Raw genomic sequence first — 461,373 nt, forward strand, 5'->3', positions numbered from 1 at the left:
CACAGCAGCCTTTGCACGGGCGCCGATGTCTTTCATCAACGCGGTAATATCGGTGGTCTCGGTCATATCGCTGTCCTCTAAAGGGCCATATCATCGCGGTGGATCAGGGCAGCACGGCCTGGATACCCCAGCAATGCTTCGATCTGGGCGCTCTGATGGCCTTTGATCAACGCGGTCTCGCTGGCGGAGTAGCGCGCCAGCCCTGCGCCAATGCCCGCACCGTCAGGGCCAATCATGCTCACTGCGTCACCGCGTTCAAAATTTCCCGATACGGCGGTTACCCCTGCGGGCAGCAGGCTTTTTCCCCGATTCAGTGCAGCCACAGCACCAGCATCAAGCGATAGCGTGCCGAGCGGCTTCATCGCTGTGATCCAGCCCTTTCGCGCGGCCTGCGGATCGGTTTGGGCGGTAAACCATGTGGCGTTCGCCCCATTCTCCAGCGCCAGCAAAGGCCGCATCACAAAGCCTTCGGTGATGGCCATGGCACAGCCTGCCGAGACGGCAGTTTTTGCGGCCATCAGTTTGGTCTTCATCCCGCCTTTGCTGAGCCCGGAACCTGCATCCCCTGCCATCGCTTCGATCTGCGGTGTGATGACGTCGATTACCTCAAAGCGGGTTGCATCAGGATCAACGGATGGGTTGGCATTATAGAATCCATCGACGTCCGACAGCAGGATCAGCTGATCTGCGCCCACCGTAACTGCAATCTGTGCGGCAAGGCGGTCGTTGTCGCCAAACCGGATTTCGTCAGTAGCAACGGTGTCGTTCTCGTTGACGATCGGTACCGCACCGAGGCTAAGCAGCGTCTCAAGCGTGGCGCGGCTGTTTAGATAGCGGCGGCGATTGGCGCTGTCCTCCAGCGTGACCAGCACTTGGGCTGTGGTAATTCCATGCGGTTGCAGCACTTCTTCGTACGCGCGCGCGAGGCGGATCTGGCCGACAGCGGCGGCGGCTTGTGATTGCTCCAGCGCAAGCGTTCCAAGACCCAAGCCAAGCACCCCCCGCCCCAAGGCGATCGACCCCGAAGAGACAAGCACCACATCAGTGCCCTGCCCCTTGAGCCAGACAACATCCTGCGCCAAAGATGCCAACCAGTCGGCGCGCAAACTTCCCGTTGCACGGTCTACCAGCAGCGCGGAGCCAATCTTGATGACGATCCGCTTGGCAGTGGTCAAGGTTGCCAAGGTGCTTCCTCCTCAGAGGTCGATTGGCGGATGCGGTCCGCGTCGATCTGGCTGCGCAAGGCGCGCAAGACCTCGACTGTGTTGGTTTTAGCAACTGCAGACATTTGCATCACCGGCCCACCGCTGGCTTTCTTCAAATTCTCACAGGCACTTGCCAGCTCTTCCTCATCCAAAGCATCAATTTTATTGAGCACCGTAATGCGAGGTCGGTCCGCCAACTCACCGCCATAGGCTTCAAGTTCGTTGATAATGGTATGATAATCTTCCACAATCGTTTCAGATGTTCCGTCCACCAAATGCATGAGAACAGAACACCGCTCGACGTGTCCAAGAAACCGGTGCCCGAGCCCGCGGCCCTCATGGGCGCCTTCAATCAGTCCCGGAATGTCAGCAATAACAAATTCAGCGTTATCAACACCTACCACGCCGAGGTTCGGGTGAAGCGTGGTGAACGGGTAATCCGCAATCTTGGGCCGTGCATTGGATGTGGCGGCAAGGAATGTGGATTTGCCCGCATTCGGCAGCCCCAGTAGGCCCACATCTGCAATCAGCTTGAGCCGAAGCCACAATTCGCGCTCTACCCCGTCCTGACCCGGATTGGAGCGGCGCGGCGCCTGATTAGTTGCAGACTTGAAATGCAGGTTACCCCAGCCGCCGTTGCCTCCACCAGCAAGGCGCACGCGCTGGCCCAGTTCCGTCATATCGAAGATTACTGTTTCCTGATCTTCGTCAAGAATCTCGGTACCTACAGGCACGCGCAGGACGATATCATCACCGTCTTTTCCGGTACGCTGCTTTCCCATTCCCGGCTGGCCGTTTTTGGCGAAAAAATGCTGTTGATAGCGGAAATCAATGAGCGTGTTCAATCCGTCCACTGCCTCTGCCCACACAGAGCCGCCATTGCCGCCATCACCGCCATCGGGGCCGCCGTACTCGATGTATTTCTCGCGGCGGAACGACACACAGCCGCCGCCACCGGCACCGGAGCGAATATAGACTTTGGTAAGGTCGAGGAACTTCATATTTTATCCTAAGGGGTTACCGCAGTTTGAGGCTGTAGGTCCAGGTCGGTACGGTGGCGTTGCGCGCAAGGCAGAATATCTCGGCATCACCCAGATAGGCGAAACCGGCGTTTGTGAGTACTTTGGCAGAAGCGGGATTATCATGGAAGACGCTTGCGAACATGGCATCATTGTCCAGCGGATTACCCGCAACCAATGCCTGTACCGCATCCGATGCCACATGAGTATTCCAGAACGGTGGAGCGACCCAATAGCCGACCTCGCTTTGATTTCGGTCAAGGCGCATGAGGCTGATCACGCCCATTACTTCACCGCTGTTGTGTCCCGACCCGTCCATGACCCACACATCCTCTTCGCGCTCATGCGCCATGGCACGCTCGATGAAGCCCGCGATCACGCCGGGTGGCAGCGGATGCGGCAGGCGCGGGGTGTGCATGGCCAGACGACTGTCGGCGGCATAATGCTCGATCAAGATCAGGTCGGACAGACGGACAGGCCGCAAATCGAACCGCTCTGTCGATAATGTGGGTTGGTGCGACACAAGATTAGTCATCACAAACTTCCGTCAAAGAGTACAAAAAGAACAGAGGCCACCGTGAGGCCCGCCAATGTCCACATCAGATAAGGCTCTGCGCGGGTACCTGCAACCGTCTGTGCGATTGCACTGCCGCCGAGTGTCCACAATGGGTGCATGACGAGCTGGCAGGCTAGCAAAATAGCGGCGACCGTTGCCGTAGCAGTCAGGGTCGGAATGTCAGGCCCGACAAACGCTGTAAAACTGCCCACGATCATCGCCCATGCCTTGGGATTGAGTGGATGTACGATAAGACCTGCGCCAAATCCCGGCACATTCGCAGCAGGGTCACCATGCCCCAGCCGCAAATTCGCAACTTTCCAGGCCAGCCAGATAATATAAGCCGCCGAAATATACTTTAGGAGGGTGAACAGTGCGGGCGCTGATGCTGCCAGCCCCATCAGGCCGAAACCGATTGGCCAGATGATTAGTTGCTTGCCTAACGCCACGCCTGCCACAAAAGGCAATGCGGCGCGAAAGCCGAACCGCGCGCCTGTAGCAAGCAAGGCCATATTGGCAGGCCCAGGTGTGCCTATCTGAGAAGCCGCGAAGATGGCGAGAGGAAGAAGGGCGATGCTCACAAGCATGCCTCAATAATGCTCGCATGATTGCCGGTCATGGCGGCATCCGTCAAAGTATCGTCAAGGGGCTGTGAATGCTGCCTGCGGTCCGCGATTAAATAACTGTACTCGGAATAGGTCGCGACTGCTGGCGTGCTCTTGACGCGCGCCGGGCACTTCCGCCCTTGCTGTGTGCCAGCTGCAATAAGATCGTACCTGACGGTGCCTGCTTTGGCATCATACAGAGGGAATTCGCCCTCTTTCAGGAGAGGCAGATTGCTTGTCATCATCACACCACGCCTTTCATGATTGAAGTACGCTAAAACAGAAAAAGGACCGGCGTTTCCGCCGATCCCTGATAGTCAAATCATTAACGGATACGGCTTATTCAGCAGCTTCCGCTACCGGTACGATCGAAATGAACGTGCGGTTTTTCAGACCCTTGTGGAACTGAACATTGCCTTCAACTGTGGCGAACAGGGTGTGATCCTTGCCCATGCCAACATTTTCACCAGGCCAGAACTTCGTGCCGCGCTGACGCACCACGATATTTCCTGGAATGACAAGCTCGCCGCCATATTTTTTTACGCCAAGACGACGACCAGCTGAGTCGCGACCGTTGCGGGACGAGCCGCCTGCTTTTTTATGTGCCATTTGGTCTCTCCTTAACCTTTTGTCAGATCTTTGGCCTGTGCGATCCAGTCTTCACGACCCACACGACCTTTGAACGACAGTTTCTCTTCAATCGCTTCGACGTCCGCATCAGTCCATGCAGCAATCTGCGCAAAGGTTGTGATACCCTCTGCGTGCAGCTTGCCCACAATAACCGGACCTACGCCAGAGATCTGGGACAGATCATCGCCGTCGGCCTTTGCGGCTTTCTTCGCTGCCGGCTTTTTTGCCTTTGGCGCTTCTTCAGTCGCGGCAGGTTTCTCTGCCTTGGCCTTTTTTGCTTTTTTCACAGGAGCATCAACGGCCTTGCCTGTGATCGCGGCAACGGCAGCGGCGGAAACGGAGCCTGTGCCGATTGCTGCGGCCACACCGGACTTGCCGGCACCGGATGCGAGGATCTCTGTGATCTTCACCAGTGTCAATTTCTGACGGTGGCCCTTGGTGCGCTTGGAAGAGTGCTTCCGGCGACGCTTTACAAAGTGAATGACTTTTTCGCCTTTGATCTGGTCAACGACTTCGGCTTGTACGCCAGCATCTTCGATCATTGGCGCGCCGATTGTGGGGGTATCACCACCCAGCATCAGCACTTCGTTGAATTGAACGGTGTCACCGGCAGATGCCGCAATACGTTCCACGCGCAGCATATCGCCCGCCTGTACTTTATATTGCTTACCGCCTGTTTTCAGGACCGCAAACATAGGTCTTCCTTCATGTTTTCCGCGTTCTATGGTCCCCGGTTAAGGGCGTTTTGGACCAGACCGTGCCTGCATCCACCTCGAACAGCGCGCCCTTGGGGCGTCATTAAAAATAGCCCCGAACAAACGAATGCCCGTTCGGGATGGCGGCTTATCGGGCGGTTGGTGCCCCGAGTCAAGGCGCAAAGCCTGCGCATGGGCGTGTTTTCACCCAAAACAGCTCTTCCCTAGGACAGTGGCTAAAGCTCTTCGGCAGCCATGTTGAACGCCATGGCACGTCCCAATGCATAGGAGATATCCTCATAAAGCGGATCAAATCCGGCAAAGAACCCTGAATTCAGCGCTTTTCCTGCAGGAGAGGATGCAAAATCGGCATAAGTTGTCAGCTCGTCTACACTTAAAGGGCTATAAGCAAGTGTCATAAACCCACCTAACCAGTTGAGCGTGTCTGCGGTAATGGCCTCGCGCTCGGCCTGCACGTCGCTGAGGATCTCCTCATCGCTCATCACATAAACATCGCCGTCGACCAAAGCGCGCAAAAACTGGTAGTTGGCATTGAGCGTTGAAGTCACATTGCGGTTAAGCAAATCGCCCGCCTCGATCATCCGCTCAATCTGGGCCAGCTTGGGATCATCCCCCTCCTGCACCTGCGCAAACCGCGCGCGGGCTTCTTCTTCGATAAGTGGATCGCCCATGGCAGCGCGTGCAGAATTCTCCAGCGAAACAATCTTCGAGCCCAGATCAGATGCAAAAAAGCTGATCGCCTGCTCTAGTTCATCGCCCTCGAAGGCCGGTTCCAGCCCTGCCCGAATTCCTTCGGAAATACGCAGCGTATCGTAAATGCGGACCACTTGCCCCGACCATGCCGGACCGCCCTTCTCTTCTAGCCATTCGCGGTTGAGCGTGGCCCCGAATTCAAGTCCCTCTTCATGCAGAATGGCGCTCAGCTCATTGATCTTAAGCACGTCCATCAGAACGGTGTGCCGCGCATCGGCCCATGCGGGCAGCGCGGTCAGCACTATCATCAGCGCCGCAATAATGCGGGGTACAAACAGGCGCTTCATTTACAAATCCTGACTTGGTTGCATGAGGCGCAGGCGGGCGGCTACGGCTTCAAACCGGTCGGCCATAATTTCATATTGCACGGCATTCATCAGGTCATACACCTGCTTCATCTCTGGCTTCTCCAGCGCTTCGGCATATGTGACCATCTCCTCGTCCGAGAAGGCCTGATAGGTATAGGCCGAACCTTCAAGGGCACTCACCCGTAGACTTGCCCGCAGTTCTTCTTCCTGCGCGGCCATAGCTTCGCGCAAATCGGGTTCATCCATCTGCAATTCGATCACCCCTGCCCCGGCGGCTGCCATCAAGAACCTGATCTGCACTTCCTGAATAGACCGGACAGAGCTGTCCTCGCTGCCGCTGGCTCGGTTAAGCCGCTCGAGGATCGCCACACGGGGCGAACCGATACCGTTCAGCCCTTCGATAATCTGTGCGCCGCTTTCGGATTTAAGGCCGTCTTGCTCGATCATATGCGAGCTGTTTTCGGCAACTACCAGTCGCTGACCCAGATCCGTGGCGTAGAAATCCGCCGCGTGGACGAGCAAAGGCTCTGTCAGGGTTTTAGCAAGGATATCAACAGCCATATCATGCATAAGCGAGGTCTCGAACACCTCCCCTACAAGGCGCTGCCACTCGGAGCCAAAGTCGTCAGCCTGTAGTCCCAGCATCTCGGGTGCAGCGTCTGCTGACAATGCAATGCTTTCGAGTGCGACATCAAATCCCGTCACTTCGAGGAAAGCCTCAAGGCTCTCACGGGGCGCGGTCTGGGCGGAGACACCCAACGCGCCCACCCCAAGCATCATTGTGACAATTGGGATCATTACGGCATGGCGGATCAACTGCATTGTATTTCCTTTGAACGGTTCGGCCCACAAAATATAGGTTATGCCAGCCGCCGCAATGAAAATTCCCGAGAGTGGCAAAGAAGCGCAGACACCCCCTTGCCCGCATCCCCAAACCCGACTAGAGCAACCCCCAACGATCCCCGCGGAGATGTGCCGGAGTGGTCGAACGGGACGGTTTCGAAAACCGTTGAGCCTCTAAAGGGTTCCCAGGGTTCGAATCCCTGCATCTCCGCCATTCATGCAGGCATGGTAATGATCGTTTGGTTATCATAAACTTGATATACAGACCCGGTTTGTAGCCTTGTTATCCAAATCGCATGCTCGCCGGTTATTCCTACAATTCCCCCAGATGTGCTAAACTTTGCCGGCTTTATTATACTTAGGGGGTCAAACGCTTCAAACTTGGCCATCAACGTCTTTTTCCGGCGCTCCCTTGAACCCCAGCGCGACGACAAACTTCTCAGAGCTATCCTGACGGCTTGACGGTGGTTTAAAGTTCGCCACTTTGGTAAAGCGTTGCTTGAGCAGTTTCTGCAAATCGCCCTCAGCACCGCCTGCGAGGGTTTTGGCGATAAAAGTACCGCCTTCCTCGAGCACGTCGAACGCGAAATAGGCCGCAGCTTCGCACAGGGCGATGATGCGGTTATGGTCCGTCTGCTTATGCCCAGAAGAGGCCGCAGCCATGTCTGACATCACTACATCGGCACGCCCGCCAAGCCAGTCCTTCACCTTTATGTCCGCGTCATCTTCCATAAAGTCGAGCTGGTAGATTTCGCAGCCTGCGATCGGCTCCATCTCCTGCAGGTCAATCGCCAGAATAGTGCCTTTTGCCTTGCCGCTTTTTTCGCCTAGGATGTTCGAGCGTTTGACCGCCACCTGACACCAGCCACCGGGGGCTGCACCCAGATCGACGATACGCGCACCGGGCACCAGAAAGCGGTATTTGTCGTCAAGTTCCATAATTTTGAAGGCTGCGCGCCCGCGATAGCCTTCGGCCTTCGCGCGCTTTACGTAAGGGTCGTTCAATTGCCGTTGCAACCAGCGCGTCGAGCTAAGCTTGCGACCGCGGGCGGATTTAACTTTGACCTTCAGGTCGCGCTGTCCGCGACCTGATGTATTTTTACCTGTTGGCGTCTTGCCCATCAGAATGTTCCCTCTTCGAGCACGCCGTCCGCGCTCATTTGTGCGTATAACAGACCTTCGCGCAGACCGCGATCCGCCACGCTAAGACGGTCCGTTGGCCAGCAGCGCATCAGCGCCTGTAAAATCGCCGCGCCAGACATAATCAGCGCGGAGCGGTCGTTGCCTATGCAGGGGTCAACCCGCCTGCCCTCCGGCCCCATCGCGAGATATTGGTGAATAACCTTGTCAATTTCGCGGCTTGTCATGCTCATCCCGTCGACCTTGGTGCGGTCATAGCGGCGCAGACCCAAATGGCTGGCAGCCACAGTTGTTACTGTACCCGAAGTCCCCACAATCTGAAAGCGCTCTTGGGGTTGCGCGGACTGATAGGGCGTAAAATCCGCCAGATTTTCCTCGAAAAACCAGCTCATGAGGGCAAACCGCGCAGCGTCGTCCTCTACATCGGAGAATTGATCGCGCAGAGTTGCTACCCCCAATGGCACTGATATCCAGTCAACCACACGGGCTGCGGGAATATCGGTTGGTGCCTGAATAAACCCGTTGTGTAGCCGCATGATAGATTGGGCACGGTCTGCTTTCGGGACGCCCGATATGTCAATCCAGACCAGTTCGGTCGAGCCGCCTCCGATGTCTACCACAAGCAGATTTTCCGTCTTGTCGTTCACCAGCGGCGCACAGGAAATCACAGCAAGTTGCGCCTCTTGTTCGGGGGCAATTATCTCGAGACGCAAACCGGTCTCGCGGGTTATGCGGCGCATGAACTCGTCACCGTTTACCGCACGGCGGCAGGCCTCTGTTGCGACAAGGCGCATTTTGCCGACTTTGTTGCGGCGGAGTTTCTGCTGGCAGATGCGCAATGCCTGTATGGTGCGCGCCATCGATCCGCGCGATAAACGCCCGGTTTTCTCGAGGCCTGCGCCCAACTGGACCGACTTCGAGAAACTGTCCACCACATGAAAACCGCCGCCCTTTGGCTGGGCGATCAACATGCGACAGCTATTTGTGCCCAGATCAAGGGCCGCATAGAGGTCGTTCGATCTGGACGAAACTGGCGCGGGGCTCAGAGCCGTCTGCGATTTACGTTCGAGCGCACCCGCACCTTTGGAGCGCTTTGGCGCCATGGTATGCGCCTTTCATTACGAGTTGCCCCCTTGTTACGTGCTGGGGCGCAATGGCGCAAGCGCAGACGGCGCCCGCAACCTGCTCTTTTTGCGGGCGCACATTAATCAAGCTCAGGATGTAGATGCAAATTTTGGGCATTGGCCGCCCTCGCCCCTGTCTGCGTCATCGTTTATGGATAGGTCGCGGATGATGCCGTTATTGTCGAAAACGACAGCCGTGCAGCGCGGTGCATCCGCTAGAGAAGTCGAAACGCAATGGTCCGGGGAGGAATCGCACGTGGCACAAGTGGTTATTGTCTATTGGCGGGATATTCCTGCGCAGGTGATCGTTGGCAAAGGCCGCCGCGGCGAAAAGCGGATATTGCCAGAGCGCTTCGAGCAAGCGATTGACCGTGCCGCGATGAAAGTCGGCGCCGAGGGAGATGATGCCTACCTTGCGGAGTGGCGCAAGGCTGAGCCAGTTGAAGTCGATGGCGATGATGCCGCAGTCGCCGATGCCGAGGCGGCCCGTCTGGACGCAGAATATGACCGAGAGCGTATCAAAGCGCTGATTGCAAACGACGGCTGGGCCTGAGCCCGCTAATCTCACCCTTGATAGGAGCCTGCACATGGCACTGTTGAATTTTCGCAAAAAAGTCGAAACCCCTGCCGAAGTTATACCCGCCGTCGAGGCGTTCTTGCAGGACTTCTCGATCGAGGTGATGCCGCGTACAGCAGAAAAGGTCGAAGACTTCCCAGATCTCCTCCCCAAGGGGACCCGCGTCTATATCGCCCACATCGAGGGAACTCCGATAGAAGAAATGGTCGCGACAGCGGCTCGGTTGAATGCGGATGGCTATAAGGTCATGCCCCACTTCCCTGCGCGCATCATCAAGGACCGCGCCACGCTGGCCGACTGGATCGCCCGCTATCAGGGTCAGGCGGATGTGAAACAGGCGCTGTTGCTGGCGGGCGGTGTCGCCGCCCCCTACGGCGAATTCAGCGACAGCATGCAATTAATGGAGACCGGCCTTTTTGATGCTGCCGGTTTCGAGCGTTTGCATGTGGCAGGTCATCCCGAAGGTAACCGCGATATCGATGTCAAAGGCACCGCCAATGTCGATGCCGCCCTGCGCTGGAAAAATGACTTCCAAACCCGCACGGATGCAAAGATGGCCATCGCGACCCAGTTCGCGTTCGAGGCGAAACCGATCATTGCCTGGGCTGACAGCCTGCGCGATGCAGGTATCACAATCCCGGTGCATATCGGCATCGCGGGGCCGGCAAAACTCCAGACCTTGATCAAATTCGCAATCGCTTGCGGTGTGGGCCCCTCACTCAAGGTCCTGCAAAAGCGCGCGATGGATGTCACCAAATTGCTACTCCCCTACGAGCCGAACGAGATCATCGAGCAGCTCGCGGCACACAAGGCTGAAAACCCTGACTTCAACATCAGCCACGTTCATTTCTTCCCGCTGGGCGGAATCAAAACCAACGCCACATGGACGCATGCACATGGCGGCGCTTCTGCTGTCCCTGCATCTGCCACCTGAAGGACCCAATCATGACCAGAACAATCGTCGAATCCAAAACAAAAACGGCAATCATCGGCTTTGACCAGCCTTTCTGCGTCATCGGAGAACGGATTAACCCCACAGGCCGCAAAATCCTCGCCGAGGAGCTGGAGCGCGGCGATTACTCCCGGGTGGAGGCAGATGCCATCGCACAGGCCGCTGCGGGCGCGAACATCCTCGATGTGAATTCGGGCGCTGTGTTCTCGAACAAGATGGCCGAAGATCCACGTTATGCCGACAACAACTTTGTCGAGCCGATGCTGATGCCCGAAATGATCAAACGCGTTCAGGCCGTCACCGACTGCCCTATTTGTATCGACAGTTCAGTGCCTGGCGCTCTGGAAAAAGGGCTGGAAGCCTGCGAGGGGCGCCCCTTGCTGAACTCTGTCACCGGCGAGGAAGAGCGGCTCGAATTGGTCCTGCCGTTGGTGAAAAAATACAACGTGCCGGTAGTGGCGATCTCGAACGACGATACCGGCATCTCCGAGGATCCGGATGTACGTTTTGCTGTTGCTAAAAAGATCGTCGAGCGGGCAGCAGATTTCGGCATTCCGGCCTATGATATCGTCGTTGATCCGCTGGTGATGCCGATTGGTGCGATGGCAACAGCCGGTCATCAGGTTTTTACATTGGTGCGCCGTCTGCGCGAGGAATTGGGTGTGAACACGACATGCGGTGCGTCCAACATCAGCTTTGGTCTACCCAACCGTCACGGGATCAACAACGCATTCCTGCCGATGGCCATGGGCGCAGGCATGACTTCCGCGATTATGAACCCCATCGCCCTGCCCGTAAGTGCCGCCAAAGTAGCAGAGAAGCGCGCCGAACTTGCCGCGCTCGGACTGGTCCTGCCCGAAGATATGGACGATGAGGCGCTGGTGCAGCTTTTTGGTATGGGCTCAACACTGCCACGTCCAGGCAAGGAAATGGAAGCCATCCGTGCTGCCAACTTCCTGTTTGACCGTGATCCGCACGGCGGCGACTGGATCAGGTTCAACAAGGTAGCGCCCAAAGCAGGTCAGGAAGGCCGTGGGCGCGCAGGCCGTGTCGGTGGTCGGCGCCGCGGATGAACTCATCGCTTTAAGTTATTGAAAGGGCAGCCTGATCCGCTGCCCTTTTTTTGTGTTATAGCAGATTTTTTGCCATCATCATATGTACACCCTTCTCGCGGTTAACCGTCTGGGTAATCCGCAGATCACCGGCCAGTGAACATAGCATATAAGCCTCAGCGCGGCTGATCTTGACGCGGTCTGCCACCACCTCGATCATCCGCCGCAACGCAATCTCTACGCATTGGTCCAGATCCGCATGCATCCCCATCGTGATAATATGCGTAGGCGTTTCTGCCTGCGGGTAGGTGATGTCGAGATCGCGGCGCACAGTCAGACGAAACCGCCCCTTTAGCGCTGTTTCAATGGCGGTCACACACACCTCGCCATCGCCCTGCGCACCGTGACCATCGCCGCAGGAAAACAGCGCCCCCTCGGCATGCACAGGCAGATACAGCGTGGTCCCTGCCACCAATTCTTTATTGTCCAGATTGCCACCATGGGCGCGCGGTTCGATTGTAGATATCCGCCCCCAGCCCTGCGGTGGTGCAACAGCCATCACCCCGAAAAACGGGGCCAATGGCAATTTCAGCCCCCAAGGCATCGTGGCCTCGCCACGTGACCCGTCCAGCGGAATGATCGTCAGGTTCTGCTCGGGAAAATCCAGCGGCAGCGTTCCGACCAACGGGCGGATCATGTTATAGCCCCAGTCCTGTGCCAGCGTCACATCGAGAATGTCGACCTGCAAAACATCTCCCGCTTGCGCGCCCTCCACAGCCACGGGACCGGTCAAGATATGGCCCGGCATCGCAGGAGGGCCCATTGCATGTAGTGCAAGCAACTCGGGTGGGATATAAAAACCGTCTCCCGCGTCCGGCAAAACGGCAGGCGCACCCGATACAGTGTTGATCACAACCTCTTCGCCACTTTTTATGGTCAGGACGGGCGGCAGTGTGGCGTCGAAAAATCCCCAATGACAGGTTTCGGGTCCGGCTTTTAGCTCATTCATCTAGCGTCCAATCGCATATGCTTGCATCAATCGTGGTGTAGCGGCGGCGCGTAACATCCCGTCAGGCTCACGCAGTGCCGCCGTCAGTCGTCCAACGGTCCATGGCTCTGCGACAGTAACGATATGGCCGCGCGCCCGCAGATCAGCGATCACATCCTCACCTACATTTGGTTCAATCATCATATGCCCCGTTTGCACTTCACGCGGAAAAAACGAGCCCTGAAAATGCATCGAATGGAACAGTGGCGCATCGATCCCCTCCTGCAAGTCCATGCCATGATGCACAAATCTTAAAAACCAGATCAACTGCCACTGGTCCTGCTGGTCGCCACCGGGCGTGCCGAAAACCAATTTGGCGCCGTCTTTTTCTGCCAAACTGGGTGTGAGCGTGGTCCGCGGACGGCGCCCGGGCGCCAGTGATGTTGGCAGGCCCTCTTCAAGCCAAAACATCTGCGCACGTGAATTGAGCGGGAACCCGAGTGTGGGAATGACCGGATTACTCTGCAACCAGCCACCCGAGGGTGTCGCACTGACCATATTGCCCCAACGGTCGATCACATCGAGATGAACGGTATCACCACGCTTCTCCGTTAGATGGGACATGGTCGGCTCTTGCGCCGCGACATCGCCGACGTCAAAATCGGTTGCTGCGCGGGTGATATAGCGCTCGGCCAAATGCTCAAATCCGGCAATCCTTCCGGGTCGCTGTTCAAGCGAAGCATGATCGCTGATCAGTTTGGCGCGCCCAGCGTTGTAGCCATCGCTCAACAATTGCGACATCGGAATTTCGCTGTGGTCTGGATCCCCGTAAAAGGCCTCGCGGTCCGCATAGGCAAGCTTCATTGCTTCAATCACTGTATGCGTAAAATCGGCCCCCAGCGGATCCATTGAAGCAAGGTCAAAGTTCTTCAGGATCGCTAAAGTTTGTAAAAATACAGGGCCTTGGCCCCATGCCTGGGTCTTGTGAACTACCCAGCCGTGGTACGAGTATGTCAATGTATCCTCTACCGTGGCCGACCAGCCTTCTAGGTCGGCAGGGGCAAGGACCGCACTGTGTGCAGTACCACTGACATCCATCACACAGGCATCCGCAAGATAATCGAATATTGCATCGGCTACGAAACCGCTCCGCCACGTCGCACGTGCCGTTTCAATCTGCGCCTCGCGGGTATCGCCGGCGCTGTCCGCCAGACGGTCATAAGTTGCAGCAAGATCGGGGTTTTTGAAAAGCGCATGAGGCTCCGGCGGTTGCCCATCGGGCGTCCAGACTTCCGCAGAGCTGGGCCAATGTTCGGCGAAGTAGGGTGCAAGGCCGGCAATTGTATGGGCCACACGAGGCAGGACGGGATGGCCGTCGCGGGCATAGTCAATGGCCGGTTGCATAACCTCGCGCAGCGACATCGTCCCATGATCACGTAGCATGAGCATCCAGCCATCAAACGCCCCCGGCACAACAGTTGAGAGGAGCCCGGAGCCCGGTACCAGCGTGAGACCAAGCGATTTGAAGTGCGCGATTGTGGCGGCTGCGGGCGCTACCCCTTGGGCACATATGGTCCGCGTCTCGCCTGTCTCGGCACAATGATAAATCGCAGGCATATCTCCTGCGGGACCATTCAAGTGTGGCTCCACCACCTGCAGAACCAATCCCGCTGCCACAGCTGCATCAAATGCATTTCCGCCCTTCTCCAGCACCCCCATGCCAACGGCAGAAGCGATCCAGTGGGTCGTCGTCACAACACCAAACGTACCTTTGATTTCGGGTCTTGTGGTGAAATCGGACATACTCACTCCTGTTTCGGCAAAAATTTTCCGCAGTTTCGCAGGAATTGCAGCGAAGGCAATTCATCTATTCGCGCCGCAACACAGATTTCCACATCACAGCCGACCTGGCCATGCTTAATCGGCGCAGGTTTGCTGGGCCTCCGTGAACGCCGAACCAAACATCTGATATTTAAGTGATATATGGTGAACCCAGCTGGATTCGAACCAGCGACCTCTGCCTTCGGAGGGCAGCGCTCTATCCAGCTGAGCTATGGGTCCGACAAGGGCGGTATAGTCCGTGGATACCGCACCTGCAATTCAAAAATCGGTAAAGATCAGGCGAAAAGATCATGCGCCAGTTCCAGCGCGTCGATCAACGTGTCGATTTCGCCGGTGGTGTTATACATGCCAAACGAAGCACGGCAGGTTGCGGTCAGTTCAAGATGGTTCATCAGAGGACCGCAGCAATGCTGCCCCGCCCGCACCGCGACCCCCTTTTTATCAAGAATGGTCGATATATCATGGGCATGAGCGGCACCGTCCATTGTAAAGCTGAAGATCGCACCCTTGTCGGGCGTGGTGCCTTGTACCTGAATCCAGTTAAGGCCAGCCAGCTTTTCAATAGCATAGTCGCGAAGTGCAGTCTCATGTGCGGAGATATTTTGCAGGCCCACACCAGTCATGTAATCCAGCGCGACACCCAAACCGATTGTTTGCACGATGCCGGGTGTTCCCGCTTCGAATTTCATCGGCGCATCGTTATAGATTACAGCGTCTTTACTGACCTCGCGGATCATATCGCCGCCGCCGATGAACGGGCGCATCTCTTTCATGCGATCCGATTTGACGTAAATCGCCCCGGAGCCGGACGGACCATAAAGCTTGTGACCCGTCAGACAATAAAAGTCACAACCGATATCCTGAACATCAACAGGCATATGCACAGCCGCTTGCGAGCCATCCACCAGCACTGCAACCCCCTTGGCATGTGCTGCTGCAGTAATTGATTTTACATCAACAACAGTCCCTAAGACATTGGACATGTGGGTAATTGCAATCAATTTGGTGCGGGGTGTGATCGCGTCGATCACTGCCTGCGGATCAAGTGCACCGGTTGCATCCACATCAACCCACTTGATGACTACGCCCTGCCGCTCACGCAGAAAATGCCAAGGTACGATGTTGGCATGATGCTCCATCACACTCAAAATGATCTCGTCGCCAGCCTCCATGCGTGGCATTGCCCAGCTATAGGCGACCATATTGATCGCTTCGGTGGTACCAGAGTTAAACACGATCTCGTCCTCGGAAGCGGCATTGATAAACGCTGCAACCTTGCCGCGCACCGCCTCGTATTTGTCTGTTGCGAGGTTCGAGAGGTAATGCAGACCGCGGTGCACATTCGCGTATTCATGGGAATAAGCGGTCGAGATGGCATCTATAACAACCTGCGGCTTCTGCGCCGATGCACCGTTATCAAGATAAACCAGCGGTTTGCCGTTCACTTCACGGCTCAGGATCGGAAAATCGCGGCGAATTGCGTCTATGTCATACATTTGCAGTCACTCCCATGGCGCCAACTCCGATAAGTCCCGCCAAAATCATTAATCCAAATACGATACCCACAGCAGCCAGCACAATCACGCCGACCCCGTGCATCAATCCGGGCAATCGCAGCGCTTCGGTAATGAAGTTTACGGTAATCCACAGGCCAGCAATTCCGACAACAAGAGAGAATACCTGCGCAAGCGGCGGAGACAGTATCATCAGCAAGAACATCACCGCCTGTGCAAGCACACGAAGCGCCTGTAGCCAAACCATCAGGATCAAAAGATCGCCCAGATCACCCTTCCCTCCAAGCGCCCGACCGGTCCAGAAAAACGCATGAACGGTGAGAACCAGAACACCCGTCACCAGCGCGAAAAACATCACCGGATTGCGGAACAACGGCGGCAAGGCGGACGTATCGACCGCCAGCAACGAGAAGCTGTAAATAATGCTGTTAAGGCAGGCGACCAAAACAAGTGCGGACCACAAAACATCACGGCTCAGCGACACGGACATTATCTTTTGGGCGGCGGTGCGCGGGCTCTGGAGAGTTTCCAGCGCCAGCGCTTTGACTGTGTCAAAGGTCATCATCAGCTTGCTCCGTCCGCGCGCATCAATCCTGCAATCCAGAACCAGCCAAAAACAGCGAACCATAACAGGCCCACCAATTGAAGCTGTATGCCTGTACCGATAAATCCCGCCACCAGCCCCACAAGTAACATCACCGGGGTCGATGCCAGCAAAGCCCAGATGAGCGTAAAGCGGATCTCGTATCCGCTGATCTGACGCCGCGCTATGCGTGCCAGCCCGGTGATGATCAGTGCGAACACATAAATCAGGATTGGCAACATCAGTATATAGAACAGGGCACTCCAATAAAGCCGCGCCTCCAGCGGAATATCGGGGTCCAGCTGCGCCTCGCGCGCCTGAAACGGCGTCGAGGCGATAAACATCAGGATCCCCGCAATCAGCACAAACAAAAGCGCACGCACCTCGTTACGGCCTTGTGACAAGAATTGTGCAACCACGCGCCCCGGCCCCCGATAGGTCGCCAGAATATCCTGAGTGAGCGCCATATCAGCCCCTGTGCCGTGTGAGCCATGCGCCCATATGTGCCGTCATGTCTTCGCGAAGACCTTCATGCGCGATCTCTTCAACGGCTTCGGCCAGAAACGCCAGCGTCAGCAGGTTTGTCGCCTCATCAGCAGGCACACCGCGCGAGCGCAGATAGAAAAGCGCATCCTCGTCGATGGCACCAGATGTGGAGCCATGGCTGCACGCAACATCATCGGCGTAAATCTCGAGCTCGGGCTTGGCGAGGAACTGGCTGTCCCCATCAAGCAGCAAGGATTGACTGATCTGATAGCCGTCGGTTTTCTGCGCACCGGCTTTAACAAGGATCTTGCCTTGAAAAACGCCCGTAGCGCCGTTGCGCAACACCTTTTTGAACACCTGACGGCTTTTGCAATTCACAGCGTCATGCGTGATGAAAACCGTATCATCATGCAAGAAATCACCATCACCCACACAGGCACCCGCAACGTTTGCGATGGCGTCATCACCGGTTAATTCGATCACGCATTCATTGCGCGTCAGAACGCCATTGACTGTCATGGTGAAAGACCTGAATTCGGACTCGGTACCCAAACGTGTAAAAATGTGTGTAGCAGCGCGCCGCTCGTGATCACGGCCCTGCGCGCGCACATGATGGAACGATGCACCATCGCCGATCTCGACTTCCAACACTTTGTTGAATCGAGCAGCCGCAGCACCATTTTCCAACATGGTAAATTCCGCACCTGCATCAAGCTTGATGCAGTGGTGCAGGATCGCATCGGAAGTGTCTGAACTATGGGTATAAACCAGATTTACAGGCTTGCTCGGTTTGCCGGTTACATGGATCAGGATGCCATCGGTTGCATAGGCCGTGTTCAGCGCGGCAAGCGGACGCGCAACGGGCGTCTGCCCGCGGGCTTCCAAAACACCATACAGATTTTTGGCCCAGTGCAGATCACTGTCCGCCGCAGCCAGACGCTCGATTGTGATGCCCTCAAGGCTCAGATCATCAGATGCTTCCGCGTCAAAGACTCCATCCACAAAGGTGATGCGCAGACGGTCAACGCCAGCATACATAGCTACTTCGTCGGCTTCCAGAACACTCGCTTTTGGCGCTTCTACCTGCGTAAGTGTGTCGGGGCGGGTGTATTTCCAATACTCGTCACGCCGCTGGGGCAAGCCCATGGCACGCAGACGGGCAAGTGCTTCTTCACGCGCCGGTTTCGCCCATGTTGCGTCAGGCATTGCCAGCGCTGCAATCCGCGCTTCCGTCGTGTCTGTTTTTACTGCCGCATCAGCCATTACACCACCTCGGCGAGGATATCTGCATAACCGTTGTTCTCAACTTCGAGCGCAAGTTCAGGTCCGCCGGATTTAATGATCCGGCCATTTGCCATGATGTGCACTACATCCGGTTTGATATGATCCAGAAGGCGCTGGTAATGCGTAATCACCAAAAATCCGCGCCCCTCGCTGCGCAGGGCATTTACGCCATCCGCCACCAGTTTCATCGCATCAACGTCCAGACCGGAGTCTGTCTCGTCGAGGATGCACATTTTTGGCTCGAGCATGGCCATTTGCAGGATTTCGTTGCGCTTTTTCTCGCCACCGGAAAAGCCGACGTTGACCGGACGCTTGAGCATTTCTGCGTCTATTTTCAGATCTTTGGCTTTTTCCCGCACCACCTTGAGGAACTCGGCGGCCGACATCTCATCTTCGCCGCGTGCCTTGCGCTGTGCATTAACTGCCGTGCGCAGGAAGGTCATGTTGCCTACGCCGGGGATTTCGACAGGGTACTGGAACGCCAAAAACAGACCAGAGGCCGCGCGCTCTTCTGGCTCCATATCCAGCAGGTCAACACCTTCCAGCATGGCAGAACCGCCCGTAACCTCATAACCGTCCTTGCCAGACAGCACATATGACAGCGTTGATTTACCGGAGCCGTTTGGCCCCATGATCGCATGCACTGTGCCCGCTTCCACTTCGAGGTCTACGCCTTTGAGGATTTGCTTGTCTTCATCTTCCAGTTTGACCTGTAGGTTTTTGATGCTCAGCATTTGGATGCTCCTTATATATTCTGTGTTGCGCACAAAGCGCGTTATTTTGTCTGCCCCTCAGGCCGCTACCGTGAGGTGCGTCGAAAGGCTCTTGATGTTGGCATCACCGAAATGCCGCTCCGCCGTTCACTAATTCAACCTGAAGCGAGTGATATAGGCCGCACTGCTCATCCCAATGACACCGCCGTGCCTGACACGGAAACCATCATCATGCTCTCCCCGATAATTTCATAGTCGATGTCGACACCTACTACCGCATCTGCCCCCTTGGCGCGCGCTGCTTGTTCAATCTCCGCCATCGCAGCCTCGCGCGCATCGCGCAGTTTGTTTTCGTACTGGCCCGACCGGCCACCGACTATATCGGTCACCCGCGCAAACATGTCGCGTACGATATTGGCCCCCATGATCGCCTCACCCACCACGATGCCGTGATATTTGGTGACGGGACGCCCCTCGACCGTGTTTGTGGTGGTGATGATCATGAATTGCGTCCCTTGAACCAGCGGATCACAAGCCCGACGACAAAGTAGAAGCCAGCAAAGATGAGTGCCGATAACACAGCCTCTGGCCAGCCGTCGTCCGCTTCCAACCCGAAACCAAAACCGAGCGCGGCGATAAGATAGATTACCGCCGCAACGCCGGTTTCCTTAAACAGTTTGGGCATCAGCCAACAGAGCCTTCCAGCGAGATTGCCACAAGAGCTTGGGCTTCCATGGCAAATTCCATCGGCAGCGCCTGAAGCACGTCCTTGCAAAAGCCGTTGACGACCAGCGCAACCGCCTCTTCCTCGTCCATACCGCGGCTGCGGCAATAAAAGAGCTGCTCGTCGTCTACCTTGGATGTGGTGGCCTCGTGCTCCACGCGGCTCGAGTTATTTTTGACCTCGATATAAGGCACCGTATGCGCACCGCACTGGTCGCCGATCAGCAGACTGTCACACTGCGTGTAGTTCCGGCTTTCCTTGGCTTTCGGGTGCATTGACACCAGGCCGCGATAGGTATTTTGCGCCTTGCCCGCTGAAATCCCCTTGGACACGATCCGCGATTTTGTGCGTTTGCCCAAATGGATCATCTTGGTGCCGGTATCGGCCTGCTGCATGTTGTTGGCGATGGCGATTGAATAGAACTCGCCCTGACTATCGTCGCCGCGCAGAATGCACGAAGGATATTTCCACGTCACAGCGGAGCCGGTTTCAACCTGTGTCCACATCACCTTGGCACGGTCGCCACGACAATCGGCACGTTTGGTCACAAAGTTGTAAATACCCCCCTTGCCGTTTTCGTCACCGGGATACCAGTTCTGAACGGTGGAGTATTTGACCTCTGCATCTTCCTCGATAATGATCTCGACCACTGCCGCGTGCAGCTGGCTCTCATCGCGCTGCGGCGCTGTGCAACCCTCAAGGTAGCTCACATACGAGCCTTTATCAGCAATGATCAGCGTCCGCTCGAACTGACCTGTATTCTCAGCGTTGATGCGGAAATATGTGGACAGCTCCATCGGGCACCGCACACCCGGCGGCACGTAAACAAATGATCCATCGGAGAACACGGCGGAATTGAGCGTGGCATAAAAGTTGTCCTGAACCGGCACAACCGAGCCCAGATACTTCTTGACCAACTCGGGATGGTTCTTGATCGCTTCCGAAATCGAGCAGAAGATAACGCCGGCTTTCAGCAGCTCGTCCTGAAACGTCGTTCCGACCGAAACAGAGTCAAAGACGGCATCCACAGCTACCTTACGCGGCGCATCCGACATCTCTTCTGCGCCCTCGACACCCGCCAGAATTGCCTGTTCCTTGAGCGGAATGCCTAACTTTTTATAAGTCTCCAGAAGTTTGGGATCGACGTCATCAAGCGACTTGGGCTTGACCGCCATTGATGTGGGGCGCGCATAATAATACTGATTCTGGAAATCGATCGTCGGATAATCTACCATCGCCCAGTCAGGCTCGCGCATTTTCTGCCAGCGGGCATAAGCACCCAGACGCCATTCGGTCATCCACTCCGGCTCTTCGTTCTTGGAGGAGATCAGCTTGACGATATCCTCGTTCAATCCAAGCGGGGCATAATCCATTTCGATATCGGTAGACCAGCCATGTTTGTAGGCACCGCCAACTTCGCGCACCGCGTCAACTGTATCCTGATCCACACCGTCTTTTACGCCGCTGTCCATGATCGTATCCATGCTCGTCTTCCTCATCCTCGGGGCTTACGCCGCCCGCATCTGGTGTTTCTCGAATCTTGCGGCCCATGCATCTGCAAAGCGCAAAACATCGTCTTCTGTTGTCTCAAGGCCCAGTGATACGCGCACAGCGCTCGCGGCCTCAATTTCATCATATCCCATCGCCAACAAGACCTTGCTCGCCTTTACCTTGCCGCTTGAACATGCCGATCCTGCCGAAATCGCAAACCCAGCAAGGTCCATCTGCATTACTTGCGTCTCGCCCTTCCAACCGGGCGTTAAGATGCAAGATGTGTTCGGCAACCGGTTCACTTCATTCCCGACAAAAATAGTCTGATCCGAGACGGACGCAATAGCCTTTTCTAGAATACTTCTAAGTTGCGCCACTTCGTCCCACTTACCCGCAGCCACATCGCGCAAGGCTGCCTGCGCTGCTGCACCAAATCCTGCCATCCCGACAATGTTCTCGGTGCCCGAGCGGCGGTTCATCTCTTGACCGCCACCGCGCAGGATCGGGTCGGGATCTTGCGCAGTAAAATTGATCAGTGCGCCAATGCCTTTGGGGCCGCCGATCTTATGCGCTGAGAGGATGGCGTAGGACGGCGTGAACGCTTCGTAGGCCACAGGTACTTTTCCCGCCATTTGCGTGATGTCACAAATCACCGAAAACGTCTTACCGTTTGGCGTTGCACCACTGCCCACAACAGAACTGGTTCGGGCCATGATACCAGTCTCGCTATTGGCGGCAGACCAAGCAATCAGTGGAGGTGCGTCACATGCATCAACCCATTCAAACAATGAGGAAACAGCATCAGGAAAAAGCGTTCCATCAGCGCGGTGTAGCGCAGCGGCTTCATGTTCGCTCCAAACGCTCAGGCAATCGTGCTCCGTAGGGAGGGACGCATAAACGCCTCCATGCCGCGCTTTTTGCGCAACGGCCAATGCGGCGGCCTCGGTCGCACTGGAGGTGAATATCACCTGTTGCGGCCTACACCCTACCAGTTCAGCCACCTGCCCGCGGGCGCGTTCCACCAGCATCTTCGCTGCGCGCCCTTCTGCATGCACCGATGACGGATTTCCGACCAGATCCATTGCCGACACCATTGCAGCACGGGCCTCGGCCCTTAGCGGCGTTGTGGCGTTATGGTCGAGGTAGACGCGGGCCATAGCTATTCATCCACCACGGCAAATAGGTTCGGGACAGCTGGACAGGGCACCATCTGGTTGTTGACCACATCCGACAGGCGCGTCTGGTGCAAGAATACGTAAACGTGGGCCGACAGCCCCTGCCATAGACGGTTTGTCATGGATTGTGCACGACTGCCCGAAGTGCCGCCTGAAACACCAGCGCCCTTGTGCATGGCGTCTACCGTCTCGTCCACCGCACTCAGAATATCGACCACTCTTATGTCCGAGGCAGGCCGCGCAAGCCGGTATCCGCCGCCCGGACCGCGCACAGACGTAACAAGCTCGGCGCGGCGCAACTTAACGAACAACTGCTCTAGATAGGGCAGCGAAACGCTTTGGCGCTCGGCGATATCGCCCAGCGATACAAGCTTATTTTCTGGCTGCATCGCAATGTCGGTCAGAGCGACCATAGCGTAGCGCCCCTTGGTGGACAGTTTCATCGTTTCTCTCCTGACCCGTTTTGGGCCTTGTGTCTCGCCCTATCGCAGTCCGGATCAGGCTTTTGTTTGACGAAGGCGACCTAAATGCCTACATCGCTCAAGTGCGATCCGCTTTAAGTGGATTCCTATATTAGAATTGTTCTAAGGTACCCGACTGAATTCGTCAAGAATATCATCCGCCCCTTGGACCCTGCAAGAGAGTACACCCATGCCCGAGGTAATTTTTCCTGGACCCGAAGGTCGCCTTGAGGGCCGCTATCACCCCCAAAAAGAGCGTGACGCGCCGATTGCGATCATCCTGCACCCGCATCCGCAGTTTGGCGGCACGATGAATCACAAGGTTGTGTATAATATGCACTACGCCTTTTACAGCATGGGTTTCACCGTGCTGCGGTTCAACTTCCGCGGTGTGGGCCGTTCACAGGGAGAGTATGATCAGGGCATCGGCGAGCTATCCGACGCGGCCTCCGCTCTTGATTACCTCCAGTCGATGAACAACAACTCCAAGCATTGCTGGGTTGCCGGTTTCTCGTTCGGCGCATGGATCGGTATGCAGTTGCTGATGCGCCGTCCCGAAATCACGGGCTTTATCTCGGTAGCACCTCCTGCCAACATGTATGACTTCAGCTTCCTTGCGCCCTGCCCCGCATCCGGCCTGGTTATCAACGGAACAGCCGATCGCGTGGCGCCGCCTGCCGACACCGTAAATCTGGTAAACAAGCTGCACGAGCAAAAAGGCATCACTGTTACCCATCAGGAAGTCGAGGGTGCGGGCCACTTCTTTGAAGAGCCGCACATGGATACGCTTATCACTTCGACCACCGAATATGTCCGCCGCCGTCTGACAGAAAATACACGCTAATGGCCGATGATGCCGTCATTCGCATGGCGAACCAGCTGGCCGAAGAATGCCTCGCCGTTCAAAAAGAGACCGGCGAAGACCGTTTGTTTATGGAAGTCGGCGATGTGCTTGGCGCCTCCTCCCAGACCCTCGAAGAGGCGTTTCTAACGGCGATCCGCACGCGCATGGCCGAGCAAAAAGGCCGTGCGTTTCTTGCCAATAAGCTCAAAAAGCACCGCGCAGCCGCTGCCCAACCGGAATGACTGAACGACTTGAGCAACAAATTGCCTTTCTAAATGAGGCAGATAAGCTCAAGTCGGTCAGCCGCGCGACACGACTGTGTGACGGTTCACGATTCGAGAATACCGCCGAGCACAGCTGGCACCTTACGTTATATGCGCTGGTGCTGTCCGATCAGGCGGGGCCGGACGTAGATATCGGCCATGTGATTAAGATGTTGATCCTGCATGATCTGGTAGAAATCGATGCAGGTGATAACCCGATTTTCGGGACGTTTGACGGCACGGAAGTCGAGGCGCAGGAAAAAGTCGCAGCAGACCGTATATTCGGACTTCTTCCCCGAGACATAGCGGAACGTCTTCGTCCCGTCTGGGAGGAGTTTGAGGCGGCGCAGACACCGTCGGCCCGCTTCGCCAAATCCCTCGACCGGTTTCAGCCACCGATGCAGAACCTTGCCTCAGGCGGCGGCAGCTGGACAGACTACAACGTGACAGAGCAGATGATCGACGAACGGGTTGGCCGCAAGATCAACATCGGGGCACCGGCACTTTGGACTTTTGCCCGCGCTAAAATCAGAGCCTTCTTCGCGGCACGTCGCAACACATAAAGAGATACGGTATACCAATGTATACCGTCTTCCCTTGTGGCGAGAAATACACTAAAGCTTAGGGAAAGATAGTGTAGAGTGGCCTGTAGCCAAAGGACCCCCCATGACCAAGATCAAAGTAGAAAACCCTGTTGTCGAGCTTGATGGGGACGAGATGACCCGCATCATGTGGGATTTCATCAAGAAAAAGCTGATCCTTCCTTACCTTGATATTGATTTGAAATATTACGATCTGGGTATTCAGGCGCGCGATGACACCGACGACCAGATTACAATTGATTCCGCCGAAGCAATCAAAAAATACGGCGTTGGCATCAAATGCGCGACCATCACGCCCGATGAGGCCCGCGTCGAAGAATTCGGGCTCAAGAAAATGTGGCGCTCACCCAATGGCACCATCCGCAATATTCTGGGCGGCGTCATTTTTCGTGAGCCCATCATTTGCAAAAACGTACCGCGCCTTGTTCCGGGCTGGACCAAACCGATCGTTGTGGGGCGTCATGCCTTTGGCGACCAGTACCGCGCTACAGATTTCAAATTTCCCGGTGCAGGTAAGCTCACGATTAAATTCGTCGGCGAAGACGGTACCGAGATCGAGCATGAGGTGTTTGACGCCCCTGATTCCGGTGTGGTCATGGCGATGTATAACCTCGACAAATCCATTATCGATTTCGCCCGCGCATCTCTGAACTATGGCCTCACCAAAGGCTGGCCTGTCTATCTGAGTACTAAGAACACAATTCTCAAGCAATATGACGGCCGCTTTCTCGAGCTGTTCCAGCAAATATTCGACGCCGAATTCAAAGACAAATTCGAGGCGGCAGGCATCACTTACCAGCATCGACTGATCGATGACATGGTTGCTTGCGCCATGAAGTGGAACGGTGGTTACGTCTGGGCCTGCAAGAACTATGACGGCGATGTACAGTCCGACACTGTTGCGCAGGGCTTTGGATCGCTTGGGCTGATGACATCAATCCTGATGACGCCCGATGGCAAGACCGTCGAGGCGGAGGCGGCCCATGGCACCGTGACCCGCCACTACCGCCAGCATCAAGCGGGCGAAGAGACGTCGACGAACTCTATCGCATCGATCTACGCATGGACAGGCGGGCTGAAGCACCGCGGTAAGCTGGATGGTAATACAGCGCTCATCGACTTTGCCGAAACGCTGGAGAAGGTTGTGGTGGGAACTGTCGAAGCTGGCCATATGACAAAGGATCTCGCACTTTTGGTCGGACCGGACCAAGGCTGGCTTACCACGATGGGTTTTCTGGAAAAAGTCGATGAAAACCTTAACAAAGCGCTTAAAGGCTAAAAGAACTACGCACAAAGGGCCGCATGAGAGCGGCCCTTTTTTATGCGCTTTTGCGTAATTCTGCAGCGTTGGACAGCGCTGGCACAAAGGGCGTGATGGTACATTCGCGCCCTTCAAACCGGCAAAAGCTGCCCTTTGGTACTTCATTCCATGCGCCCGAAACTGTCTCGAAAGGCTCAGATACCACAGACCAGCCCTGCCATGCCTCGGACCATTGATAAAACAGCGAGGGCGCCAGAGCGTCAGAGGCGTAGCGCACCGCATAAAGCACTTCACCGTCAGAGAAAGCCGCCGTACACCGCATCTGGACCTCTGCACCATAAGCGCGCGACATCTGTTCTAGTAGAGATACCGCCTGCCCCATCGCCGCCTTGGGGTTATGATCAAGACCCAGACCGCAAGCCAGTAAGAACAACACCTCGCTGTCCGTGGCACCGTACCGGAACTGGTACATATCGTCAGAAATTAACTGTTCCGCATGGCGGCGGAACGCTTCGAAACCGCCCACCTGACCGTTGTGCATAAACGACCAGCGTCCCTGCACAAAAGGATGGCAATTGTTACGGCTGGTGGCCGTGCCGGTGGAGGCGCGCACATGCGCCAAAAACAGTTTCGAGCGGACCTGCCGTGCGATGCTGCGCAAATTCTGGTCTGACCATGCCGGGTACACATCGCGGTATAGGCCCGGCTCTGCGCAATGATCGTACCATGCCACACCAAAGCCGTCGGCGTTGATAGATGTCTTACACTTTGACGCTTCGCGAGACTGATGGATTAGTGAGTGCGCAGGCGCGCTGAGGATTTCTGAAATAAAGAGCGGCTTACCCAGCCACGCAGCCCAACGGCACATTCACGCACCACGATTGTGGGTTTTGGCATACAGCTCTGCGATAATCTTGCTCGCGGTTTTCTCGAAAAGACACGGAACAAACGCATGAACCAGCGCGGCACCACCGGCCAGAAACAATTTCCCCGAAAATTTTCCGGCAAAGGCCATATGCTCGAAAAATGTCTCGTCTACTTTTGCGGGATGGTCGAGGAAGATGCGATTGATCATGTCTGTTCCTTTTTGCTCTATTCCAGCAAACTACCCAAAGCACGGTGAAAATCCCTCACAAAGATTGGCGCATTCGGCTTGCTTATGGGATATTCTCCCGTAATAATGAAGATATGGGAGATATTGATACAATAGACCGCAAAATACTGAACGCATTGCAGCGCGATGCAGCGCAGTCGCTTGATGCGCTGGGTGAACAGGTTGGCTTGTCGCGCAACGCTTGCTGGCGCCGGATCCGTGCATTGGAGCAGGCAGGCATTATCACCGGACGCATCGCTACAGTGAACGCGGCCAAACTGGGTCTTGGGCTCACGGTTTTTATGCAGATCCGTACCAATGCGCATGCCCCCGACTGGATGCACAAATTTTCCGCCGCCACACGGGCCATGCCTGAAATACAGGGTGTCTACCGCATGAGCGGGGATCTGGATTACTTGATCCGCGCCCGAGTCGCGGATATGGCGGGCTATGACCAGCTTTACCAGCGTCTCATTGCGCGGGTGCCGCTCTCGGACGTTTCTGCAAGTTTTGTGATGGAAGAAATCAAGGAAACATCCGAGCTAAACCTGTGAAAGGCCGTCCCCATGCCCGTCTACTTTATCCTCGCCCTCGCCGTAGTGTTTGAAACCATCGGTACGACTGCGCTCAAAGCCAGCGAGCAATTCAGCCGCTTGGGGCCTTCGGTTATCGTCGTTTTGGCATACGGCGTATCGTTTTACCTGCTCTCGATTACACTCAAAACCATTCCCGTGGGTGTGGTGTATGCCCTGTGGAGCGGTCTCGGTATTATTTCGATCGCGACCATCGGTTGGCTCGTGTTCGGTCAAACGCTGGATCTGGCGGCAATTGTAGGGATGGCAATGATTATCGGAGGTATTGCGGTGATCCACCTATTTTCGACGACATCCCCCCACTAAGCGGGCAAAAATCCCCCATAAGATGCTGTCCGCACCTCCTGCGGGGTTTTTCACTGGCCTTTGCTGCGGATGCACGGTAGAGGCCGCTCAACTCCCTGAGATAAGGCATTCGACATGGATCTGCGGAACATCGCAATTATTGCACACGTTGACCACGGCAAGACGACGCTGGTGGACGAACTTCTAAAACAAGCGGGAACATACCGCGAAAACCAGGCGACGACCGAGCGCGCCATGGACAGCAACGATCTAGAACGCGAACGCGGCATCACGATCTTTGCGAAACCAACTTCCGTTGTGTGGAACAACACACGCATCAACATCGTGGACACACCCGGCCACGCTGATTTCGGCGGCGAAGTCGAGCGTATCCTGTCGATGGTGGACGGTGTTGTGCTGCTGGTGGATGCGGCCGAAGGCCCGATGCCACAAACCAAATTCGTAACGTCGAAAGCGTTGAAACTGGGCCTGCGACCGATTGTTGTGATCAACAAAGTCGACAAATCCGACGGTGAGCCTGATCGCGCGCTGGACGAGTGTTTCGATCTGTTTGCAAACCTTGACGCCACCGATGACCAGCTTGATTTCCCAACCATGTACGCCTCTGGCCGTGCTGGCTGGGCAGACATGGAGCTTGACGGTCCACGCAAAGACCTCAGCGCGCTGTTCGAACTGATCCTTTCCCACGTCCCTGCGCCCGCGCAGATTGCCGACCGTGAAAAGCCATTCACAATGCTGGCGACGACATTGGGCGGTGATCCGTTCCTGGGTCGCTTGCTGACAGGCCGTGTTGAATCCGGCACGCTCAAGGCAGGTCAAACGATCAAATCCATGTCGCGTGACGGCAAGCTGATTGAAAACTTCCGCTGCACCAAAATCCTCGCTTTCCGCGGGTTGGAGCAGACAGCAATCGAAACAGCAGAAGCCGGCGATATCGTTTCCATCGCTGGCATGACCAAAGCGACTGTGGCAGATACCTTGGCTGATCCATCAGTAAGCGAGGCCATCCCAGCACAGCCGATCGATCCGCCAACGATCACTGTGACTTTCGGCATCAACGACAGCCCGCTCGCAGGCCGTGATGGCAAAAAAGTACAGTCCCGCGTCATCCGTGACCGCCTGCATAAAGAAGCCGAATCCAACGTTGCAATCAAAATCTCCGACACACCTGGTGGCGAAGCGTTTGAAGTTGCAGGTCGGGGTGAATTGCAAATGGGGGTTCTGATCGAGAACATGCGCCGCGAGGGTTTTGAGCTTTCAATCTCCCGCCCACAGGTTCTGTTTCAGGAAATCGATGGCGTGCGCCATGAGCCAATCGAAGAAGCCACAATCGATGTGGATGACGAGTATTCCGGCGCCGTAATCGAAAAGCTGACCGGCGTTCGCAAGGGTGAGCTGGTCGAGATGCGCCCTGCCGGTGCCGGTAAAACCCGCATCATCGCGCATGTCCCATCGCGTGGCCTGATTGGCTACCATGGTGAATTCCTGACAGATACACGCGGCACAGGTGTTCTAAACCGTGTGTTCCACTCTTGGGCGCCGCATAAAGGGCCAATTCCAGGTCGTCGCGCAGGTGTGCTGATCTCGATGGAGAACGGTACAGCAGTATCCTACGCTCTGTGGAAACTCGAAGACCGTGGCCGCTTCTTTATCGGGGCGCAAACGGACGTGTATACAGGTATGGTCATCGGCGAGCACAGCCGTGAAAACGATCTGGAAGTTAATCCGCTTAAGGGTAAACAACTTACCAACGTTCGGGCCTCCGGTACGGATGAAGCGGTGCGTCTGACCACACCGATCACCATGAGCCTTGAAGAAGCGATTGCCTATATTGATGACGATGAGCTGGTGGAAGTCACACCGAACGCGATCCGACTGCGCAAACGCCATCTTGACCCACATGAACGCAAGCGGATGTCAAAATCCAAGTAATTTAAAAAAGGGCGCTCCTGATTGGAGCGCCCTCTTTGTATCTTCAGTCAGGTGCGGCGCTGCCGCATGATGTCATTGGAACGAAACGCTTACGAAGCGTTTATTCGGTTGTCTCGATGATCATTAATTCCCGCTCGGATGCGCCTTTTGCGAATTCGAGTGCGGCTTGATATGCGGGAGAATGATAGCAACGCTCTGCCGTTTCGACATCTGCAAAGCGCGCAACAACATTGCGCGGACGCTCCTTGCCTTCAAGCTGAACAAACCGGCCACCGCGGGCAATGAATGTCCCACCGTGATCTGCAATGGCAACCGTCGCGCCTGCTGCGTATTTTTTATAGGCTTCTTCGTCGGTTACTGTGACATGAGCGATCCAAAGTGCTGGCATTCCATTTATCCTTTCAAGATATTTTCAGCGGCCGCAATCGCCGCCTCAGCGTTCTGGGCCGACGCACCGCCACCCTGAGCCATATCAGGACGACCGCCACCGCCTTTGCCACCAAGCTCCGAGACCGCCGCCCGCAAAATATCGACAGCAGAAATCCTGTCCGTCAAATCTTTTGTAACACCTGCCGCAACCGCAGCTTTGTCGCCGGTATCCGCAATAAGCAAGACCACACCCGATCCTAGACGCGCCTTATGCTCGTCCATCAACGCAGGAAGGTCCTTGCCCGTTACCCCGCTTAAGGTCTGTGCATGGAAGCTTATGCCATTCACCTCGCGCGCAACCGGAGCACTTGTGCCACCTGACATCGCAAGTTCGCGGCGAAGCTGGGCAACCTCGTTTGCTAATGCGCGGCGTTCGTCCATCAGTGCACGGACGCGGGCCGGGACCGCAGATGCCGGACTTTTGAGCTCCAGCGCTGCCTGCGCTAGCAGACTGTCCTGCGCGCGAAGATGCGCAATCGCTGCCTCGCCGGTCAAGGCCTCGATCCGCCGTACACCTGCACTGCTGGCGCTGTCACCAAGCAATACAAAGGCTCCGATATCGCCCGTGCGCGCTACGTGCGTGCCTCCGCATAGTTCAAGAGAGTATGTATTGCGATCAGCACCCTTACCGGAGGCGTCCTGACGCCCCATTGACACAACGCGTACTTCGTCACCGTATTTTTCGCCAAAGAGCGCCTGAGCGCCCAAGGCCCGTGCATCATCGGGTGTCATGATCCGTGTTTCGACAGCAGTATTCTGGCGTATATATGTATTCACCTCTGCCTCAATAGTCAGAATATCCTCTGCACTGATCGTTTCACTATGGCTGAAATCAAAGCGCAGACGGTCGTCCGCGTTCAAAGACCCGCGTTGCGCTACATGATCACCCAACGCGTGGCGCAAGGCTTCGTGGAGCAAATGCGTGGCAGAATGATTGGCGCGGATAGCGGTACGGCGGCCGTGATCCACCTCAAGAACAGCAGACTGTCCGTTTGAAATGCTTCCTTTTTCGACCTTTGCGAAATGGATGAAAACACCAGCGGCCTTACGCGTGTCAGTGATGCGTGCGGTGCCGGTATCTGTACGGATAATTCCGGTATCACCCAACTGCCCACCGCTTTCAGCATAGAATGGCGTCTGGTTCAGGGCGATTTGTACCTCGCCGCCTTCGCTCACGTTAACTACGCCGCTACCGTCCTGGACCAGAGCGGCAATTTTGCCCTCTGCCGTCTCGGTATCGTAGCCGAGAAATTCTGTCACGCCGGCCTTATCTGCTACATCGAACCAGATAGTTGCGTCCGCGGCTTCGCCGGAGCCCGACCATGCCGCACGCGCTTTGGCTTTTTGCTCCGCCATGGCAGAGGTAAATCCGTCGGTGTCGACAGTGCGGCCCTTTTCACGCAGAGCATCCTGCGTCAAATCAAGGGGAAATCCAAATGTATCATAGAGTTTGAATGCCGTAGCACCTGCCAACTCGCCGCCCTCGGGCAACATGACCAACTCTTCATCAAGCAGCTTTAGACCGCGGTCGAGGGTCTGCCGAAAGCGTGTCTCCTCCTGCAGCAATGTCTGCTGGATCATGCTCTGCGCCTGCCCCAGTTCAGGGTAGGCTTGTCCCATCTGCGCCACCAATGCGGGCACCAGCCGGTGCATCAATGGATCCTTCGCGCCCAGCAAATGGGCATGGCGCATAGCGCGGCGCATGATCCGGCGAAGCACATAGCCACGCCCGTCATTACTTGGCATGACGCCATCGGCCATCAAAAACGATGTAGAGCGAAGATGATCGGCAATCACGCGGTGATGGGTCTTGCCCGGCCCGTCCGGGTCGCTGCTTGTTGCGTTTGCAGAAGCCTCGATCAGGCTACGCATCAGATCAGTCGAGTAGTTGTCATTCGTTCCCTGCAAAAGGGCTGCAACACGCTCGATCCCCATACCGGTGTCGATAGACTTATTCGGTAGGTCGCGGCGGGTGCCATCCTCGAACTGCTCGTATTGCATGAATACGAGGTTCCAGATCTCTACAAAGCGGTCGCCATCCTCTTCAGGTGAACCTGGAGGTCCACCCCAGATGTGATCGCCGTGGTCATAGAAGATTTCGGTACAAGGCCCGCATGGACCCGTCGGACCAGCGGACCAGAAGTTGTCATCTGTCGCAATGCGGATGATCCGGTCATCGCTGAGGCCTGCGTGCTTTTTCCAGATCGCCACCGCTTCGTCATCCGTATGATAGACAGTTACGATGAGGCGCGAGGCATCGATACCGAATACTTTTGTCAGCAGGTCCCACGCCATCGGAATTGCATCTTCTTTGAAATAATCACCGAAACTGAAATTGCCCAGCATTTCGAAGAAAGTGTGGTGACGTGCAGTATAGCCCACATTGTCCAGATCGTTATGCTTGCCCCCCGCCCGCACACATTTTTGCGCAGTCGTTGCGCGTGTGTAATCGCGCGTCTCGACGCCGGTGAAAAGGTTTTTGAACTGCACCATGCCCGCAGCAGTGAACATCAGCGTTGGGTCATTGCGCGGCACCAGCGGGCTGGACGGAACAACCGTGTGACCCTTATCGCCGAAATAGGTCAGAAAATTTGAGCGAATTTCGTTAAGCGTTTGCATGATGTCCGTCCTTTGGGCACGCGGAATTATCCCTGTGAGATAGCGGGGGCATCGTGGGCTGTCCACAGGCAGGGAATGAAAAAAAGGGAGCACGCCCTGTGGTGTGCACCCTTTTCCCGATAGATCTTGCCAAGAATACCTAGATGACTTGCTTAGTCATCTAGAATGTTGGGCTCATCGTCACTATCTGAGCCGTTGAAATCCAGACCATGGGAGGCGCGGATTTTATCTTCGATGTCGTTCGCCATTGCAGGATTTTCACGCAGATAGGTCTTTGCGTTAATCCGGCCCTGACCGATCCGCTCATCCCCGTAGGAGTACCAGCTGCCAGATTTATCGACGATCCCAGCCTGCACCCCCATATCAAGAAGCTCACCCATTTTCGAGATACCTTCGCCGTACATGATCTCGAATTCGACCTGCTTGAATGGAGGAGCCACCTTGTTTTTGACGACCTTGACCTTCGTCTGGTTGCCGACCACTTCGTCACGATCCTTGATTGAACCGATGCGGCGGATATCGAGGCGCACAGAGGAATAAAACTTTAGCGCATTCCCGCCTGTCGTCGTCTCGGGCGAGCCAAACATAACGCCGATCTTCATACGGATCTGGTTGATGAAAATCACCATGCAGTTCGATTTCGAGATCGAGCTGGTGAGCTTGCGCATTGCCTTGCTCATCAGGCGCGCCTGAACACCAACCGAGCTGTCGCCCATCTCGCCCTCGAGTTCGGATTTGGGCGTTAATGCCGCGACCGAATCCACGATGACCATGTTCACAGCGCCGGAACGCACCAGTGTATCAACAATCTCGAGTGCCTGTTCGCCGGTATCGGGCTGGGAAATCAGCAGCTCATCGATATCAACGCCCAGCTTTTTGGCATATTGTGGATCAAGCGCATGCTCGGCATCGACAAAGGCACAAACACCGCCTGCCTTCTGCTGTTCGGCCACACAATGCAGCGTAAGTGTGGTTTTACCCGATGATTCCGGGCCGTAGATCTCGATGATCCGTCCCATGGGCAATCCGCCAATGCCCAAAGCAATATCAAGTCCGAGCGAGCCGGTCGACGAGGCGGTAATATCCTGAACCGCACCCTCCGCGCCCAGCTTCATAATCGAGCCTTTGCCGAACTGCCGTTCGATCTGCGCCAGCGCGCTGTCGAGCGCCTTTTGCTTGTCTGCCGTTTTCTTGTCCATGTTCAAAAGATCTGCCGTTGCCATTTGGGTTCGTCCCTTACTGTCACAGGGTGAAGGTGACGGCAATCGCCACCGGCACCGGAGTTTTATGTTCCTCTAATGTTCTTATGGGTACAAAGAAAGAACATTTCAATTAAATTATTTCTTCTCCAATCATGGGGCCGTACTGGTTAAAAAGTTGTTTATGAGCAAAGCTACAGTTATGTTATCGGCATCTGGAGGGTCTATATGCTTGTTTTCTTTAAGGAACGCCTTGCGTTTCTGTCCATGCCAAAGACGGGATCAACTGCCTATCAAAGCGCACTGGCATCTCGGGCGGATATAGTAATAAACGAGCCGCCCCTTCTCAAACATGCACCGGTCTACCGCTATAACCGATTCATCCGCCCGATGTTTTTGAATGTGTGTGATGCAGAGATGGAGTTAATGGCCGTTATGCGCGAGCCAATCAGTTGGCTTAGCAGCTGGTACCGCTACCGGCAGCGACCTTTCATGAAGGACAAGCCGAATAACACCCATGAAATCACCTTCGACGACTTTATTCTCGCCTACATGAGGGGGCAGCGGCCCGGTTTTGCCGAAGTCGGCAATCAGCTCAAGTTTCTGGAGCGTCAGCCGAACGGTACAGGCATTACCCATCTGTTTGCTTACGAGGACCAGCCCCGCCTTCAATCTTTCCTTGAAGAGCGGTTAGAGGTGAAATTGAGTATCAAGCGTGAAAATGTCTCTCCCGCCTTCGAGGTGGCCTTGTCACCGGACATCGAGGAGCGCTTTCGCCGCAAATTTGCTGATGATTTCACATTGTATGAAAGCATTTCAAAGAACTAGTGAAGCTGATTGTTTACGGTTTCGGTGAGATCACTCAGCGAGAAGGGTTTGGGCAAGAAAACTGAATTCGGTATCTTCTTTTGGGCCTCCCCCAAGCTGTCTTCAGCATAGCCAGACACAAAAACCACACGCACATCGGGGCGCGCGATCAATGCCTGACGGACCCAACTGGGCCCATCCATGCCAGGCATTACGACATCGGTCACGAAGACATCGATTTTAAGATCTACATCCTCAAGTGTTGCGAGAGCTGCCTCGGCATTTTCTGCCTCAAGCACCGTATATCCGCGCAGTCGTAGCGCACGGCTCGCAAACGCTCGTACCGGCGCCTCATCCTCAACCAACAAAATAACGCCGCCCTTTGGCGCATTACCGACAGCGGCGGGCTTTTCGACTGCTTTTGTCACAGATACATGTGCGTTTTGGGCCAAAACAGGGAAATATAATGTGAAACAAGTACCAACCCCCTCTGTGCTGTCTACGAAAATATAACCGCCCGATTGCTTGATAATTCCGTAAGCAGTTGAAAGTCCGAGGCCTGTCCCCTCGCCCGTGCGTTTGGTTGTGAAGAATGGCTCGAAGACTTTTTGGAGTTTATCCTGTGCTATACCTGAGCCATCATCACTGACTTTTATCGTCACATATTGACCCACCGGAACAGTGACCTGATCACGTTGTAAAGGTGTCTCAAGTTTACTACATTCCGTGATAATTCGGATTTCTCCGCCAGACGGCATTGCGTCGCGGGCATTCACGACAAGGTTCATTAAAACCTGCTCAAGCTGGCGTTTGTCTGCGCGAATGGGATGAAGAACCGGATCATGGCTGAGCGTAAGAGTGATTTTCTCGCCCACGAGCCGGTTTAGCAAATGGGTCAGATCAGCAAGCGTATCACGCATATCAAGTGTCTCTGGGCGCAATGTCTGCTTTCGCGAGAAAGCAAGCAACTGCCCGACCAAAGCCGCCGCACGATTGGCGTTTTGGTTGATTTGTATCAGATCGCTATAATCTCTGTCCCCTTGGTCATGCCGTAAAAGCAGCAGGTCGCAATGGCCGGAAATCGCAGTTAGAAGATTATTAAAATCATGCGCGACCCCGCCCGCCAGTTGGCCGATCGCCTGCATCTTCTGACTTTGTACAAACTGCGCCTCAAGTGATTTGAGTTCTGTTGCGTCATGCAAAACTGCAATCAACGCCGGCGTCCCGTCTTCTTCGATCCGGTTGAGCGTCACTTGGACAAATGCCTCGCAGTCACCACGCGTCAGCCGCAAGAATTCCGACTTTTGAACCAGTCGCCCTGCAAGGGTATCGTCAAGCCAGTCGTTTATCGAACGTCCCAACCCTTCCATCAACGCCGAAAGGTGTGCGCCCTCATCCAGCATCACACCGATCAGTTTCGATGCACGTTTGTTATAGGATTGTACGGTACCATCAGGTGCGATTTTGATCATCGGGATCGGCATATCCTGAAAAACCTGCCAATCGTGATTTTGCACCTGCTCACCGACAACAGGTGGTGGCAAGAGATACAAGGCACGGCGCCCTGCCCCTGCATCCGTTTGTGCCACCAGTGCCGGCTGATTGCCCGAGGTTGTAGAAATCTGCATCACAGTGCCCGGAGTAACAACTTGGGCTGAAAAAACCGCGTCGAGCGATTTGACCCGCGAGCCGATAAACTGGCGGGCAGCATGATTCATCGATAAAATCGCGCCACTCCGGCCTACCATCAACATTGGTAAAATCCGGCTATCGCTGGGTAAACTGCCCGCCGCCTGAACATTCTGCGGCTCCACCCGCCATGCAAATCCGTCCGGTCCGATCGCATGGACCGAAAGCAGGATCTGCCCACTGTTGGTTATAATCTCCTCGCGCGCCGCGCCGCCTGATGCTGCACGTGACTGCAAGCGAAACAGAACGGGACCGGGATTACTTATCCGCTCCGCCAGAACCGATGCTAGCGTGGCGTCTTTTCTTTCGCCAAAGGTTCGTGTGGCGGCAGCATTTGATGACGCAATCTGACCATCTGCACCTGTGATAAAGCTGGGCGCGCTGTCATTTGTAATAAAAAGCGACAGCGATTTGCGGCTTTGTCCCCGCGCGATCCTGTGCCCTATCCGCAACACGATAAGCACCGCAGCAATGCATCCCAAGCTCATGCCAGCAGCCGTTGCCGCGCGGCGGGGCGATCCGTCGAGCACGATCAAAGCAGCGAGACACAATATAATTGACAACCCCAGCAGCACGATCAGGCGCTGAGGCGCAATCATAACCACCCGATCCGCGAATGTCATCCGAGTGCTCGACTGCATATCTTCCCTTCCAGGCATCACTGAATTCGGAAACCGAATCCCTGCTGTACTGTTGGTCCGAAGGGTTAATTGCCGATTAACGCATTAGGAAAACCGATCGCACACCCGGTCCGGTTGAAGTGTTGCGATTATTTTAACAACGTCAAGTCTGTTTGAGATGTGCCGTGTAAAAGCCGTCTCCAAGTGCGCTCACGGCAAATGTTTGATCGTACACACATTGCCAGCCCGGAGTACGCGCAATGAAGGCATCGACCCGCGCGCGGTTCTCCTCAGGCAAAATTGAGCACGTCGCATAAGCGAGTGTGCCGCCCTGCTCCACCAGCTTTGCCGCATCATCAAGAATGCTGTCCTGAACTGCCATGGTGTTTTCCAGCTGCGCGGGGGTAAGGCGCCATTTCGCCTCTGGTGCACGACGCCATGATCCGCTGCCGGAGCATGGTGCATCGACCAGAACCAGATCGTATGGCCCGAATGTTGGCAAATCACTACCTTCCAGTTGGGTGATCTCCGCCTCTGCACGGGCGGCACGCAAGGGCAGATCGCGCATGCGCGAAGGGTCTATATCATGGGCAAACACCGCCTGCGCGCCGCGTGCGACCACCGCCAGCGCCTTGCCTCCGCCGCCCGCGCAATAATCCAGCACACGCGCCGCAGGTGGCAGCGCGTCAACCACCGCTTGGCTGCTGGCGTCTTGTAACTCGACAAAACCGTCAAGGTATGCGGCCGAATTTCGGATACGCCTGCTGCCCGACACAACAGTAAGTGCAGTCGGGCTGAGCGGGTTGCCCACCACTTCGACCTCGGCTTCGCTCAACATGCGTATAGCGCCAGAAGTGTCTGATTTTGATGTATTAACACGCAATGTCACAGGCGCACGCCCCTGGAGCGCCAGTGCCGTTTCCGCCGCTTGCGCGCCAAGCCCTGCCTCAAACCGCTCCACCAGCCAGTCGGGCAGGTTCCATGCATCTTCATGCGGCATCTCCCCCTCGGGAAGCGCCTCTTCATAATCCATCAAAGGCGCGGGTCCGTGCCCTTCTCCAGTAAAAAGCGTCGCAGGATCGACCCCGTTACGGCGCAACAAACCGATCATCAGGCCACGACCGGTGGCTGCCCGGCCCAGCCATGCGGCAGAGCGCCGGATGCGCTGCACATCAAACACATAGTCGCGAATGGCTGCGCGGTCTTTGGACCCTGCGAAACGGTTCCCCCTTCCCCAGCGCGTGAGAACTTGCTCGGCTGGTGTGCCGTCACCGATCATGTCTAGGATCTCGATGGCGGCAGCCACCCGTGCAGCGGGGGTCACTTAAGGAACTCTGTCATGGGGCAGCCATTTCTATCGTTAGGGGATTCGCGCGTAAAATGGATGTCTACCACCTGTGTCACACTTGATTGTAGCCTCAATATTTTCATAGTCATATCTCACTGCGCACCAGTTAAACCACGTCTAACCCAAGTTTTACACATGTAAGCGCCTGATTAGAAGGCCACCATTAGCGCTCCAAAACATCTGTTTCTTCGGGGGTCGGACCCAATTTCGTGTACTTATATAGATTGGTTGTAGGACGCTCAGCGTCGAATAGCTTGCGCCGGATAACGGCGCAGATCGTACCGGTCACCTATCGGTCAAAGCAGACTGTGTGAGAGTACGGTCGCTTACGTCTTTTCTTACCATCGGAACCGCTAATCGGCAGGGTTATGCACTGCATGATGCCGAGAGGTGGATACTTGGGCCTTGAGCCAGCATGGCAATGCAAAGTTAGCAAAATACAAATGAAAGATATTTGTGCTGACATGCCCAAGCTTGGCGATCTGATCAGAAAACATGAAGCGAAGCTGGCGGGTCTTTGGCCTATATTGAGGCAAACGGAAAAGTGGCAAGGCAAAGATCGCATTCAGACGGGTCGCGCCAGCATCAGGCGTGCGGTTTATTTGCCAGCTCTTGTTGCAACCCCCATCGCTCAGAGAATGAGGGCAAAAGCCCAGCGGTAATCATACGACATCTGATAGTCCGAGCCACCGCATTACTTCGGGATAGGGGACAATCGAACCCAAACCCAGCTTGACCAATACGGAGACCAACACCTGCATGCATGTGCTGCTGTGCAATGGAACATGCAGATCCTTGACCTGCTTGTCATCCACATCTGGTTCCTTCCCGCCCGCCACGCTCGGATACCACGGACGCCCGTTCAAACAGGGTCCGCTGGCATTGACAGATCATCGTCAGATGCCGTCCGGACCGATCTGCCAACTCGCGGACCGCACGATTGCACATTATGCCTCGTTCACTGCTGCCGGTACCGCGGACTGTAACTGAACTTTCATCACTCTGTGTTCAAACTGCATCGGACCTTGATATTCCATGGTCGAGTCACGACCGCTCGGATGGTAGCAACGCTCAATGTAGGCGAAGCAACAGCAGGGGCTTGATCAAGCGCCCGGTAGACTTTGCACTTTAACCGCATGATTTTGAGCTTTTATAGGAGGCTTGCTGCCGTAGCGCTGTCTCAGACATTGCACGACGGGATCACCCACTGGCCGCCAGATCGCGATGATATGTGTATCCTTCACAATTTGGCTTGCCACTGCACCCTTCATGACCTGCTGACGATGCGCCTTGTGAATAATCCGATGACGACCGTGACACATAGCCAACATTCGGCTGTCCTGATGCAGGCGAACTGGGAGACTTCTTTCTAGTTGGGGCCAAGCAATGCGCCGCAGTGCATGTTTCATGCAGGATAGAGAGAGCTTCGAACTCTCGGTCAAGCCTATCAGCTGCGATGACAGAGCGTTTCCCCCCATCCTGTGGAACTCGCCGCCATCTCGGCTGCGCTATTCGCTGTAGGCCAATGGATGTGAGCTGTGCAAAAAGGTCCAATCAGATCAAACCCAGCTTGAACGAAACACTGCCCCCGGACTTCCCCTCTTTACGAACCCGCACACTCTGTGGACGCATCAGCCTTACACTGTACCCGCCCCATGGCACACCGTGTCAGTCACACATCCTGCTAACGATTGCCCAGCTGGCGATTTGGCAAAGCCATGTCTGAACAACAGGTGGCCAACCCTCTCGGTGCTTCGCCACAATCCCGAACATCACAGTTGGTCGCTGGCGATGCCCCCTCTCAGACATGCAAGCATGTGCTGCCAGTAGTTCGCCGCGACCTTCTGCAAGATACCGCGCCCGGCTCTTAATTTCGTTACTTTACGTCTCAGGCTTCGCAGATCTTCATCGCCATGCTTATTTATCTTTGCTGGGAAACGCACCTATACCACTTGATCCAAACTCCCGGCCCCTTCAGCGGCGCAAATTCGCATGCACATTCAAATCCCTAAATACCTGTGTTCGCTCTCGTCGCGCACCACAACAACCTGCGCAGCCTCACGCTTAAAGTCCGGGATGAATACTGTTTTTATGGTCGCTCGTGTCCTATTTAAGAAATATGCCGTACCGGCGTCCACCAAATCGAAAAAATCTCAACTGGTCTAAAGCCGACTTTGGGCTCTTATGGCCAGCCTGCGGTTCGGCTGTACCGATGCGACCACTCTTTAATGCTCGTAATATTTGTTGGCGAGGCGTCAGTCAGTCACCAAACTATTCATTCGCTGCTCGTGCATCGATGTTAGCTTTTAGCTATCCGGCTCTGGAGGACAACGCGCGGTCGGACCGGTGGCATTACATCACGTAAGCGCACCGCATTGTATTCTTCTGCGGCGAGATAGCGGTCCCATTTGCGGCTTGCCTTTCCATTGTCGTGCCTCCTACCCTTTGCTCACTCTGTGGGAAGTCGGAGGACCTCCCCGACCTTGAGCCGCACGCGGGCCGTTCAGGGCCATTTGGGGGACGAAGCAGGCCCGAAGATGTTTATGAGGGCCCGGTGTTCCTTTGCGATCAACGCACTCAATACCATCGGACCAAGAAAGAGCGGTTCTGAGAGGCAAGCATTGGCTTTGACCAGCTCATGACGGTCACATACGAAGTGTACCCATGTAATTTTGGCGAACCTTTCATATGGCGGATGCCGTGCAGCGATGTCAGGGTTTTCGCTGTGACAAAGGCCCCGGTCTTGAGATGGCCCAGCAACTGCCCACCGCCGCCCACAAATATGCGGTGTTGGGGCGATACGATCAGATCTTGCGCTGGATGACCGTGGCCAAGCGCACCAACGCTGATGAGCACAGGTTTGTCCTCAGCTTCGAACCCTTCCAGCGGATGGTCGCTGCTGCGCAGCCAGCGGATCGGCTGGGACCGTGATCCAGTGTGTTGACCAGATCGTCGAGATGCAGCGTCTCTACCTTCCGAGGTCGGTCTGGAGAGGATATCCATGTCATACGGTCGTAAGTATTGTGTGCGCTTTCCCCGGTAAAGTTGATACCCCCGCCGCCAAAACTGTCGTTATCCGAATAGTCGGCCCCGTCCAGGCCTGCGTTGGACGGGTTGAGGATCCCGTCGTCCGCCTGGTCGGCGTGCAGTTCCCAGATATCGTCGTAAAAGGCTGAAAGGTCGATGAAGTCTTTATCCGTGCTGTCACCGTCATTCAGAGTGCCGCTGTAGCCGGTGTTGAAGTCGGTGATTGTATCAGCGCCGTCGTGGAAGAGATAGCCACCGCCCTATTTATGCCATCGCTGACCGTTTCAGGTTCGCTGCTGGTATAGGCTCCCTTGATTAGGACGGTCAGCGCGGTCAGATCAATTGTATCAGAATCTTCACCACCCTCGCCGCCGATGATCGTATTACTGCCAATAGCCATCGCGTGGGCCGAATATGACCTGATCATCACCACCATCCATGTAGTCATCGCACGACCCGCCCTCGAGAACATCAGCGCCCGCGCCGCCGGCAAGGCTGTCGTTATCCGCACCGCCGCGCAGCGTGTAATTTCCACGTTCATTAGCAATCGTGTCGTTACCGCCGCCTTCCTCAAAGCTGTCTTGCCTTTTGGTCCCACTCACCGGATTGTCGGGCGTCTGCTCGCAGGTCTGCGGATCGAAGCTGCTGTAGGACGGAGCAAGCGCACCTGTGGGATTATAGGAGTCAACGACGAGGTGTTTTGCGCCGGGCTGAATCGGGCCGCCAGCAGCAGATCCTATCAAGGCAATGCCGATATACAGTGAATAGAAAGACAGGGGCACCGCAGCTGGCCCCTCAATAACGAACGCACAAGCCGCATGGATGGATCCACTAGGAATTGTAGCGCCGCCTAGATCCGCTACGTCCGTAGCGCAGCACCGATCATCCATCCCAGACTGGTTAGAATCGCAGCTTTGGTCCTTGCACACGTCCGCTTCTGTCCCACAGCGAAACTACGTATTTTGTTGTGAGTGAAGTACACGGGCATTTTACCCCTAGTCGGACGAGCAGGTAATTACATCCCGATGAAACCTTGATAGGGTGAGAGTAATTAGGAGTATAATAATGTTAACCAAACGCCATTTTATTATTTCGACTGCGGCATTGTTTTCGGCACCGCTTTCCGTTTCATCTGCCGCTGCCGCGACAACGGATCGGTCAAAGTGGGATGCTTGGGACGCGCAAGTCACGCCTGCAGGTTACGAACCAAGTACAACCAATCCATGGGGTGTCGCATCGCGGTTCCTACCTCGTTTGGTTGAAGCAAACGCGAACCTGACAGCGGGTGATATTCATGTCGATGCTGTTGCACGCTACCTGTATCACATCCGCGATAACGGTACCGCAATGAGATATGGCGTGGCCATCGCGCGGGGCGACCTTTATGAGCCGGGAACCTACTCAATCAGGCGCAAAGCCAAGTGGCCAACCTGGACGCCAACTCCAGCGATGATCAAGCGCGATCCGGCTTTGTATGAGCAACATGCTGATGGCATGGATGCGGGGCCGTCAAACCCGCTTGGATCGCGGGCTTTGTATCTCTTTGTTGGAAACCGGGATACCTATCTGCGCATTCACGGATCACCCAGCCCACGTTCGATTGGTGGCAGAGCCAGCTCCGGCTGTGTGCGGATGATTATGCCTCATATAAATGATCTCTATGAGCAGGTTAATACCGGCTCTAAAGCGATCCTTTATGCGCCAGAAGAGCTGGCTACTGCGAACAGCTAACTCTCTGAAATTGATAAAAAGGTAAAGCATTGATCGCTTTACCTTTTTATTATGTAACGGCGGGGCGGCTACAGATAGGCCGTCCGTTGTCCGCACGTAGCGGAAGAAAAGTTGTCTCGACGGGACCTACGTAGCGATAGACATAGCAGCCGTCAGCAGGGTCTATCCGAACGCTGGTCAGATCTTGGTTCTTTGCGGCGATAGCTAGAACGCCTTCAGGCAACTCTGTAAAGAAATCATCTGACGGACTTTGGCTTATACTTTGCATATCTCCGCAAGCTGAAACCAGCAACGCTGCACATCCTACAAGCCATACACGAGTGTTCATCTGTAAATATCCCAAAAGTTTCTACGACCCGATTAAGGTGTTTCTGTACCAAAGTAAAATCGACTGATATGTCCCTTACATATGAATTTGAAAATTTCAGCGTTCAGAGATTTTTTCAATCATCATTTGGGTTTCAGACAGCATGCGGCACACCGTGTAAGCATAGCAAATAAGCAACCCAGCGCTCGCGCTTAAAGAACATTAATGTCTCGCACTGCTCGCTCTGTTGAGGAAACTCGGCCAATATGATTGGGCCGAATATGTTTCATGCGCTAAGCGGGCCGATGCATTACTTGCGGCGAAGGATATTTTGAGCCCAAAATTTTCAACTTCGGACTACTTCGATAACCGGACTGAGGTAAACTTCTGGATTGGGCGCTTTTGCGCTTTTCCGGTACATTTATAATCGTGAATTTTAAGGGCTATCTTCCTGATAGGCGCTGGAGGGGATCACATTAAAGGTAATTAGTGTGCATCTAAGCTTTAATTGTTAAGATATGCCAATGAATGCTTCTTCCGCACACACTCAGCTAAAAGCACAACAGCAGTGCCACATCCCAACGTCATACGTTGTCCTGGGCTAGGCTATATTCCAACGGTCCTCAGCCTTGCTTAAACAATTTTTTTATCGAAATACTTGCCGTCATTCGTGGTGCAGAATCTTTTCAACCGCGGTGAACAACCCTTTGCCATCCCCCTGAATTAAGCGTTCTCTGACGCGAGAAAGGTGGAGCTTTAACGGAAATCGTCAGATTTGCTGTGTTTGTCGTCATATTCACGACGTGCCTCTTCGACCGCATTCATATTGTCATTCGCCCAAAGATAAATCGCCTGAAACGGTGGCAACAAAGTCAGGCCCAAAGGCGTCATCTCGTAAAGCACACCGGGCGGCGTGGTCGCGACGACCGTGCGGGCAATAATCCCGTTCCGCTCTAACCGCTTGAGGGTCATCGACAGCGACTTTTGCGATACCCCTTCCAACCGCCGTTTCAAATCGTTGAAACGGGTCCCGCCGCCATTCAGGACCGTCATGATCATCATCGACCACTTGTCAGCGACCTGATCAAACAACAGGCGCGACGGGCAATCGACCGAAAAACGCGATCCATCGCAGGGGGTATCATACGGCATGGTTTCCTCCGGGTTACTTAGTGCATTTCAAGTGCGTTCTGGACACTTGGTTTCAGAAGTATACTTAAGCCTTCGTCACGAAAAAAGCGAATTAGGATACAATATGAATACCGACACACTCTTCCGCCCTTTCTCCTTTAAGGGGATGGAACTGCGCAACCGCATCGTCATGGCCCCTATGACCCGCAGCATGGCCCCCGAGGGTATCCCCGGACAGCCGCAGGTAGAGTATTATAAGCGCCGTGCGGCTGGCGAAGTAGGCCTGATCCTGACCGAAGGCACCGTGATCGACCGTCCAGCGTCGCGCAACACGCCAGGTATTCCGTTTTTTCACGGCGAAAAGGCGATGGCCGGCTGGACCGATGTCGCCGCTGCCGTGCATGCCGCAGACGGCAAGATTGCGCCGCAAATCTGGCACACCGGATCTACCCGCGGCGGCAAGTGGGAACCTGAGGCCGAAGTTGAAAGCCCGTCCGGCCTTGTAGGGCCGGACAGTCCCCGTGGCCGTGCAATGTCCGAGGCAGACATTGAAGACACAATTGCGGCCTTCGCATCCTCGGCAAAGCTGGCCCGCGACGCTGGGTTTGACGCGGTCGAAGTACACGGCGCACATGGCTACCTAATCGACCAGTTTTTCTGGTCCGGCACAAACCTTCGTGACGATAACTGGAACGGCCCCACGATCAAGGATCGCTCACGCTTTGCCGCAGAAATTATCAAGGCTATCCGCAGCGCCGTTGGTCCGGATTTTCCGCTGATCCTGCGCGTAAGCCAATGGAAGCAACAGGACTATACCGCGCGGCTGGCTATGAACCCAGACGAGATGACAGACTGGCTTTTGCCGCTGGTAGAGGCTGGAGTTGATATGCTGCACTGCTCTCAGCGGCGGTTTTGGGAGCCTGAGTTCCCCGAACTCGATGGCGTGGATGGTTTGAACTTTGCGGGCTGGGCGAAAAAGCTGACCGGTGCTGCGACGATCAGCGTAGGATCGGTGGGTCTCAACTCGGACTTTGGCGGTGCCTTCGCAGGCGAAGGATCGCAGACCACACCCCTTGACCAGCTCGTCACCAGAATGGAGCGTGATGAGTTCGACCTGATCGCCGTCGGTCGCGCCCTTCTTTCAGATGCGCAGTGGGTGCAGAAAGTTCGTAGCGGTCACATGGACGAACTACAGGGCTTTAAAGCTGAAGATCTGCAGACGCTCGCATAACCGCTCCGACGTGACAGCACGGTTGTCACGTCGTTTTAATTTGAACATGGAATGCTGCGCACTGTGCTCGGCATTCCATATAAGCTTGAGCTGCTGGCCGCCTACCCCGCTTCTAAATACGCAAAAATAAAAGCTGCCGGCGCATCCACACAAATGTCCGGCTTCAACCGAGAACCTTTTTGAACAAGCATTGTCGCATTTCCAGATAATGCAGGCCGGGCTGTTAATAGCTGCGCTATTTACGGTTCCATTCACGGTCGCCATGAGCGTCTTTTACCCGCGTCGGCAGGCCAATCGTGTCGAGAAGTGTAAACAGTGGTTTGGGATCTAACTCCTCCACATTCAACATGACGCCCTTGTCATACGTGCCATCCGCGATCAGCATCGCCATGGCCACTGGTGGTACACCCGCAGTATATGAAATACCTTGGCTGCCAACCTCGTTATAGGCGTCCTTGTGGTCGGCCACGTTATATACAAATACCTCGACCTCTTCGCCGTTCTTGATGCCTTTCACCAGATCGCCAATGCAGGTCTTTCCTGTGTAATTGGGCGCGAGGCTGGAAGGATCAGGCAAAACCGCCTTTACAAGCTTAAGTGGGACAACTTCCAGGCCCTCAGCGGTTGTCACTGGCTGTTCTGATAATAACCCAAGGTTTTGCAGCACAGTAAAGACATTGATGTAATGATCGCCAAAGCCCATCCAGAACCGGATATCTGCTTGCGGATAATTCGCCGCGAGTGAGTGAACCTCGTCATGACCCGACATATAGGCTTTTTGCTTGCCGACGACCGGCAAATCCCATTCGCGGCCCACCTCGAACATCTTATTTTCCTGCCAAGCGCCCTGCTGCCAGCTGTAGACAGTGCCGGTGAATTCGCGAAAATTGATTTCGGGGTCGAAATTGGTCGAAAAATATTTGCCGTGGCTACCCGCGTTGATGTCAACGATATCAATCGAGATGACCTCGTCCATAAACTCGTCCACCGCGAAGCGCGCGAACGCGTTTACCATGCCGGGATCAAACCCAGCGCCCAAAATTGCTGTCACACCCGCGGCTGCGCAATCGTTACGGCGTTTCCATTCGTAATTACCGTACCAAGGTGGTGTTTCACAAATTTTGGTCGGGTCTTCATGGATCGCAGTATCGATATAGGCGGCGCCGGTTTGGATGCAGGCCTCGAGCACCGTCATGTTCACGAAAGGCGAGCCCACATTAATCACGATCTGCGCTCCAGTCGTGGTAATCAAATCCGCTACTGCGTCACTGTCCATCCCGTCAACCGCATGGGCCTTGAATAAACCGTCCTGTTTCATCGCATTCTTGGCGTGCACGCTTTCAATGATCGCCTCGCACTTGGCGACCGTTCGGCTCGCGATGTGCAGATCGCCCAAAACGTCGTTATTTTGCGCGCACTTATGCGCAACAACTTGTGCGACGCCACCGGCACCAATGATCAGGACATTACGTTTCATGTATCCAAGAGACCTCTTATTCTTGTGGGTTATGACAGTGCCGCAGCAAAGTCGTCATAGTTGAAATCACGCACCATACGTATGCTGCCATCGAGTTCGCGGATCGCGATGCTTGGCATTTTGACCCCATTGAACCAGTTTTTCTTGACCATTGTGTAGCCTGCGGCATCCTGAAACGAAAGTCGGTCACCCGCCTTCAGGGCTGCGTCAAAGCGGAATTCGCCGAAGATATCACCAGCAAGGCAGGATTTGCCGCAGATCATCCATTCCTCGCTACCGGTATTCGGGGAGATCTTTGCAGGCTCGCGATAGATCAGCAAATCCAGCATATGTGCCTCAATCGAACTGTCGACGATCGCAAGGTTTTTGCCATTATGCATCGTATCCAGCACCGTAACTTCCAGCGTGGCAGCCCCCGTGATCGCCGCCTCGCCGGGTTCAAGGTAGACTTGGACGCTGAAGCGCTTCGCGAAAACCTTGAGCCGCGCGGCCAGACGTTCCAACGGATAGTCTTTGCCTGTGAAGTGAATGCCACCGCCCAAACTGATCCAGTCCATTTTATGGATAACCGCGCCAAAACGGTCTTCGATCAAGGTCAGCATCTCGTCGAAGCGTTCAAAACTGTCATTCTCGCAGTTGTTGTGGAACATCAAGCCACTGATCTGATCCGCAACCGCATCAATGGCCGCAGGGTCGTGTTCGCCCAATCGGCTGAACGCGCGGGCCGGATCGGCAAGGTCAAACTCCGACGTGGAAACGCCCGGATTGACCCGAAGTCCTCGGATATGGTCGTGGGATACACTCGCAAACTTGGTCAACTGCCCGATCGAGTTGAAGATAATCTTATCCGAGCACTCCAGAACCTGATCAATTTCATGATCCGCATAGGCCACCGAGTAAGCATGAGTTTCGCCGGCAAATTTCTCATGCCCCAAGCGGACCTCGAACAACGATGACGAGGTGGAGCCGTCCATGAATTCGGCCATAAAGTCAAAAACCGACCAAGTAGCAAAGCACTTGAGGGCCAGCAGACATTTAACGCCCGACGCCTCACGTAGCCATGCGATCTTTTCGAGATTGGGAAGCAGATGTGATTTGTCGATGAGATAGTAAGGTGTTTGCACGGCAATAACTTTCTGCGAGAGCACACCAGTTGCTGGTGCCAAGGACGGTGAGAGATATCGCGATTGCACTCAGCTATGCTTATACTGCGGATATCGGGCTCAAAAGTATTCGATTGGGCCTTTCGCACATTTCACTCAATCGGCGCAATGGTTTATGCGAAAAGCATCACAAACTGACCTTCGTCGTAAGAACCAGATCTGATGCTCGGGATTCATTACCGTTTTTTTTGAGTGAAAAACGGTCCGCTAATGGCCCGAGGTGGCCAGCTTACTTTGATATGCGCGACGTAGATCGGATGCATTGACCGGAATAAATAACTGCGCATATTCAAGATCTAGAAAAACGATTGTTCGAGAAATTTCAGGTCTCGCAATGGAGCATTCGGCTTTTATCGGCAAGGTGGCGGTGGGGACTTTGCGGTAGTCGACGAGGGGCTGTCATGAGACAGCGACCCTCTTTCTCAGTAGGTCAAAGTTTCATCCCGCCTAACTCGGCTACGCCAACAAAGCTCCGGTTCCAGGTTGGGCTAATTAATACCTCGTTGATGCATACATGCGGCGGGGCCTCGGCAATGTAGCGCACCATTGCTCCCAAATCTTCAGCTTGCAGCATCTTTGCAAGGTCTTCCGGCGAAGGCGGCTTTGGGCGCGATTGCATTATTGGTGTGGCAACTTCTCCTGGCATCAAAGCTGTGCATCGGATGCCGTTCACGCCCTCATCTTGATTGATCGAATGGCTAAGCGCCACAACCGCATGTTTTGAGGCGCTATATGCCGGACCGGTCAGGCGCGAGGGATGGCGCCCTGCCCACGACGAAGTCAAAATCAGCGTACCCTCACCCTTTGCACGCATCTGCGGCAGGACGGCCAGAATACCGTTCATGACGCCATTCAGGTTGATATTTACGACCTTGGCAAAGTCCACAGGTGTAATTTGTGCCACAGAACGATTTGGAACGTTGATCCCCGCATTCGCGAAGAATACATCGATGCCGCCAAGGCGCGCAATGAGGTCGTCGGCAACCGCCTGCGTGGCCGTTGAATCGACCACATCGAGCTGTGCAGCTTCGGCATTGCCGCCGGCAGCCACAACTTCGGCTACGACACGCTCCAACTCTTCCAGTCGACGACCCGAGAGTACAACATGCGCTCCGCCCGCCGCGAGGGCTTTGGCTGAGGCTTCCCCGATGCCACCACCAGCGCCGGTAACCCAAGCAATTTTTCCGCTCAACGATCCCATGTCATCCTCCCAAGATGCCTATTACACTGAAGGCAGTAAGCTCATAGAACTTTGATATTGTCCATCAAAGCGCTCCCGCTCACGCATGCGGTGATTGCGGCTGTGCCATGCTCGAAAAGTCGCTGAACGGTACACAAGTTTTGCGATTTAATAAAAGGGGTACATCGTGCCTGCCAGCGACCTAGCTGAAAATCTTTCACATGGCGAAAGTCCATGCCTTTGCACTTAAGTTTCAGGTTCGACCGGAGTCGCTAACCTGAACTGGCCCTGCTTTTGAGGGTAGGTTTGCTGCTGGCTTTATATGCATCTGGTGCATGTTCATGCCGCTTTTCGTGTCTCCGCGTCTTCAAACTATGCGATGTCTGGCGTACGCTTATCGAGAGCGGTTCGAGCTCTGGGAAAAAGAAGGCGCATTGTGCAATGCCTTCGGAACGCATGAAAAATAACGGAAAATTGCAACCCGCGCAGATAAAATACAGCATTGCACAGCCTAACTGTGGTAAAATCCTTACAGGGAAAGACAAGCAAGAAGACGGCGGCGTAACGCCAACGATTTAACACCAAACACCGCGAACAGAGCTGGAGGACAGCTTTGATTCAGGTCAAAAGCGGCCCTTCGCCGACGCGCTCGCCTCTGGTACCATACTGGCTTGGATGACCACGCAGCTGGGCACACTGCCGGAGCAGATCGTATCACGCTTCTTGTAAGACGCCGGCTTTAACAATTCATGATGTTCGAATCTGCCCCGTTCCAAAAACTAGTTCGCACTGTCGGGCGTTCTCCTCCGAGTGCTCAATGGTTTACGATAAGTGCGGGAGCGCGATCACGACGGGTGCGATTTGCATTGTGTCGCCGGAGACCTGTGGCTTGTGCTCATAGGTTTAGCACGTGGCGTATCGCTCTAGATGTTCTTGCGGGCAGTTCGCCTTACTTTTTACACCAACGGCAGTTGTAAAACTGCCGTTGGACTTGGAAAAAGCAGGTGATGCTTTTTACCTGAGCGGGCTCAACATGCCTTATTTCCAAGGCGTGACGAGATATTTCTCACCAGTCTTCATCGTGCGGTAATCAGTGACCGCTTCCTTGGTAAGCATTTCCTCAAGAGTGACCCGTTTCTTATAGTGACTTGCAAAGGTCGTCGTCAGGTTTTCGAGCACACGCTTGCGCATTTTCCCCACGGTTTCCGCACCGACCGATTGAAGAAACGGAAACAGGAGCCAGCCTGACAGGGTCCAGCCAAAGCCGTAGCTCGGCGACAGGAGCGTCTGGCCGACGTCTAGGCGGCCATAAATGAACATTCGCTTTTGCTGGTTGGAGCCATAGCGTGAATACTCGGTCATCTTGGTGACCGCGACCTGCTCCATCGCCTTGAAAACATTGTCGACCGATTTTCCTCCGCCGATCGGATCAAATCCATAGAAGGCATCGGTGTCGTCGATTGCAGTCCGGAGCTGGTGCATGAAATCATCAGCTGACGAGTTCACGACATGGCTGGAACCAAGCTTTTGCAACAATTCGACCTGATCTTCTTTGCGCACGATATTGACCAGACCGAGGCCGTCTTCTTGGCAGATACGGGTCAGCATCTGGCCCAGATTGGACGCCCCGACCGTGTGCAGGATCGAATTTTGCCCGTCCATTTTCGCATTTTCCGCGAACCCCAGCGCTGTCATCGGGTTGACGAAACCGCTCGCGCCGTCCTCTGCCGAATAATCACCTAGCGGCAGGCACATGCCAGCGTCGGCAATACAATACTGGCTGTAGGCATTGCCCGGCACACAAGCGACGCGCTGTCCCATCAGCGCTTTGGCCTTGTCGCCCTCACCCACTGCGACGACAGTTCCCGCGCCTTCATTCCCGGCAGGAAGTTTCAATCCGTGGCGCGCTTTTGATCCCGCATTAAATGGTTCGGGCATGGTGGCCACGAATTTTCCAGCCGAATATTCGGCGTTTTCGAGATCGGCAGCACCAGTAAGAATGGCAAGGTCTGACGGGTTTATCGGCGCCGCCTCCATTTTCACAAGCACTTGATTGCCTGTAGGTTCGGGAAAGGTCACGTCTTCGATTGCGACCGTGAGTGTCCCGTTGCTTTCTAAAGTCGTGAACAATTGCTTGCCGGTGGTGCTCATGTCGATATCTCCTAATTTTATGTTCGGTATTGAATGTAAGGTCAGGTCAGGGACCCGGGCTTACTGATTAAAAGGGCCTTAAAAATCGTGGCTCAGTGTCGTTTGCGAAATGCCTCGAAGCGACTATTGGCCACACTGAACACACCTCTTAACGCCGGTGCAACCACTAAGATGCGGTATCGGGCGGTGGTTTCACTACCTGATGTTTCGGGCGCTAAAATGAATAAGCTCCCCCTCTTCCTCCTGATTTTCTATCTTCCGCAAGCGCGGCTGAACCATTCCGCGCAGATTTTCTTTCATCTTGAAATCCGTTACTTTCCCCTATTGCGGGGCAGTCGCGAAAGCGCCAATGCCAATGTCGAATAGACGACCACCAGCACCATCTGCGTTTGTATCGCTCCAGCCACATCCCGCGCAGAGGCACCCATCTGATCTACCGCGACAAAAGCGGAAATGGCCGTCGATGATGGAACCAGCAACGATAGCATGCGCAGTTGGTCCGGTATCATCTCGACTGGCCAAGAGATGCCCGAAAGAAAAAACAGGGGCATCCCGATCACCACGAGTAAAAACACCACCCCTTCGCGCCAAGGAATGGCCATCGCAATGGCAAAGCCCATTGCAATACAAGCACAGATGAATGGCACGGAGATCAACATCAGCGTCACAAAATCACCAGTGCGCGGGATACTGTAGAGATACGGAATCAACATCTGCGTGAATGCAACCCAAACCATATACAGGGCGAAGTAGGCAGTGATCGTGGCCCATAAACGCACGCCCGTTGGTGCCCTGCGCCCTGCATGCAGCAGGCCAATCCCCATCAATAATGTCTGCTGCAAGATCAGGACAAAAGCCGCCGGAATCACATAGCTGGCATAGCCGCCCTGTGGATTGAAAACGGCCACGTTGGCTATAGCGACAGGCGAGAGCATCGTGCGGGCCACGCCATCATCGACGCCCAAAGCGGTGAGACGCGCGTAATTGACCTGCGCGCCCATTGTAGCTGCAACCGTGGCAATGGCCCTCATTACGTTTGAATAGATCAACAGATAGCTACCGTCACTATACGCGGCCACTGGTGCAGGACGGCCGGCAAGAATGTTTGCCTCGAAGCCCGCCGGAATAATGAGAATCCCGTAAACTTCGCGCCGGAAAAAGGCATCCCGCGCGGTTTCCATATCCGGCGCGGACATGGTCACATCGACCAAATCTGTTACGTTAATTTCACGTACAACAGTGCGGCTGGCGGTCGAGTTATCCTGATCAATGACGACCACGGGAACATCGCGCAAAACTTCACCCACATAGGGCTGCGGATAAAGAACGCTGTAAATCAGAATGCCAACAATCATCGTAGACTTGGCACTGCTGTCAGCCAGCAGCGTTCCTATGACCCCGAAAACCTCGGCAAGGAAATGGCGCAGCTTTCTCATGACTTATTCACCTGTTTTGTGACAGGGCCGATTTGAGAAGCCGGTATCTGAGTCATTGTCTTGCGCGTCATGACCCATAACAGGCTCGAGAAAACCAGAAGTTGGGCGAAAAGCCACGCCATAGTAGGTAAAGAATACTCTAGTGGCGCGCCCCGCAGGGTCTGGTCTGTCCGCAGTTGCAGGTACGGGGTCAGTGGTATGACCGCACCCCAGATCTGTGAAAAGAGCGTCATCCCAAAGCGGGGAAAGCTGACACCGGCAAATCCGAAAGATGGCGCCACGATCAATCCCATCATCCCAAGGGCACCCGTCGTGTCTTTAGCAATCAGCGCGATCAGCGCGCCCATGGCCTGACACGTCAAGATGAACATGAAACCATTAAGAAAAAATACAAAAACATTGCCACGAAAGCTGGCATCAAAAACGTTGAACAATATTACATCCCCAAGCAGCAGGATGAAGGTGCCGACAAGAGTATAGGGCAGCAGTTTTCCCAATATTGCGCGGATTGGCGTTAGCGCAATCCGCTGAAGGCGTGGCATCCCGTTCGGGGAGTGGTGTTCACGTGAAAACGACAGAACCGCAGCGGCACAGATGAAAATCTGTAAGACAGTTGGCATAATCGCTGAAAGCAGAAACTGGATGTAATCGAGGGAGGGATTGAACAACGGGCTTTGCTGTACGGGAATTGGCGTGATCAAATCCAGTGCGCGATCGGAACCCACCCCCTTAGCCTCAAGTAGACGCAACGACACTCCCGCGGAGAAAGTCGAAACAGACGTATTCAGGCTGCGCCCGACAATGCCACCCGCCGTCAAGAACTGACTGTTGGAAAACACTACAACTTCGGGCCTTTGCCCCAGTAGAATATCATGTTCCAGCCCCGCAGGGATCATCAGGATCGCATAGGCACGTTGTGCCACCAGCGCCTGCCGCGCCTCGCTCAGCGATGAAAGTTGCTCGACGATTTCGACATCAGCCGATGCGTCGGCCATCCGCACGATCTGGCGGGACATCGTCGACGCATCAAGATCAACAACAGCTACGGGAAGATTGCGCGGCAAACCCGGCGCAAAAATCACTGCCAGCACAAGAAACAGGATTAGGGGCAGCGGCACCAACATAAACGCAAGCGCAGGCCGCCCCGCAATCTGGCGCAGCTCACGGCGCCAGATCCGTCTAAAACCGGGAGGAAGATGCGATGGGGTCACGGGATCATTGACCGCTGCGCACTGTCGCGGGCCAATCCACCAAAACGCTCATTCCGGGACGCAATCCCGCGACTGCTGCAACAGGGTCGGCTCGCACAGAAAACGTTCGCAGATCAAAGTCCCCCGTCGCTTTGGTCGCGCGCCAGTTGGCATAACTGCCTTGGACATTGATTGATGTAATCACCGCGTCAATCTGCCCTGAACCATCGCCTAAAGCAGGAATACGCGCTTTTAGGGGCTGACCAACCTTCAGCCCCTCCAATAGATCTTCGCGCAGGTTAAACGTGAACCAAGCGTGGTCCACATCCACAACGGAAATTAATGGCGCACCTGCACTGAACAATTTGCCCAATTCTGCTGTACGTGTCGTAACCTCACCGTCGATGGGAGACACTACGATCATTTCATCTACGCTGGCTTTCGTCTGTGAAACAGATGCTTCGGCTTGCTTTACCTGGGCATCAGACACGGCCTTTTGCTCAGGGCTTGCGCCGTTGCGCGACTGATCAAGGCTGGCCTGCGCTGCTGCTTGGGATTGAATGGCAGCAGTCAGGTTGTTGGCCGCCTGATCCAGCGATGCCTGCGATACAACAGCATCGCCTTGCAACTGGCTAACCCGGTCGAAGTTGCTTTGGGCCAGCGTCACACCTGAACGCGCCGATTCTAACTGGGCCTCAGCGGCGGCGATCGTTTCAGGACGGGTGGAGTAAGTAAGGTCGCGGTTGGCCCGGGCAACATCCAACGCTGCGCGTGCAGCGGCAAGTTGTGCATCCAGTGTCGCGCTTTGCATCCGTACAACAACATCTTTGGCTGCGACACGGTCCCCGACGCTGACGGGCGTTTCAGAAACGCGCGCCGAGATCATCGCTGACAAATCGATGCGCGTCGCTTCTACTTCGCCTTGCACAAGGTATGTCGCGGGTTGGCTCAGTGTCCAAACCAGATAACCTGCCACCGCAGCAACGGCGACCACTGAGACAACCGCGGATTTATTCAGTTTCATTGGATATCCTTGACGTCGGTGATATTGGGAAAATACAGGTTTTTTTAAATCAATAGCATCTTCCTGTCAATATTGAAAACCATCAGTCATGACGACGTGATCCACATGGGAAAAGGCCTTGCGCTTAGCTCTTGATTTGTGAAAATTTCAGTTTTTATAAAGTGAGAGAGGAGCGCCAATGACAGAACAGAAAATGACCAAAGAAAAGCGGTCTCGTGGCCGTCCCACTGTGCGCACGGAGCAAGAAACGCGTGCGCTATTGCTCACGGCAGCGGCCGACGTGTTCCTTAGCGAAGGGTACGCCGGAACAAGTATCGAAGCGGTTGCCCGTAGGGCGGGCATGTCGACCAGAACGATCTACAAAACAGTTTCAAACAAGGCGAGCTTGTTCCGACTGGTCGCTGATAATGCTCTAGAGACAGGTATTGCACATCTCGATACGTCTTCAGATGCTACCAGCGTTGAAGGCGCTCTCTTCGCCCTGTCTCGTGCCTACGCCGATCTGGTTCTCAGTAACGCGGGCGTTTTGAATGCCCGAGCGGTATTCGCAGAGCAATCACAATTTCCGGAGTTCCGCGAAAACTACCTGTCGTCCATAAAGACTGTCGCCGATGCATTTGATCGCCGCTTCGTCGTGATTTTCTCTGACTGCACAACGCTTCAGGAAAGAGACCTTTATGAAGCGGCTTCGCTGCTGCGCAGCATGATAAACGGCGCACAAAGGGAAGCCGTTCTTGACCCCGCTTATGACGGCACGGCCGCTGCGATTTCAGCTTGGTCCGATACATGTACGAACTTTGCGCTGAGGGCGATGCGGAATACACAAGCGGCGAATGGTTAGGTTGCCAACCGGCCTTGGTGCAGCAATCGGGTTGAGCATGAGTTCCCCCTACCCCCAGCGGATTTACCCTGCAGGCATGATCCGGGGTTTGCACGGTGAAGTGAGACTCTGCAGGATGTGCGCACGGTCTTTGCCCACCGTAAAATGACAGACAATTTTTAAAATGACAGACAATTTTTCGCGCCAGAAGGCGCTAACCGCGCAATTTCCCTAAAACTCTTGTTTAGATGCGGCGTTTTGCACCCCTTCCCCTTCACCTTTGGCTTCGATGATTTAGGGTTTAGAAGCTTCCTCCGTTCTCCCGAGTGGGCCTGAAACGGCATCCCCGCTTTTTCCTAGACACGTTATATTCTGCTCTTGTGTCTGATCTTTGGCTTAGGTGTTTTTAGTAGTCAGGTTCTATTCGGCTTCAGCCACAAGATGCCCCTCTCCCAGAGACTTATAGCTGACTACAGCCGGAGACTGACCGATTGGCAAAATTGGGCTTTTGAGTTCGGCTGTGGAAATGTCGCGCGGGGGGATGGGCCGGTCCGGGTCAGGGAACGGTGCGGCTGTGATAAGTTTTCGGGTGTAGGAGTGCTGCGGATTGCCAAAAACCTGGGCACTTGATCCGATTTCGACGATCTGTCCAAGATACATGACTGCGACGCGGTCTGCGAAATTTTCGACCACAGCCATATCATGCGAAATAAACAGATAGGACATGCCGAACTCTGCCTTCAACTCTTGTAGAAGGTCCAGAACGGTCGCCTGCACCGACACGTCGAGCGCCGAGACGCTCTCGTCCGCGATGATCAGTTTGGGATTGAGCGCGAGGGCGCGGGCAATACAGATACGCTGGCGTTGGCCGCCTGAAAACTCATGCGGGTAGCGGTCAAGTGCGTCTGCCCCTAGCCCGACCCGCTCGAATAATTCCGCCGCGCGGGCGGTGCGGCTTTTGGCGGTGCCGACACCGTGGATAACTAAGGGCTCGCGCACCAGATCCCCGACAGTCATACGGCCATTGAGGGCTGCCATCGGATCCTGAAAGACCATTTGCATCACGCGAGTATTGGCAAGCTGGGCGCTGCGGTCCCGCATTACCGGCCTGCCTTCGAACGTGATGACACCCTGATGCGGAACAAGCCCCGTCAACGCACGTGCTACTGTAGATTTTCCGCAGCCACTTTCGCCTACCACGGCAAATGTCTCGCCGTGGAAGATGTCGAAGTTTATTTTCTCTACCGCGTATACACGGGCTTGGACACGGTCAAAGATTCCGCCGCGCAAATCGTAAGTAACGCGCAAGTCCCTCACCGAAACCAGCGGGCGGCTGGCGGTGTCGACCGTACTTGGGCGTCCCTGCCCCATACGCGGCACACTGGACAAAAGCTGTTGCGTGTAGGGCTGCTGTGGTGCGTTGAACAAACTGCGCACCGGTGCCTCCTCGACGCAGCGGCCTTTCTGCATCACCAGTACGCGGTCAGCCATCTGCGCGACTACGCCCATGTCATGGGTGATCAGGATCAGCGCCATCCCCAAGTCTGTCGCCAGATCACGCAGCAGGTCGAGCACCTCGCGCTGCACAGTCACATCCAGCGCTGTTGTTGGCTCGTCTGCGATCATCACATCAGGACGCAGGGCAATAGCAATTGCGATCACCACACGCTGGCGCATACCGCCCGATAATTCATGGGGGTATTGTTTCAACCTGCGTTCAGGCTCGGTTAGGCGAACGGCTTTTAGAGCCTCAAGAGCGCGGGTGCGTGCTGCGCGGGCCGGCATCGGCTCATGGGCGCGTATCGCCTCGGTCAGCTGATCACCGATCCGCATGACCGGATTCAGCGCCGTCATCGGTTCCTGAAATATCATTGCGATCCGGTCACCGCGCAGGCGCTGCAGGCGGGTCTCAGAGATCTTTGTCAGATCGTGCCCGCCGAACAGAATTTCGCCACCAGCAACATGCACGGCAGGCGGCGGCAACAATCCCATAATCGCAAGCGAAGTTAACGATTTTCCAGATCCGCTTTCGCCCGCAATCGCCAATGTCTCGCCACGTTTCAAATCAAAGCTGAGATTCTGAACCAGCGGCACGATACCGGTCTGTGTCCGCACCGAAATATCTAGGTTACGCACGGATAGGACTAGGGGCTGGTCATCGGTGGCCACAGGGGCCACCGATGTTGTCTGGTGCTGCATGCTCATTCGAACACGCACCGCGGGAAGTAGAACGATACAACCCAGTTGGGCATATCCACGATCTCGGAGATGCGCAGATCTCCACAGGTCGAGACCAGCATATAAGCCTCTTCCGCCGCCAACCCTTGGGTTTTGCACAGCAGATCAACCATCTGGCTCACGGCCTCGCGGGCGCCACTCATCAGGTCGGGACCAATACCGGTTGTGACCTCATAACCCTTGGCATCCAAATGGTTGGTCACCGGACCCGGTGTCGTGAAGCGCGGCATTTTCAGCTGCGCATCCTTAACAAGATCAAGCGTCACCGTGGCGTCCATCGGGCTTTCGATGGCTGTACCGCAGACTTCGCCGTCACCTTGGGCAGCATGGGTATCTCCGATGGAAAACAGCGCGCCTGTTACTTCAACTGGCAGGTACAGCGTTGTGCCTGCCGCCAGATCGCGGATGTCGAGGTTCCCGCCCACACGGCGCGGCGGCACGATTGAATGCAGCCCCGGCTCGGCTAACGCGCAGCCAATGGTACCTGCAAACGGCTTGAGAGGGACGCGCCCGTTCTTGCCGAACAAGGCAGGTGCCAGTGTATCAGGATCGTATTTCCAGATGGTGAGGGCGGGATCCGTGAATTGATCCGACAACAACCCGAAACCGGGGATATTCGCAGTCCAGCCAAAGCCGGAAGGCGCAAACCCTTCGATCGTAATCTTTAGCGCATCGCCGGGCTCTGCCCCTTCGACATAGACGGGCCCGGACACCGGATTGATCTTACCGAAATCGAGTGTCGCCACATCTGCCACGGTACTGTCAGGGGTCAGCTGACCCGCTGAGCTGTCATGGCATTTGAACTCTATGGTTTCGCCCGGTGCTACCGTGATGGCCGGGACAAACGAGTTGTCCCAGCCAAAATGGTGGCTTGCGCCGTGGATCGTGTAGTTAGGGCATTTATTGCACATCGTTAACCCAGACATAGTCATAGTTCACAGGGATCGAGACCGGATCGACATAGAGCTTGTCGTCGCCCCCCATACGCTCTGACTTCATGGTGTAGCGCTGCTCGTTGAACACAGGCACCCATGGCGCGTCTTCCATGACTTTCATGTAAACGTCCGACCACATCTGCAAACGCTCTTCCACCTTCGCAGGGTCTGTCATGCTGTCTGCCTCAACGGCCATCGCATCAGCCTCTGAGTTACAGTACCACGACCAGTTCCAACCGCCCTGAACCGCACCGTCACACCCTAGAATCGGGCCATAAAAGTTTGACGCATCAGGAAAATCAGCAATCCATGCCATGCCGCCGGACCAGATCATCGGCGCTTGATCTTCTTCACCACCTGCGGCGATGACACTGGCCTGAGCAAGCGACTGGATCGACGCCTTGATGCCGATCTTGGCCAGATCCTGTTGGATTGCCTGTGCAATGCGCGGGTTAGGGTCAGTGTTCATCACGAAAAGCTCTGTCTCGAAACCGTCCGCGAAACCGGCGTTTGCCAGCAACTCCATAGCAGCATCAGGGTCGTAGGCGTATCCTTCATAGCCTTCGGTGTAGCCCGGCATCGACGGCGGCAGCGGCTGGTTGGCGGGGACAGCACGGCCATTGATTACTTGGGTGATACGCTCTTTGTTGATGGCCATGTTGACCGCCTTGCGCACATCGACGTTGTCGAAGGGCGGCATTTTGACGTTCAGGGTGATATAGCCGGTATGCAGCTGACCGCCTTCGATCACGCGCGCAGCCTGCGCCGGGTCGCTCATGACTTCCTGAAACTTGGCTGGTGGAATACCGTCACCCGGCACATCGACCTCGCCATTTTGTAGACGCAGCAAGGCAACAATCGGCTCCTGCCCAACTTCGAAAGTTACACTGTCCAGATAGGGCAGACCTGCGCGCCAGTAGTCGGCGTTCTTCTCGAAAACCAGCTTTTGACCAATGGTCCAATCCGCAAGTTTGAACGCGCCGGTGCCCATCGCCGTCTTGCCAAAGTCTGCCCCGGCTTCCTCAACTGCTTCTTTCGCGACCACTGAAGCAAAGTTCAAACCCATGACGTGGAGGAATGTCGCATCGGGGCGCGACAGGGTAATCTCGACCGTAAGATCGTCGATGACCTTCACGCCCGACAGCGTCTCGCTTTCGCCAGCGGAGATGGCATCATATCCCGCGATCGAGCCAAAGAAACCTGCACCCGGGCTTTGGGTTGTCGGGTTTGTCACACGGTCGAGCGAATATTTCACATCATCCGCTGTCATCACGCGGCCATTGTGGAATTTGACGCCTTCGCGAAGCTTGAACGTGAAAACCATCCCGTCATCCGAGATTTCATAGCTTTCGGCCAGACCGGCGCGCAGCTCGGTTGTTCCGGGCTCGTAGTCCATCAAGCCGTCGTACAGCGATTTGATCATCGACCAGTTCTGCCAGTCATAGCCAATCGCAGGATCGAGGGTGGCCACATCATCTTTGTAGGTAATGGTGATGTTGCCGCCAGATTTGGCGTTGGGATCAAGGCCGGAATGGCCATCGGCAGTCGCAAATTGGGGCAGCCCGAGGGCCGCAACGAGGGCCGAAGTTGTAAGCAGTTTCTTCATTCTGGTTTACTCCTGTTGGGTTGGTAGTTTAGCGGACCTTGATCCGCGGGTCGGCAAAAAGGGACGCGATATCCGCGACCAAATTGCCAATGACGATGGCGCATGCTGAGACCAGCGTGACGCCCATAATGATCGGAATATCGACGCGCTGGATCGCTTGCCACGCGAGCTGCCCGATGCCGGGCCAGCCGAAGACAGACTCAACGACAACGATGCCACTCATGAAGATCCCTACATCAATACCGATCATTGCGATGATCGGCAGGATTGCATTGGGCAGTGCGTGGCGCAGCAACACGCGCATCCGGCCCAGCCCCTTTGCGCGTGCCGTGCGAATGAAATCCTGACGCAGCACATCAATCATCGAGGACCGCATCATCCGGCTGTACCAACCCGCCCCGAGTATCCCCAGAGTGACTGACGGCAGCACCATATGCGAGATTGTGCCGTAACCGCCAATCGGGAACCACTGGAGTTGAACCGCAAAGACGTAGAGCATCAGCAGACCAACCACGAATTGGGGCGCCGACACACCGACAAAGCTGACCATCATCAGTGCATTGTCTGTCGAGGTTCCGCGCCGCAGCGCCGCAATCACGCCCATGGTGATCCCCAGTACAAGCTCGCACACGATTGCGCCCAGCATCAGCAACAAGGAGGCCGGCAACCGCGATGCAATCAGCGCGCTCACTTCTGTCTTTTGCAAGTAAGAACGGCCAAGGTCGCCCTGAACAAGATTTCCAAGGTACCGCAAGTATTGGACTACAAATGGTTGATCGAGGCCAAGCTGTGCGCGAATATTGGCAACAGTCTCGGGTGTGGCAGAACGGCCCGCAATCTGGCGCACGGGATCGGCGGGCAGCAGATAGAGTAGCGCAAATGTGATAAACGTTACCCCTAGCAGGATCAGCATTGACTGGATCAGGCGTTTGACGATGAAAGCAAGCATCAGGCGCGTCCCCTCTGGGTCGGATCGAGCACATCGCGTAATGCATCCCCCACAAGATTAAAGGCCAATGCGAGGGTGACAATTGCCAGACCGGGAAAGAACACGAGCCAGGGCGCTGCCTGAAAATAGGTCTGGTTCTCGAAAATGATGTTGCCCCAGCTCGGTGTTGGTGGCTGCACGCCCACCCCCAGAAAACTGAGCGTGGCCTCCAGCAGAACAGTGGTCGAAATCCCCAGCGTGCCCCATACGATGATCGTTGGGGTCAGATGCGGGAGGATATGGCGAAACAGAATGCGCAAATGCCCTGCCCCCAATGTACGTTCTGCGGCAATGAATTCGCGCTGCGACAGGCTGGCGGTTTCGGCATAAAGCACCCGCGCCGTCTGCACCCAGTTCACGGTTGCGATGACCATGGCCACTATCCACAGGGACGGCTGGAAAATCGCAGCCAGACAAATCGCCAAAAGCAGTGCCGGAAAGGCCATCATCAGATCGGTAAACCGCATCAGAACACTGCCCAGAATACCGCCGAAATAGCCGGCAGTGACCCCCACAAACGTCCCGATAATGAGGGCCACACCATTGGCCACCAGACCGATGATCAGCGATGTGCGCGCACCATAGAGAATGCGCGTAAGCAGATCACGCCCCAGCAGATCGGTACCAAGCGCGAACTGCGCACCCGGTGCCATAGGCGCCCCCTGCAACGACAAACCGTCAAACATCTGGTTGTTAGGCTCGTAGGGGGTCAGATAAGGCGCGAAAATTGCGCCGAACAGCGTCAGAAAAATGAGCGCCATGCCAAACAAGGCAAGTTTGCGCGTCTTGAGCCGCTGCCAAACAGTTTGTGGCGCAGGGCGCGTATTTGTTTCAGCTACAGTCACGATACCGCCCCGCTTCTTTTTTGTGTTTTACGATCTGGACGGCAGCGTCCTCCATGGTCATCTGCCAAGCCATGGCAAGCTTGCGCAGATCGTCATATGCCGTCTCCTCCGAGCCGGTTTTCTTGGCCAGAAGAGAGACGGCCTGCACGATGGTCTGGCGCGCTGAAAGGCGTCCGTGCAGCGCATCGATTTCCGCCAATAGGGCCTTGCGTCGCTCGAAAGACTGGCGCGCCATTAACAGCGCTGCAAACACACCGCTTGCGGCCAGGGGTTTGACCAACAGCGCATCCGCGCCGATCCTCGAGGCCCATTCGATCCGCCCCGGTGCTTCGGATCCCACAAGAGCGATCATAGGCATCGGCGCATTTCCTGCCTGCCAGGGAAATTGCGCATCATGGCCCGCGTCCGTATCATAAAGGGTGAAATCAGCCGTTATCGCAGAAGCGGGCAAGGTGGGCCAAGCAACCTCCACTTCCAGACCAATGGCACGTAACTGGCGCAACATAACGTTCAGGCGGTCGTGCTCGGGGTGCATGACAACAGCCCGCGCGCCCTCAAGTCCGGCAATGTCGATTTGGGTTCTCATGCGCGCACCACAGTCAGTATCGGCTGGTCGAACTGGGGGTGGCGCAGGGGGCGTGTGAGATAGGGGTCGGGTGCGATGTCTGACCAGCTGTGCAAAATTTGAAATGCCCCGCCGCGCACCTGAGCGATATGGACATCCAGCGTTGTATGCTGCGTCGCGGGGTCGATGCCGTAGCGCGCCCCGTTTTCGGCCAGATAGCTATCGAACGGGCCTTCGACCCCTCGGGCCAGTACCGCCGCCAATGTCAGAACCGATTGATACGCCGTCTTCTCAAGTGATGATCCGCGGCCATCCTGCGCGGACGTTGTGCAAAAGGACGGCCCCACAGAAATAAGACCTTCCGCCGCATCTCCGAGCGCCGGAAGTTCCGCTTCGGTTAGGTTACACGACAAAATTGGACAGTTTGCAGCAGTAAACCGCGGGTTGCGGCGGCCCAACTCTGCATAGGCTTTTATGAAGGCGTAAGAAGACGCGCCGACCAACGAGTTCACGATAAACTTTGGCTCACTACGCTCGATTTCACGGATCAAACCTTCGACCCAGACATCCCCCAACGGTAGATATCGCTCCCCCAGAACCGCGCCACCCGATGCTTCCAGCCGCATCCGTGCGACCCTGCAAGTCTCCCAACCCCAGATGTAATTCGAGCCGACAAGATATGCTGACATCCCGAAATGCCGCTTGGCCCAGCCCAGTATCGGCAGGATGTTCTGATTTGTCGCCGCATGGGAATATACAACGCGGGCGGATGTCTCGAAGCCTTCATAGGGTACATTATACCAAAGCGTCGCACCCGCGCGGTCGAGTTCGGGGATGACCTCCTTGCGGCTCGAGGACGTCACGCATCCGACGATGTGTCTGGCACTGGATGTGCCAAGGATCTCGGCACACAGGGGCGCGTATTTCGTCAAATCACCTTCGGGGTCACGGATAACAGGCGTAAATGTCACGGGTATAGTGCTGTCGGTATTGACAGCCTCGACGGCAGCCATAGCTCCCCGAAACAGCGCCTCTGACAAAAGCTGATAGGTCCCAGACCGGGAGTATAAAATGCCAATGTCAAAGTTCTCGGTCATGGTTTCCCCATAAAAAAAAGCCCCGACGCAGCAACGTGATGTTGCTCCAGTCGAGGCCCGAATGCCTGCTTGGCTATTGCCAAAAACGACCTGATTTAAGGCCATGTAAAAGATTTGTGTCAAAACGGATAATTACGCAAATCATAATCGCAGGTTTAGCGGAAAAAATACCACCTGCCCGCATGAGTGATTATTCTGTGTGCGTTTTCGCTGACCGCCTGACCCGCCCTTCAAACCTTTAGCTCCGATAATATGGCAGATACAGCACCACAAGGCGTTGTTCGGTAAGGGTAATCTGGTCTTGGACGACCGTTTCCCTGAATAGATTTATTATCCGACGAAAATAGTCGGATTGGCTAATCCGACTGAATCACTCAGGTACAGGCCAAGCCTTACTCTTGGACTAGCCCTGCTTTGCGAAAAGGAAAATACCGTGAAACGCACCATTCTTCTGGCGACTGTCGCCGCTTCATCTTTTGCGCTGCCAGCGTTGGCCGCAGATAAAACCGATGTTCTGGCGACCTATGCCGATATTGCGGCCGCAGCTTATGGTGACAGCCTGATAACGGCACAACGCTTGCAGACAGCAGTAAATGCGCTGGTCGCTACGCCTTCGCCCGATAGCCTGAATAAAGCTCGTGCTGCATGGCTGGCCGCTCGCGTCCCTTACCAGCAAACGGAAGTGTTTCGTTTTGGCAATCCGGTCGTAGATGACTGGGAAGGCAAGGTGAATGCATGGCCTTTGGACGAGGGTCTGATTGATTATGTCGATCAGGCCTATGGCGGTGCGTCGGATGAAAACGAACTGGCCGCTCTGAATGTCGTGGCAAATCCCGTATTCACGCTCTCGGGCAAGGACATTGACGCAACTGTAATCACACCTCAGTTTCTATCGGATACCCTGCACGAAGCGGACGGCGTGGAGGCGAATGTTGCAACAGGATACCACGCGATCGAGTTTCTCCTTTGGGGGCAGGATCTGAACGGTCATGGTGTGGGTGCAGGTAATCGCGCATGGACGGATTACGCGACGGCAGATGCATGTACGAATGATAATTGCGACCGGCGCGGACAATATCTTGTTGCTGTGACGGATCTGCTGGTTGCGGATCTGGACTGGATGGTGGCGCAGTGGGCGCAGGACGGCGCTGCGCGCAATGATCTGACAGCAGACAGTGATGCCGGTCTGGTTGCGATTCTCACAGGCATGGGATCGTTGTCGTACGGCGAACAGGCGTGTGACCGGATGCGCCTTGGTCTGATGCTCAACGACCCAGAGGAAGAGCACGACTGTTTCTCCGACAACACCCACAACAGCCACTTTTATGACGGGCTCGGGGTCCAGAATATCTATCTGGGGGAATATACGCGCATCGACGGGTCCCGTGTGTTGGGGGCCTCGCTGTCGGATATGGTGAGCAGCGCGGATGCTGCACTGGATGCTGAAATGCAAGAAAAGCTCGGCACGACAATGCGGGCGCTGGCGCAGATCAAGACCGCCGCCGAATCAGGCTTTGCCTACGACCAGATGCTCGAGCGGGGCAACGAAGGCGGCGAGGCGTTGATAATGAGCGGAATAAACGGGCTAATCGACCAAACGCGGTCGATTGAACGTGTGGTAAGCATCTTGGGCCTCGACGGTATCGCGTTTCAGGGCTCGGAGAGCCTTGACGATCCAAACGCCATTTTCAAATAAATCGATCTGCCGACAAGAACGTATCGATCGGTGTAATCCACTAAATTCAGGACAAAAAAATGCAAAAATCGTTTCTCACAGCTGGGCTTTATGGCCTCGTGCTTGCTGGCGGGTCGTCAGTGATGGCCCAAGACGCCGGTTTTATCTGGGGCGGTAGCGTCGAGGTTGGAATCGACAGCACGGTGAAGGCAGATGACCCAACTGCCGAAGTGACCGACACTTACATCTCCGCAGATGTAGCATTTGAGGCGGCAATTACGGACCGTATCACGGCCTTCGGTGGGCTAAGCCTTGAATCCGTTACCGACGCAGTAGACAACCGCGCCTTCGAGGATATGGGTCTCTACGTGAGTGAGCTCGGTTTGCGCTTTGGCTTTGGCGAGACACTTGTCTCGGTGGGTAAGATTAGCCCCGTTTTCGGCAAAGCGTGGGACGAAGCGCCCGGATTCTATGGCACCTCGCTTGCCGAAGATTACGAGCTTAGCGAGATGATCGGTGTAACAGTTAATACACCGCTGAGCAGTGGTGTGCTGTCATTTGCGGCCTTCTATGTAGACGATACTGCGCTAAGCAATAGCGTCGGAAACAAGCGTGGGCGGAATTCTGTCGCAAATGGTGGTTTGGCCAATACTGGCAAGTTCGATAATGTGTCGCTCCAGTTTGCGCAGGAATTCGGCGCTACAAGCGCGTGGGTCGGCTTGCGCCATCTGACGGCAGGTGTCGGCAACTCGGAAGATGAAACTGCTGTTGCTGTGGGCGCTTCTCATGATTTTGGCACAGGTCTGAGCATGATCGGGGAAGTGGTCCGCTTTGACAACGCGGGCGGCGAGCAGGGTTATGCCACCTATACAACCCTTGGCGGCGCCTATGCGCTTGATGCGTGGACATTCTCGGCCACGGCAACACTTGTTAATGCCGCAGACAGCACTGACAGAATGTATGCTGTTGGTGTTGACCGCTCCCTTACGGATGCGATTGACGTAAACTTTGGTTTGGCACGGTTTGATGTGGGCGGTGCCAAATCAACTGCCGTCGGCCTTGCGGCGGTTGTTTCTTTCTAGGACTTGGAGATGATTGCCTGGGAACTCCGCGTTGTATTGTGCCCTTCAAATGCGCAGATACACTCGGTGCCGGTGGCAAGTGCACAGGCAATCATCGCAACCAAAGCTGAGCTTCATAAGAAGCGGCCGCGGCCTGACAGGCTTCGCGCTGACGTAAGGCAAAGACGCCCCTTCCTTTCCGCACGATATCTCCAACGCCAGGTTACCCCTCATGAACAAGATTTTCACACAATCAAAGCCCGTCAATTGGTCGGGGTGCGTTGGCGGCTTTGCTGTCGCAGTGCTTCTTGGAACGCCAATCAGCGCTCAAAACTCGATCCCTGTCTTCGATGACCCGCATCTGAACACAATACCGCGTACAGCCGCGGAGGCCGCACGCATTTCTGCAGTTACGGCCCTTGCTACTGATTTTAGTGCCCCGCAAAAGTTCGAGGAAAAATCAGCGGGTGCTGCCACGGTTCGGGCACGGACCGATGCGGATGCCTTTTCCCAGCCGTCCGGCAATATCAGCTTCGAGGACGAGTTGGACTTCAAAGTTGGCAACGGACTGTTCCGCAAACTGTGGGTTTCCTCGCCCTCTTCCACTTTGGCGTCTGACGGGCTCGGGCCGATCTATAATGCACGCTCGTGCCAGCGATGCCACATCAAGGACGGGCGCGGCCATCCCCCAGAAAATGCGCAGGATAACGCGATTTCGATGTTCTTGAGGGTCTCTATTCCTGACCTTGATGGCGGATCCGACGCGGATGCAATGGAGCGGATTGAGGGATATATCGCCACGCGCCCCGATCCGGTCTATGGCTCACAGCTTCAGGATTTTGCGGTTCAGGGACATCCTGCGGAATACCGTCTTGATATTTCCTATACCGAAGAAGTTGTCACACTCGCGGATGGCGAAAAAGTATCTCTTAGGCATCCAACATATATTGCTGCGGATCTTGGGTACGGCCCGCTGCACACAGATGCCATGCTCAGCCCGCGTGTCGCGCCCCAAATGATCGGCCTCGGTCTTCTTGAGGCGATCGCAAGTGATGACATCCTCGTTCGAACCGATCCTGACGATCTGGACGGTGACGGGATTTCAGGGCGCGCAAATGTCGTCTGGTCGCAAATCCATAATCAACCGATGCTTGGGCGCTTTGGCCTCAAGGCGGGCAGCCCGACGATCCTTGAACAGTCAGCCGCCGCCTTTGCTGGTGACATCGGTATTTCCACGCCGGTTTTTCAGGCGGGCTTTGGTGATTGCAGCATTTTGCAGGCTGATTGCCGCGACGCCCCCCAAGGCGACGGCGATGACCGTGTCTTTGAGATCGACCAGACCGGCCTTGATCTCGTGACATTCTACAGTCGCAATCTGGGGGTGCCTGCGCGGCGCAATGTGGAGGATCCCCAGGTGTTGCAGGGCAAGCAGGTATTCTATGAAACCGGATGCACCGCATGCCATACGCCTTCGTATGTAACCCAGCGCCTCGAGGACCGTCCCGAGCAAAGTTTTCAGTTGATCTGGCCCTACACCGACATGCTTTTGCATGACATGGGTCCTGCGCTGGCCGATAACCGCCCCGAAGGTCGTGCCACCGGAACTGAATGGCGTACCCCTCCGCTTTGGGGCATTGGCCTCACTGCCCAAGTGAGTGATCACAGTTATTTTTTACATGACGGGCGGGCGCGCTCGCTGCTCGAGGCTGTGATATGGCACGATGGCGAAGCGGCAGGACAGCGTGATAAGGTTATCGCGCTGCCCACCAAAGAGCGCGACGCTTTGATCGCCTATCTGGAGAGTTTATGAAACATCTTTTGCTCATTACGGCCTTTGCTTTTACCCCTGTGATGTCGCAAGCTCAAACATCCGGTGAAGTTATCGAGGGGATCGTGAGAGATCACATTTTGTCAGGCTTCGTCCAGCTGGAACAGAAAACTGCGGCTTTTTCGCAAACAGCCAGCTCTGATTGCACGCCCACATCGGCTGCCTTGCGGGACGGTTACGCAGACGCTTTTGATGCATGGGTACTCGTGAGCCATTTGCGCTTTGGCCCCACGGAAGTCGGCGATCGCGGCTTTGCGCTGGCGTTCTGGCCCGACAGTCGCGGGACCACGCCGCGCAGCCTTGGGGCGCTGATCACAGATCAGGACGCTGTCGTGGACAGCTCAGACAGCTATGGGCATGTATCAATCGCTGCACGCGGGTTTTACGCGATGGAACTGCTCCTTTATGATGCGGCGCTGAGTGATGGCGCGAACCCGCAATACCTTTGCAGCCTCATTCAGGCGGTCGCTGGGGACATGGCCACAACCACAGCAGCAATCGCGCACGACTGGCGCGAGGATTATGCGGCTCGCCTCATTGCTCCGTCCAGCGGCGGCACCTACCGCGGGGAGGAAGAAGTGCTTCAGGAGCTGTTCAAAGCCTTGGGAACCGGCTTGCAATTTACATCCGAGGTGCGTCTGGGCCGTCCTTTGGGCACATTTGACCGCCCCCGACCCAACCGCGCCGAGGTCTGGCGCGCAGGCCGTTCGGCGCGCCATGTTGTACTAAGCCTGACCGCGCTGCGAGATCTGTCGTTGCGTCTGTCCGCCGCTGATCCGGCAATCGCGGCCCACCTTGCGGAGGGATTTGATCTGGCGTTGGCGCGCATGGAAAGCCTTGATGATCCGATCTTTGCAGGTGTCGAGCAACCGCAAGGCCGCTTGCGGCTTGAGGTGGTGCAGCAAGCGGTTAACGGTGTCCGCGCCGAGGTGCGCGATGCTTTGGGCCCGCATCTGGGCGTGGCGGCGGGGTTCAACGCCTTGGACGGGGATTAATCCTCAATGATCGGCAAGAATAGAGCTTTGAAAGACGCGGCTGGCCCAAACTCACGCCGTCGCCAGTTTATCGCAGGGTTGTTGGCAGTCGGAGTGGTTCCTGCGCCCACTTGGGCCGATGCGGGCAAACCTGCCTACCTCGCTGCTGCTGCAAGATCTGATGGTACATATGCGCTGTGCGGGTTGAACGCGTCCCTCGAGACGGTGTTCCGCATTCCATTGCCCGCCCGTGGCCATGCTGCAGCAGCCCATCCCCTGCGCCCCGAAGCAGTAGCGTTTGCGCGCAGACCTGGCACTTTTGCGGTGGTTATAGATTGTCTCTCAGGCACGGCCAAGGCGCGGCTCAAGGCGCCCGAAGGTTTGCATTTCTACGGGCACGGCGCATTCTCTGCCAGCGGGGATTGGTTGTTCACAACCGAAAACGATTACGCATCCGGCCGAGGAAATATCGGCGTCTGGGACGTAGCCGCAGGGTACCGCCGCATCGACGGATTTAGCAGTGGCGGCATCGGACCGCATGATATCAAGCGCCTTCCGAACTCTGACGTGCTGGTCGTTGCGAATGGCGGGATCGACACCCATCCCGATACCGGCCGTGCCAAGCTCAACATCGCGACGATGCAATCCAACCTGTCCTATCTCCTTGATGGCGCGGTAATGGAACAAGCAATCCTGCCGCCCCATCACCAGAAAAATTCGATCCGGCATCTTGCGCTCAGCGCAAAGGGCGATGTCGCGATGGGGATGCAATGGGAGGGTGACGGCACCTCCCCCGCACTTGTAGCGCGGCACAGTCGCGGCAGTGATATTGCAGTCGCCACCCTCCCCGATGACCTCCTGCGCGCCCTTGACGGCTATATCGGCAGTATCGCATTTTCGCAGAACGGCAAAACAATCGCGGTCACATCCCCACGTGGCAGCATCCTCGATATCTACGATGCAGATCGTATGGCACTTGCCTCGCGCACTGCAATCAACGATGTCTGTGGCATCGCGCCGTGCTTAGAAGGATTTGCGCTGACCACAGGCACCGGTGCCTTGGGGGTTCTGGATACGACCGAGCCGCGCTTCATGCCTGCAGCGGCGCATAGTTGGGACAATCATCTGGTCATGATCTAGCGGGTAACAACGCCACCCTAAAGGTCGATTTCTATCACACCGCCTGCCAATGCAGCACGCGATCTGCACAGGATAATTGCTTCTGCGCGCTGGCTTTTGGACAGGACGAAATCGCGATGCTCGACCTCGCCCGAGACTAGCTTGCATTTACACACACCGCAGATGCCATCGCTGCATTTTACATCAATCACGACCCCGTTTGCCTGTAGCACTTCTGTAGCTGTCTGACCTGCAGGCACGACGAACTCCTTTCCGGATTTGGCCAACCGCAGCGTAAAATCATGGTCGACATAGTCCGGCTGCTCAGGCGTCGAGAAATATTCCAGATGGCGCGCGTCCTCGGGGTAACCAGCGTTCTGCGCGGCGTGCATCACGGCATCCATATATTGTGCGGCTCCACAGGTGTAAACGTGCCAGCCCTGCCGGTATCCTTCAAGAAGCTTTCCCAATTCGGCACGCCCCCCCTCGTCGGTGATGTGCAGACGAACCTTATCCATCCAATCAAAGGATGCAATATCACTCAGCAGACCCATGGTGGTACGGCTGCGTCCAGAATAATGCATCACAAAATCGCGTCCTTGCCCGTGCAGTTCATGCGCCATCGCAATCAGGGGCGTGATCCCGATGCCGCCGCCCATCAGGATGGTTCTGGTCGCGTCGGGCGACAGTCCAAAATGGTTGATCGGTTTGGAGATGAATACCCGCCGCCCAACCTCGAAAATACGCTGCATCAGGACCGAACCGCCGCGCCCCTCCGCCTCACGCAGGACAGTGATCTGGTATTTGCTGCGATCGGCAGGATTGCCCGACATCGAGTATTGGCGCAAAAACTCCGGTGCTATGACGATATCCAGATGCGCACCTGCCTGCCATGCCGGCAAATCGCCACCATCGAGGGCAGCAAACTCATATTTCATAATGCCGTCTGCTGCCTGCTCCGCTTTGGTCACAACCACTTGCAACACAGGGCTTTCGGTCAGATCGGCGCGCTTGTGCACCGCCGAAGTGTCACCGCGCGACAGCCGCGCGCGGTACTCTTCCGCCGTAATCATCGCCTGATAAGCTTCGATGCCCGCTTCGCGGTCCATCGGAAACGGATAGGGATAGGGCGGAGGTGCCAATGGCGCGGGATAGACCGCAAGCGTCTGGTCCGCATATTCGAGCTTTAACTCCTTTTGCAGCCCGCGCTGGTTAGTGGGATGCTGCACAGGGCGGTAGCCGCCATCCTCCGCAATTTCCAGATCCCACCACCACTTTTTAACAGGATTAAGTCCGCCGTTTTCAACAGCATCGTCAAGCTTTGCAAGGACAGGAGCCAATTTTGGCACATTCATCGCCGCCCATCGAAATGGCGCCTCTTTGAAGATCCCCTCAAGGTTCCAAGGACAGGTCTTCATACAGCGCCCGCACATCGCGCCGCCCGGTGTGGTGATCCTGTAGGTCGCGCATTTCTGGCTGTCGGACTTCCAGATCTCGTAGCCATTGAACATCAGCTTCGGCCCCAGCGTGATCGCCCCCGACGGACATTCACGCGCACATTTGTTGCAGCTCTCGCAAAATGTTTGCAGGCCGAAATCAATCGGCTTGTCATGGGTCATCGGCAGATCGGTCGTTACAGTGCCTGATTTGAGCCGCGGCCCCAGAAACGGGTTCAGGATTACCTCGCCAATCCGGCTAACCTCGCCCAGCCCCGACAGCAGCAAAAGCGGGGGTTGGAGCACTTCGCCATCCATAACGGTGTGGGCCTTTGCCGAATATCCCAGATTGCGTATTTGGCGCGCGATCACCCCCCCAAGCAAGGAAAACCGCAGATAAGCGCGCATGGATTGCGCCACCGCGATCCAGTCATCCCCCGATGAGCCGTCCATTGTCTCATAGCCTTGATCGATGATCATATTGATGGCTTGGTCATGTGGCGGGATGATTTCGTCGCCGCGGGCATCATGGCTGTACCACGCCCAATCGGGGCAGCGTGAAATCCCGACCGCATCCGCCCCGAGATAGTAACAGGTCGCTTTGACCAGTGCCGCTGCGCGCGCGGGATCAAGCGGCACTTTCGCGGCCGCCTTTGCGCCATCCTGTAACAAAACGAACGCACCCAAGGCTCGGCGCTGTGCCATTGATGGGGCAGCTTTGCGGATATATTTTCCGCCCGTGGCTCCATCCTGCATCTTTTTTCCCATGTCGCCAAACTGCGCGCGTGCGAACATATCCGTCCGCTTCGGGACGCGGACTACCCGCGGCTCGTCGATATAGGTGGTGGGGGTCTCAACCCGGCGCAAATTCTCGAAGGGGTGTGCCCCGTCGACAAACCGGCGCTTGGCATAGGGCACCGCATTCAGTGCGTTCTTGCGCGAGGACGTCCCTAACTTCCATCCGATACCAAAGGCAGATCTAGGTTGCTGGGCCATCGGGGCCAGCGGCATATCTGGCGCCAACTCAAATGTGGTGGTCACCACGCCCAGTCCGAAACGCGTGCCAATATACGGATGCGACAACACGCCGTTCTCGACTGTGGCAATGCCCGCCGCGACTGCCATCTTGTTGAGATCAACATCGGTGCTGGAAACCGTGTGCCCGCGTGCATCATAGCCCAGCAGCCTCAGGTAATTGGCGATCACCACCGCAGTCTCGGCCGCAAGAAGGCCTGCTCGGTGCGCCTGTGCCTGCGTGATCCAGTCTGTTCCGACCTCGTCGGGCTGTGGATCACGGGGATTTTCATACAAAAAGACCAGCGCATGGGTATGGGCCTCGATCCCGCTCAGCGGCGCTGCGATTGAATCGCGCAAATCCGCCATGATCGTATCAATGCCTGAGGCAAGGGTTTTGGTCTGGCGCGATTTTAAGTCCTGCGCGAGCCGCCCCACATCAGGGTTCACATACGGGTCGTCCAGCAGCGCCTCACGGGGCAGTTCGCAGCAGCCAACCACTGCGGCATCTGCAAAATATCCAAACGCTTTTAGATGATTTGTCCGCTCTTGCAGGTCAGTGGGCGCGTCCGCGATTGCCCCGTTGACCAGCCCGCTTCGTATTGCATCCAGCATTGCCTGATGCTCACGCATGGCATTCACAATCGAAGCGGGGTCTTGAGACCGGTCAAATTTCAGATGCTGCGCTTTTGGCACAGATTTTAGATCAGGAAAATGGTTTGATCGGGCAAGCTTTTCTGATGGATAGGGGCCCATATGTACAGGGCGCTTTGCATCCGAGAAGAATCTCATTGTCATTGGTGTCGCACCTGTTTTCGGGTTGCATAGGCTGGTTCGGTCCTGCCGCGGCTGGCCTGCCATCCGATATTTTCATACTGTATAGGTAGAGCTGATCACACTAGCAACATGCGGCGCGAAACATGCAATCTCGCTCTTTTATATGATGACGTTTTGTATCTGTTTGTTGCGCGTGAACGGGTTTTAAACTCTCTGCAGGCAAGTTCGGGGCATATCCACAAATCCTGGAGCTTTAATGCCATTCTTTTTGTTGCTTGTTTTAATAGTCCAGATTGCTCTGTTCGCCTTTTCGGTTCCAACCGCCCATGCCGAGGCAGTACGAGGCAGTCTGTTTGTTCTGTCCAAGACCAGCGATGTCGTTTCAGCCTCTGCCGCGTTCAAAGGCAGGGCCGCCGGCAGCATGTTTGAAAAGCGCCCTGCCCATGTGCCTGCCCTCGCTACCCGCGTACCCGGCCACATTCAGGGCCGCGGGATCGAGTTGATCCGCGCCCTTATACAAGAGGCGGAGTCGCGGCGCGACGGTTATGATGCGGTACAACACGGCGCAAGGATCAAGCCACGCAAGCGGCCTACCCAGATGACCCTTGCAGAGATATTCCAGTGGATCGAAGCAACCCCGAACCAGCCTCACGCGATCGGTCGCTACCAGTTTATTCCCAGCACATTGCGGCGGGTGGTGACTGAGGTTGGGGCAAAACCGTCACAGCGCTTTACCGCTGCTCTGCAGGATAGGCTAGCCGATGTCCTGTTGATGGAAGCCGGCTTGAACCGGTTTCAGGCAGGTGCCCTTGATCGCAAGGGATTTATGAATAATCTCGCCAAAATCTGGGCCGGTTTGCCAAATTCCACGGGAAAGTCGCATTATGACGGTTATGCGGGAAACAAGGCGTCGGTAAGTTGGGCGCGGTTTGATGCTGTGATGACACGTGTTGCTCCAGAGCTTTGATTGATCTGCCGCTCGCAGATTCAGCTATTGGCAATCAGGTGGTCTCCTAAGGGTATTCCCCGGGTAAAGCGTGCCAACTTTCTTAGTATACATCCCTTTCGCGGATCATTGCGACCGCCGTGAATGCTCCTTTTCGTCTGACTTTTGTCTGTCTGCCTTAGGAACATGCATTTGGCGCTATCGGGCTGCAAGTATTGCTTAAAGCCGTCCGCCATGCGACCACCGTCGCTGCACATGGGAACCGGAACATGACATTTTTACAAATCACCTCCCTGCTTATCGTTCTTGCGGGAGGTTTCGGTGCGATCAACCATCTGTTTCTCAAGCTCCCATCGGCAATCGGAATTTTGGTGGTGTCGCTGCTGGCTTCTTTTGTTCTGCTGGGCATTGATCTTCTGTTTCCGGAACTGGGCATTGCCGACACTGTGCGCGGTATTGTTACCGGAATTGATTTCTCAGAAGCGCTTTTGGAAGGAATGCTCGGCCTGTTGCTTTTCGCGGGTGCATTGCACGTCAAGATCAGGGATTTACGGGCACAATGGCGCGTGGTGTTTCTGATGGCAACGCTAGGCATCGCCTTGTCTACTGTGATTGTCGGAGCGGGTTTTTCATGGCTCACCGGTATGCCGTTATTGGTGGGGCTGGTGTTCGGGGCCTTGATATCGCCGACAGATCCTGTTGCCGTGATGGGGGTGCTGCGCCAAGCGGACCTGCCCAAAGCCCTCGAGACCAAGATTGCGGGCGAAAGCTTGTTTAACGATGGTGTGGGATATGTTGTTTTTCTGGTACTTGTCGGTCTCGCCTTTCCGGATCTGGACAGCCACGGCCCTGCGGGCAACGCGTTCACCGCTGCAGTGATTCTGTTTTTTCAGGAGGCGGTTGGCGGTGCCGTGCTGGGTCTTGTCCTTGGCTGGCTCACGTTTCGGGTGATGCGGCGGATCGACGATTACCCGCTTGAGGTGTTGCTGACGCTTGGCCTTGCCTTCGGAGGATATGAGTTAGCGGTCTGGTTGCATGTGTCTGCCCCCATTATGGCGGTTTGCGCAGGTCTGCTGATCGGTGATGTCGGCAAATCCAAGGGCATGTCCGCGCAAACGCAAACCTATGTTGCAGGGTTTTGGGAGCTGATCGACGAGATCCTGAATGCCGTCTTGTTCCTGCTCATCGGTTTCGAGGTGTTCGCCATCGCATTCGACGGTGACGTTCTCCTGACAGCTGTCGCAGCGATTGCGCTGGCATTGTTCGCACGCTTCGTGGCCGTGGCGGTGCCAATTTCTGTTCTACGGCCTTTCCGAAACTTTAATGCAGGCGTTGTCCCGATCATGACATGGGGCGGCCTGAAGGGCGGCATATCGGTGGCACTTGCGCTCTCCCTGCCCGAGGGCGAGTGGAAGCCATTAATCCTGACCTGCACCTATGTAATTGTCATCTTTTCGATCATCGTCCAAGGATTAACCGTGGCGCGTTTGGCCAAACGCGTGCGGCGCACCCCCGACGCGCATTAAACAGCGGTAGCCTCATTCAGACCTGAGAATGATGTGGTTAGTCGCGGTGGCGGTGGATGAAATCAATCAAGGCGGCGGTGGACGGATCCTCGTTTGCGCAGCTTTGGGACCCGTCAACGACCGGTTGCAGCGTACTTGCCAGCTCTTTGCCCAGTTCGACACCCCATTGATCGAACGAGATTATATCGAGAATAATACCCTCTACAAAAACGCGATGCTCGTAGAGCGCGATAATCTGGCCCAGCGTGAACGGGTCAAGCAACGGGTAAAGCAACGTTGTCGAGGGGCGGTTTCCGGGGAAGACGCGGTGTCGGGCCTGACGTTCGAGGTCGTCTCCCTCGAACCCTTTGGCCGCAGCGATTATACGTGCCTGCTCCACTGATCTGCCCAACATCAGTGCTTTTGACTGGGCAAGGCAATTGGCGATCAACAGCTGGTGATGGTGGACAAGTTCCGCCTCGTGTCCATTGGCCGCCAGAAGGAATTCGCAAGGCACGACCCGTGTGCCTTGATGGATCAACTGGTAGAATGCGTGCTGTCCGTTGGTGCCTGCTGCCCCCCAGACAACGGGGCCGGTGTTGCGCGGACTGTCCGCGCCGCTGCGCAGCACACCCTTTCCATTCGATTCCATTTCGAGCTGTTGGAGATAGTTCGGCAGCAGTGCCAACCGCTCGTCATAGGGGAGAACGGCACGGGTCGTGTACCCGCAAATCTGGTTATGCCAGATGCCGACCAACGCCAGCAACACCGGCAGATTTTCCTCGAGCGAGGCCGCGCGAAAATGCAAATCCATTGCAGCGGCCCCGCGCAGGAAAGCATCAAATGCCTTGGGGCCAATGGCAATCATCAAAGACAGGCCTATCGGCCCCCAGACGGAATAGCGCCCGCCGACCCAGTCCTCAAAGCCGAACACTTGTGCCGGATCAATGCCAAACCCTGCGGTTTTCTCAGGACTGGTGCTAAGCGCTACGAACTGCACCCTCGGATCACCGCCATGGTCGGTCATCCATGCCTTTGCCGTTCGGGCATTTGTCATCGTCTCGATTGTGGTAAATGTTTTGGAGGCGACAATTACCAGTGTGGTTTTGGCATCCAGTCCGCGCAACTTATCCGCAATGTCGGCACCGTCGATATTGGAAACGAAATGACAGCGCGGCCCGTCATGATAGGGCGCGAGCGCACAGACCGTCATCGCGGGCCCCAGATCGGAACCGCCGATGCCGATATTTACAACATCTGTATAGGCCCCTTCGCGCACGCGGGTAGCAAAGCGGCGCATAGCGGCCAGTGTGTTATGCACGGCCGGCATAACATCCACGCCGTCCACCATGACAGGCCCACCGTCGAGATTGCGCAATGCGGTGTGCAGTACCGCGCGGTCTTCGGTCTCGTTTATGCGCGCTCCTTCGAACATTGCCTCGCGTTTCGCTTGCACACCGCTGTCGCGGGCAAGCGCCAGAAGGGTCTGAAGCGTTTCGGCATCAATATTGGTCTTCGAGAAGTCGAAATACATGTCACCCACCCGAGCGCTAAACTGCTCTGCCCGCGCGGAATTCTCAAAAAGTTTCGGTATGGAACGGTTTTTTACCCGGCTGTATTGCTCGTGCAGGGCGGTCCAATGGGTCATTGCGCACTCCAATGCAGGGTCGCGGTATCCAGAACGGTTCGGATAGGCGCCTGCGCTTCGGGCAATGTTGCGGCGCGGGCGACAGCGGCGCGCTTTTCGGCGCCGGTGATCAGCACATGGGTACTCCCTGCGTTGCGCAAAACGGGCGCGGTAAGGGTAAGCCGCCGTATTTGCTGCCCCTCTACAGAGACGGCAAGCAGCATAGGCGCATCCGTTGCCAGCGCGGCATCGAGCCCCTGTGCCCCCGGAAACAGCGATGCCGTATGCATATCCGCCCCCATGCCCAACAACAAAACATCGACCGGCAAAAGCTGCGACAGCTGCGCAGAACGCAATGCGGCAGCTGTCGCAATTTCTGTGTCTTCGATAAAAAAGGGGGCAAACGATGCCGCTGCTGCATTGTTTACCAACAGGCGCTTGCGGATCAGGGCCGCGTTTGATTGTGCATCGCTCTCCGGCACCCACCGTTCGTCCGTGAGAATGATATTGACGCGCGCCCAGTCAATCTCCGCTGTGCTGAGCGTGTCAAACACTGGGCCGGGGGTAGAGCCACCGGGCACGGCAAAGCATATTTTCTCACGAACTTTGAGTGCTTGCTCAAGCTCGGTGGCAAGAGCTTTGGCAACCTGTGGCATCATTTCGGATGACGTAGTATATTCTACCAGTTTCATTGGGTCACCTGCCGCCACTCCCGTCCCTCGCGACGCAAAAGCTCGGTTGAATCGGTGGGGCCGGTGCTGCCGTGATCATAGGGCTTTGGTACATCATTTCGTGCCTCCCAGCCCTTGATGATCGGATCGGTCCATGCCCATGCGGCCTCCACTTCGTCGCCGCGCATGAATAGGGTCTGGTTGCCACGTATCACATCCATAATCAGCCGCTCGTAGGCGTCTACATGCTCGACATCGTCGGGGTTAATTGCCTCCGCATAAGACATATCCAGCGGCACATCAATCAGGCGCATCCCGCCCGGTCCCGGCTCCTTGATTGTCACGCCCAAAGTGATGCCCTCGTTGGGCTGTAGGCGGATCGACAGAACATTGCGGTGTCGTCCGGCATCTTCGGCGAAGATGCTGTGCGGAGTGTCCTTGAACACTACCGTGATTTCCGAGGAACGTGCCTGCATGCGCTTGCCTGTGCGCAAGTAGAACGGCGTGCCGGCCCAACGCCAATTGCTGATCTCGGTGCGCAAGGCGATGAAACTTTCAGTGCGGGAGCGCGGATTTCCCACAGCTGTTCGAAAACCGGGGTTTTTCGCCTCGTTGCAGGGTTCGGCCTGATACTGACCGCGAACAACGTGATAAGGCAGCACCGGTTCGAGCGCTCGAATGACCTTAAGTTTTTCGTCACGGACCGCATCGGGGGAAAACCGTGCAGGGGGCTCCATCGCGATGAGGCACAACAGTTGCATAAGGTGGTTTTGCACCATATCGCGCATCGCCCCTGACTTATCGTAGTACTCGCCGCGGCCACCCACGCCCACTGTTTCGGCGACAGTGATCTGGATGTGATCGACATACTGACTGTTCCACAGCGGCTCGAACAGCATATTGCCGAATCTCACCGCCATGAGGTTTTGCACGGTCTCTTTGCCTAGATAGTGATCAATCCGGTAAATCTGGTCTTCATTGAAATACGTCGCCAGCGTTTTGTTAAGCGCTCGCGCCGTTTCAAGGTCGCGGCCAAAAGGCTTTTCGACGACGATCCGCGCCTGATCATCGGCCATGCCCCATTTTTGCAGCCGCTCCGCAATCTCGCCAAAGAGCGAGGGTGCGACCGAAAAATAGTAGGCCTCGACCCGTTCGGTGCCCGCCATCAAGGCTTGTAACTCCTTCCAGCCCTGCTCGCCTAGGGCATCGATCGCTACGTATTCAAGCTGGCCAAGAAAGGCTTCGAGCTGGGCAGGCTCAAATGTGTGGCCGCCCCCGAATTCACCAATCGCTTCGCGCACCATTTCGCGGTAACCGTCACTGTCCATCTCGCTGCGTGCGGCACCGATCACGCGCGCTTGGTCTGGCATCTGGCCCGCGCAGAACCGGCGAAACAGACCCGGCAAAATTTTGCGCCGCGCCAGATCGCCTGTGCCGCCGAAAATCACCAGATCAAATAAATCTACCGGAATGACGCGTGATACCATGGTCTTTGCCTTTATGGAGTGACGGGCATTCTGCCGCACTATTCGAAATTTATCGCGCCTGTCCTCATGATTGCATCGGTAAACGATAATTTTCGACGGGGAAGAGGCGAATTAAGTCATGTTAGCGCAAACATACGTAAATGTCCGATGTTCACAAGAGCGTGCGTGCAAAAAACAGGGCCTTTTCTTGATCAAAGCAATGCCCTACCCCGTTCTGGACGTAAAGAGTGTGGACGAAAGGTGACCCGATGAAAGATATTCCTCTGGCCAATCACGGGAAATTTCAAGATCCTGTTTTGACTGCATCCGGCGATCAGCGCGCTACCGTGGCCCTGAGCGATCCACAAACGCTGTGGTTCAACACTGGCACCCTTTGCAATATCGAATGTGCAAATTGCTATATCATGTCGAGCCCGACAAACGATGCGCTGGTCTATATTACAACCGACGAAGTGCGCGAATACCTCGACCAGCTCGAGGCCCGTAAATGGAACGTGCGCGAGATTGCGTTTACCGGCGGCGAGCCGTTCATGAACCCTCAGATGATCGGGATAACCGAGGCCGCCCTCGAGCGGGGCTACGAGGTTCTGATCCTGACCAATGCTATGCTGCCGATGATGCGTAAAAAGATGCGCGAAGGGCTGTTGCACCTTCATGCGGCTTATCCGGACAAGCTTACTTTGCGGATATCCGTCGATCACTACCGCCGCGATCTGCACGATGCGGAGCGTGGAAAAGGTGCGTTCGACAAAACGGTGACCGGCATGCAATGGCTACGCGACAACGGCTTTACCATGGCGGTCGCAGGGCGGTCGGTGTTTGAGCACACAGATGCTGACAGCCGCGCAGGATATGCGGCCTTTTACGCCGAGCACAACTTTAACATTGATGCGTATAACCCAGGAATGACTGTTCTTTTCCCAGAAATGGACGAGGCGGTCGAGGTGCCGGAAATCACCACTGCCTGCTGGGGTATTCTCGACAAGTCGCCCGATGCAGTGATGTGTGCGTCGTCGCGGATGGTGGTCAAGCGGCGCGGCGCGGAAAAGCCGACCGTGCTCGCCTGTACGTTGCTTCCCTACGCGCCGGAGTTCGAACTGGGCGAAACACTGGCAGAGGCCGAGCGCGATGTTGCCCTCAACCACCCTCATTGCGCCAAGTTTTGCGTCTTGGGCGGCGCGAGTTGTTCTGCCTAAAGGCTGATAATGTGGCCATGGCGCGGGTTTGCGCTGCCGTCGGCTAGTGTGCCATATATCGATGCCGCCTGCCCTAACCCGTCGTGTACCTTCACATCGAGCCATGTACCTGCATCGTCAGCCAGACGCTTCCATGCTTGGGTGATCTGCTTTTCAATTACGCCAGGACCCCACTCATCGCGCCGTTTGGCGATCTGGGCGGGCGCAAAGAAAAACTGTGGCTTGACGCCTTCAACCACGGTTTGTGGTGCGAACTGGTCCCAATGACTGATGCCGACAGCGGCGGAGTGTTTTAGGTGCGCACCCAAAGTGCTGTGCACCTGCGCTTTGACCCCTGCATTGCCTGACATATCCACATACACCGACGCGGCCAGTGGCAGCTGTCCGATCTCGTCATACGTCAAGACGAGATCACACGCTCCGAGGTCCTCGACAAAGCTGCGGTTTTTATCTGACGTGAGGCCGATGATCTTATAATCCCGGTCCTTAGGTTCGGCCAGATATTTGCACAACCCGAGGCCGGTTTTTGAAGAGGCACTACCGATAATGATCTGCTCCGCACCAAAGCGGTCATTGTCCGTCAGCCAGTCAAACAACAGATAGGAGGTCGCCAGAAGCGGCTGCAGTAGTGCGCGCATGTGGTCTTGCGATGGCCCGCTCTGCCGGACCGGCGTATAACGGTTATAGACGGCGGGCAGCTTTGCGCGGTGGGCACTTGCGTCGACAAAACCGCCGTAACCGTCCGCCTGCACCTCGATTACCAGCTCCTCCGCCAGCGGATAAAAGCCGTAGAGGCGTGTGCCTACGGCAATATCCGGGCTATTGCTTTCGCTCACAACCGCGGTACCCCAAACCGGCACCAGACCGTAACCCTCTATCCCTGTTGGAAAAAAGTTCCAGTAGCCAATGGCGAAACCGGATGCGGCATAGGTCACGTTATTGGCGGTCAGCGCAAAACTCTCGAGCTTGAGGCGGGCTTGTCCGACGCTGCAATCGGCTGCGGCCACGTCCTCTATGCGGGTTTCGGTAATAGTTTTATGGTTCGTCAAAAGGCGTTGCATTTACTGTCCTCCCCGGAGCATTGGCTCACCTTAGAGGGCGATTGCATGGACAAAACTATAACGTGACGTCAGAGACCTTTGCAGGCATACTGAAATCTACGATGACCGAGTAAAATAATTTCACGCAATTTAAACTTATTTGTAAATTAAAACAGTAAGTTAGCTGTAACTACTTTTGTGATCCGCCCCGGCGTTTGTCCGTGGGATTGCACCTCATCTGGGCTTCGCGCTATAGTGCAACGCAAGATATAGAATACATCAGCAAAGCTGGGACACAGATTGACCGATACGCCGGAAACGCCTGAAAACGAAGACGAAAACCTGCCTCAGCGGGCCGTTTATGACGGACCAACGGTGACGATCGAGCACGAGATGCGCACAAGCTATCTCGACTATGCGATGAGCGTGATCGTAAGCCGTGCAATTCCTGATCTGCGTGACGGCCTCAAGCCGGTGCACCGCCGGATCCTTTATGCGATGTATGAAGCTGGCAACACCCACGACAAAGCCTACCGTAAATCGGCGCGTGCTGTGGGCGATGTGATGGGTAAATACCATCCCCACGGCGATAGTGCGATTTACGATGCACTGGTCAGGATGGCGCAGGATTTCTCGATGTCGCTCCCTCTTCTGGACGGTCAGGGGAATTTTGGCTCCATGGATGGCGATAACGCCGCTGCGATGCGCTACACGGAAGTGCGCATGGATAAGCCTGCTGCGTATCTTCTCGCTGATATCGACAAGGAAACAGTCAATTTTCAAGACAACTATGACGGCAAAGACCGTGAACCCACGGTCCTGCCAGCCCGCTTCCCCAACATGCTGGTTAACGGTGCGGGTGGTATTGCGGTTGGTATGGCCACAAACATCCCGCCACACAACCTTGGCGAAGTTATCGATGCATGCCTTGCATTGATCGAGAACCCCGACCTGACGTCGGAGGAACTGATCGAATACGTTCCCGGCCCCGATTTCCCCACCGGTGGCATTATGCTGGGCCGCTCGGGTGCGCGCAAAGCGTATCTTGAAGGGCGCGGATCGGTTATCGTACGGTCCAAAACCCGCATAGAGGAAATCCGCAAGGACCGCTGGGCCATCGTTATCGACGAGATTCCCTATCAGGTGAACAAGGCTACTATGATCGAACGGATCGCAGAGGCCGCGCGCGACAAGAAAATTGAAGGTATTGCGCATGTTCAGGACGAGAGTGACCGTAATGGTGTTCGCGTCGTCATCGAGCTCAAGCGGGATGCGACAGCCGAAGTTGTAATGAACCAGTTGTTCCGCTTTACCCCGATGCAAACATATTTCGGGTGTAATATGCTCGCGCTCAATGGTGGCCGGCCGGAAACCTTGACCCTGCGCCGCTTCCTGACCTGCTTCATTGATTTCCGTGAGGAAGTTGTTGCACGGCGCACAGCACATCTGCTGCGCAAGGCCCGCGAGCGTAGCCACATCCTGTGCGGTCTGGCCGTTGCGGTTACTAACATCGACGAGATCGTAGCCACCATTCGCTCCTCCGCCGACGCCTCCGAGGCGCGAGAGAAGTTGATGACACGCCGCTGGCCTGCGGAAAGCATCCTGCCCTACATCAAGCTGATCGATGATCCCACACATACGGCCAACGCCGATGGGACATACAATCTGTCGGAAATTCAGGCCCGTGCGATTCTTGAGCTGCGGCTACAACGCTTGACACAGCTTGGCGTTAACGAAGTCACCACCGAGCTTGAAGAACTGGCCGCGAAGATCAAGGAGTACCTTGAAATCCTAGGCTCCCGCGACCGTATCATGAGCATCATCCGCGACGAGCTGGCCGAGACGCGCGACCTGTTCGCCGTGCCACGGCGCACACAGATCGTCGACTGGTCCGGAGATATGGAAGACGAGGATCTGATCGAACGCGAGGATATGGTCGTGACCGTCACCTCCGGCGGTTATATCAAACGCACGCCTTTGGCCGATTTCCGCAGCCAACGCCGCGGCGGCAAGGGTGTGTCTGGTATGGCCACCAAGGAAGAAGATGTAGTCACCACCCTCTTTGTGGCCAACACCCATACGCAGCTGTTGTTCTTTACCACCGACGGCATGGTCTACAAACTCAAGACATGGCGCCTGCCCCAAGGTAGCCGTACCTCCAAGGGCAAGGCGATTGTGAACATCCTGCCAATCCCCGTTGGCGTCTCGATTGCGGCGATCATGCCCGTAGACCGTGACGAAAAGGAATGGGATGATTTGCAGGTTGTGTTCGCCACTTCCGCCGGAACCGTGCGTCGCAACAAACTCAGTGATTTCACCAATGTGATGCGCAACGGCAAGATCGCGATGAAGTTCGAGGACGAGCATCAAGGCACGACTTTGATCAATGCCCGTATTGCAAGCCACGATGACGACGTGATGCTGGTCACAAATTCGGGCCGCGCCATCCGCTTCCGGGCTACTGACGTTCGTGTGTTCAACTCGCGCGCTTCGGTCGGGGTGCGCGGCATCAAGCTGCTGGGCGAAGATCGCGTTGTTTCCATGTCGATCATTCGTCACTTCGATGCCGCTTCCGAAGAGCGGACGGCCTACCTCAAGATGCGCCGCGCTATGGCGGGTCTTGCGGATGATGTGTCCGAGGATGACGAGGAAGCGGCACCCGCCGATCCGAACTTCTCCAATGAGCGCTATATCGAGATGTCAGCCGCGGAAAATCTGATCCTGACCATCACTTCAGCTGGTGCAGGTAAGCTAAGTTCGAGCCATGATTACCCGCTGCGGGGTCGTGGCGGTATGGGGGTCACTGCGATGGACAAAGCCATGCGTGGCGGCGAAATCGTAGCAAGCTTCCCGGTCGAGATGGATGACCAGATCATGCTTGCGACCTCCAAGGGTCAATCGATCCGCGTGCCAGTTGAGGGTATCTCTTTCCGCTCACGCAGTGCGGGTGGCGTCAAGGTTTTCAACACCGGCAAGAACGAGGTTGTGGTATCAGTCGCGTGGATCGCGGATCAGGGTGACGAAGCAGTAGAAGACGCAACAGAAGCGAGCGGCGAGGCTGAATAAGCCCCGCCCTTCTCGTGTTTGGGCAGTCTTCGTCTCTGGGACATGAAAAAGCAAAATAAAGCTCGATTTCGCGAGTTTCCTTAGTTTTCAGATTACAAAAAAGAGCCGCTTCACAATGAAGCGGCTCTTTTGCTAAGCAGAAAGTTGCTTTGAAGCAAAACTTGTGGGTTAGCCGTGGATACTGTTGCGAAACCGGGCGTGGAAGCAATTACGAGGATTGAAAAGATCCCTGCGCCGAGAGCGGCTGCACCTTCAATGCCTGCGCCTGACGAAAGAGACCCTATGCGGACGCCGAGTTTGCGCAAAAGGGTGTCATCGCGATAACACCAAGAAGTGCGAATGATTTCTTCGGGTATTTCTGTCGTACAAAAATTGATGCAGCAGCGACTCAGCTGACGTAGTGGGTATTGATTAACCCCTGCACCACGGGACAAAAAGCGCAGAGAGCAGACCGATAAAGCCGCACTATAATACATATATTAGGACGCTGAGGAAAAATGGATTAACCAGAATAAGTTGTGGAATCCTCTGCCCGAAAGCAGAGGTTTCTACCCTGAAGTTTGCTTAAATATTGTAAATTCCGCTGAATTTTTCTTTCAGATACGCTAAAAGAGGGGCCTCATCGGGCGCTTTTCCGGATGCACGCTCGATGACGTCACGCGGCTCGTACAGACCGCCGTGTGTCTGAACGTTCTCACGTAACCATGTCGTTGCTGCCGAAGTATCGCCAGCCGCAAGGTCCGCATCCAGACCGGGAAGTGCCTGTCGCATCGCCTCATTCAGGCATCCGGCATAGACGTTTCCAAGGCTGTAGGTCGGAAAATACCCGAACAAGCCGACGGGCCAATGCACATCCTGCAAAACCCCGTTTGAGGGCTTGTCGACAGCGAACCCGAAATCGGCCTCGAACCGGTCGTTCCACGCCGCCTCAAGCTCGCTCACCTGCAAATCGCCAGACATCAACGCGCGCTCGAGGTCGAACCGCAGCAGAACATGCAGGTTATATTGCAACTCGTCCGCCTCGGTCCGGATAAATCCATCGCCCACGCGGTTTACAGTGGCATAGAAAGCATCTTCGTCTTTTACGCCAAATTCACCAAACGCATCTTTCATCTGGCCAAACAACCAGCCGGTAAATGCGCGGCTGCGGCCAATCTGGTTTTCGTAAATCCGGCTCTGGCTTTCGTGGACACCCATACTCACGCCACTGCCAAGTGGGGTCAGTAGGTGATCCGCGTGGATGTTCTGCTCATAGGCGGCATGGCCTACCTCGTGAATTGTGGAGTAAAAGCAATTGAACGGGTCAATAGGATTTGTCCGTGTGGTAATACGAACATCCAGGCCCGAACCGCTCGAAAACGGATGCACTGCTTTGTCCACCCGCCCGCGTGTCATGTCATAGCCAAAGGTTTTCGCCAGTTGGCGCGTCAGTTTCATCTGCGCACCTTCGTCGTATTCACCGCTCAGTGGCGCCACAGGTTTTGCCTCACGAATGGCTGCGCGCAGTTCAGACAGAACAGGCCGCATGGAGCCGAACATCGCCTCCAGATCGGCCCCTGTCGTACCGGGCTCATAATCTGCCAACATAGCATCATAGACATCACCACCAGCCGCCAGTGCCTGCCCCTCTTCGCGCTTGAGCATGATCACTTCGGCCAGTGTTGGCGCAAAAGCCTTGAAATCATTATCGGCGCGTGCTTCGGCCCAGATGCCTTGGGAGGCCGACGTGAGCTTTGCAATGCGGGTCGCCAAAGCTGCGGGCACTTTGCTGGTGCGCTCGAAACTGCGGCGAATGTGGCGCATGTTGGCTCTGCCCACTTCGTCCAGCGTCTTGTCGTCAATCGCGGAAAGCCAGTCACCGACCCGTGGATCAATCCGGCGCGCATGAAGGATACTCTCCATAGCGGCCATTTCCTCGGCCCGTTGCGGGGCGGCGCCGCGCGGCATCATTGTCTCCTGATCCCACCCAAGGCGCCCGGCTACTTGCCCCAATGCTTGTGTATCGCGGTTGAATTCCATCAAATCATCGTAGGCGGTCATGTAGTAGCTCCTCTGAGCGATGTCGCGATTGGGTACAGGGACAAATGGCGGGCCCGCAAGATCAGCACAAAGCAGACCACTGCAAGACCTTGATGTGCAAGCGCTACGGGCATGATGGCGGCAACCATCACAGTTGTAATACCAAGGACCACCTGTGCAGTGATCGCAACAAACGCCAGATTAAACGCGCGGCGGGTTCTGGAATGGCTTGATTTGCGCCCGCGCAGCCAGACGATGATTGCAAAAGCAAACAGAAGATAACCCGTCATGCGGTGGATAAACTGCACCAGACCGGGGTTCTCGATAAAGTTGATCATGAACGGCTCAAGGACAAAGGCCTGTGGCGGGAAAAACTGGCCAGCCATGAGCGGCCAATCAGTATAGGTGCGGCCCGCATCAATGCCCGCCACCAGCGCACCGATGATGATTTGCAAAAATGTTAAGTGCAGCAAACCTGTGCTCAGGCCATAAAGCTTACCTTCCTTGGCGCGGCGAGCCTGCATCAAATCACGTTCGGTGCGGCCAAGACTGAGAGCGAACCACGTAATCAATCCCATGATGATAAATGCAAGTCCCAAATGCGTGGCAAGGCGCACGGAATGTACGTCGGTTGTTGCTTCGCCGGTGGTTACCCCCGACGAGACCATCCACCATCCGATCGCACCCTGCATGCCACCCAAACCGCCCAGTAAAAGCAGGCGTGGCGTCCAGCCTGTCGGAATCTGACGGCGTAAAAGGAACCAGAAGAACCCGACAGCCCAAACAAGGCCAATTACGCGGCCAAGTTGACGGTGGCCCCATTCCCACCAGTAAATCACTTTGAAGTCGGCCAGTGTCATCCAGCTGTTTTGCAACAGGAATTCATCAATCTGCTGATATTTTGCAAATTCCGAGGCCCAGTCGGCGGCATTCAGCGGCGGAATCGATCCGGTCAACGGGCGCCATTCGGTGATGCTTAGGCCGCTGTCGGTCAGGCGCGTGGCACCGCCCACGAGGATCATCAGAAAAACCAGAGCAAATAGCGAGATTAGCCAGTTGCGGATGGAAATACGCGCACCGGTGCGGCCCTTGTCGATGACGCCCATTTGCGCTACCGGCTTTGCCGTGTCTGCACCCACTTCTTCGAACAGTTTGCGTTTGGTTGCCATGCTTTCGCGCTCCTTCTTCGTTCTCGCTCCGTGAAGTAGCCCCTCGCGCCCACAGCGTCTAGCTGCGTTCCTTCCAGCGGACCATCTGCCGCAAGGTGCCGTGTAAAATCTGCACGTCCGCCCGCGTCAGCGGCAGGCGGCTCCACAGATTGCGCAGATTAAGCTTCATCGAGGCCGCTTTATGCTCCGGATAGAAAAAGCCCGCCTCTTCAAGCCGCTCCTCATAATGCTTTGCAAGGTGCTCGATCTCTGAATTGTGCGCCCATTCGCCCCCCGCCAGCTCCTCGACTATCGCTGGTTGTGTGGCGTGCAGCCGCATCCATTCATATCCCATCAACAGCACGCATTGTGCCAGATTGAGCGAGGCAAATTCGGGGTTCACAGGCACCGAGATGATCGCATTGGAGCGGGCAATATCGTCATTTTCCAGCCCTGCCCGTTCAGGTCCGAAAAGCACTGCAACCCTTTGACCGTTTGCGATTTTCTGTGCGGCCAACTGCATTGCGGCCTCGGGGGTATAGACGGGTTTTGTCAGATCACGGTCCCGCGCCGTTGTTGCAAAGACAAAGCTGCAATCGGCCAGCGCATGGGGCAGATCCGGCGAGAGCAGCGCGTGATCCAACACCCGACCTGCCCCCGATGCCATTGCTACCGCCGCCGGATTTGGCCAGCCGTCCCGCGGCGCCACAACGCGCATGTGATCCAGCCCGAAGTTGAGCATGGCCCGCGCTGCAGCGCCGATATTCTCGCCCATTTGCGGGCGGACAAGGACGAAGGACGGTGCGGAGGGGTGTTCAATTGTCATGGCGCCCTGTTACCCCGTCCCAGCGCCCTTGCCAATAACATCTGCGCAGGTGTGCGGCAGGTGTGGAATAGAGTTTCCATCCCGCCGATGATTACGCTATTGCCACAGCCACGCCACGCAAGGACAGCAGCCCATGACAAACGCCCCAGAACAGCCACAGCTTTATCTCATCACCCCGCCGCAGCTGGATCTAACCAGTTATGCCGATACGCTTGCGCGGGTTCTTGATGCCCATCCGGCGGCCTGTGTGCGCCTTGCCCTCGCCACCAAGGACGAGGATGTGCTGTCACGCGCTGCCGATACACTTCGGGCAGTCACGGATGCACGCGAAGTGGCGCTGGTAATTGCGGATCATACACTGCTGGCCGAACGGTTGGGCCTTGACGGTGTGCACCTTTCTGATGCTGCCCGTTCGGTCCGGCATGCCCGTAAAGTGCTGGGGCCTGATGCCATCGTCGGTAGCTTTTGCGCAGGCTCGCGCCATGACGGGATGAGTGCAGGCGAAGCGGGAGCAGATTACGTAGCTTTTGGTCCGGTTCGCAATACTGCTCTTGATGACGGGGAGATTGCCGAGGCCGATATGTTCCAGTGGTGGTCCGAAGTGATCGAGGTGCCTTGCGTTGCCGAAGGTCAACTTGATGCCGCTATGATCGCACAGCTCGCCCCCATGACCGATTTTTTCGGCATCGGGGACGAGATTTGGGGTCAGGACGATCCGGTTGCCGCCCTGACGGCTCTTTGGTCTGCTGTAGGGTAATCCCCTACAGCGCTGCCATTACAGCAAGGTCCGCTCGATCACCCAGTAAATGCCGATCAAAGCGATCAGCAAAGAACCTGTGACCGACAGCGCGCGGAACATCACTGGGTACTCCGTTACCATCTCCTCGGCGCCGGAAAGCTTCGCTCGGCGTGCGGCCAGCACACCGAGCCAGATAAGTGCAAAGGCCAGCGCAATAACGGCAAGCTGTCCCAGCTCTACCCCCACGTTAAATCCGATGAGCGCCGGCACGAACTGGTCGTCGGGCAATCCAAAATCCCCCAGCACAGAGGCAAAGCCCAACCCGTGCAGCAGGCCAAAGCCGAAAATCACCGCAGGGCGCCATTTTGTCAGGCCGCGGGCAAAGATGTTCTCGACAGCGACATAGACGATAGAGGCCGCAATCAGCGGCTCGACGATGCTGCCCGGTACGTTGACCAGACCCATAGCCCCCAACGCCAGCGTGACGGTATGGGCCAGCGTGAAGGCCGAGACCTGCCAGATCAGCGGACGCAGATGGATCGACAGAAAAAAGAGCCCCAAAACAAACAGAATATGATCAAGCCCTTTTGGCAAAATGTGGTCGAAACCTACGGGAATATATCCCGCGAATGTTTGCCAGCCACCTGCCTGATCTCCTCCGTCGAGCGCGATTGCAGGGCTGCTTTCGCCGCCAGCAATCAAACCGGTAAAGGGTGCCTCAACGCCCTGTTGGCGCAGCACCAGATCGCCGCCGCCATCGGGCCATGACACCGTAATAGTGGATCCTTCGGGCATGTCAGCTGCCAGATCCCATTCCGCGATGCGCGGCAATTCGGGATCAACGCCCGCTGGCACCATGATCCCCATGCTTTCGAGGATAAGTGGTCTGCCATCCACGCTGATCACCGGCAGGGCATTCCATCCGTCCAGCAGTTCAGGCGCGCGCGCGGCCAGTGCATCTTTTGATAAAGCGCGCAACGCGTCGTAATCCTCGGCCTCTGGCGCATTATTGGTGTCGTCAATGACGTCAAGATCGACGCCTGCGATAAACGCTTCAAGGTTAATCCGCAGGCTCAGCTCCGCGCGGCCTTCGACGACAGTGAGATCGGCAATTGTAGGCACAACTTCGTGCGCCAGTGCGGGACTGCTTGACAACGCAAGCACGAATGCCAGCTTAGTTAACAGTAAAAGGGAAAACCGTTTCATGAAACTCACCTATATTGCGTCGATCTCGACAATCTTGTTAGCCGCTCCCGTGGCCAATGCCCATGAATTCTGGATTGATCCACCGGAATTTCAAGTGGAAAGTAGCGCAGCCTTCACTGCTGACTTGCGCAACGGGCAGTTATTCGAGGGGACGGTGCAGTCTTATTTTGCTGACCGCAATACGCGTTTCGATGTCACAATCGGTGATACTACTGTGCCTGTTACGGGCAGGATGGGGGATCGCCCCGCGCTCCAGATTGATGCGCCTGGGCAAGACGGGTTAATGATAATCGCCCATGAGGCCGCACCTTCCAGCCTGACCTATGCTGAATGGCCTAAGTTCCTCGCATTTGTCGAGCATAAGGATTTCAAGGAGGCTGAAGCTGTTCATACTGCGCAGGGCTGGGCCAAGGAAGGCTTTAAAGAGATCTATACCCGCCATTCCAAATCTCTTGTTGCGGTGGGTAGCGGTGAAGGGTCCGACCGCGAATTGGGACTCACGACTGAATTTGTCGCCCTCGAGAATCCCTACGCTGCAGATTTTGATGGCACACTTGATGTGGCACTACTCTACAATGGTGCACCGCGCGCAGATGCGCAGATAGAGGTTTACGAACGCGATCCCGAAGATGCCGTGACGGTGAGTATCCTGCGCACCGATGCCATGGGAAACGCGTCGGTTCCGCTCGTGGAAGGCATGGAATACCTGCTTGATGCGGTGGTCTTGCGCCCCGTAGAGGGCGCCACGACCGTCGAGGCGGGCCCGGTTTGGGAGACCCTCTGGGCCTCCATGACATTCGCGATGCCGGCACGCTAAACTCTTAACCCCTTGCACGTGGCGGGATCGCGGGCCAAAACCCCCGATATGAAAGATACGCCTGAAATCCTGTGCATCGGCTCCGTCCTGTGGGACGTGATCGGCCGGTGCGATAATCCAATGCGCCAGGGGTCCGACATGCCGGGCCGCATTTCCCGCCTGCCCGGCGGTGTTGCGATGAATATTGCTATGGCATTGCGGCGCTTCGGCCTCACGCCTGCCCTGCTCAGCGCCGTAGGCCGTGATGTCGAGGGCGATGCATTGATCTCGGCCTGTCATGCGCGGGGCCTTCGCACGGACCTGATCTACCGTTCCGATGACTTACCGACGGATCAATACATGGCGATCGAGGCCACCAACGGCCTAATTGCCGCCATAGCTGATGCGCATTCACTGGAAGCTGCGGGTGCAAAAATTTTGCGTCCGCTCGAAAACCTCATGATACCTTTTACCGGTGCGGTGGCCCTCGACGGTAATCTCACGCTTGAATTGCTATCGCAAATGGCACGCAGTCCTTTGCTGGCACAGGCCGATCTGCGGGTTGCGCCAGCATCTCCCGGTAAGGCATTGCGATTGATGCCTTTTGTCCAGTCAGGGCGCGGCACCCTTTATGTGAACCTCGAAGAGGCAGGTCTTTTGTGCCAAATGCAGTTCGACAGCTCTGAAATTGCAGCCAGTACCTTGCTGGAGCGGGGTGCCGCGCGTGCTGTTGTGACGGATGGCGGAAACCCCGCCACTGTCGCGGCGCCCGACGGTACGGTGACACAGACGCCGCCGCCAGTTTCCGTCACGCGGGTCACCGGTGCTGGCGATACGTTTATGGCGGCGCATATCGCGGCCGAATTGCGCGGCCTTGCCCCAGATGCCGCATTGTACGAAGCCCTGAACGCAGCTGCGCTTTATGTTGCCGGAGAAACTAAAATATGATCCCCATCGCCTATTCTGCCGAAGTCGCTGCCGCCCGCAAATCCGGCGCAGCAGTTGTTGCCCTCGAAAGTACGATTATTACTCATGGCATGCCCTACCCCCAAAACATCGAGGTGGCGCGTCAGGTCGAGGATGACATTCGCGCAAACGGTGCTGTGCCTGCCACGATCGCGGTAATTGACGGCACGCTGCACATCGGGTTGGAGGATGCGCAACTGGGCCAGTTGGCCCAGGCCAAGGGCGTTGCAAAGCTGAGCCGTGCGGATATGGCAGCTTGTATTGCAACCGGCGGCACCGGTGCCACCACGGTCGCAGCCACCATGATCGCGGCACGTCTGGCAGGGATTGCTGTCTTTGCAACAGGCGGTATCGGCGGCGTTCACAAAGGTGCCGAGAATAGTTTTGATATTTCCGCCGATTTGATGGAGCTGGCGCAAACACCTGTGACTGTCGTCGCCGCCGGCGCCAAAGCGATCCTTGATGTCGAAAAGACGCTCGAAGTGCTCGAAACCCAAGGGGTGCCGGTGATTGCCTACCAGCAGGATGCCTTTCCCGCCTTTTGGTCACGCGGTTCCAAGCTCAAGGCACCTTTGCGCATGGATGATCCTGCCCAGATCGCTACCGCCCATCTGATGCGCGCGCAGCTAGGTCTGCCCGGGGGACAACTTGTCGCCAATCCGATCCCGCAGGAATCCGAAATCCCCAGCGCCGAGTTGGCCCCGATCATTGCCACCGCTCAGGCGGACGCGAACCGCGCAGGGATCACCGGCAAAGGTGTCACGCCCTATCTGTTGCAGCGGATTTTCGAACTGACCGAAGGTCGCTCCCTGACGGCGAATATTGCACTTGTGCGCAACAATGCACGTCTCGCGTCGCTGATCGCCATTGAATTAAGCAAAAAGGCGTAAGGAACAGGGCGCTACCTCATTGTGACTGTCGTAATCAACACTTAGCTATACTATAATTATTGCGCAGAGCACGGATATTGAACAGCAGATGAACACCCCCTTTGATCCCGATCCGGTCCATCCACCAAAGCGCGGGGTTCTGGGCCGCCTGCGCGGCAATTTCCTGACCGGCCTGGTTGTGATTGCGCCTGTTGGTCTGACCATCTGGCTCATCTGGAGCGTTGTTGGTTGGATTGACGGTTTCGTACTGCCGCTCGTGCCGATCAGATATCATCCCGACCGCCTGATACAGGATTTGCTTGGGCTTGATCCGCTGGTCCAGATCAACGTGCGCGGCATTGGCGTTGTTATCTTCTTGTTTTTCACGGTCTTCGTGGGGTTTATGGCGAAAGGCATCATTGGCCGGTCATTCATCCGCTTTGCAGAAAGTCTGGTCGAGCGCACGCCGGTTGTCCGCTCGATTTATTCAGGTATCAAGCAAATCTCGGAAACTATTTTTGCCCAGAACGAGAGCAGCTTCGAGACGGCCTGCCTGATCGAGTATCCGCGCAAAGGCATTTGGGCCATCGGTTTTATCTCGACCGAAGCCAAAGGAGAGATCGCTGCAAAAACGGATGGCGCGGGCGACATGATGTCTGTATTTCTGCCAACAACACCTAACCCGACATCAGGTTTCTTGCTGTTTGTGCCCAAACGGGACGTGATCGAGCTGAATATGACTGTAGAGGATTCAGCAAAGCTGGTGATCTCGGCGGGCCTTGTCTATCCCAACTCTAAGGCGCTGGAGAATGGTGCCGTTCCGATCGCCGATCTCAACAACCGCACTTAGTCGAACATTGCACGTAGATCTACACTGCTGCGCCGGCCTACGTTGTCTACATCGGTCCGCAAGAACGTCTCGGCGGCTGTGCGTCCTGCCGCTTTGAGTTGACCAATCACATTTGGATGCGCCACCATCTTGGTCGCCGCTGAAAGCTTAGCCATAAGCGTATCATCAGCAATCATGTGAATATACACGCGGTGCATCTTGTCTGCCGACATTGTCCCTTCTTCGATGAGACGCTGGACAAAATCGACGGCACGCAATTCGCGCAGCAGGCTCGAATTAAAGCTGATTTCGTTGATGCGGTTCTGGATATCGGCGGGGGTGGTCGGAATATCGTCTCGTTCCAGCGGGTTGATATTGATGATCACAATATCAGGGGGTAAATTTTTGCTAAACAGAGGGAAAAGTGCCGGATTTCCGCTATAGCCACCGTCCCAAAATGCCTCCTCTCGGCCGGTCGTTTTATCGAACATTTTGATCGCCTGAAACACCGTCGGCAGACAGGCCGAAGCCATAAGTGCATCTGGGCCGATCTCATCGCCTTCAAAAACGCGGATCTTACCATTGCGCAGGCGCGTAGCCCCCACAAAAAACAGCGGGGCGTGGTTGTCACATACCCTGTCATAATCAAATTTCTCGACAATTTCCCGCAGAGGGTTTTTGTAGAGCAGGCCGTAATCATAGGGTGAAACCATGCGACTGATCGTATTGCTCATCATCACCGGCCAACTGAACTGAAGCTGTTTGCTCAGTACACCAAGGCCAAAGGGCGCCATCCAGTCACCTATCGCCAGATCGGAGACACCTGCGACCTGCATCCAGAGCCATTCCAGATTGTCGCGCGCGCCCTGACGGCCACCGGTTATCATGCCGGATTTCAGGGCCGCTCCATTGAGTGCGCCTGCTGAGGTGCCCGAGATGCCAGAAATCTCGAGATCCTCTTCCTCCAGAAGGCGGTCAAGCACACCCCAGGTAAAGGCACCATGTGCCCCGCCACCCTGAAGCGCGAGGTTGATTTTCTTGGTCTTTGCCATGGTGATGTGCCCTTCGGGGTCCAGTCGGATTAAAGTGCGGTCCAGCCGCCATCGACGCTGATGGTCGTGCCCGTAATCTGGTCGCCCGCAGCCGAACATAAGAACGCAGCTGTGCCGCCCAACTGCTCGACGGTAGCGAACTCTTTGCTGGGCTGGCGTTTAAGCATGACGTTCTCGATCACCTCTTCGCGCGACATGTTGTATTCCTTCATCGTGTCGGGGATCTGCTTTTCCACAATCGGGGTCAGGACATAACCGGGGCAAATCGCATTTGCGGTGATAGGCTCCTGCGCAGTCTCCAAAGCTGTGGTTTTTGTCAGACCGATGATTCCGTGTTTGGCAGCGATATATGCCGATTTATAAGGGGACGCCGTGAGACCGTGTGCGGACGAAATATTGATAATCCGTCCCCAGCCCGCTTTGCGCATCATTGGCAAGGCGACTGCAGTGGTATGAAACGCGGAGCTGAGATTGATAGCGATGATCGCATCCCATTTCTCTGTCGGAAAATCGGGGATCGGTGCGACATGCTGGATGCCTGCATTGTTGATCAGGATGTCGCACACGCCGGCCTCTTCAATGAGATCGCGGCATTCATTTCCTTTGGACATGTCGGCCTTTATGTATCTCGCGGTTACACCTGTCGATTTTGCAATCTCTGCGGCCAATGCGTTATCTTCCTCATTGTCGGTGAAGGAATTGAGGACGATGTTTGCCCCCGCCTGCGCCAGCTGCCGCGCGATCCCAAGGCCGATGCCCGAATTGGAACCGGTAATAACGGCAGTCTTGCCGGACAGATCATATGTAAGGGCCATTGGGAGTTCTCCTGAAGATGGGATATCGCTCCGCTTATGGCGCGGTGCGACTGCAATGGAAACGGAGAATTCGGTGATCAGGTTCCCGTAAAGTAGACAATCCACCCTTCTGCCCAAAAAAAACGCCCGCACAAGGCGGGCGTCAAGTTATTGAGGCAGGTTTCATACAGGCAAGAAACCTATCGAGCAGTGAGTTACTTATAGTGAATTAACCGCCAAACGCCAAGCATTAAGTTTGCGCCTGCCTTTAGACCCAGTTAGAGGTTTACCTAATAAAAAAAGGGCAGCGCGGGATTGTTTCAAAAATGGCTTTAGATAATTTCTTAAGGGTACAGGGCTTTGTGGCCGTATCTTCACTGATTCTCTGGGGATTCGCGGCACAAAGCGAACCCACCCATGCCATCGCAATGTACGGCGCACCAGCCCTCCCAGAAGGGTACGCCAATTTACCCTATGTCAACGCCGATGCGCCCAAGGGCGGCGATATCGTGCTGGGCAATACAGGCGGTTTTGACACCCTCAATCCTTTTGTCCTCAAAGGGACTTCGCCGTGGCAATTGCCGTTTTTCACTCACGAGACCTTGATGGGACGGTCGTGGGACGAGCCGTTTACCCTTTACGGTCTGCTGGCTGAAACAGTCGAGACAGACGAGGCCCGTACTTGGGTCGAATTCACACTGCGTGAAGGCACGACCTTTTCGGACGGTAGCCCGCTCACAATTGAGGATGTTCTCTTCAGTTTCGAATTACTGGGCACACAAGGTCATCCGCGGTATCTAAGCCTTTATTCCCAAGTCGAGAGTATCACGCAGACCGGTGAACGCTCGGTGCGCATCACCTTCAATTCCGACAACCGCGAGTTGGCTTTGCTGGTCGGTTTGCGCCCCATCCTCTCCAAGGCACAATGGGAGGGGCGCGATTTCGCCAATGCTTCGGTGCAGGATATTCCGCTTGGCTCCGGTCCCTATACCGTGAGCGATTACGAGACAGGCCGTTATGTCACCCTAACCCGCAATCCCGACTATTGGGGCGCTGATCTGGCATTTCGCAGGGGTACCTCAAATTTTGATTCCATAAAACTCGATTTTTATGGCGATTCAAAAGTGTTGTTCGAGGGTTTTAAGGCTGGTGAAATATCCGCCGTGCGTGAATTCAACGCCGAGACATGGAACAGCCAGTATGATTTCCCTGCCATCACACGCGGCGACATCATCAAATCAGTGATTCCCCATCAAAAGCCTTCGGGCATGACAGGGTTTGTGATGAATACCCGCCGCGCGCCCTTTGACGACTGGCGCATTCGGGACGCCCTGATCAAGGCGTTCAATTTCGAATATATCAACGATACGCTGACCGGAAACTCACAGCCACGGATCACATCGTATTTTTCCAATTCCATCCTGGGCAAAGAGGATGGTCCTGCTAAGGGCCGCGTTGCCGAGTTACTGCTTCCCTATCAGGACACCCTTCCCGCAGGCACAATCGAAGGGTACGATCTGCCAGTCGCTGACGGTTCTGCACGCAACCGCAAAGGTATTCGCGCTGCAATGCTACAGTTTGAGGCCGCAGGCTATATGGTGACAGACGGTAAGATGAAGCGTGGCGATGGCACGCCTGTAAGCTTCTCCATCCTGATCCAGAAAGGCAGCACCGAAGATATCGCCATTGCAGAGCTTTATCTGCGCGCATTGGAGCGGCTGGGCATTGCAGCGACGATCGAGACGGTTGATGACGCGCAGTATTTCGCGCGCACCGGCGAATTCGATTTCGACATCACGGTGTTTCGCCGTGCCATGTCGCTGAGCCCGGGTAACGAGCAAAAGCTTTATTGGGGATCGGAAGCCGCCGACCAGCCCGGATCGCGTAATCTGATGGGTGCGCGCAGTCCGGCGATTGATGCAATGATCGGCGCCATGCTGACCGCCCGCGACAGTACCGATTTTATTGCCGCAACACGTGCGCTGGACCGTATCCTCACCGCAGAGCGGTTTGTGATCCCTTTTTGGTCCTACACAGAGGGGCGGATCGCCCATGTGCGCCAGATGAAGTATCCGGCCACTTTGCCGATTTACGGTGATGGCGCGGAGTGGATGCCGGAGGTGTGGTGGTGGGCCGATGAAAGCTGAGGCTGTCGACTGAACGGAAATCTTTCATAATATTATGATCTCTACAGGCTAGTCCCCCTGCATTTACATGCGTGTCCAATGAACCGGAGATCTGGCCGCCCGATTTTGATCGAACCTCTCTTTGGGCCGTCGGGCCACGGTCAGATTAACGCGTGTTCAGCGGCCATTCTTCCGGCAAAGTTTATCCAAAATTATTGGGCCCGCTGTAAGCAAGCGGACCTTTTTTTGTGGTGAGTTGTCGCGTTGGCAAAGGCGATCGCTAAAGGAAGTGTGCAATATGTATCATCGCAGTGCTCGGGTCTATTCAAAGGGCACATTTCAACTGCGCTGTGAGCATCGCGTTTTTAACGCGGAGATTTAATTGAAATACATTATTCCGGCTATAATCTCAAAAATTTTGGTTCATTTTCTGGAGTTTGGGCGGCCCGCCTAATGTTCGACATGCCAGCAATCCAAGTCAGGCAGAACCTGCGCAATTTCGGCGCTGCGCAGTAGTTTCAGAACCATTGGCGACGATAAGTCTTTGTTTTTGGTTTTTGGCGGTTTGCGCGCATTTACCCTGACCTTATGGCGATGTTTGTTCTGGTCCAGATCGCCGCGATCCTTACCGGCCATATCACGCTAGTGCCCCTGTTAGACGAGTGATGTGACCCAGAGGATCATTGCGTCATCGTCGCTTACAGATATTACGTTGTGACCCATGGTGGCATCATAATAGGCGCTGTCGCCGCGACGCATCTCGATCGGCTCATAGAATTCGGTAAACAACTTGATCACCCCTGTCAGGACATAGAGGAACTCTTCACCGTCATGGCGCACCCAACCGTCGAATTCCTCCATCTGGCGCGCACGGATGCGCGCACGATAGGGTAGCATATTCTTTTTGCGCAAGGCATCCGCAAGCAGTTCATGCTCGTAGGTGGCGGTCGCCTGTCCTGCGCCCTCACCTGATTTGGTAACAGCCATACGGCCATTAATCTGACCGGCAGCAGGCGGTGTAAAAAGCTGCGGCACCGAAATTTCCAGACCTACAGCCAGTTTTTTGAGGGCATCATAGGTCGGCGACATCTGGGCATTCTCGATCTTGGACAAGGTCGAACGGGCAAGCCCTGCCTGCGTCGCCGCCTGCTCAAGGGTCCAGCCGCGTGCCTTGCGCAATTCGCGAACCCGCGCGCCCAGATCGACAGGCGGCACCGTGTGCGCGGCACCGTCCTCGCGGGCGATCTGAATCATTGATTTGGCGGCATCTGCTGTCATGTATATGTGTATAGGGGGCGCGCGGACGCCTTGCAACGGATGCCGCTGCGCGGTAGCGAATGAACATGCTGTCTGTATTTGATAATGGCGCGCCGCCGCTTTGCCCTTCGCCTTTCAATATGGCGTCCTATGTACTGGCCTGCGGCGATTCGACGCCGGATAAAATTGCCCTTTCGGTGCTGGGCAGCGAAGATTGGACCTTTGCATCCCTCAAATCGGCGGTTCTTGGCACTGCAACGGGCCTGTTGGCGGCTGGGGCCGTACCCGGCGACCGTGTTTTGATGCGCCTTGGCAATACAGTTGACTTTCCGCTGGCTTATCTGGGTGCGCTGGCCGCTGGTTTGATCCCTTGCCCCACAGCCTCAGCGCTAACAGCGCATGAGGTGGCCCCGATGATCGCAACGCTCGATCCTGCTCTTATCTTGCTTGATCCCGATGTGGCGTGCCCGCCCCATGGGCGTGTCGTACAGCTGCACACCCTGCGGGCCATGCGGGATCTGCCACCCGCCAAATTTCATATGGGTGATCCCGAACGGGCAGGATATATCATATATACCTCCGGCACGTCTGGCTCCCCCCGTGCGGTTGTGCATGCCCACCGTGCAATCTGGGCGCGGCAGATGATGTTCGACGGTTGGTACGGACTTGGCGCAGAAGACCGTGTGCTGCATGCGGGTGCGTTCAACTGGACATACACACTTGGCACCGGATTGATGGATCCCTGGACCGTTGGCGCCACTGCGCTTATTCCTGCGGCAGGCACGAAAGCTACCGATTTACCGGCGCTGGTCGCTGCGCATAAAGCGACTATTTTCGCAGCAGCACCGGGGGTTTACCGCCAGCTTCTTAACCAACCCCAAATACCCGCCATGCCGGACCTGCGTCATGGGCTGAGCGCGGGTGAAAAGATTGCTCCCGCCGTTTGTGCCCGCTGGGAGGCGGCCACAGGCACCCGTATTTACGAGGCATATGGCATGTCCGAATGCTCGACATTCATTTCGGCCAGCCCCGCTTATCCCGCCGATACATCCGTGTTGGGCCGCCCGCAACACGGCCGACGAATCGCACTGCTGGGGCCCGAGGGGCCTGTGCCTTTGGGCATGGAGGGGACGATCGCCGTTCACCGCGACGATCCGGGCCTGATGCTGGGCTATCTTGATGCCCCCGACGAAACGGCGGCAAAGATGCAGGGCGCATATTTTCTGACCGGCGATCAGGGCAGCATGGATGAAAACTGTCAGATTACCTATCTGGGTCGCAACGACGACATGATGAATGCGGGAGGCTTTCATGTCTCTCCCGTAGAGGTCGAGGCGAGCCTTGCCCGCTTTGACGGTATTACGGCTGTAGGTGCCGCAGAGGTTGCCGTGAAGGAGAACGTAACCGTTATCGCCGCCTTCTACACGGCACCCGCCCCTCTGGACGAAGCGGCGTTGCGCAGTTATGCCGAGGCAAATCTGGCGCGCTACAAGCAGCCGCGCCTCTATATCCACATGCAGGCACTGCCGATGGGTGCCAATGGCAAGCTTCTGCGCCGTGCCCTGCGCCAACATTTTGAGGCCACCCGATGAGCGAACCAGTCAAACTCGACATTATGTCCGATCCTATTTGTCCGTGGTGCTATATCGGCAAGGCACATCTGGACCGCGCCTTGGCTGCCGCACCCGATCACCCATTTTTGATCGAATGGCACCCCTTCCAGCTCAATCCTGATATGCCCGCGACCGGCATGGATCGCCGCGCCTATCTCGAGGGCAAATTCGGCGGCAAGGAGGCGGCAGTAAAGGCCTATGCGCCCGTGGTCGAGCATGCGGAGAAGGCGGGCCTCAAGATCAACTTCGAGGGTATGAAGCGCACTCCCAATACCCTCAACGCACACCGCTTGATCCATTGGGCAGGCATTGAGGGCCGCCAGACTGCCGCCGTATCGGCCCTGTTTAAGGCCTATTTCGTCGAGACACGCGACATCGGCGATGTAGAAGTTCTCGCAGATATTGCGGACGCGATTGAAATGGATGCATCCGTGGTGACGCGCCTGTTTGCCACAGACGAAGATATGCAGGACATCCGCGACCGCGACTCTCACAGCCGCTCGATGGGGATCAATTCCGTGCCTACGTTTATTGTGGGTGGTAAGCATGCTGTACCCGGTGCACAGCCCCCAGAGTTATGGGCAAAAGTCATTGCCGAAGTGACCGCAGCAAAGAGTTAATGTTGCAAATGCGCCGCGTACTGGGCGTCTGGGTAAAAATACCACTAGGCGGCGCGCATTGCGTAGCCTAGAATCACGACCAAGGGGCAAAAAGCCTCATTTAATAAAATTACCTTTGAGCAGGTAGGCAGGCAGTGAACAGGCAATCGCCCCCTCCGGGCGTTCCCCTCTCTGACGAAGATGCGATATTTCTATCGCCTTTCCGCTCATGTTGCGCGCTTGCGCAGGGTTTGGTGTATTGAGAAGGGCTATTTCTATGCTGTCTGCAATGTCTTCACGCGTTGTCATGACCTATGGGTCATTCGATCTCTTCCATCAAGGGCATGCACGATTGCTACAACGGCTGTCTATGCTGGGCAGCGAGTTGATCGTGGGGTGCTCGACGGATGCGTATAACGCCAAAATGGGCGTACCTGCGATCACCCCCTATGCGCAGCGCCGCCTGATGTTGGAAAGTTGCCGTTTTGTGAGCCGCGTTATTGCAGAACAAGAATGGGACCAGAAGTACGCGGACATCATCAATTATAATGTGTCCGTCTTTGCGATGGGTGAAGAATGGACGGGCCAGTTTGACGCATTCGAGGATATTACCAACGTAGTTTACATCCCCCGTGCCGACATTATTGGAGAGCGTCGCCCCTTCAATGCTGTTCCACAACAAGCGCTTAGAGTTGCGTCCGCCTGATAATTGAGCGCCGCCTGACCTCTTTTTGTTTGCTACCATAGCGCGCATAGCCTAACAGATACAGCGTACCTCAAGCAGGTATCCCTTCCTGTATCGGAGCGCCTTTTGACAACCTCCCCCGACAGCTTCCGGATGGGGCGCACCGAGTTTGTTGCCCTTCTCGCGATGATGCTGGCCTCGGTCGCCTTTTCTATTGATGCGATGCTCCCCGCGCTCCCAGAGATTGGTGCCGAACTGTCACCTGATCGTCCCGAAAACGCGCCGCTGATCCTCAGTATGTTCCTGCTTGGCATGGGGGTCGGTACATTCTTCATGGGTCCGCTGTCGGATGCCTATGGGCGCAAACGTGTTGTCCTCGTGTCGAGTGGTCTTTTCATGATTGGCGCTGCCTTGGCCTGGGTCAGCCAGTCGCTCGAAATGGTTCTTGTCGGGCGGGTGTTGCAGGGCCTTGGCGCTGCGGGTCCGCGTGTGGTGTCGACCGCGATCGTACGCGACAGGTTCGCAGGCCGGCAGATGGCCCAGATCCTCTCGATCGTGATGATGATATTTGTACTGGTGCCTGCGGTCGCCCCTTTGCTGGGCTCGTTGATCATCGCATGGACCGGCTGGCGCGGTATCTTTGCTGCCTTTATAGTGTTTGCGCTGGTGTTCACCGTTTGGATGATGGTGCGCCTTCCCGAAACCCATCCACCCGAAAATCGTCGTCCTGTCCGCTTCCCGTTGCTGGTCAGCGCCGTCAAAGAGGTCGTGGCACACCCCGTTGTGCGCCTCTCGATTTTTGTGCAGATGCTCATTTCGGGCATGATATTTCTGACGCTGATGTTGGTGCAGCCGATCTATGATATCGTTTATGGGCGCGCTGACGAGTTCCCCTACTGGTTCTTTGTTGTCGCGATTGTTGCCGGTAGTGCCAGCTTGCTCAACGCTCTGCTCGTTGTGCGCTTCGGGATGTGGAAGCTGATCACCTGCGCCTTGGGCGGGCAAATTGTACTGTCGAGTGCATTCTACGCCTTTGATCTGGGGGCTGGCCCTTACGGATTTTACTTTTTTCTGCTGTGGCAGACCTGCATTTTCTTTCAGGCAGGCCTGAGCTTCGGCAATCTCAATGCCCTCGCGATGGAGCCTATGGGTCATATCGCCGGCATTGCGGCATCTGTAATAAGCGCAATTGCAACTGTCGGCGCTGTCGCTATCTCCGGCCCGATCGGAACCCAGTTCAATGGCGCCGAACGGATGCTTGTGCTTTCTGTACTGGTTCTCGCGATCCTCAGCATCGCCGCGATGTTCTTTATGGCCCGCCATATGCGCAAGATGGCGACACAGTCCTAAACAGTTCCAACGATTGGTATAGGCTGCTCTAACACCGCCTATGCCTTTGCTTGCTTCGCAGCTTTCTCTTTGGCGACAACATGCTCGGCCAGATCTTTTGCAATCGCAAAAGCTCCCTTGATCTTGTCGGTATCGGTGGCCCAGTCGCGGCGCACGACGATCTTGTTGTCTTTGACCTTTGCCAATCCGCGCTGGTCATTGATAAATTGAACCAGCCCCTCTGGTGAGGCGAACTTGTCGTTGTGAAACTGGATCGTCGCGCCCTTTGGCCCTCCATCAAGTTTGGCAATGCCTGCGCGTTTGCACATCGCTTTGATCCGCACCACCAGCAAGAGGGTGTTCACCTCTTTCGGCAGCGTTCCAAACCGGTCGATCAATTCGGCGGCGAAACCCTCAAGCTCGACCTTTTTGGTCAACTCCGACAAACGGCGGTAAAGCCCAAGGCGCACATCGAGGTCAGGCACAAAGGCTTCTGGGATGAGAACCGGCACGCCAAGATTGATCTGCGGCGCCCACTGCCCGTCATTGTCAACAACCCCTTCGAGCTGGCCCGACCGTATCTTTGCAATCGCATCCTCAAGCATAGATTGATAAAGCTCGAAGCCCACGTCCCGCATTTGTCCCGACTGCTCTTCGCCCAGCAAATTGCCCGCGCCCCGAATATCGAGATCTTGGGAGGCAAGGGTGAACCCTGCCCCCAGCGTGTCGAGGCTGCCGATAACCCGCAGCCGTTTCTCGGCCAGTGTCGTCAGCTTGGCCCGTGGTTTGGTGGTCAAATAAGCATAGGCGCGGGTTTTGGAACGGCCCACGCGGCCCCTTATCTGATAGAGTTGTGCGAGGCCAAACATATCGGCGCGGTGCACGATCATCGTGTTGGCCGTGGGAATATCGAGGCCGGATTCAACAATAGTGGTGGCCAGAAGGATGTCATAGCTGCCGTCATAAAATGCATTCATCCGGTCATCCAGCTCACCCGCCGCCATCTGGCCATGGGCTACGACATAGGTTAGCTCGGGCAGTTGGTCTTTGAGAAACGCCTCAATCTCGGCCAGATCACTGATCCGCGGCACCACATAAAATGATTGCCCGCCACGGTAATGCTCGCGCAGCAGCGCCTCGCGCAGGGTCACTGTATCGAACTCGGATACATAGGTGCGGATCGCCAGCCGGTCCACGGGCGGCGTGCCGATGATGCTCAGATCGCGCACGCCCGTCAGGCTCAGCTGCAAGGTACGCGGGATCGGTGTCGCGGTCAGGGTCAGCACGTGCACATCCGTGCGCATGGATTTCAACCGCTCCTTGTGGCTCACACCGAAATGCTGCTCTTCGTCAATAACCAGCAGGCCCAGATCCTTGAACCGGATCGTCTTGGCCAGCAATGCATGGGTGCCGATAACAATGTCGACAGTCCCTTTGGTAATGCCGTCACGCGTGGCAGTGGCGTCCTTGGCCGTGACGAACCGGCTTAACTGACGCACCTCGATGGGAAACCCGCGGAACCGCTCGGCGAAGCTTTTGTAATGCTGGCGCGCCAACAGCGTTGTAGGTGCAATCACCGCAACCTGAACACCCGACATTGCGGCCACAAAAGCAGCGCGCATCGCAACTTCGGTTTTACCAAAGCCTACATCACCGCAAATCAACCGGTCCATCGGATTGCCGCTGGTTAGATCGTCGATCACGTCACCAATCGCGGAAAGCTGATCGTCGGTTTCCTGATATGGGAACCGAGCGCTGAACGCGTCCCACATGCCGGGCGGTGGTTCCAAAACCGGCGCACGGCGCAATGCACGCTCCGCCGCGATGCGGATAAGTTTATCCGCCATCTCGCGGATGCGCTCCTTAAGACGTGCCTTTTTAGACTGCCATGCCCCGCCGCCCAGCTTGTCTAGCAGGCCTTCCTCGTGGCCATAGCGGCTCAGTAATTCGATATTTTCGACCGGCAAGTAGAGCTTCGACTGCTCGGCGTATTCCAGCACAAGACATTCATGTGCAGCACCGATTGCGGTTATGACCTCCATCCCCAGATAGCGACCCACACCGTGATCTACATGCACAACCAGATCGTTCGGCGTGAGGCTCTGGACTTCGCTGAGGAAGTTCTCGGCGCGCCGCTTGCGCTTGGGGCGGCGGATCAGGCGGTCGCCCAACACATCCTGCTCTGAAATCACCGTCAGATGGCGGTCCTTGTCAGTGGGCAGTGGCCCCTCGAACCCGTGTTCAAGTGCCCAGACCGCCAGATGCAGACCGCGTTTCCCGATCCGAGTGGCATCGCGCACATGGATTGCTTCGGACAGGCCTTCCTCCTCGATCAAGCCGGTGAGACGCTCGCGCGCGCCCTCCGAATAGCTGGCGATGAGGACCGGCCCTTTCTCAAGCTTCACTTTAACATGTGCCGCTAATGATCCGAAAAGGCTGATAGATTCCTGTTGTCGCTCCGGCGCAAAATTACGGCCGATGCGGCCGCTTGCGTCAATCACACCCATACCTGTGGGCTGAGGCAGCGGGGCAAGTTGCAGCACGCGGCGCGTGGCAACCGCTGCCTCCCAAGCAGCATCATCGAGATAGAGACCGCTTGCAGGTGCTGGCTTGTAAACGCTGTCCATTTTGGAGCGGTTGGCCATCGCGATCTTGCGGGTTTCATATTGGTCGGCAACACTGTCCCACCGCGACAGGCGCGCCGCAGTTATCTGATCATCGAGGCTGATGGTAGCATCCGGAAGGTAATCGAACAGCGTTTCAAGATGCTCATAATAGAATGCCAACCAGTGCTCGGCACCCTGATGCTTGCGTCCCGCGCTGATCGCCTCGTAGAGCGGATCATCGGTGCCTGCTGCACCGAATTCGATGCGGTAATTCTGCCGGAACCGCGTGATCGCCGCCTCGTCGAGAATAACCTCCGAAACGGGAGCAAGCTCCACCAGATCAAGCTTTTCGGTGGTCCGCTGGGTGGCGGGATCGAAACGGCGCGCACCGTCTAGGACGTCACCAAACAGATCAAGGCGGACAGGCCCCATATCACCGGGAGGATAGATGTCGATGATGCCGCCACGCACCGCGTAATCGCCCGCTTCCATCACCGTGGGGCTTTGGACAAACCCCATGCGCACCAGAAACTCGCGTAAGGCTTTCTCATCGACGCGCGTGCCGACCTGCGCGCTCCATGCAGCTGTTTTGAGTATGTCTCGAGGCGGAATACGCTGGGTCGCGGCGCCTAGCGTTGTCAGCAGGATGAACTGCGATGGCATCCCATGGACCAGACCCGCCAGCGTAGCCATCCGCGTGGCGGAGATGTCGGCATTCGGCGATACCCGGTCGTAAGGCAGACAATCCCAGCCCGGAAAAACAATTACCGGCATGTCGGGTGCGAAAAACCGCAAGGCCTCCTGCATTGCGGCCATGCGTTTGTCATCGCGGGCAATGTGCAAAAGCGGCGCGCCGGATTTACCCAGTTCCGCCAACAATAGCGCTGCGTCAAACCCTTCGGGTGCGCCCGAAAGCGTGATATGTGAGGCTGATTTCATATTTCAGGTGATGTGGCCCGCTGGCCCCTGCTGTCAACCGCCAAAAGGGCCAACATTGAGGTTCTGATACATACCCCAAAGGGCTGTCACAAAAATGGACACCATTCCGATAATCTGGGTATAGAGCCTGTGGCGCATCAGCCGCTTGCGCAAATGCTCGCCACGGGCATCTTCCTGCTGGATCAAACGCGCGGTCGAAATGCTCAGCAGTCCGACAATGGATAGCGGGAACCCCAGCAAGATTAGCGATTGCGCGAACTCATTGCCATAGACGAATCCGAGCAACCCAAGAATAGTCAGAAAGAAACACGCAAAGCCTGCGATCCACAGGCCTGACATGTTTGCGATAAACATGATCCGGTTGGTGTTTATACGGACCAGATCCTCAAGGTCCGTCTCGGTTTGGCCGCCATGGCGCTTTGCGCGCAGGACCATATCAAACGGTACACCAATGCCGTAATGGCTGGTCGTTGACCATACAACCGCCAGCACGATCCAGAACCACAGGTTCGAGAAGGATCGCATATCAATGAGCTCAAAAAGGGTTTGGTACCAATCCACAGGAAGTTCCGTTCATTTGCTTACTCTCCTTAGCGCCGGGTTCGGGTAATTCCTACCCCCAAGAGGCACTTGAGCATGGCAAAAACATGTGTCAACTTTGCATGACACGTATTCAAGGACGATGACAATGCAACCGATCCAAGCGCCTTTCCCCGCAACCCGCCTCCGCCGTGTGCGCCAAAATGAGGGTATTCGCGGACTGGTCCGTGAAAACTACCTCGCTCCGGCTGATTTCATATGGCCTGTTTTCGTGCGCGGCGGTGAGGGGATTATCGAGGGAATCCCCTCGATGCCCGGTGTTATGCGCCGCTCGGTCGATAAAATTGTCGAAGCTGCACAAGAGGCTTGGGATTTAGGGATCGGCGCGCTGTGCCTTTTTCCCTATACCGGCCTTGAGGAGCGGACGGAGGATTGTGCCGGCGCGTGGGACCCCGACAATCACGTGAACCGCGCCATTCGCGCAATCAAATCCGCCCTCCCCGATCTGGTGGTGATGACGGACGTGGCGCTTGATACCTATAACATCAACGGGCATGACGGCTTCGTAGTGGATGGCCAAATCATCAATGATGAAACTGTAGAAGCGCTAGTGCGGATGGCCGTCGAGCAAGCGCGGGCAGGCGCTGACATCATTGGACCCTCTGATATGATGGACGGACGCATTGCGGCAATCCGCGCAGGGCTTGAGGCGGACGGCCACCGTAACGTAATGATCCTGAGCTATGCGGCCAAATACGCCTCTGCTTTTTACGGACCCTTCCGCGATGCGGTTGGGGCGTCGGGTGCGCTGACCGGTGACAAGAAAACGTATCAGATGGATCCCGCAAACAGCGACGAGGCATTGCGCCTTGTCGCCCGTGATCTGGCCGAGGGTGCGGATATGGTTATGGTCAAACCCGGCCTTCCCTATCTCGACATCTGTCGCCGCGTGAAGGACGCATTTGGCGCGCCGACCTTTGCCTATCAGGTTTCAGGCGAATACAGCATGATCAAGGCGGCATCAGAGGCGGGCATGATCGATGAAGAGCGCGTAATGATGGAAAGCCTGATGGCATTCAAACGTGCAGGATGTGACGGAATTCTCACGTATTTTGCCCCCGCCGCTGCACGCTTGCTCAACCACAGATAATTTTCCCTGTCTGCGCCTTCACAATATTGCACCCTGTCACAACTCTGCGACTGCCCTTGTCGATCTGCACGTGATGACCATTTTCAGGTCACAACGTAACAGTATGGGATAAGGTTAATCTTATGAAAAAGTTGATATTAAGCAGTGCGGCAGCAATCGCACTTGGGTCAGGTGCATTGTTTGCACAAACCGCCGAACAGGGTGTGCGGGTAGCGCCTGGCCATTTCTGCGCGGATAATAAGTGTATGCGTTTTTCTGATGATCTCCGCTCTGTCTCTATTCAGGCGCGGGTTCCGGTATCCGTGACGCAATACGAGCTTTCGGCGAACCCCGTCATAACCCGCGAGATATATCGCGAAATTTTCATGCTCGCGCTTCGCCAGGACGGCGTCGGCGTAGACCGGTGAAACAACCCTGCGCGACCCTGTCATTCCAAGGAACGGCGGGGCCGCGCAATACCGCGTCGCGCCACGGCAGCGCAGCGACAAGCCGTTCGGAACCGAGCAAGGCACAGCATTTTTTCGCCCATACCAGCAAAGCTCATGACAAACTGCGAAACACCGCCTATAGTGGTCACTAAGCTGGACAATACCGGCGCTAGAGCAGTGTAACGAAACAGGCAGATAATATGACCCATTCAATTCTTACGCGCCGCGCATTTGCGTTCGGCGCTGTCGCCGGTACCGGCACTCTGGCCGCCTGCGGCAACGGCATCGGATCGTCGGGGTCTGGCACCATCGACGCGCGGGTGAATGCCACCCTGGACCAGATGTTCCGCGAGTATCCCAATACCCGCACTCTGGCCGATAAGGCGAACGGTATGTTGGTAATGCCACTGGTGACCGAAGCGGGCCTTGGCTTTGGCGGTGCTTATGGGCGCGGCGCGCTGCGGGTAAACAACTCGTCTGTGGACTATTATTCGGTGACCAAGGCCACGGGCGGATTACAGATCGGTGCTCAACAATATGCCCATGTTCTGTTTTTTATGACAAACGATGCGCTCAGCGATTTCCGCCGCTCACCCGGTTGGGCCGCAGGTGGCAATATCGAATATGTTATCTCGGACAAAGGCGATAGCCTGAGCGCGGATACGACAACAGTGTTGTCGCCCGTGCTTGCGGTGGTGTTCGCCCGGGCTGGTCTGCGCCTTGGCGCGACGCTGGATGGCACAAAATACACCCGCATCATTCCCTGAGCGAAAATCGGCGCCACATCTCTGTGGCGCCGCAATCTGATTACATAGCGGGGCGGATCAGCCCATTTTTCGCAGACGCTGTATCAGGCTTGATGTATCCCAGCGGCCACCGCCAAGCTTTTGCACATCCTTGTAGAACTGATCGACCAGCGCGGTGAGCGGCAGGCTCGCTCCTGTTTCGTCTGCGGTGCCCAGACAGATGCCCAGATCCTTGCGCATCCAGTCAACGGCAAACCCGTGCTCGAACTTGTCGTCGAGCATCGTCTCGTAGCGATTGGCCATTTGCCAGCTTCCAGCGGCACCTTGTGAGATTACTTCAACCACAGCGCGGCCATCAAGACCGGCTTTTTCGGCAAAATGCAGCGCTTCGGAGAGGCCCTGTACCACACCGGCGATGGCAATCTGGTTACACATCTTGGTCATCTGACCCGCGCCGCTATCGCCGATCCGGCGGCAGATTTTGGAATAGACCTCCATCACAGGCAAAGCCACAGCAAATGACGCTTCGTCGCCGCCACACATGATCGAGAGTTGAGCGTTCTCCGCACCTGCCTGCCCGCCAGATATCGGTGCATCGATAAAGTTGATGCCGAGGTCCGCTGCGGCAGAGTGCAACTCCCGCGTGACTGCCGCGGACACGGTTGTGTGATCGACAAACACTGCACCGGATGAAAGGCCTGCGAACGCACCATCCTCCCCCAAGCAGACAGACCGCAGATCATCGTCGTTGCCCACGCAGGACATGACGAATTCAGCGCCCTCAACTGCTGCGCGCGGAGTCGCGGCATATCCACCGCCATAGGTTTCTGCCCATGCTTCTGCTTTGGCCTCTGTGCGGTTATACACTGTGACGTCATGACCTGCATTTTGCAGGTGACCCGCCATCGGCGCCCCCATGACGCCCAGACCCAAAAATGCCAGCTTTGCCATTTGCTTTTCCTTGCTTTGATGTTGCGCTATTGCTGCGATTGTATCTATCACCGCAAACCTTAGGGTCAAACGCGGTGCGAACGCAAAAGGATATAAGATGGCTTTGGTTTTCCGCTGGCTGATACGGATCGCAGCGACCCTACTTGTTGTGGGCGTGGTGATCATCGCTATGGTATACTGGCTCGCCTCGCGGTCACTGCCCGATTACAATGCGCAGGTCGAGGTGCCAAACCTCGAGAACCCCGTTGAGATCGTGCGTGATAACGCCAATGTCCCTCACATTTTCGGCGAAAACGACGAGGATGTATTTTTTGGCCTCGGGTTTGCCCATGCGCAGGACCGGCTGTGGCAGATGACCACCATGCGGCGCACCGCGCAGGGCCGACTGTCAGAGGTGTTCGGTGCATCGACACTCGATGTGGACAAGCTGCTGCGCCGTTTTGATATCTACGCCCTCTCGGTTGCCTCCTTCGAGGCGCTGGATACGCCCACCCGAAATGCATTACGGGCCTATGCCGCCGGTGTGAATGCGCGTCTGGACCAGATCAATAGCGATGCTCTGGGGCGTGGTGCGCCGGAGATGTTTTTGTTCAACGCACCTATGGCCCCGTGGCGGCCCGCCGACAGTATTGCCATTGTCAAGCTGATGGGTCTTCAGTTGTCGGGCCATCTGGACGCAGAAGTAATCCGCGCGCGGACATCGCTTGCCCTGCCCGATCAGGACCGGTTGCGTGATATTTTGCCCGATGCACCGGGTGCCGGTGTTGCCGCCCTACCAGAATACGCAAGCCTGTTCCCCGAGATGCCTTTGTTTGCCGAAAACATTCCCTTTGCGCCACACCCGCTGTCGCCGTTTAAACGCACCGCTCTTGCGGGCGCATCAAATGCTTGGGCAGCCACGCCCGCGCGCTCTGCTTCGGGTGGGACCCTGCTGGCGAACGACCCGCATCTGGGGTTCACAGCGCCCTCGGTCTGGTATCTTGCGCGACTTGAGTTGCAAACAGGGGGCGTTATCGGTGCCACAATTCCCGGCATTCCTGTGATCCTCGCAGGGCGGTCCGCCGATCTGGGCTGGGGCCTTACTTCTTCGTATCTGGATGATCAGGACGTTTATGTTGAAGAGATAAACCCCGCCAACCGAGAGGAATATCGCACACCCGATGGTTTCAAACGCTTTCGCACCCGCGCCTCGATCATCAATGTGAAAGATCTTGATCCGGTCACACTCACCCTACGCTGGACAGATAATGGCCCCGTGCTGCCGGGAAGCCATTATAACCTCGCTGCCATCACACCTCCCGGTCACGTGGCGTCGGTCGCGTGGACTGTGCTGAGCCAGCGCGATACCACAATGCAGGCCGCAATGGAGCTGATGAGGGCCAAAACAGTTGCTGACGGGATTGGTGCGGCCGAAAAGTTTATTGCACCCTCGCAGAACCTCATTCTTGTAGACCGCGAGACCATCGCGATGAAAACCATTGGCGCCGCACCAAAACGCGACCCCGCACATCAAAGTCAGGGCCGTATGCCAAGCCCCGGCTGGATCGCCACCAACAGGTGGCAGGGAATGCTGCCCTACACATCCAACCCCGGATTTGTAGCGCCCGAAGGTGGCATTCTGGGCAATACAAACAACAAGATGATTTCACGAGCCTTTCCAAATCATATCTCATTTTTATGGGGTGATACCCAGCGCGTTCAACGCTGGCAGCGCCTGATGCAAAGCCGTCAGGTCCATACCCGCGACAGCTTTATTGAAGGACAGCTCGATACTGTGAGTTTTACCGCGCGCTCGCTTTTGCCGCTCATCGGGGCGGAGCTATGGTTCACCGGAGAGGCGGCACCTGCGGGTACACCCGAGGCTTTGCGCCAACGCGCCCTTGCCCTGCTCGCAGGCTGGTCTGGTGAAATGAATGAACACCTGCCGGAGCCGTTGATTTACGCAACATGGCTGCGCGCCTTGCAAGAGCGTCTCATTCAAGACGAGCTTGGCCCGCTGGCAGGTGAATTTGATCACGTCGAACCGTTGTTCATCGAGAGGGTATTCCGCGATATACAGGGGGCATCCGCGTGGTGTGACGTATTTCAGTCAGCACCAATCGAAACCTGCGCAGATATGGCTCGCCTTGCACTTGACGATGCACTTCTAACAATTTCAAATACTTACGGGACCTCGCTCGAGTCTCTACGCTGGGGCGATGTGCATCAGGCAACCCACGATCATCCTGTTTTGGGTAGTGTTCCTGTGCTGCGCTATTTCGTGAACATCCGTCAAAGCACTTCTGGCGGTGACAATACGCTGATGCGCGGTCGTACAAAAGGGACTGATCCAGACCCATTCCATAATGTCCACGGTGCAGGCTACCGTGGTGTGTATGATTTCGCCGATCCTGACAGCTCGGTCTTTGTTTCCTCCACAGGGCAATCAGGGCACTTCCTGTCACGTCACTATGACGATCTGGCACAGTTGTGGCGGCGCGGTGAATATATTCCCATGTCCCTCGATCAGGAACTCGCAAGGGCTGCCGCCGTTGGCGTTACGCGGCTGGTTCCAACTGCGCCATGAGCATCCCTCGCGTCATCATATTCAATAAGCCCTTCGGCGTCCTGTCACAGTTTACCGACAAGGGAAGCGAGGGGTCAGCACGTCCAACGCTCTCCAGGTTTATCGACGAAAAGGGTTTTTATCCCGCAGGCCGCCTTGACCGTGACAGCGAGGGGTTGATGGTGCTGACGGACCATGGTCCGCTTCAGGCGCGGATCTCTAACCCGAAATACAAGCTGGAAAAAACCTACCTAGTGATGGTCGAGGGTACACCGAACGAACAAGCGCTCGAAGCACTAAGACGCGGTGTGACCCTCAAGGACGGTATCACCCGCCCAGCCCGCGTCGAAATCAGCGCGCCTCCAGAAGACCTTTGGGAGCGCGATCCGCCTGTCCGGTTCCGTAAATCCGTGCCTGACGCCTGGCTGTCAGTGACAATATCCGAAGGTCGTAACCGGCAGGTACGCCGCATGACAGCCCATGTCGGACTGCCCACGCTGCGTCTCATCCGTCTCCAGGTCGGGAACTGGAACCTCAACCAGCTGCGTCCCGGCGCATGGCGATTTGCCTCCGCCGAAGGCGCATAATCCAAAGCTGGGTGTCAAACACCAATAGCCCGTGTCGCGGCTACGCCGATCGCAGCCGTAGCGCCAGTCACGAGCGTACCCCAAGTCAGATCCACCATCACAAGGGTCGGCGTCCAGTCCCGTAATATCGCGTAGTTGGTAAATTCGAATGTCCCATAGGACGCAGCGCCGATTAAAGCAGCAGATCCGAACACCCATAGCAGGGACTTATCTCCCTCAAGTGCCGGCCAGCCGACAAACCACATCACCACAAATATCAGGAAAGCATAGAACAGGAATGCCGGTACGACACGAAAATCCTCGATCATTAAATGACCGATATCACGGGAAAAGATTGGCTTGATCAAATAGCTCAACCCGACAAAGTCAATGATCAGAAAGGCAACGAACGAAATAAGGTATACTATAGCGTAAGACATAGAAGGGCTCCGGAAAATGGCTTCCCGTTTCTATATGGCGCAGTCGGACGCGAAATCTAGAGGCGCTGGTACGCGGCTTCCACTTCAGCAGACCAACGGACCACAACATCAAAGCCGTCGTCGGTCTGCGTCTCGCTTACCACAACATCCTGCGAAAAAAGCCAAGCGCGCTTGCGTCCTTCAGAAAATGCAAGGGAGAGCTCTGCCGTGCGCATAGCACCCTGAAGCGCATCCGCCACGGTCGTTTGCAGCAGGTCAAGCCCCTCACCGGTGATTGAGGAAATCGCCAGAACATTCTCGTCGCGCAGCGCACGCTCACGCACCGCATCAGCGGCGGCTTCGGGCAGCAGGTCAAGCTTGTTCCAGACCTCGAACATCCGCGTTTCGGATGGCACGCCAAGCGATGCAAGGATTTCACGCACATTGCGCGCCTGCTCGAAGGTTTCGGCATGGCTGATATCACGCACATGCAGGATGATATCTGCGGCCAGCACTTCCTCCAGCGTAGCGCGAAAAGCCGCGACCAGCTCGGTGGGCAGTGCCGAGATGAAGCCAACAGTATCGCTCAGGATGATTTCCGGACCATCGAGCAATTCAAGACTGCGCATGGTGGGATCAAGAGTGGCAAAAAGCATGTCCTTGACTAGAACATCGGCACCGGTCAGCCGGTTGAACAACGTGGATTTACCTGCGTTCGTATAGCCGACAAGCGCCACAATCGGGTACGGAATCTTAGCCCGTGCTGCACGGTGTAACGCACGGGTCTTGACCACTTTTTCCAACTGCCGCTTGAGGCGCACCAACTGGTCGTCAATGGCACGGCGGTCGGATTCTATCTGCGTCTCGCCGGGACCGCCAACAAAGCCAAGTCCACCGCGCTGCCGCTCAAGGTGGGTCCATGCCCGCACAAGGCGCGTGCGCTGGTAGTTGAGCGCCGCCATCTCGACCTGAAGGACCCCTTCACGGGTCGCAGCACGGTCGCTGAAAATTTCAAGAATTAAGCCTGTGCGATCAAGAAGTTTTACATCCCACGCTTTTTCGAGGTTACGCTGCTGCACCGGCGTGACGTGGCCATCAACCAATACCAGCTCTACCTCCTCGTCGTGGAGAATTTGTTTTAGTTCGGCAATCTTGCCTTTTCCGAACAGGTGACCGGCATTGAGGGTACGCAGCGGCACGATATTGGCACCAATGACCTCAATGTTCGGCAATGCTTCGGCCAAGGCGACAGCCTCGGCCAAGGCAGGAACGGCCTCACGGCGGTCATTATCGTTTTTGATGTCAGGATGCAGGACCCATGCACGCGTTTGCGCGGGGCCGTCCGTCTCGTCGATCTGGAACTCTGGCTTGCTCAAGAAGCGTCTTCGCCTTCATAAAGGCTGATGGGCTGGCTTGGCATAATCGTCGAAATCGCATGCTTGTACACAAGCTGGGACTGACCATCGCGGCGCAGCAAAACACAGAAATTATCAAACCAGGTGATTACACCCTGAAGCTTGACCCCGTTAATCAGGAAAATCGTAACCGGTACTTTTGTCTTGCGTACATGGTTCAGGAACGCATCCTGGAGGTTCTGTCTGTCAGACGCCATAGTTTGATCTTTCATTTTTTTCTTATCATTAGCCGCGAACGGCTCGCTACGGCATGACTATGGAGGGGACGCCCAAAAGTTTCCACCCCCAAAATCAAGCAATTGCACAGGGCCGTTACGGGCCGTGTCAGCCACGCCACAGGTCGGGCGTCAACAACGCGATGATCGCCAGCATTTCAAGGCGTCCCAGAACCATCGCACCGGCAAGAATCGCCTTGGCTGGATCACTGAGCGCCATAAGTGTTATGGGCGATTGCCCACCGACTTCAGTGAGGGGCCCTGTTGTGGACAACATCGCGATCGACAGAACAAGCGCCTCGTCAAAAGTAACGCCCACCAAGGTCAGCGCCAGCGTGACAGCAGCAAATGAAAGGGCGAAAAGCATGAAGAAAATCCACGCGATAAAAGCACCACCGGATTGCAGCCGCCGCCCCGCGACACCTGCCCCCGACACCGAATTGGGGTGCACGAGTTGCTCCATCTCGCGCATGGCATTTCGGTAGAGCGCAAACACGCGCAACAGCTTTACCCCGCCAGCGGTTGTTGCAACACCGCCCCCCACAAGCGCCAGCCCCATCAGGATAAGGCCGGGTGTGCGCAATCCAGACCAGTTCTGGGTCTCGGCCCAGTATTCTGAAACAAATCCGGTGGTCGACAGAAACGATAGTACCGTAAACAGCGACCCCCAAAGCGCCACGATTCCGCCCAGAAACGTGTCATTCCCCCCCAGCTCGAATGCCCCCAAAAAGTGACGGGCAAACAGAACGAACGGAACTAAGGCGATAATCATAAGCCCGATACGGAATTCCGGATCCGTTCGCAGCCCCCCTTGCGAGGCCGTCATTGTGTCTGAGGAGAACGTTAGCCGTGACAGCGCAAAGAGCATGAAAAGAGCGAGTATCATTTCGCCGACAACGCCGACAGGTGCCCCGTCAATGGCCGGGCCCGCAGAAATACCCGAGGTGGCCATGACCGACATCGCACGGCACAGCGCTCCCAGCGCGCTTTGCCCTGAAAAGATCAGTAAAACCCAAAGCATGAGTGTCAGACCGGCATAAAGCGGGGTCAGAGTTTGGACTGCACGCCAGATGCGCCGGTTTGGGTTAATGGGCGCATCATTATACAGGCCTGTCTCACGCCGGCCCGGTTCTGCCTGTGCTGTGACCTCGAAACCGCCAAGGTTGAGCGGTGCCAGAATGGCCACAGCTGCAACCCACATCAGCAGACCACCCATCCAGCCTACCTGCGCGCGCCAGAGATGAAGGGCAGGCCCAAGGCGTGCAGGGTCATCAAAAAGGGTAGCACCCGTCGTGGTAAGCGCGCTCAACATCTCGAAATAAGCGTTGTAGAACCGCGTCGTCGGCAAGGCTTCGACAAAGGGCACAGCGAAAAATACCGGCAAAAAAGCAAACGCACAAAACAGCGACATGAGTGGCCCCAGCGCTCCGTGTCGCGGCGCGCGGCCTGCATGTGCAATCGCGATGAGCATAAAGACTACGCACCCGAGGAGGGCTGCATAGAAAAACGCCTGACTTGTGGCGTGCCGGTCGGCAACGGCGGCATAACCTGCGGGAACGAACATCGATACGGATGCCGTGCCAAACATCAACAAAAACAGTGGTAGCTGTAAAAGTCTGTCTAAAAGGGAGGGCTTGCGCAGCACAAAAACCCCTTTTCTAGAAGAAATCGATCGAGACCTGCATCAGCTGCTCGAGCTGTGCGACGTCTTTGGTAAGAACAAACACTGCGATCACGTCCCCCTCCTCAATGCGGGTGTCGCCCATCGGGCGTATGATCTTGTTGCCCTTGCGTACAGCCCCCACAAGCGCGCCTTCGGGAAAGTCGATCTCGTGGATGCGCTTGCCAGTCATCGGCGAGGTAGACATAACCTCGGCCTCGATCACTTCGGCCTCGGCGTCCCCGATTGAATAGACCGAGCGCACCCGCCCATGGCGGATATGGCGCAAAATCGAGCTGACAGTGGTCGAACGCGGATTGATATAAGCGTCGATGCCCAAGGGCTGCATCAACGGTACGAGCGTCGGGTCATTGATCAGCGCGATCACATAAGGACAGCCTTCGGCCTTGGCTCGCACGCAGGCCAGCATGTTGGTTTTGTCGTCGTCAGTCACCGCAAGCATCGCATCGGCGCGGTCAATACCCGCCTCTGCCAGCAGGGCGGCGTCAAGGCCGTCACCGTTGAGGACGATCGTACGCTCAAGCGCCTCGGCGGCACGCTCAGCATTCTGGCGGTTTTTCTCGATCACCTTTGTACGCACGCGCTTTGTGCGCCGCTCCAGCGTGAGAGCAACCGACAGCCCTACATTGCCGCCGCCGACCAGCACAATACGGTCCTGCGTGCTTGTGGTCTTGCCGAAAATCTCCATAGAGCGTGAGATGTCGTCGCGGTGTACGAAGATATAGGCATCGTCGCCTGCAAAAAGCTGGTCTTTGGGCTGCGGCGCAAAAAGGGTGCCGTCACGGCGGATTCCCACCACCACAGCGCGCAGCGTCGAGAACAAGTCGCTAAGCTGCCGCAGTGGAGTCTTGAGCACCGGACAATCCTCATCGAGGTTTATGCCTAACAGCTGCGCGTGGCCGTCCATAAACTGCTCTGTGTCAAAGGCGGCAGGTGCAGCAAGGCGTTGCAGCGCGGCTGCGGCCACCTCCCGCTCGGGGCTGATGACAACATCGATGGGCAGATGGTCACGGCGGTAGAGATCGGAGTAAATTGCATCAAGGTAGGACTGCGAGCGCAGGCGGGCAATTTTACGCTGGATGCCGAAAACCGAATGGGCCACCTGACAGGTCACCATGTTGACCTCGTCCGAATGGGTTGCGGCAATGATCATATCGGCATCGCGTGCACCGGCGCGGTCAAGGACGTCGGGATAACTCGCAAAGCCTGCAACACCCTGCACATCAAGCGTGTCGGTGGCACGGCGAATGAGGTCGGCGTTGCTGTCTACGACTGTGACATCGTTGCGCTCTCCAGACAAATGGCGGGCAATTTGCCAACCGACCTGCCCTGCACCGCAAATAATGACTTTCATCTAGAGAGGTTCTCCTGCTGCACCGGCAGTAAAAAGCGGATGCGGCGACGATGCCATGCCGCCCCGGCCACGAACCAAGGGATGTCAGAACCGACCTGCGGGGTCAATTCAATTGTCTTTTTCAGCAGGCAGGCACCGATGCAGATAAGTTTCGGCCACGACAGCACCGTGCGCAATTTTCGGGGTCAAGAGGCATTGCACCCTATTGGCCACTGCGCACGCCTCTCAATCGTCGTCGCCCTGCGCAATACGGGTGCCGGACTTTGCGGATGTGACTACGCCGAGGCTTTTGAGTTTGCGGTGTAGCGCAGACCGTTCCATGCCGACGAAATTGGCCGTGCGGCTGATATTGCCGCCAAAGCGGTTGATCTGGGTCAATAAATATTCCCGCTCGAATGCCTCGCGGGCCTCGCGCAACGGCAGGCTGGCCATGGCACCCGACAAAACAACGCGCCCCTCTTCTTCGCTGTGGTCCTCTTCACCGGGCAATTCGCGTGCCTCGATGGGCGCGGAACCCTCTCCGAGGATCAGCACACGTTCGACCAGATTTTTGAGCTGGCGAACATTGCCCGGCCAGACCATTGTTTGCATCAAGGCCTGCGCATCATCGCTGATCTCGCGCAGCGGCAGGCCTTGGCTGCTGTTGAACTCAAAGATGAAATGCGCCGCCAGAAGAGGGATATCCTCGCGCCGCTCCGCCAATGACGGCACCGCGATCGGTACGACATTAAGGCGGTGATATAGCTCTTCGCGGAATGTTTCGGCCGCGATTTCGGCCGCGAGATCCTTGTTCGTGCTTGAAATTACGCGCAAATCCACTCGTACTTTGTCATTTCCGCCGACACGGGTGAATTGCTGATCGACAAGCACGCGCAGTATTTTCGACTGCGTGCCCATGGGCATATCAGCAACTTCGTCGAAATATACAACACCGCCATGCGCTTGCTCGAGCAGGCCCGGCTCGACACCGCGTTCGGTGCTTTCACGGCCAAACAGCACTTCTTCCATACGATCCGGCGCGACACCGGCGCAATTGACAGTAACGAAGGGGGCAGACGCGCGGTTCGAATGGGTATGGATATAACGCGCCGCGACTTCCTTACCTGCACCGGCTGGACCGGTCAGCATCACCCGCCCATTGGATTTCGTCACCTTGTCCAGTTGGCCCACCATTGTGCGGAAGGCGCCGGAATTACCGATCATTTCAGCTGTGGTCGTATCGCGGCGTTTTAGTGTGAGGTTCTCGCGGCGCAGGCGGGAAGTCTCCATCGCACGGCGGATAACCACCATTAACTGGTCGATATTGAACGGCTTTTCGATGAAATCATACGCGCCCTGCTTGATCGCGGCGACCGCGATTTCCACGTTGCCGTGACCCGAGATGATCACCACCGGCACATCAGGGTTATCACGCTTGACGGTCTTGAGAATGTCGATTCCGTCCATTTTGCTGTCTTTTAGCCAAATATCGAGGATCATAAGTGCAGGCGGCTCGGCGTTTACCGCAGCCATTGCATCATCCGAATTGCCGGCCAGCCGTGTGGAAAAGCCCTCGTCCTTCAGAATGTCCGAGATCAGTTCGCGGATATCACGCTCGTCGTCCACAATCAGAATGTCACTCATGATTTTTCTCCTCATTGCCCGTAATGTTGTCGATGCCCAGTGGCAGTGTAATCACCGCCATCGCACCAAAATGGTTCTGCCCCTCGAAAACAGGTGCATCCATGAGGGTCAGGCTGCCGCCATGCTCCTCAATAATTTTCTTCACGATCGGCAGGCCAAGGCCGGTGCCCTCACTGCGGGTGGTCACGTAAGGCTCGAACAAGCGTGCGCGGTCTTCCGGCAAGCCGATTCCATTGTCCGCAATCGTGATATGCGCCAAGACGCCATCGCTGTGCAAATGGACATGGACCTGTGGCTCCAACCCGTCGGGCGCGCCGTCTGTTTTAAGGGTGTCTATGGCTTCGCCTGCGTTCTTGATGAGATTTGTCAAAGCCTGTGTAATCATTGTTCCGTCGATCAGCGCGGGGAGTTCTGCGTCCGGAACGTCAGATATGAGTTTGATGTCCGGTCTGCCGGTTTTTTGCAGCAACACAGCATCGCGCACCAGCTGTTTGAGGTCTTGCGCACGGCGCTCGGGCTCGGGCATGCGGGCGAATTTCGAAAATTCGTCAACGATCCGGCGCAAATCACCCGTCTGGCGAATGATAACCCCGGTCAACTGCTCGAGACTGTCGCTGTCTGCACCAAGTTTGGGGCCGAATTTACGTTTGATCCGCTCCGCCGAAAGTTGAATTGGGGTCAGTGGGTTTTTGATTTCATGGGCGATACGGCGCGCCACATCCCCCCACGCCGCCATCCGCTGCGCGCTGACCAGATCGGTCACATCGTCAAAGGCGACAACATATCCCTCAAGCCGTCCGTCATCGGTACGCCGCGTGGCCATCCGCACCAGCAAATTCTCCATGCTGCCCTGCCGCGAGACTTTGATCTCCTGTTGGGTGGCCTCGGTCGCGGTGGTGGTCAGCGTCTCGTAGAGGGGTCCAAATTCGGGCACCGCTACGGTCAGGGCCAGCGATTGCTGGTCTTCCTCCCAATCGAGCAGGCGCATGGCAGAGCGGTTGACGAAAGTCACGCGCCCTTCGGGGTCAAGTCCCACAACGCCGGACGTGACCGAGCTTAGCACAGAATCAAACAGACGGCGGCGCCGCTCAATCTGGCGGGTATTGTCGAGCAATGTGTTGCGTTGTCCTTTGAGTTGTCGGGTCATCTGGTTAAAGTATTTGCCCAGCTCCGCAATCTCGTCGTCACCGTCATCCTCGCGCACATGCACATCCAGATCACCGCCGCCGACCTGCTGCGCCGCGCCCGTGAGGCGTCCGATCGGACCTGACAGTCGCTCCGCAAACCATAGACCGAGCCAGACAGCCGCAAGAATGATAATCACTGCAAAAGCCAGATAAAGCAGGCCGAAATCGAAGAGGATCTTGCCGCGCTCGCTCTCGAGTTGCTGGTAGAGGCGGATGGTCTCTTGCGTGTCCTCCAGCAGGCTGAGGATTTCGCCGTCTACCTCGCGGCTGATATACAAAAACCTGTCGACAAAGGACGTGAGCCGGATAATTGCCCGAAACTCGTTGTTGGCCCAATCCTCGATAATCCGGACCTGCGTATCGCTGGCGCTCGCGATCTGGGCGGGCGTGGGCGCATCATAATCGAACAGATATGAGCGATCACCGCGGGCGCGAATCTCAGCGGTGGCATCGATCATATAAGCCTCGCGCAGGCCGCGCTGGATCTGGCGCTGCCCCTCGCCCAACAGTTCGCTGTCGCTCAGCTCGATCCCGCCGCGCCGCGCACGATCAATGCTGCGCGCAAGGCTCAGCGCATCCTCACGCAGGCCCGCACGCTCTTCCTCGGCGTAGGCTTCAGCGGCTAAAAGCGAATTGCCGACCACCTCGCGCACCCGCTCCGAAAACCACCCCTCAATGCCGACGTTAATTGTCAACACAGCAAAGACGGCAACGGAAACCGTAGGAATCAGCGCCATTAGCGCAAACACGCCAGTCAGCCGCAAATGCAGCCGAGATCCGGCAGATTTGGCCCGCCGCGCCAGCACCAAACGCGCCACCTGTGACAACACAAGCGCAGCAACGAACAAAATATAGATCAGATCGAGTAGCAGAATAAGCCGAAGGGTATCCGTGCTGCCCTGATCCAGAGGACCAAGCGCCAGATAGGTTGCCAGCGCCAGCAAGGGACCGAGCACCACCAGACCAAAGGTCATCAACGTCCTGACGCGCCTGAGCCGTCGCAACCGCGACAACCGGACAAGCCAAGTGTTGCGTGAGAGAGCTGCCACGCCGCGTCCTTACCTGATGTGGTGCAAACGCACCGAACCGCCAATTTATATGGTCCTGATCAAGGTTGTTCCTTGATGGCCACGTTTATGTGACAGTTTTACATCATTTTTCGACCGCGTGTAACCTCTATTTCAAGCTCGGTTATCTTCTTTCGCAAAGTGTTCCGGTTAATGCCCAGCAGTTCGGCGCATTTGGCCTGATTTCCCGAAGTAGCAGCAAGAGCAACCTCGATCAGGGGGCCTTCAACCTCGCGCAGGATACGCTGGTAAATACCCGGAGGGGGCAACATGCTTCCATGCAGCTCGAAATATCGTCTGATATGGCGCTCCACGCTTGCCCCCAGTTTCTCGCCGCTGGGGATGGCGCGCGTTGGCTCCGGCCCCGGTTGGCCCCCGACGATCTGCTCGGCTTCGGCTTGTGTGATTTCGACTGCGCGACTGGTCAGAGCAAGCTGTCGCATCGCATGCTCCAGCTGGCGCACATTACCGGGCCACGGGTAGTTTGTGAAAATTTTGGCAGCCCCGTCCGACAGGGCGTGCGGTGCACCAACAGCCGCATCCGCTTTTTCCAGAAAATGCGCAGCCAGTAGCGGAATATCCTCAACCCTGTCACGCAGCGCCGGCACATGCAGCGTGGCGCCCGACAGTCGGTAATACAGATCACGGCGCAGCGCGCTTTGTGCGTCGTCCTGTCCCAGATCGCGCTGGGAGGTTGCCATAAACCGTGGCGCATTATCCGAGGTAGCATCCATCATCCGCGCGATCCGCGCCTGAACCTCGCCTGATATATCACTGATTTCATCAATCAAAAGTGTGCCGCCCCGCACGCGTGCAAGGACACGGGCCGGGCCCTCGATGTCGCGTAGCTCCGCCTCGGTTACCGTCACAAACGGCAATGACCGGCGGTCCGACAGGTCATGGATGGCGCGCGCGATCAGCGATTTTCCCGTGCCACTTTCACCCCAAATCAGGACTGGCAGATCGGTGTTCATCACCCGCGCAATCACACGGTAGAGCGATTGCATTACGGCCGTCTTACCCACCATCGGCAGATCATCTTCGTCTTTCTCGGTGTGGGCGGGCTGCACACGCCGCGGCGCACCCCCCCGCTCCAACGCGCGCGCGGTCCGCTTCATCAGATCCGGCAGGTCGAACGGTTTGGGCAAATAATCATAGGCATGCGCCTCGGCCGCCTTGATCGCAGTCATAATAGTGTTCTGTGCAGAAATAATGATCACCGGTAGATCGGGCCGGTCCTGCGCAATCTTAGGCAGCATCTCCAGGCCGTTGCCATCAGGCATCGCCACATCCGAGATCACCACGTCACCCTTGCCCTCTGCCACCCAGCGCATCAGGGTTGTGAGGCTGGAAGTGGCATGAACCTTACACCCTGCACGTGTCAGCGCTTGGGTCAGTACGGTGCGTATGGTGCGGTCGTCATCTGCAACCAGAACAGTGCCATCCATAACTTAACTCTCCTTTTGGGGCGGATTGCCCGCCTCGATCTTCTTGGGATCTTGGTTTTTGATGTCGCGGGACGCATCCGCACGCGGCAACGAAATGCGGAACACGGTCTGCCCCGGTACGGAGGACACCGAAATCCAACCGTCATGTTCGGATACAATTTTGTTCACCAGCGCGAGGCCGAGGCCAGTACCGTTCTCGCGGCCAGAGACAAAAGGCTCGAACACGTCTGCTGCAATATGTTCGGGCAGGCCCGGCCCATCATCAATAACCTCGATCTGGAGCGGCAGGGCAATCCCCTGCCCGTCAGCGCGGCGCAGCCGGAACGAGTGCTCGTAATAGCTGTGGAGGCGGATCGTGCCGCCAGCGTCGCCAGCAGCCTCCGAGGCGTTTTTGATCAGGTTGAGGACTACCTGCAAAAGCTGGTCCTTGTCCCCCCATGCAAGCGGCAACGAGGGGTCGTAATCCTCGACGATCTTCATCTGGGCGCCGAACCCCAAAAGCGCTGAACGGCGCGCACGGTCGAGAACATCGTGCAGGTTAACCTCGCCGCGCTCAGGCAGTGTCAGGTTGCCGAACTGCTCAACCTGCTCAAGCAGCTTCACGATCCGGCGGCTTTCGGCAACAATAAGATCCGTCAGTTCCAGATCTTCGGGCGGCAGGTTCATCCCCAAAAGCTGGGCCGCACCCGTGATACCGGCAAGCGGGTTCTTGATCTCGTGGGCCAGCATCTCAGCCATCCCGATGGCGGATTTAGCTGCCGATTTGACCGACTGGTTCTGCGTCATCCGCCCCGCAAGCTCACGCGGTGAAATCATCAGGATCATTACACCGTCATGCCCTGACAGGGGCGCAATCTGAAGTTGCGATTGCAAGGGCGCGCGCTGCCCGCTTCCCACATCCACATCGTTCACAAACAGCGTGCTTTGCGTGCTTCGGGCGCGGGCAAATGCCTCCTCAAGCGGTGCGTCAACGGCGATCATGTCCCAGACAGGTGTGCCTGCAACCCCCTTGATCGAGGCGTTGAGGAAGCCTTCGGCAGCAGCATTTATATCAATGATACGGTCATCGGGCCCCACCAGAATTGATGGAACCGGCAAAGATGCCCAAAGGCCACGCTCCTCGCGGGTGGCAAGCGGACTTGAGCCGTAGCCCTCACCCATCATGCTGCTACGTCCCATGCGGAAGGGTCCAATGCCGCAGGCAGCGCGATAAGTGTCTCTTCCACGCTTTGGGCCGTCAGCACAGCGCGGCGTGCATTGTCGGGCGTTCCTGCGTGATCCATATACCAGCCCAGATGTTTACGCGCCACGCGCAAGCCCAGTTTCGTGCCATAGAACCCCAGCAGTGCATCGTAATGTCCAAGCACCATATCGGTAAATTCCGCACCTTGCGGAATGCGCGGCGCAGGTGTGCCGTAGATTTCATGGGCAATCTGGGCAAGCAGCCATGGACGCCCCTGAATGCCACGCCCGATCATCACACCCTGTGCGCCTGATTGCGCCAGTGCCTTTCGAGCGGTCGCGGCATCGACAATATCGCCATTCGCCACCACCGGGATATCCACTGCATCCACAACATTGCGGATCGCGGCCCAGTCTGCGCTGCCCTTGTAGAATTGGCACCGCGTGCGCCCGTGGATGGTGATCATCTGGATCCCTGCTGCTTCGGCCCGCGTGGCGATAGGCGCCGCATTGAGCATATCGTCATCCCAACCAAGCCGCGTTTTGAGGGTGACCGGAATATCAACCGCGCCGACAACAGCCTCAATCAAGCGCAGCGCATGGTCGGGTGTTTTCATAAGTGCAGAGCCGGAGGCCCCTTGCGTGACCTTCTTGGCGGGACAGCCCATATTTATGTCTATGATCCGCGCGCCCTGCCCTGCAATCATGCGTGCGGCTTCTGCCATCGGCCCTGCCTCGCGTCCCGCAATCTGTACCGAGGTGCCCTCGACGCCCAGACCCAGCTCTGCCTTCTCGCGGGTGCCGGGGCGCTGCGTGAGCCACTCGCCCGAAGCTATCATCTCGGACACTACCAGCCCCGCACCGAAACGCGCCACGAGGCTGCGGGTGGGCAGATCGGTGATGCCGGCCATCGGGGCCAGAAAAACAGGAGGTGAAAGGTTTAGCGGGAAGGTCATGTATTTGTGCTTAAATGATCATCAACATCAGGAATATAATATCAAACCAAGCGAATATACAATGAATGGCGTATCCATTTACCCGCCAGACACTGCACATCTGCCTAAAATTTAGGCGCACGGCCAGCGGCGCCGCTCCGCGCCTGATTGCACCCCCTGTCACGATTTCGTAAAACGACATCAATAAGAAAGGTTGATCCATGCAGGTATGCGTTCTGATTGTTGCTGCCGGACGGGGCGTGCGGGCGGGCGGTCCACGCCCGAAGCAATGGCAGATGTTGGGACAGGCCCGTGTGATCGACCATACCGTTGCCGCCTTCCGTGCGCACAGTGAGGTGGATCACATCACCCTTGTTCTCCATGCAGACGATATAAATGAAGCAGGTGTTTTCGAGGCGCAAGGCATCACCGTGACCAAGGGCGGCGCAGAACGAAGCGATTCTGTCCGCGCGGGTCTGCTCGCGATGCCGCCCTGTGATTACGTCCTGATCCATGATGCTGCGCGGCCCTGCGTTGCAAAAGGTGTGATCAGCGATGTGATTTCAGCCCTCCAAAGCCACGAAGCCGCAGCCCCCGGTTTGCCGGTTACAGACGCGCTTTGGACTGGGGATGACGGGGTAGTGACCGGAAACCGCGATCGCACCGGCCTTTTTGCGGCACAGACACCGCAAGGGTTTCACCGTGCTGCCCTGCTAAATGCCTACGCCACCTACTCAGGCATCGCGGCCGACGATGTTGAGGTTGCGCGCAGCGCCGGTCTGACGGTTGCCATCACCGCCGGCGACCCAGATAATATCAAGATAACGACCAGCGGCGATTTCGCCCGCGCAACAGCAATACTGGAGAGAGATATGGACATCCGAACCGGCAACGGGTTTGACGTGCACGCCTTTGGTGCAGGCGACCACGTTATGCTGTGCGGCGTAAAAATTCCGCACGGCCAAGGTCTTGTGGGGCATTCCGACGCTGATGTGGGACTGCATACCGTCACCGATGCAATTTATGGCGCGCTGGCAGCTGGCGATATCGGCACGCATTTCCCGCCCTCCGATCCACAGTGGAAAGGGGCGCAAAGCCATATCTTCTTGCGCCACGCCGCCCAAATGGCCCGTGATCAGGGGTTCACACTTACCCATGTCGACTGCACGCTGATATGTGAGTTTCCAAAAGTCGGACCGCACGCTGCCGCCATGCGTGCAGCTGTGGCAGAAATGTTGGGAATCGAGGTTGCCCGCGTGTCGGTCAAGGCCACCACATCGGAGCGTTTGGGTTTTACCGGACGTGGTGAGGGAATTGCCTGCATCGCCACCGCAACGCTGGTGAAATCATGAAGCTGGCGCGGATGATCGGTACAGTTTTGGGCGTCGGATATTTGCGCCCCGCGCCTGGAACGTGGGGATCACTGGTGGCGCTACCTTGGGGGTGGCTTATTCATGTGATTGGCGGACTTCCATTGTTGGTACTGGCGATCGTGGCCGCATTCCTAAAAGGGTGGTGGGCCACATCGAAGATGACCGCCGGTAGCGATGATCACGATCCATCGGAAATCGTCATCGACGAGGTTGTGGGCCAGTGGATTGCACTGCTTCCGCTGTCAATTGCCAGCTGGCGCATGGGCATCGACATTACCGTGATGTGGCCCGGCTGGATCGCCGCATTCGTTCTGTTTCGATTGTTTGACATCTGGAAGCCGTGGATTGTCGGCTGGGCGGACCGGCGCGGCGACCCGCTGGGTGTGATGCTGGATGATGTGTTTGCAGGCATCTTTTCAGCAATCGGTGTGGTGGTACTTGCAGGGGTCGCCCATGCGCTCTGAGATCCTTGCTTTGGGCAAATCATGCGGCGTGATGATAGCCACCGCAGAGAGTTGCACCGCAGGTCTGGTCGCCGCCGCCCTTACCGATCTGGCCGGATCGTCCGCCGTGTTCGACCGCGGCTTTGTCACCTACACCAATGCTGCGAAAATCCAGATGCTCGGGGTCTACCCCTTAACGCTGGAAGCGCATGGCGCTGTCTCCGAAGAAGTTGCACGCGAAATGGCGCTGGGCGCGCTTGCGCACAGTGATGCTGGACTGGCCGTCTCCATCACGGGGATCGCGGGTCCAGGCGGTTCAGAATTCAAGCCGGAGGGGCGCGTCTGCTTCGCAATCGCAGGACCACGATTCTGTATCGCCTCTACGGTCGAATTCGGTCAGTTGGGGCGTGAGCATGTCCGCGCAGCAGCACGTGATCATGCACTGCTGCTGTTGCGCGACGCCCTGCGCGCCCTTCCCGCAGCTTAGTCTGCGGGCGCCGTTCCCGCAAAGCAGGCTGTCACTGCGTCAAGCTCTGTCCCTGTTGCCGCATCCCAAAGTGCCTGTTCGCGTTGTGCGTCCAGCAGCGCCTTGACCTTGCGCCGCAACTTTGCGCTGCGGGCCTCCAATGTCATCGGAGCCATCAGATCATGACGCAAGCGCCGCACCTCGCCCGTGATCAGCGTCAGGGTTACCTGCGACTGTGTCTCGGTCAGCGTGTCGTCTTCGATCACCTCGATCTTGTTCCGTAGGGCACAGATTTCCTTATCTCGGGCGATCTCGTCGCTGAAGTTGGCGATGGCACCTGTGCCATGGCCTAACAGTGTCATCGCGGCGGTATGCGTATAACTGAATTTGACTTCCAAACCCGTCTTGGGCTCTGAAATGTTGCACACGCTCATCCAGCGCGGATGTGTACGGATTTTCAGCCCCTCAATGCGGTCCGGCGCGACACCTGCCCCGCCAAGCGCCTCCAGCATGGCGTGCAGCCCGTGGCAACAGGCGTGGAATTTATGGCTAATCGTGCTGATCTGCCAGTCTTTTCGCGGCAGCTTGATCTCTGTTCCTTGCCCATGGTGGGTCGGCCCGAAGCCGAGCGGCCCTTCAAGCCCGTCCTCGGCCGCCGTCATACCGGCCTGCGCCCAAAGGCTTGCCTCAATCCCTGTGCGGGCGGCCAGTCCTGCGTTGAGCGGTTTGGCCATGGTGCCAAACTGCGCCTTGATCCCCGACGCCATTGAAGCGCAAAGACCCAAAGCATTTCGCGTCCCAACCTTGTCCAGTCCCAACAAGCGCGCTGTGGCCAAAGTAGCACCAAAAGCGCCTGCGGTTGCAGTCTGGTGAAAACCTACCTGATAGTGCGCGCGACCCAGCCAGATGCCGACCAATACGGATGCCTCCACCCCGATGGTCGCGGCATCAATGGCCTCTGTCAGGGGAATGTCCAGCGTTTCGGCCAATGCCATAACAGCGGGCAAAACAGCGACCGAGGGGTGCCCGATATGGGCAAAATGCGTATCGTCGTAATCAAGTGCATGGCTAAGCGTGCCGTTGAGCAGTGCCGCAGCAGCAGCCCCTAATGCCTCGCCACCGAACACCTGCGCCGGGCCGTCCTCGATCATCTGCGCCCGACGAAATGCGGCGAATTCAGGCTCGGCTGCGCCTGCAATGCCGCAAGCGGCCCAGTCAAACAATGACAGGCGCATCATCGCAGCGGCCTCTTCGGGCACCTCTGCAGTGCTAAATTTCACCAGCTGGTCTGTGATCCCCATGGTGCTCTCCTCCCCCGATGTTTTCCCGATCCGGCCTAGCCGTACAGCGTGTTCGCCCGCTTCTCAAACGCTTTGACGACCCGCTGCATTGCCTCATTGAAAACAACACCGATGATCTTTTGCAAAATCCGGTTGCGGAATTCGAAATCGACAAAGAAATCAACTTCGCAACCGCCATCGACATCTCTGAACGCCCAATTTGATTTCATATATTTGAACGGTCCGTCGAGGTATTCGGTGTCGATCTTGCGGGTTTGCGGCCAAAGCACAACGCGTGACGTAAACCGCTCGCGAAAGACCTTGAACGAAATCACCAGATCGGCATCCATCACACTGTGATCACCCTTGTCGTCCAATGATTTTATACGCGCGGCAGCTGTCCACGGCAGAAACTTAGGATAGCTGGCGACATCAGCAACAAGATCATACATCTGTTGCGCGCTATAGGGCATTGTGCGGGTCTCGGCGTGTGTGGGCATTGATTTCCTGAACATGTTTGCGTAGCGCTGTATCAAAGCGCAGGCGGGCGCACAATCAAGAGGTGGCCATGAACACGCGTCCTTATGTCATAGACCAGATGATCTCGGCAAAATCCATTGCCGCCCGTATCGAAGAGCTGTGTGTCGAGATTCAGGATGAGTTCGCCGACACCAACAAGCTGATCGTTGTCGGCTTGCTGCGCGGCAGTTTCGTTTTTATCGCCGATCTGGTGCGTGAGCTGGACCTGCCGATCGAGGTCGATTTTCTGGAGGCGTCGAGTTATGGCAATGGCATGGAGAGTACACGTGAAGTGCGTATTCTCAAGGACTTGCGCAGTGGCATTGAAGGGCGTGATGTGCTGTTGGTGGAGGATATCGTAGACACCGGATATACGTTGTTCCATGTCACTGCGATGCTGCGCGCGCGCAAGCCTGCGCGCCTTAAAACCGTGGCCTTGCTGGATAAACCGTCGCGCCGAGAAGTCGATCTGCGGGCCGACCACACCGGCTTCGAGATACCGGACGAGTTTGTTGTTGGCTATGGCATTGATTTTGCGCAACGTAACCGTAATCTGCCCTACATCGGCAAGGTACGGTTTACCGATGGTGCCTGAATAGCGGAGGTAACGAGAATTGCTTGATCCGAGGCATCTCATGCGCGCCAAACGCTGGGTTCAAAATCCTCCCTCGCCTGCGCGGGTCAAACTGGTGTTCGCGGTGGCCCTTGTTGCAGCTGTAATTTTCGGTCTGGAGTATTTTGGCTTCTGGCCCGCATGGGCAACCGCCGACCGCATATCGCGGCGCCTGTTCTGAGAAATTTATCACGCGTATGTGGACACAATCCATCAGGTACAAAAGGCTGTGCAGGGTTAGCGTTATCGCAAACACAGGAAGTTTTCATATTTTTTTGAAAAATCGCTTCTTACTCTCGCAAGCGATTCCGGCATCCTCGCGCTGTTGCCCGAGGATGACCGCATGGCTATTGTCGGCTACTTAAAAGCGCTGCCATCTCCCTGAACGCTACTGGCTCAGGCAATGCCCAACTTTTTATTTCGCGCAGCACGCAGTTGGGCAAAATCATCGCCCGCATGATAGCTTGATCGGGTAAGCGGCGTGGCCGAAACCATAAGGAAGCCCTTGCCATAAGCCGCCTTTTGATAGGTCGCGAATTCGTCGGGGTGAACAAAACGGTCAACACGGTGATGTTTCGGAGTTGGCTGCAAATACTGACCGACAGTCAGGAAATCGATATCGGCAGCGCGCATATCGTCCATAACCTGCATCACCGACTGGCGGTCCTCGCCCAGCCCCACCATGATCCCTGATTTGGTAAACATTGAGGGATCAAGCTCCTTTACCCGCTGCAACAGCCGCAAGCTGTGGAAGTAGCGCGCACCTGGTCGCACTTCGGGATAGAGGCCCGGCACAGTCTCAAGGTTGTGGTTGAACACGTCAGGGCGCGCCTCAACTACCTTTTCAAGCGCCTCGGGGCCGCATTTGATAAAGTCAGGCGTCAAAATCTCGATCGTCGTGGCAGGGGCACGGTGGCGTATGGCGCGGATGGTCTGGGCAAAGTGCTCTGCCCCGCCGTCCTCAACATCATCGCGGTCTACAGAGGTGATGACAACATGATTAAGCCCAAGCTTGGACACGGCATCGGCCACGCGACCCGGCTCAAAAGCATCAAGCGCTTCCGGCGGTTTTCCGGTAGCGATGTTGCAAAAGGTGCAGGCGCGGGTACAGACCTCTCCCATAATCATCATGGTGGCGTGGCCCTGTGACCAGCATTCGCCCACATTTGGGCATCCTGCCTCCTCACATACCGTTACCAGCTTATTGTCACGCATGATCCGCGCCGTATCCTCATACCCTTTGCCGCCCGGTGCCCGAACACGGATCCAGTCGGGCTTTTTCGGTTGGGCATTATCGGGGCGGCGCGCCTTTTCGGGGTGGCGCTGCTCGGGGATTTTAAGATCGCGCATTGGAACCTCGTTTGATGTTTTTTCCTATCTATCACATCGCGGATCAAACAAAACCCTGTCGCGTCGCATTGCCGCTATTCGCTGCGCAATTGAATGGCCGATCATCAACCAATCATTGCACCGCTTTGATCCGGATTTTGGGCATAATGGCGCTTTAACCCCATTAAAGCGATCCGTAGCACAATCTTGCCCGAACGGGCAGACCAGCCCAGAGTCTTTTCTGCTGTCTCCAGACCCTCCAGAAAACAACAACAGCGCAGGGTCACATCAGACAATCCTGGCCCGAGATCCTGAAGCGCTGCAATCACCCGGACATGTGCACGCCGCGCAGCAGGAGAGCCTCCGGTCTGAACCGGTGCGCATTCACTCCGCAGCGTTCTCAGGAACGTGCTCCAATCGCGGGCCACTTCGGCCTCCATTTGCGCCAGTTCGAAATCTTCGCGCAAGCGTTCCCCGGCGTGCACTAAATCATCCTCCAAGAACTTCTCGCCTTCGCGCCCTCGCCGCCTTGCAAGCGCCACCAGAGGGCTCTCGGCAATCCCGTAGCGGATGCGGCGCGGGGCCTCTGAAGGCTCGCTTAAGCGTGCAGCGTCGTCGCTGCCCGCGCGGGCATTCTCCGCACGGGCCATCATATCCGCCAACGCAGCGCGGCCTGCCGTTGTAATACGGTAGCGGGTGATGCGTCCAACGACAGGGGCCAGTATCCAGCCTTTGAGCGCCATTGCTTCGGCAATAGCGCGGTCCACGACACCTGTGCGCGTGCTCTGTCCTCCTGGGCCGTCTCTTACAATTACAGCCTTTTCCAGATCCGCCGCCACAGCCAGCATTGCGCCCGTTTCGGCAAGACGGCGCAACACACGCAACCCATGTTCGGACAGTTGGGCTGTATCTGGCAAAGCGGCTGGTGGTGCTGTGGATGGGACCGGCAGGCAGGTCGCGCCGCCTTGAGGTTGACCCGCAACGCCGTTGCCGTCAGCGCCACCGCCAAGTGTCTTTAACACGCCGTCGACCAGCGGATCATCGCGCAGGGTCTCAACACGCCGGATCTGGCGCAGAATTGTCGAGGCGTGGCAGCCCTGCTTGCGCGCCAGTGCGCGGATAGGAATGCCCATCTCCGTATGGTCGATATAGTTCTGCACGGAACGCGGAACCCAGCCAGGGACAGCGCTGCCCATCCCGACTGCGCGATGTCGGGTTTGTCCAATTTCAAGAATAGTCGATCCCATGTCTGAGTGTCCCTCCTCAGCTTTGTTAACAATAGGTAAATTCAACCTAGGGAGGAATTGGTTACCTATTCGTTAAAATTACAGTTCCAGTCCATGATTGTTCAAAAAAGAGAAACAATCCTAAAGGCGCCGCACGGTGATCGGGTGCTCTGCGCAACAACGCAAAAACTGGGGGAATATGGGATCATCAAAGCAGGCAACCGCCGTGCTGCACCCCAAACGGAGCCAAAATTATGAAAGATATCCACAGCCTGCTGGCCGCGCTACACCGTCCTCGCCTTCTAATGCGGGCGGCGCGGATAGGTGCCCAAGACTACCGCCGCGCAACCACACTACCTCGCCTGTTAGGGTACGGCCTTTTGCCGCGGCATGCTGACGCACTTGTGCGTTTGGTGGATATGGAACGGGAAATGGAACAGCAGCGGACGGATTCTGACCCCTGCTATAGCGTGATCGCCCATGTCGATGTACTGATCGCTATTGTCGCAGAGGCGCGGGAACTGCGGGCCACAACATCGGGCCCGCAGCCGATTTAATTATTACATAAAGCTGTCTGGCTCTGCCGCTTTACGCGTTGCGACAAAAGCGTCCAGGGCCTCGGTAATGGCGGGATCCATTGCTGGTTGCTGGTAGTCGTTCAGCATTTTTTCCACACGAAGCGAAGCGAGGGTTTGCGTGTCGCGCGCGCCTTCGTCTTCCCATGTCTCGAAGGGTTTGTAGTCCAGTAGATCAGACTTCCAAAACGCCTTTTTGAAGTTTGACTGTGTATGCTCGCACCCGAGGTAGTGCCCACCCGGACCAACTTCGCGGATCGCATCCATCGCCTGTGCGTTCTCGTCAATCTCGATGCCTCTTGCCAGATGATGCAGCGTGCCCAGTTGGTCGGCGTCCATTACAAACTTCTCAAAAGACGACACCAACCCGCCTTCCAACCAACCACAGGCATGCAGCATAAAGTTAACCCCCGACAGCAACCCCATGTTCAGGCTGTTCGCCGTCTCGTAAGCCGCCTGCGCATCGGGCAGCTTGGAGCCACAAAAAGAACCCGCAGAGCGGTAAGGCAGGTTCAGCCGCCGCGCCAACTGACCGGCGCCATAGGTGATATGCGCAGCTTCCGGCGTACCGAATGTAGGCGCACCAGAATTCATATCGATCGAGGTAACAAAGGCCCCCATAATCACCGGCGCGCCCGGTTTGATCAGTTGACTATATGCGATACCCGCCAGCGTTTCGGCCAGCACCTGCGTCAACGTCCCCGCGACGGATACGGGTGCCATCGCACCGCCCACAATAAATGGCGAGATGATACAGGCCTGATTGTTGAGGGCGTAAACCTCCAACGCGCCCATCATCACGTCATCGAATGTCATGGGCGAGTTAATGTTGATCAGCGAGGTCATGACAGTGTTTTCCTGCACGAACTTTTCACCGAACAAAACACCGCACATGTCCACCGAATCTTGCGCGCGGCTCGGCTCGGTTACCGATCCCATGAACGGCTTGTCGCTTAGCGTCATATGGGCGTGCAACATATCCAGATGGCGCTTGTTCACGGCTACATCTGTTGGCTCGCACACAGTTCCGCCGGAGTGGTGCAACCACTTGGACATATACCCCAGCTTAACGAATTTGCGGAAATCTTCCATCGTGGCATAGCGGCGGCCACCGGCCATATCGCGCACAAAGGGTGGGCCATAGACGGGCGCGAGCACCAAGCTTTTGCCGCCCACAACAACATTGCGATCAGGGTTGCGCGCGTGCTGCACATAAGAGGACGGTGCCGTTTTGCAAAGTTCGCGCGCCAGACCGCGTGGAATGCGCACCCGCTCACCCTGAACATCCGCACCTGCCTCGCGCCAGCGCGCCAGTGCCCGCGGATTATCGGGAAAGTTAACGCCGATTTCTTCGAGGATTATTTCGGCATTGTTCTCGATAATCTCCAGTGCTTCTTCGGTCAAAATCTCGAAGTTGGGGATATTGCGCTCGATGTATTTGGCAGTTTCGAATGAAACTGCCGTGCGCTCGGCACGCCGTGCGGCCCCACCACCACCGCGCGTGCGTCTTGCTGCTTCTGCCATGTCCTGTCCCCTCATGAATAAACTTGAACTTCCACTACCCCACTCCGACCACGCCGCTCGCACGGATAACGGCCATGCAGGTAGAAAAGCGACATAATCACACCCCGCGCTGCCTATTTCTATTCGCCGCAAATATCCGCGCTCAGGTCTTCAGCGTACAAAGCAAGCGCTGTGTGCGCCAAATCCGCCTTGCCACGCAGGCGCGCCGCGCATAATCAGTGACCATGACACAACATACCCATGACCGCCTCCTCATCATCGACTTCGGCAGCCAAGTTACCCAACTGATTGCCCGCCGCCTGCGCGAGTTGAATGTCTATTGCGAAATCCATCCGTTCAATCTGGTGGATGACGCGTTCCTTGCCGCTTTCGCGCCAAAGGCAGTGATCCTATCGGGTGGGCCCGCCTCGGTGATTGATGTGGATTCGCCGCGCCCGCCCCAAAAGGTATTTGCGCTGGACGTGCCTGTTCTGGGCATCTGCTATGGACAGCAGGTGATGATGGAAATGCTTGGCGGCAAAGTAGAAAGCGGCCACGGCACCAAAGAATTCGGTCGTGCCTATGTTGCACCGACAACGGCCCAGACAAAGTTGCTCGAGGGTTGGTTCCTAACCGAGCGAGAGCAGGTCTGGATGAGCCACGGTGACCACGTCAGCGCCATCGCACCGGGATTCGAGGTTTTCGGCACCTCTCCCAATGCGCCGTTTGCAATTACCGCTGACGAGACCCGCAAATTTTACGCCGTCCAGTTCCATCCAGAGGTACACCACACGCCCAACGGCCTTAAGTTCTACGAAAACTTCGTCCGTATGGCAGGGTTTACGGGTGACTGGACAATGAATGCCTACCGTGAGGAAGCGATCGAAAAAATCCGCGCCACCGTAGGGGACAGCCATGTGATTTGCGGACTGTCGGGCGGTGTCGATTCCTCTGTTGCTGCTGCCCTCATCCATGAGGCTGTCGGCGACCAGCTCACGTGCGTTTTTGTGGACCATGGCCTGCTGCGCAAAAACGAGGCCGAAGAAGTCGTTACCATGTTCCGCGACAACATGAACTTGAAAGTTATTTACGCCGACGAGCGCGAGCTGTTTTTGGGAGAACTGGAAGGCCAGTCAGACCCAGAGACAAAGCGCAAGATCATCGGGCGGCTGTTTATTGACGTTTTCCAGAAATATGCAAACCAGATCGAGGGCGCAAAGTTCCTCGCCCAAGGCACGCTTTACCCTGATGTGATCGAATCGGTTTCATTTTCCGGCGGCCCCTCTGTGACCATCAAAAGCCATCACAACGTCGGCGGCTTGCCTGAAAAGATGGGTCTCAAGCTGGTTGAGCCGCTGCGTGAATTGTTCAAGGACGAGGTGCGCGTTTTGGGCCGTGAATTAGGCCTGCCACCGTCTTTCATTGGCCGCCACCCCTTCCCCGGTCCGGGTCTTGCGATCCGCTGCCCCGGGGAGATTACCCGCGCCAAGCTCGACATCCTGCGCGAGGCGGATGCCGTGTATATTGATCAAATCCGCAAGCATGGTCTTTATGACGAAATCTGGCAGGCATTTGTGGCCATCCTGCCCGTTCGAACCGTCGGCGTGATGGGAGACGGGCGCACCTATGATTTTGCCTGCGCTCTGCGCGCTGTCACCTCCGTGGACGGCATGACAGCTGATTACTATCCCTTCAGCCACGATTTCCTGGGCGAGACGGCAACCCGTATCATCAACGAAGTACCGGGGATCAATCGTGTCACCTACGACATCACATCGAAACCTCCCGGCACCATTGAATGGGAATAACATCGCAGATCACGCTACACGGTACACTCACCTGCACGTCACAAGAACAGATTGACCGTGTATGCGCCTGCATCCAAACGCATATTGATCTGACCCGCGCCGAGTCAGGATGCCTGTCTTTCGAAGTCTCCCAATCTGGCGATCCGATGGTCTGGACCGTGGCAGAATGCTTTGTAGACCAAGCTGCATTCGAGGCACACCAGACCCGCACCGCAGCATCCGATTGGGCAGCGCAGACAGCAGGTATCGAACGCGATTATACGGTGACGGGACTTAAATGAATGTAATTTTCAAAGCAGCGCTTTGGATGACAGGTGCGATAGTCTCATTTTCGTTCATGGCTGTTGCGGGGCGCGAATTGGCGGCCGACTATGACACATTCGAGATCATGCTTTATCGCAGTCTCGTAGGTCTGATTATTGTTGTAAGCGTCACGACCCTAAACAAGCGCTGGCACGAGGTTCAGGTCCGCAGTATCCGCCAACACTTCCTGCGCAATATCTTTCACTTTACGGGCCAGAATCTGTGGTTCTATGCAGTGGCGGTAGTGCCGCTGGCACAGGTTTTCGCCCTCGAATTCACCTCGCCGCTCTGGGTTGTGATCCTTGCGCCGCTGCTTTTGGGGGAGCGGATGTCCAGTATCCGCGCACTGTCGGTTTTCCTCGGTTTTGTCGGCATCCTTATCGTAACCCGACCCAATCCCCATACATTTCATATCGGCCTTGTCGCGGCAGCAACGGCTGCGGTCTTTTTCGCCCTTACGATACTGCTGACAAAGCGGCTCACCCGAAACAATTCGATCACCTGCATCCTGTTCTACCTGACCAGTATCCAGCTTGTGTTCGGACTGGTGATGGCGGGCTATGACGGCCATATCGCTCTTCCCAGCGCTACCAGTTTTCCATTTCTGTTTCTTGTGGGTTGTGCGGGTTTGCTTGCGCATTTCTGCTTGACCAATGCCTTGTCGATCGCACCGGCGAGTATTGTTGTGCCGATCGACTTTGCCCGTCTGCCGGTAATCGCAATTGTTGCAATGTTTCTCTATGACGAACCCTTGGAAATCTGGGTCTTTGTGGGCGCGTTGCTGATTTTCGCAGCAAATTATCTCAACATATGGAATGAGACACGCACACAACGCTTGTAAAATTTGTGCAACCTCTCCCAGCGTCAATATTGACCCATCGGCTAAAACTTGCTGATGATTTGACCAGCGCTCGTTCAGGGTAATCCGGAACACTTATAAAAATTTCAAACGGCGCCGCTCTGGGAGGAGAAACATATGAAAACCCGTTTTTTGACGGTTGCAGCATTGCTTGCATCCACTGTTTCAGCACAGGCCGTAGGGCTTGACCGCGCTGGTCAACGCGTCGGCATATTGTTCGAGACAGGCAATCATGCCGAATTGACGTTCAGCTATACCGATCCGAGCATCAGTGGAAATGCCTATCCAGCCTTCGGCGGTGGTGCGACCGGCAACGTGGGACAGGCATTCCGCGGACTGTCGGGCGGCATTAAATATGATCTCAATGACCAGCTCTCATTGGCTTTCATTGCCGACGAGCCATATGGCGCTGATACGCTTTATCCCGGTTCTTCCACTACCACCATTTTGGGCACAACTGGCGCTACTGTGGACAGTTACGCGCTCACGGCTTTGGCAAATTACAGGCTCGACTCGAACTGGTCCGTACACGGCGGCCTGCGTTATCAGGAGATCTCTGCGGGCGTGACCCTAGGTGGTTTGGCGTTCAACGCCCCCGGAACAGCTCCCGGCACAGCGAACGGCGTCAACGGATACTCGGGCACGTTTGGCTCGGATGGTGCCGTAGGTTATGTGATCGGCGGTGCCTACGAGATCCCAGACATCGCGCTACGGGTGGCTGTCACCTACAACTCCAGCACCTCACATGATCTGGCCACGAGAGAGACCATTCGTGGCGCGCAAATTTCAGCACCGGGTGCGATCACCGAAGTAGACACCCCCGAAAGCCTTAACATCGCCTTCCAGACCGGCGTCGCGAAGGACACACTCGTTTTCGGCTCGCTGCGGTATGCACGTTATAGCGACACAGTCGTTTCTCCCGCGGGCTTCAGCGGCGCTACGGGCAATGCGTTGACTGACCTCGAAGACGGTTTTGACTTCGACATCGGTGTAGGCCGCCGCTTTTCGGAGCAATGGTCAGGCTCGGTCTCGGTTGGCTTCTCTACAAAGGGTGATGATGACTTTGTATCCCCTCTTGCCCCCACAAACGGATCGAAGTTTATCGCCGTCGGCGCCAAATATGACGTGAATGACAGCTTCGCAATTTCCGGCGGTGTACGCTACACCAGCCTTGGCGATGCCGTAGCCTCGCCCGGTGGCAGAGGTGTCGCCCCGTTCGAGGGGAATGACGCGGTTTCTGTAGGTCTCAAACTGGCCTACAAGTTCTAAAAGCTCCAACACCAATTGCTCCGCCCCCGATCAATCCGGTGGGCGGGGTATTTTTTTGCGCATGAACCGGAGTGGCTGATAACCTTTGCGCGTGCTAGGGACGCAGCATGACAGGTCGCACCATTTCAACCACAGCATGGCTTTTGATGCTCGCTCTTGCGGGGTTGTGGGGGGCTTCGTTTTTATCTATCCGCATAGCGCTGGACGAGGTTCCGCCGCTGACAGCAGTCGCGCACCGCGTTTTCTGGGCCACACTTCTGCTTTGGGTTTATGTCATTGTCCGCGGCCATGCTGTGCCACGCGGACGCCGAATCTGGGTCGGGTTTGCAGGTATGGGCCTTCTGAACAACGTGGTCCCTTTCTTTCTTATGGCATGGGGCCAGTTGCACATCCCCACAGGACTTACCTCGATATTCAACGCCTCCACTGCAATTTTCGGTGTGCTTGTAGCAGCCTTCCTGCTCGCGGATGAGCGGCTGTCAATGCGGAAGGCAATCGGTGTTGCTATCGGCTTTGCCGGTGTGGTCACCGCCATAGGGATCGACAGTTTGCGCGCGTTTGATATCACCTCGATGGCGCAACTGGCGATCCTCGCAGGAACGCTTTCGTATGCATTCGCAGGCGTCTGGGCACGCAACCGTTTATCGGGTCTGTCCCCGCAGGTCGCTGCAGCAGGTATGCTCACCGCCTCGACACTAATTATGGTCCCGCTTGCATGGATCGTTGACGGACCAATCAGCCTTCATCTACAGCCGCGCACCATGCTCGCGATCGCCTATTATGCGCTGGGGGCGACCGCGCTCGCCTATCTGCTTTATTACCGCGTGCTGGCAATCGCAGGGAGCGGCAATCTGATGCTGGTTACCCTGTTGATCGCCCCTATCGCAATCGTGCTGGGCGCGGTCGTTCTGGGGGAGACCCTTGCACCAAATGCCTACAAGGGATTTGCACTTCTGGCCTTTGGCCTGCTGGTCATCGACGGGCGGCTGATTGACCGGATGCGGCCTGCGCGATAGGGAGAAGCGATCCTGCCCTACCGGAGGCCCCTATGATCTATCCTGACGCAAAAAGCTGGCGCGCAGCGCAACGCAAATCTGTTTTATTCTTCGGCATGTCAGGATTAGGCAAAACCCATGTATCCAAGGTGTTGGTTCAGCAGGGTGGATGGTTCCATTATTCGGTCGATTACCGGATCGGCACCTCAGGCATGTACTCCCACATCAAGGACAACCTTATTGCCCATGCCATGCGAGAGCCGTTTTTGGCCGAGATGCTGCGTGCGGATGCTATCTATCTGGAGCCGAACGTCCATAATCATGACTTGAGTGCGGTTGCATCATATCTGGGAAAGCCCGGCGATCCTGCCAAGGGCGGCTTGCCCATGGCGGAATACATCCGTCGTCAGAGCCAGTTCCGCATCGCAGAAATTGCAGCCCTGCAGGACGACACCGAAACCTTCCGGATCCGCGCACAATCCCTTTATGGCTACAATAATTTCATCTGTGACACCGGCGGCTCGATCTGTGAATGGATCGACCCTGAGGATGAGAACGATCCGCTGTTGACCAAACTGGCCTCGCAATGCCTGCTGGTCTGGATCAAAGGCGATGCGGCCCACACGAACGACATGATCGAGCGATTCGACCGCGCGCCCAAACCTATGGCCTATCAACCTGAGTTCCTCGCCCGTGTCTGGGGTGAATATCTGAACCAAAACAATATGTCGGAGGAAGACGTCGATCCTGATACGTTCATCCGCTGGACATATGCACAGGCGCTGGCACATCGCCAGCCGCGCTATGCTGCGATGGCGCGCCACGGGATCACCGTAACAGCCGACGACATTCATGCCGTCAAAACCGCACGGGATTTCGACGCGCTCATAGCTGCCAAGCTCTGAACACGAGCCCGTGCGTACCCCTTGAGGGTTTGCGCCTGCCGCACTATCTGTACCACCCGTCTGATAAAGAAGTGTCAAAGCAAATGCCTATAAAAATCCCCGCCAATCTCCCCGCCTACGATGTCCTCACCCGTGAGGGCGTGCGCGTGATGGACGAGGATCAAGCGGCGCTTCAGGATATCCGGCCCTTGCGCATCGCGCTGTTGAACCTGATGCCTAAAAAAATCCAGACAGAGAACCAGTTTGCACGCCTCATCGGGGCCACGCCTTTGCAGATTGAGCTGACCCTGCTCCGGATGACTGACCACCAAACAAAGAACACAGCCGCCGAGCATATGGAGAGCTTTTATCGCCCTGTATCAGAGGTTTGGAACGAGAAGTTCGACGGGCTGATTATAACCGGAGCACCCATCGAGCATCTCGAGTTTCAGGACGTGGATTACTACGCCGAGCTTGAACAGGTGATGAACTGGACCCAGACAAATGTGCAATCCACCATGGCTGTGTGCTGGGGCGGCATGGCGATGATTAACCATTTTCATGGCGTCAAAAAACATATCCTCGACGCAAAGGCCTTTGGCTGTTTCCGCCACCAAAACCTTGCCCCTGCCTCGCCCTATCTCAACGGGTTCTCGGACGATTGTGTAATACCCGTTTCGCGCTGGACCGAAATCAGACAGGACGAGGTTGACGCCGCACCCGGGCTGACCACTCTTCTGGGCAGTGACGAAGTAGGCCCTGCCCTTATCGAAGATGCTGCACACCGTACCGTCTATATTTTCAATCATTTCGAATATGACCGCGACACACTCAAGCAAGAGTACGACCGCGACGTTGAAGCCGGTACTCCGATCAACGTTCCCACAAACTATTACACCAATGATGATCCATCGTTGCCACCAGTGAACCGCTGGCGCAGCCATGCCCATCTGCTCTATGGCAACTGGATTCAGGAAATCTATCAATCGACGCCTTATGATATTGAAAAAATCGGTACTTAGTATGGTTGCTTTCGCCGCGCTTGTTTTGGTGCTCTTCGTTGTGGTGCAATGGCGCGCCAGCGCGCGCGAGGCAGCCGCAGCGAGGGATTATCCGCCACAGGGTCGTGTGATTGATGTGGACGGGACCCCTGTGCATGTCCTTATCGCAGGCAGCGGACCCGATCTGGTGCTAATCCATGGTGCCAGCGGAAATGTCCGCGACTGGACTTATCAATTCACTGACCAGATCTCGGATCGTTACCGCGTCATCATGTTTGACCGGCCCGGTTTGGGTTGGACCGGGCGCCTGTCCGGAAAAGCTGGACCATGGAATACCACCGCCGAAACTCCGCTCGAACAGGCTACCTTGTTGCAAAAAGCCGCCGCCATCGTCGGGGTAGAACGCCCGATTGTAGTCGGTCATTCGTTTGGGGGTGCTGTTGCCATGGCATGGGCGTTGAACCAACCCAGCGAGACCGGCGCGCTGGTGATGTTGGGCGCGGTGTCGAATCCGTGGCCGGGCGATCTGGGCTGGACCTACACAGTGTTGGGCAGTGCACTCGGTGGTGCGCTGATGGTACCGCCACTGGCGGCATTTGTTCCATCGACCTACGTGGACAGCACCGTCGAGGCAATTTTCAAACCGCAGCCTGCCCCTGCGGGCTATGCGGAACATGTTGGCGCTGGTCTGGTGCTGCGCCGCGAGAGCATGCGCGCCAATGCCCAGCAGGTGAACTCCCTCCGCCCCCATATCGTCAAAATGTCCAAACGTTATGCTGAGCTGTCTCTGCCGCTCGAGATTGTACATGGCGACGCGGATACAATCGTGCCCATGACAATCCACTCCGAGCCACTGTCGCAGCAGGTCACAGGTGCCAACTTAACTGTGCTCGAAGGCGTTGGTCATATGCCCCATCACGCGGACCCCGAAGCGATCGCAGCCGCAATTGACCGCGCTGCTGCGCGTGCGGGTTTGCGTTAACCCTGCTGCCATCGCATAGTGCACTGAAATCAATTGATGAGGCCCGAGATGGAGCTGCCGTTTGACGGTGCGATAAGCACATATTACAAAAATGATGCGCCGGAGGATGTGCGTCGCGCGGTAAAATCCGCGGAAAAAGGGGATATTCTCTCGAAGAGTTATCCGCACCGCAGCCGCATGGGCCGCAAAGTCTATGAAGCCGAGATGGCACTGCTACAAATTGAACTGGTCAAACTACAGTCATGGGTCCGTTCAACCGGCAGCCGCGTCGCAATGGTGTTCGAAGGGCGTGATGCTGCCGGAAAAGGTGGCACAATCGGGCGCTTTCGCATGAACCTCAACCCCCGTGGTGCGCATGTGGTGGCCCTCAATAAACCAACGGATACCGAAGCAAACCAGTGGTATTTTCAACGCTACATCAGCCATTTACCCACTGCTGGTGAGTTGGTTTTTTTTGACCGGTCTTGGTATAACCGTGGTGTCGTCGAGCCTGTCTTCGGTTTTTGCACACCCGACCAGAACACAAAATTCTTCAATCAGGTTCAGCCTTTCGAGCAGATGCTGGTTGAGGACGGCATCCATCTCTTCAAATTCTGGCTGAATGTAGGGCGGGCCGAACAACTCAAGCGGATGCTTAAACGCGAAAGCGATCCGCTCAAACAATGGAAGCTGTCAGGCATCGACGTCAAAGGCCTACATCTGTGGAATGAATATTCCGCCGCTATTCAGGATACATTGGCGCGGAGCCACACTCCCCATGCGCCGTGGACCATCGTCCGCTCCGATGACAAACGCCGCGCACGCCTGAACGCTATTCGCACCATTCTACACCGCATTGACTATGACCAGAAGAACGTGGATGCCATCGGCCCGATCGACACGGCCATTTGCGGCGGGCCAGAGATATGGAATGCCTAAACGCGGGTATCATCACGGCAACCTGCGGCAGGCGCTTGTCGACGCCGCTCTCGCGCTGATTGAGCTTCGCGGCCCGACTGGATTTACCCTGTCAGAAGCTGCAAAGCAGGCTGGTGTGACGCCTGCGGCCGTTTACCGCCATTTCGAGGGGCGCGAAGATCTGATCGCGGAAGCCGCACTTCAGGGCTATGAGATTTTTGGCGATTTGATGGAATATGCCTACGAGAGCGGGCAGCCATCCGCACTCAAGGCATTCGAGGCTACCGGCCGTGCCTACCTTGCGTTTGCGCGCAAATACCCCGGTCATTACATTGCGATGTTCGAGAGCGGCGTTCAGATCAACCGCACCGCTGCCCTCGCTTCGGTGGCCAACCGTGCCAATGGTGTGCTTGAAAAAGCCGCCACCGACCTGAGCCAGCATATTCCCGCCCACAAGCGCCCCCCCGCATCAATGTTTTCTGCGCACATCTGGGCGATGAGCCACGGCGTTGTGGAACTGTTTGCGCGCAATTCACCCGGGCGTGCGTCGCCCTTTCCGCCCGAAGATCTGCTGGAAACCGGCATTGGTATCTACTTGCGCGGACTGGGCCTTATTGCACCGGACGATTAGGCCGCGACCGCAATGGTATTCAGTGCGTCAGCCGCAATCGTGAAGGAGCGTTTGCGCGCTGCCTGATCGTGTATCTGGCCTGTGAGGATCAATTCATCCGGCTGATATTTTGCGACAATTGCTTCAAGTTGCCGGCGCACCGTTTCAGGCGAACCAGTCGCATTGATACGCAAAGCCTGATCAACACCGCGGCGCATGGCTGAACCGATCTCGGCGTCAATATCCTTGACCGGATGCGGAAGTTTTCCCGGCTTGCCACTGCGTAAACGTGCAAACGCCTGCTGAACTGATGTTCGCAAATATTGAGCTTCCACATCTGTATCAGCACCGATTACATTTACGGCCAACATGAACTTGGGTGCTGCAAGCGTATCAGATGGTTTGAAATCGCGGCGATAGATATGAATTGCATCCTCAAGTGCATCAGGCGCGAAATGCGACGCAAACGCATAGGGAAGCCCGAAATGCGCCGCCAGTTGCGCGCCATAAAGCGATGAACCCAAGATCCACAGCGGCACCTTTGTCCCCTGTCCGGGATGCGCCTGAACCTGTGCACGCGGATCGGCGTCATCAAGATATCCCATCAATTCGGTGACTTCAGCGGGAAAGTTATCCTCCCCCGTGCGGCCGCGCCGCATCGCATGCCAAACGGCGTGATCCCCACCCGGTGCACGGCCAAGCCCGAGATCGATGCGGTCCCCGTAGAGGGTTGCCAGCGTGCCAAACTGCTCCGCAATGCTAAGAGGTGCGTGATTTGGCAACATGATCCCGCCCGCGCCTACGCGAATGGTCTTTGTCTTACCCGCCACATGGCCCAGCAAAACAGAGGTCGCTGCGGAAGCAATGCCCGGCATATTGTGGTGCTCGGCCATCCAATAGCGGTAATAACCAAGGCGCTCAGCGTGCTGTGCAAGGTCGGCTGTGTTGCGCATCGCATCCGCAGCGGTGCTACCCTCTGGAACAGGACAAAGATCTAGGATCGAATATTTCATGGGGGGCACCTCTTTTGTTACAGAAGATATAAGGACTAAGCCGCAGCATAAAAGGCTCACCTCTCAAAAAGAGGTCTGAGGCCTCAGGCCGAAGGCTTAGCTAGGCTTTGCATGCCAAATTTCCGAATTTTTCCAGGCATGAGCGCTGTATACACTGGTTGATCTGCGCATCGCGGCGCCGCTTGTTCCGGTCCACTGTGACTACGGCTGGTACGGTGTAAAATTCGGTCCGCATCTGCTGCACGCAGTCCGTGGTGTTTCCGACTGTAGTACAGGTTAATCGCCCTGTTGGAACCTGTCTGCTTTCGGAGCGATTGTACAACTCTTGCTCCAGACGCGGCGGAATTTTGGTGAGGAACTCAGACGTACAGATATTCTGCTCTGCCCGGAATTCAGGCGTTCCACAGCTCGCCAACAGAGTTAGCGCCGTTGATATTCCGATACCCCTTATCATCACATTCATTCTCCGCTCCCCGTTGTTGCCGCCTCCCCACCTAAATTCGCAGCGTCGCGAATTTCAAGGTGCAAATACATGCGCCCGCCTGCATCCATAAGGCACATGCCGGCCCGACAACGAAAGAGGCCGCACCATGCGGCGCGGCCTTTTCCAAAATCGTATCGTAAAAATTAACGCTTGGAGAACTGGAAGCTCTTACGCGCTTTGGCCTTACCGTATTTCTTACGCTCGACAACACGGCTGTCGCGTGTGAGGAAGCCTGCCGCTTTCAGCGCGGCACGGTGCATTGGATCAAACAACTGGAGTGCTTTGGACACGCCGTGCTTTACCGCTCCGGCCTGACCAGACAGACCGCCACCTTTGACAGTGGCGTAGACGTCAAACTGGCCGTCTGTGCCTGTGATGCCAAAAGGCTGCTGCAGGATCATTTGCAAAACGGGGCGCGCAAAATATTCGTTTTGCGGCTTGCCGTTTACAACGACCTTACCGGAACCCGGCTTGATCCAGACGCGGGCGACCGCATCTTTACGCTTGCCTGTAGCATATGCACGGCCAAATTCGTCTTTGACTGGCTCGCGTGGGGTCAGCTCGACTTCCGGAGTGGCCTGAATGCCTGCAACAGATGCGAGATCTTCGAGTGTGTTGATTTCATCAGCCATGCTCATGCGCTCCGTGTGTTTTTCTTGTTCATGGATGCAACATCCAGAACTTCAGGCGCCTGCGCCTCATGAGGATGCTCACCGCCCGCATAAACACGCAGGTTGGTCATAATCTGACGGCTCAGACGGTTGCCTGGCAGCATGCGCTTAACGGCCAAGGTTACGATACGCTCGGGGTGCTTGCCCTCGAGGATATCCGCCTTGGAGCGTTCCTTGATACCGCCGGGGTGACCGGTGTGCCAATAGAACATTTCTTCACGCTTCTTGCCGGTCATCTGGATTTTCTCGGCGTTGATTACGATGACGTTGTCGCCGCAATCCATGTGAGGAGTGAAGGAGGGCTTGTGCTTGCCCCGCAGACGCATGGCAATGATTGACGCCAAACGGCCCAGCACGATGCCTTCGGCATCAATGATGATCCATTTCTTGTCAATGTCTGCCGGTGTTGCAGAAAAGGTTTTCATATACGGTAATCCCGTTAGTGGTGGATCGGGGCAAATACCCCTATGTGATGGAGGGCTTATATCCCAGCCAACGGGCGGGTCAAGCACCGCAAACTGCAATAGAGTGTTTGAAATCAATGGCTTGCAATTACGGTATCATTTTACCCCATCTTTAGCAGCATTTTTGATCGCCGTCCCTTCGCTTCCGGGGCTGCCGAGGGGTAGAATCTGGCGCATACACAAGATTACTTAGGGCATGACAGATATCTACGTGACCATCGCCACACTGATGCTGTTTGGCCTTTCGGCAGTGATCGGACTGATACCGGTACACCGGATGATCCAGCGCCGTGAAGCGCGGCATGAACCGCGCCGAGGCTCTGCCAGCTAATTGCGGCGCATCGGTGGTGTGGCAATTGTCGGCATGTGGCTGGCCAATGTGATGTTTTGCGCTTCTGTCATCGGCGATTGGGTGAGCTGGACACTGCTCTGGCGCGTGCAGGCGCGCGGATCACCGTAACTGTTCATATCGCTGCGACACTGTTGGGAGGGCGCTGATGGCGCCTGATCAATCTGCCTTGCAATGCGCCGCGTGCGCTGTCCACACAGTGCCCGTATTGCAACGGACCTGCGGTTCTGGTGTCGGGTCAGGACGGTCATCAAACCATGGCACTGATCCCGTTTCACGTGGACTTCCCTTTTGCGCAGCGGCTGGCACAGGACTCGGTTGCTCGTCGCCTTTTCGCACCCACCGCCCTCCGAAGGGTTACACGCGAATGCACCGTCGCCGGGCTTTATGCACCGTTCTGGACCTTCGACAGCGACGAGGCAGTGGCCTATTGGGCAAGGTATGTGGATTTCGGCAGCAACAAGATCAAAACACGCCGGACACGTGGACGTATTACAATCGCCTTCGACGACCTGTTCATGCCTGCATCGCCCCACGTCACGCCTTTGATACGGGACGGGATCCTGCATGCTTTTGATCCCGTTGACCTCAAGCCCTACCGAGGCAGGATACCTCGCGGGTTTTGCCGCAGAACTGCACCATCAAAGCGTCATGCAGGGACTGGCGGCAAATGCGGCAGACAAGGATCTGCTCATCCGAAACCAGATCAAGAAGGAAGTAAACGAGACAGGCGTCCATGCAATCACCTATAAAACAGATACCACTGGCATCCACTACCGCCGGATCCTGATTCCGGTTTGGATCATGCATTATCCCTATAGAAAACGTGCCTACCGCATTGTCGTGTCGGGGATCAACGGGCGTACATTCGGCGAGCGGCCATTTTCATAGGCGAAAATGGCGCTGCTGTCGGGCGCAATCACGCTTTGCGCGATGGCAGCGGGCATCGTGGTCGGTGCAATTACAGCCCTCTAAACGCCAATTTCCTCGGAGGGGTTATCCAACAGATCCCGCAGCCGTCCCATCGCAGCGTCAAAGCTCTTGAGGCTCACACCCGCATTGATCGCCATCCGCACAGCGTGTGGCGTTTGCGCGTGACGTGCGGCAAACTCCTCAGCGGCGCGCACCCTGACGCCCCTCGTCTCGGCAGCGCGGCAAAATGCAGACGCGCGCCAGCCGTCCGGCAGGTTAAGCCAAACGAACGGCACATCCTCGCGCCAACGCAGATCATAAACACCCAGCCTGTTCACGGCAGCCCTTACATAATCGGCCACCCCGTCACGCGTCCGCGCCATAATCGCGTCTAATCGAGGATGCGTCAGCAGCACTGCCGCCAGATCAGATATTGGCGTGGCCAGCCCAAAAAAACCATGCTCCGCCGCACGGTGCAATGCCGGCGTCATTTCTCGCGGCCCAATGGCACAGCCGATGCGTAGGGCGGGCGTGATGGATTTGCTCAGCGAGGTAATATACCAGCCGCGTTCGGGCGCGAGCTTGCGGTAGGAAGATGCCTGCGCCGCCCCGATGCGATAACAGTCATCCTCGACGATTTGCAGATCATAGCGCCGTGCAACCTCGACAATCTGTTCGCGGCGGGCAAGCGGACTGAACCCGCAGGTCGGGCTGTGCACTTCGGGTGAGGTGCAAATGATCTGTCCTTCGGGATACCGTTCGGCGGCAGCAGCAAGGGCGAGCGGACACATTCCGTCCTTGTCCATTGCCACTGGCACAACTTCGGCGCGCAACGCAGCCGCCACCCGCCGAAACCCAGGATAACACAGCTCCTCGAGGAAAATCACAGGGCGACGCCCTTTCAGGATCGCTTGAAAGATCAACATGATGGCATTCTGTCCGCCATGTGACAGCACGATATCGCTTTCGCGTAGCGGACCAAGATCAATGTTACGCACCCAATGGCGCATCGCCTCTCGTGCCGGTTGCGCCCCCCTGCGCGAGGGGTAGTGCATCACACCGGAAGGCGGATCGTTTGCAATCTGCGCCATCAGGCTTCGGATCAACGCGGATTGCCCGCCGTTGGGCAGATGCGGCGAAAACAAATTAACGTTATAATTATCGCCACCGGTCAGATGCTCGATCACATCCATTTCCATCAGGTTCAGCGGCGGCTCGGGTGGGGCCACATCCGCGACGAAAGTGCCGCGCCCGACTTCGGCAACCAGCACGCCTTCGTCGGTGAGCACAGTATAGGCACGCGCCACCGTTCCGGGCGTCATCTGGAGCTTCCATCCGAGCTCACGCACCGGCGGCAGCTTGTCACCTTGCCCCAAAACCCCTGCGTCCACAGCCTCACGGATCGCATGTACGACCGCTTTGTACTTCGGTTTGACCGCCGGATCGACCTGCGGCATCCAAATTGTATCCATTACAATGTTTCCGTGGCCCAAGCTGATTTTGTATTGTACCAATATTTCTGGCACGACCACATAATTGTGTCAATACAATTTTTAACAAGGAGAATTCCCCATGGCACAGGCATCGGTCCTGACAAACGAAGACCTTACGGTTTTGAACGCAACACGCAGCATTCCCTTGCTCGCAGTGCTTAGCGTCAAGTTTGCAGCCTGCCTAACCAAATGGGCGACCCGCCGCCGCACCCGCCTCGACCTTGATAAACTCGAGAAATGGCAGCTGCGCGATGTGGGACTAACACCCGGCGCGGCTCTGAGCGAGACGCGCAAGGTGTTCTGGAAGGCGTGACATCCCCGTGACGCGGGCCAGACCTCTTCACTTGGGCAGGGAAATTCCCTGCCCTTTTTTAATACAATCCTGAAAATTTTAAAATTGTACCAATTTACGGCACACGTGCCGGCGGAATCGCATAGGTCATCGTCGCTTGTGCTACAGGCTCCTCCATCCCTTCGGAATAGACCAGCACGTGCGAAACCGAGAGCTGGCGACCCAGCTTCAACAGCTTGGCCACCGCGATCAAATCTACGCCTGCTTTGGGCTTGCGCATGAAATCCAGCGAGCAATTTGTCGTAACGGCCAACGCCTGCGGCCCAATCATCGACAGCGTCGCAATATAGGCAGCCACATCTGCGAGCGCGAACATCGACGGACCCGACACTGTCCCACCGGGGCGCAAATGCTTTTCGGTGATAATCAGTCGCATGGTTACCTCGTTTGGCTTGACCTCTTCGACATTGAAATCGTCCGCCACCTGCTGGAACACCTCGCGCATAAACGCCATCAACTCCGGCGCCTGCATCATCACTTTACCCTTAACGGCCATGCTTGTCCTCCCTGCACTACTGCGGCTAGAGTTGCGCGGTGCATGGGGGGACGCAAGATGGCAATTCTGGAAATTACGCAACGGGACGCGGTCACGCATCTCACGATGAACAGCCCCGAACGGCTCAATGCGCTCAGTGATGAAATGCTGACAGCCCTGCAAGAAGCGCTTGATAATTTGGCACAGGATCCTGAATGCCGTGTGATTACCATGTCAGGCGCGGGCAAGGCGTTTTGCGCAGGACATGATTTGCGCCAGATGCAGGCAATGCGCAAAAACAAGGATGCGGGTGCGGCAGCTTTCGCAGATCTGTTCGACCGCTGCACAAGTGTGATGCTGCGGATCCAGTCAATGCCGCAACCTGTCATTGCGCAGGTACACGGAATCGCCACCGCAGCGGGCTGCCAGCTGGTTGCGACCTGCGATATGGCCGTAGCGGCAGAAGGCACCCGTTTTGGCGTTAACGGCGTCAACATCGGGTTGTTTTGTTCAACGCCTATGGTCGCCCTCACCCGTAACATCGCGCCCAAAAAGGCATTCGAGATGTTGACCACAGGCGATTTCATTGATGCCAGCCGCGCCGAGACACTCGGGTTGATCAACCGTGTTGTGCCACCCGACACACTCGAAGCCCAAACAGCGGCCCTTGCCGACCAGATCGCGGCCAAGCTGGGTGCTGCGGTCAGGATCGGAAAGCGCGCGTTTTACGAGCAGCTGGGGATGAATACCGCAGCCGCCTATGCCCATACCGGCGCCGTCATGGTCGAAAATCTGGCAAATGCTGACACGTCGGAAGGCATGCAGGCATTTATTGAAAAACGCGCGCCAGACTGGAAAAGCTGACTGTTTCCCAAATCGTTAATGTGAATTTCCAAACGGAAGATCGCAAATGTGTCAAAATCTTGATAGCTAACCTCACAATCTCGTGAGGAACTGTGATGATGATGAAAAGAATGCTGGATGCCGTCTGCGCTGGCCTTTTGTGTACGACCGCGGCGCTGGCAGGCCCACTGCCAGTTGCGATCTCCGATACCGATTTTCACCAGTTTCCGCCCGATCTGGTAGAGCTGGGGCGCGATCTGTTCTTTGATCCGGTTCTGTCAGGCAATAAAAACATCGCTTGCGCGACATGCCACCACCCCACCCTCGGCACGTCTGACGGGATGTCACTTTCGGTGGGCGAAGGCGGCGTTGGCCTTGGTGCATCGCGGCATGTTGACATGGGCAATGCACCAAAGGCGCGTATTCCGCGCAATGCGCCTGCCCTGTTTAATCTAGGCGCAAAAGAATACACTGTGATGTTCCACGACGGACGAACCGAAAGCGACCGGCATGCGATGTTCGGCATCCGTATGCCAGCGGGACGCACTTTGGAGAAGCCTGTTGTATCGGCGTTGGCAGCGCAGAACATTCTGCCCATCCTGTCGCCAGACGAAATGTCCGGCCACCCCGGCGAGAACGAGGTCGCCGATGCTGTCGCCGCCGACCGTATCATGGGGGATGGCGGCGCGTGGGATATTCTTGCGAAACGCATTGATTCCATACCCGATTACCGCACCCGCTTCGCCGCCGCAGGTTCTCCCGAAATTCATATTACCGACATCGGCACGGCGCTTTCCGCATTTATCGGCTCCGAATTCCGCGCCACGCAAAGCCCCTTTGACCGCTATCTCGCCGGTGAGGATGCGATGTCAGAGGAGCAGCTTGCCGGTATGGATCTTTTCTACGGCAAAGCGCGCTGTTCCACCTGCCACTCAGGTGCATTCCAGACCGATCACAACTTTCATGCCATCGGTATGCCGCAACTGGGTCCTGGCAAGGATGACTATGCATCCGATGCAGGGCGCGGGATGGTGACGAAAGAGGCAGAAGACATGTACCGTTTTCGCACCCCCACTTTGCGCAACATCACGATGACCGGCCCCTACGGCCATAACGGCGCCTACGCCAACCTCGAAGATATTATCCGCCATCACCTTGACGCAGTTGAGGGGCTTGCCAGCTATGACAGGACAAAAGCAGTTTTATCACGAGACGTGAACGTAGATGACTGGAAGGTGATGGATGACTTCGACGAGGTTATGCGCATCGCGGAGGCCATAGAAATCATCGACGTCTCCCTGCAGCAGGCCGACATAGACAAAATTATGTCATTTTTGGGCGCACTCACTGATGAAGGCGCGGGCAAACGTGGGCTCGGCGTGCCAGCGTCCGTGCCATCGGGACTGGAAATGGATGTGCTTTCACCGCCGTCCTGAGCTTGAATACGCATAAAAACAAAGCCCCCGGCATCTATGATGACCGGGGGCTTTATATATCTTCGCCTACTGTTGCCAAATCTGCACCGCAGTGTTGCGCAGTTACGTCTATGAATTCTGGCGAGATTAAGGCACAAATAGGTCATGGCATAAAGACCTGCCCAATTTAGGGTCGCTGCCTGCGGAAGGTCCCTCCAGATCAGACTCTCATCTGATCCCCTTAATTCCCGCAGCAGCGACCCCAAAATACCCCGGCCCAAAAATTCTAGTCCTAGATAGAACATGATTTGCTACTTTGCCGCATCGAAGTTGCGTACACACCGTTGCACCAATCTGCGCGCTGGATTATCTGCGGGGCATGGATAAAACATTACACATTATCGGCGGCGGCATGGCCGGATCAGAGGCTGCGTGGCAGGCTGCACAACTTGGCGTATCTGTGGTCATCCACGAAATGCGACCAAAGGTAGGTACCTTTGCGCACCAGACGGGTCTTTTGGGTGAGATGGTTTGCTCCAACTCGTTTCGGTCGGACGACAGTGAGCAGAATGCCGTGGGTCTGCTGCATTGGGAAATGCGCGAAGCTGGCGGTTTGATCATGCAAACGGCGGAAAAACATCGCCTTCCTGCGGGTGGCGCGCTTGCCGTTGACCGTGATCCATTTGCCCAATCCGTGACTGATGCGCTGATGGCACATCCCAATATCACTGTTGAGTATGGCGAAGTTACTGATCTGCCCGATGAGGGTACTTGGATCATTGCAACAGGCCCACTGACCTCGACGGCACTTGGTTCCGCAATTGCCGCGCAAACTGGCGCCGAAGCGCTGGCGTTTTTCGATGCGATCGCACCGATTGTTTATCATGACAGCATCGACATGAGCAAAGCGTGGATGCAGTCCCGCTATGACAAAGGCGAGACGGAGGAAGAGCGCACCGCCTACCTGAACTGCCCGATGGACCGCGACCAGTATTACGCCTTTATCGACGCGCTCGAGACTGCCGAAAAAACCGAGTTCCACGAGGGTGAGACTGCAGGGTATTTCGACGGCTGTCTGCCGATCGAAGTTATGGCGGAGCGCGGACGCGAAACACTGCGCTTTGGCCCTATGAAACCTGTAGGCCTGACAAATCCCCACCAACCCGATGTAAAAGCCTATGCTGTTGTACAGCTTCGCCGAGACAATAAACTTGGCACGCTTTATAATATCGTCGGGTTCCAGACCAAGATGAAGTACGGTGCACAAACTGCTGTATTCAAAACAATTCCCGGTCTGGAGAATGCGAACTTTGCCCGCCTAGGCGGCATTCACCGCAACACCTTCCTCAACTCGCCCACGCTACTGGACGCACAGATGCGCCTCAAGTCAAAGCCCAATATTCGCTTTGCAGGCCAGATTACAGGCGTCGAGGGATATGTGGAAAGTGCTGCGATGGGGATGCTCGCGGGGCGACTGGCCGCAGCAGAACTAAATGGTAAAGCGCTTGAAACGCCGCCACCAACCACCGCAACAGGTGCACTTATTACCCACATATCGGGTGGTGCAGATGCCAAGACGTTCCAGCCAATGAATGTTAATTTCGGTCTTTTCCCTCCCGTGGATGGCCTCAAGGCAGGACGGCGCGGGCGAAAGGACCGGTACAAGGCCTATACTGACCGCGCAAAAGCCGACTGGCAGGCATGGCTAAGCGCTGGACAAGAAGGTTAACCTCCCTAAGATGCTTTAATGAGTGTTTTTCTGGATCAAGCTTTCACCGACCGCGACGCGGATCATACCCGTTTGTTTTATGACGAATGGTCGTCTCTATATGATGTCGATTTGGCCGAGCAGGGCTACGCCACACCTGCGCGTTGCGCGGCAGCACTCGCAGCATTTGCGCCTGATAGGTCCGTGCCAGTGCTGGATTTTGGTTGCGGTACGGGATTGTCCGGCGAGGCGCTTAAGGAAGTAGGATTCACCACGGTCGACGGTGTAGATATTTCACCCGCGATGCTCGCCGTGGCAGAGCAGAAAAATATCTACCGTGGCCTGCAACAGATACCACCGGGTGAAAAACCCGAGGGTGGATATGCTTTAATCAGTGCGGTTGGCGTGATCGGCCTTGGGGCCGCACCGGCGACAACCTTCGATCTTTTGATGCAGGCTCTCCCGTCTGGCGGTAAGCTGGTATTCTCCCTCAACGATCTGGCCCTTGCTGATCCGGGCCAGATGGGGCGCCTCAACGAATGGATCGATTGTAGTGCGGCACAGATATTGTTTGCGGAATACGGTCTACACCTTCCCGGAAAATCGATGAAATCAACAGTATACGTCATGGAAAAATATTGACGCTAGCAACCCGTTTTGCGCCGTCTCCAACAGGGCCGCTGCATCTTGGCCATGCCTATTCTGCCCTCTTGGCATATGGTCTGGCACAGGCGGCCAATGGACGGTTTTTATTGAGAATCGAAGATATTGACCTCTCACGTGCACGCCCCGAGTGGGAGGCGCAAATATACAGTGATCTTGCGTGGCTCGGCATCGAATGGGAACTACCCGTTATGCGACAATCTAAGCGCCAGCCAGCCTACGATGCCGCCCTCGATAAGCTCTGGCAGCGCGGTGTCCTTTATCCTTGCTACTGTTCGCGTGCCGATATTGCCGCAGCTACGGCCGCGCCGCAAGAAGGTGCGCCGATGTTGGGGCCGGATGGCCTTATCTACCCAGGCACATGCAGGACCGATCATCCGCCAACCACAGTGCGCCCGCGCGATTTGCCATTGCGGCTTAATATGGCGTGGGCTTGCGCGCAGCTCGACTGGCCGCTGGGGTTTACCGAGGAGGGATCAGGCACCGCGCAATATGTTCCGATTACCGCAGATGAAATGCAACGCGGTGTCGGGGATATCGTCCTCGCTCGGCGGGATATGGGCACGTCCTATCACCTATCAGTCGTTCTCGATGATGCCGCCCAACACATTACTCATGTGGTGCGCGGGCGTGATCTGCTTGAAGCTACCGCCATTCATGTCGTCGTTCAGGCGCTGCTAGATCTTCCGACACCGGTGTACCATCACCATAGGCTGATCCGCGATGAGACGGGGAAGCGATTGGCCAAACGCGACAATGCCCGCGCCATCGCACTCATGCGCAGCGAAGGACATTCCGTGAAGGATATTCAATCTATAATAGGACTTTAAAGAGGGATGCTAATGTTTCATCCGAGGTCTTTTTCACCCTCAATAGTCACACCGGTAAAAAAGCAGCTGCGCCGGCCCGTGTGACAGGCCGCACCTATCTGCGCTACCTGCATCATCAAACAATCACGGTCACAATCCACCCGCATTTCCTTGAGCGTTTGGACATTTCCCGACGTCGCCCCCTTGGCCCAGAACGCCTGCCGCGAGCGGCTCCAGTAGGTCACCTGCCCCGTTTCCAGAGTTTTCATCAGGCTCTCCGCATTCATCCACGCCATCATCAGCACGTCGCCGGATTCGTGATCCTGCGCAATCGCGGGTATCAGCCCTGCTTCGTTATATTTCAGGGTCAAAGGATCAAAGGACATCAGCGGGTACCTCGCTCAAAAGTTTTTTGCATCTAGGCAACTTAGGCTTATGTAGATGTCAGATAAAGGAAAAGCCATGTCCAACGACACCGATCTGATCAAGCTCTACTCCGCGCGTATACTCGCACTCGCGACTGATATTCCTAATTTGGGGAGGCTAGAGAGGCCCGACGCGAGCGTGACGCGCCGCTCGCCCTTGTGCGGATCAAGTGTGACAGTCGATGTGATGATATCCGACGGCCACCTGTCCGCCCTCGGTCAGGACGTGAAAGCATGTGCGTTGGGCCAGGCAGCAGCGTCAATCACCGCACAAGCAGCCCAAGGCGCGACATTGGAAACCGTTCAGCGCGGCCGCGATCAACTCAAGGCTATGTTAAAGGGCAAGGGCGGAGTACCCGACGCTCCGTTTGATGGGTTTGAAGTGCTGACCCCCGCTGTGGAATACAAGAACCGGCATGCTTCGATCCTGCTGAGCATCGAAGCACTCGCCGAAGCGATGGACGCTGCAACCGGCTGATACTCTGCGATTTGCCAAAAAAGACGCCGCACATCCACTTGGGATGGCGGCGCTAAAAAATGCGTTTCTCATGTGGGACCCAGAGACCGGTTGGGGAAGGCACCCCCCAAAAATGTCATGGACAGGCAGAACGTGACATAAGCGGTGCATCAGTTTGGGACATATGCACCGAAAAACCGGTCGCGGCATGAGAGCGCAGGCAGAAAATCAAACAATCGCGGGAAGATGCAGACCAACAAAAAGCATTACAATCAAGGCTGCGGCGCCTGCCGCATCATGAACCAGCGTGTCTTGCGACCGGATGGCAATGGCTTTGAGTGTTTTGTAGAAGGTCATGTGTCTCTCCGTTCTTGTTGCTCCTTTGTTCTCATATTGTGAACAAAGTGTAAAGAACTTTATGAGAACATTTGTGAACTTTTTAGAACACTCACATTTAGCCAACTGAAATTAAACGAATTGCCTCATCCTGCCGCATGAGCCAAAGCAGCATGCGTGCTGCTTTTCCGCGATCACCTGTCAGTGCTGGATCCTCGTAAAGCAATTTTCGCGCATCTGTCTGTGCAACAGCCATCAGCGCGGCCTGCTTCTCAAGGTCCGCCACCTTGAACCTCGGCACTCCTGATTGTGCTGTACCGATAAGATCGCCGGTACCGCGCATTTTCAAATCGGTTTCGGCGATCAAAAAGCCATCCTCGGTTTCGCGAAGCACTTCCAGACGCTGGCGCCCCGTCTCGGTCAGGGGGTTCTGGTACATCAACAGGCAACTCGACGCCGCAGTTCCGCGTCCGACCCGCCCGCGCAACTGGTGGAGCTGTGCCAGCCCAAAACTCTCTGCGCGCTCAATCACCATGATGGAGGCATTCGGCACGTCAACGCCCACCTCAATAACCGTTGTCGCGACCAACAACTTCGTCTCGCCGCGCTGGAATGCGGCCATACCTGCATCCTTTTCCGCGGGCGGCATCTGGCCATGGACCAGCCCGACCACCCCATCGCCCAAAACAGCACGCAGTCGTTTGAACCGCTCTTCCGCCGCGGTCAGGTCACTGACCTCGCTTTCTTCCACTAACGGGCAAACCCAATAACACTGTCGCCCCTCTGCAATCGCCACGCGTAGCCTCTCAACCACCTGTTCATAACGATCCGTGCTTACCAGAACTGTCTGGATCGGTTTACGACCGGGCGGCTTTTCATCCAGCACACTCACATCCATATCGCCATATTGGGCAAGTGCCAGACTGCGCGGAATTGGCGTAGCTGTCATTACCAAGACATCCGCCTGCCGCCCCTTGCGCCCCAGTTCGAGCCGTTGCCGGACGCCGAACCGATGCTGCTCGTCCACTACGGCAAGTCGCAAATCATGAAATACTACCGATTCCTGAAACACCGCATGAGTGCCCACAAGGATCTGGATATCGCCCCGCTCAAGCGCGGCAAGCTTCGCAGCCCGCTCCGCGCCTTTGTCTCGCCCCGTGAGGATCTCCAACACCACTCCAGCGCTTTCGGCCATAGGGCGCAACCCCTGTAAATGCTGGCGCGCGAGGATCTCGGTAGGTGCCATCAGCACCCCCTGCCCGCCGGCCTCAACTGCACCAAGCAGCGCCATAAATGCGACCAGCGTTTTGCCTGCACCAACATCGCCCTGAAGCAACCGGTTCATCCGCTGCTCGGTTTCCATGTCTGCAATGATTTCGCCAATGGCACGGCGCTGCGCACCAGTGGGCTTATATGGCAGCGTTTGCAGCACCTTGTTTTGTAACAGCCCTGTCGATTTTGCTGCGCGCCCCTTCTTGCGCCGCTCCACCTGCCGAGCCAGCGCCAGCGTTATCTGATGGGCCAGAAGCTCGTCGTAGGCAAGGCGTTCGCGGGCGGGCGCAAGTGTCGAGACATCCCCCAAAGACATCGGATCGTGGGCGCCGGTGATGGCGGTTGAGAAATCAGGCCACTGCGCTTTTCTCATCTGGCTCGCGTCGATCCACTCCCCCATTGGCGGTACCAGCGCGATCGCTCCCCGAGTGGCCTTATACATCAATTTTTGCGTAATCCCGTGCGTGAGTGGATAAACCGGTTCAAAACTCGGAACGCTGTCCGCCTCCTCTTCGGGAACGGTGAAATCAGGGTGGACCATCTGCGGCACAGCGTCAAAGAGCTCTACTCGTCCTGAGACAATCCGGCGGCTGCCTTCGGGCAGGGTCTGCTGCCAATAGTTGCCGCGGGCATGGAAAAACACCAGCTGAAATGATGTTTCCGCGTCTTCGACATGGATGCGGTAGGCGCCGCCCTTGTTGCGCGGCGGACTGTGCTTCCCGATCGTGACAGCCACCGTCAGCGTCGTAGGAAATGGCGCGCCCTGCACTGTAGGTACCAGACGGCGGTCAATACCCGATTGCGGCAAAGTAAAAAGCAAATCACGAGGGGCAATAACGCCAAGACCCGCAAAATTCTGCGCTGTTTTCGGACCAATACCTGCAAGCGTATCAAGCCCCGCAAATAGCGGAAACAGGGGTTCGGGACGGGTGCTCATGCGTCTGCGATCAGCGCAAGCCAGCCATCCTCGTCCAGCACCTTAATCCCCAAATCGGCGGCTTTTTTAGCCTTTGACCCCGCGCCCGGCCCTGCCACTAGCAAATCGGTCTTGGCGCTGACGGAGCCTGCGACCTTTGCGCCCAAACGCTCGGCGCGGGCTTTTGCCTCAGCACGGGTCATCTTTTCAAGCGTGCCGGTAAACACCACCGTTTTACCCGCCACCGGCGAGCCGGAAGTGTCAGCCCGTACAGCGTCCTGTACCGACAGCCCAGACACAAGCCGCTCGATGGAGGCCAGTTCAGCCTCCTGCCCAAAGGCCCCCACGAGCGAGCCTGCCATGATACTACCCATACCATCGACTGAAACCAGATCGTCCCATGCGGGACCTTCCATGCTTCGTGCCTCCTCCATGGCACGGCGCAAGGCCGCCCAAGTGCCATAGTGCAGGGCAATCATATTGGCCGATGCCTCTCCAACATGACGAATTCCCAACCCGAAGATCAGGCGTGCAAGCGGGATCTTGCGCTTGTCCTCGATCGCGGCGAATAAGGCGCTGGCCGATTTCTCCCCCCAGCCCTCACGATTTTTAAGTTGCTGTAGGCCGGCGCCATATCTTTTTTGAAGCGCGAAAATATCCGCAGGCTCCTTAATCCAGCCGTCGGCATAGAACTGCTCCACCTGCTTTGCGCCCATTCCATCAATGTCGAACGCTGCGCGAGAAACAAAATGTTTAAGCTTTTCTACCGCCTGCGCGGGACAGATGATGCCGCCCGAACAACGGCGCACAGCATCTCCCGCCTCACGCACAGCGTCGCTGCCACACTCCGGACATTGTGTCGGAAAGATAAACGCGGCGGCTGCCTCGGGACGTTTTGTGATGTCCACATCCGCGACTTTTGGAATGACATCACCGGCACGGTAGACCTGAACCATATCGCCTATGCGAATATCCTTGCCCTCCCTGATGGGCTGGCCCTTGCTGTCAAAGCCCCTGATATAATCCTCGTTGTGCAGGGTCGCATTCGACACCACAACACCACCCACAGTCACTGGTAACAGCCGCGCGACGGGGCTCAGCGCGCCAGTGCGGCCCACTTGAATATCGATGCCTTCGAGTGTGGTCCAGGCCAGTTCTGCAGGGAATTTATGCGCAATCGCCCAGCGTGGTGTAGTTGAGCGGAAACCCAAGCGTGACTGCAGCGCCAGATCATCCACTTTATATACGACTCCATCGATGTCATAGCCAAGCTGCGGGCGCGCGGCTTCGATCTTCGTATAATGATCCACGAGTTGGGCGGGCCCGTCACATACCACGGTCAGCGGGTTGGTTGAGAACCCCAGCGCCTCAAGCGCCGCGATGGCACCGGACTGCGTATCGGCCAGCGGTGCGGACAAACTGCCCCATGCATAAGCAAAGAACCTCAGCGGGCGCGCGCGCGTAATTTCGGCGTCAAGTTGGCGCAGCGAACCTGCGGCAGCATTGCGCGGATTGGCAAATGTCTTGGCCCCTGTCGCTTCTTGTCGTCTGTTCAAGGCCTCGAAATCCGCGTGGCTCATATAAACCTCGCCCCGCACTTCGAGAACCTCCGGCGCGCCGCTGATCTGCTGGGGGATATCCGCGATGGTGCGCGCATTGGCTGTCACGTTCTCCCCGACAGACCCGTCGCCGCGTGTGGCCGCCTGCACCAGATTGCCGCTTTCGTAGCGCAGAGAGAGCGAGAGGCCGTCAATTTTCGGCTCAGCGGTATATTTCAGCGGATCATCCGCCCCTAAGCCAAGATATTTTCGTATCGACGCATCAAACTCTGTTACGTCTGCGTTCGTGAAGGCATTGCCCAGCGACAGCATCCGCACCTCATGGGCGATTTTTCCAAAACCCGATGCCACTGATGCACCCACCTGTTCGCTGGGGCTATCATTGCGTTTGAGCGCTGGAAAGCGCGCTTCGATCGCGGCATTGCGCCGTTTGAGGTTGTCATACTCGGCGTCGGAGATCTCCGGCGCATCCTGTGTATGATAGGCCGTATTCGCAGCGCCCAACTTAAGCGCCAGCGCAGCAAGTTCCGCAGCGGCGTCCTGCTCGGACAGGGTGTCGATGTTCACACTAGAATTATTTTCTTCAGAAGTCACAAAACCTGCCTTCGGGTTGCCGCCTACCTTGAGTTAGATAGGCCGCGACCAAAGGCAGGTCTAGCATCTTTCACATCTTGTCTCGTCTCAATCCTTCTCCGCGTGCTTTCAAGCGCCAACAGCGATTTTCATTTCCGCAGCCTCAGGGTCGCGCAGCACATAGCCCCGGCCCCAGACTGTTTCGATGTAGCTTGCACCGCCGGTCGCATTTGTCAGCTTTTTCCGCAGTTTGCATATAAATAAGTCGATAATCTTCAACTCTGGCTCGTCCATGCCCCCATAGAGGTGGTTGAGGAACATTTCTTTGGTCAGCGTCGTGCCCTTGCGAAGGCTAAGAAGCTCAAGCATCTGGTATTCTTTGCCAGTCAGATGCACCGGCTTATTCTCAACGCTCACTGTTTTGGCATCTAGATTAACAGAAATCAGCCCTGTATCGATGACCGATTGCGAATGCCCCTTGGAACGGCGGATGATGGCATGGATGCGCGCGACCAGTTCTTCCCGATGAAAAGGCTTGGTCAGGTAATCGTCAGCGCCAAAGCCAAATCCCCTTATTTTACTCTCGGTGTCATCAGCCCCTGAAAGGATCAGGATTGGCGTCTCGATACGGCTCAACCGCAACTGGCGCAGCACCTCATGACCCGTCATGTCAGGCAGATCGAGGTCAAGAAGAATGATATCGTAGTCATAAAGCTTGGCCAGATCTATCCCTTCCTCTCCCAGATCCGTCGCATAGACGTTCAGGTTCGCATGGGTCAGCATCAATTCGATGCTTTTGGATGTGGTCGGGTCATCTTCGACAAGCAAGACACGCATATTGTTCAACTCCGGCAGCTAGGGACTTTTCTATGGACCAATCGTGAACAACAAAGGTTAACTAGTCGTGAACATATCCGCAGCGCATGGAAAAACAACCTAAAGTTGTCGATATTTTTGAACCATTGTTGCTTTTAATGCCACCTCGCCATGGGTCGAAACCGCTCTGACCCACTCTATGAATTCATCATCACTGATGTTATAGCGTTTAAGCGCATCATCCTTGCTCACCAGCCCGTAGACCACACCCCGCACCACAGCCGCCTTACGCGAGGCAACCCAACGTCGCGTACCCGGAGGAGGTAAATCAGCCATCGACATAACCGTCCCGTCCGCAAGGGTAACCGCCCGGGGCCCGTCAACTTTTTTCAAATACATAAGACACACCATTTCCATTACTGGTGCACCATCGCGCCCCTGTCGTTAAAGACACATGAAGCCGCCCCTTGTGAGTAGTTCGCATTTTCCTATATTCCACCATAACACCCGACCACAGGATACCTGCCCCATGCTTGATCAAACCCCACCGCTCAACTCGCTCGGCTTTGCCAAAGCACCTGCCGACACCCGTGTGGTGGTGGCGATGTCGGGCGGAGTGGACAGTTCTGTTGTGGCGGCGATGTTGTCCGAGCAAGGATATGACGTGATCGGTGTAACGCTCCAGCTTTATGACCATGGTGCGGCGCTGGCGAAAAAAGGGGCATGTTGCGCAGGCATCGACATCCATGATGCACGGCGCGTGGCCGAGGATATGGGGTTTCCTCACTACGTCCTAGACTATGAAAACGTTTTCAAGGACGCGGTAATCGACGAATTTGCCGACAGTTATCTCGGCGGCGCCACCCCTGTGCCCTGTATCCGCTGCAACGAGCGGGTGAAATTCAAGGATCTGCTGGAGACCGCCAAGGATCTCGAGGCCGACTGTATGGCCACAGGCCACTACATCCAGCGCAAGATGGGGACAAATGGCCCCGAACTCCATGCTGCCGCCGATGCGAGCAAGGATCAGAGCTATTTCTTGTTCTCAACCACGCCTGAACAGCTTGATTATTTGCGCTTTCCGCTGGGCCATCTGCCGTCCAAGGAAGCAACGCGCGAGCTCGCTGAAAAATACGGGCTGCGCGTGGCCAACAAGCCAGACAGTCAGGACATCTGCTTTGTGCCTGATGGCGACTATGCCTCCGTTATTCGGAAGTTGCGGCCCGAAGCGGCCGACCCCGGTGATATTGTCGATACGCAAGGCAACGTGCTGGCTCGTCACGACGGTGTGATCAATTACACCATCGGCCAGCGGCGTGGCCTTGGCATCGGCGGGCTTGCCAATCCCCTTTACGTTGTCCGTCTCGATGCGGATCGTAAACAGGTTGTTGTCGGGCCAAAGGCGATGCTGGCCACGCGCACCGTACCGCTCAAGGAAGTAAACTGGCTCGGAGACGAGGCGTTTGATGCGCGGACAGAATGGCCCGTAACAGTGCGCGTACGTTCCACCAAACCTCCGGTAGATGCGATCCTGCGCCCCCTGACTGCGACGACAGGCGAAGTTGAACTATTAGTTGCAGAAGAAGGCGTAAGCCCCGGTCAGGCCTGCGTTTTCTACGATCCCGAAAGCAGCCGTATCTTTGGCGGCGGTTGGATCCACCGCGGCTGAACTAGACTGTGCCGAGACCATCCAGAACGGCATGGGCAGCGCGCAGACCGGGCGCTTGGCCGCCGCGCCCTAGACGCTCCATCGTAAGGGCCATCGCAGCGCGCTGAGCATCGGGCGCGGCGATCACTGCTTCGATCCCCTTGGCAATCGCTTCAGGCGTACAGACCTTGCCGATAAACTCTGGCACGACCCGCGTCTCGGACACCAGATTAACGAGGGTAACAGTATCCACCAGCATCATCCTGCTGATGATGAACCGGCTCAATGGACTCATATCATACGCTACCACCATAGGTGTCATAGAGGCCGCAAGCTCAAGAGAGACCGTGCCAGAGGCCGCAAGGGCAATGTCAGCAGCGGCAAACGCGCTCTGCTTTTCGATCATGGCCTGCCCGTAATCGCCCTGACGCGGATCAAGGACCGTTGTATCGGGCCAATCTGCCGTAAGCTCCAGAACCGCCTGCGCCACGGGTGCAGCTGCGGGTACAACCGTGTGCATCTGAGGGTTCTTCGCCTTGATCAGGCGCACTACCGCGGCGAACCGCTCCCCCAGACGCGCCACTTCACCGTGCCGCGATCCCGGCAATACCATCAACAACGGCTTTTCACCCATCGCATGTGCGCCGCGAAAAGCGTCTGCCTGCGCTTGCGTTGCTACAGGCTCCGCGACAACCGGATGGCCTACAAAGTCACAGCGCATTCCAGCTGCCTGCATCAACGGTGGCTCAAAGGGGAAGAGCGCCAGCACATGATCGATGTAGCGCGCCATTTTGGCCGCACGTCCTGCCCGCCATGCCCAAACGGTAGGCGCTACGTAATGCACGGTGCGAATGTTGCTTCCGGCCTTGACCAGCTTTGCCACGCGCAGCGAAAAATCGGGACTGTCGATCGTGATGAGAACATCAGGGCGCATCTCAATTACAGCTTGGGCGGTCTGCGCTATGCGGCGCTTAAGATGGAGATATTTCGGCAGCACCTCGGCAAGGCCCATCAAACTCAGTTCGTTCATATCAAAACGGCTGACCAGCCCTTCGGCCTGCATCTGGACGCCGCCGATGCCGTCAAAAACCACCTCTGGGCGCAACGCCTTCAAACCTGCCATCAACGCGCCGCCCAGCTTGTCACCCGATGGCTCGCCCGCGAGGATAAACACACGCAAGGGCGTCATTTGCCTGCCCGTGCCCAGAGGACCAAGCCATATGCATCAGCCCGCGTCGTACATTCAGCCGGATGCAACACAAGAACATCACCCGCATCAATAACAACACCACGCAGGCCTGCACGCCAAGCCGCTTCCAGCGTTGCAGGCCCGACACTCGGCAGATCGATCTGTCGCGACTGCCCCTCTTTTGGTCCCTTGAACAAAATACCGCCCGCCACTTGCCCCAGCGATGCCAGCATTTCATCGGTACCGCGCACGTCCTCCATCGCGACGACCTTCCCGGCTGCTACGACACAGGCCTGCCCTTTGTCTTGGGGTGACATCGCTTTGATATGGTGTGCAGCGACATCGGCATCCATGCGCATCTGCGCATCAGGCTCTAGCGCGCTGTAAATACCGCCCTGTGCCAAAAGATCAGGTGCCACCTCATGTGCGCCGAGAACCGCGAATCCAGCCTTCTCGAACAGCTCTACCACCACGCGCAGCGCACCATCGTCGCCGTGCTGCAATGCCTGCATAAACATCGGGACCAAAGGTGCCGTCTGGGAGTCAAGCTTGGACGGATCAAGTGCGGGACGGTCAAGACCGCCGGCAAAGCACACCTGCGTCACGCCCCGTTTTCCAAGCTCAAGCAACAAGGTGCCCAGAGTTTCGAGGCGGAAATTCATATCCGCAGTAACGCCACTTAGTTCGATCCCTTCATACCCGCAGATCAGCGGCGGCACATGCGTCGCCCCAACCACCAGCGCTGGCAGATCGCCACGGCCTGCGATCACCGCAAGCGTCATTTGGGGGTCAGGAAATTACGGCCGCTATCAGCGAGGACGAAATCGATGATCTCGCGGACATAGTCGCTCTCGGTCTCGGCACCCAAACGCTCCGCTCGGTCATGGAATGTCCCCTCGCCCTGCGCCAGCATCTGGAAAGCCGCACGCAGGGCTGTGATGTCAGCGCGGGCCACACCGCGCCGTTTAAGACCTACCAGATTTAGCCCATCAAGATGCCCGCGGGGGGCCTGCACAAGACCGTAGGGGATCACGTCGTTGGTCACCATGGTAACCGCACCGATGATGGCCCCGCGCCCGATACGCACCCACTGGTGGATACCGGACAGCCCGCCGATAATAACCTCGTCTTCGATGACGCAATGCCCCGCCACAGCAGCGGAATTCACCACGATAACATTATTTCCCACAATCGCGTCGTGGGCGATGTGGCACCCCGCCATGAACAGGCCGTCATCGCCAACTTTTGTAACACCGCCGCCTCCCTCGGTGCCGCAGTTCATGGTCACATGCTCACGGATACGGTTGCGCTTGCCAATTTCGAGGCGGCTGGCCTCACCCTTGAATTTGAGATCCTGAGGGATTTCACCGATCACCGCAAACGAGAAGATTACCGTACCCTCGCCAACTGTGGTCTGACCGGTAATCACCACATGCGATTTGAGAACAACATCCGGTCCCAGAACAACCTGCGGCCCAACAAAACAGAACGGCCCAACAGTGGCGGAGGGATCAACCTGCGCGCCCTCCTCAATTACTGCGCTTGGATGCACAGCCATTATTCAGCCCCTTTGGGTAGATCAAGCATCGCCATAAATTCGGCTTCTGCAGCCATCTCACCGTCCACGGTAGCAATGCCTGAGAATTTCCAGATTTTGCCGCCCGCCTTGCCGCGCAGGGTCTTCAGGTCCATCCGTAGCACATCACCTGGAACAACCTTGCGGCGGAATTTGCAATTATCGATCGACATGAAATAGATCAGCATTTCCTGGTCCATCTGCTCTAGTGCGACGCCCACCATCACACCGGCAGTCTGGGCCATCGCCTCCACGATGGTCACACCGGGCATAATCGGCGTTCCGGGAAAATGACCCTGAAAATGCGGCTCGTTCATTGTAACGTTTTTATAGCCCACGGATGACTGCGTACCGTCAATCTCTTCGACCTTGTCCACAAGCAAGAAAGGGTAGCGGTGCGGCAAAATGCGCTGGATCATCTGGATGTCTGCGCGCTTGAGGTCGTTTGTCATGGGGATCCTTTCGGGAGTTTACTGCCCAACAGCTACCAATTACGCCAGCGCGGAGCAAGCAGGCGCAAGATTGGTGCTAAGGTCTGACGGGATCTTTTGCGGGCGGTGCAGCGGCTTCTGCGCCGTCGCCCAACCGCTCGTTCAGGCGCGTAATTGCGGCTTCGGTAATATCACTGTCGTTTGTGCTCAAAAACACCGTGCGCCGCTCGAGCATGACCGTAGCGCCAGTCTCGGCCATCAACTCTTGTAATATCGGGGTGGCCGTCCTGAGAAAAACCTCCCGCTCTTGCGACAAAAGGGCATTGAGAGCGCGCGATTTTGCCGCCTGCTCCTGTCGCGAAGACTGTACACGGACATCAAAGGCATCTGCCAACGGGCGGAATGCCTCTGGTGACATGGTGGCGCGCCTGTCGGTAAGGTCCTGCTCGGCTTTCGCCAGTTCCGCTTCGAGACGACGGTTCTCCGCTACCAACTCGTTGCCAGCAGCCTCGATTTCACGTGCAACGCGAATACCGAAATCACTGTCGAGAAAAAGCCTGTCACTGTCGAAGGTCAGGATGCCCCGCGTAGGGCCAGCCTGTACTTGCGCTGACGCTGGCGCTGCATTTAGCAGCACCAGCGATAAAATCAGCGAAGCGAGCACGCGGCCCATGGATCAGAATTGCGTCTGGAGTGTTACTTCGAACTTTTGCTCGCGGTCAAAATCTTCTTTCTTGATCGCGTCCGAAATATTGAACTGCAGCGGCCCGACCGGTGTATCCCAATAGATCGAGACACCAATGACATGGCGGAACGAACCACTCTCTCCCGCGACAGTTCCACCGCTCAAATTTACGTCTGAAAGGTCCCAAAGGTTTCCGACGTCATAGAAAACACCGCCGCGGATACCATATTCTTCGGGCAGGCCAAGCGGGAATTCCGCCTCGACACGTCCAACAACATAAAGGTTTCCGCCAAGGGAATCGCCCTCGTCACTGGCGGTATCGCGTGGCCCGATACCGCCCGGCTCAAAACCGCGCAACTGCGATGTGGAGAGAGTAAAACGATCGAGTGCGCGGTTTGTGCCACCGCCCCATGCCAGCGCCCCACCCTCGAGTGTCGCACGCAAGGTTACTTCTTCGTTAAACAACTTCTGTTCCCCGATGACCCTTGCGACAGTGCGGATATACTCCTGATCGCCGCCCAATCCGGCGAAATCCTGACTGAAGCGGAACAGAACACCCCGGTTAGGATCAAGTCCAGTGCGCCGCGTATCATAGGTATACTCATAGCCGAGTGCCGAACTTGTCAACGGACCGGCGGCAATGTCGTTCGCAATAATGCCACCCGCAAAGGTTTCGTCATCGTCACGGTCGGTCGCTTCGATCTCTTCAGCAGTATAGCGCACCTGCAAACGCCCGTTTTCACTGACTGGAAAGCTCAGGCTGGGGCGGAAGGTCAAGCGCGTGCTGTCATAGCTCGAAAACGACGAGTTCGTCTCGGAAAAGTCCAACTCCAGTCCAAGGCTTACGTCGCGGCCCAGCAAAGATGGCTCGATAAAGCGAAAGCCGTAGCGGCGCGCTTCCGAGGCTGTGGTGACATTCAAGAAGAGCTTTTGCCCACGACCGAGAAAGTTTTGTTCGGCGAAACTGACTGCCACACCGATGCCGTCAGAGGAAGAGAACGACCCCCCGAAGTTCAGCGAACCTGTCGGCTTTTCCTCCACATCGACATCGATCACAACCTGCTCGGGTGTTGATCCCTCGCGGGCGTTGACTTCTGCAGTCTCGAAATAGCCCAATGCGCGGATACGCTCGGCAGATTGGCGGATTTCACGCGGATTGAAGGGATCACCCTCGACGCTGTCAAACTGCTCGCGCACAACACGATCAAGGGTGGTGGTGTTGCCCTCGATGTCGATACGCTCCACGAAAATACGATCTCCGCGCGACAAAACAAAATCGACGTCCAGCGTCAGATCACGCTCGTTGCGGGTCACGCGCGGTTCTACGCGCATAAAGTCGATACCGTCACGGATCGCCTGCCGCTCGATGCGGGCAATCTCGGCTTCGACCAATGTCGGGGAATATACGACGCCTGGCTTGATCTTGAGGATGTCGCGGTAAGCATCGCCATCCACATTGTTCAACTCGGAGGTGACCGTCACCTGACCGAACTGGAACTGCTGGCCTTCTTGAATGTTGAACCCAACGAAATAACCGTCCCGCTCCTGCGTCAGTTCTGCGTTCACGGAATTGATACGCATATCGACATAGCCGCGTGAGAAATAGAAATCGCGTAGAACCTGTTTATCGAACTCGACGCGGTCCTCGACAAAGGTATCGCGCCTGATCAGACGGCGGAAAATTCCCGCCTGCTTGGTGCCCAGCACGCGGCGCAGACGACCATCGGAATACTTGCGGTTGCCCACAAAACTAAGCCGCTCGACCTCGACGTTGTCGCCCTCGAAAATTTCAAACACCAGATCGACGCGGTTCTGGTTGCGCTTGATCACTTTGGGCTGAACGCGGGCGGACAGGCGACCGTCATTCGAATAGGCTTCGGCGATGGAATTGGCGTCTTTTTCCGCAAGCGACGGATTGAATACACGTCGCGCAGTGGAGTCGATCACAGCGCTCAGCGCTTCGTCCTTGATGCGACGGTTACCCTCGAACGAGATCCGGTTGATCGTCGGCAATTCGACGACTGTGATCTCGAGGGTGCTTCCCTGAGGTGAGATTGCGACTGATTCAAACAAACCGGAGTTGTTGAGACGCTGGTAAGCATCATTAAGCTCCCCAGCAGACACGGCCTGACCGCGCGCGATTCCGGCTTGGGACAGGATCGCACTGTCGCCTATGCGCTCGTTGCCCTCGATACGGACTGTATTGAATTGATATTGTTGTGCAAATGCATGCTGCGCAGGCGCAACCCAAGCAGTTGTTAACAATAAAGAAAACGCAAGACCTTTAAGGCCCGGCCGATAGTAGCTGCACTGCTCAAGCACGCGGGAGGCGCGCATCGTTGACCCCAGGTTCATGGTTTATACCCAATTTTATTGACACCGTTGCTATCTGACTACCTGTCAGGGGCGTGGTTGTCAAAACTATGAGGCCCGTTTTTTAAACGAAAACGGGGCTGCCCCTTGGGCAGCCCCCCTTTATTCTCAATCCGGCGCAAATATCCTAGTGGATGCTGCCCAGAAAGGCACCGGCGCAAAGCGCGAAAATCATGGTGCACATATAGAGCGCGCGATCCCAGTTGAGGTCCATAAGAACACTAAGGCCACGATAACTTTTTACGATCGTTTGCATGGGACTCTCCATTCGCTGCGGAATCAATTCAATTTGAAATATGACACCGGAATGTGGCAGCCGCGGGGGTCAAATGTGGCAAAAGCAAGGCAATTGCCCTGCTTTCACTAATTTTCAATAAATTGTCGCCAGCGTCACGGGCAGAAGAAATCGTTAAACAGCGCAAACAGCATCAGCCCAAGCACCATCGAAATGCCTATGGTCATCAGCACGCGCAACGCTTTGTCGCTCGGCGGTTTGCCGGTCACGGCCTCGTAGGCATAAAACATCAAGTGCCCGCCATCGAGCGCAGGAATGGGGAACAGATTGAGCAGGCCCACTGCGGTGCTGAGCACGGCGATAAAGTTGATAAAGCTCAGCGCGCCCTGACTGGCCATTGCACCGGAAACTTTTGCAATGCCCACAGGTCCCGACATATTGCACGAGCTTATGGCACCCGTCACCATGTGCCACATGCCCGAAAGCGAGCCTTTGATGATCCGCCACGTGCCAGCGATGCCGCGCTCTGCCGCTTCGAGCAGGCTGGGTGTCTCAGTGGCGGGAGTTATGGCACTATCGCTCGAAATTCCGATCCGCAGCACGTTCACAAAGCTCCCGTCCGCCTGTGGCTCATCGGTGGATTTGGGAACAAGCGTGAATTTCAGTACCTCCCCTGCCCGCCAAACGTCCAGCAACAGCGGGCGCCCTTCCGAGCTCTCCACAGCTTCCTTGAGCTGTTGAAACGCGAATGTGGGAACTCCGTCGATACCCACGATCACATCACCACTCACAAGGCCCGCTTCGAGAGCGGCGGTCTGTGGCCCGACACCGCCGACCAACGCGGGGTTCGGATAAGGACCGTCAACTGTCAGTGACACCCCGTTACGAAGCACACTATAATCCAACACAGGCTCCAGCGGGAGCGCATCCATAAATTCGCGGTATTCGGGGGTCTGTGTGCTCGCAGGAATTTCGCGGCCCGCTATCGCTTGCAATACATCACCCGGCTCAAGACCTTCAACAGTAACCGGTAGCGGCTTGACCGCTGCAACGGTCAGCGGCTCACTCACCGTGCCTATGGTCAGGCCCACACCGGCAAAGACAAGGATAGACAGGGCGAAATTGAAAACAGGGCCCGCTACCACCGTCAGCGCGCGCGCCCAGAGCGGCGCACCGTGCATCGTCTCGCGCAGGCGCGCAGGATCGGTGGCAACCTGCGCCATCGCATCTTCGTCCTTGCCCGAGGCGGCATTGGCATCACCGGCAAACTTCACGTAGCCGCCAAAGGGCAGCAGAGCGATCTGCCATTTGGTCCCGCGCTTGTCGAACCGCGAATACAGCACAGGCCCGAACCCCAGCGAAAAAACATCTGCCCTGATTCCACACCAACGCCCGACAATGTAGTGGCCATACTCGTGGATCGCGACAATCACCGACAATGCGATCACAAACGCAACAAGCGTCCAGACAAATCCGCCAAACTGCGGAATAAGTGTTGTAATATCCAATGCTCTACCTTGCTTTTTTTTCTATGGCCAACCGTGTGACCTTGCGGGCCTGATGGTCTGTTTCGACCACGTTATCAAGGGTCATGGTGGCATCAATATGACCACCTGACGCATCCATCGCATCAAGAGTTTGTGAGACGACATCCGACATCTGGGTGAATTTCAGCTTGCCCGCGATAAACCCATCCAATGCCGTTTCCTTTGCCGCATTGAACACAGCCCCCGCCAAACCGCCCCGCGCCATGACCTCGCGGGCAATGCGCAGCGCGGGCCAGCGCAGATCATCAGGGGCGCGAAATTCGAATGCACCGATCTTCGCCAGATCAAGTCGCTCCACCGGCAGGTGGCGCCGGACGGGATGGTGGAGCGCATACCCTATGGCATGGCGCATGTCTGCCGGTCCGACATGCGCCATCAACGCCCCATCGGTAAAGCCGACAAGCGCATGGATCATGCTTTGCGGGTGAATCAATACTTCGATCATCGCGGGGTCCACGCCAAAAAACTCGCGGGTTTCGATGATTTCCATTGCTTTGTTGAACATTGATGCACTGTCTATTGTGATCCGCTGCCCCATGTCCCAGTTGGGGTGGTACGAAGCCTGCTCAAGCGTCGCTTCGGGCAGATTTTCCAGCGGCCAATCACGGAACGCTCCACCCGATGCGGTGATAATAATCCGCTCGACTGCGTCTATCTCTTCTCCCACAAGGGCCTGAAAAACCGCCGAATGCTCACTATCAACGGGCAATATTTGCGCGCCATGTGCCCTGCCCGTCTCAAGCAAAAGCTTGCCCGCGCAAACCAGCGATTCCTTGTTGGCGAGGGCCAAGGTCGTGCCTTGTGACAGCGCGGCAATCCCCGGCGCCAGACCAGCCGCACCAACGATCGAAGACATGATCCAGTCTGCCGGACGGTGTGCGGCCTCGACGATTGCCAGCGCACCCGCGGCAACCGCGATGCCTGTACCGTCCAGCGCTGCGCGCAGATCTTCCAATCGGGCTTCATCTGCCGTAATGGCAATTTTGGCCTTGAGGGCTTTTGCATCCGCGGCAAGCTGCGCGATATTCTGCGCTCCGGTTAGGGCAACAACATCATATTCGTCGGGCGCGCGCTTAATCAGATCAATGGTGTTTTGCCCGATGGAACCGGTTGCGCCGAATATACTGACCTTGCGCATCTGTTCACCCCACGCCGGGCGGAAAGCCGATAAACTGGCCGATGATGAGCAAGAAGACCGAAGCACCCAGCATCCCGTCGAAACGGTCCATCAGACCGCCGTGGCCAGGAATAAGGTTCGAGCTGTCCTTTACCCCCATTTTACGCTTCATGCCACTCTCTGCGATATCACCCATTTGGGAAGCCATTGAAACCGCTACAGAAATGCCAATCAGTTGCAGCCCCACACCGGTGTTAACGGAGAACAGAAAACCCACAATACCGGCCCCGACCCAGCCCGCCGCAGTGCCCGACCATGTTTTTTTCGGGCTGACCTTGGGCCAGAACTTGGGGCCGCCAATGGCGCGACCGGCGAAATACCCGACCACGTCGGTCACCACCACAACGAGCACGAGCCAGAGCATCCATTCAACGCCCATGTCATCGCGCACCTGCATCATCCCGAAGCCGGACAAAACGATCATCACGGTGAATGTCATGTAGATGGTGCGGTTCCGCTCAAGCTGCCCGAAGCCGACAAGCGCAGGCGCGAGCAAAAGCGGTAGAGCAAAGCCTACAGGCAGATAAGCTGCTGCCAAAAGGGCAACGCCCGTCATGCTCCCCAATATACGCGAGATATTGCGCCGCTCAGGCGGGGTAATCATATCGACCAATTCCCAAACCATCAGGCCAACGATGAGAGCCACCAGAATATGGAACACATGCCCGCCGGCCCATATGCCGATGGCGGCAAAAACCACCATCACCAGTGCGGACCACACACGTGCCGTTAGATCTGACCACTTTTCGGTGTTGCTCATATTGTTTCCGGCCCTCAGGGTTTGACGCCGCCAAAGCGCCGGTCGCGCCCGCCATAGGAGCCGCACAGACGGGCGAACTCCTCACGGGTGAAATCGGGCCATAGCGTGTCGATAAATTCATATTCCGCGTAGGCAGACTGCCAGAGCAAAAAGTTGGAAATCCGAGCCTCGCCACTGGTGCGGATCACCAAGTCTGGATCGGGCAAAACGTAAGTATCCAAGTATCTTGGAAGGGTTTCTTCATCTATTGCTTCAGGATCAAGTCGCCCCTGCGATACATCCTGCGCAAGACGTTTTGTGGCCCGCGCCACCTCGTCCCGACCGCCATAGTTTATCGCAATCGTCAGGTGCACGGACGTGTTGGCAGCAGTATATTCCTCAAGGTCGTTCATCAGCTTGATCAGCTTGGCATCCAGACGCACGCGGTCACCGATGAAACGCACGCGCACGCCTCGTTCGTGAAGGGCGCGGGTTTCTTTAGTGATATACCGCCGGAAAAGGCTCATGAGGCCAGCAACCTCGACCTGTGTTCGCTTCCAGTTTTCGGTGGAGAACGCAAAAATTGTCAAGTATTCGACGCCCACATCCGGACAGGCCTCAACCACCTCACGCACACGCTTTGCGCCTGCGTGGTGGCCAAACAAACGCGGCCTGCCGCGCTGTGTCGCCCAACGCCCGTTACCATCCATGATAATCGCCACATGACGCGGCCCCCCGGGACCAGCAGCAGGCAGCGGCTCCAGCACCTTTTTGTTGCGTTTTATCATGAAGTCTTGCGCATATTCTGGGCCTGCTTTGGAGTCGGGTTGATCCGGCGGGACGGCCACCCGCCCGAATTAAGCCAAGAGCGTTTAAACTTGCATGATTTCAGCTTGCTTGGTCTCAAGCTGGTCATCAATCGCCTTAATGAATTTTTTGGTGAGGTCTTCCATCTCGCCTTCCCACAGCTTCTGGTCGTCTTCGCCCAGACCGTCGGCTTTGGCCTTCTTGATCTGATCCATGCCATCCCGGCGGATGTTACGTATACTAACACGCGCGTTTTCAGCATAACCGCCCGCGACCTTGCTCAGCTGTGTGCGCCGTTCTTCGTTCAGTTCCGGAATAGGCAGCATAATGATGGTGCCGTTGAGCTGGGGATTGATGCCAAGACCACTTTCGCGGATCGCTTTTTCGACCTTACCTACCAGCGCCTTATCCCAGACGTTGATTGTGACCATCCGCGGCTCGGGTACGTTCACCGTGCCAACCTGGTTGATCGGCGTCATCTGGCCGTAGGCATCAACCTGAATGGGATCAAGCATTGAGGCCGATCCGCGCCCCGTCCGCAGGGAGGCAAACTCCGTCCGCAGCGATGCAATTGCACCATTCATGCGGCGTTCCAGGTCATCGGTATCAAGCATAAAGTCGTCGGACATAAAAAAAACGCCTCGTCTGTGTATCAATAGGTGGTGTTAACGGCAGTGTTTAGAGCATTGAAGTCGACATTGGAAGAACGCTTTGCAACCATAGGACCGGTCTCGATATATTGCACGAAACACGAGAATACCCGTCGCATCTATCTCAGGTGCCTGAGCGGAAAATGCACTTTTGCCTCACCTTCATAGCGACACAAACATAAAAAGCCGCCGCAGCGTCGCAAGTGCTAGCGAGTTTGTGGACACACGGGCCATCAGTGGGTGCCCATCAACCGGAAGAGATATCGTATAAGGCATGCGAACGGGCAAGCCTTATACTTCGTTGTTGCGGGAATCCCGATGGACAACGGTGACCTCTTGAGCACTCGGACTAACAACGGCAGCAACCGCTACAAACTTGCCATCCGCTCTGTCGCAACACTCTTGATCCGGACACAGATTAAACAGCTATTGCCCGAAACAGACTGTTCAAAATGCGCATGTTTGTTTCACCATCGGCACGCGCAAACCAGCCTCTAAGGGCAAAGAAATGAGCATTTGCCAGCAGGTGCTGTGGTGCAAACAGCTTATCCCTGAACGCGCGTGTATGTTCCTTCACCGGCAAGGATGCCCTTGAAGCCGCCCGGCTCATCCAGTGAAAATACGATGATCGGCAGGTTGTTATCGCGCGCCAGAGCAATCGCAGAGGCGTCCATCACGCCCAAACGCTTGGCCAGAACATCATCATAGCTGACGGTTTCATACCGCTTGGCATCTGCGTGCTTGATTGGATCCTTGTCATAGACGCCGTCCACTTTCGTGCCTTTGAAAATCGCCTCACACGACATTTCGCTGGCGCGCAGGGTAGCGGCGGTATCGGTTGTGAAATACGGGTTACCGGTGCCCGCGGCGAAGATGCACACCCGCTTTTTCTCCAGATGCCGCACGGCGCGGCGGCGGATATAGGGCTCTGCCACTTCGTTCATAGTAATCGCGGAGATGACGCGTGTGTGGATGCCCTCGGCCTCAAGGGCTGATTGCACGGCAAGCGCGTTCATCACCGTGGCAAGCATGCCCATATAATCTGCTGTCGTCCGTTCCATCCCCTGCGCCGAACCTTGAAGCCCGCGAAAAATGTTGCCGCCGCCGATGACCATGCAAATTTCGACGCCCATATCATGGACCGATTTGACCTCGCGTGCGATCCGCTCGACTGTGGGTGGATGCAGGCCAAACCCCTGATCCCCCATGAGTGCCTCACCGGAAATTTTGAGCATCACACGGTTGTAGGTGGCTTTGGGCGTGTCGGACATGGGGGCAAGACCTTTTAGAGGGGTGGGAACACGAGGCTTTCGTTCGGGCGTAAAATGTCGCAAATACAGCCAAAGTTCAATGCAGCGCAGCAAGGAGGAGCAAAGAAATGTCGCAGACTGCTCGGGCGGCCTTACTGGCCGCAATCCCTGCACAGCGCCCCGTGTTGATTGCTGGCCCAACGGCATCCGGAAAATCGGCGCTGGCACTTGCCGTGGCAGAGCAGGGTGGCGGCGTGATAGTGAATGCGGATGCCAGTCAGGTTTATGACTGTTGGCGGGTGATTTCTGCCCGTCCGTCAGCAGAGGAGGAGGCGCAGGCCCCGCACCTTCTTTACGGGCATCTGCCGCAGGATGCGCCTTATTCCACTGGTGACTGGCTGCGCGAAGTTACACAGATCATCGCGCAGGGCCAGCGGCCCATTATAGTGGGCGGCACAGGCCTGTATTTTCAGGCATTGACCGAAGGGCTGGCCGATATTCCCCAAACTCCGCCTACGCTGCGCGAGACCGGCAACGCGCTACCGCTGGGTGAATTGATCAACGCGCTGGATCCACTCACGCACAGCAAAATCGACCTCGCCAACCGCGCGAGGGTTCAACGTGCATGGGAAGTGCTGACAGCCACCGGTCGTGGCCTTGCGCAATGGCAATCTGATACGCCACCTGCCCTGTTGCCGCTTGAAAACTGCACTGCAATTGCTCTGGAGGTCGGGCGTGACTGGCTTGCGGCGCGGATAGAGCGGCGATTTGACACGATGCTCGCAGAGGGTGCGCTGGAAGAAGTGAGGATCATCGAGCCACAGTATGACCCCAGCCTGCCCGCGCATAGGGCGATCGGCGTGCCCGAACTGGTGGCTCACCTGCGTGGAGAGTTTACGATCACACAGGCCCGCGAAGCAGCAATCATTGCCACGCGGCAATACGCCAAGCGCCAACGGACGTGGATCCGCAGCAAAATGGGCGCATGGCAAAAGCTTACCTTACCGTAGTAGACAAAATCAGCACTTGCACATTTGTGCTTTATTGCCAAAATCATCGCGTAATACGCGGCGCATACTTGCCTTTTCCCGATCCCTGCCCTCTTCGCGGCCTGCCATTGCTTCTGCTTGCTACTTCAAAGTCCGCACCTCGCCATTCCCCGATCAAGGACTCCAACAATATGAGCGAACAGAACCTCAAAATTCTAACTCTCGCGCAGATGAGCGGCGGTGCAGAATGGCGACTTGGGCTAGCGCATGACCGCCCATATCATAGCCTTCTGTGGTTCACGCGAGGTCAAGGCCTCATCATGCTTGAGGGGCGCCGACGCGGCCTCGGCCCGCATAATGCGGTGTTCGTACCGGCGGGCGCCTTGTTTTCGATAGAGAGCGGGCGCCAGACGCTGGGACAGGTCGTCACAGTGCCAGTTGGCACACCACTGCGCCTACCCGATATGCCGCGCCACCTGCGCGTACGCGATTCACAGGCCCAAAGCGAGCTATCCGCACACATAGAGGCGGCACAGCGCGAACAATCGGGAATGCGCCCGCTGGCGCAGGATGCGATCGAGGCACATGCCGCGCTGATGTCGGTCTGGCTGCGCCGCCAGATCGCCCTTGAAGAGCACATCCCTCAACAACGCAGCGCTGGCGAGCGGCTTTCGCGTCGTTTTGTGCAACTAGTATCTGCCCATTATGCAACTGGTGCGTCCATGACATTCTATGCTGGCGAGTTGGGCGTGACGCCCACCCATCTGACCCGTGTTGTCAAATTGGCCACCGGAAAGACCGCTGCCGAATTACTGACCGAGCGCGTGGTGCATGCCGCACGCACCTTGCTGGAAACCACAAAACATCCGGCACGCAATATTGCGCAGCATCTGGGATTTGGCAGCGCCGCCTATTTCACGCGCTATATGCAGCAACATTGCGGTCGCACGCCCAGCCAGTTGCGCGGCACCATTCCTGCGCAAAAACGGGCGGGGACAGCTGCCCAGTCAGATACGCCGATAAATCTGGCGCGCTAGGCCCGGTCACGAGGATCGTCAAACATGCCACCTAACTCTGGCAAGGCGCATATAAAATTTGCCTAAAAGCGACATGCCACGTCGTAAAAATGCTTAATTCCGCGGCCGTAGTCATTGACGCGAGCCGTCAACTCGTGCCTCATATCAGCCTGTGATTGGCTGCCATGCAGTACAATCCCAAAACCTGCAAAGGCCCAAGCACAAGGGCCGGTATAAGACGGCCCATTAATCAAGGGTCAGGGGGGCGCTAGCGTCGACGCTGAAACAGTGGCGTCGCAGGACTGTATGGTCCCATTCCCTCCGACACATAAAAAGGGCGAATGCCCGAAAACCGCCGGACGCCGCCACACCGTCCGGACCAAACGACAGGGGCGATAATTCATGGGAATATTTATCCTCAGACGTCTGGGTGTGATGCTGCTAACGGCGCTTTGCCTGACGTTCATCGTATTCTGGCTGACGAACCTTTATCCTAACCTCGAAAAACTGGCCAAAACCCAAGGCAACTTTCGCATGAGCGATGAAGCCGTTGCTTCCTATCTCGGCAATCGTGGGTATCTGGATCCCTTGCCGATCAAATTCGGACAATGGCTGGGTGTTGCCCCCGGCTGGGTCACGGAAAGTGTCGAGGGAAACGTGACGGGCCGCTGTTTTGCAGAAGACACCCCGCCAGAGGAGCGCGACCGTTTTTGCGGTGTGCTTCAGGGCAACTGGGGACAGTCGACGGTGTTCAAGGATGATGTGGGCGCGATTGTCGCTACGCGGCTCGCACTGACGGGCAAGCTGATGTTCTGGGTTTTGGTACTGATGGTGCCATCGGCGCTGCTGATTGGTGTGCTGGCGGGGATGCGCGAGGGCTCGAAGCTCGACCGCTCGCTCTCGACTGTGTCGATCGTAAGCACCGCCACGCCTGAATACGTGTCGGGGGTCATTTTTATTGCGGTCTTTGCCTCTTCGGCTTTCGGGCTTAAATGGTTCAAGGGGTCCGCAACCTCTGCCATGGAAAGCGCGAATTTCGAGAATTTCTTTTTGCCGGTTCTGACCATTTCACTTTACGGGATGGGATATATTGCGCGGATGACGCGCGCTTCCATGACAGAGGTGATGACAGCACAATACATCCGCACGGCCCGCCTCAAAGGCGTGAGCTTTGGTAATATTGTGATGAAACATGCGCTGCGCAATGCACTGATCGCCCCGTTCACGGTCATAATGCTGCAAATTCCGTGGCTTTTGAACGGTGTGGTGATCGTGGAGACGTTGTTCAACTACAAAGGCTTCGGCTGGGTGCTAGTGCAGGCGGCGGGTAATAACGACATCGAACTCCTGCTGGCCGTGTCGGTCGTATCGGTGATTGTGGTGCTCCTGACGCAGCTCATCTCCGACATCGGCTATGTCTTTCTCAATCCACGCATTCGTATTTCTTAAGGGAGGGCAGAGACAATGGAACAGCTTACTTGGACGGGCGCACTGTCACCGCTCAATCTTTTTCTCTTCCTCGCGGTTGCGGTGATGCTGCTCGCGGTTGCATCCCAGATTGTGGCGGGCCTTGTACCCTCGGCCGGTACGCGTGCGGCCCATGCTGATGGCACCATGGCGGCCGACAAAGGGGTGTCAGGCTTGATTGGAATGGTCGCGCAATACGCGTTGCTGGTGACACTTGCGATTATCGTTCTCTACGTTGCGGCCGGAGTTTTCATGGGAACCGGCGCAGGCATTGTGGGTGGCATGTCGCGGCAGCTGCTGCCGGTCTGGATCGCGCTGACGGCGACCTTTGCGGTATCAATTACCTTTAAACGCAAGCTTGGCCTCTATGGAAAACTTTTCGACAGCACAGTTGGCATGATCGGCTTCGGTCTTGTGATGTTTTGGGTCTTCGCTGGCTTTTTTGGCGGCATGCTCGACATGATTACTACCCATGAAACCCTGAGCCAATATTCCGGCATGAAGAACAAGGTTCCCGGCACCCCCCTGCGAGGAGCGGAAGCAGGGGAGTTCGAATACTTCCTGCTCGGTGGTGATAATCTGGCGCGCGACGTCTTCAGCCGCCTGTTCAAGGGCGCGTGGGTCGTCGTTTTGATCGCACCCTTGGCAACCCTCTTCGCATTTATGGTGGGGATTACACTTGGCCTGCCTGCTGGCTATTACGGGGGGAAACTCGACACGGTGCTGAGCTTTGTCGCCAACCTCATCCTCGCTTTTCCAGTCATCTTGTTGTTTTTCCTTCTGGTCACGCCAGAAATCAGAATAACAGGTATCCCGAACTATATGGCGGCGGTGCTGTTCTTCTTTCCCATCGCATTCTTCTGCGTGCTGCTGAACTCGCGCTATTACACACAGCCATCGGTGCGCACGCCGCTGCTTATTGTAGTGCTGGGTGCGCTGTTCTGGGCATATATGTCGCTGATCAGCAATGATGGCGCGATTGTCTCGAACGACAGCTACACCCTCCCCGGTCTGCCGGCGGCGATCGACTGGATCAACATGCCCGGAGAGATACTGGTGGTGTTTGTGTCTGTGGTGTTTGTCAACGCGCCCACTGTGTTCAGGATCGTGAGGGGCCTCGCGCTGGATATTAAAACGCGCGATTACGTTGCGGCGGCCCAAACCCGTGGCGAGGGTCCGTGGTATATCATGTTATGGGAGATTTTGCCTAATGCGCGCGGACCGCTGATCGTCGATTTTTGTCTGCGCATTGGCTATACAACAATTCTGTTGGGGACGCTTGGGTTCTTCGGGCTGGGTCTGGCCTCGGAAAGCCCCGATTGGGGGACAACGATCAATGCAGGCCGGCGCTTGCTTTCGATTTATCCGCATGCGGCGATTGCCCCCGCGGTCTCCTTGCTGACGTTGGTGTTGGGGCTGAACCTGCTTGCAGATGGTCTGCGCGAAGAGAGTTTGCGCGATTGATAACAAGAGAAGCGCAGGGGCGATACTTGCGCTTTTTCAGATTATTTTGAGAAATGATGAAGTCTAGAAAGAGCGCCTGCGATTGCTCTTGGGAGAGTGGAAGATGCCGAAGACACAGTATGACGGGCCCATTCTGGAGATCGACAAGCTGTCGATTTCGTTCTTTACGCGGTTGCGCGAAATTCCGGCAGTGATGGATTTTTCTGTCTCGGTCAAACCCGGCGAGGCGGTGGGCCTTGTGGGTGAGAGCGGTTGTGGCAAATCCACTGTCGCATTGGGCGTGATGCAGGATCTTGGCAAAAATGGCCGCGTTGTCGGCGGCTCTGTCAAGTTCAAAGGTCAGGATCTGGGTGAGATGAGCGATCAGGAGTTGCGCCAAATCCGCGGCTCGGAGATCGCTATGATCTATCAAGAGCCGATGGCATCGCTCAACCCGGCGATGAAGATCGGGCGCCAGTTAATGGAAGTGCCTATGATCCATGCGCGGATGTCGGAAAAGGACGCGTACGAACGGGCCTTGATGGTGGTCACGGATGTGAAGCTGCCTGATCCCAAGCGTATTCTGAATGCCTACCCCCACCAACTGTCGGGTGGGCAACAGCAGCGTATTGTCATCGCCATGGCGTTGATGTCCGAGCCATCCTTGTTGATTTTGGACGAGCCTACGACCGCACTTGATGTGACCGTAGAGGCAGCGGTGGTCGAATTAGTAAAGGATCTGGGCAAGAAATACGGCACCTCGATGTTGTTTATCTCCCATAACCTCGGGCTGGTGCTGGAAACCTGTGACCGGATTTGTGTGATGTATTCGGGCGAAGCAGTCGAGCGCGGCTCCATCGAGGATGTCTTCGACGAGATGCAGCACCCCTATACGCAGGCGCTGTTCCGCTCGATACCACTGCCCGGTGCAGACAAAAATGCCCGCCCCCTGATCGCGATCCCCGGTAACTTTCCCCTGCCCCACGAGCGGCCGAAGGGCTGCAATTTTGGTCCGCGCTGCGATTACTTCGAGGCGGGGCGTTGTGATCGGGGCTATATCGCAATGCAGGACGTGAAGGGCAACGAGCGGCACGCTACCCGCTGTGTCAAGCACGACGAGATCGATTGGAAAGCGCCGCTGGAACTGGCGGAGGTGAAAAAGAAAGGGGAGATCGGAAAGGTCGTCCTCAAGATCGACAATCTGAAGAAATATTATCAGGTCGCAGCCAATGCCATGTTCGGTGGCGGCGACACCAAAGTGGTCAAAGCCAATGAGACGCTCAGCTTTGAAGCCCGTGAAAGCGAAACCCTCGCAATCGTTGGTGAAAGTGGCTGTGGTAAATCAACTTTTGCCAAGGTGCTGATGGGGCTCGAGACGGCAACTGACGGAACGATCACGCTGGATAACAAGGGCATCGGCGACGTGCCGATTGAAAAGCGGACAACCCAGAACGTGGCCGATATCCAGATGGTGTTCCAGAACCCTTTCGATACCCTCAATCCGTCGATGACGGTGGGGCGCCAGATTGTGCGCGCTTTGGAGATTTTCAAGATAGGAAAATCCGAAAAAGATCGCTGGCAGCGGATGCTGGAACTGCTGGATCTGGTCAAGCTGCCCCGCGAATTTGCCACACGGATGCCGCGACAGCTGTCGGGTGGGCAAAAGCAGCGGGTGGGCATTGCACGCGCATTTGCCGGTGACGCACGGATCGTGGTAGCGGATGAGCCGGTATCGGCCCTTGATGTTTCCGTGCAGGCGGCGGTGACCGATCTGCTTATGGAAATCCAGCGCGAGCAGAAAACCACGCTGCTGTTTATCTCCCACGATCTCAGCATCGTGCGCTATCTTAGCGACCGCGTGATGGTGATGTATCTGGGCCATGTAGTCGAGTTGGGCACGACTGATCAGGTGTTCAGTCCGCCCTACCATCCCTATACGGAGGCGCTGCTGTCGGCCGTGCCTATTGCGGACACAAAGGTGAAGAAAAAGCACATCGTGTTGGAGGGTGATATACCCTCCGCGATGAACCCGCCCCCCGGTTGCCCGTTCCAGACCCGATGCGGGTGGAAATCAAAAGTGGCGGGTAACCTTTGCGAAACTGAAGTACCGCCTGTGCGCATGATGGAAGGTCAGCACCAGATCAAATGTCACCTCCCGCAGGAAGAATTCGACGCGATGGAGCCGGTAATCGAGATGAGCGATGTCGCAGCGGAGTAGCCACAATGCCTTGTCAAAACGCATTAAGCGCCGTTCGGTCATGACAGGAGCGCGGATATGAAAGCCGTGTCACAAGGCGATCCGTTCGCCCGCTGGTTTGACCGGCTTGGGCGTTTCTTGATCGCGCTACTGTTTTTGCTGGGCGCGGTACAGAAGATTGTAGATCCAGTGCCGGTCATGGTGATGCTCGAGGGCGTCTACATGCCCGCGTGGACAGTCTGGCCAATAGCATTTTTCAACCTAGCTGCCGGTATATTGCTGATAATCGGTTACAAATTGCGGGTATTGGCGTTCGTGCTGGCGGTTTATTGTATGCTCACCAGCTATTTCCACTTTATACCATCAGACGGATGGCAAATGTCGATCTTTGTGAAAAACTGGGCCATCGCAGGCGGACTGCTTATTCTGGCCAGTCAGCAGCGGCCCGCGATTAGACCGTGAAGGATCAAAACAGCGGCAGATCCAGCAGAGCCGTTGCGATAACGCATGGAAAATAGGCGGCAGCAAAGAAGAAGAATGACGGGAATCGGGCGCGCATCGCACTTGCCGCGATTGCCATAACAGGACCTGCACAAAGTGCGAGAAGTGCCGGAATGACGATCATCTCGTTGTATTCGAAACCCGGACCCCAAGGCATTGCAGGATTTTCCAGACCAGCAGCAACCGTGCCACCAACCATCCCCAACACGGCGCCCATCAACATCGGTTTGATGTTGCGGCGCGCCGTGGGAGTTTCACCAACCATTGACGGGGAGCTGTACATACTTGTCGCCGTGCCACCTTCGGTGCGTGTCATATTCGAACGGCCACCACCGGAGTGGTTGTTGATCCGCGCAATCCGCTCGTTGAAGGTGTCATGGCTCATGATGCTCGCTTTCGCCTTACTCGTTACTGGTTAATACATCACGAGTTAATGGGGCATGAATTAGGCAAAAGCGGGTATCAAATAGGGCAAACAAGAGGGTAATACCCACAAATTTAAAGAAAAACTATAATCTACAGTAGGTTGAGAGCATTGGCCGGCATTGCAATCAGACAAGTTAACGCAAGGTAACCTATGTGATTATTGTGCTAACCCCGTCCCGCGATGATGCGGACATACTGCTTTGTCTCGCTGAACGGGGGAATGCCGCCATATTTCTTCACCGCACCAGGCCCTGCATTATAAGCCGCAAGGGCCAGGCGCCATGATCCGAACTCAAGATACTGCATCTTGAGGTAGCGCGCCCCACCATCCAGATTTTCATGGGGCTTTTTGGGGTCAACACGCAGATCTTTTGCAGTATCCGGCATCAGTTGTGCCAGTCCGATGGCCCCTGCGCGCGAGATTGCATTCGGGTTAAAGCGGCTTTCCTGATGCACGAGGCGCAAAAACAGGTCCTGTGGCACCCCGTGTTTATCCGCCGCTGCACGCGCCATCGCCAGATATGGGCCATTGTAACGCCCGCGATATTTTTTGACTTGGAAAGTATTGGTGCCATCGTCCCATTTGGTTGGCGTCACGACTGTGGGCGGCTGTAGTTTAGCGGAACTGTGATATTGTTTTGACGCACGTGTATCGAGAAGGTTTTTCTGTGTCGCGAACAGTTTGCTTCGGCTTTTGGAGGCGAAAATATCGGCGGAGGCCGGAGCGCCAAAGCTTATGGTCGCTGCAATGACTGCTGCTAGTGTTCTGCGCATATTGCCCCCTGCCCGTCCTCGTGACGGCTGCGCAATCATATACCAGTCCTGTCCGGCATGACCAGACTTTGTTGACTTCGCCCTATGCCTGCGCGCCCCGAAAGGGAGAAACCGCGTGTTCCCCGGTGATGATGGCGCTATAAGAGCGGCTGAATTGGTGTACCCAGATTCGGGTATCATCTAACGAAAAGTAATGCAGACCCAGAGGGAGAGCAGCATGGCCGGCTCAGTAAACAAAGTAATATTAATCGGCAATCTGGGGCGTGATCCCGAAGTGCGCAGCTTCCAGAACGGCGGTAAGGTATGCAACCTGCGCATCGCAACCTCCGAGACGTGGAAAGACCGCAATTCGGGCGAGCGTAAGGAAAAGACCGAATGGCACACGGTTGCCATCTTCAATGAAGGGCTTGTGCGTATCGCAGAGCAATACCTCAAGAAGGGCAGCAAGGTTTATATCGAGGGCCAGCTCGAGACCCGCAAATGGCAAGATCAGTCCGGTCAGGACAAATACAGTACCGAGGTTGTTTTGCGCAACTACGGCGGCACGCTGACCATGCTTGACGGGCGTGATGGTGGCGGCGGCGGCGGCATGGGTGGTGGTGGCGGCGGTTATGATGACCGTGATACCGGCGGCTATGACCAGCAAGGCGGCGGAGGAGGCTACGGCGGCGGTCAGTCTTCTGGTGGCGGTAATTCCGGTGGTGGATCGCGCGATCTGGATGATGAAATTCCCTTTTAGTAGATAGACCCGAATACCGGTAATTTTGATGAAATTAACTGTTTACAGACAATAAATTAGATTTGATTCTTTCGTAGACTCTTCTATCGAAGGATTTTGATTTGTGAGCAGTGCTGCAGACCGGTATTTTTCGTTCGTTTGAACGCATCTCAGACCAGATGGCGAGCGCCTGCCCCTTGTATTTGAGGCGGCAGGCGCTCCTGCCTATTACCCCACTTTTCTGATCTTAGACCGTCGCGCGAGAAATGCAGCGTCCGGAACACTCGAAAGGGTTGCCCACGATCTTATACATTTAGGTCAGGTCTTGGCTTTTGAATATCTCGACGACATTTATGTACGATTTTCAAGAAGCCACTATTTTGATGCAACCGAGATAGACGCAATCGCTCAAACAAGCTCGGTGACCACCCCGGCATTAAGGCGTCTGAATAACGCTAAAGTAACACTCGCTCGGCGGGCCCAAGGCTTCGCGAAGAGCTACTATGTTAGCAACAGGCTTTATTGCACAAATCGGCCTGATGTCGGTCTTCCCCTTACCCAGACGGATTTAGCCTACGGCTACAGTACGGGGTATGCCAAAAACTGTGAAGCCGTTGAGGATCGCGGCGCGGATCTGGACCTCTGCAACCAGACGCTCGAAGTCGCGCGCCGAAAGGCGCTGGCCAAGCAGTTTTACACAATGCATCCACTGACCGACAGGGCATCGCTTGCGATGTCCCGAGAGGTTTCGTTTCGACGCGACTCCGGCGGTAATACCCGGTCAGGTTTCGCCACAGAGAGCGACCCAGGTACTTTGAGGATCGCACCGCTTCGTTGCGAGCTCTGGCGCCTGGTGTATTAGGCTTCCACATCTTGGCAGTCTTGCGCGGCGGGATGGCGGCATGCGCATTGCGGGCTGCAATCGCGTCATAGCATTTGCGTATGTCGTAAGCACCATCGGCAGTGACGCTGCCAAGCTCCTGATCCGGAGCGATCTGACTGAGCAGGTCGGGAAGCATCGGCGCATCCTTTTGCCCGGCAGGCGATTGCAAAGCAATCTGCCGAGAGGGGCCAATGCTGCTGCTCGTGACCTCGATCGCACGTATCTCCTGCGCCTCCTCATCAATCCCGATGTGGATCTTGCGCCATAGGCGGCGTTTGGAGCCTCCATGCTTGCGAGCGTTCCACTCGCCTTCACCTTCAGCCTTGTTGCCTGTGCTATCCACCAATAGGTGCAGCGGCCCAGCTGATCCCTTATAAGGGATAGCGACGGCCAATGCCTTATGACGCCGACACAGGGTGCTGAAGTCAGGGACAGACCAGTCAAGCCCGACAAGCTTGAGCAAGCTTTCTACGAACCCCGTTGTCTGCCTCAACGGCAAACCGAACAGGACCTTCAGGGTCAGGCAGGCGTGAATGGCCTGATCACTGTAGGTTTGTTGACGTCCCCGTCGGCCAGAAGATCTCGCCTCCCACGCCATCTCAGGGTCGAACCAGATCGATAACGATCCGCGCCGCTGCAATGAAAGGTTATACCCTGACCAGTTCCGGGTCTAGTATGTCGTCGGTGTCCAGGGGCGGTAATGGCACCTGCTACCACATTGGATTCAGGCAGTGAATCTCTTCAGGAGGCGATTTGTGCAACAAAGCCCATCCACTAACACATACACTTAAAGTTATCATCTAATTATTCTGCTTTAGAAAAAGCTTGCTCTGATCCGCATCCAATCGCTTGAATGGGCGGGTCAGGCAAAACTTCCTTAAAAAAACGCACGGCAGAACCGCAGACATAATATGCTGCGGTTCTACCTATTTGGCAGTGCCGGTATCCTATTTTACCTTACGCTACATGTCCTTGGGGCGTACGCAACTTGCGTTGATATTGCTAGATCTTCGAAAGGCGTGAGTTGGTCGCCTCTAGACGTTGACAATAGTAAGCAGCCGATCGGCTCCGCCTAACGTCCGCGAACTGACAGTGCTTCTGCCAATAGCGCCAGCACATCTGCCATCGCCACCTCGCCGGAGACAAAAGAAGTGCCAATGCCCCGCGAAAGGATGAATCGCAACTGGCCTTCGACCACTTTTTTATCCTGCCCCATAAGCGCCAGCAGCGCCTGAGCATCGGGCAATTCGCCCTCAATATCCGACAAGTCAACTTTCATACCCATTGCACGCAGATGTGCGCGCACGCGGCTTGGGGCCTCTTGCGCGCACAGACCCATCCGCGACGACAACTCGAACGCCAGCGCGCACCCGATGGCAACCCCCTCACCGTGCAGCAGACGATCAGAGTATCCGGTCGCGGCCTCTAGCGCGTGACCGAAAGTATGTCCGAGGTTCAGCAAGGCGCGCTCACCCTGCTCTGTCTCGTCACGCACGACGATATCTGCCTTCATCTGGACTGAGCGACGCACGGCCTCGATTCGCGCCTCACCGCTCCCCTCGGTCAGTGCGGTGCCGTTTTCTTCGAGCCAATCAAAGAAGTCCGCATCCCCCAGCAGGCCATATTTGACTACCTCGCCATAGCCTGCGAGAAAATCCCGCGGGGCCAGCGTGCCCAGCACAGATGTATCGGCCAGTACCAGCGACGGCTGGTGGAACGCGCCCACAAGATTCTTGCCGTGGCGCGTATTGATCCCCGTCTTACCCCCTACCGAACTGTCGACCTGTGCCAGCAGCGAGGTGGGAATTTGCACAAATCGCACGCCGCGTCGCAGGGTCGCTGCGGCGAATCCGACCAGATCACCGATCACCCCGCCGCCAAAGGCGACAACGACATCGCCGCGCTCGATCTGCTGATCAAGCAGCCATTCGACGCAGCGCATAAGTTCCGCCCAGCATTTTGTCGCCTCGCCCGCCGGAAGGGTTAACGCCTCGACGCGGATACCTTGTGCGGCGAATCCGGTGCGCAACGCGTCAAGGTGGAGGGCGGCTACATTTTCATCGGTTATAACAGCAACGCGGGCGCGTTTAAGCAGCGGCGCCACCTGCGCACCGGCCTGCCCCAACAGCCCCGGCCCGATCTGAACATCATAGGCGCGCCCCGGCAGGGCGACATGCACACATGCGTTCATTGGACTTCTTCCATCACATCGGGCCGCGTCAGCAGCGTGTCGATTACCCGTAGCGCCATAGCATCAATCGAAAGATCCGGCGCACAGGTAACCTTAAGCTCGGCCAACCGGTAAACCGGCGTACGGGCAGCAAAAATCTCAGCGAGCGTGGCGCGGGGATTGGCGGTCCGCAGCAAGGGCCTCGTATCTTTGTGGCGCACACGCGCCCACAACAGATCCAGCGGTGCATCAAGCCACAGCGCAACGCCCTTTTTGCTGATGTTTTCGCGGTTGACCTGAGCGAGATATGCACCGCCTCCGGTAGACAAAATTCCGCTTTGTGTTTCCAGAAGCCTACGGATCACCTCAGCCTCGCGCTTGCGGAAAAAAACCTCGCCGTCGCGCTGGAATATCTCGGGGACCGACAGGTTCGCGGCGGCTTCGATCTCGGCATCACTGTCCAGAAACGGCACCGAAAGTTTGACGGCAACCGCACGGCCTACTGCCGTCTTGCCAGCACCCATCATACCCACCAAGGCCACCGTCTTTTTCAGACGGAAGCGGCGGGCCGGTCGGCGGATGTCAGCCGTGGATGGATCATTTTCTCGCATTTGTATCTGAATGACGTGATCTTACCGGAAAGGCCATATATAGTTTCGGAAAATAATAGCAAATCGGGCAAAATTTCATGTTGGGCAAACTCTTCAAGCTTCTGTTTATCCTTGCGATTCTCGGATTCATCGGACTTGTGGGCTTTGCCTACCTCGGACCTGAGCTGGGGTTCGACTTCGCCCCCCCCGCGCAAGAGGTCCGGATGCCCGTGACATTACCGGGGCAATAGGATGGCGGGACATCAGTACTGGCGGGCACTACGAACTGTTTGTGTAGGGCTGCTATTGCCAATGGCACATGGCGCATATGCACAGACAGCAGCGCCCTTGTCGGTTATCGACTGGCTAGACAATCCTGTTCCCTTGGCCGAAATGCCCCGCGCGCCTGCTGTCAAACCCCAGCAAAAAATCGAATCCATTGATGAGCCTGCGGTCACCGACACGGGCACGGCCCCGCAGATCACCAGCCGTCCCCTGACATCAGCAGCCCCCATGATGGTCGGGCTGGCCCCTATGGCGATGACCGGTATGCAGCCTGATCTGTGGACCGGCAGCGATGTCGACAGTCTGGTGCGCCGCATTGCATCCCTACCCGATCTTGATCTGCCCGCCGCAAACGCGCTGCTGTTCACCGTACTTCTGGCCGAGGCGAATGCCCCTTCAGGCGGCGATACCGCTCAGGACACCCTGACAAAGGCGCGGGTTGGCAAACTGATGACGCTGGGCGCCATTGATCCCGCACTTGCCCTGATAGAGCAGGCTGGCGCGGCTACGTCACCGGTGCTGTTTGACCTTTGGATGGAACTGAGCCTACTGGTCGGGACCGAAGATGACGCCTGCGGAGCGCTATCCCGTGCTCCCCGCCTGACCGATAATACCGCCACCAAGATATTTTGCGCCGCGCGGAGCGGCGATTGGGACACAGCAGCTTTGACGTTCAGCACCGCCTCCGCACTGTCTTTAGTGCCGCGCGAAACGCTTGACGTGCTCGACCGGTTTCTCAATCCGGACCTCTTCGAGACTGCCCCGCCCCTGCCCGCGCCGCGCGAGATGGATCCGCTCACATTTCGCCTCTTTGAGACTATAGGAGAGCCACTGCCAACCGGCCCGCTGCCCCGCACCTATGCCTTTGCCGATCTGCGCGACATCACCGGTTGGAAGTCTCAACTGGAGGCGGCAGAGCGTTTGACCCGCGCCGGAGCACTGCCCGAAAACCGCCTGCTGGGTTTATACACCGATAGAAGAGCAGCCGCATCGGGCGGCATATGGGACCGTGTACGCGCTGTACAAATGTTTGACGCCGCGCTGGCGAGTGCCGATGCACAAACTGTCGCCAATACACTGCCCGCTGTCTGGCGTGAAATGAAAAGTGCAGAACTTGAGGTCAGTTTCGCCACCTCCTTCCAGGAGCGTTTGAGCGCAATCACCCTTAGTGGCGAGGCGGCCATAACGCAGGCCCGCATCGGCTTGCTGTCCCCCGCCTACGAGAGCACTGCCACTGCAATGGCCAGCGATATTAGGCTGGGCGAGGATACCGAACTGATCCGCGCGGTTGCAGGCGGTGAAGTGTCAGGGGAAGCGCCGTCAACCCCGCTGCCTCGCGCGATCCACGATGCATTTTCGTCCCCCACACCCAATGCAACATGGGTCGGCATGGCACAATCCGGCCAACTGGGTGAGGCACTGATCGCCACACTCGATGCACTGCGTGATGGCGCACGCGGCGATTCGCGTGCATTACGCGAGGCCCTTGGTACCCTGCGCGCCCTTGGACTTGAGGATACAGCACGGCGCGCATCGCTCCAGATCCTCCTGCTTGAGCGGACCCCATGAGCGAGCGAAGCCCTTCGGGCTGGATTTCGATGTTTCTGGAAGCACAAGCCGCCGAGCTGGGAGCTGCAACAAACACGCTGTTGGCCTACGGGCGCGACCTAAAGGATTTTGACGGCTGGCTGGCGCGCCGCGGCACCGGCTTTGCGGATGTGGCGCGCAGCGATGTTGAGGATTACCTTGTGTATTGTGATGCTCAGGGTTTCGCAAAATCTACCCGTGCGCGCCGGCTGTCGGCAGTGAAACAACTCTACCGCTTTGCCTTTGAGGAGGGATTGCGCAGCGACAACCCCGCCATCCAGATCAGCGGCCCCGGACAGGACAAACGCCTGCCAAAGATCCTGTCGGTCGAGGAGGTTGACCGCTTACTGTCCGCTTCCCGCAGTCTGGGGCGAAACGATACCGATCGCGTGCGCAATACCTGCCTGATGGAGCTTTTGTACGCCACCGGCATGCGGGTAAGCGAACTGGTCGGCCTGCCTGTGAGTGCAACACGCGGCGATCCCCGTTTGCTGCTGATCCTCGGCAAAGGCGGCAAGGAACGCATGGTACCACTGTCGCCCGATGCCCGCGAAGCGCTGGCACTGTGGATTCGAATGCGCGACGGGACCGAGGCACAAAATGCCGCACTAAAAAAACCGGCCTCTAAATACCTGTTCCCATCCCGTGGTGCGGAGGGCCACCTGACGCGTCACCGCTTTTATCTGTTGATAAAGGAAATCGCCGTGGCTGCCGGTGTGGATCCGTCCAAAGTCACGCCACACACCCTGCGTCACGCTTTTGCAACCCATCTGCTGGCAGGCGGCGCCGATTTGCGCGCGATCCAGACGATGCTGGGACATGCCGATGTCGCAACGACCGAAATATACACCCACGTCCTCGAAGCGCGCCTGTCAGAGCTGGTGTTGGAGCATCATCCCCTGTCGGCATCTGCAATCCGCAAGGCGGATGGCAAAACATCTTCGGACGGCCAATAGCCCCGCAAAAGCGCATCGCGATAATCTGCCGGCAAATGCGCCGCATCCATATCGGCGGCAGCCGCCGCTGCGTCATAATCAAGTGTCTCGATACTGAACGCGCCATTGCGCATCTGGGCAAACCGCGTCTGCGCCGCACCGTCATGGGGCGGCATACCGATCACACCCGCATTCATCCACTGCCCGCGTGCCGTTTGGCGCATAAAAGGCAGGCCCGAATGCCCAGCAATCACACCATCGAGGGGGCCTGTCACGGCTTCCAGCGCCGTCCACTCCGCCTCGAACACCTCCGCTGTATCTGTCTCCCAGATAAAGCGCGCAATATCGCGCACCCCGCCGTGCAAAACCCCGTACCGTTTGCCGTGATGGACAAAGCTCAGCGTATCGGGCAGGCCCGCCATCCACGTCCGGTCCGCCGCGCCAAGCTGCGACTGCGCGAACGCATACCACGCAACGCTGAGACGGTCACAGGTCGTTCCCTCCTCAAAGCCGCAACCGCAATCAGCAGCACTCTGGGCCAACTGCATCTCGCAATTGCCTGCCAGTACTGCACAGCCCGACGCGCGCACCGCCGCAACGCACGACAGCGGCGCACCGCAATAGGCGACAATATCACCGGTGCAGATCACATGATCAGCCGCAATGCCCCTCAAGCGCGCCTGCGCCAATACCGCCTGCGTGGCCTGCAAATTGCTGTAAGGCCCGCCAAACAGCAGCACATCTCCGTCCAGCACGCCCAAATCACGATGTTTCATGTGCACGCCTCCTTGATTGCGGCAGGGCATAACCCCATAACAGGTCCAGTCACCCAAGGAAGGTTTCCCACATGGATTTGCCACAGGCAACGATAGATGCATCGTTCTGGATTTCAATTTCGATCATCTTGTTTCTTCTTATCCTGTCGGGATTTTTCTCGGGATCGGAGACCGCCCTCACGGCTGCGTCGCGTGGCAAATTGCGCGTGCAGGCCGATAAGGGGTCTGCGGGTGCACAGCGCGCGCTGAATATCACCGAAGACAACGAGCGGTTGATCGGATCGGTGCTGCTGGGCAACAACCTCGTCAATATCCTTGCGGCCTCGCTTGCGACTGCGCTTTTCACGCGGCTGTTCGGTGAAAGCGGTGTCGCGCTTGCGACACTGGTGATGACGCTGCTGGTGCTGATCTTTGCCGAAGTGCTGCCAAAAACCTATGCGATCACCAATGCCGAGCGCGCAGCGGCGCTGGTATCAGGCCCGATCAGGATTGTCGTTCTGGTGTTCTCCCCTGTGGTGAGTGTGGTGCGCCTGCTGGTGCGCACAATGTTGCGCATTCTGGGTGTTGCGGTTGACCCCGACATCAACATCCTTGCCGTGCGCGAAGAAATCGCGGGTGCATTGCAACTGGGCCATTCCGAAGGGGTCGTCGAAAAGGAAGACCGCGACCGCATCCTTGGCGCACTCGATCTGCGCGACCGTGTCGTGGAGGAAATCATGCTCCACCGCTCGGGCATCGAGATGATTGATGCTGGCAATGATCCATCCGATATCCTTGAGCAGTGTTTACGCTCCAACCACACCCGCCTGCCGATCTATCGCGACGATCCCGAAAACATCATCGGCGTAATCCATGCAAAAGATTTGCTGCGTGCGATGTATAAACTCATAGCCGGCACAAAAGACGGCGCTGCCGCGCTCAAGGAATTTGACATCGCGGATGTCGCGATGGAGCCCTATTTTGTGCCTGAAACCTCAACACTGGACGAGCAGATGCGCCAGTTCCTGCATCGCCGCACGCATTTTGCGCTGGTGGTCGATGAATACGGAACCTTGCAGGGGCTTATCACGCTCGAAGACATTCTCGAAGAAATTGTCGGGGAGATTACCGACGAGTTCGATCCGCTGGCCGATCACGGTGTTAAAACCGACAGCGATGGCCAGTTCTTGATCGACGGGGCAATGACGATCCGTGATCTTAACCGTGCAAACGACTGGAACCTGCCCGATGACGAGGCCAATACCGTGGCCGGTCTGGTCATACACGAGGCGCAGATGATCCCGACCCGCGGTCAGGTGTTCTTGTTCCACGGCTTTCGCTTCGAGGTACTGGCGCGCGAAGGGAACCGGATTACAAAACTTAAAATGCGGCCTCTTTGACAGACAGCCACCGCACCAGCACAGGCATCACATCCGTTCAGGCGCGCAACCGTGCGCCGTCCGGATCAAAGGGTGGTTCTGCCAGAACGGTAGCCCGATGCGCGACCCCCAACACCATTACCTCCACGCTGTCGCCTGCCACGACCCCTTTGGCATAACCCAGCGCGAGCGACATGCCGACACTGTAGCCATAGGCACCGGAGGTCACACGCCCGATGCCAACACCATCCTTGAAGATTGGCTCGCCGCCGCTTGCATCCGCGTTCGAGGCATCGGTTTGTGCCGCGTCGAGCGCCAGAATGACCATCGTCTCACGCGCCGGTTTCGCCATTGTCTCCGCCACGGCTGACGCGTTCAAAAATTCCTTTTTCATTTTGCACAGCCGCGAAAGGCCAACCTCCTGAGGCCAGTATTCAGGGCTATACTCGCGCCCCCACGAGCCATAGCCTTTTTCGATCCGCAGGGACATCAACGCACGACTGCCGACGGGTCCCGCGCCCACGTCCTCTCCCGCAGCAATCAGCGCAGCAAAAAGGGCGGGCTGGTCATCCACATCACAGTGCAGTTCCCATCCGAGATCACCGGTAAACGACACCCTGAGCGCAAGGCAGGACACACCGCCCGCCTCAATGCGGCGCGAGCGCATGAACCCGAAATCAGCCGTCTTTAACGAGGTATCCGTAATTCGCTGCAACAGCGTACGGGACTGCGGGCCCGCGATATTAAAGCCGCACATCGCGTCCGTGCGGCTTTCAAAATATGTCCCCTCAGGCAAAGGTACCTGCCGGAAGAACCGCTGGTGATAACGCTCTGCCATGCCCGAACCGATGATCCAGAACTCATCCCCGGTCAGACGGGTAACCGTGAAATCGCCCGCGATGCCGCCCCGCTTCCCGATAAGGGGCGTAAGACAGGACCGCCCGACCTCAGTTGGCATGTGGTTTGCGAAAACGGCGTTCAGCCATGCCTCGGCACCCGGTCCGCGGCACTGGTATTTGGCGAAATTAGAAATGTCGATAATGCCCGCCTTCTCCCGCAGCATGCGGCATTCGGCACCCACAACATCCCACCACGGCTGTCGGGTAAAACCATGGGTCTGGTCCTCGGCCCCTGCTTCAGTCCCGTAATACAGTGGATGCTCCCAGCCAGAGTTCAGGCCAAAAACCGCGCCCATCTCCTTTTGTTTCTCATAGACTGGGCGCACACGGGCGGGTCGTCCTGCACTGCGCTCCTCACCCGGAAAATGGATTTTAAAGCGGTTGGCGTATTGGTCGCCAACGCGGGCCTTGGTAAAAGCCTTGTCTGCCCAATCCCCGAACCGCGCCACATCCCATGCGAACATGTCATACCGGCTTTCGCCCGTTACGATCCAGTCAGCCGCGAGCAGGCCCATGCCCCCCGATTGGGAAAAGCCCGGGATGATGCCATTACAACAAAAATAATTGCTAAGCTCCGGCACCGGACCGAACAGCACGTTTGCATCGGGCGTCCAGATCATCGGGCCGTTTATCACCCGCTTGATCCCTGCCGTACCAACAGCAGGGACACGGGCAATAGCGCGTATCATGTTCTCCTCGATCCGCTCTAGATCATCGGCAAACAACTCATGCCCAAATCCTTGCGGCGTGCCATCTTCAGCCCAGAACCGCAGGTTCTTTTCATAAGCACCGACCAGCAGCCCCTTACCCTCCTGTCGCAGGTAATACTCACCGTCACGGTCCGCAACCGAGGGCAGCCGCCGGTCCATGCCTGCGATCTCCGCGATTGTTTCAGTTACAAAATACTGATGCTCGGTCGGTTGCAACGGCAGGGTGATACCCGCAAGTGCGGCCACCTCACGCCCCCACAGCCCAGCCGCATTCACAACCCACTGCGCCGCGATATCGCCCTTGGTGGTCCGTACAATCCATGAGCCATCGGACTGTTGTTCCGTTCCTGTGACAGGGCAAAAGCGGATGATTTCGGCCCCGTTCTGGCGCGCGCCCGCAGCATAGGCATTGGTCACGCCCGAAGGGTCCACATTACCGCCGTTCTCCTCGAACATAATACAGCGGATGCCGTCATAATCGACCAGCGGATGCAGCGCCTCGGCCTCGGCGCGGTCAACTTCGCGGAAGGGCAGCCCATAGTATCTGGCTTTGGCAGCTTGCAACCGCAACTGGTGCTCGCGCGCCTCCGTCTGCGCCAGATAGAGCGAGCCGGGCTGGAACACGCCACAGCTTTGGCCTGTCTCGGCCTCAAGAGTATTATACAGATCCATTGTGTAATTCTGGATCCGGGTAATGTTGTTGTTGTCGTGCAGACCGTGAATGTTGGCCGCTGCATGCCAGGTGGAGCCTGACGTCAACTCGTCGCGCTCCAGCAAGACAACGTCTGTCCACCCCAGCTTGGTCAGGTGATACAGGATTGAGCAACCGATGACGCCGCCTCCGATAATGACAGCTTGGGCATGGGTGCGCATGGCAAAGTTCCTGAAATCAGCAAATACTACTATACGTGCCGCGTAGGTCAGCGCACCGGATGCCCGTCAGCGACATCGATCGTCGCAGGCGGATCATGTTCTGCTATTATCAGTTTTGATCCATCTCCAGTGATCGGTCCGCAGAGTTGCGCAAAACATCGCGGTCCGGCGCAAAAGGAAGCGCTTCGATCCCGCGCTGAAGTTCGGTTCTGGCGAATTTCTTCGTAGCTTCGCGCAGACCCTTGTCGGGGTGTTGCATCAAACCGCTTAAAATTTGTTGTAACCTTTGCTGCACTTCAAGCGTGCTGGCACCGTCACGCGACAGTGCCCCGAACCCGTCGCGCAACAGTTCGTTAGGATCAAGAGGACGGACATGCAGGTTTTCGAGGACTTCGTCGGGGGTGGTTTCTGTCTCGTCCTTATAGTTGGACAATATCCGCCCGATGCGGGTAATCACGTCAATTGCAGTACCGGGGTCATTCACGCCGGGTGAAAGCGCTTTTGAGCCCACCTCCCCCATGACGATCAAACCAAACCGCGGATCCTGATCGTAGGTACGCAGATCTCCAATCACCAGCGCCTCTCGGACGCTCTCGCGCAGGTCGTCCAAATCAACATCATCGCCCTTCTGGTGCACATGCAAAAGGGCCGCGTTAAGAAAAACAAAGCTGCCGATGTTCTCGGTCAGGTACAAATCCACGTTATAATTTTTTGCGACCGCATTCAGGGCTTCGGGGTAGATGTGCTGGATGTAGCCACTTTCCCAAGCTTTGATAACGCGGGTGTTATCCGGCAAATCGCCGGTCAACGGGCGCGCACCCAGACAGGGCTGCGACAGACGCTCCTTGAACTGATCACGTGTCGTCTCCTCGATCTGGCGGGTGATGTCGATCAGCTGTCCAAACCCTTGCAAATGCAAAACCCAGCGCACCAGATAGACAACGATGACAGTCAAAACCGCCACAGTCATCCAGAACAGTACAAAAGCATGCTCATCGTCATAAACGCCAGTCTCGCGCAGGATAATTCCCAGCAACGAATACACGTAGGCTCCGATAAAGACCGCCAGAGTGTTCTGGGTACTCCGGTCTTGCATGATGAGGCGGTGTATCCGCGGCGTCCATTGCGAGGACGAGGATTGATAGACCGAAACCATGACCGTGATCGAAAAAATCGTCACCGATAACATCGCGCTGGCAATGATGTTCAGCAGACGGTCAGCAGAAACGCCGGTCACGCTCTGTGCCAACTCTTCGGGCACAAGCCCTTCAATCAGCTGGCTCATCCCGATGGCACCAAAGGCCAGCAACCCCATAAGCATCACGCGCACCCAGAGTTTGCGCATATAATAGCGCGTCTTTCTCAGTATCGTTGAAGGCAGGCTATCGAATAAATCAGCTAATTTTTTCATATTCCGAGAATAGCACGTCGCATGCGCCCTGCCACCCCAAGTCTACTATTCGTTTCCGACAAAATCTGTCGCAAAACAACTTGCCCCCAAGACTATGATACCATTTTCTAGGGTCAGCCATTCCGGAGTTTATCGACATGAAAACCACCACCCGCGTTGCAGTCATAGGGGGCGGTGTTGTTGGCGCTTCGGTTCTGTATCACCTCACAAAACTGGGCTGGTCTGATGTGGTGCTGCTCGAACGCTCGGAGCTGACATCGGGTTCGACATGGCACGCTGCGGGAGGCTTTCACACCCTGAATGGTGATACCAACATGGCCGCACTTCAGGGTTATACCATCAATCTTTATAAAGAGTTGGAGGAGATCACGGGCATGTCGTGCGGTTTGCACCATGTGGGCGGCGTGACCCTTGCCGATAATCAGGACCGGTTCGACATGTTGGTAGCAGAGCGGGCCAAGCACCGCTTTATGGGTCTCGAGACCGAGATCGTGGGGCCGGAGGAGATTGCAAAGATTGCGCCTGTTACCAATCTCGACGGAATAATCGGCGGGCTTTATGATCCTCTCGACGGGCATCTTGACCCTTCGGGCACCACCCATGCCTATGCACGTGCCGCAAAAATGGGCGGCGCGACGATCGAGACGCACACCATGGTGACCGAAACGAACCAGCGACCCGACGGTACATGGGACGTTATCACAGACAAAGGCACGATCCACGCCGAGCACGTGGTAAACGCAGGTGGTCTGTGGGCACGCGAAGTGGCGGCCATGGCGGGCGTCTATCTCCCCCTGCACCCGATGGAACATCAATATATCGTCACCGAGGAAGTGCCGCTGATCCGCGAGATGATGCAGGATGGTCGCGAGCACCCGCATGTGATGGACCCCTCCGGAGAAAGCTACCTGCGTCAGGAGGGTATGGGCCTGTGCATCGGTTTTTACGAGCAGACATGCAGGCCGTGGGCCGTGGGCGGGACACTGTGGAGTTTCGGGCAAGACCTGCTCGCAGATGATTTCGATAAGATCGAGGACAGCATTAATTTCGCTTACCGCCGCTTCCCCGACCTCGAGCGCGCGGGTGTGAAAAACGTAATCCACGGGCCGTTTACCTTTGCCCCAGACGGCAACCCGCTGGTCGGTCCAGTGCCGGGCTTGCGCAATTACTGGTCAGCCTGCGGTGTCATGGCAGGCTTTTCCCAAGGAGGCGGCGTGGGCCTCACCCTTGCGCAATGGATGATTGAGGGCGAGCCGGAGCGTGATGTTTTCGCTATGGATGTGGCGCGCTTCGGCAAATGGATCTCCCCCGGCTACACTCTGCCCAAGGTAATCGAGAATTATCAAAAACGCTTTTCCGTAAGCTACCCGAACGAGGAATTGCCCGCCGCGCGCCCGCACCAGACCACGCCGATGTATGACATATTCACCAAGATGGGCGCCGTCTGGGGACAGCAATTCGGGCTCGAAGTGCCCAATTATTTTGCGCAGGGCGATGAACCGACCTATGAGACGCCCTCCTTCCGCCGCTCAAACGCCTTTGACGCAACGGGGCGCGAGGTGCGCGCTGTGCGGACGGGTGTGGGCATCAACGAGGTGCAAAATTTTGGCAAATATCTGGTGAAGGGACCCAATGCGCGCAACTGGCTCGACCGGATCATGGCGGGCCGTGTGCCCTTACAGGGGCGGCTCTCGCTCACACCGATGCTGTCGCCCAAAGGGCGGCTGATCGGGGATTTTACACTGTCCTGCCTCGGGGATGAGCTGTTCCAGCTTACCGCTTCATACGGCGCGCAGGACTATCACGGCCGCTGGTTTGCGCAAAACCTTGATGAGGGCGTCACAGTCGAGAACATCTCTGACCGGCGAACAGGCTTCCAGATCGCGGGACCAAAAGCGCGCGAACTGCTGCAAGCCTGCACCCTATCGGATGTGGGCGCGATAAAATTCCTCGACGTAGCGCAGATGTGCGTGGGGATGACCAATTGTCTGGTGCAGCGCGTGAGTTATACCGGCGATTTGGGCTATGAGATTTACTGCGATGCGATGGCACAACGCCAGCTTTGGCGCACGTTGTGGGAGGCGGGGCAACCGTATGGTATTACGCCTTTCGGAATGCGGGCCATGATGTCGCTACGGCTCGATAAATTCTTTGGCGCGTGGCTGTTGGAATTCGGGCCGGATTATACAACTGCTGAGACCGGCTTGGACCGGTTCATCAGCTTCAAGAAAAATGCGGATTTCATTGGACGTGCGGCGGCAGAGGCCGAGCGCGCAATCGGCACGGCGCGCAAGCTGGTAGCCTTCGAGGTTGATGCGCTGGACGCAGATGTGCAGGGATACGAGCCCATTTGGCAGGCTGGCAATGTTATCGGTTTTTGCACGTCGGGGGGGTATTCCCACTATGCGCAGAAATCAGTCGCACAAGGATTTGTGCCAACCTGTCAAGCCGCCGAAGGGCTGATGGTGGAGATCGAAATTCTGGGTCAGAGGCGGCCTGCCCGTTTGGTCACAACGCCGTTGTTTGATGCAGACGGCGCGCGGATGCGCGGATGAGTAGTGTCGCGATTATCGTCCTCGCCGCCGGGAGTTCCTCGCGGATGCGCGGGCGTGACAAACTGATGGAAGAGGTAGAGGGGAAGCCTCTGCTGCGCCGTACGGTGCAGCGGGCGCTGGGACACGGCGCGCAGGTGGTGGTCGCCCTGCCCTGCGCGCCGCATCCGCGCTATGAGGCACTTGCGGGCTTGGGAGTCGTCTCCGTTCCGGTTGCCAATGCTGCCGAAGGGATGAATGCAAGCTTGCGCGCGGGCTTGCACGCTATCGACGCGGATGTACAAGCGGTGATGGTTCTGCTGGCAGACATGCCCGACATTACTGCACAAGATATTGCGGCTGTCCTGCAAGCGGTTGATTCAGAGGGTGAAACACGGATTTGGCGCGGAACAACCGCATCAGGCGATGCGGGTCACCCCGTGGTGTTCCATCATAGCGTTATACCACAACTTGCCGCCCTCCAGGGGGACGGCGGTGGTAGTGAAGTCGTCAAACAATATCGCGACCGGACCGCCTATATTCCACTGGAAGCGTCCCGCGCCCGCACTGATCTGGATACGCCCGAAGCGTGGGACGCATGGCGCAAGGCGCAATCGCTCAGTTAACCAGCAGCGCCGCCTCATGCGCCTTTACACTGCGCCGCGCAGAGGCGTAGCTTTTGATGCCCGCTTCGGTAGCCAACTCTGGAAACAGCTCAAACAATTCGGTGCGCTGTGCATTCCCCACACCTGCCAGTGATTGCAGCCCCGGTTGGAAGCTCTCACTCCATGTCCCATCCGACAAGATTACCTCGTGCTGGTCAAACATCAGGTGAATATACGTGACATCAATCTCGTCTACGACTGTTACGCCCGCCAGACCTGTGAGGTGCTTTGCAGCCACCAGCACTTCGCGCTCCTCGAAATAAAGGGCGGTTTTGTCGTTGGCGACCAACATGCGGTGGTTGGGCGATACCATCATGTCCCGCTCCGGCAGATCATTGCCAAGCGCGCCTTTGGCGATCAGGATCGGTGACAGGTGCGCCTTGTCGCGCAGATCCTTGGCGGTCAGTGCGACACGCCCGATCCAGCGAATGTTTTGTAGTCCGTTGTCGCGCGTAATAACGCGGTCACCCAGCTTAAGCTCCTCAACTGCGACTTCGCCGCGCGGCGTGGCAATGCGGGTGCCAGGGGTGAAGCAGGGTACAACCTTTTCGATATTGGAAAATACGATACGGCCTGCGTCGTTCGCGTCAGCATCCAGATAGTTGACTGTGCCGTTTTCGCGGTTATCGGGGTCGCGTGTGATGGTATAACTGCCACCTTCTGGAATTGAGCCCTCAAGGTTGATGCGGTCGAAATCAGCATCACCGCCCTCGCCGCCGTCGATCACATCACCTGCGGTTACATTGTAAAAGATGTCGCGACCCGCGCCACCGGTCATCGTGTCTGCGCCTGCACCACCGTTGAACAGGTTGTTCCCCTCGCCGCCCAGCAATACATCGTCGCCCGCGCCGCCAAACATGTCGTCGTCGCCTGTGCCGCCTACCAGAGTGTCCGAACCATCACCGCCGAACATGAGATCGTTGCCGTCTTCGCCCTGCAATTCATCATTACCGGCACGACCATCAATTGTGTCATTACCTTCACCACCGGCAATCAGATCGTCTTCATCCGTGCCGGGAATACTGTCCGCAAGATTAGTTCCAAAAATATCAGGCATCACAACATCCTCCGAAAAAACGCCACGCGGACATGCCACGCACCACCACAACTTAAGGTTACTGCGATTCGCAATTTCGTCAAAGAAGTATGTTAATTTTGTGTTAATTTTCAGGCACTTGCAATACAATCTTGCGAAAATACCTCTATTGAATGGCATGAGGAAACAATCATGCCAAACTTTTGCGGGGCGGTTGGTCTGAAAAAGCGGAGCCACGGGGGGCTCCGCTTCCAGTCGTCCGGGATCACTAGCCCCGAATGACGCTGCATACACATGGACCCCGAAGCGCGCCCCTGTTTGAAGGCCCGCTTCGGAGAATTTCTTACAAGGCTCAGTCTTTGCCTGTCAGCAGCTTTGCCTCGAACTTCTTAAGCGACTTGCGGGCAGCAGTGTAGGCTTTGATCCCCTCCATCGTTGCAAGCTCCGGGAAGAGTTCCAGGATCTCGTCGCGCGCCGCATTTCCGATACCAACCAGTGACTGGTCACCAGGCTGGAAGCTTTCTGTCCAGATACCATCGGACAGGATCACTTCGTGCGCCTCGAACATGATGTGGATATAGCTGGTGCTCGACACTTCGACCACGTCGATGCCTTCCATATCCGTCAGATGTTTCGCCGCGACCAACACTTCACGCTCCTCAAAGTAGAGGGCCGTTTTGTCATTGGCGATCAGCACACGGTGCTGTGGCGATACCATCATGTCACGCTCTGGCAGCCCCTTACCCAAGGCACCCTCACGGATGAGGACGGGGCGCAGATGCTCCTTGGCTGCCAACTCTTCACCGGACATCTCACGGCGTCCAACCCAGCGGATTTCCTGCATGCCGTTGTCACGGGTAATGACCCGGTCGCCGACTTGCAGTTCCTCTACCTTACGTTCGCCTTTAGGTGTCGCGATCAGTGTGCCGGGCGTAAAACAGATGACCTTTTCGATATTTGTAAAGATCAGCTGCCCTGCGTCTGTACCATCCGCGTTGAAGTAGTCGACGACACCGTTTTCGGCGTTATCAGGATCAAAGTTGACCGTGAGGCTACCGCCCTCGGGTGCTGATCCGCGCAGGTCAAGACAGTCAAAGTCATCACCCGTTTCGGAGCCATCCACAATATCGCCTGCATTGACGTTCTGGAAGACATCGCGATCTGCACCACCCGTCATCGTGTCATTGCCGGCACCGCCTTCGAACAGATCGTTGCCCGAGCCGCCGTTGAGGACATCATCCCCGTCGCCGCCAAACAACGTATCGTTCCCCAGCGCACCATCCAGCGTATCGTTACCCTCGTCGCCGTTCAGGATGTCATCGCCCTGACCGCCATCAAGGCTGTCGTCGCCGGTGCCCCCATTGAGCGTATCGTCCCCCAAAGCGCCCTCGAGCGTGTCGTTGCCAGCATCGCCTGTCAGGCTGTCATTACCTGCGCCGCCATCCAGAAGATCGTCGCCGTCACCGCCATGAAGCGAGTCGTCGTCGCGATTTCCGCGCAGCGTGTCGTCGCCGATACCACCCTCAAGGGTGTCTTCGCCCTGACCGCCTTCGAGGCTGTCGTTGCCCTGACCACCGATCAATGTGTCGTTACCGGTGCCACCCGTGAGGGTGTCATTGTCGATACCGCCATCGATAAAGTCGTCACCTGACCCACCCATCAGCAGGTCATCGTCGTCACCGCCAAAGATCACGTCGTTACCGGAGCCCCCATCGACAGTATCGCGCCCATTGCCCGGAGCCAGATCAGGACCAAGCGGGTTGCTACCGTCATCTTCGATCTCGAGGGCATCAAGACCCAGATCAGGATCGTTGTTGGCATAGATTGTATCGTTGCCATTGCCGCCGCGGATGCTGTCGTTGCCTTCTGCGCCCACAATGCGGTCGTCACCCTGACCGCCGTCGATGACGTCATCGTCAATGCCTGCGTCGATCACATCGTCACCACGACCACCGTTGATCGTATCACGGTCATCGCCTGTCCGGATTGTATCATTGCCGTCACCGCCGTCGACGCTGTCGCGATCGTCCTCGGGGTTCGGATCCGCAGGGAAGACACCGGGGTAGCCGATATCAGGCAAAGGAGCGCCGCCGCTGGTGTCGATCACGTCATTACCGGCACCGCCATTCACGGTATCGTTGCCGTCACCGCCGATAAGTGTGTCATTGCCATCGTCGCCGTCCAGCTCGTCGTCGCCAGCGCCACCATCGATGCTGTCATTTCCGGCACCGCCGGACACATCATCATTGCCTTCGCCTGCAATAACGGTGTCGTTGCCGCCGCCCGCATTGATGATGTCATCCTGTGGACCTTCGCCCGGCAGGAAGGCATCGCCGCTGTCGACCAGATCTCCCTCCGGATCACCAGTATAGCCGGTATCGATAAGATCATCACCGTCTGTGCCGGTAACAATACCGTCGCGCACGGTCACGTTGACAGTGCCAGGCGTCTCGCCTCCCTGACCATCAGAAACTGTATAGGTAATTTCCGCAGGACCATTAAAGTCAGGCGCAGGTGTAAAGGTCAGCGTCCCGTCAGCGTTGATCACAACGTCGCCGTTCGGGCTTGTCGCGGCAATTACTGTCAGCGGGTCGCCTTCGGGATCGCTGTCATTGTCAAGCACGTCAATGATAACTGGCGCACCTTGATTGGTAATCGCAGCATCATCAACCGTCACTGGCGGATCATTCACAGGTGTCACTGTCACATCGACTGTGGCGGTGTCTGTGTTACCTGCGGGATCTGCAACCGTATAGGTGATCGTGGTCGGCCCGTTGAAGTCGGGGTTTGGCGTGAACGTAAGGGTGCCGTCGTCGTTGATCACCACATCGCCATCCGGGCTTGTCGCGACTGTAACAGTCAGCGGATCACCCTGTGGGTCGGTGTCGTTTGCCAGAACCGGAATAGTGACCGGCGTATCCTCTGGTGTTTCGGCTACATCGTCCGCTGCAACAGGGGCGCCCGCTGGGTCACTAACCTGAACAAACAGAACCGCAGGATCGGTCAGCGCGCCATCGGTGATGGAATAGTTAACCTGCGCCTCGCCGATAAAGCCGGCGTTAGGGGTGAACGTCAGGGTACCGTCGCCATTGATTACAACTGTACCATCAGGGCTGGAGGCACTGATCACCGAGATAGGATCACCCTCTGGATCGCTGTCATTTGCCAGCACAGGCACTGTCACAGGTGTGTCAATCTCGGTGGTTGCACTGTCATCCTCGGCCAGTGGGCCATCGTTTACGGGATTCACCGTCACATCAACAGTCGCCGTGGCTTGGCCGCCGTTGCCGTCCGTAATGGTATAGGTGATCGTGGCCGGACCATCGAAATCAGCGTTTGGCGTGAATTCGAGCGTGCCGTCATCGTTGATCACGACCGTACCCTCTGGCGAGGTTGCAGAGGTTACCGTCAGCGGATCACCGTCAGGATCGCTGTCATTTGCAAGAACGGCGATGGTCACAGGCGTGTCTTCGTCGGTTTCAGCCGTATCATCGAGTGCAACAGGCGGATCGCTGGCCTCACCCACAGAAACCGTCACTTGGGCCGTGTCTTGCAGGCCTTCCTCATCCTCGATTGTATAGTTGATCAGCGCATCACCGGTGAAATCAAGGTTCGGCGTGAAAGTGATAGTGCCATCGTCATTGATCGCAACCGTGCCATCTTCGGACGTTGCAGCGACTACGGTGAGCAGATCACCGTCTACGTCACTGTCATTGTCGAGGACAGAAATGGTAACGGCAGTATCTTCGTCGGTTGCAGCGGAATCGTCCACTGCAACTGGCGCGTCATTGATGTTGTTCACCGTCACAAAGACACGGGCATCATCAAAGCCGCCATTGCCGTCTGTAATGGTATAGTCGATGATCGCTTCCCCGAAGAAATCCGGGTTCGGTGTGAAGACAAGTTGGCCATCCGCTGTGATGGTGACCGTGCCGTCGTTCGAAGTCGCCTCGGTGATGGTAAGCGGGTCATCTTCTGGATCGGTGTCATTGGTAAGAACATCGATGGTGACGGCCGTTTCCTCATCGGTCACCGCCGTGTCATCCACCGCGACCGGTGCAAACCCGGACCCGACACCGTCAGAAACAGTCACAGTGTGCACTGCACTATCTGTCAAATCTCCATCGGAAATAGTGTAGGAGATGGTCGCAACACCCGTAAATTCGGTTGCGGGCGTAAATGTTACCGTGCCGTCACCGTTGTTGACCAGTGTGCCTTGCTCCGCAGGAACAGTTGCCTCGGTCACGAAAATGACCTCGGGTGTTTCGACGTCGGTATCATTGGCCAGCAAGTTGACTGTCACGGGCGTATTGAAATCCGTGCTATCGGCATCATCCACGGCATCGGGTGCATCATTAACGGGCATGACCGTTACAACTGCCTCGGCCACATCACTCAGCCCCGTGGGGTCGGTGATGGTATAGGTGATTGTGGCAGGACCATTAAAGTTCAGCGCGGGTGTGAACGTGACCGTGCCATCACCGTTGTCAATTACCGTACCCTGCTCGGCGGGAACTGTGATGCCGGACAAAACCAGCTCGTCTAATGTGTTGTCGGGATCAAAATCGTTGCCGCGCAAATCAATGATCACCGCAGTGTCCTCAGGGGTAGAGGCTACATCGTCAAACGCTTGCGGTGGCAGTGGCTCGCCCACGGTAACGGTGTGCACAGCACTATCTGTCAGCTCTCCGTCGGAGATGGTGTACGAGATGGTCGCAACACCGGCAAAGCCGGTCACAGGTGTGAAAGTCACTGTACCATCACCGTTGTTGACAAGTGTGCCCTGCTCCGCAGGAACGGTCGCATCGGATACCACCAGATCGGCAAGCGGTGTGTCGATATCTGTGTCATTGGCCAAAAGGTTGACTGTGACTGGAGTGTTGAAATCGGTGGTATCGGCATCGTCAACCGCATCCGGCGCATCGTTTGCAGGTGTAACCGTCACAATCGCCTGACCTTCGTCAGACAAACCGATTGGATCGGTAACAGTATAGGTAATTGTGGCCTCACCGTTGAAGTCTGGCGCAGGTGTGAAGGTTACAGTGCCGTCACCGTTATCTACAACGCTACCCTGATCCACTGGAACCGACACGCCAGAAATAGTCAGCGTCCCTGTTGCATCGTCAGGATCGGTATCGTTGCTCCGCAGATCAACGACCACAGCAGTGTCTTCAGGTGTCGTGGCCGCATCGTCAACTGCAACTGGGGCATCGGGTGTCGCGATGATGCGCACATCAACTGCGCCGATGTCAGTCCCGCCGTTGCCGTCTGTAACGGTGTAGCTAATGGAAGAAAGGCCGTTGAAGTTGGCGTTCGGAGTGAAAGTCACCAGACCCTCCGGCGTGAACTCCACTGTGCCGTTCGGGCTGCTCGCCGCGATGAGGGTGAGCGTGTCACCATCTGCGTCCGTGTCGTTTGTGAGCACGTTGATGGTTGCGGTTGTATCTTCGTCCATCAACAATTCGTCGTCGACTGCAACCGGTGGCGTGTTTTCCGTCACCGGTGTGCCGATGATAGTTTCAATCTCGAAGAACTGCATCGAGCCTGTCACAGCGCCGTCTGCACCAAGAAAATCAACGGTTCCGGAGTCGGAGTCGCCATCTTCATCGCGAGTCACATCGCGCAGACGGAAATCGCCTACACCAGACAGGTCGAGCGTATCCTGATCCAGTCCGGTTGTCTGACCTGTGCCACCATCGACGGTGTCGCCAGCAGTGCCACCTATGAACAGATCGGCATCGTCACCGCCCAAAAGCAGGTCAGCGCCCGCGCCACCCGCAATGTTGTCGTTGCCTGCGTCACCCGACAACGTGTCATCGCCGCCTGCGCCGCGCAGAATGTCGTCACCATCACCACCGAAAGCAATGTCATTGGCCGCACCAGTGTGCGTGTCGCCAAAGCCGTCGTCGCTGTCGGCCCATGTACCAGTGTGGATTTCGTCGTTGCCTGCACCGCCATATATGGTGTCAGATCCGTCAGCGCCCAAATCAAACACACCATCGGTTTCGGTGGATACGCGGCTGTCGTCGTCGCCGGTGATAATATCATCGCCAGCGCCCCCGTTGATCAGATCATCGCCTGCACCACCAGCATAGGCATTGTCATACTCGGAAGCTGGCAGAGCGCCTGATGCGCCTGCGTCGGCTCCGTTCACGGCATTTTCGTCGGTCGGGCCAGCATTGATCGTATCGTTGCTTTCGTCACCGTCGATATAGTCCTGACCGGAGTCGCCTTGCAAAAGATCGTCCCCCGTACCGCCCAAAATGGTATCGTTGCCGGTTTCGCCAAAGATTGTGTCGTTGCCATCATCACCGGCGAGCACGTCATCATTGCTCTCGCCGACAACCACAACATCGCCGGTGTCAAAGAATACATCGGTGATATTGATGTTCGAGCCACCGTCGCCGTTCTGCACGTGCGTAATCTCGATCCGCGATACGGGGCCGGCGATGTCGACATTGAGCGAATAGAAAGGAGTGGTGGCGTCTGCATATCCGCCGTCACTGTCGGCAGTCTCGGCACCATTGACGCCGTCGGTATCCAGAAGCGTCAGACCGCCCCCGCCTACCAGCGTCACGGGCAACGCATTACCAGAGGCATCGAATGCGCGTACAGTTACAAGGCTGTCGCCGGTGATTTCGTTGATATTGAAGTCAACATTGCTCACGGGGCTATCAAAATCCAGCGCGTAGCTTTCGGATTGGCCATCTGCACGGGTCTCGGCCGCAAGCGAGCTTGTCGAGCTGACGGTTTCGGAACCTCCCTCGATCCCCGTGACGCGCTGGGTGTCGGTGGAGAACGTTGAATCAGTCTTTGGTGTCGATGAGACGTTGGTGAAGGTTACATTGACCGTGCCTGTGTCTTGGGTAAATCCGGTAACGCTCTGGCCATTGGTAAAGCCCTGCTCGCTCCAGTTAAAGCTTTCGCGGTCGCCTGTTGTGCCGACCGGACCATCGCCTCCGGCAAGGGTGCGATCGCCGTAAATCAGATCGTTGCCCGCGCCGCCGGCCACGACATCATCACCGGAACCGGCGTAAATGTCGTCGTCCGCCGCACCTGCGGAAACTGTATCGTTGCCGCCACGGGCATCGACAATATCATCATCTGCGGCTTCACCCGCAATAATGGCGTCGCCTGCATCAATCAGGTCACCTTCCGGATCGCCAGTGTACCCAAGGTCGATCAGGTTTGCATCATCAGTGCCCGAAACGATTCCATCCCGCACGCCTGGATCAACCGGATCAATGGGGTCTACCGGATCCACAGGATCGACGGGTTCATCCACATCCGGGGTCCCATCTTCGAACACCAGATTGTCCACAGCGCCCGAGCCTTGCAGAACCACTTCGAAACGGGTGGTACCCGAAACCGCCAGCTGCACAACACTTTGACCGTTGTTGCCGTTGGCCGGTACGAACTGCTCGCTCAAAAGCGCGCCGTCAGCGCCGTAAAAGAAAAGGCGCGCAGGCTCATCTAGATCAAGGAAGGTCAGCGATTTGATCGTCACCGCATCGTCAAAGCCACAAGCAAGCACGCCACCTGTCTCGTTGTCGTCGGGGTTTGTACTGTCGCCGTCTTCTGAAATGATCAGAACATTACCGAGATTATCCGTTGCCAGATCGTCGTCGCCACCAGTCGGATTGCTCGTGTCGAAGATCATCGCCTGATCTACGCCCGGCGCATTCGATGTTGCGGTGATCCGCAGCCCGATATCCGCGAACTGGTCTGTTACGTTTTCGCCTGTGGCGAGGGAATTGAAATCAACGGTTCTAATCATGTCATATGCTCCTATGCAGCGACGCGCGAGGCGCGCGAGGCGGCCGGATTGTAAAATGTGATGAAGGCGTGGTTATAAGCCTTGGGAAAAATCGAAAAAGGCGAAGCAGCATACCCTCTGCGTTCAAAATCAATAAGACAGTATTCAATCATGTTCTTGTCCGCATAGACTCATAAACCTCGTGAGGCTTCGACAACTGGTCCGAAAGCAGCACGCACACAGCACGGCCCAGATGGAGGGAGAGACAGGCCAAAATGCGGCCAGGCTGTGAAGCATACAAGTTGCATCACAGTCTATAGAGCAGAGGTCGCAAAACATGCGGCCCTGCACCTCTCCCGCATCCAAGAATGCAGTAAATGTGCGGCCGCCCCCGGACCATTCGTCGTCACCCCCCAGTGGGCTACGCAATGGATACCTTTTGCGCGGAGCCGCACAAAGGGAAAAATGGTTGAAAAGTGTCAGGACTGCGGTAGAAGTTTCTGATCATGGTTAACGCTACGGCAGCTCATACCGGACAAGCCACAACATTGTTTCCAAAATGGAAACTCAGGAAAAGTTTGCAGAGCCATAAAAAATAGGGGACGCGCCGAGCTCGCCCCGCATTAACGACGCAAGTCACTGCCCATATCGTTTCTAAAACAATGACAATGACAAAATGCGCCGCTCTTTTCCGGTAAGCGCTTCGGCCAACTTATGCCGCGTTTCCCCGTTTACCGAATAGAACCAATGCGCAATTTACGGTAAAACTAATGCAGGAGCGGGCAACATTTGGCCATATTTCCTCGAATCAATTATTTGCGGTGAAGAAAAATTGCGCGGCTGGCGGCTCCGGCCTCTGAAGAAGGGACCCGCATATCACGCCCTCATTCATGAGGGAGGCACAGCACAGGTGCTACATCTGTTTGACCTAAGGCAGGATCAAAAGATTCCCCAAATTCGGGCGCGCTGCACGAACCTATTATTGGGTTACCCAAATAGATATTGGTCATTGCAACGAGCTCATTACCCCACTGCAAGCAGCGTGAAACATAACGCATCTGATGCGCCGCAAAATGCAAAAAATATGCTTTGTTTGATTGCGGCGTTCCCGGGTCGGTAAAGTCGCTTACGGGGCATAGGGGGGCGTACCACCACTTGGCGGTGCGCCCCCTATCTGTGGCCTATATCCCGGCAACTTGCCTAGGATATAGTTGGTACCCAAGGCCGGACTCGAACCGGCACGCCTTGCGGCGGGGGATTTTGAATCCCCTGCGTCTACCATTCCGCCACTCGGGCACGATGCCGGATGTAGCCTGCGCAACTCGGCGAGGCAAGCCAAAAAATTGCAGATCCAAAACAACAAACGCAAGCGTCCGACACGCCGCCTACGGCAGATGCAACTCTCTTGACCTGACCCTCACATGGTGGTTTTGAAGGCCGAAACAATTAGGACGAGGCCCAGATGATCCAACGCTTGTATGACTGGACGCTTGGCCTCGCCGAGCATCGGCACGCTCTTTGGGTGCTGGCCTTTGTCGCCTTTCTGGAAAGCTCGATGTTTCCGATCCCGCCTGACATTATCATGATCCCGATGATCCTTGCCCGTCCAAGCCGCGCATTTGTGATTGCCGGCGTGGCGTTGGTGGCCTCGGTTTTGGGCGGTATGCTTGGATATGCCATCGGCGCACTGGCTTTCGAAACACTCGGCGACCCGATTCTGACAGCACTCGGCAAAGGCGATGCGATGGCGGAGTTCGCGACCCGCTTTAACGATGTAGGCTTCTGGGCGGTGCTGATCGCCGGCGTGACCCCCTTTCCCTATAAGGTTATTACAATTATGTCAGGTGTCACCGCGATGCCACTGGGCACCTTTATCGCGACTTCGATCCTCGCGCGTGGTCTGCGCTTTTTCCTTGTGGCGCTACTGCTGTGGAAATTCGGCGCACCGGTGCGCGATTTCATCGAACGTCGCCTGCCCTTGATGTTCACCTTGGCCGTTGCCCTTATGATCGGCGGCTTCCTAGCAATAAAGTTGTTCTGATGCGCCTTGTTTTACTTGCGACACTAGGATCTGCCGCCGTCTTGCTCGGTGCGTATGGCTTCCAGCATATTGGCGGCATGGCCCCGTGCAAACTTTGCCTGTGGCAGCGGTGGCCGCACGGCGGCGCCATCCTTATCGGCCTTGCGATTCTGTTCACCGGTGAGCGGAGGCTGGCATGGATGGGCGCAATCGCTGCGCTGAGCACTGCCGCAATCGGTGCCTACCACGTGGGAGTCGAGCAAGGCTGGTGGGAGGGTCCAAGTACGTGCACCGCGGGCGGTGTCACCAACCTGAGCGCGCAGGAATTGATGAACCAGATCCTTGCAGCTCCGCTGGTGCGCTGCGACGATATTGCCTGGCAAATGGCAGGTATCAGTATGGCAGGCTGGAACGCGATCTTGTCGCTTGGCCTTGCGATGATCTGGATACAGGCAATGCGCCGCGCCTGACGCCTCCGTACTACCTGCCCTGAAATGCAGCAAACAAAGGATAACCCTGATGAAACCACAGCACGTAATTTTACAAGGTGCGCCGCTTGATTGTGGCAAAAACCGCCGTGGCTGTATTATGGGGCCGGATGCCTACCGCACCGCAGGCCTTGTTGAAGCGCTGGAGAGCCTTGGTCACACTGTGACCGATATCGGCAATATCGGGCCTGCGCCCTACACCGAAGTGATACATCCCAAGTTGCACCGTTTGTCAGAAACGATCGCATGGACCCAAAGCCTTGCCGATGCGACCGAAGCTGCGTTTGCACGCGGCATGCCAATTACCCTCGGCGGGGATCATGCGCTTGCAGCGGGCACAGTTCTGGGCGCGATGCGCCATGCTGCGGCGGTGGACCGGCCGTTGTTTGTTCTGTGGCTCGATGCGCACAGCGATTTTCACACACTAGAAAGTACCGACAGCGGCAATTTGCACGGCACACCCATGGGATACCTTACGGGGCGCAGCGATTTCCCCGGCTGGCCTGACCTTCCTGCGTCTCTTCCCTATGAAAATATCGCGATGATCGGTCTGCGCTCGGTTGACCCCGCAGAACGGGCAGCGTTGCAGCAAACTGCCATTACCCGCGTCGACATGCGCCAGATCGACGAGAGCGGCATCGCCACCCCGCTTGGCGCATTTCTGGAGCGGATCGAAGCCGTAAACGGCATGCTGCATGTTTCGCTGGATGTGGATTTCCTTGACCCCGCTGCTGCTCCTGCGGTCGGCACCACAGTGCCTGGCGGCGCCACTGTGCGTGAAGGCCATCTGGTAATGGAAATGATCAACGACAGCGAGTTGTTGACCTCGATGGATCTGGTGGAGCTGAACCCGTTCATGGACGAGCGCGGGCGCACCACACGCCTGATGGTCGACCTCGCCGCTTCGGCGCTGGGCCGTAACGTGTTTGATCGCCCGACACGGGCGTTTTAAATTAGTGTATTTATCAAGGGCACCCCAAAAGGAACGTCCCTTTTGGGGTGCCTTACGAAGCATCCCCCAACGTATCGCGAAGTGGCTGCCCGTTAACGCGAAGCGCGTGACGTAACATCGACGCCGTAAAGCCAGTCAAACGCCCCCAACATCCGCCCCGGCGCGAACCTGCTGCCCAGACGCAGTACATTATGGGCGGCAAACCGCACTGGCCCGGGACGCAAGTGGTAGCGCCACGCATTGCCCTGTGCAGCCTTTATAACACGACTGACGCGCGGCACACGCACCGCCTGATAACCCGCCAGTCCGGCACGACCACCTTGTGCCACATAATCGGCCAGCACCCACGCATCCTCAAGCGCCATGTTGGCCCCTTGCGCCAGAAACGGCAGTGTCGGATGGGCCGCATCGCCCAACAGCACCACACCACCCGCCTGCCAGACGGCTGCGACCGGATGCCGGTGGAGCCCCCACAGGGTTGTACTCTCGACCGCCGCGATCATCTCCCCTGCCATACCGCCAAAACCTTGGAAGGCCGCGCGCAGATGGGCCGGATCATCCGCTAGCATCCATCCTTCACCGGCCCAAGCGCGGCGCTCCTCCACTGCGACCAGATTGACCATGCTTCCGCCGCGCAAAGGATAGCTGACCAAATGCCGGCCTGGCCCCATCGTGACCATCGCCACATCCGCGTGGTCGAAAGTATTTGGCACCATTGCACGCCATGCAACCTGTCCCGTGAAGGCTGCATCATCTGCACCATTGAGCGCAATCCGCGCCTGCGAATGGATACCATCCGCCCCCACCACCAACTCGGCGCGCCGGGTGCTGCCATCCGTCAGTGTCAACTGGGGCACCTCGCCCGCTGTCACGCGCTCCACGGTACATCCCATGTCAAAGCTTACGTTGGCTTCCAGCGCCGCCTGACGCAGAACCTCGATCAAGTCGGCGCGGTGGACAAAGTAATATTTTTGATCCTCGCGCAGCTGCGTCAGATCAAGACGGGCAACATCCCCTGCGCGGTCATGCGCCTGCATAACCACCGCCTGTCCGCGCACAGCACCGCGCTGAAGCAGCCGCTGCACCAGCCCCAAAGCACGCAGCACGGCAAGACCGTTGGGGCTTACCTGAAGTCCTGCGCCCACTTCGCGGATTTCTGCGGCCTGCTCAATCACCGTTACCGCAATACCTTGACGCGCCAGCGCTGTCGCAACAGCCAGCCCTCCGATACCTGCACCGATCACGATTGCATTGCTTACGGTTGCTTTGCCCACACCCGTTCTCCTGCTTTGTTCTGTCTCGAAAGGTCGCTATGCAGCGGGAACACTTGCAAAAAAGGCGCCACAGCTCTCGCTGCGACGCCTTGTTTTTCTACCATATCGTCCCAAAGCCCTGTGGCTGGTCCCACACTCATTCGTCGCGGTGGACGCGCTCGCGGCGCTCGTGCTTTTCCTGCGCCTCAAGGCTCATCGTCGCAATCGGTCGCGCCTCCAGCCGTTTGAGCGAAATAGGCTCGCCGGTGACCGAGCAGTAGCCGAACTCACCCTCGTCGATGCGGCGCAATGCTGCCTCGATCTTATTGACCAGCTTGCGGGCGCGGTCACGGGTGCGCAGTTCCAGCGCGCGGTCAGTCTCCTCGGAGGCGCGGTCATTCACGTCCGGAATGTTGCGCGTGCCGTCCTGCAATGTCTCGATCATCTCGCGGCTGCCTTCCAGCAATTCCGCTTTCCAGTCCAGCAATTTCCAGCGGAAATACTCGACCTGCATGTTATTCATGAACGGTTCGTCTTCGGACGGCGTATAGTCGGCAGGCAACGAATTTTTCTTTTTGATTTTGCCAGTATCTTTAACAGATTTTGTAAGTGTCACGTGGCAACCCCCTCACGACATTTCCCATTGGCGCGGTCTCTATAGGAGGCATGAACGATTGTCACTACTCAATGATGCGCTATTATGCCCCGTGAATTATTCAAGAAAAACCAAGTCAGAAAGTTGATGCCGATATGAAATTTCAAGGTACCGCCGACTACGTCGCAACAGATGATCTCAAAATTGCGGTCAATGCGGCGGTCCAGCTGGAACGCCCCTTGCTGGTCAAAGGCGAGCCGGGCACCGGCAAAACCGAACTTGCGCGTCAGGTCTCCTCCGCGCTGGGCCTGCGGATGATCGAATGGAACATCAAATCCACCACCCGCGCCCAGCAGGGTCTCTATGAATATGACGCCGTCAGCCGCCTGCGCGACAGCCAGCTCGGCGAGGAAAAGGTCCATGACGTTTCCAACTATATCCGCAAAGGCAAGCTCTGGGAGGCTTTCGAGGCCGGTGAAAAGGTTGTTCTGCTCATCGACGAGATTGACAAGGCGGACATCGAATTTCCCAACGATCTTCTGCAAGAACTCGATAAAATGGAATTCTTTGTCTATGAGACGGGCGAGACGATCAAGGCAAAGGTGCGCCCTATCGTAATCATCACCTCCAACAACGAAAAAGAACTGCCAGACGCGTTCCTGCGCCGCTGTTTTTTCCATTACATCCAGTTTCCAGATATGGAGACACTCAAGAAAATCGTTGAAGTACATCACGCAGGCATCAAGCCAGAGCTGCTGACAACGGCCCTCACCCAGTTCTACGAAATACGCGATCAACAAGGGCTCAAGAAAAAGCCCTCCACTTCCGAAGTCATCGACTGGCTCAAACTGTTGCTGGCCGAAGATATGGACGCGGCCGATCTGAAAAAGAGTGGCTCTTCTGCTCTGCCTAAACTGCACGGTGCGCTTTTGAAAAACGAACAGGACGTGCATCTGTTCGAACGTCTTGCGTTTATGGCGCGCGGCGGTCGCTAGGCCAACAAATACCGGCGCAACGCAAACCATCTGGTCTTGCGCTGCGCCTCACCCTCCGGTTTTTTTTGCTTTTAGCACCCGAAGTTACAGCCACGGGCGTTGCCGTAACAGGCAAGGCCGAGCACTATGGCTGCTCAAGCACAGCGGGGTTTGAGGTTTTTAGAACCTCCAAATTGAAGCTGTGCTTATATCTACTCCAGATAGAATCACATGAGTTGTCTGCCTGCCTATAAAGACGATGAAAATTTTGCGATTTCACAATTGTGGCACGCTTGGCTTCCACCATGAGGTCGCCCGCATCCCGTGTCAGGTCATCGCCATTACGATCGGCCAGCCTGCGTTGATTATCTGCAATACCTGAACAAACAACGCCTTCACCTGCAAACTGTGTCCAATCCGCACCCATGAACACTGGTCTGCCTCAATCCTTCATTATTGCCACGATTTCGCCTTATTTGCTCCATACGCGTGACTGGTTGAGGTGCGAAAAGATCTCCAATTGAAACTCAAAAGGGCAGGCAGTAGAGTTATGAGTATCCAAAACGCACCACAAGCGCGCGTGCATTTTGTGCGCCGTTCAACAGAAAACGTAAAATTTGAATCAAAAAGGGACGGATTGTGAAGTCCCGCCTCGCCCTTCTTCTCGCGATGGCGTTAAACGCGTGCACACCAACCACGGGCGGTGATGTCTCTCGCCTGATGACGATCAACGAGACCACTCTCCCGCCGTTAAAAGTGTTTAACTCAGGTCAGCATGTGAGCCCTGTCCGCTCCAACAATGATCTGGCTCTTGATTTTATCGAGCTGTCTTTCCGCCTTGAGAGCGGCCGTGAACTGCCGGTGCTTACCCGCTTTGAGGGACCGATCACGGTCAAGGTTATTGGCAATCAGCCTGCATCGCTCCAGCATGATCTGACGCGCCTGATTGCACGCCTGCGCACGGAATCGCGCATCAACATCAGCCAGATCAGCAGCGGTCCGGCAAACATCACCATCAACGCAGTACCCCGCAAGGATATCCGCAGCGTCTTGCCGCAGGCGGCGTGTTTTGTGGCCCCTAACGTCACAAACATGGCCGAGTACCGCAAGGCGCGCAAAACCAGACTGGCGAACTGGTCCCAGCTGCGCTCACGTGAAAAACTGGCGATCTTCCTGCCAAATGATGTCAGCCCACAAGAAGTACGCGATTGTTTGCACGAAGAGCTGGCGCAATCGCTGGGGCCGTTGAACGATCTCTACCGCTTGCCTGATTCCGTGTTCAATGATGACAACGTGCATACGGTCCTGACCGGATTTGATACGATGATCTTGCGGGCCTACTATTCGCCCCGATTGCACAATGGCATGACGCGCGGTCAGGTGGCGGCCACCCTGCCCCATATCCTGCGCGAGATTAACCCCGGCGGCGAGAACGTTCCGTCGGTTTTTGCGACCCGTACCCCGATCCAGTGGAAGCGCGCGGTCGAGACTGCCCTTGGCCCTGCCGCAAACCAGCGTGACCGTGAAGCAGCCGCAGCAGAAGCTCTCCGTATCGCGCGAGCGATCGGTTGGCAGGACCAGCGCCGCGCATTTGCCCATTATGCCATGGGCCGCGTACTACAGCGTGGCGACCCTATCACTGCGCAGCAACATTACGCGCAGGCAAAAATATTCTACGGGCAGACTCCCGGCACGCAACTGCATCAGGCCTATGTCGCGACACAGCTGGCTGCCCATGCGGTAAGTCAGGGTCAGGGCGAGCTCGCCCTTCAATTGGTCGCGCCCCACGTCGAAATTGCGCGCAGCAGCGAGAATGCCGCATTGCTTTCCACTCTGCTGCTGTTACGTGCCGAGGCGCTAGATCTCGTGAACCGCCCCGCCGAGGCACAGGCCGTGCGTCTGGACAGTCTGGGATGGGCGCGCTACGGATTTGGCTCTGACTGGGCTGTGCGGGCCAAGCTGCGCGAGATCGCATCGCTGAACCCGCTCAAAGGATAGCCCGCACACACAAAGGGTTGAGAGCATGATTGTAATTGGGTTGGCGATACTTGGGCTTATCATCGGCGGCATGACCGCTAAAAAGCGCCGCGGCAACCGCAAGGACATCGCACAATACGCCGTCGGATACGGCATGGCTTTTCTGATCGTGGGGATGTTCCTCACGGTGATTATCGACCGGCTGACAAGCTGATGTTCCTTCCCTTCTACGAGCAGTTGCGCGCCCACAAAGTTCCCGTATCCATGCGGGAGTTTTTGGCGTTTCTGGATGGTATGGCCGCTGGCATCGCGACCTACGACGTCGAGGCGTTTTATTACCTTGCCCGCACCGCTATGGTGAAGGACGAGCGAAACATCGACAAATTCGATCAGGCCTTTGCCGTCGCCTTTTCCGGCCTCGAAAACATTACCGCCGAACAGGTATTGGAAGCGGTGGACATACCCGAAGAATGGCTGCGCAAGATGTCAGAAAAACATCTGACGCCCGAGGAAAAAGCAGAGATCGAAGCCCTTGGTGGTTTTGAGAAATTGATGGAGACCCTCAAGGAACGCCTCAAAGAGCAGGAGAAACGTCACGAGGGCGGCAGCAAATGGGTCGGCACCGGTGGTACCTCCCCGTTCGGAGCATATGGGTACAATCCCGAAGGGGTGCGCATCGGCCAGAAGGAAGGCCGCCATGGCAAGGCAGTCAAGGTCTGGGACAAGCGCGAATTCCGCAACCTTGACGATTCTGTTGAATTGGGAACCCGCAACATCAAGGTGGCGCTCAAACGTCTGCGACGCTGGGCGCGTGACGGTGCCAGCGAGGAGTTGGATTTAAACGGCACAATCCGCTCGACAGCCGAGCAAGGCTATCTGGATGTAAAAACCCGTCCCGAGCGGCGCAATGCAGTGAAAGTTCTGCTGTTTCTCGACGTTGGCGGCTCCATGGACCCCCATATCAAAGTCGTGGAAGAGCTGTTTTCTGCTGCGCGTTCCGAATTCAAGCACATGGAATATTTTTACTTCCATAACTGCCTCTACGAAGGTGTTTGGCGCGATAACCGCCGCCGCTGGGACGCGCAAACACCCACCCAAGAGATCCTGCGCACTTACGGTCCTGACTACCGCTGCATCTTCGTCGGTGACGCAAGCATGTCGCCCTATGAGGTGGCCTATCCTGGCGGTGCCAACGAGCACTGGAACCCCGAGGCAGGCTCAGTCTGGTTGGGTCGCGCGCGCGAGCAGTGGAAATCAAATCTCTGGATCAATCCGATCCCCGAAAAATACTGGCAGTACACCCAGTCGATCACCATGATCCAAGAGATCTTCGGAAAAGAGGCGATGGTGCCAATGACACTTGAGGGTCTGTCGCGCGGAATGAAAACACTCACACGCTAGCGCGGGAACAACCTGCCCTCCGACCGCGTTCTTCCCTTAAGGATATTTCAAGGAAGGACATATCATGGCGATCAAAAAATCTGGCTCGGCCCATTGGGAAGGCGACCTCAAAAAGGGAAAAGGCACCGTGTCGACGCAGACAGGCGTCCTAGACGCACAGCCTTACGGCTTCAATACCCGCTTCGAGGACGGTAAAGGAACAAATCCCGAAGAGCTTATCGGTGCAGCTCACGCCTCGTGCTATTCGATGGCACTGTCAATGATCCTTGGAGAGCACGATTTAGTTGCCGACAGCATCGACACAAAAGCAACCGTTCATTTGGAAGAGAAAGACGGTGGTTTCACCGTAACGAAGGTGCACCTAGACGTCAGCGCCACCATTCCAAATGCCACGCAGGAACAGTTTGACGCGGCCACGACAAACGCCAAGCAAAACTGCCCGATCTCAAAGCTATTAACAGCCGAGATCACAATGGATGCAAAACTGGTATAGGATCAGAAATGGGGCCTCGAGCCCCATTTTTACGCATGCGGCACTAAAACACTTGCCCCGCTGAGCTCTGCACCCATATTCAGGGTATGATCAAAATTATCCCTATCATGCTCGCCGTGCTCTACGGCCTTGCGATGTACCGTTTTTCAGTCTGGAGGACAGGCCGCGAGCTAGACGAAAAATCTACTGTGTTGGCTGATCCAAAGTTGGTCGCGATGAGCAAGCAGATGGCCAAAGCGCTGGAGATTCCCCGCATCAATGTGCACATCTACGAGATCGAGCCGGTGAACGGACTTGCCGCCCCTGACGGACGCATTTTCATCACGCGCGGTTTCTACAACAAATTCCGCTCGGGCGAGGTCAGCGCAGAGGAGCTGGCAAGTGTGATCGCCCATGAGTTGGGGCACGTCGCACTTGGCCATTCGCGCCGCCGGATGATCGACTTCTCCGGCCAGAATGCCATGCGCGCAGCGCTCGGCATGGTGCTAAGCCGCTTTATCCCTGGTATCGGAAGCTGGATAGCCAACATGCTAACCTCACTTCTGGCCGCAAAGCTGTCGCGCAGTGACGAGTTCGAGGCAGACGCTTACGCAGCGGCATTACTGACCAAAGCAGGCATCGGTATCGCGCCGCAAATCTCGCTTTTCAAAAAGTTGGATGCACTGACAAAATCAGGTGGCGGCAGGCCGCCCGCATGGCTCCTCACACATCCGCACACAGAGGACCGCATTGCTGCACTTACCAGCATGCAGGTAAAATGGGATAGGTAAAACAACATGTTAAAAGGAAGTATTAACCTGATACTTCAAGCGGAGGTAAGTGCTTTTCCCAATCTTGGAAGGCGCGCTTTTTTCATTAAGGATCGCAGGTTCCAATCCTCGCCAGACAGCCTGCGCGCCTCTTCGACTACCGCTCGCGCCACCGACGTGACAGCATCAGGATCGCCGTGAAAATGTCCCAGCAAGAATGCGTCGGGATCATTCCTGCTCAGCCCCTCTTCGGCGAGGATCCCACGCGGAAAATCCTTTGCGTTCATTGTGATGATGCCATCCGCATTACAGTGCACAGCTGCCGCCAGAACATGAATGTCATTTGCGTCCGGTAGCCACAGGCGCGTTTCCAACCCTGCATGCACCGACACGCTGGCGTGCGGCCATGCGGCCTGCACCATAGCGACCTCGCCACGCGCTTGCGCCTCGCCCTGCGGCCCGAGTTTACGCGCTGCCAGCGCCCATTCCTCAAGAATACGGGCTGACCATAATGGCGTGTAGGCGCCCGTGCGCGCCACACCCAGCAGCATTTCTCGCATGACTGTTGGGTATATCACACAGGCATCAAGCAACATTTTCATGGGTTTAAGACCTTCTGGTCAACCTTTCCTGCCTCAGAGGTGGAAAAACAGCGCCTTGAGGTAACCGGTCTCGGCGAGTTGCGGCAGTTGAGGGTGATCGGCCCCTGCAAATCCGGTGTGGATCAGCGCAGGGCGCCTACCCGCACGGCCAATACCACGCACCGATGCCGTTCGGAACGCTGCCAGATCAGCCGCGTGCGAGCACGAACACAACCCCAGCACGCCGCCCTCGGACACCAAAGGAGCCGCAAGCCTTGCAATCCGCTCATAGGCACGCAGGCCCGCTTCAAGTGCTGGTTTGGCAGGTGCAAAGGCGGGTGGATCGCAAATAATCAAATCAAATTCAGCGCCTTCGGCACGCAGCGCTGTCAAAACGTCAAACGCATCACCTTGCCGTATGCTAACATGATCGGAGACGCCCATCGCAGCGGCCCCTTGCGCTGTCAGCTCAAGCGCGGGGCCAGATCCGTCAATACAAAGAGCGGATTTCGCACCGGCTACCACCGCCGCCAGACCAAAGCCGCCGACATGTGAAAAGACATCTAGCACCCGCGCGCCGCGCGCCAAAGAAGCAGCGAAAGCGTGATTTGGTCGCTGGTCATAGAAGATGCCGGTCTTTTGCCCACCGGTGAGGTCGGCCATATAGGTTGCACCGTTCATCTGCACCGGCACAGCCGCGTCAGGGGCACTGCCCGCCAGAACACCGCTCACGTCGTCCAGACCTTCAAGGCTGCGCGTGCGGCCGGAGGCGTTTTTCAAAACGTTGCTCACTCCGGTTACCGCAATCAAAGCCGCCGTCAGCGGACCAATAAGGGCATCGGACCACGCCGCGTTAGGCTGGATCACACAAGTGTCGCCAAAGCGGTCGATAATCACGCCTGGCAACCCGTCCGCTTCGGCGTGGACAAGGCGATAGAAAGGCGCATCATACATCCGCTCGCGCAGGCCAAGCGCGCGGCGAAGATGTTTTTCCATCCATGCCTGATCAATCGACGCCTCGGGATCGGCATCCATCATGCGTGCGATGATTTTGGAATTGGTGTTGACTGTCACCACCCCGAGCGGCTGGCGCAGGCTGTCCTCAAGCACGGCCATGGCACCGGGTATCAGACCCTTTGTGCGGCGGTCTGTGACCAGCTCGTTGGCATAGACCCAAGGCGCGCCATGCCGGATGGCACGGGCGTTTGCCTTGGGCATAAGGCGGACTACGGGAAGGGGGGCGGATACGGGAAAAGGCGCTATTGTCATAGCGCCCTTCCCTAGTCTGTTCCCGAGAGAAGGGAAAGCCTAGATTCTGTTTACCAGCTGGAAGAATCCGAGGCTCGCATTCTCGTATCCTGCAGGCTTGACCATTTGCTGGCGAATAACTTCGGCCAGATGGTTGGTCAGGCGCCGTTTTTGGGTCTGGCCATTAGCTTCGGCGGTTTTGGCCTGTTGGCCGCCAAACGCGGCCAAATCAGTTTCGATCCGCCGCGGTGGCGACAAAACTGCGCCGGTTTTTGCATCGCGCAGGATCATATCAAAGACCACATGATGCACCCCGCCTACGGTATACCGGGCTTTTTCGCTCAGCGCGTGAAAGCGCACAAGTTGAATGTCGAGGATGATCGGAACCGAGCCTTGGAAAGACGCTGTACCCTGAAGCATCGCATCCTTCAGGATCTTGCCAACCTGCGCGTGACGGTCACCAATCGGATCCTCGCGCCAGACGATATCACCACTGGGGTAATAGCGGTTCGCCTCGGACACTTTGAGGGATGTCGGCACATTTACATTGATCTGTGACACATTGATTTGCTGGACAATCGCCGCTTGCATCGCCTCGGCAGTCAGCAACTCGGGGGTGGGTTGGAAGTTCTTGACGCTGTAGTCGATATTTGCCGTTGTGGAAGACAACGGGGCTGCCCGTGTTACCACCTCGGAGGATCCGCAGGCAGTCAGGGAGACCCCGAGGGTCAAAGCGCAGGCCATCTTTAACAGGTTCATCTCGTTACTCCTCAGGCCGAAGGGCCTTCTATCTATTACAAATTTATAGATGGCGGGGAAATGAGGCAGGTTTAGGACGATTTCGCGCCGAACTTGGCACAAATTATGGGTATTATGGGTCTCATACAGGTTACTTAAGGGAAGCTAAGCGCAGCCCGAACTTGCGTTTGGAGCCTCGTGCATCAGTCACGCGGGCGACTGCGCCATCCGCCGCGTCTGCGCGGCGTAGCAATAGTATGAAGGCCCTCTGACAGGACTTCGGACATGGGATGGGCCGGATCGCCACCATAGGTTTCGAGCAAACGGCGGATGGCGGGCGCCGTTTCACGGTCCACACTCAAACTTAATGCCCAATCCAGAAAAATGGTACGGCACTCGGATTTGGTTATTCCGTCGATGCGGTATGCCTCGTAAATGAGACCCTTCGGATCTTCGGGTGTACTTTTTTGCATCAGGCGTCTCCTGTGTCCCCGTTCAGTCCCTCGTCAGGCAGCGGCCCAAGGGATGTGGTAATAATGGCATCGGCCTGCCCGTATAACCGCTCCAGTTGCGCCTCGATCGCGTCGGCCGTGTCGTTTTCATGACCCGCGCCCGCAGCGTGGATCAAAAACTGCCGTGACGCCCTGCGCAGCGCCTCCATATGCAGAGGTCGCGAGGACAGCAAACGCGTCGCCGCCTGCAGCGCCCACAGTTGCTCGTAAGCTGCTACCAGCGGGGCCTCATCCTCTTCATTTATAAGCCCGCCATGCCGCGCCGCCGCGAGCCCTGCTGGAATGTCACGCGCAAGCGTGCGCCCCACCAGCGCGCCCGCCTGGGCAAAAAGCTCGATATCCTGCAACCGGCCTGCCCCGATCTTGGCGTCCAGCACCCCTTCGGGAGATTTTGCCGCAGCAATGCGTGCCCGCATCTGTGCCGTCTGGATACACACCCGGGCCGCATCATGCCCGCCGTTAATAATCTCCTCACGCAGCGCTTCGACCGTTTGGGCCAGAGCATCGGGTCCTGCAATTACTTCGGCACGGGTCAGCGCCAGATGCTCCCAAACCCACGCCTCATCGCGCTGATAGCTGGTGAAACTATCGATGGATGTAGCCACCGGACCCTTGTTGCCAGACGGGCGCAGGCGCAGGTCAAGTTCGTATAGACGGCCTTGTGCCATCGGCGCGCTCATTGCAGTGATCATTGCCTGCGTCAGACGTGCATAATACTGACGCGCAGGCAGTGGCCGCTTACCCTCCGATGCCTCGACACCATCCGCATCATAAATCATAATCAGGTCCAGATCGGATTGCGCCGTCAGCCGCCCTGCGCCCAGCGATCCCATCCCAACGATCACAGCGCCCCGTCCGGGCGGCGGTCCATGGCGGCGCGAGAATTCAGCGATCACGACCGGCCAAAGCGCGCGCAGAACGACACGGGCAAGATCACTGTATTGACGCGCCGAGCGCGCACCGTCCGTCAGGCCCTGTAAGTGATGCACACCGATGCGGAAATGCCATTCTCTCGCCCAAGCACGTGTGCCGTCAAGCTGGGCCTCGTAGCCGTCCAAACCCGCTAGTTGCGCCGACAGAGCCTTGAGCAACTCCTCCTGCCCCGGCCAATCGGTCCAGAAATCGCCGCCGATCACGGCATCCAGCACGCCGGCATTGCGCGACAGATGCGCCGCAAGCATCGGTGATACGGAGACAATGTTGATCAACAGATCGGCCAGTTGCGGGTTGGACTTCAACAGCGAGAAAAGCTGCACCCCCGCAGGCAACCCTGCCAGAAACCCGTCGAAAGCAAGCAGCGCCTCGTCGGGTTTATCCGCCTTCGCCAGACGGGCCAGTAATTCGGGTTTGAGCCGCTCGAACAATTCCGCACCGCGATCAGAGCGCAACGCAGGGTAGCTCCGCCAGCCCTCGGTAATGGCCTCATCAAAACTGTGGGAGGTTGGCAGAGGCGCAGTTTCGCCCCTTGTCTGGGTGAAAAAACCTTCGGTGATCTCGTGGACCGCACTCAACCGGCTGCGAAGTCCGGCCTCGAACGCTGCTACGTCCATATCCATCATCGCGGCAATGCGCGTCATCCCCTCGGGCGTCTGGGGCAGTGTGTGGGTCTGCGCGTCGCGCACCATTTGCAACCGATGCTCAACCGTGCGGTGGAAGGTGTAGTGATCGCTCAATACCTCTGCTGCCTCCCGCGGAACCCAGCCCTTTTGCGCGAGCACGTCCAGCCCTGCCTTGGTCCCGCGCACCCTCAGATCGACATCTCGTCCGCCTGCAATCAGTTGCCGCGTCTGGGTAAAGAACTCGATCTCGCGGATGCCGCCGCGCCCCAGCTTCATATTGTGACCGGGCAACGTGATCGATCCCCCCAGCCCTTTGTGTTCACGGATGGCAAGGCGCATGTCATGGGCATCCTGAATGGCTGCGAAATCCAGATGCTTGCGCCAGACGAAAGGCCGCAGAGTGCGCAAGAACCCTTCGCCAACCTCAATATCACCCGCGCAGGGCCGCGCTTTGATATAGGCGGCGCGTTCCCACGTGCGGCCCAAACTTTCGTAATACCGCTCCGCCGCGAGCAATCCGACACAGACAGGGGTCACTGCCGGATCGGGCCGCAAACGCAGGTCTGTGCGAAACACATATCCGTCCCCTGTAATCTCGCTCAGCGTGGCAGCCATGGCTCGGGTCGCCTTGATCAGCCCTGCGCGGGCCTCCTGAAAATCGTCCGGTGCATACCTGCTCTCGTCAAACAGGCAGATCAGGTCGATGTCGGAGGAGTAATTCAGCTCGCCCGCGCCCATTTTGCCCATGGCAAGCACGGTCATGCCGCCACCCGTCATGGCATCTTCGGCCTCAAGCCCCGGCAGTTTGCCGCGCTTGATCTGCGCGCCCACGGCCACGCGCAGCGCGGCTTGGGTCGCCGCATCGGCAAATTGCGTGAGCGCACCCGTCACCTCCTCAAGCGACCACGCGCCGCCCAGATCAGCAAGCGCAGACAACAGCGCCACCCGTCGCTTGCCTTGCCGCAGACCGCCGGCCACGGTATCCCCCTCCAACTGCGTCGTCGCACCCAGCAGATCGGCAAGTGCTTTCTCGGGCGCCTCTACAGCCCCTTCTAGCCATGCAGCCTCTTTTCCGATGAGTGTGGCCATATAGGGTGACAAGCCAGCCGTCGCCGACAAGAGCGGATGTAATGCCGTATCAAAGCGTGCCAGAGGGACATCATTCTCCACCGCATCACTACAGCGCGGACAGCGGGACAGACGTTTTACAAGAGAAATATCAACCATGGAACCACAGTTGCCTGTCTGTGCAGGCCAGTCAATGCCGTACGTTATACAAATTTCAGCCTGCAACAAACTGATTTCAAATGTACTTCTCGATTAATGTAAATATCATTCACATAAGGTCTTGCAAATTTTCAAACCATCGCCAAATTGAATGATGTGAAGGGCATTTACATAGTCTCCTTTCACCGGTGAAGCGCCCCGAGGATGGCGGCAGCACACCGCCACCCAGAGGGACCTTTATGACCTATACAGACAGCTACCCGTCACACCGTACCGCCCGCGACAACTGGTTTCGGCGCACGGAAAAATGGCTCGATGCCCGCGGCAAGGCTGCATGGATTGCCGCCATGGTTACCGGCTTTATCTTTTTCTGGCCCGCAGGCCTTGCCCTTCTTGCCTACATGATCTGGAGCAAACGTATGTTTTCATCATCTACCCGCTGTGCAACCCGCAATGCGCATTTCACCATGAGCCGCCCCACCGGCAACGCAGCCTTCGATGCCTACAAGGCCGACACACTGCGCCGCCTTGAGGAAGAACAGGGCAGCTTCGAGAGCTTCCTCGAGCGCCTGCGTGCCGCCAAAGACAAATCGGAGTTCGACGCATTTATGGATGAGCGCGCCACCCGCAAGGACGGCCCCGCTGAAGCTTGATAATCCATCCAAACCTTGAAACCCGCCGCGCGCCCTCCCACTTTTGTAGGGCGCGCGTCCATGTCTTCGTTGAAAGTCCCTTAAATGACCCCCGATCCCCACACCCAGCCCCAGTTTTATGAGGGCATCCCCGCGAAACGGCTGCTAGCATGGATCGTGGACGCAGTGATCATCGCAAGCCTTACACTGCTGACGGTGCCCTTTACTTTATTTATTAGCCTCTTCTTTCTGCCAGTAGTCTTTGTCCTGTTGGGGTTTGCCTACCGCGTTGTGACCCTGTCACGTGGATCTGCAACTTGGGGAATGCGCTTTATGGCAATCGAATTGCGCACCGCCAATGATGACCACTTTGATCTCTCCAATGCGTTTTTGCATACGCTCGGATATACTGTGTCCGTTATGGTAGCGCCTCTTCAACTGATCTCTATTGTCCTAATGCTCGGTTCCGAGCGGCGTCAGGGCCTTACTGATATGGTGTTGGGGACAGTCGCCCTGAACCGGCGCGCCTGAGGCCGAGGGACGCTCGTGAGCATCGTTTGCATTTAGGGTTTGCGCCTTGCTGTGGCAGCGCTATCTTGCAAACGAACGAGTAGAGCGGAGCCATCATGCGCCACACCCTTCCCATTGCCCCGCAGTTTTACGTAACCGCGCCCCAGCCTTGTCCTTATCTGGACGGCCGGATGGAACGTAAACTGTTCACGGCGTTGCAGGGTGAAAACGCAGACAAGCTTAACAACAGCTTGTCATCACAAGGTTTCCGCCGCAGCCAGAATGTACTATACCGCCCGTCCTGCGCCGATTGTGCTTCATGTCTTTCCGCGCGGATCGATGTATCCAAATTCAAACCTACCAAGAGTCAGCGGCGCACCGTTAAACGCAACAGCGCGCTCAAACGCCGCGCCACATCGCCCTGGGCCACAGAGGACCAGTACGATCTGTTTCGCCGCTACCTTGATAGCCGCCATGCTGATGGCGGAATGGCCGACATGGATGTCTTCGAATTCGCTGCCATGATCGAAGAAACCCCGATCCGCAGCCGTGTGATTGAGTATACCGACGCCGGTGATTTAATTGGGGTGTGCCTCACAGATGTTCTGGGTGACGGGGTGAGTATGGTTTATTCCTTTTACACCCCGGACCGCCCGCAGGACGGCCTTGGCAATCACATAATCCTTGATCATATCGAAATCGCACGCGAAGCAGGCCTGCCTTACGTCTATCTGGGCTATTGGGTCCCGGGCAGTCAAAAGATGGGATACAAGGCAAAATTCTCCGGTCTGGAGGTTTTCATGGGCGGCACCTGGCATCCTGTGCGCGACCCAGAGGCATTCGCCGCGCAGACCGCGCCGCTTGGCAACCCTCCCATCGCAGAGCAGGTCGCGAACATTTCTCTGCCCGCGATGACACCGAAACGCGTCTAGCCGCCCCCACTTCCGCAAACGCCTGGCTTTCCCAATAGCGACCGCTCTGCGCGCGCTTTAGTATTGACCCGCTATTCTCAAAAACTTCGCCCTTCCGCACTTCTCCCGCCCAAAATAAAAAAGGCCGCTCCCGATTATCAGGAGCGGCCTTTTCTGACAGCAACGCGTTAGATCAGTTCGGGATCAGATCAGGAATGATCGTTACAATTCCGGGGAAGACCCACAACAATGCCAGCGCGCCTACCTGAATTAAAACAAATGGTATGATCCCGCGGTAGATATGCGCTGTCGTGACACTCGGCGGGGCAACCCCGCGCAGATAGAACAGCGCAAATCCAAAGGGCGGCGTCAGGAAGGATGTCTGCAAATTCACCGCAATCATGATCGTCACCCATTTGGGATCGAACGAGCCACCATAAATAACCGGTCCCACAATTGGCACTACGATGTAGATGATTTCGAGGAAGTCGAGCACAAAGCCCAACACGAAGAGCACCAGCATGACGATAAGGAAGACCTTCACCTCGTTGTCGAATGACTGGAGGAACTGCTGGATGTAATGCTCACCGCCGAAACTGATGACCACAAGGTTCAGCAACTGCGAGCCGATGAGGATGGTAAACACCATCGACGTGACCTTAGCCGTCTCGCGCACCACAGGCGTCAGCACGCCGTTTACAAACAGGATGTAGCAGCTGAACAGCAGGCCGAAGATGGCATAAAGGAAGGCGCCATAGGCAGCGAGGAAGGCCACCCAGTTCTCGAAGCCCACATCATCTTGATTGATGCGCAAGTCGAAATTCACGCCCAGCAGGATACAGACAATGATAGCCAGCGTGGACCAGATCACAACCTTGGGAGAACGGTCCAGATCCTTAAGCTTGCGGTAGGCCGCCAGCATGATCGCACCACCTGCCCCCAGTGCCGCAGCCGGTGTCGGATTTGTGATCCCGCCAAGGATTGAGCCAAGGACGGCTACGATCAGCACCAGCGGCGGAAAAACCACCCGAATGAGTTCGTTTTTGGCACACAGCTTGGTGCCATAGACAACTCCGTACATCACCGCCACAAACGGTAGCGCCATGAGGACGACCATTGTACCAGGTGTCGTCGTCGGAGAGACCAACACGATATCTACCAGCAACAAGACCAATACCCCGATACCACCGATGATCAGCGGCTTCGCATCCGAGGACGGTGAGACACCCCTTGCTGTGGTCAAAATAAGACCCAGCATAATCATCATAACGGCAATGCCGGTACCGATGGGGGCAGCATCCGCGATTTTCTTGGCTTGTGCTGCGGCGAATTCCTCCTCGCTCAGCTTGGCACTCGCGGTCAAACCGCCCGATGCCTCAATGGCCTCTTGCTGCGTTACCGCGAGGTCCCAACGCTCCTGCCCGTGCAACTCGATCATCGCGGCCTTACACTCGGCCCCTACTGTCGTGCGCAAGGTTGCACTTTCTCCGATGTCGGAAAAGCTGGAAATCCGCGTATTCTGGGATCCGACAATGCCGAGGTTACCCAGAACAATCGTACCGACAACGATCAAGATAGGTGCACCCAGAAACCATGTAAATCCTTCGGAGCGGGTGATCGGTTCTGCATTGGTCGATCCCATTTCGACCGCGGGGGCCTTCTCGGGATTAAACAATGCATATCCGAAAGCATAAAGCGCATAGAGCAGCGCCAGCATGATACCCGGCAGCAAAGCCGCCTGAAACAGTGTTCCGACCGAGACAACCGCAGGTTCCCCCAGATAAGTCAGCGCGTCCGTACATCCGAGCGAGGTGGCACGCGCCTCCTGAGCGGAGGAGTACAGATCGCCGGCCAAGGTACCCAACAAAACGATCACAATCGAGGGCGGAATAATCTGCCCCAAGGTGCCCGAAGCGGCAATCACACCTGTGGCCAGTTCCGGCGAGTAATTGTTACGCAACATTGTCGGCAAGGCCAGTAGGCCCATAGTGACAACAGTTGCCCCCACAATCCCCGTCGATGCCGCAAGGAACGCACCCACAACCACGATAGACACAGCCAAACCGCCCGGCAGCGGGCCGAAAACCCGTGCCATACTGGTGAGCAGGTCGTTTGCGATCTTGGAGCGTTCAAGTGTGATCCCCATCAGAACAAACATCAAAACCGCCAGCAGCGTCTCGATGGACTGGCCAGCCAGAACCCGCTCGTTGATCCGGTTCACAACAAAAGAGACGTTGCGGTCCATCGCTACTTCCCAGCCCTGCGGGAAGACCGGCTCGCCGATCCGGGGCAATTCGGGGTATCGGAACAGCGATATTGCCTCTTCCCTGACACCGGACGCCAAAAGCGCGCGGTAGGCATCAGAAGAGGTATCTACCGCCATGTGGATCAGCATGCCTGCGCTGTCCATTGCAGCGATGATCCCGAAGGAGATCATACCTGCTCCGCCGATCGCGAAAGCCACCGGAAAGCCAGATAAAATACCGCCGAACAGGCAAATGAATACAATAATCAGGCCGACCTCGACCCCGTCCAGACCAAAAAACATCAGTGTGCTCCCTCATAGGCTTCTTCGCCTTCGCCAAGGGTGTCCTTGTCGAGATATTTACCTTCGCTCTCCTCACCCTCGCGCAGTTCGCACCAGGAGCGGTAGAAGATCGAAATCGCCTGCACCATGATCATCACGCAGAACACGCAGAGCAGAATTTTGAACAAAAAGTAGGCGTTGAACCCGTTGGGCGAGAAACCGATGGTCTCAACATTCCATTTCAGCAGGCGTGACTTGCGCAGCAAAAGCTCAAGCGAGTCCGAAGCAGAAGGGTTTGGCGTAACCAGATGGCGCCACAAAAAGAACCATCCGTAAAGCCATGTCACGATGGCGAAAGGCATCATGAAGATCACCGCGCCAATCATATCCACGATCTTTTTGGTGCGGAATTTCGCACCGGCGTAAAACAGGTCAACCCGTACGTGACCACCCTGCACAAAGGTGTACGAGACGCACAAACACACCACCAACGCGTTATAAAGCTTCAGCTCCTCGCCAAACCAGCTGATATCGAACTGTATCGGAATACCGAACCCAATAGAGATGTCGGGACGTGTAAAAATCCGCTGCATAAAGACGATGACGATTTGCTGGATCACCATTATCAGACCGGCCCACGCAAACAGCCGCCCCGTGCCGTTGGCAAACCATTCAAGGCCGCGCACCATTGCCCACATCATCTCGCGCTTGCGCATCGCGACTGCCGTGATGATAACCAGCAGCGTTGCCAACACAAAAAACAGCTCGGTAGATGCACCATAGTAAATAAAGCGCATCATCGCTTCGCCGTTCGTCCAGTCGAGCCACATGCCGGGGTTCAGCAATGCCGCAAAGAAATTATAAAATGCCTCCAGCACGTTGCCCGAAATAAACTGGAGCAGACCGCTGTCTTGGAATTTGTCGAGACAGCTGAGGTCGGCACCCTCCGCTGCACGGAAAAAGCCCGAACATACAATATCGTCAGCCATGTGTCCCCTCCCCGGGTTGCGCGTACGTAGCGCGCTGTGGTGCGCGATCTGTGCCGTTGTCCGGCATCTGCACGACCATTCGTTTTTAAAGAAAAAATCAGGGGCCGCGCAGAACACGCAGCCCCTGAAAATGCTTGGATTACATGTTTTTACGCACGCGCTCGCGCTGCTCGACATAGAAGGCGTCGGACTTGGACAGCCACTCGGCGGAGGACGTCAATGAGTCCTCGAAGCTTTTGCGTGTACGGGCAAACAGGTCATCGCCCATGTTTTCGTCCATCACCTCGGCAGAGGCTTTACCGAATGCATCCCAGACATCGTCGGAGAACTGCATGGTTTTCACACCCTGCTGCTGCAAGCGCGCCAGTGCCGCACCGTTGTTTGCCAGCGTTTCGGCCAACTGGGTATGCGTTGTCGCCATCGCCGCGTATTCGATGATCTTCTGGTGGGCTGGTGACAGCTCGTTGAAGACATCAAGGTTTACGGCTGCAGTCAGACCAGAGCCTGGCTCGTGGAAGCCCGCTGTGTAGTAAACTTTTGCAACTTCCTGGAAGCCGGCGCGTTCGTCCGCGAAGGGTCCGACCCACTCCAGACCGTCAAGTGCACCAGAGGACAGCGCCTGGTACAATTCGCCACCGGGGATGTTCTGGACGGAAGCGCCCAGTTTGCCCAATACCTGACCGCCAAGGCCCGGCATGCGGAATTTCAGACCGTTGAAGTCAGCGGCCGATGTGATCTCGTTGCGGAACCAGCCACCGGACTGCGAGCCTGAGTTACCTGCAAGGAAGGCCTTGAGATTGAAGATCTCGCCCACTTCGTTGTGCAACTCGTGGCCGCCGCCGTGCAGGTACCAGTTTGTCAGCTCCTGCGCCGTGCCACCGAATGGAACAGCAGTGTAGTAGGCGTAGGAAGGGTGCTGACCGATAAAATAGTAATCGGCGGAGTGGTACATGTCAGCCTGACCGGATGAGACGGCATCAAACACTTCGAACGCGCCGACAAGCTCGCCGGGGGCCTTTTTGTCGATGGTCAGGGTGCCGTCTGACATCTCGTTGACCATGTTGTTGAGATATGTGGCCGCATCGTCCAGCACGGCAAATCCGCGTGGCCATGATGTTACCATTGTAAGTGTCTTTTTACCTTGGGCATATACAGGTGCTGCGAGTGTTGATGCAGCGGCTGCCGTGCCACCAAGGGCAGATGTCTTCAAAAATGAACGACGATCCATAAGGGTATCCTCCCGGAAGTATTGCGCCCGCACGGTTAAATTCCGCGCAAGTCGTTTCAAGTGGTCAGACATTACCGAGCGCGGCGAAATTGAAAATACCTACTACTGCGTAGAAAGACCGAAACATCCGATTTTTACAGCGAAAATTTCAACATTCGTCCGTGGATCAGGACCGATATCCCGCAATGTTCACTTTCGCGGTCATTCGTTGCGTGCGCCTTACCCTTTGCTCCTACGATGGATTCGGCGTATCGAATCATCATGAGACGCTTTCGCCTTCCCCTTTATATTCCCTATGCGCAAAAGCTCACGCTTCTGGCCTCAGTCCCGTTGATCTTTGCGGTAGCGGCGATCGCACTCGTAGTGGCCGCGCAAAGCCGAGCCTTGGCCGAGCGCGAGATCAACGCTCTTGAAACCCAGTTGATCGAGGCGAAAAAAGTCGAGCTGCGCAATTACGTCACGCAGGCGCGCAACGGCTTCTATTTCATTTACGGCAATGCTGCTCCCGATGATGCCCGTGCAAAACGGCAGGTGGCCCAGATCCTTTCTGCGATGATCTATGGTGAAGAAGGCCAGTTCTTTGTCTATGACTATGATGGCACTGCAATCGTATCGCCCCGCGATACAGACCGGATCGGCGGTAACTTTCGCGGTGAAAGTGACGGTGAGGGTACACCGGTCGTCGACCGCCTGATCGAGATTGCCCGCGCGGGCGACGGGTACCACACCTATATGTGGCCTAAATCTGCCACCGGCGAAGTGGCGCGCAAAATCGTCTACGTGACCTCCTTTCCTTCGTGGCAATGGGCGGTGGGCACGGGTGTCTATATCGATGACATTCTTGCCTCCGTAGCGACCTCCCGCGCCGAGGTCGAGGCTCGGGTCGAGCGGACGTTCCTTTATATCGGGGCAATTGCACTGATTGCCCTGCTGGTGGTCTTTGGCACCGGCATGGGTCTGAACCTTCGCGAGCGGCGGCTTGCGGATGCACGGCTGAAAAAGCTGACCCAAAGGGTGTTTGACGCACAGGAGGAAGAACGCGGTCGCGTGGCCCGCGAGTTGCACGACGGGATAAGCCAGATTCTCGTGGGCGTGCGCTATGCGCTGGACAATGCCCGCCGCCGTCTGGACCGTGGCGATCCGGAGGCAGGTGCCCCGCTCGCCAAAGGCATCGCCTCGCTGGGCGAGGCCATCTCGGAGGTGCGTCGTATCAGCCGGGATCTGCGGCCCGCGATGCTCGATGATCTGGGGCTTGGCCCTGCCCTGCGGATGCTGGCCGACGAATTCGGGCAGCGCAACGGGATCGCCGTCTCTTTTAATACTGTGGTGTTTAGAAATCGTTTGGACGGCAACGCCAAGACTGCGCTTTACCGGATTGCGCAGGAGGCCTTTACCAACATCGAACGGCACGCGCAGGCGCGCCACGTCACCGTTGATCTGCGCGGTCATAAACGCGGCGCCACCCTGCGCATCACCGATGACGGGCGCGGCTTTAACCCTAACGCTAACACGCCCGGCCTTGGGTTGCGCAATATGCAAGAGCGAATGGACCAGCTGGGCGGTACCCTGACCCTGCGCAGCGCACCCGATAATGGTGTCCAGATTGAGGCCATCGCGCCCCTGACCCACATGCTGCCGCCTGATCCTGCGTCCCCGGACCCTAAAAAACAAACCAACGGACCAAAACGCACCCGCGTAAATCCAGCCACCGGAAAGACACCAGCATGACAAAACGCCTGCGCATCGCGATTGTGGACGATCACCCTATGGTCGCCGAAGGCATTCAGTCCATCCTCGAAAGCTATGATGATGTCGAGGTCGTGGGCACCCTGCACGGTGGCCGCGCAGTGATCGAGCAGTTAGAAGTACTCGATCCCGACGTGATCCTGATGGATCTGAACATGCCCGATCTGGGCGGTCTTTCAGCGACAGAGATCGTACTGGAGCAGCGGCCTGGCACTCGCATCGTAATCCTGTCGATGCACGACAGCCCTGAATATATCTCATCGGCGCTCAATCACGGTGCGATGGGCTATCTGCTTAAGGATGTCCCCACCGACGAGATAAAACTGGCCATTGATACCGTCATGCGCGGCGAGCGGTATTTATGCACTGGCGCACAAGGATCCCTCGCGCCCAAGGACGGCAATATGCGCGAACCCCTGACCACCCGCGAGCAGACAATATTGCTACAGCTGGCCCAAGGCAAATCCAACAAGGAAGTTGCCCTGACACTCGATATTTCAGTGCGCACCGTCGAAACCCACCGCAAGAACATCAAACGCAAGCTCGGCATCTCCAGTACAGCCGGCCTCACCCGCTATGCCCTCGAACATGGCGTTTTGCAGGGAACAGGGGTCGATCTTTAGCCCGAAAGCGAGCCTCAACCCATGCTCAATTTACCAAAATGTCGCAGGCAACCCCGTCAGACGAAAGAATATATCGCAAAAATGTGCCCCAGCGACACAATTAATTGGCGATTGCCTGTTGACGCCTCCAAACCACGCCCATAGTGTCCCAAAACGTTCAATGGAGTATCAGGCCAATGTCGAGCCTAGTCGTGATTGTGAGACCAAAGCGCATGGGCCGGTAACGGCAGACCATCTTTGTCACCATGCGCCCCCGACACCCTCGGGGGCTTTTTTATGTTCAGCCTTCACAATGACCGACACCTGATGCCCCGCCCGATACAGCCTAACCAGACCGCCCAGAGCGAACCGCCAAAAACCAAGACGTAGCGATAAAGGATCGACACCATGACACGCCAAATGACCGGAGCGAAAATGATCGTTCAAGCCCTGATTGATCAGGGCGTTGATACCTTATTCGGATATCCCGGCGGTGCTGTGCTTCCGATCTATGACGAAATTTTCCAGCAAAAAAGCATCAAGCACGTTCTGGTGCGCCATGAACAGGCTGCTGTTCACGCCGCAGAAGGCTATGCGCGCTCGACCGGGAAACCCGGCGTTGCATTGGTCACCTCCGGTCCCGGAGCGACGAATGCCGTTACCGGCCTCACAGATGCCCTGATGGACAGCATCCCGATTGTCGTTCTGACAGGTCAGGTCCCCACCTTCATGATCGGCTCTGACGCGTTTCAGGAGGCCGACACCGTTGGCATCACCCGCCCCTGCACCAAGCATAACTGGCTGGTCAAAGAAACAGACAAACTCTCGGGCGTGATCCATGAGGCGTTTCATGTGGCCACGTCAGGCCGCCCAGGTCCGGTGCTGGTCGATATCCCTAAGGATGTCCAGTTTGCCACAGGCGATTACACCGCCAAGGCGCCTTCGAAATCCCACTACAAGCCGCAACTCAAGGGTGACATGGATGCGATCGTTGAATTGGTCGAGGCGCTGGAGAAGGCTAAAAAGCCCGTATTCTATACCGGCGGCGGCGTAATCAATTCCGGTCCTGCTGCATCACAGCTTTTGCGTGAGCTGGTCGAGGCAACCGGCTTTCCGATCACCTCCACGCTGATGGGGCTGGGCTGTTATCCGGCGTCGGGCGATAAATGGCTCGGCATGCTGGGGATGCACGGCACCTATGAGGCAAACATGACGATGCACGGTTGTGATCTGATGATCAACGTCGGTGCGCGCTTTGACGATCGCATCACCGGCGTGGTCGACAAATTCAGCCCCAACAGCAAAAAAGCGCATATCGACATCGACCCAAGCTCTATCAACAAGGTCATCCGCGTTGATATCCCGATTATGGGCGATGTGGGTCATGTCCTTGAGGATTTGCTCAAAGTCTGGAAATCACGGGGGCGCAAAACCAATTCCGAAGCGGTGGCCAAGTGGTGGAAACAGATCGAAGCATGGCGCGAGAAGGACTGCCTCAAGTACGAGCAGAAGGGCAGCATTATCAAACCGCAATACGCCCTTTCGCGTCTGGAAGAACTGACCAAGAAACACGACCGCTACATCTGTACCGAAGTAGGCCAGCATCAGATGTGGGCGGCGCAATACCTCGGCTTCGAGGATCCGAACCGCTGGATGACCTCCGGTGGCCTCGGCACGATGGGTTACGGCTTTCCCGCGTCTATCGGCGTACAGATGGCCCATCCCGACGCGTTGGTCATTAACGTCGCCGGAGAGGCCAGCTGGCTGATGAATATGCAAGAGCTGGGCACGGCGATGCAGTATAAACTGCCTGTAAAACAGTTCATCCTCAACAACGAACGCCTTGGCATGGTGCGCCAGTGGCAGGAACTGCTGCACGGCGAGCGCTATTCCTCGAGCTGGTCCGAAAGCCTGCCTGATTTTGTAAAGCTTGCAGAAGCATTTGGCGCAAAGGGCATCTTGTGCTCGGATCCTGCCGATCTGGACGAGGCGATCATGGAGATGATCAATTACAACGGTCCGGTGATCTTTGATTGTCTGGTGGAAAAGCATGAAAACTGCTTCCCGATGATCCCGTCAGGCAAGGCGCACAACGAGATGATTATGGGCGAGGTCGACACCTCCACCGCGATCGACGCCGCAGGAAAGCTGTTGGTCTAGCCTATGACGGATCAACCCGCCTCACCCAGAAAGCTCATGCCCGAATGGTGGCAGACAGGCTCTACCGCGTTGCTTTATGCCGCGTATCTGCTCTGGTTGTTACCTGTGGTTTTGTATGTACGGGGCGATGCCGATGCTATGACCGCGGGCCTTTGGTTCATCGCGGTCGCCGTCGCGCAATTCGCATTGGTGAAGGTAGTCGCGCTGGTCGAGGCCATCGCCACTGCACATAAAATAGAACGCTCGGACGTTGAGAAGATCGATTTCTCGAAAATTGGAGATAAATAACCATGTCAGCACTTAAAATCAAAAAAGGCGCGAATTCTCATTCGGCCTATAACCTGCGCCCCAATTTCTCCGATGTGGAGGAGCGTCACACCCTCGCTGTGCTTGTCGAAAACGAGCCGGGTGTGCTGGCCCGCGTTATCGGTTTGTTTGCTGGGCGCGGCTATAACATCGACAGCCTGACCGTGGCCGAGATTGACCACACGGGCCACCTGAGCCGCATCACCATCGTCACCCGTGGCACGCCGCAAACCATCGAACAGATCAAGGCACAGCTGGGCCGGATAATTTCAGTGCGCAAGGTAAACGACCTCACCGTTGAAGGCGCTTCCGTCGAGCGCGAACTTGCCATGTTCAAAGTTACGGGTACCGGCGAAAAGCGCGTAGAAGCCTTGCGCCTTGCGGATATATTCCGTGCGAATGTTGTAGACAGCACCTTGGGCAGCTTTGTTTTTGAAATCACCGGCGCGCCCGAAAAAATTGACGCATTTGCTGACCTTATGCGCCCTCTGGGCCTGACGGATGTGGCGCGCACCGGCGTGGCCGCCCTCTCGCGCGGCGAGTAACCGGCGCCTTTTCCGGTGTCGCCAGTGATCGATCAAGGTCGCTGGCGGTAACGGCCATGCCCCCGCGCCGTGGTATTGTGTCTCCAACAACAGGAGATCGTCATGGCCGCACAGCCCCTTTGCACCGCCCATCATACCGGTCTGGAAAACGTCAGGCGCCCCATCAGCGTCGCCAACGGGCTGCCCAACAGCCATTATATCAACGCGCAGGTGTTTGCCGAGGAACGTCAGGCGGTGATGTTCGACAATTGGGCGGGTCTGGGTGTCGGTTCCGATGTCCCCGACACAGGCAACGCAAAGCCGGTCGATTTTTTGGGCATGCCCCTGCTGATGATCCGCGATAAAACCGGCACAGTGCGTGTGTTCCAGAATATCTGCCGGCACCGTGGCATGATTTTGGTCGAGAAGCCGCGCAAGATCGAAGGTGCGATACGCTGTCCGTATCACTCATGGTGCTATTCAACGAGCGGCGATCTGGTCAGCACCCCCCATGTGGGTGGCCCTGGAAAAAACACCCATGAGGGTATCGACCGCGCCCTGCTGGGCCTGATCGAGCTGAGGAGCCATGTCTGGAGGGATGTCATCTGGATAAACGTCTCGGGCACTGCCGCGCCCTTCGAACAGGCCAATGCTGCTTTGGTGGCACGGTGGTCGGAGTTTGACAAACCCCTCCACCATGGCGGGGCCGACAGCCGTTTCGAGCTGGAGGTAAAGTGCAACTGGAAGCTGGCAGTCGAGAATTACTGCGAGAGCTATCACCTGCCGTGGTTGCATCCGGGCCTGAACAGCTATTCCCGTCTCGAGGATCATTATCACATCGAACAACCGGGTCTGTTTTCGGGTCAGGGCACGTTGGTCTACCGTCAGCTTAAAGGCGAGGACGGCAAGAGCTTTCCCGATTTTGACGGTCTTGGCGCCAGATGGGACACGGCCGCCGAATATATCGCGGCCTATCCGAATGTGCTGCTGGGCGTGCACCGCGACCACAGCTTTGCGATCATCCTCACGCCCCGAGGAACGGAACGCACGGTCGAGCAGGTCCACCTCTATTATGCCGCGTCCGATACCGATGCAGAACTGCGCGCGCGCAACACGGCCCAGTGGAAAGAAGTATTCGAGGAAGATATTTTTGTCGTCGAGGGCATGCAGCGGGGGCGACATGCTGTGGGCTTTGACGGGGGTCGCTTTTCCCCCGTGATGGACGGGCCTACGCACATGTTCCACGATTGGATAGCATCGCAGATGGCGCGTCACCGCGCCCCGCTCGCGGCAGAATGACCGGACTGGATGCCGAACTGCTGGCCGCTCATGAGACGGGCGACCAGCACGCCCTGATCGACCTTTACATTCGTGCGGCAGCAGAATCAGCTGACGTCGATACCACCTGTTTTTTCCTAACCCATGCTTATGTTTTTGCCCTCGAGCAGGGCGACGCACGCGCGCATTTGTTGCGGGCGCAACTGGTCGCCCACGGACGCGAAACCCCACTTTGACTTCGCGCTAAAGCGCGGGCGGTCGCTGTGCGGGCCAATCGGTCGCGGCATGCCAGCGCTGCGCAAGACGCAGCAGCAGCGCGTCACTCCCCCGCGGCCCAATGAGCTGAACGCCGGCAGGCAGCCCATTCTCGCCAAAACCGACAGGCACATTTACCACCGGCAGACCGATCAATCCCGCAGGGATCACCACCTGCATCCAGCGGTGGTACGTGTCCATGCTCCGCCCTGCGATCTCCTCCGGATAGGCCCATTCAACATCAAAGGGCCACAGCTGCGCTGAGGGCAACACCAACACATCCAAGCTCTGGAACATCCGCGTCACCTTGCGGAACCAATCCGAGCGGGTTTGGCTGGCGCGCTGTACCGTCTGCGCAGACATGGCCAAACCGCGCTCTATCTCCCACAGTGCGGAAGGTTTAAGAAATCCGCGTTTATCTTCATCCGCGTACAATGCCCCAAGGCCCGCCGTCACTGCGAATGACCGAAGATCGCACCATGAATCCCACATGGCATCCGCATCAAAGGGTGCGGGAAGTACGTCGACCTTGTGGCCCAGCCCCTCCATCGTGGTCATGGCGGCCTGTGATATTTCCGCGATCCCGCTCTCATAGGCAAATGCCCCGTCCCAATCGCCCAACCACCCCAACCGCAGGCTCTTTGGTGCAACATCAATGCCTGCCAGTGTCTTGGCGCTGTCGCGGCTCAGCGGTTGGCGCGGATCGGCCCCTGTCATCACATCCAGCAATGCCGCCAAGTCCGCTGGACTGCGCGCCATAGGTCCAGAAGTCGACAACTGGTGCATAAACATGTCGCCCATAGGCTCCGCAGGGATGGTCCCCCATGTCGGGCGCATGCCGTAGACGTTGTTCCATCCCGCAGGGTTGCGCAGGCTGCCCATCATGTCAGAGCCGTCTGCAATGCTGAGCATACCAGTCGCCAGCGCCGCGGCCGCCCCGCCGGACGAACCACCGGAGGATTTCGCCAAATCATAGGGATTGCGCGTGGCACCGTGCACCGGATTGAACGTGTGTGAGCCAAGGCCGAATTCAGGCGTGTTGGTCTTTCCGATGATCAGAGCACCGGCTGCACGCAGACGCGCGACCATCAGATCATCTGCCTCCGCTGTCTGTCCTGCAAAAAGAGGCGATCCCATCGAAGTGGGCAGCCCTGCCGCATTGGCCAAATCCTTTATCGCGATCGGCAGTCCGTGCATCCAGCCATGGCGCGGTGAATTGTCTGCCGCACGCGCCTCGTCGCGCAAACGGTCGCCGTCACGGAGGCTCACGATGGCGTTCACCTTCGGGTTCACCGCTTCAATTCGCGCCAGCGTGGCATCCATCAGCTCAAGGCACGAAACCGCACCCGATTCCAGCGCGGCCGATTGCGCCAGCGCATCCATCTTTAAAATATCCATGGGGCTACTATGACTACGCATTTTGCGCCGAAGCAACATGATTGCGCAGCCTGACCCTGCCAAATAATCCGCCTGCTAAATTACTCGCCCTGCGCCTGAGCGCGGCTTTTCCCCGACACCGCCAGCGCCAGCGTTGCCCCCATCAGCCCGTCCAGATCCCCGTCGAGCACGCCTTTGGTATCGGAAGTCTCGTAGCTGGTGCGCAGGTCCTTGACCATCTGGTAGGGCTGCAGAACGTAACTACGGATCTGGTTGCCCCAGCCGGCATCGCCCGCGTTCTCGTGCACCTCGTTGACAAGGGCGGAGCGTTTATCAAGCTCCATCTGGTAGAGACGGGATTTCAACGCCTTCATCGCGATGTCACGGTTCTGGTGCTGGGATTTTTCCGAGGAGGTAACGACAATACCAGTGGGGTGGTGTGTAATGCGCACCGCAGAATCGGTCGTGTTTACGTGCTGGCCGCCCGCGCCGGAACTGCGGTAAGTGTCGATGCGGATGTCGGACTGGTTCACCTCGATCTCGATGTTGTCATCCACGACCGGATAGACCTTGACCGAAGTGAACGAGGTGTGCCGCTTGGCCGCGCTATCAAATGGCGAAATCCGCACCAAACGGTGCACGCCGGATTCTGACTTCAACCACCCGTAGGCATTATGGCCGCTGATCTTGTAGGATGCAGATTTGATGCCCGCCTCCTCGCCCGCGCTCTCGGACTGCAGCTCCACCGAGTATCCTTTTTTCTCCGCCCAACGGACATACATCCGCGCCAGCATGCTGGCCCAATCGCACGATTCAGTTCCACCCGCACCCGAGTTGATCTCGAGGAACGTGTCATTGGCATCCGCTTCGCCGTCCAGTAGCGCCTCAAGCTCTTTTTGCGCAGCAGTCTTGGCGAGCTTCATGAGTGCGGCTTCCGCCTCGGCCACCACTTCAGTGTCCTCCTCCATCTCCCCCAGTTCGATCAGGTCGATGTTATCCTGCAAGTCGGTCTTGATACCGTCATGGGTGGCCATCGCATCGACCAGCGCCTGACGGTCACGCATCAGCTTTTGCGCAGCCTCGGGATCATCCCATAGTGTGGGGTCCTCGACGCGGGCGTTGAACTCCTCAAGGCGGTAGGGTGCTGTTTCCACGTTGAGACGCTGGGCCAGAAGGTCCACAGATTTGCGGATCCTGTCGACGGTGTTTTGTACTTCTGCGCGCATGTTCGGTCCTGACATAAAAGAGCGGCCCCCGCATCAGCAAGGGGCCGCCTGTGTGATAAACCAGCGCCCGTAGACAGGCAAGCCGGCGAGGCGCTACCGGTTAGTACAAACCGCCGCCGATGACGTTTCCGATGGTGGCTTTCTTGCCGACAACCGCTTTTTCGCCGGTCGATGTCGTCACCTCACGAACGGCACTGCCACCTACTTCCTCTACCAGCGGCAGATCCGCGCCCATAGCGAACCCGCCGTCAAAGGTAATGCCGAAGTCGATGATTTCGCCGTCGCGGAAACATTCGGACACAACATTGTTGCCGGATGCGTTTTCACCCAGACGCGCGCCGGTAAAGCGGTCGATGTTGATAAACACGCATCCCTCTGGCACGCGGAATGTACCGCCACCATATTTCTGGACCGCCTTGGACATGAAGCGCTGGAAAACAGGCCCGCACATACCGCCGCCCGAAGCAGAGTTCCCCAAGCTGCGCGGCTGGTCATAGCCGATGTAGCAGCCCGCCACGATGTTCGAAGTAAAACCGACAAACCAGACGTCCTTGGAATCGTTTGTCGTCCCTGTTTTACCAGCCGTTGGTACAGGCAGGTTCACCGAAGAGCGCGCAGTGCCACGGTCGACAACGCCCTTTAACATCGACGTCAGCTGATAGGCAGTAACCGGATCCATCACACGCTCGCGGTTTGAAATGACACGCGGGCTTTGACCCGCAGCAAGTGTGGGCAGGCTGCAATCCTCGCAGATCCGCTTGTCGTGCTTGTAGACGGTGCGTCCGTAACGGTCCTGCACCCTGTCCACCAATGTGGGCGTCACCCGCTCGCCCCCGTTGGCAAACATCGCATAAGCGGCCACCATTTGGTAAAGCGTGGTTTCCTGTGATCCCAGCGCATTGGCCAGCACTGGCGACAGGTTCTCATAAACGCCAAAACGTTCGGCGTAATCGCCCACCACGTTCATACCCACCTCCTGCGCCAGTCGGATGGTCATCAGGTTGCGCGATTGCTCGATACCGGTGCGCAACGGTGTAGGTCCGTAATAGCGGTTCGAGGAGTTTTGCGGGCGCCAGATCCCTTGCGGTGTGTTGATTTCGATCGGGGCATCCACCACGATTGTCGCAGGCGTATATCCACTGTCGAGGGCCGCCGCAAAAACAAAAGGTTTGAAGCTTGAGCCCGGCTGACGCTTTGCCTGTGTGGCACGGTTGAACACGCTCGCCTGATAGGAGAACCCGCCCTGCATGGCGATCACACGGCCTGTATTGACGTCCATGGCGACAAAGCCGCCCTGAACTTCGGGAACCTGCCGCAATGTCCAGCGAATGAACGACCCGTCAGAATCCGTGACCATGCGGCGCACCAGCACCACATCACCCACACTCACCAGATCGCCGCGCGATCCCAGGTTCCCGTCGGACTTGCGCGCACGCGCCCATTCCATGTCCTGCGGAGGAACCCAGTTGTCGCCTTCGGCAGAATCAACACCTTCGATGCCCAGACGGGCGCCCTCCCCGCTTACTTCGAGGACGACAGCGGGGAACCACTGTGTCTCGAGCGTGATATCGCGCGGCACACGCGCCGCAGCCAGCGCGTCGCGCCACGCGCTCTCGCTGGTAAGGACTTCGGGCGCCAGTGTTTTACCTGTGCCACGCCAGACACCCCGACCACGGTCGAATGCTTCGAGTTCGCGGCGCAATGCATCGGCTGCGATCGGCTGCATTTCGTTATCGATGGTTGCGCGCACCGACAGGCCACCGGTGAAGAACTCGCCTTCGCCAAAGTCTTCGGACAATTGGCGGCGGATTTCATCGGTGAAATAGTCTCGTGGTGGCAAATCTGCTTTGAAGCTCTCGAAATCACCATTCTGCACTGACAGCAGCGGCTTATTACGTTCTTGCTCATAGACCGCTTCGGTTATGTATCCGTTTTCTTTCATCTCGCGCAGAACAAAATTCCGTCGCGCCAGCAGGCGCTCTTTACGGCGCACAGGGTGAAAATCAGACGGTGCTTTTGGCAAGCTGGCCAATGTCGCGGCTTCGTGCGGAGCAAGATCGCTCAGGTTTTTGTTAAAGTAGGTCTGACTGGCCGCTGCCACCCCATAGGAATTTTGTCCGAGGAAAATCTCGTTGAGATAAAGTTCTAGGATCTTTTCCTTGTCCAGCGCCTGCTCAACGCGGGCGGCAAGGATGATCTCTTTCACCTTACGCTCTGCCTGACGATCCCCCGACAACAAGAAGTTTTTCATAACCTGCTGGGTAATTGTAGAGGCCCCGCGCACGTCCTGACCGCGCGTGCGCACGGCGTCAAACGCCGCAGCACCAATACCGCGCAGGTCATAGCCGTCATGGTCGTAAAAGTTCTTGTCCTCGGCCGAGATAAACGCCTGTTTCACCAAATCGGGAATTGTATTGGCCGGTGCAAACAGGCGTCGTTCCTTGGCGAATTCGTCGATCAAACGACCCTGCCCCGAATAGATCCGGCTGATCGTCGGTGGCGTATAGGATGCAAGGGATTCGTGGCTGGGCAGATCCCGCCCGTACATCCAGAAAATCGCGCCGATGGTGAGCGCAACCATGGCTACAGACATGGTAATGGTGGTAAAAATACCCCCTAAGAACGACAGGATAAACCTAAACACGCAGCAACGCTCCTTAACCAACCGTAGGATTAGCTGCGTCTATACGCGCAAACATCCCTATCGTCAAAAGGGATGGCCCATAAAGTATTGGGAAAAAGGGCGAAACACCGCTTAATCAACGCACGCCCGCACGGGGCAACAGAATGCCTTATTGCCTCACCAGACCTGCGCGTGCCGCATCCTCGTCACGCCATGCCAAAACCGCGCGCGCCATTCCTTCGGCCATGCCGCGCCGCCAGACAGGATCGCCAAGGTTTGCCAGATCGCGCTTGGAACTAAGAAACCCGATTTCCACCAGCACCGAAGGGATATCAGCGGATTTGAGAACCGAAAAACCCGCCTCGCGCAGGGGGCGGTTGTTCATTGGCCCCCCCACTGCCGCCATACCCTCGGCCAAGGTCATTGCCAACGCGGCCGACCGCGGCTCCGTCTCCTGCCGCGCCAGATCAAGCAAAACCTGCGCCACCTGATCATCCGAACCGGTCAGATCAGCGCCCGCAATGATATCCGACCGGTTGTGCCGCGCAGCCAGATGCTCGGTTGCGGCATCGCTTGCCTCGCCAGACAGGGTGTAAACAGTGGCTCCGTTTGCGCCACCCTGCTGCAAGCTATCCGCGTGCAGAGAAATGAACAGGTCCGCCTCGACCTGATGAGCAATCGCCACGCGAGTCTCGAGCGAGACGAAAACGTCACTCTCGCGGGTCAGGACTACATCGACACCGCGCCTGCGCAGCGCCTCGGCCATCGTCTGGGCAAAATTCAGCATGAGGACTTTTTCGTTGACCTCGTCTGTTTCGGCACCGGGGTCAATTCCGCCATGCCCCGGGTCAAGCACTACGACAAACCGATCTGCGTCGGGCCGTGCGAGCGGCGGAGCGGCAAGAAATGCTGGCGTCCACGCCGGATCGCGCGGCGCACCGGCAGCAGCGGCAAACTCCTCGGCAGTGGCAGCTTTGAGTGTGATCTCAAGCATCGCTCGGCCAGTGTCCGGATCTACCGGCATCCCGATCTCGCGGGGGACCATCGGCTCTGCCAGATCCGCCACCAGTCGGGACCACCCTGCCTGAAAGGCACCAAACCGGACCGCGCTGATCCGTCCCTTCGCCGCCTCGTCGGAGCCGAGCAGATCGGCCGCCTTCAGACCACTGAAATCAACTTCGCGGAAATCCACAACCAAGCGTGCAGGTGCATCAAGAATGAAAACGCGGTACGGCACGCCCTGACTGAGGGCGAGCGTAATATCCGTGCGTCCCCACCAGCCATCCAACACTTTACTGGCCGCGGGATCGACCCGTGCCAGTGCCGTCAACTCTTGAGCCGATACCTGCACGCACGTAAATAACCCAATGATAACGCTAAGTATTAGTTGCTTCATAGCCGCTCCCGCCGCCCGGATCCGGACGGTATTTTGGCGCAGCGTACCAGATCAACGGCGCAGCGGTCCAGCAGATCAGCGGGCATTCATAAACGCGGCCAAGCGCACAAGCCCCTCGCGTATATCGTCGCTACTGCGGGCATAAGAAAACCGTAACGTTGTATGGCCGCGCAAAGGATCAAAATCGAGGCCAGGCGTCACGGCTACCCCAGCCTTTTCCAAAATTTCCGCCGCCAAGGCACGGCTGTCATGTGTGATCGCGCTCACGTCGGCATAAACGTAAAAGCCCCCGTCAGGCGGCGCGATTCTGTCAAACCCCGCCTGTGGTAATCCCTCTAGCATGAGCGCGCGATTGATGCGGTAGACGTCCATGTTCGCTTCCAGAGTGTCCCCGCATTCCATGGCAGCAAGCGCTGCAACCTGAGAGGCATGAGGGGCGCAGATAAACATGTTTTGTGCAATCCGCTCGACCACACGGACCTGATCGTCCGGCACAACCATCCAGCCCACCCGCCAGCCTGTCATGCTGAAATATTTGGAAAAGCTGTTGATGACATAGCATTCATCGGTGATTTCGAGGGCAGTCACCGCTTTTTTCTCGTATTCGATCCCATGATAAATCTCGTCGGAGATAAACGAGGCACCGGTTCCGTGGCACGCATCAATGAGCGCCGACATGGCTGAACGGTCCAGCATGGTTCCAGTCGGGTTCGCGGGCGAGGCAACCATAAGACCGCGCAAATCCATATTCGCAAAATCCGCAGGAACGGGCTGAAAGCGGTTTTCCGCCGCTGTAGGCAGGTCCACGGGTACCATCCCCAAAGCGCCCAGGATCTGGCGGTAGCTGGGATAGCCCGGTGCGCCGATGCCAACACGGTCACCGCTGTCGAACAGAGCCGTAAACGCCAGCAAAAAGCCCGCCGAAGACCCCGAAGTGATGACTACCCGCGATGGATCGAGATCCACATTATACCACTCCGCATACATCTTCGCGATGCGCGCACGTAGCGCCGGTAGACCAAGCGCAACAGTATAGCCAAGCGGCCCCTCGGCCATCGCCGCACTTAACGCACGGGTAGCAGGTTCTGGGACACCTGTGCCGGGTTGGCCTACTTCCATGTGGATAATATGCCTGCCCGCCGCCTCCGCACGCGCAGCTGCCTGCATGACATCCATCACAATAAAGGGATCAACTTCGGATCGCCTTGAATTCCGCATCGGCTCGCTCCTAAACTGGTGTTATGCGGTTTCACCTGATCAAACATCTGTCGTCAATAGCAGCACTGCTTCTTGCAGTGATGATTGCCATGCCTGCCCATGCGATCAGCCTGTTGCGCGATCCCGACCTCGAATATGCCCTCAAACAGATCGCGACACCTGTTTTACAAGCCGCAGGATTAAACCCCTCGCGGGTAAAGGTGCTGCTGGTCGACGACAACACGCTCAATGCTTTTGTCGTAAGCAATAATGCAATATTCTTGCACTATGGCCTTGTAAACAAGCTGGAAAACGCTGCAATGCTGCAAGGGGTAATCGCCCATGAGGCTGCGCATATTGTAAACGGGCATATTACCCGCCGCCTGACCAATCTGGCCAATTCGCGCACTATTTCAGGGCTGGGGCTGGCTCTCGCTGCAGCTGCTGCGGCATCTGGTCAGGGACGGGCCGCTGGCGGTATCGCGCTCGGGGCGGCCAGCTCGGCGCGCGGGGCCTTTCTGGGCCACACGCGGGAGGAGGAATCCTCCGCCGATCAATCCGCCGTACGTTTTATGAAATCGGGCGGTGTCTCACCACAAGGATTGCTCGAGACACTCGAGATATTTGCTGGACAAGAGGCGCTGAGCGTGGGCCGTCAGGATCCATACATGCGATCCCACCCGCTGAGCCGTGACCGCGTGCGCGCTGTTGCCGGCGCTGTTGCGAGCTATGGCACCCTACCCTCCAATCCGACTGCCGACTACTGGTTCGCCCGCCTTCAGGGCAAAATTACCGCATACACCCGCGCCCCAAGCTGGACACTGCGCCGCCTCGGGTCCGAGCCTTACGCAGACGTCCGCCTGTTGCGTCAGGCCATTGCAGAGCATCGCAACTCACGCACCAAGAACGCCCTTGCCGCGATTGATCAGGCCATTGCCTCACGCCCGAGCGATCCGTTTTTTCGGGCACAAAAGGGCGATATCCTGCTGGAGACGCGTAATTTTTCCGCTGCCGTGCAAACCTATGCGGCGGCAGTCGGGCTTGCGCCCAATGATCCGCTGGTTCTGTCAGGCTATGGGCGTGCACTGCTGGCCACCGGCCAAAATGCTGCTGCACGCGACACGCTGGAAAAATCGCGGCGTCAAGATTTCCGCGACGGCTCTATGCTGCGCGATCTGGCCACTGCTTATGCCAAAACAGGCGAGACAGGCATGGCCGCCCTTATCACCGCCGAGCGCTTCGCCCTTTCGGGGCGGCTTGAAGATGCCGGTATTCACGCAAAACGCGCCTCGGGCCTGCTCGACACTGGGTCCGGCCCTTGGCAGCGGGCGCAGGATGTGTTGATTGCATCCGAACGCGCCGCCAAATGATGCCTCCAAAACGAGAGTAAAACCATGAAACATCTCATAGCAACCACTGCCCTATTGGGCACCCTCGCCTCCGCAGGCTTTGCGCAGGACCTCACACCTATGAGCGATGAAGAACGCGCATTGTTCCGTGCCGAGGTTCGCGCCTATCTGTTCGAAAATCCCGAAGTCATCATGCAGGCTGTTGAAATCCTGCAAAACCGTGAGGCCGAGACGCAAGCACAGGCCGATATCGATCTGGTCGCCAGCAATTCCGAGGCGATCTTTAACGACGGTTATTCATGGGTTGGTGGAAATCCCGAAGGTGACATCGTTCTTGTAGAATTTCTTGATTACCGCTGCGGCTATTGCAAAAAGGCCCACAGCGAGGTGGCAGAACTTCTCGAGACGGATGGCAACATCAAATTGATCGTGAAAGAGCTGCCCATTCTGGGCGACGCCTCTGTCCTCGCCTCCCGCTTTGCAATCGCGGTAAAACAGGTTGCGGGGGGCGACAGCTATAAGGCGGTCGGCGACGCGCTGATGAGTTTCAAAGGCGATGTCACACTTCCCGCACTCCAGCGTCTTGGAAGCACCTTCGGACTGGACATGGAAGCCATTGAGGCACGAATGAACAGCGACGAGGTTACGGCCGAAATCACAGCCACCCGCGCGCTGGCAGGTATTTTAGCAATCTCTGGCACACCTACATTCGTGATGCACGATGAGCTGGTGCGCGGCTATTTGCCCCTTGAGCAGATGCAGGCGGTCGTCGCAGATAAGCGCGGCTGATGCGGTTTTTGTCAGCAGCAGTGATTGCACTGCTGCTGACGCTGTGCCCTGCGGTATCCGGTGCCGCACCTGCAACGCGTGTCACGGACGGGCGGATAACGTCTTTGCCTGCTCCACTGGTGGTTGTGCTTCACGGCTTTACCGCCTCCGGTCCCGCAATACAGCGCAAAACCAATTTTGACGCCCTCGCACGGGCGAACGGGTTTATCGTGGCCTACCCTTCGGGGCCGCGGCGACGTTGGGACGACCGCAGCGCGGCATCGGCAGATGTCAAAACCCTTTCGGCGCTGATTGCGAGTCTGATCGCGGAGGGTCGCGCCGATCCGGGGCGTATTTATCTGGCGGGCCACTCAAACGGCGGCGGTATGGCAATGCGCATGGCCTGTGCACGCCCCGATCTGATCCGCGCCATTGCAGTCGTTGCTATGAATGCACCCACCTCTCCACACTGCGCTGGTCCTCCTCCTATTATGGCGGCACTTTTCATTCACGGCACCGAGGACCCAATTGTTCCTGCACAGGGCCTCTCCGGCACTCGCCGGCACGCAGGGGTCCTGACGGTGGAACAGACGCTGTCCGACTGGGCCGAGCGCAACCGTTGCGCGGGTCCGGTAACATCGCAGACGTTCAACCAGACAGGCGGCGCCACTAAGGCGATATTGCAAAGTTACCAGCGGTGCGCAGAACCCTTGTTGCACATCATTCTTACAGGGCATGGCCATGAATGGCCCGGCGCAGGCCCCCGCGCCACATGGATTCAAGGACCGGCCAGCCGCGAACTGGACGCCGCGGCTGCAATCTGGGGTTTCTTTGCCCCGTTGTAGAGCACGCAAAATCTTTCGGTTGGACCTCTAGTCAAATCAGCCCGACGAACCGGTCAGGCAGCCGGTACTGGGTGTCATAGTCAGGCCGCTTGAATTCATAAAACCCCGTCTCGCCCCGCGCCTTGAACGAGCGTTGCATGCGTTGCCGCATAAAGCCCAGATCAAACCCCTCTTCGAGTTTCAGCGCGGTAAATCCTTCGAAAATCGCACGGTCCTCGCCGCGCTCGGCACCAAACCAGTGCCGCCCGATCGCCGTGCTTTGTATATCGGCGCCGATGTCTTTTGTGATCGCGTTGCGCCTGTCCATCGCCCCTGTGTATTGCGCCGCATCGCAAAATTTCAGGTGCAGCAGGTACAGATGCTCGGGGGTGTGCAGTTTTGGGTATTGCGCGAAATGGCCACCGCGCGAAATCTTGGAGGCCGCCGAGACTACGCAGGGCTTAGAATAATGCGGCGCAGGGCGCACATAACGGCGCGGCCCCAGTATCCGGTCTGTAATTGGCTCGTGCTCCAGATCGATGCGGTGGATTACCTCAAGGCCCAGCGGCGTGAGCACACGCTTTTCAGGCACCTGCTCTAGAAACTGGATCAGGTTCATCCCTGCCAGAGGATCCACAACCACTAACTCGTCCACATCGCCAACGACGACCTGTTTGTAATATTTGCGCAAGCCGCCCACCAGATTATTGAGCAACCCCCAGCGCTTGATATCAAAGTTCTTGTGCGGATCACCGGGGATGCCGATGACATTGCATCCCTGTGCCAGTTCGGCCACCTCGGCCCCGTAACCGTGATTGATGACGTAGCAGTTCTGCCGCCCGAACATTTCGCCGTAATGGGCCAGCCATGCGCGCAGAAAAAACGCATCATCACGCACCATCGTAACTGCTGCTGCTGTTTGCATGCCGCTTCCTTCTTTCCATTCCGCACCGAAGTGATCACACTGCGCCGTGCCCGACCACTAAGCCGCGAGAGACCCCGAATGACAATGGCCCACGCCCCTGACGCCCCAGATTTTGAAGCGGTTGCGGCGCAAATAGCGCCAGATATGGCGCGCACCGGCTGGCATATGCACCACGCAACATCTGCACAGGTGGATCGATTTCAGGTGCTGGGAGAGCGGGGCTGTGGCACGAATGTCATCCGAAAAGTCGTGCACGAATCTCTGCGCATTCGCAAAACAGAGGCCTTGGGTTGGAAGCATGGCTTTCCCCAAATGATCGCCCTCCCGCCTACCTTCCTCACCATAATAGCGGTGCGCAATCCGCGCAGTTGGGCCCATTCGCTTTATAAACGGCCATGGCATGCGGTGGATTCGGTTCAGGCACTCGGTTTTTCCGATTTTCTGCGCAGTCCGTGGCATGCGTATGTGGACAAGCTCGGGCACTTTGACAATATCGCGCCGCGTCTTGCCCCGCATAACCAACCGCTGCAATGGGACAGGCACCCCATAACCGGTGCGGCATTTCCAAACATATTTGCCATGCGCAACCTCAAACACCGCGCGTTGATGGGCATGCCCACCCGTGGTGCATCATGTGTGTTTGTCTCGCTTGATGCGTTCAACGCGGCCCCACAGGCGTTTCTAGCCGATCTGGCAAAGACCTTCGCGCTTGCCCCGACCGAACGCGGATATGCGCCCGTGGCGCGGCGCATGGGCAACCGGTTTACCCCCGTTGTTTCCGACCGCGCGCCCGCGCCTGAAACATGGATGGAGGCAGATCTCGAATGGATGAAAAGCCAACTTGATCCGGCAACAGAGACGGCACTTGGGTTCGCGGTATAAGAGGTCCTGAAATGCAAAAAGGCCTCCCCGAGGGGAGACCTTTTAAAGCAGCAGTGGCGCGGTTGACGGGGCTCGAACCCGCGACCCTCGGCGTGACAGGCCGATACTCTAACCAACTGAGCTACAACCGCTTGCTGCATCCTCAGGGCGTTGACCCCGAAGTGTCTTCGCGGAATAAGCGACAGGGTGGATAGCGTCAAGGCATTAGTTTGCGCAATTCCGCCTTTCTTTGATAACCGGTGATCTGAAGTATCTTCCGCGTCCTATCGGGCGCTTGATGCGTACCATCGGGGCCTTTGGCACAAACGGACCGCCGCCTGCTCTGCCCCTTTCTGCGAGATGGTCAAATCAGAAGTATACCCAAAGCATCGCCCCCTTTGATCCAAAGGGATTCGCCCAAAAACGCCAGCACGATTCGAACAATACTCACATGGAAGATAAATTACCGACCAGTATGAGCATATTGTCGAACTAATGATCGAGAGGGGATAAAGTGGCGCGGTTGACGGGGCTCGAACCCGCGACCCTCGGCGTGACAGGCCGATACTCTAACCAGCTGAGCTACAACCGCGCAATAGAGTGCCTCCCTTTAGAAGGGAGGTGAATGGTGGGTCGTGACGGGCTCGAACCGCCGACATCTTCGGTGTAAACGAAGCGCTCTACCAACTGAGCTAACAACCCTTGTGCGGCGGTTTAGACAATGTATTCCGCCATGGCAAGCCTCATTCGAGACGTTTTTGCATCCTATTTTTCAGATGGAACACAATGCCCTGTCCGCCGCCTATTCCATCAAGACCAGCCACCCCCGCACCCGTGATGATAGATCGCAACATTCTTGATGTAATTCCATGAGTTACCAGAACCGAAGGCTGTGTAAGCGAGGCCAAAAATTCCGTGCAACGTTGTTCAAGAGCGGCAAATCCCTCGCCGCCGGGTGCATTTTCATAGAGCTCCAGCGCCCCGTCGGGGCCGTCATGGAAGGCATCTGCGCCGGGTAACTCTCGGCGGATTTTGCCCGCCCACTCACCCACACCGATTTCACGCAGCCGGTCATCCGTGCGCAGATGGGTGACCTGACGCGCAAGGGCTATCGCTGCCGTTTCGAAAGCGCGACCTTGCGGACTTGTCAGGATATCGAATCCCTCCAGGTTACAGCTGGCCAATATCGTCGCCTGCCGCTCTGCCTGAAGACGACCGGCGGGCGTCAGCGCTGAGTTAAGCGCGCCCTGCATTCGGCCTTCTGCATTCCACGCCGTCTCACCATGGCGCAGGATATAAAGCTCTGGGAAGGAAGTCATACGCAAACTTTCAAAGGGATAGGCCGCGATGTGTCGCGGTGAAATGCTCTACTGGCCGGATCAGAACCCCCCTCCGGCCGGCAGCACCATCAGGCAAAGGCTCCATTCTAACAGACGCCCTGCAATCAATGTCTAAACAGGTTTTTTAGCTGGCTGTTTAACTGGTTTTGGCGGTGCTACCGGAGCCGCAGCAGCCGCATTCATCTGTGCCGACTTCTGCCGCAGCTTAAGGACAAGCGCGCGGCCATCCGGTAACTCCTTGGCCCGCTGTACCTTCAACTTGCCAAGAGGTTGCAGGTTCAATTCGCGTTGCTCGGCCAGCACATCGCCCAGCACGCCCAGCATCGCTTCGACTACCGGTTTAACGTCTTTCTTCTTCATGCCAGAGCGTGCAACTACAAGATCAAACAACTCTTTTTTCTTCAACTCTTCACTCACCACCACCGGTGAGAGCTTCTCAACCACAGAGGGGGTTGTTGCAGCTGCAGACGGCACGCCTGTGGTGTCTACTTTTGTCATTACTTCCGCGACAGGTGCGGCAACCGTCGTCTTTAGAGTGCCAGTTTTTGGTGGAGTTTTCGATGAAGTAGACATTTTTTTCCTGCTCTGTTGCTCTAATAAAGGCGGTTTTCTTTTACTCTAGATCATAAAATGCAGTAAATCCATATATGCTTGGGGCACCTCGCGCCGCCTTTATTGGTCGCTGTCCTGCAATATCCGCGTGGTAGGCCAGCGTTCTTAATTGTCCCGATCGCTCAAAACAAAAACACCCCGCATAAACTGCGGGGTGTTTTGTTGTTAATTTAAGGGCTTTCGCGCCACTCTATTAATGCGTTGTGGCAGCCCCACCAGCGCCGGTTTTTGCAGCCAGTGCCGCCGCCGCGGCTGCTTCTTCTGCGGCCTCGTCCCATTCGACCGCTACCGGACGACGTACCAGTGCATGCTCGAGCACTTCGGACACATGGCTCACGGGTATGATCGTCAGCCCCGCTTTGACGTTGTCAGGAATATCAGGCAGGTCCTTTTCATTCTCTTGTGGAATGAGCACGGTTTTGATCCCACCGCGCAACGCTGCCAGCAGCTTCTCCTTCAATCCGCCAATCGGCATTGCGTTCCCGCGCAAGGAGACCTCACCGGTCATCGCAATATCCTTGCGCACCGGAATTTTGGTCAACACCGATACAATGGAGGTCACCATCGCAAGACCCGCACTCGGGCCGTCCTTCGGGGTCGCACCATCCGGCACGTGCACGTGGATATCAATCGTGTCGAACACGGGCGGCTTTACGCCAATCTGCGGACTGATCGAACGCACATAAGAGCTCGCGGCGTCGATGGACTCCTTCATCACATCACCTAGTTTACCGGTCGTCTTCATACGGCCCTTACCGGGCAGGCGCAGCGCCTCGATGTGCAACAGCTCCCCCCCGACAGAGGTGTAGGCAAGGCCGGTCACAACACCAATCTGGTCCTCTTTTTCGGCCAGACCATAGCGATGCTTTTGCACGCCCAAAAACTCGTCGAGGTTGTCACCGGTGACGGTCACGCTATCAACTTCTTTGCGCACGATCTTCGTCAGCGATTTCCGCGCGACCTTGGCGATTTCGCGCTCAAGATTCCGCACACCCGCCTCACGCGTGTAGTAGCGGATCATGCCGGTCAGCGCCGAATCCTCGATCTTAAACTCTTTGGCTTTCAGGCCGTGGTTCTTGATCTGCTTGGCCACCAGATGCTGCTTGGCAATCTCGCGCTTTTCGTCCTCGGTATAACCCGAGAGCGGGATGATCTCCATGCGATCAAGAAGCGGGCCGGGCATGTTATAGCTGTTGGACGTGGTCAGGAACATCACGTTCGAGAGGTCATATTCAACCTCGAGATAGTGATCCACGAATGTCGAGTTTTGTTCCGGATCCAACACCTCGAGCATTGCCGATGCAGGGTCACCACGGAAATCCTGACCCATCTTGTCAATCTCGTCGAGCAATATGAGAGGGTTTGTGGTCTTCGCCTTTTTTAACGCTTGAATGATCTTGCCAGGCATCGAGCCGATATAGGTCCGGCGGTGGCCCCTGATCTCGGATTCGTCGCGCACACCACCAAGGGAAATGCGGATGAATTCGCGACCTGTCGCTTTCGCCACAGATTTACCGAGTGAGGTTTTACCGACACCTGGAGGTCCTACAAGGCACATGATCGGGCCTTTGAGTTTTTGGCTGCGCTGCTGCACGGCGAGGTATTCGACGATGCGCTCTTTAACCTTGTCGAGACCGTAATGGTCTGCATCGAGAATGGCTTCTGCCCTGCCCAAATCTTTCTTAACGCGCGACTTTACGCCCCACGGGATTGACAACATCCAGTCAAGATAATTGCGTACAACTGTAGCTTCAGCGCTCATCGGCGACATGTTCTTGAGCTTTTTGATCTCGGAATCCGCTTTTTCACGCGCTTCCTTGCTCAGCTTGGTCTTCGCGATCCGCTCCTCCAGTTCGACAACTTCGTTTTTGCCGTCCTCGCCATCACCCAGCTCGTTCTGAATGGCCTTCATCTGCTCATTCAGATAATATTCGCGCTGGGTCTTCTCCATCTGCGTTTTCACACGGGTTTTGATCTTTTTCTCAACCTGAAGAACGGACAGCTCACCCTGCATCAGGCCATAGACCTTCTCGAGGCGGTCGGACACGCTCAGGGTTTCCAGAAGGTCCTGCTTCTGGGCCACCTCAATTCCGAGATGTCCCGCAACCAGATCGGCAAGGCGCGCAGGGTCAGAGGCGTCTCCAACTGCATTCAGCGCCTCTTCGGGTACATTCTTTTTCACTTTGGCATAGCGCGAGAACTCCTCGGCAACAGTGCGCAAAAGCGCCTCTGTCGTTGCCGCGTCACCGGGCATTTCTGTCAGATATTCCGCACGTGCTTCGAAGAAGCTGTCATTTTCGAGATATTCGGTGATGCGAACACGCGCCTGTCCTTCGACCAATACCTTGACCGTGCCATCAGGCAGTTTCAGCAACTGCAGCACATTGGCCAGAACGCCGGCTCTGAAAATGCCGTCGCTGTCTGGGTCATCAATGCCGGGTTCAATCTGGCTCGACAGAAGGATCTGCTTGTCATCGGCCATTACTTCTTCGAGGGCGCGAACCGATTTGTCGCGTCCAACAAACAGCGGCACAATCATGTGTGGGAATACAACGATGTCGCGCAGCGGCAGTACGGGATAGCTCGCGTTGAGAGGCTCTTTCATGCTCTTTTCCTTATCTTGGCAAACCGGCTTTTGTCCCTCACGGAGGCAACTTATGGGCCGGTTCCTATGGGTAGGGATTTGTGCACCCTGCCCGCCTGTTTCAATGGGTGCCCGCATTTGTGCGGGTGTTTTCCCTAACATGGCGCGAACCCCCACCCTCGGCAACTGCCGATTGGGAAGTCTTTGTGGGAAATTTAAGAGAGCTGTGCGGATTCATGCAATTACGTTACTCAAACACCAAATCTTACAAACATAATGTAACATAAATCTTGATTGGACAGTATTTGTACGCTACCTTTAGGGTAAGACGACATTATCAGGAGAATACCAATGGCCGACGCTTTTATCTGTGACGCAGTACGCACACCCATCGGACGCTACGGTGGGGCATTGTCGTCTGTGCGCACCGATGATCTGGCCGCAGCGCCGCTTGCGGCGTTGATGGCGCGCAACGCAGGCGTCGACTGGACACGGATTGACGATGTCGTGATGGGCTGCGCCAATCAGGCAGGCGAAGACAACCGCAACGTGGCGCGTATGGCGGCGTTGCTGGCAGGTTTGCCCGTCGATGTGCCGGGTATCACGGTGAACCGTTTGTGTGCCTCGGGCCTTGACGCGGTGGGCGCTGCGGCGCGTGCGATCCGCGCAGGCGATATGGATCTGGCGATCGCAGGTGGCGTTGAGAGTATGAGCCGTGCTCCGTTTGTCATGCCCAAATCCGAGACTGCATTCGGGCGCAATAACGCCGTTTACGATACAACCATCGGCTGGCGCTTTGTGAACCGGAAAATGAAAGAAATGTACGGTGTAGATTCTATGCCGGAAACCGCTGACAATGTAGCGGACGATCACACGGTGAGCCGTGAGGATCAGGACGCCTTCGCCCTGCGCTCGCAGGAGCGGTGGGCGGCGGCCGATGCGGCAGGTGTGTTTGCCGAAGAAATCGTGCCTGTCACCATCCCGCAGCGCAAAGGCGACGCGTTGGTCGTGGACCGTGACGAGCATCCGCGTCCCGATACGAATGCAGCAGGCTTGGCAAAGCTGCGCGGCATCAACGGCGCGGACAAGACGGTGACAGCCGGCAATGCTTCAGGCGTAAATGACGGTGCTGCTGCTATGCTGATCGCCTCCGAGGCGGCGGCGGTGCAGCACGGCCTCAAACCGATGGCACGTGTGGTTGCAATGTGTGCCGCCGGTGTCGCCCCCCGCGTAATGGGCATCGGCCCAATTCCGGCAGCGGAAAAGGTGCTGAAACGTGCAGGTCTCACGATTGACCAGATGGACGTGATCGAGCTGAACGAGGCCTTCGCCTCACAGGGGATTGCGACATTGCGGGCGCTAGGTGTGGCGGATGATGCGCCCCACGTGAACGCAAACGGCGGCGCCATCGCGATCGGTCACCCGCTGGGCATGTCGGGGGCGCGCCTTGTGCTCACCGCTGCCTATCAATTGCAACGGACTAAAGGCCGCTACGCGCTGTGCACCATGTGTGTGGGCGTGGGCCAAGGGGTCGCGCTTATTCTGGAAAGGACCTAAAATGTACGCACAGATGATTCAATCCACCGGCAAGGGCGTTAAATCCCTTGAACAGATGGATCCTGACGAGCGCGCCTTTCAAGAGCGCATCAACGCTGGCGGCAAGATCGAGCCAAAAGACTGGATGCCAGATGGATACCGCAAGAACCTCATCCGGCAAATCGGCCAGCACGCCCATTCAGAAATTGTAGGCCAGCTCCCCGAGGGCAATTGGATCACCCGCGCGCCCACACTGGAGCGTAAGGCGATTTTGCTGGCCAAAGTGCAAGACGAGGCGGGGCATGGCCTCTACCTCTATTGCGCCGCCGAAACGCTTGGCATCACCCGTGACGAGATGTTCGAGGCGCTGCACGAGGGGCGGATGAAATACTCGTCCATTTTCAACTACCCCACCCTGACATGGGCCGATATGGGCGCTGTAGGCTGGCTGGTGGACGGTGCTGCGATCATGAATCAGGTCCCGCTCCAGCGTACGTCCTATGGCCCTTATGCCCGTGCTATGGTACGGATCTGCAAGGAGGAATCCTTTCACCAGCGTCAGGGTTTCGATATCATGATGAAGATGTGCAACGGCACGGATGCACAAAAAAAGATGGCGCAAGATGCGCTCAACCGAATGTGGTTCCCTTCGCTGATGATGTTTGGTCCCTCGGACGAAAATTCGGTCCATTCCGAACAGTCGATGGCTTGGAAGATCAAGATGAACTCCAACGACGAGCTGCGCCAAAAATTCGTCGACCAGACCGCACCGCAGGCCGAATATCTGGGCCTCACTATCCCTGACGAGACGCTGAAGTGGAACGATAAAAAAGGCGGCTACGACTTTGCCGAGCCGGACTGGAACGAATTTTTTGACGTGCTGAAAGGTAATGGCCCCTGTAATCAAGAGCGGTTGCAAACACGCAAAACCGCGTGGGAAGACGGCGCATGGGTGCGTGACGGAATGTTGGCTCACGCCGCGAAAAAGCGTGCAATGAAGGTCGCAGCAGAATGAGCAGCCCCGCCCCCGCTCCTTTCGACAAGACCAAAGCCCCGGACAACGCGGCAAAACGCGTGGAGCCCAAACGTACCGGCGAATGGCCCCTTTTCGAGGTGTTCATCCGCGGGCAGCACGGCCTAAGCCACCGTCACGTAGGCTCGTTGCATGCCCCTGATGCTGAGATGGCGATCAAGAACGCCCGTGACGTCTACACCCGCCGCAACGAGGGTGTGAGCATCTGGGTCGTTGAGGCCGAAGCCATCCACGCCTCCGCCCCCGGTGACAAAGAGGCGCTTTATGACCCGTCGAACGACAAGGTGTACCGCCATCCGACATTTTTTGATGTTCCAGACGAAGTGGGCCATATGTGATGGGCAATGATGCGCTGTTCCAGACCTTGCTGCGGCTGGGGGACAATACGTTGATCCTCGGGCACCGGGTGTCCGAGTGGTGCGGCAAAGCGCCCGTTTTGGAGGAGGATATTGCCCTCGCCAACACTGCGCTGGATTTGATTGGGCAGACGCAAATGTGGCTGGGATATGCCGCAGAAGTCGAGGGTGCAAACCGCAGTGCCGATGATTTGGCGATGTTGCGGGATGTCTGGGACTTCCGCAATATATTGATGGTGGAACGTCCAAATCTGGATTTTGGCCATACGATGATGCGCCAGTTTCTGTTCGATGCCTACCACCATGCGCTTCTGGGCGCCCTCGCCCGATCCACAGATCCGCGCATTGCAGAGATCGCAGCCAAAGCGGTAAAGGAAGCTACATATCACCTTGACCGCTCTGCCGAGACGGTAATCGCATTGGGGGATGGCACGCCCGTGAGCCACGATAAAATGCAAACCGCGCTAAACCTGCTTTGGCCCTATACGGGCGAGATGTTCGAGAGCGATGATACCGATGCGGCGCTGGCCGCTCAGGGAGTAATACCTGATCCTGCCAGCCTTCGCGAGGCGTGGACGGCCACAGTGCAGACAACGATGGCCGAGGCCACACTCGATATACCCGAAGACAGTTTCGCCCATAAAGGCGGGCGCACTGGCAAGCAGCACACCGAGCATCTGGGCCACCTGCTCACGCAGATGCAATGGCTACAACGTGCCTACCCGGATGCCCGCTGGTGAATCCTGCACCCTCAAAACCCGATGTACAAACAGTCTGGGGGTGGCTGGATGATGTTCCCGATCCTGAAATCCCGGTAATCTCGGTCGTTGATCTGGGCATCATCCGCGACGTGCAATGGGTCGGGGACACGCTTGAAGTGGCGATCACACCCACCTATTCAGGCTGTCCCGCGACCAGCATCATCAATCTGGATGTCGATACCGCACTACGCGACCGTGGCCTCACCAACATCCGCCTGCGCCAGCAACTCTCGCCGCCGTGGACGACCGACTGGCTCAGCGCGAAAGGTGCGCGCAAGCTTGAGGAATACGGCATTTCTCCTCCTTCGGCTGCCGGTGGCCCCTCATCATGCCCGCGCTGCAAGTCGGCAGATGTCCAGAAGGTAAGCCAGTTCGGCTCAACCCCTTGCAAGGCCCACTGGCGCTGCCTCAGCTGCCTTGAGCCGTTCGATTATTTCAAATGTATATGAGGGTGCTCAATGGCCCGTTTCCATCCCCTGACCGTCACAGATGTTCATAAGACAATCCGCGATGCGGTTGTTCTAACCCTTGCCACTCCAGAGGGCGCCGATTTCGAATTCATTCAAGGACAATACCTGACGTTCCGCCGTGAGTTCGACGGCCAAGAGCTGCGCCGCAGTTATTCCATCTGCGCAGGCCTTGACGATGGCGCATTACAGGTCGGTATCAAGCGGGTCGAAGGCGGCGCATTTTCGACATGGGCAAACGACGACATCAAAGTCGGAGATACCCTTGAGGCAATGCCGCCGATGGGGAAATTCCATACGGTACTGGAGGCGGATGCCTCGCGCCACTATCTCGGCTTTGCGGGTGGGTCGGGAATTACGCCGGTGCTGTCGATCCTGCGCTCGGTCCTTACCCGTGAGCCGCACTCGCGCTTTACACTGGTTTATGCCAACCGCGCTGTGAGCACGATCATGTTCCGCGCCGAGCTGGAAGATCTCAAAAACACCTATATGGGTCGTGTGAACGTGATCCATGTTCTGGAGGCTGATGCGCAGGACATCGACCTGTTTACAGGGCGCGTAGATTCCGAGAAGTGCGCGCAACTGTTTTCGCGGTGGATCGATATCGGATCGGTTGATACAGCGTTCATTTGCGGACCTGAACCGATGATGCTGGGGATCGCCGCCGCACTGCGCGAACATGGCCTTAGCGACGATCAAATCAAATTCGAGCTGTTCGGCTCCTCTCAGCCTGGACGCGCCAAAAAACAAGCGATTGCGGCGGACGCAGCCCAATCAGGCGCCATGACGCAGGCTACGGTCACCATTGACGGTGCAACCCGCAGCTTTAAAATGCCACGTGGAATAAGCCTGCTCGAAGCGGCACTGGAAAATTCCATGGACGCGCCATTTGCCTGCAAGGCGGGCGTCTGCTCGACCTGCCGCGCCCGCGTGACCGAGGGCGAGGTCGAGATGCTTACCAATCACGCGCTTGAGGATAACGAGGTGGCGGACGGCTTTGTACTGACGTGCCAGTGTTACCCGCTCTCGGATACTGTCCGCTTTGACTACGACCAGTAAGGAAATGCCGATGTTGAACGTATCATCTTATGCCCAAGGCGCGTGGGTCGCCCCTGACAGCGGTGCGCGCGCCATTCCATCGGCCATCACAGGCGAGATCATCGCGACCGCCGGCAACAGTACTCTCGACGTCGCAGGCATGCATGGCTACGCCCGCGAAGTGGGCGGCAGAAATCTGCGCGAACTGACGTTCCACGACCGTGCGCGTATGCTCAAAGCGCTGGCGCTATATCTGAGCGAGCACAAACAGGCGCTCTATGATCTGTCGTATCAGACGGGTGCCACGCAGTCCGACCACGCCTTCGATATTGATGGCGGCATCGGCACGATGTTTGTTTTTGCCTCAAAGGGGCGGCGCGAAATGCCTGATGCCCACATCTATCTTGATGGAGAGCTGGAGCAATTGGGCCGCACAGGCAGCTTTATGGGCCAGCACATCTGCGTGCCGATGCAAGGTGTCGGGATCCATATTAACGCCTATAATTTCCCTGTCTGGGGAATGCTGGAGAAATTTGCGCCTACGTTTCTTGCCGGTGTGCCATCCATCGTGAAACCGGCCACTGCATCGTGCTATGTGACCCACCTGTGCGTCAAGCTGATGCTTGAGAGCGGCATCTTACCAGATGGCGCACTGCAACTCATCTCGGGCGGTGTGGGCGATCTGCTGCTGCACACAGATGCGCAGGATGTAGTCAGCTTCACCGGGTCGGCGCAGACAGCCCTTATGCTGCGGTCAACGCCACACCTTCTCGAAAACTCGGTCAAATTCGTGGCCGAGCAGGACAGCCTGAATGCCTCGGTCCTCGGGGCGGATGCAGCCACCGGCACAGCGGAGTTCGATCTGTTCATCAAAGAGGTCCACCGCGAGATGACCACAAAAGCGGGGCAGAAATGCACCGCCATCCGCCGTATCATGGCACCGCAAGCCAGTGTCGAGGCGGTGATCGACGCCCTGAGCGCACGACTGGCCAAAACCGTTATCGGCGATCCGCGAGATCCCGCCACGCGGATGGGCGCACTCGTGAGCCGTTCGCAGTGCGACGATGTCCTCGAAAAGGCTAAAATACTTGGTACCGAAGCCGAGCGTGTATTTGGCGATCCCAATAACTTTGATGTCCACGGGGCGGACCGTGAAAAAGGTGCTTTTTTGCCGCCGATGCTGTTCCATTGCGCCGACCCTGACGGGGCGCAGCGGTTGCACGACACAGAGGCGTTCGGCCCGGTGAGCACCATCATGCCCTACCGCGATGCCGATCACGCCATTGAACTTTTGAACCGGGGGAAAGGGTCGCTTGTGGCGTCCGTCATCACGCGCGATGGTGCATTGGCACGCAAAATGGTCATGGGTGCTGCGGCATGGCACGGGCGTTTATACTTCAACAATTCCGATTCCATGGCGGAATCAACCGGCCATGGCGCCCCCATGCCCCATATGGTCCACGGCGGTCCGGGCCGTGCGGGCGGCGGCGAGGAGCTGGGCGGAATACGCGGTGTCATGCACTACATGCAGCGCACCGCCATTCAGGGCAGCCCCGATATTCTCACCGCGATCGGTGATCAATGGGTGCCCGGTGCCGCCGAGTATACAGGCGGTCCCCACCCTTTCACCCGCACCTACCATCAATTGCGACTGGGCGAGACGCTTTATACCAAACCGCGCACGGTGACGCTGCAAGACATTGAAACCTTTGCGCATTTCACTGGTGATACATTTTATGGCCATATGGACGAAGACGCCGCAAAGGCCAATCCGTTCTTTCCCGGTCGCGTCGCACACGGCTACCTGTTGCTCAGCTTTGCTGCGGGTCTGTTTGTCCACCCCGATCCCGGACCGGTGCTGGCCAATACCGGCCTTGGCAATCTTGCCTTCATGAAACCTGTCTCGCCGGACGAAGAGATAAAGGTGCGCCTCACGGTCAAGAAAAAGACCCCGCGAACGGCGCAATATGGTCAGGTTCGCTGGCATGTGACAGTGACCAATCAGGACGATGATTTGGTGGCGGAATATGAATTGCTGACAATGAATGCCTATGAGGCGGGTGAAAGCACCGCATGACACTGACGAAGCTCGAAAATGATGCGCTGAGCCTTGCCGTAGCCCCGCTGGGCGCAGAAATGCAATATCTACGCACGGCGGCGGGCGATGATCTACTTTGGCACGGCGACAGTGTTTTTTGGCGTGGGCGTGCACCGATACTTTTTCCAATTGTCGGGCGTGCGGTGAACGATACCGTAGCCGCAGGTTATCACACCGCGCCCATGCCGCAGCACGGCTTTGCGCGTAACAGCACCTTCACGCTGGAGGAACATACCGACACGATGTGCATTCACATCCTCACCGACACAGCCGCCAGCCGCGCCGTCTATCCGTTTGAGTTTGCGCTGCGTGTGAGCCATCGGCTGGTCGGTGAAACCCTGCATGCCAGCGCCACTGTCAGCAACGAGGGGCCTGAACCGATGCCTTTCGGTTTCGGCTTTCATCCAGCGTTTTGCTGGCCTCTGCCCCATGCAGGAGGCGCTGCGCATCATGTCACGCTGCAAGGTGGCGGCAGCCCTGATACCCGCGCTCTGGCGGATGGTTTGCTGCGTCCAGACGCACAGAAGGGTCCGTTTGTGGCAGGTGATCTGGAGGTGGCAGAGCATCTGTTTGCATACGGTGCATTGGTGTTTCCAGATGGATCCGATGCGCTGCGTTACGGCCCGAAAAACGGGCCTTCGCTGTCATTCAAATTTCAGAACCTGCCTGATCTGGCGCTCTGGCGGCCCGTCGGGGCACCGTTTCTATGCATTGAACCATGGCATGGCACCGCATCTTATGTCGGTGACGGCCCGCAGATTGCTCAGCGGCCAAATGCCCTGACCCTCGCACCGGGCGCGCGTGCGAGCTTTGGTTATCAGGTTACTTACGAGGCATGATCTAGAGGGGGTCGATATCGCCCTGTGCGCGGGTGCTGTGGAAATCGGACTGCCATTTCTGGAACGTCCCCGCCGCGATTGTTTCCCGCATGCCTGCCATAATATCCTGATAATAACGCAGGTTATGCCATGTGAGCAGCATCGAGCTGATCATTTCCTGCGAGCGGAAGACGTGGTGCAGGTATGCACGCGAATAATGCGAACACGCCGGACAGCCGCAGCCTTCGTCCAGGGGCCGCGGATCATCGGCGTGGCGCGCGTTCTTTATGTTAAGTACACCTTGGCGGGTAAACACCTGCCCTGTGCGCCCTGACCGCGATGGCAAAACACAGTCCATCATGTCGATGCCGCGCGCCACGGCGCCCACAATATCGTCGGGTTTGCCTACACCCATGAGGTAGCGCGGCTTTTCCACTGGCAGCTGGTCGGCAGCATAATCGAGACAGCCGAACATCGCCTCCTGCCCTTCGCCCACGGCCAGACCGCCCACGGCATATCCGTCAAATCCGATTTCGCGCAGCGCCTCGGCTGAGACCTTTCGTAGATCCTCCTCCAGCCCACCCTGTTGAATACCAAACAATGCGTGACCGGGACGATCGCCGAATGCCTCACGGGAGCGTTTTGCCCACCGCATCGACAGCTCCATGCTTTGCGCAATGCGGTCACGGTCCGCAGGCAGTGCGGGACATTCATCAAAACACATCACGATGTCAGAGCCCAGCAATGCCTGAATTTCCATAGAGCGCTCTGGCGTGATTTCGTGCTTGGAGCCGTCGATATGACTTTTGAAGGTTACGCCACGCTCGGTAAGCTTGCGCAGGTTGGCAAGGCTCATGACTTGAAAACCGCCCGAATCCGTCAAAATTGGCCGGTCCCAGTTCATGAATTTATGCAGGCCGCCAAGGCGGTCGATCCGTTCGGCCGTAGGGCGCAGCATCAAATGATATGTATTGCCCAGCAAAATGTCTGCGCCGGTTTCACGGACCGATGAAGGCATCATCGCTTTTACCGTGGCGGCGGTGCCAACCGGCATAAACGCAGGGGTGCGGATCTCGCCGCGCGGGGTGTTGATCACGCCTGTGCGGGCCTGCCCGTCAGTAGCGTTGATCTGGTATGAAAATCCGGTCATCTGAAACCCTCTGCCCTGTTGCCCTGCTGCCCTAACCCACTGCCGTGCTTCTTGCAATCGGTCGGGCACGCGTCCACATTGGTGAGGAACACCACCAAAGGAATACGGCATTGAGTATTGAAGAATTGGCCCTGAATATAATCCAGAGCAACCTCGGATGGCTTTTGCTGGCGCTTGTGCTGATCGTTGTTGTACTGAAGGCTGTTAAAATAGTGCCGCAATCAGAGCAGCATGTGGTAGAGCGTTTTGGTCGCCTGCGTGCCGTACTCGGACCTGGCATTAATCTGATCGTGCCGTTTTTCGACAAAATCGCTCATCAGATTTCCATTCTGGAGCGTCAACTGCCCACCGCCAGTCAGGATGCAATTACCCGGGACAACGTGCTGGTTCAGGTGGATACTTCCGTCTTCTACCGGATCATCGAGCCTGAAAAGACCGTCTACCGCATCCGCGATGTGGATTCAGCGATTGCCACAACCGTCGCGGGCATCGTGCGCGCCGAAATCGGGATGATGGACCTCGACGAGGTTCAGGCCAACCGCTCGGCCCTGATCGCGACCATCAAGAACAACGTGGTTGAATCGGTCGAGAACTGGGGGATCGAGGTAACACGCGCCGAAATCCTTGACGTCAATCTGGACGCTGCCACGCGGGCGGCCATGATGCAGCAGCTCAACGCCGAGCGTGCGCGCCGTGCGCAGGTCACCGAGGCGGAGGGCAAGAAGCGCGCCGTCGAACTGGCCGCCGACGCCGAACTTTATGCCTCCGAGCAGACCGCCAAAGCGCGCCGTGTACTGGCCGATGCCGAAGCTTATGCAACCCAGATCGTCGCAGTCGCCATTAACGAAAACGGGCTGGAGGCTGCGCAATACCAGATTGCCCTCAAGCAGGTCGAAGCTTTGGGCGTCATGAGCAGTGGGGCGGGCAGCAACACGATTGTTGTCCCCTCAGAAGCGCTCGCAGCCTTTGGGGATGCCTTCAAGCTGCTGAAAGGACGCAGCTGATGGATCCGGCCAGCATCCTTCAGATCTGGTGGGTCTGGCTCAGTGCGGCGCTCGCACTTGCCCTGATCGAGCTTATCGCTCCAGCTTCGATTTTTCTGGGCTTCGCGCTCGGGGCGCTGGCCATGGCCGGTATCGTTGCCTTTGGCGCAATCACCAACACCTCCGCCCTTCTGGCGCTGTTTGCGGGTCTGTCACTTGGAGCTTGGATCGTGCTCAAGCTGGTGTTCAAAAGCCAGTCAAGCGGCGCGCGAATTGTTAAACGCGATATTAACGAGGGCTAGCTTGTGAAAGCGCGTTGCATCCCTTTACGCCGTGCTCTGTAATCCATATATGAATTCCGTAGGTAAACACTCAAGTTTCCAACACTCAATTTTACGGCAGCCGGATTTATGGCTGTCTGGTTTATGAGCGAGGCGCAGATGACTAATTCAACACCCCCTCTCGAAGGTACTCCGCTGATCGCGCCGTCCAGTACCGATCATCCGCTGTACGAGCAAGTGGTCGAGGCCTGTCGCTCCGTCTATGACCCGGAAATCCCTGTAAATATCTATGAGCTGGGATTGATTTACACCATTGATATTAACGAAGAGAATGCGGTTGATATCAAAATGTCGCTGACTGCACCGGGGTGCCCCGTCGCAGGCGAAATGCCGGGTTGGGTCGCTGATGCGGTTGAACCGCTGGCTGGCGTGAAGCACGTCAACGTCGAGCTGGTCTGGGAGCCACCGTGGGGCATGGACATGATGTCTGACGAGGCACGTCTAGAACTGGGCTTTATGTAAACTTGCACTGCGGCATTTTACGAAGCTGACACAAAACAACAATCCAACCGACATATATCTGTCGTGAAACTGTTACGGCTCCGCGTCATTCAGGCGATGTTATATCCTGACTTGACCGGAGACTTGAATGTCACGTAAATTATCGCTTTTTGCCCTTGCTCTACTGCCTGCTGCGGCGCTGGCCGATGGACACACGACTTCCCTTGGCCTGTCCTATGGACCGCGTCCTGCGGCCCTTGTAGACAAGCTTCCCGAGGGTGCGCTCAAAGATAAACTGATGTCGTGCAGCACCCAAGTGCCGACGCAGACTGCATTTTCCATCGGCCACCGCGGCGCGCCACTGATGTTCCCCGAACACACGGTGCAAAGTAATGTCGCCGCAGCGCGGATGGGCGCAGGCGTGCTGGAATGTGATGTGACATTTACCAAAGACCACGAATTGGTCTGCCGTCACGCGCAAAACGACCTGCACACGACGACAAACATCCTTGTGTCCGACCTCGCCAGCACATGCGTGACACCGTTTGCATCTGCGCAGGGCGAAACCGCCGCCACGGCAGAATGCCGCACGTCCGAGCTGACGCTGGAGGAGTTCAACACATTAACGCCCAAAATGGACAGCGCCGATACAGCGGCCCTGACCGCCGAGGCCTATCAGGGCGGCGTTGCCCCGTGGCGCACACAACTCTACACCGACAAAGCGACGCTGATGACACACGCGGAGTCGATCGAACTGTTCAAATCCCTTGGTGCGAAATTCACCCCCGAGCTGAAGAGTGCCTCGGTCGAAATGCCCCATGACGGGTTTTCGCAAGCCGATTATGCGCAAAAACTGGTGGATGAATATGTGGCTGCCGGTGTACCCGCGACAGATGTTTTTCCACAGTCCTTCAACGTCGAAGACGTCTATTACTGGATCGACAATGCGCCCGAATTTGGCGCGCAGGCTGTCTACCTTGTGGAATGGACAGAAGGCTTTGACGAGCAAAACGCCGAGACATGGTTGCAGGACTTCGACGCACTCAAAGAGCGCGGCGTGAATTATATCAGTGCCTCGCTCAATATGCTGATGACCAATCAGGACGGTAAGATCGCGGCGTCCGATTATGCCAAAGCAGCCAAAGCAGCAGACATCACGCTGATTGCCTGGACGCTCGAACGCTCCGGCCCTCTGGCATCGGGCGGCGGCTGGTACTTCCAATCGGTCGGCGACATTATCAAGGACGACAGCGATTATCTGGTCGCGCTTGATGTACTGGCGCAGGATGTGGGCGTGGCCGGCGTCTTCTCTGACTGGCCTGCGACAGTGACCTACTACGCCAACTGCATGGGCCTCTAGGCACAACAATCGCTTAACCTAGGGCGGCGGGGCTTGAGATTGCTCCGCCGTCCGCTTATCTATGATTCAAAGGAGCTCCATTATGTTCGGCATTCCAGGCAAGCAGGCGGTCACTATGACCGATAAAGCAGCAGCACAGATCATTAAACTGATGACGTCGAAGGGCCATGCAGGTCTGCGCATTGGCGTGAAAAAAGGCGGCTGTGCCGGTATGGAATATACGATGGAGTATGTGGACGATGCTGATCCGAACGACGAGGTCGTTGAGCAGGACGGCGCACGGGTGATGATCGCGCCAATGGCACAGATGTTCCTTTTCGGCACCCAAATCGACTATGAGACATCGCTGCTGGAAAGCGCATTCAAATTCAACAACCCAAACGTCTCCGAAGCCTGCGGTTGTGGCGAATCCATCAAGTTCGATGAAACACTTTTCGCCAAGTAGAATGACTACTTTTTCAGGTGCAGATAGGTCTCGCCAAACCGTGCGGCCAGATGCTCCCCCGCCAAAATCACTTTCTCCGAACCTCTCGGCGCGACATTGGTGTTGTGTGCAGGATTGAAAAACAACGGTACCGATATGCGCTCGTTCACGCCACCGACCACACGGTGGGGTGTCGCGCGAACAAGTCCGTCCGTCCAAACCTCCATCATCTCGCCAAAGTTGATGACAAATGTGCCGGGCTCCGCACTGACTGGTATCCATCCACCCCCGCGTTTTCGCACCTCCAACCCTGGTGAACCATCTGTCGCGAGCAAGGTAAGACAGCCATAATCGGTGTGAGTAGCGATACCGAAATCCTTCGCCCCTGCCCAATCGGGCCGCTTTGGATAATAATTGCCGCGCAGCAGGGCCATAGGCGTCCCGAACGCTGCGTCGAACGCATCGCGCGGCGCGCCAACTGCCTCCGACAAGCCCCGCAATACCTCCAGCGCTACAACCCGCGCATCATCGTAGTAGGCGCGTATGACCTTGGCAAATTGGTCGGGGTTTGCGGGCCAGAAGTTCGGAGCGTAAACAGACATCGTGCGGCGCGGATCCACTTCGGGCAACTCGATCCCGCTGTCGAAATATTGTTTGTAGTCTGGATTTGCATCTGGATCGACCTGCTCTGATCCCGGTGCGCCCCAGCCCCTGTTCGCGCCGGTACGCGCCATGTCATAGGCGCGCTTTTTGGTATCCGATAGCTTGAAAAACGCACGGTAAGTCTCGATCACCTCGCGCACGCGCGCGCCAGACAGGGCAGTGTTGTAGACAGTGGCAAATCCCACGCCAGTTGCCGCATCGCGCATCGCGTCCAGCGCAGCAGGCTCTCCCGCGCTCAGGGCCTCAAGGTCGACAGACGGGATCATAACACCAGCTCCTCATTGGTATGCGCAAGCTATAACGCGCCGCTGCGCCCAACGCCATCGTTGAACCTGCGGCAGGCCGGTGCTAGGCATGGCTATCAAACCAAAGGACAGCAGATGCGACGTAAACTGGCAGCAGGAAACTGGAAGATGAACGGCACTGCAGCAAGTCTCGCAGAGCTTGAGGCCCTCAAATCACTCCTGCCTGCCGATACGCCCGATGTTGTGATTTGCCCACCTGCCCCCTTGTTGTTTCGGGCAACGCAGGCTGCAAAAGGCACCAGTATCCGCATCGGCGCACAGGATTGCCATATGCAAGCCAGCGGTGCCTTTACCGGTGACATCTCTGCTGACATGATCGCAGACACGGGCGCCACCTATGTTATCGTTGGTCATTCTGAGCGGCGCGAGGCCCATGAAGAGCGCGATCGTGATGTGCGCAAAAAAGCAAAAAGCGCTTGGGCTGCCGATCTTACTGCAATCATCTGCATTGGCGAGACACTCGAAGATCACGAGGCGAACAATACGCTCGACATTATCGCAGGCCAGCTTGCAGGGTCCCTGCCCGGCGAGATGACCCCCACCAACACTGTTATCGCCTATGAACCAATCTGGGCTATCGGTACCGGAAAGGTCCCGACGCTGGACCAGATCGTCGAGGTCCATGACTTTATCCGCGAGCGTATCACCACCCGCTACGGCGCACCGGTCGCAGAGTTGATCCCCCTTCTCTATGGCGGCTCTGTCAAACCCGACAATGCCGCGATGATCTTTCAGGCCGAGAACGTCGACGGCGCACTTGTTGGCGGCGCTTCGCTCAAAGCTGCGGATTTCGGCCCCATCATCTCAGCTTTGGCAAAAAGCTGAGAGCCGCGGAAAGCCGCATCTCTCTTTTCCAACTTTTCATTCACCACATAAAAGGGCGCGAGACTGTCACAGTTTCGCGCCCTTTCTTTGATGTCTGATATCGAACCCGCTATTTTATGATGATCTCGGGGCCCATCATCATCGTCGGCAACCATGTCGAGATGATAGGTATATAAGTTACCATAATCAGAAAGACGAACAGCACCGCGAGGAAGGGCAGTGCCGCACGCACCACATTCATCATCGGCATGTTCGCCACACCGGATGTTACAAAGAGATTAAGACCCACGGGCGGTGTAATCATGCCGATTTCCATGTTCACCACCATAATGATACCAAGATGGATAGGATCAATTCCCAACTCGATCGCGATGGGAAACACCAAAGGCGCTACGATGACCAGCAGGCCGGACGGCTCCATAAACTGACCACCGATTAGCAGGATCACGTTTACGATCACCAAAAACATTACCGGTCCAAAGCCCGCATTCAGCATCGCAGCCGAGATTTGTTGCGGGATCTGTTCGTCGGTCAACACGTGTTTCAGGATCAGCGCATTGGCGATGATAAACATCAGCGTTACGGTGAGTTTACCCGCCTCGAACAGGGTATTGCGCGTGTCGCGGTGGAAAAACGCGGTGATCAACACCCAAGGTCGTTGCAGGAACGAAATGTTCTGCCCCTCCCCCTTTACGTGCAATGGCCCCATGTCACGGTAGACAAAGCTTGCGATGAAGAAGGCATAAACCGCTGCGACCGCTGCTGCCTCGGTGGGTGTGAATACCCCGCCATAGATGCCGCCAAGGATAATCACGATCAGGAAAAGGCCCCAGCCCGCTTCGATGCCCGACCGGCGCACCTCGCCCCAGCCCTGCCATTCACCTTTGGGCAAGTTGCGGACACGCGCGATGATGTAGATGGTCAGCATCAGCATAAAACCCGCCAACAGACCTGGAATAACACCGGCAAGGAACATCCGGCCCACCGATACATCCGTGGCAGAAGCATAGACCACCATCACAATACTGGGCGGGATCAGGATGCCCAAAGTACCTGCAACGGCGATCACACCGGCGGCAAAATCCTTGGTATAGCCGACCTCGCGCATGCCGACGATCACGATGGAGCCAATGGCGACCACAGTGGCCGGAGACGAGCCCGAGAGAGCGGCGAACATCATGCAGGCGAAGACACCCGCAATTGCCAGACCGCCGGGCAGATGCCCCACAAGGGCGATCGAGAATCGGATGATCCGTCGCGCCACCCCACCTGTGGACATAAAGCTGGAGGCGAGGACGAAGAACGGGATCGCCAGCAGAGTGTAATGCCCCGCCATCGCCTGAAACAAAGTCTGCGCAATAGAGGCCAGCGACGTATCACTGAGCACCAGCAAAAAGATAATGGATGAGGTACCAAGCGAGACCGCAATCGGCACACCGATCAGCATCAGGCCGATCACCATCGTAAAGAGGACAAAAACTTCCATTTGCTTACTTCTCCGCGTTCAAATGCGCGACATCCTTGATGTCGTCTTCGGCTTCATGGCTTACGATCAGGCTGGTCGCCTCGCCGGTCCAGATGCGGATGAACGCCTGAATGAACCGGAACAACAAAAGCCCCATTCCGAAGGGCAGGATGACATAGGGAATAAAGCGCGGCAGTTTTCCGTAGGCCTCACCCTCGTTCATAATAGGCTCAATCCAGCGGAGCCATTCGGGGAACGGCAGGTCGATTACTTCGTACCATGCCTGATCGCGGCTGTTGGCGAATCCCGTGGGGAACCAGCGTCCGGTAGTAGCATCAAGTCCGGCAAATGGCGCCCAGTAATCCCACGCACCCTTTAATACCAGACCCGCATAGGCAATGCAGACCGCCCCTGCGATCAGCGCCAGCACCTTGCGGACCGGTGGTTGAAAAAGGTTGATCACCGCATCGACACCCAATTGCGCCGTGACCTTGACGGTATAGCTGACCCCGAACAAAACGAGCCACGCGAACAGGAACGTCACAGCCTCAAGACCCCAGATGAGGCCGGTATTAAAACCATAGCGGAGCACCACATTCACAAATGTGAGAAGTGTCATCAGCCCCAGCAAAACGGCGATTGCTGTCTCTTCTATTTCATTGACGATGCGGCCAAGGGCCGTCTTTGCCACATATGCATGTGCCATGGGAAACCGCTCCTGCGAAGAAGGATAAAAACCACCCCGCCCGTGAAGCCACAGGCGGGGTGTGTCCAAGACTGCGACGTCTTAGTGCTTGGCGTTGATCGCTTGGGCCGCGTCGATGTTTTCCTGACCTACGTCGTCCCGGAACTGATCCCAGACCGGCTTCATCGCTGCAATCCATGCCTCGCGCTGTGCTTCGTCCAGTTCACGCACTTCGCCACCTGCCGCAATGATCGCTGCACGGGATTCCAGATCGACGTTGGTGGATTCAGCATTGCGCGACGTTGTCACTTCGTCAACGATGGTGGCCAACTGTGTGCGCACGTCCTCTGGCAGGCCATCCCACCAGTCAGTATTCGTTACAAGCATGTAGTCGATGATGCCGTGGTTGGTCTCTGTCGTGCCGTCCTGCACTTCAAAGAACTTCTGACCATAGATGTTGGACCATGTGTTTTCCTGACCATCCACAACCTTGGTCTGGAGCGCGCCATACACTTCGGAGAAGGCCATTGGCTGTGGGCTCACGCCGATGGCTTCCATCTGCGCCTTGATCACGTCGGATGGCTGAACGCGGAACTTGAGGCCGGCAGCATCTGTTGGTAGCAAAAGCGGCTTGTTGGCCGACATCTGCTTCATACCGTTGTGCCAGAATGCCAGCCCCAGCAAACCACGGCGCGTCATGGATTCCTTCATCGCCTGACCGGCTTCGGAGTTCTGGAACTCGTCGACTGCGTTGATGTTCTTGAACATGAACGGAAGGTCAAAAATGCTGAACACTTTGGTGAACTGTTCGAACTTTGACAAAGACGGTGCCGCCATCTGTACATCGCCCTGCAGCAGCGCCTCAAGAACCTGATCATCGTTATAAAGCGTCGAGTTCGGGAAGACTTCCATGCAGGCCTTGCCGTTCATCTCTTCATTGATGCGGCTCTCCAGCAGGGTTGCTGCGATGCCTTTTGGGTGCTTGTCGCTGTTGGTGACGTGGCTCAGCTTAATTACGATTTCACCGTCATCACAGGCCGCAGCTGCGGCACCGGCGGACAAGGAAATGGCCAGAACGGCCGCTGTTACAAATTTCATGATGTCTCCTCCCAGAGATTTTATTCACACGGCGGGTTCATGCCGCAATGCGTCACTATTATGTTACCCCCGCAACCACGCAAGGCACTGGTCGGCGCAAAAAATGCAAGCAATTTTTATTATCTAAAACATGCACTTAACCATCTTTAGGTTTTTGTTAGCGCAAGCGTATTTCCCAGAAAGTGCGGAAAACCGCACCTGCCTCCCGAAAGTTGTGCGGATTTCCGCACACACCTGCACCGCGACTCAGCTGCGGAATTCCTCAGGTTTGATCCCGTAACGCGTACATTTATCGTAGAATGTCTTGCGCGGGAGTTTGAGCGCGCGGGCGGCTTCGGTTGCCTGACCCTGCGCGCGGCGTAGTGCGCCCTCGATCAGCGACTGTTCAACTTGGGCCATGTGAGCAGTCAGACCAAGTGTCTCGTCCACCTCGCGCAATTCGGGCCGGTCCAGTTCTGTCATGCCCATTACAAACCGCATCGCCTCTGTCATGAGGGCACGGGCGTTTCCGGGCCATTCGCGGGCCATCAGAGCAGCGTCAATTTGCGCGCCCACCGGCGGAGCGGGCTGCCCGCTTTGCTCTGCCGCCTGCGCGACATAGTGGCGGAACAGCACCGGAATATCCTCGGGCCGTTCTGAGAGCGCGGGAATGCGCACGGGCATAACAGCGAGGCGGTAATAAAGATCGGCGTTGAAGCGCCCCGCTTCCATCTCGGCGGCCAGATCACGGGTGGTGCCCGCGATAAGCCGCGTGGTGGGCGCACCATCAAGGGTCTCGGCCAATGCCATCTGGCTTTGTGCAGGGAGTAATGCGATCTCGTCGATAAAAAGGCTTCCGCCCTCCCCTTCGGTGTAAACCGCGCCGAGCGCCAAGGCATCCAGATCGGAAGCTGCGCGTTTCAAAAATGGCCGTTTCGAGCGGAGCGAGCTGAGATGGATCACTTCGGCAATCTTGGAGATGCCCGAGCCCTGTGCCCCGCTCACCAACACGTCACCCTGCGCCTGCGCCACACGGCGCACATGCGCCCGCAGGCCCTGCGCCAGTCCGGAGGCGCCAAAAATCATCCGTGCAGCCGGATCACCGCTCTCGACCAACTCACGCAACTGGCGGTTTTCGAGAACGAGGCTGCGCGTTTTGAGCGCTCGCTCAACCACTGCCAACAACTCCTTGGCTGCACAGGGTTTTTCCAGAAAATCAAACGCACCTTCGCCCATAGCCTTAACCGCCATCGGGATGTCCCCCTCTCCGGTGAGCAAAATCACCGGAATGTCGGGATCGACTCCTTGGGCATGAGACAGCAGGTGAAAACCGTCACGCCCCGGCATCCGGATATCGGACACAATAACGCCGTCAAACTCCGGCTTGATGTGATCTGCCGCAACCACAAACGACCCCGCAGCGATGCAGTGCAGATCTGCCAGCTCAAGCGTCTGTGCAAGCGCCTCGCGCACAGCGGCATCGTCATCAACCAATAAAACCGTCACACTCATGCAGCGCGCTCCTGTGCCATAGGCAGCAATGTAACCGAAAAACATGCGCCGCCGTCCGTATTATATGCTCGGATCTCGCCGCCGACACTTTGTACAATGGCATAGCTGATCGACAACCCCAGTCCCACGCCCTTGGCAGCGCCCACTTCTTTGGTTGTGTAGAAGGGATCGAACACCTGTTCGGGGGCTGCAATGCCGGGTCCTGTATCGCTGATGGTCACGGTTATGTTGACCGCTTGAACGATGTCTACGGTCAAACGGCGTACGGCAATTCCCTCCATCGCGTCCAGCGCATTCGTGATCAGATTAATGAACACCTGCCCCAAACGCACCTCGCCACCGCGCACCCAGATTGGCAGGGCGGGCGCTGTAAAATCGATGCTCACCCCCATCTCGTCACTGCGCGCTTGCGTCATTTCCAGCGCCGAATTGATCACAGCTCCCAGATCAACGCGCACCTGCTGCACGCTTTCTTGCTTGGAGAAGGCGCGCAGGTTTTTGATGATCCGCCCCATCCGGTCTGCCATATCAGAAATCCGCATCAGATTCTCTGCGGCGCGCTCGGGCTTCCCGCGTGCGATGAATTGGACCCCGTTTTCGGCAAATGATTGAACCGCCATCAGCGGCTGGTTGAGTTCGTGACTGATCCCCGCACTCAGTTGCCCCAACGCGCTCAACTTGCTCGCCTGCACCAGATCATCCTGCGCGCGCGCAAGGGCAAGTTGTGCCTCCGTCCGCTCGGATGCTTCGCGCCGTAGTTCGTTGTTTATGTCGCGCAAGGCCTGTGTGCGCGCGCGTACCCTTGCCTCAAGCTGGGCATTGGCACGGGTGAGCGTACGCCGCCGCTCGGTCGCCAAAAACAACAGGGCGCCAAACGCAAGGCACAGCGCCGCCACAGCAGCCGCCTGCGAAGCCGCAAGGCGGCGCACAGGTGCGACGCTCATCAATACCTCACCGGTCATGCCGATCACCGGCAAGTCCCGCGTCAGGTGCAGTGCTTCTTGTGGTAGGTAAGGACCCAGACCCAGATGCCAGATCTCGTGCGGCCCGAAAAAGCTGGTGCGGAAATCTGGCGCACCGCCGAGGGGCGGCCACAGGCCCGGCTCTCCGTTAGGCCGCTGCCAGAATATCAGCTCGGAGCGGTTGGAGACCTGCACCTGTCCTGCCCCATCTGTGAAGAACACCGGAGCGGTATCTCCGCGCCACGCATAATCGACAGAGGCCAGATCGGTCGAGACAACCAATGCGCCCAGCACGGAACCTTCGTCACCGAAAACAGGTGCCGCGTAAAAATAGCTGCGCCCTGCGCCCGCGTCTGAGCCGTAACCGCGCCCCAGCGCCCCGTTTAGCGCCCGTTTTACGAAAGCGCGCGCATTCACACTGCCCGCGCCATCACTTGCCGCAGCCAGCACACGCCCTGAACGGTCGATCACCATAACATCCGACGCAGCGCCACGGTCTGCCACCCCGCGCAACAACAAAGCATCCTCAGGCCGAACCGTGCCCTCCAAGGCCCGCACCACCTGCGGATGATCGGCCATCACCACAGCAAGGTCACGGTAACGCTGAAGTTGGCCGACCAAGCGGTCACTGGCCAGCGCCAGATCGGCATTGGCCCGCGACGACAATTGCGACATGCCCTGATACGTTGCGTACCGCCAGACCGCCCCCGCCAGCAGCGCCACACAGGTCAAAAACACCGCCACTCCGAGGCTGCGCGCAAGAAATCCGTCCCTGATGGAAATTCTGACTTTCATAACCGGTAATTTATGCACCAAACCTTGCATTGACCAGCACAACTGCGCTTGATGCGCGCATGATAAGCCTCAGCCAATCCCCGCATGATCCTGCCTTTGTGCAAAACCCATATCCCTTTTATGATCGGGCCCGCGCTTCCGGTCCGGTCGTTTTCTGGGAGGATTACGGCATGCCGGCAGCTTTTGATGCCGCAACGGTGGCTGCTTTGCTGCGGGACAAGCGTCTGGGCCGTGCAGTGCCACACGACCAGCGCCGGCCAGTGCCCGCCCACCTTGAACCCTTCCACGCCGTCGAGCAGTTTTCCATGCTCGAGCTAGAGCCGCCCGATCACACCCGCCTGCGTGGCTTGGTGCTGCGCGCCTTCACGTCCCGCAGGATCAAGGCGTTACAGCCGGATATTGCGGAGATTACCGATGATCTTCTCGGGCAACTCCCCCGCGACACCCCTTTCGATCTGATCCCCACCTTTTGCACCCAACTGCCCGTTCGCATAATTGCGCGGCTGCTGGGGGTGCCCGAAGCTATGGCTCCCGATCTGCTGCGCTGGTCTTCGGATATGGTTGCGATGTACCAGGCGGGCCGGAGCCGACAGATTGAGGAGGCCGCCGCGACCGCCGCAACCGAGTTCGCAGAATTCCTAACGGCCTATATCGACGAACGTCGCAATACGCCTGCCAATGATCTGATCACCGAGCTTATTTCGGCAGAGCAAAGCGGCACCCGCCTGAGCACACCGGAGCTGATTAGTACCTGCGTTCTTTTGCTCAACGCAGGCCATGAGGCCACTGTGCACAGCCTTGGAAATGCGGTGAAATGCCTGCTGGAGCACGCCACGCCACAAGCAGCACTTGATCCCGCGCATATCGCGCCCACCTGCGAGGAGCTTTTGCGTTTCACACCGCCGCTTCATATGTTTGACCGCCATGTCTATGAAGATGTCGATCTCGGGGATATCACCCTCAAGCAAGGCAGCCGTGTTGGCCTTGTCCTCGCTGCTGCAGGTCGTGATCCGGCACTCTATGTTGACGCCGACCAGTTTCGCCCCGAGCGCCCGGTCAAGCCACATGCGGCCTTCGGCGGGGGGGTGCATTTTTGTGTCGGCGCGCCGCTGGCGCGGATGGAGATGCAGATCGCCCTGCCCGCTCTGTTTAAACATTTTCCAAAGCTGGCGCTGGGAGATAGTCCGAGCTTCTCAGATTCTTACCACTTCCACAAATTAGACAAACTACTTGTGCATTCGTGAGATCTGCGAGGGCCAATGATTGTAACACGGGCGCGCATATTCTCACCTCCTCCTTGAGGTGCTGACATATTGCACCTCAAAACCTCCAATGTCGTCCGGGGCACACAGTACTCCGTACACATTCGACACTTTTTTGTAGAGTTCCGACCGCCCTGCGCCACAACACGGTTTGTGCTCACCATTTCATATGCGCACCCGCAATAAATCTGATGCGCGAAGCGCTATTTTGGATCAGCCCTTAAAGCGGGAGCATCGTGGTTGATTTTATCTGCTCCATCGATAACAGCGCCGTCACGTTGTGCACCCGCACCTCTCCGATCAGCGCTTGATAAAAGCGATCGTAGGCACGCGCATTCTCCACCCGTACCTTCAGGATATAGTCGATGTCACCTGCAAGCCTGTGCGCCTCCTGCACCTCGGGCCTATCCTGTAGCGCCTTGAGAAACCGCGCCTGCCATTCGGCCTCGTGCTCGGACGTGCGGATCAAAACAAAAAAACAGGCCTCGAACCCCAGCAACTCTGCATCCAGCACAACAGTCTGCTGGCCGATCACCCCCGCTTCGCGAAGCTTCCGAATCCGGTTCCAAACCGGCGTCTTGCTAGAGCCCACCTCGCGCGCAATTTCATCCAGCGAGCGGCTCGCGTCGGCTTGCAACGCCGCTAAAATCTTCCTGTCCGTGTCGTCTATCCGAACACTCATTCCGTTTCTCCCTGCTTTCCAGACCGCTTGTTCCAATCCTTACACAAAAGGGAACATATGTCCTTATGTATTCGGCCATATGGCGTAAATACAGAACAAAGTTCTATATATGACCTAACGAAAGCAGAGGAGCAGCGCCATGGACCACTTCCCCATTTTCATCGCAACCAAAACCGCCCGCATCATTGTGGCCGGAGGTGGCGATGCTGCATTGGCAAAGCTGCGCATTTTGATGAAATCATCTGCCAAGATTACAGTATTTGCCAGCGATCCCGCACCCGAGATCGAGCAGTGGCATCATCAAAACCGCCTGACCCTTGTGACCCGAGCAATGGATTACGGCGATGCCCTTTGCGCAAAGCTCTTTTACGCCGCCTCCGAGGACGAAGTTGAGGATGCGCGCACCGCACATCTGGCCATGACCTGTGGTGCCTTGGTCAATATCGTCGACAACCTGCACGACAGCCAGTTCATCACCCCAGCTATCGTTGACCGTGATCCCGTGACCATCGCGATCGGCACCGAAGGGGCCGCACCGGTTCTGGCCCGTGCCATCAAGGCAGATCTCGAGGAGCGCTTGCCACAATCGCTGGGGACGTTGGCGCGTATCGGTAAGACGTTCCGTGATGCGGCAAACGCGCTGCCCTTCGGCCGCCCGCGCCGTGATTTCTGGCGCGACTATTATTTCAATACTGGTCCCAAGGCGATCGGCGAAGGCGAGGCGCATATTTTGCCGGCTCTTGAGGCGCTTCTCGACACCCATCTAACGAAACCGGCCCGCGCAGGGCATGTGGCTTTTGTCGGTGGTGGCCCCGGCGATCCGGAGCTTCTGACCCTCAAGGCCCGCCGCGCGCTCGACGAGGCTGATGTAGTAATCTACGACCGCTTGATCACTCCCGAAATACTGGAGCTTGCCCGCCGTGAGGCCGTAATGGTTGACGTCGGCAAAGAGGGCTTTGGCCCCTCGACCCCGCAGGAGCACATCAATGCGCTATTGGTGGAGCACGCAAAGACCGGAGCGCAGGTTGTCCGCCTTAAATCCGGCGATGCGACCGTGTTCGGGCGTCTAGACGAGGAGATCGACGCTGTCGACGCAGAAGGCATCGGCTGGCACATTGTGCCGGGCATCACTTCCGCCTCTGCCGCTGTTGCCGCCATCGGGCAAAGCCTGACGCGGCGCGGGCGCAATGCCTCCGTCAGGTTTCTGACGGGCCATGACACCCGCGGTTTCGCCGATCACGATTGGTCCGCGCTTGCGCGCACCGGCGAGGTGGCGGCGATTTATATGGGTAAGAAGTCTGCCCGCTTTATACAGGGACGTTTGTTAATGCACGGCGCCGACCGGCACACGCCTGTGACTTTGGTCGAGAATGCCTCGCGCCCTGACCAGCGGGTGATCGAGACGACGCTCGATGTGCTTCCTTCTGCATTGGAGGCGGCAAACCTGTCCGGTCCCGCCCTTACTTTTCTAGGGCTTGCGCCGCGTGCTGCCCTTGCCGCTCTCCCTACTCTCAAACTCGAGGAGTTTGCATAATGACCAAATCTTTCAAACCGTCAGTCATCACCGCCAATGATTTACTTGTAGGCGATGTTGTCTATCTCAACGGCACCGATTGGGTCCGTAGCCTGTCGGAAGCAGAAGTGCTGACTGACGAGGCTGATGCCGACATCCGCTTGCTGGAGGCCTCGGCACAGGTGGCAACTGTTGTAGGCGTCTACCTCAGTCCGGTAGATACCTCCGATGGCGGCATCGAAACCACCCATTTCCGCGAAGCGTTCCGCGCGACCGGACCGTCCAACTATGCACATGGCAAAAGGGAGCACATCTGATGTACGCCTATACCGAATTTGACGATAATTTCCTGCGCAGCCGCAATGCACAGTTCCGCGCACAAGTGGAGCGCCGCATCGACGGCAGCCTGACCGAAGACGAGTTCAAGCCGCTGCGCCTGATGAACGGTCTCTACCTTCAGCTGCACGCCTATATGCTGCGCGTTGCGATCCCGTATGGCACGCTCAATGGCGCGCAGATGCACAGACTCGCCGACATTGCGGACAAGTGGGACAAGGGCTATGGCCACTTCACCACACGCCAGAACATTCAGTATAACTGGCCCGAATTGCGCGATGTACCGGACATGCTTGATGCGTTGGCCGAAGTGGACATGCACGCGATCCAAACCTCCGGGAACACCATCCGCAACGTGACGGCAGACCATTTCGCGGGTGCGGCAGCGGATGAGATCGCCGACCCGCGCCCTGTGGCCGAACTTATCCGTCAGTGGTCAACCGACCACCCCGAATTCCAGTTTTTGCCGCGCAAGTTCAAAGTCGCTGTATCCGGCGCACCGCATGACCGTGCCGTGCTCAAAGCGCATGATATCGGTCTGCAAATCGTTGAGCAGGAAGGCGAGCGCGGATATCAGGTCATCGTTGGCGGGGGCCTTGGCCGTACGCCGATGATCGGCAAGGTCCTTTACGAATTTGTCGCCTCCGAAGACCTGTTGCCCACGCTGGAGGCCATCGTCTCGGTCTATAACCTGCTGGGACGGCGCGATAACAAATACAAGGCGCGGATCAAAATCACCGTGCACGAGAACGGCATCGAGGACATTCGGGCCCGCGCGGATGCGCGCTATGCGCTGATCCGGCCCCAGTTCACCGGTGTGGACCAGCAGATGCTGGCGCGAATCGAGGCGGATTTTGCCAAGCCTGCGTTTGTGAACAAGGCTCTGGGTGCCTATGAAGCTGCCTACACCAATGATCCGGTGTTTCGCGCATGGGCAGATACGAACCTGAGCGACCATGCGGCGTCAGGTTATGCCATCGTTTCGATCTCGCTCAAGGCTCATGGTGCCACGCCGGGGGATGCGACCTCCGCGCAGATGCGCGTCATGGCGGATCTGGCACAAGAATTTGGGCATAACGAGCTGCGCATCAGCCACGAGCAGAACGTAATTCTACCCCATGTGCACCGCTCGGACCTGCCTGCTCTTCATGCGCGCATCAAGGAAGCGGGCCTTGGCACAGCAAATATCGGCCTGATTTCGGACATCATTGCATGCCCGGGCATGGACTATTGCGCATTGGCGACTGCGCGTTCGATTCCTATCGCACAAGAGATCGCGACCCGATTTGACGATCTCAAGCTCGAGCATGATATCGGCCCGCTCAAGATCAAGATCTCCGGCTGCATCAATGCCTGCGGGCACCACCATGTTGGCCATATCGGTATCCTTGGTCTCGACCGTGCAGGCGTGGAAAACTACCAGATCACACTGGGCGGCGACGGGTCAGAGAATGCCGCCATCGGCGAGCGTGCAGGCCCCGGCTTCTCGGCGGACGAGATTATCCCCGCGATAGAGCGTCTGGTTCTGGCCTATCTGGATATCCGCACCGAGCGGACCGAGACCTTCCTCGAAACTTACCGTCGCACCGGCCTCGCCCCGTTCAAGGCAGCCCTTTACCCACAGGCAAAAGCCAATGCCGCTTGATCAGCACCTTAATGCGCGTGTTGATGCCCTCAACACCGCGCTAAAACACCACGCTGCAGCCGATGTGCTGCGGCGTGCATTTCAGGCTGCGCCCAATCTGGCGCTTGTGTCCAGCTTTGGTGCGGAGAGCGTTGCACTGTTGCATCTGGCGGCTACGGTAAAGCCTGATGTGCAGGTGCTGTTCATCGACACCATGTTGCTGTTTCCCGAAACGCTGGCCTATCAGCGCGAGGTTGCGCGCAAATTGGGCCTGCACAGGGTGCGGGTCTTGCGCGCCGACACCTCAACGGCTGATCCTGATGACACATTGCACCTGCGCGATCCCGATGCTTGTTGCTCTTTGCGCAAAACCCAAGTGCTCAATGCCGCACTTGAAGGGTTTGATGGCTGGATTACGGGGCGCAAGCGGTTCCAGTCGGGCACACGCGCCGAACTACCCGCGTTCGAGGTTGAGGCGGCAACGGGCCGGATCAAGGTTAATCCGCTGGCGCATTGGACCTCTGAAGATGTGCAGGAATATATGGCCGAGAACGCGCTGCCTCGCCATCCTTTGGTGGCACAGGGGTATCCGTCGATCGGCTGTGCACCTTGCACCTCGCCGGTAAAAACTGGCGAAGACCCCCGGGCGGGACGCTGGCGCGGCCAGCAAAAAGAAGAATGCGGCATCCATTTTGTGGATGGCAAAATGGTACGTACAGGAGCACCGACATGAGCGTGATTGTTACCGATACAGGTTTTCAAACCGACGACTGGACTGCGGGATTTTGCGGCGGCGGGGCCGCGAACGATTGTGCTGCAATCGATTTGTCCTCCGACACCGCGCCCGAAGAGGTGACCCTCACGCCTGCACTTCAGATGATCCGCGTTGACTTCCCGTCTTCGGCTGACGGTCGCGGCTTCACCATTGCCCGTGCTCTGCGTTTGCGCGGCTATACTGGCCGTTTGCGTGCCAAAGGGCATGTATTAGCCGATCAATACGCCATGGCGCGGCGCAGCGGTTTTGACGAAGTCGAGATTGACGATGCTCTTGCGGCCCGCCAGCCTGCCGATCAATGGGCCTTCCGCGCCGATTGGCAGGACAACAATTATCAGGCACGACTGCGCGGCTGATCCGCGCTTGCAGCACGGGCCGCGCGCGGCATCGCTGCGCATTGCACCTGTGCCTTCATTTATCTAAGAAAAGGACTGCGGAGCATCGCTCTGCGGAGAAATCATGACCGAGCAAAAACCAGTGACCACCGACACCGCAAAAGCCGTCCCCACGCTGCCCGATGCGCAGACTGTGACTTCCGTGACCCATTGGACAGATCGCCTGTTTTCATTTCGCGTGACACGCCCGACAAGCCTGCGCTTTCGCTCTGGGGAGTTTGTGATGATCGGCCTGATGGGTGACCCACACCCGGAAACGGGTAAGGTAAAGCCTCTGCTGCGCGCCTATTCTATCGCCTCTCCTGCGTGGGATGACGAGTTGGAGTTTTATTCCATCAAGGTGCAGGATGGTCCGCTGACCTCACGCCTGCAACATATCGCTGTTGGTGACGAGATCATTTTGCGCCCGAAACCTGTAGGCACGCTGGTCCACGACGCCCTTTTGCCAGGAAAGCGGCTGTGGCTGTTTTCAACAGGTACGGGGTTTGCGCCCTTTGCATCGCTGCTGCGCGAGCCTGAGACATACGAGAAATTCGAGCAGGTTATCGTCACTCATACCTGCCGCGATGTGGCCGAACTTGAGTATTCCCGCAAGCTGATCGCAGACCTGCAAGCAGACGAGATGATGCAAGAACTGATCGGTGTCGAGAACCTTGCGAAAATCCGCTATTATCCCACAACCACGCGCGAGAACTCCGCAAAGATGGGACGCATCACTACCTTGCTCGAGGATGGCACGGTGTTCACGGATCTGGGGATTGACGGTATCACCGTTGGTGAGGACCGCGCGATGGTTTGCGGTTCCATGGGATTGAATACGGATATCAAAGTGGTCCTTGAGGGTTTCGGCCTTCAGGAAGGTGCCAACTCGGATCCAAAACACTATGTGGTTGAAAAGGCATTTGTCGGCTGAGCCGGACCAAAAACAAAGACGTGCGGGCGCTGTGAATTGACATTTGCAGCGCCCGCAGGCGTTCTGGACCGATGACTTATTTCAAATCCCACTGGCAATTGCTGGTGCTCACCGGTGTTGTCTTTGCATTTTGGCAAACGCCGGTCGTCGTGCCGCTCAAAATCCTGATCGTTTTTTTGCACGAACTGTCACATGCCCTCGCCGCATTGCTGACTGGCGGCTCGGTGGTCCAGATATCGCTTTCGCCCGATCAGGGCGGATTCGCGATTACGCGGGGCGGCAATCTGTTTGTCATCCTTACTGCCGGTTATCTAGGATCGCTTGTGCTAGGTGTCATGCTGTTGATGGTAGCACTCCGCAGCACTGCCGATCGCGGGGTGATTGCAATTCTGGGGGCGGTCATGTTGGCGGTAGCGGTTTTATTCGTGCGCGATCTGTTTGCGGCTGCGTTCTGTCTCGGTGCGGGGTTGTCGCTGCTTACCATGGCGCGTTTTTTGGGGCATGGCGCAAATGATCTGGCCCTGCGGGTCATCGGCCTCAGTAGCCTCATCTATGTCCCCTATGACATATTCGACGATACGATTGCGCGCGCGTCCCAACGCTCGGACGCCTATATGCTGGCTGAGGCATTTGGCGGCACTGCCATGCTCTGGGGAGCGCTCTGGTTGGCGATCAGCCTCCTTGTGATTGCCGCATGCCTGCACCGCGTGCTTGGCGCCTCCAGCAATATCGCCCTGCCCTTTGCACGCTAATGCGTCCCGGACGAAAAAAGCCGCCCCGTTCAGGAGCGGCTTTCAAAAATTTCAGACAGCGGTCGATCAAACAGCTTATCTGTTGAAGGTAGTGGTTACATGCCCAACGCTTTGCGCAATTGCTCCAATGCGATGCCCAGCAGCTCAGGATTGTCTTGTGCTACTGTAAGACTTTGGGTCAGCAAGTTTTTCTGCACGGCCCCCATATCGGAGCCTTCGATCACGGCGGATACCTGTGCGAGGTTGAAACCGTCCACAGTTAGCAATTCGGACATGTCCGCACCTTCTGCAACTGTTCCGACTGCTGCTGCCTGTGCTGCGGCTTGGGTGGATGCATCGGGCGCGGTCTGTGCGGGTGTTTCGGACGTGACTGTCTCTGCTGCGGCGGCTTGTGCGGCGGCAGCGGCCTGCGCTGCGGCAGCTTCCGCGGTTGCTGCGACTTCGGCGGCTGCATTTTCAGCAGCTTGTGCCGCATCAGCTGCACTCTGCTCTGCGGCGGCGGCGGCCTCTACGGCGGCGGCCTCAGCTTGTGCTGCAACTTCGGCAGCTTCGGCCTCTACAGCGTCAGCAGCCGCTTGAGCTGCTGCGCGTGCTTCTTCGGCCTGTGCTTCGGCTTCGGCTGCAGCGGCTTTTGCTTCAGCTTCTGCAGCAGCTTCCTCGGCTGCCAGTTTCTCGGCAGCGGCTTCGGCAGCGGCAGTTACTTCTGCGGCAGCTGCAGCGGTGGCTTCTGCGGCGGCTGTCGCTTCTGCGGCGGCTTTTGTTGCCATTTCCTGCACACTGCGCCCGGAATAAAGCAGGTAACCGCCAATCGCGATCACGGCTGCAACAACTATCCAAACAATATTTTTCATAATCTCTTCCCCTTATTTCGAGGCGCAAACGACAAAACGCCGATTTACGCACCATTGCGGCCCAAATGCGCATGCGTGTCCGCAGGTTCAAGGGGAAAACGCAGCATTCCCGCGCAAGCAAGCATGATTTTCGCCTTGAATGGAGGACACTGCGGGTTTATCTTCTCGAATTGGTAATACCACCATCAAAGGAACTCCATCATCGCTCGCAGACCCCATAACGCTCCGCCGCAACGTGACACCGGCCCGCGCATTAATGAATTTATCCGCTCCAACGAAATCCGCCTGATTGGCGCAGATGGCGAAAATGCTGGTGTCGTGACACCGGCCCGCGCCATGGAAATGGCTGAGGAAGCAGGGCTCGACCTTGTTGAAATCTCGCCAAATGCGAACCCGCCCGTTTGCAAAATCATGGATTTCGGCAAGTTCAAATACGAGACGCAAAAGCGTGAGGCCGAAGCGCGCAAGAAGCAAAAGATCATCGAGATCAAAGAGGTGAAGTTCCGCCCGAACACCGACACCAATGACTACGAAGTAAAGATGCGGAACGTGTACAAGTTTCTCGAAAATGGCGACAAGGTAAAGATCACCCTGCGTTTCCGTGGCCGTGAAATGGCGCACCAGAACTTGGGCCGTGAACTGCTCGAACGTGTTGCCGAGGACACCAAAGATCAGGGTAAGGTAGAAAACTTTCCAAAGATGGAAGGCCGGCAAATGGTTATGCTGATCGGGCCTTTGCCCAAATAACCCTTTCGGCACGCAGCGGTTCTTGAATTATCACGATCCTGCCGCAAGACAGCAAAAAGCCCTGACCAGATATGGTCAGGGCTTTATTCGTTTTAGCGGAGTAATTCCGTAATGTTGCGCACAACCGCACGACGGTTCGCCTGCTCTGCGATAAGGGTCTGAACCTTAAGCTGGCTCTCGCCATACCCCTGCACGATCATATTTTCCTCTGGCACACCGAAATATTCTGTAAGCGCCAGAGCAACAGTCTCGGCACGGCGATCCGACAATGCGAGATTGTAGCCGGCATCTCCAACCGCATCTGTGTGCCCTTCGACCAACAGCACAGTGCGCGGATCAGAGGCAATCAAATCACGCAGAGTAGCACCAAGACGTGACAGGCTTCGCGCCTGTTCGGGCGCAATTGCGGAAGAACCGCTGGCAAAGCGTACCGCGTCCAACTCGACCTCCGGCGCCAATGCGCGCACTTGGCGGATGTCGCGAATCTGTCGCAGCGAATACGCCGCGCCACGGTCACCGGACGCTTGTGCCAAAAGGGCAGCACGCAATTCGCCTTCCTCTACCGCACCAGCCTTCTGGCTGGGCGCGAAGTATTGCGGCAAACGGCTTACGACGATCTCGCGCTCTTCTACGGTATCATCGAACAGCGTATACTCCTGCCCGTCAGGCATAACCCGCAAACGGCGCAACACAGTGCCATCCGCACCGCGAATGGTCACGATGCGTGTGTCATCTGGCTTGGTTACGATTGTACGGCTCGAACCGTCATTGAAGGTTTCGGTCCGGACATCATTGCCGGGACGGCGCAATAGGGCATCGTCATCCTTAAGCACACGCAGCTCGCCATCACGCTCGACGATCACACGGTCTCCGGAGTTGCTTTTCACTTCGTCGCCATTGTTCAGGACAGACCCGACAACGACAGCACCAAGACCGAGTAGCAAGGCTTTTTCGAATTTGCTCAACCCTTCGCGTTCGGCTGGTGCTGCGGCGGTTGTCGAAGTCACAGCAGTTTCGAATTCTTCGCTGGAGGAGCGCACATCATCAACTGCGACGGTTTCGGTAACAACCTCGCCTTCTGCCTCGTCAGCCTGTGCCGCGGCAAGCGATTGTGCCTCTTCGCGCGCACGCTCGGCTTGCGCTTCGATACGCTGCTGGTCTTCGGCGGCAACGCGCTCGGCTTCGGCAGCGGCTTCTTCTTCTGTAGGCTCTGGCGCGGCGTCTGCAGCAGCTTGAGCTTCGGCAGCGGCTTCTGCATCAATGGCAGCTTGCGCTTCGGCGGCAGCTTGTGCATCGGCGTCGGCCTGCGCTTGTGCTGCAGCCTCAGCGTCCGCAGCTTCTTTTTCTGTCGCAGTTTCGGCTTCGGCAGCGACTTCTGCCTCAACAGCTGCATCCGCTTCAACCTCAGCGGCAGCTTGTGCTTCTGCTTCAGCAGCTCGTTGGGCCTCGGCATCGGCTGTTGCTTGCGCCTCTACACCAGCGGCCTCCGCTTCGGCCTGAGCAGCAGTCGCGGCTTCTTCGGCTTCCAATGCGGCCTGTGCTTCGGCATCTGCCGCAGCTTGGGCTTCGGCAGCTTGAGCTTCGGCGACAGCGGCGTCAGCTTCAGCTTGGGCTGCTTCACGAGCGTCTGCATCACCCTGCGCATCAGCCGCAGCTTGAGCGTCAGCGGCTGCTTGGGCATCCGCCTCAGCTTTCGCTTCGTCCGCCTGGGCTTGAGCTAGCGCCGCAGCTGCGTCTGCCTCGGCTGCAGCAGCAGCTTGTGCTTCGGCAGCAGCAAGTTCTTCTGCCGCTTGCGCCTCTGCTGCATCGGCTTCGGCATCAGCAGCCGCTTGTGCTTGCTCGGCTGCCTGTGCTTGCGCATCGACTTCAGCTTGTGTCGCAGCGATCGCAGACGCGAGGTCGTCCTCTGTCTGCACAACAGTTCCATCTGTCAGAGCGCAGGGAAATTCCCCCGTGCCACATGCCGCCTGTGCGAACGTAACGGATGGCAAACCCATCAACATGATGAGGCCGATCGAGGTTGATGTTTTGAGAATACCAGTCATGCAAATTCCTTCGGAAAGTGAACGCAACGCCGCAATGGCACCGCCTTATTCAACACCAGACTTGGCGCTTAGTTCCGATGATATGCAATATCACAGCTTCGAAATGAGATAGCCGCGCACGGTGGCGCGGCTATCAACCTACAAACTATCGCTATTTGGTCTTTATTTATCAGCCGTTTATGGCAATTACCGCACGTTTGGTCATTACACCGCACAGATGGGCGCGGTAGGTGCCCGATCCATGCAAATCACTGATCATCTGGTCACCGGAAAGAGTAAGTCCTGCCAAAGCCTCTGCCGAGAAGTTGCCGCTGAGTGCTGCTTCTGCCTCGGTCCAGCGAAACACGCCATTTTCGGACGCGCCCGTTACTGCAACCCGCACACCGTCTGCAAATTTCGCTACGAAAACAGCAACCAGCGGAAAGCGCGAGGCAGGCTGCAAGTGCTTCTCGTAATGGGATGCCTGCGGGATCGGGAACTTGATCTCGGTAACAATTTCGCCTTCTTCCAGCGCTGTCTCGAACATCCCGAGGAAGTAATCATCGGCTGCAATCTCACGCTTGTTGGTGATCACAGTTGCACCAGACGCCAGAACACCCGCTGGGTAGCAGGCTGACGGGTCATTGTTGGCAACAGAGCCGCCAATCGTGCCGCGGTTGCGTACTGCCGGATCACCGATGCGGGCCGCCAAAGAGGCCAACCCCGGATAGTCCGCCGCCGCTTGTGCAGCTACTGTCGCGTGGGTGGTCGCCCCACCGATACACAACTGGCCTGCGTCGTTTTTGCATACACCTTTCATCTCAGCGATGCCGTGCAACGACACCAGAACCGACGGTGCCGCCAAACGCGCCTTGAGCGTCGGGATCAATGTCTGTCCCCCGCTCAGCGGCTGGGCTTCTTCGCGCGCCAATGCCTTGACGGCATCCGCAACTGTCGTGGGCATCTCCACATCAAAATTATACATCTTGTCTTCCTTTCAATGCGGCAGTCGACCAATTATCGGGCAGGACTGTCCCCATTCATTTTTCCTATTAACTCAAAAGCGCGCAGCGCCCGCCTAAACTTCATCAAAGGCAACGGAAGCAGGAAGGATAAGAGACACCCTTCCCGCAGACACGTTAGCCGTTCATCGCCTCCCAGACACGGTGGGGGGACACAGGCATGTCGATATGCCCGATGTCCTTACCGCCGGAGCGCATCGCATCCAGCACCGCGTTAATCACCGCAGGGGGCGATCCAATTGCTCCCGCCTCTCCACAGCCTTTTACGCCCAATGGGTTGTGCGTACAGGGCGTCTGGCAGGAATGGTCCACGTCGTAGAACGGCAGATCCGAGGCACGCGGCATAGCATAATCCATATAGCTGGCGCTCAGCAACTGGCCATCGCTGTCATAGGCGCAGTTCTCGAGCAATGCCTGCCCGATTCCCTGCGCCAGACCGCCGTGGACCTGTCCGGTCACGATCATTGGATTGACGACATTTCCGAAATCATCTGCCGCCGAGAACCGCTCGACCGTCACTTGTCCTGTTTCTGGATCAAGCTCGACCTCGCAGGCATACGCACCGGAGGGATAAGTAAAGTTCGACGGATCATAGAACGCCGTTTCCTCCAGCCCCGGCTCTATCTCTTCCAGCGGATAGTTGTGAGGCACGTAGGCAGCGAGTGTCACCTCGCCCCATGCAACGGATTTATCGGTGCCGGCTACAGTAAACGCACCGTCTTTCAGCTCCACATCTGTCTCAGATGCTTCCAGCAGGTGGCTGGCAATTTTGGTCGCTTTGGCAATGATCTTTTCTGTCGCCTTAACCATAGCAGAGCCGCCCACTGCAAGTGAGCGAGAACCATAGGTGCCCATCCCCATGGGTGTGTTTGCGGTGTCACCGTGTACGATCTCGACCATATCCTCGGGGATGCCGATCATATCCGCGACCACTTGTGCAAAGGACGTCTCGTGCCCCTGCCCGTGGCTGTGTGAACCTGTCATGACGACCAATCCGCCCGTAGCGTTAACCCGTACTGTGCAGGATTCAAACAGACCCGCACGCGCACCCAGTTGCCCCACAAGATTGGAGGGCGCAATACCGCACGCCTCGATGTAGCAGTTGACGCCAAAGCCGCGCAACTTGCCCTTCGCCTCGGAGGCCTTGCGGCGTGCGGCAAATCCGGGGATGTCGGCCATCTCTTCGAGCTTGTCCATTGTCGCCACGTAGTCGCCTGTGTCGTATTCCACCGCCACAGGTGTCTGATACGGGAACTCCATAATAAAGTTCTGGCGCCGCAATTTGATCGGATCGACCTTCAGCTCATGTGCGGCCTTATCGACCAACCGCTCAAGCTGGTATGTGGCCTCGGGGCGGCCTGCCCCACGGTAGGCATCAACAGGCACAGTGTTGGTAAACACGGCCTTGACGTTCACATACACCAGCGGCGTTTTATAGTTGCCCGCCATCAAAGTGCCATGCAGCCACGTCGGCACGGACGGTGCGAATGTGGAAAGATACGCCCCCATGTTTGCGTAAGTATCGGTGCGCAGCGCGGTAAAGTTGTTGTCCTTGTCCAAGGCGAGCTGAATCTTGGTCACATGGTCGCGACCATGGGCATCCGACATAAACGCCTCGGACCGCGATGAAGTCCATTTGACCGCACGGTTGCAGGCCTTAGCAGCGAAAGTCACAAAGGCTTCTTCCTGATAATGGAAGATTTTTGTGCCGAAACCGCCGCCCACGTCGGGGGCCACAACGCGCAGCTTATGCTCGGGAATGCCCAGAACAAATGCACCCATCAGCAGACGGATCACGTGCGGATTCTGGCTGGTAGTATAAAGCGTGTGATCGCCTGTACCACGGGCGTAATCCCCCACTGCCACGCGCGGCTCCATCGGGTTGGCGACAAGGCGATTGTTCACCAACTCAAGAGTGGTTACGTGCGCAGCTTCCTCGAACGCGGCGTCGACCGCCGCTTTGTTTTCCTCAACGAAACCCCAGTCATAGCACAGGTTCGATGTCAGATCATCGTGCACTTTTGGGGCGCCTTCCTTGACGGCGTCCTTCATATTCACAACAGCCGGCAAGTGGGTGATGTCGAGGACAATCGCCTCGGCGGCGTCACGCGCCTGCTCCAGCGTCTCGGCCACGACCGCGGCAATCGGCTCGCCTACGTGGCGGACCTTGCCATGGGCCAACACCGGATGGCGCGGCTCTTGCATCGGTTGGCCGTGTTTGTCAGTTATCTGCCAGCCGCAAGGGACCGAACCTACGGCCTCGAAATCGGCACCGGTGAAAACCTTGACCACACCCGGCATAGCATCCGCTGCCGAGGTATCGACGGAATTGAGCGTGCCGTGCGCCACGTCCGAGCGCAGGAAGTAGACATATGCCTGCCCCCGTACATTGATGTCATCGGTGTAATTGCCTTCTCCGGTCAAAAACCGGATGTCCTCGCGCCGCTTGCTGCTGGCGCCGATACCACTGTCCTTTGGCATTTCACATTCTCCCTAAGAGCGGTGCAACTCGCGCTGTGCACCAAAGCTTTTGTCGCGGACGATACCGCCAAACGTGCCACCCGCCTCCCGCGGATGGCACGCTGTTAATCACTCTGCAGCGATTGCCGACACATCCTGACCGGAGGCTGCCATGATCGCTTTTACGATGTTGTGGTAGCCCGTACAGCGGCAGATGTTGCCGTCCAGATAATGGCGCACATCATCGACCGTGGGTTTAGGATTGTCTTTGAGCAAGGCTGCCGCCGACATCACCATACCTGGGGTGCAGAAACCGCACTGCAATCCATGGTGATCCTGAAACGCTTGCTGGATAGTGTTGAGCGTGCCGTCAGGTGCGGCTTGACCCTCAATGGTGGCCACTTCGGCGCCCTGCGCCTCGACTGCCAGCATCGAGCAGGATTTGACCGCTTGCCCGTTTACATGGACAACACAGGCACCGCACTGGCTGGTATCACAGCCGACATGCGTGCCCGTCAGGCCCATATTCTCGCGCAGGAACTGCACCAGCAATGTGCGGCCTTCGACCTCACCGGATGCGGCCTTGCCGTTCACAGTCATTTTTAGCTGTGTCATTCACGTCCTCCCAGACATTTCTTATGGTTGTGTTGAATAGAGTTAAGCACGCCACCGGGCCGTTGAGAACCCAAATTTTTACTTGGCGCAAAACTTGTGAAGTCAGCAGTGGGGGTTAGTCTGCCGTTATATCCTGCTGCGCTGGTGATCGCGGGCGGCGCGGCTGGGGGCGTGTCGGAATTTCTTTCAGCAGTCCACCCACACCCATTGCCGCGATGTCCTGTGCTGTGACCGGCACGCCGCAAACGATACGCGCCAAAACCCAGTCCGCTCCGTTGAGCGCGGGCGATCGCGCACATCCAGGCAGGCCAATGACTTGTGCGGCGCCCAGCGCGCCCAGAAACAACAGATTACCCGGATCGACAGGCATGCCAAAGCGCGTGACATGCCCCCCCGCCGCGACAAGTGCAGAAGGCGCCACATCGTGGATGTCGGAAGTGGCGGACCCCGTGAGGATCAAGACCAGCGGTGCTTCAGCAGCTCTGATCGCAGCCGCGAGTGCACCTAAGGTATGAGGCACAATCAAAACCTGCGACAAAGCGACGCCCAAGGCCGTCAGCCGGCTCTCGATCGCTTCGCGGCCCTTCTCTCCTGCGCCGCCGGCAATTTCGGTGATGATCAGCGTTGCGGTCTTAAGGATAGGGGGAGCAACGGTTATTGCCCCCTGCGCCGCCAATGCAGCACGCGACACCGCAACCTGTGGCACGGCATAGGATATAATCTTGATCGTCGCGACCATATCGCCACGGCGCAACTGATGGTGGGGAGGCACGGTTGCAACCGTGATCATGGGGTCGAACGCGTTAACCGCGTGAAGGGCCGACACGTCCAGCATCGCGACCCCCTCGCTTTGTGCGATCAGGTTCACCCGTCCTGTAAATGCAGCACTGCGACGCAAACCTCTACTGCCTGCAAGCAGCGCATCGGCAAGCTGTTCAGCGGCAGCATCCTCGCCACTGTCACCGTGCTCAAGTGTGGCGACGATTATCGCGTTTATGTCTGAATTTAGCAATGCAGCGATATCATCCGCATCCAGCATCTTCCCTTTACGCAGCCGCCCCTCCGGCAGGGCCACGGAATGGGCCAGCACGCTACCCTGTGCCTGCGCAGTAGGCACCGGCCCGAACTTCATGGGCGGCGCAGGCCCGCAATCATCTGCGCAAGGATCGACACAGCGATTTCCGCAGGGCCAGACGCGCCGATGTCGAGGCCAACAGGCCCGTTAATGCGCGCAATCGTGTGAGGGTCGAATCCCGCTGCGCTCAGCCGCTCGACCCGCATGGCATGAGTACGCTTTGAGCCCAGCGCCCCGATGTAGAATGCGCCCGATCGCAGCCCCAGATGCAGCGCCGGATCATCGAGTTTCGGGTCATGCGTTAACAATACCAGTGCTGTGCGGGTGTCCACGCCGACCTCCTCAAGTGCTGCGTCGGGCCAGTCGTTTATTACGCGGGCATCCGGAAACCGCGCCTGCGAGCCAAACGCCTCGCGCGGGTCCACAACCACAGGATCGAAACCCGCGATCCGCGCCATCGGCACAAGAGCCTGTGCAATATGCACGGCCCCCACAACGATAAGGCGCAGGGGCGGATTATGGATGGCAACAAATTTCTGCCCGTCCTCCTCAAGCCCCGAACGGTCGGCGCGAAAGCGGTCGTTGTGGCCCTGCTCCACAAAGGCACGGTGTTTGCCGTCCAATGTCACTTCATAGGCAACGGGCGTGCGGGCCGCGCGCGCAGCCACCAGCGCCTCGAGCATATCTTGAGGCATGCCCCCTGCGCCTACAGGTTCGACCAACACACGGATATTGCCGCCACAGGCAAGGCCCACGGCAAAAGCATCGCCGTCGCTTACCCCGTATTCAAGAATTTTTGTCTCGCCCTCCTCCAGTGCCTCGAGGGCCTCAAGAACGACTGCCCCCTCCACACAGCCGCCCGAGACCGAGCCCTCCATTTCTCCCTCAGAGGAGACAACCATCTGTGCACCCACACGGCGAGGTGCTGACCCCCATGTCTCGACGACGGTGGCAAGGGCTGCACGCTTACCTTCGGTGATCCATGCCAATGCTTGTTCCGGTGCGCCTGATATCGGTTGCATAGGGGGTGCCTTTGTCTGTGAAGCTGGACATCCACCGTCCGACAATCAGCGCCCCAGCGCAAGCCGTGTTCGGCACACAAGGCTGTGCTCCCTTGCACGCGGCCCTGCCCCCCATTACATCTATGATCACAGACACTGTTGGAGAAACGCCCCATGCCTATGACTGCCCACGAGATCGAAGACCTGTTGCGGATAACCTTCCCCGATGCGCAGATCGTGGTGGAGGGCAATGACGGCGTGCATATGTCGGCCCTTGTCGTTGACGAGAGTTTTCGCGGCCAGAACAGAGTGCAACAACAGCGCGCTGTTTATGCAGCCCTCAAGGGAAAAATGGACGGCTCCAGCGGTGAATTGCACGCTCTTGCCCTGACCACAAAGGTACCGACAGAATGATGATCTTCCTGACCGCCCTTGCCACCGCAACCCTGCTGGCCGCCCGCAAGGCGATGACACCCCAAAAACAGACCGTACCCGTAAGGAAAACCAAATGACCGACGCAAAGACCAAAATCAAAGAAACCGTGAGCGCGCACGATGTTGTCCTGTTCATGAAAGGCACCAAGGAAATGCCCCAGTGTGGGTTTTCTTCAAAGGTAGCAGGTGTACTGAATTACATGGGCGTAAATTTTGCCGACGTGAATGTGCTGGCCGATGAAGAGATGCGTCAGGGCATCAAGGATTATTCCGACTGGCCCACTATTCCGCAGCTTTATGTAAAGGGTGAGTTTGTCGGCGGTTGCGATATCATCACCGAGATGACCCTCTCGGGCGAGCTTGATACCTTCTTTGCCGAAAATGGCGTGACGTTTGATAAAGAAGCTGCCGATAAGATCCGTGAAGCCAACGCCTGAGGCTTTGGCCCGGTTGCGTGCATCAGCACACGCGAGAGTGACATAGACTGTAGAGCTACAGTTATTGCGCGCCTCCCGAGGGGGGCGCGTTTTTCGTTTTTCAGGGCTCATATGCGCAAACCTAGGTATATGTGGTCGGTTTGCTTAGCTGCTATTGCGTGGCGTCTTCGCCCCATTGGGGAATTCCCGCCCCCTAACCAGCGTGCCCTTGCGCAACGCCATGAGTGCAAGGCCGGTCAGACATTCGGTATTATGAGTTGCTATCACTGACGGCGGGTTTAGAGATGGTGTCGCGCATAACAATCCCGCTCAACTCAATAATTGCTCATGGACGCTCTGCATGGATATTACCCTGATCAAGACATTTATCGAGGTCGCGAACACGGGATCGTTTGTTGCTGCCTGTGACCGTCTGTTTGTCACCCAATCCGCCGTGAGCCTGCGCATCCAGCGCCTTGAAGACAGTCTGGGGCATCCGCTCTTCACCCGCTCCAAAGCCGGTGCGATCCTCACGCCTGCGGGCGAGCAGTTCGAACGCTATGCCCTTAGCCTGCTGCGCCTGTGGCAAGAAGCCCGCCAGCAAATCGCCATTCCCGAAGGGTATAGCCGCGCAATCACGATTGGTGCGCAATATTCCCTTTGGCCGCGCCTCGGGTTTCGTTGGCTGGACGAAATGCAGATGCAGATGCCCGAACTGAGCGTACATGCCGAACTTGGCATGACCGACCGGATGACACGGTTTCTGGTCGAAGGGGTTGTACAGGCAGCGCTTATGTATACGCCCCAGCTACGCCCCGGCCTTATCGCGGAACCTGCGCTTGACGACGAGCTGATCCTTGTGGCCTCCTACCCCGATGCAACGATGGATCTGGGGCAGCATTATGTTTCTGTCGATTGGGGGCCGGAGTTTACCCATGCGCTTGCGCTGAACTTGCCACATCTGACAGATTCAGGCCGCTCTATGGCATTGGGCGCAATGGCCGCGGATTATATCGTGAACCGCAAAGCCGCTGCTTACCTTCCGGCAAGAACCGTAAAGCGGTATATGGAGCAAAATAAACTACATCTTGTAGCAGATGCACCACGGTTTCCCTATCCATCGTGGGTAGTTTGGCGCGACGACATTGAGCCAGACATCGCTGCAGTCGCCAAGTCAGCCCTAAAAAAAGTTACTCAAGCAGCTGAAAAAGAACAGGAAAATATCGTCTCCGATTTGGAGATCGTAGAACATTACGACCCTGCTCTCTTCCCTGCAATTACAAATGACTAATTATCGGTTTAAGGCTGAGTAATTCAAATTTCACTCATTTGAACAACATCCCTAAAAGAAGTGTCAGCAGAGATGCTAACGACCTTCCGGCACCTGCGCCGGGGGGCGCTGACAACTTCTCAAAAGGGAAACATTATGAACACCCTCTTCAAATTCGCCGCTGTCTCAACGCTGGCTCTGATGGTTGCTGCCCCTGCCATGGCGCAGTCAAACGCAAACACCGTGCTGAACGACAGCATCGACGACATCACAACGGATGTGAACCGCGACCTGAACCGCGCAAACGATGCCGACCGCTTTGGTCCGAACGGTGTTGCACAAGGCTGGCGCGGCTCCTTCGCTCTGTCTGCGTCCGGTACATCCGGCAACACAGACGAAGGCGATTTGTCTGCTGCTGGTCGTCTGACCTATGGCATCGGTGACTGGAACCACCTCGTTGGTTTCGCGGCTGAATACAGCGAAGCAAACGGCACAACCAGCGAAGAGAAATTCTTTGCAACATATGAAGGCAGCCGCTACTTCACCGAACGTCTGTATGCATTCGGTCTGGCACGCTACCAGTATGACGGCTTTCTCACCGACAATGACGGCGCCGAAATCCCAGGTGCGAGCCGCACAGACGCCTTCTTGGGCTTTGGTCCCGGCTACCGCGTCATCAACCGTGCCGACCTGACATGGCGTGTACAAGCGGGCCCTGGCATCCGCTACGTCAAACAGTCGAACGGTGATTCCGATACCGAAGCGAGCATGATCATCACATCGCGTTACTTCTACGGGATCAACGATCAGGTGTCGCTCACCATGGACACCGATATTCTGGGCTCCGAGACGGATACGATTTTCGCAAACGATGCGGGCATCAACTACAAGCTGACGGACAACCTGTCCACACGTATCAGCCTGCGTACCGAGTACACCACCGATCCGATCGGTGCCGACAAATCCACAGACAACACCTTTGGTGTGTCGTTGGTTCTGGGCTTTTAAGCACAGGGGACTGGAATTACCTCTCCGGTGGCTAGTGGCCTCGTGAAGCCGGAGGAGGAAAGAACAAGGGAGGATGGTTTGCGCCATCCTCCCTTGTTAATTCTGAAGGGCAGTTTCAGGGCAGCCAGCAAACGCACGAATGAAGCAGCAGTTTAGCCGCCAACCTTCTCGTCCACCGAAGCAGCCAATGCCTCTGCACGTGCAGCGAGCTCTGACAGGGTATCCGTGACAGATTGCGGCACCACAGGCACCTCGATCCGCTCGGGCTCGATTACAACATTGCGAAGTCCGGCCAACTCCGCCTCGCGCTCGGCCAGCTCTGCACGAATTTCCGTGATCTTGTCCTCGACGCTGGCGGTCTTGTCAGCCAGCATCAAACCAGCCATCAGCAGCATCCGCGCTTCGGGCATCCGGCCCACAGCATCGGCAAGCACCTGCGCCTCGTCATCCAGCATTTTGGCGGCGGAGTGCAGATAGCTTTCCTCCCCCTCCTGACAGGCAACATCGAAATGGCGTCCGCCAATGGAAATCTTGACCTCTGGCATTATGCGTCCTCCTGCGCGGATTTGTCGTCGTTGAGCGCAGTGTCGAGCAGTGGCTGCAAACTGGCGAGGATGGTCGAAGCCTCCGCCACGTCTGCTGCACGGGCTGCACGCAGGGCCTCAAGCTCGACCATCATTGATTTATTGATCAGATGGGCATCACCAACCCCTTCGGCATTTGCATCACGCAGCGAGGAGCAGACTTCGCTCAACTGGGCATTGGCGCGACGCACGCGCTGCAACTCGATATCAAGCTGCGCCATTCGTGCCTCGCTTGCATCGACGGTGGCGCGCAGCGTGGCAATTTCAGTCTCTGATTTGGTGCGCAGGGCCAGCACGCGCTCTTGCAGCTGGGCATTGGCTGTCCGCTCGTCCTCGAGCTGGCGCAGGGTTTCTTCATCCGGTGCGGGCGCTGACGTGCTGGCGGGCCCCAGTTTTTCAAGGCCGAAGGCGACCTGATCCATCGCCGCTGTTATGCGTCGCTGTAATTCTACGATATCGTTCATACGCCCTCTCGCTTCTCCGACGGTGCGGACCACGTTTGCGGTCACGAATCGGTTTGCCTATAATATTCAGCCAATCGTACCCAATGCACAGATAAAATACTGCCCCCCATTCAAATCAGCAGCTTGGCGCGCAAACTTCATGCCTTGCATCAATACCTCTGCGCCGCAGCCGCGCTTGATCTTTCGCCCTGCCCTGATATGCAGCAAAAAAACTGCGTTCATCTTTGCACAAGGAGCCATGTCGCGTGGATCTCAAAGCCCTCCAAGCCGCCAATCCCGATCACTGGTCAAAAGCCACCGCTATTCGCGCCCTCGCGCTTGATGCTGTGGCGCAGGCCAACTCCGGCCACTCCGGCATGCCAATCGGAATGGCCGATGTGGCCACAGTACTTTTCCAGAACCATCTGAAGTTTGACGCGGCCAATCCGCTGTGGCCCGATCGTGACCGCTTTATCCTGTCTGCGGGTCACGGCTCGATGCTGATTTATGCGCTGTTGCACCTTGTGGGCGATGTGCAATTTCCGATCGAGGAAATCCGCAATTTCCGGCAGATGGGCGCACGCACCGCTGGCCACCCAGAAAACTTCCTCGCTGATGCGATTGAGACAACGACCGGCCCGCTGGGTCAAGGCATTGCCAACTCCGTGGGCTTTGCCATGGCAGAAGAGATCCAGCGCGCGACTTACGGCGCCAAGGTTGTCGACCACTATACCTATGTTATCGCCGGCGACGGCTGTTTAATGGAAGGCGTGAGCCAGGAGGCGATTGCGCTTGCGGGACGTCACAAACTGTCGAAATTGATCGTAATGTGGGATAACAACAACATCACCATCGACGGACCAGTGAGCCTGTCGGACACCACAGACCAGGTTGCACGCTTTCGTGCCGCAGGCTGGGACGTGCAGGAAGTCGATGGCCATAACCCTGCCGAAATCGACGCAGCGTTGAATGCTGCCAAAAAGACCGACACTCCAAGCATGATCGCGTGCAAAACGCATATCGCCTTGGGCCATGCAGCACAGGACACCTCCAAGGGCCACGGCGCATTGACGGACCCTGCGCAAATGGTTGCAGCAAAGGAAGCATGGGGCTGGACTGCAGCCCCGTTCGACATTCCGACTGAAATTAAATCCGCATGGGAAGCCATCGGCAGCCGTGGCGCGGATGCCCGCCGCGATTGGGAAGAGCGTTTTGACAAAATGCCCGGAAACAAGCGCGAGACATTCAATCGCGCGCTAGCGGGTGATGCGCCCAAGAAACTGAGCGCCGTTATCAAGGCCTTTAAAAAGCAGACGACCGAGAGCGCGCCAAAGCTGGCAACACGCGCGTCTTCTGAAAAAGTTCTTGAAGTTCTGAACCCTATCCTGCCTGAAACTGTTGGCGGCTCCGCCGACCTTACCGGCTCGAATAATACGAAAACAGCTGACCTAGGTGTTTTCGATCTAGAGACACGCGGTGGCCGCTACGTCTATTGGGGCATCCGTGAACATGGCATGGCATCCGCAATGAACGGTATGGCGCTGCATGGCGGCGTACGCCCCTACTCCGGCACATTCATGTGTTTCACCGATTACGCCCGCCCCGCCATGCGCCTCAGCGCGCTGATGCAGGTGCCTGTTGTCTATGTCATGACCCACGACAGCATCGGTCTAGGCGAGGATGGCCCGACACATCAGCCCGTCGAGCATCTGGCGATTTCACGCGCCACTCCAAACACACTGGTGTTCCGCCCTGCCGATACAGTCGAGACAGCAGAAGCCTGGGAAGTTGCATTTACCGAGAAGAGCCGCCCCTCCGTGCTGTCGCTGACGCGTCAGGGTTTGCCTACTGTGCGCCTCGAGCACAAGAACAAGAACATGACCGCCCTTGGTGCTTATGTTCTGGCCGAAGCGGAGGAGAAGCGTCAGGTGATCCTGATCGCGACAGGCTCCGAAGTGGAGATTGCCCTGAAGGCGCGTGATCTTTTGCAGGCGGAAGGCATCGGTACACGCGTTGTCTCGATGCCGTGCATGGAACTCTTTGCCGAGCAGGACGAGGCATACCGCAAGCGCGTTCTGCCGGGTGGTGCCGTACGTGTCGGCATCGAAGCTGGTGTGCGTCAGGGCTGGGACCAGTGGCTGCTGGGCGAGCGCGGCAAATGGGGCAAGGCGGACTTTGTCGGCATGGACCGTTTCGGGGCCTCCGCACCTGCTGAAGAGCTGTTCGAGAAGTTCGGGATTACGCCAGAGCACGTAGCAGCCAAGGCAAAAGCTCTACTGTAAAGCTGCATGAAGATAACGTTTAGGGCGGTGCTTTTTACAAAGCGCCGCCCTTTTTTGTTGCGAAATCGAAAATAGTCTGTCGCCTACACAGAGTTTTTTGTACCACTTTCGCCACATTTTAGGCGATGTTCAGCCACAACTGAAGGTTATCCAGAGGGTGTCTTGTAGGGTAGTAATACATTGTTAACGTATAAGGCGCAGACTGAGACGAAGTTTTGTAACGATCCCGGAGCAAGCGGATGGCCTACCTTCTTACAGCAGTAATGACCGGCGGCGTCGCCGCACTCATGTCATTGTTCGAAGGTCATGCAATAGGTCAGATTGCCCTTAACTATATCGTCTACGGTCATCTTGGCATGGCCACATTGGTCCTCGCAACAGTCGCTGCACGACGGTTCGACCGCAAAAAAACCCGCTAACTCCACGATCTATGCGTGACATCAGGAACGCAGCTTAGCGCCCGCCGCTAAGCTGCGGGTTTTGAAACAAATATCTTGCGCCACACTGGTGTTACCAGCTTTTCCCCGATGGGTATCAACAAAAGCCCCAACAACAGTCCAAGCACACCATCGATCGCGGCCTTGGTAAACCACTCGGTCGCGCCTGTGACGGCCTCGGGCACAGCATGTCCGACGGCGTAGGCAATATCGTGGATCACATGGGCAGGTCCGGCAATGCCCAACTCTTCAAGCCCGTGAATAATGATCGAGCCGCCAACCCAAAGCATGGCCGCCGTCCCAACAACCGTGAGCAGCCGCAAAAATCCCGGCATGGCTTTTACCAGACCACGGCCCATTGTACGGGTGAGTGACAGGCGACCATAGTTCGCCATGGCAAGACCCAGATCGTCCATTTTGACAATCAGCGCGACCGATCCGTAAACCGCCACTGTAATAATCACCGCGACGGCGGCCAGTGTTGCCGCCTCCATCCAGAAACTGCTGGCCGGAATGGCGGCCAGTGATATGGTCATAATTTCGGCGGAGAGAATAAAATCGGTTTTGATCGCACCCTTGGCCTTTTCTTCTTCGAGCTTGGCAGGATCGTCGATGGTGACCTCCTTGTTCGGGTGATCTTCGTGTCCGTGCCCCCAGCCTAGGACATGGGCTACCTTCTCGGCCCCCTCGAAACACAGATAGGCTCCGCCCAGCATCAACAACGGCGAGATCGCCCAAGGCGCAAATGCCGAAAGCGCAAGACCGGCGGGCAACAAGAACACCAGCTTGTTGCGCAAGGATCCTTTAGTGATGCGCCAGATGATCGGCAACTCGCGGCTCGCCTCGAATCCCGACACATATTTCGGCGTAACGGCGGCATCGTCTATCACCGCTCCTGCGGCCTTGGCCGAGGCTTTGGTCGCCTGCCCGATGACATCGTCAATCGAGGAGGCCGCCACTTTTGCGATGGCAGCCACGTCATCCAACAGGGCAATCAATCCGCTCATTTATCCGCTCCGTTTGTTTGTTGTCACACTGCTACTGTAGTGGCACGAAAATGCCAATGGAGGAGGCATGATCGCCAATCACACAGGTTTAACGCTAACATGGCTGGGCGCGGCGGCATTGCCTCTGGCCCCCTCATGCGGCAGGGGTTTATAGCAGGCATAACTCATCCCTAAAGGAGCCTATTATGACCATCAAAGTCGGAATTAACGGTTTTGGCCGCATCGGCCGCTGCACCCTGTCGCACATCGCCCGCTCTGGCCGGACCGATATCGAGGTGATCAAGCTGAACGCAACCGGTCCGATCGAGACGGCGATGCATTTGCTCAAATACGATTCTGTGCATGGGCGTTTCCCGAACGAGATCACGATTGGCGATGGAACAGTCAATTTGGGGCAAAACGACATTCAGGTTATGTCTACCTATGATCTGGACGCGCTCGACTGGTCGGGCTGTGACGTGGTGCTTGAATGCACAGGTCAGTTCAACGACGGTGAAAAGGCAGCCGCCCATATCCGTGCAGGCGCCAAAAAGGTTTTGCTGTCGGCGCCGGGCAAAAACGTCGACCGCACCGTGGTAATGGGTGTGAACGATCATGAGTTGCTGGCCAGCGATGCTATGGTCTCCAACGGGTCATGCACCACCAACTGCCTCGCGCCGCTGGCCAAGGTCCTGCACGAGGCATTCGGGATCGAAAGCGGTATCATGACCACGATCCACAGCTATACCGGCGACCAGCCGACGCTCGACCGTCGCCACAAGGATTTGTACCGTGCGCGCGCCGCTGCCATGGCCATTATTCCGACCTCGACAGGTGCCGCAAAGGCACTGGGCGAAGTGCTGCCCGCGCTCAAAGGCAAGCTCGACGGTACTGCCCTGCGCGTGCCCACCCCGAACGTGAGCGCGGTGGACCTTACGTTCATTGCAGGCCGTGATGTGACAGTAGACGAAGTAAATGCCGCCGCAAAAGCTGCCGCCGAAGGTCCGATGTCGCAGGTGATGGCATATGATCCAGAGCAAAAAGTCTCGATCGACTTTAACCAGACCGAGCACAGCTCGATCTTTGCGCCGGACCAGACGGTGGTCGTTGGCGGGCGTACTGTGCGCGTGCTGGCGTGGTATGACAATGAATGGGCATTTTCCGTGCGGATGGCGGATGTGGCCGTTGCCATGGGCAAACTGGCCTAAGCCTTGCCGCAACGATCTGCCTGCCCTAAAAGGGGCAGGCAATAAAAAGGGCGCGTAGATGACCAACCGGATCGCATTAGTACTCGGCCTGATCATTATCGGCGCTATTGTGGCCGACTATATCTACTTCGGTGTAGAACATACTGTTTTTCTTGCCAAAAAGCTTACCGACCTGATCGAATGGCTGGCCTTCTGGCGCTAGAGCGCCCGACACAGTGACACAGTCCCGCTTGCGGTGTTGAAAGTCACCGCCTGCAGGCCTAGGTTCCCCAAGAATGGCACTTCACAGATAAAATCGAGACATCAGCATGACCATCAAAGTCGGGATAAACGGGTTTGGCCGTATCGGCCGCAATATCCTGCGCGCCCTGATCGAGAGCGGGCGTGACGACATAGAGGTGGTGGCGATCAATGATCTGGCCCCCCTTGCAACAAATGCCCATTTGTTCGAGTTTGATTCCGTGCATGGACGCTTTGGCCGAGAGGTCGAATGGCGCGAGGGCGTCATGGATGTGGGTCGTGGTCCTATCCGCATGACGGCCCATTCAGCGCCCGAGAATCTGCCGTGGGGCGATGTGGATATCGCAATGGAATGCACCGGCGTCTTCCGGGCACCGCAAAAGGCAGCACTGCACCTGCAAAACGGCTCAAGCAAGGTATTGCTGTCCGCTCCTGCAAAAGGAGACATGAAAACAATCGTCTACGGCGTAAACGATGATCTTATTACTGCGGATGACACTGTGGTGTCCAACGCGTCGTGCACGACAAATTGCCTCGCTCCGCTGGCCTATGCTCTGCACCGGGCGTTCACCATCAAGCGCGGGTTTATGACAACTGTGCACAGCTATACCGGTGACCAATCCATCCACGACAAGGCACATAATGATTTAAACCGCGCCCGTGCGGCAGGCCTGTCGATGATCCCCACGACGACCGGCGCGGCAGAAGCGTTGGGCATTGTTCTACCCGAGCTTGCGGGCCTCATTACCGGAACCGCGGTGCGCGTTCCCACGCCCAACGTATCCTGTGTCGATCTGGTGATTGAAGTGGGCCAGCATGTAACGGTGGATCAGGTGAACACCGTGCTGGCCGATGCCGCAACAGGTATGCACGGCGTGATGGCTGTCACTTCACGGCAGCTCGTCTCGGTTGATTTTAATCACGATGCGCACAGCACGACGGTGGCGCTGGACCAGACAACAGTTCAGGGTGGCACCCTGCTGCGCGTCTTTGCGTGGTATGACAACGAGTGGGGCTTCTCGAACCGTATGCTGGATACAGCAACCGCCATGATGCGCGCCTAGGACCTATTTGCCGAGGCGCGCTTTGAGCTCCGTATTCACCAGCGGCGTAACGAATTTGCTGACATCCCCATCAAGGCGGGCAATCTCTTTGACCAGCTTGCTCGCGATCGCCTGATGCTGTGCCTCGGCCATCAAAAATACCGTCTCGATCTGGTTGTTGAGCTGTCGGTTCATGCCAACCATCTGATACTCATACTCAAAGTCGGCAACAGCGCGCAGGCCGCGAATAATCAGGCTTGCGCCCACATCGTTGGCGCAGTGGATCAGTAGGTTCTCGAACGGGTGCACAACGATCTGGATGCCGGTTTCGCGCGTAAGGGCGGCACATTCGTGCTCGATCATCACAACACGCTCTTCGAGCGTAAAGAGCGGCCCCTTGTCACGGTTGATTGCGACCCCGATCACCAGCTTGTCCACAAGTGACGCTGCGCGCCTGATGATATCGATGTGCCCCAATGTGATAGGGTCGAAAGTACCGGGATATAGGCCAACGCGCATGTGCAGCGCTCCTTGGATCAGAGTTTGTCAGGTGCCCAAGCAAACATGTGCCGGGCCGGGATGCAATACCTGCTAGTGCCCCCGGATCATCCCTTCAAGCGCATCTTTCTCCATCGCAAGCTCCATAAGACGCGCCTTGACCACATCCCCAAGCGAAATCAGCCCGACCAGAACACCGTCTTCAAGTACCGGCATGTGGCGAAAACGCCCCTCTGTCATCTGCTCGAGGACCATATCGGCGCGCATATCGCGACTACAGGTAACCAGTTTCGCTGTCATTATGCTACTCACAGGCTCTGCCAGACTGGCCGCACCGGAGCGCCCCAGCTCGCGCACGATATCACGCTCTGAGAGGATGCCATCGGGTGCCAGCCCGTCACGCGAGACGATCAATGTCCCGATCCGTCGCTCCGACAACATATACGCCGCCTGTGCAATGGTCGTGGACGGCATCACCGTCACCACTGTCTCATCCGCCTTGGACTTCAAAATATGAGATACCAACATTGATCTTCCTCCCGTGGTCAACCTGATCTTGCTTGCGATGGTCGCGCAGCATCTGCGCTTGTGTCAAGCGCGCAGAACTTAACCGACAAGCGCTTCGAGCCTTGCCACCTCCTCGCGCAGGCCCGCAGAGAGCAGATCGGCGAACCGTGCGAGGCGTGCGTTGCGTGCATCGTCCACATGCCGGATCAGGTAAAACGCCCGTGTCAAACTCACTGCATCGGTCAGAATACGGCGCAATGGCAACGCGAACGGCAAGCTGAAATCATGGACCACGCCCACGCCTGCCCCCTGCCGCAACATATTTACCTGAACCGAAACAGAGTTGGATGCCAGCGCCACGCGCCCTGCCCCCAGATCCGCCAGATAATCAAGCTCACGATCGAAAATCATGTCCGAGATATAACCCACCATCCGGTGGGATTTGAGGTCAGCGAGGCACCCGATGGGACCGTGCGCCTCAAGATAGCTCTCTGACGCTGCCAGATGCAGCTTGTACTCCGTGACCTGCCGCACCACCAACCGGCCGGCAGTTGGCGCGCTTACTCCGATGGCCATGTCCGCCTCGCGCCGTGTGAGGTTGAATACCCGTGGCAGTGCTACAATCTGGATCTCCAGCTGCGGGTTATCGCGCCCGATGGCGGCACATACCTGCGGCAAAAGAAAATTTGCACAGCCGTCCGGCGCGCCCAACCTGATTTGCCCGCTCAATCCCTCACTCTTGGCATCATCCCCGACTGCAGTACCGCGCATAGCCTGCTCGACCGCCCCGGCCCGCTCGAGCAGTTGTGCTCCCGCTTGGGTCAGTGCGTAGCCCTGAGGTGATTTAACAAACAATGCCACCTGCATGGCTTTCTCTAGCCGCCCCATACGGCGCCCCAATGTTGCAGGGTCCAGCCGCAGCACCTTGCCCGCCCCCGACAGGCTCTGCTCCCGTGCAACAGCTAAAAACAGGCGTAAGTCATCCCAATTTTGCAATGTGGCCCTCCTTTCCCATTCTTGGCTGTCCCTCCTGTCTGAGTATTTTAACTCGTTCATACAGGCAAAATTGCAGGATGGCTTTGAAAACTTGCCCCTACCACCCGCCTTTTTGCAAGACTACTGTGAGACCAAATCCAACAGGAGATGCCAGATGAAAGAACTCACCCATTATATCAACGGCGAACATGTCAAAGGCACATCGGGCCGATTCGCTGATGTTATGAATCCCGCGACTGGCGAAGTGCAGGCGCAATGCCCGCTAGCTTCCAAGTCCGAGCTTGAGCAGGCCGTTGCTTTTGCCGCCGCTGCCCAGCCCAAATGGGCCGCTACCAATCCGCAGCGCCGCGCGCGCGTCCTGATGCGTCTGGTTGACCTGCTGAACCGCGATATGGACAAGCTGGCCGAAGCGCTGAGCCGTGAGCATGGCAAAACCCTTCCAGATGCTGCAGGCGATGTGCAGCGTGGTCTGGAAGTCGTAGAATACTGCATCGGTGCACCACAGCTTTTGAAAGGCGAATATACCGATTCAGCCGGGCCCGGCATTGACATGTATTCCATGCGTCAGGCGCTTGGAGTGACCGCAGGCATCACGCCTTTCAACTTCCCCGCGATGATTCCGATGTGGATGTTTGCCCCTGCGATTGCTTGCGGCAACGCATTTATCCTCAAACCGTCCGAGCGTGACCCTTCTGTTCCGCTGATGCTTGCCGAACTCGCGGAAGAAGCGGGCCTGCCAAAAGGCATCCTTCAGGTTGTGAACGGCGATAAAGAGGCGGTTGACGCGATCCTGCACAATGACATCATCCAGTCCGTAGGTTTCGTCGGATCGACGCCGATTGCTGAATATATCTATGCAACGGGCTGTGCCAACGGCAAGCGCGTGCAGTGCTTCGGCGGTGCCAAGAACCACATGATTATCATGCCGGATGCCGATATGGCGCAGGCCGCCGACGCACTTATCGGTGCAGGTTACGGTGCCGCAGGCGAGCGGTGCATGGCGATTTCTGTTGCTGTCCCCGTTGGCGATGATACCGCCGACCGCCTGATGGAAGAACTGGTCCCACGGATCGAAAAGCTCAAGGTTGGCCCCTACACTTCCGGCAACGATGTGGATTACGGGCCCGTCGTGACCGCAGCGGCAAAAGCCAACATCGAGCGTTTGGTCCAGACCGGTATCGATCAGGGCGCAAAGCTGGTTGTTGATGGCCGCGGGTTCAAGCTGCAAGGCTACGAAGAAGGTTATTTCGTAGGCCCGCACCTGTTCGATCACGCAACCAAAGAAATGGATATCTACAAGCAGGAAATTTTTGGTCCTGTCCTCACCTGCGTGCGCGCCCAAAGCTATGAAGAAGCGCTGGGGTTGGCGATGGACCACGAGTATGGCAACGGTACAGCAATCTTTACCCGTGACGGTGATGCAGCGCGTGATTTCGCCAACCGCGTGAATGTTGGCATGATCGGGATTAACGTTCCGATCCCTGTGCCACTGGCCTATCATACCTTCGGCGGCTGGAAAAAATCAGTATTCGGGGATCTGAACCAGCACGGCCCCGATGCGTTCAAATTCTACACCCGCACCAAGACTGTGACTGCGCGCTGGCCTTCTGGAATAAAAGAGGGCGGAGAGTTCTCGATTCCGGTTATGGAGTAAATCCACACCCTTGACTGAAAGACGGCACAGGGTTGAGCGCCAGATTTCTATCCAAAGGGAAAAATGAAAAAAGGGGCGGCGTTTTCGGGCGGCGTCCTTTGTTTTTCGGGATGTGATTGCTTTGACAAACTCTCGAAAGATTTGCCAAATACTCTGCGCACATAGAATTTCGGGAGGACGATATGGATTTCGCACTTAGCGAGGAACAGACAGCCATTTTTGACATGGCGCATGCCTTTGGGCAGGAGCATATCGCGCCCCACGCCCAAGTGTGGGAAAAGGACGGAACGATCCCAAAAGAGCTTTGGCCGAAGATCGCCGAACTTGGCTTTGGCGGGCTTTACGTCTCAGAAGAAGGCGGTGGCGCGGGACTGTCGCGGCTTGATGCTACGCTGGTATTCGAGGCGCTCTCGATGGCTTGCCCTTCGGTCGCGGCGTTCCTATCGATCCACAACATGTGCGCAAAAATGCTCGACAGTTTTGCCTCCGACGATCTCAAGGCGCAGATCATGGAGGACGTTCTGTCGATGAATACCGTCCTCAGCTATTGCCTCACCGAGCCGGGGTCGGGATCGGATGCAGCAGCTTTGAAGACGCGGGCAGACCGGACTAACGAAGGTTACACCCTCAACGGGACCAAAGCGTTCATTTCGGGCGGCGGATATTCAGATGCCTACGTCTGCATGGTCCGCACGGCACAGGGTGGTGCGGCCGGCGTCTCGACGGTGTATGTTGAAGATGGCACAAATGGCCTCAGTTTCGGCGGTTTGGAAGATAAAATGGGTTGGCGCAGCCAACCAACGGCGCAGGTGCAATTCGACGATTGCAATATTCCCGCAGGAAATCTGATAGGCGAGGAGGGAAAAGGTTTCAAATATGCGATGATGGGGCTCGATGGCGGGCGGCTGAACATCGCCGCCTGCTCGCTCGGAGCGGCGCAGGTCGCGCTTACCAAAACGCTCGATTATATGGGGGAGCGCAAGGCATTTGGTCAGCCGATCGACCAGTTTCAGGGCCTCCAATTCCGCCTCGCCGATATGGAGATCGAGCTTCAGGCGGCACGGGTATTTTTGCGCCAAGCAGCATGGAAACTCGATAACGGTGCGCCTGACGCGACGAAGTTTTGCGCTATGTCCAAGAAGTTCGTGACCGAAGCCGGCAGCCGGATTGTGGATCAATGCCTGCAACTGCACGGTGGCTATGGCTATCTGGCGGATTACGGGATCGAAAAGTTGGTGCGTGACCTTCGGGTGCACCAGATCCTTGAGGGTACCAACGAGATCATGCGCGTCATCGTGGCCCGCGATATGTTGAAAAATCGCTGATGTCCGATATAGATATACGCATTATTGGCAAGGCGGGGCGCATTACTCTGACCCGCCCTAAGGCCTTGAATGCAATGACATACGAGATGTGTCTGGCCATCAGACAGGCGCTTACTGATTGGCAGAGCAGTGCTGAAGTATCGTTGGTGGTGATTGACGCGACAGGCCCGCGCGCCTTCTGCTCGGGGGGTGACATAGCAGAGCTTTACGAGACCGGCACTAAGGGAAACTATACTTATGGTCAGAAATTCTGGGCAGACGAATACGCTCTCAATAATCTGATATTCAATTATACGAAGCCGGTGGTGTCATTCCTGCAAGGGTTTACCATGGGCGGCGGTGTCGGCATCGGATGCCATGGTACCCACCGGATTGTCGGCGAAACCAGCCAGATCGCGATGCCCGAATGTGGCATCGGGCTGGTGCCGGATGTGGGAGGTTCACTGATGCTGGCGCTGGCGCCGGGGCGGCTGGGTGAATATCTGGGAATAACTGCGGCGCGGATGGGTGCGGATGATGCAATTTATGCAGGCTTTGCAGACCACTACGTTCCAGAGCTAATGTGGGCAGACCTGATAACCGAGCTTGAAGAGAGCGGTGACACGACGTGCCTTGATGCTCAAATTACTGCGCCCGCCGAAGGCACATTACGCAGCTGTAACCCGCAGATTGATGATTTGTTCGCGGGCGAAACTCTGGGAGATATCGTTCGCACGCTGAGGGCGGACGGGAGTGAATTTGCACAAGCCGCGATTAAACTGATGGGGCGCAACGCACCTTTGTCGATGGCCTGCACGGTGGAGATGATCCACAGGTTGCGCGGCCCCAGTCTTACAATGGAAAAGGCGCTCGACCTTGAGTACCGCTTTACTGCGCGGGCGATGGAGCACGGTGATTTCCTCGAGGGTATCCGCGCCGCAATCATCGACAAAGACCGCGCTCCGGCGTGGCAATTTGCGGATAGCGATGTGCCCATGGCGGCCGTCTCGAAAATGTTGCGTCCTTTGGGACCGAATGCACTCAAACTCTGATAGGAGAACCACATGGCGAGCTTTACAATCGGGTTTATCGGCCTTGGAAATATGGGCGCACCGATGGCGCACAACCTCGCGCAGGCAGGCCATAAAGTGCAGGGATATGACACCGCAGGGACCACGGCGGAAGGGGTCAGTGTCGCACAGAGCGCCGATAGCGCCTGCGCGGAGGCCGATTTTGTCATCACCATGCTGCCGAACGGAGCGATATTGCGCAGTGTCGCGGCGCAGGTCTTACCTGCGATGAAGCAAGGTGCCACGCTAATAGATTGCTCAACCGTGGACGTAGATAGTGCCCGCGACGTAGGTGCACAAGCGGCGGAAATGGGCCTCGGCTTTGTGGATGCACCTGTGTCGGGGGGCATTGGTGGTGCTGCGGCGGGTACGTTGACGTTTATGACCGGCGGGACGGACGCGGCGTTTGCAGCAGCACAGCCCTTGTTTGATATTATGGGTCAGAAGGCCGTGCATTGCGGTGCAGCAGGATCCGGTCAGGCCGCAAAAATATGCAACAACATGATCCTTGGCGCCACTATGATCGCAACATGCGAAGCCTTTGCATTGGCCGACAAGCTGGGGCTCGACCGGCAAAAAATGTTTGACGTTGTGAGCACTTCTTCGGGCTATAGCTGGTCGATGAATGCCTATTGCCCCGCACCGGGGGTCGGGCCGCAATCGCCCGCCGACAATGACTACAAGCCCGGTTTTGCAGCTGAATTAATGCTAAAAGACTTGGGCCTGAGCCAGCAGGCAGCGCAGGCCGTGGACGCCGATACCCCTATGGGCGCGCTTGCGCATGCGCTTTATGCGGAGTTCGTCGAGGTAGAGGATGGCAAGGGCCGCGACTTTTCTGCCATGCTTCCGCGACTGGCCGCTCGCAGCCGGAGCCGCGAAAAACCGTGAGAAAATGTCGCAAAACGGCATTTACGCGCGGCAAGCTCGCCTAGGCTAAGGCGGACCACATCGGAGGAATCGACGATGCCCCTACCCTTTGACGCGTTTGCGGCCGGCCTGCGCTACGATGATCTGCCACAGAACCTGCTTTGGACCTTACGAAGGTCGTTTACAGATACGATGGGCACAGCGGCTGTCGCCTCGACCACTGAAATGGCCGGTATTGCGCGGCGCGGCGCTATGGCCTTGTTCGGGGTGGGCGGTGCGGGCACCTCGCGGATCATGCTGCATGGCGGACACGTAAGCCCTGTAGGTGCTGCCATGGCGGGCGCTTTCACGGTCGATGCGATTGACGCCCACGACACCACATCGCCGTGCAAAGGTCATGCCGGATCAGCAGTGTTCCCCGCCTTGCTGGCCCTCGCCGATGCGTCGCAGGTGCCTGTGACCGGCAGGGACTTCGCGATCTGGCTCGCTATAGCCTATGAAGTAAGCTACCGCGCCGGACTGGCGCAACACGCGACATGTGCAGATTATCACACCTCCGGCGCATGGACCTCGACAGGCGTTGCAACGGCAGCTGCCGTAGTATTGGGTCTGGACCGCGGGCAAATACGCCATGCGGCAGGAATCGGGGAGTTTCACGGCCCTCGTAGCCAAATGATGCGCTGCATTGATCATCCCACCATGCTGCGCGATGGCGTCGGTTGGGGCGCGCCATCGGGTCTGACTGCGGCTTATCTGGCGCGCGAAGGGTTTACCGGCGCGCCTGCCCTTACCTGTGAGCAGGTACCGGAGTTCTGGGCGGACTTTGGTGTAGCGTGGCGCACTGTCGAAGACACCAGCTACAAGCCCTATCCCTGTTGTCGCTGGGCGCACCCCTCGATTGATGCAGCGGCTGAGCTTATGGCGCAGCATGGATTGGTGGCGGCCGATATTGCAGGGGTTGAAATCAGAACTTTCCACAATGCCACCCGCCTTGCCGGTCATACGCCTAAAACATTGGACGAGTTCAGCTATTCCATCGCATTTCCCGTGGCTTGCATGATCGTGCGCGGCCAGATCGGCGTTGCCGAATTACAGCCAGAAACGCTGAATGACCCAGAGATTTTGCGCGTAAGTTTGGCCACAAACCTCATCGACGATGCGCATTACACAAAGATTTCTGTAGGGAAACGATGGGCCGAGGTGACGCTGCGCACCACGAACGGGCGGCAGTTCACGTCCCCCCCGCGAAGCCCTCGAGGCGATCGTGACCATCCGCTAAGCGATGATGAGATTTCGGACAAATTCCACCTGTTCTGTGATCCGGTTCTGGGGAGGACACGGGCGAAAGAACTGGCCGATTTATCGGGGCGTTTTGACAGTCTGGATGCAGGCGGGTTCAGCCGCCTGCTCGATCTTTGCCTGACAGCACCGTGATTACTCGGCCGCAGCAACGTGTTGGGTCAGCATCGGCTTGAGGTATTTACCGGTATAGCTGGCCTCGACCTCGGCGACCTGTTCGGGTGTGCCTTTTGCCACCACCTGTCCGCCTCCATCGCCACCTTCGGGGCCAATATCAATGATGTAATCGGCTGTTTTTACCACATCGAGGTTATGTTCGATTACGATAATCGAATTGCCTTGATCCACCAGCTCATGAAGTACTTCCAACAACTTGCGGACATCCTCGAAGTGCAGACCTGTTGTTGGCTCGTCGAGGACATAGAGGGTTCGGCCCGTTGAGCGTTTGCTCAATTCTTTGGAAAGCTTTACGCGCTGCGCCTCGCCCCCAGACAGGGTCGTGGCCTGCTGACCAACCTTGATATATCCAAGGCCAACCCGCATCAGTGCGTCCATCTTTTCGCGGATCGAAGGTACCGCAGTGAAGAACGTCTGCGCATCTTCCACTGTCATATCAAGGACATCAGCAATACTTTTGCCTTTGAATTTGATCTCTAGCGTCTCGCGGTTATAGCGCTTTCCCTTGCAGGTTTCGCACTCGACATAGACGTCAGGCAAGAAATGCATTTCTATCTTTATGACGCCGTCGCCCTGACACGCCTCGCAGCGCCCCCCCTTGACGTTGAACGAGAACCGCCCAGGCTTGTACCCGCGCGCCTTTGACTCCGGCAGACCTGCAAACCATTCGCGCATTGGCGTGAAGGCCCCCGTGTATGTTGCGGGATTGGAGCGAGGCGTCCGCCCGATAGGGCGCTGGTCAATGTCGATCACCTTGTCGAGGTGCTCAAGCCCCTTGATCGTTTCGCATGGTGCCGGTGTCTGGCGCGCGCCATTCAGGTTCATAGAAGCGGTTTTGAACAGTGTCTCGATCGTGAGCGTGGATTTCCCCCCGCCCGATACACCTGTGACGCAAACAAACTGCCCCAACGGAAAGTCGACAGTGATGTTCTGCAGGTTGTTTCCGGTAGCTTTCACAACCTGGATCTTCTTTTTGTTACCTTTGCGGCGCTGGGTAGGAACCTCAATCCGGCGCTTGCCAGTGAGATACTGACCGGTCAGCGAATTGGGGTCGTTTGCCACGTGCTCGGGCGTGCCATGGCTTACCACCTGCCCGCCGTGCACACCTGCGCCCGGCCCGATGTCAAAAACATAATCGGCCTCGCGGATGGCTTCCTCGTCATGCTCGACCACGATCACCGTGTTGCCCTGATCGCGCAGATTCTTGAGGGTAAGTAACAGGCGATCGTTGTCGCGCTGGTGCAAGCCGATAGAAGGCTCGTCGAGAACATAGAGGACACCGGTAAGACCAGAGCCGATCTGACTGGCAAGGCGGATCCGCTGGCTCTCGCCGCCACTTAATGTACCACTTGAACGAGCAAGCGTAAGATATTCTAATCCAACATTATTCAGGAATCCGAGACGCTCCCGTATTTCTTTGAGGATCGCCTTTGCGATCTCGTTTTTCTGCACGGTCAATACATCGGGGACGGTGTTGCACCACTCATAAGCCTCGCGGATGGACATCTGTACTACATGGCCCGCATGCAGGAGTTGATCGCCTGCGCCGATCTTGACGGCGAGCGCCTCAGGCCGGAGGCGGTAGCCTTCGCAGGTGCCGCAAGCCCGGTTGTTCTGATAGCGCTCAAACTCTTCGCGGATCCAGTTGCTGTCGGTCTCGCGGTAGCGGCGCTCCATATTGGGTATAACCCCCTCGAACACGCGGCTCACTTCATAGACGCGGCCACCTTCGTCATAGCGAAATTTGATTTCCTCCTTGCCGGAGCCATAAAGGAACACCTGCTGGATTTTAGGATCGATATCTTTCCATTTTGCCGATGGGCTAAAGCCGTAATGCTTTGCAATCGCTTCGATGGTCTGCTTGAAGTAGGGGCTTTTCCCTTTACGCCAAGGGGCGAGCGCACCGTCATAGATTTTGAGGTTCTGATCGGGTACGACAAGCCGTTCATCAAAGAACAACTCCTTGCCCAGACCGTCGCACGACGGGCAGGCCCCGAAAGGAGCATTAAAGGAAAACAGGCGCGGCTCAATCTCGGGGATGGTAAACCCGCTGACAGGACACGCAAATTTTTCGGAAAAGGTGAAGCGCTCAGGCTCACCCTCGGCGGGGGCTGTCTCGAGGATGGCGATGCCATCGGCCAGATCGAGTGCGGTGCGCAGACTATCGGCTAGCCGCGTCTCGAGCCCTTCGCGCACCACGATGCGGTCCACAACAACATCAATGTCATGACGGAATTTTTTGTCCAGTGTGGGGGGCTCGTCAAGTTCGTAGAATTCGCCGTTCACCTTGACCCGCTGAAAGCCCGTCTTGCGCAGCTCAACGAACTCTTTGCGATACTCGCCTTTGCGGTCGCGGATGATGGGGGCCAACAAATACGCGCGCGTCCCCTCCTCCATTGTCATGATCCGGTCGACCATATCCTGAACCTGTTGCGCCTCAATCGGCTTGCCCGTTGCGGGCGAATAGGGCGTACCCACACGCGCGAACAGCAGGCGCATGTAGTCGTAGATTTCGGTCACTGTACCCACGGTCGAGCGCGGGTTCTTCGATGTCGTTTTTTGCTCAATACTGATCGCAGGAGACAGACCGGAGATATGGTCCACGTCAGGTTTTTGCATCATATCAAGGAACTGGCGGGCATAAGCGCTCAGGCTCTCGACATAGCGGCGCTGACCTTCGGCATAGATCGTATCAAACGCTAGGCTGGATTTACCGGAACCGGACAGGCCCGTGATCACCACCAGCTGGTCGCGTGGAATATCCACGTCAATGTTTTTGAGATTATGTTCGCGCGCGCCGCGCACTTCGATGTGTTTCAGCTCAGCCATGGTAAGACCCCCGTCATTCCTACCTCACATAGGTGCGGCAACAGGATTCTCCAATGCAAAAAAGTGAACAAACGGTAAACATCAAGCGTTTCTGCGCAAGACTGTCAGTAGAATGTGCATGACAAGGCCAAGCAGAAAGGCAAACCCGGCAATAACCGGCAGGCTGGCGTAGCCCCATCCGGCCAGCGACATGGCCATCACCGGTGTCCCGAGCGTGTTGCCCAGATTGCCCATCTGGGCCATTGCACCATTTGCTTGCGAGCGTGTCTCGGCGGTGGCGTTCAACTCAGGCACCGCGGCAAAACTGGCCCCTTGAATGAGGCCGAGTGCACCCGCCAGCGTCAGGCAAGCCAGAACCCCAGCAGGGACCACAAAAAGCCAGATCATGCACAGGGCCGACAAGGCAAAGCCGATCATCACCACGCGTACCGCTGCCATGATCCGCAACATCACCACCCCGAAGGTCATCGAGACGGCGATACTGACCAATGGCATTGAGCCGATCACCAAACCGCGATGTGACGGGTCCAGAAACGGCGGCAGAACAGTCAGGATCGACACAAAGCAGAAGGTATAAAACAACCACCCAACCGCAGGCGCACTGATGTAGGCAGAACGGTAGATAGTGACGTGGATCGCCAGTATGGTGCGTAGCGAAATTTCCATCACCTCACCCGTGTCCGGAAGCCGCCTCAATCGCGGACTGAGATAGAGGGCGAAACCCGCCATATAAGCGGCGTGAAGTGCAAAGAGTACGGGGATGCCCGCTCCGATTGCGATCGGACGGCCCAGCCATACCATTAGTGCGAAGGCCACGCCAAAGAATGTCCCCCATAGGGTGAGGGCCAGACCGCGCTGATTGTCTGTGGCGATCTGCGCAATGAGTGTAGGGGCCGCAACGACAAGGGCCAGATGGGACACCCCTTCAACCAGACGCAGCGCCAGCATAACGGGCAGCGGTGGCAAAAGCGCCTGGCCTAATGAGACAGCAGCCCCGAGCCAGAGCGCGCCCAGAAGCGACCGGCGGTAGCGCACCTTGGAGACGAGCATGGCCGCAACCGCACCCAGCAATATCCCGATGAAACCCAGAACAGACACCAACCAGCCCAGAACGGGCCCTGCGCCGGGGTATATGCCGTCAAGTAAATCAAAGATAACAGCAATTTTCGCGTATTGCATTGCCGCGCCGAGGCCGGCGCCCCAGAGCGCAATGATAAGCGGCCATGATCCGGTCATTGCGTCGGGCAGTCCATCAGCTCCGCTCGGCCATCGCCCAAGCGCAAATTGGCATCATCGGATCATCCTCGATATCATCCTCGCCCTCGATGTATTCGGGAGGCCAATTTTCCTCGAGATTGCGGCGTGCTACATGGCGGTTGCCCCACTGGAAGGACTGGATCAAATGCTCTTCAAATCCGCATTCGATAAGGAAATTCTTGAGCCCACGCGCAGACCAGCGGGAGTTGTCCATCGGCGCTGCATGAAAGGGTACAAAAAACGGCACCGCCACCCAGAACTTGCCGCCCTTTTTCAGCATCTGGCGGACATGTTTTGTGGCCGTGTAGGGGCGGTCGAGATGCTCCCAAACCTGATTGGCGAGGATCAGATCGAATTTCCGCGGTTTCCCTGTCTCGGAATCAATATAGGGACCTGCACAGATGTCATATTCCGGAAAGCGAAACTGCTCGTAGCTTTTAAAATCGAACTGTTGGCCGTAATGCCCTGAAATCTCTGCGACCTTGAGGCGCGGAGGGTTCAATTCCTGAATCATCCCGCGCGATGCGGGCCCCATTACAACACGATTTATGCTTACCATGTCCTACCTATGCCAGCGCGCTGCAGTACGGTCCAGCTAATAGAGCATGTCAAATTCCAGCATGATTTGCGGTTCGTCAAGAAATTCCCAAAAATGCCTGAAACTTTTAATCAGGAAGTATCGTGAATGGATCAGAAGCAATCTGCTTTGCTACATCAACGAGGACACAAAATGACGTTCAAGACAGTTTCCACCGCTACATTCCTTTCCTTGGCTGCCGGCTCGGCCTTTGCTGCAGGTCATGCCACAACAACAGGGTACGGATTGATCGACGAAGGCAGCGCGATTGTAGTATTCACCGATATGGCATCACCCGCAGGCGCTACAAAAGTTGTCCTGACTGGTGGTACAGTTGATGCAATCGCCTACCGTCCTGTAACGGGAGATCTGGTCGGGTTTTCCAAAGCCGGAATGATCTATACCATTGATCCCCAAACCGGTGCGCTGACAGACACGGGCGCTACATTTGGTGATGATGTCACGATGGCAGATGACGCTGCTGTTGCACTCGACTTTAACAACGCGATTGACGCGGTACGTGCTGTGTCCTCCGACGGTGTAAACGTTGTCTACTTCCCGAAAGAATTTGCAGACGAGCGCGCCAACACAGTCAAGCGTTTCACCGATCTGGCCTATGCTGAAGGCGACGTAAATGCCGGTGCAACACCGTTGATATTTGCTAACGCCTACACAAATGCGGTCAATGGCGCAAAGCAGGAAACAACAGCACAGTATGCGATTGATGCCGGCCTTGATGCGCTCGTGACGCTGGCCAACAACGAAGGCACGCTGGCCACTGTTGCTCCCCTGACACTTGACGGTGCACCGTTTGATGTGTCCGATATGGGTGGCTTTGACATCATCTCGGCAGCGGCGGGCGAAGACACCGCAATTGCACTTCTGGGTGCCGAAGGCTCAGAGACATCCGGCATCTATCAGATTGACCTTGCGACAGGCGCCGCAACGTTGATGGGCGATACAGGCATGGGTGGCTTTAGCGGATTTGCAGCGAAGATTAATTAAATTGATGCCATAAGACGGTAATGGCGCGAAGGTCCCCTCCTTCGCGCCATTTTTTTCGAATTCGAAACAACAACTCTACATGTGAATTACACGCCCATAAGCATCCAGAACAGCCTCGTGCATCATTTCTGACAGGGTCGGATGTGGGAAGACGGTATTCATAAGATCTTCTTCGGTGGTTTCAAGTTGCCGACCGATCACATAACCCTGAATCAGTTCGGTCACTTCGGCCCCAACCATATGCGCGCCCAAAAGCTCACCGGTTTTTGCGTCGAAGATGGTTTTGATCATCCCGCTTTCTTCACCCAGAGCGATTGCCTTGCCGTTGCCAATGAACGGGAAGCGCCCGACCTTGATCTCGAAACCCAGCTCTTTTGCCTTCGCCTCTGTATACCCGACGGAGGCCACTTGCGGGTGACAATAGGTGCAGCCCGCAATGCTTTCTGGTTTGACCGGATGCGCGTGGTTGCCCGCGATCAGCTCTGCCACCATCACGCCTTCATGGCTGGCCTTATGTGCGAGCCAAGGGGCGCCTGCGATATCGCCAATGGCATAGAGCCCCTCGATGCCTGTACGGCAGTATTCATCCGTGACGACATGGGTGCGGTCGATCTTGACGCCCAGCTCCTCAAGCCCGAGGTTTTCCACATTGCCGACAATACCGACGGCGCTGATTACCGTATCAAATTCATGTTTCTCTACAGATCCGCCCACTTCGATATGGGCGGTCACTTTGTCCCCTGCACGGTCGAGCTTTTTGACCATCGCTTTTTGCATGATCTTCATGCCCTGCTTTTCGAAAGCTTTTTTGGCGAAGGCCGAAATTTCTGCGTCTTCCACCGGCAAAACACGGTCCATCACCTCGACCACAGTCGTATCGGTGCCAAGCGTGTTGTAGAAGCTGGCGAATTCGATGCCGATCGCGCCCGAACCGATGACCAACAGTTTCTTCGGCATATGGGGCGGTTGCAAAGCGTGACGGTAGGTCCACACAAGCTTGCCGTCCGCCTCAAGGCCCGGCAACTCGCGGGCGCGGGCGCCGGTAGCCAGCACAATATTTTTGGCAGTAAGTTCTTGGGTATCCTTGTCGGTCTTTACGCTGACCTTGCCCTTGGAGGGAATGGTCGCCTCCCCCATGATAACAGTAACTTTGTTCTTTTTCATCAGATGGCCGATGCCACCCGAAAGCTGGCCCGCCACCCTGCGGGAGCGTTTGACGACCGCATCCAGATCATAGCTGATGCCTTCGACCTTGAGACCGAATTCCTTGGCGCGGTGCATCAGATGGAAGACCTCGGACGAGCGCAGCATTGCCTTTGTCGGGATACACCCCCAGTTGAGGCAGATGCCACCGAGGTTCTCGCGCTCGATGATGCAGACTTTCATGCCGAGTTGTGCACCCCGGATTGCCGCCACATAGCCCCCCGGTCCAGCACCAATAACAATGAGATCAAAGGATGTGTCAGCCATGGGTCACCTCGCGCCGGTTTGCGGAAAAATATATAGTTTACCGTTAAACTATCGTGTGCAGTGTCGCAATGGTGTCGGCGGCATCCCTGCCAAGCAAAAGCCCGCGCATCCTTTGGCACGCGGGCTTTGAAGATTTACCGCCCCTCAGGCTTTAGGCAGCGACATCGGCCTGAAGCTGTCGCAGGGTATGACCATAGCCACCCTTTGCAGCATAATCCTGCTCGCCGCGCGTGGGTTGCCGCGAGAGAGCATCGTTGCGATAGGGAAAGCGACCAAACTGCCGGATAACTTCGCGGTGTGCCTGCGTTTGAAGAAGGTTGTTCGCTGCTGAAGGGGGCATCCGCTCGACCATGAGGCGGATGCAACGATCCTGATCACACAGGTTTTCGGAGTGCATCAAGGGCAGGTAGAAAAACTGGCGCGCGGCGGCGTCAATCTTGAGATCCCAGCCTTTGCAGATCGACAGCTTGGCAACGCCAAGCGCTGCTGTATCAAGCGCGAAAGCAGTGCCATTGTCGCGGAACATGTTGCGGGAAAATTGATCGGTCAGAATAAGGTAGGCCAACGCACCTGAAGGGTAGGTCAGCCACAGGCTTAGACCGCCTGCCCTTGCCGCCTCCCAAGTGGTCATGAACCGCTCACGGATTTCAGCGTCGACCGCCTCATCCACGGCGTACCAGCCCTTTGGTCCAACTTTGTCCAGCCAGAATTCGAGCACCTGTTCGGGAGCCACCATCACGATTTCCTTCTCATGCAAAAATGCTAACCCGTTAAGGTAACGATAAAATCACGAAAAGGCATACTCACGAATTGCAACAGTCCGGTCATGTTTAGCGCAATCATCGCCGCAGATAGGGAATTTGTTTCCTATCGGTGGCGGGAAGTCGCCATTTGACCACCGCGGTTATTCAGGTTTTTGCGTTGTGTCTCCGGTCTCCAATTCGGTCTCGATGGCGTATTCCTGTGCGATCTCCATCGCAACGCTTGTCCCTGTCGGACCCATTGGCACGTAGGAGCCCGTTTCGTCAGCGGGAAGTGCTGCACGTACGGTCGAGCGGTAGATCGCGTAGAGGACCAAAACGACAAACAAGACGCCTGTGAACAGGTAGAACCCGCCAGGCCCCAGCGAGGTGCCCATCATCCAACCTGTGATCACAGGCCCCAAAATGGCCCCCAGCCCGTTGATGAATAGTAATCCGCCAGAGGCTGCGGCCATGTCATCATGATCGAGAAAGTCGTTAGTGTGGGCAATCAACAAGGAGTAAAGCGGATTTGCCATGCCCCCGATCACAAATGCCGACACCAGCAAAAGCGTAAAGATGTGGCCCTGAACCATACCCAACAGACACCCAAGCGCGCCGCCGACCGACACCACAATAATCAGATAGCGGCGGTCCATGCGGTCGGAGATCCACCCGATGGGGTACTGCAAAAATACCGCGCCAATAAAGAAGGTCGCCACAAACGTAGAGATCTGCGCAACGCTCAGCCCCGCCTCGGCGCCATAGACCGAGGACATCCCGAACTGCGCCGAGAAGATACCGCCCAGAATGAACATCCCCACACAGCCCAACGGTGATGCATCCATCAACGACTTGAGGCTCATTGGTTTAGTGCTCGCAAAGGCGGGAGTGGGGCTGATCGACAGCAAAATCGGTGTGATTGCCATGCTAACCAGCACCGAGGGGATCACAAACAATACAAACCCGTCAGGCTCCGCAACCAGAAGCAGCGCCTGCGCCGTCACGATGCCCAGTGTCTGGACGATCATATAAAGCGACAGCGCCTGACCGCGGTTCGAATTATCCGCAGCATTGTTGAGCCAGCTTTCCGCCGTGACGTAAACCGCAGAAAAGCAGAACCCGATCAGAACGCGCCCCAGTGTCCAGACCCAGACGTGCGGGAATGTTGGATAAAGAATCATTACCGCAGAAATCGCTGAGGCCAGTGCAGCAAATACACGCACATGGCCCACCCGCTTGATCATTAGTGGTGCAAGCCGCGAACCGCCGAGGAATCCCACGAAATAGGCCGACATCACAATCGACATCGCAAAGGTATCAAACCCCTCGATGTCGCCGCGAATACCCAACAACGTTCCCTGCATGCCGTTGCCCAGCATCAGCAGGAACATGCCGAACAGAAGGGCCCAAGCACTGGTGAGGACTTGCCACATGATATGTTCCTTTGATTGCTCCCTCTCCTTACAAGGAGGCGAGGGTCGTTTCGCGGTCTAAGAGCGACCAGATCAGTCGCTTTTGCGCGGCGGTATCAGGAGTGATGCATCTCCGTAAGAGAAGAAACGATAGTTTTCGTTAATTGCATGGGAATAAATATCACGGATTGTCTGTGCGCCCATCAGCGCCGATACCAGCATCATCAGGGTCGAACGTGGCAGGTGGAAATTGGTCATCAATGCGTCAGCCACGTTAAAGATGAACCCGGGCGTAATAAAGATGTCCGTATCGCCCTCCCACGGGGTAATTGTGCCGCCTTTGCCTGCTGTCTCGATCAGGCGCAGGGCGGTCGTTCCCACAGGTATCACGCGGCCGCCGGCAGCTTTGGTCGCGGCGATCTCGGCGCTGGCCTGTGCACTGACCTGCCCCCATTCGGCGTGCATCTTGTGCTCGGAAATATCGTCGACCTTTACCGGCAGGAAAGTACCCGCACCCACATGCAGCGTGACGTAGGAAAACACGACCCCCATATCGCGCAACACTTCCAATAGGGGCGCATCGAAATGCAGCGAGGCCGTCGGGGCCGCAACCGCGCCGGAGTTTTTGGCCCAGACGGTTTGGTAATCGATCTTGTCCTGTGCATCCGCGGGGCGTTTGGCGGCAATATAGGGCGGAAGCGGCATCGCTCCTGCGGCATTCAAGGCCGTGTCAAAATCATCGCCCTCAAGGTTGAACCGAAGATATCCCTGACCGTCCGCGACCCCGACCAAAGTGGCACGCAGATTGTCGGAAAAAATCACATCCTCGCCTGGTTTGAGCTTTTTGAGCGGTTTGACCAAGGCAGACCATACGCCCGCTTCCGCCTGCGGTTCCAGCAGAGTCACCTCGACCTTCGCACTTACGGGCCCTTGGGCGCTGTCGCGGTGGCGCACTCCTGTAAGGCGCGCAGGAATGACGCGGGTATCATTCAGAACCAGCCGGTCACCGGCGCGCAACCATTTGGTCAGATCGGTTACATGGCCATCATGGATCTTGCCGCCTTCTGCCACCAACAGTCGCGCAGATGAGCGCGGCTGCGCAGGGCGCACGGCAATCAGGGTTTCGGGCAGGTCAAAGTCAAAATCACTTAGTTTCATGCCGCTGCCTCTAGCGCCCTTCGTAGCGGCGTTCAACGGGCGTTTGCGCAGGTTCCTGCGGTGCAGGCGCTGTTTCGCCGTCAACCTGCGGCGCCTCTGTGAGGGGCGCGCGAAATATATTGCGCAGCGCGCCCGGTGCAAGAATTGACAGCGGGTTAACCGAGACTGCGGGCGCTTTTGCGTTCCCGCTCAAGCTGTAGTTGAAGCCAAGCAACCCTTCGCCCTTGCGCGTCAAAATAGAACCGATTCCGTTGAGCAGGTAAACCGGCGTCACGACCCCCTGCATTGCGATCTGGCCAGTGTCGGTTTCGAACACTCCGTCCATCGACAGACCAAGCGATGCACCTGTCGCGCTGCCTTGAGTGAGGGTCATGCGGTTAGGGCTGAGGCGGAACGCGGCCTCTACCTCGTCAAAATAGATGCCGTCCCCGTTCATCTCGTTGACCAGCCCTACGATCGAGAGCGAGTTGACCAGCGCTGCCATTGAAGGGGCATCGCGGATCGAGATACCCTCTACGCTCAGTTGTCCATCGAAGGCACCGCCGCTGCCGACAGGGATCAATGACAGATCGAGACTGCCACCGACCGCCTGTTTCGCCACACCGGCCGAGCGTAGCACCCCGCCAGCATCCGCCGACGTGAGGCGCACTGCTGTGCGGCCGTTTTGCGGAACCACGCGGCCCGACACACCTGTGCCGCCGTTCACCCGGGCCTCGAACGGACCATCAAGACCGCCTGCGGTCCCGAACTCGCCTGCGAGCCCCTGAAGCCAAAGCGTATCGGTCACCTGCAAGCGGTCTAGCACCACGCGCATGGGCGGTGCGGGCGTGCCTGATGCGCGCGGAACGCTACTGCCGCCACCCTGTGCACCGAAACTCGCTGTGCGCAGATCAAGGCGGCCGCTGCGCACTACAACCTGCGGAGCGCGCCCAGCCCCCTGCCCGACCAATGCTGCGCGCACGTCAAGCCAATCCAGCATTTGAAGCTGGCTCAGCTCCAACACACCCAGCCCGCCGCCCTGCGCCAAGGTAATCGTGCCCTGCGCGTTAAGGCCTGCACCACTCAGCGATATTGCCGTCACCTCGGGCTGCGCGCCCAGCCGGATCGCCATATCAAGCTTCCCGGCCTCACCGGAGGCCTTACGCCAGCCGATTTGCGGGATTTGCAAGGTTGCGCCACGCAAATCAGAGCGCAAGGTCATCCGCGGCGCCTGTCCACGCTCGAAATCAATGCCGACGGTGGCGGCGGTGCTGCCTGTCATCATTTTCTCCGGCAGACCCACATTGAACGCTAACAGCCCTGCGGGCGTTAACTGTGCGGAGCCGCGAAGGCTACTTTTCTGCGAACCCGCACCGATAGGCTGCTGCCAGCGGCCGTCAAACGGCACCCCCTCGAGTGTGCCCGCGCCGAAAATCTCGACGCCACTGTTATTGGCGATGAGGGCCATGCGCGGCGCATCGAGGGTACGCCCCTTGATGAGCTTGTCACTGCTGAGGTTCACCAGATCGCCGGTGACATCAAATACCACATCCGCCGGACTGCCCCCCTTGATCAGCGGAAAGGCGAGCGTTCCGTTCACAACTGCCTCGCCGTCGGCAATGTCTACCGGCAGACCGGTCTTGCCCATCACACCCATCGGCGGTTGATCCAGCGCCCAAAGTGCTGCGGTGAGCGGGCCGCGGGCGTTAAGCCGGACAATTGCGGGGGTGCCGCCCTTCACTCCCAGATCGGGGAGAATAAACGACGACCGCGTGACCGATACCGTGCCACCGACCTCTGCGTTGACCTCACCTTCGTCGAGGGAAACAACAAAGCGTTTACCATCCATACTGGCATGACCACGGGCCTGCGTCAGAGGCGGCAGCGTACGCAAAAATTTTACCGAGGCCGCCTGATAGTCAAATGCAAGATAAGTGCGCGGCTTTTGCCCCGGTAAAAGGCGAAAAGCAAAGTCAGCGTTAGTGATATCAGCAGCCAAAAGATTTGCCGCGAGCCAGTCGCGGGTTTTGGTTTTTAACGCTCTCGGCCACAGCTCTACGATCCGGTCTGCATCGATTGCATCCGCTCGCGCATCAAGCGCCACCTGCCAGCCTTCTGGTTGGGCGGTCAGCGTGCCGAAGGCATGTCGCGTCTGGGGGCCATCAAAGATATCGAGCCGTCCGATGTCGATTTTGAAAGGTTTGGTTTGTAAACGGAAATCAATATCTGCGCCTGTCACCTCCACCGGCTCGGGGTAAAGGCCCAGGGGGTTGGCGCGCAACTGGGTGACAGAAAACTGTCCCACCAACGCCTCTAACGCGCCGTCGCGCAGACCTGTGAGTGAGGCTGTGCCCTCGGCCCGTGCAGTGACCCATTTGCTGTCCACCGACAGCTCGTCGAACTCCAGCAATCCAAGAGCGGCATCATAGGTAAAATATGTGCGCGCGCCATCAAACGGGATAGGTTGCGTGGCCTCGTTAGGCTGAACTACGCCTGCGCCGATCTGGAGTGTCGCGCTGAGCGGGGCGAGCGTCCCATCCGCGCGCACGCCTGATCGCACCGCGCCACTGATCGGTGCCCTCAGCGCGCCCATCCACGCAAATGCAGGGCTTTGGGATGCAAAATCGGTTGTGCGCGCATCGTCGATGCGAACGCCAAACTGAGCTTCGGACGTTCCAATCACACTGGTATAGTTTGCCGAAAGTGTCGTCGCGGTGTTGCCGCTGCCCAAAACCGCGAAATCGGCGCTAGCGAGGAGTGCGCCATCCGCCCGTTCTGCGATCATGCGGCCGCCATCGACGGTAAAGCTGGTTCCTGCCCTGCGGTCGACAAATTGCAAGGTGAGGCCACGCACTTCGGCATAAGCAAGATCGGCGATGCCGGGCTGCAGCAAAACGGTATCAATCCCCTGCACCACGCGGCCCAGCGGCGCACCCTTTGCATCTGTTTTTCCGCCTCTGGCAAAGTCTGTGACAAGGGCAAAACTACCATCCTGCTCCCGAATAACTGTAGCAAACACGCCTTGGATCGCGACCTCCGCCGGCTTGACCTTTCCGCCGCGCAGCGCGTCCATCGACAGGCGGATACGAACCTCCGACAGGCGGATCAGTTCGCTTCCGTCCAGACCGGATACCGCCACATTGCGCAAACGCACACGCGGGCGCCAGCCTTCTTGCATGAGCAGGCGCACCTCGCCGAAGGTGATTTTTACCAGCGGAAACTCGGCGGCGAGACGCTCCTCGATGCGGGTATCGACCCAGTCGGGCAACACAACAGGGCGGTCATAGAAGAAGTAGACAGCGGCGATTGCGGCCAAGGCCGTCATAACCAGCAGCGACCAGACCGCATTGAACAATCCGACCATAAGCAAGAACCAGCCCCGCCTGCGATGTGGCGGCTTCCTACGCTTTGCCGGTTTGGCCACTTCGGGAAGTACAGGAGGGGTGGAATCGGCCATCAGGTTCCGGTCACTGGATACGGGGGCAACCATTACGGTGCCATTTCGTCGAGGTACGCTGGTCGGCGCGACAAGTTTGCGCGGCATCGGTTGGATTTTCCGGCCACTGCTCTACTATGACAGAGGTCCGTGGCCAGTCCAAGGCCACGCCCTTCACAACTATGAGGTCAAAATGCCCGAAATATCTGAAAATGCCCCTGATTTTACGCTTCCTGTGACAGGCGGTGGCGATGTTACGCTTACTGCACTGAAAGGCGCGCCCGTAGTTCTGTTTTTCTATCCACGCGACGACACGCCAGGCTGCACCAAGGAAAGCATCGGCTTTTCCGCACAACTGGCAGAATTTGAAGCCGCCGGGGCCAAGGTTTTTGGTATTTCGCGCGATACGATGGCAAAACATGACAAATTTGTAGCCAAACATGATTTGACTGTGCCGCTGCTGTCGGATGCAGAGGGTACCGTAACAGAAGCCTACGGCGTATGGGTCGAAAAGAGCATGTACGGAAAGACATCCATGGGCATCGAGCGCGCGACATTTTTGATCGCCTCGGATGGCACCATCGCGCAGGTCTGGCGCAAGGTGAAGGTACCCGGCCACGTAGAAGAGGTGCTGGACGCAGTTCGCGCCCTATGATGACGCTGGCGCAGATGGCGGATGCGGTTTTGCGCACCGCTGACGGTCGCGAGAAAACGGCGCTGTCGCATAAATACGCGGCAGCGTGGCGCTCCGCGCGTGCGGACGGGTCGCATCCCGAAATCGGAACTGCCTCTCCCCCCGATCATCCCGCCCGCCCCCAAGCGCCAGAGCTCTTGAGCCCGCGGGATGTGCCCCACCGCAAACCGGGCACACCGGAGGGGCGGATCGCGATGATGCATGCTGTGGCCCATATCGAGTTGAACGCGGTGGATTTGCACTGGGATATCATCGCACGCTTTTCTCACATAGATATGCCCATTGGTTATTATGACGACTGGGTGAAAGCCGCAGATGAAGAGTCCAAGCATTTCAATCTGATGTGTGATTGCCTTGAAGCTGCGGGCAGCTTCTACGGTGCATTGCCTGCACATGCGGGTATGTGGCAGGCAGCAACCGATACGGCTGATGATTTTATGGGCAGACTTGCTGTTGTGCCGATGGTTTTGGAGGCACGCGGTCTCGATGTCACCCCAAACATGATACGACTGTTCAAGCAGGCCAAGGAAGGTCAGGCAGTAGAAGCGCTCGAAGTGATTTATGCAGAAGAAGTGCACCACGTTGCCTACGGCTCCAAGTGGTTCCATTTCTTATGCGGGCGTCATGACCTTGATCCTACACCGAAATTTCACGCGCTCGTGCGGCAATATTTCCACGGCCAACTCAAACCGCCCTTCAACGAGGAAAAACGCGCCGAAGCAGGTATTCCCCCGGATTTCTACTGGCCATTGGCCCAGTCCACTTGAACGCCGAGACGCAAAGCGCTGAAGTAGGCGGATTTTTGCCTATTTGTTACTCAAACTGGCGGGTATCCGTCGTGGTCGGCCTCAAGGGTTGCCCGATGACCTTTCATAGGTCTATTGCGATACTGTTAACGCAACTGTGAGGGACACGCCGCTGCGTTACGGGGAACTAAAGGGATATATTAGACGTGCGTACAAAGCTCGCAATTAAAACTCATGCGTTTCTGGAAAGACATTTTCCAGAGCGCCGCGTATTTTTGAAGTCGGACAATGACACACGGTTTATCCGTCTGAGATCTGGCACACAGCTGATTGCACTCGCGGGATGCTCTGCCCTTGTGGCGTGGGCGATCATCGCGACAGCGATCATTTTAATGGACAGCATCGGTTCGGGCAACTTTCGCGAGCAGGCGAAACGTGACCAGCGGACCTATCAGGCGCGCCTTAACGATCTGAGTGCACAGCGCGATGGACGCGCCGAAGAGGCGCTTGCGGCGCAGGAGCGTTTCAATGCCGCCCTCGCCCAGATTTCAATTATGCAATCCGAGCTATTATCCTCAGAGACCCGCCGCAACGAGCTTGAGACAGGGATCGAAGTGATCCAGTCGACCCTGCGCGACACGATGAAAGACCGCGAAGCAGCACGCGGTCAGGTTGCCGCCTTGCAGGCAGACGGTGGCAGTGCGATTCAGGTTTCGGCCAGCACAGCGCCAATGGATTTTATGGCCGATGCATTGGCCCGCACAGCGCAAGAGCGTGATCAGGTTGTGCTCGACGCTCAGGATGCCCTGTTACAGGCCGACGAGATGAGCCAGAAGATCGCCCTGATGCAAGAGCAGAACGATGCGATTTTCCGCCAGCTGGAAGAAGCGATGACCGTATCTGTTGCGCCGCTAGACAGGATGTTCCGCGCTGCAGGAATGCCGACAGAGCGTATGCTGAACACAGTGCGCCGCGGCTACTCCGGTCAAGGCGGCCCACTCACGCCGCTCAGCTTTACGACACGGGGCGAGCAGCCCACGGCAGACACATTGCGCGCCAACCGGCTGCTGGGTCAAATGGACCGCCTCAACCTTTACCGCCTTGCCGCGTCAAAGGCGCCTTTTGCGAATCCTGTAAAGAATTCGTTCCGCTTTACCTCGGAATTCGGTTTTCGCCGCGATCCCAAGACAGGCGGACGCCGGATGCACAACGGTGTTGATTTTGCTGCAGGCATGGGCACCCCGCTCTATGCGACGGCGGACGGTGTTGTGACCCACGCTGGTTGGGGATCAGGATATGGGCGTCTGGTAAAAATCCAGCATGAATTCGGTATCGAAACCCGCTATGCACACATGTCAAAAATGCGTGTAAAGGTCGGCCAAAGGGTGTCGCGTGGCGACAGAATTGGTGATATGGGTGCATCAGGACGGGTTACCGGCGTGCATCTACATTATGAAGTTCGCGTCGGTGGGAAAGCCGTCAATCCAATGATCTATATCAAGGCAGCAAACGATGTTTTCTAAGAGCAAAATCAATGACGGCGCCCCAACCGGCACCGATGCACAAAAACCCAGCATCCCGACGTCTTCATCGTCAGTGCCTCCTGCTTCATCGCCGTCAAGCGAGTTCAAGGCAAGCGCACCAAAGCCGAAGCCACCGGCATCGACCTTGTCGGCGGACCTTCATGTAACAGGCAACATGAAAACAACCGGCGATATTCATGTTGAGGGCACAGTCGAGGGCGACATTCGTGCGCATCTTCTGACCATCGGCGAATCCGCCACGATCAAAGGTGAAGTGATTGCCGATGATGTTGTAATCAATGGCCGTATCGTAGGCCGTGTGCGCGGCCTCAAGGTTCGCCTGACATCCACAGCGCGCGTTGAGGGTGATATTATCCACAAAACAATCGCCATCGAGAGCGGCGCGCATTTTGAGGGTTCAGTCCAGCGTCAGGATGACCCGCTGAACCCCAGCTCGAAAGCGGCCCCTGCTGCCAAGGCAAATCCTGCTTCATAAACGTTCGGACAATGAAATTTGAAATGCGCCGCGGGTTTTGCCTGCGGCGTTTTTCTTTGGGTTACCGGTTTTAAGGCCCACTGCTGTAACGGGCAATGCCCGAAGCCATTTCCAGCTCGGGTGGGAACGGCACTCCTGTTTCGAGTTTACAGTTTGTGCGCGAGCAATGCTTTGCCCCGCCTCCCAGTTCTGTGTGCTGTTCCGCACTTGGGGCAGCACCAAAAAAAAGCGCCCCTTGCGGAGCGCTTTTTCAATCGAAATATTAACTTCTTCAGTCGATGACAGTTACGGTCTTCATCATATCTGGGGTGCCTACGACAGCCCCGTTGCCACCGGTACCGCGTTTAATGGCGTCGATCACGTCCTGACCGCCAGTAACACGGCCAACGACAGTGTACTGACCATTCAGGAAATGACCGGCATCAAACATAATGAAGAACTGGCTGTTGGCCGAATCTTCACTTTGGGAGCGGGCCATGCCAACCACGCCTTTGTCGAACGCGATGTCTGAAAACTCCGCTGGCAGGTTTGGCATGTCGGAACCGCCTGTACCTGCGCGGCGCAGATCATCGGGATCGCGGCCATGCTCGACATCGCCCGTTTGAGCCATGAAGCCATCAATGACGCGGTGGAATACAACGCCGTCGTATTTACCAGCGGCCGCGAGTTCGGTCATACGCGCGGCATGTTGCGGGGCCACATCTTCCAGAAGGTCAATGGTAACGATGCCATTGGCCTCGCCCGCCACTTCGATCTGGAGGCCCGAGGCCGCAACAGTTCCCGCAAGGAGCGTTGCAACGAGGCTGCCTGCAACAAGGTTACGCATCTGCAGCAACTTTCACGCTGATCATGCGATCAGGATTCGCCGGTGGCTCACCTTTGGTGAGGGCGTCGACATGCTCCATACCGGAGATCACCTGACCATAGACAGTGTACTGACCGTTGAGGAAGTCATTGTCTTTGAAATTGATGAAGAACTGGCTGTTGGCCGAGTTCGGGTTGGCGGAGCGCGCAGCACCAAGAGAGCCACGTGCATGCGGGATCTTGGAGAATTCTGCAGGCACGTCAGGGTGTTCGGAACTGCCGGTTCCTGCGCCGCGCGGGTTATAGTCTTTTTCCATGTTACCATGCTGGACATCGCCAGTTTGGGCCATAAAGCCGTCGATGACACGGTGGAATGCCACGTTGTCATAGGCACCTGCACGGGCAAGCGTCTTCATACGCTCGACATGCTTTGGGGCCACATCGGGCAGCAGCTCGATGGTGACGGTGCCACCTTTTAGTTCCATCAGGATTGTGTTTTCTGGGTCTTTGATCTCGGCCATGGGGCGCTCCTTCATAAATCTTTATCGTTACCTAAGGCCCAGCAGCACAATTGCCAAGGTGGTGCATTGACCCTCGGCAAGATAACGGCAAAACAACACACAAAGCATGGCTAAAGACGCAAGGGGCGCACCAACATGGGCTGGAAATCACTGGACGATATGGATCTGCACGGCAAACGTGTGCTGGTACGCGTCGACATTAACGTACCGGTCGAGAATTTCGAGGTGACGGATGCCACGCGAATTGAGCGGATCGTGCCCACAGTTCATGATATTCTGTCCAAAGGCGGCACACCGATCCTGCTGGCGCATTTCGGACGACCAAAGGGTAAAGTGAACCTCGACATGAGCCTGCGGCAAGTACTGCCCGCGCTTAAGCGGGCATTGATGCGCACGGTTGCTTTGGTCGAGACACTGGATGCGGCCGAGAAATTTACGGCCGAGGTTGCAGCCGCGGATGTCGTCTTGATCGAAAATATCCGGTTCAACCCCGGTGAAGAGGCCAACGATCCAGCCTTTGCCGCGCGCCTCGCGCAGCTTGGCGATGTTTACTGTAACGATGCATTCTCTGCCGCACATCGCGCCCATGCCTCGACGGAGGGGATCGCGCACCACCTGCCCTCTTGTGCGGGCCGGTTGATGCAGGCGGAGCTTTCCGCGCTGGAGGCCGCGCTGTCGCGCCCAGAGCGGCCAGTGGGGGCCGTGGTGGGCGGGGCGAAGGTCTCGACCAAGATTGCATTGCTGGAGAATCTGGTAAACCGTCTGGATCTACTGGTGATCGGCGGCGGTATGGCGAATACGTTTCTGACGGCGCAGGGGGCGCAACTGGGTGCGTCATTGTGCGAGCATGATTACCTTGAAACTGCGCGCGATATCATGGCGCAGGCGGCAAAGTCGGGCTGCCGTGTCCTGCTGCCCGTAGACGGGCTGGTCGCGACCGAGTTCAAGGCGGGTGCCGCACATTCGGTGGTGCAGCTGGGGCCCGATACGGTGCTGGACGCCGACCAGATGGTGCTGGACGCCGGGCCGCAAACAATTGGACAGATGCGTGCCGCCTTCGAAAACCTCAAAACGCTGATCTGGAACGGACCTATGGGCGCATTCGAGATTTCGCCCTTTGATACCGCCACGGTCGCCGCAGCGCAGGTCGCGGCGAAACAGACGCGGGATGGGGCGCTGATTTCGGTGGCCGGTGGCGGAGATACCGTCGCAGCGCTTAATCAGGCGGGTGTTGCCGATGATTTCACCTACATCTCCACCGCAGGTGGTGCATTTCTGGAATGGATGGAAGGAAAGACACTGCCGGGAGTTGCCGCTCTCGGCGGTTGAGCGACAGATAACCGGATGTGGCGTGCAGCGTCTTATCCACAAGTTTTTCAGGTTTACGAATCATTAGGGGATTCCCTTTGCGAATCACCTGTGCCATACAGTTAACACCACCCGACAAGAGGTGGCATTCAAGGCAGTTTCTACAGGTATCCATAGGCATCAGCGCATGAGCAAACCCGCATTCGGACCACTCTTTTTCTTTGCGATTGCTTTTGCGCTGAGCCTTTACTTTATGTTTGCGGCTGTTCAGGGCGATTTCGGTCTTTTCCGTCGCGCCGAAATACTGGCCGAAGCCAACGATATGCGTAACCAGCTGGTGCAGGTGCGCGCTGAAGTGGCCGAGATGGAAAACCTCACCCGCCGCCTTTCGGACGATTATCTCGATCTTGACTTGCTCGACGAGCAGGCCCGCTCGGTCCTTGGGTTGCTGCGCACCGACGAGATTGTTATCCGTTAATTCAATTTGACGAAGCAATTCCGGCCATTGCACGCCACACAATACAGGCCTGCACAAAGCCCCCTCGCAATCTTCAATCGAATCCGTTATGATATAGTTTAACGTTAAACTATATCAGGCGCGGGATGTACTGCGCCAACGGGAGGATTGCTGAATGGCCGCTAAAAAGCCTGCGTCAAAGACGACGCCATCCAATGTCTCAGCCGAAGAGCTGAAGGCCTATTACAAGGACATGTTGCTGATCCGCCGGTTCGAGGAAAAGGCGGGGCAACTCTACGGGATGGGTCTGATTGGCGGCTTTTGTCACCTCTATATCGGTCAGGAAGCGGTTGTTGTGGGCCTTGAGGCGACGGCAAAGGAAGGTGACAAGCGCATTACATCCTACCGCGATCACGGTCATATGCTGGCCTGCGGTATGGATCCCAAGGGTGTCATGGCCGAGTTGACGGGTCGCGAGGGCGGCTACTCCAAGGGTAAGGGCGGCTCGATGCACATGTTCTCGAAAGAGAAGCATTTTTACGGCGGCCACGGCATTGTTGCAGCGCAGGTGCCGCTGGGCGCGGGTCTGGCCTTCTCGGACAAGTACAAAGGCAATGACAATGTTACATTCACCTACTTTGGTGATGGTGCAGCAAATCAGGGTCAGGTTTACGAAGCCTACAACATGGCAGAGATTTGGGATCTGCCTTGTATCTTTGTGATTGAAAACAACCAATACGCGATGGGCACCTCGACCAAACGTTCCACTCACTCCCCCAGCTATTGGGAGCGCGGTGCCGCCTATGGCATTCAGGGCGAAGAAGTGGACGGTATGGATGTGCTGGCAGTAAAGGCAGCGGGCGAGACTGCTGTGGCGCACTGCCGTGCGGGCAAAGGCCCCTATATTCTGGAAATCAAAACCTACCGGTACCGCGGCCATTCGATGTCAGATCCGGCCAAATACCGGACCCGCGAGGAAGTGCAGAAGATGCGCAGCGAGCGTGATCCGATTGAGGCGATACGCACACTCCTTCTTACTGGTAAGCACGCGACCGAAGATGATCTGAAGGCGATCGACAAGGAAATAAAAGCCGTGGTGAACGAGAGCGCCGAGTTCGCCAAAGAGAGCCCCGAGCCGCACCTCGACGAGCTGTGGACCGATATTTACGCAACCGAAGTCCCGCAGGAGGCCTGAGCAAATGGCAACTGAAATTCTTATGCCCGCCCTGAGCCCCACCATGGAAGAAGGCACGCTGGCCAAATGGCTGGTCAAGGAGGGCGACAAGGTCTCCTCCGGTGATGTTATGGCGGAAATTGAAACAGACAAGGCTACGATGGAGTTCGAGGCCGTGGATGAAGGCGTCATGGGGAAAATCCTCATCGCCGAGGGCACGGAAGGCGTAAAGGTCAATACGGCGATTGCGATCTTGCTGGAGGAAGGCGAGGACGCTTCGGCATTAGAAACCGCAACCGAGAAACCAGCCACAGCACCGGTGCCCGTTGATAAAGAGCAATCGTCAGAGACTGCACCCGCTGCGGGGATGGCGCACCCTGCCCCTAAAACAGATAGGACACCCGACTGGCCCGAAGGCACCAAACTCAAACAACAGACTGTGCGCGAGGCATTGCGCGATGGCATGTCCGAAGAAATGCGCCGCGACGATTCTGTATTCTTGATAGGTGAGGAAGTCGGTGAGTATCAGGGTGCCTACAAGATTTCCCAAGGTATGCTGGACGAGTTTGGCGCCAAGCGCGTCATCGACACGCCCATCACCGAGCATGGCTTTGCCGGAATTGCCACAGGTGCGGCGTTCGGCGGACTGCGCCCCATTGTAGAATTCATGACCTTCAACTTCGCAATGCAGGCGATTGACCAGATCATCAACTCGGCTGCCAAGACGCTGTATATGTCCGGTGGACAGATGGGCGCACCCATGGTGTTCCGCGGGCCTAACGGTGCCGCGGCGCGTGTCGGGGCACAGCACAGCCAAGATTACGCAGCCTGGTATATGCAGATTCCAGGTCTGAAGGTTGCAATGCCCTACTCTGCTTCGGATTATAAAGGTCTCATGAAAACAGCGATCCGTGATCCCAACCCAGTGATCTTTCTCGAGAATGAAATCCTTTATGGTCGCACCTTTGATGTGCCGGACATGGACGATTACACCGTGCCATTCGGTAAGGCGCGGATATGGCGCGAGGGTGACGACGTGACTATCGTAAGCTTTGGCATCGGTATGACCTATGCCCTTGAGGCGGCGGAAAAGTTGGCCGAGGACGGGATCAACGCCGAGGTGATTGACCTGCGCACCCTGCGTCCGATGGACACTGATGCGATCCTGAAATCGGTGATGAAAACCAACCGGTTGGTGACAGTCGAAGAAGGCTGGCCTCAGGGGTCCGTTGGCAGCTATATCAGCTCGGTTGTGATGCAGGAGGCATTTGACTATCTCGACGCCCCTGTGATCTGCTGCACCGGTAAGGACGTTCCGATGCCCTATGCCGCCAACCTTGAGAAACATGCACTTGTGACGACCGCCGAGGTGATCGAGGCCGTCAAAAAAGTTACCTATAAATAAGGAGCGGACAGTATGCCCACAGAAATCCTCATGCCCGCCCTCTCGCCGACAATGGAAGAAGGCACGCTGGCCAAATGGCTGGTCAAGGAAGGCGACACTGTCGCTTCCGGTGATGTGATGTGCGAAATCGAAACTGACAAGGCGACGATGGAGTTCGAGGCGGTCGACGAAGGGGTGATCGGGAAAATCCTGATCGCCGAAGGCACCGAAGGGGTCAAGGTCAACACCGCTATCGCAGTGCTGCTCGAAGAGGGCGAAAGCGCTGGCGATATCGCAGAGGCCTCACCACCCAAGGCAGAGGCATCCAGTAAGGTAGCGCCTGCCGAGGCGTCGGATGCCACCGCCCCTGCAAAAGGCCATGGACGTGGTGAAACAGATGCGACGCCAGAGCCAACACCCGCAGCAGGAAACAAGAGCGACGGCAACAGGCTGTTTGCTTCACCGCTTGCACGGCGGATTGCGGCGCAAAAGGGTCTCGACCTGACGCAGGTAAAGGGCTCGGGCCCACACGGCCGGATCGTAAAAGCGGATGTGGAGGGTCTTGAAAAATCAGAAGCCACCCCTGCTCAAGCGACCAAAAGCGACACGCCAAACGCGGTATCCGCTGCGGCGTCCATGCCGGCCGGTGCATCAAGTGATACAATCGCCAAGATGTATGCAGACCGGGAATACGAAGAGATCACGCTGAACGGGATGCGCAAAACCATTGCCGCGCGCCTCACCGAAGCCAAGCAGACGGTGCCGCACTTCTATCTGCGCCGGGACATCCAGCTCGATGCGCTGATGGCGTTCCGCGCACAACTCAACAAACAGCTTGAGCCACGGGGGGTGAAGCTGTCGGTGAATGACTTCATCATCAAGGCCTGCGCTCTGGCGCTGCAACAGGTGCCCGATGCGAATGCCGTCTGGGCAGGTGACAAAGTGTTCAAGCTCAAGCCATCGGATGTGGCCGTGGCCGTTGCCATTGAGGGCGGGCTCTTCACTCCTGTGCTCAAGGATGCTGAAATGAAATCACTCTCGGCACTGAGTGCGGAGATGAAAGACCTCGCGGCCCGCGCCCGTGATCGCAAACTTGCACCGCATGAATACCAAGGTGGCAGCTTTGCAATCTCCAATCTTGGGATGTTCGGTATCGATAACTTTGATGCTGTGATCAACCCGCCGCACGGGGCAATCCTTGCTGTGGGGGCGGGTACGAAAAAGCCTGTCGTCGGCGCAGACGGCGCGCTGGGGATTGCTACGGTAATGTCGGTTACCCTGTCTGTAGACCACCGTGTGATCGACGGCGCATTAGGCGCAGAGCTTCTGAATGCGATCAAGGATAACCTCGAAGCGCCGATGACCATGTTGGCCTAAATAGCCCTAATTACATCCAATAAGATAAAGTAAAAGCCGGAGAAACTCTCCGGCTTTTACAATTCAATAACTAAATTGGGATTGCTAAAACAGCAATTTAGTCTTCCCACGGTCCCAGCATATGGTTCATCGACATCGAGGGCTGGTCACACCCTGCCTCACCGACAATGCGAGCTGGAATCCCCGCCACTGTCTTGCACGGAGGCACGTCCTCCAGCACGACAGAGCCTGCGGCGATTCGGCTACAGTGACCAATGCGGATGTTACCAAGCACCTTTGCACCGGCACCGATCAATACCCCGTCCCCGATCTTCGGGTGGCGGTCTTCCTCTTCCTTGCCCGTTCCGCCTAACGTCACAGAATGCAGCATTGAGACGTTATCGCCCACAACAGCAGTTTCCCCGATGACGATGGAATGGGCGTGGTCGATCATGATGCCTTTGCCGATGCGCGCACCTGGATGGATATCCACACCGAAAATTTCGGAAATCCGCATCTGGAAGAAATACGCAAGGTCGCGTTGGCCTTTTTTCCACAGGTAATGGCCTACGCGATATGCCTGAACAGCATGATACCCCTTGAAATATAAAATCGGCTGCAACAAACGGTGGCAAGCGGGATCACGATCAAAGATCGCCACCAGATCAGCGCGCGCCGCCTCGACCAGCATCGGATCATCGCTATATGCCTGCTCCACGACCTCGCGCACGACCATCATCGACATCTCGTTCGATGCGAGCTTGGCCGCGATGCGGTATGAGAGCGCTTTGTCCATCGATGCATGGTGCAGAATTGTGGCGTGTACAAACCCGCCGACCAGCGGCTCTTTGGCCACAGCGTTTTCCGCGTCACGCTTGATCTGGTCCCAAACCGGATCCACGGTAGTCAATTTTTTCTGCGGGCTGGCCATCGGGGAGGCTCCTTCTAAACATCTGGCTCTAGTATCTAACACAGATGCGCTTCTTGCAAACCCGTTGTCCCGCACAAGTTTTTGTTCCAAGGCTCCGACGTAGTGCAAGCACCTTAAGAACAATCACCAAACAGTCCTGAAATTCGGGCGATGTTTTAAGGCTATCGTCTGATTGAAGATGCCTTTTCGCTGCTGCACACAAACTCCCGTCACCCCAATGCGGATGCAACTTCGACAGTCTCTTTACGTATTTATCTGCGACATGAGCCCGCCACAAAAGATGCATTCCGAATGAAAGGCGATCAGCCTGCGGAACAGCCTGCACCGCCCGGGCAGCATGAACCAGATCCGACAGGCCAACTGCACGCATTACACATCAACCTCGATCCGTTGAGCCAATCCTTCACCGTATGTCGCCGATATTTGTGCAACCTCGATCACAAACGGTGCCACCGCGCCGTCCGCCGCCTGTGTTCCTGCGCTATAATCAAAAACGGGAGCAGAGAGCATTTGCGTGCGCAACACTACTCCATCCTTAAGAATGCGAAGGACATATGCCTCACTCTCTTCGCCCAGCGGAACCTCCGGCGTGTCCCAGCCATCCCCGTCGATCCTTGTCCGTCTGATCCAGTTTAACGCCAGCGCACCATTCACCTTTCGCACCGCTGATAGATGTGCAGGTGCATAAGGCCGCATGCCATTTCCGTTAAACGCCCGCTCAAACTGGCGAAAAGACGGATCGCTCAGGGGTCTCTGGGCAGGACCTATGCGGTAGTTCTGGACGACACCGCGCAAATTACGGCTCAGATCAATTTGCTGTGGCACGGAATTGAGCAGGACAAACTGCGACCCTATGGGCCAGATATCGGGTATCAAGCCGTCAGATCCCGCCTGGCCGCGTATTCGGTGGCTCAGCAAATAGGTCATTGGCCCGATCAATTGGGCCTCCTTGAACTGGAACAACTCCCAATTGTCAGAGCTCCCGTCGCCAATCGCGGCAAGGTTGGCACCACTAAGAAGCGCATCCTCGCCCACCGTCTCTAGTTGGCCGCTAATCAGCTGTACTTCCAACGCAGCACCACGGTCGATGAGACCCGCACAGCCACGGTGCATCAAAGATCTCGTCGTACCGATGATTGACCGGATCGGTAGTATTGTGTTGATGCCATAATTCTGGTCGGTGAGGCTGGAATAAAGCGCGACACTACCGGGCCAAGGGTTCGCACTGGCAGCAACATGCGGCGCATGATGCACTTCATCTCCGGTCATAAGCGGGAGGTCTAAAAACAGTGGGTAAACCGGCACCGGTGCCACAAATGATTGCAATCCCACAAGCTCGTCCGGCAAAGGCGACGATTCATAAATCTCGGGATCAATACGCATCGCTTCGATCTGCTGGAATTGCGCCTGATCTACACGGTCCACACGGTAAAGCGATGCCCCCTCTCCCTGCTCTGCGGGCAAGGACACGATATCGCCCGCGCGTACTGCCATGCGCGATGGCGGTAGCGCAAACTGAACCGTCTCACGGGCAATGCGCGCCTCGTTGAGCCAGCGCTCCGCCACTTGGCGACCCTCCGCACGGGTAAGTAGCATACTAAACTCGCTGGCGGCCACGGCATGGGTTTCCTCATCCGGTAGCACCGCCTCCTCCGAGATCACATCGTAGCTCGCATCCGCCTGAATAAACCTAAGCCTCACCCGTCCTGACAGGGTCGCTTCTGCCTCGCGCACCTGGACGGTGGTTGCGTCCAGATCGGGACTAACTGCGAAATTGCTGGAATCAAGTGCCGTCGGGCGCAAACCATCTCGCATCCTGAACGTCAAAACTCCGTCACGCTCCACCGCATCAAACCCGAAGCGCAACATCAGCGGTTGCAACGCAGCGCGCGCATCGCCGACATCCGTCACACCGTAGCCCCGCACCAATCCATAGAGCGCCTCAACGTCAAATACGCTCACTCCAGACCGGTCACAAATCTCGGCGACAACAGACGCAAGGCTGCGCGAAGAGGTTCGTCCGTTCAGCCAATGACCACGCGCATAATTGCTGCCGTCACTCCATAAATCGCGACCGTTGGGAAAGAACGGATAGGGCCGCACATCCCACGCCCAGACAAAGGCACGACGCATATCGATCATCGGCCCTTCATATTCCAAACCCTGTGGATTGTTCTCCGCTTGCGTCCAGTAATCGATCATCGCGCGCAAATACTGCATCTGGATTAGGTCGTCGCGACCTCCATTGGAATATTGCGGCAGGCTGCTCTCGGAGGATTTGAGATCCAGAAACTTGTTTGGCTGGTTGGTACCCTTATCAATCGCGGCACATCCGTATTCAGTAAACCAAACCGGCTTGTGTCCGGGCAACCATCCGCTCGGCTCATTGCTACGAACCCCGTCGATGCGGTCATAATGCAGGTTCCCCCACCAGTTGCGAATATCCTTATAGCGGTAGATCCACGCCTCGTCGTGCGCCCCGTCGGTGATGGGGGTGCGAATTTGGGCCTCCCGTTCTTCAGCGGAACCATAATACCAGTCGAACCCCTCACCACCCTCTATGTTGGATTGCAGGTAGCGCAGGTTATAAATGTCATCCCAGACCTGTGCGTCCGCGTGGTCCACACCATCACGCCAATCAGACAAAGGCATATAATTATCGATGCCGATGAAATCGATCTGCGGATCAGCCCAAAGAGGATCGAGGTGGAAGAGGCGATCCCCTGTGCCGTCCTGTGGCTGATAGCCAAAATACTCGCTCCAGTCCGCCGCGTAGCTGATTTTGGTCTCAGGCCCGACAAGTGCGCGCACTTGCGCCGCCAGCGCGATGAACGCCTGCACCGCAGGAAAGCTGTTTCGGGCACTCCGTATCTGCGTAAGCCCACGCATCTCAGAACCGATACAAAATGCATCAACACCGCCCGCCGCTTTGCACAAAGCGGCGTAGTGCAGGATAAAGCGCGACAGCGACCACTCCTGCGGGCCGGTGTAGGTGACAGTGCCGTTCGAGACACTGAAATCCGCTGCCTCAACTGTGCCGAAAAAAGCAGCGACTTCGTCAGCCGCTTCAGGCGTGGTGTCGGTCGAACCTTCCTGACCGGGCGCGCGATCTAGGGTAATGCGGCCTCTCCATGGCAGGGCCGGCTGACCTTGCGCACCCGAGTACGGGTCGGGAAGCGTATTGCCCTCGGTCTGGTCCATAAGGATGAAAGGATAGAACATTACCGCTTTACCAGCTTCGTTCATCGCCCTTATCGCTTCGATCACGGCGGTATCTGCTGGCGTACCGCCATAGATGGGACGGTCATCTGCGCCGCGCGCAATGACTCGCGCTAACCGCCGCGACACTCCCGCGACACGCCAAGGCATCTCCTCACCGTCAATCGCCGCGTCCTCGACCTTGGGTGCGACCTCGCATCTACCCGCGCGCAGATCGGACCCGAACCACGATACCACCAGCGAGGCGGCCTTCAACTCCGGCAGCTCTTCATTGAGCGCCTCTAATGAGGTCGTGAAATCCGTTTTCCCGGATGGTGAATTGATGTTGGCACTCCAACGTGCCTGACCACCACCGACATAACTCACTGGTGTGGTTGCCAGCGCGTATTCACCCGTACCAGGGATCAGCGCGACACCTTCCACACCGTAGGTGAGGGCGTGGGTCGCGCCCGCGGCCCCCCGCTGCTCGGGGCGGATCACTTCGAACGTGAACTGCGGGACACGATTCCCGAATTGTTGTAGCCCCAGCGCTTCCATAACGACATACGCGGTGCCACGATAGGCAGGAACCATCCCCGCCCCTTCAACCGCCTCCATGAGGGGATCAGGCTGCTGGTCCCTGCTACCGGTGTAAACTCTCATGTTCAGGTCATCGGAAGAAATTTCCTCACCGTCCGCCCAAATTCGCCCCACACGAATGATCTCTCCCTCGCACAGCGCGATCGCCATATTCACTGAGTAACTGTATTGGGTGGTCTGTGGTTGCGGCGCGCCACCTTTGCCGCCACCGGTCGTTGTGCTTACCTCTTCGAAATCCGAGGCCCAGATCACCTGCCCGCCAAGACGCAACCGCCCGTACAACTGGTTGACAGGATCACCCTCCCCCGCACCGGTCAGACGAAAACGGTCGACTCGCCCCGTCTCTACAGCTTGCCCGCCGCCACCCAGAATGCGTTGGTCCACCACACGGCCCAGCGTGGCCCCCACCGCGCGCCCCACCGCAACCGAAGACAGGCCCGCCAGCGTTCCCCCGATCGAGCCACCAACCGCCGCGCCCGCTGCTGAAAATATTATCGTCGCCATCAGAGTATCTCCTCGGGAAATTCAAAACACGCCACCACACGGCAACGCCACGGCGCCGACAGCGCGTTCTCGACCACACCGTGACGCGAATATGCATGGATAAAGCGGGCATCACTGCCTTCATGGGACATGATGCCAAGATGCTTGGCCACAGCCCCCTGACGCATCCTGAACAGCAGGACGTCACCGGCAACCGCCTGCGCCGGTTCCTTTGGGCGCAGATGTCTCAATGCTGCGTCCCACAAACGCTCTTCGCCCTGTGGCTCGGACCAGTCCATAGAATAGGCGGGTACGGCCTCCGGCTCCTGCCCGTAAACTTCCCGCCAGACACCGCGCACGAGACCCAGACAATCACAACCCGCTGCGCGAACCGCAGATTGATGCACATAAGGCGTCCCGATCCAGTCTCGCGCTGCAACGACGATGCGCGCCCCGCTCACCTGCGTGATCCCCCGCTGTTGACATTGCTGCTACTTGGCACACTCACCACCCAGTCTTCGCCGGGCAGATCCGGAAACCCCTGAAAATTGGCGAAGTTATTAAATTTTAGACGACAGGTCTCCACGCGCTTGTCGCACCCCGCCACCAATCGAATCTGCATTCCTGATTGAACGGAACCGCGAATAGGTTGCCACAGCTCGATCACCCGCGCCGTACCAATGATGCGGTCGCTTTTGATCCCCCCCCACAACCCAGTTGCAGGACCGTCCAACATCTCCAGGCGGCCGCGTGTAAACCAATCCGTATCGTACGACAGGAAATCCTCCCAAACGAAGCGCCGTGCATCAGTCACCGTCTGAACGGGCAAAGCCTGCGCATAGCCCTCCTGCGTCAGTTTGAACCGGCATGTCCGATCCCCCAGCACCGCCGAGCACGGCTTTTGATAGACGCGCCCCAACGGGCGGTTAAGTGCCTCCGTCAATCCGCGCAATTCTGCACGAAATCCGCCACCAGCCCGTGTCAACTCACCCAGATGTCCACGAAAATTCAACCAGTGCTGCGATGTATCGGCCCAATTGACCAACCATGCCTGTATCTGCGCTCCATCAAATCGCCCTTGCTCGATCTCGTCCTCGCGCAGGCTCACATCCGACAACGCGCCCAAGGCTTCGGTGTTGTCCACAGACAGCCCCGTTGACTGCGCCAACGCCAGCGCACTCAACCCCGCATCGGCACGAAATTCAAATCCCGCAAACCGCAGTGGCAAATCATGATCTGTGAAGGCAAAGACCACCCCGTCCTTGCGCGTGATCGCCCATGCATGACAAACTGTGGTCAGTCCGCCTTTAAGGTGCGCCTCCAGTCCCGCATTGAACTCCCCGCTCATACCCGAACCTCGCGCACCGGCACGTCTGGCACCTGCCCTGCGTTGAAGCTCGCGATATTTGTCAGCAGGCTGTCACTGTCAAACCGCACTGGCACATCGAATTCATAGCCCGCGAAAACCCGTGTATCGGGGTCAGGCGCGTGCTTGAACGTGATTACGCCAGTCGTCTCGTCAACCTCGTAATCGACCGTTTCAATCTTGTCGTCCTGCTCGACAGCCACCAGCACGCTGCCCTTCACCGGCTTGGTAATAGGCCGCTCATACACATGCCCCCCGGACCGGTAGGTCTTTGTGATCTGAAAACGGGCAGTGATGCCATCACCGAGTGCAATTTGCTGGTCCTGACGGTTGATCGCTACCGAAGGCTTGCCTGATTTATAGTCCGACCAGTCTTTCCAGCGAAATCCGTACATCTGCCCATAGCGCGCCTCGTAAAATGCTATAACCTCTTCGACATCATCGAGCGAGCGCAGTCCAAGCCCCGCATCATAGACACGCCGCGAATGGGCCCAAGGCGTGTTTCGCTCCTCGAAACCGTTAGCCAATGTCACTACGTCCACCCGTCGCTGCGGACCACCCAATGCACCAAAGCTCAGATCGCTCGGGAATTGTACTTCGTGAAAACTCATCGCTGCTCCCCCTCTTTTACCGATTTTTCTGGCCAGCGCTCAGCGCACGGCTCATCTGTGCTGCGATCTGGCCGCGCGAACGCTGGAAACCCGCAACATCAGGCGTGGTAATATTCATCACCACCGTTGCGGCACCACCGCCCCCACTGCCTGCGCGCACGCCCAACTTGCCATCCGGCCCGCGTGCCAACGGCATGATCGCCTCCGGTCCGGCCTCGCCCATAACGCCCATGCCGCCTCGCATGCCGAAATGGGTTGCCTGTGACACAACTCCGCCATCCGCAAACGGCATGACACGCCCCGCACTGAACGGCGCACCGTTGGCAAAAGGCAAAATCCCCTGCACCAAACTGCCAATTCCTTGGGTCAATAATCCGCCGAAATGATCCGTCACCGGCCTGATGGCAGCATTGTAGGCGCTGTTTGATAATGACTGCGCTACTGAACTCAACGCGTCCGACAGTTTCATGCCGTCGAATACCACACCATCAAAAGCCTTTCGCAAACCGCGGCTCAACCCTTTTTCCAAGGTCGCGACATCCTTACCTGTCGCTGCCAGCGATGTGCTCATCCGCCGTAGCTCGCTGTCGAACCCGGACACCAGCACACCCGTCTGCGCCAGCGTCTGGTTAAGCGTTTGAGCATCACTTGCCAGATCGTCGAAACTTTCATCTGTCATCATCTTGATCCTTTATCTTGTCCGGATAGGCGGCCATCAACGCCGCCAGACCTTCGCTCAACATCGGGCTAGTGCCTGCCTTTGCTCCCAGCATCACCTGCAATTCCGCAGGCGTTAGCGCCCAGAAAACATCCGGCGTAAGGCCCAGCCCGTGCAATCCCGCCCGCATAAGCGCGGGCCAGTCAAACCCGCTGGCAACGACCCACTTCATGCCTCCACCACAAACGCCCGCGCCAGTAACTCTGCCGCCGCTTGTGCCGCCCGCATCGGCCCGCCACCAATCTCGGCAGTTGCCAGCCTGTCAGGGTCCATTTGCACCCCGCCGCCCCGCAAGCCTGCGCACAGCAGGGCAAGGACATCTCGCGTGCTGAATGACGCCCCCTCGAACCTCTGCACCAGCGCCATCAGCGATGGCTCCGCGAGATCCTCCTCCAACTCGGCCAATGCCCCCAATGTCAGCCGCATTCTTTGGTGCTGGCCATCCACGACCAGCACCACTTCACCCCTCCAGCGGTTTTCCATTATTCTACAACCGCATCGACGTAAGGGATGAACTGCAACTCACCCGCCGAAGCCAACGACAACTCGTATGTCGCCTCTCCGTTGAGCTGGCCCGCATATTCAAGGGAGGTCACTTGAAAAGGCCCCTCAACAATCCCGAATTGCGGAATAACGACCTGAAAATTTGGCGTTAGACCGTCAAAGAGAAGCTGACGCGCACGCTCGTCAGTGGCGGCATCGCGAAAAACCCCTGAACCGCTGATCGCAGCCGAGCGCACGCCGGCCCCTGCCAGCAACTCGCGCCAACCGCCCTCGCTATCGAGGGCCGTTACATCGACAGCTTCTGCATTGAAGCTGATCCGCGTTGCGCGCAATCCCGCGATGGTTTCGTAATTCCCATCGGTGCTCATATCCACTTTGACCAAAAGATCCTTACCTGCTTGAACAGCCATTTTTATACTCCTGAAGTTTGCCTTACGGCGTTGAGAATTTGTCTCGTCCGTTCGGGACGCTGAAGGTCAGCGATCCGACACACGCGCCCGAAACCGCAGATCTATCTGGCGAGCACTGGCCGCATCGATCCGGCGGGCCGATGCGCGCTCAAAACGTAACGAGACCAGCGCGCCCCGCGCCAGTTCCAGCTTCGCATCATGCAACGCATCACTTACCGCCGCCGCCACTGCTTTCGCGCTCGCAAATCCGGGACTGGTCGTGATCACCGAAATGTTCAGAAAATGAACCGCCCCCGCGCCACTCCCGTCCGAGGCATCGCGCACTGTCTCCGAGCCCAAGCGCACATAGAGGTCAGGCACACCGCCAGCAGGGACCGCATCGTATATCGCCCCGCCCACCAAAGCTGTCAGCGCGACGTCCTCATTCAGCGCAGCGAATACCGCCGCCTGAAGCGCTCCTGAAACTGCATAGCTCATACCACCTGCTCCTCTTGCACAGCGCAGGCCAGATAGCGCCCGTCTGGGTCGTGCTCTGCCACCGCCTCAATGGTAAAAATCCGGTCGCCGTCGCGAAAGCGCTGCTGTGCGGCCGGACGCTTGGTGCTGCCCGAAGGCGCTCCGCGCACAATCACGCGAAAACCCATGCGGCTGACAGGCGCGCCGCTTTGCGCTGTCTCCCGCCCGCTGCGCGGCGTCACTTGCGCCCAGACAGTGCCCAGTGGCACCCAGCCCTGCACGTACCCACCGGACCCGTCGCTCAAGACATCGGGCGCCTCCAACACCAGCTGACGGTTGAGACGCGGCGCGCTCATGCCTTCGCTCCGCTCAAACCCAGCCGCATCACCCGAAACCGCTCTATCAATGATGACACACCGAATGGCATACATCCGGCTGCCAATGCCGTATCATGGCGGTACTCATAGTAATGTGCGGCCAGCATCAGCACCGCTTGCTGCATATCCGCCGGCACATCGTCCCACTCGGGGCCATATCCGGCCAGAAACCGTACGCGTAACTCGCCGCCACTCGCCAGCCTCGGCAGACATGCGCCCCGTGCCCGCAAGCGCGGCAAATGCCCGTCCCGCTCCAACCAAAATACGCTTTCATCCACCAGTGTTTGAACGCCACTTCCGGATACCAACTGCACATCGGCAATCACCGTTACGGGCGCCACTGTCAGCGGCAGGGCACAAGACTCTGCTAGCGTGTGTACCACAAGCGTGAATTCCCGCTCGATCAGCACTTTGCCGGTGCGCGCCTCGACTGCTGCCATTGCAGCACGCAGAAAACTGCCCAGCACCGCGTCCTGCAACGTGTCCTCGCCAAATCCTGTTCCCATCCGCAGATGCGCCTTGAACGCAGCAATCGGTAGCGCCGCATCCGGCACTGTTGTATCTTCGATCAACATCCCAAAGCCTTTCCAAACTCTCGTATAATTACCGCCCCGACAGGCCGCTCCAAAATTCCGGGCGCATACCCCACCTCCGCATTGCTCGGTCGGAGGGGAGCAGCTAGACAACACAAAGGGTCGCCAGGGCATGCGCCCGGACCGGAGCATTCACACGCTCCGGCTTCGGCCAAACCGCTTTAGGCTGAACCGAATTTCAGAAGTTTGATCGCGGCGAAATCGCTCACGTCGCCGCCCACGCGCTTGGTTGCGTAAAACAGGACGTGCGGCTTGGCGCTGAAGGGATCGCGCAGGATGCGCAGATCGGGACGCTCGGCAATGGTATAGCCTGCATGAAAATCGCCGAACGCCATGGCAAACGCATCCGCCGCCGCATCCGGCATATCTTCGGCGATCAGCACAGGATATCCCATCAAACGCGCCGGCTCGCCCGCTGCCAGACCGTCCGACCACAAGAAACGTCCATCCATGTCCTTGAGCTTGCGCACCAGACCAGCAGTCTTGGAATTCATCACAAAAGACGCATTGGCACGGTACTGCGCACCCAGCGCATAAACCATATCAACGATGGCATCCGGCGTGACATCCCCCGCAACGCCCGTCGGCACATACCCCAAATTTCCCCAGGCCCAGACATCATTGTCAACGGTGGCATGGGCAAGGAAACCCTTGGGCTTGTCGATACCGTCCCCGTTAATAAACGCACCGGCCTCGGCACGGGCAAACTTGTCAGCAATACGCCCTGCAAGCCAACCCTCGATGTCAAACGCACTGTCATCCAACAGTCGCTGTGACGCTTTTGGCAGCGCGCTCAATTCATGCAACTGCACCGTAATGCGGTCAATCTGCGGCGTGTCGCTCTCACCTACGGTCGCGCTCTCGGTGGCCCAACCCGCACCGACATCAGAATGATCGACCAGCACGTCATAAGACGTGGCCTCGACATTCACGACAGATGCAATTGCACGGATCGAAGCCGTGGTATTCAGCACAGATTTCACAATATCGGATGTCTGCGGGTCCACCAGATAGCCACCATCGGAGTTCACAGCCGAAGACAGCGCTTTGCCCTCCAGATGCAGGCCGCGCAGCCCGTCATCATCGCCAGAACGCACATAAGCATTGAACGCCTTTTTATGCGGCGCAACCGCCTCCGTAGCACCCGCCAGAGGAGTACGTGCAGCAGTCATTGTTTTACGGTCCAGCATGTTCATTCGCTCTTCTGTTTGTTGAATTTTTGTTTCAATTCCGGCCTGAAAGCCTTTCATCTGCGCGACAAAGCCGGTCACAGCCCGCCGCACATCATCCGCAGGGGAAAGCCCCGCCACGTCTGCCTTGGTATCGCTCATCTTGCGTTCCCCTTCTGGTTGCCAACGCAGGAGCAGATGTCAGCCGCAGCCGCATCAAAAACCCCTGCCATCTCGCGCAGGACGTCACCAACACGCACAAAACTGTCCGCCTTCGCTCCTACCCGCGCACTGGGAAGCATCGGGAATGTCACCAGCGACACCTCCCAAAGCTCCAGTTCCTGCAAGAGCCGCTGGCCCTTGGTATTCTTGGCGGCTTTCACCGTGCGGTAGCCGATCGACAGCCCATCAATTGCGCCCGCTTCAATCAGCGCGATTGCCTCGCGCCCCTTCTCGACAGACTGCAAAATGCGCCCCTTGACGAACAATCCACGCCCGTCCTCGCGCACCTCGTCCCATACGCCAATCGGCTGCGCCGGATCATGCTGCCACAGCATCTTAACCCCGCGGCCCGCCGCCTTCAGCGCCATCAGGCTCGCCCCATAGGCGCCGCGCTGGACCACGTCATTGCCCTGGTCGACCGCGTCGAAAAAGCTGGCATAGCCCTTGATCTCGACACCATCCTCAACCTTTGCGACCTCGTCGAACTGCACAAACTTGCGTTCGAGAGCGCCGCAAAAGCTGGACAAACCTCGCTCGGCCTCCGCACTGCGTGCGAAGTCATTTCTACTCATATCCATGGATAATCTCCCGTTGTTCCTAACTCAGCCCAGCGGTGCAACTTCCAGAAATGTCTGCACTACTTTCGCCAAAATCACTGCCGCGACCCCGTAAACCGCCAGCCACAGCCGCCGCTCCAAGCGCTCCATCATCATCTCGATCCGATCGAGCCGCATATTTAAATTTGCGAAATGGATGGCACTTACCTGCTCATGCGCCTGCAACCGCATTCCTGGCGCACATTGAAATCGCTCGACGGGTAGCTCACTCATCCGTCGCAGCCACCGGAAGGCCCAGCAATACCCGCTTCTCCGCCTCCGTCAGGAATTCCGCACCTGCAACACGCGCCCATTGCGCATCGCGTTCGGCACTCAATGCAGGCACCTGATCAAGATCCGGCTTGAGTTCGACAACCTCGCCGGTAAAGCCCGAGAGCCAGTGCGACAGAACAGCCGTCACACGGCTCGCAAGTGGCAGCACGGTAAGACGGTAAAACGCACGGTGCGCCTCTTGATAGTTTGCATAGGTCGCATCGCCCGCGATTCCGATCAGCATCGGCGGCACACCAAAGGCCAATGCAATCTCGCGTGCGGCCGATTCCTTTGTCTTCTGGAATTCCATATCCGACGGCGAGAAACCCATCGGCTTCCAGTCAAGGCCGCCCTCCAACAGCATGGGCCGCCCCGCATTACGTGCGCCCTGATGGTGGCTCTCCATTTCACTTACCAACCGCTCATATTGCTCGGTGCTCAATGATCCCTGTCCCTCGGCACCCTTATAGATGATCGCGCCCGAGGGACGCGCCGCATTATCCAACAGTGCCTTGCTCCAACGCGAAGCAGAATTGTGCACATCAATCGCCGTCGCCGCCGCCTGCATCGGGCTGAAACCGTAATGATCATCTTGCGGATGGAAATTGCGCACATGACAAATCGGGGTGCCCTGTGTCGCATCAAACCGATGCTTGCGCCCGCCCACCGCATATTCATATGCCACAGGCCAGCCATCCGCTCCGGGCACCACAGACATCCGGTCAGACCGCAGCACATGCAGCTCAATCGGCACACCCGCATCCGCGCCCACCGCCTCTACATACGCATTGCCAGACAACAGTAGCTGCGCATAAAGCGCCTCCAGCAGCTCCGCCCGCCCTTGTGCGCCATTCGGACGAGTGATCAGCCCCAGCACAGGATGCTTGTCAAACCGCTGCTCGGCATCCTGCAGCACCAAAGGCAGCGCCGCCGCTGCTTCCGCAATCAGCTTGACCGAGCGGAACCCGACCGGATTGCCAGCAAATCCAGTCCGCGTCAGCGATACCGTGTCGCGCGGGCTCCATGCGACACGCCCCCACGTCTGCACTCCCACAACACGCCCTGTCGCAGAGGCCTTGGCCTCCGCTACTTCAACCGTACCGCGCTTCAGAAAATCAAACACCCATGCTCTCCTCATCCCATGTCCCGTGACAGCACCGCTGCCCCATCGCTCTTGAAAACAAACTGCCACCAAAGGATTAAACCTGCCGGACCAGACCGCTCGCTTGCTGCGCAACACCCTCCACGCCAACAAAAAAGGGGCCAAAGGCCCCCTTTCTCGCATTATATCCCCAAGCTTTTACAGTATCCGCACGCCCGGCTGCCGCCATGTCGCGGCGGGCTCTATCATCAATTCGTGTAAGGCCCAGACAAGTGCATCAACTCGGTCGGGTGATCCGCTGCCCTCGTATCCGCGCCGCGTCATCCGGCACATCTGATCCTCAAGTTGATCGAGGCCTGCCACATGGCGCACGCGTCCCTGCTCATATAGCGCGGCCACCGGTTCGGCCCTCGCAACCTTGCCACGCGTCGCATGAACACCTTTATATGGGACTAGCGGGTCTACTTGCCGGATAACCTCCCGCACCATCTGCCCCCCTTGATTAACCTCAGCCACCAGCCGGTCAGCGCCAAAGCGCTGCATCGCCGCGATCGCGGCCTGCGCCCAACCGCTCGGCCCCATGCCCGTTACAGTGCAATCAGCCAGCACAAAAGCGCGCCAGTCCTGCGGCGACCCACTGCATTGTACGCCGGCTACAACAATTCCGCACTCATCCGCAGAGGCCCCGGACGTCGTCGCAGGGTCCACGGCCACGACAATTCGGTCCAGCTGAGGCACGTCAGTTGCACGGTTCGCCTCCAGCATGGCAGATGTCCACAGCGCCCCCTCCGCATCTGACAATAAAACACCGTCCAACTCCTGACGTCCAAGTCGTGTACCGCGGTACCGCGCCCGCACTTCCTCCAAAAATGATGCGGCAAGATGCGCACGGTTCGCCTCGGTCGCTGCATGCGTCACAACTGTAGATGGCGATTTTAGCAGTGTTTTCAACACATCCACATTGCGCGGCGTCGTCGTGACACAGACCTGCGGACGCTCGCCCAGCCGCAGCGCAAATTGCAGCATATCCCACGTGTCTTGCGCCTTTTTCCACTTGGCCAACTCGTCAACCCATGCCGCATCGAACTGCGGGCCCCGCAGCCCCTCGGGGTCATGTGCGGAATGAACTGTAGCTACAGCACCATTTGGCCATACCAGACGCTTTCGCGTAGCCTCCCAATCAGGCCGCCGATCCGCAGGTGAACAAGCCAGTATCCCGCTATCGCCGAAAATCATCACTTCGCGCACCTGCTCAATGGTCTCACCCACCAACGCCAGACGGGCGCATCGCCCCGCATCCAAAGGTCGGGAACCCTCCATCAAACTGCGCACCCACTCTGCACCCGCACGGGTCTTACCCGCGCCACGCCCCCCCATAATCACCCAAGACCGCCAATTGCCTTCGGGGGGCAATTGGTGTGGCATTGCCCAAAAATCAAAAAGGTAAGGGAGAGCGCGAAGCTCCCCCTCGTCGAGTTCATTCAGGAACCCCTCCTGGATCGATGGCGCAGCGGAGCTGATCAAGCTTGCACCCGATATCAACCCGCGCTTTGTCCATGTCGAGGGCATAGCCGCCCCGCGCAATTCCGGCTTTTCTGTTTCGGCAGTCATTCAAGATCAATCCCGCTTTTTGGCACCGCCCGACCGCATCCGTAAGTTGGACAAAAGTTTTGGCAGACGCCGTTGCATCGATTTCCTCTCCGGCTATGGCCCGTTTCTTCAGGCTCTCTAACGCTTCTCGTAACTCGGCAAGGGTGACCTGAACGGAAGCATACATCGCCTCCGCATGGGCCAACTCGTCAAGTTGTGGCACCGGTTGGGTTGTCATTAGTTATCGGTCCTTTCGCTCGGATTCCTCCAATCGAAAGACATGAAAAAGCGGCCCCACCTGAGTGCCGGGGCCGCCCCCCAAATCTCCTAGCATGAGACTTGGTCTATCAGATCACTATGAACGCTGCGTCACGTCTGCGCACTCCTCAGACGCAACGGCAAGGACGATATCAGTCGGTCCCGCCACCGGTTGAAGCATTGCCCGCCGCAGCAGCGCCTTGCTCCGCTTCGATCTTGCGCCACGCAGCAACGTTTCGGTTGTGCTCGTCGAGGGTAACCGCAAAAGCATGCCCGCCGGTACCATCCGCCACAAAGAAAATATACGGAGTCTCGTCAGGTTGCGCTGCTGCCATCAGGCTTGCCCGTCCAGGGTTGGCAATCGGCGTGGGCGGCAGACCCGGAATGACATAGGTGTTGTAAGGCGTTTCGCCGCGCAACTCGCTGCGCCGCAATCCGCGGCCCAACACGCCTTCGCCACGGGTAATGCCATAAATCACCGTTGGGTCAGTTTGAAGCCGCATACCCTGGTTGATCCGGTTAACAAACACACTCGCCACCTGACGCCGTTCGTCTGCGACACCGGTTTCCTTCTCCACAATAGAAGCTAGTATCAGCAGCTCCTCAGGGGAATTGATCGGCAAGTCATCGGCCCGCGCTTCCCACGCAGCGGCGAGCAATGTCTCCTGCGCAGCTTGCATCCGCGCGAGGAGTGCACCGCGATCATCGCCCTTTCGCACCTCATAGCTATCCGGTGCCAATGCACCCTCGGCAGGCACTGCAGGCGCCGGACCGTCCATAATATCCATGTTGGAAATGGCACTCACCACCTGCCAGCTTGTCACACCTTCCGCCACGGCAATACGGAACCGGACATCCGCCTTGTCACGGGTTTCCTCATATTCCGCAGGCACTTCATCCTCGCCCAACGTATAGGTCGCAAGCTCGTCAAAACGGTTAGTCGCTGGATCCAGCTCACGCACCTGAACACTTACACGCGTCACCCCAATGCGGTAGACAATCTCGGTGCCACAGGTGCTTGCCCCGCCGCGCGTGATTACATCCACAATGTCTTTCATCGTCGCGTTTGGCTCGATCAGGAAACTTCCAGCTTTCAACTCGCCAGTCTTGTCTTCGTAATCCGCACCAATCCGCAGAATGGCGGCAGAAGTGACTGCTCCCTGATCCGCCAGATCCTTGCTGACACGGCGCATGTTACTCCCGCTTTTGACCTGCACACAAACCGCTTCGGTTAGCGGGCCTGGCGTATCATACTGGGCCTTGCCCCATATAATCACGCCACCAACTAAAAACAGCGCAACCACTAGAAATGTCATGGCATTGGCCGCGATGTGACGCCACATCTAATCAACCTTCCCGAAAAGCACGCTCGCGTTGGTTCCACCAAAACCGAATGAATTGCTCAGCGCCACCTTGATCTCGCGCTTGACGGGTGCGTTTGCAGCCAGATCAATCTTCGTCTCGACCGCCAAGTTATCAAGGTTGATCGTCGGCGGCGCAATCTGGTCACGGATCGCAAGGATCGAAAAAATCGCTTCTATCGCCCCCGCAGCCCCCAACAAATGGCCCGTTGCAGACTTGGTCGAGGACATCGTTACTTTGCCCGCATGCTCCCCCATCATCCGCTCCACAGCGCCCAATTCGATGGTGTCCGCCATGGTCGATGTGCCATGCGCGTTGATATAGTCGATGTCCCTGGGCTCCAGCCCGGCGTGGCGCAGCGCAGAGCGCATGGACCGCTCTCCACCTTCGCCATCCTCGGAAGGTGCGGTGATGTGGTAGGCATCGCCAGACAGTCCATAGCCGATCACCTCGGCATAAATTTTTGCGCCACGCGCTTTTGCATGCTCATATTCCTCTAGCACGACAATCCCTGCGCCCTCGCCCATGACGAAACCGTCGCGGTCCGTATCATAGGGGCGGCTGGCTTTTTTGGGGTCATCGCCGCGCTTGGTGCTCAGCGCTTTGCACGCGTTGAAGCCCGCAATCCCTATTTCGCAAATTGCCGCTTCCGCGCCGCCCGCCACCATCACATCCGCATCCCCGAACATGATCAGACGGCTGGCATCACCAATTGCATGCGCGCCGGTGGAACAAGCCGTAACCACAGAATGGTTCGGCCCCTTGAAACCGTAGCGGATCGAGACCTGTCCAGAGATCAGGTTGATCAGCGCACCAGGCACAAAGAACGGGCTGACCCGTTTGGGGCCCTTCTCGGCCATCATCACGGCGGTGTTCGCAATCGAATTCAGTCCCCCAATACCAGAGCCGATGAGCACGCCTGTGCGTTCAAGGCTCTCGCGATCCGTGGGTTGCCATCCGGCATCCTCGACGGCCTGTTGTGCGGCGGCCAGACCGAACATGATAAAAGTATCGACCTTTCGCTGGTCCTTGGGCTCCATATATTTGTCGGCGTTAAATGTACCATCCGTCCCATCACCCAAGGGCACCTCGCAGGCATACTGCGTGACGCAGCGGCTCGCGTCAAAGCCGGTAATGGGCCCCGCACCCGACTGACAGTCAAGGATCCGCTTCCAGCTTTCCTCGACTCCGTCCGCTAACGGTGTAACCAAACCCAGTCCTGTAACGACAACTCTGCGCATATGCCCTGCCCTTTTGTGTGCTCGTGCTTGATTTGGCTATACCTTGCAGGCGGCCCATTGTTCAAGTCTCGGGCGCCAGACCGGCAGAATTACCCCGAAAGGCTAACAGCAACATTTCCGGACTAAAGCTGCCGCAAGCTTCGGGACAAGGATATAGACGCCCGAGCCTGCAGATCCCTAAAAATACGCGGGCAACCACAGGCAGAACCAGCGCCGGAATAGTCGTGCCTAGATAGCGCCGCTATCGCTGCACCAACGTGGGACGGCTCAAACCGGCGGACCTTTGCGGGTCATCAGCAAAACCGATTCACCCTCGGTCGTGACATGGCGCAAAGGCACATACCCCAGCGCAGTCGATATCCGCAGTGAGCTTTCGTTCTCGGGCGTAACCACACAAACAGTACGCCCCGCCACAACGCGGTCGAACCAATCATGAGCCGCCGCCGCAGCATCCATCCCGTAACCCTGCCCCTGAAACGCAGGGTCCAGCAACCACGCAGCCTCCGGATAGGGATCGAAATCATCGCCTAACCCCCTTGAGCCAAAGAAAAAGCCCGCTTGCCCCGCCATTTCGGCATAGCCTCTGATCTGAACAGCCCATTGGCCAAATCCCGCAATCTGCCAGTGCCCGGCATTGCGCAAAAACGAATCCCAGCTGCGCGCGCGCGGCCACGGCTTGCCGCTGATGTGGCTCACGACCTCGGGATTGGCCCAGATCGCCGCATACCGCTCGAAATCCTCGCGCCGCATGCCCCGCAGGGTCACACGAGGAGTATTTATTGTCGGAATGTTGCGGGACATAGCACGTTTGACCTTAAGCTGGATCGGGACTGCAATCTTCGGCGCCTAAAGGCACCTGAGCGGCCAGAATGACGTCAGGAGGCAACCCGCCACAAGAACCAATTCCCTCAAGAATCAAAAACGGCGCCATTCCGCAAAGCGAGGCGCCGTTTAAGTATTTAACCGCTGGAAAATTCAGCGAAAGAGAGCTTAAGAAGCTTCTTTGATGAACTTGACCGCGTCGCCGAAGGTCTGGATGTTCTCCGCTGCGTCATCGGGGATCTCGATGCCGAACTCTTCTTCGAATGCCATTACCAGCTCAACTGTGTCGAGGCTGTCTGCACCCAGATCATCAATAAAAGAAGCGTTTTCAACTACTTTGTCTTCTTCAACACCAAGGTGCTCGACAACGATCTTTTTAACGCGGTCTGCGACGTCGCTCATACTATTCGTCCTTACTCATTGGGCTTAACAGCCCCTTTTTGGGTATCCGCCACCCCGCTACGCGAGAGGCCGACTGGTGCCCCTACACGGGGGCGGCTCGTTTCCCTTGTTTTCACAAGGCGCGGGTCACATGCAAGAACCCGCGTGGTAAATCTGCGCCTCCTTTAGCATATGGAGGTAGTTACGCAAATCATTTCACACATGTCGTTACAACATGGCCATACCGCCGTTCACATGCAAGGTGGCTCCGGTGACATACGCGGACTCGGTGCTGGCCAGATACACGACCGCGCTGGCGATCTCGTCGGGCGTGCCCATACGGCCTGCAGGTATCTGTCCCATAATTCCAGATTTCTGCTCATCCGTGAGTTTGTCCGTCATCGCGGTGGCTATAAAACCCGGTGCAATGGCGTTCACGGTAATCCCGCGGCTCGCCACTTCGTAGGCGAGGCTTTTGCCCATACCGATCATCCCGGCCTTTGATGCGGCATAGTTTGCCTGCCCCGGGTTGCCTGTCGCGCCCACGATGCTTGTGATATTCACAATCCGGCCCCAGCGGGCCTTCATCATGCCGCGCATCACCCCTTTGCACAGCTGGAAAGTCGCCGTGAGGTTCACATCCAGCACCGACTGCCACTCATCGTCAGACATGCGCATAAACAGATTATCGCGGGTGATCCCTGCGTTGTTGACCAAAATATCCACCGATCCCATGGCATCCGTTGCCTGCTTTGGCAATGCCTTCACGGCGTCCATGTCGCTCAGGTTACAAGGCAGGACATGCGCGCGGCTGCCAAGCTCTGCGGCTAGCGCCTCCAGCGGCTCTACTCTTGTACCCGAAAGACCGACTGTGGCGCCCTGTGCATGCAATGCCCGTGCAATATCTGCGCCAATACCGCCCGATGCCCCGGTTACCAGCGCGTTTTTACCCGTTAAATCAAACATATAAATCCCCTTCTTATTCCAGTCGAATGATGGGCTCCGTCAGCAGCCCATAGCGCTCGATCTCTGTCTGTGTCAGCAGATGTATCCCGCCTGCGGGTGCCGCACGCAAGGCAAACTCGTAAAATGCATCGCTGCCAAGCATCTGCGCCAGATACAAGCGCCGCGCATAACTCGCTGCGCCGCCCACACCAATCTCGGCCTCTGCCACCATGCGCCGCGCGGCACCCGCTATAAACAAATCGACAGAAGCACCTGCAAGAACGCTATCGCTCTGCACTTCCGTCGCAAGGCCGCGTGTACGTATGTCGTATCCCATCTCTCGCACCGCATCGCTGTCATGCGCCGCCTGCATCTCTTGAAACACCAGTGTGCTGACTTGCGGATTTTGCGCCAACACAGCGTTAAGGGCTGCAGGCGTACGCCCGATTACCCTGCCCCGCATCAACATTCGTTCATTGACGACATAAAACAACAGGCCCTGACGCACGCTTGTCACCCTGTCGCCCACTCCGCAGCCTGACAGCATCGCAGCCGCGCCGGTTATAAGTGCGCGTCTGCTTATTTCAACTTTCAACAGCCGCTTTCACATCCGCCGCCGCACCCACATTGCGCAGTACCGCGTCCTTCTGGATGCGGCGGATCATCCCCGACAGCGCTTTTCCCGCGCCAATCTCCCAGTATTCCGTCACACCGTTGGCTGCCATCCACTCCACCGAGGAGCGCCATCGCACGCGGCCAGTCACCTGATCCACCAGCAAACCCGCAATCGGGGCGGCATTGTTAACGCTCTCGGCCAAAACATTCGCCACCAGAGGCACCACAGGCTCGCTCATAGCGATCTCGGCTAAGGCCTTCGCCATCTCGTCTGCCGCAGGCTGCATCAACGCACAATGAAACGGAGCCGACACCGGGAGAGGCAGCGCGCGCTTGGCCCCGGCGCCCTTGGCCATTTCAATTGCACGCTCCACCGCAGCCTTGCTGCCGGAAATCACATTTTGCGTCGGGTCATTCTCGTTCGCAAGTTGGCAAACATCGCCCTGCGCAGCATCAGCAGCCAGCTTTGCTACATCGTCGGCAGACAGTCCCAGAATTGCGGCCATCGCACCCTCACCGGCTGGAACCGCTTTTTGCATGGCACGGCCCCTGATCTGCAACAGACGCGCAGTATCTGCCAGCGTGAACACGCCCGCCGCACAGAGCGCGGAATATTCGCCCAGACTGTGACCCGCGACAAACGACGCCCGCGTGACATCAATACCCTCGGCCTCCAGAGCGCGCATCGCTGCCATGGATGTGGCCATCAATGCAGGCTGCGCATTCTCGGTCAGGGTCAGTGTTTCAATATCGCCCTCCCAGATCAGCGCACTCAGCTTTTGCCCGAGGGCGTCATCCACCTCGTCGAACACGGCACGGGCCGCCGGATAGGCTTGTGCCAGATCATAGCCCATCCCGATGGTTTGTGCGCCTTGACCGGGGAATACGAATGCTGTGCTCATGTTTTGTGCCTTTACCTTAATATTGGTCTCAAGTTTTAGCGAAGCGCGTCCCTTCTCACAAGAGCGCACAACGCCTGTGCCCAAACTCCCATTGGCCCGCTTTACGCATTCCCATATGAACATCTCAACCAAACCCGTCAGGAGCATAAGATGCCGGTTTCCAATACCACAACACGCTATGGCAGCATTACCCGCAGCTTTCACTGGCTCACCGCCCTGCTTGTGATGACGTTGATCCCCGTCGCTCTCATTGCCGAGGATTTGCCCTATGACACCTCCGCGCAGCTTGCGCAGAAGGCGTGGCTGTTCTCGCTGCACAAAACTCTTGGCGTTACTGTGTTTTTCGTGGCGCTTTTGCGCATTCTTTGGGCGCTCTCCCAGCCCAAGCCCGCATCCCTGCACCCTGAGCGGCGTATCGAGAACTTTCTGGCCGAAACCGCGCATTGGCTGCTTTATGGCTCGCTTGTGCTGGCACCGCTGTCGGGCTGGATCCATCACGCTGCTACATCAGGGTTCGCGCCGATCTGGTGGCCGCTGGGACAGTCCCTGCCCATGGTGCCAAAATCCGAAGGTGTCGCGGCATTTTTCGGCGGGCTTCACTGGGTGTTCGGAAAGGTGATGATCGTGTCACTCCTGCTGCACATTGCAGGCGCGCTCAAGCACCACTTTATAGATAAGGACGCCACCCTGCGCCGGATAATCACCGGCGCGCCCGAGCTTGCAAATTTGCCCGCAACGCGCCACGCCCGCACCCCACTGGTCGCCGCGCTTGCCATCTGGGCCGCTGTTCTGGCAGGCGGGAACCTGATTGGCGTCTACACGGCGGATGAGGGTGCACAAGCCGCGACTCTTGCCGATGTCGCGTCCGACTGGACCGTGCAGGAAGGCAGCATAGCTATTGCGGTGACGCAGTTCGGCTCGACCGTCGAGGGCAGTTTTGCCGACTGGACCGCCGACATCAGTTTCGATCCAACCATAAGCGTAGGTCCCTCGGGCACGGTCGAAGTGGTCATCGCCATCGGGTCCCTCACGCTCGGCTCGGTTACGGGTCAGGCGATGGGCCCCGACTTTTTTGATGCGACACAGTTCGAGACAGCAACTTTTGCCGCCGACATTACAACCATGATTGACGGATATGTGGCAGAAGGCACCCTCACCGTAAAAGGTGTCACTCTACCGGTACGCCTGCCGTTCCGCCTGTCCGTAAACGGTGATGCGGCCGAGATGTCCGCGCAGCTTCAACTGAATCGCCTCGATTTCGGTGTGGGGACGAACATGCCAGATGAGAGTTCGTTGGCATTTGCTGTGGACGTAGCAGTTGCCTTGACGGCGACACGCGCAAATTCCCAATAGCTTCAAGACACATTACCGCACCTGCATAAAAAAAGGGCCGCAGAATATGGAAATTCTGCGGCCCTTTGATTCGGTGGTGTCAGGCTTATTCGGCCTTCATCGCCTCAAGTGAAATCATCACTGAAATTTCGTCACCAACAAACGGCGCAAACTGGTCCACACCAAAGTCGGAGCGTAGCAGCGTTGTCGTTGCGTTAAATCCGGCCCATGGCTTGTTTGCCATCGGGTGCTCGGAGGCCTGATTGAGGTTTGCGGCCAGAACGACAGATTTGGTGATGTCGTTCATTGTCAGGTCGCCAGTGATGTTGGCAGTGTTGTCGCCCGTTACTTCGATCGAGGTCGAAGTGAAGGTGATCATATCTTCATCGGTAGCACCGAAGAAATCATCAGACATGAAATGCTCGTCACGGGCTTCCCAGCCGGTGAACATTGATTTCGTCGGCATCGACACGCTCACTGTGGAATTGGCAGGGTCTTCCTGATCAAACATGATCTCGCCCTCAAACCCCGAAAACATGCCGTGAGTTGTCGAAAAACCAAGGTGATTGTAGGAAAACAGCACTTGGCTGTGGCTGGCATCAAGTACATATTTTTCTGCGGCCATTGCGCCTGTGGCGGCGGCGGACAGCAAAGCGGCAAGAACAAGGGATTTCATTTGTGATGTCTCCGGTTGGTTTGAATATGCTCCTTTAATCGTGGTAAAATGCAAAAATCTCAATCCCGTAGTATTAAACACGTTCTGCGCGCTAGCGAACCAACACGGCATCAGCACGCGCTCTTAGCGCACAGAACTTTTACAAGTGTGCGCTTAAACGAGCTTTCCCGCACTGCGCAGCGTGGACAGAAGGTTGGCGTGGGTCGCTGCATGGGTGAGCGTGAAATCTGCCATCAGACGGTTACCTTTGGACCAAAACACAATGTTTCGACCCCGCACATCTACCTTCTCCAGATCGGAAAAGGCGCAGCGCTCGATCACAAGACGCGGGCGCGTGCTGTCGGTGCGGACAACGCGGACCTCCAGATTGGCGATATCCACCTCCACACTCGGGGGGATTGGCGGCGCGCTTTGTTGCCAAAGGGCTGCGCAGATGAACACAGCCATGAAGCACAGCCCTAGCTTGAACAACATGACGTCGCTTTCCCAAGAGGCGCCTGGCGCAAACCACACCAGCAGCGCCACCAGCCCGAACGAAACCGCACCGACTTTACAGACCATCCGCATTACGAGCCGCGATCCATTCAGCATATAGGTAATTGCGGAGCTTGGCGTATGCGGCTCAAGGCTGTGATCTGCGGTCATTGTCATCGATAAGCCCTTTGTTTGCTTCCCCCATTGGCCTAACCGTTAAATCGGGCCAAAGAGAGGCGCCTAAAGGGCATGCACAGGACCGCCAACCGCCTCCGGCAACACACGCACGCCACAGAGTGCTCGCCCCTTGTTATGAGCGCTTGTGCCAACGGAAAAACGGTGTATGTAGGCCACACTTTTGCACAACGGTTTAACCGCGCAGACTCTCGTGACGGGGCGGCAAAGGATACATGCCCCGGCTATGAAATGCGCCTTGATATAAGTGGAGCACACATGCCGCTATATGAGCATGTAATGATCGCACGCCAAGACTTGTCCAATACACAAGCTGAAGGCCTGATCGAACATTTCGGTACCGTCCTGTCCGACAACGGCGGGAAACTCGTTGATAGCGAGTATTGGGGCGTCAAAACGATGGCCTATAAAATCAACAAGAACCGCAAGGGCCACTATGCCTTCCTGCGCTCCGATGCACCGGCAGCTGCCGTGCAAGAGATGGAACGCCTGATGCGCCTGCATGACGATGTCATGCGCGTTCTGACCATCAAGATGGATGAGCACAAAGAGCTGCCTTCCGTTCAGATGCAAAAACGTGACGAGCGCCCCGAGCGCCGTGAACGTCGCTGATTTTAGCTGGTTGAAAGGACACTAACCCATGGCTACGAAACCATTTTTCCGCCGCCGCAAAGTCTGCCCCTTCTCGGGCGACAACGCACCGGCGATCGACTACAAAGACACACGTCTGCTTCAGCGCTACATTTCCGAGCGTGGCAAGATCGTGCCGTCCCGTATCACCGCAGTATCCGCGAAAAAGCAGCGTGAATTGGCCCGTGCCATTAAACGCGCCCGCTTCCTCGCCCTGCTGCCCTACGCAGTGAAATAAGGAGTAGAGATTATGCATGTTATCCTTCTCCAGCGTGTTGCTAAACTTGGCCAGATGGGCGACGTCGTTGACGTCAAACCGGGCTTTGCGCGCAACTACCTGCTGCCTCAGCAAAAAGCGCTGACCGCTTCCAAAGCGAATATCGCTGCTTTCGAGGGTCAAAAAGCCCAACTCGAAGTCCAGAACCTCGAGACCAAGAAAGAAGCCGAAGACATGGCTGCCAAGCTTAACGGCCAGCAGTTTGTCGTGATTCGCTCTGCATCCGATTCAGGCGCGCTTTATGGCTCCGTCACCACACGCGACGCATCCGAGGCAGCAACTGCCGAAGGCTTCTCTGTGGACCGCAAGCAGGTCGTTCTGCTGGCCCCGATCAAATATCTTGGCATCCACGAGGTACAGATCATTCTGCACCCCGAGGTCGAAGCAACGATCGAGCTGAACGTTGCGCGCTCTCCTGAAGAGGCCGAACTGCAAGCTGCCGGTAAATCCATTCAAGAACTGGCTGCGGAAGAAGAAGCCGCAGCAGAGTTCGAGATTTCCGAGCTGTTTGACGATCTTGGCTCTGCCGCGTCCGACGATGACGATGCAGAAGCGCCCCGCGCAAAAGCATCCGACGAGAACGAAGACAACTAAGTCTTACGCTCCTCTTTCAAAAATGAGACGCCGCGCAATCCATTGTGCGGCGTTTTGCATTGGCCGAATGATCCTCAAGCGCGACAATGCGCAGATCGAAATCGCATAATGTCCGCCCTTCGCTGCAGCAAATCTTCCAGTTTACTCTACCCCTGCCCCAAGCCGCCGAGACATTAAGCTTGGACGCGTGGCGCATTAGATCAAAATTACGATTCGGTCGCCCCAAATCTGCGCGTAAATTGTTCCCCCTGCCTATGACTGGCAAACAAACGCCTAAAGCGGAATATCTGGGCGGAAGGGCGCCAGCCTCGTTTCTCCTGTTCTTGCCAAAGATGACCAGAAAAAATTACGTAGCGGCAGGTTAACAATCACGGATTCCCTAAATGTCTGCCATCTGCCGCCGCGCTTTCCTGCTAACAGGTCTTGCCGCGCTTTCTGCCTGCGCCACGCAACGCTCCGAAGCATCATCCATCAACGCTGCCAATCTGAGAACAGACAGTATTCCCCTACATCCCAACGAGACAATGCAGCTACGTGCATCGATCAATGAATGGGCAGACCACTACGAGGTTCCCCGCACCCTTGTGCACCGCCTTGCCATCCGCGAGAGCACTCACAATCCCGCTGCCCGCAACGGCCCCTATTACGGGCTCCTCCAGATCCTCCCCGAAACGGCCCGTGGTATGGGGTTTAAGGGCGCTCCACAGGACCTGTTGAATGCCGACACCAATTTGAAATATGCAGTACGCTACTTGCGCGGCGCATGGCTCTTGTCGGGGGGCGACCAGAACACCGCCGTGAAATGGTATTCCAGCGGCTATTATTACGAAGCAAAACGACGCGGTATGCTGGTCGAGACCGGTCTCCGATCCGGCTGACGTAACAACACGCGTTGCGACGGACGCGCAAATTGCCGCATCTTCTAGTGCGGGCGCGCGGGCTCCCCATATGTCTTAGGCATAACAACAGGAGCCCGAAATGTTCGACATGTCCAACCGCCACGATGGCGATCTGGCCTCACATACACCGCCAAAAGACTTTAAAGATCGCCTAGCGCTGCATACCGTCAAAGCCATGCGTGTTGTTGCAGACAGCTTTTTCGCAAAGCGGTATGGTCACCGTGCTGTCGTGCTCGAAACAGTGGCTGCGGTACCCGGAATGGTTGGCGGTCTGTTGCAGCATCTCAAATCTGTGCGCCACATCCGTGACGACCAGGGCTGGATCCGCGAACTGCTCGACGAGGCGGAGAACGAGCGGATGCACCTCATGACTTTCATCAAAATCGCAGAGCCCTCGCGCTTTGAGCGGACACTGATCATGCTCGGTCAGGCCGTGTTCTATAATCTCTATTTCTTCCTCTATCTGTTTGCCCCGCGCGTCGCACACCGCGTTGTGGGCTATCTCGAAGAAGAGGCGGTGATCAGCTACACCCAGTATCTCGAACAGATCGACGCTGGCGCTGTCGAGAACGTACCTGCTCCGCAAATCGCGATCGACTATTGGAAGCTGGACCAAGATGCCCGCCTGCGCGAGGTGGTCATTGCTGTACGCGCAGACGAAGCAGGCCACCGCGATCGCAATCATGAGCTGGCCGACGAAATGGCCGCTTGAGTAAGTATCTAACAGCCCCCCAAAAACGCAAAAGGCCCCGCATATCCTGCGGGGCCTTCTTTAAATAGTGATCGCAGAGGAGTTATTCGTCCACAAGCGCCTCAACAGCCTTTTGCAGATCGTCCTTAGACACTTCCTTGTCCTCGACGCTGGCCTGCTCGAATACGTAGTCAACAACCTTATCTTCAAAGATCGGTGCACGCATCTGCTGCTGCATCTGCTGGTTCTTCTGCACGAACTCAAAGAACTGACGCTCCTGACCAGGGTACTGGCGCGCTTGGTTCATGATCGCCTGCGTCATCTCGGCGTCTGTCACTTCGACTTCGGCTTTCTGACCCAGCTCAGCGAGGAGCAAGCCAAGGCGGACGCGGCGTGTGGCCAGCTTCTTGTGCTCGTCTGTCGTCTCGATCTCGGGGTGGTCGTGGCCCTGAACGTCAGGGTTTTCCTCATGCCACAGCTGGTGGGCAATCTGGCCCGCCTCAGCATCCAGCAAGCTGGGTGGCAGATCGAAATCTACCAAACCATCGAGCGCATCCAGAAGACCGCGCTTCATTATTGCGCGTGATGCACCGGAGTATTCGGCTTCAAGACGCTCGCCAATCTGTACTTTAAGCGCAGCAAGGTCTTCAGCACCGAACTTCTTCGCCATGTCGTCATTGATCTCTGCGGCAACAGGCTCTTTCACTTCCTTGATCGTGCAGGCGAAAACAGCTTCTTTACCTTTAAGGTGCTCGGCCTGATAATCATCGGGGAAGTTGACAGTAACGTCTTTTTTTTCTTCAGCTTTCACGCCGACAAGCTGCTCTTCAAAGCCCGGGATGAACGAGTTGGAGCCCAGAACCAGCGGGTAGTCTTCGGCAGAGCCACCCTCGAACGCTTCGCCATCAACCTTGCCCACGAAATCCATGACAACCTGATCGCCATCTTTCGCTTTTGAGCCTTTTTTGCGGGATTTAAAATCCTGTGCTGTCTCGGCCAATGAGGCAAGTGCCTCATCGATCGACGCATCATCGGCCTTCACGACCAGCTTTTCGAGCTTGATCTTGCTCAGGTCAACATCCGGAATGTTAGGCAGTTTCTCGTAGGTCATTTCGACCACGACATCATCGCCTTCTTTCCAGTCATCATTTGTCATTTTTACGTCTGGCTGCATTGCAGGACGGTCGCCGCACGACTCAAAGTGATCGTTCATTGCGCCATCGACAGCTTCCTGCATCGCTTCGCCCAAAACTTTAGGACCAAACTGCTTTTTCAGAAGTGGCATCGGCACTTTGCCTTTGCGAAAACCCTTCATCTCGACGTCCGGCTGTGCTTCTTTCAGCTTGTCCATAACCTTCGCGTCCAGCTCGGCGGCTGTGACAGTGATGGTATAGCCGCGTTTCAGACCTTCGTTCAGCGTCTCTTTGACCTGCATGTGTGCTCCATAGCGTTTGGCCGCGCATGTGCGCGCGGAAAGAAAAATTTGTGCTCTTCTATGGGCGGGGGTCGGCGGGTGCAAGTACCGTTTGACCGGCCCTGCTTCCTGAATTGACCAGCAACGCCCGTAAAAAGAGCGTTACTGCATGCCCAGCGCTTCTTTGTACATGTCCAGAACCGCCTCTTCTTCGGCGATATCGTTTGGCTCGCGTTTGCGCAGTGCAATAACCTTGCGCAGGATCTTCGTGTCATATCCGCGGCCCTTGGCCTCTGCCATCACTTCTTTTTGCTGCTCGGCGAGGTCTTTTTTCTCTGCGTCGAGACGCTCGATCCGCTCGACGAACTGGCGCAGCTCGTTTGCGGTCACCTTGTAGGTTGCGTCCCCTACAGCGTCTTCGGTGGCGGCTGGGTTCGTGCTGAAATCGCTCATGGCGGGCTCCTTGTACGGCGCGGAGGATGGCGCGGAATGGGGTTGATTTGAGGCGCCTTGCTAACCTGCCCCCCGCGCCACGGCAAGGTGCACTTGCCGCCCTCGCCGGATTATCCTATCTGGAGGTCATGGAACAAACAGCCGCATCCGCATCATCAGTTTTTGACATCGTTATCTGGTCCGGCACAGCCCTTTCGCTGCTCGGACTGCTTGGCCTTGTCTATTGTATCATCCGCGTGAGCCGCGCCAAACGCGCGAACTTGACAGATGACGCCATGCGCGCCGAGCTTAAAAAGGTTGTGCCACTCAACCTCGGCGCACTCTTCTTGTCCGTCATCGGCTTGATGATGGTTATAATCGGCATCTTTCTGGCCTGAAGGCAACGCACGCGCCCTTGCGCAAACAGCATCGCCATTCTATTTCTTCAGCGCCAACAAGGAGTCTGTCATGGTTTCGACAGGACCAGTACCCTTTGTGACCGCCCGTTTTGAAGACCTTACATTTATAAAATGCTCTGGTGTGCAGAACCCGCAGGAAAACGCCTGCGCTATCCTGTAGTTGCTGAGTTGTTTTAACCGTGTGTATGGGCGCGCCGACGCCAACTTTACCGAAGAACAAACTTTGATTTAGGAATATAAAATGCCAATGGACTGGATTTGGGGCCTTATCGGCGGTTTGCTGATCGGCTCTGCGGGTGCGCTCTACCTGCTCGGCAATGGACGCATCATGGGAGCGAGCGGTATTCTGGGAGGCTTACTCGAAGGGACTTCAGGCCCCCAAACGGCAGAACGCGCAGTTTTTGTTGCAGCGCTCATTGCGGTTCCTGCAGCGCTCTTTGCTCTCGGTGCACCTGTGCAAACCAACATCACCTCCAGCGCGCCTCTGCTCGTAATCGGCGGTTTGCTGGTGGGTCTTGGCACCCGGATCGGCAATGGCTGCACCTCGGGGCATGGCGTCTGCGGTATCTCGCGGCTGAGCTTGCGGGGCATCGTGGCGACATGTCTCTATATCGGCGCGGGTGTCGTTACGGTCACAGTCCTGCGGGGACTAATATGATGCGGATGCTCGTTGCATTGATCGCAGGCAGTTTGTTTGGCGCCGGCCTGCACCTGTCTGGTATGACCGATACTGCAAAGCTTCAGGGATTTCTGGACATTTTCGGAGCCTGGGACCCTACATTGATTTTCGTTATGGGTGGTGCGATTGCCCCCATGGCGCTGGCGTGGGCCGTTAGTCGCGGGCGCAAACCGTTGCTTGGCGGTACATTTCCCGCACCCGCAGAACCGAAACTCGACCGGCGCCTGATCCTCGGTGCAGTGCTGTTTGGTATTGGTTGGGGCCTTGTAGGACTTTGCCCCGGACCGGCACTTGCCTCGCTCGGCTATGGCGGCTTGTCGGGATGGATATTTCTGGCCGCGATGATCGGGGGAATGATATTGTCACCCACGGCCAGCGCACTGCTGGACAGAACTGCGCGGCGGGGATAATCATTTGCCATGGATATTCGCAAGCTCACCCCCCGCTACTACGTCGCCCCGCAAATCTCGCCCGATCAAATGGGCGCGTTCAAAGAGGCAGGCATTACCCGCATCCTGTGCAACCGTCCGGACGAAGAAGTGCCTTCTGCCTTTGGTGCTGCCGCAATGAAAGCGGCGGCAGAGGCAGCTGGACTCGAATTCGCGCTCCAGCCATTGACCCACAGCACAATGACAGAAGAGGTGATCGCGCGGAACAAAACCATCGGCGCAGAGCAAGACGGTATAACGCTGGCTTATTGCGCGTCGGGCACAAGGTCCTGTATCGCCTGGGCCCTTGGTCAGGCAGGATTGCAGTCAGCAGACGATATTATGACGGCAGCCCGCAACGGTGGCTATGACATTGAAAACATGCGGCCCTATCTAGAACAGCACGCCCCCTGAATAACCGCACTCCTTAATCAGGACAAATCCGCGCAACAACGGCGATGCTTGTGCAGACCGGATGGCAGGGGCCGTCATTACAGGCAGCCTGTACCGGAAAAAGCACTTTTGCGCGAACAATTTCGCGGATTTTGGGACATCATCTCTGAAACGGCTCATTTAATGGAAGTTGGCTGACCTACCAAATCGCCTGTTTCTTTTTCAGAACTCCAGCCTCTTCCTCCTCCGCAAGGTTTTCCCGCTGATCCCACGCGGCCATCTGGTCATCTGCGGCTCCGGCGGCAGCTTCCATATCCGGCAGATCAGGTAATTCATCCAGATTTCCGAACACATCAACATCTGCAAAACTGGGCAAAGCCGCAGGCAGCGCTGCTTCATCTCCGGATGTGCCGGCGTGCGACGCCGTAACGTCTGGCAGATCCAGCCCGTCACGATCTGCGGCACGTCTGCGCGGCTGGGTGTGCTGGGTGTTCTTGTGCTGCTCAACCTGAACGGCCCGCATACCGCCGATCTGGCCCAGCGTACCGCGCGCAATTGCCCGCCCATTGGTATCCACCACCAGCGCCTGCGCCATACTCGACAGGTTAAGATCGATGAGATCGCCAACCCGAAAGCCGCTCACCTGTTGTAGTGGCATTTTGAGGCGCGTCAGGGCAATCATCAGTTCCGCCGTAAGCCCCATCACATTTTCCGCAAGGTTTGTTTTTATCTCAACCTCGGTCGGGACGCCTCCTCCCTCTTCCGCGTCCGGTGCCTTAACCAGAGGCACGGGAAGGATCAACAACAGCTTACCCGTTCGCGTGCCAGCAGCCATGTCCAACACCATCTCGATCACGGTAAAATCGTTGGCATCAAGGACAAGTTGCGCCTGATGTGGATCCTTTGCGCGGACACCAAACCGGTAGCCTGACAACAGTCCGCGCTCGCCCTCGTGATCGGGAAGAAGAGAAGCCTGAGCCATGAGTTTGTCGATGAATGGTGCACACAGGGCCGCGTCAGTGCCTGTATGGCTTCGTGTCTCGCTCCCTTCTGGGGCAGAGGCGATCTTACCCATGGTTTGCTGCTGGATCAATCCCGCTACCATTGCCGGATCAAGCAGCGCTGCCGCCACCTGTGTACCCGGGCCATCCATTATCAGAATCAATGATGCAGGATCGAGACAGGCCGCGACCTCTTTCGTCCCGATCGACCGCTGCGTTACCCCCAATACGCCAAGCGGAAGCCCCATCAACCGCTCCGCCTGCTTTGCCGCAGTCAGTCGCAATGCGCGTGCCAATGACATAGCACGCGTTGCCTGCGCCTCTCGCCCTGTTCGGGCCTTTCGCTGCATGAGTGATGTCGTCTGTTCCGCGCTCATAGATCCGTGCTGCCCCTTCCCCGTTTTTCTTTGGCCACGTCAGCAGCCGGAGGGATGTCTTGGTTACAGACCTAAAGGACAATGGTTACCAGTGCCTTTATACGGGCAATAATCGTCGTCCGTTGTCGACGTCTCCAGTGCAGAACAGTCGCACCTCAAAGCGCGTGCCACTGCTATGCACGACGTAGTCAATCTGTCCGCCCAACCGCGTTACAATCTCGCGGCAGATGGCAAGCCCCAGACCCGCACCGCTGCCTTCCGCGTTTTTCAGGCGGGCGAATTTCTCGAATACCAGATTATGCGCACCCGCCGGGATGCCTTTCCCATTGTCAGTAAAACGCAAGATTACTTCGTCGCCCTGTCTGCGCACAGCAATATCGAGCACCGGTATATCGGCATCACAATATTTCATGGCGTTGGTCACCAGATTGATGAACACCTGCGCGAGCCTGTCTCCGTCGGTAAACAAGGTCAAATCTTCGGTCTGCGGATTGCGCCGTATTTCAATCTCCCGTGCCGAACTGGCCTGCGCAGTGACAACTGCACGCTCGATCACATCGTGTAAATTCACCAGCTCGGCGTTAAGCGACCCCTGCCCGTTTTCCAACACCGACAGATCCAGCAGATCATCGAGCAGGCGCGTAAGGCGGATCGTTTCGGAATGTATAATCGAAGCATAACGCGTCTTTTCCGCTCCGCTCAGTCCTTTCATATCACGCAAGATCTCGGAAAACGAACGGATCGAGGTCATAGGGGTGCGTAACTCATGGCTGATCTGGCTCAGAAAATCATCCTTTTGGCGCGACAGTTGCGTGAGTTTCTCGTTCGTGCGGCCCAGTTCTTTCGCTGTCTCGCTCAGCTGAAGGGATTTTGCCTCAAGCTGGCTGGAGTATTCGAGTATCTGGGCCGATTCGTCAGCCACCGCCATCAAGTCCTCAACCGAAATCGCTTGCCCGCCAATGATCTGCCCGATCATCGCGTTAGCTGTCGCAGCCCCCACCGATGCTGCAAGCTCCCGCTCCAGCGCCTGCACAAACTCCGGCGTTGGCTGGGGAGATGCTCCAACAAGCCCCTGCGCTGTTGCCTGAGTTGCAAAGAATGCCTGCGCTTCTGTTGCGCCCAAAATACGCTGGGACATGATCATAAGATCCTCGGTCCCCCCCTCGGTTGCGACCCAACCTTTTGCCGCGCCTGATGAATGGTCAAACACATTCACAAACTGCGCGCCCTGCAACCGCTCAAGCGGGCTCGGGAAGCTGAAGATCGAGACCCCGAAAAACAGCAACGCATTGAGTGACAAGCTCCACCAGACGGCATGGACTGTGGGGTCCAACCCCGTGACGCCAAACAGCGCCTGAGGCCGCAAAATCCCAATACCGAACAGGCCCTCGTCGAACACATGCGCGGGCAGCGCCACGCCAGGGCCGAAGCTGGGCAACAGCATAGTGTACATCCAGATCGCAAATCCCACACTCAGCCCCGCAACAGCACCCGTTCGCGTAGCCCCGCGCCAGAATATGCCGCCCAATAAAGCCGGCAGGAACTGCGCCACGCCGCCGAACGAAATCAGACCGATCGCCGCCAGCGCCCCAGAGCCCCCCGATGCGCGGTAATACAGATAGCCGAGTGTGATAATGAGCAGGATCGACAGCCGCCGCGCACGAATTACCACTTCACGCACATCGCCCGACTGCTGAACCGAAGGCTGGTTCAGCTTGAGCCAGAGCGGCATAACGATATGGTTCGACATCATCGTGCTCAGCGCGAGCGTGGCCACGATGACCATTGACGTGGCCGACGAGAAACCGCCAAGGAATGCCAGCATCGCCAGACCGTTCTGCCCTTGGCTCAGCGGGACCGTCAGCACGTAAAGGTCGGGGTTGGCACCGGCGGGCATAAGCTCGAGGCCGATAACGGCAATGGGCACTACAAAGAGGCTGATCGCCAGCAGGTAGAGCGGAAAAGCCCAGCTTGCGATTTGTAAATGCCGCTCGTCGTCATTCTCGACGACCATCACTTGGAACATGCGCGGCAGGCATACAAAAGCGGCGGCAGACACGACGATCAACGCGGTCCAGCGTCCGCCGCTGGTTTGCCATGTGCCTATGGGTGACGCGTCAATACGCGCCACGGTCTCAGCCACGCCGCCAGCGACCCCCCAGACCACGAAGGCCCCAACCGCCAAAAGTGCCGCCAGTTTGACCACCGCTTCGACCGCGACGGCGATGACAATACCGTGGTGCCGTTCGTTGGCATTGAGGTTTCGGGTACCGAACAGGAGCGTGAACACCGCAAGCCCCGCAGCAACCCAGAAGGCTGCATTGTCGGTGACCTGTGGGGCTTGGCCCAATCCTGCCTCGGCGCTGGCAAAAATCGACACGGACAACGTCACAGATTGCAATTGGAGCGCAATGTAGGGCGTCACCCCGATCACAGCCATCACCGTAATCATCACCGCAAGAAGGTTCGATTTACCAAAGCGCGCCGACACCAAATCCGCAACCGAAGTCACCCGTTGTGCCCGCCCTATCCGCACAAGCCGACGCAAAACCCACCACCAGCCGATCATAACCAAGGACGGGCCGAGGTAAATCGTGACATATTCCAGACCCGACCGCGCCGCGTAGCCTACGGCGCCGTAAAACGTCCATGCCGTGCAGTAGATCGACAGCGACAGCGTATAGACCAGCGGCGAGCGCAGTAGCCAGCCGCCCTTACCGCGCAATGCTGCCCGCTCTGCGAGAAATGCTACGACAAACAGCCCCGCAACATAAACAAGGCATACCGCAATGAGCTGATTCAGGGTGACCATCAGGCGTCCGCTCCGGCCTCGACCGGATCTTCGGCCCTGCTCTCCTCTCCGTCACTGCGACGGATGCGCCGCCACAGTGCAAAAGAGGCTGTGATCGCCAGCATCCAGATCACAAACAGATACCATAGCGCCAGAGAAAGCGGCATATGTTCAGCTACCTGCTCCCCCTTTGGCCACATAAGCGGCACAACCAGCCATAGTACGGTACACAAAAGGGGCAACATCCGGACGGCGTCCATCATACGGCGACGACGATAGCTGCGCCGCTCCAGAAACAGGCGCTGCTCCGGCATCAGCTCACGCGGCCCTGTGTCAACTCGCGCACGGCTGTGAGCATTTCTTCGTTTGAAAACGGCTTGGTCATAAAACGGCTGACGCCTGCTTGCATAGCCATTTCGCGGTCGCGCGACTGCCCGCGTGCAGTCAGCATCAGGACAGGCATATCCGCAAGGCTCTCGTCGCTGCGCAGCTCTGCCAAAATCTCGAAGCCGGTCTTTCCAGGCAGCATTACATCAAGCATCACAAGATCGGGTCGTGCAGCACGGATCACCTCTGCCGCATTGCCCCCATTGGCCAGCGTCTCGACCCTCCAGCCGTCGCGCCCCAGCAAAAAGCGGATCGCTTCAGCGATGTTGGCCTCATCCTCCACCAACACAACATGTTTTGCCATGTGCGCGCCCTCCCGACGTATGTTAACCGCACTTGTCCGGTCTTGCGCCGGATGCGAGGTTCTGTGACGACAACGATGCACTGGTGCGGTGCAGGTGTCAAAAACTTAACTACAGGCGCGCTGCCTGCGCTGTTACGTCGCCATGACCGACGGCTCGCGCCGCGCCGAACAACTCGCGTGCGGGCAGATACGACAGGTGGCGCCGACAGCGCGCAGCGGTCTGCTCTGGTCACCGGCCGGTGCAGGTACCAGCAACATCACACTGCGCGCAGGTGCAGGTGCATTATAGCCCGCTGCACTGCCCAAATCCGTAGTGGCATAGGCATCGAACTGGATCTGCCCGCGCCCCAGCTGGCCCAACCTCTCGTGCAGGACACTGCCCACCGCGCCAAAGGCGCCGAACAGCGGCCACAGCGGACAACAGCTGTCAAAGCGGGGGACCGAAAAGCCGCTGATGGATTTTCGAAAAATAACTGTACCCGAGCGGTCACAGACGACCAAACCTGCCCCCAGTGCAGGAAGCACCGCCAACCTGCGCAGCATGACCGAAGGCGTGACATGCAAGCGCCGCGCGAGGGCAACGGGGTCATGCCCCTGAACCGCGATAGCACCCTCCAGCACCGGCAACGGCAGTACCGCAGCATCATCGCGCATTTGCCCCAGAACACCGCGCAGGATATAGCGCGCAGCATTCGACAATGCGGCATCCCCCCCCTCCAGAACGTCCTCCACAGCCTCCCCACCCGTCTGCGGTTCTTCGAGCAACGGGAAATGGAAATTTTGCGCAGCCAAAAACGCTTCCACCTCCTCCTGAGGTGATTTACCGGCGGCAGACGGACCCTCACCGCGCTCTAGATAGGTCACAAGGGATTGCGCGCTGGTGGCAAGCCGTGCGCTGTCTGCATCCAGGTTCGCGTGAAATCGGTTCTGCCATTCCCGCTCCAGAGGGGCGTCACCGGCGAGAATTTCCGCCGTGGACCGGACGGCGGCTGCGGTGGTTAACAATTCGTGCATCGCATCCGCCAACAACGGGTCATGCGCCATCCTGTCGCCCAGTGTCTCGACCGTCCGCTCCAGTGCCGCGACACGTCGCTGGCTGATCGCGAGTGCTGCAGCCCAACCGGGGTAGCGCCCTGCAAACGCCTCTGCCAGTGCGGCATCCTCCGCAGGCATGTTTGCCGCCACTGCCGCCTCGCCCAAAACACCCAAAAGCGCGGCCTCTGCCCCTTCGGTAAGAGACTGCGGCTCCACCTCAAGCGCGGAGGCGATTGCAAGCAGAAGCTTACCACCGATTCTGCGTCGGTTATGTTCGATCAGGTTTAGGTAGCTTGCGGAAATACCGATAGTGCGGGCCAGATCGGCCTGCTTTATGCCCTGCATCACGCGCCGCTCCCGGATGCGGCTGCCGGTTATGGTCTCACGCGCCACGCGGCACCGTGCTCCACAACTCCGACTCTGCGGGATTGTCACGCTTTTTCATGGGCTTTCTGCGCTGCAATATCACTAAATTTACACCTGATCTTCCGATACAGTTTATTTATTTACAAAAAAATCCATTTAATCAAGGGCCTTATTGCAGCAACACCTCCTCGACCCGATACTGCCTTTGCACGAATACGTGCCGGCACCAACGCCCGGGAGAAGGCTGTGGTGAACGTTTCAACACTTTCGGGAGGACATCATGTCAATTTTCAATCCGACACGTCGCGGTCTGATCCAAGCCGGCGCAGTTGCCGGTGCCGGTCTTGCACTGCCCACGTATCTGCGCGCTGACGGCCACTCCGGCTTTACCAACGCGCCACAAGGCGACACCGTCACACTGGGCTTTAACGTGCCACAGTCCGGCCCCTATGCCGATGAAGGCGCAGACGAGCTGCGCGCGTTCCAGCTGGCTGTCGAGCACCTGAATGGTGAAGGCGATGGCGGTATGCTGCAAACCTTCAGCTCCAAAGCGCTCGATGGCACAGGCATCATGGGCAAGAAAGTCCAGTTCGTTACCGGTGACACGCAGACAAAATCTGACGCCGCCCGCGCGTCTGCAAAGTCGATGATCGAAAAAGACGGCGCCATCATGATTTCAGGCGGCTCGTCTTCGGGTGTGGCTGTGGCCGTTCAGGCGCTGTGCCAAGAGGCCGGCATCATCTTTATGGCGGGTCTTACACACGCCAACGACACAACGGGTAAGGACAAGCAGGCCAACGGCTTCCGCCACTTCTTCAACTCGTATATGTCCGGTGCGGCCCTCGCGCCGATCCTGATCGACCAGTACGGTGCCGACCGCAAGGCCTATCACCTGACAGCAGATTACAACTGGGGCTACACCACCGAGGAAGCGATGAAATCCTCGACCGAAGCGCTGGGTTGGGAAACTGTAAATTCGGTGCTTACACCGCTGACTGCAACCGACTTCTCCGCGTATATCGCACCTGTGATCCAATCCGGTGCAGACGTGCTGGTACTGAACCACTACGGCGGTAACATGGTTAACTCGTTGACGAACGCGGTCCAGTTCGGCCTGCGCGATCTTGACGTAAACGGCAAGAAGTTCGAAATCGTCGTGCCGCTCTACTCCGAGCTGATGGCACGCGGTGCGGGCGCCAACATCAAGGGTATTCTCGGCTCCCAGAACTGGGACTGGAAACTCGAGAACGAGCTGGGCGCACGCTTTAGCGGCACCAATGCATTCGTGCAGTCCTTCGGCACCAAGTTCGGCTTCCCGCCCTCACAGGCGGCGCATACCTGCTATGTCCAGACACTGCTCTATGCAGACGCGGTCACACGCGCAGGCTCGTTCAACCCGTGCGCCGTTGGCGAAGCGCTCGCGGGCTTCGAGTTCGACGGTATGGGCAACGGTCCGACACTTTACCGTGCCGATGATCACCAGTGCTTCAAGGACGTTGTGGTTGTGAAGGGTAAAGAAACCCCTGACGACGAATACGATCTGGTTGAAATCGTCGAAGTGACGCCTGTTGATCAGGTTACTTATGCCCCCGACCACCCACAGTTTGCGGGCGGATCGCTGGGAACTTGTAACCCAGGCGCATAAGCGCAGCTAACACGGCAGGGCGGGCCACACGACAGGCCCGCCCTGCCCCACTCACGCACTCAACACACCGCAGATCAGCTTCCAGCTCCCAGCCTTAATTGGCCGGGCGTGCGGCGCTTGTGACAGATGGGACAGACCATGGACGCACTCCTCCTTCAAATTCTCAACGGGCTCGACAAGGGCTCTGCATATGCGCTGATCGCCCTCGGCCTGACGCTGATTTTCGGCACTTTGGGCGTGGTCAACTTTGCCCATGGTGCCCTTTTCATGATCGGTGCGTTCTGTGCCGTGACATTTACCAAGTTGCTCACCCTTAGCCACAAAGTTGTGGACGAGACGCGCAAAGACTTTTTGGGCAACCCGATGGAGGTTGACGTCCCCTACATTTATGACTGGTTCGGGCAATCGACGGGCGATGCTATGATCGACTGGGCGGTGCCGCTGTCGATTCTGTTTGCGGTGCCGGTCATGATCCTCATCGGGTTTGTGATGGAGCGCGGCCTGATCAAGCACTTCTACAAGCGGCCCCATGCCGACCAGATCCTCGTCACTTTTGGCCTCGCCATCGTTATGGCCGAGATCATCAAATATTTTTACGGCGCCAACCCGATCCCAACGCCTGCGCCAGCGGCCTTTGCCGGATCGTTCGATTTCGGCGCAATGCTGGGGTTCGACGCCAACACGATCATCTACCCCTACTGGCGCCTGATCTATTTCGCCTTCGCGGCCATCGTCATCGGGATTGTGTTTGCCTTCTTGCAATTCACGACCTTCGGCATGGTCGTGCGCGCCGGTATGGCCGACCGCGAGACTGTTGGCCTGCTGGGGATCGACATCGACAAACGCTTTACCATCATGTTCGGGATCGCTGCTGCTGTCGCGGGGCTGGCCGGTGTGATGTATGCGCCGATCAACTCTCCCAACTATAACATGGGTATGGATTTTCTGGTCCTCAGTTTTGTTGTCGTGGTTGTGGGCGGCATGGGTTCGCTGCCCGGTGCGGTGCTCGCGGGGTTCTTGCTGGGAATCTTAGAAAGCTTTGCCTCGATGGCCTTTGTGCTGGATGCAATTCCAGGCCTTAACCAGATCATCATTTACCTTGTTGCGATCATCATTTTGCTGACGCGTCCCCGTGGCCTGATGGGCCGCAAAGGCGTGATGGAGGATTAAGAACATGTTTGGACTTACAAAACGCGACGCAGGACTTCTGGCAATTGTTGCCGCGCTGTGTCTCTTTGCCCCGTTTATCCTCAATCCTTTCCCGTCAAGTTCGGGTATGGCACAGTTCAACGCGGGCTATCCTGACCTCATGCAGCGACTGGTGATTTTCGGAATCTTCGCCATCGGTTTCAACATCCTGTTCGGTCTCACCGGATACCTCAGCTTCGGCCACGCCGCGTTTCTGGGTGTCGGATCCTACGCTGCAATCTGGATGATGAAGTTGCTTACGATGAACATCGTTCCTGCAATAATCGTCTCTGTGCTGGTGGCGGGCCTATTCTCGCTGGTCGTCGGATATATCTCCTTGCGGCGCTCGGGCATCTACTTCTCGATCCTGACACTGGCATTTGCACAGATGTCCTATGCGCTGGCCTACTCTGTGCTGACGCCTATCACCGGCGGCGAAACCGGCCTTCAGCCCAAGTACACGGATCCGCGCATCCTCGATGCCGCGCCTGCTGCTGGGCAGACACCGCGGGCCAACCTGTTTGGGCTGGATATGAAAGCCAGCACACAGCTCAATTTCGGCGACTGGGTGTTTACCTTTAACGCAGGCTACTACATCGCGGCCGCTGTCATGTTGATCGCTTTTTATCTGTCGATCCGCATCTTCCGCTCCCCCTTCGGGATGATGCTGCGGGCGGTGAAATCAAACCAACACCGCATGAACTATACCGGCCTGAACTCAAAACCTTACACACTGGCTGCTTTTGTTATCTCCGGCATGTACGCCGGACTGGCCGGGGGATTGCTTGTGGCAATGGACACTCAGGTGGGCGCGGAGCGCATGTTCTGGACGGCCTCCGGCGAGGTGGTGCTTATGACCATCCTTGGCGGTGCCGGCACGCTGATTGGTCCGGTTCTGGGCGCTGGCTTCATCAAATATATGGAAAACATCGTCTCAAAGATAAACAAATCGGTTCTTGAGCAGTGGTTTGCCTTCATGCCCGACGGCATCGAAGACCTGATGGTGACACTGGTTTATCCGTTTGTCGGCAAAGGGTGGCACCTCACGCTGGGCCTGCTGTTTATGGCGGTTGTCATCTTTTTGCCCGGCGGTCTGGTCGAGGGCGGTCAGCGCATCGGCAAAATGTTCCGCCGCAAGAAAACCGATCCGAAATCGCCGGACGGCAAAACCACACCTGCCGAATAAGGAGCGCACACTATGGGTATTCTTGAAGTCAAAAACGTGAACAAGCGCTTTGGCGGGTTGCAGGCACTGGGGAACGTCAACCTCTCCATTGCCGAAAACACCGTTCATGCGATCATCGGGCCGAACGGCGCGGGTAAATCAACCTTGCTGAACGTGCTTGTGGGTAAGCTGATCCCCGACACAGGGTCGGTCATGTTCGACGGCAAATCCGTGTTGGGCCGCAAGCCCTACGAGATCAACCAGATGGGCATTTCCCGCGTATTCCAGACACCAGAGATTTTTGGGGATCTTACCGTGCTGGAAAACATGCTGATCCCGTGCTTTGCAAAACGGGACGGTGCGTTCAGCCTTCACGCAATTGGTAGCATCGAAAGCGAAAAAGACGTCTACGAGAGCGCCAAAAAAATGCTCGAAGACATGAAGCTGTTTGAAAAGCGCGACATGCAAGCTTCTTCGATGTCACGCGGGGACAAGCGCCGCCTTGAAATCGCGATGTGCCTGTCCCAAGAACCGCGGCTGCTGCTCCTCGACGAGCCCACAGCGGGGATGGCGCGGGCCGACACCAACAACACCATCGACCTGCTCAAGCAGATCAAGGAAGAGCGTGACATCACCATCGCGATCATCGAGCACGATATGCACGTGGTGTTTTCTCTGGCCGAGCGGATCACTGTGCTGGCACAAGGCACACCACTGGTCGAGGACACACCCGACAAGATCAAAGGCCACCCGAAGGTAAAAGAAGCCTATCTGGGGGAGACGCAGGAGGTCTGACCGCCGGTCCCCTGCCCCTGCTGCTGCGCGCCAGCGCGCCCCGCATTCAAAGGACAACGATATGAACACCGAAACACTGAACAAAAACGCCAATCATGCGGCCACCGCGCCGGCCTTCCTGTCGGTTTGGGATATTCACGCCTATTATGGCGAAAGCTATATCGTGCAGGGAGTAAGCTTCAACGTGCATGAGGGCGAGATCCTTGCACTTTTGGGGCGCAACGGTGCGGGCAAAACATCAACCCTGCGTGCCATCGCGCAAATCGGCACGCCCGAGTTGCGCAAGGGCGAGGTCTGGCTCGATCATAAACCCCTTCACCTGATGAAAAGTCACGAAGCGGCCAACAACGGTCTGGCACTGGTGCCCGAAGACCGCCGCATCATTGCAGGCCTCACAGTCGAGGAAAACCTCAAGCTGGCCCAGATCGCCCCCCCTATCGGCTGGTCATTGGAGCGTGTGTACGAATTATTCCCCCGTCTGGGCGAGCGGAAAAAACAAGAAGGCACCACACTATCGGGGGGAGAGCAACAGATGCTGGCCATCGCCCGCGCGCTGTGCCGCGACATCAAGGTGCTGCTCCTCGACGAGCCCTATGAAGGGTTGGCACCCGTGATCGTGGACGAAATCGAAAAGACACTTGGCATCATCAAGGCGCAGGGCATCACCACCATTCTGGTCGAGCAAAACGCCGTACGCGCCCTCAAATTGGCAGACCGTGCGGTTATCCTCGACACAGGCAGTGTGGTCTTCGATGGCTCGGCACAAGAGGTCCTCGACAACGAATCGCTGCGCGCAGAATACCTCGCCATCTGACTTGAAACATACCGAAGCTCTGAATTGCCCCGCAGCTTGCGGGGTTTTTCGTTTGATATGCGCGCCAGTGACACCACAATCGCTGCTTTATCTTCAATGGGGAAACAGAGTCTGGTTTTTGTTTGGTGTGACGGGAATAGTGGCTAAAACAAGGCGAACATTTTCAAAGGGATAAAATATGCCGATTACATTTAATGAGACGTCCAATTCATTCGAAGGTGGAAATGATTTTGACACCACACTGGCAGGATTCGATTTCTCTGTTTTCGGCGGCATCATCAGCAATTCAGGCGCGATTACCGCCCCCGTGACCGCAAGATCAGATCAGGGAATCGAGTTCGTTAACTCACTCTTCGGCAGCCTGTCGAAAGCGGCGGGCAGCCAGTATGCACTCGATCTCACTGGCAATGGCGGGCGTCTCATTTTCAATGACGGCACGATCTTTGGCTCTGTCCGGCTCGGGAACGGGTTTGACAACTTTTTCAACAGTGGCCTCGTTGAAGGACAGATCCGCACCGGCAATGGTAATGACACGCTCACCAACCAGATCCTTCCGGGTATTGATGGCGGTCCACAAACAGTCGGCACGATCACCGGCACGGTAAATATGGGCAACGGCGACGATGCGGTTCTCAATACAGGCGTCATGGCGGATATTCTGTTGGGCGACGGCAACGACACCTATACTGTCAGCGGCTTTTTCGGGGTCGCTTCGGACAACGCAACCTCCGGCATTTCCGGTGACGTGCGCGGTGGTTCAGGCGATGACACCATGACTGGCGGCGCGTCGGATGAAAACTTTTACGGGGGGGGGGATAATGACCTGCTGATCGGCAACGGAGGCCGCGATCAACTTAAAGGCCAGAGCGGGGACGATCTGATCTTTGGCGGTGACGGCAATGATAATATCATCGGCGGTAGTGGAAATGATTTCATCGACGGCGGCAACAACAACGACCGTTTGTCCGGTGGTACCGGTAATGATGTAATCGTCGCGGGTAGCGGCAATGACCAGCTGTTTGGCGGCGCCGACGATGACTTCCTTTCAGGCGATAACGGCAACGATTTTATGAATGGTGGCAGCGGGAATGACACGCTGGAAGGCGGTCAAGGGCGTGATATCCTCATCGGTGGCGATGGCGACGATGTGTTTGTATTCCGCGGCAGAACCAACACCGACGAGATCCGTGATTTCAACGAAGGGGATCGCATTGATCTTCAGGCCCTTGCAGGCGCCGGTAGCATTACCTTTGCAGACGTTCTCGACAACACCGTTTTTGCGGGTGGCGATGCAATCATTGATCTGAGCACTCTGTTCAATAATGCCAACTTTGATGGGCCTGTCGACCGCGGTTCTGTATTGACAGTCAACAATGTAACGGCGGCCGATCTGGACGCCTCTGCGTTCATCCTATCCGAAGATATTTTCATCGCCGTATAATCTATACTCCTGCCGCCTGCCCCCATCCGGTGCAGGCGGCATTTTCTACGCCTCTGACAAATAGGACCGCAAATCTGTTTTCAGGGTCTTTCCGTAGTTATTTTTCGGCAGTTCATCCAACCGGATATAGCGTTTGGGCCGTTTGAACCGCGCGATATTTTCCAGACAAAGCGTGTCGAGTTCTACCTCGGACGCATCCCCTACCACGAATGCCACAACCTCCTCGCCCCAATCGGCGTGCCTTGCGCCCACAACCGAGACCTCGGTAACCTGCGGATGGCGCAGCAGCACTTCCTCCACCTCTCGGGGATATACATTGGAGCCGCCGGTGATGATCACGTCCTTGGAACGGTCCTGCAGCGTAAGGTAGCCCGCTACGTCTAGATACCCGATATCTCCCGTCATCAGCCAACCATCACGCAGAGTTCTGGATGTGGCCTCAGGATTGCCCCAATAGGCCCGCATCACAGGAGCGCCACGTACCAAAATCTCGCCACTGCTACCTGCTGCAACAGGCCTGCCATCGCTGTCCGCGATCTGGACCTCGACCACCGATTGCGCCCGCCCGACAGAGCCTAGGCGGGCGTACCAATCAGGATGCCTGCGATCCGCTACATCGTGTCGCGATAGGGCAGTGATCGCCATGGGGCATTCCCCTTGTCCGTATATTTGCACAAAAACAGGGCCGAAATGATCGACAGCCTCGATAATATCGGCTGTGTACATCGGACCGCCCGCATAAACGACCGTGCGCAATCCCTCGCCTCGCAACCCTACCGCCTTAGCCGTCCGCGTTAGGCGGGTTACCATCGTAGGGGCCGCAAACATATGACAGCGGCCAAAATAGGCCGCCAGTTCAAGGACCTCGTTGCTGTCAAATCCACCCGAAACAGGGCAGACATGCCGCGCTCCTGCCTGCACATGAATAAAGTTATAAAGGCCTGCACCATGGCTCAAAGGCGCGGCATAAAGGGCAGCATCGTGAGCTTGCACGCAATCCACGTCCATCCCGTAGGACAGCGACATTGCCTGCAACATGCCGTGCGTAATCATCACCCCTTTGGGTGTGCCGGTGGTGCCGGATGTGTAAAAGAGCCACGCGAGGTCACCTGCTTCCCGGTGGCAGATTTCGACACTGGCGCCATCCGCCTCCATATCCGGCGGCATGATGCAGGCGCAGGTCACTCCCGCCGCCTTCAGTTCAACGAAATGCGCGGCGTCAGTAAAGCAAACATATGCGCCGCTGTTCTCCAGAATGATCCGCGCTTCGCGGCCATGCAGCTTTGCGTTCATCGGCACCGCAGCAGCACCTGCGTAGAGAATTGCATAGAGCGCAATCAGCCAGTCTGGGTGGTTTCCCATAAATATCGCCACACGGTCGCCGGCATGAACCCCGCGCGCTTGCAATCCTGCGGCCATCGCTCGGGCACGGGCGTCAAATGTGGCATAATCCGCAAAGCACTGTTTTCCATGATACAACGCCGCCCGCGCAGGATCGTGATGCGCGCGCCGCTCCAGCCAATGGGCAATATTCACATGTACCTCCTGCCTTGCCATTCCCTTAGGGTAAAGTCGCGCCTTTCCATGCCTCTGTCCATGACATATAAGCGCTGGAAATCGGTGCGTTTCAACGCCCCCCTTCGCAACGGACGAGGACCCATATGACAAAGAACACCCATGACTCCGATGTCGCATTTATCCGCGCATTGGCCGAACTTCTCAACGAAAACGATCTGACGGAATTGCAGGTTAAACGCGATTATGCCGAGGATGACAGCCTGAATGTGCGCGTCTCCCGCAAACCGCCCCAGCAAATTATGGCAGCACAGGCCGTTTCTCAGGCCCCTATGACCTCTGCGTCCGCACCTGCGGCTGTTACCTCGGCACCTGCTCAGCCGGCTGATCCCTCTGCTGATCCCGGCGCGGTGTCCTCGCCAATGGTCGGCACCGTCTATACCTCGCCAGAGCCGGGTGCGCCTGCATTCATCACGGTCGGCACAAAAGTTTCCGAAGGTGATACATTGCTCATCGTTGAAGCGATGAAAACCATGAACCACATCCCCGCCCCCCGTGGCGGCACCGTAAAACGTATTCTGGTCGAAGACGGGGCTGCCGTCGAATTCGGCTCACCGCTTGTGATCCTCGAATAAGGGGGACCCACCATGTTCAATAAAATTCTGGTCGCCAACCGTGGTGAAATCGCCCTGCGCGTTATCCGTGCTGCACGGGAAATGGGCATTGCTTCTGTTGCTGTGCATTCCACTGCTGACAGTGACGCGATGCATGTGCGTATGGCGGATGAGAGCGTCTGCATAGGCCCTCCTTCGTCGCAACAATCGTACCTCAGCATTCCTGCGATCATCGCCGCCTGCGAAATTACCGGCGCCGAGGCGATCCACCCCGGCTACGGCTTCTTGTCGGAAAATGCGGGCTTTGTGCAAGTGATTGAAGATCACGGCCTCACGTTCATCGGGCCCACTGCCGAGCATATCCGCGTGATGGGCGATAAAATTACCGCTAAGGACACCATGAAAGCGCTCGGTGTTCCTTGTGTTCCCGGTTCCGATGGTGGTGTGCCTACACTCGAAGATGCAAAACGTATCGGCGAGGAAGTCGGGTATCCTGTGATCATCAAGGCCACTGCTGGCGGTGGTGGCAAGGGCATGAAAGTGGCGCATTCCGCCAAAGACATGGAAAAAGCCTACCAGACGGCACGCGCGGAAGGGAAATCGAACTTCGGCAATGACGAAGTCTACATCGAGAAATATCTTACGACTCCGCGCCACATCGAAATACAGGTTTTTGGAGACGGCAAGGGCCGCGCCGTACATCTGGGAGAACGTGACTGCTCGCTTCAGCGGCGCCACCAAAAAGTATTCGAAGAAGCACCGGGCCCTACGATTAGCGCTGAAGAGCGTGCGCGGATCGGCAAGGTCTGTGCGGATGCCTGTGCAAACATCAATTACATCGGTGCAGGCACAATCGAGTTTCTTTATGAAAACGGCGAGTTTTATTTCATCGAGATGAACACGCGCCTTCAGGTCGAGCACCCCGTGACCGAAGCCATTTTTGGCGTCGATCTGGTGCGCGAGCAGATCCGTGTAGCCTCAGGGCTGCCGATGTCGTTTCATCAGGATGAACTCAAGATTAACGGCCATGCTATCGAGGTTCGGATCAATGCCGAGAAGCTTCCGAATTTCTCGCCCTGCCCTGGCAAGATAACACAGTATCACGCACCTGGCGGTCTTGGTGTGCGAATGGATTCCGCGCTCTATGACGGTTATAAAATCCCGCCATATTACGACAGCTTGATCGGGAAACTGATTGTACATGGGCGCGACCGCCCCGAAGCGCTGGCACGTTTGGGTCGTGCGCTGGGTGAGTTGATCGTGGACGGGGTCGATACCACGGTGCCGTTGTTCCACGCGTTGTTGCAAGAAAAAGATATCCATACCGGCGGATACAATATCCACTGGTTGGAGCACTGGCTGGAAACCAACCTCGGGGACGCCTGAACGCATGACTGAGCTGACGCCGGAGCTGTTGTTGCACGGTTATAGCGTCGGCATCTTTCCCATGAGCGAAAGCCGCGACGACCCAGAGATTTTCTGGGTCGATCCGCGCAGGCGCGGTATACTACCGCTAGATGGTTTCCACATTTCGCGCTCATTAAGTCGTGCTATGCGCAACTCGACATGGACCGTTACCATTGATCGCGATTTTGCAGGTGTCGTTGACGGCTGCGCCGATCGCGAGGATACATGGATAAACGCAGAGATACGCACGCTATACACAGCACTGCATGAGCGCGCTCAGGCCCACTCACTCGAAGTGTGGGAGGGGACAGAGTTGGTTGGCGGCGTTTACGGTGTTGTGCTGGGGTCTGCGTTCTTTGGCGAGTCGATGTTTTCACGGCGGACCAACGCGTCAAAAATTGCTCTCGCTTGTATGGTGGACCGTTTGCGCAGTGGCGGCTTTACGCTGTTTGACACCCAGTTCATCACCGATCATCTGGCATCTCTGGGAGCCGTCGAAATTACACGCGCCCAGTATCACGCGCAACTGGCTGTTGCAAAATTACGGATCGCATCGTTCACCGCATTGCCAGACGCGAAGCCTCAGGACGTGATACAGCGCATGACCCAGATGTCATAGCGCGAATGCTCCATCGCGTTGAGTGCGGGCGCTGATGCAATCATCCAGCCGGTAAATACCGTCCCCACGCTTCCGATTTCAGAAACCTCAATTGCCGCGTAAGCATCACCAGAAGGGTTTCCTTCGGGATAGCGACATTCGTTCAACACGATTTTCAGGCGGCCGATGCTCGCTATCTGCCCGTTCGGGATCGAAAGATCGACCGTGGTGCCGGATGTTTTATCCAATGCACGCAAGATCGCGCCACTCCCGTTGTTGGTAGGCTCAGCCATCGCAGTGCCCGCACAAAACATGGCACCAAGGGCGAGTGCGCGCATCACTCGGGACTCCACGCCTCATAATCACCACGGTCTGCCGGTTTCTCGCGGCGGATCGAACCACTCGGCGCATAAGCGAGCATTGTTCCGGTGAGGTTCTCCTGATGCGGTTTCTCCCATACCTTATGCACCATCGGCTGGTCGGTCGGTGGGGCGTCGTAGGTGCGGTGCATCCAGCCGTGCCAATCTGGGCTGATCCGGCTTGCCTCGATCTCGCCGTTGAAGATTACCCAACGTTTGCTGTCATCGGCATTGCGGTAATAAATGTTGCCCTGATCATCCTCGCCCACCTTCTCGCCCTTGCGCCACGTAAACAGCTGGGTGTTGAGGGTTTGGCCGTTCCACCAGGTAAAGGCCTTGAGCAAGTTGTTGATCAGTCCCATAGTCGTATCCCTTATGCAGTTATTCCTGATATGGCGTATCAGCGGTTAAAGGTCTAGGGCCGAGTTAGGCAACAACCAGCGCAGTCACCTCAATTTCGATGCGGTATTTGGGGTCGATCAGGCCGCATTCGATCATCGTCGCTGCGGGCGGGTTCGCACCGAAAGTCTCTGACAACACAGGAAAGCAAGGCGCAAATTCTGCTCGGTCAGGCAGCATATAGGTGACGCGCACCACGTGGGCCATGTCGCTTCCCGCCTGTTCGAGCGCGTCCCTAATTACGCGCAGGGCATCGCGGCACTGTGTCACCACGTCATCGCCCTGCCCGACGGTTCCCGCAACATGGACAAAACCTCCCGCCACAACCGCGCGGCAATAGCCCAGCTTCGCTTCGAATTCGCCGCCTGAATGGATACGCTTCATGTCTGTTCTACCTTCTCGAAAATAAGACAATCCTGATAATCTTTTAGCCCCTGCTGGCCACGCCAGCTTCCGGGGTTAACTTTTGAAATGCGGGCGCCGTGTTGCGCCGCGAGCGCCTCCCAGAATGCGAGGGAGTAACCAACTGCCATCTCCGGTTCTTCCATCCGCTCGATAAATGCCGCACCTATCCTGTGCTGGAAGGCAAAGTGTGCCTGCGGTGGAATGTCATCGTCCACCAGGAACGTCGTGAAGTAGGCCTTTCCAGTACTGTCCATCACCCGCATGGATTGCGCAAAATAGGCGCGGGTTTCTGCCTCCAGCAGATGGGTGTAGACCGACACAGCAATGAGCAAATCAAAGCTTTTGTCGGGATAGGGAAACACATAAGCGCAAGGATCGATCCTGCCGCGGGGATTGTAGAAGGGGTTGAAAATATCTGCATGGGTAAAATGGTACCCATCGCGTTCGGATAGTTTTTTCTGACACCATAAAATGCCATACTTTACGATATCGAAACCGGAATAACGCACATCGCTGCCTGCACGCCTTAATGCGGTGGCAATACGCCCGATGCCACAACCGATGTCTAGTATCCTTACGCCTTCGCCCAATGTGAAGTCACGCCTCAAGGCGACAACCAACTCGTCCCCCTGACTGATAAAATCACCATCAGCGGCATAATTTAGCGCCTTGGGTGGTGCATCCGTCCCGTCCAACCACGAAGTCCGCGCCATCACACCCGATACAACTGGCGCGACGACAGCATATTTCAAACGCCGAAACGCCAATGCAGCAGCGCGCACCATAGCCGGTTTTCCGCGTGTGAAATGCATCTTCCTATTCCTACCTCACGAAAAAGGCAGACCAACGCGGCCTGCCTTTCTCTTGTTCAAAATGTCCTGCTTCACAGATCAGCCTGCTGTGGCCGGCTCTTTTTCGGCATCGGCATGGATCATCAACGGCTTCGCATCTGATGTCACAGCCTCTTCGTTCACAACGACCTCTGTAACGCTGTCCAATCCTGGCAGATCGAACATCGTATCGAGCAATATATCCTCGAGGATCGAACGCAAACCACGCGCACCGGTTTTGCGCAGGATCGCCCGCTTGGCGATTGCTGTGAGCGCGTCGTCGGTGAAGGTCAGTTGAGTGTCCTCCAGCTCGAAAAGGCGCTGGTACTGCTTGACCAATGCATTCTTTGGCTTCGTCAAAATTGTGACCAAAGCATCCTCATCCAGATCTTCAAGCGTGGCCAAAACCGGCAGACGGCCTACAAATTCCGGGATCAGTCCAAACTTTAGCAGGTCTTCCGGCTCCAGATCGGTGAAAATCTCGCCGATGCCACGTGCATCCTGATCGCGTACATCTGCACCAAACCCCATAGCGGAGCCTTTGCCCCGAGCAGCAATAATCTTGTCCAGACCGGCAAACGCACCACCGCAGATAAACAGGATGTTGGTTGTGTCCACCTGCAGGAATTCTTGCTGTGGATGCTTACGCCCGCCTTGCGGCGGAACGGAGGCTACGGTCCCCTCCATGAGCTTCAGCAATGCCTGCTGTACACCCTCACCTGATACATCACGGGTGATCGAAGGATTTTCGGACTTGCGCGTAATCTTGTCTACTTCGTCGATATAGACGATGCCGCGCTGCGCCCGTTCAACGTTATATTCAGACGCTTGAAGCAACTTGAGAATGATGTTCTCGACATCCTCGCCCACATAACCGGCCTCGGTCAGTGTGGTTGCGTCGGCCATCGTGAAAGGCACATCAAGAATTCGCGCTAACGTTTGCGCCAGCAACGTTTTGCCGCAGCCTGTGGGGCCCATGAGCAAAATGTTGGATTTCGCCAGCTCGATATCGCCGCCTTTTTGGGCGTGGTTGAGCCGTTTGTAGTGGTTGTGCACAGCCACCGAAAGCACACGTTTTGCTGTTGCCTGACCGATGACATAGTCGTCCAGCACATCACAGATGTCCTTCGGCGTTGGCACGCCATCCGTTGCCTTCAGGCCGGATGCCTTTGTTTCTTCACGGATAATATCCATGCACAGCTCGACGCACTCATCACAGATGAACACGGTCGGCCCTGCGATCAACTTGCGAACCTCATGCTGGCTCTTGCCGCAGAAGCTGCAATAGAGTGTGTTTTTGCTGTCGCCGCTGGTTGAATTGGCCATGTGAGCCCTTTCAGGTCTAATGCTTGTAAGTGACACCCAAAATCGGGTGCAACATATCGAATTGCGGATCACACTAAGTCACGCATTGCGGTCCTGCAATCGCATAAACCGCCAAGCGCGCTGTTGTGACTTACTTGCCCTTCTTGGGCTTGGGCGCTGTTTTATCGTCTTGCTTGCCACGGTTCTCGACGATCTCGTCGATGTGGCCCCAATCTTTTGCTTCTTCAGCGGTCATCCATTTGTCACGGTCCAGCGCCTTTTGAACCGTCTCATAGTCCTGACCGGTATGCTTGACATAAAGCTGATACATCCGCTCGCGGGTTTGTTCGATGTGGCGGGCGGAAATCAGTATATCTGCCGCAACGCCCTGCGATCCACCCGAAGGTTGATGGATCATCACTTCGGAGTTCGGCAGCGAGAAGCGCATACCTTTTTCGCCACCGACCGCAATAACCGACCCCATCGAGGCCGCCATACCGCAGATCAATGTCGATACTTTCGGACGGATGTATTGCATTGTGTCATAGATCGACAGCCCCGCCGATACCTCGCCGCCGGGTGAGTTGATGTACATGCTGATTTCTTTGGACGGATTCTCGGATTCGAGGTGCAGCAACTGTGCAACGATCAGGTGGCTCATGCCGCTGTGGATCGGGCCATTGATGAACACAATCCGCTCTTTAAGCAGGCGCGAGAAGATATCATAGGCGCGCTCGCCGCGGGCTGTCTGCTCCACAACCATTGGAACAAGGTTCATGTATGTCTCGACGGGATCTTGCATATGCTCTGCCTTCAGATGGGAATTGAACGGGACCATACCCGCCACTTGTTACCACAAGATTAGTCCCGCCAACGGGGAGCTTCAAGGGGGGCTGACAGACGATTGCCCGCTTGGTTGAACTGGCGCGGCGCAGAACTATCTCGCGGCGTATGAATAAACACATATCCCCCTTCCCGCCCAGCGCCGCCGCCGCTTATGCGCGGCTTGCAGAATTTGCACCCTATGCCGGCCAGGATTATGCCAAAAAGCGAAATTTTGATCTGGGCGGTGCGGTTTCGGGCGGGCCAAGTGCGCACAGTCATGTTTCGACGCTGTCGCCGTATTTACGGATGAAACTGCTTGATGAGGGCGATGTCTCCCGCGCAGTATTGAACCAGATGACGCCGGGTGCCGCAGATAAGTTCATCGCCGAAGTGTGGTGGCGCACCTACTGGAAGGGATGGATGGAGCAGCGGCCCACAGTCTGGACAGCCTACCGCGACGATCTGGCGCGCCTACACAACGAGGTCCAGACCCAGTCAGGACTGCGACAGCGCTGGGAGGCTGCCTGTCTGGGCGAAACAGGCATCGACCCATTCGATCACTGGGCGCGGGAGCTGGCGCAAACCGGCTATCTGCACAACCATGCGCGCATGTGGTTTGCCTCGATCTGGATCTTCACGCTTAAGTTGCCTTGGCAATTAGGCGCGGACTTCTTCCTGCGGCATTTGCTTGATGGCGATGCGGCAGTAAATACGCTCAGTTGGCGCTGGGTTGCAGGGATTCAGACGCAGGGCAAAACCTATCTCGCGGAAGCTTCAAACATTGCCAAATTCACCGATGGGCGGTTCATAGGCGTTAAAGGGCTCGCGGACAGTGCCGTTCCGGTCACCGCGCCCGCCCAGCCAAATCGACAGGAGATTGCGCAAATTGCTCCCTATGACGGCGCTCCGGCTGACCGTGTGGGCTTGCTGTTGCACTCGGACGATATCGTAGCACCACCTTTAGACGCTTTGGGCGTCACCCCCGTTAGCACTGCTTATCTGGACTGCACTACAGCACAAAGCCCATGGCGAACTGCATCGATGGTTACGGATTTCAGAAAGGCTTTGGTACACGACCTTACGACACAGGCAATGATGCTTGACGCAGATGTCTCCGTTTCGGACTGGGCCTCGGCACAAGGACTGGACCGGATTATCACGCCCCATGCCCCTGTCGGTGCGGTGCGTAGCGCGCTGCGCCACGTGCGCAAGGCGGGCACGGTGCCCGTGACGGAGATCCGCCGACCGATTGATAGCGCTGCATGGCCTCTCGCAACCGCCGGTTTCTTTAAGTTCCGTGCCCACATACCGGAATTACTCGAACAATTTGGGTAGAATATGCTTCACAGGCCCAATTCGGATTGCGTCATGTTATTGTAATTCAACCGTCATAAATCTGTGACGGAATCACGGGAAAAAGCAGCGACCGTAATGCGAGCCTGGAGCAAGCCATGAACCGTAAATCCATCTTGAACGATCCGACAATCGGCAACAGGGCCGAAGCCTTTGAGGCATTCGACGACATCCCCACAAACCCCCATCTGAGCCGTACAATTGGCGAAGTTGTCGCCGCACGCTATTCGCGCCGCGATATGTTCAAGGGATCGCTTGCGGTAACCGCCACAACCGCGTTGTTTGGAACCTCAGCCATGATCGCGCCCAAGCAGGCAGCGGCGGCGGGCACCTCGCGCTATAACTTCACTGAGCTCGAGTGGGGCAATGATTCGATGCACCACGTAGCCGAAGGATATGACGCCGAAATCTTGCTGCGCTGGGGCGATCCTATTACTGCTGATGCGCCAGAATTCGACGTGATGAACCAGACCGCAGCGGCACAACTGACGCAGTTCGGGTATAACAACGACTACGTAGGTTTTACGGCGCTCAACGATGCCGGCACCCGTGGTTTGCTGTGCGTAAACCACGAATACACCAACGAGGAGGTCATGTTTCCCGGTCTGGTGCGCCCCGAAGGCGAGGCCTTTGCAAACATCACGCCCGAGCAGATCGACATCGAGATGGCCGCCCATGGGGGCACAGTTGTGGAAATCGAGAAAGAAACAACCGGTGAATGGCGCGTAGAGCGCAATGGCCAATACAACCGCCGCATCACTCCGCTCAACACCAAAATGACCATTGACGGCCCTGCCGCAGGCCACGCCCGTATGAAAACCAACGCCGACCCCGACGGCATGACAATCATCGGCACGCTCAACAATTGCGCGGGCGGCATGACGCCCTGGGGCACCTATCTGATGGCCGAGGAGAACTTCCACGGCTATTTCTGGACCGGCCAGCTTGATGCCGAAGGCAAGGCTGACCTGTCCGCCTTGCCGGATGCCGATATTAAACGCCATGATCGCTACGGCGTGCCGGGCATGTGGTACGCGTGGGGCACCACCCACGATCGTTTTGACATCGACAAAGAGCCGAACGAGCCGAACCGCTTTGGCTGGATCGTCGAGGTGGATCCGCGCGACCCCGAAGCGATGCCCGTCAAACATACCGCACTGGGCCGTTTCCGCCATGAAGGTTGCGAGACAACACTGGCCGCCGATGGCCGTCTGGTAATCTATTCGGGCGACGACAACCGCTTTGACTACCAGTACAAATACGTCTCCACCGGCAAAGTGGGCGATGACAAAGCGGCGAATTCCAAACTGCTGAGCGATGGCACGCTTTTTGTTGCGCGCTTTGACGAGGACGGCGTCATCAACTGGTTGCCGCTGGTACATGGCAACGGGCCGCTAACCGCCGAGAACGGCTTTAACGATCAGGGTGACGTTATGATCGACACCCGCATCGCCGCCGATCTGTTGGGTGCGACCCCGATGGACCGCCCCGAGGACGCACAGCCGCGCGGCGACGGATCGGTTTATTTGATGCTCACCAACAACTCCAAGCGCAAGCCAGAGCAGGTAAATGCTGCCAACCCGCGCCCCGAAAGCGCGTTTGGCCACATTATCGAGATCAAGGAAGATGGAGGCGATCACGGCTCGACAGCGGGGAAGTGGTCCATTCTGGTCCAGTGCGGCGATCCATCGGTGGCCGAAGTGGGTGCCGTCTGGAACCCCGAGACCTCTGCAAATGGCTGGTTCGGCTCCCCTGACAACGCGGCGATCGATGCCGATGGCCGCCTGTGAGTCTCTACCGATCAGGGCACGAATTGGGGCGAGACAGGCAAGTCTGACGGCCTGTACGGGGTCGAAACAGAAGGCGAGGCACGCGGCACGTCCAAGTTATTCTTCCGCTGCCCTGTGGGCGGCGAAATGTGCGGGCCATACTTCACCGATGATCAGGAAACGCTGTTTGTGGCAGTTCAGCACCCCGGAACGGACGGCACAAAGGATCTGGCGGGCTTCGAGCGCAACTCGACGTTCGAGGACCCGGCGACACGCTGGCCCGACTTTGATCCTGCAATGCCCCCGCGCCCTGCGGTCGTCGTGATCACCAAAAAAGGCGGCGGAAAGATCGCAGTCTAACCCCTATTTAACAAAATCTATTTTCAGCAGTTTAATGGCTCCGCCAATTACAGGCGGGGCCATTTTTTATTGTGCCAACTCCCGCACGACCTCGTCCATCTCTGCGCTCAAGGCAGTTCAATGAGAGGTATAGATCGCGGCATTGTCGGGATCAATCTGGCCCGGCGTTTGTCAACTACCCCTGCCCCCCCCCACAACCGCATTGGAGTGTGACAGCCCGCCGTGGTGATCGACGCCGTCCTCTCACCACTTTTTCAAAGAATTAATTGCTTCATTAACACTAGTACAAATGCTCCCGTCACCTATGCTGTTCTAAAATCGGGGAGATCTCATGCGCACTCAAGTTGTCATTATCGGCGGTGGCCCGTCGGGGCTGCTGCTGGGGCAGTTGCTCCATACCATCGGTGTAGACGCTGTAGTGATTGAGCGCAAAACCCGTGATTATGTGTTGAGCCGCATCCGCGCCGGTGTGCTGGAACGCGGTACTGTCGACCTGCTGCGGCAAGCGGGCGTCGATGGCCGCCTGCACACCGAGGGCCTGATACATGAAGGCACAATGATCAGCCTCGACGACGAGATGTTTCGCCTGAATTTCACCAAAACCACAGGCCATCCGGTGATTGTTTACGGCCAAACCGAGGTGACCCGCGACCTCTTTGACGCACGCGCAGCCTGCGGAGCCAAAACCGTTTTCGAGGCAGAAGAAGTGGTGATTGGCAATGTCGAGGGTTCCGCACCAACGGTCAGCTACACCCATGAGGGAAGACGCCACACGATCACATGCGATATTGTGGCGGGATGTGACGGTTTTCACGGGGTCAGCCGCCAGACGATACCACAAGACAAACGGCGCGAATTTGAAAAGGTCTATCCTTTCGGGTGGTTGGGCGTCCTGTCCGAGACCCCACCCGTGCACCATGATCTGATCTATGCCAACTCCGCACGCGGCTTTGCCCTATGCTCGATGCGTAACGCGAACCTCAGCCGCTACTACATCCAGTGCTCGATGGGCGACAACGCCGAAGATTGGTCTGACGAGGCGTTTTGGGAAGAGCTCAAGCACCGCCTCCCCCCCGAGATTGCCGCCACGCTTGTCACCGGCCCCACAATTGAAAAATCGATCGCCCCCCTGCGCTCCTTTGTGTGCGAACCGATGCGGTTCGGTCAGTTATTCTTGTGTGGCGATGCAGCCCATATTGTACCACCCACGGGGGCAAAGGGGCTCAACACCGCAGCCTCGGATGTGCATTACCTTTTTCAGGGGCTAAAGGCATTTTACGGTTCGAACGATTCCAGCGGACTGGAGCAATATTCCGCAAAAGCCCTCGCAAGGGTCTGGAAGGCTGAGCGCTTCAGCTGGTGGTTCACTTCGCTCATGCACCGCTTTCCCGAACAGACCGAATTCGAGTTAAAGATGCAGCGCGCTGAATTGGAGTTTTTGCGCACCAGCCAAAGCGCGCAGGCTGCAATGGCCGAAAATTACGTAGGATTGCCTTACTGATGCCGGATACACCAACGCCCGAAAAACCCGCGCTTGGCGGTTATGCAGCGCGCCTGCGCGAAAATCACCCTGTGGCCCTGCATCCACCCTACCGTACCTCGGTCAAGCGCAGCCCGACCTATGCCCCCATCTCGTTTCCGACAACGCCGAGCGAGGAGTTCGGTCCCACCTTCGGCCATACCGATCTGGGACCGATGGACCACGATCTGCTCCATAACTTTGGCCCTAAGGGCGAATCCGCCATTGGCCCGCGCATTATCGTTCATGGTCGTGTGCAGGACCAGTTCGGCGGGCCGGTTGACGGCGCACTGTTGGAGATTTGGCAGGCCAACGCCGGCGGGCGTTACCGCCATGTGCGGGAGGGATACATCGCCCCCCTTGATCCGAATTTCGGCGGCTGTGGTCGGGTGCTGACAGGGCCAGATGGCAGGTACGAATTTCGCACCGTTATGCCCGGCCCCTACCCCTGGCCAAACGGACCCAACGACTGGCGGCCCGCCCATATCCACTTTTCGGTATTCGGGGCGGGATTTGCCCAGCGGCTGATCACGCAAATGTATTTCGAGGGGGATCCGCTGATCCCGCTATGCCCGATCGTGCGCACAATCCATGATGCCGGTGCGGTCAAACGGCTGATCGCGCCGCTCGACATGGCGCGGACCGTCCCCATGGATGCCCGCGCCTACCGCTTCGACATCACCCTTCGCGGGCGGCGGCAGACTATGTTCGAAAACCGGATAGAGGGCCTGTGATGGATGATTTTCCCGAAACTGCCAGCCAGACCGCAGGCCCCTACGTCCACATCGGCTGCACGCCCAATTTCGCGGGGATCAACGGCGTATATCCCCAAGACCTCGGGCGGCACATGATCGGGGAGGCAGCCAAAGGTAAGCGGATCATTCTCACAGGTATTATATATGACGGCGACGGCACGCCCATGCGCGATGCAATGATTGAAGCATGGCAGCCGGACGCCGCCGGATTGTTTGCAGGTCAAAAAGGTGCTGATCCCGCAGTATCCGGTTTTGGCCGATGTCCATGCGATGCTATTGATGGGCGTTTTCGCTTTGAGACGGTTAAACCGGGGTCTGTTGCCTTCCCCGATGGCAGGATGCAGGCGCCCCACATTACCTTGTGGATCGTCGCGCGCGGCATCAATCTGGGGCTTCATACCCGCGCCTATTTCGCGGGCGACGAGGCGCTGGCGCACGATCCTGTTCTGGCGCGGATTGAACATAAATCCCGCGTTCGCACCCTGCTGGCCCAGCCCAAGGGAGATGGCGTTTTCGAAATCAACATCCACCTTCAAGGACCTGAAGAGACAATATTTTTCGACGCATAAGTGCGCGTACCGGAAAGCTAATATAGCAAATTAGCTTTCCGGCATAATACCTTGATAATTAAGTAACTTTTGACTTTGTTTTGTATTTTTCCTGATCCCAAAGATTGTTGCTCATCACATCCGCAATGATCGCCACAGCGGCACTTATATCGCCACTGTCGAGATACATGGGCGTGAACCCGAAACGCATGATGTCAGGTGCACGGAAGTCACCGATCACACCGCGATCAATCACGGCCTGCATGGCAGCGTATCCTTCATGGAAGCGGAAAGACACTTGCGAGCCCCGCACAGCGCTGTCGCGCGGGCTGGCCAGCGTGAGTTGCGGCACGTCCCGCTCGATCTCCATGATAAACTGCTCTTGAAGTTTGATCGATTCCGCACGCAACTGCGCCATATCAACATCTGCCCAAAGCTCCATCGCAACTTCCAGCGCTGTCAACTGGATCACCGGCGGGGTACCCACGCGCATCCGCTCGATGCCCGCGCCGGCCTTATAGCTCAGATCAAAGGCGAAGGGTTGGCGGTGACCCAGCCACCCACTCAGGGCCGGCTCAATCGTCTCGACCAGATCGCTACGCACATAGATAAACGCAGGCGCGCCTGGTCCGCCATTTAGATATTTATAGGTACATCCGATGGCAAATTCGCAGTTGGATCCCGCGAGATCGACCTCGATTGCGCCTGCGGAATGGGCCAGATCCCACAGCATTACGGCGCCCTTTGCCTGAACGGCCTTGGTCACCGCCTTCATATCATGCGTGCGGCCGGTGCGATAATCGACCTGCGTCAGCATGACAACGGCCACATCTTCATCCACGGCCCCCAGCACCTCTTCAGGCGCCACCTTGCGCAACTCGTATCCCTGCTCTAGCAGCCCCACCAGACCTTCGGCCATGTACAGGTCAGAAGGAAAGTTGCCTGTATCACTCAGGATAACGCGGCGCTTGGGGGTCATCTTTACCGCAGCGGCCAGCGCCTGAAACACTTTGAGCGACAGCGTGTCACCCATCACGACAGTGCCATCGGGAGCACCGATGATGCGCGCAACCTGATTGCCAACGCGGCTGGGCTGGTCCATCCAGCCTGCCCCGTTCCAGCCACGGATGAGCATGTCGCCCCATTCATCCGCGATCATCTTTTGCACACGTGCAGCAACTGCCTTGGGCAATGGCCCCAGCGAGTTACCATCAAGGTAAATCACGCCCTCAGGCAGTATAAATGCTTCTTTTCTCAGGATACCGGACATTTAAAGCGCTCCTCTGACATGCCATAATTCGGGGAATAATTCTACTTCGAGCATTTTGCGCAGGTATGCGACACCTGCCGTGCCGCCGGTGCCGCGTTTGAACCCGATGATCCGCTCTACGGTGGTGACGTGGTTGAACCGCCAGCGCCGGAAGTAATCCTCAAGATCGACCAGCTTTTCCGCCAACTCGTACAGGTCCCATTGCGCACGTGGATTTTGGTACACGCGTTGCCACAAATCCTGAATGGCGGGCCGTGCCTGCCAATCGGTCGTACCGGGCGCACCTGCCAGATCAGGCCCGTCAAATCGCGCGCACAGCAGTGAAATAGCGACCTGATACAGACTGGGCTGCGCCAGTTCTTCTTCCAGCCGCGAAAAGGACGCCGCTTTGTGTTTGTGCAGCTTCATCAGCGCTTCATTGCGATTGCCCAGCAAAAACTCCACCAATCGGTACTGGTGCGACTGGAACCCCGACGAGTTGCCGAGGCTGGGCCGGAAACTTGTATACTCACTTGGGGTCATCGTACGCAAAACGTCCCAGGCGTTGTTAAGCTGTTCGAAAACACGCGCAACACGGCTCAGCATCTTGAATGCCGTCGGAAGCTCACCCGCCAGCATCGCCGCCCGCGCCGCCTCAAGCTCGTGAATGGCCAGACGCATCCAAAGCTCGGATGTCTGGTGCTGGATGATGAACAGCATTTCATCATGCGCATCTGACTGTGGATGCTGGGCGTTCAGGATCGGATCTAGGCAGAGATAGTCCCCATAGGACATATCCTTGGAGAAATCCATCTTTGCGCCCTGTGAGGCCTGCTCGAATTCACTCATACCGCCGCCCTTCCGCCTGTACTTGGACAGGGCGTACCATAGCGGAGGATTGCCTGCTACAAAAATACTTCAAGCCTAAAGCAAACGCGCGCCGCCCGCAGTTGTTTGGCGTTAGGGCATTAGTACCCGCACACCGGGCATCGCTGCAATCTTGGCGACATCCTCGTCGTAAATCTCGGACATCTCGTCGACGATCTCGTCGGTCCAGCCGGGCATGTCCAACTCCTCCTCGACCTCTCCGTCTAATGCATATTTATCGAGGAAGGCTGCGATGGCGCGGCGCTTCTGGTGCTCGGTCATAACTGGATGATCTTTGAGATAGGCGCGAAAGCGGGTCATGCCTTCGGCACTCATGATAGAGCTTAGGAGGTCAAAGCCGCCAATGATTTTCTGATCATCAGGCAATCCGGCCATTTGACGAATAATATGCGCCCAGATTAGCGGCGTATCCTCATTGCACCAAAGGGTAATCGGAATATCTGGCACAGCATTGCGCAGTTGGCCTATGGTTTCCGACCACAGGATATCGCGCGGATCACGCCCGCCCCAAAAGGCTGCCGGCTCGGGCTTTTTTGCCTTGCTGTGCAAGATCGGCAACAAGGTCGCGGGATTCCGAATCCCCATGAAGATCTCAATATCATCCTGCGCGAATATCGTTGCCATACTCGTCATGCGCTCAGCGGCCGCCGGATAGAATATGCCCTCCTCGACCGCAGTTTTAGGTGTGCGAAAGAAGTTCGCGTCCGACAGGATCACACGGCCTGCATCACTGTCGTCCAGAAACGCATCCATGAGAACATCACGCGCAACCTCCGAGGGCGGCGCGCTGGCCATTGCATTCAGAGTATCACGCAAGATTGCACGGTATTTTCCATGCCCCGGCACCACTGTCCCTTGCGCTGCAAAATCATCCGCATTGCGCAAAAGGCACTTCATCATGCGGTCTTCTTCGGTGAAATGCACACCAACATGCAGAACAAGTTTCATAACATACCGCCCATCTTTTTTCTTTTTTGTCACCTTGTCTCTATCAGAGCTATAAAACCTGCAAAAGGATCATAAAAGCCTCTTGCACGATCTTTGTAATCGCATTAAACGGCCCATCAATGCCCCTATAGCTCAGCTGGTAGAGCAATTGATTTGTAATCAATAGGTCCGCGGTTCGAGTCCGTGTGGGGGCACCATTTCACCATACAAAATAGTCCGAAGACATCCGAAAAACCCTGTGTTATATAGGCTTTGCGGTATCTCTTTGTCCGATGCAGTCTAACGGCGTCCGGTACGATACCCCTGGATTGGGGGTATCCTTGGGGGTGTCGGCATTTGACCGGAAAAGTGACATCCCCAACGATGCCACTATCAGATATTCAAGTTCGGAATCTAAAACCCCGCGACAAGGCCTATAAGGTTTCAGACTTCGAGGGCTTGTTTGCCTTGATCAAGGTCAACGGTTCCAAACTTTGGCAGTTCAAATACAGCATCTTTGGCAAGGAACGGTTACTTTCCATTGACGTATGCCCCGAGGTTAGCTTGGCTCAAGCCCGCAAAGCCAAGGAAGATGCACGCGCCAAAGTAGCGGCAGACGTTGTTTCAAGCGAAGCGAAACAAACCGAAAGGCGGGTGAAGCATAAAGATTCAGCCCAGACGTTTGAGCTGATCGGGAGATTATTTCTCGAAAAGCAGCACTTGGAAGGGACGTCCAAAGCCACGTTGGACAAGACAGAACACCATCTGAAGCTTGCCAACCGTGACTTTGGGCGCTGACCAATCACCGACATCAATGCGCCTCTGATCCTGAAAACGCTCAAGAAGGTCGAAGCCAAAGGAAATTATGAGACAGCCTGTTGAATGTCATTGAGAACTGACTCGGTATTGTCACCGAGATTTGACCCACCTTTAATGTCTATCAGCAGTTATGTTTTGGTCAACGCTGGCTTCTCCTTTGCTGTTTTCTTTGCGGCCTCTGAACTGGCCTTGAAGCGGTAGCTGTCGTTTCCGTTTTCGAGAATGTGGCAGCGGTGGGTGAGCCGGTCGAGTAGTCCTGTTGTCATCTTTGCATCACCAAAGACCTGCGCCCATTCACTGAAGCTAAGGTTGATCGTGATGGCGACGCTGCCGCCCTACGCCGCAAATTGCTGGAGACATACAACCTGCACACAGTGCTGGGCCGCCCCGCAAAAGGTGTTTCAGGGCGCGAGCGTTACAACCGTGTTGCTATTCTGGGAAAAGGGCCGCAAGACGCAGTCAACGTGGTATTCCGCGCTCGGCCTTGAACGGTCCTTAAGCAAATCATACCCCCTGCGCGAAGATGTATTGGCCGAGTTTGTGACGCGACAAAAGACCCGCGCCGGATGCTGGACGGCAGAGATACTGGCGCAGATCGGGGGGATGCTGTGAAGGCGGGTTAGGATATTCGGGCACTTGGGGGGCTTGTAACCTCAAAGGCGGATTACTCCCCCCCCTCGCTCCCGCAATATGTCCACACGCGCGCGTCTTTCTTAATCCTGCGCAGGAAAACCAAATACCAGCAGAAATGCGTCGAGAGCTTGCCCAAACTGACGACAAAGAATATAAAATCCAAACCCGCAAACTGTCGTTATAAATCAGAGAATCTTGCGGGCGCGGCCTGCTTAGAGAACCGTGCTCTGATTTTATCAGTCAATACTTGGAAAACTGAATACTTCTAAATATTAAGCGACCAAAGCATTTCTTAAGAGAAAGCAAGGACACTCGATGAGCCGAAATTTGGACCCAGAGTCGAAATGGAAACGTATGTCGCGCATTCCTATTCCAATCAAAGATTCAGATGGCCAACCCCTCCGCTGGCAAATTCCGACTGTACAGGTTGAGACCGATCGACTTTGGCGAATTTACATAAGCGGCCGAACCTTACATAACGATATTGGCGCTTATTTTCTGGAAGTCGAGCCGCACAACGGCATGCGGGTGGTGAACCATGGCACGACGTTAGATGCTAAGAATGTTCCAAAGAGACAGTATGGCGATCATGGCGTAGGACCTTCATGCTGTTATCAGGCAGAAACCGGGCCTCACATCGCGGTCAATTTAGTGCGACTTAACCCGCCAGTATTTGACGCTAGCATCGGATTTTGGCCCGCCACAGACATAGTGGCACAGTTTAACCGTGATCCGGAGATTGAAAATTTCGAAGATAATAAATTTGCGGTCTCGCCGTTTATCCTTAAAGAAAATGGCGTGTATCACATGTGGTACGGTCGTGGCACGGGGTGGCGGATGGATGCAGAACCCAACCCTGAACCCACTTACGCAATTGCCCACGCAACGTCGAAAAACGGGGTCGATGGATGGGTTCGGGATGAAGCATTTGCAATCCCTCCGCGTGACGCTGAGGAAACCGGCATCACTCGTACCATTGTGCAAAAACGTACGGATGGCGGTGACGGCTGGGAGATGTGGTATAGTTATCGAGGCATGTTTGACCTGAACCGACCAACGTTAAGGGATTACAAAATCGGCTACGCAATATCATCCGATTTGGTGACGTGGGACCGCCGTGATGATGCGCATGAGTTCATAAACCCGCCCGTTGCAGGGGATTGGGATAGCGACATGCAATGCTATTGCTTTGTTGTCCCGCACGAAGACCGTGAAATCATGATATATTGCGGCAATGGGTACGGCTTTTCCGGCATCGGTTATGCAGAACGCGTGGTAAAAGATACCACACTACACAGCTAACGGATGCGTTTCTTGATCACCAGCCATGGCGTGAGTGCCAGCGCCTGGACTGCAGCTGCGCTCAATTTGCATCCGGAAATCTTTTGTGTTCACGGTACACACTTGGGCGAAGGCGACTACGAAGATGATTTGAACCCCGAAAAGATCAGACGCACGCAGGGCGTGGCTGGCTTGCTCGCAAAATTGCGAATTGTTCGTACCGGTGCCATGGCGCGGGCTGACGCGCCCCTTAATGACGTGTTTGAAAGCGTCGAAGCCAGAAGCACTTTGAACGTTTGCGGCATGGTGCATACTTATAGATTGCGCGATCTGCACAAAATACCCCCACCGAATGGCGGCGCTATTCGTGTGTTTAATCTGGTTCGCCATCCTGTTGACCTCGTCCATTCCGCGCAGGGGTTATTCAAGTACCTGCTGCAAATCGATCTCCATGAACTACAATGGACTTCGCGGCAGCTATATGAATAAAAACTGAGCCAGATCGAACAGATTTCCGCCAAATATGATATTTTACCTGGTAGCCTCGATGTATTGAGTTTTTTTGCCGCATTGCGTGCCCTCGACGGATTGCACGCTGATTTGGAAGCCATGAGCTGGATCAAAACCAACACCGAATACGACTGGTGCGGCACAATTCGTTTTGAGGATGTGACAGCCAATCCGGCGCGGTTGGGCCAGATTTTTGACGATTTGGGCGTACGCACGCAACCGGATGTTATCGCAGCGCTGACATCACTACCTGCCTTGAACCAGCACGCATCAGAGACGGGTGGGAAAACAAGCGCCGATAAATGGGCTGATTGGCATCAATGGCAGCGCGAAGCATTCAAGATGTCTTTCGAAAAGTTAGAGTTATCGTACCGGTACAATACATTGGGCTATGATTTTGACGAACTGAACCTTTAGCGCAGGCTAGAACACCCAATGCTGGTCACAATATCGTTTCGGATATCTTCGATTTTCATCGTAAAAACTGCTTGCAACATATTCTGGATAGCGCCCGCATAGGGGTCTAGAAACCGCAATCTGAGTTCTGCATCCGCGAAGGTTGCAGCGCTGTAAAGGTCCACACCCCCAGGGCTGTTAATATATGTCCGCCCACCGAAGCTTTGTACAATCTTTATGACCCGCGCCTCGCCTTTTACATCGGGCGCTATCTCAAGTGACGAACTGCGCCTAATATCGCAGTCAAACTCGCACGCATCCCTCATCAGACGCAAGCTATCATGCAGGACATCAACAACGGTCCCTTCGGGCTTCTCTAGCAGGTTGCAGACCTTCTGACGCAACGGTGTGCTCGCTGCAGACGACAATCCAAACTGTTTAAAAGTCTGGGCCAGTCGTGACTTGGCATCCTGCGCAAACCGTAGGTCGCAGATGCGTGTCTCCCTTGGAGCCTTGGCAAGCGGTAGCGTTAACCATTTCGGCGGGCGGCCCGATTGCGTTTCCGGAATTCGGGAGCGATGCACACGACCGCGCCGCGCAAACTGAACGCAATCGTAAATGACGAACATGTCCGTTGCAGCCATCAAGCGGTAATATCCACCATATGGGAAAAAGTAGGGCTGCATGACTGCAATTTTATATTGAACCAAGGAGCTAACAGGCCTTTAATCATAATGAACTCGCGAGGAACGAACACGTCCATTTGCGTGCCCAATAACTGGTGAGGATATAATGAATTTAGTCGCCTGCATGCTGGTTGGCAATGAAGTTGAATTAGTTGACGCTGCGATACAGAATGCATTCCGGCATGGTGTCGACGCCTTTGTGATTGTCGAAACAGCGTCTTCGGATGGTACGACGGATATTCTGCGGGCTTATGCTGACGATCCTCGGTTTGACATAAGTTTTTTATCCCATGACGAGGTTTACAGCAAAAATTTCATCAATCCAGCACAAGTATGGGCGGACATTGTTGCATGCGCGAAGTCTCGATTTGACGCTGATTGGATCTTGCGTATGGATGCCGACGAATTCATCATGACTCGTTCTGGCAGCCTAAAGGACCTTTGCGCCGGATGCGAAGACGATGCATTTAGCTTGGAGCGGTTCAATGTGCTGGTCCCACCTTCCTGTGTTGATCTGGCCGCTGCGGCGAAAGATTATGAAACGTTGTCACAGCTGCAGGTAATGGCATGTCCATTTCCGAATAAAACCGTAATGTTGAAACAGAATGAAAGCATTCCACTGATCCTGACTATGGTAGGCGGCAAGACCCTATGTCGCGCAGAGGTTCTGCATGGCTTTTCTCCAGGAGGTCATGCCGGTATGAACATCTCGAGCGAAACTCTTAAAGCGAAAAAGACAGGAGAGGCCTGGATAGTTCATTTCTGGTTTACTACAGAAGACCGGTTTCTCAGAAAGTGCCAGTTCATCGTTGATATCACTCAAACCGTTCGCACAACGCAGAAAGGCGGTTGGCAGTGGAACCGTTGGGGTAGCATAGCGGACGAGAGTGTGGAGTCGGCCAAAGATGAATTTAAAAAACAACTCATCGATCAGCACAGACTCGAAATTCTTAGCCAACAAGGACGGATCGCGCGGGCCGATCAGGCCTTTGACACGTCAGTTGAGCACTCCGATGCTATTACCCAGATGCATATCTTACAACTTGGCTGGGGAAACTAGCAACGACTTGATTGTGCGTAATGTCGTTAGAGCCGGTTTATCAGAAGCTTGTTGGCAAACCGGTCTGCGGCATCTGCAAGCACACGAGCTTTTTGAGTTGTGGCAAAGGAATTTGCTGGCAAGTTCTTGGTTATAATAGTCCCTGCCGCTACTATACATCCGTCACCGACGGTGGTGTTATCAACCAAGCCGGTTTGGCCTCCAAAGAATACCCGCTCCCCTATACGGGCATTGCCTGCCACACCACAGAATGACGCGAAGAAACAATAGTCCGACACTTGGGTGTGATGACCGATATGGACTTTACTCCAAAGAATTGAACACACCCCTAGTATTGCGAAGGGTTGAACTGTGCACTCCTCTAGGACGACCGAATTTTCGCCAATTTGGGCACCTCCGATGTGCGAAGACGGATGTACATAGCTCGCAAAGCTGTATCCAAGCGCTTTACCCTCTAGGTAACGTTGTTTTCTCAACCGGTTGTTGTCGTAGTAACTGATCGGGCCAAGCAGTTGGTACTGATCAGGTGGGAAGTGCTGTGAAATATCCTCCCAAGCGGCGACCGGCTTGTCGAGAAACTTTCCTGTGTCAGGAATAAACGCACGATCGACCGTGTATCCAGCGACATTGACGGCAGGATCCTGTTCTAAATAATAACTGATAACTTCAGAAAGTTGACCGACGCCGAATACTATGATCTGCACTAAGCACCTATAAAAAAATAACTTTTCAAACGAAAGATCTACATGACTAGCCCCAAGGAAAACATACAACGTCTTCCGGTAGCAAGGCCACAATTGGCGAATTACCTTGCTTTAGCTTCGTATCTAAAAATTATTGATGAAACCCGTGTCTATTCGAATTTTGGACCGTTGCAAACGCAACTTGTCCAACGCTTGCAGACACAAGTTTTCGGACAAGGATCGCATGTTGTGGCCTGCTCCAGCGGAACCTCTGCCTTGGTCGCTGCGATCACAGCCCTACAAAAACGGTGGGGGCATAAGGGGAAACTGTGCCTCGTAACGGCACACAGTTTTGTTGCTACCGCCGCCGCACCTGAACTGTGCGGTTTCACAAACGTCTTTGTCGATGTCGATCCGCAGACCTGGGCGCTTGATCCTGCGACGGTCCGGCAGCACCCGCACCTCGACAGGGTTGGGCTTGTTATGGTCTGCTCGCCGTATGGCAAAACAATTGATCTGGCAGCATGGCAAAAATTTCACTGTGACACCGGAATTCCGGTAGTAGTGGACGCAGCCGCAAGTTTCGATGGCGTGGCCGAGGGCGCATTAACGTTGCCCAGTAGCATCCCCGTCGTATTAAGCCTACATGCAACAAAAAGCTATTCGAGCGGTGAAGGTGGGCTTGTCATCTCACGGGATTTTGAGCTGATGGCGATGGCGACATGTTCAATCAATCATGGCTTTCTGGGGTCCCGACATGCGCAAATGTGTGGACACAATGCAAAGATGAGCGAATATCACGCTGCGGTCGGACTGGCCGAACTTGATGGCTGGAAAGACAAGAAAGCGAAGATGCAGAAGATCGGTGACTTGTACCAAGAACACTGGAAAAAGGCGGGCGCACCGGGCCGGGTATGGTCGTCCCCTGACGTGTCAAGTTGCTACGTCTTGTTGGAAACAGCGTCGGGGCAAGACGCAATAGAATATGTTGAGTGCTTTGATCGCGCCGGAATTGATGTCCGGTTTTGGTATGGGGCTGGTTTGCATAAAGAAGCTGCATTTCGAAATGCTGCGCATCCTGTAGCGATGACTGTGACCGAAGACTTGTCTGAACGCTTGATCGGCCTGCCCTGTTTCGTAGACATCGGGGAGAATGGAATTTCACGGGTTGTCGGAGCCTTAACGTGCTGAACTACGCTCACATCGGTTTGCCTAAGACGGGTACAACCTTTTTGCAGAACACCTTGTTTCCGCTACATCCTGAAATTCACAATATCGGCAAACACGGACGCCCGGTTGATCTTCCTTATAATGTGCGGCGCCTGCTGTTTGCGGATCTGATTGATACTCCAGAATATCTTTTTGATGCCGAGCAGGTCGCACGCTGGATCACTGCAGAACGCGAGAGAGTGATCCTAAGCGAAAACGGAAAACGCGCCTTTGGTCTCTCATGTGAATTGCTGACGAATTTGATACAGGGACGTGTATCATTGACGGAACGCGCCACGCGGCTTGCGTCAGTTATGGGCAAACAGACCAAAATCATTTTCTTTGTTCGTGAACAAACTTCATGGCTGAAATCTTTGTATTCGACGTATGTCCGCGAAGGTGGGCTATGTGTCAACTTTGAAGATTTTTGTTTTCACCTTTGTTTCGAAGAAGACGCTAGCGCCAAAGCAAACCTGTTTTTTGATCGTATCCACCAAACCTATTGCAACATTTTCGGCACCCATCAGGTTTTGGTGATCCCTTACGAGGAATTACGCAATCAGCCGCAAGCAACCTTAAATCGCATATGCGGATTTATAGATGTTTCGGAACAAGAATTCGACACGTCTACGCGGTATCATGAACGGCCTTCCGCCCAAGCTTTAGGGGCGATGTTCGCATTAAACCGTCATTGGAATTTTGGTTTGGGCGGATCACGGTTCAAGCGGTTGGGCGGGCACCGAATTGAGGAGGCCTACGCAGCCTATGGCATAAACCCACCTGAATATATAGAATACGAAAAAGTAAGACACATGTTTATGTATAGCTCTCCGCAGAAAATCATGGATAAGGCCGCAAAGCTTCGATTGGATGCACGACCCCTGACATTGAACATTCCACCCGCAGCACTTGAACATTTGACGAGCGTGTTGGCACCGCATAATCGAGCTTTGCAAGAACAAACGGGCGTATCCTTAGCGGAACATAATTATATTCTTTAACGCGCTATATGGATTTAGAAGAGGTATTCGAAATGGGTAAGCAGAAACTAAGGCACTTACATTTACACATAGGATTACCCAAATGCGACTCAACTTTCTTACAAAATTTCTTGTCTCAAAATCGTGCGGTCCTGCTGGATCAAGGCATTAACTACCCTGATCTGGGAACCGGCCCTGCTGGAAATATGACAGCATACGCCCTTAGCAAAAGACCAAAAAATTGGCATCGTCAGACGGATTTTTTGACAGCGCAGAGATTTGAAACCGCAGAGACATGTCTACGCGCCGCTGTTGAAGCCTCATCTACGCAAGTCGTGTTTCTTTCAAGCGAGGCTCTGCACCACCTTGATCACAAAATCGATCTCCAATGGTTGTTCGACCTATTTGAAAACGTTACGGTTCATGTAGTTTTCCGCCCCCGCGCAGCGCTGCTATTGGCCGCGTATTCTCAGAGGGTCCGTGCGGATATCAAGGTCGAGCCTTTGAGTGAATTTCTCGATGATCCTGACATCAAAACTGCAGGAAATTTCTCGGAGCAAGTCAGCTACTGGCGCTCCATCGTTGGCAAGCAATCGGTACAGCTACACTTTCTATCCCCCAGGTTTGAGGATATCTCGACCCAACTGATGAAAGCGATCGGGGTACAGGATCACGTCATCATGCAAACTATCGCGCCACAAAACAAAAGCCTGTCAGCGTTTGTATTATGCGCGGCTGTTTATGCAAAGATGATAGCACCTCAAAATAGGCAAGCATCGACTTCAGATATTATCCGTCAGGCTAAAAAATTTGATCCTAACCCGACCATTTCGTTGCTATCACCTTCGATCGCGCAGCAAATCGATAACCTTTATAAAAAGGATACTGAAAAGTTTGTTAAACTACAGACAGTCATATCGCGGGCGGACATCGAAACTGATCCAAACACTTTTGATCGGCCGTGGACTACAAATGAAGCCATCATAGCCTCAGATGAGTTCCAGTTTTTTGCAAATAGTCTGACATCTTGATGCTACGCGACCATCCTTATTTGGCCGCGGTGCTAATGCCGTCGGAGCTGCCAATATAATCTGACGACCCTTCATGCACGATCCTGTAATAATGCCAATGATTGATGCATGCACTTAGGAAATCAGCGGTCCCAAGTCGGGCTCCTTCGACCAGAGTACAGTTTTTCCGCCATTGCTGCTTATAAGCGCCCAGAACCTCTTGCCCACTTTCGGATTTCCCCAATGCGTTGCGTAAGCGTTTGTAAACAAGTTTCAGATGCCGCGATGATTTGTCAACCGGCGTGCCGGACACCGCTCGCTGTCGACGGTTGTTCATCATTATGCGTGCGTGCTGAAATCCTTCGGATTTCGTAATGCTGTCAAACACGCGTTGGAAATAGACCGGCGGTTCATAGAGGTCCTGCCGCAACGTATTGTACCGTGCGATCAAGTCTTGAGGGTCGATCTGTTTAGGAACAAATTGCAGCCCCTCTCCAAATGGCTTCAATCGACCTTCGGCTTTCAGCCGGTCATAAAGCGGCGTGGTAGGAATAGGGGTCAGGATCGCAATTGCGGCCTTTGCTACGGCAATGCGATTGATGAAATCATACTGCTCTTGAAAAATTTCGGGGTCATCACTGTCGAACCCTACGATGAAGCCAGCCGTGATCATCAGGCCTGCATCGCGCACCCTTTGTATTTTATCTTCGGTCGTACCGGCACGCGTGTTTTGAAATTTCAGCGTCTCTTCAAGGGATGCGTTACGTGGTGATTCAATTCCAATAAACACAGAAGTGAAATTCGCTTTAACCAACAATTCTAGAAGTTCAGGCTCATCTGCAAGGTCAAGGCTCGCTTCGGTATTGAGGCTAAGGGGATAGCCATGTTGCTCTGGCCATTTAACAATCTCAATCAAAAGTTCTTTGGCTTTTGCCTTATTGGCAATGAAATTGTCATCTACCAAAAAGCAGTTAGTAAATCAATTTTCGCGGATTTCGTCCAGTTCAAGTAGCATCTGTGCGGGTGTTTTCATGCGTGGACGTCTGCCAAAAATGGTGATGATGTCACAAAATTCGCACCGAAAAGGGCAACCTCTGGAAAACTGCAGTGCCGCACTGACATAGCCGTTCTTTTTTAATAGGTCATAGCGTGGTTTGGGGACCAACGTCATGTCCGTAGCTGCCGCTTGTTTATAATGGCTTTGTGTCGGCGCCCCAGTCGCAAAAGCCTCGATAAATTCAGGAAAGCTGGTGTCGGCCTCCCCTTCGAAAACAACGTCGCACGTGCCAATAAATGCATCAGGCATGACCGATGCGTAGGACCCACCTACAATAACAGTGCAGGGTAACGGCATTAGCTGGGCAAGAATTTCGAATATGCGGTCTTGCTGAACGATCATGCCTGTCACACCAACGATGTCAAATTCTGCAAGCACCGTAAAATCCAGATCGTCTAGGTTTTCATCAAACACCGTGATTTGGTGCGGCTCTTTCACAAGAGCCGCCAACGCGGGCAGCGCACCGGTGACCATGGAGCATTTTTGCACGTCTGAGAAAATAGGCAGGGCATATTCAAGCCCCCAATAGTTAGGCGTAAACCTAGGATTGATTAGTGCGATGCGAAGAGGCAAAATTTTGATGGCTGCCAGTTCATTTTTCGCAGCGATTTTCTCGTCAAAGTCCATGTCATCCATATAAATTCCGTTCTTATCAATATTCATTCTCAACCACTACCTCTTAATCCTAACACACCGATGGGCGTTGCATCACAAATTGTCTGAGAAGATTCATGTTGAAAATCCAGCGTAACAGCTAGCATTCATAAAGCTTGGCTCCAACGATGTATAAAATACATAAATTGGTCGCCTTATAATGCCAGTTTAAAGCAACTCAGATCATTATCCGTATTCATTAGGATCGTGTGTGGCCAGGGTCGTATCCGCCAATTCCTGAAACAAGGACACAATAGTTTGCCTCGAGCAACACTGTAAACCTCTGATCGTCTTCAGATCAGAGAGCAGTATCTCGTGACTCACATTGTCGATTATGATGCAAGCGACGAGCCCCAGTTGACCTTCAAAGTACTACGCTATGCGTTTTGGTATTCGGCAAACCAAGTACGCTCGATGCTGGCAAACCCAACTAGTCCGCCACCAACTGCAACATACCAACGGTCATCGCCCATGATCGTTATAAGACATCAGGAAATTACGTACTTGGGTGCTTTATAAGTCTAACTGATGGGCGTTATTAGCGCATATTGTGATCATTGATATGGCCCTTCTTAAAACCTTCAGCAACTGGTCTGGTATTGAACAGGGCTCTTAGCAGCGTCAACTGGGATAAAGGGCATTTACACGTCAACGAAGTTCGTCATCCTAACCAAGAGAACTGAATTGGCGGTATCGGAAGAAATATACAAAATTTATACTATTTTCAATATCTTATACCTAAATAGTGAAAACATGTGCGTCCCGTAAAGTCTATAATCGGGCACAAGCAGGTCGTCGGCAGGGGAACGCGCACCTTTGAAGGTAAGGTTTTCTTTGCCGTCTTCGACTTTGGCAAAGCATACGAGCACTTCAACGATCCAGAGCGGGATGGGGAGCCCCTGCCCCCGGAGTCGCCAAGCCTGCGACCAACGCCAACTGGCGAGCCATCCACGTCTGGCCCACCGGAACCTGCGCCAGAACCCAAAGCAAAGATCACGATAAAACTGGCCGACGGCAAAAAGCGCTAGATTCCGTGCATCGCAACAACGACATATTTCTCCCACGACGGAAAAATGATCTCGGGCCAAGACCTCATGGATCAATTGTTCGGCGACCTTAGCGATTTAGTGAAAGATGAGGACGAGCTGCGCAGAATTTGGAGCACTCCAGAAATACGGGTCCAATTCCTCAAAGTCCTTGCCGACCGTGAATATGATGCTGGACGTCTAGAAGATATGAAGCGGATCATCGACGCTCGTGACAGCGATATCTTCGACGTTCTTGTCTACGTGAAATTCACGCTGGCCCCTCAGTTGTCTTCCAAGCGAGCGAAAACCGCTAGGCAATATGGACTTATCGACTTCGAGGATGAAATGCGTTCATTCCTAGAGTTTGTTTTGTCAGCTTATGAAATTCATGGCGTCGACGAGTTAGCTCTCTCGAATATAGGCGACTTCCTGAAAGTTAAATACGGTGGAACGAACGGAGCGAAGAAAAAGCTCGGTGATATTCCCAAAATCAGAACGGCACTCATGGATATTCAAGGCCATTTGTACACCCCATAGTGCGGGAAATCGCACGCCTATGACTCGATCCGCGGTGTTTTCTGAATGTATCAACGGCCCGTGCGTGCAATATTAAGCATTTCTGACCTGGATCGGACCTCGGGGGCAGTCTGGGTCAGTTTCTGCTGTGCGGACAAACCAGCTTTTTGCCGGTGCAGCTATTGCTCGCGCAGCATTTCCTTGTGCTTGCAGCAGATTTATCGCCGCGATGCAGGGCACATCACCCAAGCCGCCATTGAAATATGAGATCCAGTGCAGAATCTAAAGCATCCTTTCGCTCCGCGTGGGGTCAACCAACGGGTCGCGGACGAATCCGACTTATGCATATATAGCAAATGCTGGCGCAGCAAACGTTAGCGTCTGTCGCAATTCATTATCGGCATTACCGCAGATCTAACTAAAACGGTCATCCGGGCACCGCAAATTAGCTTACGGCAGGCTGTTGAAACGTTTCAAAGTAATAGATAAAAAAATCACAATTATGCACCTTAGAGAGAGGGAGAGCGTTTCGAGGCGAACGAGCGACGTGGAGCCCCGAGGCATTTTCAAGTCGGGAAAGGAAAATCGTCCTAGAAGCAGCTTGAGACCAAAAACATGCATGAAGATAATCTGGTAAATTTTTCTTTAATTGAGGTGCAAAATCCGATCCGCTGCCACTGCAGCGGATGTTCGGTTATCGACGCCCATTTTTTGGAAAATTTTCTCAAGATGTTTGTTCACAGTGCGGGGACTCAGACTGAGGATTACACTAATGTCATGGTTTGTTTTGCCCAAAGTTAGCCAATAAAGTACTTCAGCTTCGCGCAACGTCAGCGACAAGAATCGTGCCAGTAGCTGTTTCGGAGTTTCAGTCCTTTCCTGTATGAATTTGATCAATATCTCAGATGCATTCGAAAATCCGACATAGTGAAATGTATGTCCGCCAACCGTCAGCTGAACGATCTGAAAGACCGGCTTTCTGGTGCAATCGACAACCCAATCTTGAAGGGTTTGGAAGTCCACTGGGTTCAAGTTGAAAGTGTCCATGGCCATTTTCGAGCCCCAAACCAATATACCGGATTGATCGAATGCCAGAAGAGACCGACCCGAAACATCATGCGCATCACGCGCACTTTGGATAAGTTTGGAATTGATGACATGAATGCCAATGCGGGCAACCAGTTCATCCACGACAACCGGTTTTGTGATGTAGTCTACGCCGCCCGCTGCCAATCCGCGCAGAACATCTTCGGGCTCCGTCAGTCCGGTCATAAAGATAATGGGCGCATGGGTGCTCTGCGGGCCTGTTTTCAGTATGTGACAGGTTTCGAATCCATCCATGTCGGGCATAACCGCATCCATCAGAATTACATCCGGTCTTACACGTTTCACCAAATCAATTGCTGTTCTACCATCCCGCGCCACAATGACAGACATCCCGTTTTCCTCGAGAGCGGTCGATATCATTGATAAAGAGTTTGGATCATCATCGACAACCAACGCGATGTTTTGATCTGCTGTGACGTGCTTACCCATTGGGGGCTCCTTCCAAAAGTAGAGCCATCGTTTTTAGATCAAACGATGCGAAACATTCTTTGAGCGCAAGTAGAAGTTCGGGTGGACAGACTTGTGTCTTTTCCAACTCTAATAGTCGCTTTCGAATCTCGTTTACCTGACCTGAACGCACGAGCGGGATCAGCTCCGATGGGTGGAACGCCTGCAGCTTTTGTGAAGTTTCAGCCGCTGGGCCAACGGGTGTTTCAAACGTCAAATCCAGTTTCAGCAATTCGGCCACACGCATTACAAGATCATCAAGGTTGTAGGGTTTTGAAACGAATGCATCATAGAGCGAAATCTGGCGTGTTGGCTTCTCAGCGTCCATCGCATGACCGGAAATCATGATAATCGGGATGCCGACCAAAGCACCGCTGCGCAGGTGGCTCGCCAATGTCCAGCCATCTTGCCCTGGCAGGTCGATGTCCAGAACAAAGAGGTCTGGCGTTATATCAGACAATATTTCCAAGGCTACTTCAGCGTTAGGTGCAGTCACTACAATAAAGGAAAGTGGTTCAAAAACGCTGCGTACCAACGATAAATGGTTGAGGTCATCATCAACGGCCAAAATCGTTTTACGCGCACCGTGATAGCCGACAACGGGCAAGGACCGGGCCTCTTTCGTGAGGCCGCGCCTCTTCATTGTCTCATTGGAAATCGATGGGAGCATAAGGCGTACCTTAAATGTGCTGCCTTGGCCGAGCACACTCTCGACACTGATGTCGCCCCCAAGAATTTCAACAAGCAGCTTGGTTATCGTCAAGCCTAACCCCGAACCCCGCGTTTCCGTGTAGCTGCCGCGCTCAAACGGTCGCCAGATCCGGGGCAGAAATTCCGGCGCGATGCCCACGCCTGTATCGCTGACTTCAATTTGGGCGACTTCATTTCGGTAGATGACTTTGAGGCGTACTTGTCCTGCATGGGTGTAGCGGAGGGCATTTGACAACAAATTTATTAATATTTGACGGAGACGTTTTTCATCAAAACCGACCCACTCTGGAAAGCTCCCGTATGTTTCGATTTCAAATGTCACACCTTTATCACGAGCTTCTTGCTCAAAAATCGACGCTATCTGCTTGAGGAACATGCGCAGATTGATCCTGTCGCGCATGATCTCCAATCGCCCGGCTTCAATGCGTGCGATATCAAGCAGCCCTTCTATCAGACCGGCCAAATGCTCACTGCTGCGCCGGATCGTCGTCACAGACTCGGCGCGGTGTGCGGGCATACGTGGGTCTTTTTCGAGGATTTGAGCAAATCCGTAAATTGCATTGAGTGGTGTGCGCAACTCATGGCTCAATCCCGCCATATACCGTGTTTTGGCCAGATTTGCGGCCTCCGCTTTGTCTTTTGCATCCTGCAAGGCAAGGTCCGTTCGCTCATGGGCGCGGATCTCTCGCAAGAGGCGGTCAGTTTGAAGGCTGCTTTCAGCCCGTGCTTTGCCATGACTTTCACTGACCAGAAGAAACATCCAAACGCAAACGCCTATGATGATCAGGGCAGCACCGAAAATAACAGTCAGCACAGCGGAGAATTTTTCGGTGCCTTCAAGAGATTTAATCAACAACAAAACAACGCCCAAGCACCCGCCAATCAATCCTGTAAAGACCGCGAAACGCGAGGGACGCGACAACAGAATTTTTGTTACCTCAGGACGAAAAATGCGCCCAAGCATATTACGAAAATTTGTTTCGAAGCGGGCGTGTGGTTTGCAGCTGTCCTGACAGTTGCTGTCGAGTGTGCAGCAGAGTGAACAAATCGTGCCTGCATGAAATGGACAATGTGTCATGTCTTCTGCATCAAAGCGGAAATCGCAAATCGAGCATGTTTGCAACCCTTCTGGGGGAAGGGTAACTGCGGGGCGTGCGAGGTAGTATTTCCCGCCTGTCAAAAATGCGATCAACGGTGCAAGTGCGAAGGCTGACCCCAAGGCGACTAAGGTCGAAAAGGCTTCTGCTGTTGGTCCAAAGATGCCAGCAATTGCCAACAACGATAAAACACATGAAAGGCCCATAGCCCCAATGCCTACGGGATTAATATCGTAAAGATGCCCGCGCCGGAATTCGATCCCCTTCGGGCTTAATCCCAAGGGTTTGTTGACCACCAGATCCGCCACCAATGCACCGATCCAAGCGACAGCGACATGCGCATAAAATCCTAAAACCGTTTCTAGCCCTTCAAACACGCCCAATTCCATCAACAGCACCGCAATGGCGACATTGAAGACCAGCCACACGACTCGGCCAGGATGGCTATGTGTCAAGCGTGAAAAGAAGTTCGACCATGCGATAGAGCCTGCATAGGCATTGGTTACATTGATCTTGAGCTGTGACAGCACAACAAACAGACCCGTCAATGCCAACACAACCGCAGGAGAGCCAAAGACCTGATCGAACGCCGTAAAATACATCAAAGTCGGATCAGCGGCTTCCTCAATGGGGACGGATTCGCGGATTGCAAGCGTAACCAGATAAGATCCCGCAAGCATTTTCAAAACCCCAATCACAGACCAGCCCGGCCCTGCTATAATAAGCGCCGTGAGCCACTTCCGGCGATCACTTTTGGTTTTTGGCTCCGGTAGGAAGCGCAAGAAATCCACCTGCTCGCCGATTTGAGCAACCAAAGAAAATATCACGCCAGAGGCCGCGCCGAACATCAATAAGGCGGATGTCCCTTTGGCCTCCTCGGTGCCTTCTAATTCTTTCCACCCGTCAAGGTCATAGCCCACGAAAGCCAATAGCGCGAAGGGTAGAATATGCAGAACGACCCAGAACGGCTGTGTCCATGTCTGGAACGTAGAGATTTTGGAGAAGCCGTTAATAACCAAAGGGATCACAACGAGCGAGCTGACGATATAGCCCAGAAAAATCGGCAACCCGAACAAGAAGTTCAGCGCCAGTGCAAGGATCGCCGCCTCCAGTGCAAAGAAGATAAACGTGAATGAAGCATAGATTAGGGACGTGATTGTTGAGCCAATATAGCCAAATCCAGCGCCGCGGGTCAGCAAGTCGATATCAACGCCATACCGTGCAGCATAGTAGCAGATGGGAAAGCCTGTCAGGAACAACAGTGCGCCCACAAACATGATGGCTGCAATGGCTATATCAAAGCCGTATGTAATCGTTATAGCGGCACCGATCGCCTCCAGCGCCAGAAACGATATCGACCCGATAGCCGTGTTTGCCACTCGCGCATAGCTCCAGCGCCGCGCGCGACGTGCGGTGAAGCGCAAGGCAAAATCTTCCATCGTCTCGTTTGCGACCCAGCGATTGTAGGTTCTTTTCTCACTGGTCGCCTGCAGTCCTGTCGCCACGCCTCACGACTCCCCTTTGCGTATCCATGACCGCCCGAAAAGTCATTCAAGCGCTGCGCACAGCGCGTACTTTGGGTGTCATTTGGCGGATAACTCTTGAGTAAAAATCATAGGGGACAAATTGCGCAGGCCTATACGTCATTCGACGTATACCCGCTCGCGCTCATTGCGCTGATCGTATGAAGGCGGGCGTGCAGTGGAATCGCCCAATCTTTTAGCATTCGAAAAGGAATGGACATGTCTGACACACCATCTTCGAACAAAACCGACGGAATGAGCCGTCGTGCCATGATGGCCAGCAGCGCTGCATTCGGGGCGGCCTTGTTCGCACCAAAAGGACTTCTTGCGCAAAGCTTTCCCACCGCTGAGGTCAACACGACAGGGCTCGCAGTCACAGACGACACGGTAACAATCGGTATCTTGCATTCCGTCACTGGCACCATGGCGATATCGGAGACGGGATCGGTTCAGGCCGAAAAGCTAGCGATTAAGCAGATTAACGAGATGGGTGGCATTCTAGGTCGCCAGATCGAAGTGATTCAAGAAGACGGTGCATCGGATTGGCCGACATTTGCGGAAAAAGCGCGTAAACTGCTGGTCGCTGACAAAGTCGCTTCGGTCATGGGCTGCTGGACTTCTGCGAGCCGCAAAGCCGTCCTTCCAGTATTCGAGCAGCATAATGGGTTCCTCTACTACCCGACTTTCTACGAGGGTCTGGAGCAGAGCCCGAACGTCATCTACACGGGTCAAGAAGCCACCCAGCAGATCATTGCTGGCCTCGATTGGGTCAAAGAAACCAAGGGGGCGAATTCGTTCTACCTGCTCGGTTCTGACTATATCTGGCCACGGACCTCGAATAAAATTGCCCGCAAGCACATCGAGGACTTTCTTGGCGGCGAAGTTGTGGGCGAAGACTACTATCCGCTTGGTCACACGCAGTTCAATTCCGTCATCAACAAGATCCGCCTACGCAAACCGGACGTCATCTATGCCATTGTTGTGGGTGGCTCGAACGTAGCCTTTTATAAGCAACTCAAAGCGGCTGGCATCGACATGACTGCCGAAGATCCGATTTTGCTGACGATCTCTGTGACAGAAGATGAAATCCTTGGGATTGGTGGTGAAAACATGGAAGGCGCGTATGCCTGCATGAAATACTTCCAGTCTCTCGACAATCCGAACAACGTCGACTTTGTGAAGGCGTTCAAAGAGATGTGGGGCGAGGACATCGTTATCGGCGATGTGACTCAGGCTGCTTATCTTGGTCCGTGGTTGTGGAAAGCCGCCGTGGAAAAAGCGGGGTCCTTTGACGTCGATAAAGTCCGTGAAGCCCAGATTGGCGTAGAGCTGGAAAATGCACCCGAAGGCTATGTGAAAGTGCATGAAAACCACCACCTGTGGTCCAAGACCCGTGTTGGTCGCGCAAAAGCTGACGGTCAATACGATGTGGTGTTTGAAACCGCAGAATTGGTTGAACCCAACCCGTTCCCGGAAGGGTACCAATAGAGCGGTCTAAACTCAGAGGCGGCCTGTTTGTTGCAAGGCGGGCCGCCCTATCCTTTTCCTCACAGCACATTAAGGATCGCTATGTTTTCCGATTATTCCACGTCCGAACTGGGCGCCATCTTTGCGATGCAAGGTTTTGCGGGTCTGATTTTATTCTCGGTCTTTGTGCTTATGGCTTTAGGCCTCGCGATCATTTTTGGACAGATGGGGGTCATTAATATGGCCCACGGCGAGTTTATGATCCTCGGCGCCTATGTAACTTACTTTGTCTCCAACTTCTTCTCCGACTATATGCCCGCACTATTCAGCGGCTACTTCTTTGTCGCAATGTTTCTGGCTTTCATTGCCTCAGGGCTGCTGGGGTTGTTTGTGGAATGGTCGATTATTCGCCACCTTTATAAACGCCCTCTTGATACGCTTCTGGCGACCTGGGGCCTCAGCCTGATTTTGCAACAATTCTATCGTACAGCATTCGGTGCGCGCGAAGTGGGTGTGACTATTCCCGACTGGATGATGGGCTCTATGCCGGTAACCGATATGATCGAGGTGCCGATCAACGGCATCTTCGTCATGGTCCTCGCGGTCAGCATTTCAGTCGGTGTCTATGTCATGATGTTCCGCTCGAATTGGGGCAAACAAGTGCGCGCGATCAACCAGAACCGTGTAATGGCTGGTGCTGTGGGCATCAACACAGAATGGACGGACCGTTTGACCTTTGGCATCGGTTGCGGCGTCGCCGGTGTCGCAGGCTCTGCGTTTACGATGATCGGCTCGACAGGGCCTACATCTGGTCAGCTCTACATCGTCGATACTTTCCTTGTGGTCGTCTTTGGCGGCGCGGGCAGCATCCTTGGCACGATAGCCTCGGCCTTCTCGATCAGCCAAGCACAGTCGATCATGGAGTTCTTCTTGTCCGGCTCGATGGCCAAAGTGCTCACACTTTTGACAGTGGTTGGCATCTTGATGATCCGCCCTCAGGGCCTCTTTTCCCTCAAGCTTCGCAAGTAAGGAACGGCGCATATGACCTTTTCCAAGACATCCCTCTTCACGCGGCACGAAGCGGTTGCGTTTGCCATTCTTGCCCTCGTGATTTTTTTGATCCTTCCGGCCATGCTCGATAACTTCCGATTGAACCTGTTTGGCAAATATCTGACCTATGCCTTTGTTGCGGTCGGCCTTGTGCTTTGCTGGGGTGCCGGCGGCATCCTCAGCTTGGGGCAAGGCGTTTTCTTCGGCCTTGGCGGCTACTGTATGGCGATGTTTCTCAAACTAGAGGCCTCCACACCCGAAAATACATCCATCCAATCCACGCCGGGCATCCCGGACTTTATGGACTGGAACCAACTGACCGAACTGCCCCTCTGGTGGACCCCTTTCTATAGTTTAACACTGTCCTTGATCGCCGTTGTGCTTGTTCCCGTGATTTTTGCTTTTGTTATTGGCGTGGCGATGTTCCGGCGGCGCGTGGGTGGGGTGTACTTCGCAATCATCACACAGGCCTTCGCGGCGATCCTGACGATCCTGATCATCGGCCAGCAAGGGTACACAGGCGGGGTCAACGGGATCACCGATCTGCGTACATTCAAAGGCTGGGATATCCGCACAGACGAGGCGAAAGAAGTGCTCTATTACGTCAATGGTGCATTGCTCTTTGCGGTGCTCTTCATTGCGCATTACGTCCGGAAATCCAAACTTGGCCGTATCCTGATCGCCATGCGCGATCAAGAAGACCGGGTCCGTTTCTCGGGTTATGATGTCGCCAGCTTCAAGATCTTCATCTTCTGCCTCGGTGCTGCATTTGCTGGCATCGGCGGGGCCATGTTTACGCTCCAAGTAGGCTTCATGTCGCCAACACTGGTGGGCATTGTGCCGTCCATCGAAATGGTGATTTTCTGCGCCGTCGGTGGTCGATTGTCAATCGTTGGGGCAGTTTACGGCGCGCTGTTAGTCAATTGGGCTAAAACTTCGTTCTCCGAAAGTTTCCCCGAACTCTGGCTCTTTGGATTGGGCGGGTTGTTCATCGCCGTGGTGATGTTGTTTCCCAATGGACTGGCTGGTGTGTGGTCCGAACAAATCATGCCGCGTGTATCAAAGTTGTGGTCCAAAAATTCGGTGAGCGCCGCAGTGTCCTCAGACAAGAAGGAGGCCGCATGATGTCCAACGAGAAAATATTCCTTCTCGAAGTCGAAGGACTCACTGTTTCTTTTGATGGCTTCAAAGCGGTCGATGATCTCAGCTTTTACGTTGAACGAAACGAGTGCCGCGTCATCATTGGGCCAAATGGTGCTGGCAAAACAACAGTGCTCGACCTGATTTGTGGCCGGACCCAAGCCACAGGCGGATCGGTAAAGTTCAAAGATCGCGAGCTTTTGAAAATGCGCGAAGACCAGATCGTACATGCAGGCGTTGGGCGAAAATTCCAGACTCCGTCTGTCTATGAGGATTTGTCGGTCTTCGAAAATCTCGAGATCAGCTATCCTAAAGGCTACAGTGTCTTTGGCGCACTGGCGTTTCGCCGCGATGCGGTTGTGCAATCACGGATACATGAGATCGCCGAGACGATCTTTCTGGAGGACGTGCTGGCTGAAAAAGCAGCATTCCTCAGCCACGGCCAAAAGCAATGGCTCGAGATCGGTATGTTGCTGATTCAAGATCCTGAACTGTTGATGCTTGATGAGCCGGTGGCGGGCATGTCAGTGGCCGAGCGCAAGAAAACTGCCGAGTTGCTGAACCGCATCATCAAGGACCGCTCTGTCATCGTGATCGAGCATGACATGGGCTTTGTTGCGGATATCGCCACCCGTGTAAATGTGCTGCACCAGGGCAAGATGCTGTCCGAAGGCTCTATGGCGCATGTGCAGGCCGATCCAAAAGTTATCGAAGTCTATCTGGGCCACTGAGGGAGCCACGCACATGCTGAACGTTAAAGATTTACGCGCCGCCTACGGGGAATCCGAAGTGTTGCACGGCCTCGATATAAACGCCGCCCCCGGCGAGATCATTGCCATCATGGGGCGCAACGGAATGGGTAAAACCACGCTGATTAAGACCCTCATGGGGATCGTGCCCGCAACATCCGGTGCCATAAATGTGGATGGTCACGCAGTTACGGGTCTCAAGTCGTATCAACGTGTGGCCAAGGGGATAGCCTATGTGCCGCAAGGCCGAATGATTTTCTCGGCAATGACCGTGCAAGAAAACGTCGAAACCGGCCTCACTGTAACGGGTCAATCCAAAGTACCAGACGACATTTACGAGCTCTTTCCGGTGTTATTGGAGATGAAATCACGGCGCGGTGGCAACCTGTCAGGCGGCCAGCAACAGCAGCTCGCCATCGCGCGGGCTTTGGCTTCAAACCCCAAAGTGCTTCTGCTCGACGAGCCGACCGAGGGCATCCAGCCGTCGATCATTCGTGAGATGGCGCGAACATTGCGCAAAATACGTGATCAAAAAGGCTTGTCGATTATCGTCTCTGAGCAAGTTCTCAGTTTCGCTCTCGACGTCGCTGACCGTGTGATGGTCATCGAGAATGGTACCTTCGTGCATGACAGCCCGCGCGACGGCATCGACGAGGCTAAGGTCTCGAAGTTTCTATCAGTGTAATCAAAAAAGGAGGAGCTACCCATGGCAGACACATTAATTTCGGTGGATTTGAGCGAAAGCCCCCACACCAATGAAAATATCCATAACAGGTGGCATCCTGATATTCCGATCAATGTTTGGGTCGAGCCGGGCGATGATTTCAAGATCGAAACCTATGACTGGACCGGCGGTCAAATCAAAAACAACGACGACGCCTCGGATGTGCGCGATGTCGAGCTTCAGCAGGTCCATTACCTGTCTGGCCCGATCGGTGTAAAAGGGGCGGAGCCCGGCGATCTAATGGTTGTTGAAATCCTCGATATCGGCACAAAAGAAGAGATGAATTGGGGTTTCAACGGCTTCTTTTCCAAGAAGAATGGTGGCGGTTTCCTGACAGAACATTTCCCCGAGGCGCAAAAGTCGATCTGGGATTTTGACGGGATGTTTACCAAATCGCGTCACGTGCCAGGTGTGAAATACGCGGGCCAAATCCACCCCGGTCTGATCGGCTGCCTTCCGGACCGCAAAATGCTCGATATGTGGAACGCGCGTGAGACAGCGTTGGTCAATACTGACCCGCAGCGTGTGCCGCCCTTAGCAGAGTTGCCCAACACGCAAAGCGCGCACATGGGCGCGATGAAGGGCGACGCACGCAACGCTGCTGCAATGGAGGCTGCGCGTACCGTGCCGCCCCGTGAGCATGGCGGGAACTGCGATATCAAAGATTTGAGCCGCGGTGCGACCTGCTATTTCCCTGTTTATGTCGATGGCGGTGGGCTTTCGATGGGCGATCTTCACTTCAGCCAAGGTGATGGCGAGATCACATTTTGCGGTGCGATTGAAATGGCCGGTTGGTTGCATATAAGAGTGACGCTGATCAAAGAAGGCATCAGCAAATACGGGATAAAGAATCCGATTTTCAAGCCGTCCCCAATCAATCCGAAGTACGACGACTACCTGATTTTTGAGGGTATTTCCGTCGACGAAGGTGGTGGTCAGCATTACCTTGACGTTCAAATTGCGTACCGTCAGGCCTGCTTGAACGCAATCGAGTATCTGAAGAAATTTGGCTATTCTGGCGCACAGGCCTATGCGATTTTGGGGACGGCACCGGTGCAGGGTCATATTTCTGGTGTCGTCGATATTCCCAACGCCTGTGCAACGCTCTGGCTGCCCAATGACATCTTCGAGTGGGACTTGATGCCCAACGCGAACGGACCGACGAAGTTCCTTGATGGCAGCATCGATATGCCTTTGGCCCCTGATCTCTAATCATCCTTGACCGGTCTCATTTTGAGGCCGGTCTTTCCAACAAAAAGGAAAATCTAATGCCGGTTTATGAATATCAGTGCGGCGATTGCGGTCCGTTTGAAGCGCTCGAACGCATGGCGCTTTGTGCCGAACCGAAAGACTGTCCAACTTGTGGAACGTTGGCTCCACGCGTATTGCTGACCGCGCCAAATGTGTCGTTTGTCAGCAGTAGCATTCGCATAGGTCATGCGACCAACGAACGCAGCGCGGACGCCCCCAAACGCACAAGTACACACGGTCCCGGGTGTGGCTGTTGCAGTGGGGGTACCAAGAAAAATAGTAAGACACTGTACCGCGCAGACGGCTCCAAGAGCTTTCCAACGAAGCGTCCTTGGATGATTTCGCATTAAACCGCTATCAATTACCGCAGAAAGCAAAATGTGCAGCAAGAATGTTAGATAATTTCTTGTCAGAAAAGCCCTGTTTCAGGCGAAAGCATAGGGCGGCTGCGAGCGCTGGATTGGTTTTCCAGTTTTTTCGACGTCTGCGGCAGGACAAAGCGCTAGTGGGTATTCCGGAGCGTGCGCTCTCCGTCATCATTCAGAACAACGATGGGAGCCATACCTTTTGAAAAGATCGCGAGGAGAGGTTCCGCGTTACCGAAAGCAGACTTTAGCCGTAGCATAGAAAGCTGGTAATTATCGGCTTGAACCGGACCTTCCCCGCACCCTCCACGAAAGTCTTGTTGCCTGTCTTAGATCAATGTCGCGACACAATCCGCAAAATTATCTGATGCTCAACACATCTGCCGTCCGCCCCTTTCACCGGAACGCGGGCCCGTGCGACCAGACTGTCAGCGAATGGCGCACGCCGCTGCGCACCGGTGTCACCTGATGCAACGTAAAGCTGGGGAACACGTTCACACAGCCCTGCGCCCGACTGGCCTCCAGCACCTGCGCACCGGGCATCACCTCTAACGTGCCGCCCTCATAGTTGCCCGACGGCGACAGTTGCAGTACCAGCGTCAGCTTGCGCTTGGCCGAAATCGGCCCGCCGCCAATGTCCGAATGCCACGCAAAATGCCCCGCAGCTGTGGCGCGGTAGATCGCCACCTGCGGGCTTTCCTCGAATGCGGTCAGATCAAAACCAAAGTGATCGCGGTTCGCCACCCGCACCAGATCAATCAGCCGGTCCATCACCCAGCCCAGCCCTTCTACTTCGTCGGTCCACACCAGATCGGCACTGCGCATGTTGTGGTCGCGGTTGCGCCCCACGAGCAGCGCCGGATCGGTGGGGGCTTGGGATATGGCGGCCACGATTGTGTCGCACTCTCCGACGCTAAAGGCATTTGGCATTGCATGCATAGACATCATTATTAGGTCTTTCAGACAAAGAGACTCCGGCCCCAAGCCACCCGTACGGATGCAAACGACCGGTCGCGTAACTTAGCACCGCGCCACGCCTTTGTCTGAAAATTCAATCGCCCCGATGATGCGCGGCAGGCGAGATCCTGCCCGTCTTGGGAGGACCTTCCCCAATGTGGAACGTCACACAGTTTTGACGCGGCACGGCGCATTTTCTGAACCCTTTCAGCGGGCGGCGTCGCGCCATATTGGCGCAAAAATCAAGTATTTCTGTCCCAAACCCGACCTTAGCCGCGCGGCGCGCCGAGGTCCGCTACGCGGAACAAAGCCGCCGTTAGACGGACGGGTTCGCATGTCTGCATTCGGGAACGGGTCAACTTTGCGCAGCATGAATTGATAGGTGTTGATTAGCCATTTGGTTTCGGATGCCTAGATCAAGAACTTACTTGACCAAATCCATATAATTCCAATATTCATGAAATATGGAATCAACTCTCACAAACCGACTCGCTATTCTCAGTCATCCTCAGCGGATGGCAGTGTTCCGCCTGCTCATGCGCCGCTGTCCAGATGAACTGCCAGCTGGTGAAATTGCCGAGGCCTTGGACTTCAAGGCCAGCACCGCATCGGTCTACCTGTCTGCCCTGACTCAGGCAGGTCTCATCTCACAGCGTCGGGACAGGACGCGGCTGCTCTATGCCATCAATCTCGACGCTGCCCGTGAGGTCGTTGCAGGGCTTTTCGTCGACTGTTGTCGCGGTAGGGCGGACCTTTGCCCGCCGCAATTTTCTGACCTTCTCAGGAGTATCTCTCCCATGACTGACAAGAAGTTCAACGTCCTCTTTGTTTGCACCGGAAACTCTGCCCGCTCGATTTTTGCAGAGACCATTTTGCGCGATAGGGCGGGCGATACGTTCATAGCCTATTCGGCAGGCACTGCGCAGCGCTCGGAGCTGAACCCTTTTGCGGTAGAACTGCTTAAATCAAAGGGGCATGACGTGTCGCTTTTGCGTTCTAAAAACATTGAGGAATTCCAGGGTGTTGACGCTCCGCGCATGGATTTTGTCTTTACCGTCTGTGACCGTGCCGCCAATGAGGAATGCCCCACTTGGCCCAGTCAGCCCGTCTCTGGTCACTGGGGTATGCCGGACCCTGTAAAGGCTGAAGGAACCGATGCGGCAAAGCGTCTTGCGTTCCACCAGACCTACGGGGCGCTGCACAACCGCATCATAGCATTCTCCGCATTGCCGTTCGATAATTTGGATCGTGGATCGCTACAAAAACGCGTCGATCAGATCGGCAAAGAAACTGCCAGACAGGAATAACCAGATATGACCACCTACGCTATCAACGGCCTTGGCCGCATCGGTAAACTCGCCCTTCGCCCGATTTTGGAGCGCGGCGGAAAAATTGCATTTATCAACGACGCGGTTGGTGATCCCGCGATGCATGCACATCTGCTCGAATTTGATTCCGTCCATGGCCGCTGGCCTGCGGCGTTTGAGGCTGATGATACGTCGGTCAGCATCGACGGGATTCGCATTCCTGTCACCAGCACCCGCAATCTGGAAGAGCTACCGCTGGACGGCGTGGATGTGATGATTGATTGCACAGGCGCGTTCAAGACAGAGGCCAAGCTGGCCCCCTATTTTGCTGCGGGCGTGAAAAAAGTTGTCGTCTCAGCGCCGGTCAAAGACGGGCCGACGGCCAATATCGTCTATGGGGTAAACGATGAAATTTACGACACGACCATCCACCAGATTGTTACGGCGGCAAGCTGCACGACCAACTGCCTCGCGCCTGTGGTGAAGGTTCTTCTCGAAGGGATCGGTATTAAGCACGGCTCGATCACGACTATCCACGATGTGACCAACACGCAAACGATTGTAGATCGCCCCGCCAAGGATCTGCGCCGCGCGCGGTCGGCGCTGACCAACCTTATCCCGACCACAACTGGCTCTGCTACGGCGATCACGCTGATCTATCCTGAGTTGAAGGGCAAGTTGAATGGCCATGCGGTGCGGGTGCCGCTTTTGAACGCGTCCATCACGGATTGCGTGTTTGAAATGGCCCGTGAAACGACTGTGGAAGAGGTGAACGGACTGTTCAAAGCTGCCGCTGAAGGGCCGCTTAAAGGTATCCTTGGTTATGAAACCCGCCCCTTGGTCTCATCTGATTATACCAACGATCAACGCAGCGGTATCATTGATGCACCGTCAACGATGGTCGTGAACGGCACCCAGCTCAAAGTCTACGCGTGGTATGATAACGAGATGGGCTATGCGCATCGCTTGGTTGATGTTGCGCTTATGGTTGGCGGCAAGCTGTGACACAGCCACCAGAACGGGCAACAGGATTTGCCGCCTACATCACGGTGACCGCCGCCTATTGGGCGTTCATGCTGACCGATGGTGCGCTGCGGATGCTTGTACTATTGCACTTTCACACGCTGGGTTTCTCGCCAGTGCAACTGGCCTATCTGTTTCTGCTGTATGAGATCGCAGGTGTGGTGACCAACCTATCCGCAGGTTGGATCGCGGCACGGTTCGGACTGACGTCGACGCTTTATATGGGTTTGTCGTTGCAGGTTGTCGCGCTACTGGCTCTTGCCCAGCTTGATCCAGCGTGGAGCATCACCGCATCTGTGGTGTTTGTAATGCTGGTACAGGGCCTGTCTGGCGTGGCCAAGGATTTGGCCAAGATGAGTTCCAAGAGCGCAGTGAAAGTCCTTGCGCCGACGTCGGGCGGAGGACTGTTCCGCTGGATTGCGACCCTGACCGGATCAAAGAATGCCGTGAAAGGCAGCGGCTTTCTATTGAGCGCGGTATTGCTCGCCGTCTTCGGGTTCGTTCCTTCTGTGCTGACGATGGCAGCAATCCTTTTCCTAATCCTGATCGGAGTGGTGATCGGCATGCCAACGGGCCTGCCAGTGGGACGCAAGGACGCAAAGTTCACTGAAGTGTTCTCCAAGAACCGCAACATCAACTGGCTCAGTGCTTCGCGGCTGTTCCTCTTCGGGGCAAGGGACGTATGGTTCGTGGTCGGCATTCCGATCTATTTCTATGCGGTGTTGTCGGACGGCAGTACGGAGGGAAACCGCACGGCCTTCTTCATGATAGGGACGTTTATGGCCGTCTGGACGATCCTTTATGGTATCATCCAAGGCTCAACACCGCGCATCCTAAAGGCGGCGTTGCGGACAGACTTGCAAATTCTGGCACTGGCAAAACGGTGGGTTGGTCTATTGATCCTCGTGCCAGCATTTCTTGCAGGCCTGCTCTGGTTGGTCCCTGAACCATCGAATGTGCTTACAGCAACTATTGTGCTGGGTCTTCTGGTCTTTGGCGGCATCTTCGCCGTGAACTCAGCCCTGCATTCGTTTCTCATCCTTAGCTTTACGGATGCAAAACGGGTCACGATGGATGTCGGCTTTTACTATATGGCCAACGCTGCAGGCCGATTGGTTGGCACGGTCCTATCCGGTTTCACGTACCAGATTGGTGGGCTTTCACTGTGCCTCGCCACCGCCGCCGTGATGATCGGTCTTAGCTGGCTCGGAACAGCCCAACTTAAAGCGCCAAAATCCGATGAAGCTGCCGCGTAAATATTTTTGAAAAGAACCTCGCTGTCTGGATTGCACTGGAGATGGGTATCCTTCTGGGCAAAAGCAGACTTTAGCTGCAAAGCGGCAATAGAGGTAAAATGGGCTCGAACCAGACCTTAGCTGCGAAAATCACCAGCGTCCGGTTCGGGCCGAAAGCACTCGTGGCTGGCAACGGTAACAGCACGGCTGCAATAAAACACGTTCGCTCGGGTGATCAGTCAAAGTACCGCACCAACTGGTTGGCTGAGCGGAAGATCTCAATCAACGGATCAATCACGTCGTCGCCCAATAAAAGCGCGTCTGGTATGTCTTTGCGGCACCCTAAGCCGACCATTTTCAGATAGGGTATTGCCGGACCCTTGCTGTCAAAGCCGTCAGGCACAGCACCCAACATCTTTCGTGAGACAATTCCGTCTGGAAACGCCACTTTGAACTCAGGATCAGTCGTAATTTCGACAAGGCCCTGCGGATCATCGACTAAACGTGTGCGCAACTTTGCAAGCGCTGACTTGGAGGGTTGAAAAAGCCCAGCCCCTGCATGGCAATTCCCGGGTTCGATATGGAGATAATATCCGACGTCTTCGACTGGATTACCTGCGTTTGCAAACACATCCACGTCCGTGCGGTAAAGACCGGGCCCGACGCGATCGCGCGCCTCCTGAAAGAACTTGGAGTAACTTTGCTTGGGTTTGTTCTTTGTCTCAGCCACATAAGGATCAAAACGATCCGCATAATCGTGGAGTGTCATCGCAATGCCTGAAAAGTTGCGCAGAGCATCGTCGCGTTCCTCGCGGTGTGCGTCCATCCAGGCTTTGCGATTGTTCGTTGCCAAATCTGAAAGGAACATAAATGTTTCGGGTTCTACCATGAGTGCCGCTCCTGTTTTGCAGTTGCCACGAGGTTGGACTGCGTTCCTGTGATATCTTTGTAGGGTCGGCTCAAAAGAACAGCCATGTGTTTTTCGTCTGACCTCAATGCACTTGAAGCTCCGCTTCTTCGAAGCCTGAAAGAAATTTGCAAATACTGCTCAATGTAGGGTTAGGTCGTTCCTGTCCCGTCGGCATCAAGCGGCTGCATCGGGTTCGGACAAGTTCGGTGCGAGGAAACCACCCGATTGCCGCCGCCAAAGTCTGGCGTAAAGCCCGCCCATCGCCAGCAGCGTCTCGTGCGTGCCGACCTCGGCGATCCGGCCGTCCTCCATCACCACGATGCGGTCCATCGCGGCGATGGTGGAAAGGCGGTGGGCGATGGCTAGCGTTGTCTTGCCCGCCATCAGCCGTTCGAGATTGGACTGGATCGCGGCCTCAGCTTCGCTGTCGAGCGCGCTGGTCGCCTCGTCAAGGATCAGGATCGGGGCATCCTTCAGAAGGACGCGCGCGATCGTCACGCGCTGCCGCTGACCGCCCGAGAGCTTGACGCCCCGGTCGCCGACAAAGGCGTCGAGCCCAGTGCGCCCCTTGTCGTCGCGTAGATTTCGGATGAACTCCATCGCTTGCGCGGCCTTGGCCGCGGCCTCGACCTCGGCATCCGTGGCGTCTGGGCGGCCGTACCGGATGTTGTCGCGGACCGATCGATGCAGCAGATCAACGTCTTGCGTCACAACGCCGATACGACGCCGCAGGGACGCCTGCGCCACGTCGCGCACGTCTTGGCCATCGACGGCGATCCGACCGCCGCCCACGTCGCGCAACCGCATCAGCAAGGAGACGAGTGTCGATTTTCCCGCGCCAGAAAGACCCACCAGCGCGACCCGCTCTCCGGGGGCAAGTTCCAACGACAAATCGCGGACGACCGGGTCGGCGTCGCCATAGCCGAAAGTCACGCCTTCAAAGGTGATCCTTCCACTGGGCACGGACAGGTCGGGTGCATCCGGTGCATCTGTCAGAGTGGGAGGTGTGGTCATGATCGGCATTGCGTCGGCGATTGTGCCGTAGGCGCGGCTGATCGACTGCCCCAATCCGATGAACATCCCCGAGGACGCTGACAGCGTCCGCGCGATCGCGGCGGCCGCGACGAAGTCACCCAGCGTGACGAACCCGACAACGAGCCCCCAGAGGCCCACTGCGAATATCGACACGACAAGCGACACGTTGAGCAGATGAACCAAGGCATCCGTCGACACGTAGGCGCGATTTTCGCGGTGCTGGGTGTCGATGGTCTGGCCGATCACTTTCCGGATTGCTCCAGCTTCGCTATCTTCGGCGGCGAAAAGTTTGACCATGGCAATGTTGGAGTAGACGTCCGTCATTGCCCCCGTCGCCCGGCTGGTGGCTGCGGCCACCTTGCGTGAGCGGGCGGCGTAGACCGGCACGGCGAACCAAGCCAGCACTACATTCAGGACAATCCAGACCACCACCGGAAGGGCCAGCATCGGCGACAATGCGGCCAAAAGGGCTGCGGCCCCGCCGAAAGACACAATAACGCGGGGCACCATCTGCATCGCGATCATCATCGAGCGCTGTACCGCTCCGGTAACCTGACCGATGCGACTGGCAACCTGCCCCGCAAAGACGTCCTCGAAGAAGGCGACGTCCTGTCTCTCGACCGCCTTGTGCGACTGCCAACGCATCGCGGCCGGCAGTAGCACTTGTACCGTCTGCGCCATAAACGCACCGCGTACGAAGGTGACGAGTGGGTCGATCACCGCGAAGAGTACGATCAACGCGCCAAGGGTCCATGCCTCGGAGGCGACGAATGCCGCCGCGCCTTGAGCCGTCACACCGTCGACCAAGAATGCGAGGGCCCAGATGACGGCCAGCCCGATCCCGGCCGATATTACAGACAGGACGCTCACTGTTATCAGCACCCCACGGAACAGGCGGGCAAAGTGCCAGATCAGCGCCCAGACCCCGCTGCCGGGCATCGGACTGATCGGAAGATCGAAGGGGCGGACCAGGGTCTCGAAGGGGCGAAAGATGCGATCGGTCAAACTCATGAGGTTTAATATAGGGCCAATGACCTTGGTGTCCCGTTGAACCTCGTCTGGGTCCGCGTCCATGGACCGAGATGGTTGCTAATAACTCGAAACGGCAACTATCGCTTCGAAGGGCGGACACCGGACCTTCGCTGCAAACTGCGCCGAGGTCTCTTATGCGGAGTGGTTTCAACTGGTCGCTGTTGATAAAACCATAGTTATCTCGGTACGCTAAAGAAGCGTGGAACGCGGGTGCGGTATCGACGGTAAGGCGCACCGTAGACCTCTCCGAGCCAAGGTTCTTCGGCGATGGGTGCGAGTGCAAAGGCGACTACGCCGCCTATCGCGATGATCCATGCAGACGGAGCGGCGGACAGGATCGCCCATCCGAGCAGTATTCCCATGTCAGCGACGTATTGCGGGTTTCGCGACCAGCGGTAGACACCGTCAGTCTTCAGCTCCGCTTCCGCGCCGCTGGTTGCATCGAGGCCGATACGCAAGACCGCAGGCCATACCACGGCATTGCCCGTAAAGATCAGCGGCAAGCCCACTCCCCATTGGAACCAGAGCGGCCAGTTCAAGTCATTCCATTCTGCGATACCAATAACAATGGCAGATCCAGATACTGCGACAGTTGGAATCCAAACCATGATCTGACTAAGCCAACTCACCTGCCGAGGGGGCCAGAGGCGGCGATCCGGGACAAAGATCGACCAGACCAGCATCGCGATCAATGTAGCTTCGCAGAAAAGGGCGATGATCAGCATGACAGGAACCATATCGCTCATCCGTGCTGCTCCTCGCCGTGTCCTCGCCCGCCGAACTCGGATTTATCATCGCAAGCGTGGCGCGCGCATTCCAGCTCCAGAGTGGTGTGCTCGATACCGAATTGGTCGGACAGTGCGGCCTTGATCCGGTCCTTTACAGCATCTGCGTCATTCCAGCGGCCCTCCGCAATAACGATATGAGCGTCGAGCGCAGCGCGATGTTCGTCCATCTGCCAGAAATGCGCGTGATGGATGCCGGTCACGCCGTCGATGCCGCGCACCGTATGGAGGACAGCTTCCGTCTCGATCTCGGGCGGCGAGCCCAGCATCAGGATGCGAATGACCGGGCCAATCTCGCGGAACGATTGCCACAGGATATAACCCGCGATCAAAGCCGTCACGATAGGGTCGATCAGCCGCCAGTCGTAAAGCAGGATCAGTGCGCCCGCGAAGATCACGGCTACGGAGCCGAGTGCATCAGCCACATTGTGCAGGAAGGCCGCACGGATGTTTACGCTGGATTTGGACATGGTGTAAGTCAGCATAGCCGTCACCACATCAACAGCGAGCGCGATGCCTGCGATGACGACGATAATCCAACCCTCGACATCCTGCGGATCGGCAAAGCGCATCGCGGCCTCATAAAGTAGATAGAGGCCGATCACGATCAGTGTTGTGTAGTTAATGAGTGCCGCCACAACCTCGACCCGGCCATAGCCGAAAGTCATCTCCGCGTCCCGTGGCCGTCGCGCTATCTTGCGCGCGCCGAAAGCGATGATGAGCGAGATCGCGTCGGAGAAATTATGAAGCGCGTCCGCGATCAAAGCCAGCGATCCGGACATGATACCGCCTATGACCTGCGCGACTGTGAGCCCCATATTGACCGCAATAGCGGCAAACACGCGTCGGTCGCCCGCTTCGGGATCGACGTGATGATGATGGCCGTGCCCCATACAGGTAGCTCCTTTTGATTCGTTTCCTTCTCATGTAGATACGATCTACAGCGGCTGTAGCTTCAAGGGGCAAATGTGAAAGAGTATTCAATTGGGCAGATGTCGCGCCAGACAGGCGTGAAGGTGACAACGATCCGCTATTACGAAAGCCGCGGTCTGATCCCGTCACCTGCGCGCACGGAAGGCGGGCAGAGGCGATACGACGACGTCGCACTCGAACGGCTTGCATTTCTGCGCCATGCGCGGGAACTGGGGTTCGGGCTCGATGATGTCGCGGATTTGATGGCTCTGGCCGAAGAACCGACCGAAGATTGTGCGCCCGCACATGAGATAGCTCGAAAGCAGCTCGCGGCAGTGGACCGACGCATGACCATTCTTGCACAGCTTCGCAAAGAACTGGCGCGGATGGCAAACGCGGACGATAAAGGGCAAGCTGGGGATTGCCGCGTTATTCAGGTGCTCGGCGATCACCGTCTGTGCATCGGCGCGCATGAAGCACCAACAAACCCGTCTATGACAAACAGCGATTAAGCAAACGTCATGGCTTAACCAGACATTCGCTGAACTCTGACAAGTGAGCAGGTTGGGCTCGTATCGGACCTTCGCCGCATGTTGCACCAAGGTCCAGTTTTAGGTTTTTGGCTATGTAGATGACATAAATATCAGACTCATCTGACGTTCGACACATAGTGTCAGCCATTTCAACCAAGAGAAGTGGTTTGGGCGTATCAATGTGGGTGCCGGATGATATAAAAATCTAACATATAAATTTCAAAGCGTTATCTCCCAGACGTGAAGACGTGCGGGGGGGCACAATTTCACTATCCAGAATAGTCCGAGGACATCCGGAAAAACCTGTGTTATATCGGTTTTACGATATGTCTTTATGCGGTGCAGTATAGCGGCGTCCGGTACGATACCTGCGGATACAACGTCTATCGTATGTAACCTGCGTAAGAGCACTTGGTGTAAGAATCTCGCACTCCGCGGCCCTGGCGGTAGTTGCCTTCCAATTCATAATCAACCGCTGCCTTCTACGTACTCCGTGCCCTCGTATACCGGCGGCGGCACGCCGCAAGAAGACCACTTTCAGGCGAAGAGGCGTTTCATCAAATTGGCACAAACGTGAAAAAAGGGCGCCCTTCCGATGAAAGAGCGCCCCCTGCTGTCATTTAGTCTTGTAGTTTAACGCAGGACAGAGCGGTCCAGATCAAAGCGATCCAGTTCCATCACCTTGACCCATGCATCAACGAATTGCTGTACAAACAGCGCCTCGCCATCGCCTGCGGCGTACACCTCTGCCAGCGCACGCAACTGGCTGTTGGAGCCGAACACGAGATCGACACGGGTACCTGTCCGCTTGACCTCACCGGTTTTGGTATCGCGGGCCTCGAACACATCCTGCGCATCAGAGGTCGCTTTCCACGTCACACTCATATCCATCAGTGCCCGGAAAAAGTCGTTGCTCAACGTCCCTGGCTTGTCTGTCCAGACGCCGTGGTTTGTGCCCTCATAGTTTGCACCCAGTACCCGCAAACCACCAACCAGAACGGTCATCTCCGGTGCAGTGAGTGTTAGCAACTGGGCGCGGTCCACCATCAGCTCCTCGGCAGATACTTTGAACTCGCGGCTCTGGTAGTTTCGGAAGGCGTCCACCGCAGGTTTGAGCACATCGACACTTTCGACATCTGTGTGTTCCTGGGTGGCATCACCACGGCCAGGCGTGAAGGGCACAGATACATCGTATCCCCCCGCTTTCGCCGCCGCTTCTACCGCTGCGGTACCGGCCAGCACGATGATATCTGCCATCGAGATTGCGGTGCCGGACGCTGCGCGGATGTTCTCAAGTTTATCAAGCACCTTTGCCAACTGTACTGGCTGGTTAACTTCCCAATCTTTCATTGGTGCCAGACGGATGCGCGCACCATTTGCGCCGCCCCGTTTGTCAGAGCCGCGGAAAGTTGACGCAGAAGCCCACGCGGTTGACACCAGCTCGGCTGTGCTCAAACCAGACGAGAGGATCTGCTCTTTCAGTTTGGCCAAGTCTGCATCGCTTACCGCTTTTGGATCGGCGGCTGGAATCGGATCCTGCCAGATAAGAGTTTCTTTAGGCGCTTCCTTACCCAGATAACGGATAGCCGGCCCCATGTCGCGGTGGCACAGCTTGAACCATGCGCGCGCAAAGGCATCAGCGAACAGGTCGGGGTCTGCATGGAATCGCTTGGAGATTTCCAAATAAGCAGGATCGACTTTCATCGCCATATCCGCCGTGGTCATCATTGGCGGGTGCTTGGCCTCGGAATGTGCGTCCGGCACCGCGTCTGCCATCGCGCCGTTTGCAGGCTTCCACTGGTGTGCACCGGCGGGCGATTTTGTCAGCTCCCACTCGTTGTCCAGCAATGTGTCGAAATAAGACATATCCCATGTGATCGGCGTGGGCGTCCACGCGCCTTCAATACCTGAGGTGATCGTGTGCACCCCTTTGCCGCTTTCGAAGGTGGACAACCAGCCAAAGCCCTGTGCCTCAAGGCCGCCGCCTTCTGGCTCAACGCCCACATGGGCCGCGTCACCCGCGCCGTGCGCTTTACCAAAAGTATGACCACCCGCCACCAGTGCTACCGTTTCTTCATCGTTCATTGCCATGCGCGCAAACGTGTCGCGGATGTCATGGGCTGAGGCGGCAGGGTCGGGATTGCCGTCAGGACCTTCGGGGTTGACGTAGATCAGTCCCATTTGCACGGCGGCAAGCGGGTTTTCAAGATCGCGCTTACCGGAGTAGCGGCTGTTCGGACCGCCGGAGTTTTCCAGCCATTCGTCCTCGGAGCCCCAATAGATATCCTCTTCGGGCTCCCAAATGTCCTCCCGGCCACCTGCAAACCCGAATGTCTTGAAGCCCATATCTTCGAGCGCGCAATTACCCGCGAGAATCATCAGGTCAGCCCAGCTGATCTTGTTGCCGTACTTCATTTTGACCGGCCAGAGCAGACGGCGCGCCTTGTCGAGGTTGCCGTTGTCGGGCCATGAGTTCAGAGGTGCGAACCGCTGCGTGCCGGAGGTCGATCCGCCGCGCCCGTCCGCAGTGCGGTAGGTGCCGGCGGAGTGCCATGCCATGCGGATAAAGAACGGGCCATAGTGACCGTGATCTGCGGGCCACCAGTCCTGACTGTCCTTCATCAACGCGTAGATGTCGGATTTCAATGCATCCAGATCAAGCTGCTTGAACGCATCGGCGTAGTTGAATGTGCCTCCCATCGGGTCAGATGAGGGCTGGTTCTGGTGCAACATTTTCAGGTTAAGCTGGTTTGGCCACCAGTCGCGATTGGAACGTGCAGCATTTGTGGATTGTCTGGCAGCGCCAAAACCCATTGGGCAGCCGCCCTTTTCGCCGTTGTCTGATCCATCCATCATAGTCTCTCTCCGCTTTGTAAATCTTGTTCAGAATATCGGGGGGATTCGTATCCCTATAACCTTGCAGTATCAAATCGAAGCGATATGTTTAAGTTTGATTTTCCGATAGCAACGATAACCTTAACCTATGATAAACTTTACGCTCAAACAACTTCGCTATTTCGAGGCAGTCGCACGCCAGGAGCATTTTGGCCGCGCTGCCGAAATGTGCGCAATCTCCCAGCCTGCTTTGTCCGCCCAGATCGCTGCGCTTGAAGGCGCGCTTGGCCAGCAATTGTTTGAACGGGGTGCCCGACAGGTCCGCCTTACCCTCTTTGGCGAAAAATTTGCACCGCACGCAAAAGATATCTTGCGGCAGGCCGAGGCGCTGTCGGATATGGCGCGGGGCTCTGGTGGACCCGCACTTGACCGTTTGCGCATTGGCGTAATTCCCACAATCGCGCCCTATCTGCTGCCCTCTATCATCGGGCAGATCACCGCCGCCCATCCCGATATTGACCTGATGGTACGCGAAACGATGACGCATAAACTTATTGAGGAACTGGGCGATGGCAAACTTGACTGCGCAATCGTGGCCCTGCCCGTCTCCGAGGCAGCCCTGACCGAGGTGGCACTCTTTGACGAGGCGATGGTTCTTGTACGCCCTGCCGGTGATGCCGATCGCCCCGTGCCCGATATGAACACGCTGAGCCAGATGAAGCTGCTTTTGCTGGAGGAAGGGCATTGCTTTCGGGATCAAGCGCTTTCGTTTTGCTCGCTCCGCAATAGCCTTCCGCGTGAAGGGCTTGATGGCTCGTCGCTGACCACACTCGTCCAGATGGTCGGAGCGGGTATAGGCGTGACACTGATTCCGGAAATGGCGATCCCCGTGGAAACTCGTTCCGCCGCGGTGAGCATTGCCCAGATGGGCGCGCCCCACCCCAAACGCACCGTCGGAATGATCTGGCGGAAGACATCCGTACTGTCAAAGCAACTTGGAGACATTGCCGAGCTGGTGCGCAAGGCAGCCGCGCAGCGTCCTGCTTTCCTGTAGACCCTCGAACCTCTCAATATATGCTACTTTCTTAGCACAAAAGAAATCCTTAATCACAGACAGTTAGACGATTCAGACCTTCATCCTGAGCGGGATCGCGCTGCCAGAAGACTTAGAGTCTAGCCATACGCGGAATCTTATTGTGTCAGAAAATAATAATCTAGGGTTTGAAAACGCAAGGTTGGCTTGCTCCAAGTCTTCTGAGCACCTTACCCAAAGAGAGGGTACGCCCGAAGGCGAAGCAACTTTCTTGTGCTGTACGAGAAGCTGCGACGCCTTAAGATAGACGATGACGGAATATGCTAGTTCATGCAGACGCGCGCTAGTAAAAATTTGGCAAACAAGGACCGAAGAATATGTTTAAAGTGATCTCAATTGCTGCCGTAATGGCTCTTACATCTACAGCCTCTTTTGCTGGCTCACTCAATGCCGGTACCGAAGAAGCCGAAGTTGATCCAAATGCAGGATACGTTCCACCGTTGCTTGCAGGCGGCGCAGGAATTGGTGCACCAGCGGTTATCGGCGGCGCACTCGCAGCTATCGCAATCGGCTCATTGATCAACAAATCGTCGAGCACGACCACAACGCCAATCGGCGGCTAATACAGCAACATACTGATTTAGTATCTGCTTGAATTGATTGAACGACCCCCGTTTTCGGGGGTCGTTTTGTTTTAAGTGACCGCCATTATCGTAGTCTTAAACAAAAGCGACGAGACTATTATTGCAAGGCCAACTTCATAGCCAAGCCTTGCAAAGATAGGTTGGCATAGTGGAAAAGGCTGGGACATTGTCCCTTCACCCCTCCAACAGCACCTTGCCAAATTCTTCTCGCAGTTTGTTCTTTTGCACCTTGCCGGTTGAGCCAATGGGCAACTCGTCCACAAAAATGACGCGGTCTGGTATCTGCCAGCTTTCGACTTTGCCTTTGTAGAATGCCAGCAACTCCTCCTCGCTGACTTCGCCGGCCTTGACCGCGATAAGAACGGGACGTTCATCCCATTTCACATGCAAGGCAGCAATCGCGGCGGCGTTGGCGATGGCAGGATGGGCAATGGCGATGTTTTCCAACGCTACGGTCGAGATCCATTCGCCCCCCGATTTGATGATATCCTTGGAGCGATCGCGGATAATCATAAATCCTTCGGAATCAATCGTCGCCACATCGCCGGTGTCAAACCATCCGTCTGCGGTAAGCGCGCTGGTGTCCTTGCCAAAGTATGTTTCCACAATCCACGGACCGCGAATTTGCAGATCACCCTGCGCTGCGCCGTCATGGGGCAGAACTTCGCCCGCCTCGTCCACCACCCTCAGGTCAACCCCGTAAGGCGGACGCCCCTGCCCCAGACGGATTGCCGCCTGATCTTCCGCACTCAGGTTCACGTGGCGTTGCAACAGCTGGTTCATTGACCCCAGCGGCGAAGTTTCGGTCATTCCCCAGGCATGCAAGAGATCAACACCATATTCCGCAAACTTCGGGATCATCGAGGGTGGTAGCGCGGAACCACCGACAACAGTGCGTTTGAGGCTAGGAATTTTCGATCCGGTTTCTTTGAGTGCGGCCAGCAGCCCCATCCAGATCGTTGGCACACCCAGCGCGAGTGTGGTTTGCGTACTGTCAATAAGGTTCACAAGGCTCTTGCCATCCAGATTTGGCCCCGGAAGCACCAGTTTGCAGCCTGTCATTGCGGCAATATAGGGAACGCCCCATGCATTGACATGGAACATCGGCACCACCGGCAGCACCGTATCCATCGCCGAGATGTTGATGCCATCGGGCTGATTTCCCGCAAGCGTATGCAGCACGGTCGATCGGTGCGAATAAAGCACGCCCTTGGGATCGCCCGTAGTGCCGGAAGTATAACACAGGCTCGATGCAGCGTTCTCGTCCAACGCAGGCCAAGGTTCATTCGCGTTACCTGTCTCTAGCAATTCATCAAAAAACAGCAGACCCGGCAGCGCGTCTGCCGCTGCATCGTCGCGCGGCCCGAGCATCACGATATGCTTGCAGTGCTGCAATGCCGGCGCCAGCTTTGATGCCGCAGGAACAAATGTCGCGTCGATAAACAAAACCTGATCCTGCGCGTGGTTGATTACATAGACCATCTGCTCTGGTCCCATGCGCGGATTGATCGTGTGGCAGACAAACCCGCCCCCCGCCACGCCGAAATATATCTCCAGATGGCGGCGGTTATTCCATGCAATCGTCCCGCAGCGCGCACCCTGCTCCAACCCCAGCTTGCGCAGCGCGCTTGCAAGACGCCGTGAATTGGCGCTCACCGTGCCCCATGTCGTCTGTTCGATCCCGCCAGCCGTCTCCACCGAAACGATCTCCCCTGCACTGTGAAACCGTGCGGCGTGATCGATAAGGCTACCGATTGTCAGCGGCATTTGCATCATTTGTCCAAACATGGGCGTCTCTTTCCTGTTATGCGCAATCTGCCACAGCGCGCTTTTGCACCGCAGCATCCGTTATCGGCCGAAATAGGCCAAATATGCGCGCGGCTGTCCATGGCTTTTGCCCCCCGCGCACGTAGCGTAACAGCATAGATTGAACATTGCATTTGTCGGTTTGCCGATTGACTACCACTTGATTTGGTAAAGACGTTTTTATCGTATGAGGCTTAGGGACTGCTCTTTGCCTTTCTGCTGACACTTGCGGATGGTCATTAATGGCCGGAACGCCTATTTTAATCGTGAGCGTCGGATTCAGCTCTAAACCGTAGGAGATTGCACCATGATCATGTATGGACTGAGCACTTGTTCGGTGTGTCAAAAGGCTCTTAAAGCGCTGGAAGCCGTAGGCAAGGACGTCACATTCCGCGATATCAGGGCAGAGCCGCTCGACGAGGCGGAGCTTTCAGAATTGATCCTGGAGTTCGGGGACAATCTCGTGGACCGCAGCTCGAACGATTACCGCGCCCTGAATGACTGGCTCAAAAACTCGGATGCCGAGGCACAGATCACAGCCAAGCCAAAGGTTATGGCCCGTCCGGTAATCCGTGATGAAGGTGTGTTCTACCTTGGATGGAACGAGGCCGTTCAGGCCGCTGTTTTGGCCCGCTGAAGCCACGAAACACCCTTAAACAATTATCTGTGGCTACTTGCAGAACCGGATAGCACGAGCCTTTACCTGACCTGCAAAACGATCAGAATTTCGCAGGTTTATGATGTTTTAGGCCCTTCGCCAGCTGACGATATGAGGATCGTCGCAAAAACTCAGACACTGCGATGCTGCGTCAAGGGGAAATTGACGGTTAAAAATGCAGATGTTTCCCGAAGTTTTATTGACACTTTGGCCCAAAGATTCTTACGCTCGTTCCACAGGGCGGATTGCTGTTTCGCAAAATGCAGCAACCGTTCGATCAGATTTGCAGCAAAACCTGTTTGCAAACCGGAAACCACTTGGGAGGAAAATATGAATTATTTTACAGCTTCTATCGCTGCATTTGGACTGTCGACAACGATGGGTCTGGCGCAGGATATCGTGCTGCCAAAGCAACTTAACTGGACCGCGTATGACACCGGCTCTGCCGGCTATAACCAGGCCGTAGCCATCGGTGCAGCATTGCAAGATGCTGCTGGTATCAACTTGCGTGTGCTGCCCGGCAAAAATGACGTCTCGCGCACCGAACCACTGCGTCAGGGCCGAGTCGAGTTTTCGGCAACAGGTGTTGGCGGCAGTTATATGGCGCAGGAAGGCGTATTTGACTTCGGCGCCGCAAACTGGGGTCCGCAGCCGATCCGCGTGCTGATGGCCAATAACGGCGGCGCGATCAACCTATCGGTTGGTGTTGCCGGAGATTTGGGTATCGAAACTTACGCCGACCTCAAAGGGAAGCGCGTGGCCTACATTGTGGGCGCACCCGCGCTCAACGTGAACACCGAGGCATATCTCGCTTACGGCGGTCTGACATGGGATGACGTGACCCGCGTCGATTTCGGCGGCTTTGGCGCAAGCTGGACAGGTCTGATCGAAGGTCAGGTCGATGCGGCATTCGCATCTACTAACTCCGGCAGCGCCTATGAGGCTGCTGCGGGCCCACGTGGTCTGTTCTGGCCCCCTATCGATGCTGACGATGCCGAAGCCGTTGGCCGGTTGCAGGCAATCGCGCCATTCTTCCAAACAAACCTTGCATCAGTTGGCGCCGGCATTGACGGCACCGATGGGTATCAGGGAGCAGGCTATGCCTACCCTGTGCTGACTGCTATGGCCGCTGCAGATGAAGATCTGGTCTACAACATGACAAAAGCCATGGTCGAGCTGTTCCCTGCCTATGACGGCAACTCGCCGGGCATTGGCGGCTGGGCGCTGGACAAGCAGAACATGAAATGGGTCGTTCCCTACCATGACGGTGCGATCCGCTACTTCACCGAAGCCGGTGCATGGTCGGATGAAGCACAGGCACACAACGACGGTCTGGTCGCACGTCAGGCAGCCCTGATCGCAGCTTGGGACGCGCTGGTTGCGACCAACCCCGACGATCTCGAGGCGGCATGGGCAACGGCACGCCGTGAAGCGCTTGAAGCAGGCGGTTTCTCCATCGTTTTCTAAACGATGTTGCGCTGATGAAACCGGCCGGTCTGATGACCGGCCGGATTCCCTGTAATTTTCCCACAAAAGAGTAACCCCATGACCGATACCACCAACGCATCCTCCAACACCAAGCGGATCGAAGAAGTCGCCATCGACGGAGAAACCCCTGCAGAACGCATTGCGGGACCTGCGCGCTGGGTCGTAGTAATTGGCACGCTTTTGTCGCTTGTGCTGGTCGTAAACCAGCTGTTCAACCTCCAGATCATGGGCATCGTCCTGATCGAAGGTCGCTATCTCTACATCCTTGGCGGCATGTATCTTGCACTCAGCTTCCTGATTTTTCAGATGCGCGGAGGCAAGGGCGGTACGCCCTCCCTGCTCGACTGGGGTCTTTTCGGAATCGCGGCTGCCTGCACGGTCTATCTGGCGCAAACAGCTCAACAAAACCTTTCGTCGGGCTGGGAATATGCTGCGCCGCAGACTGCGCAATATGTCTCGGTCGTCTTCTTCTTTCTTGTACTTGAAGCAACGCGGCGTGCAGGGGGCCTTGTCCTGTTCCTCATTGTTACGTTGTTCGCGTTCTACCCGACGTTCGCGGGTGTGGTGCCTGATCCTTTCTCGGGGTTCCAGAGCACGTTCATGCAAACCGTTCCCTATCATGTTTTCTCCTCCGAGAGCTCATTCGGCATCCCGATGAAGGCCTTTGGCGGTGTAGTTATCGGCTTCATCCTCTTCGGGGCCGTGCTGCAACGTACCGGAGGCGGCCAGTTCTTTAACGATCTGGCGCTTGGTATGGTCGGTGGCTACCGCGGTGGCGCTGCGAAAGTATCAATCTTCGCCAGTGGTTTCATGGGATCGATGTCCGGCTCGGTCATTTCCAACGTGTTGACCACCGGCGCCGTTTCAATCCCTGCCATGCGCAAAACCGGATTTTCCGCAAAAACCGCTGCAGCGACCGAGGCATGTGCCTCTACCGGCGGTGTGTTGATGCCCCCCATCATGGGCGCCACGGCATTTATTATGGCCTCCTTCCTTTCGCGCCCTTATGTCGAGATCGCTCTCGCAGCGGCCATCCCCAGCATCCTGTTTTACTGGGGCCTGTTCACCGGCATCGACGCTTATTCCGCAAAGCGCGGCCTCAAGGGCCTGCCGAAGCCCGACCTCCCGCAGCTGCGTGCCGTCATGGCCGAAGGCTGGCCCTATATCTTCGTGTTTGCACTCCTGCTTTATATGATGATCGGTCTGCGTCAGGAATCGTCCGCGCCATTCTATGCGACAGCACTTTTGCTGGTGGTAAACCAGTTCCGTGCACGCTTCCGCCTCAACCGTGTCCGCCTTGGTAACATGATTGTCGGTGTCGGCATGGGTCTGGCCGAGCTTACCGCGATTTTGCTTGGCGTTGGCCTCATCGTTGGGTCGTTCTCAGCCACAGGTCTTGCTGGCACACTGGTTAACGAGCTGGTCTTTATGGCCGGTGACAATACGTTGGTCCTGCTGGGCATGGGCGCGCTTACCGCGTTCATCTTTGGCATGGGGATGACAGTCACAGCCTGCTATATCTTTTTGGCGGTGGTCCTCGCGCCTGCGCTGGAAGCAGGCGGGCTCAACACACTCGCTGTCCACTTGTTCATCCTGTACTGGGGTATGGTCAGCTTCATCACGCCACCCGTAGCACTCGGCGCATTTGCGGCCTCGACCATGGCGGGCTCCAATCCAATCGCAACAGGGTTCGAGGCCATGCGCCTCGGCGGGGTGATCTACATTGCGCCATTCTTCTTCGTGCTTAACCCTGCCCTCATCGGGCAGGCTCCTGCGTGGGAGGTTGTGGTCGCACTGACGAGTGCGATGATCGGGGTCGCAGTGATCTCCTCGGCTTTGCAAGGCTACATCAGTCTTGTTGGACCAATCGAGGGGCCGATGGCCTATCCCTTGCGCATCTTGCTGTTTGTTGGCGGTGTTCTTATCGCAAAGCCCGAAACAGAGCTGCTGCCGCTGAGCTATGCAGGGTCCTTCGCCATTGGTGCACTTTTGTGCGCGCTGCCCTTCTACCTTGCGTGGCGGGCCAATCAAACTGATCCAAGAACGGCGTAAGTGCAATGATAGAGATTACACCGCCCTACTCTGCCACAGCGCCAACCGAAAACATCGTGACACGCCTGCGGAGCAATGCCGCCAGCCATCCAGAAAAGCTGGCGCTTGTGTGCGGCGCGCAGCGTGTCACATGGGCCGCGTTCGATGCCCGCACAAACAAGGTCGCGCAAATGCTATTCGGCATTGGCGTGGCCAAGGGCGACAACATCGCCATCCTGTCAGCCAATTCGGTCCCCTACGCCGAGTTGTTTATCGGGATACTCAAAGCCGGCGCTTGTGTAACGCCACTCTCCTCAATGGCGTCCCCCGATGCGCTGAAAAAGATGCTCGAGGATTGCGGCGCGAAGGCCATCTTCGTGGCTGAAAACTATGCGCCACTGATTGCAGACTTTATCACTGGTCTGCCGCTATCCCGCTTTGCGATCGATTTTGCGCAAGAAGGATATGAGGACTTCGAGGCCGCGCTGGCACAAGCCAACGAAACCGATCCTGAAATATCCATATCTCTAAGCGACCCCTTCAATCTCATCTATTCCTCCGGCACCACAGGCACACCGAAAGGTATTGTGCACAACCACCAGATGCGTGCCGCACAGATGGAGCGGGTTACCCCGAACGGATACGACGACAACGCGCGCACGCTGATCTCTACACCGCTATATTCCAACACGACCATTGTGTCGTTCATACCCACGCTTTTTGGCGGCTCCACTGTATATCTTATGCCAAAATTCGATGCACGTGCTTATCTCCAGATTGTCGAGGCAGAGGCGATCACCCATACCATGCTGGTCCCTGTTCAATATAAACGCATCATGGATGTCCCTGATTTCGACAGCTTTGATCTGTCGTCAATGCGGATCAAATTCTCGACCTCTGCGCCGCTGCGCGCAGATGTAAAACGTGATGTGCTGACACGTTTTCCGGGCAAGCTGATCGAATATTACGGCCTGACAGAAGGCGGCGGCGTGACCGTTCTGGTAGCTGATGACAACCCGACCAAACTGCACACCGTAGGGCAAGTTGCACCGGGCAACGACATCCGCCTCATCGACAGTGCCGGCAAAGAGGTGCCACAAGGCGAGGTTGGCGAGATTTGCGGCCGCGGCCCCACGATGATGGCCGGCTACTTTGGCCGCGATGATCTGACCTCCGACTACATCTGGCGCAACCCGCAGGGAGACATCTATTTCCGCTCCGGTGATATGGGATCGTTTGATGCCGACGGCTTTTTGGTTCTTTCCGACCGCAAGAAGGATATGATTATCTCTGGCGGGCTGAACATCTATGCAAACGATCTGGAGCTTGTCCTGCTCGAAGATCCCGACGTGACCGATGCCGCCGTAATCGGTGTCCCTTCGGAGGCTTGGGGCGAGACGCCTCTGGCTCTGGTTGTGCTGGATGAAAATGCCATCCGTAGCTCTGATGATATTCTTGCCAGAGCAAATAGCAAACTGGGCAAGAGCCACCGCCTCTCTGCTGTAGAAATCCGCGATGTCCTGCCTCGCAGTACGATCGGCAAAATCCTGAAAAAAGACTTGCGCGCCCCCTATTGGGAAAAGGAAACACAGTGACTGACAGTAAAACGACCCCCATGAACGGCGCAGAAAGCCTCGTGACGACCTTGCTGGCCAACGGGGTGAACGTCTGTTTCACCAATCCTGGCACGTCCGAGATGCATTTTGTGGCAGCCCTCGATCATATCCCCGGAATGCGGTCGATCCTTGCTCTGCAAGAAGGAGTCGCCACCGGTGCTGCGGACGGTTACTACCGGATGACCGGCAAGCCCGCATCGACACTGCTGCATCTGGGGCCAGGTCTGGCCAACGGATTATCAAACCTTCACAACGCGAAAAAGGCGGGCTCGGGTGTTGTCAACATCATCGGCGAGCACGCATCAACCCATATCGAGTTGGACGCACCGCTGACCTCCGACATAGAGGGGATTGCGCGGCCTGTTTCTCATTGGGTTCATACTTCGAAATCAGTGGCCACCGTAGGCGCGGATGCTGCGCGGGCGGTTCAGTCCGCCATGACCGCACCGGGCCAGATCGCCTCGCTGATCCTGCCCTCCGATACGGCGTGGAACGAAGGTGGCGTGGCCCATGGTGCGATTGATCTGCCTGCCCCTGCCCCCTTTGACGAGAGCCAGCTTGAGGCTGCCGTATCAGCACTCGACGGGCCGGAGACTTTGCTGCTGCTCGGCGGTACCGCCCTTACGGAAGCAAACCTCGAAATCGCGGGGCGCATCGCGGCCAAGACCGGCTGCGCACTGCTGTCGGAATGGTCCAATGCACGGCTAGAACGTGGCGCAGGCCGGGTGTTCATCGGGCGTGTTCCCTACCCGATTGATATCGCTTTGAAAGTGTTGGAGCCTTTCAAACAGATCGTGCTGATCGGTGCCCGAGCCCCAATAGGATTTTTCGCCTATCCTAACAAGCCTGCTATTCTGACGCGGGAGGGCGCCGAGATCACAACACTGGCAGCTGCGGGTGCGGACCTTGGGGGCGCGCTGACGGCGCTGTGTGCTGCGGCAGGTGCCACAGATACCGACCCCGCACATGTTGTTACCGCCGCCCAACCTGAGCGCCCCACTGGGCGCATCAATCTCGATAATCTGGCAGCGCTCATTGCCCGCGCCATCCCCGAGGATGGGATAATCGTCGACGAGTCCGTGACTTCGGGACGCGCATTCTCTCCCGCGACAAAGGGGGCACCGCGACACACATGGCTGAACAATTGCGGCGGCTCTATCGGGTACGGCATGCCTGCGGCGATCGGCGCAGCCGTTGCCTGCCCTGATCGCAAGGTGATGTGCATGACCGGCGATGGGTCTGCGATGTATACCGTTCAATCGCTCTGGACCATGGCGCGTGAGAAACTGGACATTACTGTTCTGATTTTCGCCAACCGCAGCTACCAGATCTTGCGCGGGGAGCTTACGAATGTGGGCGTCCAGAACGCCGGTCCGCGCGCGATGGACATGCTCAGCCTTGAGCGTCCAACTCTGGACTGGGTTCAGATGTCCCACTCAATGGGTGTGCCTGCAGTGCGCGTAAGCGAATGTGAAGAACTTGAGGCAGCCCTGCAGGACGGGCTGGAAAGCGGTGGCCCTAACCTGATCGAGATCGTGTTGTGAGTGGGTAACAAAAGGATGGGGCGCTTGATCCGATGACTATCGCCCTGAAAAATTTGCCACAAATTCAGACGCTTCTGACCTATCCGGCAATTGCCGCGTTGGTGGACCTCTTTAGCCACACCGAGACTGTAGATGCACTTCGAGGAGTGATTGCGGACCTGCGCGCCGCTATTCTGGCAGAGGATGCCGCCCTTCCAGATTTCGAAAGCGCTGTTTTTGCAGCCACCGTGTTGCACCGGATCGAAGCGCGCCGCGCGCCCTCTCTGGTGCCGGTGATCAACGCTACGGGCATCATCATCCACACAAATCTGGGCCGTGCGCGCCTGGCCCCCGAGGCCTTACAGGCGATGCATGTCGCAGGCGAAAGTCCAAGCAACCTTGAACTGGATCTTGGCACGGGCAAGCGCGGATCACGCCACACCCATGTCGAAACGCTCATTTGCGAGCTAACGGGGGCACAAGCCGCTGTGGTGGTAAACAACTGTGCGGCGGCGGTTCTGTTGAGCCTGATGGCCACAGCACAGGGGCGCACTGTTGTGGCCTCGCGAGGGGAGTTGATCGAGATTGGCGGATCCTTCCGTCTGCCCGATGTGATTGCACAAAGCGGGGCGACCTTGCGTGAGGTTGGGGCGACGAACAAAACCCGGATTTCCGACTACGATGAGGCGATCGATGATACCACAGCCGCTCTGCTGAAAAGCCATACCAGCAATTTCAAGATCATCGGCTTTACCGCTGCGCCCGACCGCCGCGAGCTGGCCAAACTGGCAAAGCAACGGAATGTCATCCTGATGGAAGATCTGGGCAGCGGCGTGTTGATTGACCTGTCGCCTTACGGTCTGGGAGACGAACCTGTGGTCGGTGAGATCCTCAAATCTGGGGTCGATCTAGTGATGTTTTCGGGAGATAAACTGCTGGGCGGACCGCAGGCGGGGATCATCGCGGGTCGGCGCGATATCGTGGCCCAACTCAAATCACACCCTCTGATGCGGGCGGTTCGGATCGACAAACTGTCGCTTGCCGCGCTCGAGGCGACATTGCGGCTCTACCGCACGCCCCACGATCCGTTGCGCGACGTGCCGGTTTTGGCGATGCTGTCAGAGCCGATAGAAGCAGTTGAGCAACGCGCCCGCGAGATGATGCAGGCATTGTGGGACGTGGGGATCACGGATGTGGATCTCCACAACAGCACAGCCTACGCTGGCGCAGGATCCCTGCCACAACAGGATCTAGAGAGCTACGCCGTCAGCGTGAGTGTGCCTCACCTATCGGCAGACGCCCTCGCCACAGCGTTGCGCAAGGCTACCCCGCCAGTGGTGGGGCGGATCGAGCGCGGGCATATCATGCTTGATGCGCGCACGGTAACGGCGCCAGAAGTTTCATTGGTTGCCCGCGCCTTCGCGCGTATTTTGACCCCATGAGCAAAGCTTGTGTTGTGGTGATCGGCCATGTGGATCACGGAAAGTCTGCCCTTGTCCGGGCCCTCACAGGAACCGAGACCGACAGCCTACCGGAGGAAAAGCAGCGCGGATTGTCAATCACGCCCGGCTACGCGCACCGCAGCTATCCGGCAGGTGTGATTGATTTCGTAGACGCCCCAGGCCATGAGGATTTTATCGCGGCGATGGTAGCGGGCGCCAGTGGGGCGCGGGCGGCGCTCTTGGTAATCTCCGCCCGCGAAGGCATCGCCGCGCAAACGCTCGAGCACCTGCGCATTGCGCAGTTGCTTGGGATTGAAACAGGCATAATCGCCATCACAAAATCCGATCTGGTCGAGACGGCCGAACAAGACCTTTTGCGCCGCGAGATCCGCGCGGCGCTGGCACATTCGGTGTTTGCCACGGCACCAATCATATTCTGCTCAGCCCTGACAGGGGACGGGCTGGACAGTCTGAATGATGCGCTCGAGAGCGTTCTGAAGATAAGTACGACGCAAGTTAACCCGCCTTCCGACAGCTTCCTGCCTATTGATCGGATTTTCACCCTTGCGGGTCTTGGCACTGTCGTAACGGGCACTTTGCTGGGGGCCGATCTGACAACGGGCGGTGAGGCAGTGGTACTGCCCGAGGGTCGCAAGGTGAGCATACGGGGGTTGCACTCTCGCGGTCTGCCGCGAGAGACGGTCCACACGGGCGAGCGAACGGCCGCCAATCTGCGCGGCGTGGCCGTAGCCGATATCGCTCGCGGGTCTGTCTTGTGTGCCGCTGGCAGCTATGCGCCAAGCGTTTGTATCGATGTTGAAATCAGTCTTCTGCCCGATGCACCCGCGCCGCTCAAGCATAATCAGGATCTGCGCGTTCTGTTCGGAACCGCGCATGTGGTCGCGAACTTGCGGATATTTGGGGGCGACCAGCTCAGGAGTAAACACAGCGCGTTTGCACAACTCAGATTCAAGAGACCTGTCGCAGGATTTGCAGGCCAACGCGCTATTCTGCGCCAGCTGTCGCCCGCAGCAACACTTGGCGGTGCTGTGTTTCTGGACCCGTTGGCAGCACCGGCGCGGGCCGGTGACGCTTCGCGTATTGCTGTGCTAGAGGCGGCCAGTGCCGGCGATCCATGCCATATCGCACATGCTCTTTGCACCAGTGCCAGTGCCAAAGGTATTGCCCGATTGTCTGATGTGGCGCGCCTTTCACGCAAACCTTTGGCAGGTTTACAAACCGCGCTACTCCCTGAATTTGATCTGTTGGAGGGCGATCTGATTGCCCCTCATTCGCGGATCAGCGGGTGCAAGGCTGAAATAATCGGCGCGCTCGCGACCTATCATATCCAGTTTCCGCTGCATTTGGCTGCTGCACGAACAATCCTTGCGAAACTGAACTTTGCGCGGCCCTTGCTCGATTATTGCGAGCGTGTCTTAATTGATAATGGTGACATCCTAGAAGCAGGCGCAGGATTAACCTTAGAGGCACACGATCCGCTTACCCTGATGACGGACAAACAACACTCAAGAATGGCTGAAATGATTACTGTTTTCCGCGCCGCGGGGCTGTCACCGCCAGCAGCAGCAACAGTTGTCCATGACCAGACTGACGCAGACCTTCTGGCGCTTTGCATCGACACCAGAGCGCTCACCGCGCTGCACAATGTGGGCCTTGACCAGCGGCTTGTTCTGGACACGCAGGCCGTGCAATCCGCCGCCGTGACCCTGCTGTGCGCCTTCCCGCCCCCGCATGAATTTACCACAAGCGCTGCCCGCTCTGCCCTTGAAACCTCGCGGCGCGTTATCGTGCCCTTGCTCGAGCATTTCGACACATGCGCCATCACCCTGCGCAGCGGCGATACCCGCCGTATGGCAAAGGCGATTTCGGTTCCAACCCATGATGCGAATTGATAGCATAATCACATCCGGAGGTGACCGGAGTCTGGTGGCTTCCCTGGTCTTCAACACCATGGACACGCATATGCTGCGTGTGGTGGGTTCGATTCCCATCCACCTCCGCCATATCACAAATCTGGCAAAAATCGGCAGGCATAGCGCTGGACATTGCCGTGCGGGCATTGCCAAAATGAACCACACCATCGGGAGACAGACATGAGCAGCACACAACCGGCGTTTACCCTCAAGGATCTGGACGGGGCCGCGCACAGCCTGCCCGAGGATCGCTACAGTCTGATCTGTTTTGTCAAGGAAGACTGCGAGACGTGCAATACCGCAGCACCGGTTCTGGAGGCCTTGCATTCCGCCTACGCAAGCAAGGTCACCACCGTTTTGATTGCGCAATCGGGAGCACAGAATGCCACCTATGCGGCGCGCCATGCCCTCACGATGCCAGTGCTTGACGATACCGCCTGCAAAGCGGCGTTCGACTGGGATATCGAGAGCGTCCCTTCGGTCTTCTGGATCAACGATGAAGGCGTGGTTGTGAGTAAATTCGAGGGGTTCATCCGCCCCGACTGGGAGGCGCTTGCCGCTGATATGAGCGCGGCAACCGCGCTGCCCGCTGCCCAGATAGACTGGAGCGCCCTGCCCGCGTGGCGACCCGGATGCGGATCAAAACACCTCGACCCTGCCGTCTATGATAAATTGCGCGCAGAGGTCGACGGCAGCCCGATCCGCGCGCGCAAGATTGAAGTTGCGATCAGCGATGATGTGTCGGAATTCATGTTCGATCAGGGGTTCTCGGACGGCTTGCCACTGGTACCGCCCACACCAGAGCGGGTTATGCGGATGTTGGGCGGAACTCACCGTGATGCGCAGGACGTGATTGCGACCGTGCCCCCCAACATGGGGCTGGCCACTGTCGAGAAAATTGCAATCAATGCGGTGATGGCAGGGTGCAAGCCTGAATACCTGCCCGTAATCATCGCCGCTGTCGAGGCGGTATGCACCGATGAGTTCAACATCCACGGCGTTACCGCCACCACCATGGGTGCGGCCCCTGTTATGGTGATCAACGGACCCATTCGCGACAGGATCGGCATGAACAAGGGCCTTGGTGCGTTGGGCGCGGGCAACCGCGCCAATGCCACCATCGGACGCGCCTTGCGCCTTGTGGTTCGTAATGTGGGCGGTGCGGCTACGGGCGGTGTTGAGCGTTCGGTGCTTGGCAACCCGATGAAATTTACGATGTGTTTTGCAGAGCACGAAGAACGCTCCCCCTGGCCTGCCCTGCACGTCGAGCGCGGGTTTGAGCCCGAGGATTCCGTCGTCACGGTGTTTGCGATGACCGGTGGTCCTGTACATATTGTTGACCAGACTTCGCGGGCGCCGGACCAGATCGCAGGCTCTCTTGGCCTCGGGCTCGAAGGAGTGTTTTTGCCGAAGCTGCGCAATCTTCCCGTCGATGCCCTTTTGGTGGTCTGCCCCGAACATATCGACACCCTGATGCGCGAGGGGGAGTATTCAAAGGAGCGGCTACGCGACCGCATTCAGGAAGCCACGATGCGCCCTTTATCGGACATGGTTCAGGACGCTTACAGTGGCGCGGGCATTCCGCCCGACAAGGCGGCGCAGATGGGTCCCGAAGCGCTGGCACAACGCGTGCCAAAATTTGCGGGCACCGAATTCATCCACATCGTAGTTGCCGGATCGGACGCAGGTAAATTCTCGTCCGCGTTCCACGGCTGGGCAACTGGCGAAGTTGGATCGATTGCAGTGTCCAAAAAAATCGACTTGGGCTAAAATCGGGGCTAGGCTGCCCCCAGAGGAGGAGCAATATGACGATAATTCTCGACCCCACGGACGAACGTAAACCCGTGGAGCGACAAATAACCGAGCGCAATGGCACCCTGACGGGTGTCATAGGCCTGCTGGACATCAGCAAGCCGCGCGGCAATGTGTTTCTGGACGAGTTGGAAAGCCTGCTCGTCAAGCACGATGCCGGAATATCGGTGCGCCGATACATGAAGCCCACATTCGCCAAGCCCTGCCCAGACGTCCTGCGTCAGCAGATGCGTGACGAATGCAACTTTGTGATCGAAGCGCTGGCCGACTGAGGATCCTGTACGACGTGCAGTATGCACGACAATTTCTGGTTTGAAACCCAGGGGATCCCGGCAGTCGCCATCGCCTCGAGCGAGTTCGGCCAGGCCGCAATCGCGCAACGTAGCGCGCTTGGCATGAACGATGCGCGCTATCTCCTTGTGCCACATCCGATACAGGATGCCACGGACGACGAGATGCGGACAAAAGCGCAAGAAGCGTTTGGCGATGTGCTCAAGGCGCTGACGCAGAACGATACGTAAACGAAACGGGCGCGGGCATACAACATGGCCGCGCCCGAATTTCACGACGGGTCGAACCATACGAATGCGTATTGATTAGTGTTATTCGATTTTTGCTGACGGATGCCCGCGCGGATGCCACGGTACAGAGATGTACCTCAAAAGGATTCCGCCCCATGACGCTTACAAAAATCTGCGACGGCCTCGATTTTCCTGAAGGACCTATCGCTATGGCAGACGGTTCCGTGGTCCTTGTTGAAATCCGGCGACAGACGCTGTCACGGGTGCAACCTGACGGCCAAATCGAGGTAATTGCCGCGTTGGGCGGCGGCCCCAACGGCGCTGCTGTCGGGCCGGACGGGATGATCTATGTCTGCAACAATGGTGGTTTTGTCTGGACCCAAACGGACGGTATCACCCGCCCGATCGGCACACCCGACGATTACATCAGCGGCTCGATCCAGCGGGTAGATCCCGCAACCGGTAATTTCGAAACCCTGTATGAAAGCTGTGACGGGGTACCCCTGCGCGGCCCAAACGATATCGTGTTTGACACCGAGGGCGGTTTTTACTTTACCGATTTGGGCAAATCGAACGCGGATTATGTCCATCACGGCGCATTCTATTATGCAAAAGCCGATGGTAGCGAAATCCGCCGCATGCAGTATCCCATGATCACTCCCAACGGCATCGGCCTGTCGCCTGACGGCAAAACAGTCCATGTCGCCGAGACGCGCACAGGCCGCGTCTGGAGCTTTGATCTGATCGGACCGGGCAAGATCGCCCCTTTGCCCTTTAACATGCCGGGGCGTCTGCTCACCACCCTCCCCGACTACCAGTTGCTCGACAGTCTTGCCGTGCAGGCGGATGGCAAGATTTGTGTGGCCACCCTGATGCGCGGAGGTGTGAGTGTCGTCCCCGTAGACGGAGGACCGGTGGAGTTCATGAGCGTGCCGGGGGATCCCTACATCACCAACATCTGTTTTGGGGGGGAAGATATGCGCGATGCGTGGATCACCGCGTCGGGGACGGGATGCTTGTACCATACCCGCTGGCCCGCCGCGGGATTGAAGCTTAATTATAACGCTTGATTTGCGATCTTAAACTGGCGGACGCTGCCTGCGGCGCACACTTACCAGCAGGCCAACGGTCAGCAAAACCAGCGCGCAGATGCTGACCACGTTCAGGCTTTCTCCAAGGATGACTGCGCCCAGAATGCCGCCAACCCCTGGCACTGCCGCGAGGATCGAGGAGGTATTGGCTGTCCCGATGGTCCGAGAGGCATGTGCGATAAACAGCAACCCCATGAGATTGGGGACAAACCCCTGATAGACGGCTTGCAACAGCAATGGACCCATGGGCACATCGGCAAAGCCGGATGGCAGGAAAACTGCCCAGACCGGAAGATATACTGCCGCATTTACAATTGTGCCGCAAAAAATGATTTGCATCGCGCCCAGTTTCCAGCGCTCTGATAAAATCACGTAGAACGAAAAGAACACCGCACCCACAACAAACAGTAAATCCCCGATCCACGCCTGTGCGTTCTGCGTCGATGTTCCGTCCCATGCAAGCACGATGGCGGATATCAAAACCAGTACTGCGCCCAGCATCTGACGGGTGGTGGGGGCGGTGCGAAACAGGCTGACGCCAAGGACGATGCCCACCAGCGGCAAAACCCCGTTCATGAAAATGCCGCCATGGGCTGCTGGCGCGAACAAAAAACCAGCAAAGACACAGAGGATATACAGCGGACCAAGTATGAACGAGATTATCGCAATCTGGATCAGCGAAAGACCACGCCACGGTTTGAAATAGAGGCACAACGGCAAAGCCACCACCGACGCCAGACCATAGCGAAGCGCCGCGAGATCAAAGATTGTGAGCCCGCTGTCACCCGCGACCTTGCTCACGATGAGCCAGAAGGACCAGACGAAAACGATCGTCCATGCCGCCGCATATCCCGTAATCTGCGAGGGGGGTGTGGTGGTCATCTGCGGCGTGCCCCTGCGTCATGAAGATAATCAGTAGCCACACCAGTAGGAGGTGCCCCTGTGCAAGGCAAGGCTTGGCGGGCAATTGCCAAAGATGCGTCCTGCTGTCACGCCCTGCGCAAGAATTATTGCGCTGATAATCCGAGGACTGCGCACCCTAACTGCACCACAATTCCGATCAGGCACTTGCCATCGGGGAAAAATCGTCCAACCTTGCGCAGATATTCAACAAACAGGGGAATCTCGATGAAATCAACGATGGCAATTACACTTGGCGCAATGCTTTTGAGCACTGCCGCCCCGCTAGCGGCTGAAACGCTGCGTTGGGCACGCTCGGGCGATGCGCTGACGCTCGACCCACACTCACAAAACGAGGGTCCGACTCACACGATCCGTCACCAGATGTATGAACCGCTGGTAATCCGCGATGTGTCCGGCGCGTTCGAGCCGACACTCGCCACCGACTGGGCGCCGAAGGCCGACGATCCGAATGTTTGGGTGTTCAATCTGCGTCAGGGAGTGAAGTTCCACGATGGTGCCGATTTCACCGCCGAAGACGTAGTGTTCAGCATAAACCGCGCCAAGCAGGAAAATTCGGACATGAAAGAGCTTATCGGCTCGATCACCGAAGTGCGGGCTGTAGATGATCATACCGTCGAGATCGTCACAAGCGGACCAAACCCGATTTTGCCCGCCAATCTCACCAACCTGTTTATGATGGACAAGGACTGGACCGAGGCGAACAACACAGTCAACGTTCAGGATTTTGAGGGCGGCGAGATCACATTTGCCACCACAAACGCAAACGGCACTGGCCCCTATGTCCTGACCAGCCGCGAACCTGACGTAAAGACCGTCATGACCCGTAACGAAGCCTATTGGGGCATCGACCAGTTTCCGATGGATGTGACCGAAATCATCTATACTCCGATCCAGAATGCAGCGACCCGTGTGGCCGCCATGCTGTCGGGCGAGATTGACTTCTTGCAGGATATGCCGGTGCAGGATCTCGAGCGTGTGAACGCCGTAGACGGTTTGCTGGTCAAGCAGGCACCGCAGAACCGCGTGATCTTCTTTGGCCTGAACATGGGCGCCGATGATATCGAAGCCGACAATGTTGATGGAAAAAATCCGTTGGCCGATGTCCGTGTGCGCAAGGCGATGTCGATGGCAATCAACCGCGATGCGATCAAGCAGGTCGTGATGCGCGGCCAATCCGAGCCTGCGGGAATGATCGCCCCCCCATTCGTGAACGGCTGGACCGCCGAA

429 protein-coding genes, 8 tRNA genes and 5 pseudogenes (2 of these 442 running past the window's edge) are annotated in these 461,373 nt (G+C 56.6%); 210 read left to right on the forward strand and 232 right to left on the reverse strand.

The window, feature by feature from the left end; genetic code table 11:
• The 10 genes from C8N30_RS14045 to C8N30_RS14090 all read right to left on the reverse strand — a co-directional run.
• Positions 1-66: the start of a glutamate-5-semialdehyde dehydrogenase gene (locus C8N30_RS14045; RefSeq protein WP_025062163.1), read on the reverse strand. 1,200 nt of this gene lie to the left of the window's left edge; the window shows 66 of its 1,266 coding nt (coding positions 1-66); its start codon is at positions 64-66; its stop codon lies beyond the left edge, outside the window.
• A gap of 11 nt (positions 67-77) precedes the next feature.
• Entirely contained in the window at positions 78-1,184 is a 1,107-nt protein-coding gene (gene proB, locus C8N30_RS14050; RefSeq protein ID WP_025062162.1) for a glutamate 5-kinase, read from the reverse strand.
• The gene (gene obgE, locus C8N30_RS14055) at positions 1,172-2,206 is read right to left on the reverse strand and encodes a GTPase ObgE (RefSeq protein WP_025062161.1); all 1,035 of its coding nucleotides are present in this window, start codon (positions 2,204-2,206) and stop codon (positions 1,172-1,174) included. The genes proB and obgE overlap by 13 nt, the downstream gene beginning before the upstream one ends.
• A gap of 16 nt (positions 2,207-2,222) precedes the next feature.
• Positions 2,223-2,759, reverse strand: coding sequence for a GNAT family N-acetyltransferase (locus C8N30_RS14060; RefSeq protein ID WP_025062160.1), 537 nt, complete (start codon positions 2,757-2,759; stop codon positions 2,223-2,225).
• On the reverse strand, positions 2,759-3,367 hold the full coding sequence (locus tag C8N30_RS14065) for a LysE family translocator (RefSeq protein WP_409373597.1): 609 nt from the start codon (positions 3,365-3,367) through the stop codon (positions 2,759-2,761). Before C8N30_RS14065 ends, C8N30_RS14060 begins: the two co-directional genes overlap by 1 nt.
• Positions 3,358-3,630, reverse strand: coding sequence for a hypothetical protein (locus C8N30_RS19525; protein WP_025062158.1), 273 nt, complete (start codon positions 3,628-3,630; stop codon positions 3,358-3,360). Before C8N30_RS19525 ends, C8N30_RS14065 begins: the two co-directional genes overlap by 10 nt.
• 94 nt (positions 3,631-3,724) lie before the next feature.
• Positions 3,725-3,994: a 50S ribosomal protein L27 gene (gene rpmA, locus C8N30_RS14075; protein ID WP_025062157.1), complete on the reverse strand. Its 270-nt coding sequence runs from the start codon at positions 3,992-3,994 to the stop codon at positions 3,725-3,727.
• An 11-nt stretch (positions 3,995-4,005) separates the two neighbouring features.
• Complete coding sequence (locus tag C8N30_RS14080; protein ID WP_025062156.1) at positions 4,006-4,710, reverse strand: 50S ribosomal protein L21; 705 nt, start codon at positions 4,708-4,710, stop codon at positions 4,006-4,008.
• A gap of 236 nt (positions 4,711-4,946) precedes the next feature.
• A complete protein-coding gene (locus C8N30_RS14085) occupies positions 4,947-5,771 on the reverse strand; it encodes a DUF2059 domain-containing protein (protein ID WP_025062155.1) in 825 nt (274 codons plus the stop codon).
• A complete protein-coding gene (locus tag C8N30_RS14090; RefSeq protein ID WP_025062154.1) occupies positions 5,772-6,614 on the reverse strand; it encodes a DUF2059 domain-containing protein in 843 nt (280 codons plus the stop codon).
• A gap of 144 nt (positions 6,615-6,758) precedes the next feature.
• Between C8N30_RS14090 and C8N30_RS14095 the strand changes: the two genes are divergently transcribed.
• Positions 6,759-6,849: transfer RNA gene (locus C8N30_RS14095), tRNA-Ser, on the forward strand.
• A 161-nt stretch (positions 6,850-7,010) separates the two neighbouring features.
• Here the strand turns inward: C8N30_RS14095 and C8N30_RS14100 are convergent.
• Both C8N30_RS14100 and C8N30_RS14105 read right to left on the reverse strand, forming a co-directional pair.
• Complete coding sequence (locus tag C8N30_RS14100) at positions 7,011-7,757, reverse strand: RlmE family RNA methyltransferase (RefSeq protein ID WP_025062153.1); 747 nt, start codon at positions 7,755-7,757, stop codon at positions 7,011-7,013.
• Entirely contained in the window at positions 7,757-8,878 is a 1,122-nt protein-coding gene (locus C8N30_RS14105) for a Ppx/GppA phosphatase family protein (RefSeq protein ID WP_025062152.1), read from the reverse strand. The genes C8N30_RS14100 and C8N30_RS14105 overlap by 1 nt, the downstream gene beginning before the upstream one ends.
• A 277-nt stretch (positions 8,879-9,155) precedes the next feature.
• Here C8N30_RS14105 and C8N30_RS14110 point away from each other — a divergent pair, with 277 nt between their 5' ends.
• Genes C8N30_RS14110 through C8N30_RS14120 form a run of 3 tightly spaced genes read left to right on the forward strand, consistent with a single transcriptional unit; the run spans position 9,156 to position 11,501 of the window.
• Positions 9,156-9,452: a virulence factor gene (locus C8N30_RS14110; protein ID WP_025062151.1), complete on the forward strand. Its 297-nt coding sequence runs from the start codon at positions 9,156-9,158 to the stop codon at positions 9,450-9,452.
• A gap of 34 nt (positions 9,453-9,486) precedes the next feature.
• Positions 9,487-10,410, forward strand: coding sequence for a methylenetetrahydrofolate reductase (locus tag C8N30_RS14115; protein WP_025062150.1), 924 nt, complete (start codon positions 9,487-9,489; stop codon positions 10,408-10,410).
• 11 nt (positions 10,411-10,421) lie between these two features.
• Positions 10,422-11,501, forward strand: a complete 1,080-nt coding sequence (locus tag C8N30_RS14120) for a methyltetrahydrofolate--corrinoid methyltransferase (protein ID WP_025062149.1) — start codon at positions 10,422-10,424, stop codon at positions 11,499-11,501.
• A 55-nt stretch (positions 11,502-11,556) separates the two neighbouring features.
• Here C8N30_RS14120 and C8N30_RS14125 read toward each other — a convergent pair whose 3' ends face one another.
• The 13 genes from C8N30_RS14125 to iscR form a co-directional block, all read right to left on the reverse strand.
• Positions 11,557-12,489 carry an acetamidase/formamidase family protein gene (locus C8N30_RS14125; RefSeq protein ID WP_025062148.1) on the reverse strand — a complete coding sequence of 311 codons (933 nt, stop codon included), beginning with the start codon at positions 12,487-12,489 and terminating at the stop codon, positions 11,557-11,559.
• Complete coding sequence (locus tag C8N30_RS14130; protein ID WP_025062147.1) at positions 12,490-14,271, reverse strand: gamma-glutamyltransferase family protein; 1,782 nt, start codon at positions 14,269-14,271, stop codon at positions 12,490-12,492.
• Positions 14,272-14,452: 181 nt separating this feature from the next.
• Positions 14,453-14,529 (reverse strand) — tRNA-Arg (locus C8N30_RS14135).
• 56 nt (positions 14,530-14,585) lie between these two features.
• Positions 14,586-15,806, reverse strand: coding sequence for a cysteine desulfurase (locus C8N30_RS14140; RefSeq protein ID WP_025062146.1), 1,221 nt, complete (start codon positions 15,804-15,806; stop codon positions 14,586-14,588).
• Positions 15,799-16,389, reverse strand: a complete 591-nt coding sequence (locus C8N30_RS14145; protein WP_051567145.1) for a YIP1 family protein — start codon at positions 16,387-16,389, stop codon at positions 15,799-15,801. The genes C8N30_RS14140 and C8N30_RS14145 overlap by 8 nt, the downstream gene beginning before the upstream one ends.
• Entirely contained in the window at positions 16,389-16,874 is a 486-nt protein-coding gene (locus tag C8N30_RS14150) for a hypothetical protein (RefSeq protein WP_025062144.1), read from the reverse strand. Before C8N30_RS14150 ends, C8N30_RS14145 begins: the two co-directional genes overlap by 1 nt.
• 1 nt (position 16,875) lies before the next feature.
• On the reverse strand, positions 16,876-18,156 hold the full coding sequence (locus C8N30_RS14155; protein ID WP_025062143.1) for a SufB/SufD family protein: 1,281 nt from the start codon (positions 18,154-18,156) through the stop codon (positions 16,876-16,878).
• The gene (sufC, locus tag C8N30_RS14160) at positions 18,156-18,911 is read right to left on the reverse strand and encodes a Fe-S cluster assembly ATPase SufC (protein ID WP_025062142.1); all 756 of its coding nucleotides are present in this window, start codon (positions 18,909-18,911) and stop codon (positions 18,156-18,158) included. The genes C8N30_RS14155 and sufC overlap by 1 nt, the downstream gene beginning before the upstream one ends.
• A 167-nt stretch (positions 18,912-19,078) precedes the next feature.
• Complete coding sequence (locus tag C8N30_RS14165) at positions 19,079-19,393, reverse strand: YbjQ family protein (protein ID WP_025062141.1); 315 nt, start codon at positions 19,391-19,393, stop codon at positions 19,079-19,081.
• Positions 19,390-19,575, reverse strand: coding sequence for a hypothetical protein (locus C8N30_RS14170; protein ID WP_025062140.1), 186 nt, complete (start codon positions 19,573-19,575; stop codon positions 19,390-19,392). Before C8N30_RS14170 ends, C8N30_RS14165 begins: the two co-directional genes overlap by 4 nt.
• Complete coding sequence (gene sufB, locus C8N30_RS14175; RefSeq protein WP_025062139.1) at positions 19,575-21,098, reverse strand: Fe-S cluster assembly protein SufB; 1,524 nt, start codon at positions 21,096-21,098, stop codon at positions 19,575-19,577. The genes C8N30_RS14170 and sufB overlap by 1 nt, the downstream gene beginning before the upstream one ends.
• A gap of 24 nt (positions 21,099-21,122) precedes the next feature.
• Positions 21,123-22,262 (reverse strand): cysteine desulfurase family protein, encoded by a 1,140-nt coding sequence (locus C8N30_RS14180; protein ID WP_025062138.1) that lies wholly within the window; start codon positions 22,260-22,262, stop codon positions 21,123-21,125.
• Positions 22,263-22,264: 2 nt separating this feature from the next.
• Positions 22,265-22,723: a Fe-S cluster assembly transcriptional regulator IscR gene (gene iscR, locus C8N30_RS14185; protein ID WP_025062137.1), complete on the reverse strand. Its 459-nt coding sequence runs from the start codon at positions 22,721-22,723 to the stop codon at positions 22,265-22,267.
• A 208-nt stretch (positions 22,724-22,931) separates the two neighbouring features.
• Here iscR and C8N30_RS14190 point away from each other — a divergent pair, with 208 nt between their 5' ends.
• The 4 genes from C8N30_RS14190 to C8N30_RS14205 all read left to right on the forward strand — a co-directional run bounded on the left by C8N30_RS14190 (position 22,932) and on the right by C8N30_RS14205 (position 25,729).
• Positions 22,932-23,585 (forward strand): alpha/beta hydrolase, encoded by a 654-nt coding sequence (locus C8N30_RS14190; RefSeq protein ID WP_025062136.1) that lies wholly within the window; start codon positions 22,932-22,934, stop codon positions 23,583-23,585.
• Positions 23,585-23,827 carry a hypothetical protein gene (locus C8N30_RS14195; protein ID WP_025062135.1) on the forward strand — a complete coding sequence of 81 codons (243 nt, stop codon included), beginning with the start codon at positions 23,585-23,587 and terminating at the stop codon, positions 23,825-23,827. Before C8N30_RS14190 ends, C8N30_RS14195 begins: the two co-directional genes overlap by 1 nt.
• Positions 23,824-24,411, forward strand: a complete 588-nt coding sequence (locus C8N30_RS14200; RefSeq protein WP_025062134.1) for an HD domain-containing protein — start codon at positions 23,824-23,826, stop codon at positions 24,409-24,411. Before C8N30_RS14195 ends, C8N30_RS14200 begins: the two co-directional genes overlap by 4 nt.
• A 103-nt stretch (positions 24,412-24,514) precedes the next feature.
• A complete protein-coding gene (locus C8N30_RS14205; RefSeq protein WP_025062133.1) occupies positions 24,515-25,729 on the forward strand; it encodes an NADP-dependent isocitrate dehydrogenase in 1,215 nt (404 codons plus the stop codon).
• A gap of 40 nt (positions 25,730-25,769) precedes the next feature.
• Here the strand turns inward: C8N30_RS14205 and C8N30_RS14210 are convergent, their stop codons facing one another.
• Together C8N30_RS14210 and C8N30_RS14215 are read right to left on the reverse strand one after the other, a co-directional pair.
• Complete coding sequence (locus C8N30_RS14210; protein ID WP_025062132.1) at positions 25,770-26,579, reverse strand: class II glutamine amidotransferase; 810 nt, start codon at positions 26,577-26,579, stop codon at positions 25,770-25,772.
• The gene (locus tag C8N30_RS14215) at positions 26,580-26,786 is read right to left on the reverse strand and encodes a DUF6356 family protein (protein ID WP_025062131.1); all 207 of its coding nucleotides are present in this window, start codon (positions 26,784-26,786) and stop codon (positions 26,580-26,582) included.
• Between the two features lie 113 nt (positions 26,787-26,899).
• On the opposite strand from C8N30_RS14215, the gene C8N30_RS14220 reads away from it, so the two are divergent.
• The 3 genes from C8N30_RS14220 (at position 26,900) to typA (ending at position 29,635) form a co-directional block, all read left to right on the forward strand.
• A complete protein-coding gene (locus tag C8N30_RS14220) occupies positions 26,900-27,358 on the forward strand; it encodes an Lrp/AsnC family transcriptional regulator (RefSeq protein WP_025062130.1) in 459 nt (152 codons plus the stop codon).
• A 12-nt stretch (positions 27,359-27,370) separates the two neighbouring features.
• Positions 27,371-27,703, forward strand: coding sequence for a DMT family transporter (locus tag C8N30_RS14225; RefSeq protein ID WP_025062129.1), 333 nt, complete (start codon positions 27,371-27,373; stop codon positions 27,701-27,703).
• A 114-nt stretch (positions 27,704-27,817) separates the two neighbouring features.
• Positions 27,818-29,635, forward strand: a complete 1,818-nt coding sequence (gene typA, locus C8N30_RS14230; RefSeq protein WP_025062128.1) for a translational GTPase TypA — start codon at positions 27,818-27,820, stop codon at positions 29,633-29,635.
• A gap of 100 nt (positions 29,636-29,735) precedes the next feature.
• On the opposite strand, the gene C8N30_RS14235 is transcribed toward typA, so the two are convergent.
• The 3 genes from C8N30_RS14235 to recA form a co-directional block, all read right to left on the reverse strand.
• Positions 29,736-30,023, reverse strand: a complete 288-nt coding sequence (locus C8N30_RS14235) for a DUF1330 domain-containing protein (protein ID WP_025062127.1) — start codon at positions 30,021-30,023, stop codon at positions 29,736-29,738.
• 5 nt (positions 30,024-30,028) lie between these two features.
• On the reverse strand, positions 30,029-32,683 hold the full coding sequence (gene alaS / locus C8N30_RS14240; protein ID WP_025062126.1) for an alanine--tRNA ligase: 2,655 nt from the start codon (positions 32,681-32,683) through the stop codon (positions 30,029-30,031).
• 152 nt (positions 32,684-32,835) lie between these two features.
• Positions 32,836-33,906 (reverse strand): recombinase RecA, encoded by a 1,071-nt coding sequence (gene recA, locus C8N30_RS14245; RefSeq protein ID WP_025062125.1) that lies wholly within the window; start codon positions 33,904-33,906, stop codon positions 32,836-32,838.
• 204 nt (positions 33,907-34,110) lie between these two features.
• Here recA and C8N30_RS14250 point away from each other — a divergent pair, with 204 nt between their 5' ends.
• Positions 34,111-34,710 (forward strand): hypothetical protein, encoded by a 600-nt coding sequence (locus C8N30_RS14250; protein ID WP_025062124.1) that lies wholly within the window; start codon positions 34,111-34,113, stop codon positions 34,708-34,710.
• Here C8N30_RS14250 and C8N30_RS14255 read toward each other — a convergent pair.
• Entirely contained in the window at positions 34,707-37,019 is a 2,313-nt protein-coding gene (locus tag C8N30_RS14255; protein ID WP_232222806.1) for an ATP-binding response regulator, read from the reverse strand. The two genes, C8N30_RS14250 and C8N30_RS14255, sit on opposite strands and share 4 nt — an antisense overlap.
• Positions 37,020-37,161: 142 nt before the next feature.
• Complete coding sequence (locus tag C8N30_RS14260; protein ID WP_025062122.1) at positions 37,162-38,322, reverse strand: RsmB/NOP family class I SAM-dependent RNA methyltransferase; 1,161 nt, start codon at positions 38,320-38,322, stop codon at positions 37,162-37,164.
• A 488-nt stretch (positions 38,323-38,810) separates the two neighbouring features.
• Between C8N30_RS14260 and C8N30_RS19980 the strand changes: the two genes are divergently transcribed.
• The gene (locus tag C8N30_RS19980) at positions 38,811-39,008 is read left to right on the forward strand and encodes a transposase (protein WP_409373601.1); all 198 of its coding nucleotides are present in this window, start codon (positions 38,811-38,813) and stop codon (positions 39,006-39,008) included.
• Here the strand turns inward: C8N30_RS19980 and C8N30_RS19405 are convergent, their stop codons facing one another.
• The 4 genes from C8N30_RS19405 to C8N30_RS14285 all read right to left on the reverse strand — a co-directional run bounded on the left by C8N30_RS19405 (position 39,009) and on the right by C8N30_RS14285 (position 42,155).
• Entirely contained in the window at positions 39,009-39,161 is a 153-nt protein-coding gene (locus tag C8N30_RS19405; protein ID WP_156949542.1) for a hypothetical protein, read from the reverse strand.
• A 1,762-nt stretch (positions 39,162-40,923) separates the two neighbouring features.
• Positions 40,924-41,349, reverse strand: a complete 426-nt coding sequence (locus C8N30_RS14275) for a Hint domain-containing protein (protein WP_084273571.1) — start codon at positions 41,347-41,349, stop codon at positions 40,924-40,926.
• A 211-nt stretch (positions 41,350-41,560) separates the two neighbouring features.
• Entirely contained in the window at positions 41,561-41,773 is a 213-nt protein-coding gene (locus C8N30_RS14280; RefSeq protein WP_025062118.1) for a hypothetical protein, read from the reverse strand.
• The gene (locus tag C8N30_RS14285) at positions 41,757-42,155 is read right to left on the reverse strand and encodes a hypothetical protein (RefSeq protein ID WP_147419716.1); all 399 of its coding nucleotides are present in this window, start codon (positions 42,153-42,155) and stop codon (positions 41,757-41,759) included. Before C8N30_RS14285 ends, C8N30_RS14280 begins: the two co-directional genes overlap by 17 nt.
• 283 nt (positions 42,156-42,438) lie before the next feature.
• Between C8N30_RS14285 and C8N30_RS14290 the strand changes: the two genes are divergently transcribed.
• Positions 42,439-43,104, forward strand: coding sequence for a L,D-transpeptidase (locus tag C8N30_RS14290; RefSeq protein WP_025062116.1), 666 nt, complete (start codon positions 42,439-42,441; stop codon positions 43,102-43,104).
• Positions 43,105-44,167: 1,063 nt separating this feature from the next.
• Here the strand turns inward: C8N30_RS14290 and C8N30_RS14300 are convergent.
• The gene (locus C8N30_RS14300) at positions 44,168-44,563 is read right to left on the reverse strand and encodes a winged helix-turn-helix transcriptional regulator (RefSeq protein ID WP_025062115.1); all 396 of its coding nucleotides are present in this window, start codon (positions 44,561-44,563) and stop codon (positions 44,168-44,170) included.
• 103 nt (positions 44,564-44,666) lie between these two features.
• Between C8N30_RS14300 and C8N30_RS14305 the strand changes: the two genes are divergently transcribed.
• A complete protein-coding gene (locus tag C8N30_RS14305) occupies positions 44,667-45,773 on the forward strand; it encodes an NADH:flavin oxidoreductase (RefSeq protein ID WP_025062114.1) in 1,107 nt (368 codons plus the stop codon).
• Positions 45,774-46,008: 235 nt separating this feature from the next.
• Here C8N30_RS14305 and C8N30_RS14310 read toward each other — a convergent pair whose 3' ends face one another.
• From C8N30_RS14310 to C8N30_RS14340, 7 genes are all read right to left on the reverse strand, one after another.
• Positions 46,009-47,250 carry a saccharopine dehydrogenase family protein gene (locus C8N30_RS14310; RefSeq protein ID WP_025062113.1) on the reverse strand — a complete coding sequence of 414 codons (1,242 nt, stop codon included), beginning with the start codon at positions 47,248-47,250 and terminating at the stop codon, positions 46,009-46,011.
• Between the two features lie 29 nt (positions 47,251-47,279).
• Positions 47,280-48,374 (reverse strand): carboxynorspermidine decarboxylase, encoded by a 1,095-nt coding sequence (locus C8N30_RS14315; protein ID WP_025062112.1) that lies wholly within the window; start codon positions 48,372-48,374, stop codon positions 47,280-47,282.
• A 469-nt stretch (positions 48,375-48,843) separates the two neighbouring features.
• Positions 48,844-49,614, reverse strand: a complete 771-nt coding sequence (locus C8N30_RS14320; protein ID WP_025062111.1) for an SDR family oxidoreductase — start codon at positions 49,612-49,614, stop codon at positions 48,844-48,846.
• Between the two features lie 1,017 nt (positions 49,615-50,631).
• Positions 50,632-51,744 (reverse strand): zinc-binding dehydrogenase, encoded by a 1,113-nt coding sequence (locus C8N30_RS14325; RefSeq protein ID WP_025062110.1) that lies wholly within the window; start codon positions 51,742-51,744, stop codon positions 50,632-50,634.
• Between the two features lie 311 nt (positions 51,745-52,055).
• A complete protein-coding gene (locus C8N30_RS14330) occupies positions 52,056-53,180 on the reverse strand; it encodes an ABC transporter permease (protein ID WP_051567143.1) in 1,125 nt (374 codons plus the stop codon).
• Positions 53,177-54,391, reverse strand: a complete 1,215-nt coding sequence (locus tag C8N30_RS14335) for an ABC transporter permease (RefSeq protein ID WP_025062108.1) — start codon at positions 54,389-54,391, stop codon at positions 53,177-53,179. The genes C8N30_RS14330 and C8N30_RS14335 overlap by 4 nt, the downstream gene beginning before the upstream one ends.
• Positions 54,392-54,395: 4 nt before the next feature.
• Positions 54,396-55,394 (reverse strand): HlyD family secretion protein, encoded by a 999-nt coding sequence (locus C8N30_RS14340; protein ID WP_025062107.1) that lies wholly within the window; start codon positions 55,392-55,394, stop codon positions 54,396-54,398.
• Positions 55,395-55,572: 178 nt separating this feature from the next.
• Here C8N30_RS14340 and C8N30_RS14345 point away from each other — a divergent pair, with 178 nt between their 5' ends.
• Entirely contained in the window at positions 55,573-56,235 is a 663-nt protein-coding gene (locus tag C8N30_RS14345; RefSeq protein ID WP_025062106.1) for a TetR/AcrR family transcriptional regulator, read from the forward strand.
• Positions 56,236-56,634: 399 nt separating this feature from the next.
• Here C8N30_RS14345 and C8N30_RS14350 read toward each other — a convergent pair whose 3' ends face one another.
• From C8N30_RS14350 to C8N30_RS14380, 7 genes are read right to left on the reverse strand one after another with little or no spacing between them, the layout of a single operon-like run.
• Positions 56,635-58,413, reverse strand: coding sequence for an ABC transporter ATP-binding protein (locus tag C8N30_RS14350; protein ID WP_120222901.1), 1,779 nt, complete (start codon positions 58,411-58,413; stop codon positions 56,635-56,637).
• Positions 58,414-58,415: 2 nt separating this feature from the next.
• Complete coding sequence (locus C8N30_RS14355; protein WP_025062104.1) at positions 58,416-59,363, reverse strand: acetamidase/formamidase family protein; 948 nt, start codon at positions 59,361-59,363, stop codon at positions 58,416-58,418.
• Positions 59,353-60,993 (reverse strand): ABC transporter substrate-binding protein, encoded by a 1,641-nt coding sequence (locus tag C8N30_RS14360; RefSeq protein WP_025062103.1) that lies wholly within the window; start codon positions 60,991-60,993, stop codon positions 59,353-59,355. The genes C8N30_RS14355 and C8N30_RS14360 overlap by 11 nt, the downstream gene beginning before the upstream one ends.
• A 28-nt stretch (positions 60,994-61,021) precedes the next feature.
• Entirely contained in the window at positions 61,022-61,942 is a 921-nt protein-coding gene (locus C8N30_RS14365) for an ABC transporter permease (RefSeq protein WP_025062102.1), read from the reverse strand.
• The gene (locus tag C8N30_RS14370; RefSeq protein ID WP_409373602.1) at positions 61,942-62,829 is read right to left on the reverse strand and encodes an ABC transporter permease; all 888 of its coding nucleotides are present in this window, start codon (positions 62,827-62,829) and stop codon (positions 61,942-61,944) included. Before C8N30_RS14370 ends, C8N30_RS14365 begins: the two co-directional genes overlap by 1 nt.
• On the reverse strand, positions 62,813-63,412 hold the full coding sequence (locus C8N30_RS14375) for an ANTAR domain-containing response regulator (RefSeq protein ID WP_025062100.1): 600 nt from the start codon (positions 63,410-63,412) through the stop codon (positions 62,813-62,815). The genes C8N30_RS14370 and C8N30_RS14375 overlap by 17 nt, the downstream gene beginning before the upstream one ends.
• The gene (locus C8N30_RS14380) at positions 63,409-64,488 is read right to left on the reverse strand and encodes a transporter substrate-binding protein (protein ID WP_025062099.1); all 1,080 of its coding nucleotides are present in this window, start codon (positions 64,486-64,488) and stop codon (positions 63,409-63,411) included. Before C8N30_RS14380 ends, C8N30_RS14375 begins: the two co-directional genes overlap by 4 nt.
• A gap of 433 nt (positions 64,489-64,921) precedes the next feature.
• Between C8N30_RS14380 and C8N30_RS14385 the strand changes: the two genes are divergently transcribed.
• The 5 genes from C8N30_RS14385 to C8N30_RS14405 all read left to right on the forward strand — a co-directional run bounded on the left by C8N30_RS14385 (position 64,922) and on the right by C8N30_RS14405 (position 71,166).
• Complete coding sequence (locus C8N30_RS14385; RefSeq protein WP_025062098.1) at positions 64,922-66,184, forward strand: imelysin family protein; 1,263 nt, start codon at positions 64,922-64,924, stop codon at positions 66,182-66,184.
• A 59-nt stretch (positions 66,185-66,243) separates the two neighbouring features.
• A complete protein-coding gene (locus C8N30_RS14390) occupies positions 66,244-67,245 on the forward strand; it encodes a porin (protein ID WP_025062097.1) in 1,002 nt (333 codons plus the stop codon).
• Between the two features lie 211 nt (positions 67,246-67,456).
• Entirely contained in the window at positions 67,457-69,034 is a 1,578-nt protein-coding gene (locus tag C8N30_RS14395; RefSeq protein ID WP_025062096.1) for a di-heme oxidoreductase family protein, read from the forward strand.
• Positions 69,031-70,047 carry an imelysin family protein gene (locus tag C8N30_RS14400; RefSeq protein ID WP_025062095.1) on the forward strand — a complete coding sequence of 339 codons (1,017 nt, stop codon included), beginning with the start codon at positions 69,031-69,033 and terminating at the stop codon, positions 70,045-70,047. The genes C8N30_RS14395 and C8N30_RS14400 overlap by 4 nt, the downstream gene beginning before the upstream one ends.
• A 6-nt stretch (positions 70,048-70,053) precedes the next feature.
• Positions 70,054-71,166 (forward strand): DUF1513 domain-containing protein, encoded by a 1,113-nt coding sequence (locus C8N30_RS14405; protein WP_051567142.1) that lies wholly within the window; start codon positions 70,054-70,056, stop codon positions 71,164-71,166.
• Positions 71,167-71,183: 17 nt separating this feature from the next.
• Here C8N30_RS14405 and C8N30_RS14410 read toward each other — a convergent pair whose 3' ends face one another.
• On the reverse strand, positions 71,184-74,393 hold the full coding sequence (locus C8N30_RS14410) for a 2Fe-2S iron-sulfur cluster-binding protein (protein ID WP_025062093.1): 3,210 nt from the start codon (positions 74,391-74,393) through the stop codon (positions 71,184-71,186).
• 235 nt (positions 74,394-74,628) lie between these two features.
• Here C8N30_RS14410 and C8N30_RS14415 point away from each other — a divergent pair, with 235 nt between their 5' ends.
• Positions 74,629-75,339: a lysozyme family protein gene (locus C8N30_RS14415; RefSeq protein ID WP_025062092.1), complete on the forward strand. Its 711-nt coding sequence runs from the start codon at positions 74,629-74,631 to the stop codon at positions 75,337-75,339.
• A 248-nt stretch (positions 75,340-75,587) separates the two neighbouring features.
• Positions 75,588-76,844, forward strand: a complete 1,257-nt coding sequence (locus tag C8N30_RS14420) for a cation:proton antiporter (protein ID WP_025062091.1) — start codon at positions 75,588-75,590, stop codon at positions 76,842-76,844.
• A gap of 37 nt (positions 76,845-76,881) precedes the next feature.
• Here the strand turns inward: C8N30_RS14420 and pgi are convergent, their stop codons facing one another.
• Genes pgi through zwf form a run of 3 tightly spaced genes read right to left on the reverse strand, consistent with a single transcriptional unit; the run spans position 76,882 to position 80,608 of the window.
• On the reverse strand, positions 76,882-78,471 hold the full coding sequence (pgi, locus tag C8N30_RS14425; RefSeq protein WP_025062090.1) for a glucose-6-phosphate isomerase: 1,590 nt from the start codon (positions 78,469-78,471) through the stop codon (positions 76,882-76,884).
• Complete coding sequence (gene pgl, locus C8N30_RS14430; protein ID WP_025062089.1) at positions 78,468-79,142, reverse strand: 6-phosphogluconolactonase; 675 nt, start codon at positions 79,140-79,142, stop codon at positions 78,468-78,470. The genes pgi and pgl overlap by 4 nt, the downstream gene beginning before the upstream one ends.
• Positions 79,139-80,608 (reverse strand): glucose-6-phosphate dehydrogenase, encoded by a 1,470-nt coding sequence (zwf, locus tag C8N30_RS14435; protein WP_025062088.1) that lies wholly within the window; start codon positions 80,606-80,608, stop codon positions 79,139-79,141. The genes pgl and zwf overlap by 4 nt, the downstream gene beginning before the upstream one ends.
• Positions 80,609-80,856: 248 nt before the next feature.
• Here zwf and C8N30_RS14440 point away from each other — a divergent pair, with 248 nt between their 5' ends.
• Positions 80,857-81,804: a radical SAM protein gene (locus tag C8N30_RS14440; protein WP_025062087.1), complete on the forward strand. Its 948-nt coding sequence runs from the start codon at positions 80,857-80,859 to the stop codon at positions 81,802-81,804.
• On the opposite strand, the gene C8N30_RS14445 is transcribed toward C8N30_RS14440, so the two are convergent.
• Positions 81,801-82,865 (reverse strand): DUF2855 family protein, encoded by a 1,065-nt coding sequence (locus C8N30_RS14445; RefSeq protein ID WP_025062086.1) that lies wholly within the window; start codon positions 82,863-82,865, stop codon positions 81,801-81,803. The genes C8N30_RS14440 and C8N30_RS14445 overlap by 4 nt on opposite strands.
• Before the next feature lie 279 nt (positions 82,866-83,144).
• Here C8N30_RS14445 and gyrA point away from each other — a divergent pair, with 279 nt between their 5' ends.
• Positions 83,145-85,910 carry a DNA gyrase subunit A gene (gyrA, locus tag C8N30_RS14450; protein WP_025062085.1) on the forward strand — a complete coding sequence of 922 codons (2,766 nt, stop codon included), beginning with the start codon at positions 83,145-83,147 and terminating at the stop codon, positions 85,908-85,910.
• Between the two features lie 564 nt (positions 85,911-86,474).
• Here gyrA and C8N30_RS14455 read toward each other — a convergent pair.
• Genes C8N30_RS14455 through C8N30_RS14465 form a run of 3 tightly spaced genes read right to left on the reverse strand, consistent with a single transcriptional unit; the run spans position 86,475 to position 89,903 of the window.
• Positions 86,475-87,950, reverse strand: coding sequence for a carboxypeptidase M32 (locus C8N30_RS14455; protein WP_025062084.1), 1,476 nt, complete (start codon positions 87,948-87,950; stop codon positions 86,475-86,477).
• Positions 87,947-89,098 (reverse strand): heme A synthase, encoded by a 1,152-nt coding sequence (ctaA, locus tag C8N30_RS14460; protein ID WP_025062083.1) that lies wholly within the window; start codon positions 89,096-89,098, stop codon positions 87,947-87,949. The genes C8N30_RS14455 and ctaA overlap by 4 nt, the downstream gene beginning before the upstream one ends.
• Before the next feature lie 58 nt (positions 89,099-89,156).
• Complete coding sequence (locus C8N30_RS14465; RefSeq protein WP_025062082.1) at positions 89,157-89,903, reverse strand: RNA methyltransferase; 747 nt, start codon at positions 89,901-89,903, stop codon at positions 89,157-89,159.
• 133 nt (positions 89,904-90,036) lie between these two features.
• Between C8N30_RS14465 and C8N30_RS14470 the strand changes: the two genes are divergently transcribed.
• Positions 90,037-90,660, forward strand: a complete 624-nt coding sequence (locus tag C8N30_RS14470) for a thiamine phosphate synthase (RefSeq protein WP_025062081.1) — start codon at positions 90,037-90,039, stop codon at positions 90,658-90,660.
• A gap of 18 nt (positions 90,661-90,678) precedes the next feature.
• Here C8N30_RS14470 and C8N30_RS14475 read toward each other — a convergent pair whose 3' ends face one another.
• Positions 90,679-91,848, reverse strand: a complete 1,170-nt coding sequence (locus tag C8N30_RS14475) for a HupE/UreJ family protein (RefSeq protein ID WP_025062080.1) — start codon at positions 91,846-91,848, stop codon at positions 90,679-90,681.
• Between C8N30_RS14475 and C8N30_RS14480 the strand changes: the two genes are divergently transcribed.
• The 4 genes from C8N30_RS14480 (at position 91,847) to C8N30_RS14495 (ending at position 95,329) form a co-directional block, all read left to right on the forward strand.
• Entirely contained in the window at positions 91,847-92,665 is an 819-nt protein-coding gene (locus tag C8N30_RS14480; protein ID WP_025062079.1) for a DUF4198 domain-containing protein, read from the forward strand. The genes C8N30_RS14475 and C8N30_RS14480 overlap by 2 nt on opposite strands.
• A gap of 48 nt (positions 92,666-92,713) precedes the next feature.
• Entirely contained in the window at positions 92,714-93,592 is an 879-nt protein-coding gene (locus C8N30_RS14485) for a PfkB family carbohydrate kinase (RefSeq protein WP_025062078.1), read from the forward strand.
• Entirely contained in the window at positions 93,589-94,500 is a 912-nt protein-coding gene (locus C8N30_RS14490) for a pseudouridine-5'-phosphate glycosidase (protein ID WP_025062077.1), read from the forward strand. The genes C8N30_RS14485 and C8N30_RS14490 overlap by 4 nt, the downstream gene beginning before the upstream one ends.
• A gap of 88 nt (positions 94,501-94,588) precedes the next feature.
• Complete coding sequence (locus C8N30_RS14495) at positions 94,589-95,329, forward strand: DUF502 domain-containing protein (protein WP_025062076.1); 741 nt, start codon at positions 94,589-94,591, stop codon at positions 95,327-95,329.
• Here the strand turns inward: C8N30_RS14495 and C8N30_RS14500 are convergent.
• Positions 95,326-96,360 carry a patatin-like phospholipase family protein gene (locus C8N30_RS14500; RefSeq protein WP_025062075.1) on the reverse strand — a complete coding sequence of 345 codons (1,035 nt, stop codon included), beginning with the start codon at positions 96,358-96,360 and terminating at the stop codon, positions 95,326-95,328. The two genes, C8N30_RS14495 and C8N30_RS14500, sit on opposite strands and share 4 nt — an antisense overlap.
• Positions 96,361-96,389: 29 nt before the next feature.
• On the reverse strand, positions 96,390-97,175 hold the full coding sequence (locus tag C8N30_RS14505; RefSeq protein ID WP_025062074.1) for a 3-hydroxybutyrate dehydrogenase: 786 nt from the start codon (positions 97,173-97,175) through the stop codon (positions 96,390-96,392).
• A gap of 305 nt (positions 97,176-97,480) precedes the next feature.
• Here C8N30_RS14505 and C8N30_RS14510 point away from each other — a divergent pair, with 305 nt between their 5' ends.
• The gene (locus tag C8N30_RS14510) at positions 97,481-99,301 is read left to right on the forward strand and encodes an extracellular solute-binding protein (RefSeq protein ID WP_409373598.1); all 1,821 of its coding nucleotides are present in this window, start codon (positions 97,481-97,483) and stop codon (positions 99,299-99,301) included.
• A gap of 429 nt (positions 99,302-99,730) precedes the next feature.
• On the opposite strand, the gene C8N30_RS19410 is transcribed toward C8N30_RS14510, so the two are convergent.
• Positions 99,731-99,916: a hypothetical protein gene (locus tag C8N30_RS19410; RefSeq protein WP_025062072.1), complete on the reverse strand. Its 186-nt coding sequence runs from the start codon at positions 99,914-99,916 to the stop codon at positions 99,731-99,733.
• 18 nt (positions 99,917-99,934) lie between these two features.
• Entirely contained in the window at positions 99,935-100,558 is a 624-nt protein-coding gene (locus tag C8N30_RS14520; protein ID WP_025062071.1) for a helix-turn-helix domain-containing protein, read from the reverse strand.
• 65 nt (positions 100,559-100,623) lie between these two features.
• Here C8N30_RS14520 and C8N30_RS14525 point away from each other — a divergent pair, with 65 nt between their 5' ends.
• Together C8N30_RS14525 and C8N30_RS14530 are read left to right on the forward strand one after the other, a co-directional pair.
• Positions 100,624-102,129: a class I adenylate-forming enzyme family protein gene (locus C8N30_RS14525; protein ID WP_025062070.1), complete on the forward strand. Its 1,506-nt coding sequence runs from the start codon at positions 100,624-100,626 to the stop codon at positions 102,127-102,129.
• Entirely contained in the window at positions 102,126-102,770 is a 645-nt protein-coding gene (locus C8N30_RS14530; RefSeq protein ID WP_025062069.1) for a DsbA family oxidoreductase, read from the forward strand. Before C8N30_RS14525 ends, C8N30_RS14530 begins: the two co-directional genes overlap by 4 nt.
• A gap of 96 nt (positions 102,771-102,866) precedes the next feature.
• Here the strand turns inward: C8N30_RS14530 and C8N30_RS19415 are convergent, their stop codons facing one another.
• Positions 102,867-103,058, reverse strand: a complete 192-nt coding sequence (locus C8N30_RS19415) for a hypothetical protein (protein ID WP_170151174.1) — start codon at positions 103,056-103,058, stop codon at positions 102,867-102,869.
• Between C8N30_RS19415 and C8N30_RS14535 the strand changes: the two genes are divergently transcribed.
• Both C8N30_RS14535 and C8N30_RS14540 read left to right on the forward strand, forming a co-directional pair.
• On the forward strand, positions 103,057-103,455 hold the full coding sequence (locus C8N30_RS14535; RefSeq protein WP_198021474.1) for an adenylyltransferase/cytidyltransferase family protein: 399 nt from the start codon (positions 103,057-103,059) through the stop codon (positions 103,453-103,455). The two genes, C8N30_RS19415 and C8N30_RS14535, sit on opposite strands and share 2 nt — an antisense overlap.
• 105 nt (positions 103,456-103,560) lie before the next feature.
• Complete coding sequence (locus C8N30_RS14540) at positions 103,561-104,784, forward strand: multidrug effflux MFS transporter (protein ID WP_025062067.1); 1,224 nt, start codon at positions 103,561-103,563, stop codon at positions 104,782-104,784.
• A gap of 38 nt (positions 104,785-104,822) precedes the next feature.
• Here C8N30_RS14540 and mfd read toward each other — a convergent pair whose 3' ends face one another.
• Entirely contained in the window at positions 104,823-108,308 is a 3,486-nt protein-coding gene (gene mfd, locus C8N30_RS14545) for a transcription-repair coupling factor (protein ID WP_025062066.1), read from the reverse strand.
• 33 nt (positions 108,309-108,341) lie between these two features.
• A complete protein-coding gene (locus tag C8N30_RS14550; RefSeq protein WP_025062065.1) occupies positions 108,342-108,869 on the reverse strand; it encodes a hypothetical protein in 528 nt (175 codons plus the stop codon).
• 127 nt (positions 108,870-108,996) lie between these two features.
• On the opposite strand from C8N30_RS14550, the gene hemB reads away from it, so the two are divergent.
• The 3 genes from hemB (at position 108,997) to C8N30_RS14565 (ending at position 111,193) form a co-directional block, all read left to right on the forward strand.
• A complete protein-coding gene (hemB, locus tag C8N30_RS14555) occupies positions 108,997-109,998 on the forward strand; it encodes a porphobilinogen synthase (RefSeq protein WP_025062064.1) in 1,002 nt (333 codons plus the stop codon).
• A gap of 122 nt (positions 109,999-110,120) precedes the next feature.
• Positions 110,121-110,405 (forward strand): hypothetical protein, encoded by a 285-nt coding sequence (locus C8N30_RS14560; RefSeq protein ID WP_025062063.1) that lies wholly within the window; start codon positions 110,121-110,123, stop codon positions 110,403-110,405.
• A 221-nt stretch (positions 110,406-110,626) separates the two neighbouring features.
• Positions 110,627-111,193: a lipid-binding SYLF domain-containing protein gene (locus tag C8N30_RS14565; protein WP_025062062.1), complete on the forward strand. Its 567-nt coding sequence runs from the start codon at positions 110,627-110,629 to the stop codon at positions 111,191-111,193.
• A gap of 57 nt (positions 111,194-111,250) precedes the next feature.
• On the opposite strand, the gene C8N30_RS14570 is transcribed toward C8N30_RS14565, so the two are convergent.
• On the reverse strand, positions 111,251-112,288 hold the full coding sequence (locus tag C8N30_RS14570; protein ID WP_084273569.1) for an NAD(P)-dependent oxidoreductase: 1,038 nt from the start codon (positions 112,286-112,288) through the stop codon (positions 111,251-111,253).
• Between C8N30_RS14570 and C8N30_RS14575 the strand changes: the two genes are divergently transcribed.
• Together C8N30_RS14575 and C8N30_RS14580 are read left to right on the forward strand one after the other, a co-directional pair.
• Positions 112,221-114,689: a penicillin acylase family protein gene (locus C8N30_RS14575; RefSeq protein ID WP_025062060.1), complete on the forward strand. Its 2,469-nt coding sequence runs from the start codon at positions 112,221-112,223 to the stop codon at positions 114,687-114,689. The two genes, C8N30_RS14570 and C8N30_RS14575, sit on opposite strands and share 68 nt — an antisense overlap.
• 2 nt (positions 114,690-114,691) lie before the next feature.
• Positions 114,692-115,255 carry a pseudouridine synthase gene (locus C8N30_RS14580; protein WP_025062059.1) on the forward strand — a complete coding sequence of 188 codons (564 nt, stop codon included), beginning with the start codon at positions 114,692-114,694 and terminating at the stop codon, positions 115,253-115,255.
• A gap of 14 nt (positions 115,256-115,269) precedes the next feature.
• Here the strand turns inward: C8N30_RS14580 and C8N30_RS14585 are convergent, their stop codons facing one another.
• From C8N30_RS14585 to dusB, 10 genes are all read right to left on the reverse strand, one after another.
• The gene (locus C8N30_RS14585) at positions 115,270-115,674 is read right to left on the reverse strand and encodes a DUF2177 family protein (protein ID WP_025062058.1); all 405 of its coding nucleotides are present in this window, start codon (positions 115,672-115,674) and stop codon (positions 115,270-115,272) included.
• A gap of 56 nt (positions 115,675-115,730) precedes the next feature.
• Entirely contained in the window at positions 115,731-117,029 is a 1,299-nt protein-coding gene (gene hflX / locus C8N30_RS14590; protein ID WP_037967867.1) for a GTPase HflX, read from the reverse strand.
• Positions 117,026-117,265 carry an RNA chaperone Hfq gene (gene hfq / locus C8N30_RS14595; RefSeq protein ID WP_007119530.1) on the reverse strand — a complete coding sequence of 80 codons (240 nt, stop codon included), beginning with the start codon at positions 117,263-117,265 and terminating at the stop codon, positions 117,026-117,028. Before hfq ends, hflX begins: the two co-directional genes overlap by 4 nt.
• Before the next feature lie 127 nt (positions 117,266-117,392).
• The gene (locus C8N30_RS14600; protein WP_198021492.1) at positions 117,393-118,871 is read right to left on the reverse strand and encodes a TrkH family potassium uptake protein; all 1,479 of its coding nucleotides are present in this window, start codon (positions 118,869-118,871) and stop codon (positions 117,393-117,395) included.
• A gap of 70 nt (positions 118,872-118,941) precedes the next feature.
• The gene (gene trkA, locus C8N30_RS14605) at positions 118,942-120,318 is read right to left on the reverse strand and encodes a Trk system potassium transporter TrkA (RefSeq protein ID WP_025062055.1); all 1,377 of its coding nucleotides are present in this window, start codon (positions 120,316-120,318) and stop codon (positions 118,942-118,944) included.
• Between the two features lie 225 nt (positions 120,319-120,543).
• Entirely contained in the window at positions 120,544-121,941 is a 1,398-nt protein-coding gene (gene ntrX, locus C8N30_RS14610; protein ID WP_037967866.1) for a nitrogen assimilation response regulator NtrX, read from the reverse strand.
• Positions 121,934-124,102, reverse strand: a complete 2,169-nt coding sequence (locus C8N30_RS14615; RefSeq protein ID WP_051567140.1) for a sensor histidine kinase — start codon at positions 124,100-124,102, stop codon at positions 121,934-121,936. The genes ntrX and C8N30_RS14615 overlap by 8 nt, the downstream gene beginning before the upstream one ends.
• Before the next feature lie 173 nt (positions 124,103-124,275).
• Entirely contained in the window at positions 124,276-125,643 is a 1,368-nt protein-coding gene (locus C8N30_RS14620; protein WP_025062053.1) for a response regulator, read from the reverse strand.
• 3 nt (positions 125,644-125,646) lie between these two features.
• A complete protein-coding gene (locus tag C8N30_RS14625; protein ID WP_051567281.1) occupies positions 125,647-126,804 on the reverse strand; it encodes a two-component system sensor histidine kinase NtrB in 1,158 nt (385 codons plus the stop codon).
• Positions 126,804-127,781, reverse strand: a complete 978-nt coding sequence (dusB, locus tag C8N30_RS14630; protein WP_025062051.1) for a tRNA dihydrouridine synthase DusB — start codon at positions 127,779-127,781, stop codon at positions 126,804-126,806. The genes C8N30_RS14625 and dusB overlap by 1 nt, the downstream gene beginning before the upstream one ends.
• Positions 127,782-127,981: 200 nt before the next feature.
• On the opposite strand from dusB, the gene C8N30_RS14640 reads away from it, so the two are divergent.
• The 3 genes from C8N30_RS14640 to C8N30_RS14650 are packed head-to-tail and all read left to right on the forward strand — an operon-like array spanning position 127,982 to position 130,063.
• A complete protein-coding gene (locus tag C8N30_RS14640) occupies positions 127,982-129,112 on the forward strand; it encodes a bifunctional 2-C-methyl-D-erythritol 4-phosphate cytidylyltransferase/2-C-methyl-D-erythritol 2,4-cyclodiphosphate synthase (RefSeq protein ID WP_025062049.1) in 1,131 nt (376 codons plus the stop codon).
• Complete coding sequence (locus C8N30_RS14645) at positions 129,109-129,597, forward strand: phosphatidylglycerophosphatase A family protein (protein WP_025062048.1); 489 nt, start codon at positions 129,109-129,111, stop codon at positions 129,595-129,597. The genes C8N30_RS14640 and C8N30_RS14645 overlap by 4 nt, the downstream gene beginning before the upstream one ends.
• A complete protein-coding gene (locus C8N30_RS14650; protein ID WP_025062047.1) occupies positions 129,587-130,063 on the forward strand; it encodes a CinA family protein in 477 nt (158 codons plus the stop codon). The genes C8N30_RS14645 and C8N30_RS14650 overlap by 11 nt, the downstream gene beginning before the upstream one ends.
• On the opposite strand, the gene C8N30_RS14655 is transcribed toward C8N30_RS14650, so the two are convergent.
• Positions 130,060-131,343 (reverse strand): MmgE/PrpD family protein, encoded by a 1,284-nt coding sequence (locus C8N30_RS14655; RefSeq protein WP_025062046.1) that lies wholly within the window; start codon positions 131,341-131,343, stop codon positions 130,060-130,062. The genes C8N30_RS14650 and C8N30_RS14655 overlap by 4 nt on opposite strands.
• 35 nt (positions 131,344-131,378) lie before the next feature.
• A complete protein-coding gene (locus tag C8N30_RS14660) occupies positions 131,379-131,822 on the reverse strand; it encodes a type II toxin-antitoxin system RatA family toxin (RefSeq protein ID WP_025062045.1) in 444 nt (147 codons plus the stop codon).
• A 68-nt stretch (positions 131,823-131,890) separates the two neighbouring features.
• On the opposite strand from C8N30_RS14660, the gene hpt reads away from it, so the two are divergent.
• Both hpt and C8N30_RS19420 read left to right on the forward strand, forming a co-directional pair.
• A complete protein-coding gene (gene hpt, locus C8N30_RS14665) occupies positions 131,891-132,436 on the forward strand; it encodes a hypoxanthine phosphoribosyltransferase (RefSeq protein ID WP_025062044.1) in 546 nt (181 codons plus the stop codon).
• 40 nt (positions 132,437-132,476) lie between these two features.
• On the forward strand, positions 132,477-132,635 hold the full coding sequence (locus C8N30_RS19420; RefSeq protein ID WP_037967865.1) for a hypothetical protein: 159 nt from the start codon (positions 132,477-132,479) through the stop codon (positions 132,633-132,635).
• Between the two features lie 215 nt (positions 132,636-132,850).
• Here C8N30_RS19420 and lipA read toward each other — a convergent pair whose 3' ends face one another.
• Together lipA and C8N30_RS14675 are read right to left on the reverse strand one after the other, a co-directional pair.
• Positions 132,851-133,804, reverse strand: coding sequence for a lipoyl synthase (lipA, locus tag C8N30_RS14670; RefSeq protein WP_025062042.1), 954 nt, complete (start codon positions 133,802-133,804; stop codon positions 132,851-132,853).
• A 104-nt stretch (positions 133,805-133,908) separates the two neighbouring features.
• A complete protein-coding gene (locus C8N30_RS14675; RefSeq protein WP_025062041.1) occupies positions 133,909-135,030 on the reverse strand; it encodes a DUF6456 domain-containing protein in 1,122 nt (373 codons plus the stop codon).
• Positions 135,031-135,263: 233 nt separating this feature from the next.
• Between C8N30_RS14675 and C8N30_RS14680 the strand changes: the two genes are divergently transcribed.
• Positions 135,264-135,566, forward strand: coding sequence for a DUF6477 family protein (locus C8N30_RS14680; protein WP_025062040.1), 303 nt, complete (start codon positions 135,264-135,266; stop codon positions 135,564-135,566).
• Between the two features lie 3 nt (positions 135,567-135,569).
• On the opposite strand, the gene C8N30_RS14685 is transcribed toward C8N30_RS14680, so the two are convergent.
• Complete coding sequence (locus tag C8N30_RS14685) at positions 135,570-137,108, reverse strand: trimethylamine methyltransferase family protein (RefSeq protein ID WP_037967864.1); 1,539 nt, start codon at positions 137,106-137,108, stop codon at positions 135,570-135,572.
• Positions 137,109-137,332: 224 nt separating this feature from the next.
• On the opposite strand from C8N30_RS14685, the gene guaA reads away from it, so the two are divergent.
• The 10 genes from guaA to C8N30_RS14735 all read left to right on the forward strand — a co-directional run bounded on the left by guaA (position 137,333) and on the right by C8N30_RS14735 (position 146,716).
• Complete coding sequence (gene guaA / locus C8N30_RS14690; RefSeq protein ID WP_025062039.1) at positions 137,333-138,895, forward strand: glutamine-hydrolyzing GMP synthase; 1,563 nt, start codon at positions 137,333-137,335, stop codon at positions 138,893-138,895.
• Positions 138,886-139,176 (forward strand): putative quinol monooxygenase, encoded by a 291-nt coding sequence (locus C8N30_RS14695; RefSeq protein ID WP_037967863.1) that lies wholly within the window; start codon positions 138,886-138,888, stop codon positions 139,174-139,176. Before guaA ends, C8N30_RS14695 begins: the two co-directional genes overlap by 10 nt.
• Complete coding sequence (locus tag C8N30_RS14700; RefSeq protein WP_025062037.1) at positions 139,173-140,039, forward strand: DMT family transporter; 867 nt, start codon at positions 139,173-139,175, stop codon at positions 140,037-140,039. The genes C8N30_RS14695 and C8N30_RS14700 overlap by 4 nt, the downstream gene beginning before the upstream one ends.
• 135 nt (positions 140,040-140,174) lie before the next feature.
• Positions 140,175-141,326 (forward strand): outer membrane protein transport protein, encoded by a 1,152-nt coding sequence (locus tag C8N30_RS14705; protein ID WP_025062036.1) that lies wholly within the window; start codon positions 140,175-140,177, stop codon positions 141,324-141,326.
• 107 nt (positions 141,327-141,433) lie between these two features.
• A complete protein-coding gene (locus C8N30_RS14710; RefSeq protein ID WP_025062035.1) occupies positions 141,434-142,342 on the forward strand; it encodes a DMT family transporter in 909 nt (302 codons plus the stop codon).
• A 32-nt stretch (positions 142,343-142,374) separates the two neighbouring features.
• Positions 142,375-143,226 (forward strand): ATPase, encoded by an 852-nt coding sequence (locus C8N30_RS14715; protein WP_025062034.1) that lies wholly within the window; start codon positions 142,375-142,377, stop codon positions 143,224-143,226.
• A gap of 83 nt (positions 143,227-143,309) precedes the next feature.
• Positions 143,310-144,227 carry a homoserine O-acetyltransferase MetA gene (gene metA / locus C8N30_RS14720; RefSeq protein ID WP_025062033.1) on the forward strand — a complete coding sequence of 306 codons (918 nt, stop codon included), beginning with the start codon at positions 143,310-143,312 and terminating at the stop codon, positions 144,225-144,227.
• A 1-nt stretch (position 144,228) separates the two neighbouring features.
• Positions 144,229-145,188: an alpha/beta fold hydrolase gene (locus tag C8N30_RS14725; RefSeq protein WP_025062032.1), complete on the forward strand. Its 960-nt coding sequence runs from the start codon at positions 144,229-144,231 to the stop codon at positions 145,186-145,188.
• A 48-nt stretch (positions 145,189-145,236) separates the two neighbouring features.
• Positions 145,237-146,106 carry a polyphosphate kinase 2 gene (gene ppk2, locus C8N30_RS14730; RefSeq protein ID WP_025062031.1) on the forward strand — a complete coding sequence of 290 codons (870 nt, stop codon included), beginning with the start codon at positions 145,237-145,239 and terminating at the stop codon, positions 146,104-146,106.
• Positions 146,099-146,716, forward strand: a complete 618-nt coding sequence (locus tag C8N30_RS14735) for a TetR/AcrR family transcriptional regulator (protein WP_025062030.1) — start codon at positions 146,099-146,101, stop codon at positions 146,714-146,716. The genes ppk2 and C8N30_RS14735 overlap by 8 nt, the downstream gene beginning before the upstream one ends.
• Here the strand turns inward: C8N30_RS14735 and C8N30_RS14740 are convergent.
• The 3 genes from C8N30_RS14740 to rplM form a co-directional block, all read right to left on the reverse strand.
• Positions 146,713-147,708 (reverse strand): LLM class flavin-dependent oxidoreductase, encoded by a 996-nt coding sequence (locus C8N30_RS14740; RefSeq protein ID WP_025062029.1) that lies wholly within the window; start codon positions 147,706-147,708, stop codon positions 146,713-146,715. The genes C8N30_RS14735 and C8N30_RS14740 overlap by 4 nt on opposite strands.
• Before the next feature lie 627 nt (positions 147,709-148,335).
• The gene (gene rpsI, locus C8N30_RS14750) at positions 148,336-148,824 is read right to left on the reverse strand and encodes a 30S ribosomal protein S9 (RefSeq protein ID WP_025062028.1); all 489 of its coding nucleotides are present in this window, start codon (positions 148,822-148,824) and stop codon (positions 148,336-148,338) included.
• Positions 148,825-148,826: 2 nt separating this feature from the next.
• Positions 148,827-149,288 (reverse strand): 50S ribosomal protein L13, encoded by a 462-nt coding sequence (gene rplM / locus C8N30_RS14755; protein WP_025062027.1) that lies wholly within the window; start codon positions 149,286-149,288, stop codon positions 148,827-148,829.
• Positions 149,289-149,523: 235 nt separating this feature from the next.
• Between rplM and C8N30_RS19845 the strand changes: the two genes are divergently transcribed.
• The gene (locus C8N30_RS19845; RefSeq protein WP_269667558.1) at positions 149,524-149,658 is read left to right on the forward strand and encodes a hypothetical protein; all 135 of its coding nucleotides are present in this window, start codon (positions 149,524-149,526) and stop codon (positions 149,656-149,658) included.
• Here C8N30_RS19845 and C8N30_RS14760 read toward each other — a convergent pair.
• Entirely contained in the window at positions 149,655-149,954 is a 300-nt protein-coding gene (locus tag C8N30_RS14760; RefSeq protein ID WP_120222888.1) for a hypothetical protein, read from the reverse strand. The two genes, C8N30_RS19845 and C8N30_RS14760, sit on opposite strands and share 4 nt — an antisense overlap.
• Positions 149,955-150,243: 289 nt before the next feature.
• Between C8N30_RS14760 and C8N30_RS14765 the strand changes: the two genes are divergently transcribed.
• On the forward strand, positions 150,244-150,567 hold the full coding sequence (locus C8N30_RS14765; RefSeq protein WP_025062026.1) for a hypothetical protein: 324 nt from the start codon (positions 150,244-150,246) through the stop codon (positions 150,565-150,567).
• 80 nt (positions 150,568-150,647) lie between these two features.
• On the opposite strand, the gene C8N30_RS14770 is transcribed toward C8N30_RS14765, so the two are convergent.
• On the reverse strand, positions 150,648-152,060 hold the full coding sequence (locus tag C8N30_RS14770; RefSeq protein WP_025062025.1) for an aminotransferase-like domain-containing protein: 1,413 nt from the start codon (positions 152,058-152,060) through the stop codon (positions 150,648-150,650).
• Between the two features lie 100 nt (positions 152,061-152,160).
• Between C8N30_RS14770 and C8N30_RS14775 the strand changes: the two genes are divergently transcribed.
• Positions 152,161-152,394 (forward strand): DUF1127 domain-containing protein, encoded by a 234-nt coding sequence (locus tag C8N30_RS14775; RefSeq protein ID WP_025062024.1) that lies wholly within the window; start codon positions 152,161-152,163, stop codon positions 152,392-152,394.
• A gap of 94 nt (positions 152,395-152,488) precedes the next feature.
• Here the strand turns inward: C8N30_RS14775 and C8N30_RS14780 are convergent, their stop codons facing one another.
• Complete coding sequence (locus C8N30_RS14780; protein ID WP_025062023.1) at positions 152,489-152,929, reverse strand: PaaI family thioesterase; 441 nt, start codon at positions 152,927-152,929, stop codon at positions 152,489-152,491.
• Between the two features lie 57 nt (positions 152,930-152,986).
• Between C8N30_RS14780 and C8N30_RS14785 the strand changes: the two genes are divergently transcribed.
• The 5 genes from C8N30_RS14785 to gluQRS all read left to right on the forward strand — a co-directional run bounded on the left by C8N30_RS14785 (position 152,987) and on the right by gluQRS (position 158,367).
• Complete coding sequence (locus tag C8N30_RS14785) at positions 152,987-153,772, forward strand: enoyl-CoA hydratase (protein ID WP_025062022.1); 786 nt, start codon at positions 152,987-152,989, stop codon at positions 153,770-153,772.
• Positions 153,773-153,867: 95 nt separating this feature from the next.
• Positions 153,868-155,187, forward strand: a complete 1,320-nt coding sequence (locus tag C8N30_RS14790; protein ID WP_025062021.1) for a cytochrome-c peroxidase — start codon at positions 153,868-153,870, stop codon at positions 155,185-155,187.
• 358 nt (positions 155,188-155,545) lie between these two features.
• On the forward strand, positions 155,546-156,895 hold the full coding sequence (trmFO, locus tag C8N30_RS14795; protein WP_025062020.1) for a methylenetetrahydrofolate--tRNA-(uracil(54)-C(5))-methyltransferase (FADH(2)-oxidizing) TrmFO: 1,350 nt from the start codon (positions 155,546-155,548) through the stop codon (positions 156,893-156,895).
• A gap of 18 nt (positions 156,896-156,913) precedes the next feature.
• Positions 156,914-157,516 carry a class I SAM-dependent DNA methyltransferase gene (locus C8N30_RS14800; protein ID WP_025062019.1) on the forward strand — a complete coding sequence of 201 codons (603 nt, stop codon included), beginning with the start codon at positions 156,914-156,916 and terminating at the stop codon, positions 157,514-157,516.
• On the forward strand, positions 157,513-158,367 hold the full coding sequence (gluQRS, locus tag C8N30_RS14805) for a tRNA glutamyl-Q(34) synthetase GluQRS (protein ID WP_025062018.1): 855 nt from the start codon (positions 157,513-157,515) through the stop codon (positions 158,365-158,367). The genes C8N30_RS14800 and gluQRS overlap by 4 nt, the downstream gene beginning before the upstream one ends.
• Before the next feature lie 17 nt (positions 158,368-158,384).
• On the opposite strand, the gene hisI is transcribed toward gluQRS, so the two are convergent.
• The gene (gene hisI, locus C8N30_RS14810) at positions 158,385-158,732 is read right to left on the reverse strand and encodes a phosphoribosyl-AMP cyclohydrolase (protein WP_025062017.1); all 348 of its coding nucleotides are present in this window, start codon (positions 158,730-158,732) and stop codon (positions 158,385-158,387) included.
• A 76-nt stretch (positions 158,733-158,808) separates the two neighbouring features.
• On the opposite strand from hisI, the gene C8N30_RS14815 reads away from it, so the two are divergent.
• Positions 158,809-159,249: an iron-sulfur cluster assembly scaffold protein gene (locus tag C8N30_RS14815; RefSeq protein WP_025062016.1), complete on the forward strand. Its 441-nt coding sequence runs from the start codon at positions 158,809-158,811 to the stop codon at positions 159,247-159,249.
• 207 nt (positions 159,250-159,456) lie between these two features.
• Here the strand turns inward: C8N30_RS14815 and C8N30_RS19850 are convergent, their stop codons facing one another.
• From C8N30_RS19850 to sciP, 5 genes are all read right to left on the reverse strand, one after another.
• Positions 159,457-159,585, reverse strand: a complete 129-nt coding sequence (locus tag C8N30_RS19850) for a hypothetical protein (RefSeq protein WP_269667557.1) — start codon at positions 159,583-159,585, stop codon at positions 159,457-159,459.
• Positions 159,586-159,682: 97 nt separating this feature from the next.
• Entirely contained in the window at positions 159,683-161,773 is a 2,091-nt protein-coding gene (gene recG, locus C8N30_RS14820) for an ATP-dependent DNA helicase RecG (protein WP_025062015.1), read from the reverse strand.
• Complete coding sequence (gene ligA / locus C8N30_RS14825) at positions 161,770-163,878, reverse strand: NAD-dependent DNA ligase LigA (RefSeq protein ID WP_037968283.1); 2,109 nt, start codon at positions 163,876-163,878, stop codon at positions 161,770-161,772. Before ligA ends, recG begins: the two co-directional genes overlap by 4 nt.
• A 135-nt stretch (positions 163,879-164,013) precedes the next feature.
• Complete coding sequence (gene ctrA / locus C8N30_RS14830; protein ID WP_025062013.1) at positions 164,014-164,721, reverse strand: response regulator transcription factor CtrA; 708 nt, start codon at positions 164,719-164,721, stop codon at positions 164,014-164,016.
• Between the two features lie 99 nt (positions 164,722-164,820).
• Entirely contained in the window at positions 164,821-165,099 is a 279-nt protein-coding gene (gene sciP, locus C8N30_RS14835; RefSeq protein WP_025062012.1) for a CtrA inhibitor SciP, read from the reverse strand.
• Between the two features lie 130 nt (positions 165,100-165,229).
• Between sciP and mnmA the strand changes: the two genes are divergently transcribed.
• Positions 165,230-166,369, forward strand: coding sequence for a tRNA 2-thiouridine(34) synthase MnmA (mnmA, locus tag C8N30_RS14840; protein WP_025062011.1), 1,140 nt, complete (start codon positions 165,230-165,232; stop codon positions 166,367-166,369).
• Between the two features lies 1 nt (position 166,370).
• On the opposite strand, the gene lpxB is transcribed toward mnmA, so the two are convergent.
• The 13 genes from lpxB to pyrH form a co-directional block, all read right to left on the reverse strand.
• The gene (gene lpxB / locus C8N30_RS14845; RefSeq protein WP_037967860.1) at positions 166,371-167,537 is read right to left on the reverse strand and encodes a lipid-A-disaccharide synthase; all 1,167 of its coding nucleotides are present in this window, start codon (positions 167,535-167,537) and stop codon (positions 166,371-166,373) included.
• On the reverse strand, positions 167,534-168,319 hold the full coding sequence (locus C8N30_RS14850; RefSeq protein WP_025062009.1) for an LpxI family protein: 786 nt from the start codon (positions 168,317-168,319) through the stop codon (positions 167,534-167,536). The genes lpxB and C8N30_RS14850 overlap by 4 nt, the downstream gene beginning before the upstream one ends.
• Positions 168,316-169,095, reverse strand: coding sequence for an acyl-ACP--UDP-N-acetylglucosamine O-acyltransferase (gene lpxA / locus C8N30_RS14855; RefSeq protein WP_025062008.1), 780 nt, complete (start codon positions 169,093-169,095; stop codon positions 168,316-168,318). Before lpxA ends, C8N30_RS14850 begins: the two co-directional genes overlap by 4 nt.
• A complete protein-coding gene (gene fabZ, locus C8N30_RS14860; protein ID WP_025062007.1) occupies positions 169,095-169,565 on the reverse strand; it encodes a 3-hydroxyacyl-ACP dehydratase FabZ in 471 nt (156 codons plus the stop codon). Before fabZ ends, lpxA begins: the two co-directional genes overlap by 1 nt.
• Before the next feature lie 76 nt (positions 169,566-169,641).
• Complete coding sequence (locus tag C8N30_RS14865; protein ID WP_025062006.1) at positions 169,642-170,217, reverse strand: OmpH/Skp family outer membrane protein; 576 nt, start codon at positions 170,215-170,217, stop codon at positions 169,642-169,644.
• Positions 170,218-170,220: 3 nt separating this feature from the next.
• Entirely contained in the window at positions 170,221-172,584 is a 2,364-nt protein-coding gene (gene bamA / locus C8N30_RS14870; protein WP_025062005.1) for an outer membrane protein assembly factor BamA, read from the reverse strand.
• 145 nt (positions 172,585-172,729) lie between these two features.
• Positions 172,730-172,858 (reverse strand): hypothetical protein, encoded by a 129-nt coding sequence (locus C8N30_RS19855; protein WP_269667556.1) that lies wholly within the window; start codon positions 172,856-172,858, stop codon positions 172,730-172,732.
• Between the two features lie 134 nt (positions 172,859-172,992).
• Positions 172,993-174,345 (reverse strand): RIP metalloprotease RseP, encoded by a 1,353-nt coding sequence (gene rseP / locus C8N30_RS14875; RefSeq protein ID WP_025062004.1) that lies wholly within the window; start codon positions 174,343-174,345, stop codon positions 172,993-172,995.
• Positions 174,346-174,349: 4 nt separating this feature from the next.
• Positions 174,350-175,522, reverse strand: a complete 1,173-nt coding sequence (gene dxr, locus C8N30_RS14880) for a 1-deoxy-D-xylulose-5-phosphate reductoisomerase (protein ID WP_025062003.1) — start codon at positions 175,520-175,522, stop codon at positions 174,350-174,352.
• A gap of 4 nt (positions 175,523-175,526) precedes the next feature.
• Positions 175,527-176,321, reverse strand: coding sequence for a phosphatidate cytidylyltransferase (locus tag C8N30_RS14885; RefSeq protein ID WP_025062002.1), 795 nt, complete (start codon positions 176,319-176,321; stop codon positions 175,527-175,529).
• A gap of 14 nt (positions 176,322-176,335) precedes the next feature.
• A complete protein-coding gene (gene uppS / locus C8N30_RS14890) occupies positions 176,336-177,088 on the reverse strand; it encodes a polyprenyl diphosphate synthase (RefSeq protein WP_025062001.1) in 753 nt (250 codons plus the stop codon).
• Positions 177,089-177,172: 84 nt separating this feature from the next.
• Positions 177,173-177,736 (reverse strand): ribosome recycling factor, encoded by a 564-nt coding sequence (frr, locus tag C8N30_RS14895; protein ID WP_025062000.1) that lies wholly within the window; start codon positions 177,734-177,736, stop codon positions 177,173-177,175.
• Between the two features lie 566 nt (positions 177,737-178,302).
• Positions 178,303-179,028, reverse strand: a complete 726-nt coding sequence (gene pyrH / locus C8N30_RS14900; protein WP_025061999.1) for a UMP kinase — start codon at positions 179,026-179,028, stop codon at positions 178,303-178,305.
• Positions 179,029-179,135: 107 nt separating this feature from the next.
• Between pyrH and miaA the strand changes: the two genes are divergently transcribed.
• From miaA to C8N30_RS14930, 6 genes are all read left to right on the forward strand, one after another.
• Positions 179,136-180,017, forward strand: coding sequence for a tRNA (adenosine(37)-N6)-dimethylallyltransferase MiaA (gene miaA, locus C8N30_RS14905; protein ID WP_025061998.1), 882 nt, complete (start codon positions 179,136-179,138; stop codon positions 180,015-180,017).
• A gap of 170 nt (positions 180,018-180,187) precedes the next feature.
• Positions 180,188-181,033, forward strand: a complete 846-nt coding sequence (locus tag C8N30_RS14910) for a helix-turn-helix domain-containing protein (protein ID WP_025061997.1) — start codon at positions 180,188-180,190, stop codon at positions 181,031-181,033.
• A 381-nt stretch (positions 181,034-181,414) separates the two neighbouring features.
• Complete coding sequence (locus tag C8N30_RS14915) at positions 181,415-182,461, forward strand: ABC transporter permease (protein WP_025061996.1); 1,047 nt, start codon at positions 181,415-181,417, stop codon at positions 182,459-182,461.
• A gap of 15 nt (positions 182,462-182,476) precedes the next feature.
• The gene (locus C8N30_RS14920; RefSeq protein WP_025061995.1) at positions 182,477-183,943 is read left to right on the forward strand and encodes an ABC transporter permease; all 1,467 of its coding nucleotides are present in this window, start codon (positions 182,477-182,479) and stop codon (positions 183,941-183,943) included.
• Positions 183,944-184,046: 103 nt separating this feature from the next.
• Positions 184,047-186,140 (forward strand): dipeptide ABC transporter ATP-binding protein, encoded by a 2,094-nt coding sequence (locus C8N30_RS14925; RefSeq protein ID WP_025061994.1) that lies wholly within the window; start codon positions 184,047-184,049, stop codon positions 186,138-186,140.
• 57 nt (positions 186,141-186,197) lie between these two features.
• Positions 186,198-186,581, forward strand: a complete 384-nt coding sequence (locus C8N30_RS14930) for a DoxX family protein (protein WP_025061993.1) — start codon at positions 186,198-186,200, stop codon at positions 186,579-186,581.
• Positions 186,582-186,585: 4 nt separating this feature from the next.
• Here C8N30_RS14930 and C8N30_RS14935 read toward each other — a convergent pair whose 3' ends face one another.
• On the reverse strand, positions 186,586-187,005 hold the full coding sequence (locus C8N30_RS14935; RefSeq protein ID WP_025061992.1) for a hypothetical protein: 420 nt from the start codon (positions 187,003-187,005) through the stop codon (positions 186,586-186,588).
• A 206-nt stretch (positions 187,006-187,211) separates the two neighbouring features.
• The gene (locus C8N30_RS14940) at positions 187,212-187,820 is read right to left on the reverse strand and encodes a lytic transglycosylase domain-containing protein (protein ID WP_025061991.1); all 609 of its coding nucleotides are present in this window, start codon (positions 187,818-187,820) and stop codon (positions 187,212-187,214) included.
• A 217-nt stretch (positions 187,821-188,037) separates the two neighbouring features.
• On the opposite strand from C8N30_RS14940, the gene ssb reads away from it, so the two are divergent.
• Positions 188,038-188,559 carry a single-stranded DNA-binding protein gene (ssb, locus tag C8N30_RS14945; protein ID WP_025061990.1) on the forward strand — a complete coding sequence of 174 codons (522 nt, stop codon included), beginning with the start codon at positions 188,038-188,040 and terminating at the stop codon, positions 188,557-188,559.
• 547 nt (positions 188,560-189,106) lie between these two features.
• On the opposite strand, the pseudogene C8N30_RS14950 reads toward ssb, so the two are convergent.
• The 3 genes and pseudogenes from C8N30_RS14950 to C8N30_RS14960 all read right to left on the reverse strand — a co-directional run bounded on the left by C8N30_RS14950 (position 189,107) and on the right by C8N30_RS14960 (position 192,202).
• Positions 189,107-190,061, reverse strand: a pseudogene (locus tag C8N30_RS14950) (IS5 family transposase).
• Between the two features lie 432 nt (positions 190,062-190,493).
• Positions 190,494-191,612, reverse strand: coding sequence for a 3-dehydroquinate synthase (gene aroB / locus C8N30_RS14955; RefSeq protein WP_025061987.1), 1,119 nt, complete (start codon positions 191,610-191,612; stop codon positions 190,494-190,496).
• A complete protein-coding gene (locus tag C8N30_RS14960; RefSeq protein ID WP_025061986.1) occupies positions 191,609-192,202 on the reverse strand; it encodes a shikimate kinase in 594 nt (197 codons plus the stop codon). The genes aroB and C8N30_RS14960 overlap by 4 nt, the downstream gene beginning before the upstream one ends.
• A 77-nt stretch (positions 192,203-192,279) precedes the next feature.
• Between C8N30_RS14960 and C8N30_RS19425 the strand changes: the two genes are divergently transcribed.
• The 3 genes from C8N30_RS19425 to C8N30_RS14970 all read left to right on the forward strand — a co-directional run bounded on the left by C8N30_RS19425 (position 192,280) and on the right by C8N30_RS14970 (position 195,009).
• Positions 192,280-192,432, forward strand: a complete 153-nt coding sequence (locus tag C8N30_RS19425) for a hypothetical protein (protein WP_156949540.1) — start codon at positions 192,280-192,282, stop codon at positions 192,430-192,432.
• Positions 192,433-192,493: 61 nt separating this feature from the next.
• The gene (locus C8N30_RS14965; RefSeq protein ID WP_025061985.1) at positions 192,494-194,035 is read left to right on the forward strand and encodes a hypothetical protein; all 1,542 of its coding nucleotides are present in this window, start codon (positions 192,494-192,496) and stop codon (positions 194,033-194,035) included.
• Entirely contained in the window at positions 194,032-195,009 is a 978-nt protein-coding gene (locus C8N30_RS14970) for a site-specific tyrosine recombinase XerD (RefSeq protein WP_025061984.1), read from the forward strand. Before C8N30_RS14965 ends, C8N30_RS14970 begins: the two co-directional genes overlap by 4 nt.
• On the opposite strand, the gene C8N30_RS14975 is transcribed toward C8N30_RS14970, so the two are convergent.
• On the reverse strand, positions 194,946-195,764 hold the full coding sequence (locus C8N30_RS14975; RefSeq protein WP_025061983.1) for a metallophosphoesterase family protein: 819 nt from the start codon (positions 195,762-195,764) through the stop codon (positions 194,946-194,948). The genes C8N30_RS14970 and C8N30_RS14975 overlap by 64 nt on opposite strands.
• A gap of 71 nt (positions 195,765-195,835) precedes the next feature.
• Between C8N30_RS14975 and C8N30_RS14980 the strand changes: the two genes are divergently transcribed.
• Positions 195,836-197,143, forward strand: coding sequence for an HlyC/CorC family transporter (locus C8N30_RS14980; protein WP_025061982.1), 1,308 nt, complete (start codon positions 195,836-195,838; stop codon positions 197,141-197,143).
• Positions 197,144-197,180: 37 nt separating this feature from the next.
• On the opposite strand, the gene C8N30_RS14985 is transcribed toward C8N30_RS14980, so the two are convergent.
• Together C8N30_RS14985 and C8N30_RS14990 are read right to left on the reverse strand one after the other, a co-directional pair.
• Positions 197,181-199,604 (reverse strand): GcvT family protein, encoded by a 2,424-nt coding sequence (locus tag C8N30_RS14985; protein ID WP_025061981.1) that lies wholly within the window; start codon positions 199,602-199,604, stop codon positions 197,181-197,183.
• A gap of 109 nt (positions 199,605-199,713) precedes the next feature.
• Positions 199,714-200,949 (reverse strand): DUF2254 domain-containing protein, encoded by a 1,236-nt coding sequence (locus tag C8N30_RS14990; RefSeq protein ID WP_025061980.1) that lies wholly within the window; start codon positions 200,947-200,949, stop codon positions 199,714-199,716.
• Positions 200,950-201,152: 203 nt separating this feature from the next.
• On the opposite strand from C8N30_RS14990, the gene C8N30_RS14995 reads away from it, so the two are divergent.
• Both C8N30_RS14995 and C8N30_RS15000 read left to right on the forward strand, forming a co-directional pair.
• Positions 201,153-203,570: a GcvT family protein gene (locus C8N30_RS14995; protein WP_025061979.1), complete on the forward strand. Its 2,418-nt coding sequence runs from the start codon at positions 201,153-201,155 to the stop codon at positions 203,568-203,570.
• Positions 203,567-204,172 carry a nucleotidyltransferase family protein gene (locus C8N30_RS15000; RefSeq protein WP_025061978.1) on the forward strand — a complete coding sequence of 202 codons (606 nt, stop codon included), beginning with the start codon at positions 203,567-203,569 and terminating at the stop codon, positions 204,170-204,172. The genes C8N30_RS14995 and C8N30_RS15000 overlap by 4 nt, the downstream gene beginning before the upstream one ends.
• Here C8N30_RS15000 and C8N30_RS15005 read toward each other — a convergent pair.
• From C8N30_RS15005 to C8N30_RS15015, 3 genes are all read right to left on the reverse strand, one after another.
• Entirely contained in the window at positions 204,165-205,268 is a 1,104-nt protein-coding gene (locus tag C8N30_RS15005; protein WP_025061977.1) for a Hint domain-containing protein, read from the reverse strand. The two genes, C8N30_RS15000 and C8N30_RS15005, sit on opposite strands and share 8 nt — an antisense overlap.
• A 331-nt stretch (positions 205,269-205,599) precedes the next feature.
• On the reverse strand, positions 205,600-213,024 hold the full coding sequence (locus tag C8N30_RS15010; protein WP_025061976.1) for a cadherin-like domain-containing protein: 7,425 nt from the start codon (positions 213,022-213,024) through the stop codon (positions 205,600-205,602).
• Between the two features lie 1,191 nt (positions 213,025-214,215).
• Positions 214,216-214,299: transfer RNA gene (locus C8N30_RS15015), tRNA-Leu, on the reverse strand.
• A 166-nt stretch (positions 214,300-214,465) separates the two neighbouring features.
• Here C8N30_RS15015 and C8N30_RS15020 point away from each other — a divergent pair.
• The 3 genes from C8N30_RS15020 to rocF are packed head-to-tail and all read left to right on the forward strand — an operon-like array spanning position 214,466 to position 216,463.
• Positions 214,466-215,044 (forward strand): YqaA family protein, encoded by a 579-nt coding sequence (locus C8N30_RS15020; RefSeq protein ID WP_025061975.1) that lies wholly within the window; start codon positions 214,466-214,468, stop codon positions 215,042-215,044.
• A complete protein-coding gene (locus C8N30_RS15025; protein WP_025061974.1) occupies positions 215,044-215,493 on the forward strand; it encodes a disulfide bond formation protein B in 450 nt (149 codons plus the stop codon). The genes C8N30_RS15020 and C8N30_RS15025 overlap by 1 nt, the downstream gene beginning before the upstream one ends.
• Positions 215,494-215,542: 49 nt before the next feature.
• Positions 215,543-216,463, forward strand: coding sequence for an arginase (gene rocF / locus C8N30_RS15030; RefSeq protein WP_025061973.1), 921 nt, complete (start codon positions 215,543-215,545; stop codon positions 216,461-216,463).
• A gap of 92 nt (positions 216,464-216,555) precedes the next feature.
• Here rocF and C8N30_RS15035 read toward each other — a convergent pair whose 3' ends face one another.
• Positions 216,556-217,737, reverse strand: coding sequence for an FAD-dependent monooxygenase (locus tag C8N30_RS15035; protein WP_025061972.1), 1,182 nt, complete (start codon positions 217,735-217,737; stop codon positions 216,556-216,558).
• Positions 217,738-217,873: 136 nt separating this feature from the next.
• Positions 217,874-218,239, reverse strand: a complete 366-nt coding sequence (gene dksA, locus C8N30_RS15040) for an RNA polymerase-binding protein DksA (protein ID WP_409373603.1) — start codon at positions 218,237-218,239, stop codon at positions 217,874-217,876.
• 227 nt (positions 218,240-218,466) lie between these two features.
• On the opposite strand from dksA, the gene C8N30_RS15045 reads away from it, so the two are divergent.
• The 6 genes from C8N30_RS15045 (at position 218,467) to C8N30_RS15075 (ending at position 223,926) form a co-directional block, all read left to right on the forward strand.
• Positions 218,467-219,306: an AAA family ATPase gene (locus C8N30_RS15045; RefSeq protein ID WP_025061970.1), complete on the forward strand. Its 840-nt coding sequence runs from the start codon at positions 218,467-218,469 to the stop codon at positions 219,304-219,306.
• A 618-nt stretch (positions 219,307-219,924) separates the two neighbouring features.
• A complete protein-coding gene (locus C8N30_RS15055; RefSeq protein WP_025061968.1) occupies positions 219,925-221,283 on the forward strand; it encodes a DUF2927 domain-containing protein in 1,359 nt (452 codons plus the stop codon).
• Positions 221,284-221,308: 25 nt separating this feature from the next.
• Positions 221,309-221,476 (forward strand): hypothetical protein, encoded by a 168-nt coding sequence (locus C8N30_RS15060; RefSeq protein ID WP_025061967.1) that lies wholly within the window; start codon positions 221,309-221,311, stop codon positions 221,474-221,476.
• Entirely contained in the window at positions 221,476-222,663 is a 1,188-nt protein-coding gene (locus tag C8N30_RS15065; RefSeq protein ID WP_025061966.1) for a vWA domain-containing protein, read from the forward strand. The genes C8N30_RS15060 and C8N30_RS15065 overlap by 1 nt, the downstream gene beginning before the upstream one ends.
• A 64-nt stretch (positions 222,664-222,727) precedes the next feature.
• Positions 222,728-223,156: an OsmC family protein gene (locus tag C8N30_RS15070; protein ID WP_025061965.1), complete on the forward strand. Its 429-nt coding sequence runs from the start codon at positions 222,728-222,730 to the stop codon at positions 223,154-223,156.
• Positions 223,157-223,242: 86 nt separating this feature from the next.
• On the forward strand, positions 223,243-223,926 hold the full coding sequence (locus tag C8N30_RS15075) for a M48 family metallopeptidase (protein WP_025061964.1): 684 nt from the start codon (positions 223,243-223,245) through the stop codon (positions 223,924-223,926).
• Positions 223,927-223,961: 35 nt separating this feature from the next.
• Here the strand turns inward: C8N30_RS15075 and C8N30_RS15080 are convergent, their stop codons facing one another.
• The 5 genes from C8N30_RS15080 to C8N30_RS15100 form a co-directional block, all read right to left on the reverse strand.
• On the reverse strand, positions 223,962-224,507 hold the full coding sequence (locus C8N30_RS15080) for an RSP_2648 family PIN domain-containing protein (protein ID WP_025061963.1): 546 nt from the start codon (positions 224,505-224,507) through the stop codon (positions 223,962-223,964).
• Positions 224,508-224,540: 33 nt separating this feature from the next.
• Positions 224,541-225,755: an RSP_2647 family RNA methyltransferase gene (locus C8N30_RS15085; protein ID WP_025061962.1), complete on the reverse strand. Its 1,215-nt coding sequence runs from the start codon at positions 225,753-225,755 to the stop codon at positions 224,541-224,543.
• Positions 225,756-225,794: 39 nt separating this feature from the next.
• Complete coding sequence (locus tag C8N30_RS15090) at positions 225,795-226,493, reverse strand: DUF6778 family protein (RefSeq protein WP_025061961.1); 699 nt, start codon at positions 226,491-226,493, stop codon at positions 225,795-225,797.
• Positions 226,494-226,675: 182 nt separating this feature from the next.
• The gene (locus C8N30_RS15095) at positions 226,676-226,945 is read right to left on the reverse strand and encodes a hypothetical protein (RefSeq protein WP_025061960.1); all 270 of its coding nucleotides are present in this window, start codon (positions 226,943-226,945) and stop codon (positions 226,676-226,678) included.
• Positions 226,945-229,770 carry a [protein-PII] uridylyltransferase family protein gene (locus C8N30_RS15100; RefSeq protein WP_025061959.1) on the reverse strand — a complete coding sequence of 942 codons (2,826 nt, stop codon included), beginning with the start codon at positions 229,768-229,770 and terminating at the stop codon, positions 226,945-226,947. The genes C8N30_RS15095 and C8N30_RS15100 overlap by 1 nt, the downstream gene beginning before the upstream one ends.
• Before the next feature lie 239 nt (positions 229,771-230,009).
• Here C8N30_RS15100 and C8N30_RS15105 point away from each other — a divergent pair, with 239 nt between their 5' ends.
• The 3 genes from C8N30_RS15105 (at position 230,010) to C8N30_RS15115 (ending at position 231,844) form a co-directional block, all read left to right on the forward strand.
• Entirely contained in the window at positions 230,010-230,423 is a 414-nt protein-coding gene (locus C8N30_RS15105; RefSeq protein ID WP_025061958.1) for a DUF2852 domain-containing protein, read from the forward strand.
• A gap of 84 nt (positions 230,424-230,507) precedes the next feature.
• Positions 230,508-230,933 carry an RDD family protein gene (locus C8N30_RS15110; RefSeq protein WP_025061957.1) on the forward strand — a complete coding sequence of 142 codons (426 nt, stop codon included), beginning with the start codon at positions 230,508-230,510 and terminating at the stop codon, positions 230,931-230,933.
• Between the two features lie 95 nt (positions 230,934-231,028).
• A complete protein-coding gene (locus C8N30_RS15115) occupies positions 231,029-231,844 on the forward strand; it encodes an arginyltransferase (RefSeq protein ID WP_025061956.1) in 816 nt (271 codons plus the stop codon).
• A 172-nt stretch (positions 231,845-232,016) separates the two neighbouring features.
• Here C8N30_RS15115 and C8N30_RS15120 read toward each other — a convergent pair whose 3' ends face one another.
• From C8N30_RS15120 to C8N30_RS15130, 3 genes are all read right to left on the reverse strand, one after another.
• A complete protein-coding gene (locus tag C8N30_RS15120; protein WP_025061955.1) occupies positions 232,017-234,371 on the reverse strand; it encodes a TRAP transporter large permease in 2,355 nt (784 codons plus the stop codon).
• Positions 234,371-235,339 carry a TRAP transporter small permease subunit gene (locus tag C8N30_RS15125; protein ID WP_025061954.1) on the reverse strand — a complete coding sequence of 323 codons (969 nt, stop codon included), beginning with the start codon at positions 235,337-235,339 and terminating at the stop codon, positions 234,371-234,373. The genes C8N30_RS15120 and C8N30_RS15125 overlap by 1 nt, the downstream gene beginning before the upstream one ends.
• Before the next feature lie 139 nt (positions 235,340-235,478).
• Positions 235,479-236,567, reverse strand: coding sequence for a TRAP transporter substrate-binding protein (locus tag C8N30_RS15130; protein ID WP_025061953.1), 1,089 nt, complete (start codon positions 236,565-236,567; stop codon positions 235,479-235,481).
• 261 nt (positions 236,568-236,828) lie between these two features.
• Between C8N30_RS15130 and C8N30_RS15135 the strand changes: the two genes are divergently transcribed.
• From C8N30_RS15135 to C8N30_RS15165, 7 genes are all read left to right on the forward strand, one after another.
• Positions 236,829-238,295 carry a cache domain-containing protein gene (locus C8N30_RS15135; protein ID WP_025061952.1) on the forward strand — a complete coding sequence of 489 codons (1,467 nt, stop codon included), beginning with the start codon at positions 236,829-236,831 and terminating at the stop codon, positions 238,293-238,295.
• Positions 238,292-238,936 (forward strand): response regulator transcription factor, encoded by a 645-nt coding sequence (locus C8N30_RS15140; protein WP_025061951.1) that lies wholly within the window; start codon positions 238,292-238,294, stop codon positions 238,934-238,936. The genes C8N30_RS15135 and C8N30_RS15140 overlap by 4 nt, the downstream gene beginning before the upstream one ends.
• A 387-nt stretch (positions 238,937-239,323) precedes the next feature.
• The gene (locus tag C8N30_RS15145) at positions 239,324-241,075 is read left to right on the forward strand and encodes an acetolactate synthase 3 large subunit (RefSeq protein WP_025061950.1); all 1,752 of its coding nucleotides are present in this window, start codon (positions 239,324-239,326) and stop codon (positions 241,073-241,075) included.
• A gap of 3 nt (positions 241,076-241,078) precedes the next feature.
• Positions 241,079-241,363 (forward strand): hypothetical protein, encoded by a 285-nt coding sequence (locus tag C8N30_RS15150; protein ID WP_147419717.1) that lies wholly within the window; start codon positions 241,079-241,081, stop codon positions 241,361-241,363.
• A 2-nt stretch (positions 241,364-241,365) separates the two neighbouring features.
• Positions 241,366-241,926: an acetolactate synthase small subunit gene (ilvN, locus tag C8N30_RS15155; RefSeq protein WP_025061948.1), complete on the forward strand. Its 561-nt coding sequence runs from the start codon at positions 241,366-241,368 to the stop codon at positions 241,924-241,926.
• Positions 241,927-242,028: 102 nt separating this feature from the next.
• A complete protein-coding gene (locus C8N30_RS15160) occupies positions 242,029-243,204 on the forward strand; it encodes an aromatic ring-hydroxylating oxygenase subunit alpha (protein ID WP_025061947.1) in 1,176 nt (391 codons plus the stop codon).
• Entirely contained in the window at positions 243,201-243,419 is a 219-nt protein-coding gene (locus C8N30_RS15165) for a hypothetical protein (protein ID WP_025061946.1), read from the forward strand. Before C8N30_RS15160 ends, C8N30_RS15165 begins: the two co-directional genes overlap by 4 nt.
• 7 nt (positions 243,420-243,426) lie before the next feature.
• Here the strand turns inward: C8N30_RS15165 and C8N30_RS15170 are convergent, their stop codons facing one another.
• The 5 genes from C8N30_RS15170 to C8N30_RS15190 all read right to left on the reverse strand — a co-directional run bounded on the left by C8N30_RS15170 (position 243,427) and on the right by C8N30_RS15190 (position 251,278).
• Complete coding sequence (locus C8N30_RS15170) at positions 243,427-244,836, reverse strand: amidase (RefSeq protein WP_025061945.1); 1,410 nt, start codon at positions 244,834-244,836, stop codon at positions 243,427-243,429.
• A gap of 80 nt (positions 244,837-244,916) precedes the next feature.
• Complete coding sequence (gene prfB, locus C8N30_RS15175; RefSeq protein ID WP_025061944.1) at positions 244,917-246,041, reverse strand: peptide chain release factor 2; 1,125 nt, start codon at positions 246,039-246,041, stop codon at positions 244,917-244,919.
• A gap of 100 nt (positions 246,042-246,141) precedes the next feature.
• Positions 246,142-248,685: a penicillin-binding protein 1A gene (locus C8N30_RS15180; protein ID WP_025061943.1), complete on the reverse strand. Its 2,544-nt coding sequence runs from the start codon at positions 248,683-248,685 to the stop codon at positions 246,142-246,144.
• Between the two features lie 148 nt (positions 248,686-248,833).
• Positions 248,834-250,060, reverse strand: coding sequence for an N-acetylmuramoyl-L-alanine amidase (locus C8N30_RS15185; RefSeq protein WP_025061942.1), 1,227 nt, complete (start codon positions 250,058-250,060; stop codon positions 248,834-248,836).
• A gap of 75 nt (positions 250,061-250,135) precedes the next feature.
• On the reverse strand, positions 250,136-251,278 hold the full coding sequence (locus tag C8N30_RS15190; protein ID WP_025061941.1) for a pyridoxal phosphate-dependent aminotransferase: 1,143 nt from the start codon (positions 251,276-251,278) through the stop codon (positions 250,136-250,138).
• A 23-nt stretch (positions 251,279-251,301) separates the two neighbouring features.
• On the opposite strand from C8N30_RS15190, the gene C8N30_RS15195 reads away from it, so the two are divergent.
• Genes C8N30_RS15195 through C8N30_RS15205 form a run of 3 tightly spaced genes read left to right on the forward strand, consistent with a single transcriptional unit; the run spans position 251,302 to position 254,219 of the window.
• On the forward strand, positions 251,302-252,627 hold the full coding sequence (locus C8N30_RS15195) for a M48 family metalloprotease (RefSeq protein WP_025061940.1): 1,326 nt from the start codon (positions 251,302-251,304) through the stop codon (positions 252,625-252,627).
• 24 nt (positions 252,628-252,651) lie between these two features.
• Positions 252,652-253,395 (forward strand): DsbA family protein, encoded by a 744-nt coding sequence (locus C8N30_RS15200; protein ID WP_025061939.1) that lies wholly within the window; start codon positions 252,652-252,654, stop codon positions 253,393-253,395.
• Entirely contained in the window at positions 253,395-254,219 is an 825-nt protein-coding gene (locus tag C8N30_RS15205) for a CE1 family esterase (RefSeq protein WP_025061938.1), read from the forward strand. Before C8N30_RS15200 ends, C8N30_RS15205 begins: the two co-directional genes overlap by 1 nt.
• A 31-nt stretch (positions 254,220-254,250) precedes the next feature.
• Here C8N30_RS15205 and C8N30_RS15210 read toward each other — a convergent pair whose 3' ends face one another.
• Positions 254,251-255,123 (reverse strand): glycosyltransferase family protein, encoded by an 873-nt coding sequence (locus C8N30_RS15210; RefSeq protein WP_025061937.1) that lies wholly within the window; start codon positions 255,121-255,123, stop codon positions 254,251-254,253.
• Between the two features lie 78 nt (positions 255,124-255,201).
• Here C8N30_RS15210 and C8N30_RS15215 point away from each other — a divergent pair, with 78 nt between their 5' ends.
• On the forward strand, positions 255,202-256,005 hold the full coding sequence (locus C8N30_RS15215; RefSeq protein WP_025061936.1) for a hypothetical protein: 804 nt from the start codon (positions 255,202-255,204) through the stop codon (positions 256,003-256,005).
• A gap of 54 nt (positions 256,006-256,059) precedes the next feature.
• On the opposite strand, the gene C8N30_RS15220 is transcribed toward C8N30_RS15215, so the two are convergent.
• The 6 genes from C8N30_RS15220 to lon form a co-directional block, all read right to left on the reverse strand.
• Positions 256,060-256,136: transfer RNA gene (locus tag C8N30_RS15220), tRNA-Asp, on the reverse strand.
• A gap of 363 nt (positions 256,137-256,499) precedes the next feature.
• Positions 256,500-256,576, reverse strand: a tRNA-Asp gene (locus tag C8N30_RS15225).
• A gap of 34 nt (positions 256,577-256,610) precedes the next feature.
• Positions 256,611-256,686: transfer RNA gene (locus tag C8N30_RS15230), tRNA-Val, on the reverse strand.
• Between the two features lie 41 nt (positions 256,687-256,727).
• Positions 256,728-257,303 carry a histidine phosphatase family protein gene (locus C8N30_RS15235; RefSeq protein ID WP_025061935.1) on the reverse strand — a complete coding sequence of 192 codons (576 nt, stop codon included), beginning with the start codon at positions 257,301-257,303 and terminating at the stop codon, positions 256,728-256,730.
• A 132-nt stretch (positions 257,304-257,435) separates the two neighbouring features.
• On the reverse strand, positions 257,436-257,897 hold the full coding sequence (locus tag C8N30_RS15240; RefSeq protein WP_232222804.1) for an HU family DNA-binding protein: 462 nt from the start codon (positions 257,895-257,897) through the stop codon (positions 257,436-257,438).
• A 232-nt stretch (positions 257,898-258,129) separates the two neighbouring features.
• A complete protein-coding gene (gene lon, locus C8N30_RS15245; protein ID WP_025061933.1) occupies positions 258,130-260,541 on the reverse strand; it encodes an endopeptidase La in 2,412 nt (803 codons plus the stop codon).
• Positions 260,542-260,871: 330 nt separating this feature from the next.
• Between lon and pcaF the strand changes: the two genes are divergently transcribed.
• The 8 genes from pcaF to C8N30_RS15285 are packed head-to-tail and all read left to right on the forward strand — an operon-like array spanning position 260,872 to position 268,648.
• Entirely contained in the window at positions 260,872-262,077 is a 1,206-nt protein-coding gene (gene pcaF, locus C8N30_RS15250; protein ID WP_025061932.1) for a 3-oxoadipyl-CoA thiolase, read from the forward strand.
• 1 nt (position 262,078) lies between these two features.
• Positions 262,079-263,071: a 1,2-phenylacetyl-CoA epoxidase subunit PaaA gene (paaA, locus tag C8N30_RS15255; protein ID WP_025061931.1), complete on the forward strand. Its 993-nt coding sequence runs from the start codon at positions 262,079-262,081 to the stop codon at positions 263,069-263,071.
• Positions 263,068-263,427, forward strand: a complete 360-nt coding sequence (gene paaB / locus C8N30_RS15260) for a 1,2-phenylacetyl-CoA epoxidase subunit PaaB (protein WP_025061930.1) — start codon at positions 263,068-263,070, stop codon at positions 263,425-263,427. The genes paaA and paaB overlap by 4 nt, the downstream gene beginning before the upstream one ends.
• Positions 263,427-264,185 carry a 1,2-phenylacetyl-CoA epoxidase subunit PaaC gene (gene paaC, locus C8N30_RS15265; protein ID WP_025061929.1) on the forward strand — a complete coding sequence of 253 codons (759 nt, stop codon included), beginning with the start codon at positions 263,427-263,429 and terminating at the stop codon, positions 264,183-264,185. The genes paaB and paaC overlap by 1 nt, the downstream gene beginning before the upstream one ends.
• Complete coding sequence (gene paaD / locus C8N30_RS15270; RefSeq protein WP_025061928.1) at positions 264,182-264,655, forward strand: 1,2-phenylacetyl-CoA epoxidase subunit PaaD; 474 nt, start codon at positions 264,182-264,184, stop codon at positions 264,653-264,655. The genes paaC and paaD overlap by 4 nt, the downstream gene beginning before the upstream one ends.
• Before the next feature lie 9 nt (positions 264,656-264,664).
• On the forward strand, positions 264,665-265,732 hold the full coding sequence (locus tag C8N30_RS15275) for a 2Fe-2S iron-sulfur cluster-binding protein (protein WP_025061927.1): 1,068 nt from the start codon (positions 264,665-264,667) through the stop codon (positions 265,730-265,732).
• Between the two features lie 4 nt (positions 265,733-265,736).
• The gene (paaZ, locus tag C8N30_RS15280) at positions 265,737-267,788 is read left to right on the forward strand and encodes a phenylacetic acid degradation bifunctional protein PaaZ (protein ID WP_025061926.1); all 2,052 of its coding nucleotides are present in this window, start codon (positions 265,737-265,739) and stop codon (positions 267,786-267,788) included.
• Positions 267,785-268,648 carry an aldose 1-epimerase family protein gene (locus C8N30_RS15285; RefSeq protein ID WP_025061925.1) on the forward strand — a complete coding sequence of 288 codons (864 nt, stop codon included), beginning with the start codon at positions 267,785-267,787 and terminating at the stop codon, positions 268,646-268,648. The genes paaZ and C8N30_RS15285 overlap by 4 nt, the downstream gene beginning before the upstream one ends.
• A gap of 1 nt (position 268,649) precedes the next feature.
• Here the strand turns inward: C8N30_RS15285 and tgt are convergent, their stop codons facing one another.
• The gene (gene tgt / locus C8N30_RS15290; protein WP_025061924.1) at positions 268,650-269,777 is read right to left on the reverse strand and encodes a tRNA guanosine(34) transglycosylase Tgt; all 1,128 of its coding nucleotides are present in this window, start codon (positions 269,775-269,777) and stop codon (positions 268,650-268,652) included.
• Between the two features lie 110 nt (positions 269,778-269,887).
• On the opposite strand from tgt, the gene C8N30_RS15295 reads away from it, so the two are divergent.
• The 5 genes from C8N30_RS15295 (at position 269,888) to C8N30_RS15315 (ending at position 273,347) form a co-directional block, all read left to right on the forward strand.
• A complete protein-coding gene (locus C8N30_RS15295; protein ID WP_025061923.1) occupies positions 269,888-270,781 on the forward strand; it encodes an SPFH domain-containing protein in 894 nt (297 codons plus the stop codon).
• Positions 270,781-271,062 carry a hypothetical protein gene (locus C8N30_RS15300; protein ID WP_025061922.1) on the forward strand — a complete coding sequence of 94 codons (282 nt, stop codon included), beginning with the start codon at positions 270,781-270,783 and terminating at the stop codon, positions 271,060-271,062. The genes C8N30_RS15295 and C8N30_RS15300 overlap by 1 nt, the downstream gene beginning before the upstream one ends.
• Before the next feature lie 138 nt (positions 271,063-271,200).
• Positions 271,201-271,563 carry an SUF system Fe-S cluster assembly protein gene (locus tag C8N30_RS15305; protein ID WP_025061921.1) on the forward strand — a complete coding sequence of 121 codons (363 nt, stop codon included), beginning with the start codon at positions 271,201-271,203 and terminating at the stop codon, positions 271,561-271,563.
• 127 nt (positions 271,564-271,690) lie between these two features.
• Positions 271,691-272,902, forward strand: a complete 1,212-nt coding sequence (locus C8N30_RS15310) for a glycerophosphodiester phosphodiesterase family protein (protein WP_025061920.1) — start codon at positions 271,691-271,693, stop codon at positions 272,900-272,902.
• Positions 272,903-272,984: 82 nt separating this feature from the next.
• Positions 272,985-273,347 carry a HesB/IscA family protein gene (locus tag C8N30_RS15315; protein WP_025061919.1) on the forward strand — a complete coding sequence of 121 codons (363 nt, stop codon included), beginning with the start codon at positions 272,985-272,987 and terminating at the stop codon, positions 273,345-273,347.
• A gap of 5 nt (positions 273,348-273,352) precedes the next feature.
• Here C8N30_RS15315 and C8N30_RS15320 read toward each other — a convergent pair whose 3' ends face one another.
• Positions 273,353-274,255: an isopenicillin N synthase family dioxygenase gene (locus C8N30_RS15320; protein WP_025061918.1), complete on the reverse strand. Its 903-nt coding sequence runs from the start codon at positions 274,253-274,255 to the stop codon at positions 273,353-273,355.
• Between the two features lie 114 nt (positions 274,256-274,369).
• Here C8N30_RS15320 and tpiA point away from each other — a divergent pair, with 114 nt between their 5' ends.
• Positions 274,370-275,119, forward strand: a complete 750-nt coding sequence (gene tpiA / locus C8N30_RS15325) for a triose-phosphate isomerase (RefSeq protein WP_025061917.1) — start codon at positions 274,370-274,372, stop codon at positions 275,117-275,119.
• A gap of 109 nt (positions 275,120-275,228) precedes the next feature.
• On the opposite strand, the gene C8N30_RS15330 is transcribed toward tpiA, so the two are convergent.
• From C8N30_RS15330 to C8N30_RS15350, 5 genes are all read right to left on the reverse strand, one after another.
• Positions 275,229-276,605: a TRAP transporter large permease gene (locus tag C8N30_RS15330; protein WP_025061916.1), complete on the reverse strand. Its 1,377-nt coding sequence runs from the start codon at positions 276,603-276,605 to the stop codon at positions 275,229-275,231.
• A 4-nt stretch (positions 276,606-276,609) separates the two neighbouring features.
• The gene (locus C8N30_RS15335) at positions 276,610-277,290 is read right to left on the reverse strand and encodes a TRAP transporter small permease (RefSeq protein ID WP_025061915.1); all 681 of its coding nucleotides are present in this window, start codon (positions 277,288-277,290) and stop codon (positions 276,610-276,612) included.
• A gap of 81 nt (positions 277,291-277,371) precedes the next feature.
• Positions 277,372-278,367, reverse strand: coding sequence for a DctP family TRAP transporter solute-binding subunit (locus tag C8N30_RS15340; RefSeq protein WP_025061914.1), 996 nt, complete (start codon positions 278,365-278,367; stop codon positions 277,372-277,374).
• A 246-nt stretch (positions 278,368-278,613) separates the two neighbouring features.
• Positions 278,614-279,858 (reverse strand): sigma-54-dependent transcriptional regulator, encoded by a 1,245-nt coding sequence (locus C8N30_RS15345; protein ID WP_025061913.1) that lies wholly within the window; start codon positions 279,856-279,858, stop codon positions 278,614-278,616.
• The gene (locus C8N30_RS15350; protein WP_051567278.1) at positions 279,855-281,615 is read right to left on the reverse strand and encodes a sensor histidine kinase; all 1,761 of its coding nucleotides are present in this window, start codon (positions 281,613-281,615) and stop codon (positions 279,855-279,857) included. The genes C8N30_RS15345 and C8N30_RS15350 overlap by 4 nt, the downstream gene beginning before the upstream one ends.
• A 59-nt stretch (positions 281,616-281,674) precedes the next feature.
• Here C8N30_RS15350 and C8N30_RS15355 point away from each other — a divergent pair, with 59 nt between their 5' ends.
• On the forward strand, positions 281,675-282,859 hold the full coding sequence (locus tag C8N30_RS15355; protein ID WP_025061911.1) for a cytochrome P450: 1,185 nt from the start codon (positions 281,675-281,677) through the stop codon (positions 282,857-282,859).
• A gap of 238 nt (positions 282,860-283,097) precedes the next feature.
• On the opposite strand, the gene C8N30_RS15360 is transcribed toward C8N30_RS15355, so the two are convergent.
• Complete coding sequence (locus tag C8N30_RS15360) at positions 283,098-283,559, reverse strand: Lrp/AsnC family transcriptional regulator (protein ID WP_025061910.1); 462 nt, start codon at positions 283,557-283,559, stop codon at positions 283,098-283,100.
• 139 nt (positions 283,560-283,698) lie between these two features.
• Here C8N30_RS15360 and cysG point away from each other — a divergent pair, with 139 nt between their 5' ends.
• The 7 genes from cysG (at position 283,699) to C8N30_RS15395 (ending at position 289,867) form a co-directional block, all read left to right on the forward strand.
• The gene (gene cysG, locus C8N30_RS15365; protein ID WP_025061909.1) at positions 283,699-285,093 is read left to right on the forward strand and encodes a siroheme synthase CysG; all 1,395 of its coding nucleotides are present in this window, start codon (positions 283,699-283,701) and stop codon (positions 285,091-285,093) included.
• Complete coding sequence (locus C8N30_RS15370) at positions 285,093-285,389, forward strand: DUF2849 domain-containing protein (RefSeq protein ID WP_025061908.1); 297 nt, start codon at positions 285,093-285,095, stop codon at positions 285,387-285,389. The genes cysG and C8N30_RS15370 overlap by 1 nt, the downstream gene beginning before the upstream one ends.
• On the forward strand, positions 285,389-287,053 hold the full coding sequence (locus C8N30_RS15375; protein WP_025061907.1) for a nitrite/sulfite reductase: 1,665 nt from the start codon (positions 285,389-285,391) through the stop codon (positions 287,051-287,053). Before C8N30_RS15370 ends, C8N30_RS15375 begins: the two co-directional genes overlap by 1 nt.
• A complete protein-coding gene (locus C8N30_RS15380; protein WP_025061906.1) occupies positions 287,043-287,765 on the forward strand; it encodes a phosphoadenylyl-sulfate reductase in 723 nt (240 codons plus the stop codon). Before C8N30_RS15375 ends, C8N30_RS15380 begins: the two co-directional genes overlap by 11 nt.
• On the forward strand, positions 287,762-288,163 hold the full coding sequence (locus tag C8N30_RS15385; protein ID WP_025061905.1) for a DUF934 domain-containing protein: 402 nt from the start codon (positions 287,762-287,764) through the stop codon (positions 288,161-288,163). The genes C8N30_RS15380 and C8N30_RS15385 overlap by 4 nt, the downstream gene beginning before the upstream one ends.
• 103 nt (positions 288,164-288,266) lie before the next feature.
• Positions 288,267-289,115 carry a ferredoxin--NADP reductase gene (locus C8N30_RS15390; RefSeq protein WP_025061904.1) on the forward strand — a complete coding sequence of 283 codons (849 nt, stop codon included), beginning with the start codon at positions 288,267-288,269 and terminating at the stop codon, positions 289,113-289,115.
• Positions 289,116-289,186: 71 nt separating this feature from the next.
• A complete protein-coding gene (locus tag C8N30_RS15395) occupies positions 289,187-289,867 on the forward strand; it encodes a M50 family metallopeptidase (RefSeq protein WP_025061903.1) in 681 nt (226 codons plus the stop codon).
• 95 nt (positions 289,868-289,962) lie between these two features.
• Here the strand turns inward: C8N30_RS15395 and C8N30_RS15400 are convergent, their stop codons facing one another.
• Entirely contained in the window at positions 289,963-290,718 is a 756-nt protein-coding gene (locus C8N30_RS15400; protein ID WP_025061902.1) for a hypothetical protein, read from the reverse strand.
• Positions 290,719-291,006: 288 nt separating this feature from the next.
• On the opposite strand from C8N30_RS15400, the gene infC reads away from it, so the two are divergent.
• The gene (infC, locus tag C8N30_RS15405) at positions 291,007-291,465 is read left to right on the forward strand and encodes a translation initiation factor IF-3 (RefSeq protein ID WP_249038046.1); all 459 of its coding nucleotides are present in this window, start codon (positions 291,007-291,009) and stop codon (positions 291,463-291,465) included.
• Positions 291,466-291,557: 92 nt separating this feature from the next.
• Here the strand turns inward: infC and C8N30_RS15410 are convergent, their stop codons facing one another.
• The 6 genes from C8N30_RS15410 to C8N30_RS15435 form a co-directional block, all read right to left on the reverse strand.
• Positions 291,558-293,510: an OmpA family protein gene (locus C8N30_RS15410; RefSeq protein WP_037967848.1), complete on the reverse strand. Its 1,953-nt coding sequence runs from the start codon at positions 293,508-293,510 to the stop codon at positions 291,558-291,560.
• A 169-nt stretch (positions 293,511-293,679) separates the two neighbouring features.
• On the reverse strand, positions 293,680-294,474 hold the full coding sequence (locus C8N30_RS15415) for an FAD binding domain-containing protein (RefSeq protein ID WP_025061900.1): 795 nt from the start codon (positions 294,472-294,474) through the stop codon (positions 293,680-293,682).
• Between the two features lie 154 nt (positions 294,475-294,628).
• Positions 294,629-296,992, reverse strand: coding sequence for a xanthine dehydrogenase family protein molybdopterin-binding subunit (locus C8N30_RS15420; RefSeq protein WP_025061899.1), 2,364 nt, complete (start codon positions 296,990-296,992; stop codon positions 294,629-294,631).
• A gap of 108 nt (positions 296,993-297,100) precedes the next feature.
• Positions 297,101-297,586 (reverse strand): (2Fe-2S)-binding protein, encoded by a 486-nt coding sequence (locus C8N30_RS15425; RefSeq protein ID WP_025061898.1) that lies wholly within the window; start codon positions 297,584-297,586, stop codon positions 297,101-297,103.
• A 115-nt stretch (positions 297,587-297,701) separates the two neighbouring features.
• The gene (locus C8N30_RS15430; RefSeq protein WP_025061897.1) at positions 297,702-298,718 is read right to left on the reverse strand and encodes a molybdopterin-binding protein; all 1,017 of its coding nucleotides are present in this window, start codon (positions 298,716-298,718) and stop codon (positions 297,702-297,704) included.
• A complete protein-coding gene (locus C8N30_RS15435; RefSeq protein ID WP_025061896.1) occupies positions 298,715-299,683 on the reverse strand; it encodes an XdhC family protein in 969 nt (322 codons plus the stop codon). The genes C8N30_RS15430 and C8N30_RS15435 overlap by 4 nt, the downstream gene beginning before the upstream one ends.
• A 153-nt stretch (positions 299,684-299,836) precedes the next feature.
• Here C8N30_RS15435 and C8N30_RS15440 point away from each other — a divergent pair, with 153 nt between their 5' ends.
• From C8N30_RS15440 to C8N30_RS15455, 4 genes are all read left to right on the forward strand, one after another.
• Complete coding sequence (locus C8N30_RS15440) at positions 299,837-300,076, forward strand: BolA/IbaG family iron-sulfur metabolism protein (protein WP_025061895.1); 240 nt, start codon at positions 299,837-299,839, stop codon at positions 300,074-300,076.
• A gap of 94 nt (positions 300,077-300,170) precedes the next feature.
• Positions 300,171-300,533, forward strand: a complete 363-nt coding sequence (gene grxD / locus C8N30_RS15445) for a Grx4 family monothiol glutaredoxin (RefSeq protein ID WP_025061894.1) — start codon at positions 300,171-300,173, stop codon at positions 300,531-300,533.
• Positions 300,534-300,873: 340 nt separating this feature from the next.
• Positions 300,874-301,803: a LysR family transcriptional regulator gene (locus tag C8N30_RS15450; protein ID WP_025061893.1), complete on the forward strand. Its 930-nt coding sequence runs from the start codon at positions 300,874-300,876 to the stop codon at positions 301,801-301,803.
• Positions 301,804-301,938: 135 nt separating this feature from the next.
• Positions 301,939-302,790: a DUF481 domain-containing protein gene (locus C8N30_RS15455; protein WP_025061892.1), complete on the forward strand. Its 852-nt coding sequence runs from the start codon at positions 301,939-301,941 to the stop codon at positions 302,788-302,790.
• A 152-nt stretch (positions 302,791-302,942) separates the two neighbouring features.
• Here C8N30_RS15455 and C8N30_RS15460 read toward each other — a convergent pair whose 3' ends face one another.
• A complete protein-coding gene (locus C8N30_RS15460; RefSeq protein ID WP_025061891.1) occupies positions 302,943-303,335 on the reverse strand; it encodes a cell division protein ZapA in 393 nt (130 codons plus the stop codon).
• Positions 303,335-303,838, reverse strand: a complete 504-nt coding sequence (locus C8N30_RS15465) for a hypothetical protein (protein ID WP_025061890.1) — start codon at positions 303,836-303,838, stop codon at positions 303,335-303,337. Before C8N30_RS15465 ends, C8N30_RS15460 begins: the two co-directional genes overlap by 1 nt.
• Before the next feature lie 245 nt (positions 303,839-304,083).
• Between C8N30_RS15465 and tkt the strand changes: the two genes are divergently transcribed.
• Positions 304,084-306,099, forward strand: coding sequence for a transketolase (gene tkt / locus C8N30_RS15470; RefSeq protein ID WP_025061889.1), 2,016 nt, complete (start codon positions 304,084-304,086; stop codon positions 306,097-306,099).
• A 239-nt stretch (positions 306,100-306,338) separates the two neighbouring features.
• Positions 306,339-306,518, forward strand: a complete 180-nt coding sequence (locus C8N30_RS15475; protein WP_025061888.1) for a hypothetical protein — start codon at positions 306,339-306,341, stop codon at positions 306,516-306,518.
• A gap of 47 nt (positions 306,519-306,565) precedes the next feature.
• Here the strand turns inward: C8N30_RS15475 and C8N30_RS15480 are convergent, their stop codons facing one another.
• Positions 306,566-307,543: a DUF808 domain-containing protein gene (locus C8N30_RS15480; protein WP_025061887.1), complete on the reverse strand. Its 978-nt coding sequence runs from the start codon at positions 307,541-307,543 to the stop codon at positions 306,566-306,568.
• Positions 307,544-307,728: 185 nt separating this feature from the next.
• Between C8N30_RS15480 and gap (C8N30_RS15485) the strand changes: the two genes are divergently transcribed.
• From gap (C8N30_RS15485) to gap (C8N30_RS15490), 3 genes are all read left to right on the forward strand, one after another.
• Entirely contained in the window at positions 307,729-308,730 is a 1,002-nt protein-coding gene (gap, locus tag C8N30_RS15485; protein WP_025061886.1) for a type I glyceraldehyde-3-phosphate dehydrogenase, read from the forward strand.
• Positions 308,731-308,788: 58 nt separating this feature from the next.
• A complete protein-coding gene (locus C8N30_RS19430; protein WP_025061885.1) occupies positions 308,789-308,932 on the forward strand; it encodes a hypothetical protein in 144 nt (47 codons plus the stop codon).
• Between the two features lie 106 nt (positions 308,933-309,038).
• Positions 309,039-310,034, forward strand: a complete 996-nt coding sequence (gene gap, locus C8N30_RS15490) for a type I glyceraldehyde-3-phosphate dehydrogenase (protein WP_025061884.1) — start codon at positions 309,039-309,041, stop codon at positions 310,032-310,034.
• A 3-nt stretch (positions 310,035-310,037) separates the two neighbouring features.
• On the opposite strand, the gene coaD is transcribed toward gap (C8N30_RS15490), so the two are convergent.
• The 3 genes from coaD to C8N30_RS15505 all read right to left on the reverse strand — a co-directional run bounded on the left by coaD (position 310,038) and on the right by C8N30_RS15505 (position 312,014).
• Complete coding sequence (coaD, locus tag C8N30_RS15495) at positions 310,038-310,532, reverse strand: pantetheine-phosphate adenylyltransferase (protein WP_025061883.1); 495 nt, start codon at positions 310,530-310,532, stop codon at positions 310,038-310,040.
• 72 nt (positions 310,533-310,604) lie between these two features.
• On the reverse strand, positions 310,605-311,039 hold the full coding sequence (locus C8N30_RS15500) for a CBS domain-containing protein (RefSeq protein ID WP_025061882.1): 435 nt from the start codon (positions 311,037-311,039) through the stop codon (positions 310,605-310,607).
• A gap of 78 nt (positions 311,040-311,117) precedes the next feature.
• Positions 311,118-312,014 (reverse strand): LysR family transcriptional regulator, encoded by an 897-nt coding sequence (locus C8N30_RS15505; protein ID WP_025061881.1) that lies wholly within the window; start codon positions 312,012-312,014, stop codon positions 311,118-311,120.
• 154 nt (positions 312,015-312,168) lie between these two features.
• Here C8N30_RS15505 and C8N30_RS15510 point away from each other — a divergent pair, with 154 nt between their 5' ends.
• From C8N30_RS15510 to C8N30_RS15530, 5 genes are all read left to right on the forward strand, one after another.
• Positions 312,169-313,668, forward strand: a complete 1,500-nt coding sequence (locus tag C8N30_RS15510) for a CoA-acylating methylmalonate-semialdehyde dehydrogenase (RefSeq protein ID WP_025061880.1) — start codon at positions 312,169-312,171, stop codon at positions 313,666-313,668.
• Between the two features lie 182 nt (positions 313,669-313,850).
• Positions 313,851-314,993: an acyl-CoA dehydrogenase family protein gene (locus C8N30_RS15515; RefSeq protein ID WP_025061879.1), complete on the forward strand. Its 1,143-nt coding sequence runs from the start codon at positions 313,851-313,853 to the stop codon at positions 314,991-314,993.
• Positions 314,993-316,024, forward strand: coding sequence for an enoyl-CoA hydratase/isomerase family protein (locus C8N30_RS15520; RefSeq protein WP_025061878.1), 1,032 nt, complete (start codon positions 314,993-314,995; stop codon positions 316,022-316,024). Before C8N30_RS15515 ends, C8N30_RS15520 begins: the two co-directional genes overlap by 1 nt.
• A gap of 12 nt (positions 316,025-316,036) precedes the next feature.
• Positions 316,037-316,930 carry a 3-hydroxyisobutyrate dehydrogenase gene (gene mmsB, locus C8N30_RS15525; RefSeq protein WP_037967846.1) on the forward strand — a complete coding sequence of 298 codons (894 nt, stop codon included), beginning with the start codon at positions 316,037-316,039 and terminating at the stop codon, positions 316,928-316,930.
• Between the two features lie 75 nt (positions 316,931-317,005).
• Entirely contained in the window at positions 317,006-318,343 is a 1,338-nt protein-coding gene (locus C8N30_RS15530; RefSeq protein WP_025061876.1) for an MmgE/PrpD family protein, read from the forward strand.
• Here the strand turns inward: C8N30_RS15530 and uvrA are convergent, their stop codons facing one another.
• From uvrA to C8N30_RS15545, 3 genes are all read right to left on the reverse strand, one after another.
• Positions 318,344-321,214 (reverse strand): excinuclease ABC subunit UvrA, encoded by a 2,871-nt coding sequence (uvrA, locus tag C8N30_RS15535; protein WP_025061875.1) that lies wholly within the window; start codon positions 321,212-321,214, stop codon positions 318,344-318,346.
• Between the two features lie 81 nt (positions 321,215-321,295).
• A complete protein-coding gene (locus C8N30_RS15540) occupies positions 321,296-322,450 on the reverse strand; it encodes an MFS transporter (RefSeq protein WP_025061874.1) in 1,155 nt (384 codons plus the stop codon).
• Positions 322,451-322,466: 16 nt separating this feature from the next.
• Entirely contained in the window at positions 322,467-323,030 is a 564-nt protein-coding gene (locus tag C8N30_RS15545) for a methyltransferase domain-containing protein (RefSeq protein WP_025061873.1), read from the reverse strand.
• 171 nt (positions 323,031-323,201) lie between these two features.
• On the opposite strand from C8N30_RS15545, the gene C8N30_RS15550 reads away from it, so the two are divergent.
• The gene (locus C8N30_RS15550) at positions 323,202-324,053 is read left to right on the forward strand and encodes a DUF4394 domain-containing protein (RefSeq protein ID WP_025061872.1); all 852 of its coding nucleotides are present in this window, start codon (positions 323,202-323,204) and stop codon (positions 324,051-324,053) included.
• Between the two features lie 75 nt (positions 324,054-324,128).
• On the opposite strand, the gene lpdA is transcribed toward C8N30_RS15550, so the two are convergent.
• The 5 genes from lpdA to C8N30_RS15575 all read right to left on the reverse strand — a co-directional run bounded on the left by lpdA (position 324,129) and on the right by C8N30_RS15575 (position 332,359).
• Complete coding sequence (gene lpdA / locus C8N30_RS15555) at positions 324,129-325,523, reverse strand: dihydrolipoyl dehydrogenase (protein WP_025061871.1); 1,395 nt, start codon at positions 325,521-325,523, stop codon at positions 324,129-324,131.
• 151 nt (positions 325,524-325,674) lie between these two features.
• Positions 325,675-326,259, reverse strand: coding sequence for a DUF924 family protein (locus C8N30_RS15560; protein ID WP_025061870.1), 585 nt, complete (start codon positions 326,257-326,259; stop codon positions 325,675-325,677).
• Between the two features lie 168 nt (positions 326,260-326,427).
• Positions 326,428-327,699: an MFS transporter gene (locus C8N30_RS15565; protein WP_025061869.1), complete on the reverse strand. Its 1,272-nt coding sequence runs from the start codon at positions 327,697-327,699 to the stop codon at positions 326,428-326,430.
• Positions 327,700-327,771: 72 nt separating this feature from the next.
• Positions 327,772-328,836 carry a tRNA preQ1(34) S-adenosylmethionine ribosyltransferase-isomerase QueA gene (gene queA, locus C8N30_RS15570; RefSeq protein ID WP_025061868.1) on the reverse strand — a complete coding sequence of 355 codons (1,065 nt, stop codon included), beginning with the start codon at positions 328,834-328,836 and terminating at the stop codon, positions 327,772-327,774.
• Positions 328,837-328,846: 10 nt separating this feature from the next.
• Positions 328,847-332,359 carry a DUF3971 domain-containing protein gene (locus tag C8N30_RS15575; protein ID WP_232222803.1) on the reverse strand — a complete coding sequence of 1,171 codons (3,513 nt, stop codon included), beginning with the start codon at positions 332,357-332,359 and terminating at the stop codon, positions 328,847-328,849.
• 85 nt (positions 332,360-332,444) lie between these two features.
• On the opposite strand from C8N30_RS15575, the gene C8N30_RS15580 reads away from it, so the two are divergent.
• The 4 genes from C8N30_RS15580 to C8N30_RS15595 all read left to right on the forward strand — a co-directional run bounded on the left by C8N30_RS15580 (position 332,445) and on the right by C8N30_RS15595 (position 335,710).
• Positions 332,445-332,906, forward strand: coding sequence for a peroxiredoxin (locus C8N30_RS15580; RefSeq protein ID WP_025061866.1), 462 nt, complete (start codon positions 332,445-332,447; stop codon positions 332,904-332,906).
• Positions 332,903-333,712: a ferritin-like domain-containing protein gene (locus tag C8N30_RS15585; protein ID WP_025061865.1), complete on the forward strand. Its 810-nt coding sequence runs from the start codon at positions 332,903-332,905 to the stop codon at positions 333,710-333,712. The genes C8N30_RS15580 and C8N30_RS15585 overlap by 4 nt, the downstream gene beginning before the upstream one ends.
• A 185-nt stretch (positions 333,713-333,897) precedes the next feature.
• Positions 333,898-335,214 (forward strand): M23 family metallopeptidase, encoded by a 1,317-nt coding sequence (locus C8N30_RS15590; protein WP_025061864.1) that lies wholly within the window; start codon positions 333,898-333,900, stop codon positions 335,212-335,214.
• Positions 335,204-335,710: a bactofilin family protein gene (locus tag C8N30_RS15595; RefSeq protein ID WP_025061863.1), complete on the forward strand. Its 507-nt coding sequence runs from the start codon at positions 335,204-335,206 to the stop codon at positions 335,708-335,710. Before C8N30_RS15590 ends, C8N30_RS15595 begins: the two co-directional genes overlap by 11 nt.
• A gap of 271 nt (positions 335,711-335,981) precedes the next feature.
• On the opposite strand, the gene C8N30_RS15600 is transcribed toward C8N30_RS15595, so the two are convergent.
• Both C8N30_RS15600 and C8N30_RS15605 read right to left on the reverse strand, forming a co-directional pair.
• Complete coding sequence (locus tag C8N30_RS15600; RefSeq protein WP_025061862.1) at positions 335,982-336,536, reverse strand: peptidylprolyl isomerase; 555 nt, start codon at positions 336,534-336,536, stop codon at positions 335,982-335,984.
• Complete coding sequence (locus C8N30_RS15605) at positions 336,529-337,035, reverse strand: peptidylprolyl isomerase (RefSeq protein ID WP_025061861.1); 507 nt, start codon at positions 337,033-337,035, stop codon at positions 336,529-336,531. Before C8N30_RS15605 ends, C8N30_RS15600 begins: the two co-directional genes overlap by 8 nt.
• A 135-nt stretch (positions 337,036-337,170) precedes the next feature.
• On the opposite strand from C8N30_RS15605, the gene C8N30_RS15610 reads away from it, so the two are divergent.
• The 5 genes from C8N30_RS15610 to C8N30_RS15630 all read left to right on the forward strand — a co-directional run bounded on the left by C8N30_RS15610 (position 337,171) and on the right by C8N30_RS15630 (position 342,735).
• A complete protein-coding gene (locus C8N30_RS15610; RefSeq protein ID WP_025061860.1) occupies positions 337,171-338,364 on the forward strand; it encodes a phosphoglycerate kinase in 1,194 nt (397 codons plus the stop codon).
• 166 nt (positions 338,365-338,530) lie between these two features.
• Positions 338,531-338,821: an FtsB family cell division protein gene (locus C8N30_RS15615; RefSeq protein ID WP_025061859.1), complete on the forward strand. Its 291-nt coding sequence runs from the start codon at positions 338,531-338,533 to the stop codon at positions 338,819-338,821.
• Positions 338,822-338,975: 154 nt separating this feature from the next.
• Entirely contained in the window at positions 338,976-339,995 is a 1,020-nt protein-coding gene (gene pdhA / locus C8N30_RS15620) for a pyruvate dehydrogenase (acetyl-transferring) E1 component subunit alpha (protein WP_025061858.1), read from the forward strand.
• Between the two features lie 4 nt (positions 339,996-339,999).
• Positions 340,000-341,379 carry a pyruvate dehydrogenase complex E1 component subunit beta gene (locus tag C8N30_RS15625; RefSeq protein WP_025061857.1) on the forward strand — a complete coding sequence of 460 codons (1,380 nt, stop codon included), beginning with the start codon at positions 340,000-340,002 and terminating at the stop codon, positions 341,377-341,379.
• A gap of 12 nt (positions 341,380-341,391) precedes the next feature.
• Positions 341,392-342,735, forward strand: coding sequence for a pyruvate dehydrogenase complex dihydrolipoamide acetyltransferase (locus C8N30_RS15630; protein ID WP_025061856.1), 1,344 nt, complete (start codon positions 341,392-341,394; stop codon positions 342,733-342,735).
• A 97-nt stretch (positions 342,736-342,832) separates the two neighbouring features.
• On the opposite strand, the gene cysE is transcribed toward C8N30_RS15630, so the two are convergent.
• The 26 genes from cysE to fabD form a co-directional block, all read right to left on the reverse strand.
• Entirely contained in the window at positions 342,833-343,645 is an 813-nt protein-coding gene (gene cysE, locus C8N30_RS15635) for a serine O-acetyltransferase (RefSeq protein ID WP_025061855.1), read from the reverse strand.
• A gap of 28 nt (positions 343,646-343,673) precedes the next feature.
• Positions 343,674-344,015, reverse strand: coding sequence for a DUF7742 family protein (locus tag C8N30_RS20015; RefSeq protein ID WP_457920985.1), 342 nt, complete (start codon positions 344,013-344,015; stop codon positions 343,674-343,676).
• On the reverse strand, positions 344,015-347,947 hold the full coding sequence (locus C8N30_RS15640) for a baseplate multidomain protein megatron (RefSeq protein WP_025061854.1): 3,933 nt from the start codon (positions 347,945-347,947) through the stop codon (positions 344,015-344,017). Before C8N30_RS15640 ends, C8N30_RS20015 begins: the two co-directional genes overlap by 1 nt.
• Positions 347,947-348,387 (reverse strand): NlpC/P60 family protein, encoded by a 441-nt coding sequence (locus tag C8N30_RS15645; protein WP_025061853.1) that lies wholly within the window; start codon positions 348,385-348,387, stop codon positions 347,947-347,949. The genes C8N30_RS15640 and C8N30_RS15645 overlap by 1 nt, the downstream gene beginning before the upstream one ends.
• Complete coding sequence (locus C8N30_RS15650) at positions 348,384-349,274, reverse strand: DUF2163 domain-containing protein (RefSeq protein WP_025061852.1); 891 nt, start codon at positions 349,272-349,274, stop codon at positions 348,384-348,386. Before C8N30_RS15650 ends, C8N30_RS15645 begins: the two co-directional genes overlap by 4 nt.
• Positions 349,271-349,903 (reverse strand): DUF2460 domain-containing protein, encoded by a 633-nt coding sequence (locus C8N30_RS15655; protein WP_025061851.1) that lies wholly within the window; start codon positions 349,901-349,903, stop codon positions 349,271-349,273. The genes C8N30_RS15650 and C8N30_RS15655 overlap by 4 nt, the downstream gene beginning before the upstream one ends.
• A 16-nt stretch (positions 349,904-349,919) precedes the next feature.
• Positions 349,920-350,582: a phage tail tape measure protein gene (locus tag C8N30_RS15660; protein ID WP_025061850.1), complete on the reverse strand. Its 663-nt coding sequence runs from the start codon at positions 350,580-350,582 to the stop codon at positions 349,920-349,922.
• The gene (locus tag C8N30_RS15665) at positions 350,572-350,793 is read right to left on the reverse strand and encodes a rcc01693 family protein (protein WP_025061849.1); all 222 of its coding nucleotides are present in this window, start codon (positions 350,791-350,793) and stop codon (positions 350,572-350,574) included. Before C8N30_RS15665 ends, C8N30_RS15660 begins: the two co-directional genes overlap by 11 nt.
• Positions 350,790-351,104 (reverse strand): gene transfer agent family protein, encoded by a 315-nt coding sequence (locus C8N30_RS15670; protein ID WP_025061848.1) that lies wholly within the window; start codon positions 351,102-351,104, stop codon positions 350,790-350,792. Before C8N30_RS15670 ends, C8N30_RS15665 begins: the two co-directional genes overlap by 4 nt.
• Entirely contained in the window at positions 351,104-351,535 is a 432-nt protein-coding gene (locus C8N30_RS15675; protein WP_025061847.1) for a phage major tail protein, TP901-1 family, read from the reverse strand. The genes C8N30_RS15670 and C8N30_RS15675 overlap by 1 nt, the downstream gene beginning before the upstream one ends.
• Positions 351,536-351,601: 66 nt before the next feature.
• On the reverse strand, positions 351,602-352,012 hold the full coding sequence (locus C8N30_RS15680; RefSeq protein ID WP_025061846.1) for a DUF3168 domain-containing protein: 411 nt from the start codon (positions 352,010-352,012) through the stop codon (positions 351,602-351,604).
• Positions 352,009-352,347: a phage head closure protein gene (locus C8N30_RS15685; RefSeq protein WP_025061845.1), complete on the reverse strand. Its 339-nt coding sequence runs from the start codon at positions 352,345-352,347 to the stop codon at positions 352,009-352,011. Before C8N30_RS15685 ends, C8N30_RS15680 begins: the two co-directional genes overlap by 4 nt.
• Positions 352,344-352,943: a head-tail connector protein gene (locus C8N30_RS15690; RefSeq protein WP_025061844.1), complete on the reverse strand. Its 600-nt coding sequence runs from the start codon at positions 352,941-352,943 to the stop codon at positions 352,344-352,346. The genes C8N30_RS15685 and C8N30_RS15690 overlap by 4 nt, the downstream gene beginning before the upstream one ends.
• Before the next feature lie 179 nt (positions 352,944-353,122).
• Positions 353,123-354,292, reverse strand: a complete 1,170-nt coding sequence (locus C8N30_RS15695) for a phage major capsid protein (RefSeq protein WP_025061843.1) — start codon at positions 354,290-354,292, stop codon at positions 353,123-353,125.
• Positions 354,289-354,924, reverse strand: coding sequence for an HK97 family phage prohead protease (locus tag C8N30_RS15700; protein ID WP_084273659.1), 636 nt, complete (start codon positions 354,922-354,924; stop codon positions 354,289-354,291). Before C8N30_RS15700 ends, C8N30_RS15695 begins: the two co-directional genes overlap by 4 nt.
• Before the next feature lie 30 nt (positions 354,925-354,954).
• A complete protein-coding gene (locus C8N30_RS15705; RefSeq protein ID WP_025061841.1) occupies positions 354,955-355,182 on the reverse strand; it encodes a GTA head formation protein, RCAP_rcc01685 family in 228 nt (75 codons plus the stop codon).
• A complete protein-coding gene (locus C8N30_RS15710; RefSeq protein WP_025061840.1) occupies positions 355,175-356,344 on the reverse strand; it encodes a phage portal protein in 1,170 nt (389 codons plus the stop codon). The genes C8N30_RS15705 and C8N30_RS15710 overlap by 8 nt, the downstream gene beginning before the upstream one ends.
• Positions 356,345-356,521: 177 nt before the next feature.
• A complete protein-coding gene (locus C8N30_RS15715; RefSeq protein ID WP_198021491.1) occupies positions 356,522-357,892 on the reverse strand; it encodes a terminase large subunit domain-containing protein in 1,371 nt (456 codons plus the stop codon).
• A complete protein-coding gene (locus C8N30_RS15720; protein WP_025061838.1) occupies positions 357,801-358,151 on the reverse strand; it encodes a hypothetical protein in 351 nt (116 codons plus the stop codon). The genes C8N30_RS15715 and C8N30_RS15720 overlap by 92 nt, the downstream gene beginning before the upstream one ends.
• A gap of 172 nt (positions 358,152-358,323) precedes the next feature.
• Positions 358,324-359,514: an endolytic transglycosylase MltG gene (gene mltG / locus C8N30_RS15725; RefSeq protein WP_025061837.1), complete on the reverse strand. Its 1,191-nt coding sequence runs from the start codon at positions 359,512-359,514 to the stop codon at positions 358,324-358,326.
• On the reverse strand, positions 359,515-360,774 hold the full coding sequence (gene fabF, locus C8N30_RS15730) for a beta-ketoacyl-ACP synthase II (RefSeq protein WP_025061836.1): 1,260 nt from the start codon (positions 360,772-360,774) through the stop codon (positions 359,515-359,517).
• Between the two features lie 267 nt (positions 360,775-361,041).
• Positions 361,042-361,575 (reverse strand): GNAT family N-acetyltransferase, encoded by a 534-nt coding sequence (locus tag C8N30_RS15735; protein ID WP_025061835.1) that lies wholly within the window; start codon positions 361,573-361,575, stop codon positions 361,042-361,044.
• Between the two features lie 189 nt (positions 361,576-361,764).
• Positions 361,765-361,998, reverse strand: a complete 234-nt coding sequence (locus tag C8N30_RS15740; RefSeq protein ID WP_005852881.1) for an acyl carrier protein — start codon at positions 361,996-361,998, stop codon at positions 361,765-361,767.
• 207 nt (positions 361,999-362,205) lie between these two features.
• A complete protein-coding gene (gene fabG / locus C8N30_RS15745) occupies positions 362,206-362,943 on the reverse strand; it encodes a 3-oxoacyl-[acyl-carrier-protein] reductase (protein ID WP_025061834.1) in 738 nt (245 codons plus the stop codon).
• Between the two features lie 13 nt (positions 362,944-362,956).
• The gene (locus tag C8N30_RS15750) at positions 362,957-363,517 is read right to left on the reverse strand and encodes a hypothetical protein (RefSeq protein ID WP_147419718.1); all 561 of its coding nucleotides are present in this window, start codon (positions 363,515-363,517) and stop codon (positions 362,957-362,959) included.
• Positions 363,507-364,439 carry an ACP S-malonyltransferase gene (gene fabD / locus C8N30_RS15755; RefSeq protein WP_025061832.1) on the reverse strand — a complete coding sequence of 311 codons (933 nt, stop codon included), beginning with the start codon at positions 364,437-364,439 and terminating at the stop codon, positions 363,507-363,509. The genes C8N30_RS15750 and fabD overlap by 11 nt, the downstream gene beginning before the upstream one ends.
• A gap of 150 nt (positions 364,440-364,589) precedes the next feature.
• Here fabD and C8N30_RS15760 point away from each other — a divergent pair, with 150 nt between their 5' ends.
• On the forward strand, positions 364,590-365,792 hold the full coding sequence (locus C8N30_RS15760; RefSeq protein WP_025061831.1) for a cytochrome b/b6 domain-containing protein: 1,203 nt from the start codon (positions 364,590-364,592) through the stop codon (positions 365,790-365,792).
• A gap of 85 nt (positions 365,793-365,877) precedes the next feature.
• On the opposite strand, the gene C8N30_RS15765 is transcribed toward C8N30_RS15760, so the two are convergent.
• Positions 365,878-366,447: a YceI family protein gene (locus C8N30_RS15765; protein ID WP_025061830.1), complete on the reverse strand. Its 570-nt coding sequence runs from the start codon at positions 366,445-366,447 to the stop codon at positions 365,878-365,880.
• Between the two features lie 153 nt (positions 366,448-366,600).
• Positions 366,601-367,098 carry a hypothetical protein gene (locus C8N30_RS15770; RefSeq protein ID WP_025061829.1) on the reverse strand — a complete coding sequence of 166 codons (498 nt, stop codon included), beginning with the start codon at positions 367,096-367,098 and terminating at the stop codon, positions 366,601-366,603.
• Between the two features lie 276 nt (positions 367,099-367,374).
• On the opposite strand from C8N30_RS15770, the gene rpsF reads away from it, so the two are divergent.
• The 5 genes from rpsF to C8N30_RS15795 all read left to right on the forward strand — a co-directional run bounded on the left by rpsF (position 367,375) and on the right by C8N30_RS15795 (position 370,228).
• Positions 367,375-367,728, forward strand: a complete 354-nt coding sequence (gene rpsF / locus C8N30_RS15775) for a 30S ribosomal protein S6 (RefSeq protein WP_025061828.1) — start codon at positions 367,375-367,377, stop codon at positions 367,726-367,728.
• Positions 367,729-367,756: 28 nt separating this feature from the next.
• Positions 367,757-367,984 (forward strand): 30S ribosomal protein S18, encoded by a 228-nt coding sequence (gene rpsR / locus C8N30_RS15780; protein WP_025061827.1) that lies wholly within the window; start codon positions 367,757-367,759, stop codon positions 367,982-367,984.
• Between the two features lie 12 nt (positions 367,985-367,996).
• Positions 367,997-368,617, forward strand: coding sequence for a 50S ribosomal protein L9 (rplI, locus tag C8N30_RS15785; protein WP_025061826.1), 621 nt, complete (start codon positions 367,997-367,999; stop codon positions 368,615-368,617).
• Between the two features lie 383 nt (positions 368,618-369,000).
• Complete coding sequence (locus C8N30_RS15790; RefSeq protein ID WP_025061825.1) at positions 369,001-369,495, forward strand: transglycosylase SLT domain-containing protein; 495 nt, start codon at positions 369,001-369,003, stop codon at positions 369,493-369,495.
• A gap of 100 nt (positions 369,496-369,595) precedes the next feature.
• Positions 369,596-370,228 (forward strand): alternative oxidase, encoded by a 633-nt coding sequence (locus C8N30_RS15795; RefSeq protein ID WP_025061824.1) that lies wholly within the window; start codon positions 369,596-369,598, stop codon positions 370,226-370,228.
• An 82-nt stretch (positions 370,229-370,310) separates the two neighbouring features.
• On the opposite strand, the gene tig is transcribed toward C8N30_RS15795, so the two are convergent.
• Together tig and C8N30_RS15805 are read right to left on the reverse strand one after the other, a co-directional pair.
• Positions 370,311-371,642 (reverse strand): trigger factor, encoded by a 1,332-nt coding sequence (gene tig / locus C8N30_RS15800; RefSeq protein ID WP_025061823.1) that lies wholly within the window; start codon positions 371,640-371,642, stop codon positions 370,311-370,313.
• 141 nt (positions 371,643-371,783) lie between these two features.
• The gene (locus C8N30_RS15805; protein WP_025061822.1) at positions 371,784-372,074 is read right to left on the reverse strand and encodes a DUF2312 domain-containing protein; all 291 of its coding nucleotides are present in this window, start codon (positions 372,072-372,074) and stop codon (positions 371,784-371,786) included.
• A gap of 128 nt (positions 372,075-372,202) precedes the next feature.
• On the opposite strand from C8N30_RS15805, the gene C8N30_RS15810 reads away from it, so the two are divergent.
• From C8N30_RS15810 to C8N30_RS15825, 4 genes are all read left to right on the forward strand, one after another.
• A complete protein-coding gene (locus C8N30_RS15810; RefSeq protein ID WP_025061821.1) occupies positions 372,203-372,451 on the forward strand; it encodes a hypothetical protein in 249 nt (82 codons plus the stop codon).
• Positions 372,452-372,713: 262 nt separating this feature from the next.
• Positions 372,714-373,130, forward strand: a complete 417-nt coding sequence (locus C8N30_RS15815) for a YeeE/YedE family protein (protein ID WP_025061820.1) — start codon at positions 372,714-372,716, stop codon at positions 373,128-373,130.
• Complete coding sequence (locus tag C8N30_RS15820; RefSeq protein ID WP_025061819.1) at positions 373,130-373,561, forward strand: DUF6691 family protein; 432 nt, start codon at positions 373,130-373,132, stop codon at positions 373,559-373,561. Before C8N30_RS15815 ends, C8N30_RS15820 begins: the two co-directional genes overlap by 1 nt.
• A 9-nt stretch (positions 373,562-373,570) precedes the next feature.
• On the forward strand, positions 373,571-373,993 hold the full coding sequence (locus C8N30_RS15825; RefSeq protein ID WP_025061818.1) for a protein tyrosine phosphatase family protein: 423 nt from the start codon (positions 373,571-373,573) through the stop codon (positions 373,991-373,993).
• Between the two features lie 178 nt (positions 373,994-374,171).
• Here C8N30_RS15825 and C8N30_RS15830 read toward each other — a convergent pair whose 3' ends face one another.
• From C8N30_RS15830 to C8N30_RS15850, 5 genes are all read right to left on the reverse strand, one after another.
• Positions 374,172-375,350 (reverse strand): FliM/FliN family flagellar motor C-terminal domain-containing protein, encoded by a 1,179-nt coding sequence (locus tag C8N30_RS15830; RefSeq protein ID WP_025061817.1) that lies wholly within the window; start codon positions 375,348-375,350, stop codon positions 374,172-374,174.
• A gap of 97 nt (positions 375,351-375,447) precedes the next feature.
• Positions 375,448-378,162, reverse strand: a complete 2,715-nt coding sequence (locus C8N30_RS15835; RefSeq protein WP_025061816.1) for an ATP-binding protein — start codon at positions 378,160-378,162, stop codon at positions 375,448-375,450.
• Positions 378,162-378,455 (reverse strand): hypothetical protein, encoded by a 294-nt coding sequence (locus tag C8N30_RS15840; RefSeq protein WP_025061815.1) that lies wholly within the window; start codon positions 378,453-378,455, stop codon positions 378,162-378,164. The genes C8N30_RS15835 and C8N30_RS15840 overlap by 1 nt, the downstream gene beginning before the upstream one ends.
• On the reverse strand, positions 378,455-378,832 hold the full coding sequence (locus C8N30_RS15845) for a response regulator transcription factor (protein WP_025061814.1): 378 nt from the start codon (positions 378,830-378,832) through the stop codon (positions 378,455-378,457). Before C8N30_RS15845 ends, C8N30_RS15840 begins: the two co-directional genes overlap by 1 nt.
• A 132-nt stretch (positions 378,833-378,964) precedes the next feature.
• Positions 378,965-380,260, reverse strand: a complete 1,296-nt coding sequence (locus C8N30_RS15850) for an XRE family transcriptional regulator (protein ID WP_025061813.1) — start codon at positions 380,258-380,260, stop codon at positions 378,965-378,967.
• A gap of 253 nt (positions 380,261-380,513) precedes the next feature.
• On the opposite strand from C8N30_RS15850, the gene C8N30_RS15855 reads away from it, so the two are divergent.
• The 7 genes and pseudogenes from C8N30_RS15855 to C8N30_RS15880 all read left to right on the forward strand — a co-directional run bounded on the left by C8N30_RS15855 (position 380,514) and on the right by C8N30_RS15880 (position 387,281).
• A complete protein-coding gene (locus C8N30_RS15855) occupies positions 380,514-381,878 on the forward strand; it encodes a substrate-binding protein (RefSeq protein ID WP_025061812.1) in 1,365 nt (454 codons plus the stop codon).
• Positions 381,879-382,016: 138 nt separating this feature from the next.
• The gene (locus tag C8N30_RS15860) at positions 382,017-383,048 is read left to right on the forward strand and encodes a branched-chain amino acid ABC transporter permease (RefSeq protein ID WP_025061811.1); all 1,032 of its coding nucleotides are present in this window, start codon (positions 382,017-382,019) and stop codon (positions 383,046-383,048) included.
• Positions 383,049-383,052: 4 nt separating this feature from the next.
• On the forward strand, positions 383,053-384,252 hold the full coding sequence (locus C8N30_RS15865; RefSeq protein ID WP_025061810.1) for a branched-chain amino acid ABC transporter permease: 1,200 nt from the start codon (positions 383,053-383,055) through the stop codon (positions 384,250-384,252).
• Positions 384,253-384,264: 12 nt separating this feature from the next.
• Positions 384,265-384,783, forward strand: a pseudogene (locus C8N30_RS15870) (ABC transporter ATP-binding protein); the annotation flags it as partial.
• 105 nt (positions 384,784-384,888) lie between these two features.
• Positions 384,889-385,026 (forward strand): ABC transporter ATP-binding protein C-terminal domain-containing protein, encoded by a 138-nt coding sequence (locus tag C8N30_RS19985; RefSeq protein WP_409373604.1) that lies wholly within the window; start codon positions 384,889-384,891, stop codon positions 385,024-385,026.
• A gap of 61 nt (positions 385,027-385,087) precedes the next feature.
• Positions 385,088-385,840 carry an ABC transporter ATP-binding protein gene (locus C8N30_RS15875; protein ID WP_025061808.1) on the forward strand — a complete coding sequence of 251 codons (753 nt, stop codon included), beginning with the start codon at positions 385,088-385,090 and terminating at the stop codon, positions 385,838-385,840.
• A gap of 178 nt (positions 385,841-386,018) precedes the next feature.
• Entirely contained in the window at positions 386,019-387,281 is a 1,263-nt protein-coding gene (locus C8N30_RS15880) for a calcium-binding protein (protein WP_025061807.1), read from the forward strand.
• Positions 387,282-387,326: 45 nt separating this feature from the next.
• Here the strand turns inward: C8N30_RS15880 and C8N30_RS15885 are convergent, their stop codons facing one another.
• Positions 387,327-388,817, reverse strand: a complete 1,491-nt coding sequence (locus tag C8N30_RS15885; RefSeq protein ID WP_025061806.1) for a class I adenylate-forming enzyme family protein — start codon at positions 388,815-388,817, stop codon at positions 387,327-387,329.
• A 125-nt stretch (positions 388,818-388,942) separates the two neighbouring features.
• Here C8N30_RS15885 and accB point away from each other — a divergent pair, with 125 nt between their 5' ends.
• From accB to aat, 3 genes are read left to right on the forward strand one after another with little or no spacing between them, the layout of a single operon-like run.
• Positions 388,943-389,431 (forward strand): acetyl-CoA carboxylase biotin carboxyl carrier protein, encoded by a 489-nt coding sequence (gene accB / locus C8N30_RS15890; RefSeq protein WP_025061805.1) that lies wholly within the window; start codon positions 388,943-388,945, stop codon positions 389,429-389,431.
• Between the two features lie 12 nt (positions 389,432-389,443).
• The gene (accC, locus tag C8N30_RS15895; RefSeq protein WP_025061804.1) at positions 389,444-390,796 is read left to right on the forward strand and encodes an acetyl-CoA carboxylase biotin carboxylase subunit; all 1,353 of its coding nucleotides are present in this window, start codon (positions 389,444-389,446) and stop codon (positions 390,794-390,796) included.
• Between the two features lie 4 nt (positions 390,797-390,800).
• On the forward strand, positions 390,801-391,436 hold the full coding sequence (gene aat / locus C8N30_RS15900) for a leucyl/phenylalanyl-tRNA--protein transferase (RefSeq protein ID WP_025061803.1): 636 nt from the start codon (positions 390,801-390,803) through the stop codon (positions 391,434-391,436).
• On the opposite strand, the gene C8N30_RS15905 is transcribed toward aat, so the two are convergent.
• From C8N30_RS15905 to C8N30_RS15930, 6 genes are all read right to left on the reverse strand, one after another.
• Positions 391,400-391,753 (reverse strand): DUF2155 domain-containing protein, encoded by a 354-nt coding sequence (locus C8N30_RS15905; RefSeq protein ID WP_037967843.1) that lies wholly within the window; start codon positions 391,751-391,753, stop codon positions 391,400-391,402. The genes aat and C8N30_RS15905 overlap by 37 nt on opposite strands.
• Positions 391,753-392,136: an NADH:ubiquinone oxidoreductase subunit NDUFA12 gene (locus tag C8N30_RS15910; protein WP_025061801.1), complete on the reverse strand. Its 384-nt coding sequence runs from the start codon at positions 392,134-392,136 to the stop codon at positions 391,753-391,755. Before C8N30_RS15910 ends, C8N30_RS15905 begins: the two co-directional genes overlap by 1 nt.
• A 64-nt stretch (positions 392,137-392,200) precedes the next feature.
• Positions 392,201-392,557 (reverse strand): Rid family hydrolase, encoded by a 357-nt coding sequence (locus C8N30_RS15915; protein ID WP_025061800.1) that lies wholly within the window; start codon positions 392,555-392,557, stop codon positions 392,201-392,203.
• Entirely contained in the window at positions 392,554-393,390 is an 837-nt protein-coding gene (locus tag C8N30_RS15920; protein WP_025061799.1) for a class I SAM-dependent methyltransferase, read from the reverse strand. The genes C8N30_RS15915 and C8N30_RS15920 overlap by 4 nt, the downstream gene beginning before the upstream one ends.
• Positions 393,391-393,468: 78 nt before the next feature.
• Positions 393,469-394,734, reverse strand: a complete 1,266-nt coding sequence (clpX, locus tag C8N30_RS15925) for an ATP-dependent Clp protease ATP-binding subunit ClpX (protein ID WP_025061798.1) — start codon at positions 394,732-394,734, stop codon at positions 393,469-393,471.
• Between the two features lie 130 nt (positions 394,735-394,864).
• Positions 394,865-395,515: an ATP-dependent Clp protease proteolytic subunit gene (locus tag C8N30_RS15930; protein WP_025061797.1), complete on the reverse strand. Its 651-nt coding sequence runs from the start codon at positions 395,513-395,515 to the stop codon at positions 394,865-394,867.
• Positions 395,516-395,664: 149 nt separating this feature from the next.
• On the opposite strand from C8N30_RS15930, the gene C8N30_RS15935 reads away from it, so the two are divergent.
• The 5 genes and pseudogenes from C8N30_RS15935 (at position 395,665) to pcaG (ending at position 401,863) form a co-directional block, all read left to right on the forward strand.
• A complete protein-coding gene (locus C8N30_RS15935) occupies positions 395,665-396,873 on the forward strand; it encodes an FAD-binding domain-containing protein (protein WP_025061796.1) in 1,209 nt (402 codons plus the stop codon).
• A gap of 116 nt (positions 396,874-396,989) precedes the next feature.
• A pseudogene (locus C8N30_RS15940) lies at positions 396,990-399,020 on the forward strand (PhoX family protein).
• Between the two features lie 331 nt (positions 399,021-399,351).
• A complete protein-coding gene (pobA, locus tag C8N30_RS15945) occupies positions 399,352-400,521 on the forward strand; it encodes a 4-hydroxybenzoate 3-monooxygenase (protein ID WP_025061795.1) in 1,170 nt (389 codons plus the stop codon).
• A complete protein-coding gene (pcaH, locus tag C8N30_RS15950; RefSeq protein ID WP_025061794.1) occupies positions 400,521-401,273 on the forward strand; it encodes a protocatechuate 3,4-dioxygenase subunit beta in 753 nt (250 codons plus the stop codon). Before pobA ends, pcaH begins: the two co-directional genes overlap by 1 nt.
• Positions 401,273-401,863, forward strand: coding sequence for a protocatechuate 3,4-dioxygenase subunit alpha (pcaG, locus tag C8N30_RS15955; protein ID WP_025061793.1), 591 nt, complete (start codon positions 401,273-401,275; stop codon positions 401,861-401,863). The genes pcaH and pcaG overlap by 1 nt, the downstream gene beginning before the upstream one ends.
• Before the next feature lie 58 nt (positions 401,864-401,921).
• On the opposite strand, the gene kynU is transcribed toward pcaG, so the two are convergent.
• The 3 genes from kynU to C8N30_RS15970 form a co-directional block, all read right to left on the reverse strand.
• The gene (gene kynU, locus C8N30_RS15960; RefSeq protein ID WP_025061792.1) at positions 401,922-403,112 is read right to left on the reverse strand and encodes a kynureninase; all 1,191 of its coding nucleotides are present in this window, start codon (positions 403,110-403,112) and stop codon (positions 401,922-401,924) included.
• A complete protein-coding gene (locus C8N30_RS15965; protein WP_025061791.1) occupies positions 403,113-403,940 on the reverse strand; it encodes a tryptophan 2,3-dioxygenase in 828 nt (275 codons plus the stop codon).
• Between the two features lie 111 nt (positions 403,941-404,051).
• The gene (locus C8N30_RS15970) at positions 404,052-404,927 is read right to left on the reverse strand and encodes a hypothetical protein (protein ID WP_025061790.1); all 876 of its coding nucleotides are present in this window, start codon (positions 404,925-404,927) and stop codon (positions 404,052-404,054) included.
• A gap of 121 nt (positions 404,928-405,048) precedes the next feature.
• On the opposite strand from C8N30_RS15970, the gene C8N30_RS15975 reads away from it, so the two are divergent.
• Positions 405,049-405,124 (forward strand) — tRNA-Thr (locus tag C8N30_RS15975).
• A 139-nt stretch (positions 405,125-405,263) separates the two neighbouring features.
• Positions 405,264-405,704 (forward strand): Arm DNA-binding domain-containing protein, encoded by a 441-nt coding sequence (locus C8N30_RS15980; RefSeq protein WP_232222802.1) that lies wholly within the window; start codon positions 405,264-405,266, stop codon positions 405,702-405,704.
• Between the two features lie 149 nt (positions 405,705-405,853).
• Here C8N30_RS15980 and C8N30_RS15985 read toward each other — a convergent pair.
• Positions 405,854-406,054 (reverse strand): annotated as a pseudogene (locus tag C8N30_RS15985) (ATP-binding protein); the annotation flags it as partial.
• Here C8N30_RS15985 and C8N30_RS15990 point away from each other — a divergent pair.
• The 4 genes from C8N30_RS15990 (at position 406,044) to C8N30_RS16005 (ending at position 408,566) form a co-directional block, all read left to right on the forward strand.
• Complete coding sequence (locus C8N30_RS15990; RefSeq protein WP_025061788.1) at positions 406,044-406,337, forward strand: hypothetical protein; 294 nt, start codon at positions 406,044-406,046, stop codon at positions 406,335-406,337. The pseudogene C8N30_RS15985 and the gene C8N30_RS15990 overlap by 11 nt on opposite strands.
• A 336-nt stretch (positions 406,338-406,673) precedes the next feature.
• Positions 406,674-407,660 (forward strand): glycoside hydrolase family protein, encoded by a 987-nt coding sequence (locus C8N30_RS15995; RefSeq protein ID WP_025061787.1) that lies wholly within the window; start codon positions 406,674-406,676, stop codon positions 407,658-407,660.
• A 12-nt stretch (positions 407,661-407,672) separates the two neighbouring features.
• Entirely contained in the window at positions 407,673-408,128 is a 456-nt protein-coding gene (locus C8N30_RS16000) for a hypothetical protein (protein WP_147419719.1), read from the forward strand.
• Positions 408,129-408,191: 63 nt separating this feature from the next.
• A complete protein-coding gene (locus C8N30_RS16005) occupies positions 408,192-408,566 on the forward strand; it encodes a hypothetical protein (RefSeq protein ID WP_025061785.1) in 375 nt (124 codons plus the stop codon).
• Here C8N30_RS16005 and C8N30_RS19990 read toward each other — a convergent pair.
• Positions 408,563-409,231 carry a WbqC family protein gene (locus tag C8N30_RS19990; RefSeq protein ID WP_037968262.1) on the reverse strand — a complete coding sequence of 223 codons (669 nt, stop codon included), beginning with the start codon at positions 409,229-409,231 and terminating at the stop codon, positions 408,563-408,565. The genes C8N30_RS16005 and C8N30_RS19990 overlap by 4 nt on opposite strands.
• 106 nt (positions 409,232-409,337) lie before the next feature.
• On the opposite strand from C8N30_RS19990, the gene C8N30_RS16015 reads away from it, so the two are divergent.
• Complete coding sequence (locus C8N30_RS16015; protein WP_084273566.1) at positions 409,338-410,291, forward strand: glycosyltransferase family 2 protein; 954 nt, start codon at positions 409,338-409,340, stop codon at positions 410,289-410,291.
• Positions 410,292-410,317: 26 nt separating this feature from the next.
• Here C8N30_RS16015 and C8N30_RS19735 read toward each other — a convergent pair whose 3' ends face one another.
• Positions 410,318-410,995, reverse strand: coding sequence for an acetyltransferase (locus C8N30_RS19735; protein ID WP_232222801.1), 678 nt, complete (start codon positions 410,993-410,995; stop codon positions 410,318-410,320).
• Between the two features lie 42 nt (positions 410,996-411,037).
• Between C8N30_RS19735 and C8N30_RS16025 the strand changes: the two genes are divergently transcribed.
• The 3 genes from C8N30_RS16025 to C8N30_RS16035 are packed head-to-tail and all read left to right on the forward strand — an operon-like array spanning position 411,038 to position 414,194.
• Complete coding sequence (locus C8N30_RS16025; protein WP_084273565.1) at positions 411,038-412,165, forward strand: DegT/DnrJ/EryC1/StrS family aminotransferase; 1,128 nt, start codon at positions 411,038-411,040, stop codon at positions 412,163-412,165.
• On the forward strand, positions 412,159-413,184 hold the full coding sequence (locus C8N30_RS16030; RefSeq protein WP_025061780.1) for a sulfotransferase: 1,026 nt from the start codon (positions 412,159-412,161) through the stop codon (positions 413,182-413,184). Before C8N30_RS16025 ends, C8N30_RS16030 begins: the two co-directional genes overlap by 7 nt.
• A gap of 32 nt (positions 413,185-413,216) precedes the next feature.
• Complete coding sequence (locus C8N30_RS16035; protein WP_147419720.1) at positions 413,217-414,194, forward strand: hypothetical protein; 978 nt, start codon at positions 413,217-413,219, stop codon at positions 414,192-414,194.
• 16 nt (positions 414,195-414,210) lie between these two features.
• Here C8N30_RS16035 and C8N30_RS16040 read toward each other — a convergent pair whose 3' ends face one another.
• The gene (locus C8N30_RS16040) at positions 414,211-415,137 is read right to left on the reverse strand and encodes a B12-binding domain-containing radical SAM protein (RefSeq protein ID WP_051567132.1); all 927 of its coding nucleotides are present in this window, start codon (positions 415,135-415,137) and stop codon (positions 414,211-414,213) included.
• 15 nt (positions 415,138-415,152) lie between these two features.
• The gene (locus tag C8N30_RS16045) at positions 415,153-415,893 is read right to left on the reverse strand and encodes a B12-binding domain-containing radical SAM protein (RefSeq protein ID WP_051567130.1); all 741 of its coding nucleotides are present in this window, start codon (positions 415,891-415,893) and stop codon (positions 415,153-415,155) included.
• A 746-nt stretch (positions 415,894-416,639) separates the two neighbouring features.
• Here C8N30_RS16045 and C8N30_RS19995 point away from each other — a divergent pair.
• A pseudogene (locus C8N30_RS19995) lies at positions 416,640-417,449 on the forward strand (type I restriction-modification enzyme R subunit C-terminal domain-containing protein); the annotation flags it as partial.
• A 624-nt stretch (positions 417,450-418,073) separates the two neighbouring features.
• Here C8N30_RS19995 and C8N30_RS16055 read toward each other — a convergent pair.
• Positions 418,074-418,964 carry a response regulator transcription factor gene (locus tag C8N30_RS16055; protein ID WP_025061777.1) on the reverse strand — a complete coding sequence of 297 codons (891 nt, stop codon included), beginning with the start codon at positions 418,962-418,964 and terminating at the stop codon, positions 418,074-418,076.
• The gene (locus tag C8N30_RS16060) at positions 418,957-422,295 is read right to left on the reverse strand and encodes a hybrid sensor histidine kinase/response regulator (RefSeq protein WP_025061776.1); all 3,339 of its coding nucleotides are present in this window, start codon (positions 422,293-422,295) and stop codon (positions 418,957-418,959) included. Before C8N30_RS16060 ends, C8N30_RS16055 begins: the two co-directional genes overlap by 8 nt.
• 237 nt (positions 422,296-422,532) lie before the next feature.
• Here C8N30_RS16060 and urtA point away from each other — a divergent pair, with 237 nt between their 5' ends.
• The 7 genes from urtA to C8N30_RS16095 all read left to right on the forward strand — a co-directional run bounded on the left by urtA (position 422,533) and on the right by C8N30_RS16095 (position 429,044).
• Positions 422,533-423,801: an urea ABC transporter substrate-binding protein gene (gene urtA, locus C8N30_RS16065; protein WP_025061775.1), complete on the forward strand. Its 1,269-nt coding sequence runs from the start codon at positions 422,533-422,535 to the stop codon at positions 423,799-423,801.
• Positions 423,802-423,882: 81 nt separating this feature from the next.
• On the forward strand, positions 423,883-424,809 hold the full coding sequence (gene urtB / locus C8N30_RS16070) for an urea ABC transporter permease subunit UrtB (RefSeq protein WP_025061774.1): 927 nt from the start codon (positions 423,883-423,885) through the stop codon (positions 424,807-424,809).
• A 12-nt stretch (positions 424,810-424,821) separates the two neighbouring features.
• Positions 424,822-425,955, forward strand: coding sequence for an urea ABC transporter permease subunit UrtC (gene urtC, locus C8N30_RS16075; RefSeq protein ID WP_025061773.1), 1,134 nt, complete (start codon positions 424,822-424,824; stop codon positions 425,953-425,955).
• Positions 425,955-426,701: an urea ABC transporter ATP-binding protein UrtD gene (gene urtD, locus C8N30_RS16080; RefSeq protein ID WP_025061772.1), complete on the forward strand. Its 747-nt coding sequence runs from the start codon at positions 425,955-425,957 to the stop codon at positions 426,699-426,701. The genes urtC and urtD overlap by 1 nt, the downstream gene beginning before the upstream one ends.
• A 13-nt stretch (positions 426,702-426,714) precedes the next feature.
• On the forward strand, positions 426,715-427,404 hold the full coding sequence (urtE, locus tag C8N30_RS16085; RefSeq protein WP_025061771.1) for an urea ABC transporter ATP-binding subunit UrtE: 690 nt from the start codon (positions 426,715-426,717) through the stop codon (positions 427,402-427,404).
• 21 nt (positions 427,405-427,425) lie between these two features.
• Positions 427,426-428,655 carry a formamidase gene (gene fmdA, locus C8N30_RS16090; RefSeq protein ID WP_025061770.1) on the forward strand — a complete coding sequence of 410 codons (1,230 nt, stop codon included), beginning with the start codon at positions 427,426-427,428 and terminating at the stop codon, positions 428,653-428,655.
• A gap of 56 nt (positions 428,656-428,711) precedes the next feature.
• On the forward strand, positions 428,712-429,044 hold the full coding sequence (locus C8N30_RS16095) for an FmdB family zinc ribbon protein (RefSeq protein WP_084273563.1): 333 nt from the start codon (positions 428,712-428,714) through the stop codon (positions 429,042-429,044).
• Between the two features lie 411 nt (positions 429,045-429,455).
• On the opposite strand, the gene C8N30_RS16105 is transcribed toward C8N30_RS16095, so the two are convergent.
• Positions 429,456-430,007, reverse strand: coding sequence for a 2OG-Fe(II) oxygenase (locus C8N30_RS16105; RefSeq protein ID WP_025061769.1), 552 nt, complete (start codon positions 430,005-430,007; stop codon positions 429,456-429,458).
• A 473-nt stretch (positions 430,008-430,480) separates the two neighbouring features.
• Here C8N30_RS16105 and C8N30_RS16110 point away from each other — a divergent pair, with 473 nt between their 5' ends.
• The 3 genes from C8N30_RS16110 to arsJ are packed head-to-tail and all read left to right on the forward strand — an operon-like array spanning position 430,481 to position 433,602.
• Positions 430,481-431,323, forward strand: a complete 843-nt coding sequence (locus C8N30_RS16110) for an arsenate reductase/protein-tyrosine-phosphatase family protein (RefSeq protein ID WP_025061768.1) — start codon at positions 430,481-430,483, stop codon at positions 431,321-431,323.
• A gap of 6 nt (positions 431,324-431,329) precedes the next feature.
• The gene (locus C8N30_RS16115) at positions 431,330-432,328 is read left to right on the forward strand and encodes an ArsJ-associated glyceraldehyde-3-phosphate dehydrogenase (RefSeq protein WP_025061767.1); all 999 of its coding nucleotides are present in this window, start codon (positions 431,330-431,332) and stop codon (positions 432,326-432,328) included.
• Positions 432,325-433,602 (forward strand): organoarsenical effux MFS transporter ArsJ, encoded by a 1,278-nt coding sequence (gene arsJ, locus C8N30_RS16120; protein ID WP_025061766.1) that lies wholly within the window; start codon positions 432,325-432,327, stop codon positions 433,600-433,602. Before C8N30_RS16115 ends, arsJ begins: the two co-directional genes overlap by 4 nt.
• Before the next feature lie 214 nt (positions 433,603-433,816).
• On the opposite strand, the gene C8N30_RS16125 is transcribed toward arsJ, so the two are convergent.
• The 4 genes from C8N30_RS16125 to C8N30_RS16140 all read right to left on the reverse strand — a co-directional run bounded on the left by C8N30_RS16125 (position 433,817) and on the right by C8N30_RS16140 (position 438,236).
• Complete coding sequence (locus C8N30_RS16125; protein WP_025061765.1) at positions 433,817-434,470, reverse strand: DUF2461 domain-containing protein; 654 nt, start codon at positions 434,468-434,470, stop codon at positions 433,817-433,819.
• Positions 434,471-434,665: 195 nt separating this feature from the next.
• Positions 434,666-436,537, reverse strand: a complete 1,872-nt coding sequence (locus C8N30_RS16130) for an ABC transporter ATP-binding protein (protein WP_025061764.1) — start codon at positions 436,535-436,537, stop codon at positions 434,666-434,668.
• 197 nt (positions 436,538-436,734) lie between these two features.
• Positions 436,735-437,304: a methyltransferase family protein gene (locus C8N30_RS16135; RefSeq protein ID WP_025061763.1), complete on the reverse strand. Its 570-nt coding sequence runs from the start codon at positions 437,302-437,304 to the stop codon at positions 436,735-436,737.
• Positions 437,301-438,236, reverse strand: coding sequence for a cation diffusion facilitator family transporter (locus C8N30_RS16140; RefSeq protein ID WP_025061762.1), 936 nt, complete (start codon positions 438,234-438,236; stop codon positions 437,301-437,303). Before C8N30_RS16140 ends, C8N30_RS16135 begins: the two co-directional genes overlap by 4 nt.
• Before the next feature lie 75 nt (positions 438,237-438,311).
• On the opposite strand from C8N30_RS16140, the gene C8N30_RS16145 reads away from it, so the two are divergent.
• A complete protein-coding gene (locus tag C8N30_RS16145) occupies positions 438,312-438,767 on the forward strand; it encodes a MerR family transcriptional regulator (RefSeq protein WP_025061761.1) in 456 nt (151 codons plus the stop codon).
• 654 nt (positions 438,768-439,421) lie between these two features.
• Here the strand turns inward: C8N30_RS16145 and katG are convergent.
• Positions 439,422-441,641, reverse strand: a complete 2,220-nt coding sequence (gene katG, locus C8N30_RS16150; RefSeq protein ID WP_025061760.1) for a catalase/peroxidase HPI — start codon at positions 441,639-441,641, stop codon at positions 439,422-439,424.
• Positions 441,642-441,771: 130 nt separating this feature from the next.
• Here katG and C8N30_RS16155 point away from each other — a divergent pair, with 130 nt between their 5' ends.
• Positions 441,772-442,677: a hydrogen peroxide-inducible genes activator gene (locus C8N30_RS16155; protein ID WP_025061759.1), complete on the forward strand. Its 906-nt coding sequence runs from the start codon at positions 441,772-441,774 to the stop codon at positions 442,675-442,677.
• 356 nt (positions 442,678-443,033) lie between these two features.
• On the forward strand, positions 443,034-443,279 hold the full coding sequence (locus tag C8N30_RS16160) for a hypothetical protein (RefSeq protein WP_025061758.1): 246 nt from the start codon (positions 443,034-443,036) through the stop codon (positions 443,277-443,279).
• A gap of 195 nt (positions 443,280-443,474) precedes the next feature.
• Here C8N30_RS16160 and C8N30_RS16165 read toward each other — a convergent pair whose 3' ends face one another.
• The gene (locus tag C8N30_RS16165) at positions 443,475-445,088 is read right to left on the reverse strand and encodes a long-chain-fatty-acid--CoA ligase (protein WP_025061757.1); all 1,614 of its coding nucleotides are present in this window, start codon (positions 445,086-445,088) and stop codon (positions 443,475-443,477) included.
• 325 nt (positions 445,089-445,413) lie between these two features.
• On the opposite strand from C8N30_RS16165, the gene C8N30_RS16170 reads away from it, so the two are divergent.
• The 11 genes from C8N30_RS16170 (at position 445,414) to C8N30_RS16225 (ending at position 459,201) form a co-directional block, all read left to right on the forward strand.
• Positions 445,414-445,743 carry an arsenate reductase family protein gene (locus tag C8N30_RS16170; RefSeq protein WP_025061756.1) on the forward strand — a complete coding sequence of 110 codons (330 nt, stop codon included), beginning with the start codon at positions 445,414-445,416 and terminating at the stop codon, positions 445,741-445,743.
• 351 nt (positions 445,744-446,094) lie between these two features.
• Positions 446,095-447,231, forward strand: coding sequence for a TAXI family TRAP transporter solute-binding subunit (locus C8N30_RS16175; protein ID WP_025061754.1), 1,137 nt, complete (start codon positions 446,095-446,097; stop codon positions 447,229-447,231).
• Between the two features lie 78 nt (positions 447,232-447,309).
• On the forward strand, positions 447,310-449,304 hold the full coding sequence (locus C8N30_RS16180) for a TRAP transporter permease (protein ID WP_025061753.1): 1,995 nt from the start codon (positions 447,310-447,312) through the stop codon (positions 449,302-449,304).
• Positions 449,305-449,309: 5 nt separating this feature from the next.
• Positions 449,310-450,878: a class I adenylate-forming enzyme family protein gene (locus tag C8N30_RS16185; protein WP_025061752.1), complete on the forward strand. Its 1,569-nt coding sequence runs from the start codon at positions 449,310-449,312 to the stop codon at positions 450,876-450,878.
• Positions 450,879-450,898: 20 nt separating this feature from the next.
• Positions 450,899-452,443, forward strand: a complete 1,545-nt coding sequence (locus C8N30_RS16190) for an acetolactate synthase large subunit (RefSeq protein ID WP_025061751.1) — start codon at positions 450,899-450,901, stop codon at positions 452,441-452,443.
• A 32-nt stretch (positions 452,444-452,475) separates the two neighbouring features.
• Complete coding sequence (gene selA / locus C8N30_RS16195) at positions 452,476-453,864, forward strand: L-seryl-tRNA(Sec) selenium transferase (RefSeq protein ID WP_025061750.1); 1,389 nt, start codon at positions 452,476-452,478, stop codon at positions 453,862-453,864.
• The gene (gene selB / locus C8N30_RS16200; protein ID WP_025061749.1) at positions 453,861-455,777 is read left to right on the forward strand and encodes a selenocysteine-specific translation elongation factor; all 1,917 of its coding nucleotides are present in this window, start codon (positions 453,861-453,863) and stop codon (positions 455,775-455,777) included. Before selA ends, selB begins: the two co-directional genes overlap by 4 nt.
• 16 nt (positions 455,778-455,793) lie before the next feature.
• Positions 455,794-455,888, forward strand: a tRNA-Sec gene (locus C8N30_RS16205).
• A gap of 90 nt (positions 455,889-455,978) precedes the next feature.
• The gene (locus C8N30_RS16210; protein ID WP_025061748.1) at positions 455,979-457,568 is read left to right on the forward strand and encodes a TlpA family protein disulfide reductase; all 1,590 of its coding nucleotides are present in this window, start codon (positions 455,979-455,981) and stop codon (positions 457,566-457,568) included.
• Between the two features lie 35 nt (positions 457,569-457,603).
• Complete coding sequence (locus C8N30_RS19860) at positions 457,604-458,131, forward strand: UGSC family (seleno)protein (RefSeq protein WP_273701370.1); 528 nt, start codon at positions 457,604-457,606, stop codon at positions 458,129-458,131.
• A gap of 155 nt (positions 458,132-458,286) precedes the next feature.
• Entirely contained in the window at positions 458,287-459,201 is a 915-nt protein-coding gene (locus C8N30_RS16225; RefSeq protein WP_025061745.1) for an SMP-30/gluconolactonase/LRE family protein, read from the forward strand.
• Between the two features lie 9 nt (positions 459,202-459,210).
• Here the strand turns inward: C8N30_RS16225 and C8N30_RS16230 are convergent, their stop codons facing one another.
• The gene (locus C8N30_RS16230) at positions 459,211-460,104 is read right to left on the reverse strand and encodes a DMT family transporter (protein WP_025061744.1); all 894 of its coding nucleotides are present in this window, start codon (positions 460,102-460,104) and stop codon (positions 459,211-459,213) included.
• Between the two features lie 246 nt (positions 460,105-460,350).
• On the opposite strand from C8N30_RS16230, the gene C8N30_RS16235 reads away from it, so the two are divergent.
• Positions 460,351-461,373, forward strand: partial view of an ABC transporter substrate-binding protein gene (locus C8N30_RS16235; RefSeq protein WP_025061743.1) — the 5' portion only. 558 nt of this gene lie beyond the right edge of the window; 1,023 of the gene's 1,581 nt are visible here — the first part of the coding sequence; it begins with the start codon at positions 460,351-460,353; the stop codon falls past the right edge of the window.

It is taken from the genome of Sulfitobacter guttiformis (genome assembly GCF_003610455.1).
Classification (GTDB): Bacteria; Pseudomonadota; Alphaproteobacteria; order Rhodobacterales; family Rhodobacteraceae; genus Sulfitobacter; species Sulfitobacter guttiformis.

Coding starts and splice junctions, on each gene's coding strand:
- C8N30_RS14800 (WP_025062019.1), top strand. CDS start 156,914: ATGAGTGTTTTTCTGGATCAAGCTTTCACCGACCGCGACGCGGATCAT.
- C8N30_RS14420 (WP_025062091.1), top strand. CDS start 75,588: ATGACATTTTTACAAATCACCTCCCTGCTTATCGTTCTTGCGGGAGGT.
- C8N30_RS14065 (WP_409373597.1), bottom strand. CDS start 3,367: ATGCTTGTGAGCATCGCCCTTCTTCCTCTCGCCATCTTCGCGGCTTCT.
- C8N30_RS16165 (WP_025061757.1), bottom strand. CDS start 445,088: ATGTTTGGACAAATGATGCAAATGCCGCTGACAATCGGTAGCCTTATC.
- C8N30_RS15060 (WP_025061967.1), top strand. CDS start 221,309: ATGATTGTAATTGGGTTGGCGATACTTGGGCTTATCATCGGCGGCATG.
- rpsI (WP_025062028.1), bottom strand. CDS start 148,824: ATGGCTGATGAAATCAACACACTCGAAGATCTCGCATCTGTTGCAGGC.
- C8N30_RS15480 (WP_025061887.1), bottom strand. CDS start 307,543: ATGAGCGGATTGATTGCCCTGTTGGATGACGTGGCTGCCATCGCAAAA.
- rplM (WP_025062027.1), bottom strand. CDS start 149,288: ATGAAAACCTTTTCTGCAACACCGGCAGACATTGACAAGAAATGGATC.
- C8N30_RS15010 (WP_025061976.1), bottom strand. CDS start 213,024: ATGATTAGAACCGTTGATTTCAATTCCCTCGCCACAGGCGAAAACGTA.
- C8N30_RS15735 (WP_025061835.1), bottom strand. CDS start 361,575: ATGTCCCGCAACATTCCGACAATAAATACTCCTCGTGTGACCCTGCGG.
- C8N30_RS14360 (WP_025062103.1), bottom strand. CDS start 60,993: ATGAAGAAACTGCTTACAACTTCGGCCCTCGTTGCGGCCCTCGGGCTG.
- C8N30_RS15205 (WP_025061938.1), top strand. CDS start 253,395: ATGCGGTTTTTGTCAGCAGCAGTGATTGCACTGCTGCTGACGCTGTGC.
- C8N30_RS14785 (WP_025062022.1), top strand. CDS start 152,987: ATGGCAATTCTGGAAATTACGCAACGGGACGCGGTCACGCATCTCACG.
- C8N30_RS14655 (WP_025062046.1), bottom strand. CDS start 131,343: ATGGGGATCACAGACCAGCTGGTGAAATTTAGCACTGCAGAGGTGCCC.
- C8N30_RS14080 (WP_025062156.1), bottom strand. CDS start 4,710: ATGTTTGCGGTCCTGAAAACAGGCGGTAAGCAATATAAAGTACAGGCG.
- C8N30_RS14190 (WP_025062136.1), top strand. CDS start 22,932: ATGCCCGAGGTAATTTTTCCTGGACCCGAAGGTCGCCTTGAGGGCCGC.
- C8N30_RS14470 (WP_025062081.1), top strand. CDS start 90,037: ATGACAAACGCCCCAGAACAGCCACAGCTTTATCTCATCACCCCGCCG.
- C8N30_RS14525 (WP_025062070.1), top strand. CDS start 100,624: ATGCTGTCTGTATTTGATAATGGCGCGCCGCCGCTTTGCCCTTCGCCT.
- C8N30_RS14915 (WP_025061996.1), top strand. CDS start 181,415: ATGGGAATATTTATCCTCAGACGTCTGGGTGTGATGCTGCTAACGGCG.
- C8N30_RS14675 (WP_025062041.1), bottom strand. CDS start 135,030: ATGGGATCGACTATTCTTGAAATTGGACAAACCCGACATCGCGCAGTC.
- C8N30_RS14205 (WP_025062133.1), top strand. CDS start 24,515: ATGACCAAGATCAAAGTAGAAAACCCTGTTGTCGAGCTTGATGGGGAC.
- C8N30_RS14120 (WP_025062149.1), top strand. CDS start 10,422: ATGACCAGAACAATCGTCGAATCCAAAACAAAAACGGCAATCATCGGC.
- C8N30_RS16180 (WP_025061753.1), top strand. CDS start 447,310: ATGACCGATACCACCAACGCATCCTCCAACACCAAGCGGATCGAAGAA.
- C8N30_RS14195 (WP_025062135.1), top strand. CDS start 23,585: ATGGCCGATGATGCCGTCATTCGCATGGCGAACCAGCTGGCCGAAGAA.
- C8N30_RS19990 (WP_037968262.1), bottom strand. CDS start 409,231: ATGCAGCCCTACTTTTTCCCATATGGTGGATATTACCGCTTGATGGCT.
- C8N30_RS15705 (WP_025061841.1), bottom strand. CDS start 355,182: ATGAGTGAGCTACCCGTCGAGCGATTTCAATGTGCGCCAGGAATGCGG.
- pcaH (WP_025061794.1), top strand. CDS start 400,521: ATGCCGGATACACCAACGCCCGAAAAACCCGCGCTTGGCGGTTATGCA.
- C8N30_RS15100 (WP_025061959.1), bottom strand. CDS start 229,770: ATGGTTGATATTTCTCTTGTAAAACGTCTGTCCCGCTGTCCGCGCTGT.
- C8N30_RS15215 (WP_025061936.1), top strand. CDS start 255,202: ATGACAATGGCCCACGCCCCTGACGCCCCAGATTTTGAAGCGGTTGCG.
- C8N30_RS14310 (WP_025062113.1), bottom strand. CDS start 47,250: ATGAAACGTAATGTCCTGATCATTGGTGCCGGTGGCGTCGCACAAGTT.
- C8N30_RS14405 (WP_051567142.1), top strand. CDS start 70,054: ATGATCGGCAAGAATAGAGCTTTGAAAGACGCGGCTGGCCCAAACTCA.
- C8N30_RS14985 (WP_025061981.1), bottom strand. CDS start 199,604: ATGCGCACCCATGCCCAAGCTGTCATTATCGGAGGCGGCGTCATCGGT.
- C8N30_RS15715 (WP_198021491.1), bottom strand. CDS start 357,892: ATGCCCTCGACATGGACAAAGCGCGGGTTGATATCGGGTGCAAGCTTG.
- C8N30_RS19415 (WP_170151174.1), bottom strand. CDS start 103,058: ATGACAACGCGTGAAGACATTGCAGACAGCATAGAAATAGCCCTTCTC.
- C8N30_RS14650 (WP_025062047.1), top strand. CDS start 129,587: ATGCGCTCTGAGATCCTTGCTTTGGGCAAATCATGCGGCGTGATGATA.
- C8N30_RS15615 (WP_025061859.1), top strand. CDS start 338,531: ATGAGCAAACCCGCATTCGGACCACTCTTTTTCTTTGCGATTGCTTTT.
- C8N30_RS15120 (WP_025061955.1), bottom strand. CDS start 234,371: ATGTTTTTTGGTCTGGACGGGGTCGAGGTCGGCCTGATTATTGTATTC.
- cysE (WP_025061855.1), bottom strand. CDS start 343,645: ATGGCCAGCCCGCAGAAAAAATTGACTACCGTGGATCCGGTTTGGGAC.
- C8N30_RS14565 (WP_025062062.1), top strand. CDS start 110,627: ATGACCCATTCAATTCTTACGCGCCGCGCATTTGCGTTCGGCGCTGTC.
- C8N30_RS15830 (WP_025061817.1), bottom strand. CDS start 375,350: ATGAGCGCGGAACAGACGACATCACTCATGCAGCGAAAGGCCCGAACA.
- C8N30_RS16115 (WP_025061767.1), top strand. CDS start 431,330: ATGACCACCTACGCTATCAACGGCCTTGGCCGCATCGGTAAACTCGCC.
- aat (WP_025061803.1), top strand. CDS start 390,801: ATGACTGAGCTGACGCCGGAGCTGTTGTTGCACGGTTATAGCGTCGGC.
- C8N30_RS14290 (WP_025062116.1), top strand. CDS start 42,439: ATGTTAACCAAACGCCATTTTATTATTTCGACTGCGGCATTGTTTTCG.
- pdhA (WP_025061858.1), top strand. CDS start 338,976: ATGGCCGCTAAAAAGCCTGCGTCAAAGACGACGCCATCCAATGTCTCA.
- accB (WP_025061805.1), top strand. CDS start 388,943: ATGACAAAGAACACCCATGACTCCGATGTCGCATTTATCCGCGCATTG.
- C8N30_RS14440 (WP_025062087.1), top strand. CDS start 80,857: ATGAAAGATATTCCTCTGGCCAATCACGGGAAATTTCAAGATCCTGTT.
- C8N30_RS14535 (WP_198021474.1), top strand. CDS start 103,057: ATGACCTATGGGTCATTCGATCTCTTCCATCAAGGGCATGCACGATTG.
- C8N30_RS14615 (WP_051567140.1), bottom strand. CDS start 124,102: ATGACCTTTGGTCTGGTGGTGCTCGGTCCCTTGCTGGCGCTGGCAACC.
- C8N30_RS19425 (WP_156949540.1), top strand. CDS start 192,280: ATGTTGGGCAAACTCTTCAAGCTTCTGTTTATCCTTGCGATTCTCGGA.
- C8N30_RS14485 (WP_025062078.1), top strand. CDS start 92,714: ATGAAAGATACGCCTGAAATCCTGTGCATCGGCTCCGTCCTGTGGGAC.
- C8N30_RS15600 (WP_025061862.1), bottom strand. CDS start 336,536: ATGCGTAACCTTGTTGCAGGCAGCCTCGTTGCAACGCTCCTTGCGGGA.
- pcaG (WP_025061793.1), top strand. CDS start 401,273: ATGGATGATTTTCCCGAAACTGCCAGCCAGACCGCAGGCCCCTACGTC.
- C8N30_RS14620 (WP_025062053.1), bottom strand. CDS start 125,643: ATGGATGGCACTGTTCTGGTTGCAGATGACGACCGCACCATACGCACC.
- C8N30_RS15965 (WP_025061791.1), bottom strand. CDS start 403,940: ATGAGTGAATTCGAGCAGGCCTCACAGGGCGCAAAGATGGATTTCTCC.
- C8N30_RS14330 (WP_051567143.1), bottom strand. CDS start 53,180: ATGAGAAAGCTGCGCCATTTCCTTGCCGAGGTTTTCGGGGTCATAGGA.
- C8N30_RS15170 (WP_025061945.1), bottom strand. CDS start 244,836: ATGGATATTTTAAAGATGGATGCGCTGGCGCAATCGGCCGCGCTGGAA.
- lon (WP_025061933.1), bottom strand. CDS start 260,541: ATGAAAGAGCCTCTCAACGCGAGCTATCCCGTACTGCCGCTGCGCGAC.
- C8N30_RS14940 (WP_025061991.1), bottom strand. CDS start 187,820: ATGCGCAGAACACTAGCAGCAGTCATTGCAGCGACCATAAGCTTTGGC.
- C8N30_RS14770 (WP_025062025.1), bottom strand. CDS start 152,060: ATGGATACAATTTGGATGCCGCAGGTCGATCCGGCGGTCAAACCGAAG.
- metA (WP_025062033.1), top strand. CDS start 143,310: ATGCCTATAAAAATCCCCGCCAATCTCCCCGCCTACGATGTCCTCACC.
- C8N30_RS15500 (WP_025061882.1), bottom strand. CDS start 311,039: ATGTTGGTATCTCATATTTTGAAGTCCAAGGCGGATGAGACAGTGGTG.
- C8N30_RS15420 (WP_025061899.1), bottom strand. CDS start 296,992: ATGCCAAAGGACAGTGGTATCGGCGCCAGCAGCAAGCGGCGCGAGGAC.
- C8N30_RS14625 (WP_051567281.1), bottom strand. CDS start 126,804: ATGGGTGAGGGCTACGGCTCAAGTCCGCTTGCCACCCGCGAGGAGCGT.
- C8N30_RS15315 (WP_025061919.1), top strand. CDS start 272,985: ATGTTCGGCATTCCAGGCAAGCAGGCGGTCACTATGACCGATAAAGCA.
- C8N30_RS14970 (WP_025061984.1), top strand. CDS start 194,032: ATGAGCGAGCGAAGCCCTTCGGGCTGGATTTCGATGTTTCTGGAAGCA.
- C8N30_RS15655 (WP_025061851.1), bottom strand. CDS start 349,903: ATGAGTTTTCACGAAGTACAATTCCCGAGCGATCTGAGCTTTGGTGCA.
- C8N30_RS14320 (WP_025062111.1), bottom strand. CDS start 49,614: ATGGGATCGTTGAGCGGAAAAATTGCTTGGGTTACCGGCGCTGGTGGT.
- C8N30_RS14495 (WP_025062076.1), top strand. CDS start 94,589: ATGAACACCCCCTTTGATCCCGATCCGGTCCATCCACCAAAGCGCGGG.
- C8N30_RS14680 (WP_025062040.1), top strand. CDS start 135,264: ATGAAAGATATCCACAGCCTGCTGGCCGCGCTACACCGTCCTCGCCTT.
- C8N30_RS14995 (WP_025061979.1), top strand. CDS start 201,153: ATGAAAACCACCACCCGCGTTGCAGTCATAGGGGGCGGTGTTGTTGGC.
- sciP (WP_025062012.1), bottom strand. CDS start 165,099: ATGTATTTGAAAAAAGTTGACGGGCCCCGGGCGGTTACCCTTGCGGAC.
- tpiA (WP_025061917.1), top strand. CDS start 274,370: ATGCGACGTAAACTGGCAGCAGGAAACTGGAAGATGAACGGCACTGCA.
- C8N30_RS14490 (WP_025062077.1), top strand. CDS start 93,589: ATGATCCCCATCGCCTATTCTGCCGAAGTCGCTGCCGCCCGCAAATCC.
- paaC (WP_025061929.1), top strand. CDS start 263,427: ATGGGCAATGATGCGCTGTTCCAGACCTTGCTGCGGCTGGGGGACAAT.
- C8N30_RS14410 (WP_025062093.1), bottom strand. CDS start 74,393: ATGACAATGAGATTCTTCTCGGATGCAAAGCGCCCTGTACATATGGGC.
- C8N30_RS15805 (WP_025061822.1), bottom strand. CDS start 372,074: ATGAGCGATTTCAGCACGAACCCAGCCGCCACCGAAGACGCTGTAGGG.
- fabD (WP_025061832.1), bottom strand. CDS start 364,439: ATGAGCACAGCATTCGTATTCCCCGGTCAAGGCGCACAAACCATCGGG.
- C8N30_RS16175 (WP_025061754.1), top strand. CDS start 446,095: ATGAATTATTTTACAGCTTCTATCGCTGCATTTGGACTGTCGACAACG.
- C8N30_RS14475 (WP_025062080.1), bottom strand. CDS start 91,848: ATGAAACGGTTTTCCCTTTTACTGTTAACTAAGCTGGCATTCGTGCTT.
- C8N30_RS14500 (WP_025062075.1), bottom strand. CDS start 96,360: ATGGCAAAGACCAAGAAAATCAACCTCGCGCTTCAGGGTGGCGGGGCA.
- C8N30_RS14105 (WP_025062152.1), bottom strand. CDS start 8,878: ATGGCGCCAAAGCGCTCCAAAGGTGCGGGTGCGCTCGAACGTAAATCG.
- C8N30_RS15435 (WP_025061896.1), bottom strand. CDS start 299,683: ATGCAACCGATATCAGGCGCACCGGAACAAGCATTGGCATGGATCACC.
- C8N30_RS14990 (WP_025061980.1), bottom strand. CDS start 200,949: ATGCGCAAACTCTGGGTGCGCGTGATGCTTATGGGGTTGCTGGCCTTT.
- C8N30_RS14390 (WP_025062097.1), top strand. CDS start 66,244: ATGCAAAAATCGTTTCTCACAGCTGGGCTTTATGGCCTCGTGCTTGCT.
- C8N30_RS15835 (WP_025061816.1), bottom strand. CDS start 378,162: ATGGTCACCCTGAATCAGCTCATTGCGGTATGCCTTGTTTATGTTGCG.
- ctaA (WP_025062083.1), bottom strand. CDS start 89,098: ATGGCAACCAAACGCAAACTGTTCGAAGAAGTGGGTGCAGACACGGCA.
- C8N30_RS15475 (WP_025061888.1), top strand. CDS start 306,339: ATGGCCTACCTTCTTACAGCAGTAATGACCGGCGGCGTCGCCGCACTC.
- C8N30_RS16015 (WP_084273566.1), top strand. CDS start 409,338: ATGAATTTAGTCGCCTGCATGCTGGTTGGCAATGAAGTTGAATTAGTT.
- C8N30_RS15630 (WP_025061856.1), top strand. CDS start 341,392: ATGCCCACAGAAATCCTCATGCCCGCCCTCTCGCCGACAATGGAAGAA.
- C8N30_RS15310 (WP_025061920.1), top strand. CDS start 271,691: ATGTCACGTAAATTATCGCTTTTTGCCCTTGCTCTACTGCCTGCTGCG.
- C8N30_RS14865 (WP_025062006.1), bottom strand. CDS start 170,217: ATGGGCCGCGTGCTCGCTTCGCTGATTTTATCGCTGGTGCTGCTAAAT.
- C8N30_RS14060 (WP_025062160.1), bottom strand. CDS start 2,759: ATGACTAATCTTGTGTCGCACCAACCCACATTATCGACAGAGCGGTTC.
- C8N30_RS15690 (WP_025061844.1), bottom strand. CDS start 352,943: ATGTTGATCGAAGATACAACAGTGCCGGATGCGGCGCTACCGATTGCT.
- C8N30_RS14155 (WP_025062143.1), bottom strand. CDS start 18,156: ATGGCTGATGCGGCAGTAAAAACAGACACGACGGAAGCGCGGATTGCA.
- C8N30_RS15415 (WP_025061900.1), bottom strand. CDS start 294,474: ATGTATAATTTTGATGTGGAGATGCCCACGACAGTTGCGGATGCCGTC.
- uppS (WP_025062001.1), bottom strand. CDS start 177,088: ATGATAAAACGCAACAAAAAGGTGCTGGAGCCGCTGCCTGCTGCTGGT.
- C8N30_RS19850 (WP_269667557.1), bottom strand. CDS start 159,585: ATGACCTTCTACAAAACACTCAAAGCCATTGCCATCCGGTCGCAAGAC.
- lpdA (WP_025061871.1), bottom strand. CDS start 325,523: ATGGCTGACACATCCTTTGATCTCATTGTTATTGGTGCTGGACCGGGG.
- C8N30_RS14235 (WP_025062127.1), bottom strand. CDS start 30,023: ATGCCAGCACTTTGGATCGCTCATGTCACAGTAACCGACGAAGAAGCC.
- C8N30_RS14150 (WP_025062144.1), bottom strand. CDS start 16,874: ATGGCGCTCACTCAGGATATTCTGGCGACCTATCGGGGGCCGGGGCGC.
- C8N30_RS16130 (WP_025061764.1), bottom strand. CDS start 436,537: ATGAGTTTGACCGATCGCATCTTTCGCCCCTTCGAGACCCTGGTCCGC.
- C8N30_RS15845 (WP_025061814.1), bottom strand. CDS start 378,832: ATGGCAAAACATGTTGTGTTGGTGGAGGATGAGGCCAACATCGCTGAA.
- C8N30_RS14775 (WP_025062024.1), top strand. CDS start 152,161: ATGGCACAGGCATCGGTCCTGACAAACGAAGACCTTACGGTTTTGAAC.
- C8N30_RS14325 (WP_025062110.1), bottom strand. CDS start 51,744: ATGAGCACCACCGGCAAGCAATTGTTCACGACTTTAGAAAGCAACGGG.
- C8N30_RS15395 (WP_025061903.1), top strand. CDS start 289,187: ATGACTTATTTCAAATCCCACTGGCAATTGCTGGTGCTCACCGGTGTT.
- C8N30_RS16125 (WP_025061765.1), bottom strand. CDS start 434,470: ATGGTAGAACCCGAAACATTTATGTTCCTTTCAGATTTGGCAACGAAC.
- hpt (WP_025062044.1), top strand. CDS start 131,891: ATGAACACGCGTCCTTATGTCATAGACCAGATGATCTCGGCAAAATCC.
- C8N30_RS14965 (WP_025061985.1), top strand. CDS start 192,494: ATGGCACATGGCGCATATGCACAGACAGCAGCGCCCTTGTCGGTTATC.
- pcaF (WP_025061932.1), top strand. CDS start 260,872: ATGGCCGACGCTTTTATCTGTGACGCAGTACGCACACCCATCGGACGC.
- C8N30_RS19420 (WP_037967865.1), top strand. CDS start 132,477: ATGCGCGCCAAACGCTGGGTTCAAAATCCTCCCTCGCCTGCGCGGGTC.
- dxr (WP_025062003.1), bottom strand. CDS start 175,522: ATGCGCAAGGTCAGTATATTCGGCGCAACCGGTTCCATCGGGCAAAAC.
- C8N30_RS14885 (WP_025062002.1), bottom strand. CDS start 176,321: ATGAGCAACACCGAAAAGTGGTCAGATCTAACGGCACGTGTGTGGTCC.
- C8N30_RS14850 (WP_025062009.1), bottom strand. CDS start 168,319: ATGACGCTTGCGGTGATCGCAGGCCGTGGCGATCTGCCAGCGCTGGTG.
- C8N30_RS15765 (WP_025061830.1), bottom strand. CDS start 366,447: ATGAAATCCCTTGTTCTTGCCGCTTTGCTGTCCGCCGCCGCCACAGGC.
- C8N30_RS14710 (WP_025062035.1), top strand. CDS start 141,434: ATGACAGGTCGCACCATTTCAACCACAGCATGGCTTTTGATGCTCGCT.
- C8N30_RS14695 (WP_037967863.1), top strand. CDS start 138,886: ATGGGAATAACATCGCAGATCACGCTACACGGTACACTCACCTGCACG.
- C8N30_RS15810 (WP_025061821.1), top strand. CDS start 372,203: ATGGAACAAACAGCCGCATCCGCATCATCAGTTTTTGACATCGTTATC.
- pobA (WP_025061795.1), top strand. CDS start 399,352: ATGCGCACTCAAGTTGTCATTATCGGCGGTGGCCCGTCGGGGCTGCTG.
- C8N30_RS15825 (WP_025061818.1), top strand. CDS start 373,571: ATGGATATTCGCAAGCTCACCCCCCGCTACTACGTCGCCCCGCAAATC.
- C8N30_RS14790 (WP_025062021.1), top strand. CDS start 153,868: ATGATGATGAAAAGAATGCTGGATGCCGTCTGCGCTGGCCTTTTGTGT.
- paaZ (WP_025061926.1), top strand. CDS start 265,737: ATGCCGATGTTGAACGTATCATCTTATGCCCAAGGCGCGTGGGTCGCC.
- C8N30_RS14250 (WP_025062124.1), top strand. CDS start 34,111: ATGCTTGTTTTCTTTAAGGAACGCCTTGCGTTTCTGTCCATGCCAAAG.
- iscR (WP_025062137.1), bottom strand. CDS start 22,723: ATGAAACTGTCCACCAAGGGGCGCTACGCTATGGTCGCTCTGACCGAC.
- dusB (WP_025062051.1), bottom strand. CDS start 127,781: ATGACCTTCCCGCTAAACCTTTCACCTCCTGTTTTTCTGGCCCCGATG.
- frr (WP_025062000.1), bottom strand. CDS start 177,736: ATGTCCGACGACTTTATGCTTGATACCGATGACCTGGAACGCCGCATG.
- C8N30_RS15675 (WP_025061847.1), bottom strand. CDS start 351,535: ATGGCTGTTCAAGCAGGTAAGGATCTTTTGGTCAAAGTGGATATGAGC.
- C8N30_RS14305 (WP_025062114.1), top strand. CDS start 44,667: ATGAATACCGACACACTCTTCCGCCCTTTCTCCTTTAAGGGGATGGAA.
- C8N30_RS15045 (WP_025061970.1), top strand. CDS start 218,467: ATGAAATTTCAAGGTACCGCCGACTACGTCGCAACAGATGATCTCAAA.
- C8N30_RS16055 (WP_025061777.1), bottom strand. CDS start 418,964: ATGGGTAAGCACGTCACAGCAGATCAAAACATCGCGTTGGTTGTCGAT.
- C8N30_RS15455 (WP_025061892.1), top strand. CDS start 301,939: ATGAACACCCTCTTCAAATTCGCCGCTGTCTCAACGCTGGCTCTGATG.
- C8N30_RS15340 (WP_025061914.1), bottom strand. CDS start 278,367: ATGAAATTTGTAACAGCGGCCGTTCTGGCCATTTCCTTGTCCGCCGGT.
- coaD (WP_025061883.1), bottom strand. CDS start 310,532: ATGCGCGTTGGCCTATATCCCGGTACTTTCGACCCTATCACATTGGGG.
- C8N30_RS16135 (WP_025061763.1), bottom strand. CDS start 437,304: ATGAGCGATATGGTTCCTGTCATGCTGATCATCGCCCTTTTCTGCGAA.
- C8N30_RS15575 (WP_232222803.1), bottom strand. CDS start 332,359: ATGCCGCGCAAACTTGTCGCGCCGACCAGCGTACCTCGACGAAATGGC.
- C8N30_RS16185 (WP_025061752.1), top strand. CDS start 449,310: ATGATAGAGATTACACCGCCCTACTCTGCCACAGCGCCAACCGAAAAC.
- C8N30_RS15660 (WP_025061850.1), bottom strand. CDS start 350,582: ATGACAGATGAAAGTTTCGACGATCTGGCAAGTGATGCTCAAACGCTT.
- C8N30_RS15695 (WP_025061843.1), bottom strand. CDS start 354,292: ATGAGCGATACCAAGGCAGACGTGGCGGGGCTTTCCCCTGCGGATGAT.
- urtD (WP_025061772.1), top strand. CDS start 425,955: ATGTCCAACGAGAAAATATTCCTTCTCGAAGTCGAAGGACTCACTGTT.
- C8N30_RS14115 (WP_025062150.1), top strand. CDS start 9,487: ATGGCACTGTTGAATTTTCGCAAAAAAGTCGAAACCCCTGCCGAAGTT.
- C8N30_RS14920 (WP_025061995.1), top strand. CDS start 182,477: ATGGAACAGCTTACTTGGACGGGCGCACTGTCACCGCTCAATCTTTTT.
- C8N30_RS15145 (WP_025061950.1), top strand. CDS start 239,324: ATGACACGCCAAATGACCGGAGCGAAAATGATCGTTCAAGCCCTGATT.
- C8N30_RS15700 (WP_084273659.1), bottom strand. CDS start 354,924: ATGAGTAGAAATGACTTCGCACGCAGTGCGGAGGCCGAGCGAGGTTTG.
- hemB (WP_025062064.1), top strand. CDS start 108,997: ATGCAACCGATCCAAGCGCCTTTCCCCGCAACCCGCCTCCGCCGTGTG.
- C8N30_RS14660 (WP_025062045.1), bottom strand. CDS start 131,822: ATGCCCACACACGCCGAGACCCGCACAATGCCCTATAGCGCGCAACAG.
- C8N30_RS20015 (WP_457920985.1), bottom strand. CDS start 344,015: ATGCGTGCAGTTGGCCTGTCGGATCTGGTTCATGCTGCCCGGGCGGTG.
- C8N30_RS15560 (WP_025061870.1), bottom strand. CDS start 326,259: ATGGTGGCTCCCGAACAGGTGCTCGAATTCTGGCTGGACAAAGTTGGA.
- C8N30_RS15330 (WP_025061916.1), bottom strand. CDS start 276,605: ATGGAAGTTTTTGTCCTCTTTACGATGGTGATCGGCCTGATGCTGATC.
- rpsR (WP_025061827.1), top strand. CDS start 367,757: ATGGCTACGAAACCATTTTTCCGCCGCCGCAAAGTCTGCCCCTTCTCG.
- C8N30_RS14575 (WP_025062060.1), top strand. CDS start 112,221: ATGGCTTTGGTTTTCCGCTGGCTGATACGGATCGCAGCGACCCTACTT.
- C8N30_RS15085 (WP_025061962.1), bottom strand. CDS start 225,755: ATGACAATAGCGCCTTTTCCCGTATCCGCCCCCCTTCCCGTAGTCCGC.
- trkA (WP_025062055.1), bottom strand. CDS start 120,318: ATGAAAGTCATTATTTGCGGTGCAGGGCAGGTCGGTTGGCAAATTGCC.
- C8N30_RS15510 (WP_025061880.1), top strand. CDS start 312,169: ATGAAAGAACTCACCCATTATATCAACGGCGAACATGTCAAAGGCACA.
- mnmA (WP_025062011.1), top strand. CDS start 165,230: ATGCTTGATCAAACCCCACCGCTCAACTCGCTCGGCTTTGCCAAAGCA.
- C8N30_RS15665 (WP_025061849.1), bottom strand. CDS start 350,793: ATGAAGTGGGTCGTTGCCAGCGGGTTTGACTGGCCCGCGCTTATGCGG.
- C8N30_RS14530 (WP_025062069.1), top strand. CDS start 102,126: ATGAGCGAACCAGTCAAACTCGACATTATGTCCGATCCTATTTGTCCG.
- C8N30_RS14350 (WP_120222901.1), bottom strand. CDS start 58,413: ATGCAGCACCAGACAACATCGGTGGCCCCTGTGGCCACCGATGACCAG.
- C8N30_RS15350 (WP_051567278.1), bottom strand. CDS start 281,615: ATGAAAGTCAGAATTTCCATCAGGGACGGATTTCTTGCGCGCAGCCTC.
- C8N30_RS14685 (WP_037967864.1), bottom strand. CDS start 137,108: ATGGCAGAAGCAGCAAGACGCACGCGCGGTGGTGGTGGGGCCGCACGG.
- C8N30_RS15425 (WP_025061898.1), bottom strand. CDS start 297,586: ATGACACAGCTAAAAATGACTGTGAACGGCAAGGCCGCATCCGGTGAG.
- C8N30_RS19980 (WP_409373601.1), top strand. CDS start 38,811: ATGCCCAAGCTTGGCGATCTGATCAGAAAACATGAAGCGAAGCTGGCG.
- alaS (WP_025062126.1), bottom strand. CDS start 32,683: ATGCAAACGCTTAACGAAATTCGCTCAAATTTTCTGACCTATTTCGGC.
- C8N30_RS16210 (WP_025061748.1), top strand. CDS start 455,979: ATGAGCAGCACACAACCGGCGTTTACCCTCAAGGATCTGGACGGGGCC.
- pgl (WP_025062089.1), bottom strand. CDS start 79,142: ATGAAACTGGTAGAATATACTACGTCATCCGAAATGATGCCACAGGTT.
- C8N30_RS19845 (WP_269667558.1), top strand. CDS start 149,524: ATGACAGATATCTACGTGACCATCGCCACACTGATGCTGTTTGGCCTT.
- C8N30_RS15920 (WP_025061799.1), bottom strand. CDS start 393,390: ATGCATTTCACACGCGGAAAACCGGCTATGGTGCGCGCTGCTGCATTG.
- ntrX (WP_037967866.1), bottom strand. CDS start 121,941: ATGAGTGACATTCTGATTGTGGACGACGAGCGTGATATCCGCGAACTG.
- C8N30_RS14170 (WP_025062140.1), bottom strand. CDS start 19,575: ATGCCCAAACTGTTTAAGGAAACCGGCGTTGCGGCGGTAATCTATCTT.
- C8N30_RS15355 (WP_025061911.1), top strand. CDS start 281,675: ATGATAAGCCTCAGCCAATCCCCGCATGATCCTGCCTTTGTGCAAAAC.
- katG (WP_025061760.1), bottom strand. CDS start 441,641: ATGGATGGATCAGACAACGGCGAAAAGGGCGGCTGCCCAATGGGTTTT.
- C8N30_RS16110 (WP_025061768.1), top strand. CDS start 430,481: ATGGAATCAACTCTCACAAACCGACTCGCTATTCTCAGTCATCCTCAG.
- C8N30_RS15565 (WP_025061869.1), bottom strand. CDS start 327,699: ATGTGGCAAGTCCTCACCAGTGCTTGGGCCCTTCTGTTCGGCATGTTC.
- C8N30_RS14280 (WP_025062118.1), bottom strand. CDS start 41,773: ATGGCTATTGGCAGTAATACGATCATCGGCGGCGAGGGTGGTGAAGAT.
- lpxA (WP_025062008.1), bottom strand. CDS start 169,095: ATGGCTGTGCATCCAAGCGCAGTAATTGAGGAGGGCGCGCAGGTTGAT.
- clpX (WP_025061798.1), bottom strand. CDS start 394,734: ATGGCCAATTCAACCAGCGGCGACAGCAAAAACACACTCTATTGCAGC.
- C8N30_RS14085 (WP_025062155.1), bottom strand. CDS start 5,771: ATGAAGCGCCTGTTTGTACCCCGCATTATTGCGGCGCTGATGATAGTG.
- C8N30_RS14455 (WP_025062084.1), bottom strand. CDS start 87,950: ATGACCGCCTACGATGATTTGATGGAATTCAACCGCGATACACAAGCA.
- C8N30_RS15210 (WP_025061937.1), bottom strand. CDS start 255,123: ATGCAAACAGCAGCAGCAGTTACGATGGTGCGTGATGATGCGTTTTTT.
- C8N30_RS15585 (WP_025061865.1), top strand. CDS start 332,903: ATGATGACGCTGGCGCAGATGGCGGATGCGGTTTTGCGCACCGCTGAC.
- C8N30_RS15195 (WP_025061940.1), top strand. CDS start 251,302: ATGCGGTTTCACCTGATCAAACATCTGTCGTCAATAGCAGCACTGCTT.
- trmFO (WP_025062020.1), top strand. CDS start 155,546: ATGGATAAAACATTACACATTATCGGCGGCGGCATGGCCGGATCAGAG.
- C8N30_RS15375 (WP_025061907.1), top strand. CDS start 285,389: ATGTACGCCTATACCGAATTTGACGATAATTTCCTGCGCAGCCGCAAT.
- lipA (WP_025062042.1), bottom strand. CDS start 133,804: ATGCGCGATCTTAAAATCCCCGAGCAGCGCCACCCCGAAAAGGCGCGC.
- C8N30_RS15430 (WP_025061897.1), bottom strand. CDS start 298,718: ATGAAGTTCGGGCCGGTGCCTACTGCGCAGGCACAGGGTAGCGTGCTG.
- rplI (WP_025061826.1), top strand. CDS start 367,997: ATGCATGTTATCCTTCTCCAGCGTGTTGCTAAACTTGGCCAGATGGGC.
- C8N30_RS14640 (WP_025062049.1), top strand. CDS start 127,982: ATGCAGGTATGCGTTCTGATTGTTGCTGCCGGACGGGGCGTGCGGGCG.
- C8N30_RS14275 (WP_084273571.1), bottom strand. CDS start 41,349: ATGGATATCCTCTCCAGACCGACCTCGGAAGGTAGAGACGCTGCATCT.
- ilvN (WP_025061948.1), top strand. CDS start 241,366: ATGTCAGCACTTAAAATCAAAAAAGGCGCGAATTCTCATTCGGCCTAT.
- C8N30_RS16025 (WP_084273565.1), top strand. CDS start 411,038: ATGACTAGCCCCAAGGAAAACATACAACGTCTTCCGGTAGCAAGGCCA.
- C8N30_RS14960 (WP_025061986.1), bottom strand. CDS start 192,202: ATGCGAGAAAATGATCCATCCACGGCTGACATCCGCCGACCGGCCCGC.
- C8N30_RS16045 (WP_051567130.1), bottom strand. CDS start 415,893: ATGAATATTGATAAGAACGGAATTTATATGGATGACATGGACTTTGAC.
- C8N30_RS14180 (WP_025062138.1), bottom strand. CDS start 22,262: ATGGCCCGCGTCTACCTCGACCATAACGCCACAACGCCGCTAAGGGCC.
- C8N30_RS14145 (WP_051567145.1), bottom strand. CDS start 16,389: ATGATGACCTTTGACACAGTCAAAGCGCTGGCGCTGGAAACTCTCCAG.
- C8N30_RS15090 (WP_025061961.1), bottom strand. CDS start 226,493: ATGAACCTGTTAAAGATGGCCTGCGCTTTGACCCTCGGGGTCTCCCTG.
- C8N30_RS15820 (WP_025061819.1), top strand. CDS start 373,130: ATGCGGATGCTCGTTGCATTGATCGCAGGCAGTTTGTTTGGCGCCGGC.
- C8N30_RS16035 (WP_147419720.1), top strand. CDS start 413,217: ATGGGTAAGCAGAAACTAAGGCACTTACATTTACACATAGGATTACCC.
- C8N30_RS15685 (WP_025061845.1), bottom strand. CDS start 352,347: ATGAGCGCGCCGCGTCTCAACCGTCAGCTGGTGTTGGAGGCGCCCGAT.
- C8N30_RS15125 (WP_025061954.1), bottom strand. CDS start 235,339: ATGGCTGACGATATTGTATGTTCGGGCTTTTTCCGTGCAGCGGAGGGT.
- pgi (WP_025062090.1), bottom strand. CDS start 78,471: ATGACCCATTGGACCGCCCTGCACGAGCAATACAGCCGGGTAAAAAAC.
- C8N30_RS14980 (WP_025061982.1), top strand. CDS start 195,836: ATGGATTTGCCACAGGCAACGATAGATGCATCGTTCTGGATTTCAATT.
- C8N30_RS15115 (WP_025061956.1), top strand. CDS start 231,029: ATGCGCCACACCCTTCCCATTGCCCCGCAGTTTTACGTAACCGCGCCC.
- C8N30_RS14585 (WP_025062058.1), bottom strand. CDS start 115,674: ATGTCTTACGCTATAGTATACCTTATTTCGTTCGTTGCCTTTCTGATC.
- C8N30_RS15110 (WP_025061957.1), top strand. CDS start 230,508: ATGACCCCCGATCCCCACACCCAGCCCCAGTTTTATGAGGGCATCCCC.
- C8N30_RS15025 (WP_025061974.1), top strand. CDS start 215,044: ATGCGCCTTGTTTTACTTGCGACACTAGGATCTGCCGCCGTCTTGCTC.
- C8N30_RS15400 (WP_025061902.1), bottom strand. CDS start 290,718: ATGAAAAATATTGTTTGGATAGTTGTTGCAGCCGTGATCGCGATTGGC.
- recG (WP_025062015.1), bottom strand. CDS start 161,773: ATGAGCACCCGTCCCGAACCCCTGTTTCCGCTATTTGCGGGGCTTGAT.
- C8N30_RS15335 (WP_025061915.1), bottom strand. CDS start 277,290: ATGGCACATGCATATGTGGCAAAGACGGCCCTTGGCCGCATCGTCAAT.
- C8N30_RS15740 (WP_005852881.1), bottom strand. CDS start 361,998: ATGAGCGACGTCGCAGACCGCGTTAAAAAGATCGTTGTCGAGCACCTT.
- C8N30_RS15545 (WP_025061873.1), bottom strand. CDS start 323,030: ATGGTAAGCATAAATCGTGTTGTAATGGGGCCCGCATCGCGCGGGATG.
- C8N30_RS14735 (WP_025062030.1), top strand. CDS start 146,099: ATGCCTAAACGCGGGTATCATCACGGCAACCTGCGGCAGGCGCTTGTC.
- C8N30_RS15640 (WP_025061854.1), bottom strand. CDS start 347,947: ATGGCGACGATAATATTTTCAGCAGCGGGCGCGGCGGTTGGTGGCTCG.
- C8N30_RS15860 (WP_025061811.1), top strand. CDS start 382,017: ATGGACGCACTCCTCCTTCAAATTCTCAACGGGCTCGACAAGGGCTCT.
- selA (WP_025061750.1), top strand. CDS start 452,476: ATGACTATCGCCCTGAAAAATTTGCCACAAATTCAGACGCTTCTGACC.
- C8N30_RS14210 (WP_025062132.1), bottom strand. CDS start 26,579: ATGTGCCGTTGGGCTGCGTGGCTGGGTAAGCCGCTCTTTATTTCAGAA.
- urtC (WP_025061773.1), top strand. CDS start 424,822: ATGACCTTTTCCAAGACATCCCTCTTCACGCGGCACGAAGCGGTTGCG.
- C8N30_RS14725 (WP_025062032.1), top strand. CDS start 144,229: ATGGTTGCTTTCGCCGCGCTTGTTTTGGTGCTCTTCGTTGTGGTGCAA.
- C8N30_RS15935 (WP_025061796.1), top strand. CDS start 395,665: ATGAATAAACACATATCCCCCTTCCCGCCCAGCGCCGCCGCCGCTTAT.
- mfd (WP_025062066.1), bottom strand. CDS start 108,308: ATGAAATCAGCCTCACATATCACGCTTTCGGGCGCACCCGAAGGGTTT.
- C8N30_RS15135 (WP_025061952.1), top strand. CDS start 236,829: ATGAGACGCTTTCGCCTTCCCCTTTATATTCCCTATGCGCAAAAGCTC.
- C8N30_RS15610 (WP_025061860.1), top strand. CDS start 337,171: ATGGGCTGGAAATCACTGGACGATATGGATCTGCACGGCAAACGTGTG.
- C8N30_RS15160 (WP_025061947.1), top strand. CDS start 242,029: ATGGCCGCACAGCCCCTTTGCACCGCCCATCATACCGGTCTGGAAAAC.
- C8N30_RS15680 (WP_025061846.1), bottom strand. CDS start 352,012: ATGAGCTATGCAGTTTCAGGAGCGCTTCAGGCGGCGGTATTCGCTGCG.
- fabG (WP_025061834.1), bottom strand. CDS start 362,943: ATGTTTGATTTAACGGGTAAAAACGCGCTGGTAACCGGGGCATCGGGC.
- C8N30_RS14365 (WP_025062102.1), bottom strand. CDS start 61,942: ATGCTTGCTTTCATCGTCAAACGCCTGATCCAGTCAATGCTGATCCTG.
- zwf (WP_025062088.1), bottom strand. CDS start 80,608: ATGGTATCACGCGTCATTCCGGTAGATTTATTTGATCTGGTGATTTTC.
- C8N30_RS15390 (WP_025061904.1), top strand. CDS start 288,267: ATGACCGAGCAAAAACCAGTGACCACCGACACCGCAAAAGCCGTCCCC.
- C8N30_RS14140 (WP_025062146.1), bottom strand. CDS start 15,806: ATGTATGACATAGACGCAATTCGCCGCGATTTTCCGATCCTGAGCCGT.
- selB (WP_025061749.1), top strand. CDS start 453,861: ATGAGCAAAGCTTGTGTTGTGGTGATCGGCCATGTGGATCACGGAAAG.
- C8N30_RS14375 (WP_025062100.1), bottom strand. CDS start 63,412: ATGAGAACCCAAATCGACATTGCCGGACTTGAGGGCGCGCGGGCTGTT.
- sufB (WP_025062139.1), bottom strand. CDS start 21,098: ATGGATACGATCATGGACAGCGGCGTAAAAGACGGTGTGGATCAGGAT.
- C8N30_RS15020 (WP_025061975.1), top strand. CDS start 214,466: ATGATCCAACGCTTGTATGACTGGACGCTTGGCCTCGCCGAGCATCGG.
- C8N30_RS15970 (WP_025061790.1), bottom strand. CDS start 404,927: ATGAAACTTGTTCTGCATGTTGGTGTGCATTTCACCGAAGAAGACCGC.
- C8N30_RS15605 (WP_025061861.1), bottom strand. CDS start 337,035: ATGGCCGAGATCAAAGACCCAGAAAACACAATCCTGATGGAACTAAAA.
- urtB (WP_025061774.1), top strand. CDS start 423,883: ATGTTTTCCGATTATTCCACGTCCGAACTGGGCGCCATCTTTGCGATG.
- hfq (WP_007119530.1), bottom strand. CDS start 117,265: ATGGCGTCTGACAGACAGAACCTCCAGGATGCGTTCCTGAACCATGTA.
- tig (WP_025061823.1), bottom strand. CDS start 371,642: ATGCAGGTCAAAGAGACGCTGAACGAAGGTCTGAAACGCGGCTATACC.
- C8N30_RS16190 (WP_025061751.1), top strand. CDS start 450,899: ATGAACGGCGCAGAAAGCCTCGTGACGACCTTGCTGGCCAACGGGGTG.
- ctrA (WP_025062013.1), bottom strand. CDS start 164,721: ATGCGTGTCTTGCTTGTCGAAGATGACCCGACCACATCCAAAAGCATC.
- aroB (WP_025061987.1), bottom strand. CDS start 191,612: ATGAACGCATGTGTGCATGTCGCCCTGCCGGGGCGCGCCTATGATGTT.
- C8N30_RS14465 (WP_025062082.1), bottom strand. CDS start 89,903: ATGACAATTGAACACCCCTCCGCACCGTCCTTCGTCCTTGTCCGCCCG.
- C8N30_RS19525 (WP_025062158.1), bottom strand. CDS start 3,630: ATGATGACAAGCAATCTGCCTCTCCTGAAAGAGGGCGAATTCCCTCTG.
- C8N30_RS16105 (WP_025061769.1), bottom strand. CDS start 430,007: ATGATGTCTATGCATGCAATGCCAAATGCCTTTAGCGTCGGAGAGTGC.
- paaA (WP_025061931.1), top strand. CDS start 262,079: ATGTACGCACAGATGATTCAATCCACCGGCAAGGGCGTTAAATCCCTT.
- kynU (WP_025061792.1), bottom strand. CDS start 403,112: ATGTCCGGTATCCTGAGAAAAGAAGCATTTATACTGCCTGAGGGCGTG.
- C8N30_RS16140 (WP_025061762.1), bottom strand. CDS start 438,236: ATGGGGCACGGCCATCATCATCACGTCGATCCCGAAGCGGGCGACCGA.
- C8N30_RS14645 (WP_025062048.1), top strand. CDS start 129,109: ATGAAGCTGGCGCGGATGATCGGTACAGTTTTGGGCGTCGGATATTTG.
- C8N30_RS15720 (WP_025061838.1), bottom strand. CDS start 358,151: ATGACAACCCAACCGGTGCCACAACTTGACGAGTTGGCCCATGCGGAG.
- C8N30_RS15465 (WP_025061890.1), bottom strand. CDS start 303,838: ATGAACGATATCGTAGAATTACAGCGACGCATAACAGCGGCGATGGAT.
- hisI (WP_025062017.1), bottom strand. CDS start 158,732: ATGTCCTTTGATCCTTTGACCCTGAAATATAACGAAGCAGGGCTGATA.
- C8N30_RS16225 (WP_025061745.1), top strand. CDS start 458,287: ATGACGCTTACAAAAATCTGCGACGGCCTCGATTTTCCTGAAGGACCT.
- C8N30_RS15815 (WP_025061820.1), top strand. CDS start 372,714: ATGCCAATGGACTGGATTTGGGGCCTTATCGGCGGTTTGCTGATCGGC.
- C8N30_RS15320 (WP_025061918.1), bottom strand. CDS start 274,255: ATGATCCCGTCTGTCGACCTTGAGGCCCTGAGCGCGGGAGAGCCTGCT.
- C8N30_RS15915 (WP_025061800.1), bottom strand. CDS start 392,557: ATGAAGCGTATCCATTCAGGCGGCGAATTCGAAGCGAAGCTGGGCTAT.
- C8N30_RS14225 (WP_025062129.1), top strand. CDS start 27,371: ATGCCCGTCTACTTTATCCTCGCCCTCGCCGTAGTGTTTGAAACCATC.
- C8N30_RS15550 (WP_025061872.1), top strand. CDS start 323,202: ATGACGTTCAAGACAGTTTCCACCGCTACATTCCTTTCCTTGGCTGCC.
- C8N30_RS15200 (WP_025061939.1), top strand. CDS start 252,652: ATGAAACATCTCATAGCAACCACTGCCCTATTGGGCACCCTCGCCTCC.
- recA (WP_025062125.1), bottom strand. CDS start 33,906: ATGGCAACGGCAGATCTTTTGAACATGGACAAGAAAACGGCAGACAAG.
- C8N30_RS15385 (WP_025061905.1), top strand. CDS start 287,762: ATGAGCGTGATTGTTACCGATACAGGTTTTCAAACCGACGACTGGACT.
- rpmA (WP_025062157.1), bottom strand. CDS start 3,994: ATGGCACATAAAAAAGCAGGCGGCTCGTCCCGCAACGGTCGCGACTCA.
- bamA (WP_025062005.1), bottom strand. CDS start 172,584: ATGAACCTGGGGTCAACGATGCGCGCCTCCCGCGTGCTTGAGCAGTGC.
- rocF (WP_025061973.1), top strand. CDS start 215,543: ATGAAACCACAGCACGTAATTTTACAAGGTGCGCCGCTTGATTGTGGC.
- accC (WP_025061804.1), top strand. CDS start 389,444: ATGTTCAATAAAATTCTGGTCGCCAACCGTGGTGAAATCGCCCTGCGC.
- paaB (WP_025061930.1), top strand. CDS start 263,068: ATGAGCAGCCCCGCCCCCGCTCCTTTCGACAAGACCAAAGCCCCGGAC.
- C8N30_RS14780 (WP_025062023.1), bottom strand. CDS start 152,929: ATGGCCGTTAAGGGTAAAGTGATGATGCAGGCGCCGGAGTTGATGGCG.
- C8N30_RS15790 (WP_025061825.1), top strand. CDS start 369,001: ATGTCTGCCATCTGCCGCCGCGCTTTCCTGCTAACAGGTCTTGCCGCG.
- C8N30_RS14925 (WP_025061994.1), top strand. CDS start 184,047: ATGCCGAAGACACAGTATGACGGGCCCATTCTGGAGATCGACAAGCTG.
- C8N30_RS14165 (WP_025062141.1), bottom strand. CDS start 19,393: ATGATCATCACCACCACAAACACGGTCGAGGGGCGTCCCGTCACCAAA.
- C8N30_RS15910 (WP_025061801.1), bottom strand. CDS start 392,136: ATGGGACTGATCAACAACTTGCTCAAGGCCTTTACCTGGTGGAACGGC.
- urtE (WP_025061771.1), top strand. CDS start 426,715: ATGCTGAACGTTAAAGATTTACGCGCCGCCTACGGGGAATCCGAAGTG.
- C8N30_RS14445 (WP_025062086.1), bottom strand. CDS start 82,865: ATGCAACGCCTTTTGACGAACCATAAAACTATTACCGAAACCCGCATA.
- C8N30_RS15000 (WP_025061978.1), top strand. CDS start 203,567: ATGAGTAGTGTCGCGATTATCGTCCTCGCCGCCGGGAGTTCCTCGCGG.
- C8N30_RS14910 (WP_025061997.1), top strand. CDS start 180,188: ATGAGCGAACAGAACCTCAAAATTCTAACTCTCGCGCAGATGAGCGGC.
- obgE (WP_025062161.1), bottom strand. CDS start 2,206: ATGAAGTTCCTCGACCTTACCAAAGTCTATATTCGCTCCGGTGCCGGT.
- C8N30_RS14215 (WP_025062131.1), bottom strand. CDS start 26,786: ATGATCAATCGCATCTTCCTCGACCATCCCGCAAAAGTAGACGAGACA.
- mmsB (WP_037967846.1), top strand. CDS start 316,037: ATGGCGAGCTTTACAATCGGGTTTATCGGCCTTGGAAATATGGGCGCA.
- C8N30_RS14400 (WP_025062095.1), top strand. CDS start 69,031: ATGAAACATCTTTTGCTCATTACGGCCTTTGCTTTTACCCCTGTGATG.
- cysG (WP_025061909.1), top strand. CDS start 283,699: ATGGACCACTTCCCCATTTTCATCGCAACCAAAACCGCCCGCATCATT.
- C8N30_RS15880 (WP_025061807.1), top strand. CDS start 386,019: ATGCCGATTACATTTAATGAGACGTCCAATTCATTCGAAGGTGGAAAT.
- C8N30_RS14480 (WP_025062079.1), top strand. CDS start 91,847: ATGAAACTCACCTATATTGCGTCGATCTCGACAATCTTGTTAGCCGCT.
- mltG (WP_025061837.1), bottom strand. CDS start 359,514: ATGTGGCGTCACATCGCGGCCAATGCCATGACATTTCTAGTGGTTGCG.
- C8N30_RS15530 (WP_025061876.1), top strand. CDS start 317,006: ATGCCCCTACCCTTTGACGCGTTTGCGGCCGGCCTGCGCTACGATGAT.
- C8N30_RS15995 (WP_025061787.1), top strand. CDS start 406,674: ATGAGCCGAAATTTGGACCCAGAGTCGAAATGGAAACGTATGTCGCGC.
- C8N30_RS14200 (WP_025062134.1), top strand. CDS start 23,824: ATGACTGAACGACTTGAGCAACAAATTGCCTTTCTAAATGAGGCAGAT.
- guaA (WP_025062039.1), top strand. CDS start 137,333: ATGACACAACATACCCATGACCGCCTCCTCATCATCGACTTCGGCAGC.
- C8N30_RS15360 (WP_025061910.1), bottom strand. CDS start 283,559: ATGAGTGTTCGGATAGACGACACGGACAGGAAGATTTTAGCGGCGTTG.
- C8N30_RS15185 (WP_025061942.1), bottom strand. CDS start 250,060: ATGAAGCAACTAATACTTAGCGTTATCATTGGGTTATTTACGTGCGTG.
- C8N30_RS15065 (WP_025061966.1), top strand. CDS start 221,476: ATGTTCCTTCCCTTCTACGAGCAGTTGCGCGCCCACAAAGTTCCCGTA.
- C8N30_RS14740 (WP_025062029.1), bottom strand. CDS start 147,708: ATGAAATATTCGATCCTAGATCTTTGTCCTGTTCCAGAGGGTAGCACC.
- C8N30_RS15650 (WP_025061852.1), bottom strand. CDS start 349,274: ATGAGCGGGGAGTTCAATGCGGGACTGGAGGCGCACCTTAAAGGCGGA.
- C8N30_RS16095 (WP_084273563.1), top strand. CDS start 428,712: ATGCCGGTTTATGAATATCAGTGCGGCGATTGCGGTCCGTTTGAAGCG.
- prfB (WP_025061944.1), bottom strand. CDS start 246,041: ATGCGCGCAGAAGTACAAAACACCGTCGACAGGATCCGCAAATCTGTG.
- C8N30_RS15450 (WP_025061893.1), top strand. CDS start 300,874: ATGGATATTACCCTGATCAAGACATTTATCGAGGTCGCGAACACGGGA.
- C8N30_RS15130 (WP_025061953.1), bottom strand. CDS start 236,567: ATGGATCGTCGTTCATTTTTGAAGACATCTGCCCTTGGTGGCACGGCA.
- C8N30_RS15410 (WP_037967848.1), bottom strand. CDS start 293,510: ATGACTGGTATTCTCAAAACATCAACCTCGATCGGCCTCATCATGTTG.
- C8N30_RS16230 (WP_025061744.1), bottom strand. CDS start 460,104: ATGACCACCACACCCCCCTCGCAGATTACGGGATATGCGGCGGCATGG.
- C8N30_RS15345 (WP_025061913.1), bottom strand. CDS start 279,858: ATGAGTGTGACGGTTTTATTGGTTGATGACGATGCCGCTGTGCGCGAG.
- C8N30_RS15460 (WP_025061891.1), bottom strand. CDS start 303,335: ATGCCAGAGGTCAAGATTTCCATTGGCGGACGCCATTTCGATGTTGCC.
- C8N30_RS15140 (WP_025061951.1), top strand. CDS start 238,292: ATGACAAAACGCCTGCGCATCGCGATTGTGGACGATCACCCTATGGTC.
- C8N30_RS19855 (WP_269667556.1), bottom strand. CDS start 172,858: ATGCAAACGATCGTAAAAAGTTATCGTGGCCTTAGTGTTCTTATGGAC.
- miaA (WP_025061998.1), top strand. CDS start 179,136: ATGTCGCAGACTGCTCGGGCGGCCTTACTGGCCGCAATCCCTGCACAG.
- C8N30_RS14395 (WP_025062096.1), top strand. CDS start 67,457: ATGAACAAGATTTTCACACAATCAAAGCCCGTCAATTGGTCGGGGTGC.
- fmdA (WP_025061770.1), top strand. CDS start 427,426: ATGGCAGACACATTAATTTCGGTGGATTTGAGCGAAAGCCCCCACACC.
- C8N30_RS14510 (WP_409373598.1), top strand. CDS start 97,481: ATGGCTTTAGATAATTTCTTAAGGGTACAGGGCTTTGTGGCCGTATCT.
- fabZ (WP_025062007.1), bottom strand. CDS start 169,565: ATGACAAACGACCTCAAGCGCGCAGACATCCAGATGATCCAGCGCATT.
- C8N30_RS15300 (WP_025061922.1), top strand. CDS start 270,781: ATGGATCCGGCCAGCATCCTTCAGATCTGGTGGGTCTGGCTCAGTGCG.
- C8N30_RS14220 (WP_025062130.1), top strand. CDS start 26,900: ATGGGAGATATTGATACAATAGACCGCAAAATACTGAACGCATTGCAG.
- C8N30_RS15080 (WP_025061963.1), bottom strand. CDS start 224,507: ATGAAAATGTTGCTTGATGCCTGTGTGATATACCCAACAGTCATGCGA.
- C8N30_RS15865 (WP_025061810.1), top strand. CDS start 383,053: ATGTTTGGACTTACAAAACGCGACGCAGGACTTCTGGCAATTGTTGCC.
- C8N30_RS15855 (WP_025061812.1), top strand. CDS start 380,514: ATGTCAATTTTCAATCCGACACGTCGCGGTCTGATCCAAGCCGGCGCA.
- C8N30_RS15930 (WP_025061797.1), bottom strand. CDS start 395,515: ATGCAAGATCCCGTCGAGACATACATGAACCTTGTTCCAATGGTTGTG.
- C8N30_RS15540 (WP_025061874.1), bottom strand. CDS start 322,450: ATGACCGGATCATGGCCGCTTATCATTGCGCTCTGGGGCGCCGGCCTC.
- C8N30_RS15105 (WP_025061958.1), top strand. CDS start 230,010: ATGACCTATACAGACAGCTACCCGTCACACCGTACCGCCCGCGACAAC.
- C8N30_RS14340 (WP_025062107.1), bottom strand. CDS start 55,394: ATGAAACTGAATAAATCCGCGGTTGTCTCAGTGGTCGCCGTTGCTGCG.
- lpxB (WP_037967860.1), bottom strand. CDS start 167,537: ATGACGCCCTTGCGTGTGTTTATCCTCGCGGGCGAGCCATCGGGTGAC.
- C8N30_RS15625 (WP_025061857.1), top strand. CDS start 340,000: ATGGCAACTGAAATTCTTATGCCCGCCCTGAGCCCCACCATGGAAGAA.
- typA (WP_025062128.1), top strand. CDS start 27,818: ATGGATCTGCGGAACATCGCAATTATTGCACACGTTGACCACGGCAAG.
- gap (WP_025061884.1), top strand. CDS start 309,039: ATGACCATCAAAGTCGGGATAAACGGGTTTGGCCGTATCGGCCGCAAT.
- C8N30_RS15370 (WP_025061908.1), top strand. CDS start 285,093: ATGACCAAATCTTTCAAACCGTCAGTCATCACCGCCAATGATTTACTT.
- C8N30_RS15075 (WP_025061964.1), top strand. CDS start 223,243: ATGATCAAAATTATCCCTATCATGCTCGCCGTGCTCTACGGCCTTGCG.
- C8N30_RS14935 (WP_025061992.1), bottom strand. CDS start 187,005: ATGAGCCATGACACCTTCAACGAGCGGATTGCGCGGATCAACAACCAC.
- C8N30_RS14705 (WP_025062036.1), top strand. CDS start 140,175: ATGAAAACCCGTTTTTTGACGGTTGCAGCATTGCTTGCATCCACTGTT.
- C8N30_RS15190 (WP_025061941.1), bottom strand. CDS start 251,278: ATGCGGAATTCAAGGCGATCCGAAGTTGATCCCTTTATTGTGATGGAT.
- C8N30_RS15580 (WP_025061866.1), top strand. CDS start 332,445: ATGCCCGAAATATCTGAAAATGCCCCTGATTTTACGCTTCCTGTGACA.
- C8N30_RS15275 (WP_025061927.1), top strand. CDS start 264,665: ATGGCCCGTTTCCATCCCCTGACCGTCACAGATGTTCATAAGACAATC.
- C8N30_RS16170 (WP_025061756.1), top strand. CDS start 445,414: ATGATCATGTATGGACTGAGCACTTGTTCGGTGTGTCAAAAGGCTCTT.
- C8N30_RS14700 (WP_025062037.1), top strand. CDS start 139,173: ATGAATGTAATTTTCAAAGCAGCGCTTTGGATGACAGGTGCGATAGTC.
- C8N30_RS15670 (WP_025061848.1), bottom strand. CDS start 351,104: ATGGAAAACCGCTGGAGGGGTGAAGTGGTGCTGGTCGTGGATGGCCAG.
- rpsF (WP_025061828.1), top strand. CDS start 367,375: ATGCCGCTATATGAGCATGTAATGATCGCACGCCAAGACTTGTCCAAT.
- urtA (WP_025061775.1), top strand. CDS start 422,533: ATGTCTGACACACCATCTTCGAACAAAACCGACGGAATGAGCCGTCGT.
- C8N30_RS14100 (WP_025062153.1), bottom strand. CDS start 7,757: ATGGGCAAGACGCCAACAGGTAAAAATACATCAGGTCGCGGACAGCGC.
- C8N30_RS14090 (WP_025062154.1), bottom strand. CDS start 6,614: ATGCAGTTGATCCGCCATGCCGTAATGATCCCAATTGTCACAATGATG.
- C8N30_RS15235 (WP_025061935.1), bottom strand. CDS start 257,303: ATGACTTCCTTCCCAGAGCTTTATATCCTGCGCCATGGTGAGACGGCG.
- C8N30_RS15875 (WP_025061808.1), top strand. CDS start 385,088: ATGAACACCGAAACACTGAACAAAAACGCCAATCATGCGGCCACCGCG.
- C8N30_RS15240 (WP_232222804.1), bottom strand. CDS start 257,897: ATGTCTACTTCATCGAAAACTCCACCAAAAACTGGCACTCTAAAGACG.
- C8N30_RS15095 (WP_025061960.1), bottom strand. CDS start 226,945: ATGCAAAAAAGTACACCCGAAGATCCGAAGGGTCTCATTTACGAGGCA.
- gap (WP_025061886.1), top strand. CDS start 307,729: ATGACCATCAAAGTCGGAATTAACGGTTTTGGCCGCATCGGCCGCTGC.
- C8N30_RS15305 (WP_025061921.1), top strand. CDS start 271,201: ATGACTAATTCAACACCCCCTCTCGAAGGTACTCCGCTGATCGCGCCG.
- C8N30_RS14130 (WP_025062147.1), bottom strand. CDS start 14,271: ATGTCCGATTTCACCACAAGACCCGAAATCAAAGGTACGTTTGGTGTT.
- fabF (WP_025061836.1), bottom strand. CDS start 360,774: ATGCGCAGAGTTGTCGTTACAGGACTGGGTTTGGTTACACCGTTAGCG.
- C8N30_RS15760 (WP_025061831.1), top strand. CDS start 364,590: ATGCCGGTTTCCAATACCACAACACGCTATGGCAGCATTACCCGCAGC.
- C8N30_RS15070 (WP_025061965.1), top strand. CDS start 222,728: ATGGCGATCAAAAAATCTGGCTCGGCCCATTGGGAAGGCGACCTCAAA.
- queA (WP_025061868.1), bottom strand. CDS start 328,836: ATGAAACTAAGTGATTTTGACTTTGACCTGCCCGAAACCCTGATTGCC.
- C8N30_RS14300 (WP_025062115.1), bottom strand. CDS start 44,563: ATGCCGTATGATACCCCCTGCGATGGATCGCGTTTTTCGGTCGATTGC.
- C8N30_RS14380 (WP_025062099.1), bottom strand. CDS start 64,488: ATGACCGAGAACTTTGACATTGGCATTTTATACTCCCGGTCTGGGACC.
- C8N30_RS14125 (WP_025062148.1), bottom strand. CDS start 12,489: ATGAATGAGCTAAAAGCCGGACCCGAAACCTGTCATTGGGGATTTTTC.
- C8N30_RS16160 (WP_025061758.1), top strand. CDS start 443,034: ATGTTTAAAGTGATCTCAATTGCTGCCGTAATGGCTCTTACATCTACA.
- C8N30_RS14715 (WP_025062034.1), top strand. CDS start 142,375: ATGATCTATCCTGACGCAAAAAGCTGGCGCGCAGCGCAACGCAAATCT.
- C8N30_RS19985 (WP_409373604.1), top strand. CDS start 384,889: ATGCACGTGGTGTTTTCTCTGGCCGAGCGGATCACTGTGCTGGCACAA.
- C8N30_RS14415 (WP_025062092.1), top strand. CDS start 74,629: ATGCCATTCTTTTTGTTGCTTGTTTTAATAGTCCAGATTGCTCTGTTC.
- C8N30_RS15595 (WP_025061863.1), top strand. CDS start 335,204: ATGTTTTCTAAGAGCAAAATCAATGACGGCGCCCCAACCGGCACCGAT.
- pyrH (WP_025061999.1), bottom strand. CDS start 179,028: ATGTCCGACACGCCCAAAGCCACCTACAACCGTGTGATGCTCAAAATT.
- C8N30_RS15005 (WP_025061977.1), bottom strand. CDS start 205,268: ATGCCTGATATTTTTGGAACTAATCTTGCGGACAGTATTCCCGGCACG.
- C8N30_RS14765 (WP_025062026.1), top strand. CDS start 150,244: ATGCTTTTGATCCCGTTGACCTCAAGCCCTACCGAGGCAGGATACCTC.
- ssb (WP_025061990.1), top strand. CDS start 188,038: ATGGCCGGCTCAGTAAACAAAGTAATATTAATCGGCAATCTGGGGCGT.
- C8N30_RS15840 (WP_025061815.1), bottom strand. CDS start 378,455: ATGCCGGAGCAGCGCCTGTTTCTGGAGCGGCGCAGCTATCGTCGTCGC.
- C8N30_RS14815 (WP_025062016.1), top strand. CDS start 158,809: ATGTCCAACGACACCGATCTGATCAAGCTCTACTCCGCGCGTATACTC.
- C8N30_RS14255 (WP_232222806.1), bottom strand. CDS start 37,019: ATGCAGTCGAGCACTCGGATGACATTCGCGGATCGGGTGGTTATGATT.
- C8N30_RS14520 (WP_025062071.1), bottom strand. CDS start 100,558: ATGACAGCAGATGCCGCCAAATCAATGATTCAGATCGCCCGCGAGGAC.
- C8N30_RS14930 (WP_025061993.1), top strand. CDS start 186,198: ATGAAAGCCGTGTCACAAGGCGATCCGTTCGCCCGCTGGTTTGACCGG.
- C8N30_RS14560 (WP_025062063.1), top strand. CDS start 110,121: ATGAAAAAGTTGATATTAAGCAGTGCGGCAGCAATCGCACTTGGGTCA.
- C8N30_RS15905 (WP_037967843.1), bottom strand. CDS start 391,753: ATGCGCGCACTCGCCCTTGGTGCCATGTTTTGTGCGGGCACTGCGATG.
- C8N30_RS14355 (WP_025062104.1), bottom strand. CDS start 59,363: ATGTGCAATAAATGCCCTAACTACACGATCCACGGCGCAAGCCACCAT.
- tgt (WP_025061924.1), bottom strand. CDS start 269,777: ATGACCGGATTTTCATACCAGATCAACGCTACTGACGGGCAGGCCCGC.
- C8N30_RS15515 (WP_025061879.1), top strand. CDS start 313,851: ATGGATTTCGCACTTAGCGAGGAACAGACAGCCATTTTTGACATGGCG.
- C8N30_RS15770 (WP_025061829.1), bottom strand. CDS start 367,098: ATGACAATGACCGCAGATCACAGCCTTGAGCCGCATACGCCAAGCTCC.
- C8N30_RS15380 (WP_025061906.1), top strand. CDS start 287,043: ATGCCGCTTGATCAGCACCTTAATGCGCGTGTTGATGCCCTCAACACC.
- C8N30_RS15440 (WP_025061895.1), top strand. CDS start 299,837: ATGCCTATGACTGCCCACGAGATCGAAGACCTGTTGCGGATAACCTTC.
- C8N30_RS15520 (WP_025061878.1), top strand. CDS start 314,993: ATGTCCGATATAGATATACGCATTATTGGCAAGGCGGGGCGCATTACT.
- C8N30_RS15150 (WP_147419717.1), top strand. CDS start 241,079: ATGACGGATCAACCCGCCTCACCCAGAAAGCTCATGCCCGAATGGTGG.
- C8N30_RS15990 (WP_025061788.1), top strand. CDS start 406,044: ATGGCGACGCTGCCGCCCTACGCCGCAAATTGCTGGAGACATACAACC.
- C8N30_RS15285 (WP_025061925.1), top strand. CDS start 267,785: ATGACACTGACGAAGCTCGAAAATGATGCGCTGAGCCTTGCCGTAGCC.
- C8N30_RS14345 (WP_025062106.1), top strand. CDS start 55,573: ATGACAGAACAGAAAATGACCAAAGAAAAGCGGTCTCGTGGCCGTCCC.
- C8N30_RS14570 (WP_084273569.1), bottom strand. CDS start 112,288: ATGATCACCACGCCCACAACAAGTAGGGTCGCTGCGATCCGTATCAGC.
- grxD (WP_025061894.1), top strand. CDS start 300,171: ATGACCGACGCAAAGACCAAAATCAAAGAAACCGTGAGCGCGCACGAT.
- C8N30_RS14975 (WP_025061983.1), bottom strand. CDS start 195,764: ATGAAACATCGTGATTTGGGCGTGCTGGACGGAGATGTGCTGCTGTTT.
- C8N30_RS14505 (WP_025062074.1), bottom strand. CDS start 97,175: ATGGCCCTTACATATGATCTGTCCGGCAAGACTGCCGTTATTACCGGT.
- C8N30_RS16155 (WP_025061759.1), top strand. CDS start 441,772: ATGATAAACTTTACGCTCAAACAACTTCGCTATTTCGAGGCAGTCGCA.
- uvrA (WP_025061875.1), bottom strand. CDS start 321,214: ATGGCTGAGCTGAAACACATCGAAGTGCGCGGCGCGCGCGAACATAAT.
- C8N30_RS14600 (WP_198021492.1), bottom strand. CDS start 118,871: ATGTTTGGCACGGCATCCGTATCGATGTTCGTTCCCGCAGGTTATGCC.
- C8N30_RS15165 (WP_025061946.1), top strand. CDS start 243,201: ATGACCGGACTGGATGCCGAACTGCTGGCCGCTCATGAGACGGGCGAC.
- sufC (WP_025062142.1), bottom strand. CDS start 18,911: ATGCTGAGCATCAAAAACCTACAGGTCAAACTGGAAGATGAAGACAAG.
- C8N30_RS19410 (WP_025062072.1), bottom strand. CDS start 99,916: ATGGCCGGTAAGGATCGCGGCGATCTGGACCAGAACAAACATCGCCAT.
- dksA (WP_409373603.1), bottom strand. CDS start 218,239: ATGAATAACATGCAGGTCGAGTATTTCCGCTGGAAATTGCTGGACTGG.
- C8N30_RS19430 (WP_025061885.1), top strand. CDS start 308,789: ATGACCAACCGGATCGCATTAGTACTCGGCCTGATCATTATCGGCGCT.
- ppk2 (WP_025062031.1), top strand. CDS start 145,237: ATGGAGCTGCCGTTTGACGGTGCGATAAGCACATATTACAAAAATGAT.
- C8N30_RS15795 (WP_025061824.1), top strand. CDS start 369,596: ATGTTCGACATGTCCAACCGCCACGATGGCGATCTGGCCTCACATACA.